The organism is Mucilaginibacter sp. Mucisp86 (assembly GCF_047324315.1).
Taxonomy (GTDB): domain Bacteria; phylum Bacteroidota; class Bacteroidia; order Sphingobacteriales; family Sphingobacteriaceae; genus Mucilaginibacter.
Genome location: NZ_CP168503.1, coordinates 3,918,061 through 4,379,433 on the forward strand (window position 1 = coordinate 3,918,061; position 461,373 = coordinate 4,379,433).

The 461,373-nt window shown below is 41.8% G+C and carries 400 protein-coding genes, 6 tRNA genes and 1 riboswitch (1 of these 407 only partly in view); of the genes, 236 read left to right on the top strand and 170 right to left on the bottom strand.

What is annotated here, in order from left to right; translation table 11 throughout:
- The 33 genes from ACEN9X_RS16625 to ACEN9X_RS16785 all read right to left on the bottom strand — a co-directional run.
- On the bottom strand, nt 1-687 hold the 5' portion of the coding sequence (locus ACEN9X_RS16625) for a glycosyltransferase family 2 protein (protein WP_413666197.1). The gene continues 234 nt to the left of window position 1, outside the view; only the first 687 of its 921 coding nucleotides appear in the window; it begins with the start codon at nt 685-687; its stop codon lies beyond the left edge, outside the window.
- A gap of 11 nt (nt 688-698) precedes the next feature.
- On the bottom strand, nt 699-1,631 hold the full coding sequence (locus ACEN9X_RS16630) for a hypothetical protein (RefSeq protein WP_413666198.1): 933 nt from the start codon (nt 1,629-1,631) through the stop codon (nt 699-701).
- Between the two features lie 3 nt (nt 1,632-1,634).
- A complete protein-coding gene (locus ACEN9X_RS16635; RefSeq protein WP_413666199.1) occupies nt 1,635-2,552 on the bottom strand; it encodes a hypothetical protein in 918 nt (305 codons plus the stop codon).
- Between the two features lie 2 nt (nt 2,553-2,554).
- Complete coding sequence (locus tag ACEN9X_RS16640; protein ID WP_413666200.1) at nt 2,555-3,475, bottom strand: glycosyltransferase; 921 nt, start codon at nt 3,473-3,475, stop codon at nt 2,555-2,557.
- Nucleotides 3,475-4,686 (bottom strand): glycosyltransferase family 4 protein, encoded by a 1,212-nt coding sequence (locus tag ACEN9X_RS16645; RefSeq protein ID WP_413666201.1) that lies wholly within the window; start codon nt 4,684-4,686, stop codon nt 3,475-3,477. Before ACEN9X_RS16645 ends, ACEN9X_RS16640 begins: the two co-directional genes overlap by 1 nt.
- The gene (locus ACEN9X_RS16650; RefSeq protein WP_413666202.1) at nt 4,683-5,549 is read right to left on the bottom strand and encodes a glycosyltransferase family 2 protein; all 867 of its coding nucleotides are present in this window, start codon (nt 5,547-5,549) and stop codon (nt 4,683-4,685) included. Before ACEN9X_RS16650 ends, ACEN9X_RS16645 begins: the two co-directional genes overlap by 4 nt.
- Complete coding sequence (locus ACEN9X_RS16655) at nt 5,546-6,658, bottom strand: hypothetical protein (protein ID WP_413666203.1); 1,113 nt, start codon at nt 6,656-6,658, stop codon at nt 5,546-5,548. Before ACEN9X_RS16655 ends, ACEN9X_RS16650 begins: the two co-directional genes overlap by 4 nt.
- Nucleotides 6,658-8,046 carry an MBOAT family O-acyltransferase gene (locus ACEN9X_RS16660; protein ID WP_413666204.1) on the bottom strand — a complete coding sequence of 463 codons (1,389 nt, stop codon included), beginning with the start codon at nt 8,044-8,046 and terminating at the stop codon, nt 6,658-6,660. The genes ACEN9X_RS16655 and ACEN9X_RS16660 overlap by 1 nt, the downstream gene beginning before the upstream one ends.
- Nucleotides 8,047-8,850, bottom strand: a complete 804-nt coding sequence (locus ACEN9X_RS16665) for a hypothetical protein (RefSeq protein WP_413666205.1) — start codon at nt 8,848-8,850, stop codon at nt 8,047-8,049.
- Between the two features lie 4 nt (nt 8,851-8,854).
- Complete coding sequence (locus ACEN9X_RS16670) at nt 8,855-9,568, bottom strand: FkbM family methyltransferase (protein ID WP_413666206.1); 714 nt, start codon at nt 9,566-9,568, stop codon at nt 8,855-8,857.
- Nucleotides 9,569-9,584: 16 nt separating this feature from the next.
- Nucleotides 9,585-10,508, bottom strand: coding sequence for a glycosyltransferase family 2 protein (locus ACEN9X_RS16675; RefSeq protein ID WP_413666207.1), 924 nt, complete (start codon nt 10,506-10,508; stop codon nt 9,585-9,587).
- Between the two features lie 9 nt (nt 10,509-10,517).
- The gene (locus ACEN9X_RS16680; RefSeq protein WP_413666208.1) at nt 10,518-11,663 is read right to left on the bottom strand and encodes a glycosyltransferase; all 1,146 of its coding nucleotides are present in this window, start codon (nt 11,661-11,663) and stop codon (nt 10,518-10,520) included.
- On the bottom strand, nt 11,642-12,541 hold the full coding sequence (locus ACEN9X_RS16685) for an NAD-dependent epimerase/dehydratase family protein (protein WP_413666209.1): 900 nt from the start codon (nt 12,539-12,541) through the stop codon (nt 11,642-11,644). The genes ACEN9X_RS16680 and ACEN9X_RS16685 overlap by 22 nt, the downstream gene beginning before the upstream one ends.
- Nucleotides 12,538-13,164, bottom strand: coding sequence for an acyltransferase (locus ACEN9X_RS16690; RefSeq protein ID WP_413666210.1), 627 nt, complete (start codon nt 13,162-13,164; stop codon nt 12,538-12,540). The genes ACEN9X_RS16685 and ACEN9X_RS16690 overlap by 4 nt, the downstream gene beginning before the upstream one ends.
- A complete protein-coding gene (locus ACEN9X_RS16695; protein ID WP_413666211.1) occupies nt 13,161-14,072 on the bottom strand; it encodes a hypothetical protein in 912 nt (303 codons plus the stop codon). The genes ACEN9X_RS16690 and ACEN9X_RS16695 overlap by 4 nt, the downstream gene beginning before the upstream one ends.
- A 4-nt stretch (nt 14,073-14,076) precedes the next feature.
- Nucleotides 14,077-15,105 (bottom strand): glycosyltransferase family A protein, encoded by a 1,029-nt coding sequence (locus ACEN9X_RS16700; protein ID WP_413666212.1) that lies wholly within the window; start codon nt 15,103-15,105, stop codon nt 14,077-14,079.
- A gap of 5 nt (nt 15,106-15,110) precedes the next feature.
- On the bottom strand, nt 15,111-15,668 hold the full coding sequence (locus ACEN9X_RS16705; RefSeq protein WP_413666213.1) for a hypothetical protein: 558 nt from the start codon (nt 15,666-15,668) through the stop codon (nt 15,111-15,113).
- The gene (locus ACEN9X_RS16710) at nt 15,661-16,191 is read right to left on the bottom strand and encodes a hypothetical protein (protein WP_413666214.1); all 531 of its coding nucleotides are present in this window, start codon (nt 16,189-16,191) and stop codon (nt 15,661-15,663) included. Before ACEN9X_RS16710 ends, ACEN9X_RS16705 begins: the two co-directional genes overlap by 8 nt.
- Nucleotides 16,184-17,287: a DegT/DnrJ/EryC1/StrS family aminotransferase gene (locus ACEN9X_RS16715; RefSeq protein WP_413666215.1), complete on the bottom strand. Its 1,104-nt coding sequence runs from the start codon at nt 17,285-17,287 to the stop codon at nt 16,184-16,186. Before ACEN9X_RS16715 ends, ACEN9X_RS16710 begins: the two co-directional genes overlap by 8 nt.
- A 44-nt stretch (nt 17,288-17,331) precedes the next feature.
- The gene (locus tag ACEN9X_RS16720) at nt 17,332-18,336 is read right to left on the bottom strand and encodes a ketoacyl-ACP synthase III (RefSeq protein WP_413666216.1); all 1,005 of its coding nucleotides are present in this window, start codon (nt 18,334-18,336) and stop codon (nt 17,332-17,334) included.
- Nucleotide 18,337: 1 nt separating this feature from the next.
- Complete coding sequence (locus tag ACEN9X_RS16725; protein ID WP_413666217.1) at nt 18,338-19,084, bottom strand: SDR family NAD(P)-dependent oxidoreductase; 747 nt, start codon at nt 19,082-19,084, stop codon at nt 18,338-18,340.
- Complete coding sequence (locus tag ACEN9X_RS16730; RefSeq protein WP_413666218.1) at nt 19,077-20,135, bottom strand: 3-oxoacyl-ACP synthase III family protein; 1,059 nt, start codon at nt 20,133-20,135, stop codon at nt 19,077-19,079. The genes ACEN9X_RS16725 and ACEN9X_RS16730 overlap by 8 nt, the downstream gene beginning before the upstream one ends.
- A gap of 2 nt (nt 20,136-20,137) precedes the next feature.
- The gene (locus tag ACEN9X_RS16735; RefSeq protein WP_413666219.1) at nt 20,138-20,374 is read right to left on the bottom strand and encodes an acyl carrier protein; all 237 of its coding nucleotides are present in this window, start codon (nt 20,372-20,374) and stop codon (nt 20,138-20,140) included.
- Between the two features lie 4 nt (nt 20,375-20,378).
- Complete coding sequence (locus tag ACEN9X_RS16740) at nt 20,379-20,912, bottom strand: GNAT family N-acetyltransferase (RefSeq protein ID WP_413666220.1); 534 nt, start codon at nt 20,910-20,912, stop codon at nt 20,379-20,381.
- Complete coding sequence (locus ACEN9X_RS16745; protein WP_413666221.1) at nt 20,913-21,335, bottom strand: sugar 3,4-ketoisomerase; 423 nt, start codon at nt 21,333-21,335, stop codon at nt 20,913-20,915.
- The gene (locus tag ACEN9X_RS16750; protein ID WP_413666222.1) at nt 21,325-21,729 is read right to left on the bottom strand and encodes a sugar 3,4-ketoisomerase; all 405 of its coding nucleotides are present in this window, start codon (nt 21,727-21,729) and stop codon (nt 21,325-21,327) included. Before ACEN9X_RS16750 ends, ACEN9X_RS16745 begins: the two co-directional genes overlap by 11 nt.
- A 6-nt stretch (nt 21,730-21,735) precedes the next feature.
- Nucleotides 21,736-23,001 carry a polysaccharide ABC transporter ATP-binding protein gene (locus ACEN9X_RS16755; RefSeq protein ID WP_413666223.1) on the bottom strand — a complete coding sequence of 422 codons (1,266 nt, stop codon included), beginning with the start codon at nt 22,999-23,001 and terminating at the stop codon, nt 21,736-21,738.
- Nucleotides 23,002-23,865, bottom strand: coding sequence for an ABC transporter permease (locus tag ACEN9X_RS16760; protein ID WP_413666224.1), 864 nt, complete (start codon nt 23,863-23,865; stop codon nt 23,002-23,004).
- On the bottom strand, nt 23,858-24,976 hold the full coding sequence (locus ACEN9X_RS16765) for a glycosyltransferase family 4 protein (protein ID WP_413666225.1): 1,119 nt from the start codon (nt 24,974-24,976) through the stop codon (nt 23,858-23,860). Before ACEN9X_RS16765 ends, ACEN9X_RS16760 begins: the two co-directional genes overlap by 8 nt.
- A complete protein-coding gene (gene asnB / locus ACEN9X_RS16770; protein WP_413666226.1) occupies nt 24,969-26,756 on the bottom strand; it encodes an asparagine synthase (glutamine-hydrolyzing) in 1,788 nt (595 codons plus the stop codon). The genes ACEN9X_RS16765 and asnB overlap by 8 nt, the downstream gene beginning before the upstream one ends.
- 161 nt (nt 26,757-26,917) lie before the next feature.
- The gene (locus ACEN9X_RS16775) at nt 26,918-27,415 is read right to left on the bottom strand and encodes a UpxY family transcription antiterminator (protein WP_413666227.1); all 498 of its coding nucleotides are present in this window, start codon (nt 27,413-27,415) and stop codon (nt 26,918-26,920) included.
- Between the two features lie 35 nt (nt 27,416-27,450).
- A complete protein-coding gene (locus ACEN9X_RS16780) occupies nt 27,451-29,871 on the bottom strand; it encodes a GumC family protein (RefSeq protein WP_413666228.1) in 2,421 nt (806 codons plus the stop codon).
- A complete protein-coding gene (locus ACEN9X_RS16785; RefSeq protein WP_413666229.1) occupies nt 29,872-30,654 on the bottom strand; it encodes a polysaccharide biosynthesis/export family protein in 783 nt (260 codons plus the stop codon).
- A 106-nt stretch (nt 30,655-30,760) separates the two neighbouring features.
- Here ACEN9X_RS16785 and ACEN9X_RS16790 point away from each other — a divergent pair, with 106 nt between their 5' ends.
- From ACEN9X_RS16790 to gap, 3 genes are all read left to right on the top strand, one after another.
- Nucleotides 30,761-31,498 (top strand): glycosyltransferase family 2 protein, encoded by a 738-nt coding sequence (locus ACEN9X_RS16790; RefSeq protein ID WP_413666230.1) that lies wholly within the window; start codon nt 30,761-30,763, stop codon nt 31,496-31,498.
- An 80-nt stretch (nt 31,499-31,578) separates the two neighbouring features.
- Entirely contained in the window at nt 31,579-32,682 is a 1,104-nt protein-coding gene (locus tag ACEN9X_RS16795) for an MraY family glycosyltransferase (RefSeq protein ID WP_413666231.1), read from the top strand.
- Nucleotides 32,683-32,772: 90 nt separating this feature from the next.
- Nucleotides 32,773-33,813 carry a type I glyceraldehyde-3-phosphate dehydrogenase gene (gene gap, locus ACEN9X_RS16800; protein ID WP_413666232.1) on the top strand — a complete coding sequence of 347 codons (1,041 nt, stop codon included), beginning with the start codon at nt 32,773-32,775 and terminating at the stop codon, nt 33,811-33,813.
- A gap of 223 nt (nt 33,814-34,036) precedes the next feature.
- On the opposite strand, the gene ACEN9X_RS16805 is transcribed toward gap, so the two are convergent.
- Complete coding sequence (locus tag ACEN9X_RS16805; protein ID WP_413666233.1) at nt 34,037-34,666, bottom strand: hypothetical protein; 630 nt, start codon at nt 34,664-34,666, stop codon at nt 34,037-34,039.
- Nucleotides 34,667-34,857: 191 nt separating this feature from the next.
- Here ACEN9X_RS16805 and ACEN9X_RS16810 point away from each other — a divergent pair, with 191 nt between their 5' ends.
- The 5 genes from ACEN9X_RS16810 to ACEN9X_RS16830 all read left to right on the top strand — a co-directional run bounded on the left by ACEN9X_RS16810 (nt 34,858) and on the right by ACEN9X_RS16830 (nt 37,762).
- On the top strand, nt 34,858-35,292 hold the full coding sequence (locus ACEN9X_RS16810; RefSeq protein WP_413666234.1) for a GNAT family N-acetyltransferase: 435 nt from the start codon (nt 34,858-34,860) through the stop codon (nt 35,290-35,292).
- Nucleotides 35,293-35,393: 101 nt separating this feature from the next.
- The gene (locus ACEN9X_RS16815; RefSeq protein ID WP_413666235.1) at nt 35,394-36,584 is read left to right on the top strand and encodes a phosphoglycerate kinase; all 1,191 of its coding nucleotides are present in this window, start codon (nt 35,394-35,396) and stop codon (nt 36,582-36,584) included.
- Between the two features lie 82 nt (nt 36,585-36,666).
- The gene (locus ACEN9X_RS16820; protein ID WP_413666236.1) at nt 36,667-36,903 is read left to right on the top strand and encodes a hypothetical protein; all 237 of its coding nucleotides are present in this window, start codon (nt 36,667-36,669) and stop codon (nt 36,901-36,903) included.
- A 17-nt stretch (nt 36,904-36,920) separates the two neighbouring features.
- Nucleotides 36,921-37,310, top strand: a complete 390-nt coding sequence (locus ACEN9X_RS16825) for a PIN domain-containing protein (RefSeq protein WP_413671144.1) — start codon at nt 36,921-36,923, stop codon at nt 37,308-37,310.
- 17 nt (nt 37,311-37,327) lie between these two features.
- A complete protein-coding gene (locus tag ACEN9X_RS16830) occupies nt 37,328-37,762 on the top strand; it encodes an N-acetyltransferase family protein (protein WP_413666237.1) in 435 nt (144 codons plus the stop codon).
- Nucleotides 37,763-37,801: 39 nt separating this feature from the next.
- On the opposite strand, the gene ACEN9X_RS16835 is transcribed toward ACEN9X_RS16830, so the two are convergent.
- Nucleotides 37,802-39,031, bottom strand: coding sequence for an endo-beta-N-acetylglucosaminidase H (locus ACEN9X_RS16835; RefSeq protein ID WP_413666238.1), 1,230 nt, complete (start codon nt 39,029-39,031; stop codon nt 37,802-37,804).
- A gap of 390 nt (nt 39,032-39,421) precedes the next feature.
- On the opposite strand from ACEN9X_RS16835, the gene ACEN9X_RS16840 reads away from it, so the two are divergent.
- From ACEN9X_RS16840 to ACEN9X_RS16850, 3 genes are all read left to right on the top strand, one after another.
- Nucleotides 39,422-41,293 (top strand): CocE/NonD family hydrolase, encoded by a 1,872-nt coding sequence (locus ACEN9X_RS16840; RefSeq protein WP_413666239.1) that lies wholly within the window; start codon nt 39,422-39,424, stop codon nt 41,291-41,293.
- Nucleotides 41,294-41,679: 386 nt separating this feature from the next.
- Nucleotides 41,680-44,142 carry a TonB-dependent siderophore receptor gene (locus ACEN9X_RS16845; RefSeq protein WP_413666240.1) on the top strand — a complete coding sequence of 821 codons (2,463 nt, stop codon included), beginning with the start codon at nt 41,680-41,682 and terminating at the stop codon, nt 44,140-44,142.
- Between the two features lie 55 nt (nt 44,143-44,197).
- On the top strand, nt 44,198-45,430 hold the full coding sequence (locus tag ACEN9X_RS16850) for a PepSY-associated TM helix domain-containing protein (protein WP_413666241.1): 1,233 nt from the start codon (nt 44,198-44,200) through the stop codon (nt 45,428-45,430).
- A gap of 79 nt (nt 45,431-45,509) precedes the next feature.
- On the opposite strand, the gene ACEN9X_RS16855 is transcribed toward ACEN9X_RS16850, so the two are convergent.
- Nucleotides 45,510-46,109, bottom strand: coding sequence for a GNAT family N-acetyltransferase (locus ACEN9X_RS16855; protein WP_413666242.1), 600 nt, complete (start codon nt 46,107-46,109; stop codon nt 45,510-45,512).
- A gap of 317 nt (nt 46,110-46,426) precedes the next feature.
- Between ACEN9X_RS16855 and ACEN9X_RS16860 the strand changes: the two genes are divergently transcribed.
- The 16 genes from ACEN9X_RS16860 to ACEN9X_RS16935 all read left to right on the top strand — a co-directional run bounded on the left by ACEN9X_RS16860 (nt 46,427) and on the right by ACEN9X_RS16935 (nt 66,663).
- Nucleotides 46,427-46,888 (top strand): division/cell wall cluster transcriptional repressor MraZ, encoded by a 462-nt coding sequence (locus ACEN9X_RS16860; RefSeq protein ID WP_091213347.1) that lies wholly within the window; start codon nt 46,427-46,429, stop codon nt 46,886-46,888.
- Nucleotides 46,885-47,787, top strand: coding sequence for a 16S rRNA (cytosine(1402)-N(4))-methyltransferase RsmH (rsmH, locus tag ACEN9X_RS16865; protein WP_091213350.1), 903 nt, complete (start codon nt 46,885-46,887; stop codon nt 47,785-47,787). The genes ACEN9X_RS16860 and rsmH overlap by 4 nt, the downstream gene beginning before the upstream one ends.
- Nucleotides 47,784-48,191, top strand: a complete 408-nt coding sequence (locus ACEN9X_RS16870) for an FtsL-like putative cell division protein (protein WP_413666243.1) — start codon at nt 47,784-47,786, stop codon at nt 48,189-48,191. Before rsmH ends, ACEN9X_RS16870 begins: the two co-directional genes overlap by 4 nt.
- A complete protein-coding gene (locus ACEN9X_RS16875; RefSeq protein WP_413666244.1) occupies nt 48,181-50,280 on the top strand; it encodes a penicillin-binding protein in 2,100 nt (699 codons plus the stop codon). The genes ACEN9X_RS16870 and ACEN9X_RS16875 overlap by 11 nt, the downstream gene beginning before the upstream one ends.
- Nucleotides 50,277-51,737, top strand: a complete 1,461-nt coding sequence (locus tag ACEN9X_RS16880) for a UDP-N-acetylmuramoyl-L-alanyl-D-glutamate--2,6-diaminopimelate ligase (protein WP_413666245.1) — start codon at nt 50,277-50,279, stop codon at nt 51,735-51,737. The genes ACEN9X_RS16875 and ACEN9X_RS16880 overlap by 4 nt, the downstream gene beginning before the upstream one ends.
- A gap of 66 nt (nt 51,738-51,803) precedes the next feature.
- Entirely contained in the window at nt 51,804-53,045 is a 1,242-nt protein-coding gene (gene mraY, locus ACEN9X_RS16885; protein WP_413666246.1) for a phospho-N-acetylmuramoyl-pentapeptide-transferase, read from the top strand.
- Between the two features lie 112 nt (nt 53,046-53,157).
- The gene (gene murD, locus ACEN9X_RS16890) at nt 53,158-54,552 is read left to right on the top strand and encodes a UDP-N-acetylmuramoyl-L-alanine--D-glutamate ligase (RefSeq protein WP_413666247.1); all 1,395 of its coding nucleotides are present in this window, start codon (nt 53,158-53,160) and stop codon (nt 54,550-54,552) included.
- A gap of 93 nt (nt 54,553-54,645) precedes the next feature.
- Nucleotides 54,646-55,830, top strand: coding sequence for an FtsW/RodA/SpoVE family cell cycle protein (locus tag ACEN9X_RS16895; RefSeq protein ID WP_413666248.1), 1,185 nt, complete (start codon nt 54,646-54,648; stop codon nt 55,828-55,830).
- An 80-nt stretch (nt 55,831-55,910) separates the two neighbouring features.
- Nucleotides 55,911-57,053, top strand: coding sequence for an undecaprenyldiphospho-muramoylpentapeptide beta-N-acetylglucosaminyltransferase (gene murG / locus ACEN9X_RS16900; protein ID WP_413671145.1), 1,143 nt, complete (start codon nt 55,911-55,913; stop codon nt 57,051-57,053).
- A gap of 52 nt (nt 57,054-57,105) precedes the next feature.
- Nucleotides 57,106-58,464, top strand: coding sequence for a UDP-N-acetylmuramate--L-alanine ligase (gene murC, locus ACEN9X_RS16905; RefSeq protein ID WP_413666249.1), 1,359 nt, complete (start codon nt 57,106-57,108; stop codon nt 58,462-58,464).
- Entirely contained in the window at nt 58,457-59,320 is an 864-nt protein-coding gene (locus ACEN9X_RS16910) for a cell division protein FtsQ/DivIB (protein ID WP_413666250.1), read from the top strand. Before murC ends, ACEN9X_RS16910 begins: the two co-directional genes overlap by 8 nt.
- A 1-nt stretch (nt 59,321) precedes the next feature.
- Nucleotides 59,322-60,665, top strand: coding sequence for a cell division protein FtsA (ftsA, locus tag ACEN9X_RS16915; RefSeq protein ID WP_112574990.1), 1,344 nt, complete (start codon nt 59,322-59,324; stop codon nt 60,663-60,665).
- A gap of 130 nt (nt 60,666-60,795) precedes the next feature.
- Complete coding sequence (gene ftsZ, locus ACEN9X_RS16920; protein WP_413666251.1) at nt 60,796-62,409, top strand: cell division protein FtsZ; 1,614 nt, start codon at nt 60,796-60,798, stop codon at nt 62,407-62,409.
- A 621-nt stretch (nt 62,410-63,030) separates the two neighbouring features.
- Nucleotides 63,031-64,275 carry an aminotransferase class I/II-fold pyridoxal phosphate-dependent enzyme gene (locus ACEN9X_RS16925; protein ID WP_413666252.1) on the top strand — a complete coding sequence of 415 codons (1,245 nt, stop codon included), beginning with the start codon at nt 63,031-63,033 and terminating at the stop codon, nt 64,273-64,275.
- 456 nt (nt 64,276-64,731) lie between these two features.
- Nucleotides 64,732-66,168: a glycoside hydrolase family 125 protein gene (locus ACEN9X_RS16930; protein WP_413666253.1), complete on the top strand. Its 1,437-nt coding sequence runs from the start codon at nt 64,732-64,734 to the stop codon at nt 66,166-66,168.
- A gap of 315 nt (nt 66,169-66,483) precedes the next feature.
- Nucleotides 66,484-66,663: a histone H1 gene (locus ACEN9X_RS16935; protein WP_090529881.1), complete on the top strand. Its 180-nt coding sequence runs from the start codon at nt 66,484-66,486 to the stop codon at nt 66,661-66,663.
- Between the two features lie 15 nt (nt 66,664-66,678).
- On the opposite strand, the gene ACEN9X_RS16940 is transcribed toward ACEN9X_RS16935, so the two are convergent.
- Both ACEN9X_RS16940 and dapA read right to left on the bottom strand, forming a co-directional pair.
- A complete protein-coding gene (locus tag ACEN9X_RS16940; RefSeq protein ID WP_413666254.1) occupies nt 66,679-66,825 on the bottom strand; it encodes a hypothetical protein in 147 nt (48 codons plus the stop codon).
- 66 nt (nt 66,826-66,891) lie between these two features.
- On the bottom strand, nt 66,892-67,788 hold the full coding sequence (gene dapA / locus ACEN9X_RS16945) for a 4-hydroxy-tetrahydrodipicolinate synthase (protein ID WP_413666255.1): 897 nt from the start codon (nt 67,786-67,788) through the stop codon (nt 66,892-66,894).
- Between the two features lie 188 nt (nt 67,789-67,976).
- Here dapA and ACEN9X_RS16950 point away from each other — a divergent pair, with 188 nt between their 5' ends.
- Complete coding sequence (locus ACEN9X_RS16950; protein WP_413666256.1) at nt 67,977-68,219, top strand: hypothetical protein; 243 nt, start codon at nt 67,977-67,979, stop codon at nt 68,217-68,219.
- 4 nt (nt 68,220-68,223) lie between these two features.
- On the top strand, nt 68,224-68,823 hold the full coding sequence (locus tag ACEN9X_RS16955; RefSeq protein ID WP_413666257.1) for a zeta toxin family protein: 600 nt from the start codon (nt 68,224-68,226) through the stop codon (nt 68,821-68,823).
- Nucleotides 68,824-69,090: 267 nt separating this feature from the next.
- On the opposite strand, the gene ACEN9X_RS16960 is transcribed toward ACEN9X_RS16955, so the two are convergent.
- Nucleotides 69,091-70,929 carry a UbiD family decarboxylase gene (locus ACEN9X_RS16960; protein WP_413666258.1) on the bottom strand — a complete coding sequence of 613 codons (1,839 nt, stop codon included), beginning with the start codon at nt 70,927-70,929 and terminating at the stop codon, nt 69,091-69,093.
- 168 nt (nt 70,930-71,097) lie between these two features.
- Here ACEN9X_RS16960 and ACEN9X_RS16965 point away from each other — a divergent pair, with 168 nt between their 5' ends.
- The 3 genes from ACEN9X_RS16965 to ACEN9X_RS16975 all read left to right on the top strand — a co-directional run bounded on the left by ACEN9X_RS16965 (nt 71,098) and on the right by ACEN9X_RS16975 (nt 72,700).
- A complete protein-coding gene (locus ACEN9X_RS16965; protein WP_110585481.1) occupies nt 71,098-71,934 on the top strand; it encodes a sulfite exporter TauE/SafE family protein in 837 nt (278 codons plus the stop codon).
- 113 nt (nt 71,935-72,047) lie between these two features.
- Nucleotides 72,048-72,428, top strand: a complete 381-nt coding sequence (locus ACEN9X_RS16970; RefSeq protein ID WP_413666259.1) for a DUF1634 domain-containing protein — start codon at nt 72,048-72,050, stop codon at nt 72,426-72,428.
- 44 nt (nt 72,429-72,472) lie between these two features.
- On the top strand, nt 72,473-72,700 hold the full coding sequence (locus ACEN9X_RS16975; protein WP_413666260.1) for a KTSC domain-containing protein: 228 nt from the start codon (nt 72,473-72,475) through the stop codon (nt 72,698-72,700).
- Here the strand turns inward: ACEN9X_RS16975 and ACEN9X_RS16980 are convergent.
- Nucleotides 72,697-75,141 carry an outer membrane beta-barrel protein gene (locus ACEN9X_RS16980; protein ID WP_413666261.1) on the bottom strand — a complete coding sequence of 815 codons (2,445 nt, stop codon included), beginning with the start codon at nt 75,139-75,141 and terminating at the stop codon, nt 72,697-72,699. The genes ACEN9X_RS16975 and ACEN9X_RS16980 overlap by 4 nt on opposite strands.
- Before the next feature lie 286 nt (nt 75,142-75,427).
- Between ACEN9X_RS16980 and ACEN9X_RS16985 the strand changes: the two genes are divergently transcribed.
- Entirely contained in the window at nt 75,428-76,744 is a 1,317-nt protein-coding gene (locus ACEN9X_RS16985; RefSeq protein ID WP_413666262.1) for an alpha/beta fold hydrolase, read from the top strand.
- Nucleotides 76,745-77,078: 334 nt separating this feature from the next.
- On the opposite strand, the gene ACEN9X_RS16990 is transcribed toward ACEN9X_RS16985, so the two are convergent.
- Nucleotides 77,079-77,549: a DinB family protein gene (locus tag ACEN9X_RS16990; RefSeq protein ID WP_413666263.1), complete on the bottom strand. Its 471-nt coding sequence runs from the start codon at nt 77,547-77,549 to the stop codon at nt 77,079-77,081.
- A gap of 137 nt (nt 77,550-77,686) precedes the next feature.
- Here ACEN9X_RS16990 and ACEN9X_RS16995 point away from each other — a divergent pair, with 137 nt between their 5' ends.
- Nucleotides 77,687-79,468, top strand: coding sequence for a DUF885 domain-containing protein (locus ACEN9X_RS16995; protein ID WP_413666264.1), 1,782 nt, complete (start codon nt 77,687-77,689; stop codon nt 79,466-79,468).
- Nucleotides 79,469-79,551: 83 nt separating this feature from the next.
- Here ACEN9X_RS16995 and ACEN9X_RS17000 read toward each other — a convergent pair whose 3' ends face one another.
- A complete protein-coding gene (locus ACEN9X_RS17000; protein ID WP_091213400.1) occupies nt 79,552-79,794 on the bottom strand; it encodes a hypothetical protein in 243 nt (80 codons plus the stop codon).
- Nucleotides 79,795-79,946: 152 nt separating this feature from the next.
- Between ACEN9X_RS17000 and ACEN9X_RS17005 the strand changes: the two genes are divergently transcribed.
- Nucleotides 79,947-80,867, top strand: coding sequence for a DUF6263 family protein (locus tag ACEN9X_RS17005; RefSeq protein WP_413666265.1), 921 nt, complete (start codon nt 79,947-79,949; stop codon nt 80,865-80,867).
- Between the two features lie 65 nt (nt 80,868-80,932).
- Here the strand turns inward: ACEN9X_RS17005 and ACEN9X_RS17010 are convergent, their stop codons facing one another.
- Both ACEN9X_RS17010 and ACEN9X_RS17015 read right to left on the bottom strand, forming a co-directional pair.
- Nucleotides 80,933-81,274, bottom strand: coding sequence for a hypothetical protein (locus tag ACEN9X_RS17010; protein WP_413666266.1), 342 nt, complete (start codon nt 81,272-81,274; stop codon nt 80,933-80,935).
- Between the two features lie 87 nt (nt 81,275-81,361).
- A complete protein-coding gene (locus tag ACEN9X_RS17015) occupies nt 81,362-81,961 on the bottom strand; it encodes a TNT domain-containing protein (RefSeq protein ID WP_413666267.1) in 600 nt (199 codons plus the stop codon).
- 300 nt (nt 81,962-82,261) lie between these two features.
- Here ACEN9X_RS17015 and ligA point away from each other — a divergent pair, with 300 nt between their 5' ends.
- From ligA to ACEN9X_RS17045, 6 genes are all read left to right on the top strand, one after another.
- The gene (gene ligA / locus ACEN9X_RS17020) at nt 82,262-84,277 is read left to right on the top strand and encodes an NAD-dependent DNA ligase LigA (protein ID WP_413666268.1); all 2,016 of its coding nucleotides are present in this window, start codon (nt 82,262-82,264) and stop codon (nt 84,275-84,277) included.
- Nucleotides 84,278-84,408: 131 nt separating this feature from the next.
- Entirely contained in the window at nt 84,409-84,639 is a 231-nt protein-coding gene (locus ACEN9X_RS17025; RefSeq protein ID WP_413666269.1) for a hypothetical protein, read from the top strand.
- An 89-nt stretch (nt 84,640-84,728) separates the two neighbouring features.
- Nucleotides 84,729-87,179, top strand: coding sequence for a DUF5686 and carboxypeptidase regulatory-like domain-containing protein (locus ACEN9X_RS17030; RefSeq protein ID WP_413666270.1), 2,451 nt, complete (start codon nt 84,729-84,731; stop codon nt 87,177-87,179).
- A 346-nt stretch (nt 87,180-87,525) separates the two neighbouring features.
- Nucleotides 87,526-88,224: a hypothetical protein gene (locus ACEN9X_RS17035; protein ID WP_413666271.1), complete on the top strand. Its 699-nt coding sequence runs from the start codon at nt 87,526-87,528 to the stop codon at nt 88,222-88,224.
- Between the two features lie 133 nt (nt 88,225-88,357).
- Complete coding sequence (locus ACEN9X_RS17040; RefSeq protein WP_413666272.1) at nt 88,358-89,737, top strand: M16 family metallopeptidase; 1,380 nt, start codon at nt 88,358-88,360, stop codon at nt 89,735-89,737.
- A 20-nt stretch (nt 89,738-89,757) separates the two neighbouring features.
- On the top strand, nt 89,758-91,086 hold the full coding sequence (locus ACEN9X_RS17045) for a M16 family metallopeptidase (RefSeq protein ID WP_413666273.1): 1,329 nt from the start codon (nt 89,758-89,760) through the stop codon (nt 91,084-91,086).
- A gap of 171 nt (nt 91,087-91,257) precedes the next feature.
- On the opposite strand, the gene ACEN9X_RS17050 is transcribed toward ACEN9X_RS17045, so the two are convergent.
- The 4 genes from ACEN9X_RS17050 to ACEN9X_RS17065 form a co-directional block, all read right to left on the bottom strand.
- Complete coding sequence (locus ACEN9X_RS17050; RefSeq protein WP_413666274.1) at nt 91,258-92,361, bottom strand: AI-2E family transporter; 1,104 nt, start codon at nt 92,359-92,361, stop codon at nt 91,258-91,260.
- Nucleotides 92,362-92,516: 155 nt separating this feature from the next.
- The gene (locus ACEN9X_RS17055; protein WP_413666275.1) at nt 92,517-93,107 is read right to left on the bottom strand and encodes a hypothetical protein; all 591 of its coding nucleotides are present in this window, start codon (nt 93,105-93,107) and stop codon (nt 92,517-92,519) included.
- Complete coding sequence (locus tag ACEN9X_RS17060) at nt 93,094-94,440, bottom strand: AAA family ATPase (protein WP_413666276.1); 1,347 nt, start codon at nt 94,438-94,440, stop codon at nt 93,094-93,096. The genes ACEN9X_RS17055 and ACEN9X_RS17060 overlap by 14 nt, the downstream gene beginning before the upstream one ends.
- A 45-nt stretch (nt 94,441-94,485) precedes the next feature.
- Nucleotides 94,486-95,967, bottom strand: coding sequence for a glycine--tRNA ligase (locus ACEN9X_RS17065; protein WP_413666277.1), 1,482 nt, complete (start codon nt 95,965-95,967; stop codon nt 94,486-94,488).
- 1,100 nt (nt 95,968-97,067) lie between these two features.
- On the opposite strand from ACEN9X_RS17065, the gene ACEN9X_RS17070 reads away from it, so the two are divergent.
- The 10 genes from ACEN9X_RS17070 (at nt 97,068) to ACEN9X_RS17115 (ending at nt 107,031) form a co-directional block, all read left to right on the top strand.
- On the top strand, nt 97,068-97,733 hold the full coding sequence (locus ACEN9X_RS17070; protein ID WP_413666278.1) for an FAD-binding oxidoreductase: 666 nt from the start codon (nt 97,068-97,070) through the stop codon (nt 97,731-97,733).
- A 458-nt stretch (nt 97,734-98,191) separates the two neighbouring features.
- Entirely contained in the window at nt 98,192-98,899 is a 708-nt protein-coding gene (locus ACEN9X_RS17075) for an ATP-binding cassette domain-containing protein (protein ID WP_091213445.1), read from the top strand.
- Between the two features lie 193 nt (nt 98,900-99,092).
- Entirely contained in the window at nt 99,093-99,596 is a 504-nt protein-coding gene (locus ACEN9X_RS17080; RefSeq protein WP_413666279.1) for an outer membrane beta-barrel protein, read from the top strand.
- Nucleotides 99,597-99,697: 101 nt separating this feature from the next.
- Nucleotides 99,698-100,207 carry a hypothetical protein gene (locus ACEN9X_RS17085; protein WP_413666280.1) on the top strand — a complete coding sequence of 170 codons (510 nt, stop codon included), beginning with the start codon at nt 99,698-99,700 and terminating at the stop codon, nt 100,205-100,207.
- A 74-nt stretch (nt 100,208-100,281) separates the two neighbouring features.
- Nucleotides 100,282-100,890 carry a hypothetical protein gene (locus ACEN9X_RS17090; RefSeq protein ID WP_413666281.1) on the top strand — a complete coding sequence of 203 codons (609 nt, stop codon included), beginning with the start codon at nt 100,282-100,284 and terminating at the stop codon, nt 100,888-100,890.
- A gap of 331 nt (nt 100,891-101,221) precedes the next feature.
- Nucleotides 101,222-103,618, top strand: coding sequence for a gliding motility-associated ABC transporter substrate-binding protein GldG (gene gldG, locus ACEN9X_RS17095; RefSeq protein WP_413666282.1), 2,397 nt, complete (start codon nt 101,222-101,224; stop codon nt 103,616-103,618).
- Nucleotides 103,619-103,651: 33 nt separating this feature from the next.
- The gene (dnaN, locus tag ACEN9X_RS17100) at nt 103,652-104,776 is read left to right on the top strand and encodes a DNA polymerase III subunit beta (protein WP_091213461.1); all 1,125 of its coding nucleotides are present in this window, start codon (nt 103,652-103,654) and stop codon (nt 104,774-104,776) included.
- A gap of 114 nt (nt 104,777-104,890) precedes the next feature.
- The gene (locus ACEN9X_RS17105) at nt 104,891-105,586 is read left to right on the top strand and encodes a DUF4397 domain-containing protein (protein WP_413666283.1); all 696 of its coding nucleotides are present in this window, start codon (nt 104,891-104,893) and stop codon (nt 105,584-105,586) included.
- 8 nt (nt 105,587-105,594) lie between these two features.
- Complete coding sequence (locus tag ACEN9X_RS17110) at nt 105,595-106,335, top strand: DUF4397 domain-containing protein (protein ID WP_413666284.1); 741 nt, start codon at nt 105,595-105,597, stop codon at nt 106,333-106,335.
- Nucleotides 106,336-106,380: 45 nt separating this feature from the next.
- Complete coding sequence (locus ACEN9X_RS17115; RefSeq protein WP_413666285.1) at nt 106,381-107,031, top strand: VTT domain-containing protein; 651 nt, start codon at nt 106,381-106,383, stop codon at nt 107,029-107,031.
- Between the two features lie 27 nt (nt 107,032-107,058).
- Here ACEN9X_RS17115 and ACEN9X_RS17120 read toward each other — a convergent pair whose 3' ends face one another.
- The 4 genes from ACEN9X_RS17120 to ACEN9X_RS17135 form a co-directional block, all read right to left on the bottom strand.
- Nucleotides 107,059-107,736 (bottom strand): hypothetical protein, encoded by a 678-nt coding sequence (locus ACEN9X_RS17120; RefSeq protein WP_413666286.1) that lies wholly within the window; start codon nt 107,734-107,736, stop codon nt 107,059-107,061.
- A 99-nt stretch (nt 107,737-107,835) separates the two neighbouring features.
- Entirely contained in the window at nt 107,836-108,798 is a 963-nt protein-coding gene (locus tag ACEN9X_RS17125; protein ID WP_413666287.1) for a zinc dependent phospholipase C family protein, read from the bottom strand.
- A 35-nt stretch (nt 108,799-108,833) separates the two neighbouring features.
- Nucleotides 108,834-110,507 carry a MutS-related protein gene (locus tag ACEN9X_RS17130; protein ID WP_413666288.1) on the bottom strand — a complete coding sequence of 558 codons (1,674 nt, stop codon included), beginning with the start codon at nt 110,505-110,507 and terminating at the stop codon, nt 108,834-108,836.
- An 86-nt stretch (nt 110,508-110,593) separates the two neighbouring features.
- A complete protein-coding gene (locus tag ACEN9X_RS17135; protein WP_413666289.1) occupies nt 110,594-111,352 on the bottom strand; it encodes a class I SAM-dependent methyltransferase in 759 nt (252 codons plus the stop codon).
- A 244-nt stretch (nt 111,353-111,596) separates the two neighbouring features.
- On the opposite strand from ACEN9X_RS17135, the gene rpsT reads away from it, so the two are divergent.
- From rpsT to ACEN9X_RS17175, 8 genes are all read left to right on the top strand, one after another.
- Nucleotides 111,597-111,851 (top strand): 30S ribosomal protein S20, encoded by a 255-nt coding sequence (gene rpsT, locus ACEN9X_RS17140; RefSeq protein ID WP_112572690.1) that lies wholly within the window; start codon nt 111,597-111,599, stop codon nt 111,849-111,851.
- 84 nt (nt 111,852-111,935) lie between these two features.
- The gene (gene radC, locus ACEN9X_RS17145; RefSeq protein ID WP_413666290.1) at nt 111,936-112,634 is read left to right on the top strand and encodes a RadC family protein; all 699 of its coding nucleotides are present in this window, start codon (nt 111,936-111,938) and stop codon (nt 112,632-112,634) included.
- Nucleotides 112,635-112,789: 155 nt separating this feature from the next.
- Entirely contained in the window at nt 112,790-115,189 is a 2,400-nt protein-coding gene (gene pheT / locus ACEN9X_RS17150) for a phenylalanine--tRNA ligase subunit beta (RefSeq protein WP_413666291.1), read from the top strand.
- 82 nt (nt 115,190-115,271) lie between these two features.
- Nucleotides 115,272-115,562: a hypothetical protein gene (locus tag ACEN9X_RS17155; protein WP_091173696.1), complete on the top strand. Its 291-nt coding sequence runs from the start codon at nt 115,272-115,274 to the stop codon at nt 115,560-115,562.
- Between the two features lie 21 nt (nt 115,563-115,583).
- Nucleotides 115,584-115,874 (top strand): cell division protein ZapA, encoded by a 291-nt coding sequence (locus tag ACEN9X_RS17160; RefSeq protein WP_090529762.1) that lies wholly within the window; start codon nt 115,584-115,586, stop codon nt 115,872-115,874.
- 241 nt (nt 115,875-116,115) lie between these two features.
- Nucleotides 116,116-117,681, top strand: coding sequence for a ribonuclease Y (rny, locus tag ACEN9X_RS17165; RefSeq protein WP_413666292.1), 1,566 nt, complete (start codon nt 116,116-116,118; stop codon nt 117,679-117,681).
- Between the two features lie 64 nt (nt 117,682-117,745).
- Nucleotides 117,746-118,294: an Mpo1-like protein gene (locus tag ACEN9X_RS17170; RefSeq protein WP_413666293.1), complete on the top strand. Its 549-nt coding sequence runs from the start codon at nt 117,746-117,748 to the stop codon at nt 118,292-118,294.
- Between the two features lie 313 nt (nt 118,295-118,607).
- Complete coding sequence (locus ACEN9X_RS17175; protein ID WP_413666294.1) at nt 118,608-121,925, top strand: carboxypeptidase regulatory-like domain-containing protein; 3,318 nt, start codon at nt 118,608-118,610, stop codon at nt 121,923-121,925.
- Nucleotides 121,926-122,065: 140 nt separating this feature from the next.
- Here ACEN9X_RS17175 and ACEN9X_RS17180 read toward each other — a convergent pair whose 3' ends face one another.
- Nucleotides 122,066-123,820: a lysophospholipid acyltransferase family protein gene (locus ACEN9X_RS17180; protein ID WP_413666295.1), complete on the bottom strand. Its 1,755-nt coding sequence runs from the start codon at nt 123,818-123,820 to the stop codon at nt 122,066-122,068.
- A gap of 73 nt (nt 123,821-123,893) precedes the next feature.
- Between ACEN9X_RS17180 and ACEN9X_RS17185 the strand changes: the two genes are divergently transcribed.
- The 38 genes from ACEN9X_RS17185 to ACEN9X_RS17370 all read left to right on the top strand — a co-directional run bounded on the left by ACEN9X_RS17185 (nt 123,894) and on the right by ACEN9X_RS17370 (nt 167,941).
- Entirely contained in the window at nt 123,894-124,763 is an 870-nt protein-coding gene (locus ACEN9X_RS17185; protein WP_413666296.1) for a ComEA family DNA-binding protein, read from the top strand.
- Nucleotides 124,760-125,287: an adenine phosphoribosyltransferase gene (locus ACEN9X_RS17190; protein WP_413666297.1), complete on the top strand. Its 528-nt coding sequence runs from the start codon at nt 124,760-124,762 to the stop codon at nt 125,285-125,287. The genes ACEN9X_RS17185 and ACEN9X_RS17190 overlap by 4 nt, the downstream gene beginning before the upstream one ends.
- Before the next feature lie 793 nt (nt 125,288-126,080).
- Entirely contained in the window at nt 126,081-127,262 is a 1,182-nt protein-coding gene (locus ACEN9X_RS17195) for an acyl-CoA dehydrogenase (RefSeq protein WP_413666298.1), read from the top strand.
- 570 nt (nt 127,263-127,832) lie between these two features.
- Nucleotides 127,833-131,018, top strand: a complete 3,186-nt coding sequence (locus tag ACEN9X_RS17200) for a SusC/RagA family TonB-linked outer membrane protein (RefSeq protein ID WP_413666299.1) — start codon at nt 127,833-127,835, stop codon at nt 131,016-131,018.
- A 13-nt stretch (nt 131,019-131,031) separates the two neighbouring features.
- Entirely contained in the window at nt 131,032-132,522 is a 1,491-nt protein-coding gene (locus ACEN9X_RS17205; protein WP_413666300.1) for a SusD/RagB family nutrient-binding outer membrane lipoprotein, read from the top strand.
- A 180-nt stretch (nt 132,523-132,702) separates the two neighbouring features.
- Nucleotides 132,703-133,482 (top strand): hypothetical protein, encoded by a 780-nt coding sequence (locus tag ACEN9X_RS17210; RefSeq protein ID WP_413666301.1) that lies wholly within the window; start codon nt 132,703-132,705, stop codon nt 133,480-133,482.
- Nucleotides 133,483-133,582: 100 nt separating this feature from the next.
- A complete protein-coding gene (rpsU, locus tag ACEN9X_RS17215) occupies nt 133,583-133,774 on the top strand; it encodes a 30S ribosomal protein S21 (RefSeq protein ID WP_090528691.1) in 192 nt (63 codons plus the stop codon).
- 92 nt (nt 133,775-133,866) lie between these two features.
- Entirely contained in the window at nt 133,867-134,778 is a 912-nt protein-coding gene (locus ACEN9X_RS17220) for a tyrosine-type recombinase/integrase (RefSeq protein ID WP_413666302.1), read from the top strand.
- A gap of 12 nt (nt 134,779-134,790) precedes the next feature.
- The gene (hpf, locus tag ACEN9X_RS17225) at nt 134,791-135,138 is read left to right on the top strand and encodes a ribosome hibernation-promoting factor, HPF/YfiA family (RefSeq protein WP_413666303.1); all 348 of its coding nucleotides are present in this window, start codon (nt 134,791-134,793) and stop codon (nt 135,136-135,138) included.
- Nucleotides 135,139-135,379: 241 nt separating this feature from the next.
- Nucleotides 135,380-135,452, top strand: a tRNA-Thr gene (locus ACEN9X_RS17230).
- A gap of 66 nt (nt 135,453-135,518) precedes the next feature.
- A tRNA-Tyr gene (locus ACEN9X_RS17235) sits at nt 135,519-135,599 on the top strand.
- A gap of 140 nt (nt 135,600-135,739) precedes the next feature.
- Nucleotides 135,740-135,812, top strand: a tRNA-Gly gene (locus ACEN9X_RS17240).
- A 124-nt stretch (nt 135,813-135,936) separates the two neighbouring features.
- Nucleotides 135,937-136,008, top strand: a tRNA-Thr gene (locus tag ACEN9X_RS17245).
- 57 nt (nt 136,009-136,065) lie between these two features.
- Nucleotides 136,066-137,253: an elongation factor Tu gene (gene tuf / locus ACEN9X_RS17250; protein WP_090528682.1), complete on the top strand. Its 1,188-nt coding sequence runs from the start codon at nt 136,066-136,068 to the stop codon at nt 137,251-137,253.
- 83 nt (nt 137,254-137,336) lie between these two features.
- A tRNA-Trp gene (locus ACEN9X_RS17255) sits at nt 137,337-137,407 on the top strand.
- A gap of 18 nt (nt 137,408-137,425) precedes the next feature.
- Entirely contained in the window at nt 137,426-137,620 is a 195-nt protein-coding gene (gene secE / locus ACEN9X_RS17260; RefSeq protein ID WP_090529653.1) for a preprotein translocase subunit SecE, read from the top strand.
- A 17-nt stretch (nt 137,621-137,637) separates the two neighbouring features.
- Complete coding sequence (nusG, locus tag ACEN9X_RS17265; RefSeq protein ID WP_091166597.1) at nt 137,638-138,180, top strand: transcription termination/antitermination protein NusG; 543 nt, start codon at nt 137,638-137,640, stop codon at nt 138,178-138,180.
- 178 nt (nt 138,181-138,358) lie between these two features.
- The gene (rplK, locus tag ACEN9X_RS17270) at nt 138,359-138,799 is read left to right on the top strand and encodes a 50S ribosomal protein L11 (protein ID WP_090528676.1); all 441 of its coding nucleotides are present in this window, start codon (nt 138,359-138,361) and stop codon (nt 138,797-138,799) included.
- A gap of 28 nt (nt 138,800-138,827) precedes the next feature.
- Nucleotides 138,828-139,526, top strand: a complete 699-nt coding sequence (rplA, locus tag ACEN9X_RS17275; protein ID WP_091213558.1) for a 50S ribosomal protein L1 — start codon at nt 138,828-138,830, stop codon at nt 139,524-139,526.
- A gap of 2 nt (nt 139,527-139,528) precedes the next feature.
- Complete coding sequence (rplJ, locus tag ACEN9X_RS17280) at nt 139,529-140,047, top strand: 50S ribosomal protein L10 (RefSeq protein WP_090528670.1); 519 nt, start codon at nt 139,529-139,531, stop codon at nt 140,045-140,047.
- Nucleotides 140,048-140,111: 64 nt separating this feature from the next.
- Entirely contained in the window at nt 140,112-140,495 is a 384-nt protein-coding gene (gene rplL, locus ACEN9X_RS17285; RefSeq protein ID WP_022833154.1) for a 50S ribosomal protein L7/L12, read from the top strand.
- Between the two features lie 231 nt (nt 140,496-140,726).
- Nucleotides 140,727-144,530 (top strand): DNA-directed RNA polymerase subunit beta, encoded by a 3,804-nt coding sequence (rpoB, locus tag ACEN9X_RS17290; protein ID WP_091213563.1) that lies wholly within the window; start codon nt 140,727-140,729, stop codon nt 144,528-144,530.
- Nucleotides 144,531-144,691: 161 nt separating this feature from the next.
- Entirely contained in the window at nt 144,692-148,981 is a 4,290-nt protein-coding gene (gene rpoC / locus ACEN9X_RS17295; RefSeq protein WP_413666304.1) for a DNA-directed RNA polymerase subunit beta', read from the top strand.
- Between the two features lie 223 nt (nt 148,982-149,204).
- Complete coding sequence (locus ACEN9X_RS17300) at nt 149,205-149,516, top strand: DUF3467 domain-containing protein (RefSeq protein ID WP_413666305.1); 312 nt, start codon at nt 149,205-149,207, stop codon at nt 149,514-149,516.
- Between the two features lie 161 nt (nt 149,517-149,677).
- Nucleotides 149,678-150,496 carry a polysaccharide biosynthesis/export family protein gene (locus ACEN9X_RS17305; protein ID WP_413666306.1) on the top strand — a complete coding sequence of 273 codons (819 nt, stop codon included), beginning with the start codon at nt 149,678-149,680 and terminating at the stop codon, nt 150,494-150,496.
- A gap of 12 nt (nt 150,497-150,508) precedes the next feature.
- Nucleotides 150,509-152,899: a GumC family protein gene (locus ACEN9X_RS17310; RefSeq protein WP_413666307.1), complete on the top strand. Its 2,391-nt coding sequence runs from the start codon at nt 150,509-150,511 to the stop codon at nt 152,897-152,899.
- A gap of 44 nt (nt 152,900-152,943) precedes the next feature.
- A complete protein-coding gene (locus ACEN9X_RS17315; RefSeq protein ID WP_413666308.1) occupies nt 152,944-153,933 on the top strand; it encodes a glycosyltransferase family 2 protein in 990 nt (329 codons plus the stop codon).
- Between the two features lie 36 nt (nt 153,934-153,969).
- Nucleotides 153,970-154,650 (top strand): cytidylyltransferase domain-containing protein, encoded by a 681-nt coding sequence (locus ACEN9X_RS17320; protein ID WP_413666309.1) that lies wholly within the window; start codon nt 153,970-153,972, stop codon nt 154,648-154,650.
- Entirely contained in the window at nt 154,647-155,582 is a 936-nt protein-coding gene (locus ACEN9X_RS17325) for a phosphoglycerate dehydrogenase (RefSeq protein ID WP_413666310.1), read from the top strand. The genes ACEN9X_RS17320 and ACEN9X_RS17325 overlap by 4 nt, the downstream gene beginning before the upstream one ends.
- A 2-nt stretch (nt 155,583-155,584) precedes the next feature.
- Entirely contained in the window at nt 155,585-156,319 is a 735-nt protein-coding gene (locus ACEN9X_RS17330) for an SDR family NAD(P)-dependent oxidoreductase (protein WP_413666311.1), read from the top strand.
- 58 nt (nt 156,320-156,377) lie between these two features.
- Nucleotides 156,378-157,826, top strand: a complete 1,449-nt coding sequence (locus ACEN9X_RS17335) for an O-antigen polymerase (RefSeq protein WP_413666312.1) — start codon at nt 156,378-156,380, stop codon at nt 157,824-157,826.
- Between the two features lie 67 nt (nt 157,827-157,893).
- Nucleotides 157,894-159,012 (top strand): acyltransferase family protein, encoded by a 1,119-nt coding sequence (locus ACEN9X_RS17340; RefSeq protein ID WP_413666313.1) that lies wholly within the window; start codon nt 157,894-157,896, stop codon nt 159,010-159,012.
- Nucleotides 159,013-159,024: 12 nt separating this feature from the next.
- The gene (locus ACEN9X_RS17345; protein WP_413666314.1) at nt 159,025-160,770 is read left to right on the top strand and encodes a hypothetical protein; all 1,746 of its coding nucleotides are present in this window, start codon (nt 159,025-159,027) and stop codon (nt 160,768-160,770) included.
- Nucleotides 160,771-160,833: 63 nt separating this feature from the next.
- The gene (locus tag ACEN9X_RS17350) at nt 160,834-162,030 is read left to right on the top strand and encodes a glycosyltransferase (RefSeq protein WP_413666315.1); all 1,197 of its coding nucleotides are present in this window, start codon (nt 160,834-160,836) and stop codon (nt 162,028-162,030) included.
- A gap of 4 nt (nt 162,031-162,034) precedes the next feature.
- Nucleotides 162,035-163,156: a glycosyltransferase gene (locus ACEN9X_RS17355; RefSeq protein ID WP_413666316.1), complete on the top strand. Its 1,122-nt coding sequence runs from the start codon at nt 162,035-162,037 to the stop codon at nt 163,154-163,156.
- A gap of 45 nt (nt 163,157-163,201) precedes the next feature.
- Complete coding sequence (locus tag ACEN9X_RS17360) at nt 163,202-164,227, top strand: acyltransferase family protein (RefSeq protein ID WP_413666317.1); 1,026 nt, start codon at nt 163,202-163,204, stop codon at nt 164,225-164,227.
- Between the two features lie 187 nt (nt 164,228-164,414).
- Nucleotides 164,415-166,220 carry a hypothetical protein gene (locus ACEN9X_RS17365; RefSeq protein WP_413666318.1) on the top strand — a complete coding sequence of 602 codons (1,806 nt, stop codon included), beginning with the start codon at nt 164,415-164,417 and terminating at the stop codon, nt 166,218-166,220.
- A 377-nt stretch (nt 166,221-166,597) separates the two neighbouring features.
- Entirely contained in the window at nt 166,598-167,941 is a 1,344-nt protein-coding gene (locus tag ACEN9X_RS17370; RefSeq protein ID WP_413666319.1) for an IS5 family transposase, read from the top strand.
- Between the two features lie 143 nt (nt 167,942-168,084).
- Here the strand turns inward: ACEN9X_RS17370 and ACEN9X_RS17375 are convergent, their stop codons facing one another.
- Entirely contained in the window at nt 168,085-169,593 is a 1,509-nt protein-coding gene (locus ACEN9X_RS17375; RefSeq protein ID WP_413666320.1) for an oligosaccharide flippase family protein, read from the bottom strand.
- Nucleotides 169,594-169,995: 402 nt separating this feature from the next.
- On the opposite strand from ACEN9X_RS17375, the gene ACEN9X_RS17380 reads away from it, so the two are divergent.
- From ACEN9X_RS17380 to rfbD, 8 genes are all read left to right on the top strand, one after another.
- The gene (locus tag ACEN9X_RS17380; protein WP_413666321.1) at nt 169,996-171,834 is read left to right on the top strand and encodes a sialidase family protein; all 1,839 of its coding nucleotides are present in this window, start codon (nt 169,996-169,998) and stop codon (nt 171,832-171,834) included.
- 549 nt (nt 171,835-172,383) lie between these two features.
- Nucleotides 172,384-173,499, top strand: coding sequence for a GDP-mannose 4,6-dehydratase (gmd, locus tag ACEN9X_RS17385; RefSeq protein ID WP_413666322.1), 1,116 nt, complete (start codon nt 172,384-172,386; stop codon nt 173,497-173,499).
- 5 nt (nt 173,500-173,504) lie between these two features.
- Complete coding sequence (gene fcl / locus ACEN9X_RS17390) at nt 173,505-174,440, top strand: GDP-L-fucose synthase (protein WP_413666323.1); 936 nt, start codon at nt 173,505-173,507, stop codon at nt 174,438-174,440.
- Between the two features lie 68 nt (nt 174,441-174,508).
- A complete protein-coding gene (locus tag ACEN9X_RS17395; RefSeq protein ID WP_413666324.1) occupies nt 174,509-175,906 on the top strand; it encodes a UDP-glucose 6-dehydrogenase in 1,398 nt (465 codons plus the stop codon).
- 37 nt (nt 175,907-175,943) lie between these two features.
- A complete protein-coding gene (locus ACEN9X_RS17400) occupies nt 175,944-176,927 on the top strand; it encodes a UDP-glucuronic acid decarboxylase family protein (protein ID WP_413666325.1) in 984 nt (327 codons plus the stop codon).
- Between the two features lie 48 nt (nt 176,928-176,975).
- On the top strand, nt 176,976-177,902 hold the full coding sequence (locus ACEN9X_RS17405; RefSeq protein WP_413666326.1) for an SMP-30/gluconolactonase/LRE family protein: 927 nt from the start codon (nt 176,976-176,978) through the stop codon (nt 177,900-177,902).
- 373 nt (nt 177,903-178,275) lie between these two features.
- Nucleotides 178,276-178,830 carry a dTDP-4-dehydrorhamnose 3,5-epimerase gene (gene rfbC, locus ACEN9X_RS17410; RefSeq protein ID WP_413666327.1) on the top strand — a complete coding sequence of 185 codons (555 nt, stop codon included), beginning with the start codon at nt 178,276-178,278 and terminating at the stop codon, nt 178,828-178,830.
- A 7-nt stretch (nt 178,831-178,837) separates the two neighbouring features.
- Entirely contained in the window at nt 178,838-179,728 is an 891-nt protein-coding gene (rfbD, locus tag ACEN9X_RS17415) for a dTDP-4-dehydrorhamnose reductase (protein ID WP_413666328.1), read from the top strand.
- Between the two features lie 116 nt (nt 179,729-179,844).
- Here the strand turns inward: rfbD and ACEN9X_RS17420 are convergent, their stop codons facing one another.
- The 4 genes from ACEN9X_RS17420 to cysD form a co-directional block, all read right to left on the bottom strand.
- Nucleotides 179,845-180,750 carry a hypothetical protein gene (locus tag ACEN9X_RS17420; protein ID WP_413666329.1) on the bottom strand — a complete coding sequence of 302 codons (906 nt, stop codon included), beginning with the start codon at nt 180,748-180,750 and terminating at the stop codon, nt 179,845-179,847.
- A gap of 28 nt (nt 180,751-180,778) precedes the next feature.
- Nucleotides 180,779-181,690 (bottom strand): hypothetical protein, encoded by a 912-nt coding sequence (locus tag ACEN9X_RS17425; RefSeq protein ID WP_413666330.1) that lies wholly within the window; start codon nt 181,688-181,690, stop codon nt 180,779-180,781.
- 288 nt (nt 181,691-181,978) lie between these two features.
- Entirely contained in the window at nt 181,979-183,220 is a 1,242-nt protein-coding gene (gene cysN / locus ACEN9X_RS17430; protein ID WP_413666331.1) for a sulfate adenylyltransferase subunit CysN, read from the bottom strand.
- A 55-nt stretch (nt 183,221-183,275) separates the two neighbouring features.
- Complete coding sequence (gene cysD, locus ACEN9X_RS17435; protein ID WP_413666332.1) at nt 183,276-184,181, bottom strand: sulfate adenylyltransferase subunit CysD; 906 nt, start codon at nt 184,179-184,181, stop codon at nt 183,276-183,278.
- A 273-nt stretch (nt 184,182-184,454) separates the two neighbouring features.
- Here cysD and rfbA point away from each other — a divergent pair, with 273 nt between their 5' ends.
- Nucleotides 184,455-185,318: a glucose-1-phosphate thymidylyltransferase RfbA gene (gene rfbA / locus ACEN9X_RS17440; RefSeq protein WP_413666333.1), complete on the top strand. Its 864-nt coding sequence runs from the start codon at nt 184,455-184,457 to the stop codon at nt 185,316-185,318.
- A gap of 2 nt (nt 185,319-185,320) precedes the next feature.
- Here the strand turns inward: rfbA and miaA are convergent, their stop codons facing one another.
- The 6 genes from miaA to ACEN9X_RS17470 all read right to left on the bottom strand — a co-directional run bounded on the left by miaA (nt 185,321) and on the right by ACEN9X_RS17470 (nt 191,262).
- Nucleotides 185,321-186,238, bottom strand: a complete 918-nt coding sequence (gene miaA / locus ACEN9X_RS17445; RefSeq protein ID WP_413666334.1) for a tRNA (adenosine(37)-N6)-dimethylallyltransferase MiaA — start codon at nt 186,236-186,238, stop codon at nt 185,321-185,323.
- Between the two features lie 81 nt (nt 186,239-186,319).
- Nucleotides 186,320-186,982, bottom strand: a complete 663-nt coding sequence (locus ACEN9X_RS17450) for an IS1096 element passenger TnpR family protein (protein WP_413666335.1) — start codon at nt 186,980-186,982, stop codon at nt 186,320-186,322.
- A 41-nt stretch (nt 186,983-187,023) separates the two neighbouring features.
- Nucleotides 187,024-188,436: a CCA tRNA nucleotidyltransferase gene (locus tag ACEN9X_RS17455; RefSeq protein WP_413666336.1), complete on the bottom strand. Its 1,413-nt coding sequence runs from the start codon at nt 188,434-188,436 to the stop codon at nt 187,024-187,026.
- A gap of 180 nt (nt 188,437-188,616) precedes the next feature.
- Nucleotides 188,617-189,186, bottom strand: coding sequence for an L-threonylcarbamoyladenylate synthase (locus ACEN9X_RS17460; RefSeq protein WP_413666337.1), 570 nt, complete (start codon nt 189,184-189,186; stop codon nt 188,617-188,619).
- Entirely contained in the window at nt 189,179-190,306 is a 1,128-nt protein-coding gene (locus ACEN9X_RS17465) for a glycosyltransferase family 4 protein (protein WP_413666338.1), read from the bottom strand. Before ACEN9X_RS17465 ends, ACEN9X_RS17460 begins: the two co-directional genes overlap by 8 nt.
- Nucleotides 190,307-190,446: 140 nt before the next feature.
- A complete protein-coding gene (locus tag ACEN9X_RS17470; RefSeq protein ID WP_413666339.1) occupies nt 190,447-191,262 on the bottom strand; it encodes a 2,3,4,5-tetrahydropyridine-2,6-dicarboxylate N-succinyltransferase in 816 nt (271 codons plus the stop codon).
- A gap of 532 nt (nt 191,263-191,794) precedes the next feature.
- On the opposite strand from ACEN9X_RS17470, the gene ACEN9X_RS17475 reads away from it, so the two are divergent.
- The 3 genes from ACEN9X_RS17475 (at nt 191,795) to ACEN9X_RS17485 (ending at nt 193,421) form a co-directional block, all read left to right on the top strand.
- Nucleotides 191,795-191,989 (top strand): hypothetical protein, encoded by a 195-nt coding sequence (locus ACEN9X_RS17475; protein WP_413666340.1) that lies wholly within the window; start codon nt 191,795-191,797, stop codon nt 191,987-191,989.
- Nucleotides 191,990-192,059: 70 nt separating this feature from the next.
- Nucleotides 192,060-193,010 carry an ADP-ribosylglycohydrolase family protein gene (locus ACEN9X_RS17480; RefSeq protein ID WP_413666341.1) on the top strand — a complete coding sequence of 317 codons (951 nt, stop codon included), beginning with the start codon at nt 192,060-192,062 and terminating at the stop codon, nt 193,008-193,010.
- A gap of 3 nt (nt 193,011-193,013) precedes the next feature.
- Nucleotides 193,014-193,421, top strand: a complete 408-nt coding sequence (locus ACEN9X_RS17485) for an RNA-binding S4 domain-containing protein (RefSeq protein WP_413666342.1) — start codon at nt 193,014-193,016, stop codon at nt 193,419-193,421.
- Nucleotides 193,422-193,547: 126 nt separating this feature from the next.
- Here the strand turns inward: ACEN9X_RS17485 and ACEN9X_RS17490 are convergent, their stop codons facing one another.
- Together ACEN9X_RS17490 and ACEN9X_RS17495 are read right to left on the bottom strand one after the other, a co-directional pair.
- On the bottom strand, nt 193,548-194,027 hold the full coding sequence (locus ACEN9X_RS17490) for a nucleoside deaminase (protein WP_413666343.1): 480 nt from the start codon (nt 194,025-194,027) through the stop codon (nt 193,548-193,550).
- Between the two features lie 196 nt (nt 194,028-194,223).
- Nucleotides 194,224-194,820: an OmpH family outer membrane protein gene (locus tag ACEN9X_RS17495; RefSeq protein ID WP_413666344.1), complete on the bottom strand. Its 597-nt coding sequence runs from the start codon at nt 194,818-194,820 to the stop codon at nt 194,224-194,226.
- 568 nt (nt 194,821-195,388) lie between these two features.
- On the opposite strand from ACEN9X_RS17495, the gene gyrB reads away from it, so the two are divergent.
- Nucleotides 195,389-197,347, top strand: coding sequence for a DNA topoisomerase (ATP-hydrolyzing) subunit B (gyrB, locus tag ACEN9X_RS17500; protein ID WP_413666345.1), 1,959 nt, complete (start codon nt 195,389-195,391; stop codon nt 197,345-197,347).
- 114 nt (nt 197,348-197,461) lie between these two features.
- Here the strand turns inward: gyrB and ACEN9X_RS17505 are convergent, their stop codons facing one another.
- The 6 genes from ACEN9X_RS17505 to ACEN9X_RS17530 form a co-directional block, all read right to left on the bottom strand.
- On the bottom strand, nt 197,462-200,263 hold the full coding sequence (locus ACEN9X_RS17505) for a S8 family peptidase (RefSeq protein ID WP_413666346.1): 2,802 nt from the start codon (nt 200,261-200,263) through the stop codon (nt 197,462-197,464).
- Between the two features lie 95 nt (nt 200,264-200,358).
- Entirely contained in the window at nt 200,359-201,189 is an 831-nt protein-coding gene (locus ACEN9X_RS17510) for a M57 family metalloprotease (protein WP_413666347.1), read from the bottom strand.
- A 261-nt stretch (nt 201,190-201,450) separates the two neighbouring features.
- On the bottom strand, nt 201,451-201,888 hold the full coding sequence (locus ACEN9X_RS17515) for an aspartyl protease family protein (RefSeq protein WP_413666348.1): 438 nt from the start codon (nt 201,886-201,888) through the stop codon (nt 201,451-201,453).
- Between the two features lie 229 nt (nt 201,889-202,117).
- A complete protein-coding gene (locus tag ACEN9X_RS17520) occupies nt 202,118-204,994 on the bottom strand; it encodes a two-component regulator propeller domain-containing protein (protein ID WP_413666349.1) in 2,877 nt (958 codons plus the stop codon).
- Between the two features lie 219 nt (nt 204,995-205,213).
- Complete coding sequence (locus tag ACEN9X_RS17525) at nt 205,214-207,496, bottom strand: BamA/TamA family outer membrane protein (protein WP_413666350.1); 2,283 nt, start codon at nt 207,494-207,496, stop codon at nt 205,214-205,216.
- Nucleotides 207,497-207,500: 4 nt separating this feature from the next.
- The gene (locus ACEN9X_RS17530; RefSeq protein WP_413666351.1) at nt 207,501-212,672 is read right to left on the bottom strand and encodes a translocation/assembly module TamB domain-containing protein; all 5,172 of its coding nucleotides are present in this window, start codon (nt 212,670-212,672) and stop codon (nt 207,501-207,503) included.
- A 211-nt stretch (nt 212,673-212,883) separates the two neighbouring features.
- Here ACEN9X_RS17530 and dnaE point away from each other — a divergent pair, with 211 nt between their 5' ends.
- Nucleotides 212,884-216,468, top strand: coding sequence for a DNA polymerase III subunit alpha (gene dnaE, locus ACEN9X_RS17535; RefSeq protein ID WP_413666352.1), 3,585 nt, complete (start codon nt 212,884-212,886; stop codon nt 216,466-216,468).
- 126 nt (nt 216,469-216,594) lie between these two features.
- Here the strand turns inward: dnaE and ACEN9X_RS17540 are convergent, their stop codons facing one another.
- Nucleotides 216,595-217,005 (bottom strand): winged helix-turn-helix transcriptional regulator, encoded by a 411-nt coding sequence (locus ACEN9X_RS17540; protein ID WP_413666353.1) that lies wholly within the window; start codon nt 217,003-217,005, stop codon nt 216,595-216,597.
- 132 nt (nt 217,006-217,137) lie between these two features.
- Between ACEN9X_RS17540 and ACEN9X_RS17545 the strand changes: the two genes are divergently transcribed.
- Together ACEN9X_RS17545 and ACEN9X_RS17550 are read left to right on the top strand one after the other, a co-directional pair.
- Entirely contained in the window at nt 217,138-217,902 is a 765-nt protein-coding gene (locus ACEN9X_RS17545) for an SDR family oxidoreductase (RefSeq protein ID WP_413666354.1), read from the top strand.
- A 169-nt stretch (nt 217,903-218,071) separates the two neighbouring features.
- A complete protein-coding gene (locus ACEN9X_RS17550; RefSeq protein ID WP_413666355.1) occupies nt 218,072-218,341 on the top strand; it encodes a hypothetical protein in 270 nt (89 codons plus the stop codon).
- A gap of 32 nt (nt 218,342-218,373) precedes the next feature.
- On the opposite strand, the gene ACEN9X_RS17555 is transcribed toward ACEN9X_RS17550, so the two are convergent.
- Nucleotides 218,374-218,604: a hypothetical protein gene (locus ACEN9X_RS17555; protein WP_413666356.1), complete on the bottom strand. Its 231-nt coding sequence runs from the start codon at nt 218,602-218,604 to the stop codon at nt 218,374-218,376.
- Nucleotides 218,605-218,979: 375 nt separating this feature from the next.
- On the opposite strand from ACEN9X_RS17555, the gene trxA reads away from it, so the two are divergent.
- Nucleotides 218,980-219,300: a thioredoxin gene (gene trxA / locus ACEN9X_RS17560; protein WP_090531998.1), complete on the top strand. Its 321-nt coding sequence runs from the start codon at nt 218,980-218,982 to the stop codon at nt 219,298-219,300.
- A gap of 105 nt (nt 219,301-219,405) precedes the next feature.
- Nucleotides 219,406-220,326: a DUF58 domain-containing protein gene (locus ACEN9X_RS17565; protein WP_413666357.1), complete on the top strand. Its 921-nt coding sequence runs from the start codon at nt 219,406-219,408 to the stop codon at nt 220,324-220,326.
- 288 nt (nt 220,327-220,614) lie between these two features.
- Here ACEN9X_RS17565 and ACEN9X_RS17570 read toward each other — a convergent pair whose 3' ends face one another.
- Together ACEN9X_RS17570 and ACEN9X_RS17575 are read right to left on the bottom strand one after the other, a co-directional pair.
- The gene (locus ACEN9X_RS17570; protein ID WP_413666358.1) at nt 220,615-221,946 is read right to left on the bottom strand and encodes a sensor histidine kinase; all 1,332 of its coding nucleotides are present in this window, start codon (nt 221,944-221,946) and stop codon (nt 220,615-220,617) included.
- A 12-nt stretch (nt 221,947-221,958) separates the two neighbouring features.
- Nucleotides 221,959-222,636: a response regulator transcription factor gene (locus ACEN9X_RS17575; RefSeq protein ID WP_377024019.1), complete on the bottom strand. Its 678-nt coding sequence runs from the start codon at nt 222,634-222,636 to the stop codon at nt 221,959-221,961.
- Nucleotides 222,637-222,848: 212 nt separating this feature from the next.
- Between ACEN9X_RS17575 and ACEN9X_RS17580 the strand changes: the two genes are divergently transcribed.
- Together ACEN9X_RS17580 and ACEN9X_RS17585 are read left to right on the top strand one after the other, a co-directional pair.
- Nucleotides 222,849-224,309, top strand: a complete 1,461-nt coding sequence (locus ACEN9X_RS17580) for a glycoside hydrolase family 130 protein (RefSeq protein ID WP_413666359.1) — start codon at nt 222,849-222,851, stop codon at nt 224,307-224,309.
- Nucleotides 224,310-224,609: 300 nt separating this feature from the next.
- Nucleotides 224,610-225,278, top strand: a complete 669-nt coding sequence (locus ACEN9X_RS17585) for a hypothetical protein (protein WP_413666360.1) — start codon at nt 224,610-224,612, stop codon at nt 225,276-225,278.
- Here ACEN9X_RS17585 and ACEN9X_RS17590 read toward each other — a convergent pair.
- A complete protein-coding gene (locus tag ACEN9X_RS17590; RefSeq protein WP_413666361.1) occupies nt 225,275-225,961 on the bottom strand; it encodes a phosphatase PAP2 family protein in 687 nt (228 codons plus the stop codon). The genes ACEN9X_RS17585 and ACEN9X_RS17590 overlap by 4 nt on opposite strands.
- A 79-nt stretch (nt 225,962-226,040) precedes the next feature.
- On the opposite strand from ACEN9X_RS17590, the gene ACEN9X_RS17595 reads away from it, so the two are divergent.
- Together ACEN9X_RS17595 and ACEN9X_RS17600 are read left to right on the top strand one after the other, a co-directional pair.
- A complete protein-coding gene (locus ACEN9X_RS17595) occupies nt 226,041-227,975 on the top strand; it encodes an amino acid permease (protein WP_413666362.1) in 1,935 nt (644 codons plus the stop codon).
- 5 nt (nt 227,976-227,980) lie between these two features.
- On the top strand, nt 227,981-228,394 hold the full coding sequence (locus ACEN9X_RS17600) for a DUF5655 domain-containing protein (RefSeq protein WP_413666363.1): 414 nt from the start codon (nt 227,981-227,983) through the stop codon (nt 228,392-228,394).
- A gap of 100 nt (nt 228,395-228,494) precedes the next feature.
- Here the strand turns inward: ACEN9X_RS17600 and ACEN9X_RS17605 are convergent, their stop codons facing one another.
- The gene (locus ACEN9X_RS17605) at nt 228,495-230,444 is read right to left on the bottom strand and encodes a KUP/HAK/KT family potassium transporter (protein ID WP_413666364.1); all 1,950 of its coding nucleotides are present in this window, start codon (nt 230,442-230,444) and stop codon (nt 228,495-228,497) included.
- Nucleotides 230,445-230,713: 269 nt separating this feature from the next.
- Here ACEN9X_RS17605 and ACEN9X_RS17610 point away from each other — a divergent pair, with 269 nt between their 5' ends.
- The 12 genes from ACEN9X_RS17610 (at nt 230,714) to ACEN9X_RS17665 (ending at nt 243,825) form a co-directional block, all read left to right on the top strand.
- Nucleotides 230,714-231,157 (top strand): T9SS type A sorting domain-containing protein, encoded by a 444-nt coding sequence (locus ACEN9X_RS17610; protein WP_413666365.1) that lies wholly within the window; start codon nt 230,714-230,716, stop codon nt 231,155-231,157.
- A gap of 211 nt (nt 231,158-231,368) precedes the next feature.
- On the top strand, nt 231,369-231,980 hold the full coding sequence (locus ACEN9X_RS17615; protein WP_413666366.1) for a fumarylacetoacetate hydrolase family protein: 612 nt from the start codon (nt 231,369-231,371) through the stop codon (nt 231,978-231,980).
- Between the two features lie 2 nt (nt 231,981-231,982).
- On the top strand, nt 231,983-233,704 hold the full coding sequence (locus ACEN9X_RS17620; RefSeq protein ID WP_413666367.1) for a M23 family metallopeptidase: 1,722 nt from the start codon (nt 231,983-231,985) through the stop codon (nt 233,702-233,704).
- Between the two features lie 13 nt (nt 233,705-233,717).
- Nucleotides 233,718-234,179 carry a thioredoxin-dependent thiol peroxidase gene (bcp, locus tag ACEN9X_RS17625; protein ID WP_091221880.1) on the top strand — a complete coding sequence of 154 codons (462 nt, stop codon included), beginning with the start codon at nt 233,718-233,720 and terminating at the stop codon, nt 234,177-234,179.
- A gap of 52 nt (nt 234,180-234,231) precedes the next feature.
- Complete coding sequence (locus tag ACEN9X_RS17630) at nt 234,232-235,077, top strand: transketolase (protein WP_090531971.1); 846 nt, start codon at nt 234,232-234,234, stop codon at nt 235,075-235,077.
- A gap of 99 nt (nt 235,078-235,176) precedes the next feature.
- Nucleotides 235,177-236,142 carry a transketolase family protein gene (locus ACEN9X_RS17635; protein WP_413666368.1) on the top strand — a complete coding sequence of 322 codons (966 nt, stop codon included), beginning with the start codon at nt 235,177-235,179 and terminating at the stop codon, nt 236,140-236,142.
- Between the two features lie 31 nt (nt 236,143-236,173).
- The gene (locus ACEN9X_RS17640) at nt 236,174-236,728 is read left to right on the top strand and encodes an RNA polymerase sigma factor (protein ID WP_091221884.1); all 555 of its coding nucleotides are present in this window, start codon (nt 236,174-236,176) and stop codon (nt 236,726-236,728) included.
- A 51-nt stretch (nt 236,729-236,779) separates the two neighbouring features.
- Nucleotides 236,780-237,817: a hypothetical protein gene (locus ACEN9X_RS17645; RefSeq protein ID WP_413666369.1), complete on the top strand. Its 1,038-nt coding sequence runs from the start codon at nt 236,780-236,782 to the stop codon at nt 237,815-237,817.
- 17 nt (nt 237,818-237,834) lie between these two features.
- The gene (locus ACEN9X_RS17650; RefSeq protein ID WP_413666370.1) at nt 237,835-238,341 is read left to right on the top strand and encodes a hypothetical protein; all 507 of its coding nucleotides are present in this window, start codon (nt 237,835-237,837) and stop codon (nt 238,339-238,341) included.
- Nucleotides 238,342-238,658: 317 nt separating this feature from the next.
- On the top strand, nt 238,659-239,855 hold the full coding sequence (locus tag ACEN9X_RS17655) for an aspartate aminotransferase family protein (RefSeq protein WP_413666371.1): 1,197 nt from the start codon (nt 238,659-238,661) through the stop codon (nt 239,853-239,855).
- Nucleotides 239,856-240,543: 688 nt separating this feature from the next.
- Nucleotides 240,544-242,820, top strand: coding sequence for a glycosyltransferase (locus ACEN9X_RS17660; protein WP_413666372.1), 2,277 nt, complete (start codon nt 240,544-240,546; stop codon nt 242,818-242,820).
- Nucleotides 242,821-243,825, top strand: a complete 1,005-nt coding sequence (locus ACEN9X_RS17665; protein WP_413666373.1) for a glycosyltransferase family 4 protein — start codon at nt 242,821-242,823, stop codon at nt 243,823-243,825. It begins immediately after the preceding gene.
- A gap of 241 nt (nt 243,826-244,066) precedes the next feature.
- Here the strand turns inward: ACEN9X_RS17665 and ACEN9X_RS17670 are convergent, their stop codons facing one another.
- From ACEN9X_RS17670 to yihA, 5 genes are all read right to left on the bottom strand, one after another.
- The gene (locus tag ACEN9X_RS17670; protein WP_413666374.1) at nt 244,067-245,770 is read right to left on the bottom strand and encodes a M3 family oligoendopeptidase; all 1,704 of its coding nucleotides are present in this window, start codon (nt 245,768-245,770) and stop codon (nt 244,067-244,069) included.
- A 153-nt stretch (nt 245,771-245,923) separates the two neighbouring features.
- Nucleotides 245,924-246,844 (bottom strand): NAD-dependent epimerase/dehydratase family protein, encoded by a 921-nt coding sequence (locus ACEN9X_RS17675; protein ID WP_413666375.1) that lies wholly within the window; start codon nt 246,842-246,844, stop codon nt 245,924-245,926.
- Nucleotides 246,845-247,080: 236 nt separating this feature from the next.
- Nucleotides 247,081-247,686: a Crp/Fnr family transcriptional regulator gene (locus tag ACEN9X_RS17680; protein WP_413666376.1), complete on the bottom strand. Its 606-nt coding sequence runs from the start codon at nt 247,684-247,686 to the stop codon at nt 247,081-247,083.
- Nucleotides 247,674-248,528, bottom strand: a complete 855-nt coding sequence (locus tag ACEN9X_RS17685) for a UbiA-like polyprenyltransferase (protein WP_091221917.1) — start codon at nt 248,526-248,528, stop codon at nt 247,674-247,676. The genes ACEN9X_RS17680 and ACEN9X_RS17685 overlap by 13 nt, the downstream gene beginning before the upstream one ends.
- Before the next feature lie 13 nt (nt 248,529-248,541).
- Nucleotides 248,542-249,165 carry a ribosome biogenesis GTP-binding protein YihA/YsxC gene (gene yihA / locus ACEN9X_RS17690; protein WP_413666377.1) on the bottom strand — a complete coding sequence of 208 codons (624 nt, stop codon included), beginning with the start codon at nt 249,163-249,165 and terminating at the stop codon, nt 248,542-248,544.
- A gap of 148 nt (nt 249,166-249,313) precedes the next feature.
- On the opposite strand from yihA, the gene ACEN9X_RS17695 reads away from it, so the two are divergent.
- Nucleotides 249,314-249,802, top strand: coding sequence for a VOC family protein (locus tag ACEN9X_RS17695; RefSeq protein ID WP_413666378.1), 489 nt, complete (start codon nt 249,314-249,316; stop codon nt 249,800-249,802).
- A 221-nt stretch (nt 249,803-250,023) separates the two neighbouring features.
- On the opposite strand, the gene ACEN9X_RS17700 is transcribed toward ACEN9X_RS17695, so the two are convergent.
- Both ACEN9X_RS17700 and ACEN9X_RS17705 read right to left on the bottom strand, forming a co-directional pair.
- Nucleotides 250,024-250,761 carry a DUF1080 domain-containing protein gene (locus tag ACEN9X_RS17700; protein ID WP_413666379.1) on the bottom strand — a complete coding sequence of 246 codons (738 nt, stop codon included), beginning with the start codon at nt 250,759-250,761 and terminating at the stop codon, nt 250,024-250,026.
- 18 nt (nt 250,762-250,779) lie between these two features.
- Nucleotides 250,780-252,150: a Gfo/Idh/MocA family protein gene (locus ACEN9X_RS17705; RefSeq protein WP_413666380.1), complete on the bottom strand. Its 1,371-nt coding sequence runs from the start codon at nt 252,148-252,150 to the stop codon at nt 250,780-250,782.
- A gap of 157 nt (nt 252,151-252,307) precedes the next feature.
- On the opposite strand from ACEN9X_RS17705, the gene ubiE reads away from it, so the two are divergent.
- The 6 genes from ubiE (at nt 252,308) to ACEN9X_RS17735 (ending at nt 257,069) form a co-directional block, all read left to right on the top strand.
- Complete coding sequence (gene ubiE / locus ACEN9X_RS17710) at nt 252,308-253,039, top strand: bifunctional demethylmenaquinone methyltransferase/2-methoxy-6-polyprenyl-1,4-benzoquinol methylase UbiE (protein ID WP_208864852.1); 732 nt, start codon at nt 252,308-252,310, stop codon at nt 253,037-253,039.
- Nucleotides 253,036-253,770, top strand: a complete 735-nt coding sequence (locus ACEN9X_RS17715) for an outer membrane beta-barrel protein (RefSeq protein ID WP_413666381.1) — start codon at nt 253,036-253,038, stop codon at nt 253,768-253,770. Before ubiE ends, ACEN9X_RS17715 begins: the two co-directional genes overlap by 4 nt.
- A 282-nt stretch (nt 253,771-254,052) precedes the next feature.
- On the top strand, nt 254,053-254,811 hold the full coding sequence (locus tag ACEN9X_RS17720) for an SDR family oxidoreductase (RefSeq protein ID WP_413666382.1): 759 nt from the start codon (nt 254,053-254,055) through the stop codon (nt 254,809-254,811).
- A gap of 152 nt (nt 254,812-254,963) precedes the next feature.
- Nucleotides 254,964-255,413: a GatB/YqeY domain-containing protein gene (locus ACEN9X_RS17725; RefSeq protein ID WP_413666383.1), complete on the top strand. Its 450-nt coding sequence runs from the start codon at nt 254,964-254,966 to the stop codon at nt 255,411-255,413.
- A 219-nt stretch (nt 255,414-255,632) separates the two neighbouring features.
- Entirely contained in the window at nt 255,633-256,406 is a 774-nt protein-coding gene (locus ACEN9X_RS17730; RefSeq protein ID WP_413666384.1) for an alpha/beta fold hydrolase, read from the top strand.
- A complete protein-coding gene (locus ACEN9X_RS17735) occupies nt 256,407-257,069 on the top strand; it encodes a CBS domain-containing protein (protein ID WP_413666385.1) in 663 nt (220 codons plus the stop codon).
- A 110-nt stretch (nt 257,070-257,179) separates the two neighbouring features.
- Here the strand turns inward: ACEN9X_RS17735 and ACEN9X_RS17740 are convergent, their stop codons facing one another.
- Nucleotides 257,180-257,842: a response regulator transcription factor gene (locus ACEN9X_RS17740; protein ID WP_413666386.1), complete on the bottom strand. Its 663-nt coding sequence runs from the start codon at nt 257,840-257,842 to the stop codon at nt 257,180-257,182.
- A gap of 274 nt (nt 257,843-258,116) precedes the next feature.
- On the opposite strand from ACEN9X_RS17740, the gene ACEN9X_RS17745 reads away from it, so the two are divergent.
- From ACEN9X_RS17745 to ACEN9X_RS17835, 19 genes are all read left to right on the top strand, one after another.
- Nucleotides 258,117-258,998, top strand: coding sequence for an NAD kinase (locus ACEN9X_RS17745; protein WP_413666387.1), 882 nt, complete (start codon nt 258,117-258,119; stop codon nt 258,996-258,998).
- Between the two features lie 9 nt (nt 258,999-259,007).
- The gene (locus tag ACEN9X_RS17750) at nt 259,008-259,793 is read left to right on the top strand and encodes a DUF6089 family protein (protein WP_413666388.1); all 786 of its coding nucleotides are present in this window, start codon (nt 259,008-259,010) and stop codon (nt 259,791-259,793) included.
- Between the two features lie 174 nt (nt 259,794-259,967).
- Nucleotides 259,968-260,495, top strand: coding sequence for an ExbD/TolR family protein (locus tag ACEN9X_RS17755; protein WP_413666389.1), 528 nt, complete (start codon nt 259,968-259,970; stop codon nt 260,493-260,495).
- Nucleotides 260,496-260,866: 371 nt separating this feature from the next.
- Entirely contained in the window at nt 260,867-261,607 is a 741-nt protein-coding gene (locus ACEN9X_RS17760) for an isoprenyl transferase (RefSeq protein ID WP_413666390.1), read from the top strand.
- Between the two features lie 63 nt (nt 261,608-261,670).
- Nucleotides 261,671-264,223 (top strand): outer membrane protein assembly factor BamA, encoded by a 2,553-nt coding sequence (gene bamA / locus ACEN9X_RS17765; protein ID WP_413666391.1) that lies wholly within the window; start codon nt 261,671-261,673, stop codon nt 264,221-264,223.
- Nucleotides 264,224-264,239: 16 nt separating this feature from the next.
- Nucleotides 264,240-264,770: an OmpH family outer membrane protein gene (locus tag ACEN9X_RS17770; RefSeq protein ID WP_091221985.1), complete on the top strand. Its 531-nt coding sequence runs from the start codon at nt 264,240-264,242 to the stop codon at nt 264,768-264,770.
- Between the two features lie 48 nt (nt 264,771-264,818).
- The gene (locus ACEN9X_RS17775) at nt 264,819-265,331 is read left to right on the top strand and encodes an OmpH family outer membrane protein (protein ID WP_413666392.1); all 513 of its coding nucleotides are present in this window, start codon (nt 264,819-264,821) and stop codon (nt 265,329-265,331) included.
- Nucleotides 265,332-265,555: 224 nt separating this feature from the next.
- Entirely contained in the window at nt 265,556-266,068 is a 513-nt protein-coding gene (locus tag ACEN9X_RS17780) for an OmpH family outer membrane protein (RefSeq protein WP_413666393.1), read from the top strand.
- Between the two features lie 66 nt (nt 266,069-266,134).
- The gene (gene murI / locus ACEN9X_RS17785; RefSeq protein ID WP_413666394.1) at nt 266,135-266,980 is read left to right on the top strand and encodes a glutamate racemase; all 846 of its coding nucleotides are present in this window, start codon (nt 266,135-266,137) and stop codon (nt 266,978-266,980) included.
- A gap of 588 nt (nt 266,981-267,568) precedes the next feature.
- On the top strand, nt 267,569-268,639 hold the full coding sequence (gene nuoH / locus ACEN9X_RS17790) for an NADH-quinone oxidoreductase subunit NuoH (RefSeq protein WP_413666395.1): 1,071 nt from the start codon (nt 267,569-267,571) through the stop codon (nt 268,637-268,639).
- A 132-nt stretch (nt 268,640-268,771) separates the two neighbouring features.
- A complete protein-coding gene (locus tag ACEN9X_RS17795; protein ID WP_091222003.1) occupies nt 268,772-269,362 on the top strand; it encodes a 4Fe-4S binding protein in 591 nt (196 codons plus the stop codon).
- On the top strand, nt 269,359-269,907 hold the full coding sequence (locus tag ACEN9X_RS17800) for an NADH-quinone oxidoreductase subunit J (protein WP_413666396.1): 549 nt from the start codon (nt 269,359-269,361) through the stop codon (nt 269,905-269,907). Before ACEN9X_RS17795 ends, ACEN9X_RS17800 begins: the two co-directional genes overlap by 4 nt.
- A complete protein-coding gene (nuoK, locus tag ACEN9X_RS17805; protein ID WP_091222011.1) occupies nt 269,904-270,209 on the top strand; it encodes an NADH-quinone oxidoreductase subunit NuoK in 306 nt (101 codons plus the stop codon). The genes ACEN9X_RS17800 and nuoK overlap by 4 nt, the downstream gene beginning before the upstream one ends.
- A 12-nt stretch (nt 270,210-270,221) precedes the next feature.
- Complete coding sequence (locus tag ACEN9X_RS17810; protein ID WP_413666397.1) at nt 270,222-270,755, top strand: hypothetical protein; 534 nt, start codon at nt 270,222-270,224, stop codon at nt 270,753-270,755.
- A complete protein-coding gene (gene nuoL, locus ACEN9X_RS17815; RefSeq protein WP_413666398.1) occupies nt 270,752-272,809 on the top strand; it encodes an NADH-quinone oxidoreductase subunit L in 2,058 nt (685 codons plus the stop codon). The genes ACEN9X_RS17810 and nuoL overlap by 4 nt, the downstream gene beginning before the upstream one ends.
- Before the next feature lie 5 nt (nt 272,810-272,814).
- Entirely contained in the window at nt 272,815-274,419 is a 1,605-nt protein-coding gene (locus tag ACEN9X_RS17820) for a complex I subunit 4 family protein (protein ID WP_413666399.1), read from the top strand.
- A 7-nt stretch (nt 274,420-274,426) separates the two neighbouring features.
- Nucleotides 274,427-276,412 (top strand): DUF4139 domain-containing protein, encoded by a 1,986-nt coding sequence (locus tag ACEN9X_RS17825; RefSeq protein ID WP_413666400.1) that lies wholly within the window; start codon nt 274,427-274,429, stop codon nt 276,410-276,412.
- A 7-nt stretch (nt 276,413-276,419) separates the two neighbouring features.
- On the top strand, nt 276,420-277,913 hold the full coding sequence (locus ACEN9X_RS17830) for an NADH-quinone oxidoreductase subunit N (RefSeq protein WP_413666401.1): 1,494 nt from the start codon (nt 276,420-276,422) through the stop codon (nt 277,911-277,913).
- Between the two features lie 95 nt (nt 277,914-278,008).
- On the top strand, nt 278,009-279,316 hold the full coding sequence (locus ACEN9X_RS17835; protein ID WP_413666402.1) for an ammonium transporter: 1,308 nt from the start codon (nt 278,009-278,011) through the stop codon (nt 279,314-279,316).
- A gap of 612 nt (nt 279,317-279,928) precedes the next feature.
- On the opposite strand, the gene ACEN9X_RS17840 is transcribed toward ACEN9X_RS17835, so the two are convergent.
- Nucleotides 279,929-281,926 (bottom strand): KUP/HAK/KT family potassium transporter, encoded by a 1,998-nt coding sequence (locus ACEN9X_RS17840; protein ID WP_413666403.1) that lies wholly within the window; start codon nt 281,924-281,926, stop codon nt 279,929-279,931.
- 313 nt (nt 281,927-282,239) lie between these two features.
- On the opposite strand from ACEN9X_RS17840, the gene ACEN9X_RS17845 reads away from it, so the two are divergent.
- From ACEN9X_RS17845 to ACEN9X_RS17860, 4 genes are all read left to right on the top strand, one after another.
- Nucleotides 282,240-282,869, top strand: coding sequence for an alpha-ketoglutarate-dependent dioxygenase AlkB family protein (locus ACEN9X_RS17845; protein ID WP_413666404.1), 630 nt, complete (start codon nt 282,240-282,242; stop codon nt 282,867-282,869).
- Between the two features lie 435 nt (nt 282,870-283,304).
- Entirely contained in the window at nt 283,305-285,284 is a 1,980-nt protein-coding gene (locus ACEN9X_RS17850; RefSeq protein ID WP_413666405.1) for an amidohydrolase family protein, read from the top strand.
- A 172-nt stretch (nt 285,285-285,456) separates the two neighbouring features.
- Nucleotides 285,457-287,364, top strand: a complete 1,908-nt coding sequence (locus ACEN9X_RS17855) for an amidophosphoribosyltransferase (protein WP_413666406.1) — start codon at nt 285,457-285,459, stop codon at nt 287,362-287,364.
- Nucleotides 287,365-287,462: 98 nt separating this feature from the next.
- Nucleotides 287,463-287,954 (top strand): hypothetical protein, encoded by a 492-nt coding sequence (locus ACEN9X_RS17860; protein ID WP_413666407.1) that lies wholly within the window; start codon nt 287,463-287,465, stop codon nt 287,952-287,954.
- Nucleotides 287,955-288,072: 118 nt separating this feature from the next.
- Here ACEN9X_RS17860 and ACEN9X_RS17865 read toward each other — a convergent pair whose 3' ends face one another.
- The gene (locus ACEN9X_RS17865) at nt 288,073-288,729 is read right to left on the bottom strand and encodes a LysE family translocator (RefSeq protein ID WP_110587194.1); all 657 of its coding nucleotides are present in this window, start codon (nt 288,727-288,729) and stop codon (nt 288,073-288,075) included.
- Nucleotides 288,730-288,896: 167 nt separating this feature from the next.
- Here ACEN9X_RS17865 and ACEN9X_RS17870 point away from each other — a divergent pair, with 167 nt between their 5' ends.
- Nucleotides 288,897-290,531: an MFS transporter gene (locus ACEN9X_RS17870; protein WP_413666408.1), complete on the top strand. Its 1,635-nt coding sequence runs from the start codon at nt 288,897-288,899 to the stop codon at nt 290,529-290,531.
- 88 nt (nt 290,532-290,619) lie between these two features.
- Complete coding sequence (locus tag ACEN9X_RS17875; protein ID WP_413666409.1) at nt 290,620-291,072, top strand: deoxycytidylate deaminase; 453 nt, start codon at nt 290,620-290,622, stop codon at nt 291,070-291,072.
- 122 nt (nt 291,073-291,194) lie between these two features.
- Here the strand turns inward: ACEN9X_RS17875 and cmk are convergent, their stop codons facing one another.
- On the bottom strand, nt 291,195-291,872 hold the full coding sequence (gene cmk / locus ACEN9X_RS17880; RefSeq protein ID WP_091222059.1) for a (d)CMP kinase: 678 nt from the start codon (nt 291,870-291,872) through the stop codon (nt 291,195-291,197).
- A 71-nt stretch (nt 291,873-291,943) separates the two neighbouring features.
- Here cmk and arfB point away from each other — a divergent pair, with 71 nt between their 5' ends.
- Nucleotides 291,944-292,354: an alternative ribosome rescue aminoacyl-tRNA hydrolase ArfB gene (gene arfB / locus ACEN9X_RS17885; RefSeq protein ID WP_413666410.1), complete on the top strand. Its 411-nt coding sequence runs from the start codon at nt 291,944-291,946 to the stop codon at nt 292,352-292,354.
- A gap of 135 nt (nt 292,355-292,489) precedes the next feature.
- On the opposite strand, the gene ACEN9X_RS17890 is transcribed toward arfB, so the two are convergent.
- Nucleotides 292,490-293,449 (bottom strand): lipid A deacylase LpxR family protein, encoded by a 960-nt coding sequence (locus ACEN9X_RS17890; protein ID WP_413666411.1) that lies wholly within the window; start codon nt 293,447-293,449, stop codon nt 292,490-292,492.
- A gap of 422 nt (nt 293,450-293,871) precedes the next feature.
- The gene (lon, locus tag ACEN9X_RS17895; RefSeq protein WP_413666412.1) at nt 293,872-296,346 is read right to left on the bottom strand and encodes an endopeptidase La; all 2,475 of its coding nucleotides are present in this window, start codon (nt 296,344-296,346) and stop codon (nt 293,872-293,874) included.
- A 368-nt stretch (nt 296,347-296,714) separates the two neighbouring features.
- Between lon and ACEN9X_RS17900 the strand changes: the two genes are divergently transcribed.
- Nucleotides 296,715-297,365 (top strand): tetratricopeptide repeat protein, encoded by a 651-nt coding sequence (locus ACEN9X_RS17900; protein ID WP_091222075.1) that lies wholly within the window; start codon nt 296,715-296,717, stop codon nt 297,363-297,365.
- 276 nt (nt 297,366-297,641) lie between these two features.
- Here the strand turns inward: ACEN9X_RS17900 and ACEN9X_RS17905 are convergent, their stop codons facing one another.
- Both ACEN9X_RS17905 and gpmI read right to left on the bottom strand, forming a co-directional pair.
- Nucleotides 297,642-298,208 carry a hypothetical protein gene (locus ACEN9X_RS17905; protein WP_413666413.1) on the bottom strand — a complete coding sequence of 189 codons (567 nt, stop codon included), beginning with the start codon at nt 298,206-298,208 and terminating at the stop codon, nt 297,642-297,644.
- The gene (gene gpmI / locus ACEN9X_RS17910; protein ID WP_413666414.1) at nt 298,195-299,718 is read right to left on the bottom strand and encodes a 2,3-bisphosphoglycerate-independent phosphoglycerate mutase; all 1,524 of its coding nucleotides are present in this window, start codon (nt 299,716-299,718) and stop codon (nt 298,195-298,197) included. The genes ACEN9X_RS17905 and gpmI overlap by 14 nt, the downstream gene beginning before the upstream one ends.
- A 193-nt stretch (nt 299,719-299,911) precedes the next feature.
- Between gpmI and ACEN9X_RS17915 the strand changes: the two genes are divergently transcribed.
- The 5 genes from ACEN9X_RS17915 to ACEN9X_RS17935 all read left to right on the top strand — a co-directional run bounded on the left by ACEN9X_RS17915 (nt 299,912) and on the right by ACEN9X_RS17935 (nt 304,288).
- The gene (locus tag ACEN9X_RS17915; RefSeq protein ID WP_413666415.1) at nt 299,912-300,307 is read left to right on the top strand and encodes a DUF4783 domain-containing protein; all 396 of its coding nucleotides are present in this window, start codon (nt 299,912-299,914) and stop codon (nt 300,305-300,307) included.
- Between the two features lie 792 nt (nt 300,308-301,099).
- Nucleotides 301,100-301,945, top strand: coding sequence for a carboxylating nicotinate-nucleotide diphosphorylase (nadC, locus tag ACEN9X_RS17920; RefSeq protein ID WP_413666416.1), 846 nt, complete (start codon nt 301,100-301,102; stop codon nt 301,943-301,945).
- A gap of 102 nt (nt 301,946-302,047) precedes the next feature.
- Entirely contained in the window at nt 302,048-302,701 is a 654-nt protein-coding gene (plsY, locus tag ACEN9X_RS17925; RefSeq protein ID WP_413666417.1) for a glycerol-3-phosphate 1-O-acyltransferase PlsY, read from the top strand.
- Nucleotides 302,702-302,706: 5 nt separating this feature from the next.
- Nucleotides 302,707-303,507 carry a M48 family metallopeptidase gene (locus tag ACEN9X_RS17930; protein ID WP_413666418.1) on the top strand — a complete coding sequence of 267 codons (801 nt, stop codon included), beginning with the start codon at nt 302,707-302,709 and terminating at the stop codon, nt 303,505-303,507.
- A 10-nt stretch (nt 303,508-303,517) separates the two neighbouring features.
- Complete coding sequence (locus tag ACEN9X_RS17935; protein WP_413666419.1) at nt 303,518-304,288, top strand: YqjF family protein; 771 nt, start codon at nt 303,518-303,520, stop codon at nt 304,286-304,288.
- A 362-nt stretch (nt 304,289-304,650) separates the two neighbouring features.
- Here ACEN9X_RS17935 and ACEN9X_RS17940 read toward each other — a convergent pair whose 3' ends face one another.
- Nucleotides 304,651-305,364, bottom strand: coding sequence for a hypothetical protein (locus ACEN9X_RS17940; RefSeq protein ID WP_413666420.1), 714 nt, complete (start codon nt 305,362-305,364; stop codon nt 304,651-304,653).
- A 41-nt stretch (nt 305,365-305,405) separates the two neighbouring features.
- Between ACEN9X_RS17940 and ACEN9X_RS17945 the strand changes: the two genes are divergently transcribed.
- Nucleotides 305,406-306,203 carry a DUF3050 domain-containing protein gene (locus ACEN9X_RS17945; RefSeq protein ID WP_413666421.1) on the top strand — a complete coding sequence of 266 codons (798 nt, stop codon included), beginning with the start codon at nt 305,406-305,408 and terminating at the stop codon, nt 306,201-306,203.
- 182 nt (nt 306,204-306,385) lie between these two features.
- On the opposite strand, the gene ACEN9X_RS17950 is transcribed toward ACEN9X_RS17945, so the two are convergent.
- Together ACEN9X_RS17950 and ACEN9X_RS17955 are read right to left on the bottom strand one after the other, a co-directional pair.
- The gene (locus ACEN9X_RS17950) at nt 306,386-307,222 is read right to left on the bottom strand and encodes an aminotransferase class IV (protein ID WP_413666422.1); all 837 of its coding nucleotides are present in this window, start codon (nt 307,220-307,222) and stop codon (nt 306,386-306,388) included.
- 59 nt (nt 307,223-307,281) lie between these two features.
- The gene (locus tag ACEN9X_RS17955; RefSeq protein WP_413666423.1) at nt 307,282-308,316 is read right to left on the bottom strand and encodes an RluA family pseudouridine synthase; all 1,035 of its coding nucleotides are present in this window, start codon (nt 308,314-308,316) and stop codon (nt 307,282-307,284) included.
- A gap of 75 nt (nt 308,317-308,391) precedes the next feature.
- Here ACEN9X_RS17955 and ACEN9X_RS17960 point away from each other — a divergent pair, with 75 nt between their 5' ends.
- Nucleotides 308,392-309,282 (top strand): 1-aminocyclopropane-1-carboxylate deaminase/D-cysteine desulfhydrase, encoded by an 891-nt coding sequence (locus tag ACEN9X_RS17960; protein ID WP_413666424.1) that lies wholly within the window; start codon nt 308,392-308,394, stop codon nt 309,280-309,282.
- A 237-nt stretch (nt 309,283-309,519) separates the two neighbouring features.
- On the opposite strand, the gene ACEN9X_RS17965 is transcribed toward ACEN9X_RS17960, so the two are convergent.
- On the bottom strand, nt 309,520-311,559 hold the full coding sequence (locus tag ACEN9X_RS17965) for a PAS domain S-box protein (protein ID WP_413666425.1): 2,040 nt from the start codon (nt 311,557-311,559) through the stop codon (nt 309,520-309,522).
- A 334-nt stretch (nt 311,560-311,893) separates the two neighbouring features.
- Here ACEN9X_RS17965 and lat point away from each other — a divergent pair, with 334 nt between their 5' ends.
- Both lat and ACEN9X_RS17975 read left to right on the top strand, forming a co-directional pair.
- Complete coding sequence (gene lat, locus ACEN9X_RS17970) at nt 311,894-313,225, top strand: L-lysine 6-transaminase (protein WP_413666426.1); 1,332 nt, start codon at nt 311,894-311,896, stop codon at nt 313,223-313,225.
- 223 nt (nt 313,226-313,448) lie between these two features.
- Nucleotides 313,449-313,886 carry a hypothetical protein gene (locus ACEN9X_RS17975; protein ID WP_413666427.1) on the top strand — a complete coding sequence of 146 codons (438 nt, stop codon included), beginning with the start codon at nt 313,449-313,451 and terminating at the stop codon, nt 313,884-313,886.
- Nucleotides 313,887-313,989: 103 nt separating this feature from the next.
- On the opposite strand, the gene bshB1 is transcribed toward ACEN9X_RS17975, so the two are convergent.
- From bshB1 to ACEN9X_RS17990, 3 genes are read right to left on the bottom strand one after another with little or no spacing between them, the layout of a single operon-like run.
- A complete protein-coding gene (gene bshB1 / locus ACEN9X_RS17980) occupies nt 313,990-314,715 on the bottom strand; it encodes a bacillithiol biosynthesis deacetylase BshB1 (protein ID WP_413666428.1) in 726 nt (241 codons plus the stop codon).
- Between the two features lie 13 nt (nt 314,716-314,728).
- On the bottom strand, nt 314,729-315,235 hold the full coding sequence (locus ACEN9X_RS17985) for a glutathione peroxidase (RefSeq protein WP_413666429.1): 507 nt from the start codon (nt 315,233-315,235) through the stop codon (nt 314,729-314,731).
- 4 nt (nt 315,236-315,239) lie between these two features.
- Nucleotides 315,240-315,854, bottom strand: coding sequence for a DUF4294 domain-containing protein (locus ACEN9X_RS17990; protein WP_274987065.1), 615 nt, complete (start codon nt 315,852-315,854; stop codon nt 315,240-315,242).
- A gap of 109 nt (nt 315,855-315,963) precedes the next feature.
- Between ACEN9X_RS17990 and ACEN9X_RS17995 the strand changes: the two genes are divergently transcribed.
- From ACEN9X_RS17995 to ACEN9X_RS18015, 5 genes are all read left to right on the top strand, one after another.
- Complete coding sequence (locus ACEN9X_RS17995) at nt 315,964-318,186, top strand: RelA/SpoT family protein (protein WP_091222197.1); 2,223 nt, start codon at nt 315,964-315,966, stop codon at nt 318,184-318,186.
- Between the two features lie 134 nt (nt 318,187-318,320).
- Nucleotides 318,321-318,788: a Fur family transcriptional regulator gene (locus ACEN9X_RS18000; protein WP_112567234.1), complete on the top strand. Its 468-nt coding sequence runs from the start codon at nt 318,321-318,323 to the stop codon at nt 318,786-318,788.
- Between the two features lie 46 nt (nt 318,789-318,834).
- Nucleotides 318,835-320,112 (top strand): adenylosuccinate synthase, encoded by a 1,278-nt coding sequence (locus tag ACEN9X_RS18005; RefSeq protein WP_413666430.1) that lies wholly within the window; start codon nt 318,835-318,837, stop codon nt 320,110-320,112.
- A 176-nt stretch (nt 320,113-320,288) separates the two neighbouring features.
- A complete protein-coding gene (locus ACEN9X_RS18010; RefSeq protein WP_413666431.1) occupies nt 320,289-321,551 on the top strand; it encodes an anthranilate synthase component I family protein in 1,263 nt (420 codons plus the stop codon).
- A 189-nt stretch (nt 321,552-321,740) separates the two neighbouring features.
- Nucleotides 321,741-323,699, top strand: coding sequence for a M1 family metallopeptidase (locus ACEN9X_RS18015; RefSeq protein ID WP_413666432.1), 1,959 nt, complete (start codon nt 321,741-321,743; stop codon nt 323,697-323,699).
- A gap of 222 nt (nt 323,700-323,921) precedes the next feature.
- On the opposite strand, the gene fmt is transcribed toward ACEN9X_RS18015, so the two are convergent.
- Nucleotides 323,922-324,839: a methionyl-tRNA formyltransferase gene (gene fmt / locus ACEN9X_RS18020; protein WP_413666433.1), complete on the bottom strand. Its 918-nt coding sequence runs from the start codon at nt 324,837-324,839 to the stop codon at nt 323,922-323,924.
- Between the two features lie 33 nt (nt 324,840-324,872).
- Entirely contained in the window at nt 324,873-326,114 is a 1,242-nt protein-coding gene (locus ACEN9X_RS18025; RefSeq protein WP_413666434.1) for an exo-beta-N-acetylmuramidase NamZ domain-containing protein, read from the bottom strand.
- A gap of 155 nt (nt 326,115-326,269) precedes the next feature.
- Here ACEN9X_RS18025 and ACEN9X_RS18030 point away from each other — a divergent pair, with 155 nt between their 5' ends.
- Nucleotides 326,270-327,421 carry an FtsX-like permease family protein gene (locus tag ACEN9X_RS18030; RefSeq protein ID WP_413666435.1) on the top strand — a complete coding sequence of 384 codons (1,152 nt, stop codon included), beginning with the start codon at nt 326,270-326,272 and terminating at the stop codon, nt 327,419-327,421.
- A gap of 293 nt (nt 327,422-327,714) precedes the next feature.
- Here ACEN9X_RS18030 and ACEN9X_RS18035 read toward each other — a convergent pair whose 3' ends face one another.
- The 5 genes from ACEN9X_RS18035 to mazG all read right to left on the bottom strand — a co-directional run bounded on the left by ACEN9X_RS18035 (nt 327,715) and on the right by mazG (nt 332,021).
- Nucleotides 327,715-328,467, bottom strand: coding sequence for a hypothetical protein (locus tag ACEN9X_RS18035; RefSeq protein WP_413666436.1), 753 nt, complete (start codon nt 328,465-328,467; stop codon nt 327,715-327,717).
- The gene (locus ACEN9X_RS18040; protein WP_413666437.1) at nt 328,464-329,996 is read right to left on the bottom strand and encodes a hypothetical protein; all 1,533 of its coding nucleotides are present in this window, start codon (nt 329,994-329,996) and stop codon (nt 328,464-328,466) included. The genes ACEN9X_RS18035 and ACEN9X_RS18040 overlap by 4 nt, the downstream gene beginning before the upstream one ends.
- Entirely contained in the window at nt 329,989-330,543 is a 555-nt protein-coding gene (locus ACEN9X_RS18045; protein ID WP_413666438.1) for an RNA polymerase sigma factor, read from the bottom strand. The genes ACEN9X_RS18040 and ACEN9X_RS18045 overlap by 8 nt, the downstream gene beginning before the upstream one ends.
- Nucleotides 330,544-330,714: 171 nt before the next feature.
- On the bottom strand, nt 330,715-331,143 hold the full coding sequence (locus tag ACEN9X_RS18050; protein ID WP_413666439.1) for a hypothetical protein: 429 nt from the start codon (nt 331,141-331,143) through the stop codon (nt 330,715-330,717).
- A gap of 74 nt (nt 331,144-331,217) precedes the next feature.
- A complete protein-coding gene (mazG, locus tag ACEN9X_RS18055; RefSeq protein WP_413666440.1) occupies nt 331,218-332,021 on the bottom strand; it encodes a nucleoside triphosphate pyrophosphohydrolase in 804 nt (267 codons plus the stop codon).
- Nucleotides 332,022-332,159: 138 nt separating this feature from the next.
- Between mazG and ACEN9X_RS18060 the strand changes: the two genes are divergently transcribed.
- Nucleotides 332,160-332,990, top strand: a complete 831-nt coding sequence (locus ACEN9X_RS18060) for a hypothetical protein (protein WP_413666441.1) — start codon at nt 332,160-332,162, stop codon at nt 332,988-332,990.
- A gap of 6 nt (nt 332,991-332,996) precedes the next feature.
- Here the strand turns inward: ACEN9X_RS18060 and mnmD are convergent, their stop codons facing one another.
- From mnmD to ACEN9X_RS18080, 4 genes are all read right to left on the bottom strand, one after another.
- Nucleotides 332,997-333,674: a tRNA (5-methylaminomethyl-2-thiouridine)(34)-methyltransferase MnmD gene (mnmD, locus tag ACEN9X_RS18065; protein ID WP_413666442.1), complete on the bottom strand. Its 678-nt coding sequence runs from the start codon at nt 333,672-333,674 to the stop codon at nt 332,997-332,999.
- Nucleotides 333,675-333,774: 100 nt separating this feature from the next.
- Nucleotides 333,775-335,124, bottom strand: a complete 1,350-nt coding sequence (locus ACEN9X_RS18070) for a rhodanese-like domain-containing protein (RefSeq protein WP_413666443.1) — start codon at nt 335,122-335,124, stop codon at nt 333,775-333,777.
- Nucleotides 335,125-335,242: 118 nt separating this feature from the next.
- Nucleotides 335,243-335,689 carry a DUF1569 domain-containing protein gene (locus ACEN9X_RS18075; protein WP_413666444.1) on the bottom strand — a complete coding sequence of 149 codons (447 nt, stop codon included), beginning with the start codon at nt 335,687-335,689 and terminating at the stop codon, nt 335,243-335,245.
- A 404-nt stretch (nt 335,690-336,093) separates the two neighbouring features.
- Nucleotides 336,094-338,169, bottom strand: a complete 2,076-nt coding sequence (locus tag ACEN9X_RS18080) for a M13 family metallopeptidase (RefSeq protein ID WP_413666445.1) — start codon at nt 338,167-338,169, stop codon at nt 336,094-336,096.
- A gap of 785 nt (nt 338,170-338,954) precedes the next feature.
- On the opposite strand from ACEN9X_RS18080, the gene ACEN9X_RS18085 reads away from it, so the two are divergent.
- Both ACEN9X_RS18085 and ACEN9X_RS18090 read left to right on the top strand, forming a co-directional pair.
- The gene (locus ACEN9X_RS18085; protein WP_413666446.1) at nt 338,955-341,672 is read left to right on the top strand and encodes a valine--tRNA ligase; all 2,718 of its coding nucleotides are present in this window, start codon (nt 338,955-338,957) and stop codon (nt 341,670-341,672) included.
- Nucleotides 341,673-341,771: 99 nt separating this feature from the next.
- Nucleotides 341,772-343,580: an ATP-binding protein gene (locus ACEN9X_RS18090; RefSeq protein ID WP_413666447.1), complete on the top strand. Its 1,809-nt coding sequence runs from the start codon at nt 341,772-341,774 to the stop codon at nt 343,578-343,580.
- A 254-nt stretch (nt 343,581-343,834) separates the two neighbouring features.
- Here the strand turns inward: ACEN9X_RS18090 and ACEN9X_RS18095 are convergent, their stop codons facing one another.
- Together ACEN9X_RS18095 and ACEN9X_RS18100 are read right to left on the bottom strand one after the other, a co-directional pair.
- A complete protein-coding gene (locus ACEN9X_RS18095) occupies nt 343,835-345,646 on the bottom strand; it encodes a glycoside hydrolase family 2 protein (protein ID WP_413666448.1) in 1,812 nt (603 codons plus the stop codon).
- Nucleotides 345,647-345,915: 269 nt separating this feature from the next.
- Nucleotides 345,916-346,371 (bottom strand): type I restriction enzyme HsdR N-terminal domain-containing protein, encoded by a 456-nt coding sequence (locus tag ACEN9X_RS18100; protein WP_413666449.1) that lies wholly within the window; start codon nt 346,369-346,371, stop codon nt 345,916-345,918.
- A gap of 378 nt (nt 346,372-346,749) precedes the next feature.
- Here ACEN9X_RS18100 and holA point away from each other — a divergent pair, with 378 nt between their 5' ends.
- Nucleotides 346,750-347,772 (top strand): DNA polymerase III subunit delta, encoded by a 1,023-nt coding sequence (gene holA, locus ACEN9X_RS18105; RefSeq protein WP_413666450.1) that lies wholly within the window; start codon nt 346,750-346,752, stop codon nt 347,770-347,772.
- A gap of 25 nt (nt 347,773-347,797) precedes the next feature.
- Nucleotides 347,798-348,175, top strand: coding sequence for a hypothetical protein (locus ACEN9X_RS18110; protein WP_413666451.1), 378 nt, complete (start codon nt 347,798-347,800; stop codon nt 348,173-348,175).
- A 7-nt stretch (nt 348,176-348,182) separates the two neighbouring features.
- On the opposite strand, the gene ACEN9X_RS18115 is transcribed toward ACEN9X_RS18110, so the two are convergent.
- Nucleotides 348,183-348,827, bottom strand: a complete 645-nt coding sequence (locus ACEN9X_RS18115; protein ID WP_413666452.1) for a hypothetical protein — start codon at nt 348,825-348,827, stop codon at nt 348,183-348,185.
- Between the two features lie 338 nt (nt 348,828-349,165).
- On the opposite strand from ACEN9X_RS18115, the gene cysC reads away from it, so the two are divergent.
- The 6 genes from cysC (at nt 349,166) to ACEN9X_RS18145 (ending at nt 354,145) form a co-directional block, all read left to right on the top strand.
- Complete coding sequence (cysC, locus tag ACEN9X_RS18120; RefSeq protein ID WP_413666453.1) at nt 349,166-349,726, top strand: adenylyl-sulfate kinase; 561 nt, start codon at nt 349,166-349,168, stop codon at nt 349,724-349,726.
- 27 nt (nt 349,727-349,753) lie between these two features.
- Complete coding sequence (locus tag ACEN9X_RS18125; protein ID WP_413666454.1) at nt 349,754-350,584, top strand: sulfotransferase; 831 nt, start codon at nt 349,754-349,756, stop codon at nt 350,582-350,584.
- Between the two features lie 209 nt (nt 350,585-350,793).
- On the top strand, nt 350,794-351,381 hold the full coding sequence (locus ACEN9X_RS18130) for a hypothetical protein (RefSeq protein WP_413666455.1): 588 nt from the start codon (nt 350,794-350,796) through the stop codon (nt 351,379-351,381).
- Between the two features lie 139 nt (nt 351,382-351,520).
- On the top strand, nt 351,521-351,928 hold the full coding sequence (locus ACEN9X_RS18135; RefSeq protein WP_413666456.1) for an EVE domain-containing protein: 408 nt from the start codon (nt 351,521-351,523) through the stop codon (nt 351,926-351,928).
- Entirely contained in the window at nt 351,925-353,064 is a 1,140-nt protein-coding gene (locus ACEN9X_RS18140; RefSeq protein ID WP_413666457.1) for a carbohydrate-binding family 9-like protein, read from the top strand. The genes ACEN9X_RS18135 and ACEN9X_RS18140 overlap by 4 nt, the downstream gene beginning before the upstream one ends.
- Nucleotides 353,057-354,145: a family 10 glycosylhydrolase gene (locus tag ACEN9X_RS18145; protein WP_413666458.1), complete on the top strand. Its 1,089-nt coding sequence runs from the start codon at nt 353,057-353,059 to the stop codon at nt 354,143-354,145. Before ACEN9X_RS18140 ends, ACEN9X_RS18145 begins: the two co-directional genes overlap by 8 nt.
- Nucleotides 354,146-354,307: 162 nt before the next feature.
- Here the strand turns inward: ACEN9X_RS18145 and ACEN9X_RS18150 are convergent, their stop codons facing one another.
- From ACEN9X_RS18150 to ACEN9X_RS18195, 10 genes are all read right to left on the bottom strand, one after another.
- Entirely contained in the window at nt 354,308-354,757 is a 450-nt protein-coding gene (locus ACEN9X_RS18150; protein ID WP_090528061.1) for a MarR family winged helix-turn-helix transcriptional regulator, read from the bottom strand.
- 57 nt (nt 354,758-354,814) lie between these two features.
- Entirely contained in the window at nt 354,815-354,991 is a 177-nt protein-coding gene (locus ACEN9X_RS18155) for a DUF5522 domain-containing protein (RefSeq protein WP_413666459.1), read from the bottom strand.
- Nucleotides 354,991-355,929, bottom strand: coding sequence for an MBL fold metallo-hydrolase (locus ACEN9X_RS18160; RefSeq protein ID WP_413666460.1), 939 nt, complete (start codon nt 355,927-355,929; stop codon nt 354,991-354,993). The genes ACEN9X_RS18155 and ACEN9X_RS18160 overlap by 1 nt, the downstream gene beginning before the upstream one ends.
- Nucleotides 355,929-356,525: a dephospho-CoA kinase gene (gene coaE, locus ACEN9X_RS18165; protein WP_413666461.1), complete on the bottom strand. Its 597-nt coding sequence runs from the start codon at nt 356,523-356,525 to the stop codon at nt 355,929-355,931. The genes ACEN9X_RS18160 and coaE overlap by 1 nt, the downstream gene beginning before the upstream one ends.
- Nucleotides 356,525-357,475, bottom strand: coding sequence for a CdaR family protein (locus tag ACEN9X_RS18170; protein ID WP_413666462.1), 951 nt, complete (start codon nt 357,473-357,475; stop codon nt 356,525-356,527). The genes coaE and ACEN9X_RS18170 overlap by 1 nt, the downstream gene beginning before the upstream one ends.
- A 183-nt stretch (nt 357,476-357,658) precedes the next feature.
- Nucleotides 357,659-357,988: a preprotein translocase subunit YajC gene (gene yajC / locus ACEN9X_RS18175; protein ID WP_413666463.1), complete on the bottom strand. Its 330-nt coding sequence runs from the start codon at nt 357,986-357,988 to the stop codon at nt 357,659-357,661.
- 16 nt (nt 357,989-358,004) lie between these two features.
- Nucleotides 358,005-358,436, bottom strand: a complete 432-nt coding sequence (locus ACEN9X_RS18180) for a DUF1573 domain-containing protein (RefSeq protein WP_413666464.1) — start codon at nt 358,434-358,436, stop codon at nt 358,005-358,007.
- A 13-nt stretch (nt 358,437-358,449) separates the two neighbouring features.
- Nucleotides 358,450-359,397, bottom strand: a complete 948-nt coding sequence (locus tag ACEN9X_RS18185; protein WP_413666465.1) for a transcription antitermination protein NusB — start codon at nt 359,395-359,397, stop codon at nt 358,450-358,452.
- A 56-nt stretch (nt 359,398-359,453) separates the two neighbouring features.
- Complete coding sequence (locus ACEN9X_RS18190) at nt 359,454-360,539, bottom strand: Glu/Leu/Phe/Val family dehydrogenase (protein WP_121231301.1); 1,086 nt, start codon at nt 360,537-360,539, stop codon at nt 359,454-359,456.
- A 257-nt stretch (nt 360,540-360,796) separates the two neighbouring features.
- Nucleotides 360,797-361,135: an NTF2 fold immunity protein gene (locus ACEN9X_RS18195; RefSeq protein WP_413666466.1), complete on the bottom strand. Its 339-nt coding sequence runs from the start codon at nt 361,133-361,135 to the stop codon at nt 360,797-360,799.
- A gap of 419 nt (nt 361,136-361,554) precedes the next feature.
- Here ACEN9X_RS18195 and ACEN9X_RS18200 point away from each other — a divergent pair, with 419 nt between their 5' ends.
- The gene (locus ACEN9X_RS18200) at nt 361,555-363,342 is read left to right on the top strand and encodes an ABC transporter ATP-binding protein (RefSeq protein WP_413666467.1); all 1,788 of its coding nucleotides are present in this window, start codon (nt 361,555-361,557) and stop codon (nt 363,340-363,342) included.
- Between the two features lie 519 nt (nt 363,343-363,861).
- Entirely contained in the window at nt 363,862-364,194 is a 333-nt protein-coding gene (locus tag ACEN9X_RS18205; protein ID WP_090528014.1) for a DUF3276 family protein, read from the top strand.
- 87 nt (nt 364,195-364,281) lie between these two features.
- On the opposite strand, the gene mgtE is transcribed toward ACEN9X_RS18205, so the two are convergent.
- Nucleotides 364,282-365,652, bottom strand: coding sequence for a magnesium transporter (mgtE, locus tag ACEN9X_RS18210; RefSeq protein ID WP_091211895.1), 1,371 nt, complete (start codon nt 365,650-365,652; stop codon nt 364,282-364,284).
- A gap of 231 nt (nt 365,653-365,883) precedes the next feature.
- On the opposite strand from mgtE, the gene ychF reads away from it, so the two are divergent.
- Nucleotides 365,884-366,987: a redox-regulated ATPase YchF gene (gene ychF, locus ACEN9X_RS18215; protein WP_413666468.1), complete on the top strand. Its 1,104-nt coding sequence runs from the start codon at nt 365,884-365,886 to the stop codon at nt 366,985-366,987.
- Nucleotides 366,988-367,200: 213 nt separating this feature from the next.
- Here the strand turns inward: ychF and ACEN9X_RS18220 are convergent, their stop codons facing one another.
- The 3 genes from ACEN9X_RS18220 to ACEN9X_RS18230 form a co-directional block, all read right to left on the bottom strand.
- A complete protein-coding gene (locus tag ACEN9X_RS18220; RefSeq protein ID WP_413666469.1) occupies nt 367,201-368,007 on the bottom strand; it encodes a helix-turn-helix domain-containing protein in 807 nt (268 codons plus the stop codon).
- Nucleotides 368,008-368,138: 131 nt separating this feature from the next.
- Entirely contained in the window at nt 368,139-369,023 is an 885-nt protein-coding gene (locus ACEN9X_RS18225; protein ID WP_413666470.1) for an oxidoreductase, read from the bottom strand.
- A gap of 190 nt (nt 369,024-369,213) precedes the next feature.
- Nucleotides 369,214-370,029, bottom strand: a complete 816-nt coding sequence (locus ACEN9X_RS18230; RefSeq protein ID WP_413666471.1) for an SDR family oxidoreductase — start codon at nt 370,027-370,029, stop codon at nt 369,214-369,216.
- A 76-nt stretch (nt 370,030-370,105) separates the two neighbouring features.
- On the opposite strand from ACEN9X_RS18230, the gene ACEN9X_RS18235 reads away from it, so the two are divergent.
- Both ACEN9X_RS18235 and ACEN9X_RS18240 read left to right on the top strand, forming a co-directional pair.
- A complete protein-coding gene (locus ACEN9X_RS18235; RefSeq protein WP_330861903.1) occupies nt 370,106-370,468 on the top strand; it encodes a helix-turn-helix domain-containing protein in 363 nt (120 codons plus the stop codon).
- Between the two features lie 77 nt (nt 370,469-370,545).
- Nucleotides 370,546-371,934: a sulfatase gene (locus tag ACEN9X_RS18240; protein WP_413666472.1), complete on the top strand. Its 1,389-nt coding sequence runs from the start codon at nt 370,546-370,548 to the stop codon at nt 371,932-371,934.
- A 129-nt stretch (nt 371,935-372,063) separates the two neighbouring features.
- On the opposite strand, the gene ACEN9X_RS18245 is transcribed toward ACEN9X_RS18240, so the two are convergent.
- Both ACEN9X_RS18245 and ACEN9X_RS18250 read right to left on the bottom strand, forming a co-directional pair.
- Entirely contained in the window at nt 372,064-373,011 is a 948-nt protein-coding gene (locus ACEN9X_RS18245; RefSeq protein WP_413666473.1) for a polysaccharide deacetylase family protein, read from the bottom strand.
- A gap of 4 nt (nt 373,012-373,015) precedes the next feature.
- The gene (locus tag ACEN9X_RS18250) at nt 373,016-373,411 is read right to left on the bottom strand and encodes a DoxX family protein (protein ID WP_413666474.1); all 396 of its coding nucleotides are present in this window, start codon (nt 373,409-373,411) and stop codon (nt 373,016-373,018) included.
- An 87-nt stretch (nt 373,412-373,498) separates the two neighbouring features.
- Between ACEN9X_RS18250 and ACEN9X_RS18255 the strand changes: the two genes are divergently transcribed.
- From ACEN9X_RS18255 to ACEN9X_RS18275, 5 genes are all read left to right on the top strand, one after another.
- Nucleotides 373,499-374,341: a helix-turn-helix domain-containing protein gene (locus tag ACEN9X_RS18255; RefSeq protein WP_413666475.1), complete on the top strand. Its 843-nt coding sequence runs from the start codon at nt 373,499-373,501 to the stop codon at nt 374,339-374,341.
- A 469-nt stretch (nt 374,342-374,810) separates the two neighbouring features.
- Nucleotides 374,811-375,158, top strand: a complete 348-nt coding sequence (locus ACEN9X_RS18260; RefSeq protein WP_413666476.1) for a hypothetical protein — start codon at nt 374,811-374,813, stop codon at nt 375,156-375,158.
- Between the two features lie 119 nt (nt 375,159-375,277).
- Nucleotides 375,278-376,702 (top strand): TolC family protein, encoded by a 1,425-nt coding sequence (locus ACEN9X_RS18265; protein ID WP_413666477.1) that lies wholly within the window; start codon nt 375,278-375,280, stop codon nt 376,700-376,702.
- An 11-nt stretch (nt 376,703-376,713) separates the two neighbouring features.
- Complete coding sequence (locus ACEN9X_RS18270; protein WP_413666478.1) at nt 376,714-379,881, top strand: efflux RND transporter permease subunit; 3,168 nt, start codon at nt 376,714-376,716, stop codon at nt 379,879-379,881.
- A gap of 11 nt (nt 379,882-379,892) precedes the next feature.
- Nucleotides 379,893-380,978 carry an efflux RND transporter periplasmic adaptor subunit gene (locus ACEN9X_RS18275; protein ID WP_413666479.1) on the top strand — a complete coding sequence of 362 codons (1,086 nt, stop codon included), beginning with the start codon at nt 379,893-379,895 and terminating at the stop codon, nt 380,976-380,978.
- A gap of 251 nt (nt 380,979-381,229) precedes the next feature.
- Here ACEN9X_RS18275 and ACEN9X_RS18280 read toward each other — a convergent pair.
- From ACEN9X_RS18280 to ACEN9X_RS18310, 7 genes are all read right to left on the bottom strand, one after another.
- A tRNA-Arg gene (locus ACEN9X_RS18280) sits at nt 381,230-381,301 on the bottom strand.
- Between the two features lie 341 nt (nt 381,302-381,642).
- Nucleotides 381,643-382,350 carry an aquaporin Z gene (gene aqpZ / locus ACEN9X_RS18285; protein WP_413666480.1) on the bottom strand — a complete coding sequence of 236 codons (708 nt, stop codon included), beginning with the start codon at nt 382,348-382,350 and terminating at the stop codon, nt 381,643-381,645.
- Nucleotides 382,351-382,492: 142 nt separating this feature from the next.
- Complete coding sequence (locus tag ACEN9X_RS18290) at nt 382,493-383,224, bottom strand: sensor histidine kinase (RefSeq protein WP_413666481.1); 732 nt, start codon at nt 383,222-383,224, stop codon at nt 382,493-382,495.
- Between the two features lie 176 nt (nt 383,225-383,400).
- A complete protein-coding gene (locus ACEN9X_RS18295; protein ID WP_413666482.1) occupies nt 383,401-384,135 on the bottom strand; it encodes a LytR/AlgR family response regulator transcription factor in 735 nt (244 codons plus the stop codon).
- Between the two features lie 223 nt (nt 384,136-384,358).
- Nucleotides 384,359-386,506 carry an ATP-binding protein gene (locus ACEN9X_RS18300; RefSeq protein ID WP_413666483.1) on the bottom strand — a complete coding sequence of 716 codons (2,148 nt, stop codon included), beginning with the start codon at nt 386,504-386,506 and terminating at the stop codon, nt 384,359-384,361.
- Complete coding sequence (locus ACEN9X_RS18305) at nt 386,496-387,575, bottom strand: histidine kinase dimerization/phospho-acceptor domain-containing protein (RefSeq protein WP_413666484.1); 1,080 nt, start codon at nt 387,573-387,575, stop codon at nt 386,496-386,498. The genes ACEN9X_RS18300 and ACEN9X_RS18305 overlap by 11 nt, the downstream gene beginning before the upstream one ends.
- A 438-nt stretch (nt 387,576-388,013) precedes the next feature.
- Complete coding sequence (locus ACEN9X_RS18310) at nt 388,014-389,090, bottom strand: ATP-binding protein (protein WP_413666485.1); 1,077 nt, start codon at nt 389,088-389,090, stop codon at nt 388,014-388,016.
- 645 nt (nt 389,091-389,735) lie between these two features.
- Between ACEN9X_RS18310 and ACEN9X_RS18315 the strand changes: the two genes are divergently transcribed.
- The 6 genes from ACEN9X_RS18315 to ACEN9X_RS18340 all read left to right on the top strand — a co-directional run bounded on the left by ACEN9X_RS18315 (nt 389,736) and on the right by ACEN9X_RS18340 (nt 399,981).
- Nucleotides 389,736-391,265: a glycoside hydrolase family 28 protein gene (locus ACEN9X_RS18315; RefSeq protein ID WP_413666486.1), complete on the top strand. Its 1,530-nt coding sequence runs from the start codon at nt 389,736-389,738 to the stop codon at nt 391,263-391,265.
- Nucleotides 391,266-391,544: 279 nt separating this feature from the next.
- Nucleotides 391,545-392,414, top strand: a complete 870-nt coding sequence (locus ACEN9X_RS18320; protein ID WP_413666487.1) for an inositol oxygenase family protein — start codon at nt 391,545-391,547, stop codon at nt 392,412-392,414.
- A 238-nt stretch (nt 392,415-392,652) separates the two neighbouring features.
- Complete coding sequence (locus ACEN9X_RS18325) at nt 392,653-393,249, top strand: RNA polymerase sigma factor (RefSeq protein ID WP_413666488.1); 597 nt, start codon at nt 392,653-392,655, stop codon at nt 393,247-393,249.
- A 572-nt stretch (nt 393,250-393,821) separates the two neighbouring features.
- A complete protein-coding gene (locus ACEN9X_RS18330; protein ID WP_413666489.1) occupies nt 393,822-394,826 on the top strand; it encodes a FecR family protein in 1,005 nt (334 codons plus the stop codon).
- A gap of 271 nt (nt 394,827-395,097) precedes the next feature.
- A complete protein-coding gene (locus ACEN9X_RS18335) occupies nt 395,098-398,367 on the top strand; it encodes a SusC/RagA family TonB-linked outer membrane protein (RefSeq protein WP_413666490.1) in 3,270 nt (1,089 codons plus the stop codon).
- Nucleotides 398,368-398,388: 21 nt separating this feature from the next.
- The gene (locus ACEN9X_RS18340; RefSeq protein ID WP_413666491.1) at nt 398,389-399,981 is read left to right on the top strand and encodes a RagB/SusD family nutrient uptake outer membrane protein; all 1,593 of its coding nucleotides are present in this window, start codon (nt 398,389-398,391) and stop codon (nt 399,979-399,981) included.
- A 75-nt stretch (nt 399,982-400,056) separates the two neighbouring features.
- On the opposite strand, the gene ACEN9X_RS18345 is transcribed toward ACEN9X_RS18340, so the two are convergent.
- Complete coding sequence (locus tag ACEN9X_RS18345) at nt 400,057-400,944, bottom strand: AraC family transcriptional regulator (RefSeq protein WP_413666492.1); 888 nt, start codon at nt 400,942-400,944, stop codon at nt 400,057-400,059.
- Between the two features lie 127 nt (nt 400,945-401,071).
- Here ACEN9X_RS18345 and ppsA point away from each other — a divergent pair, with 127 nt between their 5' ends.
- On the top strand, nt 401,072-403,525 hold the full coding sequence (gene ppsA / locus ACEN9X_RS18350) for a phosphoenolpyruvate synthase (RefSeq protein WP_413666493.1): 2,454 nt from the start codon (nt 401,072-401,074) through the stop codon (nt 403,523-403,525).
- 76 nt (nt 403,526-403,601) lie between these two features.
- Entirely contained in the window at nt 403,602-404,648 is a 1,047-nt protein-coding gene (gene fbp, locus ACEN9X_RS18355; protein WP_413666494.1) for a class 1 fructose-bisphosphatase, read from the top strand.
- 335 nt (nt 404,649-404,983) lie between these two features.
- Here the strand turns inward: fbp and katG are convergent, their stop codons facing one another.
- Nucleotides 404,984-407,260, bottom strand: a complete 2,277-nt coding sequence (gene katG, locus ACEN9X_RS18360) for a catalase/peroxidase HPI (RefSeq protein ID WP_413666495.1) — start codon at nt 407,258-407,260, stop codon at nt 404,984-404,986.
- Nucleotides 407,261-408,048: 788 nt separating this feature from the next.
- Here katG and ACEN9X_RS18365 point away from each other — a divergent pair.
- Entirely contained in the window at nt 408,049-410,004 is a 1,956-nt protein-coding gene (locus tag ACEN9X_RS18365; protein ID WP_413666496.1) for a sialate O-acetylesterase, read from the top strand.
- Nucleotides 410,005-410,170: 166 nt separating this feature from the next.
- Here ACEN9X_RS18365 and ACEN9X_RS18370 read toward each other — a convergent pair whose 3' ends face one another.
- Both ACEN9X_RS18370 and ACEN9X_RS18375 read right to left on the bottom strand, forming a co-directional pair.
- Nucleotides 410,171-410,521, bottom strand: a complete 351-nt coding sequence (locus ACEN9X_RS18370) for a nuclear transport factor 2 family protein (RefSeq protein ID WP_413666497.1) — start codon at nt 410,519-410,521, stop codon at nt 410,171-410,173.
- A gap of 79 nt (nt 410,522-410,600) precedes the next feature.
- Nucleotides 410,601-411,101 (bottom strand): DUF3859 domain-containing protein, encoded by a 501-nt coding sequence (locus tag ACEN9X_RS18375; protein ID WP_413666498.1) that lies wholly within the window; start codon nt 411,099-411,101, stop codon nt 410,601-410,603.
- A 189-nt stretch (nt 411,102-411,290) separates the two neighbouring features.
- Between ACEN9X_RS18375 and ACEN9X_RS18380 the strand changes: the two genes are divergently transcribed.
- The gene (locus ACEN9X_RS18380; RefSeq protein WP_413666499.1) at nt 411,291-411,476 is read left to right on the top strand and encodes a hypothetical protein; all 186 of its coding nucleotides are present in this window, start codon (nt 411,291-411,293) and stop codon (nt 411,474-411,476) included.
- A gap of 59 nt (nt 411,477-411,535) precedes the next feature.
- Here the strand turns inward: ACEN9X_RS18380 and ACEN9X_RS18385 are convergent, their stop codons facing one another.
- The 4 genes from ACEN9X_RS18385 to ACEN9X_RS18400 all read right to left on the bottom strand — a co-directional run bounded on the left by ACEN9X_RS18385 (nt 411,536) and on the right by ACEN9X_RS18400 (nt 413,728).
- A complete protein-coding gene (locus tag ACEN9X_RS18385) occupies nt 411,536-411,973 on the bottom strand; it encodes a carboxymuconolactone decarboxylase family protein (RefSeq protein ID WP_413666500.1) in 438 nt (145 codons plus the stop codon).
- Nucleotides 411,974-412,045: 72 nt separating this feature from the next.
- The gene (locus ACEN9X_RS18390) at nt 412,046-412,618 is read right to left on the bottom strand and encodes a Crp/Fnr family transcriptional regulator (protein WP_413666501.1); all 573 of its coding nucleotides are present in this window, start codon (nt 412,616-412,618) and stop codon (nt 412,046-412,048) included.
- Nucleotides 412,619-412,720: 102 nt separating this feature from the next.
- Nucleotides 412,721-413,218, bottom strand: a complete 498-nt coding sequence (locus ACEN9X_RS18395) for a hypothetical protein (protein ID WP_413666502.1) — start codon at nt 413,216-413,218, stop codon at nt 412,721-412,723.
- Between the two features lie 18 nt (nt 413,219-413,236).
- The gene (locus tag ACEN9X_RS18400; protein WP_413666503.1) at nt 413,237-413,728 is read right to left on the bottom strand and encodes a hypothetical protein; all 492 of its coding nucleotides are present in this window, start codon (nt 413,726-413,728) and stop codon (nt 413,237-413,239) included.
- Between the two features lie 191 nt (nt 413,729-413,919).
- Here ACEN9X_RS18400 and ACEN9X_RS18405 point away from each other — a divergent pair, with 191 nt between their 5' ends.
- Nucleotides 413,920-414,276, top strand: coding sequence for a nuclear transport factor 2 family protein (locus ACEN9X_RS18405; protein WP_413666504.1), 357 nt, complete (start codon nt 413,920-413,922; stop codon nt 414,274-414,276).
- 54 nt (nt 414,277-414,330) lie between these two features.
- Here the strand turns inward: ACEN9X_RS18405 and ACEN9X_RS18410 are convergent, their stop codons facing one another.
- Complete coding sequence (locus ACEN9X_RS18410; RefSeq protein WP_413666505.1) at nt 414,331-414,618, bottom strand: DUF3892 domain-containing protein; 288 nt, start codon at nt 414,616-414,618, stop codon at nt 414,331-414,333.
- A 359-nt stretch (nt 414,619-414,977) separates the two neighbouring features.
- On the opposite strand from ACEN9X_RS18410, the gene ACEN9X_RS18415 reads away from it, so the two are divergent.
- The gene (locus tag ACEN9X_RS18415; RefSeq protein ID WP_413666506.1) at nt 414,978-415,439 is read left to right on the top strand and encodes a DUF4268 domain-containing protein; all 462 of its coding nucleotides are present in this window, start codon (nt 414,978-414,980) and stop codon (nt 415,437-415,439) included.
- Between the two features lie 83 nt (nt 415,440-415,522).
- Here ACEN9X_RS18415 and ACEN9X_RS18420 read toward each other — a convergent pair whose 3' ends face one another.
- The 9 genes from ACEN9X_RS18420 to ACEN9X_RS18460 form a co-directional block, all read right to left on the bottom strand.
- Nucleotides 415,523-415,912 carry a two-component system response regulator gene (locus ACEN9X_RS18420; protein ID WP_413666507.1) on the bottom strand — a complete coding sequence of 130 codons (390 nt, stop codon included), beginning with the start codon at nt 415,910-415,912 and terminating at the stop codon, nt 415,523-415,525.
- A gap of 112 nt (nt 415,913-416,024) precedes the next feature.
- A complete protein-coding gene (locus tag ACEN9X_RS18425) occupies nt 416,025-416,627 on the bottom strand; it encodes a TetR/AcrR family transcriptional regulator (RefSeq protein WP_413666508.1) in 603 nt (200 codons plus the stop codon).
- Nucleotides 416,628-416,657: 30 nt separating this feature from the next.
- Nucleotides 416,658-418,199 (bottom strand): DHA2 family efflux MFS transporter permease subunit, encoded by a 1,542-nt coding sequence (locus ACEN9X_RS18430; RefSeq protein WP_413666509.1) that lies wholly within the window; start codon nt 418,197-418,199, stop codon nt 416,658-416,660.
- An 81-nt stretch (nt 418,200-418,280) separates the two neighbouring features.
- Complete coding sequence (locus ACEN9X_RS18435; protein WP_413666510.1) at nt 418,281-419,018, bottom strand: SDR family oxidoreductase; 738 nt, start codon at nt 419,016-419,018, stop codon at nt 418,281-418,283.
- A gap of 344 nt (nt 419,019-419,362) precedes the next feature.
- Entirely contained in the window at nt 419,363-419,956 is a 594-nt protein-coding gene (locus ACEN9X_RS18440) for a LutC/YkgG family protein (protein WP_413666511.1), read from the bottom strand.
- Nucleotides 419,953-421,341, bottom strand: coding sequence for a lactate utilization protein B (locus tag ACEN9X_RS18445; RefSeq protein WP_413666512.1), 1,389 nt, complete (start codon nt 421,339-421,341; stop codon nt 419,953-419,955). The genes ACEN9X_RS18440 and ACEN9X_RS18445 overlap by 4 nt, the downstream gene beginning before the upstream one ends.
- The gene (locus ACEN9X_RS18450; protein ID WP_413666513.1) at nt 421,338-422,078 is read right to left on the bottom strand and encodes a (Fe-S)-binding protein; all 741 of its coding nucleotides are present in this window, start codon (nt 422,076-422,078) and stop codon (nt 421,338-421,340) included. The genes ACEN9X_RS18445 and ACEN9X_RS18450 overlap by 4 nt, the downstream gene beginning before the upstream one ends.
- A gap of 363 nt (nt 422,079-422,441) precedes the next feature.
- Nucleotides 422,442-423,086 (bottom strand): START domain-containing protein, encoded by a 645-nt coding sequence (locus tag ACEN9X_RS18455; RefSeq protein WP_413666514.1) that lies wholly within the window; start codon nt 423,084-423,086, stop codon nt 422,442-422,444.
- Nucleotides 423,087-423,222: 136 nt separating this feature from the next.
- Nucleotides 423,223-425,892: a family 78 glycoside hydrolase catalytic domain gene (locus tag ACEN9X_RS18460; RefSeq protein ID WP_413666515.1), complete on the bottom strand. Its 2,670-nt coding sequence runs from the start codon at nt 425,890-425,892 to the stop codon at nt 423,223-423,225.
- Between the two features lie 307 nt (nt 425,893-426,199).
- On the opposite strand from ACEN9X_RS18460, the gene argH reads away from it, so the two are divergent.
- The 5 genes from argH (at nt 426,200) to ACEN9X_RS18485 (ending at nt 430,917) form a co-directional block, all read left to right on the top strand.
- Nucleotides 426,200-427,534, top strand: coding sequence for an argininosuccinate lyase (gene argH, locus ACEN9X_RS18465; RefSeq protein ID WP_413666516.1), 1,335 nt, complete (start codon nt 426,200-426,202; stop codon nt 427,532-427,534).
- A 188-nt stretch (nt 427,535-427,722) separates the two neighbouring features.
- The gene (locus ACEN9X_RS18470) at nt 427,723-427,929 is read left to right on the top strand and encodes a YwbE family protein (RefSeq protein WP_413666517.1); all 207 of its coding nucleotides are present in this window, start codon (nt 427,723-427,725) and stop codon (nt 427,927-427,929) included.
- Nucleotides 427,930-428,159: 230 nt separating this feature from the next.
- The gene (locus ACEN9X_RS18475) at nt 428,160-428,684 is read left to right on the top strand and encodes a DUF1345 domain-containing protein (RefSeq protein WP_413666518.1); all 525 of its coding nucleotides are present in this window, start codon (nt 428,160-428,162) and stop codon (nt 428,682-428,684) included.
- Between the two features lie 187 nt (nt 428,685-428,871).
- Nucleotides 428,872-430,506: an amidase gene (locus tag ACEN9X_RS18480; protein ID WP_413666519.1), complete on the top strand. Its 1,635-nt coding sequence runs from the start codon at nt 428,872-428,874 to the stop codon at nt 430,504-430,506.
- A gap of 9 nt (nt 430,507-430,515) precedes the next feature.
- Nucleotides 430,516-430,917 carry a helix-turn-helix domain-containing protein gene (locus tag ACEN9X_RS18485; protein ID WP_413666520.1) on the top strand — a complete coding sequence of 134 codons (402 nt, stop codon included), beginning with the start codon at nt 430,516-430,518 and terminating at the stop codon, nt 430,915-430,917.
- Nucleotides 430,918-431,366: 449 nt separating this feature from the next.
- Here the strand turns inward: ACEN9X_RS18485 and ACEN9X_RS18490 are convergent, their stop codons facing one another.
- The gene (locus ACEN9X_RS18490) at nt 431,367-431,576 is read right to left on the bottom strand and encodes a hypothetical protein (protein WP_091175047.1); all 210 of its coding nucleotides are present in this window, start codon (nt 431,574-431,576) and stop codon (nt 431,367-431,369) included.
- A gap of 100 nt (nt 431,577-431,676) precedes the next feature.
- Between ACEN9X_RS18490 and ACEN9X_RS18495 the strand changes: the two genes are divergently transcribed.
- Nucleotides 431,677-432,426, top strand: coding sequence for a YdcF family protein (locus tag ACEN9X_RS18495; RefSeq protein WP_413666521.1), 750 nt, complete (start codon nt 431,677-431,679; stop codon nt 432,424-432,426).
- Here ACEN9X_RS18495 and ACEN9X_RS18500 read toward each other — a convergent pair whose 3' ends face one another.
- Together ACEN9X_RS18500 and ACEN9X_RS18505 are read right to left on the bottom strand one after the other, a co-directional pair.
- Complete coding sequence (locus ACEN9X_RS18500) at nt 432,427-432,654, bottom strand: hypothetical protein (protein ID WP_413666522.1); 228 nt, start codon at nt 432,652-432,654, stop codon at nt 432,427-432,429. It abuts the gene before it with no gap.
- Nucleotides 432,655-432,728: 74 nt separating this feature from the next.
- Nucleotides 432,729-433,724, bottom strand: coding sequence for a nucleoside hydrolase (locus tag ACEN9X_RS18505; protein ID WP_413666523.1), 996 nt, complete (start codon nt 433,722-433,724; stop codon nt 432,729-432,731).
- 128 nt (nt 433,725-433,852) lie between these two features.
- Here ACEN9X_RS18505 and ACEN9X_RS18510 point away from each other — a divergent pair, with 128 nt between their 5' ends.
- Both ACEN9X_RS18510 and ACEN9X_RS18515 read left to right on the top strand, forming a co-directional pair.
- Nucleotides 433,853-434,590 (top strand): peptidase, encoded by a 738-nt coding sequence (locus ACEN9X_RS18510; protein WP_413666524.1) that lies wholly within the window; start codon nt 433,853-433,855, stop codon nt 434,588-434,590.
- Nucleotides 434,591-434,594: 4 nt separating this feature from the next.
- Entirely contained in the window at nt 434,595-435,443 is an 849-nt protein-coding gene (locus ACEN9X_RS18515) for a transglutaminase-like domain-containing protein (protein WP_413666525.1), read from the top strand.
- 372 nt (nt 435,444-435,815) lie between these two features.
- Here ACEN9X_RS18515 and ACEN9X_RS18520 read toward each other — a convergent pair whose 3' ends face one another.
- Complete coding sequence (locus tag ACEN9X_RS18520; protein WP_413666526.1) at nt 435,816-436,217, bottom strand: transmembrane 220 family protein; 402 nt, start codon at nt 436,215-436,217, stop codon at nt 435,816-435,818.
- 303 nt (nt 436,218-436,520) lie between these two features.
- Nucleotides 436,521-436,635, bottom strand: a riboswitch (SAM riboswitch).
- Between the two features lie 604 nt (nt 436,636-437,239).
- Between ACEN9X_RS18520 and ACEN9X_RS18525 the strand changes: the two genes are divergently transcribed.
- Together ACEN9X_RS18525 and ACEN9X_RS18530 are read left to right on the top strand one after the other, a co-directional pair.
- Nucleotides 437,240-438,001 carry an SDR family oxidoreductase gene (locus ACEN9X_RS18525; RefSeq protein ID WP_413666527.1) on the top strand — a complete coding sequence of 254 codons (762 nt, stop codon included), beginning with the start codon at nt 437,240-437,242 and terminating at the stop codon, nt 437,999-438,001.
- Between the two features lie 128 nt (nt 438,002-438,129).
- Nucleotides 438,130-439,068 (top strand): DUF72 domain-containing protein, encoded by a 939-nt coding sequence (locus tag ACEN9X_RS18530; RefSeq protein WP_413666528.1) that lies wholly within the window; start codon nt 438,130-438,132, stop codon nt 439,066-439,068.
- On the opposite strand, the gene ACEN9X_RS18535 is transcribed toward ACEN9X_RS18530, so the two are convergent.
- Nucleotides 439,060-439,563 (bottom strand): hypothetical protein, encoded by a 504-nt coding sequence (locus ACEN9X_RS18535; protein ID WP_413666529.1) that lies wholly within the window; start codon nt 439,561-439,563, stop codon nt 439,060-439,062. The genes ACEN9X_RS18530 and ACEN9X_RS18535 overlap by 9 nt on opposite strands.
- Before the next feature lie 303 nt (nt 439,564-439,866).
- Between ACEN9X_RS18535 and ACEN9X_RS18540 the strand changes: the two genes are divergently transcribed.
- Complete coding sequence (locus ACEN9X_RS18540) at nt 439,867-440,835, top strand: glycoside hydrolase family 5 protein (RefSeq protein ID WP_413666530.1); 969 nt, start codon at nt 439,867-439,869, stop codon at nt 440,833-440,835.
- Between the two features lie 399 nt (nt 440,836-441,234).
- On the opposite strand, the gene ACEN9X_RS18545 is transcribed toward ACEN9X_RS18540, so the two are convergent.
- The gene (locus tag ACEN9X_RS18545; protein ID WP_413666531.1) at nt 441,235-442,815 is read right to left on the bottom strand and encodes a GDSL-type esterase/lipase family protein; all 1,581 of its coding nucleotides are present in this window, start codon (nt 442,813-442,815) and stop codon (nt 441,235-441,237) included.
- Nucleotides 442,816-443,001: 186 nt separating this feature from the next.
- On the opposite strand from ACEN9X_RS18545, the gene ACEN9X_RS18550 reads away from it, so the two are divergent.
- A complete protein-coding gene (locus ACEN9X_RS18550) occupies nt 443,002-443,469 on the top strand; it encodes a hypothetical protein (RefSeq protein WP_413666532.1) in 468 nt (155 codons plus the stop codon).
- 64 nt (nt 443,470-443,533) lie between these two features.
- Complete coding sequence (locus ACEN9X_RS18555; protein WP_413666533.1) at nt 443,534-443,812, top strand: DUF3072 domain-containing protein; 279 nt, start codon at nt 443,534-443,536, stop codon at nt 443,810-443,812.
- A gap of 5 nt (nt 443,813-443,817) precedes the next feature.
- Here the strand turns inward: ACEN9X_RS18555 and ACEN9X_RS18560 are convergent, their stop codons facing one another.
- The 4 genes from ACEN9X_RS18560 to ACEN9X_RS18575 form a co-directional block, all read right to left on the bottom strand.
- Nucleotides 443,818-443,970 (bottom strand): hypothetical protein, encoded by a 153-nt coding sequence (locus ACEN9X_RS18560; RefSeq protein ID WP_413666534.1) that lies wholly within the window; start codon nt 443,968-443,970, stop codon nt 443,818-443,820.
- A gap of 25 nt (nt 443,971-443,995) precedes the next feature.
- Nucleotides 443,996-444,304 (bottom strand): BLUF domain-containing protein, encoded by a 309-nt coding sequence (locus tag ACEN9X_RS18565; RefSeq protein ID WP_413666535.1) that lies wholly within the window; start codon nt 444,302-444,304, stop codon nt 443,996-443,998.
- Nucleotides 444,305-444,401: 97 nt separating this feature from the next.
- On the bottom strand, nt 444,402-445,163 hold the full coding sequence (locus ACEN9X_RS18570) for an MBL fold metallo-hydrolase (protein ID WP_413666536.1): 762 nt from the start codon (nt 445,161-445,163) through the stop codon (nt 444,402-444,404).
- Nucleotides 445,160-445,432 (bottom strand): hypothetical protein, encoded by a 273-nt coding sequence (locus ACEN9X_RS18575; RefSeq protein ID WP_091211965.1) that lies wholly within the window; start codon nt 445,430-445,432, stop codon nt 445,160-445,162. Before ACEN9X_RS18575 ends, ACEN9X_RS18570 begins: the two co-directional genes overlap by 4 nt.
- A 117-nt stretch (nt 445,433-445,549) precedes the next feature.
- Between ACEN9X_RS18575 and ACEN9X_RS18580 the strand changes: the two genes are divergently transcribed.
- The 4 genes from ACEN9X_RS18580 (at nt 445,550) to ACEN9X_RS18595 (ending at nt 448,895) form a co-directional block, all read left to right on the top strand.
- Nucleotides 445,550-446,611: a polysaccharide deacetylase family protein gene (locus tag ACEN9X_RS18580; RefSeq protein WP_413666537.1), complete on the top strand. Its 1,062-nt coding sequence runs from the start codon at nt 445,550-445,552 to the stop codon at nt 446,609-446,611.
- Nucleotides 446,612-446,620: 9 nt separating this feature from the next.
- Nucleotides 446,621-447,082: a DUF4265 domain-containing protein gene (locus tag ACEN9X_RS18585; protein ID WP_413666538.1), complete on the top strand. Its 462-nt coding sequence runs from the start codon at nt 446,621-446,623 to the stop codon at nt 447,080-447,082.
- A gap of 72 nt (nt 447,083-447,154) precedes the next feature.
- Nucleotides 447,155-448,339, top strand: a complete 1,185-nt coding sequence (locus ACEN9X_RS18590; RefSeq protein ID WP_413666539.1) for an ATP-binding protein — start codon at nt 447,155-447,157, stop codon at nt 448,337-448,339.
- Between the two features lie 10 nt (nt 448,340-448,349).
- Complete coding sequence (locus ACEN9X_RS18595; protein WP_413666540.1) at nt 448,350-448,895, top strand: AAA family ATPase; 546 nt, start codon at nt 448,350-448,352, stop codon at nt 448,893-448,895.
- Nucleotides 448,896-449,216: 321 nt separating this feature from the next.
- Here ACEN9X_RS18595 and ACEN9X_RS18600 read toward each other — a convergent pair whose 3' ends face one another.
- Together ACEN9X_RS18600 and ACEN9X_RS18605 are read right to left on the bottom strand one after the other, a co-directional pair.
- A complete protein-coding gene (locus ACEN9X_RS18600; RefSeq protein WP_413666541.1) occupies nt 449,217-449,894 on the bottom strand; it encodes a LolA family protein in 678 nt (225 codons plus the stop codon).
- A 69-nt stretch (nt 449,895-449,963) separates the two neighbouring features.
- A complete protein-coding gene (locus tag ACEN9X_RS18605) occupies nt 449,964-452,573 on the bottom strand; it encodes a DNA translocase FtsK 4TM domain-containing protein (protein WP_413666542.1) in 2,610 nt (869 codons plus the stop codon).
- Nucleotides 452,574-452,845: 272 nt separating this feature from the next.
- On the opposite strand from ACEN9X_RS18605, the gene ACEN9X_RS18610 reads away from it, so the two are divergent.
- Nucleotides 452,846-453,493: an ankyrin repeat domain-containing protein gene (locus ACEN9X_RS18610; RefSeq protein ID WP_413666543.1), complete on the top strand. Its 648-nt coding sequence runs from the start codon at nt 452,846-452,848 to the stop codon at nt 453,491-453,493.
- A 128-nt stretch (nt 453,494-453,621) separates the two neighbouring features.
- The gene (locus tag ACEN9X_RS18615) at nt 453,622-454,605 is read left to right on the top strand and encodes a GlxA family transcriptional regulator (RefSeq protein WP_413666544.1); all 984 of its coding nucleotides are present in this window, start codon (nt 453,622-453,624) and stop codon (nt 454,603-454,605) included.
- A gap of 329 nt (nt 454,606-454,934) precedes the next feature.
- Here ACEN9X_RS18615 and ACEN9X_RS18620 read toward each other — a convergent pair whose 3' ends face one another.
- Nucleotides 454,935-455,981, bottom strand: a complete 1,047-nt coding sequence (locus ACEN9X_RS18620; protein ID WP_413666545.1) for a sterol desaturase family protein — start codon at nt 455,979-455,981, stop codon at nt 454,935-454,937.
- Nucleotides 455,982-456,208: 227 nt separating this feature from the next.
- On the opposite strand from ACEN9X_RS18620, the gene ACEN9X_RS18625 reads away from it, so the two are divergent.
- Nucleotides 456,209-456,805: a DUF998 domain-containing protein gene (locus tag ACEN9X_RS18625; RefSeq protein WP_413666546.1), complete on the top strand. Its 597-nt coding sequence runs from the start codon at nt 456,209-456,211 to the stop codon at nt 456,803-456,805.
- A gap of 24 nt (nt 456,806-456,829) precedes the next feature.
- On the top strand, nt 456,830-457,189 hold the full coding sequence (locus ACEN9X_RS18630; protein ID WP_413666547.1) for a hypothetical protein: 360 nt from the start codon (nt 456,830-456,832) through the stop codon (nt 457,187-457,189).
- A gap of 118 nt (nt 457,190-457,307) precedes the next feature.
- Here ACEN9X_RS18630 and ACEN9X_RS18635 read toward each other — a convergent pair whose 3' ends face one another.
- Complete coding sequence (locus ACEN9X_RS18635; protein WP_413666548.1) at nt 457,308-457,730, bottom strand: hypothetical protein; 423 nt, start codon at nt 457,728-457,730, stop codon at nt 457,308-457,310.
- A gap of 118 nt (nt 457,731-457,848) precedes the next feature.
- Here ACEN9X_RS18635 and purU point away from each other — a divergent pair, with 118 nt between their 5' ends.
- Both purU and ACEN9X_RS18645 read left to right on the top strand, forming a co-directional pair.
- Nucleotides 457,849-458,673: a formyltetrahydrofolate deformylase gene (gene purU, locus ACEN9X_RS18640; protein ID WP_413666549.1), complete on the top strand. Its 825-nt coding sequence runs from the start codon at nt 457,849-457,851 to the stop codon at nt 458,671-458,673.
- Nucleotides 458,674-458,768: 95 nt separating this feature from the next.
- Nucleotides 458,769-459,650, top strand: coding sequence for an endonuclease/exonuclease/phosphatase family protein (locus ACEN9X_RS18645; RefSeq protein WP_413666550.1), 882 nt, complete (start codon nt 458,769-458,771; stop codon nt 459,648-459,650).
- 52 nt (nt 459,651-459,702) lie between these two features.
- On the opposite strand, the gene ACEN9X_RS18650 is transcribed toward ACEN9X_RS18645, so the two are convergent.
- Entirely contained in the window at nt 459,703-461,163 is a 1,461-nt protein-coding gene (locus tag ACEN9X_RS18650) for a glycoside hydrolase family 30 protein (RefSeq protein ID WP_413666551.1), read from the bottom strand.
- Nucleotides 461,164-461,373: the final 210 nt, after the last annotated feature.

Sequence of the window (461,373 nt, forward strand, 5' to 3'; positions counted from 1 at the left end):
GTATGTTGTACCTTTATAAATAGATGTAAATGCCGATTCAATCCCCCGCCTGGACGTTAATGCAGACAGCGAATTGCTGATACCACTCCGGTAATACAAAACAGCATTTTGGGCGAAGCGAATTTTGTTTGCATGCAATAACACGCGTGTAATAAATTCAAAATCATTTACAAGGCTTAACCGCTCATCCCATAAACCCGATTGTTCAAGTATAGCCCTTGGAATTAGCCATAAGGCACATTGCATCATTGCCTGTTTGCCATCCATAGATGATACCAGCCAGTCGATAGGTTTGCAGTCCTGACCGATGAACTCTTCGTTCAGTTTAAAAGTATTGATATCGTCATTATAAAAACGGCCCCAGGCAGCGGAGGCCACCACATCCTCACAATCACCAATGCGGTTAACCTGTTCGGCGATATAACCGGGTGAGATCATATCGTCGGCATCCATAAATTTGATAAGCCGTCCTTTTGAAAGATTAAAGGCTTTATTTGCGGCTGCGCACTGACCGCTGTTTTCCTGCTGATGAATGCTGATACGCGGATCGGCAAACTGTTTAAGTACTATGGAAGTATCATCTGTTGAACCATCGTTAACAATAATAAGCTCCAGGTTAGTGTAGGTTTGCTCAAGTATTGAACGAACAGCCTCGCCAATATATTTGCCTGCATTATAGGCGGGCATGCAAATAGATACTAACGGGTTACTTTTTTCCACTCGGTAGTAAAATAGGGCAGTTTAGCTTTGAAAATATAATGGCGTACGATGTTTTGACTTTTAAAGCCGGGTTTATTATCGTAAAAGATGCTGTATAATTTATCATCAAGTGCTTCAGCGTTTTGCTGATACAGCACATAGCTCATCAATGTTTGTTCAACCTGGGCCGGCCCCGCATGAGGATAGTGTTGTAGCAGTAGCCTGGCTTTTTCTTCAAGGTGGGCATAATCAATTTTATCGTTATCATAAGCTATGATGCCGCCGTTAACGCTTTTTATACAGCTGATGCCATGTTTATCCCTGAGTATATCCTCGTTATCGACAAAGTAGGAGTTTGCCAGCTGTTCTTTCATGTAAACAGCTGTTTTGCATTTATACGCCTCCTGGATTTGATCAGGTTTATCGAAAAAAATCATATCGCTATCCATATGGATTGTCCATGAGGGTGAAGTATGAATATCTATCAACCTGCGAAAAAAGGGGTGCCAGTTACGCAAATACCTTAATGTTGGAAAATGATGCCTTGGTAAAACAAGGTCGAGATGTTGTAACACCTGCTGCTCGGATATGGCTTCAATGCCTGGCAATACCCGGTTTACAAAACCGATATGCTCATCGGTAAGTGTTCCGTCTGAATATAGCCTGATCCCTAACCGGCCATCCAGGTGACGAGCCAATGTATAAGCACAAAAAATAGTTTGGTGCCAGTATTTTGCCCCTGTCAGGAAGTTTACTTCAAGGGTTTTATCTGTTGAAAGCTTAACCGGCGGCAACTTCAGTGCTGCCTTTTTCATTTGCTGTTCGCCTCGTTGCATGTTTAGCCAGCCCTTCAACCCGAAATGGCTGATATGGTACCTTGCCGAAAAGGTGGGTTTAAAAAAGTATTTGTATGCTATTTTACCTAAGGTCACGAGCTATAAAAAATGTTTCCAGGTGTGTTTAAAGTAACCTTCTTTTGAAAGGTCGACATAATGATGTAGGATGCCAGCTTTGCTGTTGATCTGATCGGGCGCGGGATTAACAATATATTCTTCGGCTTTCAAAACTGTGGCATCAGCACTCCCTATAAGCATGGCCGAGAGTGCTTGTTCTAAATAATAAGATGTCCCTTCCCGCTCTTCCAGTGTTTTAACCCAGTTTTCCAGCTTGTCCCAGTCGATATCATTGCTTTTTAAACCAATAGCGCCTACATTAAGTAATGGTTTTATAGCTGAAGCTGCCAGTTGCTCCATGAGTTGTTGCGAGTAACCATAGGCTTCGGTACAATCAACCATGTGCAGGGGGCGCTGCGGATGATTGAGCCAATTGATCAGATCTATAGGTTCACGCCAAAAAAGCATATCCGAATCCAGCACCAGTTTCCATGCGTCGCCGGGAATGGTGTGTACATCGGTTAGTTTTTTGATATGAGGATAAACCGCTCTTTTTTTATGAAGATAGGGATAGCGTGCTTCGGGCAAAGCATTTTGAAGGTTTTCGCTGATCCTGTCCTGTGTAATAACCTGTGCGCCGGGTAGCTGTCTTTCTACTCTCTTAAGTAGTTCGGCATTAAAACTGCCGTCGTCAACCAGGATGAATTTAAATTTTGCCGAGGATGATTTAATTAATGACTGGATGCAATAAAGCGTTTGATACAGGTAGTTTTTACCCGTTAAAAAGTAAACCGGCAATCCATCGGCATATGAAATTACCGGCGGCAATTCAACCGAACGCTGTTCCATCTCCCTGCGTCCGTTCATCATGCTGCGGTAGTTAAGATAGCCACCAAAACGCCTGAACTTTTGCAGTTGTGAACGCGGGTTACGATATAAAAAATTAATAAGCGATTGCATTGCTATTTATGGGGGAAGGATGCCAGTCCATCAAACGTGCCGCACGCTCCCTGCCATTTGATATAATCGGGCTTACTTTTCCAGGCCTTATAGGTAAACCAGGCTTTTGTCTTACGCAATAAAGCACCTGCTTTTGTTACCTGTTGCCATGGGTTTATATCATGGCTTTGCAGTAACTGTACCCATGATTTATTGGTGTTATTAAGCAGGCGGGCCAGGTAATCCGCCTCCATGCGCTGAGCCGGAATAATATGCTGCAACATCAGTTCCGGGAAATAACCAACCTGCCAGCCGCTTTTAAGGATTTCGAGCACCATATCATTATCACCGCCCGAACTTAGGGAATGTCCTGTCCTGTCGCTGATGTTGTTGTTTCCGGATGCGATTTTTTTGATATAGGATGTAATAGCTTCCCGCCTTATCGCCATTCCTGCACCGATAGGTGCGGCGTTTGGGTATTCGTTGTTCCACATTGCGATGATGGGCTCATCACCCAGGTTACGCAAGGCCAGGCTTCCGTAAAACTCGCTCAGCCATTCGGGTGGAGTAGTTTCAAACAACGGAATTGATTTACCTCCTATAGCTCCCATTTTGGGATTTTGGCCAAAAATGTTCAATGCTTTTTCGAGGTAATCTGCGTCAAGGATATTATCATCATCGACCATTACAGTGAGATCTCCTGTTGATTCATTAAAACCTTTGAGGCGCGTATAAGTAAGCCCCTGTTTTATTTCCCTTACAATTTTTGCAGCAGGGTGCCAGCCTAAATTAATTTGCTGCTCAAAATTGTTGGTAGAATTATTGTCGATGATAACCAATTCCCATTCATCAGCAGGCAGCGATTGTTTTTTTAAAGCCAAAAGCGTTTGCTGTAATCTCGCAACATCAGGATTGTAAGTAGGAATAATTACCGAAAGCTGCATCAGTTAAAATCCTTGATTATCTTATTATAATATGCCAATGAATTAGCGGCTAACCTATCGCCGGTAAATTTATCTTCAACGGTTTTGCGGGCATTTGAACCGAGTTGCTTTCTTAAATCACAATCATCAACCAAACGGATAATTTTATCGGCAAGGCTTTGCGCGTTGCCTGCTTCGGCAAATAAACCGTTATAGTTATCGGTAATAATTTCGGGTACACCACCAACGCTGCAGCCTATAACTGGTTTGCCATAACTCATGGATTCAATAAATATTAACCCGAATGATTCATACCGTGACGGGGCGACAAAAATATCACACGACTGGTAGGCCCGTAATAATGCATCATGATCAACCTTCCCGCCGAAAACAACTTTTTGTAAAACAGCCTCAGGGTTATCGTTCTTAAATCTGTTTTGGTAATCGTTACCGGTATCGCTGCCAATTAGCTGAAATACAACATTTGGAGTTTTCTGTAACACAAGGGGGATTGCCGCAAGCAAAACATCAGTGCCTTTGCGGTACTCAAACCGCCCTGCGTATAATATTTTAATTACTTCACGGGTGGTAGCATCATCAGCTATAACAGGTAGATCAATACCATGCGGAATAATTTCAAATCGCCTGGCATCGATATCATAAAGGCGTTCCAATTCCAGTGCATGGCTATGGGCATGGGTAAGTATATACCTGCTCCTTTTAATGAAACTTATCTCCATTTTGGCTATCAGATCCATTCCTCTTGACTTAAAAGGGTAATGCTCATTCATGATCTGCGAAAAGGTAGTGCTTACCCTTACGGCTACCGGAGCTTTGAGTTTTTTGTATGGCAAAAAATAGCACAGCGAAAGATAGCTGGTTGTTTCAATTACCTCAATGCCATATTGCTGAATAAGCTTCCTTAAAACCTGCGATGTAACACGCATGGATCTGATCTTCAATGCAAAATCAATGATAGCCCATTTATGCTTAAAAAGCTTATTGATAGTAACAGGTAGTTTAACTTTATAGGTAAGTACAATGATCCCTTCTGCAAGGGTATGTTTACTAAAATTATCCGGCTCATTTTTATGGCGCGGTCTTACGTGTACCACGATAACCTTATTCCCTTTTGCTGCTAAACTTTGTGCCAGCAGCAGGTAGTGATTAGCTATGCCACTATCAATGGTATGCTCATCAGGGAAGTAAGGTGTTACCAGCGCTGTGGTCATGGTTTAGGCTTTAAGCTCCAGTATATCATCCTTAAAAAAGTTTTAATCCTGAATGAGATGCCAAGCCCGTTGGCGCCGGTTATGTAATACAGGATATTTGCCCAGGCAAAAGTCATGCTTTGTTTTTCCTTCACCAACCAAAGGCAGCAGTATATGGATTGCTGCAGGAGGGTTGCTCTGTCCTCAATTTTATTTAATGCTTTATTTATCGACAGCAATTTATAATGATAACTGTAAAAACGGTAGTCGTAAACTGATGAACTTAAACCCGCTTCACCAAAGCTTGCAATATCCAGGTCGATGTATTTGGTTTTAAATGCCGGGTTACCGAACACTTTGAGTGTTAAATGATAGTCGGCTGCCACCCTGAACTTCAGGTTGTATTTGCCTGTATAGTCAAATATTTCGCGTTTATAAAAAATGCCCTGGTGGTGGATTCCGCGCGATAATACTTTGTTAACTGTATCATCAGCGTATTTTGTATTTGATATAGTGCCTGTTACATTGCCATATACAAGATGGGCAGGCTCATTTTGTATTGCCCGATAAACCTGCTCTAACACTGTGGTATTGCTGAAAGTATCATCGCCACCTATAAAATAAAGCCATTGCCCGGTTGCCATATCAATGCCTTTATTCATAGCATCGTAAATACCCCTGTCGGGTTCGGAGATGAATTGGATATGGTGATCACTGGCTTTTTTGAATTTGCTGATGATAAACTGTGTATCATCATTTGAGCCGCCATCAACCAAAACCAGTTCGTAGTTTTTAAAAACCTGGTTGGTAATGCTATCTAATGCCTGCTGTAAGGTGCCTTCACAATTATACAGCGGTATGATGATGGAAAAAAACGGGCTCAATTAACGTTTGAGGTTAAAACTTTGTTGGCTTCAGTTACCCAGATGTCCAGTCCCTGCGGGTTCCAGTGCGAATCGCTGCGATAGAATAGATTGCGCTTGTCGGCTTTGAAAATATTATACAGTGGAATTACTGTAAGATCCGTTTTTTGTTCAACCCTTTCCAGCAGGTGATTATAGGGCATCCGTTTATCATCATAAACAGAAACCGGATTTGGGATCACTGAAAGGAAAACTTTTTTGAAGCCGATGCTCAGATAATAATTTTTTGCGATATCCAGGTTGTTAATAATAGAATCTATTCCATGCTCAGTCTTTGGCCTGAAGGCCGACTGCACGCTGCTGGTATCAACAGTTGTATTAAAAAGCAACCTCTTTTTATCAGTACTTACCACTACCTCATTGGCTACGCGATCAAAAAGTTTGTAGTTTAGTGATGCTTTAGCTTCTTTAAAGGGAGTTGCCAGTTTATTATCGAAAAGAATTAATTCGAGGTTGCGGCTTAAATCTTTATGAAAGATGATCCTGCCCAATCGTTCAAAAATAGACTCATGTGGAAGCGGCGGGCCTCCTGGTAGCGGTTTATTGCTAACGTTTACAGCATTTTTGATGTCCTTGGTCGTCCACCGAATTTCAAAAGTTTTGTTAATATCATAGCCGTTAAGGTTACGTTCTGAAAATTCCATCATCAGGTAGTTTTGTTTAGCAGCATCCAGTTTAATGGGGCCGAAAGCGAAACGGCGATCAAGGAAGATCACATTATCGAACGCGTCAAAAGCGCCGGAAAGTGTTTTATCGGCCAAATAGCTATCGCCTATTATGTATAATATTTTATTGGTGCTTTGTCTGCCGGGTTTGTAGGGGTATTCCTTAAACGGTTCGAGTTTAAATTTGTACTGTGGCAGAAAAGAAACCCCGTAGAGGTCACCGTAATCCCACTTGTCTGAATGAACAAAAGCCGCTTTAAATAAAGCGCTTTCCTGCACCGATTGCGGGTTCAGGTGGTCAAAATACTTTTCAAATTTTATTTTAGTAACGAACGACTGGTTCATGGAACTGCCCAGCAGCACAATACTAACGATCAAAATAAGCAAAGCGGTAATTTTACGCATCAAAACTGGAAATAAATAAATTGTGCTTCATTAAAGATTCCCAAAAAATAACAGGCAAGCACTAAGCCGCCTATAAGAAGTAACTTGCCGGCATTTGAATAATCCTTCGCTTTTCGTAAGTGGCGTTCACCTAACAGCAGTGCTATAATGATGAAAGTGCAATACCAAAGTTCATGTACCGACATGAGGTTACCTGCCGAATAGGTAAAACTACCACCACTAAATATTTTATTTAAGATATAAAGAGCATCGGTTACCGTACCCGCCCTAAAAAATACCCAGGCCAGGCAAACCAGGTTAAAAGTGACAAGCCATTTAAAAAAGGTAAAGCCTTTGATACGGATATTAAACTTATTGAACAACTGATAAGCGACAAGCAGCAGACCATGAATTAGCCCCCAAATAAGGTACTTCCAGTTAGCACCATGCCAAAGACCGCTTATCATAAACACAATGAGCAGGTTAATGCAGGTTACCTGGAAATTAACCCTGCTGCCACCGAGCGGGATGTACAGGTAATCACGAAACCAGGTAGAAAGTGAAATATGCCAGCGTTTCCAAAAATCAGAAACATTGGAAGCGAGATAAGGGAAGTTAAAGTTCTGCATCAGCTCGATACCCAAAACCAGGGCCGTGCCGATGGCGATATCTGAATAGCCGCTAAAATCACAATAGATCTGGAAGGCAAAGAAATAGGTGGCCACCATTAATTCAAGCGCCGAGTGACCGTGAGGATAGTTAAAGACCGGGTCAACGTAAAGGCCAAGCCTATCGGCAATTACTACTTTTTTAAACAGGCCCATCGCCATAAAAAACAAACCAGTTATAAAAGCCTTGCTTTGGAAGGTATTAACCCGGTGCAATTGGGGGAGGATGTGTTGAGGCCGCTCAATAGGGCCTGCTACCATTTGAGGATAAAACATTACATACAAGGCATACAGGCCAAAATGCCGTTCGGCGGGTTGATTGCCCCGGTAAACCTCGATGGTATAACTCATGGCCTGGAACGTATGGAATGAGAGGCTAATTGGCAATATAAAATCAAGTAATGGTATTTGCGGACCGTGAAATAAGCCGGAAAGCAAATTCAGGTTCCCCGCTAAAAAGTTGAAGTATTTATAAAATGCCAGTACGCCAATATTAGTAACGAGGCTTAAAATGAGATAAAACCTGCGGGTTTTGCCTGTTGCTTTTTCTATCAGGATGCCGGCACAATAATCAACAATGATGGTAAAAAGAATAATGAGGATGTATACCGGCTTAAAATACATATAAAAATAGCTGCTTGCGGCTAAAAGCCACATCCACCTTAATTTATGCGGCAGCAGGTAATAAGTAATAGTTACAATTACAAAAAATAGAAGGAACAGCAGGGAATTAAAAAGCATTTAGGAGGTGAAATTATTTTTTTCGGCGGAACGCTGATATTTGTAGTTTTTTATTTGTGCGGTACACTCGTACCAGGCCCAAAACACAGAAAGAAACAAACCTGTAAACCCATCTTTGTACCCTTGCCTGGATTTATAACTGTATTTAAATGAACGGAAAGGTTCGGTTATAATACCCTTAACGGTTGCCCGTCTTCCGGTTTTATAACGGGCCTCACCTTCGTTTCTTAAATATCGCAGGTGTTTCTCCAATAGCTTCTTATAGCCCGACATCCAATAATGATGAATGAAGTTTTTGCCGGTATATTCAATATTAAAGGTTGAGTAACCCGGCAAAACTTTGCGGCCAACATGTATCAGTGCTTTAAATTCAAAACGCTTGTTGTGTACCAGTAAAGTCCTCCGGCTAATGCCTCCCCAATGGGTGCCGGTGAGCTTTTTGTTCTTAAAGTAAAATATCCAGGGGGCAGTGATTTCACCAACTCCTTTAAGCTTATCAGGCTCGCTGAACAACATCGAAATCTCATCAATCAATTCCTGGCTTAGTATCTCGTCCGGGTCGGTGATCAGCAACCATTTGTGTTGGGTACTATTGGCAAATTTTGCATGGATCCATTCACAACTGTCAACCTTTTCATGAATTGTAACCCTTGCTCCTAAACTTTCCGCAACTTCTCTTGATCCATCTTTGGAGCCTAAATCAAAATACAAGATCTCTTTGCAAAAGGCCAGTTTAGGCAGTGAGTTTTTCAGCAGGTGGGCTTCATTATAGCCAACAATTATAGCTGATATAGGAAGTTTCAAATGTTTAGTGACTTACGGGATTAAATTTAGAACTAAGTTTAGTGAACTTTAACCTGTACCTGATTATCAATGCTTTGATATAACCGTAATGTTTAGGGTGTAAATAAATCTCGTCAGTCGATAAATATGCTACTCTGAAGTAACCTTTACTTCTCATGAAATGAAAAATATCCGGTGTTGAGTAATTGTTTTCTACTACAACAGCCTTTATTTTAAAAGCTTCAAAGGCTATTGCCTGCAAAATATTTAATTCGCCTCCTTCGGTATCAACACTTATAAAATCGATATTTTTAATATTGTTTTCTTTCAATGTATCGTTAATATCTAAACATTGTACTTCCGTTTCGGTAATGTGACCTCCGTATTCTTCAAGGGTTTTGTTGATTCTTTCTAAATGTCTGTCATCATATTTCGATTTTAAGCCACTTAACATTTCACCATAACCATGTACATTGTAAAATGTATCCAGGTAATTTTTATCAGAGGCGCAACCATTAATATTAATTGAACTTCGATTTTCTTCAAGTTTATTAAACGCCTCGGTAAGCGGCTCAAAACAGATGCCAGCCCAGCCTAAGTTTTTTTCAAAGAAGTAAGAATTACTTATTGTAACCCCATCGTTTGCACCGATATCCACAAATACACCATTCTTTTTATTTTTGAATAATACCTCATTTAGAAACTTATCCTGTTGGTACTGGCTATAATATTTATTCATCCGAAGGTTTAGGTAATTAACGGAACCAGCTATAAAGCTTTATCCTGATCCGGTTTAAAAAAACGATCTTTTTCCATTCATGTACTGTACCATGTGCATCGGCGGCCCATATTTTCTGATGATCGGCCTCCCACTGAGCCTTCATTTTTGGCGAATGAGTTTTGGCCTGATCGTGTACGTTTGCTACAGAAAGCGGCTCTTTGATCAGTACCCTGCTATGTCCTTTTACCAGTCTGAGCCACAATTCAAAGTCGAGAGAACAATGGAGCTCCTCCCAAATGGGCTCATGAATGGTGGCACTCCAAAAGGTAGAGGGCTGTACAAGGCCGGGGATTTTAATGAAATAATCAATAAAAGGCAATATCCTGGTTGTTGTTGTTTTGCCGGATAGCACATTATAGTCGTTGCCGTAGCCGTATATAAAATCGACTTTGGCACTCATGAATTTGCTTATCACTTTATGAAAAACGCCTTTAAGGTAGTAATCGTCGCTATTGATCCATGCATGGTACCTGCCCGATGAAAGGCTGAACCCCATATTAATGGCATGACTTTGCCCGTTATCCTTTTCGCTTTGATAATAGCTAAGCCAGGGGGCATATTTTTCAATGATCTGTTTGGATTGATCATTGCTGCCGCCATCAATGATGATATATTCCAGGTTGGGGTAATTTTGTAGGAGCACTGCCCTGATAGTTTGTTCCAGAAAATCAGCCTGATTATAGGAAGGGGTTACGATGGTAAGCTTAGGCCAGTTTATTTTATGATCATAAACAACTGGCTCCACCTGTTCGTTCCAGGGCCAGCCGGTTTTGCCGGGTGGGGGCGAAGGTAAATGTTTCAATAATCCGTCATCGGTACCGGGTACTAATACCAGGGGCAACTGAACACCTTTGCTGATGAAGTTTGAACGATATGACTGAAGATCAGGAAGATTCATGTTTGTTGTTTAGCCTGTGATCTGTAAAAAAGTGCGACCAACTTTTTCAACGCTTTCCTGATAGGTGTGTTTTTCAAATAGTGGTGGCGCAGGCTGCTGTTCGTTGGCTTGCTGAAGTAATTGCACCAACTGATCTACATTATGCGGATCAAAAAAACGAGCCGAGCTGTTAACCAACTGTTCCCTGTGGATCTCAATATCTGAAACCAGCAAAAACTTATTCATGAGCTTGGCGTCTTCAACAACGGTGCTCCAGCCTTCAAATAGTGACGGCTGTATAATGGCAATAGCGTTATTCATGAGCTGAAGCTGATCTCGCCGGTCAATAAAGCCAAGGAATTTAATGTTACAGCCTATGTTGTTTTGTTCAACAAATTCCTTCAGTTCCATAAAATAATGGGGGTTCCGGTAATCGTTGGTATTGCCGGTAAATGCTATCGTAATTTCAATACCTTTGGTTTTTAATTCTTTAACAGCCTTTAGTACCACCAATTGGTTTTTATGTTTCCAGAACTGGTTGGGGCATATGAAATAACGCGCAGGTAAATGATATTTTTCAAGCAGTAATTTGATATCAAGATCCTGGTAGGGGGGATGTGCTACAGCAAAAGGCAACACATTTACATGTACAGAATGCGCCGGAAAAATGGATTTAAAATGCCCAAGTGCGGTATTGCTGCTTACAATCAAATGCTCGGCTGATGCCTGAATTTCCTGCTGATTTTGTAAACGGGAGGCAATATCATCTTTACTGAAAAACTCGGGCGCGAAATGTTCCTGGAAATCAGCTACCCAATATATTTTCTTTTTTGCTGCCGATTGCTGCTCGCTTTTATAATATGGAAAAACGGCATCAAGCCCTTTTATCTTCTGGCTAAACAAGCGCATTTTAAACAATCGGTTTGTTACCCTGTTCAAAAATTGAAATGCTTTATTTGCTTCACCCGAGCCGAGCTGAAAGCTGATATAGGGGTAATTGAACTTTTGTTCGGCTACCCTGAAACTTTCATAACTATCGGTAAGTAAAACAATGTGCGGTTTTTCCTCATCATTAAGGGAATTTAGTGCATTGATGAGGTTTTCGATATAATAGGTGCCGCCTATCCAGTTTTCGTTGTAGGCATAGCTTAACCCTATTCTTTTCCTTTTAGCCATTTGCAATAGTTATTTATGCCGTCGTCAAAGCTCACTTTTTGCTGATAGCCCATGCTTAGCAGCTGGCTGTTATCGGCCTGCCAATATAAGGGGTCGCCAACGCGGTTGGTGCCGGTGAACGATAATGCACCGGCAAAGCCGATATACGTTAAAAATGTTTCGGCGGCGGTTGCTATGGTGATGGTGTTATTATTGGCGATATTGGTGATGCTGAACCCGAGCTTATCGGCAGCGATAAACAGGCCCATGGCCTTTACAATATCAGTAACATGAATAAACTCCCTGGTTTCGGTACCGGTACCAAACAACGTAATATTGTCCTGGCTTTGCGCTTTTTTATAAAGGTCCCAAAACAGTTGTTTTTTTAAACCGGCCCCATATGCCGAGAATACGCGGAATATATGAACACTTAATCCAAAATGATCATGATACAAACGGCAAAGTTCTTCGGCCTGTTTTTTATGAATGCCGTAAGGTGAAAGCGGGGCAAGCGTATGAGTTTCTTTAATTGGTTGTACTTGCGGATTGCCATAAACTGCCGCGCTCGACATTTGAATGAGCCTGCAATTACTGTTGCTCTCCTTTATAGCATTAAGGATACTTACCAGGTGATGAACATTTAGCAGATAGTCGCGCTCTGGGTTATTGAATGATTCTGGCACAGATGCTGCCCCGGCGCAGTTGATACACCAGTTAAACTGATAATCGCTGAATACTTTTTTAAAATCGGCATTGGTAGCATCAATCAAAAAGTAGTTAGGATCGTCATATTCTACCATTACATCGGCACCATAAACTTCATGGCCTGGCTGGCTTTTAAAGTAGCTATAGCAAGCCGAACCGATAAATCCTTTAGAGCCTATGACAAGTATTTTCATTGCTGAGGTAGTGTTTTTATAAATTGTGCGGGATTACCTGCAACCATTGTAAATGGTTCAACATCCTTAGTAACCACCGCCCCTGCTGCAACAATAGCACCTTTGCCAATGGTAACACCTTTCAAAATCACAGCATTCAGGCTGATCCAGGCATAATCATCAATGATGATTGGGGCAGTAAGTACGTTGCCTTTATCGGCCCAATGCCCGTTGCGTAGCAGGTCCATCCAGCGTTCGGCTCTTTCCATTGCTTCAAGTTCGTGGGCGTTAGTATCTATGATATTTACATTGTGCGATATCTGCACAAAATTGCCGATGGTTATACTTTCGCCCGACCAGATCCTGCTATGATCGCCGATGTAGCAGTTTTCGCCAATTGTAATTTTGCCGCCGTATTTGAATATGTTAAGCATTCCGCGGATATGGGTTCCTTTGCCTACTACTATCCTTGATTTATCGAGCGAGTTTGATATTACTGCCTCCGGGTAAAAGGTAGCGCCAAGGTCGGTAATGCTTAATTGGATATTGCGTTTGCTTTGTTTTTCCTGAAGCAGGTGAATTAAATGAACAAGGTTTATTTTTTCAAAAAAAGCAAGCAATACCCTTTTTATAAACTGTTTCATGATTTTATTTTCAATAACCTCAGTGCCTTTTTCAATATAGAACTTTTGTATCTTTTGTTAAGATGTGTATAAACCTGCTTCAAATAGTCGATATCCAAAAGCATTTTTTTGGGATGGATCAACGGAAAGTTCATTGCGTTTAATGGTAAACCGGCAATGGCATCATCTGCCGAATGGGTATGAGTCCCATTTCCATAACCTATGTTTTTTACAAGATTTACGGACGGGTTAATGGCCATGCCATTGTTAATTAAGATGCTGTAAAACCATTGAATATCCCAGGTATTTAATGATTTGTTGAAAGATGATTCAAACAAGCCATAATAGCTGTTATACCAGTCGGTAGTGCCAAGTTGTGCTTTGATCTTATCTTTTGTTGTCCGTTCGGGCCAGCTTTTCATTTCTATATCATAAAGCTCCCATGCACGTTTCCATGTAGCCCAGCCCCAAATGCCGCCGTGTGCCCAATGATATGATTGTGTGTTTTTCTTCCAGCCCTCAGGTAATAAGTTTGAACCTGATATCGACATTACCTTATCGTCGAAGCGATATTTTTCCAGTAACTCTGCACAAAAAGGGAAAAATGTTTGGTCGGGCAGGCAGTCATCTTCTAAAATAACACCTTCGCTTACGTTTTCAAAAAACCAGCTGATAGCTTCACTAACTGCCGATCGGCATCCCAGGTTTTTATCTCTTAGCAACGTTTTAATTTCGCAGTCCCAGTTTATTCGTTCAATTACTGAACGCGTTTTAGCGCATAGCTCAATGTCATCAGGTTTATCCGGTCTTGGCCCGTCGGCGGCTATGTACAGGTATTTAGGTTTAATTTCAGCTATAGTTTCAAAAACCAGATCTGTAAAAGCCGGACGGTTAAATATTAAAAAAAGTACAGGTACTGAGTAGCCCATAATCTCAATGGTGAGTAAATCCCTGCGGAGCTTTCACAGCTTTTAATATTTGTTTTATATGCTGATATTGATCTTTTATCAGCGCTCTGTTAACTAACAATGATTTGAGCTGACCGCATTTTTGGCGGTATAAGATTTTTTGTTCGATGCTAATAGGACGGAGTTTAACTGCTTTTTGATAAAACAGCTTAGCCATAAATTGTGCTAATGACCTGGCTGAAGAAAGCAGGTCACGATTAATGATCTGTCCGATAGACCGTGTATTGTTATTCACCAGTGCAAAATAACCATTAAGCAAAACGCTGCTGTAATTTAGCCAAAATGCGGCCTTTAATACATATGCGATATTTTGCCTGCTAAGCGGAACAAAGTGTTTGAACTTCAGGTTATCATCGGCTATTATTTTATAGCCCATTAAATAATTCATCAGGCACATTTCAACGTCCTCACCCGAAAGCAGTTTTTTACCTATACGGCCTGTAGTTATTTGGCGCCAGTTGGCTTTTTTTAGTTCAAGTAAAATACTTTTCCGATAAACAGATCCGGCGCCATAAACCCAATGACTATCGGCAGCCCAGGTTTGAGGCCCCCAAACCGTGGTTGATTTCAGTAATTTTTCGGAAAGCAAGACTGGTTGCTCGGCCTCTATCAATCCACATCCTCCCAATACACCTATCTGGCTATCGTTGCTCATTATTTGAAACACACGCTCAACATAATCGTCAAAAAGCCAGTTGTCATCGTCGCAAAAAAGGAGATATTCATACCCTGCATAGCTTAAACCCATATCCCGGGCATGGCTTAATCCTGCAACAGGTTGGTTCACGACGGTAAAAGGAGGATTGGTTAGGCTGTATTTCTCCCATTCGGTTTTTGCAATAGCCGCGGTATCATCTGTCGAAGCGTTATCAACAATAATAACTTCCCATTTAACAGATACAGGCACCTTTTGTAAGGCCAGGTGTTTAATGGTTTCGGGAAGCCGTTTGCTGCTATTATAACAACAAACAATAACTGATACTCCGCTATTCAATTTTTCTAATTAACCGATTTATCCGGAAGCATCATGTCCAATAACTTTTTTGACGAAGAAGGATCGAGGGTAAATTTGTTTATCAATTCCTGGTTGGATGATTTAATTTCCTCGTCCAGTTTAGTTTGATTTGCCCTGATGGCCTTTATTAAAGCGGTAAGTTCGGCGGTGGTCCGGCAATAAGCAATTGAGTTCGAAAGCTCATTTTCCCATGTGCTATCAACGTTGTAAAGGATGGTTTTAAGGCCATGCCTGATCCCCTCCAGCCCCGAAAATCCGGTAAATTGGCCAATGGTAAAATTTATAAAATATCCGTTTTTTACTTCATCAGTTAAGTCCTGTAAAGGAATTGAAGTTTCAGTAAAGGAGATGTTTGAAGAAACCCCCAATTCACCGGCAAGGTTGAGTGTGTTTTGATAAACCTGCCGGCTATAAATTGCCCCTATAAAAAGTATCTGAACATCATTAATCCCTTCATTTTTTAGTGTGTGAAGCACTTCAATAAGGTTGGGGAACGAGTTTTTATCTTCCGCAATCCGCGATACTACATTTAAGTTAATCATTTAAAAAAAGCTTAAATAGTATCTTTTTGCATTTTACCGGAACGCTTTTTTCGTAATTGCTGAATTCTGCCTCCTGGTACGGATTAATATATACTATAGTATCATTGGCATTATCAAAATAGCTTTCGGGGAAATTATAGGCTCCCTGAATAGCGTTGGTGATGTGCCAAAAAAAGCGGTGATTGTGAATGATGGTATCCTTTGCCCGATAAATATTGTATAAGCCTATAACATGAATGCTTTCATATATGGCGCCGGCAAAGAATTTCAATTTAAACGACCAGTATAATGACCTGCACATCCTTAAAGGCGACCGGAAATTTTTGATCCCCGTAAGCCTGGTCCTCACAACTTTAATTTTTTTTTGCTTAAATATATCGTCGTAGTATTCCTTTTGGTAGTTCTCCAAAATTAATATGGTAGGTTCGATGTTGTTTTTTTGTGCAAACGTGGCCAGTTCGTACGTGAGCTTTTCTGCACCGCCAAGAACCAGCTGCCCATTTACAATTAAAATTTTACGCATAAAACTTTTTGATGGTTTTACATACGTATTCAATTTCCTCGTCGCTCATTCCTGGGTTCAGTGGTAGGCTCAGGCAGGTTTCTGCAAGCTCTTCCGCTATCGGGAAATCGCCTTTTTGATAACCGAGATGGCTATATGCTTTTTGTAAATGGGCTGGGACGGGGTAGTGGATCCCGGTACCTATCCCGTGGTTATTTAAATGTTTTTCCAATGCATCGCGTTTGCTGGTGCGGACAACGTATAAATGGTAAACATGCTCTGCTCCCGATGCGATGGCTGGCAATATAAGCTCGCTGATACCGGCAAGCTGCTCAAAATAAGCTTCGGCTATTTTTCTTCTCTCATCGATCCATCCGTTCAGATATTTCAACTTTACCGAAAGAAAAGCGGCCTGTAACTCATCAAGCCTTGAGTTTAGGCCGATAACCTCGTTATAGTATTTTTTTTCGGAGCCATAATTGCGCAGCAGGTTTACTTTATGTGCCAGACCAACATCATTGGTGGTTAAAGCCCCTGCATCGCCGTAGGCACCCAGGTTTTTTGTTGGATAAAAGCTGGTGGCGTTGATGTGGCCAAAACTGCCGGTGAGTTGTTCGTTATAAGTGCAGCCCTGTGCCTGGGCATTATCCTCAATAACAAAAAGATTGTTTTGGGCGGCAATTTGCATAATGGCATCCATTTGGCAAGCCTGCCCATACAAATGCACCGGCATTATTGCCTTTGTTTTAGGGGTGATGGCCATAATGATCAAATGAGGATCTAAATTATAAGTAAACCTATCCGGTTCAACCGGTACTATGGTTGCCTTTACCTGCGATATGGCCAGCCAGGTAGCTATAAATGTATTTGAGGGTGCAATAACTTCATCACCTTCGCCTATATCAAGTGCCTTCAGAGCTAAATGCAATGCGTCAAGGCCATTGCCTACACCAATGCAGTGTTGAACCTTATTATAGGCAGCATAAGCTTTTTCAAAATCGCTGACTTCCTTGCCAAGTATGTACCATTTATTTTGAAAAACGCGCTCAAATGCCGCACGGATTTCTTCTTCAACTAAATTATTCTGGCCGGTAAAAGATAAAAAGGGGATGTTCATTGATTCAGCTTTAAGCTTTAGGCTTTTTGCTTTGAGCTTTTATTCTATACAAATGTTATGACCGTACCGGCCCATGAGTAACCAACGCCAAAACCGGCCAGCAGCCATTTTGCCTGTGGTTGCACTGGCTTTTCTTTCATGGCCTCGTATAATGCAATGGGCACTGATGATGATACGGTATTACCTACATTGGCCATGTAGATATAAAAGTTTTCGGGGGCTATGTCCATCTTTTTGCGCAGGTGCTCCAGCATATACTGGTTGGCCTGGTGCAATATAAACTGTCCGATATCAGCTTTGTTTAAACCGTTTTTTTTGAGGGTATCTGTTATTAAGCCCGGAATTTCCTTCGAGGTAAAGGCAAAAATCTCAGGGCCGTCCATGTGTAGGTTGCCTGGCGATTGTTCATTGCCATAGCCATCATGCGTGGTATCGGTACTTTTTTCCGGATAGCGGATAGCTCCCTGCTTTACCATCAAGTTCCCGGCTCCCTTGCCATCGGTACCCAGTTCAAAGTTACCTATGGCTGCAAAGCCTTCTGTGCTAACAAGGGTAGCTGCAGCAGCATCGCCAAAGATGGTGCGGTTACCTTTATCTTTAGGATGTATGAATTTTGAATATGTTTCTGATGTAAGCAGCAGTATATTGGTAGCAATACCGGCCGCAATCAAGCCTTTGGCTAAAGCAAGTCCGTAAACGTAGCCCGAACAGCCCAGGTTAAAATCAAGTGCGCCCGCTTTGACAGGAATACTCAGTTTATCCTGGATAATACAGGCTGTTGTAGGCAAAAAATAATCCGGACTTTGGGTACAGTACAATATAAAATTAATTTCTGCCGGATTAATGCTATGCTCTTCAAAAAGCTGCTGAGCTGCAGCTATCGCCATATCTGACGCAAATTCATCACCGGCCGCAATATGCCGCGTATCGATGCCTATTTTGTTAGCTATTTTTTCAACCCCCCATTCGGGAAACAGGGTCGACAATTCAGCATTGGTTAGCTTATCTTGCGGCAAATAGTATGAAACAGCCTTTATATAAGCAGTCATGTTATTGAACAGAAAATCCTCCGTCTAAAACCAGTGAAATGCCGGTAACCCATTTGCTGGCGTCTGATAAAAGGTAAACTATGGCGTTAGCCACGTCGCTCGTTTCGCCATAACCAAGCGGGTATTTTTTTGCATCCTCTTCAATTTGTTCAACGGTGAATGTAGTTGAGTTTTCCCACATTTCGGTGCGTACCATGCCTGGAGAAACATTATTTACCCTTATTTTTTGAGGGGCCAGCTCAAGTGTTAATACTTTTTGAATGGCATTAATAGCCCCTTTTGACGCGCTGTACATTGCATTACCCTTTGCGCCTATAAAATTACCGCCGATTGAAGAAACGAAAACTATTGAGCACCCTTTGTTTAGTTTTTTAAGCTTAATCAATTTGCTGAGCAGCAACACAGGTGCGGAAAAATTAGTTTGCATAATGTTGTCGAGCTCGGTTGAGTTTATAAATTTAAAAGGAAGTGTTTTGGTTATTCCTGATGATAATACTACTCCATCCAATCCCGAAATTGATTGTACCAGGGTATCAATATCCTGTTCGCTGGTTAAATCTGCAGATTGCATTATGTGCCCTTGGCCTTCGAGTTCATGAAGCGTTTCTGTAAGTCTATCTACATTTCGACCGCTTATATAGAGTGTTGCCCCCATTCCGGCTGTAATAAGCGCGGTTTTTTTACCAATGCCGGATGATGCCCCTGTAATTAAAATGGTTTTTCCGGTTAATGAAAAAGGATTATTCATAGATGATGAGGTCGGGAATCACGAGGTTTTGGGTTCGGCAAAAGAGGCTCCCCCAGGATAGGCCTACGCCGAAGCCGCAGGCAATAATTTCATTTTCGCCGTTTTTGAGGGCTTCTGCTGTTTCGGTTATCATGGTAATGGGGATACTTGCGCTGCTGGTATTGCCAAAGTTTTTTAACGAGTAAGGTACCTTATTTTCGGGCAATTGAAGTTTCTTCCTGATGCGTTCGTTCATCATAAGATTGGCCTGATGGAAATAAAAGTAATCAACTGCATCTTTATCGATGTTAAACTTTGATAATAAGAGATTTACGCTTTCCGGAGCTTTGGAAATACCGAACGAAAAAACATCCATACCGTCAAGCGATAACTGCATATTATTGCGAATAATGCCATCATCTATTTGATGTGGCTCGAACGAAGCCGGGTTAAACCTGTTGCGGTATCCTCCATCGGGTATAATGATGGATTTAAAACCGCTTCCATCACTCTGTAAAATAAATTTTAAGCCTTCATCACCTTCATTGTATTCAAGTGCGGTGACGGTACCCGAATCGCCAAAAAGAGGATAAGTACTTTTATCGTCCTTTGAACATGATATGGATGAAGTGTCGCCAACCAATAGCAGCGCTTTTTTGATCATGCCGCTTTGCATATAACCTGCAAGCGTACTTAACCCATGTATATATCCTGAACATCCCAGTGAAATATCAAGCGTGAAGCAATGTTGTGAAAGCCCGAGCCTATCCTGTAAAATGGCAGATGTGGCGGGTAAAATATAATCGGCCGATTGGGTTACGAACACAAGTCCTTCTATTTCATTCTTATCCCAGTTTAGTTCGGTGATTAGCTTCGCGGCGGCAGTATAACACAAGTCGGAGGTACAGGTACCGGCATTGGCTATTCGTCTGCGTTCAATACCGGTAGTTTTAATAAGCTTTTCGAGATCCGTTGCCGAAATATTTTGTATGTCTGCGTTTTCTTCAACAGTTGAAGGCACACAGGCTGCAAGGCCCCTTATCGCAACATTTTTAATATGCAGAAATGCCATTGTTAAGCGGTTACCCTTGAAGCAACTATTTCATAAATATCCTGTATGGTTGATGATTTGCGGATGTCGTCACCGGTTAACCTTACATTGTAACTGTCGTCAACAAGGGCTATTACCGATAGTGCCGTCATAGAACTCCACTCATCGTTTTCTTTAAACCGGGTATCTGCAGTAAAATCTTCTGTAGGTATTTCATCAAATTGTTCCGCAAATTGACTGACAAATTGTTGAATATTCATAGTATTATATTTCTGGTTCAATTATATTAATTAGATACTTATATTTTTTTTCATAAGCTTTTCTGTCCATCATCAAATATAAATTATTTTCATCCTCGTTTATTTGGGTGGCAAACATTTTATGAAAGCGTACTACTTTCTTGTTGTCTTTGCGCACATCGAAAAGGCATTGTTCAAAACCCAGTTCGTCCAGGGCGAAGGAAGAGATAAAAAGATCTGATTTGATGGCAGTAAAAGGATCGATGCCGGGCTTAACAAGCCAACTGCCACTATTGTAAGTTTTACCTTTAAAGTCATATAAACGGACAACACCAAGTGGTTCGTGATCAGTAGTTTCAAATAAAAAGTAATATTCTTCGCCCCGCGCCTCACGCTCTTTGTATCCGCGTATCCATAAACGTTGTTTTTCAGGATTATCATCAGTTGGTGATAAATGCCTGGACAGTTTAGGGTAGGTTCGCAGGCTTAAAATAAATTCGGCATCGCTTTCTTCAACCAATCTGAATATTAAGCCAAATTTATGATATGGAAACTGCATTTATAGTGATTTGTATGCTTTAAACAGGTTATACTCTCTTAAATAGTCATCCTCCGTGTATAACATGGACGCCAGTACAAGGCAGATAGCCCCCGACGAAAAATTTGAAATATCACGCCATATTCCCGGTTTAATATGCAATCCCATGTACGGACGGTTCAGCTGCACTGTTTTTTTATTAATGCCATCGTCAATAGTAATGTCAAAACTGCCGCTGGCTGCCACAATAAATTGTTCAAGTTGCTTATGCCCGTGTGCTGCGCGTGATTCACCGCCCGGAATATCGTATAAATAGTATACCCGTTTTACAGCAAACGGAATGTGGATATTGTTTTCAACAGGAGTGATATTTCCGGCCCGGTTATGAATACGGTTAAGGTGGATAATGTTACAATCAAAAACAGTTGATATTTTACCTTCCATGCTTGCGACTTACAAATTGGTCAAAATCCCTGATATACTCATTAACATCATACTTACCGTTGGCCAGGATCAGGGCAAGTGAATTGGTCGAGAAATTCTCAATCTCCCGCCACATCATTTTGGGTACATACAAACCATAGTATGACCGGTTAAGACTAAACCGCATTTCATTTTCGCCATCATGAAGTATCACATCAAAGCTGCCGCTGATGGCCACGATAAATTCCTGAAGGTTTAAATAGGCGTGACCGCCGCGCCGTTCACCGCCGGGTACATCATAGATCCAGTAAGTGCGTTTAATTTTAAACGGTATATGATTGTTTTCTTCGATAAAGGAAAGGTTCCCCCTGTCGTCTAAAAACTTGGGCAATTGGATGATGTACGGGGCTTCCATATGATATTATGCCTGGTAGCTAACGTTAAAATTAAGATTAGGATGAATCACACCCGGGGCTAAAGAGCTGTTACTGCCCTTGCTTTCATTTTCCACTTCAAACCCAATAAAATCATCGGCACCAAATAAAAGGTATCGCTGGTTTTCGCCAAAAATCAATTTGAAAGAGTAGTTGCCGGCGTTTAACAGATTAGGCGGAATGGTGCACTTAACGGTGTAAAATCCCGTTTTTGAATCATTGTTTGTTGATATCAGCACACCATTATGGAATACCGGGATTTCGTCGCTGTTTTTTAATTCAAATGTAGCATCGAGATTGATATCTGCTTTTTGATTAAAAAACACCATCTCAAAACAAATACCTGTCGACATGGAGATGTTTTCGCCCGTAAGCGGTTTTATAATAAATTTAAGCACCCTGATGTTTTCGTTTCCGGGGGCTGAACTTATATCTCCATGATGCTCAAACGTTGAGCGGGTATTGTTATTGGTTTGATAAAAGCTAACAGCTTCAAGCTGTCTGTTTTCGTATATCAGCTGTCCGTTAGCAAGCACAATGCCGCGGTTGCATAATGTTTTAACAGCAGCCATATTATGACTAACAAATAAAACCGTACGGCCTTCGTTCTTGCTTACCTGTCCCATTTTGCCAAGGCATTTTTTCTGAAATTCAGCATCGCCAACAGCCAGTACTTCATCTACTATCAGTATTTCGCTTTCGAGGTGCGCAGCCACTGCAAAGGCCAGGCGTACATACATGCCCGATGAATAACGCTTAACAGGCGTATCGATATACCTTTCCACGCCCGAAAAACTCACAATTTCATCAAACTTCCGCTTGATCTCGGCCTTACGCATTCCCAATATGGCGCCATTGAGATAAATGTTTTCGCGGCCACTTAACTCAGGATGAAAACCCGTGCCTACTTCAAGTAAGCTGGCTATCCTGCCCCTTAGCTTTATTGAGCCGGTGGTAGGGGAGGTGACACGACTTAATATTTTGAGTAAGGTGCTTTTGCCCGCGCCATTGCGGCCAATAATGCCCACCGCATCGCCTTGCTCAACTTCAAAGTTAATATCATTCAGGCTCCATACTACATCGCTTTCACCTTTGGTGGTACGGTCATTTATTTCGCCTATTTTTAAAAAAGGATCTTCCTTGCCACGCATACGCGCCCAAAAACGCTCCAAATCACGAGAGATGGTGCCTGTACCAAAATCGCCTAATTGGTAGGCTTTTGAAAGGTTTTCAACTTTTATTACCTTGCTCATTTATACGGTATCAACAAAAGTTTTTTCAACCTTATTAAATATCACTATTCCTGCCAGCAGTATTAAAACAGTGCTGATGATACTATAGCTTAACAATTCCCAGCTAAAGCTGCCTTTGCCCAACAAGCCGTACCTGAATGTTTCAATTACGGCAGTAATCGGGTTAAATTTAATAAGCCAGCTATATTTAGGGTATTTGATTTGTGCTACAGATAAGGGGTAAATTACTGTTGTAGCGTACATTAAAAGCGGCACGCCAAAGGCTACTACAAAGGCTATATCCCGGTATTTGGTGGTAACTGCTGATATGATCATACCCAGGCCTAAGCCCAGGGATGCTATCATGATAATAAGGAGCGGTAACAGCAGGGCCGCCGGGTTAGGAACAATATGTTCGCCTTTTAAAACAAATATAATATACAGGACAATGAAGAGCAGGAACTGAACTGCAAAGCGGATGAGGTTTGACAGTACGATACTTAAGGGCATAATAAGCCTCGGAAAATATACTTTGCCAAGCATGCCTGCATTATCTTTAAAAACAGTTGAAGTTTTGTTCAGGCAATCGGCAAAGTAGTTCCAGATGATTGTTCCTGCCAGATAAAAGAGCGGTTTAGGCAAACCATCAACCGGGATACCCGCAAGATTGCCAAATATCAGCGTGTAAAACAGAATGGTAATAACCGGCTGAACAAAAAACCACACCGGCCCTAAAATGGTTTGTTTATAAAAGGAAATAAAATCGCGCCGAACGAGCAGGACAAGCAGATCGCGATAATGCCATACATCTTTAAATTTAAGGTCGAGCAGGCTGCTTTTGGCATTTATTTCAATGTCCCATTTTTCCGGATGCGAATCACTCATTTATTAACTGCTCAAGTTTGGTCATATAATCATGTTCATTAAAATGGTGTATGCATTTTTCCTGCAGGCTTTTGCGGCTGTTGGCAGTTATATGTTTTTGCACATGCCTGGTGATGGCGTCATTGAGCTCAGTAAGGTTGTCGGGGTCTATGGCTTCTCCCAGTTCACCATCGCGTATGGCATCAATACTGCCATCGGTATTGCCGCAGATCACAGGTAAACCACAGGCAAGGGCTTCTATAAACACAATCCCAAAACCTTCTTTTTTACTTGGTAAAACAAACAGGTCGGCAAGCAGGAAATGTTCTGTAAGCTGGGCTTCGTCAATGAAGCCGGTTAAAATTACGTGCTCACTCACATCATGCACTGCAATCATTTTTTTTATGCGGATGTATTCCTCGTTGTCATACTTGCCCGAAAGCACGTATTTTATTTGCGGAAATTTTGATTTAAGGTTCCCCAATACGCTAATTACCTGGTCATAGCCTTTGTATTGCTCTGTAGATGCCAGGCGGGTTAATGAAAACAAAATAAAATCATCATCATGTAAACCGTAATGCTTTAGCAGGCTTTGGGGTTTTGCAAAAGTATCGGGCAGTCGCATAAAGGGATCGATAGCATTATTTAACACGAAGCATTTATCGGAATTTAAGTTGTGCCTGTTTATCATTTGTTGTTTAGTGTAATTACTTACACAGATCACCTTATCGCAGCGTTTAAGCATTAAACGCTGAAAAATTGAAAGCGGGCGCCAAACCTCAATACCATGAGCTACAAGCCATAAGCGGCATTTAGGGTTAATAAGCGTTATAATAAGGCCAATGATGGCCAGGTTGATATGACTTAATATAGCAACATCGGGTTTTATAGAACTACTAATTGTTTTTAAAACAAAACCAATCCGGTTTATGCCAAAGCCTTTAAAACTTGCCGCCGGTAAATATTGCTCCATCAGGTCGTTTTGTTTATCATAAGCAGACCAAAGCTCAAAGTTCCAGTTATTTGTTGTTGCAGCGCGGTGTAAAGAATGCCCAAGGGTACGTGTCATTTTTTGAATGCCGCCGGTAGTGCTAAATGTTTGTAAGGTAAAAAGAATTACTTTTTTAGCCATTATTTTGAACGTGGTATAAAGCAAAAGCCTTTGACCAATGGACCCTGTTGTTTTTGAACTGCTTTATAATCTTTTGTGCCGCTTTTCCCTTATAGCTATCAGTATTGCTTATTTGTTTATGTCCGCTCATCCATTGTTGCAATGGGAATGTGAAACCCATTTTGGGCCTGTTCCAAATTTCGGATGGAATAAGACCGTTGAAACTATCGATAAGGAGTTTTTTGGGCTGTTGCCGGTTAAACCTGATATCCGGAGCGATGGCCCGGGCCGCCTGGCTAAAATCTTCATCAAGGAATGGCACTCTAACTTCAAGACCATGGTTCATGCTCATTACGTCGGTATCCCTAAGTAATTGGTTTTGCATATAAAAATGTGTTTCAAACCATTCGGCATGCTCATAATTATAACCTGATGGCGCAGGCGACAAGGTTGAACCGAACAACACATCATTGATATGATCTACACTTGTATCCAGTACAGCAGAGATATCTGCCAATGAAAACAATCCGCGTAAAGCCAGGTAGTCGGCCACGGGATGACTAACAGCGAGGAGTGTTAACCTCTTGTAATGGTCGGGCAAAAAACGGTCGGATAGCTTAAATATCCACGACGGGAGCTTACGCAGATAGCCCAAATATTTTATACGGTTAAATGATGGATAACCTCCAAAAAGCTCATCGGCGCCAACACCGGATAATACAGCCTTTAAACCATCGTCATGCGCATATTTGCTTATAAACCAACTATTGATACCATCGGTGGTGGGCATATCCATAGCGTTTATGATTTGCGGAAAAAATGTTTCAAAGTTTGATTGTGTTACCAGGTGCGAAAAGTTTTGACCATTTATTTTATTGTTGATGATGTTTTGATAACTGCGTTCATCGTAACTTTTTTCATCAAAAAATATAGAAATGGTTTTAAGTTGTTCTTTTTTTTGCTGATGAGCGAGCAAAGTAAGCAAGCTTGAATCAATTCCTCCGCTCAAAAATACACCAATGGGTGCGTCTGCAATTAATTGCCGGTTTACGCCGAGGCTAAGCGTATTATGGATCAATCGCCGGGCCTCGTTTTTATCAGTTACTATGCTTTGCAAGTTATCAATATGATAATTGCTCAAAGTATAATCTCCGCTCCGGTGGTTCCAGCATAAAAAGTGACCTTTAGGAAGATTTAATACCTTTTTTAACGTAGTGTACGGTTCAGGGATATTGCCAAATGCCAGTAACCTTATTTGCCAGTCAGGATCATTTTCTGTAGCCAGGCCGGCTTGTTTAAACGCCCGTACTTCAGAGGCAAAACAGAGCCCATTATTTACTGCCGAATAATACAGTGGTTTTATGCCCGCAGTATCACGTACCAGGTAGGTGAGGGCTTTGTTAACATCGTACAAGGCAAAAGCAAACATGCCCCTAAGCTTCGCAAATGCTGCGGTACCCCAATTTAAATAGGCCTGCAGAATAACTTCCGTATCAGTACCTGAATTAAATTGTGCGCCCAATTGCAGCAATTCAGTTTTAAGTTCGGGGTAGTTATAAATTTCGCCGTTAAAGGTGATCCATGCATTTTGGCCAACGTCGGCCATCGGCTGATGCCCGTTGCTACTGAGATCAATAATAGATAACCTGCGATGGCCAAAGGCAATATGGGCGCTTTCATCTTCAAATATGCCCTCATCGTCCGGACCGCCGTGTTTTAAGGCACGACACATTAGTTTTACCTTATCCCTGATCTCGGCCTGGGATAATCGTTCAGAAATGATTCCTGCTATACGGCACATCGTTCGTTAAATTTCATAGCTTCGCCCCGTAAGTTACATTTAACATTTGTAACTTATTAATTATTAGTAGTTTATGTTGCAGGGCATAAACTGATATTTATTGAACTTTCGGGCGCAAATAATAAAATATTATCAGTTGCCCAAAACAAATTCTTTTTATTTTAAAACCGTTCAATGAGCGATGCGGCAACATTAACAATAATGGAGCAACCGATACTTTCCAGGCGTAATATCAATTGCTTTTGAGATCTGCTCGATACAACTTCTCCTGTCATTCCCTTCAATGCTCCTGCTTTGATAATGATCTTTTCGCCCGGCTGCAGGTCTTCTTCCGTTACCTCCAGTTCGTAGGGGCTTGCCATGAGTAATTTAAGCTCATGGATTTGTTTATCGGGCATAACAGCAGGCTTACCCGAAAAATAAAGAAACCTCGAGATGCCTTTTGTCATTAAAACTTCGGCTTGCTCTTGTTCGGCAATATTTACAAACAGGTATGATTTTAAAAATGGTTCCTCAACCCACTTCCTGCGGTCGCTCCATTGTTTTAACTGGCGGTGCAACGGCAGGTACACATTAATACCTTTGCTTATTAATGCCTCATAAGCCTTCTTTTCGGCTCGGGGGTTGGTGTAAACCGGGTACCATTTGTTTACTGCCATATCATTTTAGTAACAATTCTTTTAAATCAGCAGGCTTATTTAAACCATCGTTTTAAACTCCACCATTTTTTCTTTTCATCGTCAAGATAATAACCCGACCCCTCGTAACCACTATAATCCGAATAGTAGTAATAGCGCGAACCTGCGTTTTCGCCTGTAAACTTGGTGGTATAATATCTTGAGTGCAGTAAATCTTCTTCAAAGGCGTTTAAAACTATCACCGTATTATCCAGGTGATACTCCTGTGCTATACGCTGTGGTACTGTAGCAGCATAATATTTTGATTTACCGGAGCGGATCACAAAAACATTAATATCGCTTATCCTGATAAGCGGTATGGCATCTGATACCAGCCCGATAGGTGCGGTGTCAATCATTACCACATCATATCTTGTTTTAAGTGTTTCAATTAAATGACTCATCCTTTTGCTGTGTAACAACTCTGATGGGTTGGGTGGCACCGGCCCCGAAACTATAAAATCGAGGTTAGCCTGCTCAGAATGATGAATGATATCATCAATTTCCGTTTGGTGGGCCAGGTAGTTTGTTAAGCCGGTATCATTGGATACATGAAAAGTTTTATGCAGTCTTGAGCGCCTTAAATCGGCTCCTATCAGCACTACTTTTTTATCAATAAGTGAGAGGGTGCTTGATAAATTTACTGCTACGAATGATTTGCCCTCGCCCGCAACCTCCGAGGTTATACAAATAACTTTACTTGCTTTTTCTGAGGAAAGGAAACTGAGATTGGTACGTACAGACCGGACCGATTCGGCAAAAATTGATTTGGGCTTACTAATAGCCAGGATTTGCTCGCTGCCTTCATCAAGATCTTCAGGGAACTTTCTGATAACGCCCAGGATAGGTATAGTGGTAAGGCTTTCAATGGTTTCCTTATCATAAATATAGGGGTTTAATACCCTGATGAGGATGATAAGGCCAAGACCTATAGCCAATCCTAAAATGGTTGCCGTACGGTGAATGCTATGTTCGTTGGGCGAAACCGGGTTAAAATTTGGCTGCGCCAGCTCAATGATGGTTGCGCCCGGCAAAATCCCGGCACGGCTGATCTGGGCTTCCAGCTTTTTCTCAGACAGGAAGGAATATACCTTATCGTTAATATCAAAGTCACGTTGCAGGCTTACCATATCGCGCTGCGCAGCAGGTAAAGCTTCTATTATTGAATTAACCTGTCCAAGCTGGCTATCAAGAAATTGGATGTTTTTTTCAATTCCAGACCTAATCTGCTTTATATTATTTAAAGCGGTGGTTTTAATTTGGATAATGCTTTGGTTAATGTTTTGAACAGGTTGCGAATCGGCATTATAGGTAGTTAATAAGCTTGCCCTTTCCGTAATCAGGTTATCCAAACGGCCCACCAGTGCTTCTAACGATGGAAGATTGGCGCTACCTACGTTAAAATTTAAGGTTACATTGTTTTTTTCCTTAGTTATCTGGCTGCTAAGCTGGTCAAGCGCAATTAGTTGTATTTTTAATAACGATTTGTTTGATTCGAGCTCGGCTGCCTTAGTTGCCGAAGTAGTTGAAGCCGATGCTACATCGAGGATCTTAGACTTTTTCTTGTATTTCTCTATCGAGCTTTCGGAGCCTTTTACTTCGGTTGACAGATAGGCCAGCTGGCTGTCAATAAAGTCGATCATTTGTGAGGCCGACTGTGCTTTTTGATTGCGGTCAAAAGTCACATATTCATTCATCACAGCATTAAGTGCATCTGCAGCAAACTGCGGATTTGAATCTGTTTGCTGAATGGCAATTATATTTGAGTTTTTTGCTGTTTCACCTGCATATAAATTACCCTGTATGCGGCCAACAAAATCTTCGGGTATGTTAAACTTAAACAGATAAATTGTTTTGGAGGGAATCACCCCCGGATATTTAATCTGGAAGCTGGTATTGCCGACGTTTACGGTACTTCCGTAATTGTAATTGCTTTGAACCTCTTTACCGTTTATGCTATAGGTTAGTTTGAAGGTTTGCGGGTTAACAGGCTTAAAAGTTATCAGGTTATGGAAAAAGTTGAGGCTATCAAATTTTACCAGGGTAATAGCAAGTGGTTTTTGCGGATAAGTCTCTGAGGTGCGCACCCTGCCCGAAATATAAAAGCTGATGCGATAATCCAGATCTTTTATGGCTGTAAGGATGAGTGTGCGGCTGGTTAATACCGATGTTATACTTTGGATTTTTGATGGCCCGCGTTCGGGCGTGGTCATTACACTTATAATGTCAGAGATCTCTGATTTTTTTTCTTCTACTTTAAGCGTACCCCCGGTAGCATATGTTTTAGGTGTATACCACAGATAAGCATAGGAAATAGCAGACGTAATAGCAACTGATGCCAATATCCAGTACCACCGGCTGAATAGTATTTTGCCGATCTTAAAATAATCAATTTCCTGGTTGGGCAGCTTTCTTTGTACTTTTTCTAACTCTTCCATTTACCGATGAGAAAGCGTAAAAATAATTAAGGCAGTATTAAGTAACAGTAACACCGGCTGGGTTATAATCGACAGATTCTGCAATTTGTCGTTACGTACGGCACGTTTGTTTTGTGCTATATAAATAACGTCGCCGCTCTGAAGTATGGCACGGGGATCATTTATTGATTGAATATCCCGGAGGTTAATTTCAGTAACCTGTGGGTTTTTCTGATCGCCCCTTATTATTTTTACGTTTGCTTCATTGGCCTTATCTGTCAGCCCTCCTGCTTCACCAATCATTTCAACCAAAGTGGTCCTGTCTTTTGTTAATGTATAGTTTCCCTGCCCCTTTATTTCGCCAAGTATGGTTACCTTAAGGTTAACGATTTTTAGCTCAATTATAGGGTCTTTCAGCAGGTTTTTACGGTAAAGCTCTTCAATTTGTTTTGCCGCTTCGGGCCTGGTAAGGCCGGCAACCTTTACATGGCCGATAGCGGGCAGGGCAACGGTACCATCGTCTTCAACCTGGAATGTTTGCCCGGTAGTATTTCCGCCCCCGCTACCGCCTGCATTAGTAGAAGGGCCCTCGTCAACAATATACTTAACGCTTTGCAGGTTCCTGATCTGCAGTATATCCTGTGCTTTGATACGATATGGGTTTGCAGTAGCGTCGCTGCTTTTGGATGCTGTATCGATAGCATTATTTTTTTGTTCAAACAGATATTGGTATTGTTTATTTGAGCAGGAGGTTAATAAAAAAAGTATCCCGATAATCAGGCAGGTAGGTATATAATTGCGCATGTTCAGCTATAAAGTTCCACGTTATATTTAATATAATTAGGCTTCAAATCCAAAATTACATAATTTCGGGGTATTAATACGTTGTATTTTTCCCAAAGTTGCAAGGTTGAAGGTCTCGGTTATCACTATTGTTTATAATGCCAGCGATACCATTAAAAGGTGTATCGAATCTGTCATTGGTCAGGATTACAATAACATTGAGTATATTATAATTGACGGTGGCTCAACAGATGGTTCGCTGCAAATAATCAACCAATATAAATCGGGTATCCATGTCCTGGTATCAGAGCCCGATCAGGGTATTTATGATGCGATGAATAAAGGAATCCGTTTAGCATCCGGCGAAATTGTAGGTACGCTTAATGCCGACGATTTTTTTGCTGATCAGGGAGTTATATCGGCGGTGGCACAGGCTTTTTCGGATAGCAAAGCCGGGATCGTTTACGGAAACCTTGATTATATAAATTCGGCCGGTAAAATTATCCGTAAATGGAAAAGTCACACTTGTGGAAAAAATTCCTTTCAATGGGGTTTTATGCCCCCGCATCCTACCTTTTACTGCAAGCGTCATTTGTTTGAAAAACAGGGTTTTTATAGCCTCGAATACGGTTCGGCGGCCGATTATGAATTAATGGTGCGCTTTATGCACAAGTGTCATATTGAGAGTTTGCATCTTAACAGGGTTATGGTTAAAATGCAGATGGGCGGTGTAAGTAACAGTAGTTTGCTAAACAGGATTAAAGCCTGGGCATTTGATTTGAAAGCGATGCGTGAAAATAAGGTGCTTGTCCCCGCGTTAGCAATTGTGTTAAAGCCGCTAAGAAAATTCTCCCAATTTATTTAATTTTTAGTTAACCTTTTATGCCATCTGCCGTATAAGTATTGATAAATGAATAAGCCCGGTCACTAACACATTTATGGCATATGCTTGAATTTTTACGCTCTTATCATTTTGTTTATAATGTGCTGATAGTTGTATTTGCAACCCTTGTAACATTATTATGTATCCCTTCAATTTTACATGTTGCGCGTGCGCGCCATCTATATGATGATGTTGGGCATTTCAGGAAACAGCATGATCATGGCATTCCCCGGTTAGGTGGTGTGGCTATTTTTGTAAGCTTTACTATCACGGTTTTGTTATTCAGTATTATTGACAAATCACTGCCTATTAGTTATTTGCTTACAGCATGTATCATGTTGTTTGCAATGGGCCTAAAGGATGATCTTTCGGGCGTTAATTCCAGTACTAAGTTCATGATCCAATTTATAGTGGCTGCCATTCTGGTTATTCCCGGAGATATCCGTATCAGTAGTATGTATGGGGTTTTTGATATTGCGGCACTGCCATATATACCCAGCGTTATACTGTCAATATTGGTTATTATGCTCATCATCAATTCGTTTAATCTCATTGATGGTATCGATGGCCTGGCCGCAACTACAGGTATCATTGCAAATAGCACTTTTGCTGCACTTTTTATTTACATGAACCAGTATGAGCTTGCGGCAATTTCGCTTGCTATGGTTGGAGCTGTACTTGGCTTTTTGCGCTTTAATATAACCCCCGCTAAAATATTTATGGGCGATACCGGCGCCCTGCTCATTGGCCTGGTAACTGCGGTAATGGCTATTAAATTTATTGAGCTAAGCAAGGTTTCGACGGTTAAGCTGCCTTTTATATATACCGCACCTGCACTAATTGTAGCCATACTTATAGGGCCTGTTTTTGATACGCTGAGGGTTTTTACTATCCGTATCTTAAACGGAAAGTCTCCTTTTGACGCCGACAGGAACCATATTCATCATCGTATATTAAAAATTGGATTAACGCATTTGCAAACTACGCTTGTTTTAGCGTGCTTAAATCTTATATCCATATTAATGGTGCTAACCTTAAATAGCTTAAATAACTCATTGCTTATTGTGCTTATATTTTTGCTGTCCATATCATTTAACGGGGCAATAACTTATTTTATCCGTTCAAAAAAGCGCGGGTTTTTAATGTTCCGCAATTTTGGCGATTGATAAGCAATTGTAACCTGCAGGTAGTAATAAAGCAAATAGTCAAATTAACCATCCATCTTCATTAACTTTGATACTTTATCACAGCACGCAATGAAGATAGCTATAAACGGATTTGGCCGTATTGGCCGCATTTTTTTAAGGAATATTTCATCGCACCCCGAAATACAGGTGGTAGCTATAAATGACCTTACCGACACGCAAACTCTTGCTCATTTGTTCAAGTATGATTCTGTTCATCGCGGATTTAAGGGCGAGGTTAGTTTTGATGACAGTCACCTTATTATAAACGGCAACCACATCCGGGTATTTGCCGAACGGGACCCGCTTAAGCTGCCCTGGAAGGCGCTGGACATCGATATTGTAATAGAATCTACCGGTAAATTCACCTCAAGAGAGGGTGCCGAAGCACATTTAACTGCCGGGGCACGGCAGGTTATTATATCTGCACCATCACCTGATAAAAATGTGCCAACAGTAGTACTTGCTGTTAACGACGGAGAGGTTGACCTGCAATCACCTATTCTCTCAAATGCATCGTGTACAACCAATAACGTTGCCGCAATGGTAAAAATATTAGATGAAAACTGGGGCATTATTGATGGTTACATCACTACCGTACACTCAATGACCGGTGATCAAAATCTTCATGACGCACCCCATAAGGATCTTAGGCGGGCAAGAGCAGCCTCAGCTTCCATTATCCCTACCACTACAGGTGCTGCCAAAGCTATTACATCTATATTTCCGCATTTGGAAGGCCGGTTGGGTGGAGCGGGGATCCGTGTGCCGGTGCTTAACGGCTCGTTGACTGATTTTACATGCAGCCTGAAAAAGCAACCTACCATAACTCAAATTAATAAAGCCTTTAAGCAAGCTGCCAACGGGCCAATGAAAAATGTATTGGAATATACCGAAGACCCTATTGTGTCAACCGATATTTTGGACAATCCTCATAGCTGCATTTTTGATGCGCAGCTAACCTCAATTGTTGGCGGGCTTGTAAAAGTTGTTGGCTGGTACGATAATGAAATGGGTTACAGCAGCCGGCTTGCTGATTTGGTTGTGCAGATAGCCGGACTTAAAAAAGAGGTTGTATCACAAATCAACTCTCCCTCCCTGGGATTGTATTGAAATTTAGCCGATAATATTTATACAAAAAGGGGGTTAACACATTTTTGGCATAAAAACAACTTAACTATTTGATTGTTAGATATATAAATAAATGTTAACCCTGAATTGTGTTAACCCTGTTAACCCCCATTTTGTTAATAAAGTTAATTAAATGGAAACTATGTATCGCTTAAGTATCTGAAAACAAAAATGAGGCTGATCAATGTACACAGCCTCGCTCAAGTTATTTTGTATATATTACGGCAGCCGTCAGCGTTGTGGTATCCAAGTTTTTACCGTTGGTATAATAGTATGCGGCAAAGCCGATCACATCTTTGGTTTGCTTTAAAATATCATTCTGCGCCTCAACAGCAAGATCATGCTGTTTGTAGGCTTTTGAAAACGTCACAACCCGCTCCAATACCAGTTTAGTGTACTGTTTGCCATTGATAGTTGTTGTGGAGGCCGATTTAATGGCTACATTATTTAAATTATCATCAAGATAATTTGTTGCTGTTTGATTATCCTTGTTGACACTGGTGAAATTAAAATTAGCGAGGTTAGATTTTGAAAAATCTTCTTTAAAATGTACAGCTGATGATTTTTGATAATCATCGGCGTTTAATATCAAATTGGCGGTTTCGGTGTAATTTAAATAAAGCGAGTCATTGCTTACTTTAGTGAGTACAACCTGATCTGCAATATCAAGTTTTACGGTACCAGTTGCTATATCCGTACTGGTGCCGGTATTGGTATCCGGATTTGTGCCGGTATTCGTGCTGGTTGATCCTTTAATTACTTCGGAAACTATATTTGTTTTTTTGCAGCTGAAAAGTACGGTTGCGATAAGGATATAGGTAAGGTATTTTTTCATTTTAATTTTGGTGTTCTCTGTCTTTTGACAACAACTGTGCCTTACTCTTTATTTGTTTAATAGTAAGTAATAGGCAAATTCTTTTAATTAACGGTTGGATTGGGTTAGAGCTTAAGGAAACATTAACCTGCAGTTATCATTTTTATGGGATAAAAATTCCCCATATGGGGAATTTTGGCAATTTTGCGGGTATGATCAGGTTTATAAAAGTAGATGAGTTGCTGCACGTACGCAACGAAGTGCTGCGTGAGGGCAGACTTACCCTTGATGAATGCCGTTTTCCTTCAGATGATAATGAAGGCAATTTTCACCTTGGCTACTTTGTTGATGATGAATTGGCCTGTATTGCATCCTTTCATCCCCAAAGTTATGGTGAATTTGTCGGTACCGGCTACCAGCTACGTGGTATGGCAACAACTGAAAAATACAGGGGACAAGGTTTCGGCAACCAGTTAGTTAACTTTGCCCTGGTTTACCTGCGTGGTCAACAGGCAGATTACTTGTGGTGTAACGCTCGTAAAAAGGCGGTCCGTTTTTACAGTGGCCTTGGTTTCGAGATTGTTTCGCCCGAATTTGAGGTGCCCGGCATAGGCCCTCATCATGTAATGTATGTTAAAATAAGATGAAATTTAGGCGGATTGAAACAGCTTTTTTCGTTTTTCGTTAATTATTTTGAATTAAAATGCTCAATTTGCGCCCGTTCATAACAAATGACCCTTTAATAGATATGAAAACAGTAGATCAAATTAGTTTTGCCGGTAAAAAAGCCCTGATCAGGGTTGATTTTAACGTGCCTCTTGATGAAAATTATAATATTACCGATGATAACCGCATGACGGCAGCTTTGCCAACCATTAAAAAAATATTGAAAGATGGCGGTAAAGTTATCCTGATGTCGCACCTTGGCAGACCAAAAGATGGTCCTACAGAAAAATATTCATTAAAGCATATTGTATCTCATTTGTCTGATCTGCTTGGTCAGCAGGTTCAGTTTGCCGATGATTGTATCGGTGAACAGGCTGTTGAAAAAGCAAAAGCGCTTGGTAACGGCGAGGTTTTACTATTAGAGAACCTTCGTTTTTACAAAGAAGAAGAAAAAGGCGATGTTGCCTTTGCAGAAAAACTTTCGAAATTAGGTGATGTTTACGTGAATGATGCATTTGGTACTGCTCACCGTGCACACGCTTCAACTGCTATCATTGCCCAGTTTTTCCCTGAAGCTAAATTCTTTGGTTACCTGATGGCTGCTGAGTTGAACAATGCTGAGAAAATTCTGAACAACGCACCTAAGCCTTTTACTGCTATTATGGGTGGTTCAAAGGTTTCTGATAAAATAGAGCTTATCGAAAAATTACTTGAGAAGGTTGATAACCTGATCATTGGCGGCGGTATGGCTTATACATTTGCTAAAGCAGATGGTGGTAACATAGGTACTTCCCTTGTTGAAATGGATAAACTTGACCTTGCAATCAGCCTAAGACAAAAAGCTAAAGAAAAAGGTGTAAACCTGTTATTGCCTTTGGATAACATTATTGCTGATGCTTTCTCGAATGATGCCAATACAGATGTAGCTAAAACCGGCGAAATAAAAGATAACTGGATGGGCCTGGATATCGGTCCGGAAACGGTTGCTTTATTCAGCAAAGTAGTTGAAGAATCAAAAACCATTTTATGGAACGGTCCGATGGGCGTATTTGAAATGGAAAAATTTTTAGGCGGAACCAAAGCCATTGCTGAAGCTGTAGCTAAAGCTACCGAAAACGGCGCTTTCTCGCTGATTGGCGGCGGTGATTCTGCTGCAGCCGTAGCCAAATTTGGCATGACCGATGAGGTAAGTTACGTATCAACAGGCGGTGGCGCATTGCTTGAATACATGGAAGGTAAAGAATTACCGGGTGTAAAGGCAATTAACGATTAATTGATTTAAACTGAATATGAAAGGCAACCCACTGGGTTGCCTTTTCTGTTTAAAAGCTTTAACTTTATATAAAAATTGAGCGATGCCCGAAGTAACTATAAAATATAAAAAGCCGGAAACCCTGAAAATCTTAAAAGGGCTGGCTAAGTATTTTGATTTTAAGATATCTGCATCAACTGAAAAAAAGAAAGATTCTATTGATGATATTTTAATACCAGGTAATAAAAGGCTCGACATTTCTGAACTTGAAAAAGTATTTACAGGGAAAGATTTAGATGCTAAGAAACTAAGGGAAGATTTGTGGCAGCGGAAAAGATAATCTGTGATACAGATGTGATGATAGAATACCTTGATTACAGGAGAACTCGTCATCAAAATACTAAATTAATCCTGGAAGATGTAATCGGTTTAGATAATATTGTTTTATCAGCCATTACTAAAATAGAGTTAATGGCCGGCGCTGCAAATAAACTGGAACTTAAACAGATCAACAAAAACATTTACTGGTTTGATATCCTATTGTTTAATCCGGAGATTACGTCAATTGCTATAAAACTAACGGAAACTTATAGGTTAAGTCATAATTTGGCTATGCCAGACGCCTTTATTGCATCAAGTTCATTATATACAGGTTATAAACTATTCACTTATAATCTGAAAGACTATAAATTTATTGAGGGGATTAAGTTATTTGATACTTTTAAAAATCACCCTGAAAATAAATAGTACAGCATCGCATTGTATTGAAATCACCCAATATACTTATCCGTCCATTTAATGAAGCCGATCGCTCCAGGCTTAAGGAGCTCTACCTGCTATGCCGAATTCAGGCTTTTTATTGGATGGACAGCACTTTGTTTTCATTAAATGATTTTGATGCCCATACGCTCGATGAAGATATCTGGGTAGCAACCTGCGACGGTGAGATAGCGGGATTTATGGCTGTATGGCCCCCTGATGCTTTTGTTCATCATTTATATATTGATGCTGCGTACAGAGGAAAGGGTATTGGAAAAGCTCTGTTGGCTTTGGCGGCTCAAATTTATCCTACCCCGCTTAACTTAAAGTGTCTTGTTAAAAATGAAGCAGCGCTTCAATTTTATCTGGCCCTGGATTGGGAAGTTGTGGAAGAAGGTAGTGATGCTTTAGGCGAATATTTTTTAATGAAGAGCAAATAGTAAGCGGGCGAGACACGAAAATATCCCGCCCGCTTTATTTTATTGAATTTTAACCGATGTTACTACGTCATTAGCATTAGGCGATAAAGTGGTGAAATTAGGTGTGTTTGATGTCCGTGTCCAGGATGTTCCCGTAGAGTTATCGTTTGAGTACATTGTTACTGTCCAGCCGGTTGGGATCTTTACCGATGATGCCCAGTTATCAACAAAGCCATAAGCCTGCAATTGTGCCAGGGTATAAGTGCCTTTAGGTATGGCGCTTGTTACTGTGCCTCCGTAATTGATATCCTGGTAAAAAGTTACCCCTGTAGTACTTGTTCCCGTATATACCGTAGGCTTGCCGTACAATGCATTTGATACGCTTGTCAGGTAAGTGTGCGAGTCGGTATTGGGCAGGTTATAATACAGGTATATGCCATAATTGTTATTAACTGTTTGTGTAGCCAGCGATGCCGCAGTTGATGAGCTGGTGCTTTGAATATCAATTGCAGCAGGGCCAAGGTTAGCCGCGGCTAATCCCGGAACGTTTGGAACTGAGTAAGTACCGTAAATGGCGTTCCAGCTATAGTTTACTTGCGAGCCTACAGTTACACCATTGTAGCTCAGGCGTGATGCTGCCGGCCCGTAAAAATAAAACGATATTATCTTAGTGGGCATCAGGTTGCGTAAAGCGGTAACCAGGTAAACAAATGAACTTGCGTTAGGCTGGCCTGTACCATTAGTGCCATAGTCGGCATATTCATCGTCAAAGTCAATACCGTCGAGTCCGTAAGTAGTAACTGCATTGCTTAACTGCTGAGCGAAATCATTTGCGGCAGCCTGGGTTGGAAAGTTGGAAATACCTGCGCCCTGGTGATTGCCCAAAATAGATAACAATACCTTAATGCCTTTTGCCTGCAGGCTCTGAATGTAGGTGGCTTTATTGTTGAGCACATTGGTGACCTGTGGGTTAAAATATAACACAGCTTTTTGTGTACCTGTGTCATAATTGATATTGGCCGCAAATATGATAGCAATATCAAAAAGCTGCTCGCCTGTTGAAAGGGTGTAGTTGCCCACATTGCGAATGTCATTATTGTTTACTTCTACATAGCAAACGCCTTTTGGACCGGCTACACCTATGGCATTGGTGCTTAACTTTGACGGGCTGTTGCCTGCATCGGTAGGTAGCGCAGCTTTTTCCTTTTTACAGGCGGATGTGAGGAGTAGAACTGCGCCTAATAAGGCGGTTAGTGTTTTTGTAAGGGGCAGATTAAAGTTTGTTCTCATAATTGTTGTGTTTGTTAAATTGTTTATAAAAAGATAAATTGTTTTAGCATAATTGGTTTATGTAAAGCCGGCCCATAGCATGGCCAGGGATAATCACTATCTCTTAAAAAAACTGTTTAAATATTTTAGGTTGCCGGGCGCTTAGGTCCTCGCTCCGGTATTATTTGGTTCAAGGTAATAGACCATTAAACGAGTATAATTGCTTACAGGTTTTAATTATTATTTTATAAAAATATTATTATGGTTAATAAAGGTGCTTATTACACTTAATTTTAACTATAGCAAAAACCTTTGTTCTGTAACAAAAAAGAGGCTTTTTGTAAATTGCAGTGTGGTTAGTTGTCCTTTTTATTTTATTCGGCTACATTTGATTTGACTGACAAAAATTTTATGAAGAAAAATTTACTTTTCGTTCTCTGCCTTTTGCTTTTAGCATCAGGCCTTTATGCGCAGCCCAAAGCGCCCGATGCCGATTACATCAAAGCCAATTATCAGAAATATGAATACCAGATCCCGATGAGGGATGGTAAAAAGCTTTTCACATCGGTATATGTGCCGAAGGATCAATCCAGGAAATACCCTTTCATGATGGACAGGACACCATACAGCGTTGCACCGTATGGTACCGAACTTTATAAAGGAAGCCTTGGCCCATCGTCATTATTCACTCATGATGGGTACATCTTTGTTTACCAGGATGTACGCGGCCGCTGGATGAGCGAGGGTATTTACGAAGAAATGACACCCGAAAAGGAAGATCATAAAACCAATAAAGATGTGGATGAAGGAACCGATACCTATGATACCATCGACTGGTTGTTGAAAAACATCCCGAACAACAATGGTAAAGTAGGGGTATGGGGTATTTCCTATCCGGGCTTTTACACAACCACTGCATTATTAAGCCGTCATCCGGCATTGGTAGCTGCATCACCGCAGGCGCCGATTGCCGACTTATATCGTGATGATGCTTTTCATAACGGTGCATTTATGCTTGTGGCAAACTTTGGTTTTTATCCGGGCTTTACCAACCGGCAGGACGATAAACCAACCCAGCGCCGTGGCAAAGGGTTTGATGCAGGTACCGAAGATGGCTATGACTTTTTCCTGAAAATGGGTTCGATGAGAAACTCTAATGTTAAATATTATAAGGATACCATCCGCCTGTGGAACGAAATGCTTGATCACCCTAACTATGATCAGCATTGGAAAGACCGTAACGTGCTCTATCATCTGCATGATATCAAAACGGCTGTACTGGTAACCGGTGGATGGTATGATGCGGAAGATTTATACGGCGCCATCAATACCTATAAAACATTGGTAAAGAAAAATCCCCAAACCCCGGTTTACTTTGCCATGGGGCCCTGGGTACACGGCGGTTGGGCGCGTGGGGATGGCGATCATTTAGGCGATGTTGGTTTCGGCGGTTCTACCGGTCCGTTTTACCGTGAAAAAATTGAGTTCAATTTCTTTAGTCACTATTTAAAAGGTACTGCAGATTTCGACTTGAAGCCGGTATCTACCTTTGAAACCGGTGTTAACGAGTGGAAAACCTATAACGCCTGGCCGCCAAAGGAAGCTACCGAGAAAAATTTGTATCTGTTGCCTGGCGGCAAACTATCATTTACCGCGCCAACTGCTGTAGCCGATAGTCATGATGAGTTTGTATCTGATCCAAACAAACCTGTGCCTTTCATTAACAGTATTGATATGGATATGAAGCGCGAATACATGACTGCCGATCAGCGTTTCGCATCGCAGCGTCCGGATGTGCTTACTTATGAAACGGATATTTTAGATAATGATGTAACCATAGCAGGTAATATCTGGGCCAACCTCAAAGTATCAACCACAGGCACAGATGCCGACTGGGTGGTTAAAGTAATAGATGTTTATCCCGACTCTACCAAAAACACCAAATGGGCAGGCAAAGACGTTTACCTGGGCGGTTATCAGCAAATGGTACGCAGCGAGGCTATGCGCGGTAAATTCCGTAATGGTTTTGATAAGCCCGAACCTTTTGTGCCCGGTAAAATAACTCCGGTAAATTTTGAGTTACAGGATGTGCTGCACACTTTCAAAAAAGGTCACAAAATCATGGTGCAGGTACAAAGCACCTGGTTCCCGCTTATCGACAGGAATACACAGCAGTTTCAGGATATCATGAAGGCTAAGGATACCGACTTTAAAAAGGCTACGCATAAAGTTTATACCTCGAAAGCAAATCCGAGTTATTTGAAAGTCAGGGTTATCGAATAGTATACCTTAAACATAATTAATGACAAGGCTGTATCATAAATTGTGATACGGCCTTTTTTTGACCTATTCGGATATAGTTTTCGGTTGACTCTACTGACAAAAAGGGGGTTAACAGGGTTAACACAATTTATCGCTAATATTTGCTTATATTGTTTGTAGTCAGGTAATTGAGTGTTTTTTGTGCGAAAAAAGTGTTAACCCCCTTTTTGTATAAATATTATCGGTTAAATTTTAAAAACACACATCAGTAAACCAGTTGCCCAAGTCAGGCCTGTGCACCGTAGGTCGCTTTGCTGTAATATCTTATTTAAACTAATTATAAATAAAACTTGCAGATAAAAAGTCTTTTTATACTTTTGCGCTTAATTAGACTTAATCTAAATATAATGTTAAATAACCTTTACTACTCTCTGCGCACAATCCTGTTTTTAATTTTATTTCTATTTGCAAACGCATTGATCCTTAAAGCTGACGACGAAGGCAATAATGGCAAAATAACCGGTGTAGTTAAAACCAGCGACGATCAGCCGGCCTATTTTGTTAATGTGGCTATTAAAGGATTAAACAAAAGCACTACCACAACCGATAACGGATCATTTACTTTTAATAATATTAAGCCGGGCACCTACACCCTGATTGCTAAATACATTGGTACAAAGACAGAAGAGCAAACTGTAACTGTGTTTGCAAATAAAACAACTACAGTATCCTTTAAACTTTATGAAAGTTCGGCCGAGTTAAATGAAGTTGTAGTTTCTTCAACCAAAACCATTAACCGTAAAAACTTAAACATTGGCAAAATGAACATATCGCCAATAGACCTGCCCCAAAGCGTTACCGTAATAGGCCGTGATGTGCTTGATCAGCAACAGTCGCTGCGTTTGAGTGAGGTTATTAGAAATGTAAATGGTGTATACCTGTACAGCGGACGTGGAAATACCCAGGAAACATTTGGAGCCCGCGGATACAATTTTGGAAGTAATAACATCTTTAAAAATGGTTTCAGGGTTAACTCGGGCGTTGTACCTGAGATCAGTTCGCTGGAGCGGGTGGAGATATTAAAAGGCAGCGCTGCATTATTATACGGAAACGTTGCACCCGGCGGCATCCTGAATATGGTAACCAAAAAACCTTTATTTGCGCAGGGCGGCCGGGTGTCCATGACCTATGGCAGCTATGACCTTTACCGCCCATCGTTTGATGTTTACGGCCCTATATCTTCCAAATTAGCTTATCGCGTAAATGGTACCTATGAAAATGCAAAAAGCTACCGCGATAATGTAAAATCAGAAAGGGAATATATCAACCCTTCATTCCTGTATAAAATAAGCGATAAAACGACCTTAATTGTTGAAGGCGATTACCTCAACTATGATTTTACCCCAGATTTCGGAACAGGACAAATCAACAACGTTATTGCCAAAGTTCCGCGTAACAGGTACCTGGGTGCATCATGGTCAACCGGTAATACCAAGCAAACTACTGCAACAGCAACTATTAACCATCAGCTCAATAGCCTTTGGCAGTTAAGCGGTGGCTTTTCATACCAGCATTTTAACCGCTCGTATCAAACAACAGAGCGTGTGTTACCAGATGCCAATGGCGACTGGGGCCGTACCCTGAACAGGGCCAGAACGCTTGAAGATTATTACACAGGCCAGTTTAACATTACCGGCCAGTTTAATACTGGTGCAATAAAGCATAATATTTTGGCCGGTGTTGATGCCGATTGGTACCGCAATAATGCTTATACCTACGTTGCTACGGTAAACAAAGTGTCAAGCTATCTTGATCAAAATAATACACCGCAAAATGCCATTTATGACAAGATCAATATTTTTGACCTTGATAAATACACCCTCCGTACCGACAAGCCGCAAATGAACCCGTTTTATAGCATTTTAACACCTACCAACCGTTTTGGTGCCTATGCTAACGACCTTATTAGCTTATCCGAAAAAGTTAAAGTACTTGCAGGTATTCGCTGGTCATATCAATATGTATCACCAACATCGGTAAGCAATTATAATACACTTGCTACCGCAACTCAGGCCGCCGGTAAAGAAGATAAAGCATTTTCACCGCGTGTAGGTATCGTTTACAAGCCAATAGCTAATACTGCGCTGTTTGCAAGCTACTCTAATTCTTTTGTAACCAATACTGGCACCGATATCAATAACAATCCGCTTGATCCTTCAATGATCGATCAGTATGAAGTTGGTGTTAAAAATGACTTCCTGAACGGCAACCTGTCAGTAAATGTAACAGCATATCGCATTAAAAATAATAACCTGGCTCAAACTGCGCCATTTCAGGCCGATGGTGTTACACCTAACATTAATACCAATATCAAAGTGCTGAGCGGTGAAACAAGAAGCGATGGTGTGGAGCTTGATATCGCCGGTCACCCGGTAAAAGGTTTGGATGTATTGGCAGGCTATAGCTATACAAACGCTAAATATACCAAAACAGGTACTGCAGTTGGCAGCAACATTGCAGGCCAGCCATTATTGAATACGCCAAAGCATACCGCCAATACAAGTGTATTTTATACTTTTTATAACGGCGATCTGAAAGGGTTTAAAGTAGGTGCGTCTGTTTATTACCTGGGCGATCGTGTTGCTGGTAACGCCAATACGGTAGGTCAAACCCAAACTATATCGAGGTTAGTTAATGTACCGGGCTTTACCACGGTTGATGCTTCGGTAGGTTATACTTATAAAAAGATCTCTATCATTGGTAAGATCTCTAATATTGGCAACGTGCTTAATTACAATGTGCACGAAAACTATAGTATTAACCCTATACCGCCAAGGCAGTTCTTAACTACATTGAGTTATCGATTTTAAAAATTGAATTTAGCCGGGCATGGGAACATGCCCGGTTTTTATGCTTATAAAACTGATGAAAGTATTTTTCCGCACCATCCACCTCTACTTAAGCCTTGCCGCTGGTATAATCATTTTTTGCTCGTGCTTAACCGGTACCATGCTGGTTTTTGAAAAAGAGATTCAGCAGACACTTAATCCTCAACGCTATTTTGTAAAACCCCAGAATAAAAGGCTGCCGGTATCCGCTTTGACTACAGGCGTTTTAAAACAGATCCCCAAATCAAAACTGGCAGCAGTTACCGTTTATGATGATCCGGAACGTACAGTAGAGGTGGCTCTTATTGTACCTGAAAAGAAGGATAAGAAAGCGGCTGGCGCTACCAAGGAAGAGAAACATGCTGGCGCGCACGTTGAAAAGGACGCTAAACCAAAGGATGCCGGGCGTCCAAACCTTACAGCTTTTGTAAACCCCTATACCGGGCAAATAGTTGATCGGTTTAACCGGAGGCAAACTTTTTTATATTCGGTAGAGATGTTTCACCGTTATTTATTAGGCGGTAAAAATAGCCTGGGCGATTGGGTGATCAGCCTCTCAACCTTGTTTTTCCTGGTGATTTTGATAACGGGTGTAATACTTTGGTGGCCTAAAACCAAGGTTATTATGAAGCAGCGTCTTAAAATAAAATGGGGCGGGAGCGGCAAGCGTTTAACGCACGATCTGCATATTGTTACTGGTTTTTATACTTCTATATTCTTGATCATCATTTCGGCATCCGGCTTGGTCATGACCTTTAAATGGGCAAACAGCACTCTGTTTTTCCTTACCAATTCAAAAGTTGTTGCCAAAGAAGATATCAAAGCCCCGCTTTCAGTTTATCAGCCGGGAGTTACTGCTATTTCACCGGAAGCGGCTATTGGTGCGTTAGGTAGTAAAATAACTGATGCCGAAAATTTCACTATCCGTTATCCGAAGGATACAGCGGCGGTTTACACTTTTAATGTGCTCAAAAAAGGTTCTGTTGAACTGGCTACCGATACTTATTATATAGATCAATACAGCGGCAAGTTTGCCGGCGCCGCCTTGTATGCCGACAAAAGCCTTGGCCAGCGTATCCGTGGGGTTATTAAACCAATCCATACGGGCTCTATTTATGGCTGGCCTACCCAGGTTTTAGCTTTTCTGATCACCTTGGTTTCGCTCATATTTCCGGTAACAGGGGTAATGATGTGGCTTAACCGCACCGGTAAAAAGAAAAATAAAGCTGTGCGCAGCAGAGTGAAAGTGGTGTCTGCTGAGGTTATCTAAAATGAAAAAGATTATCTTTTCTCATCAGGGCCGCTCTTAGAGGGGCCCTGATGAGACTTTTTATGTCGCTCGTTCCTTTTTACCTTAAAGGTTCCCTTATCATGATCCAGTAAGGGCAGCCTGTAACTGGCTCGCTTACTTCCTTTGCTATTTTATACCCCACCCGTTCATAAAACCGGATGTTTCGCGGGGTGAATGTTTCGAGATAGGTTGATATCCCGTTTTTATCTGTTTCGTTAAGCATTTCCATTAATAGATTAGCTCCCAATCCCCGTCCCTGGTGACTTGGTTTGATTCCAGCTATCGACAAATACCAGGCATCGTACAGTATCGGGTCAAGTTGTTTGCTCATGAACGAAACTATGGTTGAATAAGCTCTTAGTGCCGGTTCGCCCATATAGGTTGCTATAAAGTCTTTCTTTAACAGGCTCTTTTCCTTGTCTGCAGCAGGGTTTAAAGGTTGGCTCCAGATAGCGGCACCATAAGCAGGATCACCAGTAATAGTTAACCGGCCGTACTCTTCGCCTTCTTTCATGGAGTAATCCATATACCTCATTAGTATTTCCTGCTTTTTCTGCTCGCCGCCCGGAATATCCCGTAACAATTCTATGTAAAATGGGTCGGGGATGAGGGCTTCGTATAGCGCTAAAGCCAGGTCTTGATATTTATAGGTGTACATGCAATATATTAAGTTCAACGGCTTAATATACAAAATATTAGTACCCCACACCTGGTTAAGTAGTTGTAGTTTATGAAAGCGATGGCTCTGCAATAAATGGTTTTTTCTCCCACTTTTTTATGATTCAGAATTTATAGCCAATAGTTGTCGTAACTACTTGTTTATTAGTGGTTTTTGTCGGGGTGAAAATCTTGAAAAATCTTCAAAAAATATAAAACAGACCCGGCTAAAAATTGTTGAAAACTTTTAGTGGGGGAAAGTGGTAGAAAGTGGTAAAAGTATTTACTTTTACGTTACAAAATTGCCCAAGTCATACAATGTCGTTTTTAACCGGTGAATTTGAGTGTAAGCTTGATCCTAAATTTAGGATGATGATACCGGCTGGCCTTAAAAAAAAGCTTCCTGAACTGGAATCTGAAGGCCTGGTGATCAATCGCGGGTTTGAAAAATACCTCGTCATATACACTAAAAAGGAATGGGATAAACGACTTGAAGATTTGAGCAAACTTAATGAATACGAAGAGGATAATATAGCCTTTATACGATATTTTACCCGTGGCGCCACCGAGCTTATGCCTGATGCTGCCGGCAGGGTATTGTTGCCAAAATTCCTGTTGGAATATGCGGGTATAAAAGGGGATGTAGTACTGGCTTGTCAGTTGAATAAAATTGAGGTTTGGGATGCCGAAGCGCACCGCAAACTGATGGATGATGAGCCCAAAAGTTTTAGCGCGTTGGCTAAAAAAGTAATGGGTGGTAAAAATAAGGAGCAGGAATGAGTGAGTACCATGTACCGGTAATGCTGAGGGAATGTATTGATGGGCTGAATATTGATCCGGACGGTACTTATGTGGATGTGACTTTTGGAGGTGGTGGTCATTCGCGCGAGATTTTGAAGCACCTGGGCCCAAAAGGCAGGTTGATTGCTTTTGATCAGGATGCTGATGCGCAGCGTAATATAATTGATGATGAGCGTTTTGTTTTTGTAGATCAGAATTTCAGGTATCTCAAAAACTTTTGCCGTTTACATGGCGCTATTCCTGTAAATGGTATTCTGGCCGATTTGGGTGTGTCATCGCACCAGTTTGATGAGGCCGATCGCGGGTTTTCCATCCGGTTTGATGCCGAGTTGGATATGCGTATGAACCAGTTGGGCGAGCTGACTGCAAAGGATGTGGTAAATAATTATTCGGTGGCCGACCTGCACCGGATCTTTGGCATTTACGGCGAAATCCAAAATGCCAAATCACTGGCCGAAACTATTGCTACCGCAAGGTTAAATACATCGATAGTGACTATCGCTGATCTGAAAAATGTGATCAGCGCACGCATCCCGAAAGGAAAAGAAAATAAATACCTGGCGCAGGTGTTCCAGGCATTAAGGATAGAGGTTAACCAGGAGCTGGAGGCATTGAAAGATTTTTTAATGCAGTCGGCAGAAGTTTTAGCAGTAGGCGGCAGGCTGGTGGTAATGTCATATCACTCACTTGAGGACAGGCTGGTAAAAAACTTCATTGCCAAAGGCAAGTTCAGCGGCGAGGTGGAGAAAGACCTTTATGGAAACGATAATAAACCGCTTGATGCTGTAAGTCGCGGGGCTATAACCGCATCGGCAGAGGAGATAACCAATAATAACAGGGCACGGAGCGCTAAGTTAAGAATAGCTGTAAAAAAATGACCAATCGTTTACGTACAGAAATTCAGGAGGAGGAAGAAGTTGAGGAGGTAATTGAGGAAAGGCCTGCAAGGGAATTGCCTGATAACTTCTTTACGCAACTTTTTACGAAGGGCTTTCTTACAACCGAGAAGGCTACCAATGTTTTGCCCTTTGTTTTGTTTTTAGCCTTTTTAGGTATGGTGTACATTGGCAATATGCACTATGCCGAAAAATCGGTACGTGAAATTGATGCGCTTACCAAAGAGGTTAAGGAGCTTGGTTGGGATTATAAATCAACAAAGGCCGATATGGCTTTTAAAAGCACGCTTACCGAAGTGGCCAAGCGTGCAGATACTTTGGGCTTGAGTCAATCCGTTGATCCGCCGGGAAAAATAACAGTGAAGGAGGTTGCAGATGGGAATTAGGACTAACATACTGGCCAGGGTTTATTTAGCCTTTGGTCTTGTTTTGCTTTTGGCCATTGCCGTTGTGGTTCAATTGTGCCGCCTGCAATATGTTCAGGGTGATAAGTGGAAGGCTATGGCTGCTGATCTTTCGGCACAATACCAAACTGTTGAAGCGGCAAGGGGCAATATTTTTTCTGTTGATGGAAGTTTGCTGGCTACCTCGGTGCCGGAGTATGAACTGCATATGGATATGTTGGCTGGTGGAATTGCGTCAGATACAGCTTTTAATAATAATATCGACCTGCTGGCTGCAAAACTATCGGGTATTTTTGGTGACAGATCGGCGAGGGATTATTCACGCGTGCTACGCGAGGCCCGTAGGGATAGCTCGCGTTACCTGTTGATCAGGCGCAAGGTATCGTACCAGGATTTGAAAAAGATTCGCCAGTTCCCGGTATTTAATATGGGTAAATACAAAGGCGGCCTGATTGTTATCCAGAAAAACAAAAGGATCCTGCCGTTCCAATCACTGGCGGCACGTACAATCGGTTATAAAAACGAAAACGTGAAGAACCCGGTTGGTTTGGAAGGGGCATATTCGTCATACATAAATGGCGAAAGCGGCCGGCGCTTAATGCAGCGCATACCGGGCGGTATCTGGATGCCCGTTGATGACGATGATGAAATAGCGCCTAAAGATGGCGCTGATATTATTTCAACCATCAACGTAAACTTCCAGGATGTAGCGCAGGATGCATTAAAAAAACAACTGGTAAAAAGCGCGGCCGATCATGGCTGCGTTGTGCTTATGGAAGTATCTACCGGCGAGATCAGGGCGATTGCCAATTATACCCGCACCAAGGATGGCGATTATAAAGAGCAAATGAACTATGCTATCAGTAACGCTATTGATCCGGGGTCGACCTTTAAACTGGCATCATACATGACCATGCTCGATCAGCATAAGATTGATACCAGCACCATAGTTAACGCTGAGGGTGGTAAATATAAATTCCCGAAAGGGCCAACCATTACCGATACCGAGCATGATAATTATGAAATGTCGGTTAAGCGTGCTTTTGAGGAGTCATCAAACGTGGCGGCTGCAAAATTGGTTGATAGGTTTTACCACAATAATCCGTGGGAGTATATCAATAAGTTGTACAGCTATCACCTGAACGAAAAACTTCAACTGCAAATTCAGGGTGAGGGCAGGCCGGTAATTAAAAATCCGTCAAACCGCAGCTGGAACAAAAATTACAGCTTGCCCGAGATGGCTTATGGTTATGAAATGAATATTACGCCGCTGCAAATGCTGGCTTATTATAATTCGGTTGCTAATAACGGTAAAATGATAGCCCCACTTCTGGTTCGTGAAATCCGCAGGCTGGGTAATCCTATTGAGCAATTTCAGGCAAGGGTGATAACCGAGCAGGTATGTTCGCAGTCTACTTTAGGTAAAGTGCGCGGGATGCTTGAAGGAGTTGTAATGAATGGTACCGGTAAAAATGTGATTAAAAATAAGCTTTACAGTGTGGCGGGTAAAACCGGTACAGCACAGGTGGCTAACGGAACGAAAGGTTATAAGGATAAAAAATACCAGGCCTCTTTTTGCGGTTATTTCCCGGCCGATCATCCTAAATATTCGATGATTGTGGTGATTAATAATCCAACCCAGGGCGATTACCTGGCTGCAAAAGTTGCCGGTCCGGTGTTTAGGGAGGTGGCCGACAGGGTTTATGCCAATGATTTGGATATTAATCAAACCTCGCAGGCGCATTACGTAGGTAATACGGTAATGCCGCAGGTAAAGCAGGGGAATATGAAAGCCCTGAAAAAGGTTTATTCAAAACTGGGTGTTAAGCCGCTGTATGCATCGGCTAACAGTACGGTTGATACAAGCAATGGTATCCCGTTTGAGGAAGTAAAATATAAAAACGGTACCGTGCCATCGGTAACAGGCATGGGGCTTAGCGATGCGTTATACGTAATGGGTAACGCTGGTTATAAGGTAACTGTGCGCGGAAGCGGGATAGTTACCAATCAATCGGTTACCGGAGGAAGTGCAATACCAAAAGGATCACGAATTTTAATAGAACTGCAATGAGGTATTTAAGCGATGTAATTGATGGACTGGCCTTCACTGAGTTGCAGGGAAGTGCTGACGTGGAGATCACGGCGATAGCTTTTGATTCGAGGGCAGTGATCCCTGGGGCAATGTTTGTCGCCGTAAAAGGAACTCTTGTTGACGGGCATGATTATATTGACCAGGCCATCAAAAAGGGCGCTGTAGCAGTAATTTGTGAAGATCTTCCGGCCCATACCACAGGCGAAGTTGATTTCCTGATGGTAGCCGATTCGGCAGTAGCATTAGGCATAGTAGCCGCTAATTTTTATGATAACCCATCAGCCAAATTGAAACTGGTTGGGGTAACAGGTACTAATGGTAAAACAACTATCGCAACATTGTTATATCAGCTGTTCCGCGATCTGGGATATAAATGTGGCTTGCTTTCAACCGTTGAAAATCAGATAAACGGTAAAGTGATCCCATCAACTCATACAACACCTGATCCGGTTGAGCTAAACAATTTGCTCGCCGAAATGGTGGATAGCGGTTGTGATTATTGCTTTATGGAAGTTAGCTCACATGCTATTTCACAAAAGCGCATTGAAAGTTTGGTTTTTGCGGGTGGTGTGTTTACCAACTTAACGCATGATCATTTGGATTATCACAAAACCTTCTTAAGGTATTTAAATGCCAAAAAGGAGTTTTTTGATGGCTTGCCGAAGGATGCTTTTGCACTTACCAACAGCGATGATAAAAACGGGAATGTAATGCTGCAGAATACAGTGGCACATAAAAAAAGCTATGGCCTTAAAACCATGGCCGATTATAAAGCCCGCATCCTCGAAAATCAATTCAGCGGCTTGTTACTGCAAATTGATGGCGAGGAAGTATGGTTTAAAATGGTAGGTACATTCAATGCTTATAACCTGTTAGGGGTTTATGCTACCGCGATGTTGCTTGAACAGGATAAAGCCAAAGTGCTTACCAGCCTAAGCAAACTTACAGGTGCCGAAGGTCGCTTTGAGTATATCACCGCCCCTAACAAGGTGGTAGGTATAGTTGATTATGCACATACGCCCGATGCCGTACAGAATGTACTAAGCACTATTCATGATATCCGTAAGGGTAATGAAAAAGTGATCACGGTAATAGGCTGTGGTGGCGATAGGGATAAAACCAAACGCCCCATCATGGCCAAAACCGCCTGTGAGTGGAGTGACAAGGTAATCCTGACATCAGATAATCCGCGTACCGAAGATCCGGCGCAGATCATTAAAGAAATGGAAGAAGGTGTTGACCCGGCATTTAAGCGTCATACGTTAAGTATCATCGACAGGCATGAGGCTATTAAGACTGCCTGTATGCTGGCTAACCCCGGTGATATTATCCTGGTAGCAGGCAAAGGGCACGAAAAATACCAGGAAATAAACGGAGTGAAAAACCACTTCGATGATATAGAAGAACTGGAAAACAGGTTCAAAGATTTGGTGTAAAAGATGGGGCAATAGCGAAAGCGGTTGGTTAGATTAAGAAGATACTATTAGTAAAAGAGAAGAGCAATGTTGTATTACCTGTTTAACTACTTAAGCAAAAATTACAGTATCCCCGGGATAGGTGTATTTCAATACATCACATTCAGGATGGCGATGGCTGTAATCACATCATTGCTGATCACCACAGTTTACGGTCGGAGGTTGATTGATTACCTGCGCTTTAAACAGGTGGGTGAAACTGTAAGGAATTTGGGCTTGGAAGGGCAGATGCAAAAGTCGGGTACCCCAACCATGGGTGGTATCATCATTTTGCTGGGTATTTTAATACCAACGTTGTTGTTTGCCAAGCTGGAAAACGTGTATGTGATCCTGATGATCATTACCACCGTTTGGCTGGGTGCCATCGGTTTTCTGGACGATTACATTAAAGTATTTAAAAAGAATAAAGAGGGGTTAGCAGGCAGGTTCAAGATCATCGGTCAGGTAGGTTTATCGCTTATTGTTGGTTGGACAATGTATTTCAACAGCAATATCATCATCCGCCAGGAAGTGGTTTTGCCGGTGAAGGATGATGCCCCGGTTGAGTTTCATATGAAACGCAATACGCCCGTTTACACTCAGGATGTACATTCTACCAAAACAACAATGCCATTCTATAAAAACAATGAGTTTGATTACGGCAAAGTGTTGAAGTTTTTGGGTAAAGGTTACGAGCAATACGCGCTGGTGGTGTTCCTGTTTTTCGTGATTCTTATTATCACGTTTATCTCCAACGGGGCAAATATAACTGATGGTATTGATGGCCTGGCTACGGGTACCTCGGCCATTATTGGTATTACACTGGCTATACTGGCCTATGTATCGGGTAACACGGTTATTGCCGATTACCTGAACATTATGTACATCCCAAACTCGGGCGAGCTGGTAGTTTTTGCCGGTGCTTTTGTTGGGGCTTGCGTAGGCTTTTTATGGTACAACTCATATCCGGCACAGGTGTTCATGGGCGATACCGGCAGTTTGGCCATAGGTGGTATCATAGCGGTGTTTGCTATTATGATCCGTAAGGAACTGATGTTGCCATTGCTGTGCGGTATTTTCCTGGTAGAGAATTTTTCGGTGATTATACAGGTATCATGGTTTAAATACACCAAAAAGAAATTCGGCGAAGGCAGGCGTGTGTTTTTAATGGCTCCGCTTCACCATCACTATCAGAAAAAGGGTTTCCACGAAGCTAAAATTGTTACCCGCTTCTGGATCATCTGTATCATACTGGCGATAGTGACCGTGATAACGTTGAAGCTCCGGTAACCCCCCGACCCCTTCAAGGGGGAGGAAAAGAGCAAGGGTGAGAAAACATAAAAAGAAAAGAGAAATCGGTGAAATCATCAAATAATCGGTGAAATCCCAAAAGAAAATAAAAATGAACGACAACAATAACAAAGAGACCAATCAAAAGCACCCCCTTCAGGGGGCGGGGGGGGCTCGTCTTGTGGTGTTGGGCGCTGGCGAAAGCGGTGTTGGTGCTGCATACCTTGCACAGCAGCAGGGTTTTGATGTTTTTGTGTCGGATTTTGGCGGCATTGCCGATAACTATAAAAAACAGCTCGAAGATTGGAAAATTCCTTTTGAAGAGAAACAACATTCAGAAGAACTGATCCTGAACGCGGCCGAAGTGATCAAAAGCCCCGGTATTCCGGATAAGGCACCGATGATCAAAAAGCTGCATGAACAAGGAACGCCTGTAATATCGGAGATTGAGTTTGCCGGGAGGTACACTGATGCAAAGATCATTGGTATAACGGGTTCAAACGGTAAAACCACCACAACCAGCTTAACCTACCACATTTTAAAAGATGCGGGGATGAACGTTGGTTTGGCAGGTAACATAGGTAAAAGCTTTGCCTACCAGGTGGCTACCGAAAAGTTCGACTGGTATGTACTGGAGCTAAGCAGCTTTATGCTCGACGATATGTTCAGGTTTAAAGTTGATATAGCGGTACTACTAAACATCACACCCGACCATTTGGACAGGTATGATTATAAACTGGAAAACTACGCGGCATCCAAATTCAGGGTAACGCAGAACCAAACGGCAGCCGATTATTTCATTTATTGCGCCGATGACCCGGAAACAATAAAAGGCATGAAAGAACGAACGTTCGGGGCACAGCTGTTGCCGTTTTCCATACAGCAGAAATTTGAACCGGGAGCATATCTCGACGAAAACGACAATATTGTCATAAACACAAAACAAGAACATTTTACAATGTCAATTCAAGAACTGGCCCTGCAAGGCAAACACAACATTTACAACTCCATGGCATCGGGTATTGTAGCAAAGGTGTTGGAGCTGCGCAACGAAACGATGAGGGAGAGCATGGGCAGCTTTAAAAGTATTGAACACCGCCTGGAGTTTGTTGCCAATATATCTGGCATCCGCTTCATCAACGATTCAAAAGCTACCAACGTTAACTCAACCTGGTACGCCTTAGAAAGTATGACCAGCGATGTAGTGTTGATTTTGGGAGGTGTTGACAAAGGAAATGATTACAGCATGCTTAATGATTTGGTTAAGCAAAAGGTAAAAGCCATTGTGTGTTTAGGCAAGGATAACAAACGTATCCACGAGGCCTTTGATGATATGGTTGAAATTATAGTAAATACATCATCGGCTCAGGAAGCGGCGACCGTGGCCTATCACCTGGCAACCAAAGGTGATACGGTTTTACTGTCACCAGCTTGCGCAAGCTTCGATCTGTTTAAAAACTACGAAGACCGCGGCAGGCAGTTTAAGGACGCTGTGAAGGAGTTGTAAAACAGTTTTCATAGTTGATAGTTCATGGATCATAGAAAAAAGCTCAACGGCCATGATCTATGAACTATCAACCATGAACCAAAAGAAATAAAAATGCATAGGATATTAAACAATACAAAAGGAGATCGCTGGATATGGCTTATAGTCATATTGCTTTCTGTTATATCCTTGTTGGCAGTATACAGCTCGGTGGGTACGCTGGCATTTAAGCAGGGTAAAGGGGTGGAGATCATCCTCATGAAACACGTGTTCATGATAGTGGGCGGTATCGCGCTGATGTATTTTTCGCATAAGCTCGATTACCGTTATTATGCGGGTATCTCTAAGGTGATGATGATCGTTACCATTCCGTTATTGGTGTATACGTTGGTTTTCGGTAGTCATATCAACAACGCCAGTCGCTGGATAGCCATCCCCGGAACGGGATTAAGCTTCCAGACCTCGGATTTGGCCAAGCTGGCCCTGATCACATACCTGGCCCGTACGTTATCGCGCAAGCAGGAAAACATTAAGGATGTCAAAGAATCATTTTTGCCTATCATGGGTTCGGTTTGTGTCGTGTTTATCCTGATTGCATTGGCCAACCTTTCAACGGCGTTAATGCTATTTGGGGTTAGCATATTATTGTTGATCATAGGCCGTATCAGTATCAGGCAGATAGCTATTACCTGTGCTGCGGGTTTTATATTGTTACTGGGGGTAATATTCTTAGGGCCGAGGCGGCATACTTACGTGTCGCGTATGAAGGTGTTTATGCACCCCGAGCTGGCAAAGGCCGATAAATCTTTCCAGAGCGACCATGCCAAGATTGCTATCGCTACAGGTGGTTTATTTGGCAAGGGCCCCGGCAACAGTACCGAAAGAAATTACCTGCCCGAGTCATACTCTGATGAGATTTATGCCATCATAGTTGAGGAGTACGGTTTGATAGGAGGAATTGTAGTAGTGGGAATTTATGTGTTCCTGCTGTATCGATGTATCAAAATCATAACGAAAGCGCCAAAAGCATTTGGGGCTTTACTGGCCTGTGGTTTAAGTTTCAGCTTAACCATACAGGCTTTTGCCAACATGGCTGTAGCTGTTGGTTTAGGACCGGTAACTGGTGTGCCGTTGCCATTGGTAAGTATGGGTGGTACGTCGATATTATTTACAAGTATAGCCTTCGGTATTATACTATCAGTAAGCAAGGATATCGAAGAGCCTAAAAAAGATAAAACTATAAAAGAAGATAATACAGGCCCTAATAAAATTATAGTAGGAGAGATCAGGACGGCGTGAGCTACGCCCCTAACCCCCTAAAGGGGGATGGATAGAGGTGACTGAAAAAGAGTGATTAACAAATGGAAGATAAAAGCAATATGAAAGCAGCCAATCAAAAGCACCCCCTTCAGGGGGCGGGGGGGGCTCGTATCATCATAAGCGGTGGCGGAACAGGAGGACATATCTTCCCGGCTATCTCTATTGCCAATGCTTTGAAAAATATTGATCCTAATACCGAGATCCTGTTTGTGGGCGCTAACGGGCGTATGGAAATGGATAAAGTTCCGGCGGCTGGTTATAAGATCATCGGTTTGGATATCCAGGGGATCCAGCGTGGCTCTATCGTTAAAAACCTGATGTTCCCCATTAAGCTGGCCAACAGCGTGCGCAAGGCTATCAAGATCATTAAAGATTTTAAGCCCGATGCTGCGGTTGGTGTAGGTGGATATGCTTCAGGGCCTTTGTTATACGCAGCGTCATTGAAAGGAATCCCTTACCTCATACAGGAACAAAACTCGTATGCTGGTATTACCAATAAATGGTTAGGCAAACATGCCCAAAAAATCTGTGTGGCCTTTGATGGTATGGAGAAGTTTTTCCCTGCCGATAAGATCATTAAAACCGGTAACCCTATCCGTAAAGATGCGGTGAACATTGCCGGTAAGCATATGCAGGCTTTGGAGTTGTATCATCTTTCGGCCTTTAAAAAAACGGTACTGATAACAGGCGGCAGCCTCGGGGCACGCACGTTGAACAATAGTATCATGAACGGGATTGATAAACTGCTGGCCGCCGATGTACAGGTGATATGGCAAACCGGCAAGTTTTATTATAAAAGCATCATCGAAAAGCTGGGCGAAAATTATCACCCCGATCTGCAGATCAGGGAGTTTTTAACCCGGATGGATTTGGCGTATGCTGCCGCTGATATCATTATATCAAGGGCTGGTGCCGGCACTATTGCCGAGCTGTGCGCCATCAAAAAGCCGGTGATCCTGGTGCCTTCGCCAAATGTGGCCGAAGATCATCAAACTAAAAACGCTTTGGCACTGGTGCATGAAAACGCGGCAGTTTTTGTGGCCGACAGGGATGCTGAAGCAAAGCTGGTTGACAGGGCGCTTGAATTATTGGAAGACCGCGACCTGCAAAAGAAATTGAGCAATAACATTGGTAAAATGGCTATGCCAAATGCCGATGAAGTTATAGCAAAGGAACTTATCCAAATAATAAGTAACAATTAAAATGATGGTCCTCCTCTTCCAAAGGGAGGAGGGCCTTTTTAAACAAATTGCAATGGAACTGCACGATATAAAAAGAGTTTATCTCATAGGCATAGGCGGCATCGGTATGAGCGGCCTGGCACGCTATTTCCATCATTTGGGTTGCATTGTTTGCGGATATGACAAAACGTCGACTGATTTAACAAACCAGTTGCACAACGAGGGGATTCAGGTTGTTTTTGAAGATCATGCGGATTATATCCCCATGAGCTTTCAGAAACCCTGCAGCGATACATTGATTATTTATACGCCTGCAGTACCAAAGGATTCGCACATCGTTAACTATTTCAAAAATCACGGTTTTGAACTGTTCAAACGCTCGCAGGTTTTAGGGTTGATCAGCAAGAGTTCATTTACTATTGCAGTGGCCGGTACGCATGGTAAAACTACCACTTCAACTATGGTGGCGCATTTGCTTAAGGCTTCGGGTAATGATTGCTCTGCATTTTTGGGTGGTATTTCATCTAATTACCAAACCAATGTGCTGTATGGAAAAAACAATGTAATGGTGGTTGAGGCCGATGAGTATGACCGCTCGTTCCTTACCCTGTTTCCCGATGTGGCTATTATTACATCGATGGATGCCGACCATCTGGATATTTATGGTGATCACGCGCATTTAACCGAGTCGTTTAAGTTATTCGCTTCGCAGATAAAACCAGGCGGTACGCTGGTGCATAAAAATGGTTTGCCATTAGATAGCGGTTACACCTACGCATTCGAAGATGAAACTGCCGACGCGCATGCCTCAAACGTGAGGATCATCGACGGCGATTTTTACTTTGATTACAATAGTGCCGCGGTAAATATTACCGATATAAAAATGGGTATTGCCGGCACTCATAATGTTGAAAACGCTGTAGCCGCCATTGAAGCTGTATTGAAACTGGATATATCACCAGAAAATATTAAAGCGGCATTAGCATCCTTCAGAGGTGTTAAGCGCAGGTTTGAATACATTGTTAAAACACCGGAGCGTATTTATATTGATGACTATGCACATCACCCTGAAGAACTGAGGGCTTGTATTTCATCAATTAAAAGGCTATACCCGGCTAAAAAGTTAACGGCCATGTTTCAGCCGCATTTATTTACCCGCACCCGTGACTTTGCCGATGGCTTCGCCGAAGTGCTTGACATGGTTGATGAGCTGATACTATTGGAAATTTATCCTGCGCGTGAACTTCCTATTGAAGGAGTTAATTCGCAGATGCTGCTTAACCGCATGCAGTTGCAAAACAAAAGGATATTAAGTAAAGAGGCCGCGGTAGCCGCAGTAGCTGCCGAAAAGCCCGAGCTATTGTTAACGGTAGGTGCCGGTGATATTGATACACTGGTGCAGCCATTAAAACAAGTATTAAGCAATGAATAAAAAACTCATTTGGAAGCGCCTGCTGATAGGTTGTGCCTGGGTAATAAGCCTGGGTGGCCTTGTGGTGCTCATGAGTTTTATAGAAACAAAAAAAGCAGGTGTAAAGTGTACGGCGGTAAATGTGAGCATTCCTGGTGGTCAATATTTTATTGATAAACAGGAGGTTGACCACATTATCGAAGTTACCAGTCACTCATTGGTAGGCAGGCCTATTGAAAATATTAATATCCAGGAACTGGAGGATAAGCTTAAGGCAAACCCTTTTATTGAGTTTGCCAAGGTTTATACCGAAATGGATGGGGTGTTGAGGGTTGAGGTAAGTCAGCGCCAGCCGATACTACGGGTTATGAACCGCTATGACATGGATTTTTATGTAGACCAGCATGGTTTAAAAATTCCGTTGTCATCAAACTTTACTGCGAGGGTATTGGTAGCCAATGGTTTTATTGACGAGCTTTTTACTAACCGCGTTGACTCGTTGCATACAAGGTTGGCAAAAGATTTGTTTAAAGCAGCCGATTATATCCGCAGGGATTCGCTTTGGGACGCGCAGATAGCACAGATGTACGTGAATAATGATCGCGAGATAGAACTGATCCCGAGAGTAGGCAATCAAAGGATCCTGATAGGCAATGCAGATTCGCTTAACGTGAAACTGAACAACCTGCAGGCTTTTTACAAACAGGTGCTACCAAAGGTGGGCTGGGATACTTATAAAATGATTAATGTTAAATATACCAACCAGGTTATTGGTATAAAAAATGAAAATATAAAAGCTGATTCTGTAAAAGCGGCTAAAGCTGCCAAAGAGGATTCGCTTAGGACGAAAAGGGATACATCTCAAATTAAATTGTAATATGGACAAAAGCTCAACTCAGGAAAAAAGTTCGCCAATTGTAGTAGGATTGGATATCGGAACTACCAAGATATGTGCCATTGTTGGGCGCAGGAGCAAGAACGGGAAGATTGAGGTTTTAGGAATTGGCAAAGCCGAGTCTGCCGGCGTAACGCGCGGCGTGGTTTCAAATATAGATAAAACAGTACAGGGCATTCATCAGGCGGTGGATGTGGCGGGCTCGCAATCAAATGTGGAGATCAGGGTAGTGAATGTGGGTATCGCAGGCCAGCACATTAAAAGTTTACAACATCGTGGCTTAATAACCCGTCGCGATCTGCAGTCAGAGATTGGTCGTAAGGATATTGATAAACTGATAGAGGATATGTACAACCTGGTGATGCCTCCGGGCGAGGAGATCATCCACGTATTACCGCAGGAGTTTACTGTGGATAATGAGCCGGGAATTAAAGATCCTATTGGTATGGCAGGCGTTAGGCTTGAGGCTAACTTCCATATCATATCTGGTCAGGTTACTGCCATCAAAAACATTGTAAAATGTGTTAACAAGGCCAGCCTGGAAAGCCAGGAGCTGATCCTTGAGCCGCTGGCATCTTCAGAATCTGTATTGAGCGAAGAGGAAAAAGAAGCCGGTGTGGTTTTGGTTGATATTGGTGGTGGTACTACCGATGTGGCTATTTTCCACGAAGGTATCATCCGCCATACAGCCGTTATCCCTTTCGGTGGTAATAGCGTAACCGAAGATATCCGCGAAGGTTGTTCTGTAATGCGCAACATTGCCGAGCAACTGAAAGTGAGGTTTGGATCAGCTCTGGCCGATGAGAACAAGGAAAACGAGATTGTATGCGTTCCTGGTTTACGCGGCAGGGAGCCAAAAGAAATTTCGGTGAAAAACCTGGCTTACGTGATCCAGGCCCGTATGGAAGAGATTGTAGAGCATGTTTACTACGAGATCAAATCATCAGGCTATGAGAAAAAGCTGATAGCTGGTATCGTAATAACAGGTGGCGGCGCACAGTTGAAACACTTACGCCAGTTGGTTGAATTTGTTACCGGTTTGGATTGCCGCGTGGGTTATCCTACCGAACACCTGGCTAAAAACGAAGTGTTGCCAAAAGGTACATACGAAGAATTGCAAAGCCCAACTTTTGCTACCGGTATTGGTTTGCTGATTAAAGGTATCCAAAAAATGGAATACATGAATGAAGCAATCCCCGCCGAAGTAAAAACGGCTAAGCCAAAATTTGATACAAAAAGTAAAGAAGGTGGTTTGTTAGACAGACTGCTGAAAAAGAGTATAACATTTATTAAGGATGACATTAAGGATGAGGACTTTCTGAAATAATATTTATTCACAAGGGTTAAACTTATTCACATTGCTCACAATTGTGGATAAACCTTGTTGAAAAAGTGTTATTATTACGATGGTAAAATCTAATGTTGGGTTGAATTACATATAGCTGAAAACGAAGATTATGCATTTTGAAATGTTAAAAGAAAAATCGTCAATCATCAAGGTAATTGGTGTTGGCGGTGGTGGTGGTAACGCGGTAAACCATATGTACAGGCAAGGAATTACCGGTGTTGATTTTATAATATGCAACACTGATGCCCAGGCATTGGAGCTGAGCCCTATACCTAACAAGGTGCAATTAGGTGCCAGTTTAACTGAGGGCATGGGTGCAGGCTCAATACCCGAAGTTGGCAAAAATTCGGCTATTGAAAATATCGATGATATTAAACAGATGTTGGGCGTTAATACCAAAATGCTGTTCATTACAGCTGGTATGGGCGGTGGCACGGGTACCGGCGCAAGCCCTATCATTGCCAAGGCAGCGCGCGAAATGGATATATTAACGGTGGGTATCATAACCACACCTTTCTCTTTTGAAGGTAAACGCCGTAAAATGCAGGCCGACGCAGGTTTGGAAGAATTGCGTAAGTATGTCGATTCGTTCCTCGTGATCTCGAACGACAGGCTTCGCCAGATTTTTGGTAACCTTACCATGAGTTCGGCATTTGCACAAGCAGATAATATATTGACCACGGCTGCCAAAGGCATTGCCGAGATCATCACTTTACCGGGCTATATCAACGTCGACTTTAAAGATGTGCGCACGGTGATGAAGGATAGCGGTGTATCCATCATGGGCAGCTTTAGCGCCGATGGTGAAAACCGTGCCCTTAAAGCTGTTGAAGGTGCATTGGCATCGCCATTGTTGAAAGATAATGAGATTGAAGGCGCAAGGTATATCTTGCTGAACATCAGCTCGGGCCTTAAAGAGGTTACCATGGATGAGATCAGCGTGATTACTGATTACATCCAGGAAGAAGCCGGCTTAGCTGCCGACCTGATCTGGGGTAACTGTATAGATGAAAACCTGGGTGAGCAATTATCAGTAACTATCATTGCTACCGGTTTCCAAACTAAAGACGAGCGCGAGAAAGAGAACAGCAACAAGAAAATAGTTTCGATGCTGGTTCCTGAAGAGCCTCAGCAGGCCAAACCGGTAAACGAGTTTATCAAACCGGTAAAAGCTAATACCCCGGCCGAGCCTTATGCTAAAGCGCCTAAAGAGGATGCAAAACAGGCTGGTTTGTTTGATATGTTTGCCGGCAGCCGTCAGGAAGAACCTGCTGTAGTAAGGCATAGTCTGATGCAGGAGGAAGAAACTGAAGCTGATAACGAACCGGATACCGCTGGTTTTACTTTTAAAATGAGCGAACCTGTAAGCTACGAGCAGCCTGTGAGGGAACAGCCACGTATGCCCGAGCCTGAACCGGAACCAACTCCTGTGCCACAGGCGGTTGTTGGCGCTGATGATAACAAAACCAACGAATCGATTGAAGAGCAGTTGAAGAAATCGCGTGAGCGCATTATGAGACTGAAAGACCTGAGCATGAAACTGCGTACCGGCAATATCCAGGAGTTGGAGAATGTTCCGGCTTACAAACGTAAAGAGATAGCATTGCAGGACACCCCGGCATCTGACGAAAGCCAGATTTCACGTTTTTCCTTGATGCAGGATAACGAGGGCAACGTAGAGATCAGGAATAATAATTCGTACCTGCACGGAAACGCGGACTAAGAGAGTCGGGACTTTTTGAGTCAGGAAACAAGAAAGAATAGAAAAACCACAATAATTGAATGGGAGATCAACAAAGGAATTACATCTTAGCGTTGATCTCCTTTTTTTGTTTGAAGTCAGAAAAGCAACTGAAAAAACGTCATTGCGAGTAACCACCAGAGGAACCCTGAAAAAAACCGTGGTGACGTGCAAAATATGTTTTAGAGATGTTGTGCGGGGGCCGCGTTAGGGATTGCAGTGAAAAGCCCACAGCGTGTGCCGGGTTTGTGTGCGGGGAAAGCGAGGACTTGTAACGGAAAGCCCAGGCCGCAGGCAACGCCCATGTTATAAAATTGATTTTGAAAACATATCTAATAATCAACAACTTATAATAGCTTCATTATAAGGAACGAAGCAATCGCGAACTATACAAGGCGGACTTACAAATCGGGGATTGCTACGTTCCTCGCAATGACGGGTTGAGATTAGTTTTTATTTTCTTGGGTCTTGAATCTTGCCGTCTTGACTCTTAATTTATTGCTTCTTTTCTATAAGTTATAAGCTATTCTAAAAAGTTATAGCTATTGTTTAAAGGTGTTTTAACGGCTATATTTGCATTTAAATTTATAAAAACAATTCATTTTGGATTTATTTGATAAAATAACAAAAAGCTTGGGTGGGCCGATAGGTCAGCACCAAAAGTGGTCGCATGGTTATTTTTCTTTTCCTAAACTGGAAGGCGAAATTGGCCCACACATGCAGTTTAAGGGAAAAGAGCATTTGGTTTGGAGCCTGAACAACTACCTTGGCCTGGCTAACCACCCCGATGTAAGGCAAGCCGACGCGCAAGCCGCTGCTGATTATGGTATGGCTTATCCAATGGGCGCAAGGATGATGTCGGGAAACTCAATTCATCATGAAGAACTTGAGGACGGCTTAGCCAAATTCGTTGGTAAACAATCGGCCTTTTTGCTTAACTACGGTTACCAGGGTATGGTATCTATAATTGATGCCCTGGTTGATAGGAATGATGTTATTGTTTATGATGCCGAATCGCACGCTTGCATTATTGATGGCGTACGTTTACATATGGGTAAACGCTTTGTTTATCAGCACAATGATATCGAAAGCTGCGAAAAGCAACTGGAGCGTGCAACCCGTTTAACAGAACAAACCGGTGGTGGTATATTGCTTATTACCGAAGGGGTTTTTGGTATGTCGGGTGCGCAGGGTAAACTTAAAGCAGTTGCCGATCTTAAAAAGAAATTCAACTTCCGTTTATTGGTTGATGATGCTCACGGTTTTGGTACTATGGGTAAAACCGGTGCCGGTACGCATGAAGAGCAGGATTGTATGGATGAGGTGGATGTGTACTTTGCTACCTTCGCCAAGTCAATGGCCGGCATCGGTGCTTTTGTAGCTGCCGATCAGGATATCATCCATTATCTGCGTTATAATATGCGTTCGCAAACTTTTGCCAAGGCGTTACCAATGCCTATGGTTTTAGGTTTGAAAAAGCGTTTTGAAATGTTGAAAACCCAGCCCGAGCTTCGCGAAAAGTTATGGTTGATTGCCAATACTTTACAGGCAGGTTTAAAAGAGCGTGGCTTTGATCTGGGCGCTTCAAATACCATGGTTACCCCGGTATTTTTAAAAGGCGACTTATTTGAAGCAACGGCATTAACCCGCGATCTTCGTGAAAACTACGGTGTTTTTTGTTCGATAGTGGTTTACCCTGTAATTCCCAAAGGATTGATCGTACTAAGGTTGATCCCTACGGCATCACATAGTTTAGAGGATGTACAGCGTACTCTTGATGCTTATAGTGCAATAGGTGAAAAGCTGAAAGCCGGTTATTACAAAGAGAATAAGCTGGAGATTGCTTAATTACAAATAACGATATACTTAGAAGCCTCAGAGAGATCTGGGGCTTTTTTTGTGTTAATAATTATATTGTAGGGACGCATCTTTGCATCTCCTGTATGCAATTTACGGTTACAGGTCGGCCTGTCCTGTGGGAGACGCAATTATGCGTCTCTACATTTCAAAACCCCCGCCGTTGTTGGTGTTGTCACCAACAACTGTTTGAACCTTAGCGTATCCGTAATGTAATACCAAGAGCATGGCGTAGAGTTGTTGGTGACAACACCAACAACGGCGAGGGAATTTTTTGACCGTGTTATGTAATGCGATATTTTAAAATTCGTGTGATTCGATTTAATTCGAAAAATTAGTGAAAGTATTTCTTCAAAAACCTTGATAAAACGCTTTCTAAATTATTTTAGCAAGCTTTTTTGTTTAACTAAAACCCTTTTCTATTTTTACGCCTACCATATCAAAACCATGAAATTAACCAGACGACATTTTATAAAAATTAACAGCGTTGCAGCAGCCGGTATCGGTTTGGGTGTAACCCCTGTATTCGCCTCGGCTGTGGCCCCTGCCTTCGAAAGCCAACGCCCCAAACTGGCCGACCGTAAATTTACCAGTAAGGCTGTTGAGGCTATCATTAAAAAAGTTAAAGCCGATATTAAAGATCCTGAAGTTGCCTGGCTTTTTGAAAACTGCTATCCAAATACTTTAGATACCACGGTAAACTATTCTGAAAAAGATGGTAAACCGGATACGTTCGTGATCACAGGTGATATCAACGCAATGTGGATGCGCGATTCATCGGCACAGGTTTGGCCGTACCTGCCGCTTATTAAAAATGATCCGGCACTTAAAAAGCTGATCCAGGGTGTATTGAGCCGTCAGGCTAAATGTGTTATCATCGACCCTTATGCAAACGCTTTTAACGAAGGCCCAACCGGCAGTGAATGGGACAGCGACCGCACCACCATGAAACCTGAACTGCACGAGCGTAAATGGGAAATTGATTCACTTTGTTACCCTGTAAGGCTGGCTTATAACTATTGGAAAATAAGCGGCGATACCAGCTTTTTTGACGAGAACTGGCAGAAGGCAGGTAAGATCATCCTGGCTACCTTTAAAGAGCAACAACGTAAGGATGGCAAAGGTCCATACTTTTTCCAGCGTAAAACCGAAACACAGAGTGATACCGCGCCTAACAGGGGCTATGGCAACCCGATTAAACCAGTTGGTTTGATCTGCTCTATCTTCCGCCCATCGGATGATGCTACAATCTATCCATTCCTGATCCCGTCAAACTACTTCGCGGTAGCAAGCTTAAATCAAATGGCCGAAATGTACAGCATTATCGGTCATGATAACGCTACAGCTGATGCCTGCAAAGCATTAGCGGCAGAAGTTCAGGCGGCACTTAAGCAATACGCCGTTGGTCATCACCCACAATTTGGACAGGTAATTCCGTTTGAGGTGGATGGTTATGGCAATCAGTTATTCATGGATGATTCAAATGTGCCAAGCCTGCTGGCTTTGCCATATCTCGATTCGGTGAAGGTTGATGATCCATTATACCAAAGTACCCGTAAGTTTGTATTGAGCGATAGTAATCCTTACTACTTTAAAGGTACGGCTGCCGAAGGTATTGGCGGTCCGCACGTGGGTATTGGCTACATCTGGCCAATGGCAATTATTATGCGCGGCATTACTTCAACTGATAAAGCGGAGATTATACAGTGTATTAAATGGCTAAAAAGTACTCATGCTGGCACCGGTTTCATGCACGAATCATTCAATAAAGACGATGCCAAAGACTTTACCCGTAAATGGTTTGCATGGGCTAACACTTTGTTTGGCGAATTAATACTAAAAGTACACGAGCACTACCCGGATATACTACAACAGACTTTTTAAACCTATTGAATATGTAAATACTTAATAGTATTTAAAATACTGCGTTTAAGTTGTATGGTTTACTGTAAATATTATTTATGCTGATTTATGATTTGTATTTTAATTATTAATCAATCTTATTTTAAAATATAAGTTTTATTTAAACTTTTTAATAAAAAATAAGCAACGGTTAATAAATCAAAAGGGGCGAAAATGTGGAAAAAAACCACTGTTAAGGCCGTATTTTTTAGCTTCAAAAATTTTTAATTAGCAAAAAACATTTTAGCTTAGCTTTAATTAAAACAATAAACCTCAAAATTTAAAAGGAGTAATTAAATGAAAAAATTTACTGAAGTAAAAGAGCTTGTAGCAGCTTTAGAGGCCGACGCCGACAAATTCTACAATAAAGGAAACAGCGCTGCCGGTACACGTGTACGTAAAGGCATGCAGGATCTAAAAAACCTGGCACAGGCTATCCGCCTTGAGGTTCAGGAAGCTAAGAATAAAGAAGCTTAGTAAGATTTTATCATCTTATTCCAATAAAAAACCCGGTTCATGGACCGGGTTTTTTATTTTATGGGTTTTAAAAACCTTTGTCATGCTGAGCGATAGCGAAGCATCTTCTTCGATAAGCAGAGAGGTTATACAAAGCTGAGAAGATGCTTCGTTCCTCAGCATGACAACAGTTTTGAGTTTGGCATGGGTTGAAACGAAGCAAAGAATACTTCTGCCTTTATACCTTCTTTAAGCTTTTACTGCTACCGGAGCCAGCTTTTTAAGCTCGGCTGCAATAGCGTCAGCTGTTTTTTTGCTTACCTGTACTAATGGTAACCTTACAGTGTCGCCACAGATACCTAATTGCTTTAGTGCGGTTTTAACACCGGCCGGGCTGCCTTCAGTAAACATTAAGCGGGTAAATTCTATTAAATCGAAGTGCGCCGCATGTGCACCTTTATAATCGTTATTCAACAAAAGCCTAACCATGTCAGATAACTGGCGTGGTAAAGCATTACCAATAACTGATATGGCACCAACACCGCCTAAGGCCATCATTGGTAACGTAACCGGATCATCACCCGAGATAAACAGGAAATCCTCAGGTTTATCACGCATTAACTGGTTAAACAGGTCGAAATTGCCTGATGCCTCTTTGATGCCGATGATGTTTTTAAACTCTTTTGCCAGACGTACGGTTGTTTCTGCACTAACTGTGCTGCCTGTGCGGCTTGGTACATTATAAAGTATTATAGGCAATTTTGCGTTTTGTGCAATTGCTTTATAATGCTGATATATACCCTCCTGGGTAGGCTTGTTATAATGCGGGCTTGCCGAAAGTATAGCATCGTAGCCGTTAATATCAAACGATTTTATTTGCTCAACAACTTCATGAGTATTATTACCGCCTATACCAGCTACCAGACCAACACGCTTATTTACCACTTCGGCAGTGAAAGCCCAAACTTGCTTTCGCTCATCCTCGCTCAATGTGGCGCTTTCGCCGGTTGTACCTAACGATACCAGGTATTCCACCCCGCCATCAATCAAATGTTCAATCAGGTTTCTCAACCCATCATAGTCAATTTGACCATCCGCATGAAAAGGGGTCACCATAGCTACCCCTGTTCCGTAAAATATATTCATGAGTAAAATTAAAAGGATGCTAATATAGTGATTAGAGATTGGAGATTAGCGGTTTGTTAGAGGATTATTTTTTGAAAAAGTGCCTTGGTTGAGTTTAAAGTTAGATTTTGGGGCTGAAAGGAAGTTTATATGATTAGTTGAAGGCAATGGATTATTTTAAGTACATTAAAAAATACATAACTTGCACTATGGAAAAACTCTCTATTGTTGACCAACTTTTAACACGCATTGACAACATTCATGAATTGGGGCGTCAGCGTGCTTTTGAATTGGGTAACCCTTTTTATGCAAAGTATGAAGGTAACGGTGATTATTATACCAAAGAGTTACCATCAGGGGAGCGATACCTGGTTAAGGTGGAAATAGTAACAGACCAAGACGAATTTCCAATCGAAATTAAAGACACAATAATAAAGCGGATTGTTTCATAGGTAAATGAAGAAATCTCAACTGATATTTATTGCCGGATGTAATGCTGCAGGAAAATCAAGTTTTATCCGTACCCGAATCAGCGAGCTTGACGGTTTTGAGATTATTATGACCGATGTTTATAAAGGAAGAGTAAAAGAGGTTTTTAATAATGCAGTTAAGAACGGCAAAAACATTATTCTTGAAACGGTATTTAATGATAGTAGCTTCAAAGACCTTGTTGACCATGCCCGAAATGAGGGGTATGATTCTTCTTTGATAGCGCTCTTTTTAGACACTCCTCAACATTCAATAGAAAGAGTTGCTTTTAGGACAGTTGAGCAAAGTGGATTAATGATTAGTAATGGTAACATCCGGATCAATTTTAATGAAAGCTTTAAAAATATTGCCACTTATTTTTTCTACTTCGATCGGACAGATTTAATTTATACAGGAGTAACAGGTAGAAATACAAAGATCATGAGTTTTGAGAAGTCAGTATTAGTATACTATAAAGCAACGAATTTGCTTTACCCTCAAAAAATTGCACAATACGCCTATTTAAATCAAAGAATGAATAAAGACGCTTTTGATTTGATAACTGCTAACGAAGATTTTGAAAGATAATATATAAGTAATCTCCGTCTGTCGCAAGTGTTATGCCCTTGATTGTGCGTGGCCCACTTGTGACTTTTTCAGGACAATAATATTTCAAATCCGAAATCGAACATCCTAATTTCAAGAATCAATAATGGCGTTGCCTGCGGCCCAGGCTTTCCGCTCATACTGCACCGGCCTTAACCACATTGGCGGGTATCCGCTGCAATCCTTAACGCAAAAATCTCAAAAAAATAAAACAAAGCATTTCAAAACGCATTAGCCTTTAGCCTTTCTTCAAATAACCCCAAACAACGATCCGCCTTTTTCGCCCAATTTGTCCACTTTTTTTTCAACCTCAGCTACCCGTTCAAGCACAGGCGCGTGATGTGGTTTTATCCGGGCATCAATAATCAGCGGACCTTTACAGCCCCAGTGTTTATGTTCGGTAAAGCTGCCCACACCGTAAATATCGTGCGAAGGGTTGCTGCGTGTAAAGGTTATCCATACAAAATTGTTGATAGTTTGAGCAGCGAAACCGGCATCATCGCAAAGCACTATGAGTGGCAGGCCACTTAGGTCTTCATCCTGTAAATGATATTCGATAATGCTGATAATGTTATCGATATCCTTGTGATTTACGTGTTTGGGTATCTCAACCATTAACACGCCCGGCATGGCCATTTTGTAGCCGCTAATAGGGCGGGGGAGGTTGAACCAATCGGGGAGCTCTGTCCAAAGTTCGCGTTTAATATCACCGGCAACGGTAACAGCTAATTTACTGCCCGAGTTTAGGCCTTCACCGCTATAATCGAGTGTATCGATGGTGGTGTTGGTATGGAAATGAAGGTCGCGGGTAAGGTCAACTCTTTGCAGGATATGTTTCAGGAATCCGCCAATATCGTTTACATTAAGTTTGGGATCATCCTCCTGCGCGGCAATGAACAGGTATTTGGCAAGGCTTAACTGACCTTTGCCCAATATATGGTTGGCTATGGTAACGATTTCCTGTGGCTTGCGCTCTTTAAGATAGGGGGTGTAACGCTCGCTGCCAACAGCAAAAAGAAGTGGATGCACACCAGCGGCATCAACGGCGTTAACGGCATGCAAACCTGGAATTTCTTTAGGAATAGCCGATCCCGTAATTTCATGGATCAATGCTCCAAAACTGGTATCTTCCTGAGGCGGGCGGCCAACCACAGTGAACGACCAGATAGCATCCTTACGATGATACACATTATGCACCTTCATCAGCGGGAAGGGATGTACCAGGCTATAATAACCCAAATGGTCACCAAAGGGGCCTTCCGGTTTGTTTTCGTGCGGCATCACAGTGCCGGTGATCACAAAATCAGCATCGGCCGAAATGCAAAAACCTTCGTTATCATAAAAATAACGGAAACGACGGTTGCCTAATGCGCCGGCGAATGTCATCTCAGATAAGCCTTCGGGTAGGGGCATGACGGCAGCCACTGGGTGAGCCGGCGGGCCGCCCACAAAGATGCTTACTTTTAACGGTTGCCCTTTGGCATTGGCTTTAGTTTGGTGTACACCAATACCCCGGTGAATTTGGTAATGTAAACCAATCTCCTGGTTTTGGATATAATCATTACCGGCCAGTTGAATGCGGTACATGCCCAGGTTGGCGCTCATAATGCCGGGTTTATCCGCATCCTCAGTGTAAACCTGTGGCATGGTAACAAACGGACCGCCATCCATAGGCCAGTTCACAATTTGCGGAATATCGCTGATATTGCATTTGCCAAATTTGATTGGTGCACCTGTGCCGCCTTTCATAGGTAATGCCGAAAGGGCGGTTAAACCAACACCTGCATATTTAAAAGGGTTTTTTATGGCTTTTATCGGGTCGTTTTTAATATCAACCAACACCTTGATCTTTTCGAGTGTATCCCTGAATATGAATCTCGACCTCTCGAGTGTTCCAAACAGGTTTGATACCGCGGGAAATTTACTGCCTTTTACATTCTCAAACAGTATAGCAGGCCCTTCGTTTTCAAATACACGTAAATGTATTGCGGCCATTTGCAGATGAGGATCAACCTGTTCTTTGATACGAACCAGGTGGCCATTTTTTTCGAGATCGGTAATGCAGGCTTGTAAACTTGAGTAACCCATGAGGCGAAATTAAGAAATTAGTTCATTGAGGCATTCATTTCATTGTCATCAGGATATTTACATACAGTATTACAAACGGTAATGGGCGATTAATATAAGCAATGGCTTGTAGCACCAATTATCTAATAATAAAATCCTTACTTTAGCCATCAAATATCAATTGCCCCTATGTCGGTAACAGTACTTACGCTTATTATACTTGTTGGGTCGTATTTGGCGGGTTTATTAGGCTCGTTAACGGGTTTAGGCGGAGGGGTTGTTATTATCCCTTTACTTACAATTTTGCTTGGGGTTAATATCCAGTACGCTATTGGCGCTTCACTAATCTCGGTTATCGCGACATCTTCGGGCTCGGCAGCTGCTTACGTTAAAGAGGGTATTACCAATATCAGGCTGGGTATGTTCCTGGAGATAGCCACTACGGCAGGTGCCATGGTTGGTGCATTGATAGCTGTTTATATCCCCACAAATTTTATAGCTGTTTTATTTGGGGTGATCCTGATCCTATCGGCCGTAATGTCATTAAAAAAGAAGGCAGAACATATTCATCAGCAAAAAAGCATATTGGCCGAAAAGTTAAAACTGAATGGCAGTTTTCCAACGCCTGCCGGAGAAGTTGCGTATTCAGTAAGAAATGTAGGCGGGGGCTTCTTTATGATGCTTTTTGCCGGAGTGATATCGGGCCTGCTTGGCATAGGTTCGGGCGCGTTAAAAGTTTTGGCAATGGATGGTATTATGCGGATCCCTTTCAAGGTATCAACCACTACCAGTAATTTTATGATAGGGGTTACAGCAGCAGCGAGCGCAGTGGTTTACCTGCAAAGAGGATATATTGACCCTGGACTTTCCATGCCGGTTGCCATAGGTGTTTTATTAGGTGCCTTAAGCGGATCCAAGATATTGGTACATACCTCATCATCGGGATGGTTGCGCGTAGTTTTTGCCGTGGTGGTTACGTTTTTGGCGTCGCAAATGATATATAAAGGAATTACAGGAACTATATAGTTCATTGGTTCATTTGTTCACTGGTTCATTGGTCTTTTCTGAAGTATAGAATGACAGATTTAATGAATGCCTTTTGAACTATGCCACCAATAAACTAATGAACAAGTGAACTAATGAACAAATTCAAAGATACCGATATGCAGGCCGTAATAGGCTGGATACTGCGCGCTGGAGTGCTGGTATCAATGAGTGTTATTTTTATTGGCGGTGTTATTTACCTGTACAGGCATGGGCAAACTCATGTTGATTACAGCAAGTTTGTTGGTGTGCCTGATTTTGTGAGTAATCCGGGTGGTATTATACAGGGGATATTTACTTTACGCGGCAGAGCTATTATACAGGCCGGGATAGTTTTGCTGGTAGCTACGCCGGTTATCAGGGTGGTATTTTCGGCTATTGGCTTCATTATGGAAAAGGATTTCCTGTACACGGCAATTACGATGCTTGTGCTGTTTATTATTTTAGCCAGTATGATAAGCGGCCACGCAGGATAATATTTTTTTAAACCTTTTTGTATTTAATATAGTATTTATAATAAATGCAAAGGCGCGCAGTACAATCATCGGCTTTAAGCAGTGTTGGCTATGACCAGGACGCCCGTATCCTTGAACTTGAGTTTCGGGAAAATGGTGGTGTATGGCAGTACTTCGGTTTTCCTTTATCTACCTACAAAAAATTTATTAACGCCGAATCACTGGGGAACTTCTTTGTTACCCGTATAAAAGGCAAATATCCCGAACTGAAAGTCAGGTATGCCCACCATTAATTTCCGGTGCGGCGGCGCTCGTCATCATTACCTGTATTGCGCTTATTGGCCGATTTAACCGTGCTTTTGCCAAAGCGATAACTAAAATTAAGCCTCACGATGCGTGTATCGCGCTTATTTACCTCCGAAAGATCGATGTTTTGATAGCTGGCATGATTACGTCCCCGGTCGGTATTAAATACGTCGTTAAGGGTTAATTTAATAGTGGCCCGCTTATCTAATATTTGTTTGCTGACACCCGCATTTACCGAATAGCTGGCTTTGAGCTCATTGATGCCATAAATAGTTGGGGTTTCATACCTGCCTGATATTTCGCCAAGTAATGTACTGGTGATGGTAAAGTTTTGTGTACTGCCGAAAATAATATCCTGTTTGCCCCTGTTGAAATCGCCGTTTTGTGGGTAAGCTTTATAACGAACATAAATAGCATCAAGGTTAAAACTGGCCGACCACCATTTGGTAAATTGAACCGGTGCATAAAATGAAGCACCGTAAACAAAGATCTGTCCAAAGTTTTTTCGGTAGGTTACATTGACCTTGGTAGAGTCGTTTTGATAATAAACCGGGAAATCATAAGCGTTATTGGTAACGGTATAATATAACTCGGTTGAAAAAGTTTGATCGTAAGTATGGGAGATTTGTATGGTGTTAGTGTATTCGGGCTTTAGCTGCGGGTTGCCGGCGCGGTAGTCATACAGATCGGTATAGTATAAAAAGGGATTGATATCCTCATAAAGTGGCCTGTGAATGCCACGGTTGTAGCTTATGCCAATGATGTTCTTTTTATCGGCCTCATAACTTACTTGTGCCTGCGGAAAAAGGTTAAAATAATTATAGGTGTTTACATCGGGGGTGTTGTCATATAGCCCCCACGACTTGCCATTTGCGTGGGTATTTTCGGCTCGTATGCCTGCCGTAATATCCCACTTGCCTATCTTATTAACGTAGTTGATATAACCCGCACTTACCGCTTCTGTATAAAGAAACCTGTTGCTGAAATTTTCATCTGCCTGGTATACATTATTTACTTTCGGGCCAAAAACAAGGTTGTTGTTGCTGCTGGCCTTGTTATATTTAATGCCTGCTTCCAATCGTGAGGTTTTATTCAGTGGATTAACGAAATCAATTTTTGATGTCCAGATGTGGATATCTGATGGCGAAAGGTTTTCCAAATCAAGGTCATCGCGATAGGTATCACCTGCCGGCGTAAAAAAGCTATTGGTAATAAACTCATTTGAGTGGCGGTGGTAAGTTGAATAGTTTCCATCTACCGAGATACTTCTACCACTTTTATCCAGCACCGCGTTATAATTGATATTATAGTTTAAATAACTGCTGCCCCTGTCGAGATTTGAACGGGCCCTGATGATCGAATCCAGTTTACTCTGGTTTTTGATATACAGGTCATTGTGCTTTGTAAAGTCGTCTTCCCTGATGATGCCGCTTACCTGGAAGCCTATGGTTTGTTTTGGGGTGATGGTATAATCGGCACCAATTTTAAAATTGTGGTTAGTGGTTTTTTGGATATTGTTGTAATCAACATCGTAATTGCTCAGGATATCGTTATAAGTGATATTTCGGTTAGTCGTGATAGTGCGTGTGCCTTTGTTATTATCGTAAGTGTAGTTTCCAAAGATATTGAGCTTACTGGTGCGGTTATTGAAAACAATGCCTGCAGTGCTTTTATAATATTTACCATAACCAGCCATTGCAGTAACTGTACCGTTGGTACCCAGGTTTTTTCCCTTTTTTAAGATAATGTTAATGATACCTCCGCCCGATGCATCATATTTGGCCGACGGGCTGCTGATCATTTCAACCTGGTCAATAGTACTGCTTTGCATGCTGCGGAGTAAACTGGTAAGGTCGTCGCCTGTAAGGTTGGTAGGTTTGCCGTCGATTGTTATTAATGCAGCCTGCCTGCCGTTAATACTCAAAGTTTCATTGCTGTTAACCCTTACCCCCGGCGATTGCCTCAGGATATCAAAAGCCGAATTACCCTCGGCCAGGATGCTGTTTTGTATACTTAATACAATTTTGCCGGGTTTCACCTCTATGTATGGTTTTCGGGCAACTACTTTAACCTCCTGCAGTTGATTGTCCGAAAGTTTTAAAACAATATCACTGACAGTTATTTTTTGGCCTGCTACAATATTGTATGGGCCGGCATAAACTTTTACGTATCCTATTTTACTGATAAGTACTAAGTAGCTATCAGGCCGCAGCCCTGTAAATTCAAACTGGCCGTTTTTATTTACCAGGCTTGATTTTAATACAGACGAGTCGGTAGCAGTGAGTAATACGGCGGTAGCGGCCTCGGCCGGCTGGCTATTTTCGGTTAAAACTTTACCTTGTATTATTGAAGGTTTTGTTTGGGCAAATGAAAAACAATACATTCCTGTCAGGAATGCAAAAAATAAGCCTGCTGTTAAAACCCTCATTAATTAGTAGATGTAGAAGTTTGCTATAGTTTAAAAGATTATAAAATGTAACGCAATATAATACAATATATATAAAACTATATGTATTGTATTGGTATTTTAACGATATAATATAAAACAATGTTGCAACATTAGTATGGATTAAGCCACGTAAAAGGTTTTACATTGTTACAATTAAATATTGTTTGCCAAAACTCATGCAATGGCATAAATAAACAAAACAACATGATTTTTTCTTTATTTTCGGCCTCAATACATCATCGCATTGTATATTGACCATTATAACATGAAAAAACTGTATCTGTTTATATTAATTACCTGTTTTGCAGGGAAATTGTTTGCTCAAACGCCGCCTGCCAATTACGCCACGGCTTTAAATAAGTTTAAGCAACTATATAACAACAATCAACCGGATAGTGTGTACAGCATGTTTGGCCCCGAAATGATGAAAGCCCTTTCACAGGTTGATTTTAAAAGCACAACTGTGCAGTTAAAAACACAATTAGGTTCATTGCTACAGGCTGATTTAGTAAGCTACGAAACACCCATTGCGCATTATAAAGCAGTATTTCAAAAAGGGATGTTTTTATTAAACCTTTCATTAAATGCAGATAATAAATTTACAGGCCTGTCATTAACACCATATAAAGCAGAAAATGCCACTACAGCGTCAGCTCCGGCAGCAGGTACAACCATAGCTACCGATCCTTCTTTGGTTGAGTCGCCTGTAACTGTTAAAACTTTGCTGGGCTCAATATCCGGGACATTGGCTATGCCGAAGGATGCTAACGGGAAAATTCCGTTGGTATTGATCATTGCAGGCTCAGGCCCTACAGATAGGGATGGCAATAGTCCTAAACTTGGACTTCATGCCAATGTTTATAAAATGATAGCTAACGAGCTGGGTAAAAAAGGAATAGCTACCTTGCGTTACGATAAACGCCTGGTTGGGCAAAGCACCACGTCTATTAAAGAAAACGAAATAAGGTTTGAAGATTACGTAGAAGATGCTGCTGCTTTGCTTAACATGCTTTCGTCAGATGAGCGTTTTTCACGGATAGTTATTCTGGGACATAGCGAAGGTTCGTTGGTGGGCATGATGGCTTCGCTTGATGAGCCGATAAAAGGGTTTATATCTGTTGCCGGTGCGGGAGATTCGGCCGATAAGATCCTCACCGAGCAAATGAAATCCCAGCCCGCTTTTATTTCGGATGGATTTAACCGGATGCTTGATAGTTTAAAACGCGGTAAAACAACTGACAATATTGATCCTGCATTATATTTTATAGCAAGGCCGAGTATTCAAAAATATTTGATGTCATGGTTCAGGTACAACCCTCAGCGCGAGATCAGGAAAGTAAAAGCGCCGATACTGATCATCCAGGGAACCACAGATCTGCAGGTAACCGTTGGTGACGCCGAGAAGCTGAAGAAAGCAAAATCAGATGCTATACTTGACATTATCCCCAACATGAACCACGTGCTTAAAGAAGCCCCGGTAGATAAGGAAAAGAACAAGGCCACTTACAACGAGCCCGATTTACCGCTGAAGCCGGAGTTTGTTACTGCGGTAACTAATTTTGTGCTCAAAACAACGAGATAGCGAATTAAAAATCATGTCATTGCGAGGAACAACCAGGGAGACCCGGAAAAAACCGTAATGACCTGCAAAATGTGTTTTAGAGATGGCGTGCTGGGCCGCGTTAGGGATGGGAGCGGATACCGGCCTGTGGCTAAGGCCCGTGTAGTATGAGCGTACAGCCCGGGCCGCAGGCAACGCCCATGTTATAACACTTGTTAAAAACACACCTAATAATCAATAACTTAGAATTACGTCATTATAAGCGATAGCGTGGCAATCGCACGGAAGCATATCCGCCCTGTACGGTATGCGATTGCTTCGTCGTTCCTCCTCGCAATGACATGTGATAATTATCTCACCAGGCCCCCAATAACCTCCTGATCACAATGATCTCGGCTACATGGTAAGCATTATGATCAGCTGCCTGTAATGCTTCACGAAGGATGGTTTGTCCATCGCCATGAGGGATCTTTTTATAGATATCCTCGCTTTTCACCAGCTTTATCAGCTCCTCCAGGTCATTATTAATTTGCTTAATGCTATTATCCCAGGCTTCATCATTTTGGGGTGCAAGCTCTTTTGGCCAGTAATCATCGGGCCAGTTGGGTGACTCGTGACTGCCATCTTTGCTAAACTCCAGCATATCCCACTGAGCTATGCGGATATGTTCAACCAACTGCCAAATGGTATAGGGTAACTTATCAACTTTAACCCCGCGAAGATGGGGCGGTAAACCATCGAGCGCTTTTTTAAGATCGGCGTGGGCATTGCCGCCCTGCAGCAAATGCACAATTTCATCAATTAAAACGTTGTGTTCGTTATTCATAAGTAAATTCAAATTATAACGGCTATTCTCGCACCCCCTTTAGGGGGCCGGGGGCTTAAAGTAACAAATTCGTCGCCGGTTTGATTTATTTGGCTTAAATGTTTTAAGTTTATACTTCATTGTAAAATCCATCAATTGTGATCAGAAATATATTCTTAAAATTAGCACTTGCCGTTGTTTTGTTTATAGTAGCCTTTACGGGCTGTAAAAAAGATGGGGGCAGCGGTACGGGGCCGCTACTGGGTAAAGATGATGAGGCGTTCATTAAATATGAGAATACGTTCCTGGATAATTTCTGGAAGCTAAACCCAGATTGGGCTACATCGGCAGGGTATCATAAATATGATAGCCTAATGGTACTTCCTAACGAACAAAGCCGTGATAAACTGGTAACCTTTGCCAAATACCAGGTTGATTCATTGAGCCGTTTTGAAGTGAATACCCTGTCTGAAGCTAATAAGATAGATTACAAGATCCTGCAAAACCAGCTTGAATACCTGCAATGGCAGGTGCGCCAGTTAAAACAGTACGAGTGGGACCCATCGTCATACAATGTTATCGGCACTTTCGCTTATATTTTGAATGAGCATTATGAGCCTTTGCCTAAACGCCTGCGCCATTTTTATCAGCGTATGTCGTTTATTCCGCAATACTATAAAGATGCCCAAAAGCAGATCAAAAATCCGGTGGTGGAGCTTACCAGTTTGGCTATTGAGCAAAACCTGGGTGGGCTTGATGTGATAGAAAAGGACTTTGCCGATTCGCTTAAGAAAACCAATATCCCTAAAGCCGAGCAAAAATTAATGACCGATAGGGCAGCTCAAAGCGTTGTTGCCATTAAAGCTTATACCGACTGGCTTAAAGCGTTGAAAAACGATCATCCAAGAAGTTTCAGGCTGGGTAAGGATTTATATGAGGATAAGTTTAAATACGAAATTGTAGCCACCAACACTGCCGAGAAAATTTACAATGCTGCCGTTGAACGTAAGAAATATATTCACCGTGAAATGGCCAAGATCAGCAAACAGCTTTGGCAGAAATACTTTGGTAAACAGGCTGCACCGGCCGATAGCTTGCAAATGATAAGCCAGCTGATAGATACCATATCAACAAAACACGTTAAGCCCGAAGAATTTCAATCGTCAATTGAGCAGATCATACCTAAGCTTAATGCTTTTGTTAAGGCTAAAGACCTGTTAACGCTCGATCCGTCAAAACCATTGATCATCCGTAAGGAGCCCGGTTATATGGCAGGTGTAGCGGGCGCATCCATGAGCGGCCCCGGCCCTTATGATAAAAATGGCAATTCGTACTATAATGTAGGTAGCCTGGCCGGCTGGAGCAAGGAAAAGGCCGAAAGTTACCTGCGCGAATACAATAATTATATTCTGCAGATCCTGAGCATTCATGAGGCCGTGCCCGGTCATTATGTGCAGGGCGTTTACTCCAACAAAGCACCAAGCATTATCAAAGCTGTATTTGGCAATGGTGCTATGGCCGAAGGCTGGGCAGTATACACCGAGCAAATGATGCTGGAGAACGGTTTTGGCAATAACGAGCCCGAAATGATGCTGATGTGGTACAAATGGAACCTGCGTTCGGTATGTAATACCATTTTAGATTACAGTGTGCACAGCGGTAGCATGACCAAAGATGAAGCTATTAAACTGCTAACCCGCGAAGCTTTCCAGCAACAAGCCGAGGCTGATGGCAAATGGAAACGTGTTAGTGTAACCAGTGTTCAGCTTACCAGTTATTACACGGGTTACAAAGAGATCATTGATTTAAGGGATGCCTATAAGATAAAAATGGGCGATAAGTATAAGCTGAAAGAGTTTAACGAAAAGTTTTTGAGCTACGGCAGCGCTCCGGTTAAGTTCATAAGGGAAGCCATGCTGGCCAAAACCAGCGGAAATTAATTGATAGTCCACGGGGATAAACTCATGGACTATGAACCATGAGTTTATTTCCCATGAACTATCAAAATCTTTTTATCAACAGCTTACGCGTAATGAATTTTTATCTGATGCTCAAGTTGAGCCATGACATTTTTTCTGAGCTTACCTTTGTAGCAGGTACAACAGCCTTCATTTAATTTAAGTTCGGCAATTATTTTACCCTGGTCAACCACGCGGAATTTTCCTGCTTCATTGGGTAAAACGGCTACAATACGTTCATCTTCCCCGGCAAAATTGATAAGCACATGAAACTGGTGCTGCGGCATAAATGCTATCTGCTGTAACATGAAAACCTCTCCTTTCGTTATTAGGTGTGTCAAAAAAACAAAGAGTCGTGTGTAGTATAAAGTTAACGAAATTAATTTCAAATAATTGTTAGGAATTTTTAGTTTTTTGAGAAAAATATTATAATATATTTAGCGCTTATCTATCTTAGGCCATGAAGAAAATTTTGTTCGCCGTTGTGCTGGTTATCCTATCAGCCGCAAGCTATGCCCAAAAGGTAAAACCGGTTTTAAAACTAATAAAAGGCAATACTTATTACCTGGCTACCACAGCTCACTCTGTTGTTAAGCAAACCATAAACGGGCAGCTAAATAGTATTGATATGACCATCAATGGTAAAATATCGTTCAAGGTATTAAATGCCGATGATTCCCTTTACTACATGGAAGTTAACTATACTAAAGTTGGCATGCAAATGCAGTTGCCTAACGGTAATGTAGCTTTTAATTCTGATGATAAAGATACTACCAATATTATGGCCAGGATAATGTCGGGTATAACCAATAAACCGTTTACGGCAACCCTAACCAAAAGCGGCAGGATCAGGTCGATAGAGAACGCCGAAAGTATGATCACATCCATGATAGATGGTTTTAAAGAAGTTCCGGCCGAAAAGAAAGAACAGTTAAAAAACCAGTTGAGCCAGTCGTTTGGTTCAGGGGCGCTTAAGAGCAATCTTGAAATGGCTATGTCCGTCCTGCCGGAGGTGCCGGTTTCAAAAAATGATAAGTGGACAATAAATAACAACTTGCAGGGAGCAATGAGCGCAAAAATGGTTTCGGTTTATCAGTTGATGGATATAACGCCGAAAAGCTTTGTGATCCACGGAAATGCCACCATAGAAACTGATAATACAGCCGATTATAAGATAGTTAGTAATTTGCCAATGAAGTATAACATGAAGGGCACCATGGTGTCGGATGTTGTTGTCGACAGGGCTACCGGCTGGATCTCAAGTTCAAAGGTTAAACAAAGCATCGACGGCAGTGTAGCTATAAAAGATAGTCCACAGGTACCAGGCGGTGTAACCTTCCCTATGAGTGTTACAAGCGAGACCTCAACCACCGATCATTAATTAAATGCACATAAACAAAAATCCCTGCCATGCCGGCGGGGATTTTTGTTTATGTGGGTTGGGTATTATAATATCCAAACCCCTTCAAGATAAACCTTATACCGTTGGGGTTGGAACTCGCCGAAGGCAAAAACATACACAGTATTGCCTTTTTGGGCATAGTAAAGCCTGAGCCTGTCGCTGCCTTGATATAGGTTCAAAAAGCCGCCGTCTGTTTTAAAACCCGCGGTTTCAACAATGCTTTTAAAATCGTTGGTGCCGATAACATCAGCTAATTTTTCGAAGTTATTATTGGCAAAATCATCAAACTTTACCTCACCTTGAGGCAGGTTAAAGGTTTTGGCGAACAAGGTATCATCGGTATTATCAAACAGCAGTGCTCTTGCTATCTCGTATTTTTTGATCATAAAAAGTATATTAAAAACAAATGCCGGTTTAATGGCTGCATAAAGCCTTACCATCAAGCCGACATTATAAATAAGCGATATTTTATTTTATTGTTTTTCTTCTTCTATATAACCTTGTTGTTTAAGATCATTGATAGGGTATGGTACTTCATACTGGATACCTAAACCGGGTTTGCCAAACCATGGGATGATCTTGCCTTCACGTACTTTAGGGATAGGTTTCAGGATCTTGTAAATTTTATATGGCTTGCTAAGGGTATTATCCGGCAAAGCGCGCATAGGGAAAGGTACACCTTTTGGCGATACAAAGGTACCTTTATCTTGAAAAGCACCCGAAGCATCGGTATAACCGCCATAACGGTCAATAAGCACACCTTTTTTAAGGGTAATGATGATCAGGTTTACTGCGCCGCGATTTGGAGGCCAGCCACCGTTAAGATTGTTTGCAGTGAAAAATTTTTCAAGCGCATCCCATTTCTCAGTTTTCCAGAGCAACCAGGCCGAATCGGCAAGTGCTTTTTTGCTGCTGGTGTCGGCAAAGTCGGCTACCGAGCTTTTAAAGTCGTCGTAAGTAATGCCGCGTACGGGCATGTGGTGCGCCTTTGCAGCATGGTGTGGTTTGGTTTGGGCCGTTGCCAGGAAAGGCATCAGCCATACGGAAAGGATCAGCAATTTTAGTGTTTTCATTCGATGTAGTTTTTGGTGAGATAAAGCTAACATGAGTAACGCGTTTATGAAAGGGATTTATCATATTTATTTTATTCATATTATAATATGAAATATCAAAGGGTGGGACTGGCCTGTCCGTCCGTTTCCGGGTAAAGGATAGTTGAGGACAGCAGCGGACACTGCTGATTCTTCCAGCCTGTAGTCGTTGGTTTCACCAGCAATACCTGAGTTAAAAAATCTCATTGTAAAAAAGCCTGTTCCATTCTATATTAATCCAACCAAAACAAACCAATAAACTAAATTATTACCTTCGTACCTATGTCATCAGCTGAAGCAAAAAAACAAATAGAGGCATTAACCGCCGAACTTAAACAGCACAATTACAACTACTATGTGCTGGCTATGCCAACCATTTCTGATTTTGATTTTGATAAAAAACTGGAACACCTTAACAAGCTCGAGAAGGAATACCCTGAATTTGCCGATCCTGATTCGCCAACACAAAAGGTAGGGGGAGATATTACGAAGGAGTTTGTAACCGTTAGGCACCGCTGGCCGATGCTATCATTAGGGAACACTTATAACGAACAGGAACTGCTTGATTTTGACCAGCGCATCCGCAAGGCCATTGGTGATAATTTTGAGTACGTATGCGAGCTTAAATTTGATGGTTTGAGTATGAGCCTTACCTACGAGGACGGCAAACTGGTTCGCGGCGTTACCCGCGGCGATGGTGTACAGGGCGATGAGGTAACCACCAATATTAAAACCATCCATACCATACCCAAGCGCTTACATGAAGGCGAGGGATATCCTGCCTATTTCGACATTCGTGGCGAAGTATTCATGCACCGTAAAGCTTTTGACAGGCTAAATAACGAGCGTATTGAAAACGGCGAAGTGCCATATGCCAATCCACGTAATTTTGCCTCAGGCACGGTAAAAATGCAGGACTCAGCAGAGGTAGCTAAGCGCCCCCTGGATTGCTTCCTGTATTTTCTGTACACCGAAAAACCATTGTTTAAAACCCACTGGGAAAGCCTGCAGGCAGTTAAAACCTGGGGTTTCCATACTAATGAACATAGCGAGCTTTGCCCGGATATTAATTGTGTGTTGGATTTTATTGGTAAATGGGATAAGGAACGTTTTAACCTGAGTTATGATATTGATGGCATTGTTATTAAAGTAAATAATTACTCGCAACAGCAGGAGCTTGGCTTTACTGCCAAATCGCCGCGCTGGGCTATCTCTTATAAATTTAAAGCCGAAAGGGTAGAGACCGAACTGCTTGAAGTAAGTTACCAGGTTGGCCGTACGGGCGCCGTTACGCCGGTTGCTAATTTAAAGCCGGTGCTGCTTGCAGGCACCACGGTTAAACGCGCCACGCTGCATAATGCCAACGAGATCATCCGTTTGGATTTGCATGAAGGGGATACCGTTTTTGTTGAAAAAGGCGGCGAGATCATCCCTAAGATCATCAGCGTAAACCCCGAAAAACGGAAAGCAGATGCAGTGCCTGTTGTTTACCGCACCACCTGCCCGGCTTGCGATACCCCGCTTGAACGCAAGGAAGGCGAAGCCGCATTTTACTGCCCTAATGATGAAGGCTGCCCGCCGCAGATTGTTGGCAAGATGCAGCATTTCATTGGCAGGAAGGCCATGAATATTGATGGTTTGGGTGACGAAACTATTGAAACTTTATACAACAAAGGGTTCATCAGTCATATCAGCGATATTTATGAGTTGCATACCCATGCTGCCGAATTAAAGCAGATGGGCCGCTTTGGCGAAAAATCCATCAATAACATGCTGGAAGGTATCGAGGCATCTAAGAAAATGCCTTTCGAGAAAGTGCTGTTCGGCTTAGGCATCCGTTATGTAGGCGAAACCGTTGCCCGCAAGCTTGCCTTCCATTTTAAATCGATAGATAAGCTGATGGCAGCCTCTGTTGAAGAATTGACGGCCGCCGAAGAGATAGGTGAAAGAATAGCCCAGAGCATTACCGAGTATTTTGCAGGTGATATTCACCGGCAGGAAATACAAAAATTAAGGGAGCAGGGCCTGCAGTTTATTGCCGAAGAAAAGGAAGTTGTATTGGCCAGCGAAAAGCTTGCCGGGATGAACTTTATTATCTCCGGTACATTCGAAAAATTCTCGCGCGATGAGCTGAAAGATATTATTGAGCAAAACGGTGGCAAGATATTGAGCAGCATTTCGGCTAAGCTTAATTACCTTGTTGCAGGCGATAATATGGGCCCGGCAAAGCTGGAAAAAGCTAATAAACTTAACATACCGATCATTAGCGATGATGAGTTGCTGGGTTTGATAAAATAAAACGCATCTGCGTTGTTCATTTCGTTCATTGGAGCGAAAAATAAATTTTCTCAAGCTAAAAATCGCTTACTTTGTACTACCGAAAGTGGCCCCCATAATTAATTAAACGTACTATGTTCGAATGATTTACTATGGAAAAATTTATAGCGATACAACCCAATATTTTTTGTGAACCCTGCAAAGAATGCGGAGAAAGGCCTGTTATAACACAGGTTAAGGGTAAGTTTATTGTAAGGTGCCCTAAAAGCAAATTGCATTATCAAACAAAACCTGGTTTGGTTGATATTAAGGACTGGAATATCAAAAACAAGGTTCATGCACCTCTTGGCAATAAAGAAATATCAAAGAAAAAGGCATCCTAACCAGGTGCCTTTTTTACATTATTTAACAATTTAACGCTGTAACAATCAATTAATAAGTTTCATCTTAGCGCGGTAAACATCTCTGCTAAATGAAGCAAGCCTTAACAGCGCTATTTTTATTTCTTAATTTTTTCTCATACGCCCAGCAGTTTAGCATTAGTGGTAAAATAACCAGTGAAGATGGCAAGCCCGTTCCTTTCGCATCTGTATTTATAAAAAACACTACTACCGGAGTGTCGGCCAACAGCGAGGGAGCGTACCTGCTGCATTTAAATAGTGGTAGATACCAAATTCAATATAAGGCGGTTGGCTATGCCCAGAAAAGCCGGGTTGTCGACCTTGCCGCCAATCAGATAATCAATATCAGCCTGCAAACCGAAACTTACCAGCTTAAGGATGTCACTGTACACGCCGGAGGCGAAGACCCCGCCTACGCCATTATGCGCAAGGCTATAAAAAAACGTAAAACCTATCTTAATGAAGTAAAGGCCTATACCTGTGATATATACATTAAAGGCCTGCAAAAGCTTTTGGCAGCCCCTAAAACCTTTATGGGCTTTGATGTGCAAAAGGCTACCAGCGAAGCCGGGCTTGACTCAAGCCGCAGAGGGATAGTATACCTTTCCGAATCGGAGTCGAAATATAGTTTTATCAGGCCCGATAAGGTGCATGAGGAGCAGGTATCATCAAAAGTATCCGGCCGCAACAGGGCCTTCAGTTTTAACCGGGCGTCGGATATGGCGGTTAACTTTTACCAGAACTACGAAACCTGGCAGGGCATGAGTAACCGCCCGCTGGTATCGCCGGTTGCCGATAATGCCCTGTTTTATTATAACTATAAGTACATCGGTACTTCGGTGGAGAATGGTGAAACCATCAACAAGATCCAGGTGATACCCAAACGGGCGCATGATCCATGTTTTGAAGGATATATTTATATTTTGGATGATAGCTGGCGTATTTATGGTTTGCAACTTTACATCACCAAAAAGGCTAATATTAATTTTGTTGATACGCTTAAAGTTAACCAGCAATTTTTCCCGGTGAGTGAAAAGGTATGGATGACATCATCTGTTAAATTTGAATTTACAGGAGGCTTGTTTGGCTTTAAGCTGGGCGGGTATTTTATCTCGATATATAAAAATTACAGCCTTGATCCCGATTTAAATAAGGCTGATTTTAACGAAGTGCTCCGGATCACCAAAGGCATCAGCAAAGATTCGGCTTACTGGAACCAGGCCCGCCCTATACCGCTTACTGCCGAAGAGGTTACCGATTACACCAATAAAGATAAACTCGCCAAAAAGCGAGAATCGAAAGAATACCTCGACTCGCTTGATAAAGCCAACAATAAATTTAAACCGGTAAACCTGCTCTTCACCGGCATCAATACCCGCAACCGCTATAAAAAGGAGTATTTTCATTACGACCCGATCATCGGCTCGCTGCTTTATAACACGGTAGAGGGCCTGGCTTTCGACTACGGCGCATCATACAGCAAGCTGATTGATACGGTTAATAACCGCTATTTTATGTTGAATGGTAAGGTACGCTATGGTTTCGCCAATCATTTGTTGAACGGCTCGGCTGGTGTTGCCATACCTATGATTCAGCGGTTTACGTTGGGTTTAAGCGGAGGATCGGATGTGGTTGATTTGAATAACCAGGCCCCGATGTCGACCTTGGTGAATACGGTTCATAGCTTGCTTTCCCAGCAAAACTTTAAAAAGCTATATCAAAAGCAGTTTGCATTGGCATCGCTTTCGGGCAGGGTAACGGGTGGTTTACGAGGCGGTGCCTCGGTTGAATGGGCTAACCGTAAAGCCCTGTTAAACACAGCCTCATTCAGTATTTTTGACACTGAAGACCACCAGTTTGATTCAAATAATCCGCTTGATCCTGATCATAATACACTCCTGTTTTCCGAAAACCAGTCGCTCACAGTGAACCTGCAGGCCAGTTATGATTTCAGCAACCGGTATGAAACCTATCCCTCGGGCAGGCGTTATTTGCCATCAAAATATCCAACCATCAGCCTAAACTATACCAAAGGCATCAGTAAGGTATTAGGCTCGGATGTTAACTATGACAAGATCAGCGCTGATATCTCCAAAGCAGATATTAGCATGGGCTTTTATGGCAGCAGTTCGTTTTTTATAGGTGCAGGTAAATTTCTGAATGCCAAAAGCGTTTACTTTCCCGATTATTTTCACTTTGCAGGCAACGAGGTATTATCATATAAACCAAGGTTAAACCGCTTCCTGCTGCTGGATTATTATGATTTTAGCACACCTGATAAATACATTGAAGGGCATTTTGAACACAACTTTTCGGGCTTTATCACCAACAAGCTCCCGCTGATCCGCAAGTTTAAATTGCAGGAGATTGTGGATGTAAATTACCTGTACACACCTACGCTTAAAAACTACATGGAACTGGGCTTCGGCCTGCAATATCTCAATATCAGGCTCATGTACGGCGTATCATATCACGGAGGCAATGAGGCAAAATCAGCGATAAGGCTGGGAGTGAGTCTCTAAGGCGAAAGGCGAAAGGCGAAAGGCGAAAGGCGAAAGGCGAAAGGCGAAAGGCGAAAGGCGAAAGGCGAAAGGCGAAAGGCGAAAGGCGAAAGGCGAAAGGCGAAAGGCGAAAGGCGAAAGGCGAAAGGCGAAAGGCGAAAGGCGAAAGGCGAAAGGCATTATGTTAAGTAGAATAAGGAAAACTTACGAAGTTTTTAAAACTTCGTAAGTTTGGTTTGGGCAATCTACTGGGGTAATCCTTCAATCCTAAAAATCAGTGTTCAAAACCAACCACAGATAATCAGCGAAATCAACGTAATCAAAAATCACCAGCATTAAATTCAAATCAACGGTTTAACTTTGCCGCATGATCAAGAATATCTTTCCCTGCTTTATAATCATGCTTGTAGCTTTTAGCTGCACTAAAAAGAACGTGCCGCATTATACCATATCAAGGGTTACCAAATCAGATACCGCTACCAGTCTTACAGTTAAAATAGACGGCAGGCTTAAATGGGCCGAGCTGCTGAGCATCACCTCACAAATTAAAGCCGACAGCGCCAAGCTCAGCAACCTGCAACTTAACTTTTTACTGCCGGGCCATAATGATAAAAGTACTGGCGCTAATACCTTTTACGCCGTAGCTAAATATCCGCAGGGCGATAAAGTTACCATACAGGATACCACTAAGGATGCTGATGGTAATATTGTGAGGTTGAATATTATAGGTTTATCGGCAGAGAAAGCTAAATACCTGCTGGGCTTAAACCCTGCCGACCTGGATGGGAAAAATATCATAGGCAGGTTTATTGATGATAATAACCATACCGTTATTGTGCCTTTTACTGATATGGCTGGCGGTAAAAAGGAAACTTATATTATTGAGCTGGATACCGCCGGTACTGTAGTATCGCGCACTATACCTCTCATCGACAATCGCGATGGCATAGAAAAACTGCATGTAAGCCAGGCCGGCGACTATATCACCATAAAAGATAGTGTGCTTACCCAATACGCCGCACATGATATGGGCCTGCCTTATAATAGTATTAAAGCCGGTATTTAATTGCCGGTTTGCAAATGTGCCAAAATCACCACAGGCTTAATTTGGTGTTAAAAAATTGGGGGTAAGCGGTTAAATCATTCATTTGTTTGAGATTATACCGATATATTTATAGTGTTAAAAATATTGTAAATATATGAACCGAAATTTTATCAAATTTTTTGCATTAAGCGTAGCCGCGGTATTTAGTGCCTGCCTGGCTACTGCCCAGGTGAGGCTGCCCGAAGGCTACTTCCTTAAAACATTACCAAACGGGCTGGATGTGCTGGTGATTGAAAACAGCAAAGTGCCTTTAACCACCATCGAAATAGCTGTTAAAAACGGCGCTTATACCGAGGGCCCGGAGTATAGCGGCCTGTCGCACCTGTTTGAGCACATGTTTTTTAAAGCCAATAAGGACTATCCAACACAAGAGAAGTTTTTAAAACGCACGCAGGAGCTTGGCGCTATCTGGAATGGTACCACCAATACCGAGCGCGTAAACTACTTCTTTACTTTTGACAGGGATAGTCTTAAAGCAGGTTTAAAGTTCATGAATGCTGCCATCCGTTTCCCTATTTACCGCGAGGAGGATATGAAGAAGGAGCGCCCTGTGGTTGACGGCGAGTTTCAGCGTGCCGAAAGCGATCCGGGTTTCCAGCTTTGGTATGGTATGCAGCAAAAGCTTTGGGGCGATCTTATCACCCGTAAAAACCCTATCGGTATCCACGAAGTGATCAACACGGCTACGCCCGAAAAAATGATGATTATTAAGGATAAATATTATTTCCCTAATAACAGCTTGCTTACCATTTGCGGTGATGTTAAGCATGACAATGCCTTTGCCCTTGCCGAAAGCATTTTTGGCGATTGGGCCAACAGTGGTTTCGATCCGCAAACCAAGTTCCCTATCCCTGCATTTAAGCCTTTAACCAAGCCCGAGTATTTTGTTAAGGAAGCTACCATTGCCCAAACACCATACATGGAGTTTACCTGGCAGGGCCCTTCATACCCAACAGATTCTGCCGGTACGGTTACTGCCGATGTGTTTTCGACCATTGTGGGTTTAAACTCATCAAAACTACAGCAGGCATTGGTTGATAAAGGTTTGGCCAGTGGTGTTTATGTAAACTACACCACAAGCCGTTATGTAGGCCCTATTGATATTTTTGTGGTACCTAACCCTAATAAGCTTAAAGAATGCTATACCGAACTCATGAACCAGGTAAGCATGTGGAACAAAGATGATTACTTTACCGACGAGCAAATGGCTACGGCTAAAGCTATCCTGCACCGTAACGACATCCACGCTAAAGAAAAACCGTCATCATTACCAAGCCAGATCAGCTACCAGTGGTGCAGTACCTCGTTTAACTTTTATACCGATCTGGATGCAAACTATCAGAAAGTTACCCGTGCCGATATTAAAAAGTACCTGGAAACTTACATCATTGGCAAGCCATACGCTGCCGGTTTGATCATAGCGCCTGAGTTAAATAAAACAGTAAACGCGGCTTCATTTTTTGCAGCCAAGTAATTTAAAACTACCTCATCATGATGAAAAAATATATAATTGCCCTGCTGGTAGCAGCGGCTATAGGAAATACAGCAAAGGCGCAAAAACAGGCCTATGAAACCACGGTAGATGGCGTAAAGGTTATTGTACAGCCAAGCGGTAATGATATTGTGGAGATCCAAACCATTATAAAGGGTGGCGTACAAAACTACCCGGCTACAAAAGCAGGTATCGAATCGCTGGCGATGAGTGCCCTTACTGAGTGCGGCACCTTAAAGCACGATAAAAACAGCTTTAAAGATGAGCTGGATAAGGTAAGCGCCACTGTATACGGCAGCAGCAACAAAAACTACTCGGTAGTGCGCATGAACTGTATTAAAGGCGATTTTGATGTGGTTTGGCCTTTATATGTTGAGGCTATAACCCAGCCTAAATTTGACGAAAAAGAGTTTGCCCGTATTAAGCAGGATGCCATTAACAACATTAAGCAGGAAGATTCACAGCCTGATAATGCTATTGATAAGTATGCCGATAAGGTTGCATTTGCCGGCACCAACTACGCTAAAGACCCAAGCGGAACCGTAGCTATTGTTACTGCCTTAACCCCTGCCGAAACCAAGGCTTATTATCAGTCGATACTAACTAAATCGCGCCTGGTGATTGTTGTGGTTGCCGATTTGGATCAGGCTGCTATCGAAAGCAAAGTAAAAGCTATGCTGAGCGGTATTAAACAAGGCCCGGCTTTTGCCTTCAAGAAATCAACTTTCAGGGCCGACAAAAACAGCATCAATGTTGAAAAACGTGACCTGGCTACCAATTATGTAGAAGGTATTGCCAGCGGCCCTGCTGCAGGTACGCCCGATTTTAACGCCTTTAACGTAGCTATGCGCATTTTCTCGAACATGCACTTTTTAGAGGTACGTACCAACAACGGCCTATCATACGCGCCGCAGGCATGGTTCAGCGCCGGTCAAACGTCAACTGCCCGTTTCTCGGTATCTACCACCGAACCTGATAAATACATTGCCGTATTTGATAAACTGGTTGACAAAATTAAACGTGAGGGCTTTAAAGCCGATGATGTAGCCGACATGAAGGTTACCTACCTTACCGGTTTCTACTATAAAAACGAAACCAACAGCGCACAGGCATCCTCAATAGCAGCCAACGAAGTATTGCATGATAACTGGAAACGTTCGTTAACCATGGTTGATGACGTAAAGAAACTAACTGCAGATGACGTGAGCAACGCCTTCCGCAAGTACATCAACAACATTGTATGGGTATACCAGGGCGATCCTAAAAAGGTAAACCAAACACTATACATCAACGGTACACTGCATAATGGCGATAACCCGGTGATGCATTAAGGTTCATTAGTTCACTTGTTCATTAGTTCATTGGTCTTTTATGGTGATGAATCTATTGAAGATAAAAAAGGCTCGGAATTTTATTTCGGGCCTTTTGCATTTATATTAAGACAGGTCTGCGCCCTGTTGAACCAATGAACCAATGAACCAATGAACCAATGAACCAATGAACTATTCCTCCGGCAGCACGGCTTTCTTCCTCGTCCTGCTCCAGCCGGGGCCTTTGGGTTTGGTGGGTACGGTATCGCCCAGGAGTTTGCCCCATGGTTTGAGGGTATCAATCCTGTCGAAAATGATTTTGAGTACCGCTACAAAAGGGATGGACAGGAACATGCCCGACAGGCCCCAGAGCATGTTGCCCAGTAATACTACTACGATGGATATTAACGCATTGATCTGCACTTTTGATGATACAATGCGCGGCACAAGGATATTGTTATCAATAAACTGGATCACCAGGTAGGCGACGATCACCCCTAATTGTGTGCTGTAGCCATCCTTAGTTACCGTTGCCATTAACACGGGCAGGGCTATGGCTATGATACCTCCAATGTAAGGCAACAGGTTAAGGATAGCGCCTATTACGCCTATCAGAATGCCATACTTAACGCCTAACAACACTAATGCTGCCGAGTTCATGATGGCTACTATAAGCATCTCGATCAATAAACCTTGTATATAGCTTTGTATGGCCGATTTGGTTTCTTTCAGCACCTCGGCAACCTGTTTGGAGTTCTCTTCAGAAAAAACCTCGAACAGGAAATTAAGGATCAGTACTTTATAAAACAAAATCAGGAATATATACACGGGTAAAACAAACAACAGGCCGAATGTGCTTAGCACGTTACCCAGCGTACGCCCAACCATCGCCTGGCTGTTATCCATGGCATCTTTAATAAGCTGGTCCTGCTTTTGAACGGGATAGTTGAAGGTGGTGGCAACCCAATCTTTAAAGGTAATAAACAGTTCACCAAATTTCTTTTTAAGCATGGGCAGCGAGTCGCCGAACTGGATGATCTGGGTAGAGAGGAAATAGAACAGCCCAGCTAACAAAACAGCCCCAAGCAGCATAGCTAAACATATGGCTAATATCTTGGGCACCTTCCGTTCTTCCAGCCAGTTACTTACCGGGTTAAGTAAAATAGCTATAAACGCGGCAAACGCCAGGGGGATCATAACATCTGCCAGTTGGGCAAACACATAAACCAATAAAATTAACCCGAAAAGTATAACGGTACTTTTTAGGTAAAAGGGATATTCTTTAACAGCAGGCATGTGAGCAGGACTTTGTAAGCGATAAGGAACAAGACAGGCAATTGTTTGCGTTGCTGATAATTAAGCAGTTTTTAGGTGGATTGGATTGGGGTGTCCGTCCAGATAGGGGAGTAAGGGTAGTTTTGGACGGGGAGTGGACGGGGGGAACATGCGACTTATAACGCTAAAGATTTTTCAATCAAATCATCAACATCTAATTCAAAAACACTTTCAAGAGCAGTTGCAAAACTTAAATTGTCCTGATCTTCTATCATTTTACGGAGAAACAAATCGTTATCGGCGCATAGGGCTTTTAACGTTCTTATCCTATTAATATGCTTAGCGCGATCAGAGTATACTTCGGCTTTGTTTACGCCTAAAAAATCAATGAGATTTTGTGCCTCGATATCATCAGCATTTAATGGAACGAAAATGCCGTCTTCGTATTTTATTCTATCTTTTATATCAATATCGTAAGGGATTAATATAGGCAGAAACGGTTCGATGAATTTGGGTTTGTGACTATTTAGCCAATGTAAGGTAGCGTACCAGTTATAATAGCCGTCATTGGTAGTATTCTTTTCACGGGGATCGAAATGCTCGATATCAACGCTATCAGTATGTTTTATGTAGCGTTCAGAGTAGGCACAAAACCCGCTTTGTTCTTTTATTAATGCTTTGCGGATTTTATTTCTGTCAGAAACATTTTCGTAACTAAGGTTCCCGGAAACAATAGCCGAAGTATTTTCCTTCCTAAAATACCTCATTGCCAGAGAAGTTGTAATCGTTACCTATTTGCATAAATTCATCTAATAACCGGCTTTTTTCCTGATCATCAGCAACTTTAGGTATTATTCTTTTGAGTTCGATATAACGCTCCCATTTTTTGATACCTTCCTTGCCTAATAGGCTGCGCACATTGAAATCTTTTACCAATAAATCGTTAGGATCATCACCTATTGGTGTTTCTCCTGTACGGGTATATACGGTTCCATCATCGTTAAAATCTAAGATAATTCGTTCGTAAGACTCAAACTGAGCTGCAATAATGGGACTATGAGTGGCTACAAAAAATTGAGTATTTTTAATAAAGCCCAAATATGTTTCTATCAAACCGTATAAAAAATCAGGATACAGATTATTTTCGGGTTCATCTATTAAAAGAAATCCGTTTTGAATATCCCTGTTAAAATACAAGGAGTATATATGCCCTAATCTGAAAATAAAATTTCTGATCCCGTTGCTTAACTGATTGTAGCCAATCCGTTGGCCCCCACCTTTTATATTTATATATGCTTTTAAATTGTCGTTTAATTGTACTGGATTACTGGCATTTTTGCTGTCGAATTCTAAATTTGCCTTATTTAATATGCGGTCCCAGAGAATGGCGATTTCATCAAGTATTTTAGGGTTGTTTTTTTCAAATTCCTCCTGTACCTCCCTCACTGTTTTATCGAGATTTATATCAAGGTTTTGAAATTCGCGTAAATCATTTTCTCGTTTTTTAACTTGGTAGGTTAATACGTTCCAGAAATTTTTTATTGAATCGTTTGATATCAGATGTGCATAAGGAAATAAATCGAAAAGTTTTATTGCTTCATTTAACGATGTTTGCGGAACATCATTAATTTGAGAATAGGCGTTGTGATCACTTTCAGAAGGGACATAAATTAATAAGTCAGATGAGTTTTTAGCAAAGGGTATTTTAGAAAGAACTTCATCTGTATTGTTATATTTAAATAAAGAATAATCTTTTACGAATTTTAATGGATTATCGAAATATTTCTTTTTCCAATTATTAATACCGATTATGTTTTCATTAAATACACAGTAATGATCTACAGTTGATTTCAATACGTATAATTTAGTTCCTTGTAGCTCAATTTTAAAAATTACACTGATGCCTGAATTAGCAAGTAATAAGTGTATGTTATGATAAATTAAGGTAAGTAGAGTTGTTTTACCTGTCCCATTCCTCCCAATAAAACAAACCTTATCCAAGGCCTGTCCGGCTTTTTCATGCCCGGCAGGGTAGGTAAAATCAAGCTCGAAGTTCTTAAATTGTTGGTAATCGTATAGGTAAATGCCTAATAATTTCATATCCTCAAGTTACACTATATTAATTAAACCGTCAATTCATCAATATTAACTCAACACATTCCTCCAGCTCACCAGATCGCCAATGATCTTATCCAACTGATCGGCAGCTACGCGCTCCTGGGCCATGCTGTCGCGGTGGCGGATGGTTACGGTATTATCTTCTAATGTCTGATGATCTACAGTGATGCAGAAAGGCGTACCTATGGCATCCTGACGGCGGTAGCGTTTACCGATGGCATCTTTTTCCTCGTACTGGATATTGAAATCAAGCTTCAGTTTATCCATGATCTCGCGGGCTTTCTCCGGCAGACCATCTTTTTTAGTAAGCGGGAAAATAGCAGCTTTCACCGGTGCCAGGCAAGGGTGCAGGCGTAACACGGTACGGCTGTCTTGTTTCTCTTCGGTGCTCAGGTCTTCCTCTTCGTAAGCGTTGATCATGGTAAGCAGGAACATCCTGTCTAAACCTATTGATGTTTCAATTACGTAAGGGATATAGTTACCGTATGGTTTACCTGTTTCAGGATCAACCTCCGGGTCAAAGTATTGCATTTTTTTGCCTGAGAACTCCTGGTGCTGGCTCAGGTCGAAATTGGTACGGCTGTGGATGCCTTCAACCTCTTTAAAGCCAAACGGAAATTCAAACTCAATATCATAAGCAGCATCGGCGTAATGAGCCAGTTTGGTGTGCTCATGGTAGCGATATTTTGCGGCATCGGTACCCAAAGCAAGGTGCCATTTTAAGCGGGCTTCCTTCCACTGGTCAAACCATTCTTTTTGAGTGCCGGGGCGAACGAAGAATTGCATCTCCATTTGTTCAAACTCGCGCATACGGATAATGAACTGACGGGCAATAACCTCGTTACGGAAAGCCTTACCAATTTGCGCAATACCGAAAGGGATTTTCATCCTGCCCGATTTTTGCACGTTTAAGTAGTTTACGAAGATACCCTGAGCAGTTTCGGGACGCAGGTAGATAGTATCTGCATCATCAGCAACAGCGCCCATCTGGGTGCTGAACATGAGGTTAAACTGGCGCACTTCTGTCCAGTTGCGGGTACCGCTTACAGGGCAGGCAATTTCGTGCTCAATGATCAGATCGCGCAGGCGCGGCAGGTCTTCGGCTTTAAGGGCCTCATCCATATCGTGCTGTAGTTTTTCTGCCTTATCGGTTTTGCCTTCGTTATCGTATTTGGCTATTTTATCTTCCAGTAACTGATCGGCGCGGTAGCGTTTTTTTGAGTCTTTATTATCGATCATCGGATCGCTGAAGCCATCAACGTGACCGCTTGCTTTCCAGATCTTAGGGTGCATAAATATGGCCGAATCGATACCCACAATGTTATCATTCATTTGCACCATAGCTTTCCACCAGTAAGTTTTGATGTTGTTTTTGAGTTCGGCACCGTTTTGGCCGTAATCATAAACTGCACTTAAGCCATCATAAATCTCGCTGGAAGGGAAAACAAAGCCATATTCTTTGGCGTGCGATATAACATTTTTAAAAAGTTCGTCGGTTGATTTGCTCATAATAGCTGCAAAGATAATTTTTGATTTCGGAATTGGGAATTTCGATTTCGGATTTAGTTTGATTTAACGTTCCATCAGGGTCTATCGCAGAGGACCCTGATGGCTTCACCAAGCAGGTACGCCTGCTTTTCGCACGTTATATAATAGTCTGCCGTTACAGCAGAACATCAGGGGCCTCTACGAGTTTAAGTTAGCCCACAAAATTGTTTTGCCGTTTAATCAGCAAGGCGTTCTGTTTTGCCCAGAGGGGGCAAAGGGTATTTCTATACTTTTTATGCTACAAACCTTTTGCACCTCTGGTGCATCTGTCCTTAAGCATCTCAATTAATACCTGATTACCTTGTAAAACCTTGCCGGCCCCAGCGGGGCCACGTGTTTATAGCATTAAAAGAAGGCTTTTTTTGGCTCCGTAGGTGCCTACTGTTGAACTTTCAGATTGGTGAATTTTGTGGGTTAACTTAAATCTACGAGAGACCCTGATGGGACACAAATGAGTTTGATTTCGGAATTGCCTGGATGGCAGGGTGTCCGTCCGTCCAGGGGATAGGCATCTTTGGACGGACGGACACCCAATGTTGTGATTGATTCTTTAAATTAAAGAAATTTCTTTATATTTGTATGTCGGGTTATAATCTTGAATAAAGCTTGTCCGCTTTTGTTCGCCCATATCCGTTCCCCCGGACGGACGGACACCCACATCCGAAATCGTGTATCTCCACATCTTCTACAGATCGGCAGCATCCGCTTCCTTTCAAAGCAATATATAAATATTAGCTATTGGAGGGGTATTTTCTAAAAACATCATTTTTGCTAAAAACACGCAAGGCAGGTGTTATTTAAAGACAGATTCTTTACTTGATTGAGCTTGTTTAACAATCCTTAACTATACACATGGTTCTGTAAACCGTACAATTCCTTGCTACTATCACTCAATAGTTATTTGGGGGTTTATTGATTTTGCAGGATATAATGTCTCAATATCCAGTTATTCGGTCAACTGTTTCTCATAATTTGTAAACCATTTACAATTATTACCAATAGTTATAAACTATTGGCTGTTTTGCATTATTATTGTATTAAGCCTACGATACCGATCACAAATGGAACAAATCGTTAAAATACTCTCTGCAAAATACGTTACCCACAATGTGAGGCAATTCAGGCTTGAAAAACCTGCCGGTTATAGCTTTATACCTGGGCAGGCTACTGAGTTATCAATCAATAAGGAGGGTTGGCGTGAGGAAACACGTCCTTTCACCTTTACCTGCCTTAACGATGATGATTACCTTGAATTTACGATTAAAACCTATACCGATCACGATGGTGTAACCAACCAGCTAAGCAAGGTTAAGGAAGGCGATGAGCTTATTATTCGTGATGTTTGGGGTGCTATTGAATACAAAGGTGCCGGTTACTTTATTGCAGGTGGTGCAGGTATTACGCCATTTTTGGCTATACTGAGGCAATTAAATAAGGATGGCGCAATAGGCGATAACAGGCTTATATTTTCTAACAAAACTGATAAGGATATTATTTTGAGCGATGAGCTGAAAAGCATGCTTGGTGCAAACGCGCATTTCGTTATTACTGGTCAAAAAGATAGTATGTATGATAACCGGCGCATTGATGCTGATTTTCTGAAAGCCGAAATAAAAGATTTCTCAAAGCATTTTTACATATGCGGCCCTGACGCTATGGTTGCTGAACTCAGCGACATATTAGGGCAACTCGGAGCTGATAGTGACTCCGTTGTATTCGAAAGGTAGTTTATGCGGAGACGCATCACGTGCGGTCTTCTATGCTTTGTCTTGCATGTTATCCCTGCATATTACAGACACATGTGGTGCGCCTCTGCAAAACACCTTTATTATTTAGTCAGCATTTATAAAACTGTACTGTCCGTCCGTCCGGGGGAATCACATAGTCCGACAGCAGGCGGACAGGCTTTATAAGCTACACGATTGTAATACGTTTTTTACAAACGATATGTTGTCCAGTGGTAGCAAAAAATTGTCGGAATGACATTCATATGAATTTTAGTAGACTAATAGTCCCGGGGACTGTCCGCAGGTTTTCACCTCCCTGAACGGACGGACAGATGTCGACCTTTCGTCCATCAACACTGTGCTACTCTTTTCCCGACATCCGCCAAATCTCAAATCTCAGGTCTCAAATCTCATATCTAATACCCCACATCTCATATCTAAAGCATATTTTTACAGCCATGAGTATCAGTGTTGAGGCATTAACCAAGGTTTACGGCGTACAAAAGGCTGTTGATGGCATTAGTTTTACTGCGCAGCCCGGTGTATTGGGCTTTTTGGGCCCTAACGGTGCAGGTAAATCAACCACCATGAAAATCCTTACAGGTTTTATTCCGCAAACATCGGGTACGGCATCGGTATGTGGGTTTGACGTGGCTAAGCAGCCTCTTGAGGTTAAACGCCGCATCGGTTACCTGCCTGAAAGCAACCCATTGTACACTGATATGTATGTTAAAGAATCGTTGGGTTTTGTTGCAGGCATCCATAAAATTCATGAGCCTGCCAAACGTATTGCCGATATCATTGAACAAACAGGCCTCGGCCCCGAGCAGCATAAAAAGATTGGGCAGCTATCAAAAGGCTATCGTCAAAGGGTAGGACTGGCGCAGGCCATGCTGCATGATCCCGAAGTACTGATACTGGATGAGCCAACCTCCGGTCTCGATCCTAACCAACTGATCGGCATCCGCCAGCTGATCCTCGACCTTGGTAAAACCAAAACCATTGTGCTGTCAACCCATATTATGCAGGAGGTAGAAGCGGTATGCAGTCAGGTGATCATCATTAATAAGGGTACTATTGTAGCCAACGATACCCTGCAGCAGCTCCGGAAAAACAATGGCGGTAAGTCGCTCGAGGAGGTGTTTATTAGTCTAACCAATAATTAAAAAACACGTCATTCTTCATACCCGAAAGGATGTGGTGAAATAATCGTTTTTTGTTATTATTACACCTAACTATTACCCATTTAATATTTTTTAACATTTTTTGTAACGAAGTGCCGGTTTATTGCATCTATATAAGCAAACCCGGCGAAGCGGAGGTACCCCGCCTTGCCAACCTTTATTACATTATTGTTATATGAAAAAACTACTTTTATCATTAGCCTTTTTAGGCTTCATGGCCGTAGCGGCCCACGCACAATCATCATCAGATGGAGGCAAATTTAGTATAGGTGTTGAAGCCGGCTTACCGGTTGGCGACACGCACAACATTTCAAATTTTGCCATTGGTGGATCACTTAAGTATGATCATCCTATTGCCGATCATTTGTATTTAACTGGTTCGGCTGGTTATACCCGCTTTTTGTATAAAAGTGAGGTTAAAGATTTTTTAAACAAATCGGGCGAAGGATTTATTCCGGTTAAAGCGGGTATTAAATACTTTTTTGACGATGCCTTTTTTGCAGAAGGTCAGTTAGGCGCTGTATTTAGCACCGAAAGTGGCGGCGGTACCGGATTTGCTTACGCTCCGGGCGTAGGTTATAGCTTTGCCGGTGGACTGGAAGCTGGCGTACGTTACGAAGGCTGGTCGCACGATGGCACTGTAAGCCAGGTAGCGCTGCGGGTAGCATTCAAATTTTAAATATTTTAATTAGCATAGGGGGCCGTTTCCAAAAGGGAACGGCCTTTTTTAATAATATCTTCATCGTTATAGGCAGATCAATATAGTATCTTCGGCGCGGTATGAAAAAACTGTTATTGCTGCTCCTTATTTTTCCTGCTTTTAAAATCTATGCCCAGGATGTACCTAAACCGTCTACCGTTTTTAGTGCCGGTGTTGAGTTTGGTATCCCATCCCGAAGCCTGTATAATGTAGGTGTTGGTGCATCGCTTAAGTTAGAACAGCCGGTGCTAAGCCCGGTAAGTTTGACGCTTACGGCAGGGTTCAGTAGTTTTTTTCGTAAAGATTCTCCGTTTAACAATGGCCATTCGGGCGGCGATATTTTTGTACCCTTAAAAGCAGGGGTAAGGTATAACGTAGGTTCGGGCGTGTTTTTGGAAGCCGAAGCGGGTAGTGCTATTGAACTTAATTATGATGAGCGCAAGCTGTTTGCCTTTTCCCTTGGTCCGGCCATTATGATTCCTACGGGCACAGATAGCCGTAATTTTGAATTAGGACTGAGGTACGAGAGTTGGTCGGCCCATACCTTACAGCAAACAGCTATCAGACTTGCTTATAGGTTTGGCAGGTAATTATATTTGTTTTTTGTAGCGATATATTGCCGAAGGGCGTATTATTGTTAAACAGCACCTGCAACCTTTATAATATGACCGATAAACCTATCTGCATCCTCCTAATTTTATTATTTATTGTGTTTTCATTTGCAGCTAAAGCACAGCGTGGCAAGCAAACATCGTTAAGCGCAGGTTCTGAAATAATTGTACCGCTTAATATGGATTACCGCAGGGATAACGGCACCGACTTTAATACAAACCTCGGTTTTAGCATTAACCTTAAGCTGGAAAAACCCATAACCGAAACCCTGCACTTTACAGCTGCCACCGGTTTGGTTTTTACCGAATCAAACCCGCAGTATTTATATTTAAATTTTAACCCCAACTATTCAGGCTCATCAAACGTTTTCTACGATAATGGCTATCATGATCTTTATGCCTATCTGCCCGTAACTGCAGGCTTAAAATATTACTTTACAAAATACTTTTATGTAAATGCCGAAGCGGGCAGCGCTTTCAGTATCAATAACAGGGCTCGCACCTCGTTTATTTATGCAGGAGGGGCAGGGGCTGTTGTGCCAATTGGCCCTCATCACGGGCTCGATTTTGGGTTGCAGCTTGAAAGTGGTTATAAAAATACCGATTATGATCACCCTATCAGTCAGCTGGGTTTAAATGTAACTTATAAATATAGGTTTTAGAGTTTTGCAACTGTCCGGTTTTTGGCCGCAGGTGGTGGTTCCCGAAACGGACGGACACCGGGTTAGTAGCTGGCACTAAGCGGCAGATTGCAATAGTGTTGTGGATTGTCTGTAAGTTCAAGCGTCTCCGCAAATTCAAGCATCCTTCGCTTGAGCTACGCTTTAACGTAAGCGTGGACGCTTGCCTGAGTTTCGGTTCAAGCGGAGGACGCTTAAGCCTGCCATAGAAATAAATCCGAAATCGAAATTCCGAAATCCGATATCCAAACGTTGCACTTTGCTTTGGCGCAATATTGTTGTAATTTCGGCGCTTAACACAATATATTATAACGTGCTGAGCATCCTTAAAAAAGAAATAATATCCTACCTCAGTTCGCTGGTGGCCTATGTTACTATCGGTGTGTTTTTATTGGTGCTGGGCTTGTTTTTATGGGTATTCCCCGATTCAAGCATCCTGGAATATGGCTATGCCGGGCTCGAAAGCCTGTTCAGCACTGCACCTTACCTGTTCATGTTCCTGATCCCAGCCATAACCATGCGCTCCCTTGCCGAAGAACGTAAGGAGGGGACCTTTGAGCTGTTGTTTACCCGCCCTTTAAAAGATTGGGAAATAGTACTGGGTAAATACCTTGCCTGTTTATTAATAGTTCTTTTTGCCTTACTGCCCACACTGGTTTATTACTATTCGGTAAATGCATTAGGGATGCCGCATGGCAATATTGATACCGGGGCTGTAATAGGTTCATATATTGGTTTGTTTTTATTGGGTGCTGTATTTGTGGGGATAGGTTTGTTCACTTCATCTATCACCAAAAACCAGATCATTGCCTTTACCATATCTGTTTTCCTGTGTTTCTTTTTTTACAGTGGCTTTGATTCAATCAGCCAGCTGTTATCCCTGCAGGACCTGGGTTTGCAAAATTTAGGTATCACCCAGCACTATGATTCGGTAAGCCGTGGTGTATTGGATACCCGCGATCTGGTTTATTTCATCATCACCACTGGTATATTTATATGGCTGACCCTTTTTTTGCTGGCAAAACAGCGCCAGAAGGGCTTGGGCGGTACTGTGATGATCAGTGTGTTGGGAGTTTTGGTTTTTCTGGGGATACTATCATCATTTACTTTTACCCGTTTTGATTTTACTGCCGAAAAGCGTTATACCATATCGCCAATCAGCAGGCAAATTATGGATAACTTGCCTAAGAAAGTAAAAGTGGTAGTTTACTTACAGGGCGATAACCTGCCGGGCGGATTTAAACGCCTGCAAAGCGCCACGCGTGATATGCTGAGCGATTTACAGGCTTACAGTCACGGCAAGATTCAGTTTGAGTTTCGCGACCCGCTGAAGGGTTTAAATAACGATCAGCAGAACGAGGTGATCCAGAATATGGCTGTCGAAGGTGTTGAACCAACAAACCTGAGCGTTAAAACAGATAATGGTGTATCACAAAAGCTGATATTTCCATCAGCGCTGGTATCGGCAGATGGGAAAGATATCCCGGTGAAGCTGCTGCTGAGCAGGATAGGTCTTTCGCCAGATGAAGTGCTGAACAACTCTATCCAAAACCTGGAGTATGCATTTTCATCAGCCATAAAGAAGGCCGATAACGGAGGCCGACCGCAAATTGGTTTTACCGAAGGGCACCACGAACTAACCGATCTGCAACTGAACGACGCCATGAAAACCCTTGCCGAAGGTTTCCAGGTAGGCCGGGTTGATTTGAGTGCCATTTCCTTTGCCGATCTGCAAAAGATCAAATTGCTGGTGATAGCCAAGCCCGATCAAAAGTTCAGCGAGGTAGAGAAATTCAAACTCGACCAGTACATCATGCACGGAGGCCGGGTGCTATGGGCTATAGACCAGGTAAGCGCCGAGCTCGATAGTCTTCGCGGGCATGGTGGCGAGCAGCTCGCTTTCCCCAAACAGCTTAATCTGGATGATCAGCTTTTCCGTTATGGTATTCGTATCAATTACGATTTGATAGCTGATATGAATTGCTCGCAGATTCCTATCAGTACAGGCAATGTTGGCGGGCAGGCGCAGATCCAGATGCTGCCATGGCTGTATTACCCGGTTTTTATACCCTTAAGCAAGCATCCGGTAGTAAAAAATTTAGATGGTATCAGCAGCGAGTTTGCAAGTACCATCGATATCCTCGATACCAAAAACGTAAACAAAACGGTGCTGCTAACTTCATCGCCTTATAATAAAAAGCTAACCGCCCCGCATATATTATCATTACAGGCTTTAGAGCAGGAGCCCAATCCCAAAGAGTTTCAAAGCACGCCTAAAATAACCGGCGTATTGCTGGAAGGTAGTTTTGTAAGCGATTGGCAAAACCGCCCGCTCCCCGAAGGACTTAAAGAGCAGGTTGCCATACAGCAGCAAAGTGTGCCCACTAAAATGATAGTGATAAGCGATGGTGATGTTTTAAAGAACCAGGTAGGCAGCGATGGCTCGCCTTATCCCTTAGGTTATGATCATTATACACATCAAACCTACGGCAATAAAAACCTGCTCCTTAACATAGCCGATTACATGACCGACGATTCGGGACTGATAGCCCTGCGTACCAAGGAAATCAAGATCCGCCTATTGGACAGGGCGCGCATCCGCAGCGAAAAAATGTACTGGCAGCTGGTTAATACCATTGCACCGCTGGTTTTAGTGTTAATATGTGCTATTTTTCAACATTATTTACGCAGGCAAAAGTATGCCCGTTAAATTTTCTATTTTTGATAGATTAATTACAACCATATGAGATTTATTGTTTCTACCTCAACATTACTCAAACAACTGCAATCGGTAAGTGGTGCGTTAAGCAGCAGTACTGTGCTGCCGATACTGGAAAACTTTTTGTTCGAGATAAAGGATGGGAACTTGACCATTTCTGCTACCGACCTGCAAACCAGCATGACCACCTCTTTACCGGTTGAGGCTAAAGAGAACGGCAGGATTGCTATCCCGTCGCGTATATTGTTAGAGACCCTGAAATCATTACCCGAGCAGCCTGTTGCTTTTTCGGTTGATGATAAAACCTTCGCCATTGAAATTAATGCAGGCGATGGTAAATACAAACTGAGCGGCGAAAACGGTGAGGATTTTCCAAAGATCCCCGTTGTTGAAAACGCATCGTCAGTAAACCTGCCTGCTTCAGTTTTAGCCGAAGCTATTAACAAAACCATTTTCGCGGTAAGTAATGACGAGCTTCGCCCGGCCATGACAGGTGTTTACTGCCAGCTAAGCACATCGGCACTTACTTTTGTTGCTACCGATGCACACAAACTGGTTCGTTATCGCCGTAAAGATGCAAAGGCCGCAAGTACTACATCGTTCATCCTGCCTAAAAAGGCTTTAACCCTGCTTAAATCATCATTACCAAGCGATGACGTGAATGTTTCGGTTGAGTATAACACTACCAGCGCATTCTTTAAGTTTGGCAATATTAACCTGGTATGTCGTTTAATTGACGAGCGTTACCCTGATTATGAAGCGGTTATACCACAAAATAATCCTAATAAATTAAATATCGACAGGCTTACTTTCCTGGGTTCGTTAAACCGTGTGGCTATCTACGCTAATAAAACTACCCACCAGGTAAGGCTTAAAATAAACGGCAGCGAGTTAAATATCTCATCAGAGGATATTGACTTTGCTAACGAGGCCCACGAGCGTTTAAGCTGCCAGTATGAGGGCGAAGACATGGAAATTGGCTTCAATGCAAGATTTTTAATAGAAATGTTGAAGAATTTAAGTTGCGAAGAAGTATCTTTGGAGATGTCAACTCCAAACCGTGCCGGCTTATTGCTGCCACAAGGCGGAGATGAGAATGAAGATGTGCTGATGCTGGTTATGCCGGTTATGCTCAATAGCTATGCTTAAGTGTAAACTTAAATTATAAATCCAAAACTAAGTCCGGTAACATAAAACCGGACTTTTTTTGTTCAGCACCCAATACCAAAAATTACAGTAAGCAGTTATAGCTTATAATTGTATATGAATATTAAGGTTAAAGCTTTATTGATCATCATAGCCATAACAGGCTACCTTACGTCCTGCAAAAAAAACAACGATAAGCCCGATGCGGTAGATTCGTCAACATCAACGTTAAATGTTATTAACGCTACTTTTAACAATGTTAACGTTTACCTTAATGGTATAAGAGTAAACAATACAACAACTTTTTATCCGGGAGGTACACTTGGTTATTTTTCGATAAAAGCCGGTACACAAAACTATTCGGTTAAGTTAGATGGGCCTAATAACCCCAACCCGTTGTTTAGCCTACCCTTAACTTTAAGTAAGGATTCGGTGTATTCATTTTACATAGGCGGTAATTCAACAGATCAGGTTTTTAAAACTACCGATGTATTGGTTGCCGATACAGGCAGTTCTCCAAAAGCAAAGATCAGGTTTGTAAATGCTTCGCCGGATGCGGGGAATATAAGTGTACATTTTGAAGGTACAACGGCTGCCTTAGATACCGAAAAAGTAAAGGATCTTGCTTTTAAAGGTACCTCAACTTTTTATTTGGTAGCGCCGGGAGAGCATAATATGGCGATGCATTCGGCGGCGTTTCCGGGTACTATTGTAAGGGATACGGTGTCACTAACTGCCGGCAAGATATACACCTATTACGGTTTTGGTAATAAAAGTACCGGTTTGGCAACAGGCCTGTTCTCTAATCAATAATTACATTAATGGCTAATAAAAATAAAAGCAAGGTACTGGTTTCGTTTTTTGTAGCTGTGATATTCGGCCTTGTTGTTTGTGCTGTTTCATCATGCGGTAAGGGGGGCAATGCATCAGCTGTAGGCCTTAATACCGGGCTTCAGATAGTTAATTTGAGCCCCGATATTCAACCGGTATATCTTTATCAGCATTATATCAGGTATAGCACCACTACTTATACTTATCCAAACAGTTCGGGTTATTTTTACCTTTCAACACTTGAACCGCCTTTGCAATTGCGTACGGCAACTGCGGCTCCGGTAATTTTGCTTCAGTTTGATACCACACTTAAGGCCAACCGGAAGTATACCATGTTTATAACCGGCTTCAGAAAGGATAACTCATTTGTGAGTTCATTTATAGTATCCGATAGTACAAGCCTGCCAACAATAGGAAAGGGAAAAGTGAGGTTTGTGCATGCTTCGCCCAATACAGCTGCGCTGGATTTGCGGGCTAATGACACACTTGTTGTAAGTGGTACAACTTTTAACAAGGTATCTAAGTACGTTGAGCTTACTGCCGGTAATTATAACTTTACCATCACTACAACCCGAACGCCTACCAAAATTGAAACAACCCTGCAAAATATAACTATACAGGACGGGCGTGCTTACACCATTTACACCCAAGGCATTGTTGGCAGTGCCGACTCCCTGGCTTTTGGTGCAGGAGTACTTACTAATAATCTGCTTAGTAAGACACTTCAATAGTGCCGTTTTGTTTAATATTTATATTTTTGGGCAAAAATTTAGCCTGTGGAAGTAATAAAAAGCATAATCGACTTTGTACTGCATATTGATAAGCACCTTGTGCAAATAACCAGCACTTACCAGGGGTGGACCTACCTTATCCTGTTCCTGATCATTTTTGCCGAAACAGGTTTAGTTATCTTTCCTATTCTTCCCGGCGATTCACTGCTGTTTGCAGCAGGCGCCCTTATTGCAGGCGGTAATTCTGGTTTGGATATCTGGGTATTAGGCCTCATTTTAATTGCTGCAGCTTTTATTGGTAATACAGTAAATTATTTTGTTGGCAATTATCTCGGCGTTAAAGTATTTAAAGAAGAAAACAAGGTTCTGAAACTGGAATACTATCTTAAAACACAGGCCTTTTTTGATAAACATGGTGGCAAAGCGGTTATCTTTAGCAGGTTTATGCCCATCATTCGTACCATAGCACCTTTTGTGGCAGGAGTTGGTAAGATGCCTTTTTTAAGATATAGCCTTTACAATATCATAGGCGGCGCTTCATGGATCATTGTATTCCTGTTTGCAGGCTATAAATTAGGCCAGGTAGATATCATAGCGAAAAACTTTTCGCTGGTAGGGGTGATCATTATCCTGGTATCGATATTACCGCCAATTTTTGCTGCTGTAAAAGGCCGCACGGCCAAGAATCCGGCTTAATCATAAAATTATTATTCCTTGATGCTGTTAATTGATAGCATCAAGGATCATAGTTCCCATCAGTTTTTCACCTCGATAGGTTTCGGATTTAACAAAACGGCCGAGCTTTGGACTATACCACTCGGTTACGTGAAAGTTAAAGGGAATGCCAATGCCCATCATTTTCATTTTGGTAGTAGCGTCATAACTTATTTGTAAACAGTCAAAGCTGCCTGCATTGGTAGTTATGGTTTCGGCTTGCCCCACTTTGCGGTTTTTAATATCCATTTGCAGGTTGGCCATTTGTGCGCCGCCACTTCCCATATCAATAGCAACTGAGCCATCATCTAAAGTTTGCCCGGCGTGCATATCGGTAGGGTAGGTGAGGTACTTAGCTTCGCCACTTACCTGCATATTGCCTTTCATGTTTGCGGCGGGGACAAATGATTTCATATCTACCTTTATGGTATTGCCGTCGCATATCATTTCAGAATCGCCGCTACCTATAGGTTTTCCATTTTTGTCGTTTATTTCGGCGTGTACTGTAACCGTTGTGGCATCTTTTTTAGTGGTAGTATAAACGGCTGTCATTTGCTGTTTGCCTTTGGCATCCTGGTTTATGTAAGTGAGCTTTTTGCCGTTAACGTTGTTTACAAACTGGCTGCAATTTTGAGCGAGACCTATTTTACAAATAAGCATAAATAGCAGCACTATTAACTTTTTCATAGCATAATAATTTAATGTGGATAGTTTACGCTAAGTTGAGAGAAAAGCAATGCCGAAACAATGTTGCTACTACCCGTTTTAGTTTCGGGTTTTACGCTATTAGTGGTTAGTTACCAGTACTTTGCCTGACCGATACATCAGTTCCTCTTGCTGAAGCTGAACCTTTTGCTCATCCGTTAAAGGCTTTGCGATAAGCTTATTCAGATCCGGCTGCCCGGCATCAACCCAGGCCGAATACCAAAAACTCCCTACAGAAAGTATGGATGCCCGCATTTGTCTCGCAACCATCCCTTTCAACATTCTGTGATAGGCTGTGCTATAAGCGGCAGAGTAATCATTAACCTGTTTTTTACCATGCTGCACCAGCTCGTATTTTTTATCCTGCGGATAGGTTTTATTTAGGATACGTTCAAATCGTAAAACAGTATCAACTTGTTTATAAGTAGCCTTGCAGATACGGAACGCCTCATTAAGTGGGTTATCTACATAGTGGGCCTTGCCAACGAAGTAGTTATAATGATCGGCAAATAATTCGGGCAGGCGGCTTTCCCAAAGGGCGTGGATACCGGTTTGCCCGGTGAGCTGGCCGTTATAGTTTTGGGTGAGGTGCAGTGGCACATGGGCATCGGCAATATAATGCCCTAAGTATGCCGAAGCATTAAGTATATCGGTAGTATCATGCGCCTTGAAGGCCCGCACCAGCCTGTAATATTGGTATTGAATAGCCCAAGGAACAGTGCCGTATTTAATGACGGTATCTTTGGAGTATTTGGTAACGGCGTCCTTCCACTTTTTAGGCATGGTCTCAAATGGCTTTTTGCCATAATGGTCGGTATCAAAGAAATGGCGTGGCGCTTCGGACGAGTCGACATAGCGGCGTTTATCCGGACTAACGGCATGTTCGGTTATGTAACCGATATTGGCCTGGTAGAAACCGGCCATGGCCTTAGGCAGCGTGAAAACAGCCAACCGGTTGATGCGGTAATGCGCAAAGAACCCCCATGATGAGCATAACATGATTAAACAGATACCTGTTATGCTTAAAATTATACGGCGGTTCATGAAGGTAAAGATGCAATTTAAAGAGGGAGTTTTAATTACAAATTATACTTCTCCCTCAATTGGCTGCTTACTTTATTGGCGTCATCAATAATACTCTCCGGAAATCCGACACCTTTTAATACTGCGATGCCATTTCGGTTTTTAAGCAGGCCTTCTTTGATTTTATAATCAAATACCAGCCTGTTGTCACCAATTACTTCCTCAAAAGAGAAAACTTTATAATCACTGCCTAGTAATTCGGCCAGCTCCAGATCGTGTGTTGATACAAACACGAAGCTTTGATTTTGAATAAGATAGGTCAATACTGCTTTTGCTGCGGCTATCCGTTCGATGGTATTTGTGCCCCTGAAAATTTCGTCGATGATCACGAGGCTGTTAACGGGTTTGCTGGCCATAGCCTGGGTAACTATATTTTTAACTGCCAATGCCTCGGCCTGGAAGTAGCTTTTGTTGTCGCCCAGATCATCCATCATATCAATGCTGGTAAATATTTTAAGCGGTGGGGCATGGTAAATCGTAGCAAAACTGGTATTAATAGTTTGTGACAGCAGAGTATTGATAGCGATAGCCCTTATGAAAGTGGTTTTACCCGACATATTGGAGCCGGTTACCAAAACACCCCGGGCGTTATCGATAGAAATGGAATTTGATACGCAGTTTTCAATGAGCGGGTGATAAAGATCGTTAATAATGATATTGGTATTGCCGGTTGTTAGCTGCGGTATGCAATAATGAGCTGCACCATCCCGTACCGATTGGATAGCAATGGCAACATCTACTTCGGCAACCGCTTCGTAAATAACTTTTATATCAGTAAGATATTTGTTCACCTTGCTGATGGATTTTATAAACACCAGCGGCTCAACAAGGAGGAACATTTTCAACCATTCGGTTACCAGGTAATAAATATCGGTAGGGTCAATAGTTGCTTTGTTTTGCAGGGTAATATAATTTAACGACTTTTTGAGTTTACCCATGTTAGCCATGCTTAGATTTATGTTTTCATTATCCCTGAGCAGGTTGTGGTTTTTAAGCCAGTTTGATACCTTGAATAAAACCAGCAGTTGTGGTAATGAGTGCGTATAATTCAGCATCTGGGTTTTATTGCTGTAGTGAATAACTACATTGGCTACCATTAAAACTAGCAATAGCATAAACATAAATTGATTGGGGGCTATAAAAAGGCTGAATGCTACCCCGATGATCAAAAAAGGTGCTATGCTGATATAAAAATTACCGATAGCCGGAAATATAGAATAGTGTGGTTTCCCGAAGAGTTCAGGCAGGTAATAGGCATCATTACTTCCTAATTCGGATAGTTTAAGTTCCGCGTTTTCTCTCAGTTCCTTATTAGCTGTTGTAAGTTTTATTCTTTGTTCAAGTGTTTCAAAATAATCAGCTGAAATTTGTGGTGAATGCAACTGCTTATATAAGTATTGCTGACCAGGTTTAGAGTTGGTGCGGTCGATGTATTCAAATACGCCGTCGATATCCAGATCTGTGGCGGTATCTGCCGAGATTTCACTTGCGCCGCCATAAGCTGTTAAATAACTGCTGATCGGTTTGAAGTTTCTGCCGGCTATTATAGGCTTGCCCCAGCGTTCCTTTATTTCGGCAAGTTTCTTTTTTTGTTGGGATTTGCTTTTTAAATGGCTTATTAAGATAAATATAAAAGGCAGCAGTATGACGATAATGATCCAATATATCATGTGTGAATGTAGTATTAGTAAGCTGTTGTTGCTTATTAGATAATACCCGCATGTAATTGTTTCATCGATACGAAATAATGTTGAGCTTACAATCTCCCCGAATAAACTTTGGTATCGTAATTAATAACTATCACACCATCCTGCTGATATTTATCAAAAAGAGCCTGTAAATCATCGATCATTGGCTGGGAGCCTATATCCTCGCGCGTAGGCATATACGATGATGAAAGCAGCCGGCCTTTCAATCCTTCAAAATCGAATACCTGTTTATTAGAAAACACCTCGAGGTGGACTGGTTCGGGGTTAAAGAAAGCCGCAATATGTTCGGTATCGATGTTGCGGTGATCAACCTTTACATAATCATTGCCATGTTTTATGATAAGTTGATCGTATTCCTGTTCAAATGCTGAGGTTGTTTTTCTTTCATTCCAGATGAGGGCAACGATGCCATTCGGTTTCAGGATCCTTTTAAATTCGGTACGGGTTTTCTCTGCATCAAACCAATGAAAAGCCTGCCCCGCTATAACTGCATTAACTGTGCTGCTTTTAATACCTGTGTTTTCGGCAGTACCATTTTGGGGGATAAAACCATTATATGAACCAATTAGTTCTATTGCTTTTTCGCGCATCTCCAGGTTAGGTTCAATAGCAATTACCCGGTAACCCTTTTTTAAAAATAATTCGGTTGAGATTCCTGTGCCGGCGCCAATATCGGCAATAAGCTTGTCTTGCGTTAAACCATAAGTGTCATGTAAAAACTTAACAATCCCGTCGGGATAACCGGGACGGTATTTTACATAATCTTCAACCCGGTTGCTAAACCTGGTGGTGCTGTTGGTAACCATGATGCAATAGTTTTATGTTAATTAACGCCGCAAAAATCATTGTGTTGTATGAACACTTTATGAATAGTAAGTTAACAGGTTATTAAATAGCGTGCCCAGCAGGTTGTAAGGTTGCAGGTAATCCTTCACATTATCAATTCAATTACATTGAAATTTAAATCAAAAAACCACTTGCATATTAAATTTAATCACCCTATATTTGCAGTCCTTAAAATAAGTAGAAAAGAATAACAAGCTATACGAGATGGCAAATCATAAATCATCATTAAAAAGAATTAGGGCAAACGCTGCGAAGCGTCTGCGTAACAGGTACCAGGCTAAAACAACCAGGAACGCTATTAAAAAATTAAGAAACACTACTACCAAAGCTGATGCAACTGCATTGTTGGGTAAAGTAATTTCTATGCTTGATCGTTTAGCTAAAAAGAACGTTATTCACAAAAACAAAGCTTCGAACAATAAATCAAAGCTTACTAAATTTGTTAACGGCTTAAGCTAATCTTAGCTTTTAAAATATACCGAAGGGGATGGCGTACCAACGCTATCCCTTTTTTTGTTTGGTGCTTTTTCATACTTTAATGCCGTGGAAAACTACGAAAGCAAGATCAGTATTAAGTCATGGGCCGAGGAAGACCGCCCGCGCGAAAAGCTAAGCGGACAGGGACGCCGTGCCCTTACCGATGCCGAATTGATAGCGATATTGATTGGCTCGGGCAGCCGTACCGAAACCGCGGTTGAGCTGAGCAAGCGTATCCTGTATCACTATGATAATGATCTGAACAAGCTTGGCAAGGCTTCAATAACCGAGCTATCCAAATTTAAAGGGATAGGAGAGGCCAAGGCTATATCTATTATTGCAGCGTTGGAGATAGGTCGCCGCCGTAATGAATCTGAGTCGGGAGCTATAGAGGTGATCACATCAAGCAGGGATGGCTACAATGTGATGCGCCGGCACCTGATGGATCTGAACCATGAAGAGTTTTGGATCATATTACTGGGGCGTTCCAATAAAGTGTTAGGAAAGGAGCTGATCAGCAAGGGTGGCTTATCAGCTACGGTGTGCGATCCCAAGATCATTTTTTACTCGGCCCTGCAATACCAGGCCAGTGGACTGATCCTCGTGCATAATCACCCGTCTGGGAACCTGAAACCCAGCAACGAAGATATTCAACTCACCAAAAAAATAAGCGCCGCCGGCAGGATGCTGGATATTGGCGTATTTGACCATTTGATCATTACTGATGGCGGTTATTTTAGTTTGGCCGATGAAGGGATGATGTAATTTTGATTTGAAGATTTGAAAATGAGGCAATTTGAAAATTAATACATTGTTTTCAAATCTTCAAATTAGATTAATTTTCAAATAAAATACCTTTTACCTTTCGCCTTTAACCTTTCAGCCTAAATCGTATCTTTGCCGATTATCATTTCGGACTAATGAAAATATCTTATAACTGGCTTAAAGAATTTATTGATACTGATAAAACGCCCCAGGAAATTTCAATCATCCTCACCGGCACCGGTTTGGAGGTTGAAAGTCTGGAGAAAGTGCAGGCTGTTCCCGGCGGACTGGAAGGCCTGGTGATTGGTTACGTAAAGGAATGTGTTGACCATGCCAATTCTGATCACCTGCATGTTACCAAAGTTGATGTGGGCGGCGAGGAAGACTTACAAATTGTTTGCGGTGCTGCTAACGTAGCTGCCGGACAAAAAGTGGTGGTTGCTGTGGTTGGCTCAACCGTTTACCCAACCAGCGGTGAGCCTTTTGCTATCAAAAAATCAAAGATCAGGGGTGAAGAATCTCACGGGATGATCTGTGCCGAAGATGAAATAGGTTTAGGAACCAGTCATGCCGGTATTATGGTATTGCCTGAGGATGCGCCTGTAGGTACTCCGGCTAAAGAATACTTCAAGCTGAACGACGATTACATGTACGAGATTGGCTTAACCCCTAACCGTGCTGATGCGGCTTCGCATTTAGGTACTGCAAGAGATATTGCCGCTTTTCTGAAGATAGGTATCCACAAGCCGGATGTAAGTGCATTTAAAGTTGATAATACCAACCGTACTATTAAGGTTGTAGTGGAGAACGAGCAGGCATCGCCGCGTTACTCTGGTTTAACTGTCAGCGGTGTTGAGGTTAAAGAGTCGCCGCAATGGTTAAAGGAGCGTTTAGCTGTTATCGGCATCCGTGCTATCAATAACATTGTAGACGTTACCAACTATGTGTTGCATGAGCTTGGTCAGCCCTTACATGCTTTTGATGCGGATGAAATAACCGGGAACGAGGTATTGGTGAAAAACTATGCTGAAGGCACAGTGTTCAAAACACTTGATGAGGTTGACAGAAAATTATCTGCCGATGACCTGATGATTGGTAATGCCGAAGAGCCTATGTGTATAGCAGGTGTTTTTGGCGGCGCAAAATCGGGCGTTAAGGAATCAACCAAGAATATTTTCCTGGAGAGTGCTTATTTCAACCCGGTATCAGTTCGTAAAACTTCAAAAAGGCATGGTTTAAAAACCGATGCTTCATTCAGGTTTGAGCGTGGTACAGATCCGGATATGACAGTTTTTGCGTTGAAACGTGCTGCATTATTAATTCAGCAGGTGGCAGGCGGTGAGGTATCGTCAGAAATTTCTGATCACTACCCTGCTCCGGTTGCACCGTTTGCTGTAGAGATCACCTATAACACTATTGATAAACTGATTGGTAAAAAGATTGGCAATGATGAGATCAAAGGCATCATCACGGCGCTTGATATTAAGATAGTGAATGAAACTGCGGATTCATTATCGTTACAAGTGCCGCCATATCGTGTGGATGTTACCCGCGATGTGGATGTGGTTGAAGAGATCCTGAGGATTTATGGTTATAACAACATCGAGATCCCTACACAGATCAGGGCGTCGTTAAATAACTCCACCCGCCCGGAGAAAGATACCGTTCAAAACCAGTTATCTGATTTATTGAGCGCGAATGGCTTTAACGAGATCCTGGCTAACTCGCTTACCAAATCCGCTTATTCTGATAACCTGGATACGGCCGTTAAGATCCTGAATCCTTTAAGCAGTGATTTGGATGTAATGCGCCAAACATTGCTATACTCTGGTTTGGAAGCTATCGCTTATAATCAGAACCGCCGTAGCTCGGATCTGAAATTTTATGAGTTTGGTAAGGTGTACAGCGTTAAGGATGATAAATACATCGAAACGCAACGTTTCAGCATTTTCATTACAGGGGCTAATGCCGGTGAGCAATGGAACCAGAAATCGAAGCCGGTATCATTCTACAATATCAAGGCTGTAGTTGATGGCATTTTACAACGCCTTAACATCAGTAACTTCACCGTTGAGGATGCAACCTGCAAAAAAATGTCGTTTGGCATTCAATACATGTTAAACGGCAAGCAATTGGTGAAATTTGGCTCGGTTGCAGCTGCTTCATTGAAAAAGGCAGATGTTGATAAAGAGGTATTTTACGCCGATTTCAATTTCGACCTTGTATTGGCCGCTATTCGTAAAAACAAGATTGTTTACCAGGAAGTTTCCAAATTTCCCGCTGTAAGGCGCGACCTGTCTATGCTGATAGATCAAAGCGTGTCATTTGGCCAGCTAAAACAAATTGCACTGCGCACCGAGCGTAAATTGCTGAAGGAGGTTGATGTGTTTGACGTTTACCAGGGCGATAAATTACCTGCAGGTAAAAAATCATATGCTTTAAGTTTTATCATCCAGGACATCGAAAAAACATTAACGGATAAGGCGATTGATTCTATTATGCAGAAATTAATTTATAATTTAGGAAAAGAAGCCGGAGCGGAGATTCGTAAATAATTTCGGATTTCGGAATTTCGATTTCGGATTTAGAAATTAGAATTCAGTAATTCAATAAATCAATAATTCAGTAATTGAAAAAATGCCTTCTTTAGCAGAGCAGTTAAATAAAATTGTAGATAAAACCGAGCGCCTGATTGAACTGTGCGCTGCTTTGCAGGAGGAAAATGACCTTTTAAAACTGGAGAGTGAGGCGCTTACAGTAGCCCTTAATGCCAGTAAGGCCAAGACAAAAGAACTGGAAGAAAAATTAAAAGTTGTTAAAGTTGCCAAGTCTTTTTCTGAAACAAATGAAAAAAGTGTTGACATTAAGCAAAAAATTAACGACTTTGTGCAGGAAATAGATAAGTGTATTGTATTATTGAAAAAATAGTACAAAAAGTGAAAAGCTCAAATGGGAGAAATCTCAATAAAAATAAATATTGCTGACCGCGTTTACCCCTTAAAGGTGAACATGGAGGAAGAAGAAATAATACGCAGGGCGGCTAAGCTGATCAACGACCGGATAAAAGAATATCAGGAAAATTATGCGGTTAGGGATAAGCAGGATTTACTTTCAATGTGTGTGCTGCATTACGCAACATCATCATTGAAGGCTGAAAAGAAAGTTACCGTAGAAGATACTGAGGTAACCGAAAAGGTTTATCATTTAGATCATTTGTTGACAGAGTTTTTTTCGAAGTAATAATCGTTCTTTATATAATATACATACAGAGCACATTAAGATTTAACCGCAGTTAAATTTTAGGTTTCACTATTAAAAACTTAACGCTTCAATATTAAGCGGATCAAGAGGCATGCGTTAGTTGCGATTAACGTTAACCAACCCATGGTCCCCAATATCCGAAATGAAGTTTTAAATACATGATACTTAAATTTAGTTGCGGTTTTTTTATTTACATATACATAACACCACCAAACCTAAAATGGACATATTACTATACGTTATCATCGGCCTGCTTGTAGGCGCCATAATTGGCGTTTTGATAGGCCGCTTCCTGCTCCGCAAATTGTTTAAAGACCAGGAAGCCTCAGCTCAGAATAAAGTGAAAAAGATTTTAAAAGATGCTGAAAACAATGCCGAGATCCTGAAGAAAAACAAGCTGCTTGAAGCTAAAGAGAAGTTTCTACAAATGAAAGCTGAACACGAACAGGAAGTTAATAATAAAAATAATGCGGTAAACCAACGCGAAAACAGTGTTAAGCAAAAAGAGCAATCATTAAATCAGCGCCTGGAAAATGTTAACCGTAAGGAAAACGAGCTTGACAACACACGTAAAAATCTTGAAAAACAAACCGAGATAGTTGTTAAAAAGCAAGACGAGGTTGAACATCTTAAAAATCAGCACATTCAACAATTGGAAACCATTGCCGGTTTATCTGCTGATGATGCTAAAAATCAGCTGGTGGATACCCTGCGCGAAGAAGCCCGTACAAAAGCGATGATCCAGATCAAGGATATTGTTGACGAGGCTAAACTTACGGCTACTAAAGAGGCTAAGAAAATAGTTATCCAAACTATTCAGCGTACCGCTACTGAAAGTGCTATTGAAAACACGGTATCGATCTTCAATATCGAAAACGATGAGATCAAAGGCCGTATCATCGGTCGTGAAGGCCGTAACATCCGTGCTTTGGAAGCTGCCACCGGTATCGAGATCATTGTTGATGATACCCCTGAGGCTATTATTCTTTCGGGCTTTGACCCGGTAAGGCGCGAAATAGCCCGTTTGGCTATGCACCGTTTAGTTACCGACGGTCGTATCCACCCGGCCCGTATCGAGGAGGTTGTTGCTAAAACTAAAAAGCAGATCGAGGAAGAGATTGTTGAAATAGGCGAGCGCACGGTAATTGACCTTGGTATTCATGGATTACACCCTGAGCTGATCCGTATGGTGGGTCGTATGCGTTACCGTTCATCATACGGGCAAAATCTGTTACAGCACTCGCGCGAGGTTGCAAACTTCTGCGCTACCATGGCTGCCGAACTTGGTTTAAATGTTAAAATGGCTAAACGTGCCGGCTTACTGCACGATATTGGCAAAGTGCCTGATGATAACCCGGAACTGCCGCACGCTATTTTGGGTATGCAGCTGGCCGAAAAATATAAAGAGCACCCTGAAGTTTGCAATGCTATAGGCGCCCACCACGATGAAATTGAGATGACTTCAATGCTGTCGCCGATAATTCAGGCTTGTGATGCTATATCAGGTGCCCGTCCGGGTGCCCGCCGTGAGGTTGTTGAAAGCTACATCAAACGTTTAAAAGAACTGGAGGAACTGGCATTGTCATATCCGGGTGTGGAGAAAACCTTTGCGATACAGGCCGGCCGTGAACTGCGTGTTGTTGTTGAAAGCGAAAAGATCAGCGACGCACAATCGGAAGTATTGGCTGCTGATATCTCAAACAGGATTCAGACAGAAATGACCTATCCTGGCCAAATTAAAGTTACCGTTATCAGGGAAACCCGTTCGGTAGCCTTTGCCAAGTAATCATTATAAAATTAAACAAAACCCTTTCGGCATAAAAACTGAAAGGGTTTTTTATTTTTACAGCGTGACCGCAAAAACATCAAATAATAAACAGAAAGCAGCAGTTAAAACTACCGCAAGTACCGATGAACGCCCTGCTGACCGTTATTTCAGGGAGTATGAAGAAGCCCACCAGGAAAAGGTTAACCAGGTTATACATTATATATGTATCCCAACTTTAGCATTTAGCATATTTGGACTGATCTGGTCAATCCCGTTTCCGCATTTAGCTTTCCTTGGTGTTTATAATGGATATTTTAACTGGGCATCCTTCGTGATAGCCATCGCTATCTATTTTTATTTAAAGCTCTCGCCAATTATATCTTACTTTATCTTATTTATTTTATTGGGTTTTAGTTATGGTATAATGGAGCTCGTGGCCTGGCAACAAGCCGGGGGGCCTGCCATGTGGTCATTATGCATTTCTGTATTTATTCCTTCGTTATCCGCCTTGCTAATAGGTAACAGCCGCGAACCACTATATGAAAAAAATGGGCTCAATATCAGGTCATTAGTTATTGCACCTGCATACCTGTTAAATCAATTGCTTAATAAGCTGAGAATCAAAAGTTGATCTTGTCTATCAATATATTAAGCATTTGTTAAAAAGCTAATTATCATCGGTTGCATTGGTAGCTAATAGCGTCGGATTTTTAGCTTTAATGTACATAGTTGTGTAATTTATGCGCAATCAGTAATTGAGGAAAAAATTAACATTATGCTATTGGGTGTTTTTGTATCTTTCTGATGTTCAGTTTTTTGTGTTTTTAATCGAAGGCTATTATGTTAAGCAAAAAAGAAATTATTAAGCAGTTGTTAATATAATAATCTGATGTTAATGTAAACTTAACATTGATGGGGCAATTTTGTGCAATAAAAACTCACAAATGAAAAAGCTCTACTTTATTATTTTAACACTAATAATTATTGGGGTTGGGGGCGTCGCAAACGCTCAGATCACTACCTCGGTACTTGTTGGTAAAGTTACAGATCAGAAAGGTGCTACACTTCCGGGTGTAACCATTACTGTACTTAATACCAGCACAGGTACCAGGTATGGTGCACAAACCAATGCCGAAGGCCGTTTCTCGGTTAATAACATTAACCCGGGCGGTCCTTACACCGTAACCGCTACTTTTATCGGTTATAAAAAAGACGAAAAAAGCGATCTTACCCTTCAATTGGGTAACGCAACTTTAAACTTTGTACTGCAGGACGAAACTACTACCCTGCAAGAGGTTAAAGTAAAAGCGTCTGCAGGCCCTGCAAAAACTGGTGCAAGTACCCGTATTGGTCAAAACCAAATCCGTACTGCTCCTTCAATTAACCGCAGCTTACAGGATTTAACAAGAAATACCCCTCAAAGCAATAACAACTCGTTTCAGGGTACCAACTACCGTTACAATAACGTAACGCTTGATGGTGCTATAAATAACGATGCAATTGGTTTCAGCCCTTCATTAGGCGGTCAAAACAACGCTTCAGGCCAGGTTGGTAGCAGTACACGTACAAGCCCTATCTCTCTTGACGCTATCCAGGATATCCAGGTTTATGTTGCTCCTTACGATATCAAAATTGGTAACGTATTAGGTGGTAGTATCAACGCTGTAACCCGTAGCGGTACAAATGATTTCTCAGGCGCAGTTTATGGTTATGGCCGTGGATCATTCATGGTAGGTGCTAACAATGCCAAAGCTGCTTTAGGTGGCGATGGTTCAAAACTTAGCGATTTCCATGATTACCAAAGTGGTATCCGTTTAGGTTTCCCAATCATTAAAAATAAATTATTCTTCTTTACCAATGAAGAGATTGCCCGCAGGCAGGACCCTGTTATCCGCGGTCTTGATCACAATGGTTCGGCTAATATCTTAAGCCAGGCCGACGGTGATAAATTGGTTGCCGCATTTAAATCATTTACCGGCGGTCTTGATCCTGGTACATACAACAACACTACGATATTCTCTAATTCAAACAAGTACTTTAACCGTTTAGATTGGAATATCGATGATCACAACCAGTTAACCATCCGTAACAATACTATCAGCTCAAAAGCTACAAACTTAGAGCGTGATCAGCAGAACTTCCGTTTCAGCGGTATCGATTATACTTCTCACAACAACTCAACTTCAACAGTTGCGGAATTGAAATCAAGGTTTTCAGGTAACTTGAGCAATAGCCTGGTATTAGGTTACTCTGCTGTTCATGATTATCGTGACCCTAACTCAAACCCGGCGTTACCTCAGATCGAGATCACCGGTCGTACCCCTGGTACAACTATATTCATGGGTACCGACCGTGAGGCTGCTATCTTTGATATGCACCAGAAAACTGCTGAGTTTACTGATAACTTAACCTGGACAAAAGGAAAACATACGTTTACATTTGGTACTCACAACGAGTTTTATAATATCACTTATAACTTCGTAAATGCGTGGAACGGTCGTGTGGCTTATAGCAGCATTGAAAACTTTATTGCTAACAACCCTTCACGTATACGTGCAAACTTCAATTACACAGATAATACACGTGATTATATCTTAGCGCACCCTTCGGCTCAGTTTAAAGTTAACCTGCTGAGTTTATATGGACAGGATGATATTCAGTTAACTGATAACTTCAAATTGACTGTAGCTTTACGTGCTGATTATGCAGGTGTGCCAAACAAACAACCATTGAGCGATAAAACAACTAACGCTCCGGTTGATCCAAACTACGGTACCACTTATACTTATACCAAACCAAAAGATATCAAACAAAATTACCTGGGTAACATAGAGTGGAACCCCCGTGTATCATTTAACTATGATGCCAATGGTGATCAAAGCGTTATTTTACGTGGTGGTAGCGGTTTCTTCACTGGCCGTGTTCCTTTTGCATGGTTTGGCTACGCGTTTTACAATAACGGTGCTACTTATGGTGCTTATGATAAAAAACCATCAGCTACATCTCCGATTACTCCGGGTACCAACCCTATTCAGGCACCTCCTAATGGTGGTTTAAACTTTGTTAATCAACAAGGTAACTTTAATACCGGTGCTACTGGTTCTACCCAGGTGGATATGATTGATAATAACTTCAAAATGCCACAGGTATGGAGAAGCAGCTTAGCAGTTGATTATACAACTGATAACCAATGGAAATTTACTGTTGAAGGTATCTATACCAAAGTTATTCATGACTTGAAATTTCAGCAGGTAAATACCAAGGATAGTGTAACTTATTATCCTTATGATACCCAGCACCAACAGCCGATATTCATCAACAAGGGTATCAACTCAAAATATACCAATGCTTATTTGTTATCAAATACCAGCGAAGGTTATCGTTACAGTGCAACTGCACAAGTAGCAAAATTCACTCAGTTTGATCCACAAAGTGCATTAAACTTCTCAGTTGCCTATACCTACGGACACTCTAAAGACGTTACCAATGGTATCCGTAACTCAATGGAGTCAAACTGGCAGTTGAACCAGGCTTTGAATCCTAACAATCCGGGTTTAGCTAATTCAAACTTTGATATCCGTCACCGTATCGTATCAAACGTGAATTTCAAACACGATTGGGATGCCGGACACAACTACACAGCTAACTTTACTTTCTTCTTTAGCGCGCAAAGTGGTAACCCATACACTTATGATACCTATCCAAACGCTATCGACGGGACAGGTCAGCAATTAAGCCTGGCTTACATCCCTACCAGAGACGAAACAGCTAAGATGATTGTTGATCAGGTAAAAAATGGTGTAGTGGTACAAACTGCTGCACAACAGGTAGCTGCGTTTGATGCATTTATTGATGGCGACAAATATTTAAGTTCACGTCGTGGCAAGTTTACAGAACGTAATGCTGCTTTCACTCCATGGAATAATCAATTAGACTTCCGCTTTACTCAAGACTTCAAATTTGGTAACGGTAAACACAAACAGATGATCACATTTACTTATGATATCATCAACCTTACCAACTTATTGAACAAGAGTTGGGGACAATATTATTTCTCGGCAAATACTTTCAACTCTTCGGCAAGTGTTGGTTTAACACCTGTTAGTACTTTGCCAGGAACTGCTACTGGTCCGGCTTTTGTTAAAAACGGTAATGTTACATCATACCCAACCTACAATTTTTCCAACCCAGGTTTACCATACTCAGTTGATTTGTTCGCTTCACGCTGGCAAATGCAATTTGGTGTACGTTACAGCTGGTAATTGTAAAACAAAATATGGTTAATGAAAACGCCCCCGATGAATATTGGGGGCGTTTTGTTTTGGGTAACGATTTGATTGCCGCCATAAAAAAAGAGAGACAAGCTTGCTGGTGTCTCTCTTTCTTTTAGATTGAAGATTTACTATAAATTTTTCCCCAATTTATCCAGTATATCCTGCGGTACCTTTTCAAGGTCAAGAACGAGGAAGCCATCCAAACAATCGGCAAATTTAGGGTCGATATTGAAGCTGATGATTTTTGCATTCAGGGCGATGTACTGGCGCAATAATACAGGAACCTTCATGTTACGGGTTTCTACTTCAGATATCAGGTTGTCGAGCCCTTTAAAACTGTCTTCGCCGGCCATCAGCAGGTCGGTATCAATTTTGGCAAAATCAACCTTGAATTTTTTGCGCGGTTTAACATATTGCGCCATTTCATGATCAAAGTGATTGCGATTGATATAATCGACAATAAGCGATTTGGAAAATTTAGAAAACGAGTTGCTGATGCTTACCGGGCCTATCAGATAACGATAGCGTGGGTTATCAATCAAGAATTTGAGGATACCTTTCCATAGTAAGAATAACGGTAAAGGCTTGGTTTGATACTCCTTGCGGATCCATGAGCGGCCCAGTTCCAGGCTTCTGCGTAATACGGGTATAAACTGAGTTTTTAGCTTAAATAATTCATTTACATAAAATCCTTTTTTGCCCACGCTGTAAAATATCTCGTCGCCCAGGCCTATGCGATAGGCCCCAACTATACGTTTGGCCTCAAAGTCCCAGATAAAGAGATGGTGATAGTAGATATCGTATTCATCAAGGTCGATAGCTTTGTTTGTCCCTTCACCAACTTCGCGGAAAGTGATTTCGCGCAGCCTGCCTATCTCCCGTATCACGTTGGGGATGGTTGAGGTTGGTACTATAAACACTTCGTAATTTTTCTCGGTCCAAACTTTATAGGTTTCGCGTAGCGGTTCTATCTCCTGTTCAAGAATAGCGCTATCTATTTCGGGTGTAATCTCCTCTGCATCACGTTTAATTTTAAACAGGTTACGCGGACTGAATATCTTCTTTTCCTCTTCTAAACCTGTACCCAAAGCATAGGTACGGGCGCGTAAAAAATTAAGAAGTTTAGTACTATTATTATAGTCGGGGATATCGGTTACATTAATGGGTTTCCCTATCCGTAGTTTAATGGTATGCCCATGTTTGTTAAATAACTCTGATGGCAACTTAGCCGTACGCAGGGTAGGGTGCAGCAAACTGAGGAAGTTAAATAACAGACCGTTATTGCCATGGAAATAAATAGGAACCACCGGTACTTTGGCTTTGGCAATGATCTTACCTACAACAGGGTGCCACATACGGTCGGTTACCTGTTTTTGCTCTACCTTAAAGGTTGATACCTCGCCGGCCGGGAAAATACCGATGGGAGTGCCCTGGTTCAATAGCTCGAGTGTATTTTTTAAACCGCTTATGCTTGATGAATGCTCAACGTTTTCAAAAGGATTTACAGCTATAAAATAATCGGCAAGATTAGGGATTTTTTTTAGCAGGAAGTTGGCCATCAGCTTTGAATCTGGGCGGGCCATGCACAGGATTTTTAATAATACCATGCCCTCAATACCTCCGTAGGGATGATTGGCTATGGCTATAAAGCTACCTTCTTTAGGTATGTTACGCAGCTCGCGCTCATCAAATTCAATATCAATGCCGCAGCCTTCTAATATAGCATCAACAAACTCAGGGCCTTGTTTGGGTTGTGCCTGGGCAAAAAGATCGTTAACCTGGTTTATCTTCATTAACTCCATCAATAAAGCGGCCAGGCCCGGCATTTTCAACTTATCCAGTTTGGTGGCTTTGGCAAACTCTTCGGTGGTTATAACTTTCATTGTTTATAAGCAGTATGTTTAACAAATAAATATCCTAAATTTTTATTTAATTTAACGCCGGTAACGTATATAAATGAGGCTGCAAATTAAAAACTACCTGTCTGTCACAAAAAAAGAGTGGAACGGAATGGTAGTATTGATTATTTTAATAGCGATGGTGCTGTTGGCCCCTTATGTGTACCAGGCAAGCCACAAAGATAATACAATAAATTTTAAGGCTTTTGATAAAGCGACAGTTGGAACTGATAAAACAGGCAGTATTATAGCTGATGATAGCGCTTTTACGGGTGATAGTCGTATTCCACCTGCTGTTCTCTTCAAATTTAACCCGAACCATCTACCACTTGCCGATTGGGTAAAACTAGGCCTCACCGAACATCAGGCCGTGGTTGTTAAACATTATGAAGAAAAAGGCGGGCTTTTCTTTACCAAAGGAGATGTACAAAAAATGTACAGTATTAGTCCGGCCGAATACAAGCGTCTTGAGCCGTATATTGACCTGCCCGATGGACCTGCTTATCACGTAAACAAAGTTAAACCGGGCGAAACAATAGAAATTAACACCGCCGACTCGGCAAGGCTTACAATGATCCATGGGATTGGCCCCGCATTTGCCCGGCGTATTGTACACTATCGCGAACGGGTTGGTGGCTTTTACAATAAAGAGCAGTTAAAAGAGGTTTACGGCATCGACGAGGAAAAGTATAACCAGATCAGGGCTGATATTGCTGTTGATGGCAGGCATATCATTAAAGTGAATATTAACACAGCCACATTTAGCGAGCTTAAGCGCTTCCCCTATCTAAGCTATAAACAAATGGATGCCGTTATTGCTTATCGTGATGAGCATGGTAATTACAATACCTTGACCGATCTGAAAAATATTGCCATACTTAATGACGGAATTTTGCGTAAAATTGGGCCTTATTTAGTTTTCAAATGATAGCCCAGCAAATAAAAGCAGCCATAAGGGACATTCCCGATTTTCCGAAACCTGGAATTATTTTTAAAGATATTACCCCGATACTTAAAGATCCCGAACTGTGTGAAAACATTATCGACGCTTTTGTTGAGCAATTAAAGGGCACCCGCATTGATGCAGTGGCCGGTATAGAAAGCAGAGGTTTTTTATTTGGCCTTACATTGGCTACCAAGTTGGGCGTTCCTTTTGTTCCGGTACGCAAGGCCGGTAAGCTGCCATTCACCATAAAACAAAAAGCATATAAGCTGGAATACGGTACAGCGACGATTGAATTACACACCGATGCCTTTGAACCCGGTCAGCATATATTATTACATGACGATTTGCTGGCCACCGGCGGTACAGTGACTGCAGCCAGTGAACTTATTAAGGAAATGGGCGGCGTAGTTGCCGGTTTTTCATTTGTAGTTGGGCTTGGATTTTTGAATGGCCGGGAGCGTATAACGCCTATTTGCGATAAACTGGTGGTGCTGGCCGATTATTAATTGTAACATTTATAGTAGTTTTACTATTTTGTAAGAGGCCTTTTCGGCGGATTTAAGCTTATAATGAGGTAATTGTAAGTTGCTGCTTATTAAGCATGTTTTTTTTGATTAGTTTTATGAATATGGGCGTTGCCTGCGGCCCGTGCTATGCGCTCATACGGCACAGGCATTATCCGTTGGCTAACGGACGGTATCCGCTCCTATCACTAACGCGGCCGCCTGCACGGCATCTCTAAAACATATTTTGCACGTCATCACAATTTTTTCCAGGGTTTCTCTGATAGTTACTCGCAAAGACGCTAAGGCGCAAAGTAAGAGGGAGATATGAGGTATTAAATGAAAGCCCGTGCGCCGGCTGCGTTAGGGATAGCAGTGAAAAGCCCGCAGCGTGCGGAGGCTTGCGTAAAGGTAAGGCGAGGACTTGTAACGGAGAGCCCGGGCCGAAGGCAACGCCATGAATGCTATCTTAATTTGTAGTTCTTGGCTTAATCCTCGAAAAGTATTGTCTATTAATTTCTTCTACCCGAAATTTCTCTATTTCGATTAATCCTATAATTTCACACATATTTTTAAGATAACAGGTATCTGAGTGTGAAAAAATGAAGATTTGTATTCCCCACATCGATAAATTCATGAAAATATTTTCAACCAATTTTTGCATCCTAAAACCACCCTATTTCAACTAAACCTATAATTCATACCCGATACCAAATTGTTCTTGATTTGCAGTGTTTTATGGGCAAACCAATCTCATTTTTTATACGTTATTTTGTTGTAACCAATTATAAAATGTATGGATGCTATGTTAACTGATACCCAGTCAACCGGTGGGTATGATTTTGCTATGAACGAAAATCAGCAAATGGTTGGCCAAATGGCTAAAGATTTTGCCGAACGTTATATTAAGCCTCATGTAATGGAGTGGGACGAGGCCCAAAATTTCCCTATCGATTTATTTAAACAACTGGGTGAGCTTGGCATGATGGGGGTTTTTGTGCCCGAGCAATACGGCGGCTCGGGTTTTGGCTATTTTGAGTACGTTACCGTAGTAAGTGAGATAGCCAAAGTTTGTGGCGCTATCGGGTTATCGGTAGCAGCCCATAATTCGCTTTGCACCGGGCACATCCTGGCTTTTGGCAATGAAGAGCAGAAACTTAAATGGCTCCCTAAACTGGCTACCGCCGAATGGCTTGGTGCCTGGGGACTTACCGAGGCCAATACAGGATCAGATGCGTTGGGAATGAACACTACTGCTGTTTTGGATGGCGATCATTATGTAGTTAACGGCTCAAAAAACTGGATAACCCATGGCAAATCGGGCAACGTGGCCGTGGTGATGGTGCGTACGGGTAACAAAGGCGATTCGCACGGAATCTCGGCGCTGGTTATTGAGAAAGGTACGCCGGGATTTACCCATGGCAAAAAAGAAAACAAGCTCGGCATGCGTGCTTCGGAAACCACCGAACTTATTTTTGATAACTGCCGCGTACCTAAAGAGAACCTGTTGGGTGTTGAGGGTGAAGGTTTTAAGCAGGCGATGAAGGTGCTGGATGGCGGCAGGATTTCGATAGCGGCCCTTTCATTAGGGATTGCTAAAGGAGCTTTTGAAGCAGCAGTAGCATATGCCAAAGAGCGCCGGCAGTTTGGACAGCCTATCAGCAATTTCCAGGGTATAGCATTTAAACTGGCCAATATGGCCACAGAAATTGAAGCTGCCGAACTGCTGATTATGCAGGCTGCAGATTTGAAGAACCGTCATCTGCCGGTGACCAAACAATCGGCTATGGCTAAATATTTTGCTTCTGAAGTGGCGGTGCGTACAGCTACAGAAGCTGTACAGATTTTCGGCGGTTATGGCTATACCAAGGATTTCCCGGTTGAGAAATTTTACCGTGATGCTAAACTTTGTACTATAGGAGAGGGGACAAGTGAAATCCAGAAAATAGTGATCAGCAGGGAAGTGTTAAAAGGATAAATAATGGTCAAAAGAGCCTGACAGAAGACAATTTTACGATCGTCTTTTGTCAGACTTGTGTCATTTAGTATGCAGTTAAAGACCATTTATAGTGGTTTTTATCACGTAAATATATTGTTACATTGATTTTTAAAGCATTAAAACATGATTTTGGCAATGTTTTTTTAAGCTTTTTTATTGAAATAATCTCTTCTTCGGAGCAGCTCGGCGAACTTTTTTGCCAAAATTCGCCGGGTTTTACAAGTCCGTATGCCCCGATTTTTCTAACTAACCTATCGTTACAGTTAATTTTATTGCGGTTTGATATACAGAGGCTTATAAAGCAAATTAGGAAAATGCCTCGCGCATTTTCCTAATTTATAATTAACAATATTAACTGACTTATTACCGGCCGGATCTAATCGGCCATGTGGTATTAACGCTGGCAAAGGTAATTTCTTGTTGGTTATTTCCTAAAATATTCCCCATGGTTAAATAAATTCCTGTAAAGGAAATATTACATTTTGATGTTCTTTTATTTTAGCCTTCAGTGTTAAGTTTGCCGACTTAACTATTAGCTAAATTTTTTCTATGAAAAAACGACTACTACTAATTTTGTGCAGTTTCGTATTTGCTGTAACACAGCTTTTTGCGCAAAATCACACTGTTACCGGTACGGTAACAGCCAGGGAGGACGGTCTTCCTCTGCCGGGTGTATCGGTTAAAATAAAAGGCACAACAACCGGTACCCAAACTACCGTCGACGGTAGATTTTCACTCAGCGTTCCAAACAACGCAGTTTTATCATTCAGCTTTATCGGCTATGCTACGCAGGATGTACCTGTTGGCGCTTCTGCAAACCTTAAAGTGGTTTTAGAGGCATCAAGCCGCGGTCTTAACGAGGTGATTGTAACAGCATTGGGTATTTCAAGGCAGCAAAAATCATTAGGGTATGCTGCACAACAGGTAAAAGGTGATGATCTTACAGTTACCAAACAATCTGACCTTAACACTGCCCTTGCCGGTAAAATTGCCGGTGTACAGGTGTTAGGTGGTTCTGGTGCTAAGTTTGGTGTATCAACTATCCGTATCCGTGGTATTAACTCATTATCGGGTGGTAACCCAATTTACGTTGTAAACGGTGTTATTACCGACCCCAATGCAGTGAACAACGATGATATCGAATCAATTTCGGTTTTAAAAGGTCCGGCTGCTACCGCTCTTTATGGTCAGCGTGCTTCTGAAGGCGCTGTTGTTATCACATTAAAAAAAGGCGCAAACAAAGGCGTTGGTGTTTCAATCAATCAATCAACCACTTTTGAAAAAGTTTACCAGTTACCGGAGTATCAAAACGAATATGGTGGTGGTACCAGCGTTAAATGGGATACTTACACTTATGATCCAGCTAATGGTTCACCTGCTTCATTCGCTAAATTTAACGGTACAAAAATTTACGATTATGGTGTTGATGAAAGCTGGGGCCCTAAAATGGATGGTACGCTGTACGCTCCATGGTATTTCTGGGATCCAACCAATCCCGACTTTGGTAAATTGAAACCATTTGTGCCGCAACCTAATAACGTACGTGATTTTTACCGTACAGGTGTTACTTTCAATACCAACGCCGCTTTCTCAAAAGCAGGTGATGATTATAACCTTAGGGTATCATACACTAACATCGACCGTACCGGTATTACTCCAAACAGCGATCAGAAACGTAATAACGTAAGCGTAAATGGTGAGTTGAAACTTACTAAAAAATTAACTGCGAGCGCTAACGTTAACTTTTCGCAAATCAATTCATTCAACATTCCGCAAGAAGGTTACGGTACCCAAACTGCAGGTTCATTTAGCCAGTGGTTTCACAGGGACGTTGAAATTGACAAACTTAAAAATTACAAAAGAGCTGATGGTACATTCACATCATGGAATATCACCAGCCCTGACGATTTAACTCCTCACTACTGGGATAACCCTTATACTGAGGCTTACGAAAACACGTCAAAATCAAATAATAACCGTGTTTACGGAAACCTGACTTTAAGTTACCAGTTTACAAAAGATATCTCTGCGTCATTTATTGCAAGGCAGGATTTATTAACCCGCGACGCGAGTGCACAGGTGGGCTCAGGTACGCTTAACCCAGATGCTTATTCACAAAATCAATATACTTACAAAGAAAATAACTACGTGGGTAACGTAAGCTATAGTCACAACTTTAAAGACCTTTCCGTAAAGGCAGGTGTTTATGCCGAGAGTCGTCAAGACCGCTATACTTACTTATCAGGTGCAACAGTAGGTGGTTTAGCAATTCCGGATTTGTATACTTTAAGTAACTCTGCAAATGCCGCAACCTCATTTAGCTATAACGCGCTTTCAAGGGTAAACAGCTATTACGGATATACCTCATTTGGTTATAAAGATTTCTTATATCTTGATTTCAATGCCCGTAATGACAGGTCTTCAACCTTGCCGGTAAACCACAATTCATACTGGTACGGTGGTTTGTCGGGTTCATTTGTATTTACCGAACTGATGCCTAAAAATGACATTTTAACATTTGGTAAATTAAGGTTATCGGCAGCTAAATTAGGTTCTGATGCGCCTATTTACTCAACATACCCAACTTACAACTTAAGCACTACGCCACACGGAAATGATGCTGTGCAAACAGTACCTAACACTTTGCCAAATGCAAATTTAACGCCAAGTCTTTCAACTTCGTACGAAATTGGTACTGAGTTACACTTTATCAAAGACAGAGTTAGATTTGACTTCAACTACTATACTCGTACTACAAAAGATCAGATCTTGTCGTTGCCTGTTAACGGTACAACCGGTTATTCAACAGTTGTTATCAACGCTGGTTCTATCCGCAATAACGGTATCGAGATCAGCCTTGGCGGCACACCGATCAAATCGAAAGATTTTACCTGGAATGCTGATTTCAACGTTTCATTTAACCGCAATAAAATTGTTTCGCTTTACCCTGGTGTAACTAACGTAAAAGTAACTCCTGACGGTCTTGCCGGTTATGGCCCAGGTGGCGTTCAGGCTGCCGGCGCTCAAAGCTTTGGCTTTGTTGGTTCACCGAGCTTTGGTATCAACGGTTATCTTAATCAGTCTTATGGTCAGATCATTGGATCAGGTTTTGCACGGGATGGCAAAGGAAATATCATAATTGGTGCTGATGGCCTTCCTGTAAGACAAGACAATGTTAATCTCGGTAGCATGTTGCCAAGTTACACAGGTGGTTTTACCAACTCATTTAACTACAAAAACGTAGTACTTGCTTTTTCTCTTGACTTCCAAAAAGGCGGTAAATTTGTATCCGTTACCCAACAAAACCTTAACGGCTCGGGCTTAGGTATCGAAACTGTAGGTAACAATGCAAAAGGCAACCCGGTACGTAACCCGGTTTCTGAAGGTGGCGGTACCCTGGTAGCAGGCGTACATGCTGATGGTACCCCAAATACTACTTATGTTGAAACCCGTACTTTATACGAGCAGTCATATAGCCAGATTTGGGAAAAATGGACTTATGATGCTTCATACGTTAAATTAAGAGAGGTTAGCATTGGTTATTCGTTCCCTAAAAAGATGTTAGGCAGGTTGCCATTCCAAACCGCGTACTTTGGTATCACAACCCAAAACCCATGGATGATCTATTCAAAGGTTAAAGGTGTTGACCCATCTCAATTACAGACTTCATTTTATGAAGGCGGTCAATTGCCAAACACAAGAAACTTAGGTTTCAACATTAAGGTAACATTCTAACAAGTTATTCATCATGAAAAAATCATATATCAGTAAATATATAATCGGGGCTGGTATGTTTATACTTGCCTCATGTAAAGTGGGTGGCGATTTAAACGTTAACCCCAACCAGTCGCCAACTGCGCAAACTGGCTATCTTTTAACCAGCGCGTTGCAATATTTAGGTGGTGTAAATGGCGCCGGTGCAACAACTAACATCAACGCATTCACCGGCGAATTATATTCACAATATCTTGCTGAAACATTTTATACAAACGAATCGCAGTTTTCGTTAAAACAATACGATTATACCGGGTATTATACCGGTCCGCTGGAGGATTTGCAAACACTGATCCAGTTTAATACCGACCCTGCCAAGAAAGGCCTGCAGTCGACTATTAAATTTGGTTCAAATGCTAATCAGATAGCGGCAGCTCGTATATTAAGAGCATTTATCTACTTAACTATTACCGACAGGTGGGGTGATATTCCATACTCTCAGGCCTTAAAAGGTGTGTCTGGGTTAACTCCTGCATTTGATGCGCAAAAAGACGTTTATGCAGCTTTAATGAAGGAACTTGACGAAGCTCAGGCTCAATTTGACGGCGGTGCAGCTTTAACCAATGATATCTTATTTGGCGGCGATGCCACTAAATGGAAACATTGGGCTAACTCTTTACACGCGGTTATGGCATTGAGATTATCAAAAGTTGACCCCGCAACCGGTAAAACTGAGTATGCAAAAGCAGTAGCCGGTGGTTTGATGGCCTCAAATGATGATAACGCTGTTTATGACTATCTGGCTATTCAGACTAACGAAAACCCTTATTATACCAACTATAGGAATCGTTACGATTATGCTGTAAGCAGCCTTGTGGTTAATACCCTGAGTGGCCTTAATGACCCAAGGTTACCGGTATACGCCGCTCAGACTGCATCAAAAACTTACGTAGGTTTACCGTACGGTACTTTTGGTGACGCTTTGGGTAACTATAATAAAGGTACCCGTAGTAAACCAGGTAACGTATCATTAATTGGGTTAGCCGTGTCTGGCCAGGCTTCACCAACTGTTTGGACATCATATGCACAGATCATGTTTACCCAGGCCGAAGCTGCTCACCTTAACTGGATTGCCGGTGGTGACGGTGCTGCTGCTGATTTCTATAATAAAGGTGTAGCTGCATCATTGGAGCAAAACGGTGTTAGCTCGGCAGATGAAAGCGCTTACCTTGCACAGGCATCAGTTAAATTTTCGGCTGCAACTGCTATGAACCAGATCATGACCCAGAAATGGATAGCTGGTTTCTTAGGTAATGGTTGGGAGTCATGGGCGGAGTATCGCCGTACAGGCTTGCCTAAATTGCTTGATCCGGTTCCTGGTTCATTAAGTCCTGACCAAAAGATCCCTCGCAGGCAACAATATCCGCAAACCGAGAATGACCTTAATAAAGCTAATTACAATGCTGTAATTGCCCGCCAGGGTCCGGATGCGCTTAATACAAGAGTATATTGGGATAAACAATAATTATTGAACCCAAAGTATATTTTTTAAAACAACAAAGGCTGCCATTGGCGGCCTTTGTTGTTTATAGGGCGCTATAAATGCATGTGGCTATCCAAGACAGAATAAAGCAGATTTAGGACTATTTAACATATGGTATCGATTAAACAGTTTATCTTAGTTTAAACTGATCTTAGGCCTGTCATGAATATTAATCCTGTTTTACTCGCGTTTGTTTTTCTTATGTTTCTTAATCAAGCTACTGCCCAGGAGAAGCACCAGGCGGAGATTGCCGGGAACAAGCCTACCAGGAGAGGCAATGATTTAGATCGAAAGCAATTTACTATAACAGACAATCAAATCGGTATTCGTACAGATTCAAATTATTCTAACGCGAAATTAATCCGCACAGGATGGGATGATGGGATATTTAAAACAAATCCTGGCTTTTACCGGCATGATCTTGCAAGTAGCATTCCTGCAGGATTTTTAAAGCTTTCGGTCTCTGACCGGGAAATGCTAATAATAAGTGTCGATCAAAACTCCGTTAATCAAATGAAAGATACGGTATGCTATAGCGATGGTAAGTTACACAGGTGTCTTTATGCGGTAATCCCTGTAATTTTGAGCAATCAATCTTATGATACATTAAAGTATATCAATATGACATGTTCGTGGCTTGATATTTTTAAAACAGATGCCGGAAATGTAAAATTTTTACCCACGTCCTTGATGGAAGAATGCTGGAAAAATAATCCCGCTGTTTATGCTGTTGCTCCTCATCAACAAAAAGTATTTTATATACCGGCAGGTTTTTTAACAGATACAGGTAAAGGGGAATTGTTTACATCAAAAACGTTTAAAATAGGAATGAGTTTATATAAGTATATTGAGGGTTCGCAGCTCCCTGTTGATATACGCGGGTTAGCGCTTAGGCGGGAAACAGATAATATTATTTGGAGCAATGAGATTGCCGTGCGATAGTTATCTGGTTTTAAGTTAAAAATAATTCCTGCTCTCTCTTTGATATTCAAAACATTGTGATTATCTTTGCCCTCCCTTGAAAGGAGGTATTTTAGGAATTATGATCATTATTAACGTAAAAGACGGCGAATCATTAGATAAAGCATTGAAACGCTTCAAAAAGAAATTCGAAAAAACAGGTGTTTTAAGAGAACTACGTAGTCGTCAGGCTTTCGAAAAAAAATCTGTAACCCGTCGTCATGTTGTTAAACATGCTATCTACAAACAGACTTTGAATCAGGAAACTGTTTAATTCTTTTTTGTTGAAAGAATTTTTTCAGATTTCTTAACACTATATTAAAACTATTTGTACATTCATCATCCCGGATGTATAAATAGTTTTTTATGTTTTTAGCGCGTTTTATCCAGTACATCAAGTATGAAAAGCGGTATTCAGCCCACACTGTTTCCGCTTATCAGTCAGACCTGGAGCAATTTATGCGCTTTTTAAACAATCCCGGCGGTGCAGATCCCGCACCGGAGCCGGTTATTACCCATCCATCGCAGGTAAGCTATTATGACATCCGTAACTGGATGGTTGAGCTCATTGACCAAAAACTTACCGGCCGTTCTGTCAACCGCAAAATGGCTACGCTGCGCAAATACTTTAAATTTTTATTGCAGGAAGGCATTGTTGAAACCAACCCGGTATCCAGGATACGGTCGCAAAAAGTTGCTAAAACGTTGCCTGTGGTAGTTGAAGATACACGCCTTACAAAAATGTTAGATAGTGATGACATTTTTACAAATGATTTTCCGGGCCTGCGCGATAAGCTTGTTATTGAGCTTTTGTTTGGCACCGGCATACGCCTTGCCGAATTGTTAGGTATTAAAGAACAGGATATTAGCTTTGAAGGCGGGGTAGTAAAGGTATTGGGTAAACGCAACAAGGAGCGTATCATCCCTATTAATAATGAGCTGAAGAGCCTGCTGCCCGAATATTTAGGGTTAAAGAAAAATCAAAATTTCGATAACAATTCCTTTACATTGATCGTTACAAATAAAGGAGCCGATGCTTATCCGAAATTGATTTATTTAATAGTGCAGAAATACCTCTCCAACATATCAACTCAAAATAAACGGAGCCCTCATGTGCTCAGGCACACGTTTGCAACTACCATGTTAAATAATGGGGCCGATTTAAATTCAATTAAAGAACTTTTGGGCCATGCTAATCTCAGCGCCACCCAAATTTACACGCATAATTCAGTTGAACGACTAAAATCTATTTATAAACTCGCCCATCCAAAGGCTTAAAAAGGAGGAAACATGAAAATTACAGTGCAGTCAATTCATTTCACCGCAGACAGGAAACTTTTAGATTTTATTCAGAAAAAGGCAGACAAGCTCGATACGTTTTATGATCATATTATTAGCGGTGAAGTTTACTTAAAGCTTGAAAATGTGGAAGATGAATGTAATAAGATAACGGAGATCAAATTATTGCTACCAGGAAACCAAATCTTCGCGAAAGAGAAATGTAAGAGTTTTGAGGAAGCTACCGACCTGGCAGTTGAGAGCCTGAGGAAGCAAATTGAGAAGCATAAACAAAAGAAAGCCATTGCTGATGCTACAGCCAAAAAAGCTGTTTTAACGGCAGCAGAGGAAGGTTTTTAGTGATATAGAGGGGCTTACAGTGAGCCAAAATCGGCAGGTTTTTAGCCTGCCGATTTTTTTTGATAAAAAATTTTGACGTGGTGTTATTTTTTGTAGATTTGCAGTCCCTTTCGGGGAGGTATTTAACGCCTCAAAAAAAAGTTAAAATAGTTCTTTAAAATATCAAAAAGCTTATTACTTTTGCGCTCCGTTATCGAAAGCAACACAACGTTTAGATAATGTAAAGGCAAAATAAATATAAGCCTCCTTAGCTCAGCTGGTAGAGCAACTGACTTGTAATCAGTAGGTCATTGGTTCGATCCCGATAGGAGGCTCAGTTTTTTTCGGAAAGACAATGTTTAGCTTCAATTTTGGACATTGTTAATCCGGGATAAACTACTGGGGAGATACCAGAGCGGTCAAATGGGACGGACTGTAAATCCGTTGCTTCGGCTACGAAGGTTCGAATCCTTCTCTCCCCACATATTGAGTAGGCAGTTTATAGTTCGCAGTTAGCATTAAGTTAACGGGATTGTAAACTGCTGACTTGATTAAAGAGGTTTGAGGAATGAGTTTTGGGTGATTGAAATTAGCCAAAAACAGCAAACCAAAAGCTTAACAAGCGGAAGTAGCTCAGTTGGTAGAGCGATAGCCTTCCAAGCTATAGGTCGCGAGTTCGAACCTCGTCTTCCGCTCGGTAATACCGGATTTCGAATTTTCGATTTCGGATTTGAACTAAGCAAAATGAGATGCCGGGCAGGTAAGTAGAGGAAGGAAAAAATCCGAAATCTAATTTCCGAAATCCGAAATCAAAAATAAGCCGACGTAGCTCAGTGGTAGAGCACTTCCTTGGTAAGGAAGAGGTCACGGGTTCAAATCCCGTTGTTGGCTCAGTGTTATAAAAACATACATTAAAGTTAAATTAACCTACAAAATAATTTATAGATCATGGCAAAAGAAAAGTTTGACCGCAGTAAACCGCACTTAAACATCGGTACAATCGGTCACGTTGACCACGGTAAAACAACCCTTACCGCAGCTATCACTAAAGTTTTGGCTGATGCAGGTTTATCAGAAGCTCGTTCATTTGATTCAATTGACTCGGCTCCTGAAGAAAAAGAACGTGGTATTACCATCAACACTGCCCACGTTGAATATTCAACAGCTAACCGTCACTACGCACACGTTGACTGTCCAGGTCACGCGGATTACGTGAAAAACATGGTTACTGGTGCTGCCCAAATGGACGGTGCAATTATCGTAGTTGCTGCAACTGATGGTCCGATGCCACAAACTCGTGAGCACATCCTGTTAGCTCGTCAGGTAGGTGTACCTGCACTTGTTGTTTTCATGAACAAAGTTGACATGGTTGATGATCCGGAATTATTAGAGTTAGTAGAAATGGAAGTTCGTGAATTATTATCATTCTACGAATTCCCAGGTGATGATATTCCAGTTATCCAGGGTTCTGCATTAGGTGGTCTTAACGGCGATCCTACCTGGGTTGGCAAAATCATGGAATTGATGGACGCTGTTGATAGCTACATCCCAATTCCTCCACGTTTGACAGATCTTCCTTTCTTGATGCCTGTTGAAGACGTGTTCTCAATCACTGGTCGTGGTACTGTTGCTACTGGTCGTATTGAGCGTGGTGTAATCAACTCTGGTGAGCCAGTTGATATCCTGGGTATGGGTGCTGAGAACTTAAAATCAACCGTAACTGGTGTTGAGATGTTCCGCAAAATCCTTGACCGTGGTGAAGCTGGTGACAACGTAGGTTTATTGTTACGTGGTATTGAGAAAACTGATATCCGTCGTGGTATGGTTATCTGCAAACCAGGTTCAGTAACTCCTCACACCGATTTCAAAGCAGAAGTTTACGTATTATCAAAAGCAGAAGGTGGCCGTCACACTCCATTCTTCAACAAATACCGTCCGCAATTCTATTTCCGTACCACTGACGTTACTGGTGAGATTTCATTAGAACCAGGTGTAGAGATGGTTATGCCAGGTGATAACGTTACAATCACAGTAAAACTGATCAACGCTATCGCAATGGAAAAAGGCTTACGTTTCGCTATCCGTGAAGGTGGTCGTACCGTAGGTGCTGGTCAGGTAACTGAAATCTTGAAATAATCATATTTCAATAAAAAGGTTAATTTGAAAACATAAGTTTAGCCTTCAACGGCAAACTTATGTTTTCTTATTATAAAATACACACGGGAATAGTTCAACGGTAGAATAGAGGTCTCCAAAACCTTTGATCAGGGTTCGAATCCTTGTTCCCGTGCTTAAGCACAATATAAAAATGGCAGGCGTAGCTGAATATATTAAAGAGTCATACATCGAGTTAACCGAGAAGGTTACCTGGCCTACATGGCGCGAGCTGCAAAGCAGCGCTGTTTTGGTATTGGTTGCCGCTATAATTATTGCGCTGGTTATCTTAGGTATGGACCAGATCATTAATTATTTGCTTAAACTGTTTTACACATCACTAACATAATATCAGGGGAGAAGGAGATGAGTGATCAATTGAAATGGTATGTAGTTAGGGCTATTAGTGGTAAAGAAAAAAAAGTTAAACAATACATAGATGCCGAAATTAGCCGTTTGGGCATTAGTCATTTGGTACCACAGGTATTAATACCTACTGAAAAGTATTACCAGATGCGCGACGGAAAGAAGATCGCTAAAGAGCGTAACTACTTTCCGGGCTATGTGCTTATGGAAGCTGTTTTAGATGGCGAAACCGAGCACATCATTAAAAATATTAACAGTGTTATAGGTTTCCTTGGTGATAAAGCCGGAAATGCTATCCCGCTTCGCCAATCAGAAGTTAACCGTATTTTAGGTAAGGTTGATGAGATGAGTGCCCAGGGCGAAACCATGAACGTGCCTTACTATGTTGGCGAGGCGGTTAAAGTTATGGACGGGCCTTTCAACGGTTTCAGCGGCGTTATTGAAGAAGTTAACGAAGAGAAAAAGAAACTGAAGGTAATGGTAAAGATATTCGGCCGCCGTACGCCGCTTGAATTGAATTACATGCAGGTAGAGAAAGAATAGTTTTCAAATAATTTCGAATGTCGGATTTTCGATTTCGAAATTTTTGAATTTAAAATATAAGATAGAAGAGACGGGAAATAAATCTGAAATGGAAACCCCAAATCCGAAATCAACACAATCTTAAATGTTACTTAGCTTCCACTTACTAACATTGAGTTTATAATTAAAGTAAATTAAAATGGCAAAAGAGATCGGTGCAATGGTTAAGCTGCAAGTTAAAGGCGGCGCCGCAAACCCATCACCACCAATTGGCCCTGCATTGGGTGCAAAAGGTGTGAACATCATGGAGTTTTGCAAACAATTTAATGCACGTACCCAGGACAAAGCTGGAAAAGTATTGCCTGTTTTGATTACTGTTTATGTTGACAAATCATTCGAATTTATCATCAAAACTCCTCCCGTTGCTATCCAGTTATTGGAAGCTACCGGTTTAAAGAGTGGTTCTGCTGAGCCTAACCGTAAAAAAGTTGCCAGTGTTAACTGGGAGCAGGTTGAGACTATAGCAAAAGATAAAATGGTTGACTTGAACGCATTCACAGTTGAATCGGCCATGAAAATGGTGGCAGGTACTGCCCGCAGCATGGGAATTACCGTATCAGGTACAGCTCCCTGGAATTAATTAATTTATACAAATCAGTTTAAAGACAGTGGCAAGATTAACAAAAAATCAAAAAGTGGCACTCTCCAAAATTGAGGCAAACAAATCGTACACATTAGAAGCTGCATCAGCTTTGGTAAAGGAATTAACCCTTACTAAATTTGATTCATCAGTTGATATAGACGTTCGTTTAGGTGTTGATCCACGTAAAGCCAATCAAATGGTACGTGGTATTGCAACATTACCTCATGGAACCGGTAAAACTGTACGTGTATTAGTTCTTTGTACTCCTGATAAGGAACAAGAAGCTAAAGACGCAGGTGCAGATTACGTAGGTTTGGATGATTATATTGCCAAGATTGAAGGCGGATGGACTGATGTTGATATTATCATTACTATGCCAAGTGTTATGGCGAAGGTAGGTCGTTTAGGTCGTATTTTAGGCCCGCGTAACCTTATGCCAAACCCTAAATCAGGTACAGTTACCCCAGAAGTTGGTAAAGCTGTAACTGAGGTAAAAGGTGGTAAAATCGATTTCAAGGTTGACAAAACCGGTATCATCCACACCTCAATAGGAAAAGCATCTTTCTCTGCAGATAAAATTTATGAGAATGCATTAGAAGTATTGCAAACAATCTCTAAATTAAAACCTTCTGCAGCAAAAGGAACATATTTCAAGAGCATTCATATCTCTTCAACTATGTCGCCAGGAATTACAGTTGAAACTAAATCAGTAGCGGGGATCTAATCATGAATAAAGAAGAAAAATACGACCTTGTTGTAGCCCTTACTGAGCAAATCAAAGAGTATGGTAATTTTTATATCACTGATACCTCTGATTTAACTGTAGCTAAGATCAACAATATCCGCCGTAAGTGTTTCGAAAACGACATTACAATGCAGGTAACCAAAAATAGCTTGATTAAAAAAGCTATGGAAGCTGCAGGCGGTGATTTCAGCCCTATATATGATGTATTAAAAGGTTCATCATCAATCCTTTTCTCAAAATCAGCAACTGCACCAGCAAAGTTGATTAAACAATTGAGGAAAACTGGCGAAAAACCAATTTTAAAAGCAGCTTATATCGATTCGGCAGTATTTATCGGTGATAACCAGTTAGATACTTTAACCAAACTGAAATCAAAAGAACAACTGATCGGCGAGATAGTTGGCTTACTTCAATCACCTGCGAAAAACGTTCTTTCGGCTCTTCAGTCAGGCGGAACTACAATTGCAGGCCTTGTAAAAACATTACAGGAAAGAGGTTAACGAACACCTCAATAAAGTTCGATAAAAACAAACAAAAAGCATTAAAAGTAAAAATTTAAATAAAATGGCGGATTTAAAAGCGTTTGCTGAACAGTTGGTAAACTTAACAGTAAAAGAAGTAAACGAATTAGCTCAAATATTAAAAGACGAGTATGGTATTGAGCCTGCTGCTGCTGCTGTAGCAGTTGCTGCTCCTGCTGCTGACGGTGGCGATGCTGCTCCAGCTGCTGCTGAGCAAACTGCATTTGACGTTATCCTGAAAGAAGCTGGTGGCGCTAAATTAGCAGTTGTTAAATTAGTAAAAGACTTAACTGGCCTTGGTTTGAAAGAAGCTAAAGATCTTGTTGACGGTGCACCAAAAGAACTTAAAACTGGTGTAACTAAAGAAGAAGCTGAATCTTTGAAAAAACAATTAGAAGAAGCCGGAGCAGTAGTTGAGGTTAAGTAATTTAACCTACTGAAATATAGCATCAAGACTCCGACCATAACGGTCGGGGTCTATTGCTGTTTATAAAGGTTTGGATGAAGAAGATAATGGATATGAGATATGAGATATGAGATCTTCTTCCTGCAGGTTTAACAGGAATACAGATCTTCAAAACATATTTTTTAGTCTCACGTCTCACATCTCAGATCTCACATCTATCAAAGTTTATTAATAAACTAAAATTTAAATACCTTGGCAAACAATAATAATCAAAGAGTAAACTTTGCAACCAGCAGAAAGGTACTTGATTACCCTGATTTTCTGGATGTTCAGTTACAATCTTTCCAGGAATTTTTTCAATTGGAAACCACTTCCGACAACCGTTACAAAGAAGGGCTGTTTAAAGTGTTTGCCGAAAACTTTCCTATTTCAGATTCAAGAAACATCTTTGTCCTGGAGTTTCTTGACTACTTTATTGATCCGCCACGTTATGATATACAAGAGTGTATTGAACGCGGATTAACTTACAGCGTACCATTAAAAGCCAAGCTTCGCCTTTCATGTAATGATGAGGAGCACGAAGATTTTGAAACAATTGTACAGGACGTGTACCTGGGTACCATCCCTTACATGACTCCAAAAGGTACATTTGTTATTAATGGTGCCGAGCGTGTAATTGTATCACAGTTACACCGTTCGCCAGGTGTGTTCTTTGGTCAGAGCCGCCACACTAACGGTACAAAATTATACTCGGCCCGTGTTATCCCTTTCAAAGGTTCATGGATTGAGTTTGCTACAGACGTTAACAACGTGATGTATGCTTACATTGACCGTAAAAAGAAATTCCCGGTTACTACGTTACTTCGTGCCATTGGTTATGACTCTGATAAAGATATTCTGGAGTTATTTGAACTGGCCGACGAGGTTAAAGTAAGCAAATCAGGCCTTAAGAAATATATTGGCCGTAAGCTTGCTGCAAGGGTACTTAAAACATGGATCGAAGATTTTGTGGATGAGGATACCGGTGAGGTAGTTTCTATCCCTCGTAATGAGATCATCCTTGAGCGTGAAACCTTACTGGAAGACGACCATATTGATATGATCATCGACTCTGGTGTTAAAACCATCATCCTTAACAAGGAAGATGCTTCAACCAGCGGTGATTACACTATTATATACAATACCTTACAGAAAGATACTTCCAACTCTGAGAAGGAAGCGGTTGAGCACATCTACCGCCAGTTACGTAACGCTGAACCACCTGATGAAGAAACAGCACGTGGTATCATCGATCGTTTATTCTTTTCAGATAAAAGATATGACCTGGGCGATGTGGGCCGCTACCGCATCAACCGTAAATTAAAACTGAGCACTTCGGAAGAAACTAAAGTTTTAACCAAGCAGGACATCATCGCGATTGTTAAATATCTGATCAAATTAATCAACTCAAAAGCCGAGGTGGATGATATCGATCACTTATCAAACCGTCGTGTACGTACCGTTGGTGAGCAGCTTTATGCACAGTTTGGTGTAGGTTTAGCACGTATGGCCCGTACCATCCGTGAGCGTATGAACATTCGTGACAACGAGGTGTTCACACCAACCGATCTGATCAACGCGCGGACATTATCATCTGTGATCAACTCGTTCTTCGGAACAAACCAGTTATCACAGTTCATGGACCAAACCAATCCACTGGCAGAGATCACGCACAAGCGTCGTCTGTCAGCCTTAGGCCCCGGCGGTCTGTCGCGTGAGCGTGCAGGTTTCGAGGTTCGTGACGTTCATTACACCCACTACGGTAGGTTGTGTACTATCGAAACTCCCGAAGGTCCGAACATTGGTTTGATTTCATCACTTTGCGTACACGCTAAAATTAACAATTTAGGCTTTATCGAAACTCCGTACAAGCGTGTAGTTGAAGGTAAAGTTATGGTTGACGAGCCGGTTATCTATTTATCTGCTGAGGATGAAGACGGTAAAACCATTGGCCAGGCAAACGCGGTTTATGATGACAAAGGTGAGTTTGAATTGCCACGTGTAAAAGCACGTTTCGAGGGTGACTTCCCGGTTATCGAGCCAGAGCGTCTGGACTTGATGGACATTGCTCCAAATCAGATTACTTCAATTGCGGCTTCGCTTATTCCGTTCTTAGAGCATGATGACGCTAACCGTGCATTGATGGGGTCAAACATGCAACGCCAGGCCGTACCATTGTTGCGCCCTGAAGCGCCGATTGTTGGTACCGGTTTGGAAGGCCGTGTGGCAAAAGACTCTCGTACCCTGATCAACGCCGAAGGCGATGGTGTGGTTGAGTATGTTGATGCTAACGAAATCCGTATTAAATATGACCGCAACGAACTTGATCGTTTGATCTCGTTTGAAGGAGATAGTAAAAGCTACCGCTTAACCAAGTTTAAGAAAACCAACCAAAGCACCACCATGAACCTTAAGCCTATTGTTAAAAAAGGCCAAAGGGTTGAAAAAGGTGAAGTACTTTGCGAAGGTTACGCTACCCAAAATGGCGAGCTTGCATTAGGCCGTAACCTTAAAGTAGCATTCATGCCTTGGCAGGGATATAACTTTGAGGATGCGATCGTGATCTCTGAACGTGTTGTTTCACAAGATATCTTTACTTCAATCCACGTTGAAGAGTTTGAACTTGAAGTTCGTGACACTAAACGTGGCGAGGAAGAGTTAACACCAGATATCCCTAACGTATCAGAAGAAGCCACTAAAGACCTTGACGAAGACGGTATCATCCGTGTAGGCGCCGAGGTTAAAGAAGGCGACATCCTGATTGGTAAGATCACTCCTAAAGGTGAATCAGACCCATCACCGGAAGAAAAACTGTTACGTGCGATCTTCGGTGATAAAGCAGGCGACGTTAAAGATGCTTCATTGAAAACCCCGCCGTCAATTGCCGGTGTTGTTATCGATACCAAATTATTCTCTCGTGCTAAAAAGACTTCAAAAGCTGAAGAAAAAGCACAATTGGAAAAATTGGACAACAAGCATGATAAAGCTGTAAAAGATCTGAAAAATACCTTGATCGACAAGTTATTTGAAATCGTTAACGGCAAAACTTCGCAAGGCGTTTATAACGTTTACAAAGAGTTACAGGTTCCTAAAGGTGTTAAATTCACCCAGAAAATATTAGTTGAGCTTAATTACGATAATATTAACCCAACTAAATGGACTACTGATGACGATAAAAACGATCAGATCAAGATCCTTCTTCATAACTTCAACATTAAGTACAATGAAGAGCTGGGTGCTTACCGTCGTGATAAATTCGCTATCAGCGTGGGTGATGAGCTTCCATCAGGTATCGTACAAATGGCTAAAGTTTACATCGCTAAAAAGCGTAAGCTTAAAGTAGGTGATAAAATGGCTGGTCGTCACGGTAACAAAGGTATTGTTGCACGTATTGTACGCGATGAAGACATGCCTTTCCTTGAAGACGGAACACCGGTTGATATCGTGTTGAACCCGCTGGGTGTACCTTCACGTATGAACCTGGGTCAGATCTACGAAACCGTATTAGGCTGGGCCGGTAAAGAGCTTGGTGTTAAATTCGCTACTCCTATCTTCGACGGTGCAAGCCATGAAGAAGTGGAAGAGTGGATTAAGAAAGCCAACTTGCCAGAATCAGGCCGTACCTACTTATACAATGGTTTAACAGGTGATCGTTTTGATCAGCAAACTACTGTAGGTATTATCTACATGCTGAAATTAGGTCACATGGTTGATGATAAGATGCACGCCCGTTCAATCGGACCGTACTCATTGATCACTCAACAACCATTAGGTGGTAAAGCACAATTCGGTGGTCAGCGTTTTGGTGAGATGGAGGTTTGGGCACTGGAAGCATTTGGTGCATCAAACATTCTGCAGGAGATATTAACCGTTAAATCGGATGATGTTATCGGCCGTGCCAAAACATATGAGGCTATTGTTAAAGGTGAAAACCTGCCAACGCCATCAGTTCCTGAATCATTCAACGTATTGGTTCACGAGTTACGCGGCTTAGGTTTGGATATCACTTTAGAATAATTAGTGATTTAGTGAGTGAGTGAATTAGTGATTGATTGAAAAATTAGTCATATAATTTACTAACTCACTAATTCAATAGGTTAAGAGACGTGGTTTGACGACTTGATTCAAATCACTAATTCACTAAATCGCTAATTCAACAATTAAAAACAGAGGAGACTATGTCTTACAAAAAGGATAATAAAATCAAAAGTAACTTTACCACCATTACCATTAGTTTAGCCTCTCCCGAGTCTATTCTTGAGCGTTCAAGCGGTGAAGTTTTAAAGCCGGAAACCATTAACTATCGTACCTACAAACCTGAGCGTGATGGTTTGTTTTGCGAGCGTATTTTTGGTCCGGTTAAGGATTATGAGTGCCATTGCGGTAAATACAAACGTATCCGTTACAAAGGTATCGTGTGCGACCGTTGCGGTGTTGAAGTAACCGAAAAGAAGGTACGTCGTGAGCGTATGGGCCACATCAACCTGGTGGTGCCTGTTGCACACATATGGTACTTCCGCTCATTACCAAACAAAATTGGTTATTTATTAGGCTTGCCTACTAAAAGGCTCGACCTTATTATATACTACGAGCGTTACGTAGTTATCCAGCCAGGTATTAAAGAAGCAGATGGAATCAACAAAATGGATTTCCTTACTGAAGAAGAATACCTTGACGTATTGGATACCCTTCCAAAAGAAAACCAGTATCTTGACGACAAAGATCCTCAGAAATTTGTTGCCAAAATGGGTGCTGAGGCCTTGGAAGAGTTATTAAAACGCCTTGACCTTGATGAATTATCATTCAGCCTGCGTCACCAGGCAGCAAACGAAACTTCTCAGCAACGTAAAAATGAAGCCTTAAAACGCTTACAGGTTGTTGAAGCTTTCCGCGATGCTAAAACCAGGATCGAAAATAACCCTGAATGGATGATTGTTAAGATTGTTCCGGTTATCCCGCCTGAGTTGCGTCCGTTGGTACCACTGGAAGGTGGCCGTTTCGCTACTTCAGATTTGAATGACCTTTACCGTCGTGTTATCATCCGTAACAACCGTTTAAAACGTTTGATCGAGATCAAAGCACCAGAGGTGATTTTACGTAACGAAAAACGTATGTTACAGGAAGCTGTGGATTCGTTATTCGATAACTCACGTAAAGTTAACGCGGTAAAAACTGAAGGTAACCGTGCTTTGAAGTCACTTTCAGATATCCTGAAAGGTAAACAAGGCCGTTTCCGTCAAAACTTATTAGGTAAACGTGTGGATTACTCTGCCCGTTCAGTAATTGTTGTAGGTCCTAACCTTAAATTACACGAGTGCGGTTTACCAAAAGATATGGCTGCCGAATTGTTTAAACCATTTATCATCCGCAAAATGATTGAGCGTGGTGTGGTTAAAACAGTAAAATCTGCCAAAAAGATAGTTGACCGTAAAGACCCATTGGTTTGGGATATTTTGGAAAACGTATTGAAAGGACACCCTGTATTACTAAACCGTGCGCCTACGCTGCACAGGTTGGGTATCCAGTCGTTCCAGCCAAAACTGGTTGAAGGTAAGGCGATCCAATTGCACCCATTAACCTGTACAGCATTCAACGCGGATTTTGACGGTGACCAGATGGCCGTTCACGTACCACTTGGTAACGCGGCAATTTTGGAAGCCCAAATCCTGATGCTTGCTTCACATAACATCCTTAACCCTGCTAACGGTACGCCTATTACAGTACCATCTCAGGACATGGTACTTGGTTTGTACTACATAACCAAAGGCCGTAAAACTGACGAAACACGCGTGGTTAAAGGACAAGGTTTGACTTTTTACTCTGCAGAAGAAGTAATTATCGCTTATAACGAGAAAAAGCTTGACCTGCATGCGTTTATTAAAGTTAAAGCTTTGGTTAAAGAGCGCGATGGCAAAATTGTAAACAAAATTATTGATACTACTGTAGGCCGCGTGTTGTTTAACCAGCATGTACCTGTAGAAGTAGGTTATATCAATGAGCTGCTTACCAAAAAATCACTTCGTGATATCATTGGTGAGGTAGTAAAAATCACCGGTATGGCACGTGCCGCCCAGTTCCTTGACGATATTAAGGAATTAGGTTTCAAGATGGCATTCCAGGGTGGTTTATCATTTAACCTGAAGGATATCAATATCCCTGCAGAAAAGGTGACCCTGATTGATACAGCTTCTAAGCAAGTTGATGAGGTAATGAACAACTACAACATGGGTTTCATTACCAACAACGAGCGTTACAACCAGATCATCGATATCTGGACACGTATCAACAACCGCTTAACCGCTAACGTGATGGACATCCTGAGCAACGATAACCAGGGCTTCAACTCTGTTTATATGATGCTTGACTCAGGTGCCCGTGGTTCTAAAGAGCAGATTCGTCAGCTTGCAGGTATGCGTGGTTTGATGGCTAAGCCTCAGAAATCAGGTTCAGGTGGGGAGATTATCGAGAACCCGATCCTTTCAAACTTTAAAGAAGGTTTGTCGGTATTGGAGTACTTCATCTCTACCCACGGTGCCCGTAAAGGTTTGGCGGATACGGCGTTGAAAACAGCGGATGCTGGTTACTTAACACGTAGGTTGCATGACGTTGCCCAGGATATGATTGTGGGTGAAGTTGATTGCGGTACTTTAAGGGGTATCTATACAACTGCACTGAAAGATAACGAGGATATTGTTGAGCCATTATATGACCGTATTTTAGGTCGTACTACGCTTCATGATGTTCATGACCCTATCACTAACGAACTGTTAGCAGTAGCTGGCCAGGACATTACCGAAGAGGTTGCTAAAAAGATCGAAAATTCTCCGTTAGAAGGTATTGAGATCCGTTCGGTATTAACCTGCGAAAGCAAACGTGGCGTATGTGCATTGTGCTACGGCCGTAACCTTGCAAGCGGTAAACGCGTGCAAAAAGGCGAGGCTGTTGGTGTAATTGCAGCACAGTCAATCGGTGAGCCGGGTACACAGTTAACACTTCGTACATTCCACGTGGGTGGTACCGCGTCAAACATCGCTGCTGAATCTCAGATCAACGCTAAGTTTGATGGTATTATCGAATTTGAGAACGTACGTACTGTAACTTATGAAACTGCTGAAGACGGCGCTGTTGATGTGGTATTAGGCCGTTCGGGCGAGTTCCGCATTATCGAAGCCGGAAGTAATAAAGTAATTGTTACCAATAACATTCCATACGGTTCATACCTGTATGTGAAAGATGGCAGCAAGATCACCAAAGGCGACCGTATCTGTTCATGGGATCCGTACAACGCGGTAATTATCTCTGAGTTTGCAGGTATTGCCCAGTTTGATGCAGTATTGGAAGGTATCACTTTCCGTGAAGAATCTGACGAGCAAACAGGTCACCGCGAAAAAGTGATCATCGATACCAGGGATAAATCTAAAAACCCTGCTATCCAGATCACCGATAATAAAGGTAACATCATTAAAGGATACAACATTCCGGTAGGTGCACACATTGCTGTTGATGAAGGAGACAGGTTACAAACCGGTCAGGTTATTGCTAAAATCCCTCGTTCAACCGGTAAAACGCGAGATATTACAGGTGGTTTACCACGTGTAACCGAGTTATTTGAAGCACGTAACCCTTCAAACCCTGCTGTAGTAACTGAAATTGACGGTGTGGTAACTTTAGGTGGTGTTAAACGTGGTAACCGCGAAATCACCATCGAGTCGAAAGATGGCCAGGTTAAAAAATACCTTGTACCGCTTTCAAAACACATCCTTGTACAGGATAATGACTTTATAAAAGCTGGTATGCCATTATCTGATGGTTCAATATCTCCGGCAGATATCCTTGCTATCAAAGGCCCTGCTGCAGTACAGGAATATCTTGTTAACGGTATCCAGGAAGTTTACCGCTTACAGGGTGTGAAGATCAACGATAAGCACTTTGAGGTTATTGTTCACCAGATGATGCAGAAAGTATCTATCGAAGATGCGGGCGATACCCGTTTCTTAGAGCGCGAAGCTGTTGACGGATGGGATTTCATGACCGAGAATGATGAGATTTATGACAAGAAAGTTGTAACTGATCCGGGTGATTCAACTACATTGAAATCAGGTCAGATAGTTTCATTACGCCGCTTACGCGATGAAAACTCGGTATTGAAACGCCGCGACCTTAAACTGGTTGAAGTGCGTGACGCTATCCCTGCAACATCGAGCCCAATACTGCAAGGTATTACCAGGGCGTCGTTGGGTACCAAGTCATTTATCTCGGCCGCGTCGTTCCAGGAAACTACTAAAGTACTGAATGAAGCAGCTATCGCAGGTAAAAAAGACAGCATGCTTGGTCTGAAAGAAAACGTTATCGTAGGTCACTTAATACCTTCTGGTACCGGTTTACGCGAATACGAAAATATCCGCGTAGGTTCACAGGAAGAGTTTGACCGCCTGATGGCTTCAAAGGCAGAAGAGTTGGAAGCTTAATTTTCAGCTGTTTAAATATTTACTAAGCCCTCCGGTACTCCCGGGGGGCTTTTTTTTGATTTTTTTTTAGATAGTTAAAACAAAAGTAAAATATCACTGTTTTACGTTCGATCTCGCGAAGCAGAATATAAGATGTAATTGTATTCTTAAAAGCTATATTTACGCAGTATTTACCTTACAAAAAGACAATTTATAAAGAACGTCTTTTTGTTACTTTAGTAACATGGAAGAACAAAATGAAAATCAGCTCAACATTGAGCTATCAGAAGAAATTGCAGAAGGTGTTTACTCAAATCTCGCTATCATTACCCATTCAAATTCGGAGTTTGTATTAGACTTTATAAGAGTTATGCCCGGCGTGCCCAAAGCCAGGGTGAAATCAAGAATTATATTAACCCCTGAGCATGCCAAACGCCTTCTTTCGGCATTGCAGGATAATATCGAAAAATTTGAATCTATTAACGGCCGCATCAAAGTACAACCCGATCATCCTGGGTTTCCTATGAACTTTGGTGGTACAATGGGACAAGCATAATTTTGATTATTATATTAAAATGCACTTTTGATTAAAAAAAAGCTACGGTAAACCCCTGTTTTTTAAAAAAAATGATAAATTAAATTGTTGGGTGTGAAAAAAAGTACATATATTGCGGTGCTTTAAACTTTATACCTATTAAAAATGAAAGCTCAAACTTTATGAGAAAAAGTTACTTGTTAAACTCATTAGTATTCCTGTCGATTTTCCTCATTTCTGCCGGTTTATTTTCTTGCTCATCCTCAAAAAAGATCAAATATTTTCAAGATATACCTGATTCGGGGCAAATGAAGAGTCTTGCGAGAGCAGAATATCAAGAACCTACAATACAGGTTGATGATATTATTACAATTTTAATCCAAACTGTTGATCCGCAAGCTACAGCTATGATAAACCTGGGCAATATTCCTGTACCGGGAACTGCATCGGCGGTAGGTAGCGCAAGCAGTTTGAATCAGCCGGTAGTGGCAGGATATCTTGTGCATAAAGACGGTTTTGTCGAAGTGCCTGTATTGGGGCGAATTAAGTTATTAGGGTATACCACAAGTGAAGCTAAAGACGTGGTGCTCAAAGAAGCTGTTAAATATTACAAAGATCCAACAGTAATTGTGCGGTACGCCAATTTTAAATTTAGCGTTACAGGTGAGGTTGCAAAACCGGGAGTTTATATTACTCCGAACGAAAAGGTTAGCATACTTGATGCGATTTCGCTGGCGGGGGATTTGACAATTTTTGGCAAAAGGGACAATGTTTTACTAATAAGGGAAAATTTGGATGGTTCCAGAACTCCATATAGGATTAATCTTCAAAAAAGTGATATTATTTCTTCTCCGGTCTTTTATTTAAGGCAAAACGATGTTATTTATGTTGAGCCAAGTAAAGCAAAAGCTGCAGCTACAGACGTTGCACAGGCGCGGACTTTTACTATCGTTGGAGCCGCTTTATCGGTACTTATTGTCTTACTTACACGAATCAAATAATTTTTACTACAAATGGGAATTCAAAATCAGGAATTCAATACTGACATAACTAATGGAGAGGACAGCTTCGATTTGAAGAAGCTTATCGCAATGTTTATCAGTCACTGGATAGTTTTTGTAATTGGGTTAATTATATTTTGTTTGGGAGCTTTTTTCTTTATCCGGTACGGAACTCCTGCATATAAAATAAATAGCCAGATACTGATTGACGAAAGTCAATCAAGTTCTGCAGGTAACCAGGTTCTGAAAAGCAGTTCAATAGATTTTTCCGATTTATTTGACATGACAAGTAATTCATATAATGAGCTAGATATATTAAAATCAAGGTTGTTAATGGAAAGAACTGTAAATGACTTAGGCCTTAATATAACCATATATTCAAAGGGCAGAATAAAATCTCTTGAGCTTGCTGATGCCCCTTTCTCGGTTAAGCTAATAAGTAAGGTTGATTCAATAGCCGAGAGGAACTATACTGTTGACATCGAAAACAATATCATTCATTTAGAGAATAGTAAAGATAATATCACTTTACAAGCCAAATTCGGCGAACGGATAAAGCTACCTCAATATGATTTAGTGTTTGAGCCCAAAAATGGGCAAACCAGTACCAATGGTTACAAGATAAATATTCAATCGGTTGATGAACGTGTAGATGATTTAATGACTAAACTGGATGTTCAATTAACCGATAAGAAAAGTACAACTTTAGCATTAGCATTTGAATACCCTAACTCAAAAAAGGGCGAAGTAATTTTGCAGAAGCTAATGGATTTGTACCTGTTATCTAACCTTCAAAATAAAACCGAAATAGCAGATACAACGTTGAAGTTTATAGATGGGCAGTTGAGTAAAGTAACCAGCGAATTATCGGGAATAGAAGGCAACTTTACAAAGTTTAAAGAAGAGAATAAACTTGCCAGTGTTGATCAGCAAGGTAAGGATTTAATTGATAATGTTTCTTCTTACTACAATAAGCTGAGTGATTTGCAGGTGCAGTTGTCCATAGTAAATGATATTGAGAAATATATTACCGATCCCAGCAGCAAGAGGATAATTCCAAGTTCGTTTGCCGTTCCTGACCCGGTTTTTGCCGCCGGTATTGGTAAATATAATGATTTGTTGATTGAAAGAGATAAAATGGCATTATCCTACAAGGATAATAACCCAGTTATACAGTCTGTTGATTCGCAAATAGAAAATGTTAGGATTAGTTTGGTAAAGAGTTTTGAGTCTTATAAACAAACGATAACTACCTCTTTAAAGCAAATTCAATCTAAAAATCAGGCACTTAATAGTCAAGTTGTTACCATCCCCAAGAAAGAGCGGATCTTCCTTGACTATACCCGAGAGCAAAACCTTAAGCAGGATTTATATCTTTATTTGTTGCAAAAAAGAGAAGAAACTGCTATTTCCAAAACCTCTACAGCTAATAGCGCAAGGATAATAGACCCAGCTAAAAGCGATTATCTTCCTTTCAAGCCTAAAAAACCACTTATTATGTTGATTGGCTTAATGTTAGGATTGATAATACCTGGAGTTTACGTTTACGGAAGAAACTTACTTAATATCAAAATTTTAAATAAAAGTGATATTGAATCTAATACAAGGGTTCCTGTAGTAGGTGAAATCGGCAATAACCCTGAAGGTATTTCACTGGTAGTTAGCAATAATACAAGGTCAATATTATCTGAACAATTCAGAGGACTAAGAACAAATCTCCAGTTCGTCTTAACACAAGGAAAAAGTAATGTTTTGATGGTTACATCAAGTATGAGTGGGGAAGGTAAGTCATTTATTACCATGAACCTTGGTAGTGTACTGGCCTTGAGCGGAAAGAAAGTGCTGTTAATGGAGTTGGATTTAAGGAAGCCGAAATTGTCGCAAAACGTAGGGCTGGATAGCAATAGCACTGGCTTTACCAACTATATTGTGTCTGAAAGCATGACTGTTGATGATATCATACAACCAGTATTTTTCTCTGAAAATTGCTTTATTATATCATCGGGTCCAATACCTCCTAATCCAACCGAATTATTACTTAGTGATAAGTTCAATGAATTAATAGATCAACTCAGGAAAAAATTTGATTATATCATTATTGACAGTGCGCCAATAGGTTTGGTTTCCGATGCCCAGTTAATAGAAAAGCATACTGATGCCAGTTTATATATTGTTAGACAGGAATATACCTATAAATCGCAGCTAAATATAATTAATGAACTAACAAGGGAGAGGAAATTCCGTAGAGCATATTTAGTTATTAATGACATTAAAACTAAAAAAGGTGGCTATTATGGTTATGGTTACGGTTATGGCTATGGTTACGGGTATGGTTATGGCTATGGCAGCACAACGGAAGAAAAACCTCATTTCCTAAGCAAACTATTTGGAAAAAGAAAATAGAATAATTTATTGGGTATTGCCTGATAAGCTGAAGATAATTACTGTTGTCGTTAAAAATTGTTGTTATGAAACCGATATGTAGTTTAATAATTCGTTCATATAATGAACAAAAACATATAAGGAGGCTGCTTGAAGGCGTAAAACGGCAGACTATATTTCAGCAGGTTGAAGTTATATTAGTTGATTCCGGCTCAAATGACGATACAGTAGTTATTGCCAGAGAATACGGTGTGAAGGTAATTAATATCAGGCCTGAGGAGTTTTCTTTTGGCAGGGCTTTGAATAGAGGGTGTATGGCCGCGCAAGGGGAATATTTGCTTTTTGCAAGCGCGCACGTTTATCCCCTTTATACCGATTGGATAGAGCGGATGATAGCGCCTTTTCATGATAAAAATGTCGCTTTAGTGTATGGCAGACAGGTTGGGTGCGAGGTATCTAAATATTCTGAACAACAACTTTTTAATAAGTGGTTTCCTTCGTTTTCAAATTATGATCAGGCAATTTCTTTTTGTAATAATGCTAATTGCGTTGTCAGGAAAGAGCTTTGGGAGCAGCAGCAGTACGATGAGTCATTGACAGGATTGGAGGATTTAGCCTGGGCCAGTCAAATAAAAGAGAAAAAATATAAAATAGCATACGAGGCTTTGGCCCCAATAGTGCACGTACATGAAGAAACACCATCACGTATAAAAAATAGATATAGGAGGGAGGCAATTGCGCTGAAAATAATCTATCCTAATGAAAAGTTTTCTTTTTTCAATTTTATACGTTTAACAATTGCCAATATTTTTTCTGATAGTTTTCATGCTATTCACGATAAAAGTTTTACGAGCAACTTTTTTTCGATTATCATGTTTAGGTATATGCAATTTTGGGGTACCTATCTCGGATATAATCAAAAGAACCAGATCAATGAAACACTGAGGAACAGGTTATATTATCCAAATGATATGAAAAGACCTCCCCGTCATAGTGAGTTAACTCATTTGCCGCCGTCGGGGGAAAGAATTATATACAGTGGCTTTGAGGGATAATTCCTGTTTTTTACATCTACAAACATCAATATTCAAATGGATAAATTTAAGTTAGTCGCTATTGTACCGATGCGGCACTCAAGCGAAAGGGTTCCTGGAAAAAATTACAGGGATTTTGCAGGAAAGCCACTTTTTCATCATGTAATTCAAACACTGTTAGATTGTCCTTTAATCGATAAGGTAGTTATTGATACCGATAGCCCGATTGTTATTGAACAAGCCCAGACCTCTTTTCCTGAAGTGCTTGTTCTGGAACGGCCGGAGCATTTAAGGGACGGTGCCATACCTATGAATGATGTATTGCTGAACAGCATTAACCAGGTTCCTTCTGAGTTTTATTTACAAACACATAGCACCAATCCGTTATTAACGGTTGAGACATTAACAGCGGGAATTAAGAAATTCTTCGACATACAACCTATGTATGATTCGTTGTTTTCGGTAACAAGAAAGCATGTAAGGTTTTGGGATTCTTTAGCAAGGCCGATCAATCATAATCAGAATATATTACTGCGCACCCAGGATCTTCCGCCTATTTTTGAGGAAAACTCTTGTTTTTATGTCTTTACCAAATCAATACTTGAAAGAAAACATAACAGGATTGGCGACCGTCCGTTTTTGTTTGAAATGCCGGAAATTGAGGCTCAGGATATTGATGTGGAATTTAATTTCATCGTAGCCGAACTTTTATATAAAATGATAAATAAGATCGTATGAAAATATTAATTACTTGTCCTCCGATGTTAAGAGGAATAGATCAGTTAAAACATTTTTTTGAAGATAAGGGTATCGAATTGATTTTGCCGGAGGTAGTACAAACGCTAACTGAAGAACAACTTATCGAGTTGGTACCACAGGTAGAAGGTTGGATAATTGGGGATGATCCTGCAACAGAAAGAGTATTCCAGGCGGGCGTTCAGGGTAAATTGAAAGCTGCTGTAAAATGGGGGGTTGGCGTGGACAACGTTGACTTTAAGGCTTGCGAAAAATTAGGTATACCTATTTCAAATACACCAAGGATGTTTGGAAATGAAGTAGCCGATATGGCGCTTGCTTATTTTACAGGGTTAGCTCGTGATAGTTACCGTGTTGATCGCGAAGTACGCAAAGGAAACTGGATAAAACCTGCAGGTATGTCTGTTGAAGGCAAAACTGTAGCCCTGATAGGTATAGGCGATATAGGATTGGGTACGGCACGGCGTTTAAAAGGCTTTGGGGTTAACGTTAATGCTTATGATCCGTTCAGCAAATTAACTGCCGAGGAAGCTCAGGTTAATCAGATCCTTCCTTTTCCGGAAAAGTTAGAAGAGGCAGATTTTGTGATCATTACCTGTGCATTAACTCCGTCAAGCTACCATCTTATTAATAAAGAAAGTATCGCTTTAATGAAAGATGGTGTGATAATCATCAACGTATCGCGCGGACCACTGATTGATGAAACCGCTTTAATTGATGCATTAAATTCGGGTAAAGTAAAATCGGCAGGGCTAGATGTTTTTGAAATTGAACCTTTGCCACAGGATAGCCCTTTACGCCAGTTCGAACAATGTATTTTTGGTACTCATAACGGTTCTAATACCAAAGAGGCTGTAGTAAGGGCAAGTTTGAGAGCTATAGAATTAATGTTTGGTTATTTAGGAATACAATAAGAATGGCTAAAACAGTAGTAATAACCGGTGTATTAGGTGGTATTGGAAGTCAGCTGGCTAAAACCTTTAAAGAAAAGGGATATGAAGTGATTGGACTTGATCTTAAGGATAGCCAGCCGGAGTACTGCGATAAATTTTTCAAATTCAACTTACATCAATATTGCATTGATACGGAGTATAAGGCGAGTATTGAAGCTATTTTTAACGAAGAGATACCTGAGCTTTTTGTACTTATAAACAACGCTGCGGTACAAATTCTCAGCAATTTGGATGAGATTACTTTGCAGGACTGGAACCAAACACTCAATGTTAATCTTACGGGGCCGTTAATGTTAAGCCAGTTCTTTTTAACACGGCTTGAACGCTCAAAAGGTTCAATTATAAATATAGCAAGTATCCACCATCAGCTTACAAAGAAACGGTTCCTGGCTTATGCAAGTTCGAAGAGCGCTTTGGTTGGTTTAACCAAAGCACTATCTGTTGATTTGCAAGGCCGTATAAGAGTAAATGCTATAAGCCCGGCTGCAATTGATACCCAGATGTTGCGTGACGGTTTTAATAATGATGAAGCCAAAGTTCAGATGCTTAATGAACTGCATCCCAGCCAGCGCATAGGTAAACCACGCGAAGTATCTCAGTTAGCTCTGTTACTGGCCGAGGATGAACTTGGGTTTATAAACGGTGCCAACATCAATATTGATGGTGGGATAAGTAATGTTTTAAAAGATTTGGATTAAATACTGATTGGCTTAGTCCTGTTATTTTAAGTACTGAGGTCATATATGATGATATAAAATGTTTGAATTTAAAAAGTATATAAAGCTTATTGATATAGCATTTTATGTTGTTTTGGGGTTTCTATTATTGAATTTCAAATTCACGGGCGGGTTCTATTTCATATTAAGTGAGGTTGTCTTTATTGTTTATTTGCTATTTATTTTGCAGATTTTAAGATCTGGCTTATTTAAATACGTATACGAACCGCCAATTTTCTTTTTATTTTTTTCGTTCATATATGAATTCCTGAAATTTCCCTATTATTTTGGGTATACCAGTATTGGTAAATTAGTTGATGCCTCGTTGCTTGGTGCATCCAAATTTCGCATTAGCGATTATTATGCAAATTCGGCATTTTTGTTACTATATCAGGCTATTTGTATAGCTGTTTTATTGATTTGCTACTTTTTAGTAGTAAAGAGAAAGTCCAAGGTCCCGGTTATAAAAAAGGTGTCAATCACAAAAGACACCTTTTTAGTAGCTATTTGTGCAATTTTTTTAGTTGGAAGTACTGTTGCTTTATATAGTATTACGGGTGGCAACCTGCTTTTTTTGTTAACGAGGCGCTCGGGTAATGAAGAGGCATCAAAGATTTTGCAATCCAATTATCTCGTGGCTTTTTCCACCGCATTTGTTTTAATTATAGTTCCTGTTTTAATTGGATTCCGCGTTTTTTCTAATCGTCCGTGGAAAAAATTATTGTTCATATACTTGCCTGCTATCATACTTGAATACATTATATCGGGTGGCAGAGGCTTTATAATATATTCACTGGCTGCGTTATTCACGATATTTTCATCAAAGCCCGGTTTTTCTATTTCCATAACAAAAATAGCTATGGTTGGTGGTAGCGCAATAATGCTATTCAGCATTTTGGGCCTTGTTCGTCGTTCTTTCTCGGATACTTCTAATATTTTGAATAATATAAAGGATCAGTCTGAAGTGGAAGATGAGTGGTATTATGAATTAAGTGGCTACCAACTTCAGTTCAGAGACGAGATGGTTTTTGAAAATGCCTCAAAGGCTGGTTTTTTATTGGGCGACTCATACCTGAATCTTGTAACTTTCGCATTCCCTAAAAGCTTACTTGGAGATGCTAAACCCGACTTTATTGATTTGGACGTAGTGCGAAATTTCTGGGGAAGAGATGACGTGGGGCTGCCTTTAAACTCAATGACCGAATCTTACTACAATTTTAGCTTTTTTGGAATCCTTATATTTTTGTTGTTTGGGTTTGTAATGGCCCGGATTACCCAATGGCTTGCAAATAATCAATCTGTTGTTTACAAATGTATAGTTGTTGTGTTGTTATTTTATGCCGAAACCTGGTCAACTACATATTTGGTTTATGTACTTCAAACTTTAATTGTTGTTTATTTCCCTTTAAAATTTGTGAAAGAGAAATTGGAAAAGCAAGATACCAATAAATCTGCACCTGAAGGGAGCCTGGTGTTTGATAACAGTTAAACACGCAATTTTTTCTCTGTTTATTTAAAATTACTGCAGCGTTAATATCGATTATTTTATTAATTGAATGAAAAAAGTTATTAATACAACTCAATATTACCAGAATCTTGACCTACTTCGTTTTTTTCTATCGGTAAGCGTTGTTATATATCATATCCCGCGAATCGCTGTAACTGTACTTCATGTAAACATTTTCGATAAATTACCGATATTCCATAAAGGGGCCGAGGCGGTGTACTTTTTCTTTACGTTAAGCGGGTTTTTAATTACCCGGTTACTGCTTAAGGAGAAACTGGCTTTAAATGACATCGATTTAAAGAAATTTTACATGCGCCGGGTTCTCAGGATATGGCCGGTTTATTTTTTGGTATTGCTTATTGGCTTAACTTATTACAATGTTATTCTTCCTAAAATGGGTATTCATGGAAAGGATAACTACAGCATAGGAACGGCTTTGGTACTTTGCTTGCTTTTTTTGTCAAATGTATTTCAACGGATATATTCGCCGGGATCAGCGCTTGCCATTTTATGGTCAATTGGTGTTGAAGAACAATTTTATCTGTTTTGGCCGGTATTATTTAAAAAGGTTAAAGCCAGATTTGTACTTGGTATACTGATAGTGCTTTACCTCGTCATATTTATTTATAACTTTTTAACTCCATCATCTCTTTTAATTAAATATAGGTTTTTATTTGATTTTATGATAATGGGCGGGATATCCGCCATATTAGTTGACAAGTATCAACAGTTGGCAATTTCGCTTTTTACAAGCTTGTGGTGCCGAATTTTATTTTTTATACTTTTTATTTTAGTGTTTTTTACTGACGTTTTTAATGTGGTTCAAGGTTATAATCAACAGGTATATGATTCTATATGTGCCATAATAGCTTCATTGCTTATTATAACCTTAACTTATTTACCAGCTGTTAATAGGCTGAATTTTCTAACTTATTTAGGAAAGGTATCATACGGCATTTACATGTATCACATGTTGATAGTGAACTTTGTTTTATTTGTGGCTCTTAAGCTAAATTTCACATCAACTTTTAGTGTATCCGAGTTGTTTTTTGTTCTGAATTTCAGTGTACTTGTAATTACTTTCTTATTTGCACACTTTTCATATAAATATTTCGAAACCTACTTTTTAAAGTTAAAGGATAAATTTACAAAAATTAAAGCTCAATAAACAATTGTCACTATGAAGCACGTTAACGTTTCGGATAGCAATGATTTTAAAGAATATTACCCGTTAGATCATTTTTATGCTGACCCGGAAGTGTCGCAAGATCTGTGCAGGAAAATCTTTTCAAAATTGTTTTCTGAGCAATTTGATCCTTACAGTTTAAAAGGCCTGTTCTATACATCAATTAACCGGTATTTTTTAGCCGATATCAAAATACTTGAGCACCCTCTTATTTTGCAAAACCTTATTAATTTTTGTAAATCAGAGGGATATGACAGCGTTAATTTTAAGATAAATAAGAAAAATATCGAATTATATAACTTTTGTAACGGAGTGCTTGTCAAGCACCAAATTAAAACAACGTTGCAAATACATGATTCAAATAGTTATTGGGTTAATTCGCTTACCACAGAAAATGCCAGCGTCCGGATAAAAAATGGACTAAAGCGGTTTTATACTGTGTTTTTGCAATATTTTCTTTTATTGGCTAATTATTTAACTTCTGGAAAAAAATATACTTTCAGTAATGTTTTGGTTTGGCATTCGTTTGCCAATAACCGGGAAAAGATAGATTATAAATTTTTAGATAATATGTCAGATAAGGGCGTAACGGTTATACACCCTAATCCTTACATTTTTAAATCGTCTTCAAACTGGAATAAATCCATATACTTTTTAGGGAAATATTCTATTGCTCCTTTAAGGTTTTTAAGATCAGCCATTCAGTTTATATCTTTTCGGAAAAAATTGAATGCTATATTATCGGAGTTTCAGGATTTACTGCCTTATTACCCGGTAAAGTGGAATTCAAGTAATATTACTAAAACATATTTCTTTTTGTTTTATAACTTACTTGAGAACGACCTGGTTGAGAAATTGGCGTCCGATCTGCAGATTAAAGTAGTGAATGTTTTTAGGGGAGGATCTGCAGCCGGCCTGATTTATTCCGGAATAAGTAAGCAAAAATATAATAACCCAAATGTAACAAGCATATTGGTTCCTCATGGCACCGAATTTAATGTTATAGATCACTTTTCGTATTTCTTTCTTGATTATAACATTCTGCCTTCCGTTTTAATTAAAAATAACTGGGAAGAACAATTAAGTACGTTATACGCAAATTACGCTTCTTTTAACCATTGCAAGTTAATAGCAGGGGGCCGGATAGATTATGAACTGTTGAATACGAATATTACCAAACATCAGCCCGAACAGGGTAAGATTTATGTGGGGATTGTACTCACTTATAACTCTGAAACCTATCAGGATACCTACATTAGCGATGTAAAACGTTTATTTGAGGGCGCCTTTGGCAAGGGTAACTGTACTTTTCTTATTAAGCCGCGGCCCAACAGGGTGTTTAAGCCGGGAAGTTATATGGATGATAACGTAATAGTTTATGAAAAAGATATTTACTCATTTTTGAACTCAATAGACGTTATTGTAGGCACTGTAAGTACCTTCGGAATATTGACCATGGTAGTAACTGATGGTATTTATTGCGATATTCCAGGATTTTATTATATCCCTAATTCTCAATTTGATAAGAATAAATTGGGATATAGCTATCACCAATCGATGGAAAGCTATACATTTAATAACCCGGATACCTTGAATGATTTTTTAACTGAATGTAAGGACAGTAAAACGCTGTTATCAGCATTGTCTGATAGAAACAGCGGCACAAAAGATTTCCTGACATTTGATAGGAATGCAAATGAGTTTTTGAGCAAACTAATAATTGATAAACTTAATAATTAGTAAATATCATAGTTTGGTGGCATTGCGCCATTTTGAAATAAATATTGTCAGATAACAATCCCCATGCATAAAAGATGTTTAATATTTGAAGCTTACCCTTTTTTTTCGGGTAGCCAAAGAATAACAGTAAACGTATGTAAGATTTTAAAAAAGAACGGATATACTGTAAGCCTACTGGTAGTTGACGACAGGTTTGGTAATATCAAGAAAAATTATGAGCAGCATGTAGATGAAATTATTTACATTAATGCAAACCCTGTTTTATTAAAATACGGGGATGAAGATTCATGGTTTAAAAAGTCAAACTTCTTTAAATCCGTTTTTTTGGGACTGCTGCCGTTCTATTTAAGGACCTTAAAGTTAATCAGGTCGTCAAAATATGACTTTTTGTATTGCTGTGATCCACGTGGAGCTGTTATGATGCTTGCAGCGGCGATTTTTTTTAAAAAAACCAAGGTACTCCATTTTCATGGAAAAAGCCGGCTACCTGAATCACTTTCAAAGCTTCTTTTGAAATTATTTGATAGTGTACTTTGTGTAAGCGAGGCGGTGGCCGATAGTTTACCCGAATCAAATAAGAAATCTGTTGTTTATAACGGCATTGATTTTTCACAATATGAAAAGATAGATACCTCAAAGGTTGAGGAATATATTGGCCAAAAAACAAATGGCGATAGATCCGTTATCCGATTTTTGTATGTTGGTGCTATTCGGCCGCACAAAGGCTTGCATCATATTGTGCGTGCCATAAAGTCTGTCATTTGCGAGTTGAACCCGAGTGTTCCGGTGGCATTGTTTATCTCGGGTGATCCAAAATCGGCAGCGGAAATCAGTTTTAAAGAAGCATTATCAAACTATGCTCTTGAAAATAATATCAGTAAGCATATACATTGGTTAGGTTGGAATGACAATGTTTTGGGTTGGATGAAGAGTTGCGATTATTTATTGTTTAGTTCTATTAAAACAGAAAATAACGAGTATGAAGGGTTTGGCAGTGTAATAGAATCATCAGAAGGCTTACCTACCGTGTTAGTTGAAAGTTCAATATGTGATTTATTTAGTATTGCTGCGGATGTAACCGGTGTTAAAGAAGTAATTACAGATAACCAAAATGGAATTATTTATGATGCGAGTTATTCTGGTTTGGTTAAGACGATTGAAGAGGTGGTAAAAAATAAACATAGTTTTATTTCCTTTCCAAAAAATGAGAGCTTTAAGTTGGAAACATTTGAAAAAAGAATTCTCGAAGTATTAGTTTGATTTTATGAGTAAGAAAAAGATCTTATATATAACTCAATCTTTAGGTGGTATTGAAACCTACATAAGGACGGTTGTAGAGCATATTGATAAAGATAAATTTGAATTTGTTGTTGTTGCGCCATTTAGCGACGGGTTCAGCGAATTTTGTAATAAAAGAAACATAAAAATTTATAATATAGTAAGAGGTCGGGAAACAAGTTTGTTTTACGATTTTATATTAATCTTTAAACTCAAGAAGATCATAAAACAGGTTAAACCTGATTTGGTACACTTACATAGTGCCAAGGCTGGCTTTATCGGCAGGATAGCCTGCCGGATGGCATCTGTTAAATCCGTCTTTTCTCCGCATGGACAATCATACTTGTCTTTCACCGGTATTAAGAGAATGGTTTATTTTGGGTTGGAGGTTTTTGTAAAGAAATATACAGATAAAATTTTGGCGGTTTCTTATTCTGAAGCAATAAGGTGCGTATATGAAGTTGGACATGCCGAGGAAATAGTAACGGTTATCCCCAATGCTATAGATATCCCCGACTTAAAAGACATCAAATTAACGGGCTTGTTCGAATCTCCTGTTATTAAAATAGGTACTATAGCACGTCTGACCTATCAAAAAAACCCACTGTTGTTTGTTGAAATCGCAAATAAGATCATTAAACGTTTTCCGCAAGCCGAGTTTTATATTTTAGGTGCCGGCCTTGAAGATCATTTAAAACAGCAGACCATTGACCGTGTAAATCTATACGGCATTCAAGACAAATTTCATATATTAAGCTGGGCAACGAGAGAGGAATCACAGGATTTTTTAAAAAGCCTGGACATATTTCTTCTTACATCAATTTTTGAAGGTTTGCCCCTGTCTTTGCTTGAAGCAATGGCGCTCGGGGTACCTTCGGTAACCAGCAAATGTGATGGATGTAATGATGTGATCCAAAACAACGTTAATGGCTATGCCTGTATGAATAAAGACGAATTTATTGATATTATCAGTGGCCTGATTAATGACAAAGAGCACGCTCAGGAAATAGCCGTAGCCGGGCGTGAGTATGTTGTTTCGAAGCACAATCTGGTTAATAATATTAAATTACTTGAAACTTTTTATACCGATTTTGATTCGAAAAAATAAGCACTGTTTAATTGATAACCTAATTTAGCCTGAAACAATTAATTTATGAAAAACGATATTTCAAGAAGCAGACTTAACTGGATTGATTATGCGAAAGGTTTAGGAATAATTTTAGTTGTATTTGGCCATGTTATTAAGGGCCTCATAACAGTAAAGCTGATAGATCCAACATTCTTTTATTATTCGGTTAATTTTGTTTACAGTTTTCATATGCCCTTGTTTTTTGTGCTTTCAGGCTACTTTTTTTTAAATAGCTTCAACAAACGGGGAACCTGGCCTTTTGTAAAAATTAAATTAGAAACCATCGCCTACCCGTTTGTTATTTGGTCAATAATACAAACTGTAATTGAGATAAAGCTATCGGCGTATACGAATAACCATTTACATTCGGATGTTTTGGCGAGTTGCCTTTATATACCCCGTTCGCAATTTTGGTTTTTGTACGCCTTGTTCTTTATTAATATTTTAAATGTGCTGTTTTTTAAAATTACTAAAAAATGGGGCCTGCTGATTTCATTGATGGTTTGGATAGCTTATTACATCATGCCGGCTGCGGTACATGATTTTGGAAAAGATACATTTGAGAAGGTATTTGTTAACTTGATTTATTTTCAGACAGGGATATTTTTGTCGCAATATGCAGGGTTAACAAAAAAAATTATATCGAATGGTTATTTGTTTATCCTAAATCTGATCATTTATAGCTGCTCTTTGTATATTTATTTTAATTATCCTCATACAGCCTGGTATAATGAAATATTCTGCCAGCTATCCGGTTGCTTTTCAGTGTTTTTTATATGCGAGTTTTTAGCGCAGAAATCAATATTGAAATTTTTGGAATATCTCGGAATAAATTCATTAGCGATATACCTGGTTCATTTACTGGCGGGTAACGGCTGTCGTATTGTATTAAGTAAGTTCCTGCATATAAATAATTCTGCAATACTAATTGTTTCGGGTGTTTTAATCGGGCTAATAGTACCGTTGATCGTATACAATATCGCTATGAAATCGAAATATACTTCCTGGCTTTTTGCATTTCCGGCAAAACGAAAGCCAGCTTCATTGTAGCTTGAGTTTTAAAAGCGGTATTCCTGTTTTGTTTAGCAATTGATTTTTAACAAATCCGGTTAAAAACAATTTCTTGTGTTGCCGTACGTTATATCGTAACAACACGGTTTAATTAATTTTTAATCGTTTATTATTGTTGTTTTCGGTAGTAAACAAACAAATGCGCTGTTTAAAAATCCACAATACAATGTTTAAGCCAAAAAAGCTCTCAATAGTTATTCTTCTAACTGGCATGTTGTCAGTTAGTTTCTTTAATTCATATGGCCTCGGTAATGGGGTAATTACATCAGTTCAAAAAACTGTTCTCGACGTTTCTAAGGATTTGATATCGCTGGGAATAGCAAAAGCTAATATGCTGCCCGGAGATAAGTCTCTAAATTCAGCCCCACTTTTGGAAGCTGCGGTTACTTACGCGGCTAATAACAATATTCCGATAGTGAATATTCCAAAAGGAAGCTATTATTTTGATGCGAGAGGGAAAGCAGCCAGCATCAATATTGAAAGCTGCAAAAATGTCGATATACTCGGTAATGGATCGAGCTTTATAATTCAATCGAGAAAATCAAGTGGTATATTAATTCGTAATTCAAGCCAGATTGGTCTGGAAAATTTTAGTCTTGATTATGAATCTGATTTACCCTTCACTACAGCAATTGTTTCTTCGGTGGATGTTTCAGGAAGAAGAATATCAATTTCGTCAATTCAAGGTCGGCCAATAACAGATTTTGATAATTCAGGAAAAAATTCAATAAGGATCTTTGTACTCCGTAAAGTTGGAGGTGGTGCTTATAAAAGCGTACCTATCGCTCGTATGGCGATAGATAAAGGTAGTTCTTTGTCAAATAGCAGTATAAGTATAGTAGGGAATCCGGTTGTTAGCAACGCTATTTTAGACTATGGACTTAATCAAATTCAGCCGGGAGATTTGCTTTCAATTTCCGAGCGAAATTATAGTGGTGCAGTGGCAATTGGCTTTTTAGGTTATCCCCCGATAAAAAATTCGGGTAACTATATTAAAAATGTGACTATAAATTCCTCTCCATCAATAGGTGTTACAGCACTGTGGCAAAGTAAATTTAATTGTGTAAATGTAAAAGTTATACCAAAAGCAGGCCGTAGCCAATATATTTCTTCAAATGCCGATGGCATTAATATGACTAATAGCGGCGCGGGTTGTAATGTAACTAACTCTACAGTTATTGCTTCCGGGGATGATGGGATTTCGATAGCAAGCAATTTGTGCGGAACCGTTCAAGCCGCAGGGGGAGGCAATGCGTTTGTTGCTGCTTTAAGGTATAATTTATCAATAGGAGAAGATGTTACCCTTAGTGATCCGGATGATTTACACGAATATTTAACTTCAAAAATTACTAATATAGAATTGGTTGCCTCGCCTGCCGGACAACTTAAACAATATAAAATTACCCTTGATACTCCTACATCGGGGGTGAAAAATGGCTCGTTTATTTTTATTTCCAAAAATTATAGGTCGCCAGGTTTAGTTGTCCAAAATAACCTTATTCAAAAAGTTAACGCCCGCGGCATCTACCTGTGTGGCGTAAGTGGTGTGCAAATATTATCAAATACAATAGCAGATGCTAACTCATCGGGTATAATGCTTCAGCAATTATCTGAGCTTAACGGTGGGTTCAAGAGCCCCGGTAACAGCAATATTACTATCAGGTCAAATATTATCAATAATGCATTTTCATTCGGTTATAATTTGGCTTCAGGTGGTATAGAAGCATCGATGTTTGGTGGCGATAGTAAAACTGCGGTGGTTAACAATGGATTGGTAATTAGAGATAATAATATACAAATTGCTCCTGACCGTAACTCCCGTCATGTGGGTATTTTTATTTCTCATACTAAAGGTTCTGATATTGGTAATAATACTATCCAATGTGTAACAGACAACGGAAATTTGAAATCGTTATCAACCGACAGGAAAATTGTAGTAGGCGCCCAGGTTGCCGATATAAAGGAGAATTAGGATAGAATAAATAAGCGGGAGCTGCTTACTTAATATTGTAGTACGGGGTTAATAGTTTATTTAAATGAATAAACTATTAACCGGTAACTTACTAAGTTATTCCTCATTTAACGGCCTTCAGGTCATACATGATCTTGCTTAAGCTCAATTCCTAATTTAGCTTGAGGGTGCCCTATACAATTTCTTACCAATGGGGGTATCTGTATCTTGTCTATAAGTGCATTTATAAGGGGATGGATGATTGCATTGTGCATTACCCTAAATAGTCGCCCCTTGATAAGTATTTAAACATCTGACTATCAATAAATTGTTGATAAAATACAAAGCGATAATCTGCAAGTTTTTCCGATATTGAGATCAAAAGCTTGCAGATATTTATGCTTAATAAGCCGATAAACGCTACTCAATTGAGTTTTTTACAACCTGGCTTAAAAGAACAATTGTCTAATAAACATCCGCTGTACATTTTGGCTGATGTGATCAATTGGAATATGTTTGAGGAAAGCTTCAAAAAACATTACCGGGAAAACTTTGGCCGTCCTGCTAAACCGATCCGCCTGATGGTGTCCCTGCTGATGTTGAAGCATATCCGTAACCTGAGTGATGAAAGCGTAGTGGAACAGTGGTCAGAGAATGCTTATTACCAGTATTTTAGCGGCGAGCAGACTTTTACGGCAAAAGCTCCGTGTGAAGCCTCTGAACTGGTCCATTTCCGTAACCGGATCGGTGCCGAAGGCGTGGAACTGATCCTGAAGGAAAGTATCCGCATCAACGGCAAAGGCGGTAAAGAAAATAAAGCCAGCATAGACACCACTGTACAGGAAAAGAATATCACTTATCCTACTGATAGTAAACTACACGGGAAGATCATCAAAAAATGTGTTGGGATAGCTGGCAAAGCGGGGATAGAACTTCGCCAAAGTTATACCCGTACATTAAAGAAACTTGGGGTCGACCAGCGCTTCAGAAACCATCCCAAAAACGGTGCAAAAGCACGCAAAGCTGATAAGAAAGTAAAAACGATAGCCGGCAGATTAGTACGCGAGTTGCAAAGAAAATTACCGGCAGAAAACTACAAAACAGACCTGGAACTATTTGATCGGGTACTCCGTCAAAAACGTCAGGACAAAAATAAGGTTTATAGTCTTCATGAACCTGAGTTAGTATGTATCAGCAAATGCAAAGAGCATAAGAAATATGAGTTTGGCAGTAAAGTATCGATCACGGTCACCCAAAAGAGCGGCGTGATCATTGGGGCGATAAACATTCCCGGAAATGATTACGACGGACATACGCTGGATGCAGCGTTGGAACAACAGCAAAGGCTCACCGGCCATAAACTCAAAGAAGCCTTTGTAGACCGGGGCTACCGGGGAAGAAAAGAGGTACTTGGAACCACTATCCATACACCCAAAACTTTCAGTAGCAAACTAACCGACTATCAAAAAGCCAAATTAAAGGAAGGGTTTACCAAAAGAGCCGCTATCGAACCTAAAATTGGTCATTTGAAGGCAGATCACCGTCTAAGCCGTAACTTTTACAAAGGAGTCAAAGGCGATAACATCAATGTGATGCTCGCTGCTGCCGCTATGAACTTCAAAAGAATGATCAATATCTGGAAAGACAAGCTTTTGGCTCTTTTTATATCGCTTACCCGGATCCTTTCGCAAATACTTAAATCACCTGATATAACTATGCCTAATTATTTATTGACTTTTTAAGGATTGACTAATTAAGTTTGCTTTTATAGATTTACTAATTTATTGATTCTGTACAGGCTATTTTTCAGCCATCTTTTCAAAAGCAGTAAGCGCATTACCCCATGTATATACCCCGGCCAGTTTTACAGGTCTATACGGTTACGTTAATTTTTTCTTTTAAGCAAGGCAGCAAAATCCTTTTTTTCAATTAATACTATTGCCGTCAGAAATAATACCAGTAATCCATTACCTATTATTAAGTTTCTTTTAAAAACAACAAACGAAACGAAGACAATGATTAATGATGATAAAATATAGGCCCCGTTTTTTTTCAGTTTATAGGGTATCGGATAATTTTTTTGACCCCATATATATGATAATAACATCATAACTGTATAGGCTATTAACGATATCCAGGCCGATGCCATGTAGCTATATTTAGGTATGTAAATAATATTAAGAATGATGGTAAGAATAGCTCCTATGCCCGAAATATATAAACCATATTTTGTTTGATCTGAAAGCTTATACCATACCGAAAGGTTCATGTAGATACCGAGGCTAACGTAACCAAACAATAACAACGGAACAACACCCAATCCTGACCAGTATATAGCTTGTTGCACAGGATCATGACCTTTAATGAAATATTTCAGTATTTCAATATTTGCAACCAGTCCTACAAATATTACAGATACAACTATCACAAAATAGTTCATTATTTTGGCATACGTTTCGCCCGCGTTTTTGTTCTTGGCATGGCTAAAGAAGAATGGTTCGGCGCCGAGTCTAAAAGCCTGTACAAACAAGCTTAAAAATAGTGAGATCTTGGCGCAAGCTCCGTATATACCTACCTGTTGTTCACTTATTGTAGGGGGTAACAGTTTGCCAAGCATAATTTTATCAAGATTTTCATTAATGATATATGATATGTTGGCTATAAAGATAGGCCAGCTATAAATGAGCATTTCCCGAAGTATATCTCCATTAAACTTAGGCCTGAATTGGCTTAGCTCAGGTATTAGCATTAAAAAGGTAAAGATACTTGATAGCATATTTGCCAAAAAAATATATCCTACCCAGTGAGGCCTGTACCACTGTTCAAACCAACCCGAACCCATAAAATGTTGTTTAATAATTACAGGAATGCCATATAAAAAAAATAGGTTTAATGTTACAACAAATACAATGTTGAGTATTTTAATAGTAGCGTAACGTTTCGGTTTACCATTAAACCTGATCAAGGCAAATGGCACTATACAGATTGCGTCAATTGCCAAAACTATGCTCAGGGTTTTTATATAAAAAACATAGTCATTAATTGTTGCCGAATTGCCGTCGCTTAGCCAGGAAGCCATTGGGCTAATAAACATGAATACTGCTACCAGGAATATGATGCACGTAAATACAACTGCAACAAGCGAATTACTATATACAATGGTTCTCTTATCCTGATACTTGTTAATATATCTGAAAAACGTAGTTTCCATTCCAAAAGATAGTATTGCAGTCAGCAATGACGCCCAACTATACATCTTGGTAAAAACACCATATACTTTTGCAGATAATAGGCCAACGTAAATAGGTGTAAGAATAAAATAAAGTGATCTTGTTATTATGGTGCTTATTCCATAGATGGCCGTTTGGCCGGCAAATTTTTTGGCAGTTGACAAGTTGCTCGGTTTTATATATTAACGAATAGGAAATTATTACAAATGATATTTATTTAAGGTTAATTTCTCAATTGTATTTTCATTAATAATGATGTAAAATGGTTGATTTTTTTATTGGTAAAGGTAAAATAAATTATCAAAATTTTATTATTTTGCATTTAAATTTAACGTATTGATTATCTACAGTAAACCTTGTTTTATCACTTTTGCGCTCACATACGATTTAATTGTGGTCACCCTAATCTAAACAATTGTTGTTTATTATTTAATAAATGAAAACCTCCGTCTGGCCGCACTTTCCAGCCTTATTTTTTATAGATCAAAGATATGTTGCAATAACATTTGCGTATTTCTCCGTGCAGGGTATTTTATCCGCTTTAGCAAAAATAATTTAGTATATATATGAAGAAAAACTTACAACCTCACCTTGTTATTTTTAATGCCTCTCCTAATTTCTTAGTACGATCAATTGTAATGATTTGTGCGCTTAGTTTACTTTTTTCCTGCAAAAAAGGTCAAAATAGAGCTATAAACGATCCTGATACACTTGTTGTCAGGAGCGATATAGCAAAATCAATTGATATCGAAACAGGTGTTGAGATTTTTCATAGCGACTATATTGATCAGCCCTATATTCTTAAATTATCAAACGGGGCTTGGATTTGCTTTTATACCAAGTCGCCTGCAAATGAAAGCTCTGCAGGTGAAACCGTGGGGATTAGTATGAGTTATAATAAAGGGCAATCATGGCAGGCGAAAGGTGACCTTGAGCCCGCAACTGGCCCTGCAGCATTTTATGCTGTCCCTTTCTTAAATAGCAATGGAAGGATTTATGTTATCTATGGCTATGATATTGATGATTTGACACATGGCTTTTCACCCCGGTTAACAGGTAAAATGTGTTATAAATATTCTGACAATAATGGAGAAACCTGGTCAGCGCGAAACACGATCGATATTCCAGTTACTCAAATTGACCTGGTGAATGTTTATCATGATAAGGGTAAGCACCAGCAATGGTGGACTATTGATAAGCCGATACTTTCAACGGACGGGCAAATGTTTTTAGCTTTTACCAAGAACAACGGCAATTTAGATACACATGAGGGATTTATCTTAAGTTCTCCCAACATAAATACAGAGACAGATAATTCAAAAGTTATCTGGAATTTTACTCCGAAAGGCGACCACGGTATTGTATCCCCATTTCTGGGTAATGTACAGGAAGAGTTTAATGTTCAGCAGTTAAGTAACGGTTCTTTTGTGAGCCTTAACAGAACAGCCCAGGGGTATCCCGGTATTTGTTATTCTTACGATAACTGCCAAACATGGACAACTCCTGTGCCAGCTTTATATGCTTATGGAGATACTATAAGGAACCCAAGGGCTTGTGCCAGGATATTTAAATGCTCAAATGGCAAATTTCTGTTGTGGTATCATAATGATAGTTTTACTTCGGGCCATAGGAACCCGGTTTGGCTGTCGGGGGGGATTGAGGACCCTAATACAGGATTGATAAAATGGTCACAGCCCGAGATTCTCATGTTTAGCCAGATTATCGAAACATATTTACTGATCAGCTATCCTGATTTGATAGAGGACGATGGTAATTATTATATCACAGAAACGCAAAAAAAGACCGCCCGTATACATAAAATAAATCCAAGGCTGCTTGATTTACTATGGGCGCAAGGCACAACATCTACCCCTGCCAATGACTACCTGGCAACAGACTTTAGCAGAGATGCCGGTGCTAATTCTGAGAAAACCATTGCTCTTGACAGTAAAGCGCAGTGGGATGGCGTAACACTTGAGCTGAAGCTATCAGATCAGATGGCTGTAGGTACTTTAATAACTTGTCGTGCAGATAATAATGACGGCATTTTAAAGGTTGAGGCAAGGGCTGGAGGCGATATTGGCGTTGATTTGTATAAAAACGGAAACCTGATCGTATCTTATAATTGTGATAAAAAGCTGATCAAACGCGGTGAAAATATTATTTCATTTATGTTGGATAATCAGGCTCACGTATTATCATCTATGGTTAATGGTATACTATGTAACGGCGATTATCAAAGTAAACAGGGGTGGGTAAGAATTCCAACAGCCTTTGTTTTCAAACCATTGAATCAGTTATCATTAACAGCTAACAATTCGGTTAGCAGGTTACGCATATTTACAGCGGGGATGCGTACTTCAGATATGATATCCGAATACAATTTCTTAAATAAACAAAATTAATTTAGCGCTTTTTACCCTTATAAAGCGCTAATTAATTTTTATAAATATTTGGTAACATTATTGTTTAAAACCATAATTGTTTCTATACAACACCTTATATTAGGTGAATGCGCACTACTGGGAATAAAAATTACATTGGACAGATATTGAAAGGAAAGTTTTAGTATCCTTGCTGCTGTTAAAGGAGAAATTTGATAAGTACAGTTGTACCTGTAAATGACCATAGTTGCCCTTGAATGTGGCATAGCAAAACTTGGTTTAATCCAGGAGTTACAGTGTAAATTTGATACAGATATTCATTTGGGGCAAAAACAGGCATTTTAATGATGGCAATATATTGCTTTAAAAGGCGTAAAAACCCAGCTCGTTTCTTTTTAAAAGATTTGATTGTCCTTTACTAAATGATACTGTAAGCCCTCTCTCCTGATATAACGATGTTTCAGCGATAATATTAATATAGCTGATCTAATTTAGATGTATTTTGCCGATTTGTCCGGTCATATTTTTTGATGATAAATTTTATTATTATTTTGCAAAGATACCTATGATATGAAAAAAAGAGCTTTAATAACAGGCATTACGGGGCAGGATGGAGCCTATTTAACAGAGCTGCTGCTCTCAAAAGGATATGAAGTACATGGTATAAAGCGCCGGAGTTCGTTATTTAATACAGATCGTATCGATCATTTATACCAAGACCCGCATGATAGTAATATAAAGCTAATACTTCATTATGGTGATTTAAGTGACAGTACTAACCTTATCCGGATAATTCAACAGGTTCAGCCCGATGAAATCTACAATCTCGGCGCTATGTCGCACGTAAAAGTAAGTTTTGATACGCCCGAGTATACCGCAAATGCTGATGGTATTGGCACTTTACGCTTGTTGGAAGCTATCAGAATATTGGGCTTAGAGAAAAAAACCAAAATTTACCAGGCTTCCACTTCTGAACTATACGGCTTGGTGCAGGCTGTACCACAATCTGAAACAACTCCATTTTATCCCCGCTCGCCATATGCAGTAGCAAAAATGTACGCCTATTGGATTACAGTGAATTACCGCGAAGCTTATGGTATTTATGCATGTAACGGGATTTTATTTAATCACGAGAGTCCGTTACGCGGCGAAACTTTTGTTACCCGCAAAATTACACGCGCTACGGCTAAAATAGCCATGGGGCTTCAGGATAAATTATATCTGGGTAACCTTGATGCTCAACGCGATTGGGGGCACGCAAAAGATTACGTTGAGGCGATGTACCTGATATTACAACAGGATAGGCCTACAGATTATGTTATTGCTACCGGTATTACCACGCACGTTCGTGAGTTTGTTAGGATGGCTTTTGCCGAAGTAGGTATCAAGATAGAGTTTAGAGGTGAAGGTGAAGATGAAAAAGGCTATGTGACTGCTTGCGAATCAGCCGAGTTTCAAATAGAGATTGGTAAGGAAATAGTTGCAGTTGATCCAAAATATTTTCGCCCAACTGAGGTAGACTTGTTAATAGGTGATCCTACTAAATCAAAAACATTATTGGGCTGGACACCTAAGTATGATTTGAAGATGCTGGTAGAAGATATGATGAATGCAGATGTTAACCATTTTCGCAAAGAAAAATTATTGAAGGAATCTGGCTACATTATTAAAAATCAATTTGAGTAACCCGGATGGAAAAGAACGCCAAAGTATATATTGCCGGCCATCGGGGAATGGTTGGTTCTGCCATATACCGTAAGCTTGTGAAAGAAGGTTTTAATAATATAATTACCCGTACTTCTGATGTACTTGATTTAAGGAACCAACAGGAAGTTGCTGGCTTTTTTGCACAAGAAAAGCCTGATTATGTTTTTTTAGCGGCTGCAAAAGTAGGTGGTATAGTTGCAAACAACACGTACCGTGCAGAGTTTTTGTACGATAACCTGCAAATCCAGAATAATGTAATTCATCAATCATACCTTAATGGGGTTGAAAAATTGATGTTTTTAGGGTCAAGTTGTATATATCCTAAAATGGCACCGCAGCCATTAAAAGAAGATTATTTGCTCACCGGACAACTCGAGTCAACCAATGAGCCGTATGCTATTGCAAAAATAGCAGGGATTAAGATGTGCGACGCTTATCGCGCGCAATATGGTTGCAACTATATATCGGTAATGCCCACTAATTTGTACGGTTATAACGACAATTATCATCCGCAAAACTCTCATGTACTACCGGCCCTGATAAGGCGTTTTCATGAAGCCAAACAACAAGGCTTGCCGGGTGTTACTATCTGGGGGACGGGATCTCCCAAAAGAGAGTTTTTGTTTGCGGATGACCTTGCGGAAGCATGCTATTATTTAATGCAGAATTATGATGAGGAAGGATTGGTGAATGTTGGCACCGGGGAGGATATTAGCATTAAAGACCTGGCATTGCTGATAAAGAAAATTGTTAACTACAATGGTGAGATTAATTTCGATACCACAAAGCCGGATGGTACCCCGAGAAAATTAATGGATGTTTCGAAACTGCACAGTAGGGGATGGAAACATACAATAGGACTTGAAGAGGGGATTGCCTTAGCTTATAAAGATTTTATCAATAAGTATGCTGCCATATAAATGGCTTTAGATTTTTCATGTTTGTTTATTAATAAATTAAAATATTACCTATAAAATACCTTAAAAATATGCCCCAGATTACTAAGATTTGCTGTATTGGAGCTGGTTACGTTGGCGGTCCAACTATGGCTATGATTGCAAAAAAATGTCCTCACATTAAAGTAACTGTAGTTGACCTTAACGAGCAGCGAATTGCTGCCTGGAATGATGAAGATGTGAATAAAATTCCGGTATATGAGCCGGGTTTAAGTGATGTGGTTGCAGAGGCCCGCGGTCGTAACCTTTTCTTTTCTACCGAGGTAGAGTCTGCCATTGCAGACGCGCAAATGATCTTTATATCTGTAAATACACCTACAAAAACCTATGGTGCAGGTAAAGGACAGGCGGCCGATTTAAAATGGATTGAACTTTGCGCAAGACAGATAGCCCGGGTAGCAAAGGATAATAAGATAATAGTTGAAAAATCAACCTTACCTGTACGAACAGCAAGCGCCATAAAAGATATTCTTACCCATACAGGTAATGGATCTCAGTTTCAGATACTATCAAACCCTGAGTTCCTTGCAGAAGGTACTGCCGTAGAGGATCTTGATGCACCTGATCGTGTTTTAATCGGAGGTGATAACACACCTGAAGGACAAATTGCGATACAAGCACTGGTAGATGTTTATGCTAATTGGATATCCAGAGAACGGATTTTAACCACCAATGTTTGGTCGTCGGAACTGTCAAAATTAACAGCTAATGCATTTTTGGCGCAACGCGTGTCATCAATAAATTCATTATCAGAGCTCTGTGAAAAAACAGAAGCTGATATTACTGAAGTAGCTAAGGCTATCGGTACAGACAGCCGCATAGGGCCTAAATTTTTAAAAGCTTCGGTGGGTTTTGGAGGCTCTTGTTTTCAAAAAGACATTTTGAACCTGGTATATATAGCCAGAAGCTATGGATTACAGGAGGTGGCCGATTACTGGGAACAAGTTATTATTATGAATGACCATCAGAAAAAGAGATTCGCTAACCAAATGATCCGGGAACTTTACAATACAGTTAACGGTAAAAAAATTAGCTTCCTGGGCTGGGCTTTTAAAAAGGATACAAATGATACAAGGGAATCGGCGGCTATCTATGTTGCGGATCACCTGCTTAACGAACAGGCCTATATTTCAGTTTATGATCCTAAGGTTTTAGAAGACCAGGTTTATGCCGACCTTGATTATCTGGCTTCGCGAACACAGGAAGAAAATAGAAATGGGGTTAAAGTTGTAACCGATCCGTACGAAGCCTGTAGGGGCGCTCATGCTATTGCTGTTTTAACAGAATGGGACGAGTTCAAAGATTATGACTGGCAAAAAATTTATGATAGCATGTTAAAGCCTGCTAAAATCTTTGATGGAAGAAACTTACTTGATACAAATAAGCTGACTGACATAGGATTTATAGTACAGGCTATCGGTAAAAAATAAGAAACTACCGTATTAATTTTTTCAACGTTAAAAAATAATGGCAGTACGTAAAAGAGTATTAATAACTGGTGCAGCCGGTTTTTTAGGATCGCATCTTTGTGATAGGTTTATAAAGGAAGGCTATCATGTTATAGGTATGGATAACCTCATAACAGGCGATTTGCGCAATATTGAGCATTTGTTTAAGCTTGAAAATTTTGAATTCTATAATCATGATGTTTCAAAATTTGTGTACGTGCCTGGCGAATTGCACTATATCCTGCACTTTGCGTCACCGGCCAGTCCGATAGATTACCTGAAGATTCCAATCCAAACCCTGAAGGTTGGTTCACTTGGTACCCATAACCTGCTTGGTTTGGCCCGCGCTAAAAAAGCAAGGATGTTAATCGCCTCCACCTCTGAAGTTTATGGCGATCCTAACATTAACCCTCAACCGGAAGAATATTGGGGTAATGTAAACCCGGTAGGCCCGAGAGGTGTTTATGATGAAGCAAAACGCTTTCAGGAAGCTATTACAATGGCTTATCATACCTTCCATGGTGTGGAAACACGTATAGTGCGGATTTTCAATACTTACGGCCCTCGTATGCGCCTTAATGATGGCCGCGTATTGCCAGCATTTATTGGCCAGGCATTGAGGGGCGAATCATTAACTATGTTTGGTGATGGATCTCAAACCCGTTCGTTTTGCTATGTAGATGATTTGATTGAAGGTATTTACCGCTTGCTGCATAGCGATTATGTACAGCCGGTTAACATTGGTAATCCCGACGAGATCACAATCCGTCAATTTGGAGAAGAGATCATAAAGCTTACAGGTACCGATCAGCAAATGATTAGCTTGCCATTGCCAACAGATGATCCTAAGCAGCGTCGTCCGGATATTACTAAGGCCAAAGCTATATTAGGTTGGGAGCCAAAAGTATCAAGGAGTGAAGGTTTGAAAATTACCTACGAGTATTTCAAATCTCTGCCCGAACAGGAAATAAACCATAAAGATTTCGCATACTATAATAAATAAGATTATAGCTACCCTACAAAATATTGGTAGCCATAATTATAAAAAACAATGAGTACTGACTATACCACAATAACGGCCGGGCTGGTTTATGAGGCTAAGGCAAAATTGGGCGAAGGCGCAATTTGGAATATTGAAAAACAGTGTCTTTACTGGGTAGATATTGAAGGGAAAACTTTCAATGTTTTTGACCCTCTTAAAGCTGTTAACAGGGCTTATCCTACGCCTAAAAGGATCGGTACTGTGGTTCCTGTAAATACCAAACTTGTATTGGTTGCATTGGAAGACGGTATAGCTGCCCTTGATCTCGACAGCGGTTCAATACATTACCAATTGAATACTGATATTCATTTGATTCACAATAAGCGGTTTAATGATGGAAAATGTGATCCGGCCGGTAACTTTTGGGTTGGAACATTATCGATGGATGGAGTGGAGAAGGTTAGCTCATTATATTGCATCAAAGATGATTTTAGTTTAGAGGAAAAAGTAACAGGAGTTTCCATCTCAAATGGCATCGCATGGAGCCTGGATGGTAATTATATGTATTATATAGATACACCCACCGGTGAGATAGTGCAATACAATTTTGATGCGGCCAACGGCAATTTATCTCAAAGAAAAGTTATTGTTAAGATTCCGGAATCAATGGGCTATCCTGATGGTATGACTATCGACAATGAAGGCATGCTTTGGGTTGCTTTGTGGGATGGTTTTGGTGTTGCCCGGTTTGATCCTGCAACCGGCAGTTTGCTTCAGAAAATAAATGTTCCGGCTCCTAAGGTCACCTCATGTGCATTTGGAACCGAAAGTTTGGACACGCTTTTTATAACTACAGCATCAGTCGAGATGACAGACGATGAATTAGACCAATATCCTTTAAGTGGAAGTATTTTTGCCGTAAAAGTTGAAACTAAAGGTGTAAAAGCCAACTACTTTAAACGTAATGTCCTGCCATTTAATAACACTGTAGCCTAAACAGTAAATATTGTAATTTACATTGTTTGTTGAAATAACAGCTGCAAATATTTGCGAGCGCATATTTAGAAAGAATAACATAATCTTCAAAATGCAGCCGTCCTGTTATTGACCGGCGAAGCTGATGCAGCTTCTGTTGATTTAGATATTGTTGAATATAGTATTATTAGCAATAGTTAAATTTAATAATGTGAAACTTTCACACGTAGCTGCTCGTTAAATCTTTTAAACATTGGCTTATAATAGATTTTAGATGTTTGTTATTGACCGTAGCATTTATTGGAAAATACCTGAAACCAAATTTTTATTTCCCTTATCTTCGTTGTTGGGATAATCATCAATAAGCCTTGTGAAACTAATAACGATATTATAAATGACAATAATACAAACCCCAATTGAGGGATGTTTACTAATCAAGCCGCGCATTTTCAATGATGATCGCGGTTATTTTTTTGAGGCATTTAACCGGCAAAAATTTGCAGACGCTACCGGTTTTGATATCGACTTTATACAGGATAATCAATCTTATTCAACCAAAGGTGTGCTCCGTGGCTTGCATCTGCAAAAAGGTGCGCATGCGCAGGCCAAACTTGTCAGGGTAACCAAAGGTGCGGTTTTGGATGTTGCGGTAGATCTGAGGAAAGGTTCGGCAACTTATGGCCAGCATTATAGCGTTGTATTATCTGAAGAAAATAACGATCAGTTTTTCATTCCCCGCGGTTTTGCCCATGGTTTTATTGTATTGAGCGATGAAGCTGTGTTCCAATATAAATGCGATAATTATTATAATAAAGAATCCGAAGGCGGGCTACATTATGCCGATCCTGATCTGAATATTGATTGGAACATGAGCGTTACTGATGTGCTGGTATCGGATAAGGACCTTGAATTACCCTTTTTAAAGGATGTCCCCGACTTTGGGTTTTAATTGTACAATGTTTTTAAAAATAACACCACAAAAAATGCAAAATGTTATCGTATTTGGAGCATCAGGACAATTAGGCAACTGTTTAAAAAAAGTGGCCGAACAAAAAGGAATAGATTATGTCCATTTTTTGCCGGAAGATGAAGCAAACATCCTGCGTGAGGATTTGCTGGATATAGTTTTTGAAAAATATAAGCCCACCTTTGCTATTAATTGTGCCGCTTATACCGCTGTTGATAAAGCAGAAGATGACGTTGATCTGGCCCGGGCCATTAACAAAACCGGTGCCGTTAATCTTGCCAAACAATGCAAAACCTACGGTACCACGCTCGTACAAATTTCAACCGATTTTATTTTTAAGGGGGATGCAGCATTGCCACGTACAGAAGAAGACCCTGCCGAACCCATCAGTATATATGGCCTTACCAAACTGGAGGGCGAACAGGCCATTGCTGAAATTATTGATGAGTATTATACCATTCGTACAAGCTGGTTATACTCAGAATATGGTAACAACTTTGTAAAAACAATGTTGAAGCTTGGTGCCGAACGTGACGAGCTTAAGATCATCGCAGATCAGGTAGGCACTCCAACCTATGCTATCGACCTGGCGGGTGCAATTCTTGATATCATCGCATCCGGGAAAAACGCATATGGCATTTACCATTACAGCAATGAAGGTGTAACATCATGGTATGATTTTGCCAAGGGTATTTTCGATATTTCAGGTACCGATGTTAAAGTATTCCCGATACGTACGTCTGAGTTTCCGACGAGAGCGCAACGGCCTGCATATTCAGTAATGGACAAGGCTAAGATCAAAACTACATTCGGGATTGAAATACCTTATTGGAGGGATAGTTTGGAGCAATGTTTAGCAGTACTTGCATCCTCTAAATAAAAAACTTTTTCGCTTTTTTAAATGAAAAGGGCCGTATCACTTATCTATGATACGGCCCTTTTTTCTATCCGCCCCTCTCAGTTACGTGGCAAATGACGTTTGTGCCGGCTTAATTATTAAAAAGGTTTGAGTATAGGTACACTATTCCAGGAAGTATCAACCTGAACCGGAAAGTTACTACCGGTATTGTTAGACGTAGCACCTCCAAATAAGGTGCCTGTAAAGATGGCTTTCTGATTTACTGCGAGTTTAACATTGTTTATCACTTTAGTTGCGAGAGGCCTATTGCTTGCGTCGTAAGCAATAATAGTTAAATTAAAGGGGGCAATAGTGTTTAAAACTATTTGGTCTATTGTGAAGTTCGGCTTCTCTTTAAGATTATCTGCAATTGTGTATTTATTTACCCACGAAGCATTATCAATGACATTTTGGTCAACTAGGTTAACTTTAGGGAGATAATAATGATATTCCTTGGATAAAGCCAACGTAATGTAGCTTGCGTTTTTAGGTATTGAATCCTGAATTATTACCTCTAAAGCGGCATTAACCCGTTGTAAATTCAAACTTACCGTCAGATCCGAATTGGCAACAGTAAAACTTTGATTAGCACAAAATGAATCCTTCCATTGGCCATCATAAGTAGCGTCTAAAACGCTGATAACATAAAAGCGTAACCCCTTTTTTCCTCCCATTGCAAAGGCTTTATAGGTACCCGGAAATAATTGCTGAGAAGGTATATTTATAGTTGTTAGATTTTTAGTACTGAAAGTGTATACTTTGTCGTTAAAGTTAATGTACAAGGTATCAATATAATTTCTAAAATCAACAGGGTTTACGGTTGAGTTTACTTTTAGCTTGTTGCTATTGCCAATACTTTGCGAAAAGCCGGATGGGTCAATAGTTAGCGTAACTGTATGCGCTTTATTATCAGGTGAACCTGGGTCGCTTTTTGAATGCTCTTTTTTGCAGGAGAATGCAGCAACCGTAATAAGCAATATGATGATATTAATTTTCTTTCTCATTATCTGATAAATTAATGTTGCCTTACAATTAAAATTTAGTTGTGGTTGTCAGGCCCCAGTCGGGGGTAAGTGTTATTTGGAACACATTATTATACTCTGGATCGGCATTTTTGAAAACTTTGCCACTTAAAATAGTAAGCTTATTGCTTTGGCACACAACGTTGCTAATGGCGATAAGAGGGCGCTGTTTGGTTGCCGATGTTGTTGTTATAGTTACTGAAAAGGGAGAATAGATGTTATTACAAAAGGCATCCATACTTAAGTTTTTGCCTACATCACTTGCCTTGAAAGCTTTGACCATTGAATCTGAAAGTGTGGAATTAACATCAATCAAACCCTTATCAAGAAGAAAACTGCTATATGAAATATAACTAACGCGAATTTCTGTTACGTCGGGAGGAATTGTATCTTGTGAAACCAGTCGCAACTTCCCGTTAATCCGATCAAGCAAGACCTGTTGATTAATCGCAGAGTTGCTGACAGTAATTGCCACTTTTTTATAAAAAAGATCGATCTGTTGATTTAGGCCAGTAATTTTAGCTCCTCCGATATCAGAGAGGTTAGTAAAACTATTTATATCAAAGCGTGTGTTAGTAGCCGCGAATACTACAGTATATGTTCCCGGGAGGTATTCATCATTTATAACACCAAAATTTTTCGAGCTTGTATCCTGAAATAGGGAATGAACAAGTTTACCCGAATTATCATAGACCAAATATGCCAGTCGGCCTATGGGGGGTGCACTTGAAGCGGTGTTGGCGTTTGTTTGTAGTTTGCTTTTCAGAGCATTGGTTTGCACGTTGGAGCTATCTACAGTAAAGGTCACACTGTATTTTTTACCAGTGGTATTACTGGTATCCTGCGTTTGTGAATGCTCTTTTTTGCAGGAAAAAACAATCAATACGCTGCCGAGCAACAGGATTAGTGATAGGTTTTTCATTTTAAAATATTTATATAAAAATACCAGTTATTAAGTTATCTTCAAATAAATCAAGTATTTAAATTATAAACAAAAGTAAGGTACTTTTAGCGACCGGGAGTTTTTTTATTTGTAACAAAGTAATTGCAATGATGGCTGTTAAAAATCAAATCTCTTCGGTTTTTGGTGCTTACTTAGTTGTAGCAGAAGCCGGGTTGATATAAATAAAAGCCCGATAACAATCTGATCAAGTCAGGTACATTATCGGGCAAAATATTTTAATCAAAAATCTCCTTTCGGATACTGGGGTTACAAGAACGTTCCGGCCGCTACGGTTTCATTGGTTGATTCATCAACCAGGATCAACGAACCGGTAATGCGGTTTTTGCGATATTCATCGAAGACTACAGGTTGGGTAGTACGTAAACGGATCTTCACCATTTCATTCATCTTGATATCAGTATTTTCTTCCTGTTTCTCAAGTGTGTTAATGTCCAGCTTGTAATAAACTTCTTTAATGATCGACATTACCTCGCGGGTAGTGGTTTTAAGGTGATATTTAGCACCCGGGCGTGGGCTACGTGTGGCCATCCAGCAAATCATTGCATCAAGGTCCTGGCTCACTTGTGGTTCACTATCGTCTTTTACAAGCATATCACCGCGGCTTACATCAATATCATCCGCTAAAGTAATAGAAACCGACATTGGGGCAAATGCTTCCTCAACCGGACCCGAATAGGTGTCGATAGATTTGATAGTTGACGTTAAGCCTGATGGCAATACGGTGATCTTATCGCCTGGCCTGAAAATACCGCCTGCTATGCGACCGGCATAGCCACGATAGTCATGATACTCATCGGCATGTGGGCGAATAACGGTTTGAACCGGGAAACGTGCGTCTGAGTGGTTTTCATCGCTGGCTATGTGGATCGTCTCCAGCGTATGCAGCAAGCTTTCACCTTTGTACCATGGCATGTTTTCTGAGTCGTTTACAACGTTATCACCGGCTAAAGCACTGATAGGTACAAAACGGATATCTTTAACATCAATTTTTGCAGCAAAAGCTTCGTATTGCTCAACTACTTTGTTAAAAGCTTCTTCGCTGTAATCAACCAGGTCCATTTTGTTTACACAAACAATAATGTGAGGTATTTTTAACAACGATGCAATGAATGAGTGGCGGCAGGTTTGCTCAACTACACCTTTACGGGCATCAATAAGTACCAACGCAAGGTTAGCGGTGGAAGCGCCTGTTACCATATTACGGGTATACTGGATATGCCCGGGGGTATCGGCAATAATAAATTTGCGTTTTGGGGTTGCAAAGTAACGGTAAGCTACATCGATAGTAATACCCTGTTCGCGTTCTGAACGTAAACCATCGGTTAGTAATGAAAGATCAACATGCTGAAGCCCTTTGCGTTCGCTCGATTGTTTTACAGCTTCCATCTGATCTTCAAAGATGGATTTTGAATCGTACAGTAAGCGCCCTATAAGAGTGCTTTTCCCATCGTCAACACTACCTGCTGTAGTAAAACGTAATAATTCCATTGTGGTGGTATAATTTTGCTCCGGGCCTGATGCTCGAAGACTTATGAATCAAAATTTAAAAATAGCCCTGTTTTTTCCTGTCTTCCATCGATGTATCCGAGCGTTTATCATCACTGCGGTTACCACGTTCGGTACTGCGGGTGGCCGATACTTCGGCAACTATCTTCTCCAACGTATCAGCATCTGATTCAATACCGCCGGTGATGGTAATGTCGCCGAGGGTACGGAAGCGCATGAGTTTGTTTTCGATAGTTTCGCCTTCGCGAAGCTGCAGAAACTCTGATGCAGGCAGCCAGGTATTATCGCGGTAAACGGCATTACGCTGGTGTGCAAAGTATAATGAAGGTATGGCTATGTTTTCCTGCAGAATGTAGTTCCAGATATCCATTTCGGTCCAGTTGCTAATCGGGAACACACGGAAGTGTTCGCCCATACGTTTACGGCCGTTAAAGATATTCCAGAGCTCGGGGCGCTGGTTTTTGGGGTCCCACTGCCCAAATTCATCGCGGTGGCTAAAGAAACGCTCTTTAGCACGTGCCTTTTCCTCATCTCGGCGTGCGCCACCTATAGCAGCATCTATTTTATGGCTTTCAATGGTATCAAGCAGGGTTACTATCTGCAGCTCGTTACGGCTGGCATTAATACCGCTTTCCTCAACCGCACGGCCTTTGTTGATTGATTCCTGAACGGAGCCAACAATAAGCTGCACACCAAGGTTTTCAACCAGCTTATCCCTGAACTCCATAGTTTCGGGAAAGTTGTGCCCTGTATCAATATGGATTAGCGGCATAGGGATTTTAGCCGGCCAGAATGCCTTTTTTGCCAGGTGTGTTACAACAATAGAGTCTTTCCCGCCCGAAAACAGGATGGCAGGACGATCAAATTGTGCAACCACTTCCCTGATAACGTAAATGGCTTCTGATTCTAATTCCTGCAGATGAGTAAGATAATATTTATGCATTTTAACAATAAAAACCCTGCTAACCCCACCTAAATAGTAGAGTTTTGCATTTAAACTGCAATTATACGCAATTATGCCAATTTTAGTGCTATCTATTTGGAATTTAACACATGAAGTTTGTTATAGCAATTAGGCATAATTTAAACAAACCTGTAATATTTTACGTAAACCATAAAGCTGAAAAAAATATTTATTTTAGCTGAAAGTAATTAACAGGTTTAAACAATAATTATAACATAATACGTTTACAGGCATACCAAAACATATATATCTATGAAAGGAATTATTTTAGCAGGCGGTTCAGGTACACGTTTATACCCTATAACCAGGGCTATAAGCAAGCAGTTGATGCCTATTTATGATAAACCGATGATCTACTATCCGCTGTCTGTTTTAATGCAGGCTGATATCAGGGAAATATTGATCATTACTACCGCCGAAGATAATCCGGGCTTTAAACGTCTTTTAGGAGATGGTACTGAATTGGGCTGTAAATTTGAATATGCTATACAAGAAAAACCCAATGGACTTGCCCAGGCTTTTGTTATCGGCGAACAATTTATTGGCAATGATAAAGTAGCGTTAATATTAGGCGATAACATATTTTATGGAACAGGGTTTAACGAATTGATCCGCAGCTTCAATGACGTTGATGGCGCTGCCATTTTTGCCTACCATGTGGCTGATCCTGAGCGTTATGGCGTGGTTGAATTTGACGCAGAGTTTAGGGCATTGTCAATTGAAGAAAAGCCTATGCAACCGAAATCTAAATTTGCGGTACCGGGCCTTTATTTCTATGATAATTCGGTAATTCAGATAGCCAAAGATCTTGAACCATCGCCCCGTGGTGAATATGAAATTACCGATGTTAATAAATTTTATCTTGAGCAGGGCAATTTGCACGTTGGCGTAATGGATAAAGGAACAGCCTGGTTAGATACCGGTACCTTTGATTCGTTGAGTGATGCAACCGAATATGTGCGCGTAATAGAAAAACGACAGTCGACAAAAATTGGTTGTATTGAGGAAGTTGCTTATCGCCGCGGATTTATTAACGACGATCAGCTGCAGTTATTGGTTAATAAATACACTAAAAGCGGTTACGGCAAATACCTGCAAAGCTTATTGCCACAATAAATTTATGCCGGTGTTTCAATTGTTTTGATCATCTGATCGATAACATCGGGAGCATCGGCATCAAACCAAATAAAATCTTTATCTTTTCTGAACCAGGTAAGCTGCCTTTTGGCAAAGCGCCTGGTATTCTGCTTTATAAGCAACAGCGCTTCCTCAAGGCTGATCTTGCCATCAAAGTAATCGAACAGTTCTGAATAGCCAACCGTATTTAAAGCATTCAACTGGCGATGGGTCAGGAGGCCTTTTACTTCTTCAACCAGGCCTTGTTTAGCCATCAGATCCACGCGCAGGTTGATACGTTCATATAATTTTTCGCGGGGCATATCAAGGGCCAGTTTTATAATATTAAACGGTCGCTTATTTACAGTGGCGTTGCGATAGGATGAAAACGGTTTACCCGATGTTTCAAAAACTTCTAACGCCCTGATGATGCGCTGTGGGTTATTAAGATCAACCTGGGTATAGTAATCCGGGTCTACCTGTTTTAACTTTTTCTGCAAGGGTATAATCCCTTCTTCTTCCAGTTGCTGGTTTATTTTTTCACGTATTGAAATATCGGCAACGGGTAAATCATCAAAGCCTTCACAAATAGCTTTAATGTATAAGCCCGATCCGCCGGTCAGGATCACCTTATCATGTACTTTAAAGAGTTCATCTAACAGGCTAAGGCCCTGCTTTTCAAAATCGCCAACAGAAAAACTTTCGGATATGGAATGCGAATTAATGAAATAGTGTTTGGCTAATACTAACTCGCTCTCATCAGGTTTGGCAGTACCGATACTCATCTCCCTGAAAAACTGTCTTGAATCGGCCGAAACTACTACCGTATTGAAGTGCTGTGCCAGCTTAATTGCTGCTGCTGTTTTTCCTACCGCTGTGGGGCCGGCAATTACGATAAGTGTGGGGGGAAGAGGGTTCATAGTTGATGGTTCATAGTTCATAGGTTAAAATGTGGCTTGAGTAAAAGCCATGAACCATCAACTATGAACCATGTGCTAAGTTTAATAATCGTCACTGTTTCCTCTGCCGGGCCTTTCATCATCGTCAAAGCCCTCGTCGTCGCTAAATTCATTGCCGAATTCATCTTCTTCCTCTTCTTCTTCATGTCCGCCGCTGTGTTTTTCTTCCGGGATGTCATCAGCATCCGTAACTTCCGAAAAATCTTCGGCGTCTTCCGGGTTAAAGGCCATTTCGTTCAGGAAGTCGAAATCCTCTGTAGTTGGTGGTAAAACTGTTGGGTTAAATGCATTGCCGAATTGTTTAGGCGCTTCGCCAACTGATTTCACAACGGCGGGGTAAGTAGTGCCCGGTGTTTCATCTAAAATGATCTTCATCAGTTCAACATGAAAATCAAACGGGCGGTCGAAATTGAACGTGTAGTAAAATTTTTGGTGCGGATCATCAATAAAGCTTAACAGTTTTACTTTATTCATTAATGAAACGCCACGGTCAATACGCCTCTGGTTAGGCAGGTAAGTTATTTCTTCACCTTTAGTCCACTGATCATTGCTGATATAAAATGATGAAGAAAATTCCGGATTATAACCGGTTGACTGATGAATTGCGCGGTGAAGATCTTCGAAAGTTTGATTTGATTTTACATCAATTTCTCTCGTAACGTCATCGTAGTCTTCAAAAGTAACCCTGAACCTGTATACTGCCATTGCTTATCGTAGATTTTGGACAAAAATAATAATGTTTTAATTTAATTTGGATTAGTCACAACTTTTAAGCCAATTTCCAGGCCTTTGCTTATAGTAAAGCTTAACGCAGCTTCGCGATTGTTTGGGATTTCGCCTTCCAGTATGGCCTCGCGGATCTGATTTTTGATTATTCCAACCTCGCGGCCTTCTTTTATACCAAACATGGTCATGATATCGTTACCGGTAACCGGCGGTTGCCAGTTGCGGATGCTATCGCGCTCTTCAACATCTTTTAATTTTTGTTGAACAAGCTCAAAATTGTTACGATATTTTTTAACCTTATATTCATTTTTAGTAGTGATGTCTGCTTTACACAACAACATCAATGCCTCGATGTCATCTCCTGCCTCAAAAAGCAAACGCCGCACTGCCGAATCGGTAACTATTGATTGCGAAAGCACTATGGGCCTTAAATGCAATTGAACCAGTTTTTGCACCTGTTTCATTTTTTCATTTAGCGGCAGCTTAAGCTGGGCAAAGATCTTGGGCACCATGCGTGCGCCCCGGTCTTCATGGCCATGAAAGGTCCAACCGTGGCCGGGTTCAAAACGTTTGGTGGCTGGCTTGGCAATGTCATGCAATATGGCAGCCCAGCGCAACCAAAGGTCGTCGGTGGTTTCGCAGATGTTATCGAGTACCTGCAGGGTATGGTAAAAGTTATCCTTATGGCCTTTGCCATCCACATAATCAACCCCGTAAAGGGCAACCATCTGCGGGAAAATTTTATGCAGCAGTCCGGTATCAAACAGGTAATTAAAGCCTATGGACGGCGTCGGCGCCAGGATGATCTTGTTCAGCTCATCGGTAATACGTTCCTGCGATATAATACTGATCCTGTCGGAAGTAGTTTTAATGGCTTCAACGGCAATGTCATCTATACGGAAGTTGAGCTGTGTAGCAAACCTGATGGCCCGCATCATACGCAACGGATCGTCAGAAAAGGTTTCGTTGGGATTAAGCGGCGTGCGTATTAGCTTGTTTTCAAGGTCGGCAATGCCGTTAAAAGGATCAAGCAGCTCCCCAAAAGTATCCGGGTGCAGCGAAATGGCCAGCGCGTTGATGGTAAAGTCGCGGCGTTTCTGATCATCTTCCAAAGTGCCGTTCTCCACAATAGGCTTGCGCGAGTCGCGGCGATATGATTCCTTACGGGCGCCAACAAACTCAACCTCCAGATCGCGGTATTTGAGCGAAGCTGTACCAAAGTTTTTATAAACCGCCAGTTTAACTTTAAGCGTGTTGGCAACAGCTTCGGCAAAAGCTATTCCATTGCCAATAATTACGATATCGATATCCTTCGAGAGGCGGTTGAGGAAAATATCGCGCACAAAACCACCTATGGCATAAGCCTGTACATTTTGTTCGCCCGCCAAACGGGATATTACAGAAAATACGGGATGCCTGAGGTGTTGCTGCATAGTTGGATGCTTAAAAACGCTAATAAGGGTACAAAGGTAAGATTAATTAGAAACTATGCAGCCTGTAGTTACAAACTACAGGCATAATGGCCAGAAGTTGGAAACTTCCGACAGCGGTTCAGTAGTGCCTTTTACATGTTGGCCGGTTAATCCTAATCTCTGATTTCCAACCTCTGATCTCTATCTTCGCAAAAACTCAAACCTGCCATCCGGGGCCAGCCTCATGATGGTTGATGGTGTTTTGATTTCTTTGCTATGCTGTTCCAAATCAACAACATAATCAACACCATCAATGATTTCCTGGTCTATCTGTGAAAAATACTGCGGCGAAGGTTTGCCGCTGATATTGGCCGATGTTGACACCAATGGTTTGCGTAAACGCTGAATTAGCTGCTGGCAAAAAGGAGTATCTTTTACAACCCTGATCCCGATGCTACCATCTGCGGCAATTAAAGCCGGCGAAATATTTTTGGCGCCGGGCATTACTAATGTTAAAGGGTTTTCGGCATACTCAATCAATTCAAAGGCCAGCGGGTTTACTTCGCTGATGTAGCTTTCCAGTTTGTTGTCGGTATCCAGCAAAATGATCATGCTTTTGGCCTCATCTCGCTGTTTAAGTCGGTAAATTTTTTGTATAGCTTCGGTATTGGTTGCATCACAGCCTATACCCCAAATGGTATCGGTGGGGTAAAGAATAATACCGCCTTCTTGCACAACTTTTAAAGCTTTGGCTACTTCTTCTTTAAGCATGGTTCAAAATATTTTGGTATAGCTGCATTAATTGCAGGCTTAGTTTATCATCTGTAAAATTGGCAGCGTAAGTGTGGCCTTTAGTTATCATGTTTTGCCTTAAGCCATCATCACTAAGTACCTGGTTTAGTTTTTCGGCTAATCCGGCATCATCATCCGGGTTAATATAAAGGCTATCGGGCCCGCCGGCTTCTTCAAGGCAGGAGCATGTTGCCGCTATTACCGGTACACCAGAGTTTAGTGCTTCTAAAATCGGAATTCCAAAGCCCTCATACCTGGAAGGGTAAACAAATACTGATGCCAGCTGATAAACAGCAGGTAACTCTGCAAAAGTAACGTCTTTTAAAAATATTACCCGGTGGGTTAAATTATTGGCTGTTAAATATGCTTTAACCTGTTCAATGTATTGGGTTTCTTTACCAACTACAACCAAAGGTATATCATCGATTACATTTTTTAAAGCCTTAACTGTTAACAGCTGGTTTTTACGTTCTTCAATTGTTCCAACGCTCAATATATAGCGGCTGGGTAAATGGTATTTTTCTTTTACTGCCGACTTTTGTTCAGCAGTTTGTTCAATCGCAAACGAAGGGTCACATCCCTGGTAAATCACTTCAATTTTTTTAGGATCGATGCCGAGCAGTTCAACTACGTCGTCTTTTGTTTTTTGACTTATGGCGATGATCTCGTTGGCAACCTTGCAGGCATGTTTAACCTTGGCGAGGTAAATGCGATAATCAACAGCACCGAATTGTTTGGGATAACGCATGAAGATGAGATCATGCATGGTAACAACCGACCTGATGTTTGTTTGCCCGATACCCGAAGGAAGCTCGTGACTTAACCCATGGTACAATTCAACACCATCGCGTTTAAGATCTTTAATAATTCCCTTGCTGCGCCACCAGGAGGTAAACCATTTGCTTTTTGGCGTAACGGTTTGGATGTTGGGATAACCACCAATAAAATTAAGCCGGGGATTGGCTTTTGCCTTTGGCGTATATAAGTATAAAGTATTGGACGGGTTGAGCGAAGCTATGCCTTTAATTAACCAGCGGCTGTAATTGCCTAAGCCGGTGTTATTGTAAAAAGCCCGTTTAGCATCGTATCCTATCTTCATGCTTTTAGATATGAGATGTTAGATATGAGACGTGAGAAATGCTGCATTCTCAGAGGAAAAATATCAGATGTGAATAAGGAAATTGCTGGTATGTTCACCATGCAAATCTCATATCTCACATCTGATATCTCATATCTAAATTATACCGCTACGTTATTTTCACGCAGGGCGTCATTCAATGACGTTTTTTTATCGGTTGATTCCTTACGAGTACCGATGATCAGGGCGCAAGGCACCTGGTATTCGCCGGCGGCAAACTTTTTGGTATATGAACCCGGAATTACCACTGAACGTGCAGGTACACGGCCTTTATATTCAACCGGGGTACTGTGAGTGACATCAATAATTTTTGTTGATGCTGTTAATACCACGTTTGCACCTAATACGGCTTCGTGTTCAACATGTACGCCTTCAACAACAATAGCACGTGAGCCCAAAAAGCAATTATCTTCAATAATAACCGGAGCGGCCTGTAATGGCTCTAATACACCGCCAATGCCAACGCCACCACTTAAGTGTACGTGTTTGCCAATCTGCGCGCATGAACCAACAGTAGCCCAGGTATCAACCATGGTGCCTTCATCAACATAAGCACCAATGTTTACATATGATGGCATCATGATAACACCTTTAGCCAGGTGGGCACCGTAACGGGCAATGCCGTGAGGTACCACGCGAACGCCGGTTTGTTTATAATCGGTTTTGAGTTTCATTTTGTCATGAAAAACAAAAGGACCGGTTTTAATTTCTTCCATCTGCCTGGTTGGGAAATACAAAACAACCGCCTTTTTAATCCACTCATTTACATGCCAGCGTGAGCCAATTGGTTCGGCAACACGGATTTCGCCTTTATCTAACCGGTCGATAACGGTTTCGATAGCGTTGGTATATTCATTGTAGTTAAGCAGGTTCCTGTCTTCCCAGGCCTCTTCAATTAGTTTTTTAAGATCTTGCATTGGTGAAATTAAACTTTTGGCAAATTAAAGGAATTTTAAGGAAATATATTTTAAAAGATTGTATATCATGGAGTGTAAAGGTTGGGAAGGTTCAATACAGATTTGGAAACAAATGATGGTAATCCAAATTGAATTATGCTGCGGTTATCTTTAATTTGACGCCCTAATCGGGAAATAAGTGGGTATAATTGATACGTTCCGTATACTATTTTGATTTGCAGTGCTTTGTTTTACACACATGTATACAATATCCGGACAATCAGTTAATGGCTATATAAAAAACGTTAAGTAAGCCTTAATTTTATATAAACGAAAACCAACGTTTAAACTAATTAGGTGTCAAGGCCTTCCGGACAGCGAGTGTCGGGGAGGCTTATTTTTTTACTTGTATTGTATTTTTAGGTAAATAAGTTATCGGAGCGGTAAACATTGATGTATTATATAGCGTATAAACGCATTGTTTAAATAATAAGAAATTAACATAGCAAGTTTTTACCCTTTAATTTATCACTATAACCCCCATCCCCAAAGTATGACCCCACTTGTACTATTTGCCATTATTTTACTTAGCATGGCATTGTTGCTTATTTTAGGCGTTTTGTTTTTCGGCACACTTAAAAGTATCAAAAAACGCTACTATCCCAACTGGAAATTTCCCGATTATATCAGTGTAGGTTATGCCGAATACCTGTATCGTAAATTTGTAAAACGGGACCTGCCAAAGTAAGTTATAAAGAGTATAGTTTTGCCATTGTTGATTTGCCGGCATATTAAAAATGTTGCGTTAATTAGCGTTTATGACTGCAAAGCGAAATTTTTATAAGGACGTGCTCTTTGGTGTAGCCATAGGTGATGCGCTTGGGGTACCCGTAGAATTTAGATCGAGAGAAAGCATCGCGCAAAAACCAGTGACAGACATAATAGGTTTTGGCACTCATGATCAGTTGCCTGGTACCTGGTCAGACGATAGCTCATTGACTTTTTGTCTTGCCGATGTTTTGGCAGACGGTTACGACCTGCAAAAAATAGCTGACAGCTTTGTTTACTGGTTGTACGATAACCAATGGACTGCACGCGGAGAGGTATTTGATGTTGGCATTGCTACCCGTGCCTCAATTGAACGTGTTTTACGAAAAGTGAGGCCAGATTTAGCTGGCGGGTTTGATGAATCATCAAACGGTAATGGTTCATTGATGCGGATTTTGCCTTTGTTATTTTATATTAAAGATAAGCCACTAAATGAGCGGTTTATCTTTACAAAAGAAGTATCATCTATAACCCACGGACATGTACGTTCTGTAATTGCTTGTTTTTATTACCTGGAATTTGCCCGAAAGTTGCTCACTAATGCCGACGCGATGGCTGTTTATCACGAGGTAAATACTGAAGTGAGATTGTTTTTAGAAGGAACTACTATTAACCGCGATGAGTTAGCTTTGTTTAATTGGTTGCTGAATGACGATATCTATAAGCATCCTATAAATGAAATCCAAAGTACTGGCTATGTACTGCATACACTTGAAGCGGCGGTTTGGTGTTTGTTAACCACATCAAACTATAGTGAAGCTGTGTTAAAAGCTGTAAATTTGGGGCTCGATACTGATACAACTGCAGCCGTTACCGGTGGATTGGCTGGTTTACTTTATGGCTTTGAAAGTATTCCCGAACACTGGATGCTTATGATTGCCCGTAAAAATGACATCGACGAATTGGCCGGACGCCTGGACGATAAATATGAAAGGAACTGATAAATGGCCGAAAAAGAGAAACTGAGAATAGATAAATATCTGTGGGCCATCCGCGTTTTTAAAACACGTACACTGGCTTCTGATGCCTGTAAGGCTGGCCGTATAAAACTGGATGGTAAAAACATCAAACCATCGTACGAAGTAAAAATTGGTGATGTTTACCATGTTGCCAAAGGCATTGAGCGTAAAGTAGTGAAGGTAACCGGCCTGCTCGAAAACCGGGTTGACGCCAAAACTGCTGTTAATTTTTATGAAGATATAACCCCTGTTGAACAAACCCAGGCCTTTAAATCAATGTTCCACGCCCCGGTACTGAAACGTGACCGCGGCACCGGCAGGCCTACAAAGCTTGAAAGGCGTGAGATTGATGACCTGAAAGATAATTTTTTTGAGGAGCAGGAAGAAGAGTAGCTGTCTGAACCAGGATTAAACGGATTTTTAGGATTATAGGATTTGCTTTGCAGGTGCTCTGCAAAAAATCCATACTTAGCTATTGCATTGAAATCCTATTAATCCGGCAAATCCCCCCAATCCCGGTCAATAATGCTCCCTGTGCTCAGTTGTTTCCCAAAGTTTAAAGGCAGTTAACGCTTCATCCCGCAGGATCTGCACGAACGGAAGTTTACGTTTATCCATAGGGTTTTCCAGCTCGTCATAAATAAAGTGGTCGTCGAAACCAATTGCTGCGGCATCGGCTTTTGTGTTGGCGTAATAAATTTTATCAATCCGGGCCCAGTAAATGGCACCCAGGCACATGGGGCAGGGTTCGCAGCTGGTATAAATTTCACAGCCTGCTAAATTATAGGTCTCCAGCTCCTGGCAGGCCAGGCGGATCACCGACACCTCGGCATGTGCCGTAGGATCGTTAGTGGGTACAACACGGTTGGCGCTACGGGCTACTATCATGCCATCCTTAACTATGACTGCCCCAAAAGGGCCGCCCATTCCGCGCTTTACATTGTCTTCGGCCAGTTCAATGGCTATGCGCATAAATTTTTCGTGTGCCGTATTTTCCATATGCCCTAAATTAAAAAACCTCAACCGAAGTTGAGGTTTTAATTTGAAAATGTGTCAATTTGAATATTTGAAAATGGCTGGTAATATTCAAATTACCTCATTGTCGAATTTTTAATTTGAAAATGTGTCAATTTGGAAATTGGATGATGATAAGTAATTTTCAAATTGCCGCATCATCAAATTTTCAAATCAAGTATTATTTTTTGTCCTTAGCGTAAGCTTCGTTCAAACGTTTAGCAACGTCAACGGTAACATCTAAAGATGGATCGCCATATAATACAGTTGGGTTAGCTTTTGAATAAGTTAACACCAGTTTGTAGCCTTTTTCTTTTGCATAAGTTTTTACAAAATCGGCAATTTTATCATACAACTTTGCATTTTCAGAAGCTTGCTCATTTTGAAATTCGGCACCTGCATTTTGAGAGTAACCTTGCAGCTCCTGTTGTTTACGCTGTAACTGCTGCTCAGTAGCCTGGCGCTGATCGGCCGGCATAGTAGCCTGATTTTTTTGGTATTCAGCAACCTGGCGCTGAAATGCCTGTCCACGGTTTTGCAGGTCGGTTTGAGATGCTTTGCCTTTATCTTCAAGGCGTTTTGACATATCCTTAAAGTAATCGTACTTGTTTAATAAAGAATCAGAGTTTACGTAAACGATGGTTTCTTTATCAGGAGTTGCTGTGGTTGCAGTAGCAGCCGGTTTATCGGCAGTTTTATTTTGAGTACAGGCGGCAACGCTACCTGCAATTGCTAATCCTAAAGTAAGTTTGGTTAAAACTGAAGCACTGGTTTTCATTCTGTCAATCTGAAAAATATTATAAAATTTTGACAAAGATAATCTTTCATTGCAAGTATCCTAATCATATATGCAGATTTCGGATGTGCAGATTTTGAATGTATAAATGTGCATATATGTTTATAGCGGCCATTATTGAGAGTGATGTTTTTGCACGCTAAGGCGCAAAGCCGCAAAAGTTTTTTTACCTCAAGTTTTTATGGTATACAAATTTGCGTTAGGGATGGAAGTGGATACCGGCCAATGAGCATAATGCCCGCAGGCGTATGAACGTACAGCCCGGGCCGCAGGCAACGCCATTATTGATTTAGAATATCGGATTTTCGATTTCGGAATTTCTGGACTTAATTTTTGATAATTAATGAATTAGCTGAGTTTAAAGGGCAACAAATTCTATAAATTCTTTAATTCTCAAAATTCGGCTTCAAACAAACCATTATGTGAAATGGTATTAAGGCAACATTAATTTAATGCTTCCAAATCTATTCCACAACTGTACTTTTATCCACAAAAAATCGTTAATTCGGGGTATTTTTTGTAATTTTGAAGATTGTTTCATTAAATAAATATGAGCGAAGAAATTCAGGATAAATCCAATTATTCAGCAGATAACATACAGGTTTTAGAGGGTTTAGAGGCGGTGCGCAAGCGTCCGTCGATGTACATTGGCGATACAGGCGTTAAAGGTTTGCACCACCTTGTATATGAAGTAGTTGATAACTCTATCGACGAAGCCCTTGCCGGTTACTGCGATGATATAAAAGTTACTATACATGTTGGCAATTCCATAACCGTATCAGATAACGGTCGTGGTATCCCTACGGGTATCAATACAAAAGAAGGTAAATCGGCGCTTGAAATTGTAATGACCGTTTTGCACGCCGGTGGTAAATTTGACAAGGATACCTATAAAGTATCGGGCGGTTTGCACGGTGTGGGTGTAAGTTGCGTTAACGCGCTGTCAACCCATGTCAGGACCCTTGTACATCGTGAAGGTAAGATCTTTACCCAGGAGTATGAGCGTGGCAAACCTATGTTTGATGTTAAGGAAATAGGTGTATCTGAGAAAACAGGTACCATCCAAACTTTCCAGCCCGACCCGGAAATTTTTACTACAACTACCGAGTATAAATATGATACTCTTGCTGCGCGTTTACGCGAACTTTCATTTTTGAACAAAGGCATCCGCCTGAGTTTGACTGATGAGCGTGAAGCCCAGGAAGACGGAACTTTCCGCTCGGAAGTGTTTTTCTCTGAAGGTGGTTTACGCGAATTTGTTAAGTTTTTAGACGGTACGCGTACCTCTATCATTCCTGAACCAATTTATGTGGATGGTAATAAAGGAGGTATTCCGGTTGAGCTGGCCCTGCAATACAATGATACTTATAGCGAAAACGTTTTTTCTTACGTAAATAACATTAACACCATTGAAGGAGGTACACACGTTGCGGGGTTCCGTCGTGGTTTAACCCGTACGCTGAAAGCTTATGCTGATAAAGAAGGCTTGCTGAAAAACGTTAAGGTTGAGATCAGCGGTGATGACTTCCGCGAAGGTTTAACGGCTATTATCTCGGTAAAAGTACAGGAGCCGCAGTTTGAAGGTCAAACCAAAAGCAAGTTGGGTAACAACGAAGTAATGGGTGCGGTTGACATAGCAGTTGGCGAAATCCTGGGTAACTTCCTTGAGGAAAACCCTAAAGAAGCCCGCCTGATTGTAAATAAAGTGATCCTTGCCGCTACTGCCCGTGCCGCCGCCCGTAAAGCACGCGAAATGGTACAGCGCAAGAGTGTAATGACAGGCTCTGGCTTGCCGGGCAAACTGTCGGATTGTGCCAACAGCGATCCAACCCTTTGCGAGTTATTCCTTGTGGAAGGTGACTCGGCGGGTGGTACCGCCAAACAGGGCCGTAACCGCGAGTACCAGGCTATTTTACCATTACGTGGTAAGATCCTGAACGTGGAGAAAGCCATGGAGCACAAAATTTACGAAAACGAAGAGATCAAGAACATGTTTACCGGTTTGGGCGTTAGCCGTGGTACGCCTGAAGATGATAAAGCCCTTAACTTAACCAAACTCCGTTACCACAAAATCATCATCATGACGGATGCCGACGTGGACGGTTCGCACATTACTACGCTGATCCTTACTTTCTTCTTCCGCTATATGAAGGAGCTGGTTGAGGCCGGTTATGTATACATTGCTTCGCCGCCACTTTACCAGGTAAAAAAAGGTAAAGAGTATGAATATTGCTGGAACGATGTACAGCGCGATGCCGCCATTCAGCGTCTTAAAGGTGCCGGTAAGGAAGACAGCGTACATGTACAGCGTTACAAAGGTTTGGGTGAGATGAACGATATCCAGCTTTGGGAAACTACCATGAACCCCGAAACCCGTACCCTGAAACGTGCCACCATTGAAAACGCCGCCGAGTGCGACCATACCTTCAGCATGCTGATGGGTGATGAAGTAGCGCCGCGCCGCGAGTTCATTGAACGCAACGCTAAATACGCTAAGATAGATTCATAACCCCGGCCTCCGCCAGCTGGCGGAGAGGAATGGGTTGATATATTTTAAGGCCTGCTTCTTTTGAAGCAGGCTTTTTTTGTGGATTTGCCTCCGCCTGATTTCGGTAGGAATGGTTTAAATCTTTATCAATTTACCATTATAAACCACTTTGCCATTTAGTTCGATTGTATAAATATAAACACCTGCTATGAGCTTTACCGGGATGGTATTTTGTAGCTCATTAATGCTTTTAACCATGTTTAACCTGCCATCGGTACCGTACAATTTAAATTCGTAGTTATTAATGTCGCCGCTCAGGATATTGATTTGTCCGGCAACTGGGTTGGGATAAATTACAAACTGGTTCGGCTGTAAATAAGTGGCATCGGCAATGTTGGAGTAAATGATATCGCCAGTGGTGGTGATAAGCTTTGCCCGGTAATATTGTTTTCCCCGCCGGGGATTATTATCGGTATACTGATAACTAATAGCTGTGGTAAGTGGTATAGTGTTTAAAGTAATGTATTGGCCTGAGGAATTTGTTTTTTCTAATGTGATGGATTTAAGATTATAAACACTGCCTAATTCAAGATTAAGCACAACGGTATTGTTAACCACATTGGCGAGTAAGGTTTTTACATAACAGCCAACGCCTTGCGTGGTAGCATCAATTGTGTAGCTTTTTATACTTTCAAAGCCATTGCCGGTAGCACTCACGCCAAAATAGGTAGAGGTTTGTTGTTGTGCAGATATAATGATACTGGTATCGGCAGTTGAGGCAAACTTTTGTAACAGGTTGTTTTTAATAGTATAAACGGTATAGCCTGTACTGCCCGGCTGTGGTTTCCATTGTAGCAGGGTGCCATTGCTGCAATTATAACCAACATCAAGGGTAAGCGGTTTGGAGATGCTGAACTCGGCGCTTGTAAAAGTCTGGTTGCCAATAACCATTTTAAGTATGGCCTTAGTGAAAACATCGGGTGTTGCCCAGGTATAGTAGCGGTTTTTTAAGGTAACGTTACTAACAGGTTGCCAGGTAAGGCCATGATCAAAACTGACACTTATAGTGCCCGATGTTGTGTTGAATGAGCTGTGCCATCTCAAATAATTATCCTCGCCGGCAAAAAGCTGGTCGCCGGCCGATGGGTAGATCCATTCAAACCGGTTTGCTATTACCTCCTGGTGGGCAACATAAAATTTTTGTGTACCGGCAGTAACCCTGCGACCTTTAATATGTACTATATAGGTGCCTGCTGCCGGGTTATGTAAACTTACCTGTTCTGTATTGTTCAGGGTATCTACCTGTCTTTTTGCCGGGGCAGCTAACGAATCGGCAGAAGGGAAGCTGCTGAGTACCCATGGCAAAATTTGCTGCCCGGATGGTGTGGTGACGGTAAGGTCGAGGTCATTCACCAGTGCCGATGCTGCATTAACAGGTGCTGCAGGGTCATTCCATGCTAATGAAACTTTAAGTTCCCTGCAATTTAGGGGGACTGTTATAGCATAATCTGTTTGTGCGGCATTGGTAACTGAGCCGGCAATAAAACGTTTTTCATTGATAGTTCGCAAGGCTTCGAGTGCATTCAGGGAGCCATAGCCCGTTTTATGCTGCGGCCCCTGTGCAGCTACCTCATCTGCCGTGTTGATGAGCACATTTTTTATGAGCGCGGCAGATGGCAGCTGTTTGTATTGTGTTTTATAAGCCTGTTGTAACAATGCAACTGTGCCCGATACCAGGGCTGCTGCCCCCGATGTGCCATCCTCGCCATCGGCTATCAGTTCGGGTTTAATGCGGCCATCATACGTTGGCCCGGCCGAGCTTAAGGACTCGGGATCGCCTGTTCTGTTAGTTCCACCTACTACCAGTACATTTTTAGCCTGCTTAAAATCACCGGAAAGATTCGCTACTCCGCTTATACCATTATAAACCCCGCTTTCAGGTGCGGAGTTGCCGATATTACCCGATGAAAATATGTGCACCAACGAGTCGGTTTCAAAGATCTGCTGATCATAAGCCGCGCTTTCTGCTCCGTAATAATTTTCAATGCCCGTACCGTACGAGTGATTTTGCACCGAGATATTGTACGATTTGAAAATTGGGGTACTATCAGGCATTAATTGCTCAAATGATGATGAGGTGAAGCTTACTTCGGGTGCTGTCCCTAAACCTTTAATGTATGAGTTTCCGTTGCCGCCTATAAGTGTTGCCATAGTGGTGGCATGCCCTGAAGTGATATCGGCTGTTTTGAATGACGTGAAGCTACGGCCCAACAGGTCGAGATCATTATCATAGCGGTCTTCCTTTACAGATACATTAATGCCGAGCCCGGTTGTACCTGGAAAATCGGCCTTTATGGCCGACATGGTATTTAAACCGAGGTCGATATCACTAATGGCAAGTTCTTGATGAGGCTTGCGCACCTCATTGGCAAATAATATATAGTCCTGTTGTAGTAAGGCAGGGAGGTCTTCTAATTTAATGTCGAGATGTATGAGGTTCCCCGTTTGGCCGGTAATAATTCCGGAGTTTTTGATGTGATTAATGACGATGTCATTAATAGTAGTAACCGAAACCTCTATAGATTGCGTACGTCCCGGATGTTGTTTCCAGTTTTTTGCAAGGTTATCCGAAGCTTTCCAGAGGGAGGAGGCAGTGTTGTTGCTTATGATATTAGCATCGTTTTTGATGGCTGAAGCCGATGATACGATGTAGTAATTGTAGGAAATCCGTTTTAAAATGTTGTATTTGCGGCTGTCGATATGTGCCGGATCTTTAAATTTAACGAGATAATATTGTTTTAATGAAGTCTTTTGGAGAGCTGGAAGAGAAGCCTTATAAATGGAACTGATAGTTTCATCGCTCATGCGTTTTTGTGACCATGACACTTTGAAACATAAAAAAAGAAACAGTACGGTAACAGGTATTCTTTTTATCATAGGCGTAGATATGTTCAAAACCACTAAAGGGGAGCTGCAGCATCCCCTTTAGTGATAAAGCTATTTAGTTGAATAGTAAACAACTATAAGCGATATTAATATAAATAGTTTAACGCAATTTGATCGTTAGCATTAAATGTACGGTCGGTACCGCTTGAGCATGCTAACATCCACGAGCCGGCATCAGCTTTGGTTGGTGTCCCTGGAATGTTGATTGCGCCAATACCCGCTGAACCTTCGTTGCTTCGGCTGCCCCCGCAGCTAAAGGCGCGGTTCATATAATCGGTATGGCGGAAACCGATGCAATGCCCCAGTTCATGCTGAATAACAGAAGTTACATAACCCAGATCAGGGTTTGTGCCGTAGGCTTGTGCATTGGTGTTCATCTGGATCTGGTTATACGGATCGCCCGATGAGGTAGGGAAGCCCGATGAACCCAAGGTGATATAGCCACCGCTTGGTCCCTGGTTAAAGCCGATGATCTGGATTGCGCCTCCGCTGCTTACCATTTGAAACTTAAGCGTAAGGTTTAACGCATTGTAACGCGCAACGGCAGCAGTAGCGGCGTTAAGATAAACAGTAGGTAAGTTTGAAACTGATACGGTCACCGTTCTTGGTAGATTTTTAACCAGGTTGGTGGTTCGGTACTGCTCAACGTCGGCAATTCTTAAAGTAGGACTGGTACTGGCTTCTGATAAATTGGCCTTGGTTAACAGGATATCTCCCTCAACCAGATAGCCGTCGCCTTGTTTGCGCACTTCATCGGTGCTGAATCCTAAGTTTGAAATACTTTTCAGTACATCGTCAGGGATAGCGGTTTGGCTGGTGGTTGTAGTTTTTGCTCCTTTATCTTTTGAACAGGAGAATAATACAGAGGCACCGACAAGCACGCTTAGCCCGACCCCTATTAATAGTTTTCTTTTCATTGTTTTAGTTACGTTTAGATGTAAATGAAGAATAAAATTTTCAGCAACCGGCCAGTGCTATTAACCTATACGCAATATGTAAATAAAAAGTTACGGAGTTATTAATGGAAAATAACAAATAAATAATCTTTTTAAGAATTATTGCCTTGTTATTTGGTTGATATTGAAATTATAATTGCTGTATAGGGTATTATTCCAATTATAACTCTATTTTAACTGATAGGTGTACTGGGGGATGTTCTGCTGCAAATCAGTTAAAGATTATTTTATTGTACGGGTTTTCAGTTTAAGCAACCCTTTCCCATAATCAATCACAGCTTTATATTTCATTAAAATATCGCCACCCAAAACACCCAGCACCTTCGGGTGCCCCATTTGGCTGTAGGCTACATTAATGGTAGATAGGTCAAGTACAGCTGCCTCAAATTCAGAAATATGTAATTCGCCGATGTGCAGGTCGCTTACCGTTGCTGTAAATGACTCCATAGTGTTAGTGCCCAGGCCTGTTGAGAGTTTTTCGCTGGCTAATATGCTCATAGTTTCATTCGCCTCTGTCAATGTGGTTTGATCAAAAGCAGTTTTGGATGCGCCTGTATCCAGTACCATAATAAAAGTTTTTCCGAATAGGCTTACTTCAATCAGCGGATGAAAGCCATCGTCGTGCAGGTCGATAATATTTAGCGGGACAGATATGATCATGGCAGATGTACGAATTGCGAATTGCAAATGTGCAGATTAAAAGCAGTAGATTCTTATCTTATTAGTGTAATTATAAAAGATGTATCAATAATGCCCGGTATGCCTCCCAAAATTCCGGTTCAGGCCGGTTTATTTTTTAATATAGCTTTGGTGTACGGTCTTTCTGCTCATATTATGAATAAGCTGTTCCGGTACACTTCATTAAAGTAATTACCTATTATGGGGTAGTCTAAAGGTTCAATTTAAGGTTGATAGATGTGCCTTTGCCTGGAGCCGTGTCAATTTTTAAATCGGCAGTCAAAATTTTTGCACGTTCATAAATATTACGGATCCCCATGGTTTCGTATTTGCGCAGATCAGGGTCAAAGCCACGGCCGTCATCACGGATACTTATCTGCAGCCGGTTTTTGTAAAGACTGATGTCCAGAAATGCATTTTGCGCCTTCGAATGTTTGACAATATTGTTTAAAACCTCCTTAACAAGAAGATATACCTGTCGTCTTTTTTCGCCGCTAATGGTAACTCCGGTTTCGCTAACCGAGGCATTTACATGAAGGTTGATATTGCTATATTCAAATATTTTGATGGCTTGTTTATGAATAAAACTGGTCAGGTTACTCACCTCGTCGTTTTCGGCATCAAGGCTCCAGATAATCAGCCGCATCTGGGTAGAGATATCCGTAATAGCTTCGTGAACAGCGTCTATTTCCTTAAAATCAGGCTGGTTGGCTGCCTTCCGGCTCAACAGTTCGGTCCTCAGCTTGATACCCGATATACTTGCCCCCAAATCATCATGCACCTCACTGCTGATACGCTGACGTTCACGTTGCAGGGCAAGCGCATTTTCGTAGTCCTTTTTTTGTAAGCCTATGATGGACTGATAATATTTTCGTACCAGTAAAAAAGCTACAACTACAGCACTTAACACAGCCAAAACCTGTAACCACAACTGCTGATACCATAAAGGCATAACGGTAAATTTAAAAATAAGCGATGGGCTTAACTGGTTAAAACGATTGGCAGCCATCGCTTCTAACTCATAGTTTCCGGGAGGCAACAGGTCAAACCGCTTTTCACCAGACGGTGCAACGCTCCAGTTTTTATCAACCCCTTTGAGCCTGAACCGGTATTGTATTTTACCCATGCTTTTGTAGGATAGGGCAACGCAATTAAAAACAACAGGTTGTCCGTAGGTAAAGCTATTTTGAGTTTCGGATCTTCCGTCATTAATTAACACCGGCCGGGGCAGGTTGGTGTTCCCTAAATTTTGAGTCACCGCTATTCCCTGATCTGTGGCTATATAGTAATCAGCGCCGTTCTGAACAACGTCGGCAACATTATCTGAAGGAAGCCCGTTGCTGGTGTTTAGCAGGCTGATCCGGTAATGCTTATATTTATTATAAAAGCTGATAATGCTTACACCATCTGCAGTACATACCCATAAGGTATTGGCATCTGTCCATACCAGTTTACGGATATCACCTGAAGAGATGGCAGGAGATCTAAATTGAACAATTTGTTTCCCAGCCCACAAAAATACCCCCTGAGCGTCGGTACCTATTGCGCATACATCATTATTTGATGCCAGGCATTTAACAACATTTATTCCTTTATCAGCCAGTATTTGAACAGAGGTAGTATCATTAGTGGTTGGCTTTAACCGGTATAACCCATAAAGTGAACCCACCAACAGGCTGTTTTTATACCAGGTAAGCGATGTCATGCGTATTGGCTTGAATCTATAAGCTTTTAGAGATTTGAGCTGATTTGATAATACGCCAACGGTTTCTTGTGAGGCAAAACAGACTGTATCATGTAGATTGGTAATTCCTTTTATAGGGCCATTATATTTTTTAGGGCCCGAAAGATAACTTTCGGAATGCCAAAACGCCGGGTTGCTATTGGAAACATTTAATTTGAATAAGCCATTATCGGTACCAATCATGAGCCTATTGCCCGGAATTGCAAGCAGATTGGTTATCCGGTTAAAGTCAGACCGGTTTTGATTTATGGATATGGTGTCTATTAATGACAATTGATTTGTCCCAAGCTTCATATAGCTGAGCATGCTTAAAACGTGCCCGGCAAAAAGGTAACCGCCAGCTATACCCAGTCTTAAAACGTCTTCATTTGCCAGGCCGCTTTCTTTATTAATGACTTTTACTTCGGGGTTGGTACTTAAAAAGAAGCCTTTGTCATAACTACCAAACCATAAATTATTTTCCTTGTCTATAAGCGTTGATGTGGTGATGTGGTTATTAAGATAGTTTTTACGTTCGCCGGTAAGGTAGTTTATAATGTATGTGCCTTGCTTTACCGTAGTAACGGCAAAAGTATTTTTACCCATAGGATAAACCGAGGTTACGTTGCCCGTAAAATAAATTTTATTGAGCGGAATAATCCCGCTTTTCTTATACTGATAAACCTGCACCCATTCTTTAGTTATTAATAACAAATGGTTTTGCTGTATAGCCAACCTGTATGGTTTGGTATTGATATTAGCCGTTAGATAACTTAATTGTCCGGTCTTAAGCTCTTTTTCGAGGATGTCAAGGTCATTTTCAGATAAGGTGATCTCCTCACCGTTCTCGCCATAAATATCCCCGTTTAAATGTTGGATGGTGTGCCTTCTTGAATTTAATTCATCAAAATGATATACTTTAGTATTAAGCCTGTAATTTACACAGAGCTCATTATAACGGTTAAAAAAGAAATTGGCAAAAGGCAATACTATTACTTTTTGATGGGAACTTAGATTATGAATAAGCCCGTTTTCATAATAACAGACCTTATAATTATTACAGTAAAAAAAAATCCGGTGGTAATTGTCTTCGGCTATCCGGAAACACTCATTGTTTTCCAGCCCATCGGCCGATGTGAAGTTTTTAAAATGTTCGCCGTCAAACCTGCTCACGCCTTTGTCTGTGGCTAACCAGATAAAGCCCCTGCTGTCCTGCATTAAATAATGAACCCGTGAGCTGGGCAGGCCGTCAGTTGCATTGTAGTTTTTCAGGTAAACTACCTGGTAGGGAATGCTGGCATATACACCCGAAAATAAAAATTGAGCTAATATTAAAAGTTTTAAAAAAGAGCTTCTTAGCGGCATCCTATTATTGATATCAATTTAACATCGCTGCCTTTTTAACAATATACAATGATATGGAGTGCAGGACTTTGCGCGGTTTGTGTCAATTGATAAATATAAAAAGAAATGCTATGTATTAAAATATCAATCTAAATATAAAACAACCGGCCGATAAATATTTATTGTATCAATAGCTCAACTCTTGCCGGCCGTGGCTTTCGTTATGCTGAACGAATTAACTTAAAACGGATACCCAATGGCCAGGTTAAACACGCTGCGGTTAAAGTTGAAATCCCAGCGGGGCTCATTGGCACGCACATATGGTGTACGCAAGGGGATACCCAGATCGGTACGTAACACCAGTACCGTTAAATCAAACCTTAAACCAAAGCCGGCATCCACAGCCAAATCGTTTAAAAAGCTCTTGGTAAATACTGCCCCCGGCTGTGACCCGTTTGAATGGAGCAGCCAGATATTACCGGCGTCAACAAATAATGCTCCGCGCACGATACTGAATAGTTTTGGCCTGTACTCGATGTTGGCCTCTACCTTGATATCGCCCGATTCGTCTGCCAGAAACCCGCCGGTGCCCACGCCCGTACTCGGATCAAATGATCCCGGCCCGATGGCCCTTGCCCTGAAACCACGCAAGCTGTTAGGGCCGCCAATGAAGAACTGCTGGCTGTAAGGTAACTGGGTTGAGTTGCCATAGGGTAAGCCTACACCTACGATAAGCCGGCTGGCGATGGTGCTGTTCGGACCGGTTTTATGGAAATACCTTATCTCGTTCTCCAGTTTTATATATTGGTTAAAAATAGCGCCGAACAGTTTTTTAGGTTTTCCGCCGGCACTGTCGGCACCGGTAATTAAGCCATAAATATTGTTTGAGAGACTGATCTTTCCGTTATAGTAAAGTGTATTGGTTCGGTAATCCTCGTTGGTATTGGTGTAGGTAAAGCTATAGCTTGGGCCCAGGATAAACTGTTTATCAATAACGTGTTTCAGCGCGGGGTTAACCGGAACGTTTTTCTTGTGGATACTGTCGAGATATAATTGCGATATGCTCAACGGATTTACAAACTGGAAGTTGATCAGGTTAAGCTCATGCGAACGGTGTTCTGTTTCGCGCCACTGGTAACCGAACGATAAGTTATATGAATTTAAGTTGTATAGTTTTTGGCGGTTTACTATCGAGTAGCCGAGGCTCAGGTTGGTATGTGGAATATAGGCATCGGCAGCTTTTGGGTAGATGGGCCCGATAAAGCGGGGCCATGAAAGCGTTGTCTGGATACCGGCCTGGTATACGTTGTAGCCGGCGTTTTGGCCACCTACCTGCACATCGGTACTACCAAACAGCGTTATTTTTAAAGCCTCGGCGCCTTTAAATGCATTGCGGTTAAGCCAGTTTAAATTTACCTGCGTACCGGTATAATTGGCTGATGTGGTGCGGCCCAATATATCAAGCGATAGCGATTTCTTTTTGTATTGGGTAAGGAAGTAGTAAACGTCAAGCTTTGATGAATCGGCAGATACATCTTCAAACCTGTTTTTTACAAACTTGTAGGGGCCAAGGTTAATGAAACGGTTAAGTGAGTTATTATGTGCGGTACGGTTGTAAACCTGGCCCGGGCGCATCAATACGGTGTTGGCAAAAGTGTAAGTGTGCACTGTATTACGACGCTCAACAATATTATACCATTTATAAAAAACGGCTTTATCTTTCATTAGGGAAGTATCCCTTAACGTGTAGCTTGGGTATACATAAATGTTATTGATGGTGTAAATATTTTGAGCACGACCCGGAGTCTCGTTTTTAACTGCTACAAAAATATCAACCTGGTGACCGGCTATTGTGCTATCTACATGCATGATGAGGTTTTCGGGCGAAAAGTAATAAAAGCCTTCTTCTTTCAGGCGGGCATCAATGCGCAGCCGCTCGGTTTTAATAACATCGAGGTTATATTTATCGCCAACCTTTAGCAATGTTTTTGCCGACGTGCCGGCAACTGCTGTATCGATAGTCCGGTTACCTTGAGGGAAGACCACTTTCCTGATTTTGTAGCCAGGTCCTGTTACGGCGGTATAAACAGCCTTGGCAACTTTTGATGTTGGTTTTTTACTCACCGTATCTCCGCTTACCTGTGCCTGGAAATAGCTTTCATTTTGTAACCGATTTTGGAGGATATTACTGTTTTGCTCAAGGTTTACCGAACTGATGAGCACAGGAGGTTCACCTTTTTTATTAAGCCAGTGTGCAAGGCCTTTGGTTTTATTGGTCTTGGTTTTAAAGTACAGCCATAATTTAAAACGCATACCCAATATAGTACTATTGGGTACCGGTCTTAACAAGGCACCAAGTTCTTCACTTAAGGCGCTTTTCTCGCTCTTTTTCAAAACCGAATCTTTGATCACCACCTCGCCGCCTGTATACAGCTTTTGGCCTGGTGCCAGAAACTTAGTAGTACTGCAGGCACTCAGTAAAACACATGATGAAAGCAGTATATATTTTAAATGTTTGGTCATGGGTTTAGTTTGAAGTAGTTTGCGGTTTGTTGTCCTGTTGCTGCTGCATGTTCTTTTGCTCCAGTGCTTTATCCGCCTCGTCCTGTTTTTCTTTTTTCTCTTTTTGTTCCTGCTGATACTGGCGGCGTAATCTGCGTTCTTCAGGTGTACGTTTGCGGAAGATCTCCCTGAAACGGTTATAATCAACCGTTAAGGTAAAGCCTACGCCGGTTTCAATGATCTGTCCCTGTATCACAATAAATTCGTCGCGGCGGTAAGCGCGCAGGGTATAGCGGCCATCCTTGCTTAGTTTATAGGCTATAGATACGTCGCCGGCAATGTTTGATGCCTTTTGTCCTGGCTGGTTGCCTTCCAGGTTAAAATTGTTGCCAACGCTTACCGTAAGCCTGTCGTTCAGGAACCGTTTAGACAGGCCAACGTTAAGATCCGTGCGATTTGTGGCCGTGCCCGACGAATAATCCTCACCGGATGTAAGACCGAAATTGAGGTCGACGCCCGAGATCAGGCTTCCTGCCAGTCGGTTCAGTTGATCGGATAATAAACTGCTAACGCTGTTACGGATGGTGCCTTCAACTGTAGTGCCGGCACCCTGGCTTTGCAGCGGATTATCACCAATAAAGCGGCCCAGTACCAATACTCCCAATACCTGTTTGTTAAGCTCATTGGGGTCCTGCCTTATCTGTGTAAGGCGGGTATTAACAGTGCTCACCACATCTGATGATACGGAGTAGGTACTATCCGGCAACACAATATCAAAACTAATATTAGGAGTAAGCAGCTGGTCTTTCAGGTTAAGGTTAACGTTGAAAGGTAGTTTTTGCTTGTACATCGTACTATTTTGCGCATCCGAAAGCTGGTTTGAAACCAGGTCAATAGGCGGCACATTGGCTACGTAAATGGCGGTAAGATCAATATTGGCGCTGGTTGGGTCGCCTGTCCAAACTATGGTACTGCCTTTTTTAAAGTTGAAAGTACGTTTAACGGTGGCGTAGGCTAAGTTATATGAGCCCGAGTTAACTACGTAAGTGCCGGTAAGGTTAATTTTGCCGCTTGGGTCGATGCCGCCGTTCAAATTGGCTTCGCCTTTCAGATGTACGATATCGCCGTTACGCTCATCTACAACAATAGTAAATGCTGCGTTCTTATTTACGTTGATAGTTGCCGATACGTCGAGACCTGTAACCTCTGATTTTTTGAGCGAATCAAGTTGCTTTGCCAGCAGTATCGAATCCAATTTAGGGGCATCCTTATCAATAAAGTCTACTACCCCCTTACGGTCTTCAACTGCCGGGTCGTTGGTTGGCAGCACAAAGGTCATGTCGGTTTTGTCGTTCACGGTAAGGTTGGCATCAACAACCGGTTTAGCCAAATTACCGCGGATCTTGATGCGGGTATCTACATAAAGCTTGCCGTAGTAAAGTTTATTATCTGCTTCGGTTGAGTTGGTAACCCTAAAATTATTGGCATTAATATCCATACCGAAGGCAAAATCGGTGTAAGTTTTGGTGTAGATACTGCCGCTAACTACAGCCTTATTCCCGGTTGAATCAATCAAAGTAAAATCATTAAACCGGATGCCTTCATTGTTGAAAGTGATGCTTTCCTGCGGCATCCGGAAGTAGGAGTTAAGCATCGACACATTGAAGCCCACCTTATTAAAGTTAATATCCCCCCTTACAGACGGTGCGGTGGTGGTACCTGATATTTTAAGCGCGCCGGTAATATTACCGGCAGCATTACGCAAATTGCCAAAACTAAAGCCCTCAATGCTCTTCATACTCAGGTTAACAATATTCAGATCGAGATCAAAGCGGCTTTCAGGTGAAGTGTAATAGGTGCCGTTTAAGTCAACCTGGTTGCCTTTGCCGGTGATGCTCATTTGAGCGGCATAGGCGTTATCTGTTTGGTTATTTACCTTAAGGGCGATGTTGCCCACCGAATCGCCTTTAAAATTGAAATCATTTACATTGATGGCAGCAGTAAATAATGGCGCGGTTTGAAAATTGCTTACGGTGGCATCGCCATTAATGGTACCGCCTACCTGTAACGAGTCCTGCTTGGCCATTTTGGTAAGCGCTTCAATATGGAAATTATTGAATTTGATATTCAGCGGACTGTTAAACTCTTGTGTGCTGCTGTTAACGCTAAGGATCTGGTTGTTGTTGCTAATGGTAAAGTTGTGCGCCAGGATGCCTTTTGGCCCATATTGTAAAAAATTATCATCGCTAACCGCCCAAGGCAGGTAATCCAGTAACAGGCCATCCTTATTAAAGCTAAACTGATACTCATTTGGCAACAGACTGAAAGTGCCCGCTATACGGAAGCGTTCTTTCTTGGCCGCGTCGCTGATCTGTATGCTTAAGCCAGCTTTGTTATCCTTTGCCGAACCAGAAATGCTGGTATACAACAGATCGACAGAGGACCCCACCTTAACCTCATCAACCGAGAAATTATAATTAAGTGCGTTGTTGCCTGTGTTGATATTAAGCGATGCTTTATTAACTGTGTTGGTGCCGTAAACCACCTTTGGTATCGAGCCTTTCACAATCAGCTCGCCGGTTTGGCTGTTGAAACTGCCGTTTAGCAATACCGGGTCGAGTTGCTTCAGATCGGGAGCAAACTGGTTTAACAAAGGGGTTTTAACCAACCGGGCTTCAAACTTAAATTGCTGCGCATCGTATTTAACCATCGGCGCAGGTTTGGTTTTAACGGTTTTGCCACCTTTGGTTTTTACTGCAACCTGCTGACCGCCGGCGATTGCGGTATTAAAATATTTGTTGATCGCATCCTGCAGGGCCGGGGCTATCTGTGTAAGCTTGTACTTGCCGGCCATGTGCGCGGTCATGATAGGTGTTTTTAACCTAAGCGTGCTGCTATCGGCACTGGCTGTTGAGATGAGGCTAATGGTATCCATCTGAATCCGCTGGCCTTTGTTTACCACTAATAGGTCGGTGGCTTTAATATAGGCATTCAGGTAATCCGGGTCGGCAGTTGGTACATCAGCTACAACTTTGCCGTGAAAGCGCATGTCGTCTTTTACAAAATTCAGGTTTTTAAGGTTGATGCTATCCACATTTAAGGTAGCTTTAACTGCCGGATATTTTTTATTGAGGTTGGCCTTTGCATCCAGGCTGAAATTAATGTTGGGATCTTTCATGGTAGCAACAGCGGTATACGCGCCATTGCTCGATGTGCCCTTCATGGCCAGGTTTTGATAGGTGTAACCTTTAACATAAGCTTTTGCAACGTTGCCGTTAAATGCTATGCTGGCCTTTTTAGGGTCGAGGCTTTTACCTTTCAAATTAGCGTTCATGGTAATGCGGCCAACCATTTGCGGTTGTTTGGTAAGAGCGCCGACATTAAGTTCATTAACTTTAATATTGGCGGTATAAGTCGCCGCGTTTTTGTTTTGGCCGTTTTTCAAAGCCGCTACCAAGTCGACCGCGCCGTAGCTTGAACGCAGCCCCATTTTGGTATTAAAGGTATACATGCTCCCTTTAAAATTACCTTTCAGGTTCATTTTTTCGGGGATGCTCACGTTTGGCGGGATGCTGCCTGCCGGGGCAAGCTTGGCTATATCATTTCTGCTTGTGCTGAAATCGGCAATGCTAATATCAAATGTTGCCTTGTTTACATCGGGAAGCCCTTTCATTTTGGCCGAGGCTTTAATGTGAGTGCTGCTTAAGCCGGTAACTTCCAGGTTAGGTATATCCAGGTTATCAACCTGTCCGCTTACCCGGCCGTTAATCTTGAATACCGTACCGGGTGATGATTTGAATGGCTCTATACTGGCCATGGTTGGCATCAGCAATAAAACATCTTTCAAACCAAGGCGACTACCATCTAAATTGGCATTGATGCCCAGTGCACCTATGTTTTTGGTAATGGCATCAATAGATGGGTAGCGCACCTGTACTGATTTTTGCAGTGTAGTATTTGGCGTTTCCAATAGCAGATCATTCATATAAGCGGTAGTTGGTCCGTACAGGAATGCCGTATGAAACTTGTTGATCTTTAAGCCGCTTTTTTCGGCAAAAGTAAAGGAGTTGATCTTGCCTGAGATAGTATCCGGACTATATGAAATATTTTCAGCTTCGGCATTCAGGTTTCGGATGTCCATGTGGCCAAAATCAAGGCCTTTGGGTATGGCTTTCTGCGCTTCGTTATCAAATTTAATATTATCGTTAGTGAAAGTGACCTTACCAATGGTAGCCCTCCATGCCGATTTGGTAGGAGAGGATACCAGCGTATCCAGTTTTTTAACGGCTTTAATAACTGCTTTAGCTACAGTTTTGGGTTTGGCTAAACTCAGGCCTGCTTTGGTATCATTTAACTCGATACTTTTGATACCTACCTTTTGGTTTTTGAGGTCGATCTTATCCATCTCCACCAAAAACTTGCTTAGGTCAACTTTGGCGCCCATTTCGGCACTTTGGTAATCGACCTTGATTTTGGAGATATCGATCACGCCTAAATTTAGGTCCATGTTTAGCGGAGTGGTAGCTGTATCAGGTGGTGGGATAGCTTTGGTTGGCGTTTGGATGATCCGGGCATTTACATCGCTAAGTGTGATTTTGGGTATGGTAAATTTCATTTTATCCATATCAAAATCTTTAACGCGGGTATCAAAGTGGCCGAGCAAAAACTTTACATCGTTACCGGTAATGGCATCCTTATATTTTATGTTGATCTTATCGAGAATGATCTTATCAACCGAAAACTTCATGGTTGAAGTGGTGTCGGTAGGTTTTACCTCTTTCTTTTGTTCGCCCACAAAAGCTTTGATAATGTAATCGAAGTTGAACACGCTGTCGGCCCCTCGGTTTACATTGGCGGTAATGCCCTGCAGATTTACCTCATTTACCTCAACCTGGCTGTGCAGCAACTTGAGCATGCTGATATCAACCTTTAGTTTTTCGCCGGCAATCAGGGTGTCTTTTTTCTGATCCTCAAAATAAACATCTTCCAAAACCAACAGCTTGGGCAAGCCGAGGCTTACATGACCAATCTTAACCTTAGTATGAATTTTATTCTGTAAAAAAGTAACTGCTTTATCCTTCGCGAAGTTTTGAACAGCAGGAACCTGTATTAAAATTACTACAAGGATAACCAGCAGAACTACACTAACCAGTATCCAAAGTATTGTTTTAAGGGTTATTCGTAGTATTTTTTTCAATTGTATATGTATTTCAAAGGTGATGATAGGGTTGCTTAATATATGCAAATAACATGCTAAGTATAGCTGTTTGCGGTGTGTTTTGTGTAATTTACAAACTGAGGGAGCGGCTTTAATTAAAAATTTCCACAGTGCTATTTTTTAACAGTCTACATCCTTAACTTGTTTTAACTTTGTACCTCATTAAAGATTTTGTTGAAACGGATTTACTATGCCTGATTTTTCTCACCTCCACGTACATACCCAGTTCTCCCTGCTCGATGGTGCAGCCGATATCTCCAAGCTGTATAAAAAAGCCGCTAAGGATGGGATGAAGGCCCTCGCGATCACTGATCATGGCAACATGTTCGGCGTATTTAAGTTTGTGGCCGAAGCCGGTAAACACAATGTGAAACCCATTGTAGGCTGCGAGTTTTACGTGGTTGAAGACAGGCATAAAAAGCAATTTACCAAAGAAAATAAAGATGTTCGCCGCCACCAACTGATGCTGGCTAAAAACCCTACCGGGTATAAAAACCTGGTAAAGCTATGCTCATTGGGGTATATGGAAGGCTTGTACAGTAAATGGCCCCGTATTGATAAGGAACTGATTTTAAAATATCATGAAGGTATTATCGCCACTACCTGCTGTATAGGTGCATCAGTACCGCAGGCTATCTTAAAAGACACGCCCGAAAATGCCGAGAAGGAATTTAGATGGTGGCTTGACCTGTTTGGGGAGGATTATTATATCGAACTGCAGCGCCACGAAATTCCGGAGCAGGAAACAATTAACAGGGTATTACTTACCTATGCTAAAAAATACAATGTAAAGGTGATCTGCTCAAACGATTCGCACTATGTGGATCAGCAGGACTCAAATGCGCATGATATTTTGCTTTGCGTAAACACCGGTGATATGCAAAGCACCCCGATAGCTACCGACGAAGAGGGGGGGAAAGGCTATCGTTTCGGTTTTCCTAACGATCAGTTTTACTTTAAAACACAGGAAGAAATGGGACAATTGTTCCATGATCTGCCCGAGTCATTAGATAACACCAACGAAATCGTTGATAAGGTAGAGACGTTAAAACTAAAACGCGATATTCTGCTACCTAACTATATTATTCCCGATGAATTTAAGATTCACAATACGCCCGATGCAGATACCCTTAACCAGTGGGAATACCTGAAGCACCTGACCTTTATGGGTGCCAAGGAGCGTTACCGCGATATCAGTCCGGAAGCCGAAGAGCGTATCAACTTTGAGTTGTTCACCATCCGTACCATGGGTTTTGCGGGATACTTCCTCATTGTTGCCGACTTTATCAGGGCCGGTCGTGATATGGGGGTATTTATTGGTCCGGGCCGTGGTTCGGCAGCGGGATCGGTGGTGGCTTACTGTATCGGTATAACCAATATCGACCCGATAAAGTATAACCTCCTGTTTGAGAGGTTCCTGAACCCCGACCGTAAATCGATGCCCGATATTGACACGGACTTTGACGATGCCGGCCGCCAGCGGGTTATTGATTATGTGGTTGATAAATATGGTAAAAACCAGGTAGCCCAGATCATTACCTATGGTTCGATGGCTGCCCGTACCAGTATCCAGGATGTGGGCCGTGTGCTCGATATGCCGCTGGCCGATGTAAGTGCCATGAAGAAACTGGTACCCGAAACGTTGGGTATCACCCTTAAAGATGCTATTGAGCAGGTTCCCGAGCTAAAAGAGATCCTGAACGGGAATGACCTTAAAGCACAAGTACTACGCGAGGCCGAAAAGCTGGAAGGTTCGGTACGTAATACAGGTGTACACGCCGCGGGTATCATCATTGCACCATATGACCTTACCGATATTGTTCCGGTAGCTACGGCTAAAGACTCGGACCTGCTGGTTACCCAATATGACGGACGTGTAATTGAGGACGCAGGTGTTATTAAGATGGACTTTTTGGGTCTGAAAACCCTTACCATTATTAAGGATGCCCTGCGCATGATCAAACAAAATCATGGTGTAGAAATACAAATTGACTATATACCGCTTGATGACCTTAAAACTTACGAGCTTTATCAGCGTGGCGATACCAATGGTACTTTTCAGTTTGAAAGTGATGGTATGCAAATGTACCTGCGCGAGCTTAAGCCCGATAAGTTTGAGGACTTGATTGCCATGAACGCCCTTTACCGTCCGGGTCCGATAGAGTACATTCCTAACTTTATTTCCCGTAAGCATGGTCGCGAACCTATTGTGTTCGACTTGCCGGATATGGAAGAATACCTGGGCGAAACCTATGGTATTACCGTATACCAGGAACAGGTGATGCTTTTATCGCAAAAGTTGGCTGGCTTTAGTAAAGGTGATGCCGACGTTTTGCGTAAGGCGATGGGTAAAAAGCAGATTGAGGTACTTAACAAAATGGAAGCCCAATTTATGGACGGGGCGGTTGCCAAAGGCCATCCAAAAGACAAGCTTACCAAAATCTGGACCGACTGGAAGGCTTTTGCCCAGTACGCGTTCAATAAGTCGCATTCTACATGCTACGCTTTTGTGGCATACCAAACAGCTTATTTAAAAGCGCATTACCCGTCAGAATACATGGCGGCGGTTTTGAATAACCAGAACAATATTGAGAAAATTACCTTCTTTATGGAGGAATGTCGCCGTATGGGGGTTGAGGTATTAGGGCCGGATATCAACGAGTCGGACATGGCTTTTGCGGTGAACAAACGCGGGCAGGTACGTTTCGGATTGACCGGTGTAAAAGGTGTGGGTGATAAGGCCGTTGAAAGTATTATTGAAGAACGTAATGCCAATGGGCCGTTTGAAACGGTATATGATTTTGCCCGTCGTTCAAATACCCGTAGCGTAAACCGTAAATCGTACGAAAACCTGGTATACGGGGGGGCTTTTGATGGCTTTGGGATTCCGCGCGCCCAGTTTTTTGCCAAAACCGAGTTGGGTACCTTAACCGGTGTTGAACGCCTGATCAAATATGCCAATGATTATCAGAATGTGCAAAGCAGCTCGCAATCGTCATTATTTGGCGGCTCGGTAGCTTCTTATGTACCCGAACCGGCTATGCCCGATGTTGAAGAATGGGCATTGATTGAAAAGTTGAAGTACGAGAAAATGGTTATCGGTATCTATTTAACCGGGCATCCGTTGGATAACTATAAAGTTGAACTTAAACGCTTCTGTAACGCCAACATCAGCGATTTGAAACTGATGCAAAAAGCCCGCTCAGGCGAAGGTGGCGAGGATGTGATGATGGCATTTAATGAACTACGCCGTCGAGGCGAGTTGCGTATTGGGGGCCTGGTATCAAGCGTTCAGCATAAAATGACCAAAACGGGCAAGCCATTCGGCACGTTTGTGTTTGAGGACTACAATGAATCGTACGAGTTTGCCCTGTTTGGCGATGATTATGTGAAATTCCGTAATATGATGATGGAAGGTTACTTTCTGCATATTAAGGGAAACATTGAAGAAAAATTCCGCCAAAAAGATAACTGGGATCTGCGGATCATGGTGATGGACCTGCTATCAGAAATGCGTGATAAGCTCACCAAATCGTTAACTGTTTGTATTGATGTGCAAATGCTCAATAGTAAACTGCTGGACGATATTCAGCATATGATAGATGATAATAACCAAAAGTACCCGGTAAAAAACTGTAAACTCCGTTTCCAGATCAAGGACAGGGAAGAAGTTATGCTGGTCGAACTTTCGTCAAAATCATTCAAAGTAAACCCAAGCGATGATTTTATGGCCGGGATCCATAGTTTAACTAATGAAGAACCGGTGTTGAGTTAGATTTCACGACTACTTAAATTCATGTCATTGCGAGCGTAGCGTGGCAATCGCATGCTATACAGAGCGGCTATACTTCCGTGCGATTGCCACGCTACGCTCGCAATGACATAACAAATAGAAATCGAATTACACCTCAGCCTTCACTACCTCATCATCCTGCCTAACTAAAGTATAACAAGTATAATCCGGCTGAATCACCTCGCCGTTGGCATTAGTAACGGTCATGTAATGGCTTCCCCATCTTTCGAGGGTATAAAATATAGATGATAATTCCTCGCCAATGGGAGTAAGGGAGTATTCAACCCTTGGCGGCACTTCGGGAAAAATATGGCGCGTCACAATACCGTCCTCTTCCAGTTCGCGAATTTGTTGTGATAGCATCTTTTCGGTCATGCCCGGAATGGCCCGGTTTATCTCGCTGTAGCGCTTCTGTCCGGATAACAATTGGTTTATTATGCTCAGTTTCCACTTACCGCTGATCACGCTGAGGGCTGCTGCCATAGTGCATGAATGATCGGAATGTCTGTTTTTTGTCATATTGAAAAAGGCGATATATCGATTGCATCAAACCGGCCCATAACCTACCAAAAAGTATGTTGCACACAAAATGGTGCATTCTTGTGGGGCATCATAACGCACTGTACCTTTGATGTATCAATAACAAAGATAATGAAAAAGTTACAAGGAAAAACAGCAGTAATAACAGGCGGCAACAGTGGTATAGGCCTGGCCACAGCACAAGAGTTCATTGCACAAGGTGCTAAAGTGATCATCACCGGCAGAAACCAAAAATCAATTAACGAAGCGCTTGAAACACTTGGTGCCGATGCTAAAGGTGTGATTGCCGACAGCGGCGACATAAACCAGGTAAAACAACTGGGCGAAAAAGTAAAAGCCATTGCCGAAAAAATTGACATCGTATTTGTTAATGCAGGTATTGGTCAGTTCAATTCAACCGAGCAAATGAGCGAAAAGATGTTTGATGATATCATGAACATCAACTTTAAAGGTGCTTACTTCAGTATTCAGCAGTTATTGCCTTTAATTAATGATGGTGGTTCTATCATACTTAATACATCAATCAACGCACATATTGGTATGGCCGGTGCAACTGTTTATGCAGCAAGTAAAGCAGCATTGCTTTCATTAGCTAAAAACATCTCTGCCGAGTTATTACCACGCCGCATCAGGGTTAACTCTGTAAGCCCTGGCCCGGTTGTAACACCTTTACACACCGCCGATAAATTAGGCTTAACCCAGGAACAACTGGAAGGCATGGGTTCTGAACTTATAAAACAGATCCCAATGGGACGTTTCGGTTTAGCAGAAGAAATTGCTAAAACAGTTACCTTCTTCGCTTCCGATGATTCAACATTTATAACCGGTGCCGAGCTGATTGCTGATGGTGGTATGGCCACTTTGAAAGGTGCTTAAGCCCCCTCTAAATCTCCCCCTGAAGGGGGAGACTTTGAAAGATTTTGCTCCCCGAGATAATTAGGTAAGATAACGTGAGTGTGAGCAATATATAAAACGACCGTTGGCTTAGCTTTAGGTCGTTTTTTTGCTGTTAAGTTTAACTAGGTATATGGTATAAATGGTAGGTGTGGTAAATATCAGTAATAAAAACTCCAATGGAACCAGGCCCACACAACCTATAGCGCAGTTTATATTTGGAGGCAGAAGTGCCATCGAAACAAATGCCGCGGCCACCGAAATTATCATTCCTGATATAAACGTGAGGAAAGCGATAAGCCCAAGTGACAACGAAAGCAAATTATTGCTTCGTTTTACAGAGAGGAATATCTGTAATACCGGTGCTATAAGAAGCATTAGTAGTGGTATGATTTGCATTGATTTAGTTGATGATCATTAGTTAATATGCTAATTATTAAAAAATTAAGCTGATTACAGGCTTGGTTTTGAATGGCTGATAGCAGCAGTTTTCTGTTTAACAATGTAAATAATATAGCTGATTATAAATGTAATCGGGGCCATTGTTGCGATAAGTAAAACGCCGCCTAAAAACAATGCAGTTTCAGGTGTGAAGCATTGTGAACGGCCAGTATCATGCGATATTCCGACGGCATAAGTTGCTATGAAAGAAAGCGCTACTCCAACTATTATTGATAAAGTCATGGTAACAATGAGTGGCAATCTGGTTTTACCCTTTATCCTCAATACCGAAAAAGTGATTTGCAAGATCGGAGCAGCTATAATGAGCACGAGAGACATGATTACCAGAAACATAATAACAGCTGTAATGTTAATTAATACCCCCAATGTTAAAAAGTAACCCGCCGATACAGTTGTATATATGCTTTGTAAACAGGTTATTTGTGTTAATACGTCATGTCGCAAAGATGCGTTTGAGGTGTAAATGCGACAAATGGTCATGCAGGCGTTAACTGCGTGGATTATAATAATATAATTGTCACATTGTCAGTAGTACACTTGTGGCAAGCAATTTGAATAGCATATATTTGTAAGTACAAAATTTAAAAAATAGAAATCATGGCTTTAGAAATAACTGATGCAAACTTTGACGAGCTTGTCCTGAAATCAGACAAACCGGTATTAATTGACTTTTGGGCGGAATGGTGTGGTCCGTGTAGGATGGTAGGTCCGGTAGTTGAAGATATTGCAAAAGAATATGAAGGCAAAGCTGTTGTTGGTAAAGTAGACGTTGACAACAACCCAGGTATATCTGTAAAATACGGTATTCGTAACATCCCTGCCTTATTGTTCTTCAAAAATGGCGAAATTGTGGATAAACAAATAGGTGCTGTGCCAAAATCAGTATTAACTGACAAACTGGTAAAACAGTTAGCATAACCCAAAGAGGCTTATTAATGCTATCCACTGTAGCATTAACACAACATATTTTAGTGAAAAAGCGTTGCAATTTTGCAACGCTTTTTTTATGCCCTATATTAGCCTATGCCCAAATTAAATGATGATCAGCAAATAAGGCAACTGGCCAATCTCGAATTGCTGGCCCGGCAGGTGGTTGAAGGATTTATTACCGGTTTGCATCAAAGCCCTTTCCATGGATTTTCGGTTGAGTTTGCTGAACACCGACTATATAACAATGGGGAATCGGTAAAAAATATCGACTGGAAACTGCTGGCTCGTACCGATAAATTATTTGTTAAGCAATTTGAAGAGGAAACCAATTTGCGTTGTTTCCTGTTGCTGGACACGTCATCATCCATGAATTTCCCGGAAACGGGCACCAGTAAACTCCAGTTTTCGGTTTATGCCATAGCATCGTTGATGTACCTGTTCAAAAAACAGCGCGACGCGTTTGGGCTCTGTATGTTTTCGGACAAAATAGACTGGATAAGTGCGGCAAAATCAACTACTACTCACCTGTTTTATTTATATGCCGAGCTCGAAAAAATGCATGCCAGTCCTAAGGTGAATACACAAACCAATATCACCAATGTGCTGCATCATATAGCGCAGGAAATTCACCAGCGTTCGTTGGTGATCATTTTTAGCGATATGCTGGAGAATAACCTGGATGCCGAAAAACAGCAGGCTTTATTTGCAGCTATTCAGCATTTAAAGTTTAATAAACATGAGGTGGTGGTTTTCAATGTAACGGATAAGCAAAAGGAGCTTGAGTTTAATTTTGATAACCGCCCTCATCATTTTGTAGACATCGAAAGCGGCGACGAACTAAAGGTAAACCCAGCCCGCATCCGCGAGGCCTACAAAGCATCGTTGAAAGAGTATCGCCATCAATTGGAATTAAAATGTGCGCAGTATCATATCGACCTGGTTGATGCCGATATTCATGAAGGTTATCATCATATCCTGAATACCTACCTGGTTAAGCGTAATAAAATGATATAAGCAATCGGGGGCAACAAAAAAAGGCTGTTCCGTCCCATCAAGGTCTCTCACAGAGGACCCTGATGTATACGTCCTGCAAATCCGCTGTTCTGAATATCTGTTAGATGTTTTGAACGCGGCGAACCTCAGGGTCCTCTGCGAGAGACCCTGAGGGAACATGAATAAAATGATATAAGCAATTGGGGGCAACAAAAAAAGGCTGTTACCTTCTGGAAAACAGCCTCTATAGTTAAATAGGGGATCTACTTATAAAATAAACTTTGTAAAGGTATTGATACAATGTGAAGATTAAGTGAAGTCCCGCTCGCGGTTAAATATGAGATATATGCTGGTGCCTTTTTCTTTTACCGAGTCTATTTTTACCCTGATGTTGTGAAACGCGGTAATGCTTTTCACAATAGCTAAACCAAGGCCATAACTTTCCTTTTCTTCGGTTTCAAACTTTTCAAAACGATTAAAGGCATTTTCTATCTGTTGCTGGTCCATCCCCGCACCTGTGTCAGTAATTTCCAATATATAAACATCTTCCTTCAATTCATCGGCAACGGTAATACTGCCTTTAGGTTTGTTGTACTTAATAGCATTGTTTATCAAATTGAACAACAGGGTATGCATCAGCGGGCGGTTACCCATAATAGAGTAGATGTATTTCATGTTGTTGTTGAAAATGAGGTGTTTTTCTTCCAGGCGGTCTTCCAGTTCCTCTTCTATTTCCATAATTACACCTGCAATCATCACCACATCGGCCTTGGCGTATTGATTGTTTTCAACCTTTGATATTAGTAACAGACTATTAATGATCGATTTAAGCCGGTTTAGTGTTTTGAGCGAAGCGTGCATTTTGTTTTCGCTGGCTTCACTAAGTTCTTCCTGCAATAAAATATTCTCCAGCCGGGAACTGATAATTGAAATCGGCGTTAGCAACTCGTGAGATACATTGGCAATAAACTGTTTTTCCAGGCTGAACAGGTTACTGATCTTTTTCATGAGTGTGCTGATACTGTCATCAAGCAGCTCAAAATCCTGTGTGGTTGTTTTTACTTTTTCATAATCAAAGTTCATGGGGTCATTTACCTTGATCAGTTTGCGGTCGATGATCTTGTAAAAAGGGGCAAGCAAAAATTTAGTGAATATCAGATCGCTTACCAAGGTAAGGGCAAGGGCTATTAATAATGTTAAGAGGGTAAACCGTTTAATGATTGATTTTAACTCTTCAATTGAAGTAATTGATACACCAATTTCAAGTAAATAGGTATGGTTGTTAAAATTAAACTGGTGGGTTAATATGCGATACGTTTGTGTTACGCTTTCGTTGGTACGTGTTTCGGTGGTAAATGACGCATTTTTAGTAACCGTAGGTTCAAACTTTACAGGTTTTATGGTGATAAATTCTTCCTTTAAAATATTGAAATCGGTATAAGGCTTTTCATTTGCAAGCTTACTGTTAATCTCTTTTGAATTAAGGTTTCTGAGCGTTTCCCGTTCATTTTCTTCCAGCCTGAGCTCAACATGGTTGTATGATATCTTCTCGATAGAAAGCAGGATAAGCAGGCCCGTAAAAAGTATGATGGCTAACTTGGTTAATGTATTGTAAAGGGCCAGTTTTACCTGTAATTTCATAGTCTGTTAATTTCAGATGTTGATGCGGTAACCGATGCTCCTCACTGTTTCAAACCAATCAATGGGGATATATGCCGATAGTTTTTTACGCAGGTTTTTAACATGTACGTCCACAAAGTTGGAGTCGGAGTTTATTTCCAGTACATCGCCCCAAACGTGTTCGGTAAGGTTAGTGCGTGATATTACCCTGTTTTTGTTAAGTACCAGGTAGTTAAAAATCTCAAATTCTTTTTTGGTGAGGGCAATCCGTTCATCATTATAGGTAACCGTACGGTTTTGTATATTGATCTTTAAACCTTTTACGTTAATATCATTACTTTCCAGGCGATGTTTGCGGCGGGTGATGGCGTGCATACGGGCCAGCAGCTCATTTAGCGAAAATGGTTTGGCCAGGTAATCGTCGGCACCCTGTTCAAGGCCTGATACTCGGTCGTCAACCGCGCCCCGGGCTGTGAGGATAATCACGGCATCTTCACGTTCGTTCATGCCTTTCAGCATTTTTAACAGGTCAAAGCCATCTCCGTCAGGTAAACCGAGATCGAGCAGGATAAAATCATAATTGTTTACGAAGATCTTCTCAGATGCCGACTTTTTAGTACGGGCATGCTCAACAGTAAAACCTTCGTGGCTTAAAAATTCATCAACTTCAAGCGCAAGGCCTTTTTCGTCTTCAACAATTAATACGTTCATAATTGTGCATTTACAGGAGCTATCAATAAGGGTTATAGGATCGGGATTGTTCACGGCAGGCAAAATACCATACCGAAGATTAACAAAGTATGAAGATAGGCTTTTATAACGGCCTGTAAAGTGTCATTTTTTAAATGTTGCGTTTAAATTAAAAAAGCATAAATCAATTTGCAGTTATCGCTGTTACAAACTAAAAGCTACCACTTCATTGTATGAGACTTTCTATCGAACGCAAGCCCATCCGGGTGAATCCAGATCCGAAACGTGTAATAGCCAGGTTTTTTTTTAATGGGAACGACCGTGCCAAAGAAGTTATTGAGCGCGTAATGCTTATCAGCGAAGATGATGCTTTTGGTATTGTATCGCCAATATTGCAGGAATATTCTAAAAGGCACCGTAACATTACCCGTGTGCTCAACAGGCATTGCAGTAAACTTAAGCCCTTGTTTTTAGAGCTCAATATCGATTTTGATACGCTTACTGTTTACCGCAAACTGCTCATAGGCTCTTATTTTACGCATGAATACTCTATCGAATCGGCTGCATTCTTTAATCCTTCAATAGTCGAAGACCCCGACCAAACAGAGCTGGAAGACGGGCAGCGTCGTGTTATCATCAGTTTCCGGGCGGTAGGTGAGGGGCATATATCTTCCATAACTTTTCGCCGTGCGTGGATTGATAAGGATAACAACATCAGTATTCAGCCCGCGGGCAGCTACATTGATGAAGCTGAAATTGTCAGGAACGCCGTTTATAATAAAAAGCTCTTTTTTGAAAAGGCGGCTATTACTCAAATTAATATCGATGTAATAAGTGAGCTCGAATCCAAGCTCGATCATCATTTTGAATATGCCAACCTGCGCCGCATCATTATGGATTCACAAAAACTACAGGAAGATGATATGAAGCGGCTGGAATATGATAAAGTGCTTTGGCTTGCCGATTCTTATTATGAAATTGTTTTTTCGCTGGATACAGATATTTCCGACAGGGTAATCTTCCCGATTTCCGAATATGAGCGTAAGGGGATTGAAGATGCCCGTTTTGTGCAGTTTACCAACGATGATGGCAGCAAGCTTTACTACGCTACTTATACAGCTTATGATGGTTCGCTGATTATGCCCAAACTGCTACAGACAATTGATTTTTATAACTTCAAAATCATGCCTTTGTATGGTGCCGGCGCACAAAATAAAAACCTGGCCTTATTTCCGCGCAAGGTAAATGGCAAATATGTGATGATATCACGAATAGATGGTTGCAATAATTACATCATGTATTCGGATAAGATCAATATCTGGGAAAAGCCCGTTATGTTGCAGCAACCCAAATTTAGCTGGGAGTTTGTGCAGATAGGTAATTGCGGATCGCCCATTGAAACACCCGATGGCTGGATTATGATAACCCATGGTGTTGGCCCGATGCGTCGTTATGTATTGGGTGTAAGCCTGCTCAAGCTGGATGACCCTACAGTGGAAATTGGTCGCTTAAAAGAGCCTTTATTGATCCCTAATAGTGACGAACGTGAAGGTTATGTACCCAATGTGCTTTATTCATGCGGCGCCATAGTACATAATAATAAGCTTATTATTCCATACGGTGTTTCCGATTCTTCTACCGCCTTTGCAGAGGTATGCCTGGATGACCTTTTAACGAAGCTTAAGGAAGCCTAAAATCATTAAATTCTTTACGAATCTAAAATCCAGACTTACGAAGTTTTAAAAACTTCGTAAGTCTTCTGCTTTGTCATTCATCCTTCATCACCATCAGTTTTTTAAGCCCGTAACAACGTTTTTTGTGGTTAAACTTGTGCTGTGCTCAAAAAAGCTTTGAGCTTTCGGCTTTCAGCTTTAAGCTATCCAAGAAGCTTTTTGTGTTCTCTTAATTGTTGATTTTAAGTCAGTTATGTTTCATTCAAATCTCATAATATATTATTAGTTAAAACTTATTCTTCTTTTTTAAGTTAAATAAACATGAAAAAGATAATTTTAAGCTTAAGCATAATGCTGATTTCGCTTGCAGGTTTTAGCCAGGTACTTAAACCTGTAAAGATAGATAGCCTGGTTACGGTTTCGTTGCCAGAGGGCTTTACAAAAAAGGATACATTAGGTCAACAGATATACCAGGGCTCTGCATCGTTAGGTAACATTCTTGTTTTGCGTGTGCCAAACGCTGATACCAAACCTTTAAATAAAGAGAAGGACCTAAAAGATGTATTTAAAACTTACATCAATGGCATTCAGAAACAATCTGTTAATGGCAGCGTGATGTATCCGCGCGATACTACTATCGGCAAACTTGAGGGTAAAGTATTCACCTTAAGGATTGATAATAGCGGCTCAACCGGTGAATCGCCGGAGTTAAGGAATTTTATACTTCTGTATACCCAGGATGTAACTTATACTTTTGAATACAACTATCCTGAGCAAAGGGTTGATCTTGCAAAGGCCGAACTGAAACAATTTTCGGGCTCTATCCGGATTGCTCCTACTTTAGATCGTCGCGATCAGTACCTGTCTGATGCAAAAGGGATGTCGGCACCGGCCAAAATAGGTATTTATGGTGGCGCCGCCGTTATAGTGCTGATTGTCGTATTAACCGTGATCAAACGTAAAAACAGGCAGCTGGAAGCCGGAGTTTAATTAACAGCAGGGGCTTTCTTCTTGAAAATACTATCAAGCAGGCCCCTGTTCCATTTGGCGGAGTTGATAAACTGTTTGCCATCAAGCCAGGTGAGCCAGAATATAGTAACAAAAACACCAATAGCCGAGCCGGCAAGTACATCTTCGTAAAAATGCTCGGTTAAATACATTCTCGAATAGCCAACCATAATGGCAACAAACAAGGCTGGGATTCCCCAGCCTTTGTTTTTACAAAGGTATGTTATAACCAATGCTGCCGAAAAGGCGCTCACTGTATGCCCCGAAGGGAAGCTGTATTTCTCTAAAATATAAACACCGTCTACCGTATGCACCCTGCTCCACTGGTCGGCAAAATATAGCTTTGGCCGGGGAGCTATGTAAATGTATTTAAGGATCTGTGCTACAATTGATGTAACGGCATAGCTTGAGGCCAGTAACAGCCAGCTGCGGTAACTAAACAAGAGCATAGCGAGCGATAATATGACGGCTGTGGTACCGTCGCCTATGTCTGTAACGTAAGGTTCAATGGTATCAAGCCAGGGCTGGTGCCATCCGTTTACGGTAAAGAAAATAATTTCGCGGGTAAATAGCAGTTTGATAGTCAAACAGGTAGCTAAAAGGATAAGGTAAAGGATAAAAAAAGGGCGGATTCTGTACAACACATCTTTTATTCCTATCTTCATGCTGCAAAGTAAGCATATACTTATTCAATGCAAAAAAATGATTAATTTTGAGATTGATTAGACTTATTAATTAAACTACATGTCGAAAAGTATCTTTCGTAAAAAGTCAGTAGCGAAAATTTTAAATGATGTTGAGTGCGGTTTTAGTGATAGTGAGCATCCCGGTACAACATCATCCCAACTCAAAAAAGAACTTAATGTAAAAGACCTGACCCTGATGGGTATAGCCGCCGTTGTAGGAGCAGGTATATTTTCGACAATTGGTGAAGCCTCATTTCATGGCGGCCCAGCGGTTTCCATCTTATTTATTTTAACAGCTGTAACCTGTGGTTTTTCGGCCCTTTGCTATGCTGAATTTGCGTCACGTATCCCGGTTGCAGGCAGCGCATATACATATGCCTATGCGTCGTTTGGCGAGCTGATTGCCTGGATCATTGGCTGGGATTTATTAATGGAATACGCCATTGGTAATATTGCTGTAGCTATATCATGGAGCGAATACTTCGTAAACCTGCTTGAGGGTTTTCATATCCACATGCCCAAATTCCTGACTATGGACTATGTTTCGGCGTTGCGCGGGCATGATCAGGTGTTGGCAGCCGGCAAAAATCTTGTCGATATCAGCGACAAGGTAAAAGCGGAAGCACTGGCCTGGGATCAGGCGCCCGGAATAGGCAACCTTAAGCTTATAGCTAATTTACCAGCTCTTTTAATTGTTATCATTATTACTTACCTGGTTTATGTAGGGATCCGCGAAACAAAAAAGGCTACCAATGCCATGGTAATACTTAAAATAGTTATCGTGATAGCAGTAATAGTGGTAGGCTTTTTTTATGTAACACCAGCCAACTGGCACCCGTTTATGCCAAATGGTTTCAGCGGTGTTATGAAAGGGGTATCGGGTGTGTTCTTTGCTTATATCGGTTTTGATGCGATATCAACCACTGCCGAAGAATGTGAAAAGCCCCAGCGCGATCTGCCCCGCGGTATGATCTATTCGCTGGTAATCTGTACGGTATTGTATATCCTGATAGCATTGGTACTTACCGGCATGGTAAGCTATAAAGATCTGCAGGTAGGCGACCCGCTGGCTTTTGTTTTTGCCAAGGTTGGTTTAAATAAAATAAGCTATGTTATCTCCATCAGCGCGGTTATTGCCACAGCTAGTGTATTGCTGATTTTCCAGTTAGGACAACCCCGCATCTGGATGAGCATGAGCCGCGACGGTTTATTACCTAAAGCGTTTTCCCGCATTCACCCAAAATATCAAACACCTGCTTTTGCCACCGTAGTAACCGGTTTTGTGGTTGCGGTTCCGGCGCTATTCATGAACCTTACCGAAGTTACCGACTTAACCAGTATAGGTACGCTGTTTGCATTTGTACTGGTTTGCGGCGGTGTATTACTGCTTCCGCGCGAAGAAGCTGTGAAAGGAAAATTTCACCTGCCTTATGTAAATGGTAAATTCATTATACCAATTATCACACTTATCATTTTAGGTTCAGTTGCTTGGTTTAAACCCGCTGCCCAGGTGGAAATGATGCAGTTTAAGAAGCTTAAGGATCGCAGCGATATCATTGATAACATGGATAACAATGATAAGTTGAGCTTACTTAAAACCACCAATCAGCTTTACGGTGCCAACATTACTGCTCAGCCAGATGCGGCGAAAAAATACTTTAAAGATATTGAAGAGGATAAATTTAATACTGCATTGAGGCAAACCAACGATATCAGCGATGCTAAAAAGTATTACCTTGGTTTTGATGGCTTCCTGTATAATTTCCCTAACTATCTTTTCTTTGTCCTCATCATTATTATAGCGGTTTACAGTTTTATTAAAAACTTCTCGCTTATCCCTGTTTTGGGGCTGATGAGCTGTTTTTACCTCATGACCGAGCTTGGCTATACCAACTGGCTAAGGTTTTTAATATGGCTGGTGATTGGTTTGGTGATTTACGCCACCTACAGCTATAAAAACAGCGTGCTGGGCAAAGAAGCTCAAACTGCGTAAATACCATGTGGACCTGCCCTTTATGCGAACGTGAATTTACTGCCACCAACCAGGTGCACTCATGCCGCGACAGGGAACTATCTGAAGTGCTTAGCGGAAAATCTCCGCATACTGTAGCGCTGTTTGATCATTTGGTTGACGAATACCTGCAAATTGCCGTGATTAAAGTTTATCCCACTAAAAGCATGATAGCTTTGAGTGCAAGGGTGAATTTTGCTTATGTCACGCAATTGGGCAAAAACTTTATTGATGTTGTTTTTCCCTTTAAACAGGTTTATGATGATAACCTTTGTTTCAGTAAAGTAAAACAGGTACCCGGTACCGATCAGTATAACCATTACTTCAGAATGTATTTTAAGGAAGATATTAATGATGAAGTGCGGAAGTATATGCGGATGGCCTGGGAGAGGGGGGTATAGAAATAAAACTACCACGGGCTGAAAGCCCGCGGCAGATTGTTTTAAATAAGAAAAGGCTCCCGGATTTCCGGGAGCCTTTTCTTATTTATTGAGCTACTTTTTAATTAACCCTATGGATCTCAATTGCTTCAGGTATGGCAAGCACCAGCGGTACTTTCTCTACCGTTACAAAGCTCAGATCGAGGCCGAAACCGCGCTCTTCAGATAAGCTCACTTTTTTAAGCTGCTTGTAGTAATCCATAATAAATCTTTCAATGAATGACAGGTTATGTGAGCGTGAGAAGATCTTTTCGATCACCACAAAACGGAAATCCCCGACAATTTTGTGCCTGTTCAGTGACTTGTAGGTACTGGTAATATCAACCTCACCCTTTTTAACCAGGTCTTCAACCACTTTCCTGAACAATAGGTTTATTTGCTGCTCAACGCGGAAACCGAGTTTAAAGTCAATACGGATCAGTTTGTTTGGTACCAGGTGGTCAACTTCGTATTCGCGTTTGTAAGGCTCGTCTACAACGTCAACGTGCACCAGCCAATAAACGTCGGCACGTTTTGGCTGCTTTTGCAGTATGGAGTAAACAATTTTTGATTCAATTTCTGAATTGAAATTGGCGCTGGTTAAGTACACCAATTGAGAGGCGTATTTAGGTACGCTTTCGTCAGAGCTTAATTCTTTAATGATATCAAAATAGTCTTCAATCTCAACAAACTTAACATAGCGGTTCCTGATTTTGCGGGCGGTATGCCAGGTCCACATTACGGTAAACAACAGGAAGCCTATAGAAAGGGTAAACCAACCGCCATCTAAAAATTTGTGCAGGTTACCGGTAAGGAAGGTACCTTCAATGAGTAGGTAAACCGCCAAAAAAGTATTGATAATATAGTTAGGTACTTTTTTACGTTTCAGGAATTTGGACACCAGTATGGTCGTCATGAGCATAGCTACGGTAATACTTAAACCGTAAGCAGCCTCCATTTTGTCCGAATGTTTAAATATCAATACCACGCCTAAACAGCCTGCCCAAAGCAGCCAGTTAACACTGGGTACATAAAGCTGTCCTTTTTGCTCGGATGGGTAATTGATCCTCACTTTTGGCCACAGGTTAAGCCTTACAGCTTCGGCAATAAGCGTAAACGACCCTGATATTAACGCCTGGCTGGCAATGATAGCCGCCACAGTAGCGATACCGATACCATAGATCAGGAACCAGGTTGGCATAATCTGATAAAAAGGGTTTTGAGCATTAAGGTCCATCACGTGACCATTACGCTGTAACAGCCAAACTGCCTGTCCTAAATAGTTTAGGATAAGGCATATTTTTACGTACACCCAACTTACGCGGATATTTGCTTTACCACAGTGGCCAAGATCAGAGTATAAAGCTTCGGCACCTGTAGTACACAGAAACACGGCGCCCAATATAATAAATGCGCCATCGCTTGAACTTGAGGTAAGCAATTTAATTGCGTAGTACGGGTTCAGTGAGCGGATGATCCATGGATCGTGGACAATGTAGGTGATACCCAAAAAGCCCATCATGGTAAACCAAAGGAACATGATAGGCCCAAATGCCTTACCTACAAGTGATGTACCAAATTGCTGTATGATAAATAAGGCTGTAATAATGGCCATTACCACGTAAACTGTTGGTAAATGCGGATAATAGGTTTGCAAACCTTCAATAGCCGAAGATATGGTGATAGGAGGGGTAATGATACCATCGGCAAGGAGGGCGCAGCCGCCCACAACCGCAGGTACAATAAGCCATTTTGCTTTACGCCGTACCAGGGAGAACAGCGAAAAAATACCACCTTCCCCTTTGTTATCAGCCCTCAAAGTTATCACCACATATTTTAAGGTGGTTTGCAGGGTTAATGTCCAAAAAATGAGCGAAACACCTCCAAGAATTAACGTTTCTGAAATTTGACGTTGGCCAACAATGGCTTTAAATACGTATAGTGGGGAGGTACCAATATCACCGTAAATTATTCCTAAACTGATCAAAAAGCCGGCGGCTGATAGTTTATGCAGATCTTTATGATTTGACACTTTTATGATTTAGAGATGGCAAAAATATTAATTTTTTTGGTTAAACCATTATAACGATTAAACGTATAAGGAAATAATGTGTCTACCATACAATAAGGTTACACATTTTGTTAAAATTTGTTAAAAAGATTTACAAAAACATTATTATTTAATGGGATGAGGGCATTATTTATACTTTTGTAGAATTATACTAAATAATGAGGCGAAATTTTACATATTCTTATGTTTATACCTACACGTGGGTCGTGATAATTGCGATGGCAATTTTCATGAACTTCGCCTTTGTTGTTGATGGGCATACACTAAAGTCTGATACAGTGTACCTTAGAGGTAAAACTAAGGCAGCCAAGACATCTTATTTAAAGAATGGCCTGCACCTTTCGCTTCCCCCGTTAAAGCCTGCTGTTACTTCAAATGTAAAACTGAGCGTATCCCGCCCGGATGATAAGTTGTTAAGTGATGTGCAATTGTACCCTAACCCGGTAACCGATCAGATCAACCTCAAATACTCTATATCCCGCAATACTAACGTAACCATTAAAATAATGGACGTGCTTGGCAACGATATCTCCACCCTGTTTTCGCAAAGGGTTGAATCAGGCGATCATAATCTGAACTACCCCATCAGCAATAAGCTGGTTCGTGGCTTTTACTTTGTACGCGTGGTAGCCGGTACCGAATCGGTTATCAAAAGGATCTCGGTTATTAATTAAAATCGGTTAAACTTAATTTTTTCATTTTTGGCTGCCCCGGCGGGGCAAAAGGTTTGTAGAAATTGAATGAACCCTATTTTGGGCTTGCCAGAGGTACGCAACTTGCCAGCGTAAGTTTTACTTAAGAGAACGTCAAATTATTAATACACCTTCATAAACCTTCCCCCAAACCCATCAAATTTTTTAGCTTTGGCGTTTATAGCGTTCATTTATGAAAATTATAGCCATTGGCCGCAACTACGCCGAACACGCCAAAGAACTCAATAACCCGGTACCTACTACGCCGGTTATCTTCATGAAGCCCGAAACGGCTTTGCTGAAAGAAAATAAGCCCTTTTATCATCCTGATTTTTCGGAAGATGTTCATCACGAAATAGAACTGGTTTTAAAGATCAGTAAAGAAGGCAAGCACATCAGCGAGAAATTTGCTGCCAACTATTACGAAGAAATTGGTTTGGGAATTGATTTTACTGCCCGCGATGTTCAGGCCCGCCATAAGGAGAAAGGCCTGCCCTGGGAGTTGGCTAAAGCTTTCGATGGTTCGGCGCCTATCAGCAATTTTGTGCCTAAGGCTAAGTTTGAATCGGTTTATGATATCAACTTTAAACTGGATATCAACGGCGAAACCCGCCAGCAGGGTAACACCCGCGATCTGCTTTTCTCATTCGAGAGTGTCATCGCATTTGTTTCAAAATACATCACTCTAAAAAAGGGCGATCTTATATTTACCGGCACCCCTCCGGGTGTATCAAAAGTAAAAATCGGCGACAGGCTTGAGGGATACCTTGAGGATGAGAAAATGCTCGATTTTTACGTTAAATAAGCATGATCAAAAAACTATTGGTTACAGGTGCTATGTGTTTGGCACTTTATTCAAACACATTTGCGCAGAATGATATTATACAAAGCAGGCAATACCCGCAAAATTATTTCAGGTATCCGCTTGATCTTACACCGCCTACCACCGCTGGCTCATTTGGCGAGCTAAGGCCATCTCATTTCCATTCCGGGCTCGATTTTAAAACTAATCAACGTACCGGTTATCCTGTGCATGCTGCTGCCGAAGGTTATATATCAAGGGTACGTGTACAGTTTGGCGGTTTTGGACGGGCAATCTACATTACCCATCCAAATGGATATACTACCGTTTACGGCCATTTAGAAAGTTTTAATCCGGCGGTTATCGATCTGGTAAAAAAATACCAGTATGAGCATCAAACCTACGAGGCCGATTTTAACCTAACACCAACCCAGGTGCCGGTTAAAAAAGATGAAGTTGTAGCCATTTCGGGCAATGCTGGTGCATCGGCCGGACCGCATGTACATTTCGAGATCAGGGATAGCAAAACTGAGGAGACCATCAACGCGCAGTTGTTTGGGCTAACCATTCCGGACAAAGTACCGCCAACAATTACCTCAATAGGCATCTATCACCTCAATGGAAAACCTTTCAGCGAAAAAACACCAAAAGAGTTTTTAGGGGTAACGGGTGCAGCAGGTAATTATCACCTTATTAAACCGCAAACGCTTGAACTAAGCGGTAATATCGGCTTCGGCATTAACACCACCGATATGAATAGCACCTCGTTTAACCATAACGGCGTTTATTCTATCGAACTAAAGCTGGACGGCAAAACGGTATATACCTTTGCGGTTGAGCGTTTCGCGTTTGATCAAACCCATGCCATCAACGCTTATATCGATTATCCTGCCTTTGAATCATCCCGCAGGTGGATGCAGAAATGTTTCATCCTGCCTGGAAGCCGCATTTCGTTGTATCCGCAGTCGGTAAACAATGGCATCATTACATTTGACGATAATGCTACGCATGATGTAGAATACGTAGTGAAAGATGTTGCGGGCAATACATCATCGATGAAGCTGAAAGTTAAATCGTCTCCGTTTGCTAATCCCCAGCCTGTAAAACCTACAGGTACCATGTTTTATTACGATAAGCGCAGCGAGTTTAGTAATGATAAAGTTAAGGTGATCATTATGCCGGGCAACCTGTATGATGATCTTGATTTTCAATATTCGGCATCGGCCAAACCAGTAGGGGCATATTCGGCTATGCATCATATCCATAACAGGTTAACGCCCATTCATGACAGTTATGAGATTTGGATCAAGCCCGATGTTGATTTGGGTAAGTATGCCGATAAGGCGGTTATTGTAAGTTCATGGGGCGGTTGCCAGGGCGGTTACTTTAAAGATGGTTACGTGATATCGCAGGTGAGCGCTTTTGGGGATTATTATATCAAAATAGATACTGTGCCGCCCGTTATTCACCCGCTCAATATCAAAAACGGCAGTAATATGAAGGCTGCACGCAGTATTAATTTCAGAATGAGTGATAATTTATCAGGAATTAAGAGCTATACGGGTACAATTGATGGTAAATGGGTGCTCATGGAGCATGATTATAAAAGTAAAATATTAAGTTACACGTTTAATGGCGATATTGCACCTGGTAAACACGCATTTAAGTTGGCTTTAGTTGATAACAAAAATAATTTTTCGGAATTTACCGCCGATTTTTACAGATAAGTACCTATAAATCATGACAACATTAAAAGAAGGCGATAAAGCCCCTGCTTTTACCGCTAAAGACCAAAATGGTAAAGAAGTATCCCTGGCCGATTACAAGGGCAAAAACGTGATCCTTTATTTTTATCCAAAAGATGATACCCCCGGTTGTACTGCCGAATCATGCGATTTCAGGGATAACTATCAATCGCTTTTAAGTAAGGGTTTTGAGGTGATAGGTGTAAGCACCGACGATGAAAAATCGCACAAAAAATTTGAAACCAAATACAGCCTGCCATTTACCCTGATAGCCGATAATGAGCTTAAAATTGTTGAAGCTTATGGCGTTTGGGTTGAGAAGAATATGTATGGCAAAAAATATATGGGTACCGCACGTACCACATTCATAATTGATGCAGAAGGAGTTATTACACACGTGATCAGTAAGGTTGATACCAAGGCATCGTCACAGCAGGTGCTTGATCTTGTAAAATAAGTGTTAAAAACACAATCAAAATAGCTACTTTAGCAGTTCCTAAATTCCATTAATGAAAGCAGACTTACAAACTTTAGAAAAAACCGCGTCACAAATAAGGCGCGACATTGTACGCATGGTACATGGCTGTCAATCAGGCCACCCGGGCGGCTCGCTGGGCTGTACCGATTTCTTTACCGCACTGTACTTTTCGGTAATGAACCACGATCCTAAATTCAATATGGACGCTGTTGGCGAAGATATTTTCTTCCTGTCAAACGGCCATATCTCGCCTGTGTTTTACAGCACACTGGCACATGCTGGTTATTTTGATAAAGCCGAACTGGCAACTTTCCGTAAACTGAATGCTCGTTTACAAGGTCACCCAACTACACATGAGCACCTTCCTGGTATCCGTATTGCTTCGGGTTCATTAGGTCAGGGCTTATCAGTAGCTATCGGTGCTGCATTAGCTAAGAAATTAAACGGTGATAAATCATTGGTGTTTACCCTGCATGGCGATGGCGAGATCCAGGAAGGCCAGATCTGGGAAGCAGCAATGTTTGCTCCTCATAATCATGTTGATAACCTGATCTCAACTATCGATGTTAACGGTCAGCAAATTGATGGTCCAACCAAACAGGTGCTTTCATTAGGTGATCTTCGCGCTAAATGGGAAGCTTTTGGCTGGGATGTATTGGATATGAAAGGTAATGATATGGCTGATGTGGTTAGGGTGCTTGAAGAAGCAAAAAGCCGTACAGGTCAGGGCAAACCGATCATGATCCTGATGCATACTGAAATGGGTTATGGTGTTGACTTTATGGTGGGCAGCCACAAATGGCACGGTGTTGCGCCAAATGATGAGCAGCTTAAACTGGCTTTAGATCAGTTAGAAGAAACACTGGGCGATTATTAATCCCCCGGCCTCCGTTGGCTAACGGAGGAGTTAGAAACATCAGTTTAATTTATCACGATTTAATGCCATTCCCTTGCGGAAGCAAAGGGAATTTGAACAATGAAAAAATACACTTACACAGATAAAAAAGATACCCGCTCGGGCTTTGGTGCCGGGTTGCTGGAAGCAGGCCAGAAAAACGACCAGGTTGTTGCCCTTTGTGCCGACCTTATCGGTTCGTTAAAAATGAACGATTTTATTAAAGCATTCCCTGAGCGTTTTGTACAGGTGGGTATTGCCGAAGCCAACATGATCGGTATTGCTGCCGGTATGACCATTGGCGGTAAAATTCCTTTCACCGGTACTTTCGCAAACTTTTCAACCGGCAGGGTTTATGATCAGATCCGTCAGTCGGTAGCTTATTCAAACAAAAACGTTAAAATTTGTGCTTCACACGCCGGTTTAACTTTGGGCGAAGACGGTGCTACCCACCAGATCCTGGAAGATATCGGCCTGATGAAAATGTTACCGGGCATGACCGTTATCAACACCTGCGATTATAACCAAACAAAAGCTGCTACTGTTGCTATTGCTGAGTACGACGGCCCGGTTTACTTACGTTTCGGCAGGCCGGTTGTTCCTATCTTTACCGATCCTGATCAAAAATTTGAAATTGGTAAAGCATGGATGGTGAATGAAGGTGCTGATGTAAGTATCTTTGCTACAGGTCACCTGGTATGGCAGGCTATTTTGGCCGGCGAAATTTTGGCTGAACAGGGTATCGATGCTGAGATCATCAACATCCACACCATTAAACCGCTTGATGAAGAGGCTATTTTGAAATCGGTTGCTAAAACAGGCTGCGTAGTTACTGCCGAAGAGCATAACCGCCTTGGTGGTTTAGGTGACAGTGTTGCGCAGGTACTTGCGGTACACAACCCTTTGCCACAGGAGTACGTAGCTGTTAATGACAGCTTTGGCGAAAGCGGTACACCTGAACAACTGATGACCAAATACGGTTTAGATGCCGAACATATTGTGGCCGCAGTTAAAAAGGTGATAGAAAGAAAAAACAAAAAAGGTTAATTAAACCTTTAACATTAATAAAATTCTAAAAATGTCGGTACAGGTTGAAGATTCAGAGATATTAAGCAAATTCCAGGACGAAAAAACCCGGAATGAGGCGTTTAACCTGTTGTTGAAAAAATACCAGCAAAAAATATACTGGCACATCAGGCGCATGGTTGTTGATCATGACGATGCCGATGATTTGGTTCAGGATGTTTTTGTAAAGGTTTGGAAAAACCTGGCTGGTTTCAGAAACGACGCGCAACTGTACACCTGGATGTACAGGATAGCATCCAACGAATGCATTACTTTTTTGAATAAGAAAAAACAAAAGAATAATGTTTCGTTGGATGATGTTGCTTACGAGCTGGCTGATACACTGGCCGACTCAACCTATTTTAACGGCGACGCAGCGCAGCGTAAACTGCAGGAAGCACTGCTTACCCTGCCCGAAAAACAACGGCTTGTTTTCAATATGAAATACTATGAAGACATGAAGTACGAAGAAATGTCGCAGGTTTTGGGTACCAGTGTAGGGGCTTTGAAAGCTTCTTTTCACTTGGCAGTCAAGAAGATAGAAGCTCATTTGCTTGGTCACGATTAATTTTTTAATTTACGTTAAACCTTTTAGCACAATACCAATCTATAGTTGTGTATGAAAAGCGATATGGACAATAGGGAATGGCTGGATGATTTCATCGCGCTGAAACAGGTTAGCAAAACTAACCCGTTCACAGTGCCTGACGGCTATTTTCATGAGTTAGCGCAGCACATTACAACACGCATAAGGCTTGAGGGATTAAAGAACTATCCATCTGCAGGGTACACGGTACCTGAAAATTACTTTGACGAGCTACGCAGCAATATCCAGAGCCGTATAAATATTGAGAGTGCTTTTAGCGCCGGTGATTCGGGGTTTACCGTTCCCGAAAATTATTTTGATGAGCTTAGCAGCAACATTCAAAGCCGTATTGTGGTTGATGAAGCCATGGATGCGGGCGAGGGTTTTACGGTGCCCGAAAATTATTTTGACGAACTGAGCAGTAACATCCAAAGCCGTATAACGGTGGAGGAGGCCATGGGCGACGAAGGTTTTACGGTTCCTGAAAATTATTTTGACGAACTGAGCAGTAATATCCAAAGCCGCATTGCGGTGGAGGAGGCCATGGGCGATGAAGGCTTTACCGTTCCTGAAAACTATTTTGAGGAGCTAAGTGCCAACATTCAAAGCCGCATTGCGGTTGAGGAAGCCATGAACATGGAGCACGAAGGTTTTGAAGTGCCTGCAAACTACTTTGATCAGCTTAGCCAGCGTATCCTTGATAAAACAGTTAATGCCGAAGTTGAGGAGGAGCAGGAAGCAGATAACGTTGTAAGCATTAACAAAGCCAAACCTGTACAGAAAAAAGGCATGGTAAGGAGGCTTTGGTCTTCGCCAACCATCAGGTATGCTACAGCGGCTTGTTTTGCATTAATACTTGGTGTTGGTGTTATTTTCAGGGCAGATCTGCAACCGGCAGATCATAACCACTCTTATTTACATGAGCAGGTATCATCAGTTCCGGTTGATGAAATTAAAAGTTACCTTCAGCTGCATATGGATGCAAGTGACACCCGTACACTGATGGATGCTAATCAAAAAAGTAATACAAGTAATGCAGACGAAGATCTGTCGGATTATATAGATAATTAAACAGAGGAAAACATTTAATGAGTAAATTGATCAGGCATATTTGTATTGTGTTATTTGTTATGGCTATGGGGTATGAAGCTATGGGACAGGTTAACCGCTTTGTTCCGGCTCAAACACCTTCAAGGCCCGAGCTTAATCCCGTTCGGCCTAATGGCAACAAAAAGGGCAATATGGGTAAAAGGCTGGAAGCGGCCCGTAACAGGTATATCAGCCGCCAGCTTGATCTTACAGATGAAGAGGCGACCAAATTTTGGCCGCTTTATAATCAATATCAGCAGGAACTTACTGCTGTGCGTATCCTGAAGCGTTTAAACAACTCAACTTCGTCAACCAACGGCACCGAACAAATAGATAAAGAAATTTATTACGAAAGCCAGCTGGTTGGGATCCGTAAACGCTATCGCGATTCATTTTCAAAGATCCTTCCACCCGAAAAGGTAAGCATCCTGTACAAAAGCGAGCAGGAGTTTAACGATGAGCTCATCAAACAACTCAGCGAACGCAGCGAAAGAGCGGGAAATTGAGGTTAGTGATTAGAGGTTGGAGTTTAGAGATTAGTTGTTCTAACTTATCTTAAAAATCAAAGTATTTTAAATATCATTTACAGATGGATTTTCGTCCATCTGTTTTAGTTTATCTTTGTTGATAAATCTAAGTAACCGTCATTGCGGATCTAAGACTTACGAAGTTTTTAAAACTTCGTAAGTCTGGATTTTACTACTCGTCATTGCGAGGCACGAAGCAATCCCCTATAAGCAGAGCCGCTCTGTATAGTTCGCGATTGCTTCGTACCTCGCAATAACGGTTTGGATTTTAACACTTTTGAATACAACTTAACAACATGCCAACTCTTCGCCAGCTTTTTTTAGCCAATAACGCACAAACCACCAATTTTCCTTTATTGCTTGAATTTGAGCGTGCCGAAGGTATTTATATGTACAATGCGGAGGGCAAGCCTTATATCGATCTGATATCGGGTATTGGCGTAAGCAGTTTAGGGCACAGCAACCCTTATGTTATTGATGCCATAAAACAGCAGGTTGATAAATATATGCACCTGATGGTTTACGGCGAATACGTGCAAACACCGCAGGTGCGTTTTGCCGAAAAGATTGTTTCTGTATTGCCGGATAATTTGCAATCGGTATATTTTACCAATTCGGGTGCCGAGGCTGTTGAAGGGGCTTTAAAGCTCGCTAAACGCTTTACCGGGCGGCAGCAGGTTGTTGCCTGCCTTAACTCATACCATGGCAGTACGCATGGCGCGTTGAGCGTTATGGGCAATGAAGAATTTAAGCAGGCTTACCGTCCTTTATTGCCGGGTGTAAATTTCATCCGTTTTAACAGTCCGGAAGATCTTCAACTGATCACCGAAGAAACTGCCTGTGTAATCATTGAAACTATCCAGGGCGAAGCAGGGATCCGCGTACCGGATCTTGCCTATATGCAGGCTTTACGTTCCCGCTGTACGGAAACGGGTACACTGTTGATACTGGATGAGATCCAGGCGGCGTTTGGTCGTACAGGTAAGCTTTTCGCTTTTGAACATTTTGATATTGTTCCTGATATTTTGCTTTTGGCAAAAGCGTTAGGAGGGGGCATGCCAATAGGGGCATTCATTTCATCAAACCAGATCATGGATGCGTTGAAGGAAAACCCAATTCTTGGTCATATTACTACTTTTGGCGGGCACCCGGTATGTTGTGCGGCAGGTTTAGCCGCTTTGGAATATCTGCTGGATAACGACCTGGTATCCGGCGTAGCCGAAAAAGAGACTTTGTTTCGTGAATTGCTTGTACACCCCGCTATACACCAGGTGCGGGGCAAGGGCCTTATGATGGCCGTTGAGCTGGAAAACTTCGACCTCAATAAAAAAATAATTGACCGCTGTATAGAAAATGGTGTTATCACCGATTGGTTTTTGCATTGCAGCAATTCCATGCGTTTAGCTCCCCCGCTTATTATTACGCATGATGAGATCAAGAAGGCTTGTGATGTGATCATTGAAGCGGTTGATTATTATATTAATAATAAATAGAAATCCGTATCCCCGCTTCCTCAAGGTACTTTACGAGTTTAAGTTAATCCGTAAATTGTTTTGTCGCTTAACGGCAATGCGCCTTGTTTTGCCCCTCTGGGGCAAAGGATATTTTTATCCTTTTTTATGCTACAAACCTTTTGCACCTCTGGTGCATTTGTCCTGGTACAAGTAAGTACATCTCAATTAATACCTGTTTTTTGAATTGTAAAATCCCCCAGAGGGGGAAAAGGTTTGTAAAAATCACGTCGCGCCCCTTACCAGAGCCCCAGAGGGGTTCAACGTACGCGGACTACTCAATTGGCAATAACCATTTGGCTATTATTTGTGGATTAACTTGAACTCGCAGAATACCCCGAGGTTGTCCGCTTTGTATTGCCAGCCAAATTATAACCGAAACAATCGGTTATTTTTACGTATCTTAACATGATTTAACAATCACTGCTCTCTTCTAAAAGAAAGTAACGATTAAGTTACTTTATAAAATACCCACCGTCAAATTTTAGTTTGAGTTAAAATGGTATGGTTTGTGCATTTATAGTAATAGCTATGAAAATGCCGCAAGAAATGCTGTAATCGCAATAAATAAGGTCACTTCTGCCCATTTAAATAGTCAGGCGTTTATACAATTAATTAAAAAATTGTTGAGCCTTGAATTCAAAAACTTGCATCTATATACAATCTACTTATGAAAATAGCATATATATCAACCTATCCCCCACGCGAATGCGGTCTTGCAACATTTAATAATAATTTGATGCGGGCCATAGGCTCAAATTTTCCGGATAGGAAGACATTGCTGCAAAACGGTTTTGTTGTAGCACTTAATGATTCGGAAAATCTACAGGAATATGAATACCCGGAGGAGGTAAAATATGTTATCCGCCAAAATCATCAGAAGGATTATATCCGGGCCGCAAATTATGTTAATACAAGCGATGCCGATGTTTGCATTATGGAACACGAGTTTGGCATTTACGGTGGAGAAAGCGGTATTTATATCCTGCCGCTTATCAATCGCCTCGAAAAGCCGCTAATATCTATTTTGCACACAGTATTAAAAGATCCAAGCTATGTGCAGCGTATCATCATCAGGGAAATAGCCGAACAGTCATCAAAAATTATTGTGATGAGCAAACGTGCTGTTGAATTTCTGACCAATATTTACGAAATCCCTGCCGATAAGATCCAGATCATAGAGCATGGCGTACCTGATGTAGAAGCTCCTGCCGAAAACCCGGTTAAGAACTTATCGTCATTTAAAAATAAAAGGGTTATGCTCACCTTTGGTTTGCTGAGCCGTAACAAAGGTTTGGAAACCGTTGTAAAAGCACTTCCCAAAATAGTTGAGAAGCATCCGGATGTTATGTACGTGGTATTAGGTAATACGCATCCCGGTGTGATTAAAAATTCGGGAGAAGAATATCGTGACCATTTGAAATCGCTTGCAGCCCAGTTGGGGGTATCAAAAAATCTGGCTTTCATTGCTAAGTTCGTGTCCGAAGAGGAGCTGGTGAATTACCTCACTGCTTGTGAGATCTATGTAACCCCGTATTTAAATGAGGCACAGATCACCAGCGGTACATTATCATATGCGGTGGGTGCAGGAGCAGCCGTAGTATCAACACCATATTGGCACGCTACTGAACTGCTGGCCGATAAACGCGGTCGCCTATTTGATTTTAAAAATTCAGATGCATTGGCCGATACAGTTATCGAACTGCTTGATCAGGACCGTGTACTTGCCGAGTTGAAAGAAAATGCCTACCAATATGGTTTGCACCTGAGGTGGCCGGTAATTGGTGCCGAGTTTATTAAAGTGGCCCAGGAATCATTGGTTCGTTATGACTTTAGCGATAAGATTCTGCGCAATAGTATTGTTGATCCTGAGATCCTGCCAAAATTCAGTTTAACTCATGTATTGCGTTTAACGGATGATACAGGTATAGTACAGCATGCCAAATACGGCATCCCAAATCTGAAAGAAGGTTATTGTTTGGATGATAATGCACGCGCCCTCATTATGGCGCTGATGGCTTATCAGCGTAACGGGAGCCGCGAGGCATTTGAACTGCTGCCGATATACCTGAGCTACATTCACTACATGCAGACCGACGATGGTAACTTCCGCAACTTCCTGAGTTTTGACAGACGATACCTGGATGAGGTAGGCTCGGAGGATTCATTTGGCCGTACCATTTGGGCGCTTGGCCATTTGATTGGTTGCGCGGCAAGTAACTCGTACCGGGAGTTTTCGTTAGAGATATTTCATAAATCGGTACCACATTTTGCAGCGCTGAAACATTTAAGGGGAATGGCCAATACCATAATTGGTATCAGCTTATACCTGCAGGTTTACCCTACAGATGAGGGCATGGTGAAGATCTTGGCTAACCTAACCCAGCCATTGATAGACGCCTACAACAATACACAATCTGACGACTGGCAATGGTTTGAGGAGAAAATGACTTACGATAACGCCATTCTTCCACTTGCATTGCTGCATTCATGCGAGATAACAGGTAATGAAGAAGCCAAGAAAATAGCCTTGGCAACTATGGCTTTCCTCGATCAGCTTACGCTTTCGAACGGATATTTGAGCCCTGTTGGTAACGATGGCTGGTATTACCGTGGAGGTACGTTCCCTACATTTGATCAGCAAGCTATTGAAACTATGGCTATGGTGCTGATGCACTTCCAGGCATACCAGATTTTCAGGGTACCTCAGTATATTGAAAAAATGTTCCTGAGCTATAAATGGTTCCTGGGCGAAAATACTCTTCGTGCACCGCTGTATGACCATGAAACCAAGGGCTGCTGCGATGGATTGCTACCGGGTGGCATAAATCGTAACCAGGGGGCTGAAAGTACGCTGGCTTACCTGATATCGCACCTTACTGTGCTGAAAGCTTTCGAGTTGGAATACGAGTACAATAAATATGGCCAAAAAATGCAGACTTGCTAAATGAGGGTAGCCATATTAGCCCCTGTTGCCTGGCGCACACCGCCCAGTCATTACGGGCCCTGGGAGCAGATAGCATCAAATATAGCCGAAGGTATCATCAAGCTTGGGGCCGAAGTAACACTTTTTGCCACAGGTGATTCGATAACCGCAGGAACACTTGATGCCATTTGCGCCACTGGTTATGAGGAAGACAGAACGCAGGATGCTAAAGTGCTGGAATGCCTGCACATAAGTAACCTGATGGAAAAGGCAAGCCAGTTTGATATCATCCATAATAACTTTGACTTTTTGCCTTTAACATATTCGGGCTTGATCAAAACTCCGGTGATCACTACCATACATGGTTTTTCATCGCCGAAGATCATCCCGGTTTATAAAAAATATAATAGCAGGGGACATTATGTATCTATCAGCAATGCCGACCGGAGCCCTGAGCTTGATTATTTAGCTACGGTTTACAACGGACTTGATACCCGTGATTTTCAGTTTTATGAACAGCCGGATGATTACCTGTTATACTTCGGCCGGATCCATCCTGATAAAGGCACTGCCGAAGCCATAGAGATCGCCAAAAAGAGTAAAAGAAAGCTGCTGATAGCTGGCATAGTGCAGGATGCTAATTATTTTAAAGAAAAGATAGAACCGCAGTTATCTGAAGAGATTGAATATATAGGTCATGCCGGTCCTGATAAACGGCGGGAGCTTTTGGGAAAAGCCTACGCTTTATTACACCCTATCAGTTTTAATGAACCTTTTGGTTTGAGTGTAGCCGAAGCCATGCTTTGTGGTACGCCGGTTATTGCCTTCAACCGCGGTTCGATGCCCGAGTTGATCAAAGATGCACAGACAGGCTTTTTGGTTAATACGGTTGATGAAGCGGTTGACGCTGTTGATTGGCTCGATCAGATCAGCAGGACTGATTGTTATGATTGGGCAAACTCACAGTTTTCAAGTGAAAAAATGGTGAATGATTATTGGGCGTTGTATAAAAAGATATTGGGGTAAAAGAAAAAGCTGCCGCGGGTTTAGCGCAGCGTAACCCGTGGTGTAACATAATTTGGGCTTTCAGCCCAAGTAGATAAAGCTGAAAGCTTTAACCATAGCCAACCACGGCAAGTAATTAAAACAATGTCATTGCGAGCGCAGCGTGGCAACCGCATGCTATACAGGGCGGCCTTGCTTCCGTGCGATTGCCACGCTGCGCTCGCAATGACATATTTGATGAGGCGCTTTTGAAGCGAATATCTTAATTCAACTTATCCAACTCAGCCTTAACAAACTCGGCCAACTCTTTTACATAAGCTGCGCTGAAATCAAATTTGATCCCGGCGGTTTCATAAATTTCTTTAATGGTTTTAGTATAGCCAAGCTTGAGGGCCTCAAGATATTGCTGCAGGCCTTTTTCAGGATTTTCTTTGTAGTTTTTCCAAACAGCGATAGCACCTAACTGGGCCATTCCGTATTCAATATAATAAAAAGGCACCTCAAAAATGTGCAGCTGTTTTTGCCACAAGTTAGCCAATGCTTCTGGATGCTCGCTCCAATCGGCAAAGTTTGCACCGAATGGCTCAAAGATCTCGATCCAGGCAGTTGTACGGTCGGCATCGGTATGATCAGGGTTGGTATAGATCCAGTGCTGGAATTGATCAACCACAGCTACCCATGGCAGGGTTTTCAATACGTCGACCAATTGATCGCGTTTGGCGCGTTTAAGGTCTTCCTCATTATCAAAATAAACATTCCAGTTATCCATCGAGATCAACTCCATCGACATAGAGGCCAGTTCTGCAACTTCAGATGGGCAATGTTTAAAATCGTTCAGTTCCAGATCGGCGGTAAGGAAAGTATGAACCGCGTGGCCACCCTCATGTACCATCGTGGTTAGGTCGCGGAAAGTGTTTGCCGAGTTCATGAAAATGAAAGGCGCACCGGTTTCGGCCAGCGGATAGTTGTAACCACCCGGGGCTTTACCTTTACGGCTTTCCACATCAAACAAGCCGTTATCTTTCATGATCTCCAAACGCTCGCCCAGATAACGGTTAATATTGCTGAAGCATTGGATAGATTTTTCGATCAGGTCCTCGCCATTTTGAAATGGTTTAAGAGCTGGTTTGCCTGAAATATCTACATCCATATCCCATGGCTTAAGAGCACGCAAACCTAAAGCCTCACGGCGTTTTTCGGCTTGAGCTCTCAGGATAGGAACTATTTCGGTTTCAATAGCGGCGTGGAAGGCATAGCAATCCTGTGGCGTGTAATCAAAACGGCCTAAAGCCTGGAACATATAATCGCGAAAGTTTTCAAAGCCCGCGTTTGTGGCTACTGTATGGCGAAGCTTGCGCAGATGATCAAAAAGCTCATTCAGCTTTTCTTTGTCCTGCAAACGGCGGTTGGTGATCTTTTCCCAAACCTCCTGGCGTTTGGCCCGGTCGGTACCTTTTAAAAATACGGAAGCCTGTTCTAAAGTAAACTCCTTATCGTCAATATGGACAGACATGGCACCGGTGGTCGACTGGTACTTCTGCTGCTCCACCTGGATCTCGGTTTGCACCGGAATGTTTTCCTCGCGGAAAAGCTCCAACGCTTTTTTTACGGCGCGGAGGAAGATGAAATATTTCTCGCCGTCCAGTTGGTCAACATATTCGCTGGCAACCAGCTTTTTGTTTAGCTCGTTGCTGAATGGGGCAATTTTGGGCTCAATTTCGGTAGCAAAATATTGGAATTTTTGCAGCAGTTCTTCGCTGGTTGTATCGCAGGTCATGCGGATATAGCGCCAGGCAAAATCTTCTTCTAAAGCCGCCTCAAGTTCGCTTTTATCACGCAGCCATTTCTCCAGTTCTTCAACCGAATTAATAGGACGATCAAGCAGTTCTTTATAAAAAGGTTCAAGCGTTTCCCATTTAATATCGAGGGAGGCGGGGATATATGTTCTTGTTTTTTTGTGGATCATGATTTTTAGATGTGCAGATATGCTTATGTGCAAATGTGCAGATTATGGTTGGAGATGTGCAAATAATTAATAAGCTGAAAGTAAAAAATCCGCAAGATGCGATTACAGCCTACGGACTTAAAAACTTAAGACTAATGACTTCGGACTTACGACTTATAAAGTATTCTTCGATATTTCGGTTATACCATCCTCGTAGCTTGTTGGTTTAAAATTGAATGCTTTTTCAAACTTGCTGCTATCGAAAATATAGTCATGATCATACTGGTAATACATTTCTACCGTACCCATTACCACTTTTTTAAACAAACCAAACATCCACAGCATTACTTTATTAACGCGTGTATATTTGGGCTCAACTTTGTAAACCCTGGCGGCAATATCTAAAAACTGTTTACCGGTGATGGCTGGCGGAGTAGGGAGGTGCCAGATCTGGTTGCCGCTATCAGGATCCTGACCAAGCATGAACATGGCTTTACCTGCGTCGGGCACATAAATAAAATTGTGTTTACAATTAGGATTGCCTATCCATTGCGCATTTTGCTTTTTTGCGTAATTGCTCAGCACCATCATGTCAATGAAACTGTTTATCGGAGCACCATAAAAATCAGGTGCGCGGGCAATGGTTGCGTTGATGTTGCCTGCTTTAACTTCGTCCATGAGCATATTAGCAATGCCGGCGCGGATCTCGCCTTTAACGCTCCTGGGTTGATAAGGTGTATCTTCGGTCATCGCCCCGTTTACCAATCCGTACATGTAAACGTTATCAAAAAATATTAAACGCGCTCCTGTTGCTTTGGTAACGTTGATCACATTTTGCATGATCACCGGCCATTGCGCCCGCCAGATGTCCTTGTCATAAACAAGGCCTGCAACAAGGTAAATTACTGTTGACCCTTTTGCTGCCGACAGCACTTCGTCATAATTAAGCAGATCGGCTTTTTGCCAGGTTACTTTTTGGTTGTTATTTGTGTCAACCGGTTTACGGCTAACTAAACGGATGGTTTCGTTATGATTAATTAACTCTTTGGTGAGGGCGTTCGCTACCGGGCCGCCGGCTCCTAATATAGTATGCATGATCTTTTTCGTTTTGTGTATAACAAAGGTAGGCGGCCTTTGTAAATCAAAACGTTAACAAAAGATAACGAATTTGGAATTTCGGATGTTCGATTTCGGATTTATTCTGATTTGAGATTTCGGACGTTCGATTTCGGATTTGGTTGGATTTTGAATTTTTACCTGGCTTTCTGCTTTAAGCCTTCGGCTTTCAGCTCTCCTCAAAAACCTTTATCCTTTCGCCTTTTACCTCCTTATCAGGCGCTTATCTTCATGATCCTTCGCCTGATCCGCGACAGCGAAACAGGGGTAATGCCTAAGTAATTGGCAATATAATGTTGAGGAATGCGATAAAGGGCTTCGCCTCCTGTTTGTAAAAGATCGCTGTAACGCTCTTCGGGCGATTGGGTGATGAAAGCGGTAATACGTTCTTCGTAGCAAATGAGGTAATGCTCGGCTGTTAACCTGCCGAAGCGTTCCATTTTAAAGCCGAGCAGTTCATTCATACAGGCTTGCTGTAAACCTTTATGGCTCAGATTCACTATAACCGAATCTTCAAGCGCCTGGATATAGTTTGCGGCCGGGGTACGGGTCAAAAAACTTTTGTATGAGCTCAGCATTTCATCTTCAAAGCTGAAATAGCCTGTTATTTCCTCACCGTCTTTAACATGGTAGTAGCGTACCGCGCCTTTTACCACCAGGCCGATATGATCGCATACTTTGCCGGCTTCTACGTAAAACCTTTTCTTTTTTAAAGCATCTACAGTTAAGTATTGCGATAAAGCCTGCCACTCTTCGTCAGTAAGCGGAACATATCTTTCAAAATATTCCCGAAACTTTTGGAGGGCGCTTAGTGTATCCATATCCTGTCGAGCAAGAACAATACAGCAAATACCACACTTGCAATACCGTTTGTTGTCATGAACGCAAAGTTAACACGGCTCAGGTCGTTTGGTTTTACAAGCAGGTGCTGGTAAATCAGCATGGCGCAGAAGAATGCGATACCGATGTAGTACAAGAAGCCTACGTGAGTTTCAACAGCTGGCATCATGATAAATATAGCCGAAAGCACATGTAAAAAAGTGGATAACCTTAAGGCATTTACTTTACCCAAATAAGCCGGGATTGAGTGCAGGTTTTTGCTGCGGTCGAAATCTTCGTCTTGCAGGGCATAAATAATATCAAAACCGCTTACCCAGCAAAGTACCGATAACGAAAAGAATATAGGCGTAATTGCAAATTGCCCGGTAACCACCAGGTAAGCGCCGATAGGGGCAAGGGATAATCCCAAACCTAAAACCAAATGGCAAAGCGCCGTGAAACGCTTGGTTGCGCTATAACCCATCACCACAAATAATGCTACCGGCGAAAGAAAAAAACAAAGCCTGTTAATAAACCATGTTGCCGTAATAAACAGCAGACAATTGATAATGACAAACGTTAAAGCAGCCCGCGGACTGATCCTTCCTGCCGGAATATCACGCTGCTTTGTGCGTGGGTTTTGAATGTCAATGTCCCTGTCCAGATAGCGGTTAAATGCCATAGCCGAATTGCGTGCAAATACCATACACAGCACCATCAAAACCAGCTTAAGCCAGTCGAAATGATATTCTGTTGTAGTTACCGCCAAAAAGAAGCCGATAAATGCGAACGGCATGGCGAAAATGGTATGGGCGAAGGTTACTAAGGATAAGTATTTTTTCATGGTTTTATTATACTCAGGCCGGAGGGTTGAACAACGGCACTTCAAAGTGCTGATTTATATTACTTATAAATGCCAGGATCTCTTCACGGCCCAGCTGTGTTTCTGATGATGTTATAAAAAATTGTGGCATTTCATCAAATGTAGCTAACAGGGCTTTTTTGAATTTGGCAATACTTTGATCGGTTTTAACGCTCGATTGTTTATCGGCCTTGGTAAAAACCAGCACAAATGACAGCCCTTTTTCGCCAAGCCAGTTACAAAACTCAAGATCGATTTTTTGCGGCTCAAGGCGACTGTCTATCAGTACCATTACGCATTGCAGGCTCTCGCGCTTATCCAGGTAAGTATGGATAAATTTGTCCCATTTGGCTTTTTCGGTTTTGGATGCGCGGGCATAGCCATAACCGGGTAAATCCACAATGTACCAGCTTTCGTTGATCAGAAAATGATTGATCAACTGTGTTTTACCGGGAGTTTGCGATGTTTTGGCAAGTCCTTTTTTACCGGTTAAGGTATTGATAAGGGATGATTTGCCCACATTTGAGCGCCCGATGAAAGCATACTCTGCCTTTACGGGGGGCGGTAACTTGCTTACCTGGCTGTTGCTGCAAATAAATTCGGCCGATTTTACGATCATTTTGCAAAGGTAGTATTTTTACTTCATGCGTTCATTGTGATGGCGTTTCTGTATAAAATTACCGCACTTATTTAGAAGCTTGTTTTACAATAGGAAAACAAAAAGTAATGCAATAATAATTAAATTTGATGTTTAAACATATAATATAATGAACGATTATAAAATACCCGTCCAAACCCGCATTGGTCACGTACATTTAAAGGTAAGCGACCTGCAGAAATCCCTTGATTTTTATTGCGGTTTACTGGGCTTTGAAAGAATGGTAATGTATGGCGATCAGGCTGCATTTATTTCGGCCGGTGGTTACCATCATCATATAGGTTTAAACACCTGGCATAGCAAAGGCGCTTCGCCGGCTCCTGAATATGCCCCAGGATTATATCATACTGCAATTTTATATCCTGAAAGGAAAGACCTTGCTATCATACTAAAAAGATTAATTGACGCCCGCTATCAAATCTCCGGCGCATCCGATCATGGGGTATCTGAAGCTATTTATTTGAACGACCCTGACCAAAACGGCGTTGAACTTTATTGGGATAGGCCGAAAGAGCAATGGCCTGTTGATCATGAAGGCAATTTGACCATGTTTACCCGGCGGTTAGATATAGAAAATTTACTGCAACTCGCTAATTAACAGGTTTTAGCAAACAAAAAAACTCATTGCGGGTTATATATTCAACGGGGGATCAAAAGATTTTTTCTTTCCCGGTCATTGGGAGGTGGAACGGCGAAGCAATCCCCTGCCGGCGATATTGCATGGTTGCCTGCTGTTAAGGATTGCTTCGTACCTCGCAATGAGTTTTTTATAAATATAAAACTGTTAAACGCAGGTACGAAGCAAAATGTTGTAATACTTTACAATTCCTTTATTTTAATACTCCTGAAATAAGCCTTGTGCCCATGATCCTGCAAAGCAATTAAGCCTGTTTTAGCGGTGCCATAGTCTGGATAATCTTTCCATTTGCCTTCGGCCTTTTTCTTTTTCCAATCATCGGTCCAGGCTTCAAAAGCAATTATCTTTTTGCCGTTGAGCCAATGTTCAACATGGCCGTTATTGAAAACGATTTTGCTGGTGTTCCAGGTGCCAACGGGAGCTACTTTTTTTGAAGCGTTTGGCAGGTGCATAGCATAATCACAACCGGTTTTTTGCCAATCCTCCAGTTTATCGGGCCAACCCGCGTCGTCAATGATCTGATATTCGGGCCCCGTTTCATAGCTCGCGTGGTATTTGGGATCTTCAACTACATGGTACATCACGCCACTGTTACTGCCTTTATCTATCTTCCACTCCCAGGAAAGCTCAAAATTGGTATAGGTTTTATCAGTTACAATGTCACCACCGGTGTCACCCTGTGCTGCACCGAGGCAAACAAGCGAACCATCAATAATTGTCCAGTTTTTTACCGGTCCTTTTTTGTTGAAGCCATGCCAGCCTTTTAATGTTTTGCCATCAAAAAGGTTTACCCAGCCACCTTTTGCAGGGGTAGCCTGTTTAGCAGGTTTAGGGTGATGAACCGGGATCCCCGACGTTTGCACACAAACTAAACCGGCTGCGGCCAGTATCAAACCAAGTTTTTTAAATTGTTGTTTCATAATAAGGTATTTGCTATGTTATTTTTTAATAAGCTGCATTTTTTCAGGGTCCCAGAACATCGGGCTGTTGTTGTAATAACTGTCATTACATAGCAGGGCAGGCGCAGCCGCGCGATAGCCGAATATCGCATCCTCAGTTACCTTGCCTTTGCTACGGATGGCTGTAAAGAAATTGTTCATGTGGTCATATGGGCCGCCGAGGTATCCTTTCTCTGCATCGTAAACAATTTCTTCAGGAGGCAGCATTTTTTTACGTTCAGCGTAGCCGCTTCCTGCTTTTTTAAGCTTATCCAAATAAAACGGATCATCGGATGCTAAAACCTTGTTGCGTTTTAAGGTTACCTTGTCCCAGGTTATATCCATCGAGCCTTCGCTGCCTACCAGTTTAAGATAGGTAGTACCGCTGGTGCCATCTACAAAGTTGCAACGTAACGAAAGGTTAAAGGCCGGATGTGCCTGTGTTTTGCCATAATCAAAAGTACCTAAAAGTACATCGGGTACTTCGCGGCCGTCGTTCCAGAAGCGTAAACCGCCTGATGCGTAAATTTTATTAGGCCCTACGGAATCAGTTATAAAATGCAGGCTTGAAAACAAGTGAACAAACAGGTCGCCCGCCATGCCGGTACCATAATCTGTATAGTTTCTCCAGCGGAAAAAACGCTTTTCATCAAACGGACGTTTTTTAGTGTTGCTGATATAGGTTTCCCAATCAACAGTTTGTGGCGATGCATCTTCAGGAATAGGATATTGCCAAACCTCGAGCGGTGCCCGCCGTGCCCAGAAACCCTCGGCATAATTTAATTCCCCAATGGCTCCGCTTTTCAACAGTTCGTGTGCTTTTTCGTTACCTAATGATGATACCCCCTGGCTGCCCACCTGGAAAATCATCCCAGTTTCCTTTTGAGCTTTAATCACAGCGGGGCCCTCGGTAATGGCGTGTACCATTGGTTTTTCGCAATACACGTGTTTACCGGCGTGCATGGCGTCAACAGAAATTTGCTGGTGCCAGTGATCAGGCGTGGCAATGATCACGGCATCAACATCTTTACGGTTCAGGATCTCTTTGTAAACCCGGGTAGTAAAAATGTCGGCCCCCCAGCGGGTTTTGGCATCTTTCAGTCGGCCATCGTACAAATCGCAAACGGCTACCAGTTTTACACCAGGCACCTGCAGGGCGGTAATAGTGTCCTGGGTGCCCATACCACCGGCACCGATGAGGGCGATGTTTACCTGGTCGTTAGGGCTGTTGCCGATGAGGCGTTTCTGAATAGAAAAAGTTTTGGCCTGGCTTTGGTTGGTCAGGAGGCCCGATCCGGCAGCTACGGCCGCGGTTGCTGTGGTTAGTTTTTTAATGAAACTACGGCGCGAGGATTCTTGTTCGTCTTTCATAAGGATAAGGAAACAAATTTTAAATGTGATTTGCCGGGATGTACCGGCTGTAATTGGTTTTTAAAAATAGTGAATTGACTTAACATTTACATAATTAGGGTAACTTAATATCGGTGCAACAACTCATTGAAATATACAATCACTATCTTTGCCCGCGATGAGCAAAACCATAACACCGTACCATGACGAGCAGGCTACCAAAAAAGAGCAGGTGGCAGATATGTTCAATAACATCTCAAAAACATATGATTTCCTGAACCACTTCATGTCGCTTGGTATTGATATCATCTGGCGTAAAAAAGCCATCAACGAATTAAAGAACGACAAACCAAAACTGATACTGGATGTTGCTACCGGTACCGGCGATTTTGCCTTTGAAGCATTATCTATCCTGAAACCTGAAAAAATTATCGGTGTTGATATTTCAAGAGGGATGCTTGATATCGCGGAGCAAAAAATAGCCAAGCGTGGTTTAGGCGATAAATTTGGCGTAAAACTTGGTGATTCGGAAAAATTACCATTTGAGGGTGCAGAGTTTGACGCAGTAACGGTTGCTTACGGCGTTCGTAACTTTGAAAACCTGGAAAAAGGCCTTGCAGATATTAACCGCGTGCTTAAGCCGGGTGGCAAAGTGGTGGTGCTTGAGTTTTCAAAGCCTAAAGCATTTCCGATAAAACAGCTGTACAATTTTTATTTCAGCTATATTACGCCGGGCATTGGTAAGCTGTTTAGCAAGGATGCGAGGGCTTACAGTTATTTGCCCGAGTCGGTTGCTGCTTTTCCCGACGGGCAAACTTTTGTGGCTTTAATGGATAAAGTGGGATTTAAAAATACCAAATGCCGGCCTTTAACGTTTGGTATCTGTTCAATATACACCGGTATTAAATGATTATAAACCGTTACCTGCTTGTAGTTGTACTTATTTTTAGCAGCAATTTATTGTTTGCTCAGCGTGTACCTGCATGGGGTGGCGGTGCCGATCAGCAGGATTTGAGCTTTGGCTTCAGTTTCACTTATGTAAGCACCGATTTCAAGATCGTTAATCAACCCAATTTTCGTGACCCGTTTTTGGACGAAAATGGAGTACAGGTTAAAGGGCCGCTTAATAGCATCAGCTCAAAAAGCACATCGGGTTTCGGTGTGGGTTTTTTAACCCGCTACAGGATCACTGAACATTTGGAGGTGCGTACCACGCCATCGCTGATATTCGCCGACAGGGCTCTGCATTACTCTTATGTTGATCCATCGGAAGACGTGGACAAAAAGGTACAAACCACATCCGTAGACATTCCGCTGCAATTAAAATTAAAATCAGACAGGCTGGGCGATTTCAGGGCTTACGTTGTAGGTGGTTTGAAATATACCCAGGCCATAGGCTCCAAAAAAAACTCGGATGCTAATCTTGATCTTTCCGAAAAACTGGTGAAAAACGTAGGAGGTTTTGCTTCGTATGAGGCAGGTGTGGGCTGTGATATCTATTTCGAGTTCTTTAAGCTCTCGCCCGAGATCAAAATTTCCAACTCATTAGGTAACGTGCTGATGCGCGAAAATAATCCTTATTCGGCGCCGCTTAGCAGGTTGGGATTGCATACCATTATGTTTAGTTTGATTTTTGAGTAGGGGCTTAACTATTCGTTGCTGATTGTTTTCTCGCAAAGGCGCTAAGACGCAAAGTTTTTTTACTTTCTTGCGCTCATTTATAATGAGTGCTTAAAATGGGTTTGCGTTTTTAACGCAAATGGTGATAAAGCCACATTGCTATTGTATGGCGCATAATTGACTCGCCCAATCAGCGTAGCGATGTCGGGGTGAGTAAAACCCATCTTCAAAAACATCCTTACCCACAATCGACAAAATTTCAAACTAAAAAACATAATTTCGCTGTTTATAGTTATCAAACCTATGAGTAAAATAGCCTTAATTACAGGAGCTACCGCCGGCATCGGCGAGGCATGTGCGCACGTTTTTGCCCGTGAGGGATATGACCTGGTATTAACCGGCCGGCGGTTGGAGCGGCTTGAGAAACTTGCCAAACACCTGAATGATAAATATAATGTAGAGGTCGCGATTTCATCATTTGATGTTCGTAACCGGGAGGATACCATCAGTAACCTTGAGGCGTTGCCGGCCAAATGGAAAAAAGTAACAGTGCTGGTAAACAACGCGGGCTTAAGCCAGGGACTTGATCCAATTCAAAAAGGCTATATCGACGACTGGGAAACGATGATTGATACTAATGTTAAAGGCCTGTTGTATGTAAGCCGCGTGGTATCAAACTGGATGATTGAAAATGGCAAAGGCCATATTATAAACTTAGGTTCAATTGCGGGTAAAGAAGTTTATGCCAACGGAAACGTATATTGCGCTACCAAGCACGCTGTTGATGCTTTAAATAAAGGGATGAGAATTGACCTGCTGCCTCATGGCATCAAAGTGACTGCCATACACCCTGGTGCTGTTGAAACTGAGTTTTCGGAAGTGCGCTTTAAAGGTGACAAGGAAAGGGCCAAAAAGGTGTATGAAGGCTTTGAACCATTAGCAGCCGAAGATGTGGCCGAAACCATTTGGTTTATTGCTTCGCGCCCGGCGCATGTTAATATCAACGATATATTGATCATGCCAACGGCACAGGCAAATGCGGGAACTATATTCAGGGGATAAAGCACGTGCAGATGTGCAAATTTCAGATATGCAGATTTTAATTTGATAATTTGTCAATTTGAAAATGCGGACTTTAATAATCTGCACATTTGCATATTTGAAATTTGCACATCGAAAAATCATTTGCACATTTAAAAACACTAATTAAGGATATGTCATTAATTACACAAATAGACCAGGATATTAAACTGGCCATGCTTGCCAAGCAGGCAGATCGTTTACAGGGATTGCGTGCCATCAAATCGGCATTACTGTTGGCCAAAACCGAAAAAGGTGCGGCTGATGAATTGACCGAAGATGCAGAGATCAAAGTATTGCAAAAGCTGGTAAAACAGCGCAAGGAGTCGGCTGATATTTATAAAGAACAAAACCGCGAGGATCTTTACCAGGTTGAAATAGGCGAAATGCTGGTTATTGAAGAATACCTTCCGCAGCAAATGAGCAAGTTTGAAATTGAAGGTTACCTGGAAGAACTCATTGGCAGGATAGGTGCTACATCGGTAAAAGATATGGGCCGCGTAATGGGGATGGCCAGTAAAGAACTTGCCGGCAAGGCCGATGGTAAAACAATATCAGAGGTAGTTAAACAGCTGTTGGGATAGGCTTTTGGCATTTAATTATCACTGAGCTTTTTAAACAGTAATGTTGAATTAATGTTAAGCTATTTAATAAAAGCTTAACATTACTACATTGATAAATAATTACTATACTTGCTAAATGTCGTTCGTAATAAACTAATTTTACAGCGGAATAACAGGAATTTATACTGAAAGCGGTTTCGGTATAAGCTAATTTTGACAAATTAATTTTTAATATTTTATATGGAGTTCGTGCTTAAAGAGGAACACGGTTTTAGTTACATCGATGAGGGCGAAGGAGAGGTGCTGTTACTGCTGCATGGTTTAATGGGGGCGTTGAGCAATTGGGATGGTGTTATTAATGAGTTTAAATCAAAGTACAGGGTTATTATCCCCATGCTGCCTGTTTATGACATGCCGCTGATCAGTACCGGGGTAAAAAGTTTGTCGAAATTTGTACATAAGTTTATAAAATTTAAGAAGCTAAGTAACATTACTTTGCTGGGTAACTCGCTTGGCGGGCATGTGGCATTGGTATATTTAACCACACATCCCGAAAATATAAAGGCGCTGGTTTTAACGGGCAGTTCGGGCTTGTATGAAAATGCATTTGGTGGGTCATTCCCACGCAGGGAAAGCATAGATTTTGTACGTGAAAAAGTGCAGTTCACTTTTTATGATCCGGCTATAGCAACCGATGACCTGGTGCAGGATGTTTTCCAGACCATTAATGACAGGCACAAGGTTATCCGTTTACTGGCAATGGCAAAATCGGCCATCAGGCACAATATGAAAAAAGATCTGCATAAGATCACTATTCCGGTATCTTTGATCTGGGGCCGTAACGATAAGATTACGCCGCCCGAGGTAGCTGTGGAATTTCATGAGCTGCTTCCCGATTCTGAATTGCACTGGATTGATAAATGTGGCCACGCACCAATGATGGAGCACCCTGAAGAATTTAATGTTTTACTTAAACAGTTTTTAACTAAATTAGAGACCAAAGTAAATGCATAAATGATAGCACTTGACCTGATAGCTGATTCGATACCACCGGTACACACCTCTGATACCATTCAGAAAGTGCTTGACCGTATGGTTGAGTTTCGCCTCAGGCATTTGCCTATTGTAAACGAAGAGCAGTTTTTAGGGCTGCTTGCTGAGGATGACCTGATTGGTGAAAGTGATTATCAAACGCCTATAGGTGCGCTGGCACTTTCATTAGTTAACCCATATGTGCTGGAAGATCAGCATATTTATGATGTGATCCGCTTGTTTTATGAGCAGCAGCTCACCGTTGTGCCGGTGCTTGATGCTAAAAAAAATTATCTTGGGCTGATATCTATTAACGCCATTACAGAATATTTTGCCCAAATAACTTCGGTATCACAACCGGGAGGCATTATTGTACTGGAGATCAGCAATAAGAATAATTCGCTGGCACATATGGCGCAGATAGTAGAATCAGATAATGCACAGATTCTGAGTTCTTATGTTCAATCTTTCCCGGATTCAACCCGGATGGAGGTTACGCTTAAAATCAACAAACAGGATATTTCGGCTATAACTGCCAGTTTCCTCCGGTACGAATATGATATCAAAGCCACCTTCAATCATACCGATATAAATGATACCGCCCGCGCCAGGTATGATTCGCTCATGAATTACCTTAATTTGTAGTCTTAACCCCGAAGTTTTGAGTCATGAGTCTTAAGTCGGGTATTTATCGCTTTTCCACAATTTAAACTACCGACTACTGACTCAGAACTAAAGACTTCCGACTTAAAACTTCAGACCAAATTATAGGCTTGCGCAAACCTAACGGCATCGTAATGGTTTTTTAACCGTAGTTTATTCTTAATGTTTTTACGATGTGTTTCAGCCGTGGCCGGGGCGATGAAAAGTTTAGTACCTATCTCGGCCGAGCTCATGCCCATCGCAATATATTTTAACACTTCTTTCTCGCGCCTGGTAAGGGTTAAAAACAACAGGTTGTTTTGCCGCAAGAACGAAATATCGTCCATAAGCCGGTTAACTTTAGTGGTGATATGATGAACGGGGTCAAGCATACTGGCTAAAGTTAAAATGTGCGTAGCATCTCCTGCTTCATTACGCGCAAAAACCTTGGTAGTACTAACAAAAAGTTGCCATTCGGTATGTTTTGAAGATCGGGCTTGCTGAAAATAAGATACCTTTTCCTGGGTACGGCTTTTTATAAGGTGCAATATTTTAGGCACGTATTCGTCACTGTCTTCGCTGTTAAAGTATTTTGCGTGATAGGTTTCCGGTCCCATTGCCTTCAGTTCATCAAGTGTGGTGCCCAGTATGTTGAGGCCTACACTGTTCATGTATATTATCTGCAGCGTTTCAACCTCATGAATTATTAATGCAGAAGGCAGCTCGTTAGCAATTAACTGAATGTTGGATAGTTTTTGAGTAAAAGTTTGATCCATCAATAAAATAACCGTTGTTTAATATATGTAAGGTAGGCCAAAATAGTTAAACTTAATTATTTTACTTTGAAGTTATTTATCTGTTAAGGCAATTAAATAGGCCCTGCCGGGAAATATTGGCAAACAATAGTGCGTGGTTTATCATTATAGAGATGTATATTGTATAATGGACAAAACGGGAGCGAATTGTGTTATATAGTTTATGCCGGTATTAATTATTTATGCTGTGCTGCATTAATGTACTTTCAAAGTTCGATATTCGCCTTTTTAAAAAATGAAGATAGCAGTTTACGGCAGGCCATTTAATGAGCCATCTGTTTTACCTTTTATACAACAGGTTTTTGATAGCCTTGCGCAGCATGGTGTTGATATTTATGTACACCAGCAACTCCACGAATATTTACAGGATAAGCTAACAACAGTGCAATATAAGGTATTGCGCCCGGCCGAAACTTTAAAGGGTTTTATTGATATTTTTATTACGCTTGGCGGCGACGGAACCCTGCTTGATATGGTTACGGTGATCCGCGATTCGGGCATCCCTGTTATAGGTATCAACTTTGGCCGACTGGGCTTTTTGGCCAGTGTTAACAAAAGTGATATTACCGCAGCTATTCACGCGGTGGTGAACAGGCAGTTTACCTGCGATTGCCGCGAATTGCTTACTGTGGACTCAAACCCTAATGTTTTTGGCAATAATAATTTCGCCCTTAATGATATAACTATCCATAAGCGCGATGATGCAGCCATGATCATAACCCATGTTTTTTTAAACGATGAGTTTTTAAATTCATATTGGGGCGATGGTATTATCATCTCAACTTCTACAGGTTCAACAGCTTATTCGTTAAGTTGCGGAGGCCCTATTATTTTTCCGCAATCAAATAGCATAGTGGTAACGCCGGTGTCGCCCCATAACCTTAATGTGAGGCCTATAGTGATCCCCGATACCAGCAAACTTTGTTTTGAGGTTGAAAGCCGCAGCGCTAATTATATCATCTCGTGCGATTCGAGAACAGAGGTTTTAGATCAAACAGTTAAGTTTCATGTGCAAAAAGCCGATTTTCAATTAAATTTAATCCGCCTTAGTAATGAAAGTTATTTAACTACGTTAAGAAATAAATTACTTTGGGGCCTTGATGCCCGTAATTACTAAATTTGATTAATGCCTAAATATCTACTTTTTACGATATTCTTGTTTTTAACTTATCAGCTGCAGGCTCAAACCTGGGAAATAGGCGGATCGATAGGAGGTGCTGGTTATATAGGCGACCTAAATCCAAATAACCCGGTAAAAGTAAGTGGTGTTTCGGCAGGCATATTCGGCAAAAGAAATTTCGACGGTTATTTTTCGGCTAAGCTAAATGTTGGGGTTGGTAATATCGCAGCTTATGACAGCCGTTCGGGATATCCGCAATTTCGCGACCGTAACCTTAATTTTAAAGATCAGTTACGCGAGGTAAGTTTAACCGGCGAGTTTAATTTCATGAATTATATTCCCGACGCCGGGCGGAATAAATATACACCTTACATATTTACAGGTATTGGCATTTCTTCCTATGCGCCGCGGGCACAGGATTTCCATGGAAATGAAGTTAGCCTGAGGACTCTGAGAACTGAAGGGCAACTTAAGCCGTATGGGAATAACACGGTTGTAATTCCTTACGGTTTAGGTATTAAATATAATTTATCGGGTAAGTTTACAGTTATGGCTGATATGGGCTATCGCTACACTTTTACAGATTACCTTGACGATGTAAGCGGTGTATATCCCGATAAAAGTAAAATGTCCCAGATCTCTGCCTTACTTTCTGACCGGTCTGGCGAAAAGACAGGTGTTTTTACCGGAACTGCCGGTTCACAACGAGGCGATTTTAAGTCGCATGACACCTATTTCTTCCTCAATTTTACCATCTCGTTTACTTTCGTAACGGCAAACTGCTACTTCTAATTAATGATTGCCACAAGCACTGGAAAAAAAGTGCGCGGAATTACTACGTCTTTTTAGATAATATATCAATATTTAATTCGTTATAAATTACAAATTCAATATTTAATTCTGTTTGTTTATTGTTTCTGCTAATTTAATATTGAAATTAATTATTAACCTTAAATCTTTAAAGTCATGGCCGAATTAAATTCATCTTCCCAAAATGGTGGCGGAAAGTACAAACGTAAAAAAATAAATGCCCGCGTTGATCTTACTGCAATGGTCGATCTGGCATTCCTGCTTATTACCTTTTTTATTATGACAACCACATTGGCTAAACCCAAGGCGATGGATCTGACCATGCCTGATAAAACCAATGTTGATACTGGGCTGCCAGTTCCGGCCAGTCGTACACTAACTGTTGTTTTAGGAAAAGATAATAAAGCTATGTATTTCCTGGGCGAGTTAAAGAAACCTATGATAGCGCCCTCTGTTACCGACTTCAGTGCCAATGGTATCCGCAAGGCTATAATGGAAACCAATAAAAAGGTACATGATAAAACAGGCAAAAGCATGATCGTACTGGTAAAGCCCAGTGATAAATCACAATACAGCAATTTGGTGAGTACGCTTGATGAGCTGGCCATTACCGGTATTCAGCAATATGCCATTGTTGATATTAGGCCCGAGGATGTTAATGCGCTTAATCAAAAAGGGATATAAAAATGTAACGCCATTGTAAGCAAATTTATAGGCGGTTTTTCAGGGCCGGCAGTTTTCATTATCAGGCAGATAATGGCTGCCGGATTTTTATTTTAAACTAAATATTATGAAAAATCATGGTTTTGATAGCTGTTTAGGCAGTTTTAATATATTATTCGCAATAACATTTTCTTTTAGTGCAGGATACTAAAAAAATACAAAGTAAGTTTTACCTTTGTACCCTGAAAAATCCGTCAATTTGCGTGGTGAAAATGGCAGATGCGGGTAATTAATAATTGATTAGTCTAACAACCGAATATAGCATACCATAGTATTGATGAAAAATTTTACACAAGTGTGTTTGTACAGGGTGGCTTTTGATAAGTAGTAATATGGATTATTTGGATCAGATTGATTTGTCGAGACTACCGCAGCACGTGGCTATCATCATGGATGGTAATGGGCGTTGGGCAAAAGGCAAAGGTAAATTACGGATATTTGGCCATCACAATGGTGTAACATCTGTTAGGGACGTTGTTGAAGGTGCCGATAAATTAGGTATTAAATATATCACCCTATATACATTCTCGTCCGAAAACTGGAACCGCCCCAAGCTGGAGGTTATGGCTATCATGGAGCTGATGGTAACTACCATTCACAAAGAAGTTCCGGGCTTTATGAAAAATAACATCAAGCTAAATGCCATCGGTGATCTGGACATGCTTCCCGAAAAATGTCTTCGTGAACTTAACAACGCTATCGGAACAACGGCTGGTAATACCGGGGTGGTGCTTACGCTGGCTTTGAGCTATAGTTCGCGCAGGGAAATTGTGAGCGCTGCAAAAAATATCGCCATAAAAGTAAAAAACGGCGAATTGGATGTAAATGATATTAATGAAGAGGTTTTTGAGCAAAATCTTTTTACCGGCGATATGCCAAACCCCGAACTGCTGATCCGAACCAGTGGTGAATACCGTATAAGTAATTATTTATTATGGCAAATTGCTTACGCTGAGTTGTATTTTACAGCCAAATTATGGCCCGATTTCAGGAAGGAAGACCTGTATGAAGCAGTGATTGATTTCCAGAAACGTGAACGCCGTTTTGGCTTAACAAGCGAGCAGGTGAACTAAATTTTTACTTTTAACAAATTTTAACAACTGTATAAATTATTTTTAGCCCACTAAAATATTCGAATGTATAAATTTCTTTTTGCTATTCTTTTCTCGGTTTTGGCTACTACGGCTTTCGCCCAGATATCCAATGGGCCGAGGCCTACGCTTACAAAATCGATACCGGCTGATAGTTTAAGTTATCTTAATCCTAAAGATTATATTATAGGTGGCATTTCTGTTAGTGGCGCAAAATATCTTGATAAAGACATCCTTATCCAGTTATCTAAATTAACCAAAGGCGATCGTATCAACCTGCCGGGCGAGCGTAATGCCGAGGTAATTAAAACCTTATATCAACAAGGCTTATTTGATGATGTTCAGTTAAACATCACCAAAATTAACATGGATACTATTTACCTGGAGATTGCTGTGTTGGAGCGCCCGCGTTTATCACGCATGCATTTAACAGGCATCCGCAAAGGTGAGATTGAAGATGTTCAAAAGAAACTGAACGACCGTGTGGGTAAAATCGTAAACGAAAACCTTATCAGCACAACTACGGCTATCATTAAAAAGCATTTTAACGAAAAAGGTTTCTTAAACACCACTGTTACCATTACCCAGCGTAAAGATCAGGGCGATGTTAACAGCGTTATATTAGATGTTGCTATTGATAAAAAGACCAAGGTTAAAATTAACGATGTTATTTTTGAAGGCAACAAGGCATTTAAAACAGGTACGCTGCGCGGATTTTTAAGTAAAACCCGTAAACGTAAATGGTATAACCTGTTTGGTTCAAAGAAATTTAAGCAGGATAAATACGAAGAGGATAAACAAAACCTGGTTGAAAAAATGCAGGCCAGGGGTTACCGTGATGCCGAAATTCTGAGTGATTCTGTTTGGAAGCATGACGATGAAACCGTAAACGTAAAACTTAAAGTATACGAAGGCCCTAAATATTACTTTGGTAATGTTAAGTTTTCGGGTAATGCCAAGTATACAAGCGATCTGTTAAACAGGATCCTTCACGTTAAAAAAGGCGATGTGTTTAGCGAAGACGAACTGAACAAGCGTTTAAGCGGTCCAACTCCGGGCAATGACGACGTTTCGTCTTTATATCTTAATGACGGTTATTTAACCTTCAATGCCGATCCGGTACAAACAAGGGTATATAATGACACTGTAGATGTTGACGTAAGGATTTATGAAGGCCCTCAGTACACCATTAACCGCGTTATGTTAAAAGGTAACGATGTTACCAACGATAAAGTGGTAATGCGTGAGATCCAGACCAAACCGGGTCAAAAATTCAATAAAGAATTGCTGATCCGCAGTGCGCGTGAAATTGGTCAGTTAGGTAACTTCGATGAGCAAAAAACCGAACCTAAACCAACCAACATCAATCCGCAGGATGGTACTGTTGATTTGGTTTACAACGTAGTTGAAAAACCTTCAGACCAGATCGAACTTTCGGGTGGTTTTGGTGGTGGCCAGCTGGTAGGTACCTTGGGCTTAACCTTTAATAACTTCTCTATCCGTAATATCTTCCACCTTAAAGCTTACAAGCCGCTGCCAAAAGGCGATGGCCAGAAACTGAGCTTAAGGGGGCAATCAAGCGGTCGTACTTATCAAAACTTCTCATTCACTTTCTCTGAGCCATGGTTAGGTGGTAAAAAGCCAATCTACTTTGCGTTATCAGCCTATACACAGGGAAGTTCAACCGGTCAGTACTATCCAAAATCAAGCCCTTACTACAACAACCTGCGTATTAACGGTGTGGGTGTTACTTTGGGTAAACGCTTAAAATGGCCTGATAACTATTTCCAGTTAAACTACTCGCTTAACTTTGACCACTATAGTCTTGATAACTATACGGGCTACCTGTTTACCAATGGTACCTCTTATAACATCAAGTTAACCCAGGAATTGACCCGTAACTCGATAGATGCGCCTATTTTCCCAACACAGGGTTCAAATATCAAGCTTACTATCCAGGCTACGCCGCCTTACTCATTATTTAATGACATCAACTATAAAATTGCAACTCCTGAGCAGCGTTACCATTTTGTTGAGTATTATAAATTTAAATATGATGCACAATGGTTCTCGAAACTGGTAGGTAAATTTGTATTGATGTCGCAGGTAAGGTTTGGTTTCCTTGGTCAGTACAACCACGAAGTGGGCCCATCACCATTTGAACGTTTTAAATTGGGTGGTGATGGTATGCAGAGCTACCAGTTTTTACAGGGTAGTGAGATCATCGGTTTACGTGGTTATCAAAACTTCTCGATTGTACCGGAAGGTTCAAACGAAAACCAGAACACCAATACCGGTAGTGCAATCTACAATAAATACACACTGGAGCTTCGTCACCCGATTATTGCAAGTCAGTCGGCAACAATCTTCTTGTTAGCTTTTGCTGAAGGTGGTAATGCATGGAACCAGTTTAGCCAGTTCAATCCGTTTAACGTAAGACGTTCGGTGGGTGTGGGCGCAAGGATATTTTTACCTATATTTGGCTTACTTGGGTTAGATTATGGTTATGGCTTTGATAAAATACCGGGACAACCGGATGCAAATAAAGGTCAGTTCCATTTTACAATTTCTCAGAGTTTATCCGGCGGATTTAATTAATTTGCGTACCGAATATATGAAGAAGATAATTTTAGTAGCCTTTTTAACGTTAACTGCTTTTGCAGGTGCTTATGCACAACGTTTTGCTTATGTTGATTCGGAGTATATATTAAAGCACATGCCTGAGTACGCTTCATCGCAAAAGCAGCTGGCTGCGTTATCTGATCAGTGGCAAAAAGAGGTTGATGGCCGTTTTCAGGAAATTGACCGCCTGTACAAAGCCTATCAGGCCGACCAGGTGTTGATGACCCCTGACATGAAAAAACGCCGGGAGGCCGAAATTGTAGAAAAAGAAAAGGCGGCGAAAGATTTTCAACGCCAGAAGTTTGGTCCGGATGGTGAGCTTTCGCAAAGAAGCACAGCGCTGATTAAACCAATTCAGGATAGGGTGTCTAAAGCTGTACAAGCAGTAGCCGAGGGCGATAACCTGGATATGATTTTTGATAAAAACAGCGAGGTAATCATGTTATATGCCAGTCCGCGATATGACAAAAGTGCGGATGTAATAACAAGGTTAGGACTAAAACCCGGGGTATTTGCTAAATAATTTGAATTAAAATAAATCGAACTATTATTTAAACACAGAAAAAGGAAAATGAAAAAACTATTTAAAGTTGCCTTGGTTGCAGTAGGTTTATTATTTGCGGGCAGCTTTGCAAATGCTCAGACTAAAATCGGCCACATTAACTTCAATCAGCTGATTGATTTGATGCCCGAAACCAAAACTGTGACAGCGTCTATCCAGGCTTACCAAAAAACATTCATTGATCAATTGACCACTATGAACAATGAGTATCAAACCAAAGGTCAGGACTACCAATCAAAAAGGGCAACCATGACTGATGCTGTACGTGCCGTTAAAGAAAGCGAATTGCAGGATATTCAAAAACGTATGAATGATTACCAAAATAATGCCCAGCAACAAGTTGATGCTAAAAGGCAGGAATTAGGTAAACCACTTATCGATAAAGCTACCCAGGCTGTACAGGCTGTGGCTAAAGAAAAAGGCTATGCTTACGTATTAGATTCATCACAGATCACCTTATTGGTATCACCAGATGCTGATGACCTGATGGCTGCAGTGAAATTGAAATTAGGTTTGAAATAAGAATAAAAAGAACATAGAAAAAGCGCCCTGATAAAACGGGACGCTTTTTTTATGTTTACCAGGCAAATTACCTAATGTTATTTTAGCCGGAAAAAGATAGCCACCGATGTTCCTGTTCATTGCGGACTATTGCCGGAGGAGTTCATAAAGTAATTTGACGATACACGTTACACAAACAAAACAGATAATTATTATCCATTATTAAACGCAGGACACAAAACAAAATGAAAAAACTATTTAAAGTCGCCTTAGTTGCAGCAGGTATGTTGTTCGTGGGTAGTTTCGCTAAAGCGCAAACAAAAATAGGTTATGTTAATTTTAGCCAGGTTATTGATCAGATGCCTGAAACTAAAACTGTTTCAACAACATTACAGGCCTATCAAAAAACTTTCATTGATCAGTTAACTACTATGAACAATGAATTGCAAACTAAAGGTGCTGATTTGGATAAAAATGCATCTACAATGACAGATGCGGTACGTCAGGCAAAAACTTCTGAATTGCAGGATATCCAAAAACGCATGAACGATTATCAAAATAACGCTCAGCAACAGGTTGATGCTAAAAAACAAGAATTGGGCAAACCAATTATTGATAAAGTATCGGCTGCTGTACAGGCTGTAGCTAAGGAAAAAGGCTACGCTTACGTACTGGATTCATCACAGGTTAGCATGATCGTATCTCCTGCCGGCGACGATTTGATGGCTGCTGTAAAATTGAAATTAGGTTTAAAATAAAATCACCTTTAAGTAAATTATATAAAGGCGTTCCGTATATACGGGACGCTTTTTTTATGTTTGTATATGTCAAATCAACCCATTGGTATTTTTGATTCGGGCTTTGGCGGGCTAACCGTATTCCGCTCTATCATCGAGCAACTGCCCGACTATGATTATATTTATATGGGCGATAACGCCCGTGCACCTTACGGTAACCGTTCATTCAGTACCATACACCAGTACACCTGGGAGTGCGTGCAATGGATGTTTGACCAGGGATGCCCGCTGGTGATCCTGGCGTGTAATACGGCATCGGCCAAAGCCCTGCGCACTATCCAGCAACAGGACCTTAAAAATATCAGCGATCCTACCAAAAGGGTATTAGGTGTAATTCGCCCAACGGCTGAGATCATTGGCAATTATACCAAGACCAAGGAAATTGGAGTGCTTGGTACAAAGGGAACAGTACAATCGGGATCATACCTTTTGGAGATCAATAACTTCTTTCCGGATATTAAAGTATATCAGCAAGCCTGCCCGCTTTGGGTCCCATTAATTGAAAACGGCGAATACGATAAGCCCGGTGCTGATTTCTTTGTACAGTTGTACCTTGACCAGATCATGGCGCAGTCGCCCAATATTGATACCATATTGTTAGCCTGTACGCATTATCCCATCATCCAGGAAAAAATAAAAGCACACTTGCCCGAAGGCATTAATGTAGTAGGGCAGGGCGATATCGTAGCCAAAAGCCTGGTTGATTATTTAAACCGCCACCCCGAAATTGAACAAAAGATAAGCCGCAACGGCGAAAATAAGTTTTATACCACAACCGATGACACTGCCGATTTTGATCATCATGCATCGTTGTTTTTCTCGGCCCAGGTAAAATCAACATTCATATCAGCCAATGATTTGGTGAAGTGTTAGTTCCAAGTCGTCATTGCGAGTAGCCATCAGGCGGCCTGAAAAAAAACGTGATGACGTATAGCGTATATTTTAGCGATGGTGTGCGGGGGGGCGCGTTAGTGATAGGAGCGGATACCGGCCTTGTGGCTAATGCCTGTGCTGTATGAGCGTATAGCACGGGCCGCAGGCAACGCCCATGTTATAAAATTGATTTTGAAAATATATCTAATAATCAATAGCTTACAACGATCATGTCAGTATAAGGAACGAAGCAATCGCGAACTGTACAGGGTGAATTTGCATAGCCGCTCTGTAATTTGGGGATTGCTTCGTTCCTCCTTTTCCTGGCGCAAGTCTTGTGGGCTGGGCTAAAGGGAGGTTGACTTGTGTCTTTCAATCTCTAACACAGGTGGGACTTAAGTTAAAAACTTAAGTCATGACCAACCACGGGTTACGCTGCGCTAAACCCGCGGCAGATATCTTATTTAACCAACCACTCACCTATACAATCAACCAATCCCCAATAAGTCCTATCAACTTAATATATAATTTAATCATTCTAAATAACTCAACATTTAGTAAGTTTGCACCCTTAAGCAAATATTCCTGTTGAACTATTATTTTACATATTTTATTGCGGCAATTGGGTTGTTCAGTTTTTCGGCCTTTTTCGCTTTATTCGGTGTATATGCCGAGCGTAAAATATCAGCATTTATACAGGACAGGCTTGGCCCTACAGAAACCGGTAAATACGGTACGCTGCAAACATTGGCCGATATTTTAAAGATGCTTCAGAAAGAGCTGATCATCCCCGCAGCAGCAGATAAATGGTTGTTTATGCTGGCCCCGGCGGTAATATTCATAGCCGTATATCTTGGTTTTGCCGCATTGCCCTGGGCACCGGGACTTATCCCTTCAAAAACAAATATTGGTCTTTACTATATTTTCGCTATTATCTCTATCGAGACATTGGGGATCCTGATGGCAGGATGGGGATCAAATAATAAGTATTCGATATTGGGCGCCATGCGCTCGGCAGCCCAAATTATTTCGTATGAGATTCCTGCAGGGTTCGCCATTATATCCGTGGTGATGATTGCCCAAACACTGGATTTGCAGGTGATCTCTGCCCAACAGGGCATTTTGGCGACTGAAAAGATAAAATTTGCCGGCTTTTGGGATGTATCTCAAATAGGTGGATTATTTAGCTGGAATGTATTCCGTGCGCCACATTTATTGATCGCATTCGTGATCTATTTTATAGCTTCACTGGCCGAAAGTAACCGTGCGCCTTTTGATATCCCGGAAGCGGAATCCGAACTGGTAGCCGGCTTTCATACCGAGTTTACAGGGATCCGCTTTGCACTGGTATTTTTGGCGGAGTATTCGATGATGTTTCTGGTATCCATGATCGCGGTAATATTATTTTTAGGCGCCTGGAATACACCATTGCCAAATATAGCAGGTTTTAAACTTGCAACATGGACAACCGGTGTAGCTTGGGGAATACTATGGGTTGTATTAAAAACACTGGCGCTGGTAGCCGTACAAATGTGGATCAGATGGACATTGCCCCGTTTACGGGTTGACCAGCTGATGAACCTTTGCTGGAAAGTATTAACCCCGCTGGCTTTTGCCTGCATGTTGATATCTGGTGTGTGGAGGTTGTGGTTAATGTGATTTTTAATTTCGGATGTCGGATGTTCGATTTCGGATTTAGAAAAATTGAGATTTGTAATTAATTAAATAATAAAAAACAGGAATTAGCGGTAGCAAAGGAAACATCCTGAGCCTCGTAAAATCCTAAAAATCATGGTTCAGAAAGTAATAAAAGCGTTTACAACTGCATGGAAAGGTTTAAGTCTTACCATACGCCACCTTTTTGTGGGTAACACAAAAAGGGAGATTGTGACCGTGAGCAACAGCAATTACTTTAAACAGCTGGAACATGGTACCAATACCATCCAATATCCTAAACAGCAGTTGCCGGTACCTGAAGTGGGCCGCTATCAGTTAGATGTGGAAATGGATGATTGTATCGTATGCGACCTGTGTGCTAAGGTTTGCCCGGTTAATTGCATCGATATAGAATCAATTAAAGCAACAGAAGCTATCGGCCAAACATCCGATGGTACTACCAAGCGTTTGTATGCTGCCAAATTTGATATTGATATGGCCAAGTGTATGTATTGTGGTCTGTGCACTATCGTGTGCCCAACCGAATGCATCACCATGACCAACCAGTATGATAAAACCGTTTTTCAGTTGAGCGACCTGGTTTACCAGTTTTCGGATATGACGCCCGAAGATGCGGCCGAAAAGCGAGCGCTTTTTGATAAGCAACAGGCCGAAAAGCAGGCTGCCAAATTAGCCGCCATGAAACAAAAGGAGGGCGGGGCATGACCTTAGTCCGCTTGCTGTTTTATGTAATGAGTTTTATTGCCGTTGCTTCGGCTTTGTATGCCGCTTTAAGTAAAAACCTGGTCAGGAGTATCTTCATATTTTTTGTGACACTGTTTTCACTGGCAGGCCTGTATGTAATTGCTCTTGCCGATTTCGTGGCGGTGACACAGGTTGTAATTTATGTGGGCGGCATCCTGGTTCTGATCCTTTTTGCTTTCATGCTTTCCGGCCGCGAAACCTTGAATGTAATTCAACGTCAGAAAGGGAAATTCATTAATATGGCTAAAGTACCGGCTGTTGTATTGGCTGTACTGTTTTTAGCGGTGATTGTGAATATTATCCTTAAGGCTGATGTCGATAACCTGCCATGGGTAAAGCAGGCTATCGCACAAAAAAATGAAATAACGCCTACCAACTCCACCATCGAAAATATCGGCATTAATTTAATGACCACTTACCTGCTGCCTTTCGAGGCTATTTCTGTTTTACTGCTGATGGCTTTGGTGGGTGCAGCGCATTTATCGCGGAAGGAGGGCAGGACATGATCACGCTAACCGATTTTTTACTGGTAGGAGCATTGCTGTTTTGTACCGGTATGTACATGATTGTCTCTAAACGTAATTCTATCCAGGTGTTGATCGGTATCGAATTAATGCTGAATGCTGCCATTTTAAATCTTGTGGCTTTTGGTAAATATGATAAGTTAAACAACGGGGGGCAAGTATTTGCCCTGTTTGCCATTGTGCTGGCGGCGGCCACAACGGCCGTAGCACTGGCTATTATCCTGAATGTTTACCGGCGGTATAAAACCATTGATCCGGATGAGATTAAAAATTTGAGGGATTAATTTGAAATGAATATGAAAACGATTCTCCTCATTATATCTGTTTTACTGCCCCTTGGGAGATTATCCGCCTACACGAATATGGGTGAGGTTGCTTCAGTTACTACAGCTGGTACAAAATATAAAGCCGAACTGCTTTATATTTTGGATGAAAAGAAAATTAAAGCTGCTGCTTTTCGTACAATAGACCCTAAAAGCATCTTACAGGTCAACGTGATGAAACCAGGGGCTGGAATAAAAAAATATGGTCCTCAGGCAAAAAACGGAGTCATCATAGTTGTTACCAAGAAATTTGCTGTTAAAGCTTATCAACAAAGATTAAGTGCGTTGTTAGATGAATACAAAAAGTATCTTAAAGAACATTACAATGACGATAAACTTTCATTTGTAATAAATGGGGTGGCATACAGGTCTTCATCCTTTGAACGCACTGGAAAACTTTATAACATGTTTTCAGATGACGCCGTATATCTCAACTCAGAGTTAAGCTTTACCACTGGACTCGACGGCATTTTATCTTCAGTAATTATCGATAGTAAAACCAATTGAGTAGCTCATTACCATATACCGATACCATCATCAGCTATGCTATTTTAGCTGTTGCTTCGCCGCTGCTAGCCGCGTTGATCAACTTTTGCCTGCCGGTAAAAAGTAAAGCAGCAGGTTGGATCTCAACGTTGGCTATTTTGGCGGGTTGCGTATCGTCTGCTATGGTGTTTGCTGCAGTTTGGGATCAGCAACCTCAGCATGTCCAAACCTTGTGGTTTACTATTGGTACTACCAAAGTTTTTGCGGGCATCTTGCTTAATAACCTTTCGGTAATGATGTTGCTGCTGGTATCGCTGATTGCCCTGCCGGTGCATATCTATTCTACGGCATATATGAAGCATGACGACAGGTACAGTCGCTATTTTACCTACCTTAGCTTCTTTTGTTTCAGCATGCTGGGATTGGTTGTGGTAGATAGCCTAGTGTTGTTCTATGCTTTGTGGGAGCTGGTAGGTTTTTCATCATACCTGCTTATCGGTTTTTGGTTCACCCGGGATAAGGCCGTACAGGCCAATAAAAAAGCCTTTATCATGAACCGCATTGGTGATATAGGATTGCTAAGTGCTATCATTATCCTATTTGCAAAGTTCCATACATTTGATATTGCCACACTTTTTATAAATGATAACCTGGTATTTAAATCGGTTATTCACGATGGGTTGTGGATCTCTGCTTCGGGCCAAATTCCGGCTGTATGGCAGTATGTTGCCTGTATTGGCGTGTTTATGGCTGTGGCTGCTAAATCGGCACAGTTCCCATTACATACCTGGCTACCGGATGCGATGGAAGGGCCTACTTCGGTCTCCGCATTGATTCACGCTGCTACAATGGTGGCTGCCGGGGTGTTTTTACTGGGCAGGGTTTACCCGCTGTTTACCGATAGTGAGTTGACCGTTTTGGCTGTTATTGGTTGTTTTACCGCGTTTATGGCGGCTACCATAGCGCTAACGCAGAACGATCTGAAACGCGTTCTGGCTTATTCAACCATATCGCAACTGGGGTACATGATCCTGGCTATGGGAGTGGGAGCTTATGGTTCGTCTTTATTCCATTTGGCTACGCACGCTTTCTTTAAATGTTTGCTGTTTTTGGTAGCCGGTGTAGTGATCCATGAAATGCAGCATATAAAGGAGGAGAATGACCTGGACATCGATCCGCAAAATATCCAGTACATGGGTGGCCTGCGTAAAAAACTGCCGCTAACGTTTATTGCCGCAGTTGTTGGGTCGCTGGCGCTTATTGGCATTCCGCTTACATCGGGCTATCTATCAAAAGACGGGATCCTGATCCAGGCTTTTGAATGGAGCGAGGGCAGAAGCGCATGGCTTAAACTGATTCCCGCATGTGCGTTATTTACCAGCTGGCTTACGGCTTTTTATGTATCAAGGCTGATAGTAAAAGTATTTTTTGGTGAGTTTCGATTATTGAAGAGCAATCCTGATATCAAACTTCACATCAGCGATGGGGGATGGCAATACCGTGTTCCGTTGATATTACTGGCGGTTTGCAGCTTATTCCCGTTATTTTCGCTTAATCCGTTCTTTTACGAAAAAGCATGGCTGTTCGAGAGCTTGAAGCCTGCCGAGTTCATGGCCCGCGAAAATATTTATCATACCATTATCCCAATTGGGGTGAACATATTAAGCGTATTTGTGATGTACGCTGCCTATGCCATCTACGTAAAACAAAATACATTCTCATTCCTCCAAACGGGCTTCTTTTACCGCTTATCTTATAACCAATGGTATTTGGATAAGATATATAGAAAAGCGATTGTAAAGCCTATACTTGGTTTGGGTAAAACCTGCTTTTGGTTTGACAGGAACGTGATAGATGGTTTGATCCACTTAATTGAACGTACAAGCCGGATGGTTGCAAGCTTAACAGCCTGGAGCGATAAACACATTGTCGACGGATTTTTACATTTGATGGCTGCATTGGTACAAAGTATTGGCAATTTTGCACGTAAATTTCAAAACGGAAAGGTGCAGTATTACCTGTATAGTATGCTGCTCATTGTGTTGGTACTCTTTATTTTAAAAATACTGATCTGAATTTAATGAACCTGTTAACCCTACTTATATTTATACCGGTACTGTTTGCGTTGGTGATCGTGCTGCTACCATCATCGCAGCGGGGTAGTTTTAAGTATATTACGCTGCTGGCTACACTTTTGCAGTTAGGAATCAGCATATATATTTATCTTAATTTCAAAACAGGGACGGCTTCGGCGGGGGTCAATCATGAAAATCAGTTTCAGTTTGTACAAAAACTGCCGTGGATAGGTCTTAACCTGGGCAGCATGGGTAAGCTGCAGATAGATTATTTTGTAGGGATAGACGGCATTTCGGTAACACTGCTGGTAATGTCGGCACTGGTAATGGTGGTTGCTACGCTGGCCTCCTGGGAAATCAAGAGTAACCTTAAGGGTTTCTTCCTGTTATTCCTGCTGTTGGATATGGCTGTAATGGGCGTATTCTGCGCCCTGGATTTCTTCTTATTTTACTTGTTTTATGAGCTGATGTTGCTGCCGCTTTATTTCCTGATAGGGATGTGGGGTGGCGTACGCCGCGAATATGCGGCCATCAAGTTTTTCTTGTATACCCTGTTTGGTTCGGTATTTATGCTGCTGGTGATGGTAGGTTTATACCTATCGGTAAATGATCCGGCAACCGGCAGCCATACTTTTAATATCATCCAGATGATGAACCCCGCCAACTATACTCCGGGTTCCGTATTTTCTGCTGCAGCACATCAAACCATATTGGAGATGCCTGCACGTACGGTTGGCTTTGTTGTATTGTTTATTGCATTTGCTATTAAAGTGCCGGTTGTGCCTTTACATACCTGGCTACCCGATGCACACGTTGAAGCACCTACACCGGTATCTATCATACTTGCAGGTGTGCTGCTTAAAATTGGTGGCTACGGTATTATCCGGATCTGCCTCGGGATTTTTCCGGAGATTGCCTCGTCCGGCGCTTTCTGGCTTGGTTTGATTGGTGTTATATCGATATTATACGGGGCATGCAACGCACTGGCCCAGCGCGATCTAAAACGGATGATCGCTTATTCATCGGTATCGCACATGGGCTTTGTGTTGCTGGGTATAGCTTCGCAAACTGCCGAAGGTGTAAGCGGAGCGGTCATGCAGATGGTGAGCCACGGCTTTTTATCATCAATGCTGTTCTTTTTGGTGGGTGTGGTTTATAACCGCGTACACGACAGGGATATCTACCATTTCCGCGGATTAGGTACCCAGATGCCTCAATATACGGCCTTTGTGATGGTGGCTTTTTTTGCGTCCGTGGGCTTGCCGGGCTTTTCGGCATTTGTGGCCGAAGCATTTACACTGGCCGGTACATTTAAATCGCCAACGGTTAACGGCTTGCTGCCATACTGGATGGCCGTTTGCGGTTCGGTAGGGATCTTATTAGGTGCCGCCTATTTCCTGTGGACGCTACAGCGCATGTTCTTCGGAAAAGTATCACTTAAAGGCGGCGAGGTTTGGAAAATAGCGCTTACCGATGTAAGCACCCGCGAAAAGCTTGCATTGATACCGCTTGCCCTCGCAGCCCTTGCTTTAGGTTTGATGCCATCATTGGTGTTTGGAAAAATCAATGATTCGGTATTGGCATTGATACAGTTTTTACAGGCTAAATAAAAAAATAGTGTTTCAACATAAATTCATTTATGGAAAAGTGCATGCCCCTGCATCTTTTATTTACGCTGCCCCCGGCAATCCGGGCCTAAGCGAAATAACAGATGGTATGTATTTAACCGAAGAAATTATGTTTAAAAAATTATCTATCGCCGCAGCATTATTTTTAATCGCTGCAGCAACAAGGGCCGATGAAGGTCAGAAAGTAGCCTCAAAAGTTCAAAAAGTAACTGTGTTTTTAAACGGGGCACAGGTTAACCGCACCGCGTTGGTGAATATCAGTCCCGGCACTTCAACGCTGATATTTGAAAACCTGTCGCCGGGAATTGATGTACAGAGTATCCAGGTAAATGCCGGCGGGGATTTTACCATTCTTTCGGTTAACCACGAGCTTGATTTTGCCGATAATGATATCAGGCAAAAAAATATACAGACGATAGAAGCAAAAGCAAAGCAGGTAAGGAATAAGATTGCGTTGCAAAACAATATGCTCTCCATATACCAGGAAGAAACTAATACCTTAGCTAAAAATCCAATAAGCAACGGTACCAATGTTGCTTTGGATCCGGTTAAGCTGAAACAGACACTCGATTTTCAGACTGCCCGTTTAAACGAGATCAAAAAAAACCAGCAGGTGGTTAATGACCAAATTGACCTGCTTAACGACGAACTGCAAGGTTATGACAAGCAAATTGCCGAAATTAACAGGGCTGGTGTTAAAACAACCAGTAATGTTTTGGTAACGGTGTCATCAAAAGCAGCATTGCAGGCAAATTTTACCTTGAGCTATCTGGTACGTAATGCAAGCTGGTTTCCAACATATGACATTCGTGCTAAAAATGTAAACAGCCCTATAACTATTGTTTACAAAGCCAATGTATCGCAAAAAACAGGGGAGGACTGGAAAAGCGCTAAGCTTACCTTATCAACAGGCAACCCGACAGTAAATGGTGCCAAGCCCGAGCTTACACCTGCCTATCTTAACTTCGGCATGTATTATTCAGGTACAGCTGCTTCTATAACAAAAGTGATGGGCAGAGTAGTAAGCAGTGATGATGGCCAGGCCTTGCCGGGTGTTGCCATTCGCGTAAAAGCAACATCAATAGGAGCGGTAAGTGATGCCGGCGGTAACTACAGTATCCAGTTACCCAACGCCAATGCGGTGCTTACCTATAGTTTTATTGGATATGAAACATTAGAAAGGCAGGCCAACGCACCGCTGATTAATGTGGCGCTTAACCCATCTTCACGACAGCTTAGTGAAGTTGTTGTGATTGGATATGGCTCTTCATCAGAATACAGAAGTGAGCGTACAGGAGCTGTTTCTGCAATAAGGCCGAAAGCTTTGATTAACACAATTCCTATCGAAGTAAAAAAAGAAGAGAACCAAACCAATATTGAGTTTAATATCGCCAATCCATACACTGTACCAAGCGATGGCAAGCAGTATGCGGTTGAAATAAGCCAGTATAACATTGATGCTACCTACCAGTATTATGTAGCGCCTAAACTGAGTACTGATGTGTTCCTTACGGCCCAGCTTACCAATTGGAATAAGTATAGTTTCCTCTCTGGCGAGGCTAACCTGTTTTTTGAAGGTACATACATTGGCAAATCGCTTATTAATACCGATGCTACTACCGATACGCTGAACCTATCGTTAGGCACAGATAAAAATATTGTTGTTACCCGTACGCTGGAGAAAGGTTTGGCTATGCGTCAATCATCGGGTTCAAACCAAAAAGAAACCCGTAACTGGCTTATCGACGTAAAAAACAGGAAAAGCCAATCGGTTAATTTATTGGTTGAAGACCAGGTGCCGGTTTCACAAAATAAAGACATCGAAGTAGAGGCGCAGGAAACGTCAGGCGCAAAACCTGATGCAACAACAGGCAAGGTTTCATGGAATTTCATGTTAAATTCGCTGGATGAAAAGAAGGTGAAACTAAAATACCAGGTTAAATACCCTAAAAGTCAATCAGTAATAGTACAATAAAATATAAATGCACGATCTGCTCCCCCATATATCAGCTCAGTTAACCAATGTTTTTGGCAGCATACCCTATTTCATGCCCGAAATTTATTTAACCGCGCTGTTTTTGGTAGTACTGATAACCGACCTGATATTTGGGCGCAGATCTGTAAAGCTTTGTAAAATAATAGCCTGCACCGGCTTGCTGCTTGTGCTGTTTAAAGATCTGCAGCAGGTGGCCCTGATCCTTGATGGCGACCACGTTATTTTCGGTAGTATGCTGCTGCTCAGGCGCTCGGCAGTATTCTTTAAGATCATTATCGATATACTCTCATTTGTCCTGTTGTTGAATTTTACCTGGGATGATAAGCTGAAAGCCCACCCTAAGGGAGTATCTGATCTCTACACTATATCTATTGCGTCTGTTTTAGGATTACATTTAATGGCCATGGCTATTAATTTGTTGTCGGTTTACCTTGCCATCGAAATGGTATCCGTAGCATCATACCTGATGGTGGCTTATCGCTCAGAAACTGCTTTAAGCACCGAGGCTGGTTTAAAGTACGTACTGTTTGGCGCGGCATCGTCGGCTGTTATGTTATATGGTATTTCGTTACTGTATGGTTTTAGCGGCTCGCTCGATCTGTTGAATATCGTAGCACAGCTGCCAAATGTGAACCCGGTAAGTGTATCCTTTGCCTTAATGCTGGTGCTGATAGGCATAGGCTTTAAGCTATCATTTATACCTATGCATTTTTGGGTGCCGGATGTTTACCAGGGCGCGCCCACACCCGTTACTGCATACCTTTCAACTGTACCTAAAATAGCTGCATTTGCATTATTAGTAAATGTAATGCCCCTGTTCCTTTTTTCGGTAGACTGGAAGGGAGTTGATTTTGGGATGGTTTTATCGGCCATCGGTATTATTACGATGATAGCCGGCAATTTTGCAGCTGTTTTGCAAAGCAATGTGAAAAGAATGCTGGCTTATTCAAGTATTGGCCATACCGGTTTTGCTTTAATGGCCGTAGTTACCTTTAATGTACAGGGTTTATCGTCGCTTACCTACTATCTTGCGGTGTATGCTTTGGCAAATATCGGTGCTTTGGCACTTGCATCGTACTTTAATAACGTGGTTGATGCCGAAGATGTAGAAAACTATAAAGGTTTGGGTTTAAAATACCCCGCGGCTTCGGTTTGTTTTGTGATTATCCTCATTTCTCTTACCGGGATTCCGGTAACCGCCGGTTTTACCGGTAAATTGTTTGTCTTTTCGGCCGTTTATAGCGCATATGAGCAAACTCACAGCATTTGGCTGCTGGCTTTGATGATAACCGGCGCTTTAACCACTGTTGTATCGTTATTTTATTACCTTAAAATTCCTTTGTATTTATTTCTGAAAAGAACAGAAAATGCTGAAGTTGCCAGTGAAAGGTCATATAATTTGCTTGTTTTAGCTATTGTTATTAGTTTTCTGCTTGTTTTATTAGGGATTTTCCCAAATTCTATCCTGAAATATCTTTAGTTGCTGTTTTTTTTAACAAAAGTGAATTAGTTTCTTTTGTTTTTAGAAAAAACACTAACTTTCATGCCGATTTAAAACATATTTTTTCTGCATACATGAAGAGGTATTTCCCTTTTTTCCTGATCTTAGTTATACTTTCCCTTACTTTCATCTTTCCGTCGGTTGATTTTAAGGATTCCGGTCATCCCAATTTTAATACTGGTGATATTGCCTGGATGTTGATGTCGACGGCGCTGGTTTTGATCATGACCCCTGGTCTTGCATTTTTTTACGGTGGTATGGTTAACAAAAAGAACGTAATCTCAACCATGCTGCAAAGTATTGTTTGTATGGTGATCATTACGGTAATGTGGGGTATTTTCGGTTTCAGCTTAGCTTTTGGCGATAGTTTCCACGGGCTTATCGGTAATCCGTCAACTTATTTTATGATGAAAGGCATGCTGGGTAATGCAACCTGGAAGGCTGCTCCAACTATTCCGCTATTGTTATTTGCTATGTACCAGTTAAAGTTTGCCATTATTACCCCGGCACTTATCACCGGTGCATTTGCCGAGCGGATCCGATTTAACTCGTATATCATATTCCTGGTACTGTTCTCGATATTCATATTCTCACCGCTGGCGCATTGCACCTGGCATCCTGATGGTATATTAGCCAAATTTGGTGTGCTTGATTTTGCCGGTGGTACGGTAGTGCATATGTCTGCCGGATGGGCTGCATTGGCTTCTGCCTTATATTTAAAACGTCGTAACGAGGCTAACCATGCACCTGCACGTATCACTTATGTGATGATAGGTACCGGTTTGCTATGGTTTGGCTGGTTCGGTTTCAATGCCGGCTCTGCTTTTGGTGCTAATCCTTTGGCTGTTACTGCTTTGGCTACCAGTACAACAGCTTCTGCAGCTGCGGGTGTTACCTGGATCTTTTTTGATATGCTGCTTGGCCGTAAACCATCTGCAATGGGTACCTGTATCGGTGCTGTTGTAGGTTTGGTGGCTATTACGCCCGCTGCAGGCTTCGTATCGGTGCCGCACTCGCTGGCTATTGGTATCATATCGGCAGTGGTAAGTAACCTGGTTGTTGAATGGCGTACCCGCACTTCAATTGATGATACGCTGGATGTGTTCCCTTGCCACGGCGTTGGCGGTATGGTGGGGATGCTTTTAACCGGTGTGTTTGCCAGCCAGCACGTAAATGCTAACAATACAACCGGTAACGGTTTGTTCTTCGGCGAAACCCACTTGTTTATTGTACAATTGGTGGCATTAATCTGCGTATCTATATTCGCGTTCTTCGGTTCGTTACTGCTGTTGAAGATCACCGACATGATCTCGCCATTAAGGGTATCGGCCGAAGAAGAAGAGCAAGGCCTTGACCTTAGCCAGCACGGCGAAAAATTATAACAATACTTTCAAACCAATCAATTAACCTAAGAAACTTCCGGCCCAAAAGGCCGGATTTTTTGTTTTAAGAACAAAATACTTTATTGTCTTAGCTCAAGTTTTGTGGGATGGAATAAGCGTTGGATAACTTGGGCTGCGGAGTCACAAGTCAGCCCGGCAAAAGCCTCTACTCAAGACTTGCGCCAAAAAAAGTGATGGGGTATAAAAGAAATGTCATTGCGAGCGCAGCGTGGCAATCGCATACTATACAGAGCGGCTATGCCTCCGTGCAATTGCCTTGTACCTTATAATGACGTGATTGTAAGTTGTTTATTATTAAATATATTTTTAAAATCGATTTTATAACATGGGCGTTGCCTGCGGCCCTGGCTTTCCGTTACAAGTCCTCGCCTTTCCTGTCCTCACTCCCTACACACGCTGTGGGCTTTACACTGCAATCCCCAACGCGGCCTCCGCACAATATCCCTAAAATATATTTTGCACGTCATTACGATTTTTTCCAGGGGGCTTTCTGGTGGTTACTCGACATGGTTTTAAGTTAAATTAAAAAAATAAACCCCTCTTTGCAAAGCAAAGAGGGGCAACACGCGTAGCGACGTTGGGTGGATTACTTTAATCAGCAAACTCGGCAACCAAATTGTTTACCGGGTCGTCCACCCGTTTGATATGGATGTTATTAACCGGCTTTACTACCAGTGGGATCTTTTCAACGCGTGTTTCGCTGGTGTCTAAGCCAAAAGCTTTAGCTTCAGACTGGGCCAATTTTTTGATGGCAAAATAACTGTTCAGGATAAAACCTTCGGATACACTGAACAGGTTATTGTATGACAGGAATTTTTCCATGATTACAAACCTGAAATCGGCAGCCATTTTATATTGTTTTAATGATGGATAATTGCTGGTGATATCAATCTCTCCACGCTCAACCATGTCCTCAACCACTTTGCGGAACAATACGTTTACCCGCGGCTGGATCCTGAAGCCCAAACGGAACTCCACGCGGATAACTTTGCCCGGCTCAATCTGGTCAACACTGTATTCCATGGTGTAAGGCTCATCTGTACGTTCAATATGTACAAACCAATAAGTGTCGGCTCGTTTTGGCCTGCGGCTCATGATAGAGTAAATGATCTTCTCTTCTATTTGTTTACTGTTATTGGCCTTGGTTAAATAAATAAGATGGGTTGCATATTTATTTACTGTTGTATCGTTACTCAGTGCATTCAGCAACGGAAGCTTTTCTTTGATATCGGTAAAATTAAGGAAACGGTTATTTATTTTACGTGCCTTAAACCAGGTGTACATGGTAAAGATCAATCCAACTTCAAATCCTACAAAGAATAAACGTTTTAATATTTTAACTGCGTTAGCTACAAAAAAGGAGAACTCCACAGTTACAAATACGCATAGGATAATGGTAACCAGCCATACCGGCCAATGCTTTACATAACGCATAAAGTAATACATTAAAATGGTGGTACTGAGCATGGCAATAGTAATACTAAAGCCGTAAGCAGCAGTCATAGCGCTTGAGGTACGGAAATACAACGACACCAGGATACAGCCAATGCATAGCATCCAGTTAATGCTCGGGATATAGATTTGTCCGCGGATGTTTGACGGATATTTAATGGTAATCCGCGGCCAGAAGTTCATGCTTACCGCCTCGCTGATGAGCGTAAAAGAACCGCTGATCAATGCCTGGCTGGCAATAATGGTAGCCATTGTGGCCAATGCAACTGCCGGTAGTAAGAAAGCATGGGGCACAATTTCAAAGAAAGGGTTAACACCGGTAAAATCTTTGCCAGGCGCTTGTGACAGCACCCATGCACCCTGCCCGAGATAGTTTAATATCAGGGTTGTTTTTACAAAGATCCAGCTTACCTGGATATTACGCCTGCCGCAGTGGCCCAAATCAGAGTATAAAGCTTCGGCGCCTGTTGTACACAAAAACACCGCGCCCAGCAGCCAGAAACCTTTAGGATGATCCATCAGTAAGCGGGCTCCATAGTATGGGTTAAGGGCTTTAAAAATGGATGGAAAGTGTGCAACCTGCATAGTGCCCAATATGCCTAACATGATAAACCACATCAACATCACCGGTCCGAATGCCGAGCCAACCACCTTGGTGCCAAACTGCTGAAAAAAGAACAGCAATAAAATAATGGTAATTACAATAATGAGGATGAGGTTATTACCGGGCACTATCACCGTTGAAAATGCCGGTACTAAATTTAAGCCTTCAATGGCAGAGGTTACGGAAATGGGCGGCGTAATGATACCATCGGCCAATAGAGTGCCTGCACCTATAATTGCAGGAATGGCCAACCATTTGCCATAGCGCCTAACCAGTGCGTAGAGCGAAAAAATGCCGCCTTCGCCTTTGTTATCGGCCTGCAGTGTAATAACAATGTATTTGAAAGTGGTTTGGAGGGTTAATGTCCAAAAGATACAGGAAATGGAACCTAATACCAGCGCTGGGTTTACTTTACCACCTTCAACCAGTAAAGTTTGAAAAACGTAAAGGGGAGACGTACCGATATCGCCAAAAATAATGCCGAGGGTAACGATTAAACCTGCAAAAGTGAGTTGCTTGACGTGCGAATTCATGAATTGTATAAATTGTTAGGGGAAAAAGAAGAAGTGATACCTGCTGCGGAAATGGAATTTATGGTCCATTTTATAACTTTTGCCGCTGCGGCGATAAACAATGTCATTTTAAATTGTATTTGTACTATGAACCCGCATGGCCAATAAGCGTGCCAGTGGAATTTATTTTTATTTAGATGTTTGTTTTACAGTTGCTTATCAAAATGAGAATGATTTTCTCATTTTGAGTAAAAGCTATCAAAATGATAGCTTTTATCATTTTGAGAATAATCCGGGAGTGGTGTTTTTATCGTGATATTGCAGATATTTGGGTATGGATCTATTCAATAACGATCAACTTAACTTGTTTGGCGGGTCGAAAAACTTGTTGCCTTTTGATGGCGAGGTGTTATTATACCCGCACTTTTTTAAACAAGATGTATTTGAGCAATTGGTGAATGAAGTGCCCTGGAAGCAGGATAAAATGAAGATCTATGGTAAGGAAATAAATTTCCCCCGGCTTACGGCCTGGTATGGCGAAAGCGATGAAGTGTACGTGTACTCCGGAGTAGTGAACGTTCCGGTTAAGTTTAGTCCGCTGCTTGGCGGCATTAAGCAGGCGGCAGAGCAGCAATGCGGGCACCGGTTCAATACTGCTTTGATCAATTATTATCGCAATGGCAACGACAGCATGGGCTGGCACAGCGATGATGAAACCGAGCTTGGAGGCAATCCGGTTATTGCCTCAGTATCATTCGGTGCTTCGCGAATTTTTCAGTTTAAACATAAGCAGCAAAAAAATGCCAAAGTTTCTATCAACCTCAATAATGGCGATCTGCTAATCATGCAGGGGGAAACACAACATCACTGGCTTCACCAGGTGCCCAAAACAGGCAGGATACAAGGGGCGAGGATTAATATTACGTTTAGGTATATAGGACAAGGTTTTTTGTATTTACGGTAGTGCACTGGTCGAAGTTTAACGAGAGCGTAACTTCGATCCAAAATCAGTTAATCTTTCAGTTTAACTTCACGTTGTTGGTGTTGCCATCATAGGTGTTGGGGAGATTTAAAAAGCAGGGGATTGTGCGATTCCCTTCCCTGGGAAAGTGTAGGGAGGGGTTTCGCCAGCAGACTTATCTGCTTTAATGACGCATAACCCCTCCCAGCCAATGCACATCCCACCTCACCCCTCCCCAAGGAGGGAATTAAAAAATCTTCCGAATACCAACAACGGCGAAAAGTCACGCTATCGCTAAACTTCGACCGGTAAAGATTCATTGCCGTCGGTTTTAACCGATGGTCAAAGGCAGGCCACGTAGGGCTTTAGCCAAAATCTCATAGGTGATTTTGTAACATCCCAAACAAACTGCTATCTTACATTAACATTACTGACCTTATGAAAAGACATTTATTATTATTTGCCGCTGTTTCGGCCTTGATAACCAATGCCCGGGCTCAAACCGACTTACCTGTTGATAGCGGAACTTTCTTCCTGCATAAATTTGAACAGCATATCGGCAAGGAGACGTACTATGTGCACAAGTATAAAGATGCTGTTCATTATAACATTGATTTCAAATTTGTTGATCGAGGTTCGGCGGTGCCCCTTACTGCCGAACTAAAAGTAAACCCCGCAGTTGAGCCATTAGAACTGACCATAAAAGGCAATACCTCAAGATTTTCGACCATTGACGATAAAATAACCATTCGCGGAGGGGAAGCGTCAATCAGGGTTAATGATTCGTCGTATACACAAAAAGTACTGCCACTCAGCTTTCCGGTAGCTGGCTATTCTCCGGGTACTGTGCAACAGGTGCTCATTCAATACTGGAATAAGCACAAACAGCCCGAAAGTATCCATACCCTGCCGTTTGGGGCTGTACAGATCAAAAGATCAGGCACTGATCAGCTTACTTTCAATGGCAAGCCGCTTACTTTAAACCGGCTTACCATAAGCGGACTGGTTTGGGGTAATGAGCTGGTTTGGACGGATAATGGAGGGAAGCTTATTTGCCTGATCACAAATGATGCCGAAGGCGATAAACTGGAAATGATGCGCGTGCCTTATGAAGCGTTATTGCCGCAACTCATTAGCAAGGCCGCAACTTATGGTATGGAGCTGTTTGCCAAAGCAACTGCGCCAACGGGTAAAGTTGATAAGCTAATAGCTGTTACCGGCGGGAACCTGGTTGATGTAAATACAGGTACGAGTACGCCAGACGCTGTTGTGTTGATAGAAAATGGCATTATCAAACAAACAGGCAAAGTTGGCGAGGTTAAAATACCGGCGGGAGCTAAGATGATTGATGCTAAGGGAAAATCTATTTTACCCGGCCTGTGGGATATGCACGCACACTTTGAACAAGCCGAGTGGGGACCGGCCTATCTTGCAGCGGGGGTAACCACTGTGCGCGATTGTGGCAATGAATTTGGTTATATCAATGCTATAAAAGCGGCAATTGATGGAGGTAAAGGCGTTGGCCCTAATATTATTAAAGCCGGTATCATTGACGGCAAAGGGCCGTATGCATTGGGTATAATCCAGGCCGATACAAAGGAAGAGGCAATTAAGGCGGTTGACCGTTATAAAGAAAACGGCTTTCAACAAATCAAGATCTACAGCTCGGTAAAGCCCGCCATAGTTAAAGTTATTTGTGACGAGGCGCACCGGTTGGGTTTAACTGTAACAGGCCATATCCCCAACGGGATGCGCCTGCAACAGGGCGTGGATTCGGGGATGAATATGGTTAACCATGTACAGTACGTGTATTCCATCATGAAACGGGATAAGGACAGGTCTGTTATTTTTGATGATTCTGTAAGTATAGCAGCCGTTAAGTTTATAAAAGACCATAACGTGGTTATTGACCCTACGGTTGGTGTTTTTGAGCTGGCCCTGCGCAATGTTAAGGACGATATAACCAAACTTGAACCTAACTATTATAACCTGCCACTGCCGCTTCAGGCCTTGTTTAAAAATATGGGCGAAGAACCTGCACAGGCGGCTAAGGTTAAGCCCTTGTATGAAAGTATGAAGAAAACGGTTAAGGTATTGTATGATGCCGGAGTTACCATTGTTGCGGGGACAGATATGGGTTTCCCCGGTTATAGCCTTGACAGGGAGTTGGAGCTTTATGTGGAAGCTGGTCTCACTCCTGCACAGGCTATCAAAACAGCAACGATAACACCTGCTGCCGTGATGAGCCTTGATAAAATAACGGGTTCAATTGAAGTGGGCAAGCAAGCCGATCTTGTGATTATCGATGGCGATCCACTCAAGAATATCAGCAATATCAGGAAAGTATCAGTAGTAATAAAACAAGGCAGGATCTATGATCCGGTTAAGTTACACCGGATGGTTGGGTTTAAAAATTAAGTTATTAGTTGTTGAATTGATTGGCTGAATAGTTGGTTTTCAGTGTAATTACCTTGCATTTAATTGGCTATTTACCCAATCGGCAGAACAAAAAACAAACTACTAATTAATGACAATTGGATGTAGGCATAGTTAATTTAAAAATGATACCTTTGCAGCCTCATTCCGAATCATGAGCGATCAGATTAAACATGAATGCGGTGTGGCATTTATCCGCTTACTAAAGCCACTATCTTATTATCAGAAAAAGTACGGAACTGCACTGTACGGCCTGAACAAACTTTACCTTTTAATGGAAAAACAGCACAACCGCGGCCAGGATGGCGCAGGTGTTGCTACCATTAAACTGGATATCGAACCGGGCAAAAGGTACATCAGCCGTCACCGCTCAATGGCTTCAAATGCTGTTGCTGATATTTTTGAATACATCCAAAAGAAATTTGCGGAAATTCAGAAAGAAACTCCCGAAAAGCTGGCCGATGCCGAATGGCTTAAAGAACACGTTAGTTTTACCGGCGAGGTTTTGTTAGGGCACCTGCGTTATGGTACCCATGGCAAAAACAGCATTGAAAGCTGCCACCCTTTTTTAAGGCAAAATAACTGGATGACCCGTAACCTGGTTATTGCAGGTAATTTTAACATGACCAATGTTGATGAGTTACTGCAACAACTATATGCTTTGGGCCAGCATCCGAAAGAAAAAGCCGATACGGTTACCGTGCTCGAGAAAATAGGGCACTTTATTGATACCGAAAACCAGGGTTTGTTTGATCAGTACAAACGCGAAGGATTGGACGATAACAGGGAAATCAGTAAGCTTATAGCTAATGATATGGATGTTGCCAAGATCCTGCGTAAATCTGCCAAAAACTGGGATGGTGGTTATACCATTGCCGGCATCCTCGGTCATGGTGACGCTTTTGTAATGCGCGACCCTGCTGGCATTCGCCCAGCTTATTATTATTATAATGACGAGATCGTTGTTGCTGCTTCTGAGCGTCCTGCTATCCAAACTGCCTTTAACATACCGATGGAACAGATCAGGGAAATTCGCCCGGGTCATGCTTTGATCGTTAAAAAGAATGGTAAGATAACCGAAGATATGTTTAGCGAGCCGCAGGAAAGAAAAGCTTGCTCGTTCGAGCGGATTTACTTTTCACGCGGAAGCGATGCGGCCATTTACCGTGAGCGTAAACAATTAGGTCGCCTGCTTTGTCCGCAAATATTGGATTTTGTTGATCACGATATCAAAAACACTGTTTTCTCGTACATTCCTAACACTGCCGAAGTTGCTTTTTACGGCATGGTTGAAGGTATGCATAAGTACGTGAAGAAATATCAGCACGAGGAATTAGTGAAACTTGGAACCGATATTACCGAAGAGAAGGTTGCCGAAATACTTCAGGTTGCGCCGCGTGTTGAAAAGATCGCCATTAAAGACGTTAAGCTCCGCACGTTCATTACGCAGGATGCCGACCGTAGCGAAATGGTGGCCCACGTATATGATACTACTTACGGATTGATTAAAAAAGGCACTGATACCTTAGTGGTATTGGACGACTCAATTGTTCGTGGTACTACATTGAAACAAAGTATCCTGAAAATTTTGGACAGGCTTGGCCCTAAAAAGGTTGTTGTAGTTTCATCTGCTCCGCAGATCCGTTATCCTGACTGCTACGGTATTGATATGTCGCGTATGGGTGAGTTTGTTGCCTTTGAGGCAGCGATCAGCCTGTTGAAAGAGATGGATAGGGAAGATGTGATCCTGGATGTTTACCAAAAATGTAAAGACAGCCAGAAATTACCGAAAGAGCAGGTTGTGAACTATGTTAAAGAGATTTATGCTATGTTCACCGATCAGCAGATCTCTGATCGTATCGCTCAGATCATTACCCCTAAAAATGTTAACTGCGAGGTACAGGTAATTTATCAAACTTTAGATAACCTGCACATAGCTTGTCCTGATAACCTTGGCGACTGGTATTTCAGCGGCGATTATCCAACTCCGGGTGGTAATAAGGTTGTTAACCGCGCCTTTGTCAACTGGATGGAAGGTAAAAACCAAAGAGCTTACATGTAAAACCCCCTAACCCCCTGAAGGGGGAATGATAATATATAAGGCGATGATTTTTTCATCGCCTTTTTTGTTTAATATTACGTGGATATTTCTATACAGAAATGAAATCTAAATTTAGATATACCGCTTATTTAACTGCCGTTGGTTGCACATTCGGCGCTTTTTTATTGGTTGGATTTTTCTTTGAATATGCAGTAAAGCCAACTACCCCAATTTTGTTGTTTTTTATAATGTGTGCATTTTTCGTTTTTGTATTTATCGGGTTTTTATTTGGCGAGTTCAGAGCAAAAATTATCAGTGTAGAAATTACGAGTGATAGGGTTTGTGTAAAACGTTATTTAGGATTGGGTGGTATTAACGTTTATCCGATGGGGGAGATAACAGGATTTAATACATCCGATCTGCCATCAAAAGTAAAAACCTACGAATATTTGTATTTAATGGTCGATAATAGAAAAATTGCTAAACTCTCAGAATATTATCACGCTAATTATAAAGACTTAAAAGAAAGCATTGTAGCAAATAATATAAAAAATCTTGGATTTAAGCCTTTTAGTAATCGTGAAGAACTTAAAGATATTTTTAGCAAGTAAAATGGCCGAAGCGATAGATGTTTTTGTTTTCCTGAGCGATAGCAAAAGATTTTCTTCGATTTGAAAGCTGCTATACCGGCTGAAGAAGATGCCTCTTTCCTCAGCATGAATAAAAACCTTACGATCCTGCCGGAGCGGCAAATACAAAATGAGTAACCAGCTTATCAATCAACACTAATGAAGCGATAATAAGCGCAATCCCTGCAACCTCATTTAAACGATGAATAAATTTAACCGAAATACGTGCCCTCAGTTTATTGGCGTAGAATGCTTTGAGGGTATCCATACCAAACTGGATGATCAGTATGGTTAAAAACATAACGGCTATATGAAACGACCGGTGCGGCGTACCTACCAGGAATGTTGTACTGGCTGCACCGATTACCACTGTCCAGTGGAAGAGGAGGGTAGGGTTAAATATACACATCAGGAAACCCTTAAGTACGTAACCAAAGCGGTCGGCACTTGAGGGTACTTTATTTTCGTAGTTGATCTCGCTTTTCTTGAACATGTAGTACAAGCCAAGCGCGAATAATATGGCACTGCCCACAACACCTGCTATAACTTTGGTGTGGTCAGATACATCGATATATTGCGAGCCGAACAGGATTGCGCCTACAAAAACCACGTCGCTGCAAACCACGCCAAGGGCAAGCGAAACACCGGCATGAAAACCTTTTTCGATACTGGTTTTAATGAGCGCAAAAAAAACCGGGCCGGTAATAAACGTAAGTACTAATCCAAACCCGATACCCGAAACAATGGCTTTTATCATTAAGTTAAGCTTTGTTCTTTTTTGAACATTGCGAATATGCAATTTTATCTTATAAACAACGAAAGTTAAAATTGTGATTTAATTTATTTAAAAAAGAGACGAGAGTTTTACCAAAATTGAATTATGTTTAGAGATTCAAAAATCAAATTAGTACAACCTACTTTAAAATGGAACAAAACAATGCTAAGAACTACGGTACAGCCCTGTATACGCTGATTACCGTGTTTTTCTTTTGGGGCTTTTTAGCAGCCTCTAACGGTATTTTCATACCTTTCTGTAAAGAGCACTTTCACCTTACCCAGTTCGAATCCCAATTAATTGACTTTACCTTTTATGGTGGATATTTCATTGGTTCACTGATACTTTACTTTGCTTCACAAGCCAGCAAGGTTGATATCATGAATAAGTTAGGTTATAAAAACGGTATTATTTTAGGTCTTGTTATTTCGGCCGTTGGGGCTTTAGGGATGATCCCTGCTGTAGCCTCCGGCGCGTTTGGTTTTATCCTGGCTGTATTCTTTATTATAGCAGTTGGATTTTCATTGCAACAAACAGCAGCAAACCCATTTGTTGTTGCGTTAGGCCCGCCAGAGACAGGTTCAAACCGTTTGAATTTTGCAGGCAGTATCAATAACATTGGTGCATTATTAGGCCCGGTTGTAGTAGGCGTAGTATTATTTGGTTCGGCAACCGCTAAAACAGCAGCTGCTGATGTTAAAATATCATCAATTAATAACCTGTATTATTTGTTGGCCGGCTTATTTATTGCTGTCGCTTTATTCTTCTGGGTCTCGAACCTGCCAAAGGTTACCAGCGATGAAAAGATCGAGTCGAGTTCAAAAGCAAATACACCATTGCTGGTAATGTTTGTTGCGTTCTGTTTAATACTCGCTGCCGATCCTATCAGTAAGGCTACCGGCGTGCCAAGTCAGTATTTTGTATATGCTTCATTGGCTATAATCATTTTTACGCTGATAGGTACTATTTTCGCCGCCAAAAAGAACAAAGAAGGCTGGGGAGCTATGCAGTACCCTCAGTTGATATTAGGTATGCTGGCCATATTTACTTATGTAGGCACCGAGGTAACGATTCAAAGTAATATGGGCGCTTTATTAAAAACGCCTGAATTTGGTTCTTTCGCCGAGTCTGATATTGCACCTTATATTTCCTTATACTGGGGTAGTTTGATGATTGGCCGTTTTGCCGGTTCGATAGATGCATTCAACCTTTCAAAATCAGTTAAATACATATTATATGTATTGATCCCTTTCCTTGCTTTTGGAATTGTATTGCTGGTGAATGCTGCCACAGGCGTTAATGTAAGTAACCTGTATGCTTATGCAGTTTGTGTAGCTATCCTGGTTGTGGCTTTCTTTATCGGGCAGCAAAAACCAACCCGTACTTTATCGGTACTTGGTTTATTGGGTGTAGCATTTATGCTTGCTGGTTTATTTACTACAGGTAAGGTTGCAACCTTCGCTTTCATTAGTGGTGGTTTATGCTGCTCTATCATGTGGCCATCTATCTTTTCATTGGCAATTACGGGTTTAGGTAAATATACCAGCCAGGGCTCGGCATTCCTGATCATGATGATTTTGGGTGGCTCAATCATTCCGCCGCTGCAAGGTAAAATTGCCGATGGGGCAACCGGTGTTATCCCGGGCGTGAGCGGTATTCACTTTTCGTATATTGTACCGGTAATCGGCTTCGCGTACCTTGCTTATTTTGCATGGAAAGTAAGCCGCGAACTCCGTAGCCAGGGCATCGACCTTGACCACGTTGAAGTTAAAGGCGGACATTAATATTTAACGCTCATTAATCATTGGGTCATTAAGTCATTTTAAATGAAGTAATGACCCAATGACGTTTAATGACATAATGAATTAAACTATGAAACCCAGCTTCGATCAGATTTTTATGAACCTGGCCACAGATCTGGCCGAGCGGTCGCACTGTGTTAAGGCCCATGTGGGAGCGGTTTTAACGCGTGATACCAGGATCATCTCTATTGGCTATAATGGTCCGCCGGCAGGTACGCACAATTGTGATGTAGAATGGCCTGAAACAGGTTGCGCACGCGATTCGAAAGGGAGTTGCTCATTGGCACTACATGCCGAAGAAAACGCGATACTATACGCCGTAAAAAACGGTGCAAGGCTTGAAGGGGCTACGCTTTATACAACACTATCACCGTGCTTACCTTGTGCAAGGCTCATTTATTCGGCAGGGATAACCCAGGTTTACTACGATAAATCGTATGCAGAATATAAAGGCCTGGCAAGTGATGAGGGGGTGGATTTTTTGAACCGGTTTGGGGTTAAGGCAGAGAAGTTTGACCGTTGATGGTTTTGATTGCGTTGATTTCGCTGATATATTTTAAAACCCTGATTTGCTTGATTAAAAGATTTCCTGATACATTTTTGCAGTATCAGGAAATCCTCTAATCCTGAAAATCATGGTTCCCGCTACTCCGCAATAAACGGTTCGATATGGCTTATGGCAAACATGAGTTGTTCGTCCTGGCTCAGGTCGGTGTTATCTAATATAATGGCATCTTCGGCACGGGTAAGCGGGCTTTCTTCGCGGGTGGTATCCTGGTAATCGCGGTGGGCCAGGTTATCAAAAACTTCTTCTAATGTAATGTTAGGGTTAGTTGGCAACAACTCCTTATAGCGGCGTTCGGCGCGAATCTTCGGATCGGCAGTCATAAACAGCTTTACCTGTGCGTCCGGGAACACCACTGTACCGATATCCCTGCCATCCATAATGATGTTTTTTGAACGGCCTAATCGCTGTTGCTGTCTTACCATTGCCACACGCACTTCTTTAATGGCTGCTACCGAACTAACTTTTTCGGCCACATGCATTTGGCGGATCTCATCAGACACATCCTCTTCATTTAAAGTGATAAAGGTTTTATGGTTTTGCGTATGGAAGTTAAGATGGATATTATGCAAGGCCTCGGCTATCTGGGCATGGTTTTCAAGATCAATGTTATGTCTTAAAAAATATAAGGTTACGGCGCGGTACATAGCGCCGCTATCTACATAAATAAAATGAAGCTCTTTTGCTAAGGCTTTTGCCAGGGTGCTTTTTCCGCACGAAGAATAACCATCAATGGCTACTACGATGTTGTTGTTCATAGAACTGCTAAAATAGCAAATTATTAGTAAATGCCCCGACAGAGGGAACTCAATTAGGCTTATTTTTGAGGATGAATTTTACAAAAGCCGATCTCCAAAAGGAAACTACCTATAAAGCATCAAGAAGCGGCGGAAAGGGCGGTCAAAACGTAAACAAGGTTTCGAGCAAGGTTGAACTGTTGTTTTCAATAGCTTCGTCTGTATTATTTACTGATGAAGAAAAGCAACTGCTAACTGAAAAACTGCAAAACAGGCTTAATAAAGATGGCTACGTACAGGTAATATGTGACGAAGAACGGAGTCAGTATCTCAATAAGGAAAAAGCGATTGAAAGGCTAATATCACTGTTAACAAAGGCCCTTCAAAAGCCCAAAGTGCGTAAGCCAACCAAAGTAAGCAAAGCCGCCAAAGCTGCACGGCTGGATAATAAGAAAATGCAATCGGCGAAGAAAGAGAACAGGAAAGTTGGGTTTAGGGAGTAGTTAATTTGAAAATGCGCTAATTTGAAAATTTGAAAATGAAAAGTGCCTATGTAAGCTTAATTGAGCCACCGATTCTGTGAAAAATAGCAGGTCCATCTTCACATTTTCAAATCAACACATTTTCAAATTACAACATTACTTAAACCTGTAAAACCCGGTAATTGATCCCCATTGGTGCGAGCGGATCATCTCCTTGGCATCTTTGGTATGGAATATTGCAGCTATATCAAATGCAAAGCGGCTGGTGGTAAAAGCTACGCCCACCTGCTGACTAAATATAAATGGTTTCTTCTCCGACACAACCTCCAGGCTATTAGGATCGTCATGTTTGCGGAACAGGCTACCTTGTATGGTGGCATCATAGCCAACCAAATTGGCTAAAGGCTTGTAATAGAAAAAGATCTCATGCTTATGCAATAACTTTTCTTCGCCTCCGGTTGATACTGTACTTTGGGTACTGATAGAATTAAATAGCTGGTTGAAGTTGCCTATGCGTACAAAACCACCTGCACCTGCGCCGGTAAAGCCGTTACCCAGGTTGGCGTATGAACTAAAACTAAGGTCGATCCAGGAAGCGCGGGCCAGTAATTTATTATATTCGGCCGATAGGTTTAGCTCTACGTCGTTTTTGATCTGGTATTGCCAGCCGTTAAGCTGGTAAAAACCAAATGTGTTGTGGATAAGCTTTTGAACGGGTTCGCCACCTGCGGCAGGGCCTACTACACCCAATTGGGCACCAAGCTTGAGGTTGCTTTCGTTTTTATAAAGAAAGTTAAGTGTAGAACCTAAATAAGTATATGCGGCAAATGGCCTGTCGATATCAAAAGGGCCGCGAACATAGCCCGATTGCGGGTTAAACATTTTTTGCCCCAATTCAAATCCTAAAACTTTGTTTTGAAGATCGTTTTCGTTTGGTTTTACTGTTAAAGCTTTTCGGTAATAAAAGAAAATACCATTGGTGTAATACCTGTCAGATCCCTGACCAAGGAATGAATCATTATCAGACTGAATACCAAATTCGTGACCGCGGGTTTGTGCAAATAAACAGGTAGCGCTTAGCAGGCATACCAGTGTTAAAAATAGTTTATTAGGCATTGGGGTTTAGTATAGTATATGCGTGCTAATATATAAAAAAGACAATGCAAATAAAGTAGTTATAAATTACGTGCTTGAAATTGTATAACCGGGATCAAGTTTTCTTAAATCCATTTTGAGAGAGGAGATGGATACACTTTTTGAAACAGAGCGTTTTAAAAAAGAATTGTCATTTCGACGAACCAATTGAGAAATGCGTGGGGGGGTGAGGAGAAATCTTATACGCCGTTTATGACCGCCAAACGGGGTGTATAAGATTTCTCTTTCGCCCCGGCACACTGCCCCGCCCTTGCTCAATCGAAATGACAATTTTTTTATAGAAGAAAGTATTCACATCGTGGGCTATCAGAAGCACAGCCTTTAAAACAAAAAAGGATTCAACGCGTACTATGAATCCTTTTTTGTTTGGTTAAGCAGGCCGCTTAATTAACGGCCGCTTTATCGTCTTCTTTAACAGTAAGGTCAATGGGCTTTTTAACCTTTTCGTTAAGCAAAGCAAGCGTTATTACATCTCTCATATCGGTAACGTAATGGAAATTAAGGTCCTTTATATAATCTTCTTTGATTTCCAGGATATCCTTTTGGTTTGATTTGCACAGGATAATTTCTTTGATATTAGCACGTTTGGCTGCCAGGATCTTTTCTTTGATACCGCCTACAGGTAATACACGGCCGCGGAGTGTGATCTCACCTGTCATAGCCAGATTAGGTTTTACTTTACGCTGTGTAAATGCTGATACCAATGCAGTAAGCATGGTGACTCCTGCCGATGGTCCGTCTTTTGGGGTAGCGCCGGCCGGTACGTGTACGTGTACATCCCACTGATCAAACAGTTTGGGGTTGATATCAAAATCAGCAGCATGTGCACGCAAATAGGCGAGGGCAATGGTTACTGATTCCTTCATCACATCACCAAGACTACCTGTTAGCGTTAAACGTCCTTTTCCGGGACTTAAACTCGCTTCAATGAACAGGATGTCGCCTCCAACAGAAGTCCAGGCCAGGCCTGTTACAACGCCGGCTACGTCATTGCCTTCATAAAGGTCTTTATCAAAAATAGGTGCCCCTAATATTTTCTCAATATCTTTTTTGCTTACAGCACTGTTGTATGGCTCTTCCATAGCTATGTTTTTAGCTACGCCGCGTACAACCGAACCTATCTTTTTTTCCAGTGAACGCACGCCCGATTCGCGGGTATAATCCACAATTACCTTTTCAAGCACATCGGCTTTAAGGCTTACGTCTTTTATTTTTAAGCCATGGGCCTCACGCTGTTTTGGTACAAGGTGTTGTTTGGCTATCTCAATTTTTTCTTCAATGGTGTAACCATTCACCTCAATGATCTCCATCCTGTCTAACAGGGCCGGCTGAATGGTGCTTAAAGAGTTGGCGGTAGCTATAAACATTACGTTCGACAGGTCGTAATCCATCTCCACATAATGATCAGAAAAAGTGCCGTTTTGTTCAGGATCGAGCACCTCAAGCAGGGCAGATGATGGATCGCCCCTGAAATCGTTACCTACTTTATCTATCTCATCCAAAATAAATACCGGGTTTGAAGCGCCTGCTTTTTTTATGGATTGGATAATGCGGCCCGGCATAGCACCAATATATGTTTTACGGTGACCGCGGATCTCGGCCTCGTCGCGAATACCGCCCAACGCCATGCGCACATATTTACGGCCCAAAGCTTTGGCTATTGATTTACCCAACGATGTTTTACCAACTCCCGGGGGGCCTACCAAACAAAGAATAGGCGCTTTCATGTCATGCTTCAATTTAAGCACGGCCAGATATTCGATAATACGTTGTTTTACCTTATCCAAACCAAAGTGATCTTTATCAAGGATCCTTTGTGCACGCTTAAGGTCGAAGTTATCTTTTGTGAATTCGTTCCATGGCAAATCAAGCAGCAATTCAAGGTAGTTGATCTGTACAGAATAATCGGCGGCTGCAGGATTGGTACGGGCGAGCTTTTCAAGCTCTTTGGTGAAATGGTCTTTAACTTCTTTAGCCCATTTCTTTTTAACGGCGCGCTGGCGCAGGCTCTCAATTTCCAGATCAGGTGTGTTACCGCCAAGCTCTTCCTGTATGGTTTTAAGCTGCTGATTAAGGAAATAATCCCTTTGCTGCTTATCCAAATCGACACGTACTTTGGTCTGGATTTGATTTTTCAGTTCCAGCATTTGCAGGTCGAGCGTTAAGTGCTCCAGCACCAGGTTGGCCCGTTCGCGCAGATTGGCAATTTCGAGCAAATGTTGTTTGGCTGTCATATCAGCATTCATGTTTGATGATATGAAGTTGATCAGGAACGAAGTGCTCTCGATATTGCGGATAGCTATGCCTGCTTCGCTCGGGATATTTGGCGAAAGTTGGATAATACTCATGGCCATATCCTTAATGGACGATACCATGGCTTTAAACTCCTTGTCTTCCTTAGCTTTTATTTCATGGAAAGGCTCAACTGTAGCTTTTATATAAGGCTCGCTTTGTACTTCTTCTTTTAAATAAAAACGTTTTTTGCCTTGTATAATAACGGTTGTATTACCATCGGGCATTTGCAGCATTTTTACAATGAGTGCTATGGTGCCAACTTTATTAAGCTGATCAAAGGTAGGGTCTTCAATACCCACATCCTGTTGCGAAACTACCCCAATCATGCGGCTGCCTTTATTGGCATCGCGAATTAGTTTTATTGATTTGTCCCTTCCAACTGTAATTGGGATCACAACACCAGGAAAAAGTACTGTATTGCGTAAGGGTAAAATAGGCATTACATCGGGAAGCTCCTCATTATTCATCTCCTCCTCATCTTCCGATGACATTAACGGGAAAAATTCTGAATCCTCATTTATAACCGGTAAAGCACTTTTAAAATCAAACGGATCGAAGTTCATTAATTATATTTTATAGAATAAAACGCCATGTTGTCAGCCTGCAAAATAGTATCTACGTCAATTACAGGTTAAATTGCGATTATAAATCGCACCTTACTATGGTTCAAGAGCTGTGCCAAGTTGTGCCAATAACCGGTAATAAATAATACGTTGATTTAACGTGTTGGTTATATGTTTGTTACAAATTTATGGCAAGTATTGTAAATAATTAAGATTTTATTGGTAAAGATGAAAAAAAGTCATAGTATCGCTGTTCACAATTTTATGCACATGTGAAATATTTTTTCACAAAACTGTTATATGGCATAATAATTTGATGCATTGATAGTTAATATAATACCATTTTTGTTTTACCAGTAATCCGTTTAATGAAGTTATCAGTTATCCTGCCCCTTCTGATCATGTCTTCGCTTGAGTCGGCAATAGCGCAAAATGCGTATGTGCGGCTTGGTCAGCAGGCACTCATGGATGGCGATTTCCGTTCGGCGGTGTCGCACCTGGAAAAGGCGTGCATAACCGATTCAACTAATGCCAATGCCATGTGGATGTTGGGCTATTCTTATTATCATAGCGATAACTACAAAAAATCAATACTGGCATATACCAAGGTAATTGCTGTAAAGCCGGCCGATGCTACCGCTTATTATTACAGGGCGAGGGCAAAAAGCTATCTTGGCAGGGATAACCAGGCTTCGGCTGCAGATAAGGAGTTATACCTGCTGGGTGCTATTGTTGATCTTACAAAGGCCATCTCTATCAACAGCGATATGAGAGATAATAAATACTACCAAAACAGGGGGATAGCTTACCGCGATTACGGTATGTTTAAGCTGCAAAACACTTCTCATTTTTACGATAAAGCCAGGGGTATCAATTCATTGAAAGCATCAATTGCCGATTTGGAAAAAGTACTTGCCGATAACCCAAGCCGTATGGATATTTCTGCGCTGATCGATCAGTCGAAAGAAAAATTGATCCAGGCCACTACGGGTAGTAATACGCTGGTTAAGCAGCACTAAAGTTTTTTAAATATCTGTTTTTGTCATTTCGATAGAACATGAGATGGCCTTTGGGCGGCGCGAAAGAGAAATCTTATACGTGACGCAAAGCAAACTATTCATGACTGACGTATAAGATTTCTCCTCACCCCGACGCGCAATTACCTGCGCTTGTTTGTCGAAATGACATCGTTTTTATTTACGCTATGGGGCTAAAAAATGTAGGTATACGGCGCAGCTATATAATTTGGAGAAGCTGGCGGTTGCTCTTTTTCTAACCTGAAAAAACAATATCTTTTACCTCTTCGGCAAAGTTCCCTGTACTTTATAATCGTTCCTGCCCATCAGTTTCACATGCTGCGTTTTTTGGATGAGATAAAGCGAATCGGGGAAATAGCTTAGTTTTTCGTTGGTTTCGTACAGCAGGTTTTTGGTGTGGTTGTAGATCAGGACCCACTCAACTTTATCGCCGGCTTTTTTGATGATGATGCGGCGGGTTTTAAGCTCAGGTGTGCGCGCTTTGTAAATAATGGCGCTATCGCTGGTGCTAACTGTATAGCTGTTTTTCCAGGCCGGTCGGTTAATGTCCGATTGAATAAACAAATTAAGTTCCTGGCTCCAGTTGCCTATATGCACAGTTTTGGTTTCGGTAACGCCGTTGTGGGTAACCGTTTTGGTTACAGCGGGGTTTAGTTTTGCAAGCCGTGCCGAATCTGTTCTGAAAAAAGCTTTCAAATCAAAGTAAACCAGTTTTGCGCCGCTTTGCCTGTTATCGGGCCGGCACGAAAACAAATTTGCTATTAACAATAAAAAGCCGCCCATCAGGGCGGCTTTACTTATGCTTTTTGGATTACACCAATACATTTCCAGTCATTTCGGGAGGGATGGCAACACCTAATATGCTTAATATGGTTGGCGCCACGTCGCCCAGTTTTCCGTCCTTTACTTCTTTAACATCTTTGTCAATCACAATACATGGTACCAGGTTGGTGGTGTGTGCGGTGTTTGGCGATCCGTCTTCGTTGATCATATAGTCAGCATTACCGTGGTCGGCCAGGATGATGAATGAATAACCATTGGCTAAACCTGCTTCAACAACAGCTTTGGTACAGCTGTCGGCAGTCTCGGCTGCTTTTACTACGGCGCTGAAAACACCGGTATGGCCAACCATATCGGTATTGGCAAAGTTAAGACAAACAAAATCAGGCCAGCCGGTTTCCAGCTCGGGAATAATCGCATCACGGATGCCGGCAGCGCTCATCTCAGGTTGTAAATCGTAAGTAGCAACCTTTGGGGACGGTACTAATAACCTTTTTTCGTTAGCAAACTCTTTTTCCCTGCCGCCCGAAAAGAAGAAGGTTACGTGAGGGTATTTCTCAGTTTCGGCAATCCTGATCTGTGATTTTCCGGCATTTTGCAGGATCTCACCCAGGGTTTTGGTCAGATCTTCCTTGTTGAAAACAACCTGTACATTCTTAAACGTTTCATCATATGGGGTCATGGTAATGTAACGGATATCCAGCGGATGCATGTTGTACTCAGGGAACGATTTTTGGGTTAATGCGATACTAATCTCGCGGCCCCTATCGGTACGGAAGTTAAAGCAGATCACCACATCGCCGTCTTTAATAACCGCCAGCGGTTTTCCTTCGCCATCAACTGCAACTATTGGTTTTACAAACTCATCGGTAACATCCTCAAGGTATGAGTGTTTGATGAGGTCGGTAACATTTTGTGTTGGTGTGCCAAGGCCATTAACCAACAGGTCATAAGCCAGTTTAACGCGTTCCCAGCGGTTATCGCGGTCCATAGCATAATACCTGCCTATTGCCGAGGCTATTTTAGCGCCGGTACCGGCAATATGCTCTTCAAGATCGGTAATAAAGCCAAGTCCTGATTTAGGGTCGGTATCGCGTCCGTCTAAAAAAGCATGGATATATACGTTATTAACGTCCAGTTGTTTAGCAGCATCGCAAAGGCCTTTTACATGGCGGATATGCGAGTGCACACCACCGTCAGATACTAAACCTATGAAGTGTACATTTTTATTGTTTTGTTTGGCGTATTCAAAGGCATCTTTCAATACCGGGATGGCAGGCAGCTCATTGTCATCAACCGCTTTGTGAATGCGGCCAAGTTCCTGGTAAACCACGCGACCAGCGCCAAGGTTCATGTGACCAACTTCTGAATTGCCCATTTGCCCGGCAGGTAAACCTACCGCTGTTCCCGAAGCTTCAAGTTTTGAATTTGGATATTGCTTAAGCATGCCATCAACAAAAGGCGTATTGGCGGCAAGTATGGCGTTTGATTGATCGTTGCGGCCGTAACCCCAGCCATCAAGTATTATTAATGCAAGTTTCTTTTTGTTTTCCACATTGCAAATATAAAGGCAATGGGGTACTTTAACTATAATTTTTTAATTTAGGTTAGCAACCCGAAATAAAAGTGCAACTTCGGTGTTAGTATATAATATACAATATATTTAAGTGCCATTTATATTTCATCAAATCAACTAAATAATTAGGAGCTATTTGTAACTTTAACACCTATTAGTACGTTATTATATTATGAAATTAATATACCTGTCATCGTTTATTTTTTTGCTGTTGCTTCCGCATGCTTCTCCAGCCGATGCGATAGATAACGTGGCTAATCTTTTAAAAGCAGGTAATACTAAAGAGCTTTCAAAGCTGTTTGCCAATAATGTGGAGATAACCATTATGGAAGATGAAAATGTTTACTCCCAAACCCAGGCTGCAGTTATTTTAGATAAGTTTTTCGCCAAAAACAAACCTCAGGGTATCAAACTCCTCCATAAAGTAAACTCGGGAGGCAATTACCATTTTGGTGTTTATATTTTAAATACCGATAAAGGCGAATTTAGGGTTGCCATCACCCTTAAAGACGCAGGTAAAGGTACTAATGTTGTTGAGTTGAAGATTGAGGATGAGAAGGTGAAATAATTTAATTTGAAAATTTGAAGATTGGTTAATTTGAAAATGAATACGTTTTTATATGCTCAAATTTTTCAATCAACGTATTTTCAAATTTATTTATCATACACTGTCATAAAAACTTGCATTTGAAGATTGGTTAATTTGAAAATGAATACGTTTTGACATTATCAAATTTTCAAATCAGCACATTTTCAAATTCATTTATCATACACTGTCATAAAAACTTGCATTTGAAGATTGGTTAATTTGAAAATGAATATGCTTTGACATTATCAAATTTTCAAATCAGCACATTTTCAAATTCATTTATCATACATTGTCATAAAAACTTGCATTTGAAGATTGGTTAATTTGAAAATGAATATGCTTTCGCATTATCAAATTTTCAAATCAGCACATTTTCAAATTCATTTATCATACATTGTCATAAAAACTTGCATTTGAAGATTGGTTAATTTGAAAATGAATATGCTTTGACATTATCAAATTTTCAAATCAGCACATTTTCAAATTCATTTATCATACACCGTCATAAAAACTTGCATTTGAAGATTGGTTAATTTGAAAATGAATATGCTTTGACATTATCAAATTTTCAAATCAGCACATTTTCAAATTCATTTATCATACACCGTCATAAAAACTTGCATTTGAAGATTGGTTAATTTGAAAATGAATATGCTTTCGCATTATCAAATTTTCAAATCAGCACATTTTCAAATTCATTTTATCATACATCGCCATCAAACCCCTGCATTTGAAAATTGTTGTTACTTTTGACACTCAAAAAATACACAATTGGATAAGGAACTAATACATCAGTTTATAAATAATGCTTTAAGTGAGGATGTTGGCGATGGCGATCATACTTCGCTTGCAACTATCCCTGCCGATGCTGCCGGCAAAGCAAAACTTTTAGTTAAGGATGAAGGAATACTGGCCGGTGTTGAGCTGGCTGCCGAAATATTTCATGTAGTTGATCCAAACCTTAAGCTTAACGTGTTTTTACAAGATGGTACCCCTGTTAAATATGGCGATGTAGCTTTTGAGGTTGAAGGCAGTTCGCGCAGTATTTTAACCGCCGAGCGCCTGGTACTGAATTGTATGCAGCGCATGTCAGGAATTGCTACAAAAACCCGGCACATTGTTGACCTGCTGAAAGGGACTAACACTAAAGTTTTAGATACCCGCAAAACTACTCCGGGTTTGCGTTACCTCGAAAAATGGGCAGTGCGTATAGGCGGCGGTGTAAACCACAGGTTTGGTTTGTACGATATGATCCTGATTAAGGATAACCATGTGGATTATGCCGGTGGAATAAGGCAGGCCATTGAAAGCGCCAACCAATACCTTGCTGATAACGGAAAAAAACTGGCCATTGAAATAGAGGTGCGTAACCTTGATGAACTGGAGCAGGTTTTACAAACCGGAAACGTAAACCGTATATTGATAGATAATTTTGATTTCGACAACCTGCGTCAGGCTGTGGCCTTGAACAAAGGACGGTTCATTACTGAAGCTTCGGGTGGGATCACCATCGATAACATTCGTGACTATGCCGATTGCGGGGTTGATTACATTTCGGTAGGGGCGCTAACACACTCAGTTAAAAGTCTCGACCTGAGTCTTAAAGCCGTAAAATAGGGTAATTAAACATCAAGTAACATATTGTTAAACAAAGTTTAGTGGTAAAAGCGCTGAGATTAAAACGCTTTTACCGCTTCAATTTTGTAATATTGCAGGAGAATGATAACCGTTTACTCTGTTACAGCGCTTATAATGGCTTATCTGTGCGGCTCAATACCTACGGCTGTTTGGATAGGTATGGCTTTTTACAATGTGGATGTACGCGAGTACGGAAGCGGTAACGCAGGTGCTACAAATACTTTTCGTGTGCTTGGTAAAAAAGCAGGCATCCCGGTGATGATGCTTGATATATTTAAAGGCTGGGCAGCAACTAATTTTGCTTATTTCATTGGGGCATCTGCCACTGGTGCCATCAATTCAACCGCATATACCAATTATGAGCTTGCTTTAGGCATAGCAGCGGTTATGGGCCACCTGTTCCCGATTTTTGCGGGTTTTAGAGGGGGCAAGGGTGTTGCAACCTTGTTTGGAATGATTTTGGCTATACATTTTCATGCCGCCTTACTGTGTGTAATTGTATTTATAACGGTATTATTGATTTCAAAATATGTGTCGCTGAGTTCAATTGCAGCTGCCTTTACTTATCCTATAGGCGTTACATTTGTTTTTCCGACACCTATCCGGTCGATAGTAATTTATGGCATGTGCATTTGCGTGCTTGTGCTGGTAACCCACCAAAAAAATATAGAGCGCTTAATAAGGGGCAAAGAATCGAAAGTTAATTTTTTTAAAAAGAAAACAACAACTGCCTGATCACCATGAAAAAGTTTAAACCTTTATTAGTCCTGATAGCCGCGATGGCTATCTTTTCGTGTTCAACTGTGCCGCTAACCGGCCGTAAACAATTAAGCCTTGTTGGCGATGCCGAAGTAAACCAATCGGCCGCAGCAAGCTACAAACAACTGCTTACCGATCCCAAAACTAAGGTGGTAACCACCGGCTCCGATGCTCAACGCGTTAAAGTTATTGGTAACAGGTTGGCTACAGCTATTGAAAAGTACCTTAAAGACAACGGTTATGGCGATCAGTATAGCTTTAATTGGGAGTTTAACCTGATCCAGAGCAGCGAGGTTAACGCCTGGTGTATGCCCGGCGGTAAAGTGGCTGTTTACAGCGGTTTATTACCCGTAGCTAATACCGATGCTTACCTTGCCGTAGTTATGGGCCACGAAATTGGTCATGCCATTGCCCGTCACTCGGCCGAAAGGATTTCGCAGGAAATGCTGGTACAAGGAGGCGGACAGCTGGTAGGTGTCGCTACAAGCCAGCAGTCGCAGGCTACACAAACTGCTATAAGTACTTTATATGGTGTTGGAAGCCAGTTGAAATTGTTGGCCTATTCCCGTAAACAGGAGTCGGAGGCAGACCGTTTGGGTTTAACCTTTATGGCTATGGCCGGTTATGATCCGCATAATGCCATTGCTTTTTGGCAACGCATGGCAGCCCAAAACAAAGGCGGAGCACCCCCTGAGTTTTTGAGCACTCACCCTGCTGATGCTACCCGCATTGCCGATATCCAGAACCTCATACCCGAGGCTATGAAATATTATAAAAAATAATCATTGTTAAATGAATCCCGCCGGTAAACAAGGCGGGATTTTTCTTTTTATGGCTAAAAGCGAATTTTTAAAAGCGCAGTGGAAAAACCTCGTAATGCTCAATTACGAAGTTGATGCCGCGATACTAAAACCTTACATCCCGGCAGGTACAGTACTCGATTTATGGGAAGGAAAAGCCCTGGTGAGTATGGTTGGCTTCATGTTTCTGGATACGCAGGTTATGGGCCTCAAATGGCCATGGCATGTGAACTTTGAAGAGGTGAACCTTCGGTTTTATGTTAGATATTTCAACGGTAAAGAATGGAAGCGGGGAGCTGTTTTTATAAGCGAAATAGTGCCTAAAACGATGATTGTGCTTATTGCCAACAATCTTTATAAAGAACATTACCGTGCACTGCCCATGCGTAGTTCTATTACCGCGTCTGCAGATAACCATACCCAATTTTTATATGAGTGGAAATTAAACGGCCGGTGGAACAGGCTTGGCGCTACTGCAAGTAATGAGTTAGTTGATATTAAATCCGGAAGCCCGGAGGAGTTTATTTTAGAACACTACTGGGGATACAACGGTTTAAGCGCCACCCAAACTATGGAATACCAGGTTGAGCATATTTCATGGCAAACAGGCCTGGTGCGTGATTATGTTTTTGATGCTGATGTTATGGCGCTGTATGGAGAAGCTTTTAAACCATATCTTGAAAAAGAGCCTGTCTCTGCTTTTTATGCACTCGGGTCGGATATTACAGTGCGGATGGGGGAGAAGATAGTGGTGGGCAGGTGATGAGGTTATTAAGATCAGGCTTTCAGTGTTTTAGTAATTTAGATTTTACAAATCGGTTAACCAGTAACTAAGCCTAGCTGCCCCTCTGGGCAATGTCATTAAGTTAAGAAAATCCCCCAGAGGGGGAACAGGTTTGTAGCACATAATATACCGAGAATAACCGTGCCAGAGGTACGGAACATCGGAGTTGTGTACCTCTGGCACACTAAAAATCCAATTCATTTCTATTTCTACAAACCTTTTGCACCTCTGGTGCAGCCTCTAAAACTCTTAACTTAATGACATTGCCCTCTGGGGCAGCTTGTCCTTAGTCACATCTAAATTAACTGTCTTCAAGCACATCTCAATTAATACCTGTGATCCTAATGTTTATTTGCCAATTGAATTGTTTTGGCTTTTAACCGTTGGGCTTCATTGGCCAGATTTGCCACGCTTTTAATATCTGGCAGATTTTTATATTGATAGTTTTCGATAACAGGAAGTGTGGTAACGATTTTTAAAACAGTATGATAATCCTCGATCTTTATTTTATTACTGTCGATATGTGCCATTAAAGTTGAAAACCTTTTGATGGTATCAAGATATTTATGCTTACTCTCATTAATTAACGCACGTAAACGATCCCTTAAAACGGTGTCCTGCATATTATTTAATGCGTCGTTAGCTGATCTGTAGTAGGCGGTAGATTTATTGTCATAAATTTGAAAACTCTTCAGGCTATCAGGTAATCCATCGTAAAAATGCTTCATTAAGTTTTCCAGATTTTGCAGTTCTGGTTGCTTTTCTACCTGATCGACATAAATGTCTTGTAATAGATTATCTCCTCTCGATTTTTTTATGCTGTAGTCATCGATATTATCCTGTAGAGGCTTCGGAACTCCTGTTTGCTGATCTGCTTTTTGGGAAGAAATGTGATTACATGATGCTAATATCAAGAGCATCGCAATAAGCGATAGGGTAACGGTTTTCATAATTAAATATACTGTTCTCTTACTACAAAATGCTACGCCTTTGATAAAACTATCCTGTCCTATCACCATCCCGTCAAAAAAAATAATCACTTCATTAATAATCACCCTGTTTACTATTTTTGCTGCCCATATAATTTTATTGATACATGGCAAATTACAGTAACCGCATTGCACAGTTAAAAAACGAGATCCAGCCTTTACGCGATCAGCTTATCAGTCATGAGCTTTATAAAAATATCACTTTGCTTGATGAGCTTACCGTTTTTATGGAGCATCATGTGTTTGCTGTTTGGGATTTTATGTCGTTGCTGAAAGCTTTGCAGCAAAAGCTTACCTGCACCGTTACGCCATGGATGCCTACAGGCAATGCCAATACCCGTTACCTGATCAATGAAATTGTTGCCGGCGAGGAAAGTGATATCGACGAGCAAGGTAATCGCGCAAGCCATTTTGAGCTTTATCTGCGCGCTATGCAGCAAGCCGGTAGTACAGCCGAAGGTATCAATAACCTGTTTAACGAATTGAATTTCGGTAAGCATATCGATGAGGCGCTGATCATAGCCAACATTCCGGTTGCTGCACGCAACTTTGTGCAGCATACTTTTGATGTAATAGATACCAACAAAGATTACCTGCAGGCAGCGGTATTCACCTTTGGTCGTGAAGATCTGATCCCGGATATGTTTGTAAGCATCGTTAAAGAACTAAGCCGGCAATTGCCTGGTAAGGTTGATATCCTGCTATATTACCTCGAGCGCCATATTGAAGTAGATGGCGATCACCATTCGCAACTCGCCTATCAAATGACCGCTGAACTTTGTGGGGAGGATGACAGCAAATGGGCGGAGGCTACTACGGCTGTTAAAGAAGCTTTGCAGGCACGTATTGCACTTTGGGATGGGATTTTGGAGGCGATTAAAATACAGGAAGTAAGTTCACTTTAAACATATATTCTGTAAAAATTGTCAATTCGATAGAACTGCGGAGAAACAGAGCGCCGGGGCGAAAGAGAAATCTTACGCGCCCTGCAAAGCAATTGTACATGGCGTACAAGATTTCTCCTCACACTAACGCTCATTCCCCAACAGGTTCGTCGAAATGACAATCGGTAAAAAAACTAAATACCCTACAATTTATTCAACTCATCCATCAGCACCTTACTATACTGATTAAAATAACGCCTTACGCCAAAGCCCATTACGGTTTGTATACCGCGGGTAGCGTTGGTTAAAAACACTTCATCGGCTTCGTATAAGATGTCGGGATTGATCTGGGCTTCTGTTATCTCAATATTATTTTCTTTTGCCAGTTTAATCACCACATGGCGCATAACGCCTTCAACGCAGCCCTCGCTTAGTGCCGGGGTATATAAATGGTTTTGGTAGTTAATGAAAATGTTGGAGCTGCTGGCCTCGCAGAGGTTGCCGTTTTGGTTCAGCAAAAAAACATCATCCAGTTTATTCTGGGTTTTATACAGGCTCGCCATTACGTAAATAAGCGAGTTGCAGGTTTTAATGTTCGACAGGTAATTGGATGGCTTGGGAAGCTCCGTAAATACATCCATGATCAGGCCTTTCTCATTCAAAAAATACCGGGGCTCTTCTGATGGGGTTAACTCCAGGCAATAACCCATTTTGTTTTGGGTGGGGGTATACAGGCCCTCTGCGTCACGGTAAACAGTTAAGCGCAGCCTGCCGTGCTTTACTTTATTCCTGCGGGCAAGCTCATTAACAATATCGTTTAAAAACCAGGTATCCATTTGCGAATAACCATCAATTTTAAGGGCCTTCATACCGCGTTGAAGCCTGTCGGCATGCAGTTCGGCAAATTTCAGTTTCCCCTTCATTAACCGCATGCTTTCAAATAGGCCGTCGCCATATTTGAAGCCCCTGTTGCCAATGGAAAGCAATGGTGTGTTTTGAGGGAGATATTCGCCGTTAAAATTGATGAATACGGGCATCATGGACAGGTAGATATTATAATTTGATTGTGCTTAAACTGGTTATCGGTATTAAACGTCTGTTACTTCGTATCGGTATCACTGTATTTTCGCCATTTTGTAAGTACTGCTTCAAAATCAGCAGGCAGAGGCGATTCAAAATGCACCTGTTTTTTTAATGTGGGGTGTAAAAAGCCCAGTGTTTGCGCATGCAGGGCCTGCCTTGGCATCAGCTCAAAACAGTTTTCAACAAACTGCTTGTACTTGCTGAACATGGTTCCTTTTAAAATTTTATCACCACCGTATGTAGCATCACTGAATAATGGGTGACCGATATGCCTCATATGCGCCCTGATCTGGTGGGTACGACCGGTTTCCAGCTGGCATTCTATCAACGTAACATAGCCCATTCGTTCCAATACTTTATAATGGGTTACCGACCATTTGCCTTTTTCGGGGTCATCGTATATCGACATTACCCTTCTGTCGGCCACACTACGGCCAATATAGCCCGTTACGGTGCCATCCTCAGGCAGATCGCCCCAAACTAAGGCTATGTATTTACGGGTGATGGTATGATCAAAAAATTGCTTAGCCAGCCAGTTCATGGCGCGCTCATTTTTGCTGATGAGCAGCAAGCCTGAGGTATCCTTGTCAATACGGTGCACAAGGCCCGGGCGGCCATCATTACCCGGCAGGGTTGGCAATTGCTGAAAATGATAAACAAGCGCGTTAACCAGTGTGCCTGTGTAATTGTTATAGCCGGGGTGTACCACCATGCCCGCTTCTTTATCAACAACCAGCACATCATCATCTTCATAAATGATATTGATGGGGATGTTTTCGGGGTAAACTTCTGTATCGCGGGGCGGGTGCGGTAATACTACCGAAATCACATCAAGCGGCTTTACTTTATAGCTTGCTTTGATGGTTTTATCGTTCACCAGTACATTACCCAGTTCAATAGCATTTTGAATGCGGTTGCGTGAGGCATTCTCTACGCGGTGCATCAAAAATTTGTCAATCCGCAAAAGCGACTGGCCCTTGTCAACCACTACGCGTAAGTGCTCGTACAAGTCCTGTTCTTCCTGCTCTATAAGTTCGGGTTCGTGTGCCATTTGAGGCGCAAAAGTAATCGTTTTTTGTGGTAGGTTAAACGTAATATTGCAATAGCATTAACGCCGTATTATTTTATGAACATTGATCTTGAAATTTTTAGCCCGGTACAGCAAATCAATAACCCTTTGTTTGATAGCTGCGGCGTAAAAGTTTTTATCAAGCGCGATGATCTTATCCACCCTATGATATCGGGCAATAAATGGCGTAAACTCAAATATGTACTTAAAAAAGCTCAAACCGAAGGGAAAACACATCTTGTAACTTTTGGCGGAGCCTACTCCAACCACCTGATGGCTACGGCTGCTGCGGCGGCGAAGTTTGGCTTTAAATCAACAGGGATTGTTCGTGGTGAGGAAGTTGATAATGATACCCTATTTTTATGCCGTCTGCATGGTATGAAATTGCAGTTTACTGATCGTGACAGCTATCGTGATAAACCAGCCCTGTTCAATCAATATTTCGGACATGATGAGCAAGCTTTTTTTATTGACGAAGGCGGGGCATCTGCCGAAGGGGCCAAAGGCTGCAGTGAACTGGTTAATGAACTCACCGAAACCTACGACCATATTTTTTGCGCCTGCGGTACAGGTACAACTGCGGCTGGTATCATTAACGGATTAAACAACCATCAGTTTAAAACAAAATTTAACGCGGTACCGGTATTTAAAAACGGTGGTTTTATTAGGGAAGAAATAGACCGTTTTTTAACCGCCCCGGCAAATTATGATATCCACACCGATTATCACTTTGGCGGATATGGTAAGGCAAATGATGCGCTTATCAGTTATATTAAACAATTTGTACCCGAAACAGGCATATTGATAGAGCCTGTTTATACCGGCAAAATGATGTATGCCTTGTATGACCTGATCGCCAAAGGGCGCTTTGAACCCGGCAGTAAGATCCTGGCAATTCACAGCGGGGGTATCTGGGGATTATTGGGGATGAAAGAAAAATTTAAATAACACTAATTACTCGAATGGGTTCGAATTTTCGCGAACGTGGTTAATTCGTGTAATTCGTTCTAATTGTTAGGTGTCATGCAAATCATTCGTGTTTACTGGGGATGAAAGAAAAGTTTAATTAGCACTAATTACGCGAATGGGTTCGAATTTTCTCGAATTGGAATTAGATAGTATTAATTACGCCAATGGGTTCGAATTTATACAAATCAGAATAATTCGCGTAATTCGTTTTAATTGTTAGGCATCATGCCGATCATTCGTGTTTATTGGGATCTCAAAGTAAAAGGTTGATCCTGCACCGTAGATACTTTCAACCCAAAGCCTGCCCTGGTGACGGTTAATTATTTCCTGTGATATGTATAAGCCTATCCCTAATCCCGACATATGGGAAGCTAAATTTTCAACCCGGTAAAAGCGCGAAAAAATACGTTCCAGTTGATCCGGCTGAATTCCGATACCAAAATCCTGTACCGATACCCTGAGTTTATTGTCGGTTACAACAGCTTCGATGATCACTTTATCCGCCTTAGGCGAGTACTTAATAGCGTTTGTTACCAGATTGATGATCACCTGCTCAATACGCTGGCTATCGGCGTGAATAATTAATTCCCGGGCAGGTAAATTTAAAATAAGTTGATGAGATGGGCCGGTTTGCTGTAAGATCTCCTTCAAATCGTTAATCAGCTTTATCACATCAAAATTAGCATAGGTAAAAGGAAGCTTACCGGTTTGAATTTTAGTAACATCAAGCAAATCCGATATCAGGGTGGTTAGTTTACCCACCTGTTCCAGCGCCCGGTTAGCAAGCACCTTGTTTTTATCATCGGGAGATAAATTGCGTGCTATGATCTGCAGGTATCCTTTGAGGCTGGTAACCGGGGTTTTTAATTCATGGCTTGCAAGGCCTATAAATTCGTCTTTTTTTTCATTAAGCTCTTTAATGTTTTCGTAAAGCTTGGCATTGTCAAGGGCTACCGCTGCCTGGGCTGCAACAGCTAAAACAAGATGTTCGTGTTCTTTGGTAAACCTGGCTGGTTGTTCATGTCCAAAAAATAAACCACCAATTACCTCGCCCGATTTACCTCTTACTGGCACAGCCAGGTAACTTATCACGGGCAGGTGCCCCTTGGGCTTGCCGAAATGTGGTGCATTCTTGCCGTAACGCGGATCTTTGGTAATATCATCAACCCTCACCGTTCCCTCTCCGCTAAAAGTGGGGTGAAAAACTGCAGTGTTGCGCGGCATTCCAAATTTTTCAAATGCCTCACGTGGTGCGCCCGAAAGTGTGAACAACGTATATGATTCGCCCTGCTCATTAACCAGGTTATGAAAAAAAGCGCCAAACTGCGCTCCGCACAACTGCGTAGTGGCATCAGTAACTTTTTGCAGGATGCTTTGAATATCCAGTTCGGCCGAAATAACCTGGCCTATTGAATTTAAAATCTCCAATCGTTCGGCATATTGCTGCAGTCTTTCTTCCGATTTTTTTTGCCTGCCTATATCACGTATTATTTTTGATGCTCCAATTACCTTGTTAGCCCTGTTCCTTATTGGGGATATGGTGAGCGAGATTTGTATTTCCTCGCCGCTTTTTGTTTTACGTATGGTTTCAAAATGTTCTATACGTTCGTTGGCCCGTATTTTACTAATGATTACTTCTTCTTCATCATAGCGGTCTTCAGGGATCAAAATGGTGATATGTTTGCCTATAATTTCATCTTCGGTATAACCAAATAAACGTTGTGCTGCATGGTTCCAACTGGTAATAATGCCATTGAGGTCTTTGCTTACAATGGCATCTTCAGATGATTCAATGATAGATGCCAGCATGCCTTGTTTTGCTTCGGCATTTTTTTGTTCGGTAATATCTATCAGTGTATTAGCGGCGCCCGTTAGTTCGCCTTTTTCATTAAAGCGGGGCTTAGGATTGGATAATATATTGCTTATACTTCCATCGGGGCGTTTTATAAGTATTTCCTGCTGCTTTATAGGCTTTCCGTATTTTAGCACTCTCCCGGCCGGTGTCTCGTCTGGTAATAATGGGGTACCGTCTGGATTAAATATCTCCCAGTTTACATACCATTTATCTATTTGCGGTTCGGGTGTTTTACCCCAAAGTTTTACCGCCGCCTTATTATAGGAGGTTATATAACCTTCCTTATTACAGGTATAAACAGCAACAGGCAGGTCCTCAAGCAAATCCCAGCTTGTAAGCTCACCGGAGTTTGGTGATGGGGCGGACATTGGCTTATTGGCAGATAATGGTTTCTCTCCCATAATTATTAATACACCCTTTGGTTGTATCCGCTACGAATTTAGTATTAAAATATTCAACCGGTGTCAAATTAATTAAAAAGAAAAATTTATTAAGGTATAACAGCATGAGTAAAGCTTATGCATCAAATGATTTTAGCTATAACCGGCAGAAAAAAGCAATTTTCACCTATCGTTTTTTACGAATGTTGTGGTTAAAACGGGTGTACCACTTTCAAGTTTGGTACAAAAAGTAACTTTAAACAATTTAAAGTTACTTTTTGGTCAATCGGTTCAAAAACCGCTTAAATTTTGATTTTAAGGGGTTTTTGTTAAATTTGTAATAAACCCAATTGATATGTACAACCTACTTGTTTCTCCGCAGGATGTCCAGGCTTCGCTTCAAAAGCATGTACTGGCCGATGGCTTCGACCTCACTTTTGATATGGAAAAAAGTAAGGGTGTTTATATTTATGACGCAAAATATAACCGCACGCTGCTTGACTTTTTTACCTGTTTTGCTTCCGTGCCTTTGGGCTACAATCATCCCAAAATGCTGAATGATGAAGAGTTTAAGAAAAACCTCATGCTTGCGGCTTTAACCAACCCATCAAATTCAGATATCTACACAACGCAATACGCCCAGTTTGTTGAAACGTTTGACAGAATAGGCATCCCGGAATATCTGCCGCACGCTTTTTTTATAGCAGGTGGTGCACTGGCTATTGAAAATGCGCTTAAAGTAGCGATGGATTGGAAAGTGCAGAAGAACTTTGCCAGGGGCTATACCAAAGAAAAAGGTTTTAAAGTATTGCATTTTGAGCACGCTTTTCATGGCCGCTCGGGTTATACCCTGAGCCTTACCAATACGCTGCCCAATAAAACCAAGTGGTTTGCCAAGTTTGACTGGCCCCGGGTATCGGTACCTTATATGAACTTCCCATACAGTGATGCTAACCACGAAGATTTGTTAAGAAGGGAACAATTATCGGTAGCACAGATCAGGAAGGCATTTGAAGATAATAAGGATGATATATGCGCCATAATAATTGAGCCGGTACAATCAGAAGGAGGTGATAACCATGTGCGTAGGGAGTTTTTAGAAAAACTGCGCGAGCTTGCCGATGAGTATGAAGCATTGCTGGTATATGATGAGGTGCAAACGGGCGTTGGTTTAACCGGCAAATTCTGGTGCCACGAACATTTTGGTGAAAAGGCCCGCCCCGATATTATTGCCTTTGGCAAAAAGATGCAGGTTTGCGGCATATTAGCCGGCCGGCGCATTGACGAGGTTGAAGATAATGTGTTTAAAGTATCATCGCGCATAAATTCAACCTGGGGCGGCAGCCTGGTTGATATGGTGCGCTCGTCTAAAATAATGGAAATTATTGAAGAGGACAACCTTTGTGATAACGCCGCGGTGATGGGAGAATACCTGCAAAATGGCTTAGGTGAAATTGCTGAACGCCATCCGGTTGTAAGTAATGTACGAGGAAAGGGACTGCTCACAGCTTTTGATTTTCCGGATAAAACAACAAGAGATAGTTTTATTAAAAAAGGTTTTGATAATAATATTATGTACCTTGGCTGCGGCGAAAGGAGCGTGCGTTTCCGCCCTGCGCTGATCATTGAAAAAAGTCATATTGATATAGGTTTAGAGATGCTTGAACAGATCTCAGCCACTTTTTAACAAAAAAGTAAAGAAAGTCAATCCCGGCTACAGCTAAATCCGGTCATGGAGCGGATAGAATTAACTAATATTTAATAAGGCAAAAACTGCATCTATTATTTGTAAAAAACAAAAGATATTAAAATACGCTACTTTTTTTCCAAAATACGCTATATTTTTTGTTATTATTCCAGTTAGATTTGTTGCAACCCTATTAAAGTGACGTAGTTCTATTTCAAGCACCATGAGCAAACACATAGAGAAATTAAAGAAACAACTGGTTGAAGTAGCCGAGGTTGTAAACTCATTCAAATCGGAGGCTGTGCAGGTCCGGATCATCGACCGTTTACTGGAAGTTATGATCGAATCGGAGAAAGTAGATGCCGAAGGTGTTGAAATGTTTGGTAAAAAAACAAGGAAATTACGTATTGAAGATGAAGGCGGAGTTATTTCGGGACGTAAGAAACCCGGTGCTACTAAAATACTTAATCAATTGTTAAATACCGATTTTTTTGATAGCCAGCGTTCTATTTCATCAATTGCCAACTATTGTAAAGAACAATACGACTCTGATTTTAAAACATCTGAGTTGTCGGGCATCCTCCTCAAATTAGCCAATGAAAATAAGCTAAGGAGAGAGAGAAGTAATGAAAATAATCGCTTTGAATATATTAGGGCATAAGTATCATTATACTTGCTTGCTTAAATAGAAAAGGAGCCTGAAAACCAGGCTCCTTTTCTATTTAATTGATTTTATGTATATGTAATTTATAGTTAATATAATATTATTTAAGATTAAATAAATTATCTACCCCTAAAATCTTTCTGCTGGTAAAACCTTCGGCATATTTTGCCTGGATACTTTTGCCAAACTCGCGTGCACGGCCGGTAACTATTTCAATAAAATCGGGCGTTGAAATATAGGTTTGCGGTTCGCCTTCCCAGCTTGGGTTATAAAACTGTGATCCGTAAGCATAGATACTTTCTATTTTTTTATCCCAGTGCTCTGTTACGTCAATTAATATATCAGGGGTTATATAATTATCCTGTATAAAATGCAATACCATATCCGGCCGCCATGCTTCTTGTGGCAGGCCATCAGCATCAAATGTTTCTATTTTGCGCAAACCTGCTAAAAATGCTGCAGCTTCTACAAGCTCATTGGCGCGGCCATGGTCGGGGTGGCGGTCATGGTATGCGTTGGTTATCACAATAGACGGGCGAAATTTCCGGATTGCTTCAATAACTTTTACCTGGTGCTCGCGGGTGTTTTCAAAAAAAGCATCGGGCAGACCAAGGTTTTCACGTACGGCTAAGCCCAATATTTCGGCAGCAGCAGCGGCTTCCTGTTTACGGATTTCGGCAGAGCCACGGGTGCCCAGCTCACCACGGGTAAGGTCAACAATACCAACCTTATAGCCAAGGGCAATATGTTTTAAAATTGTACCGGCACAACCTAATTCAGCATCATCGGGGTGTACAGATAAAACTAATATATCTAATTTAAGCATGCGCAAAAGTAATTCATTGGTCAGACGCCGCTGTCAGCAGGCGGTCAATCTTTCGCCTGATTTTTGATGAGTTGGGCTTAGTAAAAGGATAGTAAAAATCAACCACATGCCCCTCCTTATCTATCAAAAACTTGTGGAAGTTCCAGCGCGGAACCGAGCGCACATTTCCGTTCTCTTTTTTATCGGCAAAAAATTGATACAAGGGATCAGCGTAAGGGCCACGTACCCGTATCTTTTCAAATATGGGATAATTAGCGCCAAAGTTTTCGCAAAAAACAGCAATAGCTTCGCCATCCAAAGGTTCCTGGCCTCCAAAATCATTTGAGGGGAATGCGAGGATTTCAAAATCCTTGCCGGCAAGCCCGGCTTTTAAGGCTGCCAGTTCTTTTAACTGGGGTGTAAAGCCGCATTGCGATGCTGTATTTACAATTAAAAGAACTTTGTTTTTATATTCAGAAAGACTGATCTCTTCACCGTTTAACATTTTAACGTTAAACTGGTAAATACTTTTATTATCCATTAAACTAATTGCTGTATGAATTATACCCGGCCTGGTTTAATATGGCCTCGATATCCTTCTGTTCTTCCGGGTCGTAAGTTTCTTTGAGGTTATGACCAAATATGCTCGCTACCGACTGGAACATGAAAGCTTTAAAACCGCCCTTTAATTCTTTAACCATAGCAAAGCTGGTTTGCCCGGTTTCGCGGTCGATAAGCTTAATTAAAACCTCTCCCTGACTAATTGTCAGGTTCTTGATTTCCTTATTAAACAGGTTTTTTATTTCACCCTCACAGGTGCTTACTAATTCCTTTTGTTTTTTTCTGTCGGCAGTAACGGCAAGGTCTCGCTGTAACTGGCGGTATCTTTGCCCTGCAAAACGTGCATATGGCAGTACTTTCATTACATTGTAGCGCAAACGACGGTAATTTAGCCTGTCGGCTTCGCTTGCAAAAATACGGGTATCTACAATTCTAACCTCCGGCTCAACTATCCATGGTACAAGCTCACCGTCAAGGTTGGTCATGGCTGTTCTGATGGTATCATTTTTGCCAAGGGTTACAGGTGCAGGCGTAGCTGTTTGGGCCTTTGCAGCACCCATTAAGCAACATAACAGCAGCGTAAAACCAATAAATTTCATATTTTTACTTAATACAAAAATAATGTAATTTTTTTTGGTATTTTACTAATACCTGCAATAATATTTATTTGCTGCATGTTTATGATTGAATACCGCTAATACCCCGTACATGAAAGACTTAGTGATAGACCTGGAAGCCGAGAAGAACGAGATACTAAAAAGATACCGTGCTTTATTGCGTGCCTGTAAATCAACCCTGCAAAAGGGCGATAAACGCATGATACGCAAGGCATTTGATATGGCCCTTGAAAGCCATAAGGATATGCGCCGTAAAAGCGGTGAACCCTATATATACCATCCTATTGCTGTTGCCCAGATAGCCGCCGAAGAAATTGGCCTGGGCACCACCTCAATAGTGTGTGCCCTGCTGCATGATGTGGTTGAAGATACCAACATGACGCTTGATGAAATTGAGATGGAGTTTGGTAAAAAGGTTGCCAAAATTATTGATGGCCTTACCAAAATATCTGGTGTATTTGATACCAACAGCTCATTACAGGCCGAAAATTTCCGCAAAATGCTGCTTACCCTTGCCGATGATGTAAGGGTGATATTGATCAAGCTTGCCGACAGGCTGCATAATATGCGTACCATGGAATTTATGCCCAGGGACAAGCAGTTGAAATTATCGTCAGAAACGGTTTACCTGTATGCGCCGCTTGCCCATCGTTTGGGTTTGTACGCTATAAAATCTGAACTGGAGGATCTTTCCATGAAATACATGGAACGTGAAACCTACCAGTTCATCAAAAATAAACTGAACGAGAAAAAGGCCGAACGCGAGCGTTTTATCCGTGATTTTATTGAGCCTATCAATAAATCATTACAAAGTCAGGGGCTTGAGGCCGATACATTTGGCAGGCCTAAATCCATCCATTCCATCTGGAATAAGATGAAAAAGAAATCGATACCTTTTGAAGAGGTGTACGATCTTTTTGCTATCCGGATCATATTGGATAGTGCCCCCGAACATGAAAAGGCCGACTGCTGGAAAGCCTACTCGATAGTAACCGACCAGTACCGCCCAAATCCCGACAGGCTGCGCGACTGGATCTCATCGCCTAAAGCCAATGGTTATGAGTCATTGCATACCACGGTGATGGGTCCGCGCGGACAATGGGTTGAAGTGCAGATCCGCACCAAGCGTATGAATGAGATTGCCGAGAAAGGTTTTGCCGCACACTGGAAATACAAAGAGGCCAGTACAGACAGTGGTCTTGACCAATGGGTACACAAGGTGCGCGAGATGCTCAAAAACCCGGATACCAACGCGCTCGACTTTATCGACGACTTTAAGATGAACCTCTTCAGCGATGAGATTTTCATCTTTACCCCTAAAGGCGCCCTGATCCAGTTGCCGTTAAATGCCACAGCGCTCGATTTTGCCTTCGAGATCCATACCGATGTAGGTGCAAGTTGTATCGGCGCTAAAGTGAACCACAAACTGGTGCCGCTAAGTTATAAGCTGCAAAACGGTGACCAGGTGGAGATCATAACCTCAAGCAAGCAAACGCCTAAGGAAGACTGGCTTAACTTTGTGGTTACCGCCAAGGCTAAAGCCAAGATCAAATCGGCTTTAAAAGAGGAGAAGCGCAAAATTGCTGAAGATGGTAAGGAGATACTGGAGCGTAAAATGAAATCGCTCAAGATCACTTACAATTCCGAAAATCTGCAAAAGATCAGCTACTTCTTTAAGCTACAGGCCACCCAGGATCTTTTTTACAATGTTGCCAAAGGCATTATTGATATGAAGGACCTGAAAGAGTACCAGGCATCCGAAAAAGTAATTGATAACAAGCCGCAGGATAAAATTGACCAGGAACAGGTTCAAAATCTCATCAAAAATATCAAGGCTAAAGACAGTGATATACTGCTCATTGGCGAGGATATGCAGAAGATTGATTACAAGCTGGCCAATTGCTGCAATCCTATCCCCGGTGATGACGTATTTGGCTTTGTTACCGTGAGCGATGGTATAAAAATTCACCGTACCAATTGCCCTAATGCCGCCAAATTAATGGCCAACTACGGATACAGGATAGTAAAGGCCCGCTGGACAAACCAGCAGGAGCTTGCTTTCCTTACAGGCCTGCGTATTACCGGTATTGATGAGGTTGGATTAATCAACAAGCTTACCACCGTAATATCAAATGATTTTAAAATAAACATCAGATCTATAACAGTTGACAGCGATAATGGTATATTTGAAGGGTCGCTGATGTTATATGTTAACGACACCAGTCATTTGGACACCCTGATTAAAAACCTAAAACAAGTAAAAGGCGTTACAGCAGTTAACCGTTTTGATTCGGCTATCGAAAAAGCGTCGTGAAGTGAGTAGTTGATTGAGTTGATTAGGTGAGTAGTTGCTTTATGCAATGAAAGTCAACATAATCAACCATTCACATAATCAACCACTCACCACTTAACAAATTATTAATAACTTTGCCCCGTTAATACATCATTATGTCACAGCAGGATACCATACCAATGGTTAAAAAAATTTTTGAGGCTTACCTCGAAAATAAGAATCTCAGGAAAACCCCTGAACGTTTTGCTATACTCGAAGAGATATATTCCCGTACAGATCACTTTGATGTGGAGTCGTTGTATATCCACATGAAAAATAAAAAATACCGTGTTAGCCGTGCAACGGTTTACAACACGCTTGAGCTATTGGTTTCGTGCGATCTGGTTACTAAACACCAGTTTGGCAAAAACATGGCCCAGTTCGAAAAATCATACGGCTACAAACAGCATGACCACATCATCTGCATTGACTGTGGAAAAGTGGTTGAGTTTTGCGATCCCCGCATTCAGCAGATCCAGAGTATGATGGGCGATATATTGAAATTTGACATCAAACACCACTCTTTAAATCTTTATGGTAATTGTACCAAATTAAGAGAGGGTTTTTGTGACAGAAAAATTTAACTTTGCCCCCTTTCATAACACATATTCTTGAACTTACGATAAATTAATGGCTGTTGACGTATTATTAGGCCTCCAGTGGGGCGATGAAGGAAAAGGAAAAATTGTTGATGTGCTTAGTGCAGGTTATGACCTGATAGCACGTTTCCAGGGCGGGCCAAATGCTGGTCACACTTTGGAGTTCGACGGTAAAAAGTTTGTTTTAAACACCATTCCTTCAGGTATATTTTTTGAAAACACCATCAACCTTATCGGTAATGGTGTGGTGATTGATCCTATCACCCTGAAAAAAGAACTGGATAAATTAAAAGACGCCGGGCATGACCTGCTGGCAAAAAAGAACCTTTTAATTGCTAAAAAAGCTCACCTGATATTACCAACACACCAATTGCTTGATGCAGCCAACGAAAAAAAGATGGGCGAAGGCAAAATTGGTTCAACCTTAAAAGGTATCGGTCCAACGTATATGGATAAAACCGGTCGTAACGGTTTACGTATCGGTGATATCACCCTGCCCGATTTTAAAGAGCGTTATCAGAAACTGGTTGATAAACACGTATCTATGCTGCAACAGCTTTACGGTGAAGTAGCTGATTTTTCAGAACGCGAAGCATTATTTTTCGAAGCGCTTGACGTGTTGCGTCAGTTCCCGCTGGTTGATTCTGAACATTTGGTTAACAGTTATATTAAAGATGGCAAAAAGATATTAGCCGAAGGTGCTCAGGGCGCTATGCTTGATATCGACTTTGGTTCATATCCGTTTGTAACTTCATCAAATACTACCGCTGCAGGTGCTTGTACCGGTTTAGGTATTGCCCCCCAGCAAATTGGTGAAGTGATCGGTATTTTTAAAGCTTACTGTACCCGTGTAGGCGGTGGTCCGTTCCCAACCGAACTGGAAAACGAAACCGGTGAAGAATTACGTAAAGTAGGTCATGAATTTGGCGCAACTACAGGCAGGCCACGCCGTACCGGCTGGATCGATCTTCCCGCTTTAAAATATGCTATCATGCTTAACGGCGTTACCCAACTGGTAATGACCAAGGCTGACGTTTTGAGCGGTTTTGAAAAGATTTATGCTGCTACTCACTACAACTATTTAGGAGAGCAGATTGATTACATGCCTTACGATATCTGCTCGGTAAAACCTGAGCCGGTATACAAGGAAATTGAGGGCTGGAACGAAGACCTGACAGGTATTACTGAATTATCTGAGATCCCGGCAAAATTGCAATCATACATTGATTACCTTGAAGCTGAACTTGGCGTACCTGTAAAATATTTATCAGTGGGGCCAGACAGGAAGCAGACTTTAACGTTGCATTAATAATAATGTTTTCCGTGGAGACACGGAAAACTGGACGATAATAAGAGGCCGGATAATACCGGCCTTTTTCATTTACCTCAACCTCACCGTTTCGTGTCTCCACGAAACGAAACCGCCAATACAAATCGATTAACATTAAACCAATCTAATTTCATTTACTTGGTTATTTTTGCAGGGTGATAATACAGGTTAATGATCTGCCGGGATTCAGGGAAAAAGCGTTGCAATGGGCTGCAACTTTTGAAACACTGTGTTACCTTGATTCGAATGGATTTAATGATCCCTATTCCAGGTTTGATACATTGATAGCGACCGGTTCCCATGCCGAACTTACTGCAAATGCAGGTAACGCTTTTGATAGCCTTGACGAGTTTAGGAAAAACAACCCTGGCTGGATGGTGGGTTTCCTGGGTTATGATCTTAAAAATGAAATAGAAGCGCTTACATCTGCTAATCACGATGGTTTAAAATTCCCTGATCTGCATTTCTTTGTTCCCGAACATCTTATTTTGATAAAAGAAGATAAGGTAGAGATCATCTCAGATAACCCCGAACTGCTTATAAAAGCAATAAATGAGAGGAGTTTAGTCAGGTCTGCCCAGCCATCTGTTATCAATCTAAAACCACGCTTTAGCAGACAGGAATACATTGATACGGTAAACAGGATAAAAGAGCACATCACCCGTGGCGATATTTATGTAACCAACTTTTGCCAGGAGTTTTTTGCAGAGGATGTAGCCCTTGAGCCGCTGGAGATTTTCACAAAGCTGAACGAAGTTTCGCCTAATCCATTCTCTACGTTTTTCAAATGGAACGGTAATTATATTCTTGGCGCGTCGCCCGAACGCTTTTTGGCAAAGAGGGGAAGTAAGCTTATATCGCAACCCATAAAAGGAACTGCCAAAAGACTTGACGATATTAATGCCGATGAGCAAGCTAAACAAACCCTGCGCAACCATCCTAAGGAGTTACAGGAGAATGTAATGGTGGTCGACCTCGTGCGCAACGATCTTACCCGATCGGCTAAACCCGGTACGGTAAAAACCGAAGAACTGTTTGGCATTTACAGTTTTAAGCAGGTACATCAAATGATCTCTACCGTAGTTTGCGAAATACAGGAAGGCCTTTCAAATGTGCAGGCTATCAAAAATACCTTCCCGATGGGCAGCATGACCGGTGCCCCTAAAGTAAGTTGCATGCAGCTGATGGAGCAATATGAGCGTAGCAAGCGTGGTGTATATTCCGGTGCTATAGGCTATTTTAGTTCGGATGATGATTTTGATTTTAACGTAGTTATTCGCTCATTACTTTATAATTCTGCTAACAATTACCTTTCGTTCCATGCCGGAGGAGCCATTACTTACCACGCAATTGCCGAAAATGAGTATGAAGAATGTTTGTTGAAAGCTGCTGCGGTGATGCAGGTTTTGGGAGGATAGCAGTTTTCTCTGTAGAGACGCATCACATGCGTCTTTCGCATGCAGACTACGAATAGATTAATTGCCTAATAATGCTTGTCCTATGGGAGACGCATGTGATGCGCCTCTACAAAAGGCACTTTACAGATCATCAATTTTCATTATATTGAGCAGTGGAATTTTTAAACACTTGCTCTTTTAATTGTCATTATGTCAAAACCCCTACAAAACATAAAACTGATCCTCGTTACCCTGTTGTTATTTATTAGCGGCCTAACCCTTGCCCAAACAAAATACCGCCCTTCTGATCTGTTCCCCGCGCAACCGTTATTACCTCCGGGCAATTCATACCGTGCAGCCATCGGCGAACCAGGCCCTGCTTACTGGCAAAACAAGGCCGATTATGCAATTGACGTAGCGCTTGATGATAAAACCAATGTAATTACCGCTACTGCAACCATTACTTATACCAATAATAGCCCCAAAGCCCTTTCAGCGTTGTGGCTGCAGTTGGAGCAAAATGTGTTTAAAAAAGATTCGCGGGGCATCCAATCCAAATTATTCCTTTACCAGGATCCTGAAAAAAATACTCCCGACGGCGGGTACCAGATAGAAGGCGTGCAGCTTGCAGGCAACAAAGGAGGAAATATTAAATATCATATTTACGATACCCGGATGCAGCTTGAGCTGGCGCAGCCACTTTTAAGCGGACAGGCCATCAGTTTCAGTATCCGCTATTGGTACAACTTCCCGGTAAATTATAAAAATGCCGACTTCCTGGTTAACCGTACCGATATCCTACCTACAAAAAATGGCAATATTTATGCAGTTGCGCAATGGTACCCGCGGATGTGTGTATTAGATGATGTAGAAGGATGGAACACGCTGCCATATTTGGGTAATGGTGAATTTTACCTGGAGTATGGTAATTTCAGGGTTAACATCACGGTGCCATCGGGCCTTATTGTTGAAAGCTCCGGCGATCTGCTTAATCCTGAGGAGGTACTAACACCAACCGCGCTGAAGCGTTGGCAGGCCGCTAAACAAAGTGATGTGCCGGTGCAGATTAGATCGGCAAAAGAAGTAACCGATCCATCGTCACGACCTGCAAAGACTACCTGCACCTGGAAATTTAAACTGGATAATGCAAGGGATTTTGCCTGGACTGCCTCACGGTCGTTTGTTTGGGAAATGGAAAGCTTTAACCTTTTTAATGGTAAAAGGGTTACAGGCAGTTCGTTGTACCCTATAGAATCAGAGAAGCAAAACAGTTGGAAACGTTCATCTGAATATATCAAATTTACCTTGCAGCACTTTTCAGAAAAGTGGTTTCCTTATCCTTACAATAAAGCGGTTAACGTAGCCTCAAATTTAGATGGAATGGAGTACCCCGGTATGGTTTTTTGCTCGGCGAAAGATACCGGCAATATGTATTTTGCTGTGGTAAACCATGAGTTGGGGCATACCTGGTTCCCGATGGTAGTAGGTAGCAATGAACGTAAGTACGCCTGGATGGATGAGGGCTTCAATATGTTTATTGATAAAATAGCTGTCAAAGCTTTTAACAAAAGCGAGTTTATAGGCTATGTTGAGATCGATAGCCCGCTCGATTCCTTGTTTTCGGAAAAGCTGCTGCCTATTGTTACCCGCCCCGACGCTTTGCCGGGCAACCAGGTATATCCGCTGCAGTATCAAAAAGTGGCTTATTCCCTTGCCCTTTTACGTAATCAGATTTTAGGCCCGGAGCGTTTTGACCGCGCTTTCAGAAAGTACATCCGTGACTGGGCATATAAACACCCAACACCCTGGGACTTTTTCAGAAGCATAGATAGTTCGGCAGGGGAGGATTTAACCTGGTTCTGGAAATCTATGTTTCTCGAAAATTATCGCCTCGATCAAAAGATAACCAAAGTAGAAAGCTCGACAATTACTCAACCTGCTATCACGATTGAAAACATGGAAAAAGCAGCTATGCCTTTGATCGTTGAGATAACCTATACCGACGGCTCAAAGGAGCATCGCGAATTTCCGGTAGAGATTTGGGAGTATAGCAATGTCTATACTTTTACCGGTGATAAAAAAGCGGCTGTCGCTAAAGTTATTATCGATCCGGACAAGATCTATCCGGATGTGGATAGGAGCAATAATGGTTACGAGGTGAAGAAATAGACTATTTAGTACCATAAAATGTCATTTCGATAGAGCGTGCGGGGAAATATGCGTTGGGGCGAAAGAGAAATCTTATACGCCCTGCATAACGTTATTGCGGCGCGTACAAGATTTCTCCTCGTTCCTCGTCGAAATGACAGAGGGTCTCATGAGGCTATCGACTACAACTTTTTGTCCCATCAGGGTCTCGCGCAGAGACCCTGATGTTCTGCGAGAATGTTCTTACAACTTCACACCCCTCAAAAAGTCTTCAATACCCATACGTTTCTTACCTTCTAACTGAATATCTTTTAATAATACAAAACCATCTTTAGCGGCAAATTTCAAATAGGTTTTATTGTCAGTTAAAAAGCCGCCTGGTTTTATAGCCGGTTCCGATAGCTGATATTCAGAAGCATAAATTTTCAAATTTTTGCCATTAAGCTCGGTATACGCAGTTGGCACCGGGCTCAAACCTCGAATTTTGTTATAAATTGACAAGGCAGGTTGTGTCCAGTCTATCTTGCAATCATCCTTAAAAATCTTTGGTGCGTGCCTCAGCTCTGTCCCTTCGACAAGTTGTGATTGCGGATGCTCGTTGTAACGGCCGCTTTCAACAGCTTTTACTGTTTTTACCAATAAGCCGGCACCTTTATTCATAAGGCGATCGTGCAGTTCACCGGCATCTTCATGGCCGGTAAGTGTTATTTTTTCGGTAAACAGGATGTTACCGGTGTCAATGTCATGCTTTAAAAAGAAAGTAGTCACGCCGCTTTCTTTTTCGCCATTGATAAGCGCCCAGTTGATGGGAGCCGCCCCGCGGTATTGCGGTAACAGCGATGCGTGTAAATTTATGGTGCCTTTAGACGGCATGTTCCAAACAGCTTCGGGCAGCATCCTGAAGGCTACTACCACCTGCAAATCGGCTTTTAATGCTTTAAGCTCGGTAATAAAGTCTTCGTTTTTAAGTTTTTCGGGTTGAAGCACTTTTAATCCGTTAGCTACAGCATACTGCTTAACGGCCGATTCGCTGACTTTTTGTCCCCGCCCGGCCGGTTTATCGGGTGCTGTAATAACAGCAACAATATCACTGCCTGCTTTAATCAAAGCATCTAACGAGGCAACGGCAAACTGGGGGGTACCCATAAATATAATTCTCATAGTATGTTTAGGTATTAGATGTGCTTTATTTGGTTATTCGTATAGTAAATATTTTTTGCGTGTGGCTTTAAATGCGGTGAGGCCCGGCTGCCAGCTGGCGCGGATCTCTTCTTCAGTTTTGCCCGTTTCAATTTGTTTCCTTAACTCGGCTGTGCCGGCCAGCTTTATGAAATAAGCATTAAAGAAATGATCCTTATCGGGGAAAGCATTATATAACTCTAAGAGCCATTTCAGGTTAATGGAGCCCATGCCGGTGATATCATTTGGCGAAATATTTTGCAGATCGATACCAAAGCATTCCTGGTCTTTTTGAGGCGGGTTTTCGCTCATACCGGGGATGCTTTTAGGCGTGAATGAAAAACTATACTTTCCTTTTAGTTCGGGATGCCCCAAAACCGCAAAGGGAACAAGTGTGCCCCTGCCCAAACTAAAAGTAGTACCCTCAAACAGACAGGTACTTGGGTATAATAAAATTGATATGGGGGTATTTAAGTTTGGCGACGGGTTTACCGGCAGGGTATAAGGCAAATCATGTTTGTAATTAGCCACTTTAATGATCTTTAGTTTGCACTTAACCCCGTTTTTTAACCAGCCTTCGCCGTTTATCATCTGAGCATATTCGGCAATGGTCATGCCGTGGGCAATGGGGATGGGGTGCATGCCCACAAACGAACGGTTAACAGTATCCAGGATAGGCCCGTCAATCAAATATCCGTTTGGATTAGGGCGGTCAAATATCATGAGCTCTACATTATTTTCGGCGCAGGCCTCCATTACGTAGTGAAGGGTTGATATATACGTGTAAAAACGAACGCCAACATCCTGGATATCAAATATCATCAGGTCGATGCCTTTCAAATCGGCAGGTGTTGGTTTGTAGTGTTTGTTGCCGTACAGCGATATTACGGGCAGGCCGGTTTTGGGATCTTTTGCATCACCAACAGTTGCGCCATTACTGGCATTACCCCTAAAGCCATGCTCGGGGCCAAAGATCTTTTTTACATTCACTCCCGAATGCACCAAACTATCTACACTGGCAGTTAAATTTTTACCAATAACAGAAGTTTGATTAATCACCATCCCGATATTTTTTCCCTTAAGATAATTAATATAAAGCGGAATTTGATCGGCTCCGGGAATAATAGGGCCATTTTTTATGTTTTTAGATGCGGATGCTGTTTTGCAGCTTTTGCAATTGCTTGCCTGGCTGCATGCGGTGTTTGCAAGTAAAACTGTTATGAGGGCAAATCGTAAAAAAGCACAAATCTTATTCATAAAATATTGAGTTGAAACAATTTTAAAAGTAGCAGGTTTAACAGCAAAACCGCATATTTGCGAAGGTACAAAAAATCAGTTTGCCATTGAGTTTCGCCTCCTTTATATCAGCCCGCATAACATTTAAATCAAAACGCACCTTTTCAAAGCTGATAGTGCGTATTGCAATTATAGGCATTATGCTTGGCCTGGGTGTAATGATACTGTCCCTTGCTATCGTTAAAGGATTTAAACACGAAATCCGCAACAAAGTTCGCGGCTTTGCCGGCGATATTCGCGTGGTTAAGTTTGATCTCAATAACTCTTACCAAAGCTCTTCCTTTGCTGCCGACAGTGATTTTGTTAAGCGGGCGCTTAAAAGCCCTTTTATTACTCATGTGATGCCGGTAGCTACCAAGCCGGGTATTGTTAAGGCTAATAATGAAATTGAAGGTGTGGTACTTAAAGGCGTTGACAAAAGCTACGACTGGGGCTACTTTAAAAAAATGATGGTTGCCGGCGATGTGATCAGCTTTGCCGATTCTGTTGAGGCACAAAAGGAGATCATGATCTCGCAAACAACGGCCGACAGGCTTAAGCTTAAGGTAGGGGATAAGCTGCTGATGTATTTTGTACAGGAGCCGCTTCGTAAACGTCAGTTTAAAATTAAAGGGATTTTCAACATCGGCGTTGAAGAAGTTGATAAAACCTTTGTTATTGGAGCGTTATCACTCATTAACCGCCTTAATGACTGGAAGCCAAACGAGATAGGCCAATATGAACTCCGCGTTTCTGACTTTGAGCATATCAATGAAGCTGCCAATGCGCTTGATGATGTTTTACCGGTAAAGCTGAAAGAATACACTATTGAAGAAGATTACCCTACTATATTTGAATGGCTTAACCTCTTGGATGTAAATTCGGTAGTGATGCTGGTATTGATGGTAGCTGTTGCTGTTATTAATATGATATCGGCACTGCTGATCATGATCCTTGAGCGTACCGCCATGATTGGTATGTTCAAAGCCATGGGCGCATCTAATTGGGCCATCCGCAAAGTTTTCCTGATCAACGCTACTTACCTGATAGGTTTAGGACTTTTGCTGGGTAATTTGCTTGGGATAGGCCTCGGGTATTTTCAAATGTATACCCATTTCTTTAAACTCGACCAGGCATCGTATTATATGACCTTTGTACCTGTTGAGTTTAGTCTCTTTGATATTGTTGTCCTGAATATTGGCACACTGATCATTTGCCTGTTGGTACTTATAATTCCATCAACATTGGTAAGCAGGATCTCGCCGGTGAAGGCTATTCAATTTAAGTAAAGCAGTTGTTATTAATTAACTTATAATCAAATAGTTGCGGGTGGGTCCTGTTTTAAGTAGCTGGGTGTACACATCTTTTAAGCAAAAGAAAATGTCATTTCGATTGAGCAGGTTGGGGCTGGGAGGTCGGGCGAAAGAGAAATCTTATACGTCATGCAGAGCCGTTTGCAAGGTTTAGAGCAGGACGTATAAGATTTCTCCTCACCGCGCCCGCACATTCCCAAACCGGTTCGTCGAAATGACATTCGGTTTTATTGATATTAATTTGCGATGATGAGTACACCGAGAAGCTATTAAAGCAACCGGTAGCTCAACCCCAGCCTGAAATACTCGCTATGCGCATTAAATGATGCGTCACCTACCATATCTTTCATGTAATTGGTCAATCCGTGGGCAAAGCTGGCGTTTAAGCCATAACGGCCATAACTGGCTACGGTACCGAGGCGTAACCGAACATCAGTTGGGGCTTTGCTTCTTTTATAATCAACTTTATAAATTTTGCCGTCTTTATCTTTCACTTCGCCTTTATCACGGCTATCCAGTATCAGACCGAGGTCCATCCCCGGCAAAATATCAAGTTTAACTTTATTAAGTTGAAAGCGATAGCCTATATACGGGTTAAGGTTGATACTCTGGTTTTGGAAAGCAATATGACCGGTTACTGCAAAACTGGGATCATTTGCAGTTATAGGTAAGTAGTCACCGTACAAGACAGTTGTAATCGGTGTATATTTATCTACATTAACTTTACTTCGTAGTAATTCATAAGCTCCCTGCAAGCCAACAATAAACCCGCCTTTTGATATCGTTTGAATCTGTACGCTTCCGCCGTAACTGAACCCATTTTTATTTCCGTATGGATTATTGGCTCGGTTCATCGGATCGCCGGTGATGGATCCCTGTAATACTTGCGTAGTAGCCGATGTTGATTTGCCCGCAAAATGAAACAAACCGGTATTGGCCTGTACAGATACTTCTAATTTTTGGGCGCAGAGCTGCAACCCGCTAAGCATTAACGGGGCAAGGATAAGGAGGTACTTTTTCATTTTTTATGTGTTGTAAAGTTTAGTTTCAGGTTTAAACCGCCTGCTCCAAATTTTATCTGCTGTGAGCCAAGGCCGTCGAGCGGGTATTTTAAAAATGGTTCGATAATTATCCTGTTGCTTTTACCCAGTGGATAGCCAACACCAAATGCCACGTTCAACGTTTTGGCAAAATAAAAGCTGTTGAAGCTTTTGTGCGTTGTTTCGTCGGATGTTTGTGCCTGTACACCGGCAGCCTGTGCCAGTCCCGGGTAGCTGTAACTTGCTGTGTAGGCCTCATTAATAAATGTGCCCGAACTTAAACCTGCAGAAATATAAGTGTCATTTTTTTGCCGGTTAAATTCATATTTAAGGTTAACCGGGATATCAAGACCTATCAGGTTAGCATTGTAGTTTTTGAATGAAGGGCTCGATGATACTTTATTAAAATCAGCCGCCACACTGTAAGTGGTGCTTAACGATGGTGAAAAGGACACTGCTGCAGCTCCATTTGAGGGCTGGTTTTTATTATAATTAAGTGTGTTTTGGGCTAAAGCTAAACCTGTTGAAAGTTTAAGGTTTTTGCTCAGTTTAATATCAGTGGTGAAGCCGGCACCAGCATTTACCTGGTTTTGGCTGCCTTTGGCATAGTTGAAGAATGTTGCCGCATAAACGCTGAACCTTACCCTGCGGTCGTCTGTTTCCATATCAGGTTTTTTAGGCTGATCATGATCACTGGCCAGCAGCGCTTCCATGGAGTTGGCTTTCGGTTTAACTTTCACTACCGACGGCGTAGTATTGGCCGGAGCAGTTTTAGCCGGATTGGCATTAACCGGCGGCTGTACAGCAGGATTATTAGCGTACTGTTGCGTATTATCTTGCGGCAACACGGATTTAACGCTATCGGCTTTTTTACCGGGTACTGCAGTTGTAACATTATTATTTGCCGGTTGAGCAACCGGAGCAGGGGCTTTTGCGATGCCATTAACCGGGTTAGTATTTACTGCAGGTACCGGAATATGTGTAAATACAGGGGCGGCTGTTACCGGTTGATTTGCAACAGCATTAGCTACCGGTTTGTTTAAAGAGGTATTGTTTGCAAAAGTATTTGGTTTGCCTGTTGGTGCAATACCGGGAGCAACAGGTTTTGTAGCCGAAGATTGTGTACTATTATTGTTTGCAAGGTTAGTTGCGTTTGCCGCAGGTGATTGTTTAGTTGTGGCAGGTTGTTGTACAGGTGCAACATTTTGAGTTGCACTATCCAATGCTGTGTTGGTTTTAGGCAACGCAGGTTTTACCGGTTTGGCCGAAAATGTTTGGCCGTCATTATTTACATTGTTTTTATTCGATGCTATCCACAAACCTATACTTAAAAACAGCAACAGCACAGCAGCGGCGCTTGCCCACCATAGATAAACCGGGCGGCGCTGTTTTTCCTCCACAGGGAATTTCTCCCTGAGCAGCAGCCAGCCTTCATCAGCAGTAGTGTCCTCGTAATTATCAAACACTTCCCTGATGCGGTCTCTTAAGTCGTTATCCAACTGATCATCCATGGTTTTGTGCTTCTTTTCTTAATATAGTCCTTAATCTTTCTTTTGCCCTGCTCAGGTAAACACGTGATGAGCTTACCGGGATGCCGAGCGTTGTGGCTATTTCGTCATGATCATAGCCGTCTATCTCATACATGTTAAAAATGGTTCGTTGTATGGTTGGGAGCTCAACCATCAGCTTTAAAATATCCTGTGCATTTAAATTATCAACCGGCCCCATATTACTCCTGATGGGGGCGGCATTATCCAATTCAACATTAAGCTGGAATTTAAGGTCTTTACGCCGTCGGTCGATGGCTGTGTTAACCAAAATGGTGCGGAGCCAGGCTTTGAATGGCTTATCGATATTGTAGCCGCCAATAGCGTTAAACACTTTTATAAAAGCGTCATTTATAGCTTCAAGGGCATCGTCGCGGTTTAAACTGTAACGCAAACTTATACCCATAGCATAGCCATAGAACTGTTTATACAGCAGTTCCTGATGTTTTAAGCTGCCTTGTTTGCATTGCCTTATGATCTCTTCTTCGGTAATGCGAGGGGGTGGATGCATTAAATGTATAGTTCCGCTAAATGTTGTTTTAAAAGCCCTTACGCAGTAAAAGATTTAAACGATACAAAATAATAAAAAAAATCTGCGGCTATTGTTTGCCCGCTGTAATCAAAAAAGCCGGTACCCATAAATACAGGCACCGGCACGTAATTAAAACAATTGGACTTTTAGTTAATTAGCTTTTTTTAAGTTGTATTGAACCGTCAATGTATCGCCGTTGCTGTTACGCTGCAATTGAAATACATTACCGTCATAATAGTACTGGTAAACACCTTTCAGGTGAAATTTATTTACCCCCGGTACTACCGCAGATGAGTCATTAAATTGGATATAATATCCGTTGTACACAAATCCGCCGTAGCTTGCCACGTGTTTCCTGGTATCGGCGGCTACTTTAAATAATGATGCAGCGGTAAGTTTTAAAGCTATTGTATCGCGAACAGTATCATAACCGGAACCGCTGGCTTTTTTAACAAGAGCACCGAATGTTCCGGTGAAATTGCCTTGCGGTTGGGCAACAGGAACAACCTCGTTTTTAGGTGAACAGGCTACACCTAATGTTAACAATAATGGCAGCAGGTAAAATAAATTACGTTTCATATAATCTTATCTCGTTATCAATTTTTAACCATTACGCATCTTTTTAATAAAACGATACACCAGGCAACAACATTTTATAGTTTTTTTGCTTCATCCCAAAAAATATCCATCTCGGCAAGGCTCATATCATGCAGCTGTTTACCATTTTCCTGGGCCTTAAGTTCAAGGTACTGAAAGCGTTTGATAAATTTTTTATTGGTTTTCTCGAGTGCGTTTTCCGGGTTGATGTTGATAAATCGGGCATAGTTGATCAGCGAAAACAACAGGTCGCCAAATTCGGCTTCGGCTTTTTCGTGGTCGATGGTGCTTTCATCTTCGGCATTAAATTCATTTTTAAACTCCTGCATCTCTTCTTCAACCTTGGCCCAAACCTGACTTTTCTCTTCCCAGTCGAACCCAACGCCGCGCGCCTTTTCCTGTATGCGCGATGCTTTTACCAGCGCCGGTAATGAAGCGGGTACGCCGCCTAAAACAGATTTATTGCCTTCTTTAAGTTTGATCTGCTCCCAATTACGCTTTACGTCTTCTTCGTTTTGCACCTCTATGTCGCCATAAATATGCGGATGTCGGTTGATCAGTTTATCGCAAACACCGTTCAAAACATCGGTAATTGTAAAGTCGTTGGTTTCGGAAGCTATTTTGGCGTAGAAAACCAGGTGCAGCATGATATCGCCGATCTCCTTTTTAATTTCGGGCATATCACCACCTAAAATGGCGTCGCTTAGCTCATAGGTTTCTTCAATGGTAAGGTGGCGCAGACTTTCAAGCGTTTGTTTTTTATCCCATGGGCAATTGGCCCGCAGGTCATCCATAATGATGAGTAATCTATCGAACGCTATTGAGGCGGTAGGGGCGGTTTCAGGGGCTTTTAAAGGCATAAATTATTTATAATGAATACTTATGCTGCAAAGGTATGATAACATCTTTAATGAAAACTTACTGTATCATTAATTTTAAACTAACATTAATTAATTTTATTAGCCAATTGTTAATGCTATCTATAAGCACATTTTACCATGAAAAAAATTTACCTGTTTATCCTCCTTTTCGTTTCGATAATTAAAACAAGCTACGCGCAGCAGCAGCCTGCCGGCGATATGGCCAACAGCACCTTTAGTCAGCCTCAGCCATTCCTGTTTACTGTAAGCACGCTTAACCCGCAAGGGCGTAACTGGAGTTTAAATTACTCGGGCGGGTACGGTGAACGTACAGTTACACCACTTGGATTTGACGGCGTTGACCAAAATTTTTCGGCCAAAGGGTACCTGGGCAATAAGTTTACGCTGATGGCCATACTGGGCACAGGTTTTAGCAGCAATGGCGGTGTGCGCACGTTGCAACAGGCCGAAGTATTGCGTGATTTTATCGGCGGAAACCAGCCTATGGGCTTTAGGGCAGGAGCAAGCCTTGGTTTCAGGCGGGAGTTTAATAGCGATGGTGTAGCATTTAGCCGTATAACTGCCGCGTACGAAGTAACAAATTGGAAACTTGGTGCCAACGTTAGATTTGAAAAAGCATTTGCTACTAACCGCGATGGTTTGGATCTGATCACCAGCGTTGGTGTGCACCGTCATATTTCGGGGCAGTTATTTGGCGGCTTTGAGGCAGTAGGGCAGGACCTGGAAGGCTTTTGGGAAACCGACGAAGCTGAAGGCGGCGCCCGCTTGTTGATTGGCCCGTCATTAAATTACGCTCCGGTTAACTCGCGACTGGCATTTTCGCTTTGCGGCGGCCCTATCATTTATGCTACCCGCAGCGCGGCAACACAAGGCCAGTTTGCTTACCGCGAATTGCCTACCACCAACGGTTTTACACTGAAGTTTAATGTAGGCTTCCGGTTTTTATAAAAAATACTAAAGCTTTACCGCCCTGAGCATTTCGCGCTTGCCTGGTGCTCCGGGTGCTTTTTCAACTTTAAAGCCCATGCTTTTTAACATGCGTTTCAGGTTGCCGGTAATGGCATAGGTAACAAATACACCGCCCGGTTTTAAAAAGCTAACGGTATGGCCAATGGCATCCTCGTTCCACATTTCGGGTTGATGAATGGCGGCAAAGGCATCAAAATAGATGATGTCAAACTGTTCGTCTGTTTTAAAATCTAAAAGCTTGCGGTGGGCAATATGTAGTTTGGTAATTGGGTTGATCTCAACTTTGCCGGTTAGGGCAATTGCATAATTGCCATTGAATTGCTGCCATAATAACTCCGGAATATATTGCTGATAACCCGTTTGCAACATCATTTCGGCATTTATCGGGTAGGCCTCAATACCGGCATAATTAAGTTTTACTTGCTTATGGTTGCAGGCATCGGCAGTTAACAAAAAATTAAGCCCGGTGCCGAAACCCACTTCAAGAATACTTACCTCCTTAGTTTCATTCCGTTCCAGGAAATATTGCAGGCCCGATTTAACAAATACGTGCAGGCTTTCCTGTAGCGCCCCATGGCGGGAGTGGTAATGTTCGCCCACTTCGGCATTGTAAATGGTGTTTGAGCCGTCGGCAGTGGTAACTATGGTTAGTTCATGGTTCATGGATGATAGTTCATGGTTTTGACTGGTATACTTTTAGTTCATGGTTGATGGATGGAAGTTTCCACGGCCTTATCGGCCATTAACTATCATCTATGAACTATTAACCATGCACTTCCTTCATCATCTCCGTTACAACTTCGCCCAGATCGTAAACAGGTACGGTTGTAATAGCAGATGAAACGATGCTCACGCCGGCTGCCGAGCGGTAACCTGCCGCGCAATGTACCACGATTGGTTTATCCGAAGGGATCTCGCCAACACGTTCACGTAGTTCAGGCAGTGGAATGCTGATGGCATTTTTGAATACCTTACCTGCGGCAACTTCGCCGTGGTTACGTACATCAACTATAGTGTAATCGCCTTCATTTGCTTTGAACGCATCCAAATCAAGATCCGGAGATACTTCACCGGCGTTTACAGGAGCTAACAACGCAGCTTTAATATTTTGCTCGTAACCAATTTTTGCTGCTTTTTTTATTAGGATATCAAGCTTTTCATCATTTTCGGCAAACAGGTAAAACGGCTCATCGGGACCGATAATGGAACCAAGCCAGGTTTCAAATTTTTCACCATCCTGCAGGTTAATGGCACCATGCAGGTGGCCGCTTCTGAATTGTGCTTTGGGACGACTGTCGACAATTAAAATGCCTTTTTCCAATGTGCTGGCTGCATCAATGTGCGGTACGGTGGCAATGCTATCCTCAAAACCCGAAACGCCGTTTTTATTCAGCTCCACATCGCGGCCAAAGTATTTGGGCATGAAAGGCTGATCGGTGGTGAGCGTTTTAACAAACTCCAGTTCATCCATCAGTTGCAGGGCGTAGTTTTCGCGCAGTTCGCGGCCAATGGTGCTTTCCAGGTCAGGGCTCATGCTCTTACCGCATAACGAGCCGGGACCGTGCGCGGGGTAAACCACCACGTTTTTAGGCAGTGTCATGATTTTTTGCCGGGTGCTTTGGTACATCTGGCGGGCAAGCTCTTCTTTTTTTGCAGTAATGTTGCCCACGTTTTCACGTAAATCCGGTCTGCCTACATCGCCAACAAACAGGGTATCGCCGGTAAAGATGGCTGTTTCGCGGCCTTCTTCATCTACCAGCAAAATACAGATAGAATCAGGCGAGTGGCCGGGAGTGTTGATAGCCTTTAGTTTGATATCGTTAAGTTCGATGACGTCGCCGTCGTCAAAGGTTTCGTGTGGGTATGCTGCACCGGTAAGTTTACTGCAGTAAATAACAGCACCGGTTGTTTCATGAATTTCAAGATGCGAGCTCACGAAATCGGCATGCGGGTGGGTTTCAATAACGCCCACAATATCGGCATCATGTTGGGCCGCAAAATCATAATAAGGCTGCGGGTTACGGGCCGGGTCAATAACTATCATTTTGCCTGTGCGGATCACGGCATATGAACCATGTGCCAGGCCTTTATCGTAAAATTGCTGAATGATCATATTTTGCCTGCAAAGATAATGCTTAGGCAATATGTTTTATTTGTGCAATGTTTGAGTGGTGTAAATATTGATCCTTTTTGTGTAAATGTGTGAAGTTTATTATAGTATCTCTCCACGCTTAATTACTAAACTGCCTCAAATGATGGTCAACATGCTTATAGGCCAATCGCCCCATCTGCTCCCTTGTCATTTTTCCGAAAAAAGTATGCTCAAAGTCGGTTTTTGAAGTCTTGCCATATTCCTCAACCAGTTCAATCCATCGTTTTTTCTGAGCTTCTACATCGCCTCCTGCTTCAGTTACTTTACATTGCGGAACAGTAGGGCTATTTTTTGCTACGGGGCTATCATCCTTCAGCATTCCTTTCAAGGCCACCTTACCAAACAGGCGGCCGATGAACGAGCGTTTATAGACTGTTATGCCTAAATACATTTCTTCGGAAAGCGTACAATGTTTCAGCATTTGATAAACGTTCATTTTACCCCATTGCGGCTGGCTGTTTTCGGTAATTGAATTGATTCGGGTTATAAGGCTATCGCGGGTTTCTTTATCAAATATTGTTTTCATTTGTTTTAAAGGTTGATATGATAAAGCTACTACGAAATTGCAAAGCAATACGGGCGTTTTTGAGCCATAAACGGGGAGGATTTATGCCAATATTTTATAAAACAAAACGAGGTCGTATCATAAATCAAATTAACCATTCATGGTGTTGTGCTATCTATGAATTGAAATTTAGCCGATAATATTATACAAAAAGGGGGTTAACACTTTTTTAGCCTAAAAAACACTTAACTGTCTTATTGCTAATAGTTTAAGTAAAAATTAGCACTAAATTGTGTTAACCCTGTTAACCCCCATTTTGTTAATAAAGTTAATTAAATGGAAACTATATATCGCTTAAGTATTTAAAAATAAAAATGAGGCTGATTTATTATACAGCCTCATTTTCTCTAAAAACAAAATCTGATTTACCAGATCTTAGTTCGGTCTTCCGGTTTTTTATACATTTTATCGCCGGGTTTTACGTCAAACGCTTTGTACCAGGCATTGATATTGGTTATCGGCGCATTGGTGCGGAACTGCTCGGGCGAGTGCGGATCTGTCAGGATCCTTTGCGCTGCCGACTCGGGAGTTTGCGATGCACGCCATACCTGTGCCCATGATAAAAAGAAACGCTGATCGGGCGTAAAACCATCAATAGTATTAGCCGACTGGCCCTGTTTGGATTTGCTGAATGCTTCGTAAGCTATGTTCAAACCGCCAAGGTCGGCAAGATTTTCGCCAAGGGTAAGTTTGCCGTTTACATGCAGGGAATCAAGAACTGTAAAAGCATCATATTGTTTAACCACCTGGTCGGCACGCGACTTGAATTTATCGGCATCTTCCTTGGTCCACCAGTCGCGCAGGGTACCATCGGCATCATACTGGCGGCCCGAGTCGTCAAAACCGTGGGTCATTTCGTGACCAATCACGGCGCCAATACCACCGTAATTAACAGCATCATCGGCATTGAAATCAAAGAACGGGAACTGCAGAATGCCGGCCGGGAACACAATTTCGTTGTTGGTTGGGTTGTAATATGCGTTAACGGTTGGCGGCGTCATTCCCCAGCGGGTTTTATCAACCGGTTTGCCTAAACGGCTTACATTAAAATTATAACGCCATTTATTCAGCGCACGCAGGTTGCCAAAGTAATCGTCGCGGTTAATCACCAGGCCATCGTATTTTTCCCAATGGTCGGGATAGCCAATCTTTACCGTAAAGGCATTAAGTTTTTTAAGCGCGCGTTCCTTGGTTTCGGGGCTCATCCAGTCAAGGCGTTTAATCCTGTCGCCGAGGGTTTCTTTAAGGTTATTTACCAAATCAACCATGTATTGTTTAGCGGCAGGTGTAAAGTATTTTTCAACAAAAAGCTGGCCCAGTAATTCGCCAATGTTACCGTCAACAAGGGCACTCATGCGCTCAGTGCGCGGTGTCTGTACTTTCTGACCGCTCAGCACACTGCTGTAGGCAAAGTTTGCGTTAACAAAGTCAGAACTTAATCCAGGAGCTCCTCCTTTTAACATACTCCACTGCAGGTATACCCGCAATTTAGCAACCGGAGTATTTGAGAATAATGAGTCGGTAGCCCTGAAAAATGATGGCTGACCAACCAGGATGCTGTCCTGTCCGCCGGCATTAAGGGCCGGTAGTATTTTTGACCACTTTAAGTGAGGGGTCTGCTTTTCAAAATCGGCCACCAGGAACTTGTTATAGGTAACATGCGGATCGCGCATGGCTACACGGCTAAGTTGTGCTTTGGCCCATGTATATTCCAGGTCGTAAACTATCGCGGCGTTTTTGGCTGCCTCATCGGGGCTGCTTCCGGTAAGGGTGAACAAGGTTATAGCGAACTTTTTCAAAGCCTCCTGGGCCTTTTTTGAACGCGGATCATTTTTGAGGTAATAATCCCTGTCGGGCAGGCTAATACCACCCTGGCCAAGGCTTACGATGTATTTGTTTACATTCTTTTCGTCCTGATCAACTCCAAACCTGAAAATAGGGGAGTTTAGTCCATTAACACGTTCGTAAACCAGTTCGTTAATAAAATCATCAAGGGTTTTTAACCGGCTAATGCGCTGCAGATCGGCTTTGAGGGGATCGTAACCACGTTTTTCGATAGTAAGGCTGTCCATACCGCTGGCATACAGGTCGCCAACACGTTGTTTCAGGCTACCTTTTGGTTGTGAAGCCGAGATCTGGCTTACTTCGTTCAGCAGCCCTATTAATTTATCTGTATTTTCCTGACGGAGAATGTGGAAGCTGCCCCAGCGGGTTTCTTTGGCGGGGATGCCATTTTGTTTTAACCAGCCGCCGTTGGCATATTCAAAAAAATCGTCGCCGGGCTTTACGCTCAGGTCCATGTTGGCGGGATCAATAAACTTTTTAGGTGGAACAGCAGTTTTATGCTTTGGCTTTACGGGTTTGGGGCCTTCTGCAGCGAAAACATTTACCGACATACCAAGACCTGCAGCCAGCAATAAATAGTTAAACTTTAATTTCATGTCAATACTTAAAAATTAAAGTTAATAAATAACGGGTATTAAGCAAAAAAGGCCGGGGACAGGCCGTTAGTGATTGAACCAGTTGATAATGGCGTCGAGCTTTGTTTTTTTCAAAATATCAAGCCAGAAACGATGCAAGGGTATTGTTTTCATGACAATTTGAATGTTACATATATAATAACTGGTTAATTGTAAAAATATTGTGGGAGTAGATTTGGTTGGTGGGGTACTGGGGAGTGTTCATAGTTGATAGATCATAGTTCATGGATCACATAGGTTATAGTTGATTGGTGTGTAGATTATAGGTTACAGTTGTGGAGATAATGATTTTACAGAAGTACAATTTGCGTTAGGGATGGTAGTAGAAAGCCCACAGCGCGTGGAGGGATTGCGGGCAGGAAAGGCGAGGACTTGCAACGTACAGCCCGGGCCGCAGGCAACGCCGTTGTCTGAACTCGAATTAAACGAATTAAGGAATTTTTCGAATCTACTTAGCATTCTGTTAATTCTTTAATTCAACAAATTCAGGTTCGGACAAAAAGAAAAATCCTTCCTACCCGAAAAATCCACCCAAATCCCGGTTCAGAATATGGGCATTGCCTGCGGCCCGGGCTGTACGCTCATACTGCACAAGGCATTAGCCACAGGCCGGTATCCGCTACCATCCCTAATGCGGCCCGCGCTCTTATCTATGGCTATGAACTATGATCTATCAACTATGAACCAACGAAAAAAATCCCTCAACCTTTGGCTATGAACCGCTAAGTATCGTATTTTTGCGCGTTATGAGTATTGCTAAAACATATATCCCAAAGGAAACCGAAGAAAAATGGTACAGTTACTGGTTACAGCACGGCTTTTTTAAGTCGGTGCCTGATGAGCGCGAGCCTTATACAATAGTCATTCCGCCACCAAACGTTACCGGGGTTTTGCACATGGGACACATGCTTAACAATACCATACAGGATGTGCTGATTCGCCGCGCCCGTATGAAAGGCAAAAATGCCTGCTGGGTTCCCGGTACCGACCACGCCAGTATTGCCACTGAAGCCAAAGTTGTTGCCATGCTTAAAGAGCGCGGCATCAGCAAAAAAGACCTTACCCGCGAAGAGTTTTTAACCTACGCCTGGGAATGGAAAGAAAAATACGGCGGCATTATCCTGGAACAGCTTAAAAAACTTGGTGCATCATGCGACTGGGACCGTACCAAATTTACTATGGACGAGAACCTGTCTGAAGCGGTTATCGATACCTTTATCCACCTGTATAAAAAAGGGCTGATCTATCGCGGCATCCGTATGATCAACTGGGACCCGCAGGGTAAAACTGCAGTAAGCGACGAAGAAGTTATCCGTAAGGAAGTTAATCAGAAGCTTTATTATATCCGTTATGCTGTTAAGTCCGAAAGTCCGGAAGTCGGGAAGTCGGAAAGTCAGAAAGATTTCTCCGATGCTGGCTCTTTACTTTCGGACTCACGGACTTCCGGACTTTCGGACTTCTTAACCATCGCCACTACCCGACCGGAAACCATTATGGCCGATGCAGCTATCTGTATCAACCCTAATGATGAGCGTTACCTGCACCTGCATGGTAAAAAGGTTTACATCCCGCTTATTGACCGCGAGATCCCGGTGATACTGGATAACTACGTAACCATGGATTTTGGTACCGGCTGTTTGAAGGTTACCCCTGCGCACGATTTGAATGACTACGAACTGGGCCAGCGTCATAACCTGCCGGTTATTGATATCCTGAATGACGACGGCACGCTGAACGAAAAAGCGCAGATATTGGTTGGCGAAGACCGTTTTGCTGCCCGTAAAAAGATAGCAGTGCTGTTGGAAGAAGCCGGCGTACTGGAAAAAGTTGAAGAATATAAATCGCAGGTTGGTTTCAGTGAACGTACCAATGCGGTTATTGAGCCAAAACTATCTATGCAATGGTTTTGCAAGATGGGCGAAATGGCCAAACCTGCTTTGGATTATGTACTGAATGGCGAGATCAAACTGATACCCGAAAAGTTTGTGAACACTTACCGCCACTGGATGGAGAATGTAAGGGACTGGAACATCAGCCGCCAGCTATGGTGGGGACAGCAGATTCCGGCATGGTACCTGCCAAACGGCGAATTTGTGATTGCAAAGAACAGGGAAGAGGCTTTTGAAGAAGCGAAAAATCTCAAATCTCAAATCTCAGATCTCAAATCTGAAGATCTTACCCAGGACGAAGACGTTGTTGATACCTGGTTTTCGTCCTGGCTGTGGCCAATTTCAGTATTTGATGGTTTTAAAGACCCTAACAATGCCGATATCAATTATTACTACCCAACCAATGACCTGGTTACGGCGCCTGAAATTTTATTTTTCTGGGTGGCGAGGATGATTATGGCCGGGCATGAGTTTAGGGGCGAAGTGCCGTTCCGGAACGTATATCTTACTGGTATAGTAAGGGATAAACAAGGTCGTAAGATGTCAAAATCATTAGGTAACTCGCCTGATCCGTTGGATCTGATCGAGAGCTATGGTGCCGATGGTGTACGTGTGGGCATGTTGTTATGCTCGCCTGCCGGAAACGACTTAATGTTTGATGAAAGCTATTGCAAACAGGGCAGCGGCTTTGCAAACAAAGTATGGAATGCCTTTAAGCTGGTAAAAGGCTGGGAGGTTGATGAAAGCCTTGCCAACCCTAACGCCGTAGCCATTGAATGGTTTGGCAACAGGTTTAACCAGGCCTTGACTGAAATTGAAGCCAACTTTGCCCAATACCGTTTATCAGAGGCTTTAATGGATACTTATAAGCTGGTGTGGGACGATTTTTGTGCATGGTATCTTGAAATGATCAAGCCGGCTTATCAGCATCCTATTGATAAGGCTACTTATACGGCTACTATTCAATTTTTTGAAAATATTTTAAAGGTATTGCACCCTTTTATGCCTTTCCTTACAGAAGAATTATGGCATGATGAGCTGTTTGGCGAACGTACTGAATCAGACTGCTGTATTGTAGCGCAATTACCCGCTATTGGGGAAATAAATTCACGCTTACTGGTTGAGGTTGAGATAGTAAAAGATGTTGTTACTTCTATCAGGAATACCCGCAAAACAAAACAAATTTCGGACAAGGAGCCGCTTGAATTATTTGCCAAATCAAATTCGGGCATTAATTACGGCCAATACGAGGCCATTATTGCGAGGCTTGCCAACATCAGTAAGTTTGAAACCGTAGCCGATAAAGTTGAAGGAGCTATTAATTTCTTAGCTTCAACTGATGAATTTTATATTCCTTTCAGCGAAGAAATTGACCCGGTTGCCGAGTGCGCCCGATTGAAAAAAGAACAGGAATATCTGTTAGGTTTCCTGAAATCGGTTAACGCGAAATTGGGTAACGAAAGGTTTATGGCCAATGCAAAACCCGAAATTATTGAGGTTGAACAAAAGAAAAAGGCCGATGCCGAAGCCAAGTTAGCCATCATTGACGAAAACCTGGCAGCTTTGGCTTGCTAATTGCAGAACTTACCGGCTTTGCGTAACAAGCTACCCTACAGTATTTTGATTGCTGTAAGGTAGCTTGTCAAATTGCAGGGCCAACGTTAAGTTCTGAATATGAGTAAAAAAGTAAGTTTTTTTAACTTATCAATCTATAAGATTTTGTCGAAGGAGCAATCGTTCCTTGACCAGGCCCGGATCCGTTTGTTGTATTATGGGTTATTCCTTATTTTTGTTGCCCTCGGTGCGCTTTACCTAAGCGTTTATTTTCAAAACCAAAAGATGCTTGCTTATACCACCCTGTTTTTGATGGGGTCGGTAGTGGTATTGTTTAAATATTTAACCTGGCGGCCAGACTGGCGCGGCACAGCGCATGCCTTGCTCATTGTGGGTACCCTTGTTAACTTAAGCCTGGTTTATGCCTCTATGCAAACAGTAAACATCATTACCGTGCAGGTAATTATTATTGTTATTGCATTTAGCTATTATATGCTTGGTCAGCGATGGGGGCTTATGTATTCGCTGTTAAACACCATACCGGTGCTGGTATTTATGATTATTGAATATAACAGCGGGTACGTTATCGGTATCAAACCTAATAAAATTGACCAGTCTACTATTATCATTAGCGTGTTTGCCAATTTTATATTGCTCATTTTTATTCATAGCCATTTTTATACTGCTTTCTTAAAAAACATCAAACATCTTAAGGATAGCAGCAAGGAGCAGGCCCGGCTTTACAATCAGATGGAAACGGCTATTGAAAAGGCAGAAAAGTCGGCCCAGATTAAATCGGAGTTTTTGTCAACCATGTCGCATGAGATCCGTACGCCGTTAAACGCGGTTATAGGGATGAGTAATTTGCTGATGATGAGCAGTCCGCGGCCCGATCAGCGGGAAAATCTCGAAGTGCTTAAATTCTCGGCAAACAACCTGCTGGCCATTGTTAATGATGTGCTTGATTTCAGTAAAATCGAATCGGGAAAGGTGGTATTTGAAAACATCCGCTTTAACCTTGTTGAACTGATGAATAATATTTGCGGTGGCCAAATACTGAAAGCCGAAGAAAAAGGCTTGTTGTTTAAGCTCGACGTTGATAGCTCATTGAAAAATAAAGTACTTTTTGGCGATCCCACCCGCATAACCCAGATCATTTTTAACCTGATTAGTAATGCCATAAAGTTTACTCCGCAGGGAAACATATGGGTGAGGGTTACTTGCGTGGAAGACAGGCATAATACCGTCACTGTAAATTTCTCGGTAAGGGATACCGGTATCGGTATCGAAAAAGAAAACCTCGAAGATATATTTGAGCCATTTACGCAGGAGTCATTAGCTACTACCCGCGAGTACGGTGGCACAGGGCTCGGCCTGGCTATAGTTAAGCGTTTACTTGAGCTGCAGGATTTGCAGATAACCGTTAACAGTACCATGGGGCACGGATCTGAATTTTCATTTCATATGGAATTCCCGGTATCGACAGAGGTATTGCCCGAAGCAGCCGTTACCCCTGAAGCAAAGCAATCCGAAGTAAATCCACTTTCCTGCTTACGGGTACTTATTGCTGAAGATAACATGGTGAACGTAATGCTGATGAAGAAACTGCTGAGCAAGTGGAGTATAAACCCAACCATTGCCGAAAACGGTGAGCGGGTAGTTGAGTTTATGCAATACGGCAATTTTGATATTATATTAATGGACCTCCAGATGCCGGTTATGAACGGCTTTGATGCATCTAAAGAGATCCGTAAAATGGCCGATCCTAAAAAATCTGGTGTGCCTATTATCGCACTTACTGCTTCCGCTCTTTTTGATATCAAAGAGCAGGTTTATGAGGCCGGTATGAATGATTACGTATCCAAGCCATTTAAACCTGATGACTTGTTGGAAAAGCTAAATAATTATGCTTTGAAAAAGGTGATGTGAGCCTCACCCAAACCCTCCCCGGAAGGGAGGGCTTTAAAAACTACGCTATTGTTGGTGTTGTCACCATAGGTGTTCGGAAGATAAAAAAAAGCGTGGGATTGTGCGATTCCCTCACTTGGGAGGGTGTAGGGAGGGGTTTCAACAGCAGGCTTATCTGCTTTAACGACGCATAAACCCCTCCCTGCCAATACGCATCCCGCCGCACCCCTCCCAAGGGAGGGAATTATAAAATCTCCGGGAGTTTAGAATGTTTTCTATTTATTCAACTTATCCCCCTCTTTAATCACCGCCTGGTTTACTTCCCTGACTCTTTCAATCTCCATTTTTTCAACGGCCCTATCGTAGGTTAAAACGCCGTTTACTTCGTGTTCAACGTCGGTGGTTTGGGTGTATATGGCAACGCTCAAGCCTTTATATTTCATCAGTTGCTCTACCTCGTCGAGCAAAAAGATATAACGGTCGGTAAGCCTGGATTTGGTTGGTTCGTAATCATAAGCATTATTGTGTACCGGCCACATATGGCCGCGCACAAACAGGCCTACGCCGCCAAACTCGCCCAGGGAGGCGGCCCGGCGGCCATCCGGAACAGAGGCGCCATATGGACCAACATAAATGTGCGTATCCACATAATCGCCATTGCCAGGGTCGCCATAAGGTTTTTGGTAGCTGGGGTTATTGTTAAAGCCCGAATTACCATTAACCAATCGCGACGGGTCATATTGTTTAACCCAGTTGGTGATGTTTTTTACATCAAAGGCACCCCAGTTTTCATTAAAAGGCACCCAGGTAATGATGGATGGCGAGTTATAATGATCGTCAATGATGGCTTTTAACTCCTGGCGGTAAACTTTTCGGTTTTTGGTAGTGTCTTCGTTTTGATACCATATGGCGGGCATATCCTGCCAAACCAGTAAGCCCATTTTATCGGCCCAGTAATAAAAACGTTGGGGCTCGGTTTTCATGTGTTTGCGGATCAGATTATAACCCGCTTTTTTGGTGTATTCTATATCAAATTTAAGTGCTTCTTCGGTAGGGGCCGTTAAAACACCGTCGGGCCAGTAACCCTGGTCAAGCAGGCCCAGCTGCATGATGAATTTGCCGTTTATAAGCGGACGGATTACGCCGTTAATTTTCCCCAGCTTAATATCACGCATGCCGAAATAGCTTTTAACCTCGTCGGCCTCCGTGCCATCAGCATTGTATAAGGTAAGTTTGAGATCATACAGAAACGGAAAATTCGGTGTCCATAAAACCGGGTTATCCATTGGCAGATAAAAATATGATCCTCCGGTTGCGTCAACCTGCGAAATCACTTTGCCATTGTTCAATGCAACAGCCTTAACCTTGCCTGCGCTTTCAGTATTAACTAATACTTTTAAACGTTTACCTTCCACATCTGGCAATAACCGGATATTTTTGATATAGGATTTGTTGACCGGTTCCAGCCAAACTGTTTGCCATATGCCCGACGAAAAGGTATAGTCGCCACGAGGACCGTTTTTACCCGATGGAGTTTTACCATCATTGGGGTCATGAGCGGCAACAACAATGGTGTTGCTGCCCGCTGTGAGATAGGAGGTAATATTAAAGCTGAAAGAATCGTAGCCACCCGAATGCGAACCGGCTTTCTTCCCGTTAACAAAAACGGTGGCATCATGATCAACCGCACCAAAGTGAACAATAACCTGTTTGTTTTGCCACTTTGCCGGAATTTCAAAACTGCGGCGGTACCACATATTGATTTCCTGCCGGCGCTGTATACCCGAAAGTACCGATTCGGGACAATAAGGTACCAGGATCTTATCTGCCTTGCCCTCAAATGATGCAGGTGCTTCGGGGTTTAGCGCGTTGGGTGCATTTTTGCCGCCCTGGTAATCCCATTTGCCGTTTAAGCACAGCCAGTCATTACGCTGCAGTTGAGGACGGGGGTATTCAGATAGCGGTATTTCGGCCTGCATGGCGGTATTTGTCCATTGAGTAGGGAGTTTGGCTTCCTGGGCAAAGGCGGTGCAGGTGTATAAAACTGCGGCCAAAAGCAGCGCTTTTGATTTGAGATAGGCATTCATAAGGTAATGTTATAATTGATGAGGTTACGAGTGCCCAAAATAGGGAATTGATAACTGTTATCATAACATTTTATAATCTGAATCAGAATTTACAGAATTTAAGAATTAACAGAATGCCGGGCATATGTGGTCGCCTCAGAAACTTTGTATCTGGCGAAAAGGGGAATTCGTGCCAGTCGTCTATCGACTAACAACCAGATCCTAAGAACCTCCCCAAATTCCTGTTCAGATAATTATTCTGCTAATCCTAAAATTCTGTAAATTCTGATTCAGACACCCTTAACGTACGCAGGCAACTCTTCAATAAACTGGTAAGTACATTTTTCGTGGTCAATAGCGCAGTAATAATGCTGTAGCCCGTTGCTTACCGCCAGCAGAGATACCTTATGCACCATATTATACCGGGCTATCTGATCAAATGTTTTTTGATCGATAGTTACTGAAGGAGCTTTACACTCTACCATTAAAATACGTTGCCCATCAGGATTAAACACAACAATGTCGGTGCGTTTTTGCAGGGTATTAAGTTTAAGGCCGCCTTCCAGTTTGATCAGTGAGCGGGGGTAGTTTTTTTGTTTGATAAGGTATTGCACAAAATGCTGGCGTACCCATTCTTCGGGTGTAATGATGATGGTTTTCTTACGGATCTCGTCAAAAAGGGTCAGGGTGCCGTTGTCGTCGCTTATTTTGAAAGGGTAGGGTGGCAGATTAAGCGGTTGGAGCATTTTTTATTTAGTAGAAAATAATAAGCTGATGTTGTAAACAAAGAACATTGGCCCGCTCAATTGCCGCGGGAGGGCTGTTACTTTTGTCTTGATACAAAAGTAACCAAAAAATCAAGTCAGCAGATAGGTTTCTTTGCCGCACAATGCCCGTGCTGCAAAACAGGTAGAACCACGGCTGCTGAATTTTGCCCGCCCGCACAATCCTTTGCAGCAAAATTCGCTAATGCCCTTTCCTTCACACATGGCCATCATTGTTCTCCCTGTTTTCGCCCGAAACTTTTCTGCTGACGAAAATTTAAGATGTATCGACATCCTATCGCCCTAAATAAAAATACATTCCACTTTTGACTTTCCACTTAGTACTTTTGACATCGAAATATGACTGCTGCCGAGATATTAAAGGACCTTAAGAACCGTAAGTTTAAACCGCTGTACCTGCTGCATGGTGAGGAGCCTTATTTTATCGACCTGGTAAGTAACTACGTTGAGCATCACGTGCTGCCCGAGCATGAACGCGGCTTTAACCAGACCGTGGTGTACGGCAAGGATACTGACATCATGACTGTGCTCAATGCTGCCAAACGCTACCCCATGATGGCTGATTACCAGGTGGTACTGGTAAAGGAGGCACAGGACATGAAATGGGGCAAGGACGATGACAATAAAAAAAGCATCGACCCGGTATTGAGCTATCTTGAAAATCCGCTGCCCAGTACTATCCTTGTTTTTTGCTACAAGTACGGCAAGTTTGACAAGCGCAAGAAAACGTACAAAGCCATCGAGAAAAACGGGCTTATTTTTGAATCGGCTACTTTGTATGATAATAAAGTGCCGGCCTGGGTGGAAGGCTATGTAAGCGATAAAGGTTATAAAATGAACCAGCAGGGATCGGCCATGATTGCCGAATATCTTGGGAATGACCTTGCCAAAATTGCCAACGAGCTTGAAAAATTGATGCTGAACGTTAGCGCCGGTCAGGAGATCACCCTAAAGCATATTCAGGATAACATTGGTATCAGCAAGGAATATAATGTATTTGAGCTGCAAACCGCGCTAACCAAAAAAGATGCTTACAAGGTAAACCAGATCATCAATTACTTTGAGGCCAACCCTAAGTCAAATCCTATTGTTTTGGTGCTGGGGAACCTGAACAACTTTTTCAGTAAAGTGCTGGTGTATCATTACGTGAAAGACAAAACCCCGCAAAACCTGGCTAAAGAGATGGGCGTTAATCCATACTTTATTAAAGATTATGAGCAGGCTGCACGTAACTATCCGCTTGGTAAAATTTTCCAGGTGATCAGCTATCTGCGCGAGTATGATTTGAAAAGCAAAGGCGTTGAATCAAACGCGCCGCATGGCGAGTTGATGAAGGAGCTGATGTTTAAGATATTGCATTAATATACCGGTTTCTTAATCTACTGTTATGAGCCTATCAGTACAATCAAAAGCCAATCTGGCGTCCAATTTTATCCGTGCTTCGGCGGTGTTATACCTGGTTGATTACTATTTGGTTGGCGGAGGTGCTACCACTTATTATGCCGCTATTGTTATGTGCATAGCCTTAAGCATTTTGATGATGCTGGCCTTGTTTGTACGTAAGGGCTATAAGTGGGCCAAATGGGTGTTGCTGCTTTTGCTAATCTTAACGATAACGCCTGATGTTGTAAACCTCCAGTCAACTTTTAAGGCAAATGTTTATGCGGGCTGCATAGCCGTAATCATTGATCTGTTACAAATAAGTGCGCTTGTTTTACTCTTTACGCCTGATAAAGAAGAGCCGGTTGCTGAAGATGTTGAATAATTAATGATTATTTAACAGGAGCTGCACGGCTTATGGCGGTAACTATAATGCCGCTTATTAAGGTTAAAAGCAGTATAAGATATAATGATCTTTTCATGTCATTTATTTGTCTGTCCTCTTTAAGTACCAATGTTTGGAAAGGGGCAGAAAAGAGTGTTAGTGCGGCCATCAGGAAAAGAAACAAGATTGACAGGCGCGAATAGTTAAAGATCCGGCTAACATCTTGCAACGCAAAACCCACAAGAAATGGGATATTCCAGCCTGCTATAAACGCAATTATTGCCGCTGTTTTAAATGGCAATCTGCCCTGTTCCTGCATTTTTTTAACCTGGTAATATTGTACCGGATCATTGACAGTTTTATTAAAGAACCCGGTTGCTTTTATGTTTTCAATGATGTCATTATAAGGCATGTTGGCCGTGAATATAACTTTTTTGGGGTATGATGATACGTTATGTATTATCCTGATACCACTGCCGTTAATTGAGGATGTATATTCGATTTGAACGATATTATCGGCATTAAAAAATAGTTGCCCTAACAAGCCAACATTTATCTTAAGTACGGAAGCATCAGCTTTCAAAGTTGCAAAAGGTTTAGACGCATTGGTATTGCCAACGTAGGCACCTCCGTTAAGAGAAAATTCGTTCATATGGTTGTGACAGGTTTTTGGCCCGACAGTAAAGATATCACAAAATTGGACACTCAAATAGTCTCCAAAATCATTTCTAATTAATTAAATATCGTAACATTTTTGTTAACTGTAGCGTTGGTTAGTGTTTGACCGTATACATGCATTTATTCATTAAAACTTCATTTTTGGCCGGTATTGGCTATATTTTCTCCTGACTTTCTGTTATTCCGGGTTGCGTGTAATTGATTATTTACAATGTAACAAAATTCATCAGCCAATTAATTTCCTAAGTTCACTTATCCTAAGCACTATGTAAAGCTGATCAATAAGGCATACTAACTTAAAAAAATTAAGGCATGATACTTTTATTTTGCGGATTATCAGGTGCGGGAAAAACTACTTTGGCAAAAAGTGTAGCCGCCGAATTAACAAGCCTGGGTATTAAAATTGAAATTATTGATGGCGACGAATACCGAGCAGCACTTTGCCGGGATCTGGGTTTCAGCAAAGAAGACCGGAACGAAAACATCCGCCGACTGGGCTTTGTAGCCAGTCGCTTCAGTGCACAGGGCATAGTTACCATTGTTAGCGCTATAAATCCATACGACGATATCAGGCAGGAACTTGCCGAAAAATATGATCATGTAAGCATTGTTCACGTGGATTGCCCGGTGAACAAGCTGATAAGTCGTGATACCAAAGGTCTGTATAAAAAAGCATTACTGCCCGACGGGCATCCTGATAAGCTAACGAATCTTACAGGTATCAATGACAGGTTTGATGTTCCTGTTAAGCCCGACCTTTACATTGACACCTGTAACTATACCATACAACAAAGTACCTCATCACTGCTCTATTATATTATAAATAATCTGCATCCTGTTAAGCAGACTAATAAGATACCAAGCTATTCCTAAAACAAAAAGGACGCTCATAACAGATTTATGCAAAAAAGAGTACTGATCATTACCGGAATGCACCGTTCCGGAACCTCACTTATTACCCAATGGTTAAGCAAATGCGGCCTGCAAACCGGCGAAAAATTGGTGCCCGGCGGGCACGGCAATGTTGAGGGGCATTTTGAAGATATCGAATTTTTAAAAATGCACGAAGAGATCCTGGCCGATCATAACCTGCCCAAAACCGGGCTTACGGTTGATCATGTATCTCAGTTTACCATTTACGAAAAGGAAAAGCTAAAAAGTGTTATCAAGGTAAAACAACAGTTATATGATCAATGGGGCTGGAAAGATCCGCGTACCTGCCTGTTTCTGGATGTTTATAAAGAACTGCTGCCCGACGCCTGCTACCTTGTTATCCTGCGCGATTATCAGTCGGTAGTGAGCTCACTTTTGCGGCGCGAGTTTAAGTGGCTGGAAAAAAAATACCTGACCCGTAAATATTTTTCAAGACTGATATGGAAGGCATTCAGGAGGGGGCGCCGGATGATGAAATTCTATAATGACCATGCTACCGAATATTTGAAAGTTTGGATCGCTTACAACCAGGATATCCTGAAATGTATTGAAACACTACCCCGCGACGCTTTTGTGGTGGTAAACTATTCGATGCTGAAGAATGAGGATGAACAGGTTTTTGAATACATGAAAAACAAGTGGAACCTGGCTTTAAAGTATTCAAGATTTAAGGATATTTTTAAAGAAAACCTTATAGGCCCCGATGTTGCTTTTGAGCAATATGTAGAGGATAAATCGCTCATTACCCAGGCTGTAATATTACAAGAAAAACTTAAGGCGTATATGACGACTGATTAGCGGCAAAAACTTTTTGCATTTTGTTATACATTCCTGCGAAAAAAGTAAACAGATATTTGTGTAATAAAGTGTAAAAGCAGTTCAATTTGTTATACAATCGTTATTGTTGTTTGATAATCAGCTAATTATTTATCCAAATTCGTTTTACGAAATATTTTAAATGCCAGTTATAATACGGCTTTAAATATTGCAAAACGAAGGAGGAGGATATGAAAGCCAGGCTTTTTTACTACTTGCCCTACAGAGTAGTTACAGGGCTTTTGATTATCATGTGTTTGCATTCGCCGGGTTTTTCGCAAGTCGGGAAACCGGGGTCACTGGCTTATTTAAAAGCCCGCAATGGCATTGGCGGGTTTAATCTGGGCGGGTTCTTAACAGGCGAACAGGAACAAGCTTTAACTTACCTCGATGGCGAGGGCAGCAAGCCCGATGCCGATAGTTGCATTACTTATGAATACCGCCCAGAGAAGCTGCCCGAGCTGGAAGGAGGGTTAACAGCAAGCCATATCTGCATTCGTACCTGGCAAAATAAAATAGTGAACATCTATGTTTTCTTTAACCGCGACCAGGGGTATAAAATGCTCAGCAAGTTTTTGCACTGGTACGGTACGTTTACCGCAAAACCCAATGATTACCAGGACGTTTATCTGTGGGAATCGCGCACGGTAAAACTAATGCTCAGCTTTCATCCCGACGATGAACAGGGGATAGCTGTGTATACCTCTGTGGCCTTAACAAACGCTATAAATGAGCAAAATGCTAAAAGGTTGACACAGTTGTTAACCAGTAATGATTGATGGGGCTTTATTATTCACCTCTACATTACCACTCCAACCCGTAATCTCCATGTAACAATACCCTGTATACCCCACGGTTCATTTCAGTTTCTCCCGCCTTTTTTACATTTTTACGCTACAAAAAATTTATACTGTACAGATGCAACATTGGTTAGTAAAAAGTGAGCCCTTTAAATATAGCTGGGAAAAATTTAATAAGGATGGCCGCACCTTTTGGGATGGCGTGCGTAATTACCAGGCACGTAACAACCTCAGGGAAATGAAAGAGGGCGACCTGGTTTTATTTTACCACAGCAACGAGGGCAAAGAGATAGTAGGCGTAGCCAAAGTTGTAAAAGAAGCTTACCAGGACCCTACAACCGATGATACCAATTGGGTAGTGGTTGACCTGGCCCCGGTTGAAGCCCTGAAAACACCGGTGACGCTTGAGCAAATTAAAGCCGACCCTAAATTACAGGATATTGGCCTGGTAAGGCAGGGACGTTTATCGGTAATGGGGGTAAAGCGCGAGGAGTTTGATTACATCTTAGCGCTGGGCAGTAAATGAGATTGAAAAACGTCTTCGACAGTTGTTTTGTTAAGCCGGGCCTTACAGCCACTTTATTTATACTGCCTGGATTTGTAAAAGCCCAGGATGCCTTTAAAGAATTTCCTGATCTGTTTACTACGCCTTATAGCTATGTGGCAAAACATGTAAAACAAGCGCCCGTAATTGATGGCAATGTGGAAGATGCTGTATGGCAGCAGGTAAAGTGGACCCAGGATTTTCAGGATATTGAAGGCCGTCTTAAACCACAGCCGCCGCTGCAAACCAATGTTAAAATGCTTTGGGATGACAGTTGCCTGTATGTGGCAGCCCGGATCAAAGATCCGCATGTTTGGGCTATGCTTAAACATCATGATGATGTTGTTTACCGCGATAATGATTTTGAGCTGTTTATCGACCCCAATAGCAGCACGCATAACTACTTTGAAATTGAAGTGAATGCGCTCAACACTATTTTCGATTTGTTTTTGACCAAACCTTACCGCAACAACGGTACTGCGGTAACAGGGTGGGATGCTCATGGATTACGTTCGGCAGTAAAAGTTCAGGGTACGCTGAATAATCCTTCAGATACCGATAAAGGCTGGACGGTTGAAATGGCTATCCCCTTCAAAGCCATAGCCGGTGGTTTTAACCGGGCTGTGATAAAAGATGGTACGGTTTGGCGCATTAATTTTTCGCGTGTAGAGTATGATACTAAAGTGCAAAACGGCAAGTATGTGAAGTTGAAAGACAATAATGGTCGCGATTTGCCCGAACATAATTGGGTGTGGAGTAATCAGGGGCTTATTAATATGCATTATCCCGAGCGCTGGGGTTACCTGCTTTTTAGCAATAATGAGGCTAATGATCTAAAGTTTGAAATGCCTTATGCCGAAGAGCAAAAGAAATACCTTTGGCTGATTTATTACAAGCAAAAGCAGTGGTTTAAAGATCATCATGAGTACCTGACATCCTTAAAAGACTTAGGTATTGAAAATAAAGTTACTATAAGCGGTAATGATAATGAGTTGAAGCAGGAAGCTACCACTCACCAGTTTATGGCATACATTACCGATAGTAAAACCAAAGTAACCTATACAATTAACCAGGATGGCCTGGTGCAGCAACAGATAATCCCTAAACTCCATGAATAAGCGCGAATTTTTGAAGGCCGGTTTGCTGGCCGGTGTGGCCGCCCAGTTGCCCTTAGTAAGCAATGCCGCTGCCCGAGCTGCTAAAAGCAGCAAGAAAAAGACCATGAAAAACTGGGTATGGATCAACCCCAACCAGAAAGATACTGATGAAGAGCTGGCCACCCGCTACGCATCTTACAAGGCATCGGGCATAACAGGTATATTTTTCGAGAATGACAGCGAACGCCATTTTCGCGCTGCGAAAGCTAAAGGATTGGAAGCGCACCGCTGGATATGGACCTTTAACCGTGCCGAACTGGTAAATGAAAAACCCGAATGGTACAGCAAAAACCGCAAAGGCGAATCATGTGCCGATCATCCGCCTTATGTACAGTATTATCGCTGGTTGTGCCCATCGCGCCCAGAAGTGCAGGAGTATTTAACCAAAACTGTTGATGATATTTTAGCCAAGGATTATATCGATGGCATCCACCTGGATTATGTGCGTTATTGCGATGTGATCCTCCCAGTAAACCTTTGGGATCATTACAAGATCGATCAAACCAAAGAGCTGCCCGAATATGATTTTTGCTACTGCGATGTTTGCAAAGCCAAATTTAAGGAAGAATATAACCAGGACCTTGATCAGATCCAATACCCGGAAGCAAGCCTTTCATGGCGATTGTTTAGGTATAACAATATTACCCGCGTAGTCAACGGTATTTCTACTGTAGCCCATCAGCATAAAAAGCAAATAACAGCAGCCGTGTTCCCAACACCAGAAGTAGCCCGACGTAATGTAAGGCAAGACTGGACAAACTGGAACATGGATGGCATCTGCCCCATGATATACCATGGCTTTTACAAAGAAGGTGTGAGCTGGATAGGCAACGCAGTAGCCGAAGGTGTTCATTTCCTGGCCGGAAGGTTCCCGCTTTATGCGGGCCTGTATTTGTCCGATTTTAAGAGTGACGATGAAATTCGCACCGGCATCCAGGTGGCACTTAAAAACGGTGCAATGGGCGTGTCCTTCTTCGGTAACGTAAGGCCGGAGGTTTTGGCGATATTGAAGGATGAGGTAGCGGCTTTTAAGGCTTCATAATATACCGCATGTCATTGCGAGCGTAGCGCGGCAATCGAATACTATACAGAGCGCATCCGCTTACGTGCGATTGCCACGCTACGCTCGCAATGACATGTTTTTGATTAATATACTTGGCAATAAGCCTTTCGCCTTTAACCTTTTCCCTTTCGCCTTCCCGACCTATCCCCGCATTTTGTCCAATAAATCGCTTAGCGTCGCGGCTTCGTCTTCAGTGAGGTTGTTACTCAGTATTTCTTTGGTTTTAAATTCGGCATCCATTTTTGAAAGAGTTGCGAGTCCTTCATCGCTGATGCGGATATCTACAGCACGCCTGTCTTTATTGTTGGTGCAACGTGATACCAGTCCTTTTTGAACCAGGCGGTCAACAATGCGCGAAGCGTCAGACATCTTGTCGATCATCCGTTCCTTCAGCAAATTTATTGTAGCCGGTTTGGGGTATTGCCCGCGCAGGATCCGCAGTATATTGAACTGCTGCTGGGTGATATTATGTTTTTCAAAATGACAACGAAAATAGTTAGCCAGCCAACCTTGCGTGTAGGCCACGTTAATGGCCACTTTGTGGTAGTTGTCTTCAAAATTGGTACTTTGTATTTCGTCTTCTATCCGCATAATAGTAGTAATGAATGGGATACAAATATGTTTAATTATTTTTAATTTAACATTGATTTATTTATCGCTCTCCGTCGTAGCAGAGTCATTTCCAGCCAATTTAGGCTTACCATAACCCCAGGGACAGTGCAGACATTTGTTTTTACAGCAATAGCCCCGCTTTAAATGATAGGCTTCGGTAAAAACAAAATTACCATCGTCATTAATGTAATAATCAACACCTTCCTGCAACATTAGTTGAGAATTTTTACAAATATATCATCTTTAAAGTAAGCTTTCAGATGATCGCCCTTACCGTGAAGTGTCCACACCTGTTTAGGTTGGGTATTGGCTATGGTTTGCAGGATATCGTTCCAGTCCACATGGTCGGAGATAAAGAGGGTATCCTGGTTGTTTACCTGCAAATTTTTCCATCCCGAGGCAAAAAGGCGTTTAACGCCCGTGGCACGGATATAACTATCGAAAGTAAACGGCGGCACTATGTACACAAATTCATCCTGCACCTTCATCAGTTTGCGGCCATAAATCTGATACTTGCCGGGAGGGAAGCCCATCTTTTCATAAATGGCGTTGATGGGCATTATTTTGTGATGCACAAGGATCTTTTTTTGAGGCGCATGTTCAGTGATGAGGTTAATCAACCGCTGACTTTTGCCAAGGGCATAAGCACCAAGCAAAATATTGCTTTTAATATCATTGATCTTGCGGATTTCGCCAACGGGATCAGGATGGATAATGTCGGGGTTGGCGAAGGTGCTTTCGGTGATCAGCACATCGGTAGTAACCCACTCAATAGGCTCGCATGTGGCATCGGGTTGCAGTTTGTAGTCGCCGGTGTATAAATACCTCGCACCTTCGTATTCCATCAATATTTGGGCCGAACCAAGCATGTGCCCGGCCGGGATCAGCGTTACGGTAACCCTGCCAACCTCAAAAGGCTGGTTAAAGGCGGCTATATTAAAAACTTTGGCGGCTGTGCGGTCATACCTCAGCTGCATGATGATTGCTGTGGCTCGTGTACAATAAACATTGTTGTTACCGCTTATGGCATGGTCGGCGTGGGCATGAGATATTACCGCCGTTTTTACCGGCAATTGAGGGTCGATATAAAAGTCGCCGTATTTGCAGTACAGCCCTTTTTCGTCAAAAGAAACAAAATCTTCAAGTATCATTAATTGCGTGAAAGCGATAAGTATAGTTCGTGCAGGGCCAATACCTGGGGTATAACCAGCTGTTTACCATCGTTAATAATTACATCATTAGCCAGCTTCAGCTTTTCATCCTGTGATAGCTGGCGGGCTTCCCGGCTTTCAACATCTGCACGACTGATGCCGTCGCGTTCCATAACGCGGGCAATGCGGGTTTCGAGCGGTGCAGTGATCATAATTGCCCTGTCGCACATTTTGTACGAACCGCTTTCAAATAAAATAGCTGCCTCGCGGATCACGTAAGGTGCGTCCTTATGCAGTTGGTCAAAGCTGTCAAAAGCCCTGAACACCGCAGGGTGCACCAGCGCATTAAGCTTTTCAAGCTCAGCTTTATTGTTAAAAACTATCCCTGATATGTATTTGCGGTTAAGGCTGCCGTCATTAAAATAAGCTTGCGTGCCAAAAGTTTGTTTAATACCTTCTATGAGCATCTGGTCGGTAACCATAACTTTTTTAGCCTCGTCATCGGCATAAAAAACAGGGATGCCAAGCAATTCAAATACCTGGGCTACAGTTGTTTTGCCGCTGCCTATATTACCGGTTAAACCTATTTTAAGCATTATTTTTTTATGTAGAAATCAATATTGGCAGGGGCAATCCTTACCACTTTACAAAAGGGCGGCATGTGAATAAGCTTTACGGGTAGTGCCGTATAATCTTTGTCGCGCCATAGGTTAAGATCTGCAACGGCCTCAAACAGGTCTTCGTCAATATCGGCGTACCGGCTTAGTGATGTAGTAAAGGTTACCTTTATTTTTTGCGGAAATACCTTTACGTTGTAGAAGTTGTTGTTATTGATCAGCTTCACAGGTATCTCCAGCGTTTTTTCGGTAAATTCATCAACTGGGATAATGGCTTGCACTGATCGGGGATAAACATTCAGGTTACCTTCATTACTGGGCTTCAAATTAACCCGTGTATTGATGGTTTCGTTAACGTTGCTGAATTTAAGCGAATCTGTTTTCCATGAGGTGATTCCTTTCAGGCGCTCAATGGGGCCGCTCACAGTTACATAAGCGGGGCGCACTATAATGTTACCAGATACAGCAAACTGTTTCTGATAACTAACGCCCATCGTAAGCTGAACCGGAACCTTTTTGATAAGCCGGTTACTGAAATCAAAATAAAGCGTATCCGGATCAATGGACGAAACGCGGTTGGCCGGATCTTTTCCCATATTCATCAGCTTAAGCTGCGTGCTGTCGATAACCACATAGTTACGGGTTTCGAGCGAACGGAGGTCGACAACCAAGGGTTTATTATCGCTGTTAAACCGGGAGAACAGCATCTGCCATCCGTTGCCCAGTATGGTAGCATCAACAGTATCGGGCTGAAGTGAATGGAAAGCCCGCCTCTGCGGTGCATTTTTAAAGGTTAAAACCTTTTTTACCTTGTAAGGAAGCGGATCGGACAGGGTAGTAAAAATCCAGGCAATAATAGCCAGCGACAAACAGGTAAAAAATACCGAGAGCCGCCTGCGTTCTGTTGCCGATAATTTTACTATTGCCATATTTGTTTTTAGGTTAAAGGCGAAAGGTTAAAGGTTAAAGGTTAAAGGTCAAGCACTTTCGTGTATTCCTTTTTCCTTTAACCTTTCGTTCTTGTTTATTTTATCTGAGTAAAAGTTTTTTGGTATTAGAGCAATGGGCTTCTACCTTTCGCCTTTTACCTTTAACCTTTCGCCTTAAAAGAATTAAGCTTTCTTCTCAACAACCGGTGTGTTCAACGCTTTTGAAGCGTCAAGCGATATGGCCGATTTGTCAAAACGGATCTTGCCGTTCTCAACTTCAACCAAAAAGGTGGTATCGTTTAAATCAACGATACGGCCGTGGATACCGGCAGTGGTTATAACCCTGTCACCTTTTTTCAACTCTTCAACGTATTTTTTTTGATCTTTTTGCTTTTTAACCTGCGGGCGGATCATAAAGAAATAAAATACCACGATAATCAGTACCATTGGTACCAATGAACCGTAGTTGCCTAAGCCGCCGCTTGAAGCCTGTAATAAAATAGTAGCTATCATTTGTTTAAATTAATTGTTATTTTTTTAAAACCTCGCCAATTAAATGCACCATAGTTTCGGCAGGCTGAGTGTTTGCTGTAACGGTTATTTGTTTATCCTGTAAACCGCTTTTGCCGGCACTGTTAAAGGTAACGCTGATTACACCGCTTTCGCCCGGTTTAACGGGTGATTTTGGCCAGGTAGGGGTTGTGCAACCGCAGGTAGCACGGGCATTGGTAATAATCAATGGCGATTTACCGGTGTTGGTAAACTTAAAATCATATGATACCTTATCACCTTCTTTGATCTTGCCGAAATCGTGGCTTTCCTTTTCAAATTTGGCTACCGGTGCATTGGCTGCACTTGCAGCGCTATCGGCGGTAGTTGTTGATGAATTACCGGCTGTACTGCTGTTGCAGGCCGATAATAACATGCCCGCTGCTACTAAGCTTAAAAATAGTTTTTTCATTTTTAAATAAGTATTATTCTATTAAGCCGCGGCCTATCTTTTTGATCTTGTTTTCAGCCTTAAGCTCTATTAAAATCTTGTCCAAGATACCGTTTATAAATGAATTACTCTTAGGCGTACTAAACTCTTTTGATATTTCAAGATACTCGTTTATAGTAACCTTAACCGGGATAGAATTAAAGTTAATAAACTCGGTTATAGCCATTTTCATTAGCAGGGTATCCATCATGGCAATACGCTCCGGCTCCCAGTTTTGGGTTTTGGCAGCAATAAGTTCATGATAAGCACCATCGTACCTGATGCTTTGCTGAAACAGGTTTACTACAAACTCACGGTCTTCAACCCAGTTACCGGTAATTTCGGCAAGCTGGTTAAGTTTGTAATCATCGTGCGAAAAGTTTTTGAACGTTTTTGCAATAAGCGCCTGCAGCACATCTTTATCAACAGGCCAAAAAATAAATCGGTCTTCAAAAACCTGCTCGGCTAATGATGATTTAAGGATAACCTTTTTGAAAATGAATTTGATAATATCCTTGTCTGTTTGCAGGGTATCGCCTGTTTTGGCAAGATACTCGGCGTACTCGGGCGAGTTTTTAAGGATAATGAAAAGTGATTTTGCAAGTTCGGGCTCAAAGGTCCAGTCAACTTTGTACTTTTTCCAGGCTGTAATGTATTCCTTATTATCATTCAGGCTCAGGATAAACCTGTTGGTGAGGATCTTAAGGTTTGCATTTAAGTCTTCGGCGGTGGGGAGGTGTTTGTTGGCGCGTTCCTGTGCGTCATTAGCAGCAAAACTTACTACTTCATTAATTAGCGATAGCATCCAGATGTACATTTCGTAAACCTGGTCTATGCTGCTCAGCATATTTTTTTCAAATAGCTTAACGTCTTTCGTATCTGATTGATGATACGCATACAGTGCCTGTAATACCTTTACCCGGAGGTGCCTTCTGTTTAACATTTTGTAAGAACGATTTGGTTTGCCTATGCAAACGGTTTATATAAAAATTAATTGTGTTAGTAGGATGATTTTACTTTTCTGATGTCTTCAATGCGTTTTTCGGCAATTTTATTGGCCGCGTTAATAGTTGGAATGTTTTCGGCCTTTGAAAGCTTTAACACATTACGCGTAGCATCGTAAATGTTTTCGGTTAGCTGTAAGGTACGCTTTTTATTAAAATTCATCAACTCCGAATAACCGGTAATGATACCTCCCGCATTGATCACATAATCGGGAGCAAAAAGCACACCTTTATCAAGCAGCATTTTACCGTGCACATTTTCATCAAGCAGTTGGTTATTGGCCGAACCTGCTATAATGCCGCATTTTAATTTAGCAATGGTTTGTGTATTCACAGTACCACCCATAGCACAGGGGGCATAAATATCGGCATCAATATCAAAAATATTATTGTTTGATACCGGCTGCGCACCATATTTTTTAGAGATCTGACTTACACGCTCCTCGTTAATATCGCTGGCGTAAACTTTTACGTTTTCGTCCCTAAGCAGGCGCACCAGGTTTTCGCCTACATGGCCAATGCCCTGTACAATAACCGATTTACCTGTTAAGCTATCGCTGCCGTACATTTCCCTTACACAAGCCTTAATACCCATTAAAACTCCCAGCGCAGTTATCGGCGATGGATCGCCGCTGCCGCCGATGTTTTCAGGGGCACCTGTAACATGGTTGGTTTCCATTTTAATGTACTCCATATCGCGCGGATTGGTACCCACATCTTCGGCGGCAATAAATTCGCCGTTAAGGTTTTTGATGAACCGGCCAAATTTACGCAGTAAAGCTTCGTTTTTGTCCTGGCGCGAATCGCCTATGATCACCGAATAGCCGCCGCCAAGGTTAAGGCCTGCAATTGCAGCCTTGTAGGTCATGCTTTTGGCTAAACGCAATACATCGTTAAGTGCATCGCCCTCGGTTTTGTATGCCCACATACGCACGCCGCCAAATGCAGGGCCAAGCGTTGTATTGTGGATAGCAATAATAGCTTTGAGATTGGTATCTGGGTCGGTACAAAAAACAACTTTTTTATGCCCGAAAGCATCAAGCTGGCTAAATATAGATTCCGGTGGATGTTGTTCAGGCATTAGTACTGCAAGTAAATGTCTTTAAGCGCACAAAAGTAGAGGTTTTTTTTAATACTGGCAAAGATATTAAGCCGCTAACAAGTATGAAATTACTATTAAATAAGTATGGGCAGTTATCGGTCAAATATATTTCCGATAGCTTAAGTAATATTTAATGTTTTATTTCGGCATAATGAACAAGTTAACAAGAATGGCCCGCGCTGCCGCAAGGCTGCGCCTTGTGGCTCTCACGCAAGGTCTAAGCCATGCTCAACAGTTTATTTTCCGGGGTCTCGTCCCGCAAAAATGATTTTACCATCTTTGGGTTGTAAAACGGCCATTAGTTCGCCTCCGCCATGCCTGCCATAACCTAAAGAACCTAAAATTATCCAGTTTCCATCATTGGTCAAACTTGCGTTGAATGGTTCTTCGTCGTAAATTTTTTTTCCGTAGATCGGCAACCAAATTGCTTCTGCTATTTTAATAGCTGTTTCTTCGTCAGGTACAAACCCATCTACTTTAATCTTTGGTCTATTTTTATTTTTACAACTTAGATGGAGATTTAACAAGCATATTGTAATAAGTATTAGTCCTGATGCTTTTAAACTTTTAACCATGGTTAAACAGATTTAGTCTGCCTAATTTACGGATACTATCCTCAAATACTATCTAAAAGGGTGACAATCCTGACATGATCCTGTCAGTGTTCAGTTTTTAAAAAACGGGCGTTCAGCTTTTTATTTTGTGATTTCATAACTAATTGATTATTAATGATTATGCGTTCATGTTGGGTTTTAACTCACTTTGGGTTATTTGTAATGTATTGATTATCAATAATGTTTATTTTGGAAAAAATTGCAAGTGTTCATACTTTTAAAATTGAACACTAATAAGATTGTGACAGATGTATCCAACGTAACAATCTTACATCCTCCCGACTTTTCCATTCAAACACTCTCCCCAAATTTTAATACTTTTGATCATTATGTCAGGTCTTTCCGACTTTCGGACATTCCCGACTTCCGGACTATAGTAAATGAAAGACCTCGCATACCTTAATAAATTTTTTTACAAATACCGCTGGCGACTTATTCCGGGTGTGCTGTTTGTAATCATATCCAATGTTTTTGGTGTGCTGCCCGCACAGGTTATCCGTGTAGCTTTTGATCTGGTTACCGAAAATATAGGTGCCTACCAGCTTTTTTCTGGTTTCGATAGGCAAAGCTTTATTTATGACATTTTCGGTACCAGTTTGTTCCTGTTTGGTACACTGGTATTGGTGCTGGCGTTGCTGCGGGGCTTGTTCCTGTTTTTTATGCGGCAAACCATCATCCTGATGTCGCGCCATATCGAGTACGACCTAAAGAATGAGATCTACAATCATTACCAGGAACTGTCACTTGCCTTTTACCGCCGCCACAATACCGGCGACCTCATGAACCGCGTAACCGAGGATGTAAGTCGCGTGCGTATGTACCTTGGGCCTGGTATCATGTACTCTATTAATACCGTGGTACTGTTTGTTATGGTGATATACGCCATGCTTACGGTTAATGTACAGTTAGCCATCTTTTCGGTATTGCCGCTGCCAATTTTAGCGGGTGTTATTTACTATGTTAACAATGTGATCAATCACCGTAGTGAAATGATCCAGGAGCGGCTTTCGGGTTTATCCAGCTTTGTACAGGAAAACTTTTCGGGCATCAGGGTGATCAAATCATACGTGCGTGAAAGCTTTGTGCGCGAAAACTTTGCCAAGGAGAGCGAGGACTATAAAGTTCATTCCATGGAGCTGGCTAAGGTGCAGGCCCTGTTTTTTCCGATCATGTTATTGCTTGTTGGCTTGGCCAATGTGATAACCATGTACGTTGGTGGGGTAGAAGTAATAAAAGGCAATATCACTCCCGGCAATATTGCTGAGTTTATTGTGTACCTCAATATGCTTTCGTTCCCGGTTATTTCGTTGGGTTGGGTAACCTCGCTGGTGCAACGTGCTGCTGCTTCGCAAAAACGTATCAATGAGTTTTTACACGAAAAACCGGAGATCATTTCGCCGGTTGCGGATAAACACCATGTTGAAGGCTTAATTAAGTTTGATGATGTATCATTTATTTATCCAGATACCGGCATCCAGGCTTTAAAGAATGTTTCGTTTACGGTTGAACCGGGGCAGATGCTGGCTATCATTGGTCGTACTGGTTCGGGTAAATCAACCATTGCCAACCTGGTGATGCGCATGTACGATACTACAGGCGGAGAAATTACAATTGATAATAAATCGATAAAATTGCTTGGCCTTGAAAACTATCGTTCGCAAATAGGTTTTGTACCTCAGGAGGTTTTCCTGTTTTCGGATACCATTGCCAATAACATTGCTTTTAGTGCCGATGTGCTGGATTTGCCTGTTGTTGAACAGGCAGCTAAAGATGCTGCAGTATATAGCAATATTATTGAGCTGGAAGATGGTTTTTCTACGCTTATCGGCGAACGTGGTGTTACCTTATCGGGTGGTCAAAAGCAGCGTGTATCTATTGCGCGTGCCATATTTAAGCATCCGCAGGTATTGATCTTTGATGATTGTCTTTCGGCGGTTGATACCCGTACTGAGGAAGAGATCCTGAATAACCTTGGCCGGGTAATGCAGGATAAAACCAGTATCATCATAGCCCACCGCATTTCTACCATAAAAAATGCCGATAAGATACTGGTAATGGACAACGGCGAAATAGTTGAGCAGGGTAACCACGAATACCTGATGCAGCTTAAAGGCACCTACTTTGAGCTTTACGAAAAGCAACTGCTGGAAGAAGAGCAGGATGCATGATGGCTTATAGGAATCAGATTAAATAAAACGCGATGTCATTTAGACGAACTGCATGGGGCTGCGGGGGAGGAGTGAGGAGAAATCTTATACGCCCTGCATATTTTGCAGGCATGATGTATAAGATTTCTCTTTCGCCCCAATACACATTCCTTCTCGTTCTGGCGCAAGTCTTGTGCGGCTGAATTGCGGGTAGAGGACTTGTGCTTTCATGCCTCACTCCAAAAAGGCTTACAGTTTATAGAATAATTTTTACCCGGCCGTGTAACAGGTAGCACAAGTTAACCTCCGCACAACCAGAACCCGCAAAACTTGCGCCAGTGAAAGTTCCCGACAGTAGGAGGAACCTCCAAAGGATCTCGAAAACCTTCGTCTTTTCCGTAGGCCAGTCCTTAAAATGATCATGCACACAAAAAAATGACACTTTTGTTTCAAAAAAATCAATAATAGCGAATAAAATAGTTGCACTTTGAAAATTTATTTATATTTATGCCAACCAAAACTAATTACAGGTAAATATATATGGGAGATTTTGACAATAGAGAGCGTGAAGAGGTTTATTCAAAGAAGGTGAGAGCCGGGAAGCGGACCTATTTTTTTGATGTAAAAGCAACCCGTTCAAACGATTATTATGTTACTATTACTGAAAGCAAAAAGCGTTTGGAAGATGGGGTGTTTGTGAAACACAAGATCTTTTTATATAAAGAAGACTTCGAAAAGTTTGCCGAAGGTTTGAAAGATACCATCGACTACATCAAATCAAACCAGGAAGTAGTTGAAAAACGCTACGAGTACAGCGAGAACCCTGAAATTGCCAGGGCATCTGCCGATGAGGATTTCTCGTTTGAAATCTAACAACAGAACAACACTAAACTAAATAATTAAGCCCTGCATCTTATTAAGAGGCAGGGCTTTTTGCGTGTGTGTTGTATTGAAAGCAGGTTATAATAATATGCCCCGCATAAATATTACTGCTATGGTAAAATAAATGATCAGGCCGGTTACATCCACAAGCGTAGCCACAAATGGAGCTGATGAAGTAGCAGGGTCGGCGCCAAGTTTTTTCAATAGGAGCGGTAGCATCGAACCCGATAATGATCCCCATAACACAATACCAATAAGGGATGCACCTACCGTTAAGCCTACCAGCATCCAGTGCGGGCCGTAAATATTGCTGAACATGCTCCATGCTGCTATGCGTAAAAAGCCAATTAAACCCAGGCAAATACCAAGCATCAGCCCGGACAGGATTTCCCGGCGCATAACACGCCACCAATCGGCAACGGTTACTTCGCCAAGGGCCATCGCCTGGATAATGAGGGTTGAGGCCTGCGAACCGCTGTTGCCCCCGCTCGAAATAATTAGCGGAATAAAATACGCCAGCACTACTACTTTGGATATTTCATCTCCAAAATAGCCCATGGCAGTAGCGGTAAGCATCTCTCCCAAAAATAAAATGATAAGCCAGCCTACACGTTTTTTTACCAGTTTAAAAAGGTTGATATCCAGATAGGGTTCATCCAATGCTTCGGTACCACCTATTTTCTGAATATCTTCCGTATATTCTTCGTTAGCTATCCAAAGGATATCATCAACTGTTACGATGCCAAGCAGTACATCGTTATTGTCAACAACCGGTAGGGCAGTCCGGTTATTCATCCTGAAAACATTGATGGCTTCTTCCTGCGGATCGCTGGCGCTAAGAGAAATCAGTCGGCCATCCATTAATTCACTCACCTTGGTTTCGGGCTTTACCAACAGTATTTCACGGATCCGGATATCGTCAAGTAAAACGCCATGCTCATCTATCACGTAAATAACATCAATGGTTTCGGAGTTTTTACCATAACGGCGAATATGCGAAAGCACGCGGCTTACATCCCAGGTGCGTTTTACTGCAATGTAATCGGGCGTCATCAGGCGGCCAACGCTTTCTTCTTCGTAGCCTAACAAAACCAGGGCTTCTTTCCGGTTTTCGGGCGAAAGTTTCTGGATGAGTTTTTGAACAGCATCGCCGTGCAGCTCGCTGAAAAGTGCGGTACGGTCATCCGGTGGAAGCTCGTTAATCAGATCTTCGACCTTTTGGCCCGAAAGTTTTTTGATGATACGTTCCTGCACAGGGAACTCGAGGATGCGGAATACATTGATCGCCCGGTTAAGCGAAAGGATTTCGATGAATTTAGGGCCGTGTTCAGGAAGTTCGCCAATCAGTTCTTCAACATCCGATATGTTGAGGTTGTTCAAATATTCCTGTAATTGGGTGTCGTCTTGTTTTTCCAGTAACAATTCTACTTGCTCAACCATTTCTTCCATATATAGGCCCTCCTTTTTTACATCGGTGTTTTAATATTTTAGCTTCTTTTTTCCGAGCGCAAAAGTCGTTTATTTTTTCAAATTATAAGGCAAAATTTTCTGTTATCTTTGCAGCCGAATTTTGAGGTGAGTGGTTGACTGAGAGAGTGGTTGATTAAGTTGGTTTTATGCCTGCTTTTTCGTCCTTCAAACTTATCAACCTAATCAACTTAATCAACTAAATAAACAAAAATGGGTTTACAATGTGGTATAGTAGGTTTGCCGAATGTGGGTAAATCAACACTTTTTAATTGCTTATCAAACGCTAAGGCACAGGCGGCTAACTTTCCGTTTTGTACCATTGAGCCAAACGTGGGTGTAATTACAGTGCCGGATGAGCGCTTAACCAAGCTTACCGAAATAGTTAACCCTAAAAGTATAGTACCAAACACTATCGAGATAGTTGATATTGCCGGTTTGGTTAAAGGTGCCAGCAAAGGTGAGGGTTTGGGTAACCAGTTTTTAGCTAACATCCGTGCTACCAACGCTATCATCCATGTGTTACGTTGCTTTGATAATGATAACGTGATCCACGTTGATGGTTCGGTTGATCCTATCCGCGATAAAGAAATTATTGATACCGAATTACAGCTGAAAGATCTTGAATCTATCGAGAAAAAGATCCAGAAGGTTGAAAAGATGGCCAAAACCGGTGGTGATAAAGAAGCCAAAAAAACCTTTGATGTTTTAACAGTTTATAAAAATCACCTGCTCGAAGGTAAATCGGCCCGTACCGCAGCTGTTGAAGAAGAAGATAAAGAATACGTAGCCGATTTGTGGCTGCTTACCGCTAAACCGGTGTTATATGTTTGTAATGTTGACGAAGGTTCGGTAAGTACTGGCAATGCTTATGTTGAAAAGGTAAAAGCTGCTGTTAAAGATGAAAACGCCGAAGTGCTTATTATCTCAGCTCAGATAGAATCAGAAATTTCACAACTGGAAACTTACGAAGAGCGCCAGATGTTTTTGGATGATCTTGGTCTTACAGAGTCAGGTGTTAACAAGCTGATCAAAGCGGCCTACAGGTTATTGAACCTGGCTACTTACTTTACCGCAGGTGTACAGGAAGTACGTGCATGGACTATTACTCAGGGTTTCACCGCGCCGCAGGCTGCAGGTGTGATCCACACAGATTTTGAAAAAGGCTTTATCCGTGCCGAGGTAATTAAATACGAAGATTTTGTGAAGTTCAATGGCTCTGAAGCCGTGATAAAGGAAAACGGTAAACTTGGCGTTGAAGGTAAAACCTACATTGTGCAGGATGGCGACATTATGCACTTCAGGTTTAACGTTTAAGGAAAGAATCAGGAAGTCAAAATTCAAGAGACAAGAATAGAGATTCAAGGCAACAAAACTCAAGAGCCAGGAAACAAGATTGGAATTTTTTTATCTTTTTCCTGGCTCTTTTATGTCTTGACTTACTGGTTCTTTTCTTGTCTCTTGAATTTTGATTTCCTGACTCATCTTTCTCCTCTTGTTCCTGACTCTTGATTTCTTGCTTCTCGGCGCCTACACTGCCGATGGCGCTACCCCATAAGCTTTTTTAAAGGCGAATGAAAAATGGGAGAGGTCTTTAAAACCTACGTCCATATAAACATCTGATACCTTGTGTTTTTTTTCCTTGATGAGGAAATAGGCATCCTTTAATCGTTGCTGCTGAATCCACCGGTTGGGTGATATATTAAAGATCCGTTCAAAATCGCGCTTAAATGTTGCCAGGCTGCGACCGGTTAAATACGCAAAGCGGTTTAAATCAACATTGAAACGATAGTTTTGGTTCATGAAAGCCTGAAGGTCAATTTTGCCTGGTTCGCTAAAATCAAACAAGATATTTTTTAGCTCGGGATTGGTTTCAAGTAATATCATTACTGCTTCCTTAACCTTATGCAGGGTAAGTGCGGGACTAATTTCGTCGCTACTTTTATCCATGTAAGGGTTTAGCGATTTGATGTAGTTGCTAAAAAGCTCATTAGGTTTCAAAAACAATGCGCTTTCGCCTGTATACGGAGTATCTGCATGTAAATCAAATTCGGCGCTCATACTTTGCAGGGTGGCCTGATCCATGCCAATGGTTATGGTTTTAAACTCGCCGCCCGCTGGAGGATGTTTTACAAATTTGGCCAGTTCGTTCCGTTTCAGAAAACGGTAATCGCCTTCCTTAAAATAATAGTTTTTGCCGTTAACGTAAAGCTCCGAATCGCCGGAGAGGATATAACCGAATATATGGTCGGCAATAAATTGTTCGCCAGCCCTGCTTACGTGCGAGTAGCAGGAGTAAAGTATGCGTGGCGATGTTTTTGGATTTAACACAGGCATGTTGCTCAAATTTAATAATAAACGAAGACTTACGAAGTTTTTACAACTTCGTAAGTCTGATATCAACCGATGGGCGTGTCCTCACGCCCGTTTTGGCAATAGTCATGGGGACACAACTATCGGGTAATATATTACGCTTTTTGAGCTGCTATTGCCTTGCCATAAGCGGTATTCATAAAATCACCTGCTTCGTCATGATCTGTTGATTTAGTAACCGGCAACCATTTTTCAAACTCAGCTTTACGTGCTTCATCGGCAAGGGTTAGCAAAGCGGCCGCTTCACTGCCCAATACCAGGTGCATAGGCGGCTCCGGATTTTCAACCAGGTCGATCATTACTTTAGCTGCCTTTTCAGGATCACCAACCGGAACAAACTTACCGCTCGACATAAAATCTGCGCGTGCATCAACAGTTTGCTCATAACCTTCAACTTTTGGTGCATAGCTCATGGAATCGCCGGCCCAATCAGTACGGAAGCCTCCCGGTTCAACACTGGTAACCAATATACCAAGTGGTTTTACTTCCTTTGACAACGCTTCGGTAAAGCCGCTCAAGCCAAATTTAGCTGCCTGGTACATACTTAAACCGGCATTACCTATACGGCCACCAACCGAGCTAATCTGCAGGATGCGGCCTGAACGTTGCTTGCGCATATATGGCAACACTGCGCGGGTTATTTCGATAGGTGCATATAAATTGGTTTCCAACTGACTGCGTACCTGATTGTCGGTAAACGCTTCGGCTGCGCCAATGATACCGAAACCGGCGTTGTTCACCAATACATCAATTTTACCAAAATGGGCTACCGTATCGGCAACGGCTTTATAAACGGCTGGGTAATCGGTAACATCTAATTTTATAGGATAAATCTGGCTAGGATATTTATCTGCCAGCTCTTTTAATTGTTCGGGGTTACGTGCTGTTGCGGCAACATTATCGCCGGCTGCTAAAACTGCTTCTGTAAGGCTGCGACCTAATCCACGGGCGCTGCCTGTTATAAACCAAACTTTTTTCATAGTCTTTATTTTCTTTTTGATAACACAAAGTTAGGTTGATATCCGGCGCTGCGTTTTGTTAGAAAGCTCAAGTTGCTTTGTTGAAAAGCTCAATGAACAGAACCATGATTTTCTTGATTAGAGGATTTCCTGATAGCGGGAGATAGATTATCTTTCATGGAAATTCCCTAATCCTAAAAATCAAGGTTCCTTAAAAAAATGCTGCCATTTTTTCCATATATTCCTCAATAGGCATGGTGTTGCGCATGTTCATCAACATGTTGCCCATATTGCCTAATACCGTGCGGAACTTGTTGCTTTTGCCGGTGGCAAGATCATCTATGGCATTGACAATCTCCATTGGATCATCCAGTTGTGATTCATCGCGGGAGCCCATCAGGTTTTGTAGTTTGCTGGTAAGTTCATCATATGCGGTTATATCTGGATTTTGGTTCCAAACCACACTTTCAACAAAATTATTGCCTTTTGAACCGCCTTGCTCTATCAACCTTAAGTGGATGTTAAGCGGCTCTAACTCGTAATAAAGTCCTTCGGTAAGGCCTTCAAGTGCAAATTTCGACATGTTGTACAACGAGCCAAGCGGTACAGCAGTGGTAATGCCCATAAACGAGCTGACGTTGATGAACATTCCCCCGTTGTTTTGCCTGAAATGTGGCAGGAACGCACGAATGATATTAATAGGACCGCGGGCATTTACCGCAAACTGCCAGTCGATATCCTCTTCTTTGGCAAGCTCCAATGCGCCGTACGTACCCATACCCGCATTATTTACCACAACATCAATTTTGCCGAAAGCTGCTATAGCCTGTTCGGTTGCAGTTTTTACCTGCTCAAGATTGGTTACATCCAGCTTAAATATTTTAATATTAGGATATTGCGTTAGTTCGGTTTCCTTTTCGGGCGTACGCATGGTGGCAGCTACATTCCAGCCTTGCTGTGCAAAATGTTTAGCGGTTAATTTGCCCAGTCCGCTGCTGGTTCCGGTTATAAAAACTGTTTTTGACATGGTATTTTACTTTTTTTATGCAAAAGTATAATGGAAATGGTATAATTTTGTAACCAGTTACACGGAGTATACCAGTATGGAAGCAGGAATAACGTCACACCAGCGTAATCATGCCGATGAGCGGCAGGCTTTACAGGACACCATGTATGTTATCGGCGGTAAATGGACGCTGCCAATCATCAATTCTATTTGTAATGGAAACAAACGGTTCCGGGAAATTGAGCGGAGTATTCCAGGCATTACTACGCGCATGTTATCGCGTGAGCTAAAAACAATGGAAATGAATAAGCTTGTTAAACGAACGGTAACGCCAACTTCGCCGGTTTTGATCGAGTATGAATCGACGGAGTATTGCCGGAGTTTTGGCGGCATCATTTTGGAAATGATAAAATGGGGAAAGGAGCACCGGGAGATGTTGCGCAACGCTGATAAGCAATAGTTGTTGATTAGGCCCTATTGTAAAAGTTAAGTTATCTTTAATGGTCATCAGTTATAAAAAACTATTTTCACCGGGCAATGAAACATCTAACCAATTTAACCTGTAAAGGCCTTTTCCTTTTGGCTTTCTTATTTTTGATTGTACCTGCTTCGGCACAAAAAAAACAATTGCCCAATATCATTTTTGTATTGGCCGATGATATGGGGTACTCCGATTTAAGTTGCTACGGCAACCCGGTAATCCGTACACCATTTTTAGATAAAATGGCGCAAAAAGGCGTAAGGGCAACCAATTATGTAGTAAGCAGCCCTACGTGTACCCCGTCAAGGGCCTCATTACTAACAGGGCGTTATGCTTCAAGGATGAATTTGCCTGCGCCTATCGGTCCCGGCTCATTATTGGGGATCCCCGATCAGGAAGTTACCATTGCGGAAATGCTAAAGCAAATTGGATACAAAACCGCTATGATAGGCAAATGGCACCTTGGTGACCATGCGCCGTATAATCACCCGATGGCACAAGGTTTTGACTCATACTATGGCTTGTTATACAGTCATGATTACCGTTCACCTTATGTGAAAACAGATACTACTATTAAAGTATTCCGAAACCATAAGCCGGAGATATTGAAACCCGCCGACTCATCACTGATTGAGCTGTACCAGCGCGAAGCCATCCGCTTTATCAAGGGGCAGAAAAAGGGTGATAAGCCGTTTTTCTTATATCTTGCCCACAACATGCCGCATTTACCGGTAGCGTTTGCATCATCTGCAAAAAATAAAAACCGCAGCGATGGCGGGCATTTGGGGGATGTGGTAGAGCAGTTGGATGAAAGCCTTGGCCAGGTTTGGAGCGAACTGGAAAAACAGGGACTGGCTGATAATACGATATTTATGTTTTCGAGCGATAACGGTCCGTGGATAGAGTTTCCAGACCGGATGCTGGGCGATAGTGCTACTAAACACTGGGATGCCGGAACAGCAGGAGTTTTCCGGGGAAGCAAGGGGCAATCGTATGAAGGCGGAGTACGTGAACCGTTCATCGTTTACTGGAAAAACCATACCCCGGTTGGCGCAAGCATTACCAGCATGATGAGTAATCTGGATGTGCTTCCTACACTTGCCAACTGGACAGGAGCCCCGCTACCGAAAGGCCGCACGCTGGATGGGCAGTCGATAGCTGATGTATTAACAGGCAAAGCGCCTAAACACCCTGAGCATAGACCTATTTACTATTATAATAACAGTGTTTGTGAAGCTGTACGCCTGGGTGATTGGAAATATCGCGAAGTAAAAGCTAATAACAATGTGGGCGGCGTGGCAGGTTTACCGCTGCCTGCAAAAACCGAACTGTTTAACCTGGCTTATGACCCCAGCGAGCGCACTAACGTAATAAAAGAATACCCGGAGATGGCTCAGAAGCTAAAAGCTCTTTTTGATCAATATCCAGGTATGAAGGAAAATTAGGAAAAAATAAAAGCAAATAAAATTATGTCATTGCGAGGAGGAACGACGAAGCAATCGCATGGTATACAGAGCGGCTGTGCTTCCGTGCGATTGCCGCGCTGCGTTCGCAATGACATTTTTGTTTCTTTATCAACTCTCTCTTGCCGTAGTTTTATCCTCCAAAGCCATCTTAGCAATTTCATCCTTCCGTTTAAAGCTTACGTCTTTGTGCTGCTGTATGTATTTAATTAGTTCATTTGTGGCCTTAACCATTTGCGGGGTGCCGCCAATCCTGTCGTGAAAACTGATTGACATCTGGCGGCGTTTAAATTCGGCTTCGGCATACAGTTGATCGAACTCAAATTTAACCTGGCTAAGAAATTGATCGACAGAGAAATTTTTGCCTTCAATCAGTACAATATCATTGTTGCGTATGGTGTAAGGCACTATTACAAAATCTTTTTGATTTACCGGGATGATGAAAGGCTCGTCGCGGCTCAGATCATCGATATGATAAACGAAACCAAGTTCCTGTAATATTTTTAGCGTGTTTTCGCCACGGCGAAGCCAGTTGGCATTGTAGCCCACCGGAGTAAAACCGGTTACTTTTTTAATGGCATCGGCACCGTCTTTTATAAATTGCTTTTCCTGATCATAGGGCATGGTGTATTGCGTTGCCCAGTTCATGCCATGGGCTGCTGCCTCATGCCCACGGTCAACAATTTCCTTAGCTAAAGCGGGGTTTTTAAGTACTGCCGAACCAACCATATGCGATGTTACCTTAATGCCTAACTTGTCCCAGTTGTCCAGCATGCGGGGGATCCCTTCTTTATAACCATATTGAAACCAGGTTGCGCCGGGCAAATCGATATAGCCTTTTTGCATGTTTTGTGGAAATGGGCTCTCGGCATTATCCGGCTGACCGCCCGCTTCAAACTGCATGGATACGGAAACTACCAGTCTTGAGCCATCGGCCCATTTTGAGGTGTTAACGTTATTGGCAATTGTATTTTCTTTTGCTGATGCTATATTGCTGCCCACAAGGCCTGCCAAACCTAAAAGCCCGCCTTGTTTTACGAAATCTCTTCTTGAGCTCATGATATTATTTATTGAAGAAAATGTTATCTAATGAATAGGTGTTATTTGCTGCAAACTGAAGCAGTACGGCAAAGAAGGCTGCATGGATCAGCTGTGAAGGAAGAATTTCCCAGTTTTCGATCAAACAGCTGCCAAATATTAATATGATCATTACCAGGCCACCGCCCACTAAAGCGGGTTTGGTAAACAGGCCTGACAAGAGTAATAAGCCAATGGTAAATTCGGTAATCGGTAACAGGTAGCTGAAGGGTGTTACCATAAATTTAGGCAGCATTGATTTTTCGAATGTGCCAACCATCCAGTTGCTGAAACCATTAAGCTTAGGTAAGCGAACCAATCCGTGACCAAACATGCTGGCTCCTATGGCGAGCCTTAAAAGTAAAAAAGATGTAGTGTTCATTTTCGTTTTGTTTTGATATGTCAAAGTTCCGCATTATCAATCCCCTGGCGTTGTACATTTCAGGGTATCATATGTAACTTTACAGGTATGGAGATCAAAAACCTTTACCGTCCGTACGAGCTGGAGCTGCTTGAAACAAACCAGTACACAGCCAAGCCGCACCGCAATACCTTTTTTGAAATGGTTTTTACGCTGGAAGGCAAGGGCATCCAGATCATTAACGGGCATGAATTGCCCTATGCTTCGGATAAGTTCTTTCTGATTTTTCCTGAAGATCAGCATGGTTTTGAAGTGCATGAGCTTACGCGGTTTTACTTTATCCGCTTTACTGATAGCTATCTGAAAACACAAAGCGAAAAGTGGGTTAAAAAAATGGAATACATTTTTCATAACCATAACCATTTGCCGGGTTGTATCCTTAAAACAGTTACCGATAAGCCATTGGTAAGGGCTATGATAGAGGCTTTGCAGCGCGAAACATCAAATGAGTTTCCTCAGCACAACGAGGTGGTGGAACAATTAATGAATACCATTATCACTATTGCTGCCCGTAATATCACGCTGCAGCAGCACGCCAATATTATTAAACAGCCATCAACCACCACGCTGCCGCTGCTTAATTACATCCACGAATATATTTATCAGCCAGAACGCCTGAAGGCCGAGTGTATGGCCTCATCATTTAACTTTTCGCCCAACTATATCAGCGAATACTTTAAGAAAACCACGGGTGAAAGCTTACAGCAATATATTACCAGCTATAAACTCAAGCTGATAGAAACCCGCCTGCAATACACCGATAAGCGCATGAGCGAAATTGCCTATGAGTTTGGTTTTACTGATGAGAGCCATCTGAACCGGATCTTTAAAAAGTATAAGGGGGAGAATCCCACGGCCTTTAGGAAGAGATATGCGGAGTCGAATAATTAAACAAAAAGGGACTTACAATTTGTAAATCCCTTTAGTGCTCCCGACGAGATTCGAACTCATATCAATGGTACCGGAAACCATGGATTACCCCTTGTTTGTTTTTATTTGAACGATGTTAAAAAAGCGTCTTTATTGCTATTTGAACACAGATTTTGTATTCCAGATATTCCCGTGACAAGTTAACAGGGCAAATCGTCAATTGATGAATCAGCATTACGAGCTTTTTCGGATGAACTGCTGCTCCCATTAGTTCTCAAACCACTTTCAACGACTGTTTTTGCCCGTTTAACGAATACCAACTGAAACCTCTTAACGGGCATTCTATCTTTATATCAATAAAAATACGATCATGGGCTTATTAGTTTTCGCGACGAGATTAAAAAGTATGCGGGATAAGAAAATGCCCCGGTATCGGCCAGGAAAGGAAATAGTTAAATAACCCGTTCATAATTAAGCTTTACAACCTGCAATGAAAAAGCTACTGCATAACATATTGAAACTATTGCTCATTGCCCTGATCTTCATAGGGTTGCAGGGGAGGGTGCTTGTGCGTTATGCCGTTTTTTTCAACAAGAATGTCTCAACCGAGGCCAGTCATTCAAAAGGTATCCATGTCCGGGCCGGCATTATTCATTGTAAGCTACAGTCGTATACCCAGCAATTCAGGCATTTCGCACTTCCTGCCGAAATAAGCCTTGTCACCTTTGGTATTCTTGTTCTAATCATCTTCATAGCGCTTCCCCCTTTCCGGGAAGTTTTTCTTCCTGTTGATCCCATTCCTCTTTTATACCTCAGAGGGCCTCCATCTTTCAATTAAAATATCCGAGCAGTCGGCTTCATGCTGATTGTCATTGATAGGGCCGGTTTTGCCGTGCTATCTAATAGCTATTAATGGGCCTTTTCGGGCCTGTAACACGCATATTTTAATTTTTTTATATGAAAACGAACATAAAGTTTTGGGTTTTCGGCCTCATGGTAACGTTATACCTGGGATTGAGAGCGCTGCCTGCAGCGGCTCAGGAAAACAATAGTAATGTCCTGAGTATGAAAGAAGCCCTGCAATTAACACTCTCACGGCAGGAATTGTTAAAAGCAAAGGCTAATTATGCCAATGCTTCCAAAGAAAACATCACCGCAGCCAGGCGCGATGGATCACCGGATTTCATTCTTTCCGCGCAACAGGGCTACGGCACAATTAATGGCCTCAACGGGCTTCCTTCAGGTATTAACGGGTTGATCTCCACTACGTCAGGTCCGGTTTCCGCTTCTCAAAACTGGAACGCCGCTTTTGCCGCACTCTATTCTTCAGAAATCAACTGGAATATTTTCTCATTTGGTTTACAAAAAGCTCATGTGGCCGACGCTAAAGGAATTTATGACCGGGATGAAGCCGACCTTGAACAGGAAAAGTTTCAGCAACAAGTAAGAGCAGCATCAGCTTATCTGAATTTACTTGATGCACAACGTCTCCATTATTCTGAAGAGGTAAACCTCTCCAGGGTTTCGGCGCTGAGGGATGTGATCCTCACACGTACAGCTAACGGTTTAAACGCAGGGGTAGATAGTTCTATAGCCAATGCGCAACTATCGCAGGCTAAGAATGCCTTAACAGACGCGATTGCTTTTGAACAGAAACAGGCTGCCAACCTGGCCATACAATTAGGCATAACCAAACAGGACTTTTTGTTAGATAGCTTATATATTAATCAGCTACCCGCGCATTTGCCGCAACGCCCTGTTTATGATATCTCCAATCACCCTCAATTGAGGTTCCTGGCAGAGCGGGTAAAAAGCAGCGAGCTCGATGCGGCTTACCTCTCCAAAACCAGCCTGCCTAAGGTTTCATTTTTTGGTACGTTGCAAGATAGGGGCTCCGGCTTCGGAACCGGTTATAATCCAGCTGATCCCGGCAGTTATAATCAAGGTTACTTTAATGGTATTGCACCCTTACGTGGCAACTATCTCATTGGAGTAGGCGTTTCCTGGAACCTGTCAAATATAGGCAGGGTGAGTTCCAGGCTCAAGAGCCAGCGTTACTATGCCGACGGACTAACCAACGAGTATCATTACCAGGAAACCAGCCTCACCAATCAGCTGGAAGAAGGCAATAAGCAATTGGCCAACGCCCTGCAAAAATACCGGGAAGCCCCCATTTTACTAAAAGCGGCCAGTGACGCTTATGAACAAAAAAAGACCTTATATAGCAATGGCCTTGCCACTATAGTTGATGTAACACAAACGCTGTATGATTTGAACCGGGCAGAGACAAATAAAGATATCGCCGGTAACGCGGTATGGCAGGCATTGCTTTACATGGCCGGATCATCGGGGAATTTAGACCTGTTCACAAACCAATATTAAACACAACGATCATGAATCTCATTCAATCTTCATTAAGGAAGCCAATAACGGTGATTGTCGTTGTGATTGGCGTAGTACTGGCGGGGATTATTGCCGCCACAAAAATCAATATTGATATTTTTCCGAACATTAACCTGCCTACCATATACGTTTCGCAACCTTACGGTGGTATGTCGCCTCAGCAAATGGAGGGCTTTGTTTCCACCAATTATCAAAACTTATACTTATATGTAAGCGGTATCAAATCAATAGAAACCAATAACATAGAAGGCTTAAGCCTGCTCAAGCTGAGTTTTTATGATGGTACAAATATGGCGCAGGCAGCGGCAGAAGTTACCTCGCTTACCAACAGGGCTTTCGCCGAAATGCCACCGGGCACACCACCGCCAATCATTATTCGCTTTGATGCCTCTACGTTACCTGTGGGGCAGTTGACTATCAGCAGCTCGAAACGCAGTAATAACGAACTGCAGGATTTGGCCAGTTTATATGTCAGGCCCAATTTTTCTAAAATAGCCGGTTTAACCTCGCCGCCACCTATTGGCGGTAATGCCAGAACTGTTGTTATTAATGTTGATCCAGACCTGATGCGGAGCCATGGCGTAACTGCCGACCAGATCACCGCGGCGATAAAGGATAACAACCATGTCTCGCCGGCAGGAACCGTCAGCATCGGGCATACATCTTACCTAACACCTTCCAATACCGTATTGAACAAGGTTAAAGACTTTGAAAAAATCCCGCTGCTTTATCAGAATGGAGCAACCATCTATCTCAAAGATGTGGCAAGGGTAGTAGATGGAGCTGATATTACTACCGGCTTTGCTTATATTAATGGTAAAAGGGCAATTTACATCCCAGTAATCAAAGCTTCCAGCGCCTCCACCTGGTCGGTAGTTCAGGATCTGAAAAAGGCAATTCCAAACATGCAAAGCCTTTTGCCGCCGGATGTTTCGTTAAAGTTTGAGTTTGATGAGTCCGTTTATGTGATCAACGCGGTAAAAAGTCTTATCAGTGAAGGTGTTACAGGGGCCATCCTGGCAGGATTAATGGTATTGCTGTTTTTGCGCGATAAGAGAAGCGCTTTTATTGTAGTGGTGAATATCCCGCTTTCTGTAATTATAGGCACACTGGTATTGAAGTTGTTTGGGCAAACGCTGAACATCATGACCCTGAGTGGCCTTGCGCTTGCTATCGGTATCCTGGTAGATGAGTCGACCGTAACGATTGAAAATATTCACAGGCATATGGAAATGGGCAAGAAAAAGGCCCGCGCGGTAGCTGACGCCTGCGAAGAGATAGCACTGCCAAAGCTCCTGATCCTGCTCAGTATCCTGGCAGTTTTTGTGCCTGCCTTTTTCATGACCGGCGTACCGCAGGGTATGTTCCTGCCACTCTCGTTAGCTGTAGGATTTTCCATGATAGCGGCATTTCTTTTATCGCAAACCCTTGTGCCGGTGTTGGCTAACTGGGTGCTTAAAGTTCCGGAACATCATGAAGAAAAGCCCAAAGCGGCGGATAAACCAAACCGGTTTGACCGGTTTAAGGCAGCTTGTGTGCAAATGGTAAAATGGATGATGAACCGTAGCCGAGCAAGTGTCGCGCTTTATGTGGCCATTTCTTTCGTCATAGTTGGTTTCAGCGTATCCATAATAGGCAAGGATATCCTGCCTAAACTAAACAGCGGGCAATTCCAGGTGCGCATCAGGGCACCACAGGGAACCAGGCTTGAACAAACCGAAAAAACTATGCTTGAGGCCCAGCAGGTATTATATCAAACTGTGGGCAAAAACAATGTTGATATCATATCTGCTTTTGCAGGGCAGCACCCTTCTTCGTTTCCAACTCTGCCGGTCATTTTGTTTATGAGCTCTTCCAATGAGATTGTCATGCAGGTTAACCTGAGCGACAATTACAAGGCAAACATCCAGGATGTTAAGGAAAACCTGAGGAAGGCACTTCATAAAGCCATGCCGGATGTTACACTATCATTCGAGCCGATTGATTTAACCAGCAAGATCATGAGCCAGGGTTCATCAACCCCTGTCGAGATAGCTGTAATTGGCAAAAATATAGCCCAGGGGCAGCAGTATGCAGATACCCTGATAGCGCAGTTGAAACAGGTTCCTTTTTTACGGGATGTTCAACTGAAAGAACAGCTGAAAAGCCCCGCAATCCATATCAATATTGACCGCGACAAAGTAATGCAGATGGGCCTTACCATGACACAGGTTAGTAATTGTATTACCCAGGCCACATCGTCCAGCCGCTTTACTGATAAGATTTTATGGCTTGATCAAACCAATGCCAATTCCTATAATGTGCAGGTTGAAATACCGCAACCCGATATGGGCAGCCTTGATGATCTTGCCGAAGTTCCGATATTCAAAAATAGCGCAAGACCTGTACTTGGCGATGTTTGCACCTTTAACATGCAGCCAATAGTGGGCGAATACGATCGTAAAGGGGCTACACGCTACTTATCAATTATAGCTAATATTTATAATAAAGACCTCGGCTCCGCCTCGGCAGCTGTAAATAAGATCCTGAAAAACAGCAACACCCCGCCGCGCGGAATTTCGGTAGAGGTAAGGGGATTAACTGTCCTGCTTGATCAAACGCTCGCCAGTCTGCAATCTGGCCTGTTAATTACTATTATCGTTTTACTGCTGATGCTGTCTGCAAATTACCAGTCGTTCCGCTTAGGTTTTACTGTAATTACAGCGATACCGGGCGTATTGGTAGGCTCCCTGCTCATCTTGCTGGCGACTGGGTCAAGTCTTAATCTTCAATCGTATATGGGTATTATCATGTCTGTCGGTGTTTCGGTTTCCAATGCCATCCTGTTAATTTCTAATGCAGAAGAAATCAGGAAAAGCGGTAAAGACGCCATGGAATCAGCTATAGAGGCGATGGAATTAAGGCTCAGGCCAATCCTGATGACCACTATCGCGATGATTGCAGGGATGATCCCAATGGCAACCGGACTGGGTGAAGCCGGCGGACAAACAGCGCCTTTGGGCAGGGCTGTTATAGGCGGGTTAATTGCCTCAACATTTGTTTCCCTGTTCATTTTGCCGGTAATCTTTTACCTGGTGCAGCGAAAGTCTACCACCAATAGTGTTTCGCTCGATCCTGACGACAAGCTAAGTGTATACTTTGATCCTAAAAACTCATAAAAAAAGAAATCATGAAATCATATCAATATATCCTGTGCATGCTGGCCGGTAGCCTGCTTGCCTCATGCGGAAGTAATCAAAATAAACAACCCGTTCAATCCATGCAAACCACCCCGGTTATCAGGCTACGGGAAGGCGATTTGCATACCAGCATGAGCATTCCAGGTGTGCTTCAACCTTATCAGGCTGTTGACCTTTATGCTAAGGTAAACGGGTTTATCAAAACGATGACCGTAGATATCGGCAGCCAGGTGCATAAGGGCCAGTTGCTCATTACGCTTGAAGCTCCGGAAATGATTGCCGCGCTTAAGCAATCGCAAGAAGATCTTCACACCAAAGAAGCAATTTATCGCGGTAGTAAAGCTACCTATGACCGGCTTTACAGAACGAGCCGGACCCCGGGAACCATATCGCCCAACGACCTGGAACTGGCGCATGCCAAAATGAGCGCCGACAGCGCTTCACTGCTTGCGGCCAGATCGGCCTACCAACTGGCTGGCGATTTAAAGGACTACCTTGAAGTTAGGGCCCCGTTTGATGGCGTGATCAGCTCACGTAATGTGTATGCGGGAGCTTACGTTACCCCATCGGACAAGAGTTCCAATAAACCGATGCTCACCCTTCAGCAACAAACCAAATTACGCCTGGTTGTAGATGTACCGGAGGCGGCAACAGCTTACTTCTCCGATAAGGATACTGTTCATTTTTCGGTAAAGACATTACCAGGCAAGCAATTTGCAGCCGTAGTGAACCGGAAATCCGGCAGTATGGATCAAACGCTCAGAACAGAGCAGATGCAGATGGATATTGTTAACAATGACAGGCAGTTGTTGCCCGGCATGTTTGCCCAGGTAAGCCTTGAACTTAGCAATGCACAAAAAACCTTTATCGTACCCCAAAGTGCGGTGACACAAAACTCACAGCGCGTATTTGTAATAAAGGTTATTAACAACAAAGCACAGTGGGTTGACGTGCAGAAAGGAAGAGAAACTGCCGACAGCCTTGAGGTTTATGGTAAGCTGCAAACAAATGATATACTGGTTACCAATGCTACTGATGAACTAAAGGATGGTACACCGATCAACGTAAAAAGATAAATACCAAATTAACATCACGAATTGAGCTTCATGGTTGTTTAAATAAAAAGGCTAATGCGATGTGTGTTAGCCTTTTTATTTAAGGAGTTCCGCCGGGATTCGAACTCATGGTCTCAACATTAAAAGTATTACGCTCTGTCAACTGAGGTATGAAATCAAAATTTCAACCTTCGGGCATCGTTGCCATTTCGGTTTCAGGGAACTTCAAATATGGTTTTAAATAAAAAAAGCCTTCTTTCAAAGGCTTTTTGTGCTCCCGACGAGATTCGAACTCATATCGATGGTACCGGAAACCATAATTCTATCCATTGAACTACGGAAGCAGATTGTTTGGCAAATATAGACTATTTTGGAAAGTTTAAAACTTCTACTTTTCTTTTCTTGAGCCGGTTCCTAACAAATATCTAAATACCGGAAATAGCATAAATATTTAAACAACGGCTTATTGACTATACTGGCGCAAATCATCACTAACTATTGGGAAATAGTAGCCAGCCGCCAGGTTGCGCCCAGACCGGGCTACCTGACTAATTCTTAAATGGGGATGTGTTGATAATTAATATATTATTGCGTTTTTGTTTGAACTCTTAACTGTTTAACTATATTTTATCTCACCATTGAAGTATGAAGTATAGTTAAATAGTTGATACTGAAGTATAAATGGCTATTCTTTTTCAAGAATGTAACGCCAGGTTACCGCGCTCAAAATACTGCCTAAAACAGGAGCCAAGATAAACAACCAAAGCTGAGATATTGCCGGCCCGCCGGTAAACAGGGCTGGTCCAATACTCCTGGCTGGGTTTACAGATACACCAGTTACCGGTATGCCTACAATATGAATAAGAACCAGACTTAAACCTATTGATAAGCCTGCAAATCCTCCATGTATGTTTTTGGTAGAAGTAGCACCAAATATCACCAGCAGAAATATAAAAGTAAATATAGTTTCGGCTACAAAGCCTGCCATTAAACTGTAATGAGCAGGCGATGCTTCACCATAGCCATTTTGCCCCAGTCCGTTAGTTATAACGTTGTAATCTTGCTTACCGGACGCGATGAGCAACAAAACGGCTGCCCCGGCAATCGCGCCTAGAACCTGGGCTATAATATATGAAACTGCCTCCTTACCTGTCATTCGGCCGGCTACAACCATACCTATGGTAATTGCCGGGTTAATATGGCAACCCGATATATGGCCAATAGCATAAGCCATGGCCACAACCGACAGGCCAAAGGCAAATGCTATTCCCAATAAACCAACCCCGGTTGTGCCGTTGGCCCCCGCAATAACCGCGCTGCCACAACCCATTAATACAAGTACCATTGTACCCAGAAATTCGGCAAAAAACTTTGATTGTAAATTTGGTTTCATTTGTAACAGTTTATGATCGTGATAGTACTTCAGGGATTATAGGTACAAATAAAATTAAATTGCAGATGCCCGGTTAATCGGTTCGATAGAAGGCCGATTTCGACCGACAGAAAGCTAATAACAGGAGATGACTTTAATTATTTCAGGCAACAGCAATGGCCATAGCTGATGTTTTAGGCAATGCATAGTAAAAAGTAGTTCCCTCACCAATTGTCGATTCGGCCCATATCCTTCCATTCATTTGCGTTATCATGTCATGGCAAATGTTCATTGCCATTCCCGCCCCTTTTAAAAGCCCGCTTGCGGCAGGATCGGTATCGTTTAAATGAAATAATTCCAGGATTTGGGAGGCAGACATGCCGTTACCCTGATCGGTAAAAGCTACTGTGACCCAATTCTCATCTTCGCTGCATGTTACCCCAATTATACCTCCTTCGGGAGAGTATTTGGTTGCATTGCTCAATATATTCCTGTTGATGAACTGGATCATTTCTTTATGCGCACAGATCAACTGGCGCTCCGGAACTATATTGTACAATATAATATGCTTATTAAGCTGATCGTATAGATATAAGGCGTTGGCTTCATGAATAAGGTCATGAAGTAATAATGGTTCTGTTTTAATTACAAAATCCTTGCTGGCTGATTTTGCCCAATAAAGTAAGCCATTGAGCAGGTCCATACTTTTGGAAGCAGTGTTGCGGAGATCTTCAAACAATAAGTGAATTTCGCCCTCCGATAACGCTTTATTGGTGTGCTTTATCATATCTGCCGTCATAACAAGCGTGGCAAAGGGCTGCCGGAGATCATGAGCCAAAATGGCGATCATTGTTTTATTGAAATTATCCTTTAATTCTGGTTCCTTAGTCCTCATATTTACGCTGATAGTAACATAGCTGATCTATTAATAAGATCAATCCGTCAGCAAAGAAAAATATGTTAAAACAGCAAAAAAAAAGTTTCGACAGACTGGTTATTACGGCAGACGGAATAGTTATTACATCAGACCAATAGTAAGGTACAATCAGGACTATATAACGATGGGAATGTTTATAACCATTGATGTGCAAATTTCCTAAACTCTTCCTTAAACTGTTCTGTTATTGGAATAGTGATTTTGCGTATTTTAATGGTGTTTTTGGTAAGCGAATCTATCTTATCAATAGAAATGATAAACGAACGGTGCACCCTTATAAAACCATTGGCAGGTAGCTTTTCCTCTACAGCCTTCATGGTAGCAAGTGCTTTTACGTACCCTAAATCGCCGGTTAAATAAACTTTTACGTAATCTTTAAAGCCTTCTACATACAATATGTCTTTCAAATAAATCCGCACCATTTCGTACTCCACTTTTAGGAATATAAACTCATTTGGCAGGTAATTTTCTGCATGGGCGGCAGGTTTCTCTTTTTCTGTAAAATATGTTTTTGCTTTATAGGCCGATTTTAGAAACTCTTCATATACAACCGGTTTAAGCAGGTAGTCAAGTGCATTTACTTTATACCCTTCTAATGCGAACCTTTCATAACCGCTAATAAAAATTATACGTGGCGCATTGGCGCCATGGGTAGCCTGCAGCATCCTTGCAAACTCCATCCCGCTCATTTCGGGCATGTCGATATCCATAAATATAAGCTGGATATCCTGCGTTTCCATTGCTGAAAGCGCCTGGGCTGCTGACTGGTAGTAGGTAATTAAATTTAAAAATGGAATCTGGCTTATCAATACTCTCAGGTGAGTAATTGCAAATTCGTCGTCGTCTACAATGATACAATTTATTGACATCGGTAAACTTTTAAACAATAATGGGGCGGCAAAATAAACGCCAATCTTCTGTCGGGAACAGATAAACATGTTTCTGACGAAAGGCACTATCAGGCAATTAAACGGCAAAAAATCCTGTTAATTTGCGATGGTGTTGGCGATGTCAAATATAACTATATATTGAAAAGAAATCAAAAATACGCGTTTTATACTACGCCCATATTAATTTCTGCTATCAGAAATCCTATCCATTTATTTCAATTGCCGAGACAACTTTTTTGAGGAGTTCAGCCTCTGTAAAAGGTTTCTCAATAGCACTTGTAAAATTTTGTTTCAACTTTTGTTCATACGCAGTGGTTAACTCATCCGAGCAGATGGCAATAACAGGTGGTTTATTTAACAACGATTTTGATTCCTTTAAACTAACCGCAAGTTTCACTGCTTCTGTTTCGGATGAGGCCAAATCAACCAATACTATATTTATTGTTTGTTCATCCAGTACTTTTAAAGCGGCTTTCACATCTAACGCCTGATAGAAATTAATATTCCATTTGCTTGTGAGCATTTTAAGAAATGTTAAGCTAAGTTCATTTTGATCAACGGCTAATATATTCAAGCCATTTAATTTCGATGTTAAATTATCACCGGCGTTTTCTGTCGGTTCGGCCGCAATCTTTTTGTAAGGTATAAAGAAGCTGAAAGTACTTCCGGTATTTTCCTTACTTTCTACGTTTATCTCTCCTTCCTGCAATTCTACAAGTTGTTTGCAGATATAAAGGCCCAGGCCGGTACCGGTTTGTCCTTTTGCAGCGTTTGTTTGGTAATATTTTGAAAAAAGCCGCCCTTGCTGCTCTATACTAATACCCGGGCCCGAATCTTTAATACTTACCTGCAGCCTGACGGTGTTGTTTACCTCCGTGAGATTTGCATTGATGCTGACGCTCCCAACCTGGGTGTATTTTATAGCATTACTTAGTAAATTGATCATGATCTGTTTAAGCCTGAAGCTGTCGCCGAGTATCATAGCTGCCTTATCACCTTCAAAACTGTAATTTAAAGTCAAGTTCTTTTTGGTGGCGCTAAACTCCATGTTTTCAACTAATTCATTCAACACAAGATCAGGATTAAAGGGTTCAGAAATGATCTTAAATTCGCTTGTTTCCATTTTAGCGGCATCAAGCGTATCATTTAGGGTGTGCAGCAACATATCAGATGAAAGCCTGATGGAATTAAGCATCTCTATTTGCTTTGCTGAGAGATTTGAGCGGCTGAAAATATATAAAAAACCATTGATGGCAGTAAGCGGATTACGCACCTCATGGCTCATCTGCAATAAAAGGTTCATCTTTTGCTGAGCCATACCAACAGACCGTTCATTCTCATGAACTAAATAGGTTTCTGCCCTGTTGAGGTTAACAATAAACATAATGAGCAGCGCGGCAAATACCAACACGAAGAAGAGTGATGCAAGATAAAATTTATTAAATAATGACGTGGTTTCGCGATAACTCTTAAGCGCGTTTTCTTTAAGTTCGTTTACCAGGCTTGTATTAATATTGTTTATTTCAGTGATAATTCTTTCCAGCTCGCTGTTAATGTGCATATTAAGCACAATCATTTGCTTTTGAGTGGTAAATAACTTAGAGTTTCGTTGCTGTAACTGCTGAAGCTTTTTACTATATATATCCTTTTCACGGCTGGATATCCGCCTGTTTACCGAGTCTATTATTTTGGCGGTTCTGTTGGAGTTTATTACTGTTACATTAGCAATGCCAGCGTTAGAATTTTTATTGGCAATTGCATCCTTTATCCTTGCAAAAAAGCCTTTTTTATTTACTTGTCCATCGGTTTTTATTGTATCGCTGGTTTTAAGCTTTTTGCCTTTCCTTCTGGATGTAGTGGTGTATACATTATCATCGTTAACCGGATTTACACCTGATGAGGCTGTTAAAAGAGAATCAAAACTATGCTTCAATACATACAAATTAGCAGAGAGCTTTAATTTCTTTACATATAGGTTTCTGACTTTTGTCCGTTGTGACTCTGTTAGCTTTGCTGTATCTATATTATCTTTAAGCAAGCTGTCGATAAGGGTGAACGATTGCGCAAGCTTAGCCTTGTACGCATCGTTTTTTAAACCATCGGATGTTAAAAGCGAAGCCTGAAAATCATCTTCGGCTTCGTGAAGCAACAGTAATGCTCTTTGCGATTTAGCCTGATCATATTCAAGGTTCAGGGTTAGCCTGGATAATTCGTTTAACCGATTGGAAACAGAACCATTTACAAACAGGGCAACAACGGCAAGGGCTATAATCAGTGTTATAAACGCAAGCAATATTTTCCGCGAAATGCTTTTAATATTACCGGAACTCAATTCATTTTTATAAAACATTGTATTTATTTATTCTAATTTCCCAGGCGATGGCGCCGTAGCGTTTCTTGTGAGTTAATAATTTGCCGCTATGTTCTGCGAGCATTTTTTCGGCATTGATTAAGCCGTCATACCCGGCGGGGAATGGGTTTGTGTTACTATAAGTTTGCAGTTTCCTGTTTCCAAGGGTCGGTAATCGTTCGTCGGTGATGATCAAACTTGAAAAATAATTTCCTTCAACGCCCGAAATAACAATGTCTCCGTCATGCTTTCCTGCCCCGATAATATAGTTTATAATGTTTACAAACGCTGTCTCTAATATAAAACGATCATAAAATATAAGTTTAGGAAAATCCGGTTTAAAATACAACCGGATATTTTTTTGAGCAAGGCGAGGTTTTAAATTTTGGTAATACGTTATTAAAAAGGGTTTCAGATCAATCAAAACCGGTTGAAAGGTAAACGTGCCCCTTTCAATTTCAGTGCGATGCAGTACTGTATTAAGCAGGTGCGTGGCATAGTCAACATGTCGGCCCAGGTCATAAATTATTCTTTCAAATTGTTCTCTTTCTATATCGGTGTGTTGATTGGATAGGCTATCCAGCAACATTTTTATGTGAGATAGCGGGTTCCGCACATCATGTTTTACCATTGAAAGCAGTAGATTTTTTTGCTGAACAGTTTTGCCCAGCTTATTATTTTGTCGTTCCAGTTCGTCTATATTTAAAAAAGTGAATACAGTTAAATGATCTATTTGAGTTTCATAGATATCGTACCAATAATAGGATCCATCTGCGCAACAAACTTTAGTTTCCAGATGAAAGAATGATCGGCCATACTTTGCTGCAATATTCCGTCTTTTATCGCGGCAGTTCATGATCTCATTTTGATAGTCGGGATCTGGGTATGCTTTCTGAAACCAATCCTGCAGATCGTGAAGTTCATCGTTTGTATAACCTATCCCGGCAACAAACGCACCGTTGCAGTATAAATTTTGATTCTCCGGTGCCGAATTATTAATGATTATAACGGGCGTAATCATAATATTCGCAATTTTAAAGAAACTGTTTGCAGTAGTGATCTTTTCCAAGGATAGAAGGTTTAAGTAAATGTTTTATTGTTGCAAAAGCAAACAGTAATAAAGTTATACTCTGAAATTTCGCTCTTGTGCCGACGTTAAAATACGGTAACGGGATTTGAGGCATTTGGCGCAGAAATATCTTTTAATCGGAAGGAAAAATAATAGATTGCGCCCAAACCAATTTCGTGGCATTTTATAATGGAAGGGTTGTGAACACCTTCTGCAGTGCATAAAGGGCTTATCATTGTAACTCATAAATTCAAATAATGCCTTTTCAGGCTGTGTATCAAATGCAAAAAGATTAATTGTAAATTTTTTTTGGGGGGGGAATGCCCCACAGCGCGTCATCGACTATTTTATCATTGACGCTTTTAGTTATCCTGTGAATTTTAGTCCTGGTTTTCCTTTTTGCTTAATGTCATTCTGTTCAATTGCCAAACAGTTCAACTAATTGTATATCATTATCTCGCAAGAGGCGCCTGTTACCGGTGAGTTTGATACAGTCAGTTTACCTCTATATTGTTCTAAAATTTCTTTTGCGCTAATAAGTCCAAGGCCGAAACCGTATGTAATGTCCTGGCCTGCACTTTGATGATGATTTTGGTACTCCATGGCATCCATTGGTTCTGCGGTCATTCTGTTTACTGGATTCGCTATGATCAAACTGGAATGCTTTTCATAATATCTTAATGAAATCTTAATTACACCGTTTTTAGGTGTGTGTATTATAGCATGATCAATTACATTTCTAAAAATTATGTCAAGGGCAAACTGGTCGTAACAGATGATGCCGGGCTCCGGAATTTCAAAAACCAGATTGATTTGCAGGTCGTTTAATATCCTGTTAAATATGTGCCTGCAATTGTTTAAAAAATCCTTCAGTTTAATTTCTTCAGGTTTAAATGTGAATACTTCTCTTTGGCTTTCCATACGTAACCGGGCGGGAGCTACTATGTTTAACAGATGACTCAACTGATCAGTTAATGCCGAAGCAATTTCGCAGATCCTGTTTTTGTTGAGATAATCCATTTGATAACTATCCAGAATTGCTTTAATGTTACCCAATGGCGATTGAATTTCATGCGTAAGTACAGAAAGTAACAGCGTTTTTTGCTGTATTGCATTAACCAGTTTATCGTTTTTCTCTTTTATTCGGCTGATATTAAGCAACGTGATCATTTTTATTGCCCCTACAGCAACGCTATGAAACTCATACCATTTATATGAATTATCAGCACAATATATCCTTGCAGCTAAGCTAAAGTGCTGATCGCCGTTTGCTTTTGCTGTTGTTTTTTTGCTGTTCCAGGCCGCCTGTATTTCCTCCCGGTAAGCCGGGTCAGGATATACTGTTCGCCACCATATTGCACGATTGGGGATGTCATCTATATTATACCCAACCTCGTTATAAAAAGCGCTGTTAAAATAAAGTCTGCTGATATCCACCCTTTCATCATCTATGATAACAGGAGTAATAACCTGATCTACAGCTCTGAGAAATGTATTCCTATTAATATTATTCATAAAAGGTTACGTAAAACCACCCTGGAGGTTAAGTCTATATTTCATATTTAAATAAATCTTATCTCGGTATTTAGCCTACCCGAAATAAGGAAATACTTCAATTACATTTAGCAAAAGAGACAGACAGGGAAAAACAGGCGATGAAATAAAAGAAACATCAGACAAAAAAACAGTTGTGTAGTGCTTATGGCTTATTTAGTATGATTTATCTTCCATTTGTTGTTTTTAAGCACCGTATAAGCAAGAAAACCTTTTGCCTGTATTGGTATAAGCCAGATGCTTTTTGAAAAACGGGTGTTTAACGGCAGCACTTGCCTGTCTAACAACTCTCTGTTCAATGCTCCTTCATAAGATTTTATTTTAGTCTCATTAAGTTTAACAGGAAATCATTTAGCTATAAATTGGAGGTGAGTATAATTTTAGATTAGAAATTAACGTGTTGCAATAACCTCAATTTCAATAACGGTTATTATCATTGTTATTGGCCCTATGTAAACGTTTACGTAAATAAAAGTTTACCGCCGCCGCCAATTAAGTTGAAAGTTTAATAGTTTAGGTGTTTAATGTACAATTAAACGCTTTATTGTTCGTAAGCTTCAATAAGCGATAAACCTGCTTGAATTTTTCTTTTAATAATAACTAATAATGAAAATCCTTCATTTTTTAACGTTGCTTATAACGCCGTTTGCCGGTTATGCTCAGCAAAAAGTATTTAACATTACCGATTATGGCGCCAAAGCCGATGGTGTTACCAATAACACAATCAGTATTCAAAAGGCTATTGATAATGCAAGCGCACAGGGGGGCGGTACAGTATACGTGCCTGCCGGTAAATTTTTGACGGCTTGTATCAGCCTAAAATCAAATGTTACCCTGAACCTTGCCGAAAACGCTGTATTGCTGGGTAGCGCAAAAAGAATTGATTACGGCGAGGGTCATGCAGCTCCATTAATAGCCGCCAATAATTTGCAGCATATTGCCATAACAGGCAAAGGAACAATTGACGGAAACGGCGAAGAGTTGCTGAAAGACGTTTTTGCTATGCTGAAAGCGGGTAAATTAAGGGATTCGTTATGGCAAAAGCAAAACCCCTGGGGGCAAACTCAGCCCGAGGAACCCAACCGGCCCAAATTGATCCATTTTTCAAATTGTACAGATGTGCTGATAAAAGGTGTAACCATGAAAAATGGCCTGGTGTGGGTACAGGATTATACCAAATGCCGCGACCTGGTAATTGACAGTATTAAAGTAGAAAGCAATACGTATTGGAATAACGATGGTATTGATTTGGTTGATTGCCAAAACGTAAAGCTTACCAACAGTTTTTTTAACGCCGATGATGATGGCATCTGCTTAAAATCAAGCGACAGGAACAGCAGCTGCGAAAATATTTATGTGGCAAACTGTACCACCAGGTCAAGCGCAAGCGGCATCAAATTTGGAACGGCCTCAAGGGGCGGTTTTAAAAAGATCACCATAAAGGACGTGAAAATTTACGATACCTACCGGTCGGCCATTGCGCTGGAGTGTGTTGATGGCGGGGTGATGGAAGATATTGATATCAGCAACATTAACGCAGTAAATACGGGCAATGCCATTTTTATTCGCCTCGGTCACCGTAATAAAGATGCTGTAGTGAGCAGCATTAACGGCATCCATATCAGCAATGTAACGGTAGATGTACCTAAAGGCAAACCCGATAAAGGCTACCCGATGGAAGGGCCTTTAGTTAAAGGAAACCATAATATATTTCCTTCGTCAATTACCGGTTTGCCGGGGCATCCTGTTAAAAATGTAGTGCTCGAAAACATTAAGATAGTATATCATGGCGATGCCAGCAAAGCTGTAGCCAATGTCAGCCTTGATTCGTTAACAAAGATTCCCGAAAATCCACGTGACTATCCCGAATTTTCCATGTTTGGCGAACTACCTGCCTGGGGCTTTTACACACGCCATGCCGAAGGTGTAACGTTTAAAAATGTAACCCTTAGCTGCCCGGGGAAGGATTTCAGAGCGGCTGGTGTGTTTCATGATGTTGATGGGTTAACCATTAATGGCCTTAAAATACCGCAGGTTAAATCGCTGCCGGTGCTTGTGTTTGATGGTGTGACTAAATTTTCGGTTAAAGGCATTCAGATTCCCGGAATAAGTAAAAATAAGATCCTTAAGAGGTAGCTTTATTTCACATAAAGAATCAATCCTGCTAAAACAATTTAATGAGCTTCAGTCTTGTATATTAGGCTTTTAGCTTTAAAATAACTTAATCGTTTACGTAAATAAATATCGCATTTAATACAAAAGCTCCGTTTTTTTTATCAAAATTTAATCATTATAAAACTAAGACGGTACGCTTAAGTGCAGTTCCAATTTTAAATATAAGCTCAATACTTAACTGTTATTTCCTGGTATTGGGTTTCAATATAAAGTGCTTATTATTTAATAAAGGTTTACGATATGGAAAAGTTAACTGAAAAAGAGATATCACCATTGCCGAGTCTTGATGTATGGGAAGATGATGTATTAAACAGGTACCCCGAGCCGGGAACCGAGAAAGCCAAAGAGGAGTTTAGGGTTTATAACGACGATGAAAATAACCCGGTGCGGGAGTTTTACAGGCTTAACCATACTTATCAAACCTATGGCAACGTATTGGCCAAAAAGGCAAACTTTTTACAGTTTGATAAAAAAGAAATGCCATGGTGGTCGGCAATGGAATACCTGAACACGCTGGTTGATGAATCAGACCCGGATATTTCGCTTGATCAGCTGCAGCATTTACTGCAAACATCTGAGGCTATCCGCGCCGATGGCCATCCGGACTGGTTTGTATTAACTGGTTTTATACATGATTTAGGTAAAGTGCTTTGCCTTTTCGGCGAACCGCAATGGAATGTAGTGGGCGACACGTTCCCGGTAGGCTGCAAGTTTTCGGATAAGATAGTTTACCCGGAATTTTTTGCCGCAAATCCTGATAGCTACGATGAGCGCTACAATACCAAGTATGGTGTTTATACCCACCAATGCGGGCTCGAAAATGTGCATATGTCATGGGGGCATGATGAGTACCTGTACCACATTACCAAAGATTACCTGCCTGAAGAAGCGCTGTATATGATCCGTTATCACTCTTTTTATTCGCAGCACCGCGAAAAGGCGTACGATCATTTGCTCAACGCCCACGATCAGGAGATGTTTAAATGGGTTGATAAATTTAATCCGTACGATTTGTACTCCAAAAGCCCGAAACCGCCGGTAGTATCCGAATTAAAGCCTTATTATGAGGATTTGATTGCCAAATACCTGCCCGCAACAGTTAAATTGTAATTTAAAGGGCGATAATTTAGCCCGTATATATTGGTCATCCCAATTACCTGTTTAGCCCGGGCTGTAAAAAAATATAGCCCGGGTCGAACTTTAAAAAAGGCATAAGCCTCCTTAACCAATTACTGAAATAAAATTATCAATGGTGCAGCCATGGTTGTTTCTGTTGGTATAAAAATAGTTGTGTTTTTAACAATAATTCCTGTATATTGATCCATGAATAAATAATTACCAGGCTTTTATGAACTCAAATGGAGATAAAGATTTAGTGTTTCGCTTACACGATGATGACATCGGTGCATTTGATATGCTTTATCATGAATATCATCAGGCCATTTATCGTAACGTGTTTAAACTCACCAAAGATGATGATACAGCCCGGGATATTTTGCAGGATGTATTTGTTGCCTTATGGGAAAAACGCGCCGATATTAACCCGGATCAGTCTGTAAGCGGTTGGCTGTTTGTGTTAAGCTTTAACAAATCCATCTCCTATCTCCGCAAAAAAGTACGCGAAACCGCTGTTGTTAATACCATGCCTTTTTCTGAGATGGAGGCCGGGAGCGGCGATGTACAGTTAGTAGATGAGCAATATTATTTATTACAACAGGCTATCAATCAACTCTCGCCACAGCGAAAAAAGGTATTTACTTTGTGCAAGTTGGAAGGAAAAACCTACGAAGAGGCCGCCGAAAAATTAAACTTATCTAAGCATACCGTTAAAGAGTACCTTGGCCATGCAGTTGTGGCTGTTAAAAATCATATAAAGGAGCATCAGGCCGAGTGGAAAACTGCAGGGGTTACGCTGGTTTGTTACTGGATAGGGATGAATCAATAACAGACTATTTACTTTCAGATACTTTTTAAGCGATAAATGCACATTTATCGCTTTTGTTGTTTTATGTAGTCCATGCATTGTTTTTGGTTGGTGTGTTTTAGAAATTCCCCTCTCGGGAGTAGGGCTGTTGCATTCTAATATATAGCTGCAAGTTCAAGCGTCTTTCGCTTGAATTATTGCTCAAGTAAGCGTCCACGCTTACTTTTCTGATATTGTTACGTGAGCGTGGACGCTCAAAAAAAGCCAACACTCGAGCGTGGACGCTCGACCGTGCGATTTTTAAAGCATATTGAATTAGAATGCAACAGCCCTGCTCTTGAAAGGGGGCGCGGAGGAACAAGTGGTAGCAGGTGTGTGTCTGCTATAAGATTATCCGCGCAGAAACACACCCCCTCCGCCCTCAGGAGGGGAATCGCACAATCCAGCGCTTTTTCCTTAAGCAAAGTGCTATGGTTATAATACCGACCACAAGCAAAAACACCAACCCAAAACAAAATTTTATTTTTTTAAAAAAAAGCATAAACCCATCCCCCCGTTTTAAAGCTCCCGGCGTATTTATATAAAAACAGCTTGTGGAAACTATAGTCAAACGCTTAGAAAGGCTTTATAATACCGAGAGTTTAACTCCTGAAGACAGGCGCTGGCTTGCCGAATACCTGCAGGGAGATGTTTCAGAATTATACCTTGTGGCGCTTGAAGGTTTTAGTAAAGATGCTTTGGAAAAAAAGATAACCCTGAGTAATGAGGCATCTGACCAAATACTTAACAATATCCATCAGCGTATAATAAAGCCTCCTCCACGCAAAATATTCCCCCTTGGGAGGTTGCTGTTAAAAGTTGCAGTAGCTGCATCTGTAACAGCCTTTTTTTGTGCAGGTTATATATTCAGAAAGCAGTTGGACAATTGGCTGAATCCGGTTCACTACCAGGAAACGGTAGCACTGAATGGCGAAATCAAACTGATCACTTTGCCCGATGGTACAACTATTTGCCTTAACGCCGGCAGTCGTTTAAAGTACCCGGATAAGTTTAAAGAGAAAACGAGGGAGGTTACACTTACAGGTGAGGCTTTTTTTAAAGTAGCCCACGATAGCAGCAAGCCGTTTATCATCCATTCGGGTAAAATTAAAACTACCGTTTTAGGTACCAGCTTTAATGTTAAAGCTTATACGGAAGATAAATCGGTTAAGATAACAGTGGTAAGCGGAAAAGTAGGGGTTATACCAATAGCCTCAAAACATCAGGCTGTATTGCTTACATCAAATATGCAAATGGTGTATAACAAAACCAGCCAGACACTGCTTACCGAAAAAATTGATGATGCTTCGTCAGTGATTAGCTGGCAGCAAGGCAAGCTGCAATACCATAACACACCGCTGTTTGATGTTTTGGCTGATGTTCAGCGAAAATATAACGTAGAGATCAGGGCTGATAAAAATTTACTGAACTGCACATTATACGCCGACTTTAATAATATGCCATTAGAAAAAGTATTAAAGCTGACTGAAGCCCTTATTAATGCCCATTTTAAAAAAGATGGCAATGCTTATACTTTAAAAGGCAAAGGCTGTAATTAATGTGCCTGATATACCAATTATATAACTGCAAATAAATTGTTTGACAACCTAAAAATGAAATTGCTATGAGTTGAACCCAGGAAAAAGAGAAATGATCCTCCAAAATGGCCGGGCCAGTTTTGGAGGAATAAAATGTAAAGATTTTTTAATGGATCATGCACAGGGCCTCTCACAACCGCAGCACGTTCCAGCTTGACCTATAACACTTTAATATAGCAAAAATATGAAAATAAACATACCCGAAAGAGTCTTTCGAGCCATAACATTTGTTATGAAAATTAATGCCATCATTTTATTAGTAGTCTGTTCCCTGTCAACCATTGCCATGGCTGATAATTCATACGGACAAAGTGTACTGGAAAAGCCAGTCACCCTTAAATTAAAAAACACTCCGCTTTCTGACGCATTGGAACGGATTTCGGCAAATACCGGCGTACGGATCATGTATACAGGGAATAACATTGAAAGCGATGTGAAAGTTACCCTCACAGCCCGTAACGAAAAGCTGCAGGCTGTTTTGAAAAAAGTTTTATTAGATAACCAATTTACCTATACGGAAGTTGAGGGAAGTTTATTGGTTAAGCCCGCACCAAAACCTCCGGTAGAAAAAAAGATTGAGCTTCCTCCGCCTGTTATTGTTACTGGATCTGTTGTAGATGATAAAGGACAGCCTTTAATAGGTGTTTCTGTTAAAATAGAAGGCCTTTCGACAGGTGCGGTAACCGATATAGATGGTAAATTCAGGGTGCAGGTTGCTAATGAAAAAGCTGTGCTGGTATTTTCTTACATAGGCTTTGAAACCCAAAAAATAGCCGTAGGTAAACAAACATCTTTAAAAGTTACATTGCTGCCATCGGCTAATTCATTATCTACTGTTGTAGTAGTTGGCTATGGTACTACCAGTAAAAAGGAACTAACCAGCGCTATCGCAACGGTAAAGGCCGAACAGTTTAACGCCGGTGTAGTAGCAACCCCTGCCGACTTATTGGAAGGTAAGGTAGCAGGCTTAAACATCACCAACGACGGCAACCCTAACGGTAAGGCTTCTGTAACATTGCGTGGCCCGTCGTCATTAAGAGCGGGGGCAGCATCTGTACCTTTTTATGTAATTGATGGTGTACCGGGTGCCGATTTTAATTTGCTGGCACCATCTGATATTGCTTCGATAGATGTGTTGAAAGATGCTTCGGCAGCAGCAATTTACGGTAGCAGGGCTACTAACGGTGTAATCATCGTTACTACTAAAAAAGCTAAAGCCGGGCAGTTAAGATTAACCTATAACGGATATGGATCATTCGAGAAAATATCTAACCAGTTTAAGGTAGCCAGTGCCGACCAGTTAAGGGCTTATGTAAAAGCTAACGGACAAAGCTTTACGCCGGCAAATGATAATGGCGGAAATACCGACTGGCAAAAAGCCGTTGAACGCAGCACCGGATTCTCTCAAAACCATAACCTCTCTTTCGGCGGCGGTACCGACAAGACTACCTATAACGGAAGTATCAACTACCTGCAAAATCAGGGTATTGTTAAAAGCAGTGATATGAAGCGTGTTATAGGCAGGCTTAACATCACTCAAAAAGCACTGAATGATAAACTGAAACTGGACTTTTCATTAAGCAATTCGGTAACCAATGCCAATTTGTTAGTTAACGATATTCCGCTGTCATCGGCAAACGGACAAAGCCCGGGCCTGTTTAAGTCGATAGTTCAGTATTTGCCAACACGCACCATTTATAACCCTGATGGTACTTTTTACAACGATCCTACTTTAAAATTGGGTTATAACCCGGTAGGGCTTATCACTAACGATAGCTACAAACAAAAAGTTAACTTATTGCTGGGCAATGTACGCGGTGAGTTGATACTGCCTGCAGGCTTGCTTTATAATTTTAACTTAGCTTACCAGGAAACAAATACTGATAATAATACTTACTACAATTCGGCATCAGAGCTTGCGCCTGGTTTGGGCGGTAAAGCTATCCGTTCAACTTATGAGGACAACAAAAAATTGTTTGAAAACTATTTGACCTATGCTCATAAATGGAACGATAAACACGATTTTAAAGCTTTAGTTGGTTATTCGATAGATCAAACCGAAACTGGCAATGGCTTTCAATCAACCAACCAGGGTTTTGTATCAGATGCTACAGGTTCAAATAACCTTGGTTTAGGTACGCCTACCGGTAACTACCGTGTTGACTATGGCAATGTTAACGATGTAACTTTACGCTTAATATCTTTTTACTCGCGCCTTAATTACAGCTATGCAGGTAAATATCTTTTACAGGCATCCTTACGTCGTGACGGTTCAAACGCCTTTGGTACTAACAAACGCTGGGGCTATTTCCCCGCTGCTTCGGCTGCATGGCGTATAATTGACGAGGGCTTTATGAAATCTCAAACCTTGTTTGACGATTTGAAATTGCGGGTAGGCTATGGTAAAACAGGTAACTCATTAGGCTTCTCGCCTTATACGCCTTTAACGCTTTATGGCACTACCGGCAGCTTTTATTACAATGGCTCATATATTGGTGCTGTAGGCGTTACTCAAAACCCAAATCCAAATTTACAATGGGAAAATACCGCAACGTTAAACGGTGGTTTTGATTTTTCCTTATTTAAAGGACGATTAAGCGGCTCTTTTGATATCTACAATAAAAAAACAAGTAACATGATCACCGCGGTGCCGGTATCGCTGATCAATAACTTTGTTGGTACTACGGTTGAAAACGTAGGCAGTATGACCAACAAGGGTGTGGAGATTTCTCTTAACGGAACACCGGTAAAAACAAAGGATTTTACCTGGAGCAGCTACGGAAACATTTCATTTAATAAAAACAAGATTACCGCATTAGCACCAAACCTTTCAAAAATCTATGCAGGTGATCCTGAAGGTCCCGGACAAAGCGGTATACAGGTATCTATTATCGAGGCCGGTTATCCGCTCGGCGAGTTTTACACTTTGAAGTATCTTGGCCGCACCAATGGCGTATCTACTTTCATGGGTGCAAATGGCCAGCCAACAACAACCCCTCAAAGTACCGATCAAACTTATGCCGGTAATGCGCAGCCAACTTACACGTTTGGTTTTGGCAATGATTTCACTTACAAAAACTTTAGCCTTAATTTCTTTTTCCGAGGCCAGGGCGGTAACAAGATCATGAACGCATCATTGGCAAGCTTTAACCAGCCTACCCAGGCTTCGGCGCATGGCGTGCCAACATTAACCCTAAGCGAACCTGGTAATGATGTTAACGCAAATTTATATTCAACACGTTATCTCGAAAGCGGTGCCTTTATCAGGTTAAGCAATGCTACGCTGTCATACAAAATAAATGTTCCGGGCAATTATGTACATGGTATCAGGTTGTATGTTACCGGTACCAATTTATTTATCATCACCAAATACAAAGGCGTGGATCCTGAGTTGAACCTAAATATTGATAACCAGTCGAGCGGCCAGTTTATAGGGGTAGACAGCAATAATTTTTATCCAAAAACAAGGAGCTTCCTTGCCGGTGTACAAGTTGATTTATAATAGATTTTTAACCTAACAGACATGAATAATTTAAAAAGATATATAAAACCTGGCCTTATTGCCACGTTTATTGGAGCAATTTACCTTTCGGGTTGTACAAAGTTGGATATTACGCCAAAATCGGCGCTTACAACTGCTAATTTCCCTACTACACCTGCGCAATACGTCGCTGCCACAGGGCCTATTTATACCGCGTTCCGTGGTGCGCCCGGCAGGCAATACTGGCTGTTACAAAACTTAAGTACCGACGAATGTGTTTTGGTTGCACGCGGTGGTAACTGGCTCGACGGCGGTACCTATTCAACCGTAAACCTGCACACCGTTACGCCCGATAACGGCATGATCGAGACCTGCTGGTCGGGAGGGTATAGCACTATCAGCTTATGTAACCAGGTACTGTCGTTATTAGCACCTACGCCCGAAAGCGATTCAAAAAAACAAACCATTGCCGAAATTAAAACCATGCGTGCCCTGTCATACTTTTACCTGATGGACCTGTTTGGTAACGTACCTATCAGCAAAACCTTTGGCGATACTACTAATCTGGGCACACAATCAAGGGCTACAGTATTCGCGTTTGTTGAAAGTGAACTACTTGCGCAGATTCCTGACCTGAGCGGTACAGCGGGGGTAGCCACATACGGCAGGCCAACCAAAGGTTTAGCTTATGCCATACTTGCCAAGATGTATTTGAACGCACAGTACTACATTGGCACACCAAGGTACCAGGATGCTGTTACGATGTGCGATAATGTGATAAAAAGCGGTCAGTATGGTTTAGATGCAGATTATTTAGGCATGTTTAAACCTAATAACGGCCCGGGTGTTAAAGACTTTATTTTTGCCATACCTTATGACGGTATTTTGGCGCAGGGACAGTACTATGCCCGCTGGACACTGAATCCTAACCTGAAAAATAAGTATAAAATGCCATATACGCCCGATGGGCCTGTGTATACTTACAAAGACTATTATGCTTTGTTCAACGATGCAAATGATATCCGCAAAAAGCAATTTTTAGTAGGTAAGCAGTACAATAATGATGGCTCTCCAATATTAATAACAACAACTAATATCGGGCTGGATGCAAGCTACTCGGGCCCTAACCCAAATGCTACTGTAGTACATCAATTGGAGTTTACACCTGATATAGTATGGAAAAATCCTGCAACTTTTGATATCGGTAACGATGAGCTTGCCAACGAAGAAGGATACAGGAACAATAAATTTTATCCGGACAGCTTAAGTAACGATCGTAACCAGGGCAACGATGTGCCTATGTTCAGGTATGCCGATATTTTGCTGGAAAAAGCCGAAGCTATTTTACGCGGTGCATCAGCAACCAATGGCGATTCACCTTTATCATTAGTGAACCAGGTACGGGCACGTGCAAAAGCTTCGCCTTTAACTGCTGTAACACTATCTGATATATTGGATGAGCGTGGTCGCGAGTTCTCTATGGAAACATGGCGCCGTAATGACCTGATCCGTTTTGGTCAGTTTGAAAAACCATGGGGCATAAAAACAGATGCTAATCCTAATAAACGAATTTTCCCGATCCCAAGACCGGAAATGCAGTTGAACCCGAAACTGGTACAAAATCCGGGTTATTGATTTAATTACTATTATTTATTTAACAAATGCAGGACCTAAAAAGCCTGCTTTTGTTTTTTAAGGGCTTTAATGATCTTAAAACTCCCTGAATTTCCGCCGGTATTCCATTGGGGTGTTGCCGGTAGCTAACTTAAAATACCTGTTAAAGTTTGAAAGGTTGTTAAACCCCGAATCCCGGCTGATTGAATTTATATTTTCGTTGGTTTCCCTGATCAGTTTACACGAGTTTTCTATTCTTACGGTCAGTAAAAAATCAAAGTAGGTTTGGCCGGTACGTAATTTAAAATAGTGGCAAAATGCTTTCGGCACCATGTGTATAATGTTCGCTATGTCTTTAAGTTTAATATCCTTGTAAAAATTGTCCATAGTATACAGGTAGATCTTTGTTAATCGCACCTCATCTATCCTGTTGAAGATCTTTTTTTCAGCTTCACCTGCCAGATTGGAGATTTGCTCCCCTTCAGCAATTTTATTTAATAGCTGCAGCAATAAAGGAAGCTGCTCATGTTTAGCCGAATTTTCTATCTGGCGGATAAAGTCAACTGCTATAGCTTTAGAATTTTCATTGATCAGTAACCCATTTTTAGCACTGTTTAAAAGATTGTTTATCAGATTGTTTTCTGGGAGTAACATGAAAGTGCTTCCTAATTTATTAGGATCGAAATGAAGTGTAAGCAGTTGTAGCGGTTTAGGGATTTTACCACTTTTCATGGAGTAATCATAATAACGATTGGTTTCAAACTTGAACATATGGGGTACATTACAGCCAATCATGATCATGGTATCTTCCGAAATTCTTTTTGAGGTATTTCCTATCGAAAAAGTTCCCTCTCCACTTATTATATAAATCAGTTCCAGTTCGGGATGGTTGTGGAAATTATTAATGGCATGGTAAGTATTTGCTTCGGCTAATGTAAAAGCTGAATGGTCAACCTTTAAAACCTGCTCAAAGAAATCTTTCATTTATACTATAGTGATATAAAAAAGTAAAAATAGATAATATGTTATGAATATAGTATTACTTGTTGTGAATATTTAGGCATTGAGCAGTTCGTTATGCGGCTAACTTCGTTTTTATAAAATATGAGCCATGAAGGAAAAGAGATTTACTATGAAACTTATTGACGCTTCAATAAGTGACATTGAGTTAGTAGGAGGCAAGAATGCATCGCTTGGAGAAATGATGCAGAACATCTCGCAATTTGGGATTGATATTCCTGACGGATTTATCATAACAAGCAAAGCCTACTACCAGTTCATTGCAGATAATCAGCTTGATAAACAGATCAGGGACATTCTTGGAAATAAAGATCTGTTGGATTTGCAGGTTCTGTTGTCCTGTGGTGATAAAATAAGAACGCTTATCCAAAACGGCCGATTTTCCGCTGCTATGGAACATGAGATTGTTGAGGCTTATAAAGAGTTATCAATTCAGTATAAAAATCATTTCGCCGATGTTGCAGTTCGGTCATCGGCCACTGCAGAGGACCTGCCAGATGCCTCGTTTGCAGGCCAGCAGGATACCTATTTAAATATAAGAGGAGAAGAGAACTTATTAACAGCCGTAAAAAATTGCTTCGCCTCATTATTCACCGATAGGGCAATCAGTTACCGGGAATCGTTTAATTATGATCATTTTAATGTGGGCCTATCTGTTTGTGTTCAAAAAATGGTGCGCTCAGATAAAGGCATCTCGGGGGTTGCGTTTTCATTGGATACCGAAAGCGGTTTTAAGGATGCCGTTATCATTAACGGATCGTACGGGCTGGGCGAAATGATAGTGCAGGGATCAGTTAACCCCGACGAATTTATTGTTTATAAGCCGCTGCTAAAAAGCGGTTTCAGGCCCATCCTTGAAAAAAAGTTAGGCAAAAAACATAAAAAGATGATTTACGGCAATTCCGGAGAAGAGGCTGTAAGAGTTGTTAATACTCCCGTAGAGGAAAGCTCAAGATTTTGTTTGTCAGATGATCAGATCATTCAGCTGAGCAACTGGGTAATTATTATTGAAGCCTACTACACCAAATTGAAAGGCAAATGGTGCCCTATGGATATTGAGTGGGCGGTAGATGGTATCAGCGGCCGGTTGTTTATAGTACAGGCAAGGCCCGAAACTATCCATTCACGCAAGCAAGTAAACCTGCTTACCGAATTCTGTATCAATGATCCGGACAGAGCAGACAGGGTGCTGCTGAAAGGCATTGCTGTTGGCGATAAAATTGCGACGGGCAAAGTTCATAATCTCACTGGTATCGGAAAACAAAATATCCACGAAATAAACTTTGTGCCCGGCGATATCATGGTTACTGATATGACCGACCCTGATTGGGAGCCGGTAATGAAAAAAGCATCGGCCATCATCACTAATAAAGGCGGTCGGACCTGTCATGCCGCCATCGTTGCCCGGGAGTTGGGTGTTCCGGCTATAGTTGGCTGCGAGTGCGCTACCGCTCTGTTGAAAACCGGCGACGAAATAACCGCTTCATGCGCAGAAGGAGACGCCGGAATTATATACAGCGGCATAGTGGCATTTACTAAGCGGGAGCATGATTTGAATGATCTGCCCGACATTGAAACCCCATTAATGATGAACATCGGATCGCCTGAAATAGCATTTAATTACGCGCATTACCCAGGGAAGGGCGTGGGCCTGGCAAGGGAAGAATTTATCATCAATAACTATATAAAAATTCACCCGCTGGCCCTGCTCGAACATAGAAGCCTGAATGATGCTTCATTAACCGCTCATATTGAGGAAGCTATGCTGGGTTATGATAGTGAAGAAGCCTTTTTTATCGAAAAGCTATCACACGGGATAGCAAAGATAGCCGCCGCATTTTATCCCAATAAGGTAATAGTACGTTTCTCGGATTTTAAAACCAATGAATACTACAATATGCCCGGTGGTAAATATTTTGAGCCAAACGAAGAAAATCCGATGATTGGCTGGAGAGGCGCGTCCAGGTATTATTCAAAAGTGTATAAGGAAGCCTTTGGAATGGAATGTAAGGCTATTTTAAAGGTGCGCGAAATGATGGGCCTTGATAATGTTGTTGTGATGATCCCGTTTTGCCGCACGGTGAATGAGCTTTTATTGGTATACGAAACCATGAACGAGTACGGCCTGAAGCGCGGTGAAAACGGCCTCGAAGTTTACCTGATGGCCGAAGTACCATCCAATGTGATTTTGGCCGAGCAGTTTGCCGATTATGTTGATGGTTTTTCAATTGGCTCTAATGACCTCACCCAACTTGTATTGGGGCTCGACCGTGATTCATCCTTAGTAGCCGGTTTGTATAACGAGCGCAATGATGCGGTGAAATTTATGATCTCATCGTTGATAAAAACAGCAAAGAGGAAAGGTATAAAAGTGGGGATCTGCGGACAAGGGCCATCTGATTATCCTGATTTTGCCCAGTTCCTGGTAGAAGAGGGGATTGACAGTATCTCCGTTACGCCCGATTCGTTTTTTAAAACAGTGATGGCTATCAGGAAGATAGAAGATGAAATTGAAGAGGCAAAACGGTTGTGCCTATCTGCCTGATACAAGAAATTTATTAACTAATGCTAAAGCCGCTACTCAATCCGGGTAGCGGTACTAATCTTAAAATTTTATTTATATGAAAGCGGTAAAAACTTTAGGCCAATTTATCATTGAAAAACAGGCGGAATTTCCATATGCCAAAGGCGAGCTATCCAGGTTATTGAGAGATATAGGGATTGCGGCAAAGGTTGTTAACAGGGAGGTTAACCGGGCAGGACTGGCTGACCTTACCCTCGATAACGGGTCCATAAATATACAGGGCGAAAACCAGAAAAAACTGGATGTTTATGCTAACGAGCAATTTATCCTGGCTTTGCAGCAGGGCGGCGAATGCTGTGTGGTGGTATCTGAAGAAAGTGACGAATATATTGACATCGACAGTGAGATCTCGAAAAATGCCAAATATATTGTAGCGATAGACCCTTTGGATGGCTCCTCTAACATCGATGTAAATGTCAGCGTAGGCTCCATTTTCTCCATCTATCGCAGAAAAACAACAGATGGAAGGGCGTCAATTAAAGATGTTTTGCAAAGGGGCTCGGAGCAGGTGGCAGCAGGGTACGTAATTTATGGTTCATCAACCATGCTGGTTTACACTACCGGCAAAGGGGTAAACGGTTTTACGTTAGATCCTTCGCTGGGTGAGTTTTGCCTCTCGCACCCCAAAATGCGGATCCCTGATGATGGGATTATCTATTCTATAAACGAAGGTTATTACTCTCATTTTCCTGATGGTGTAAAGAAATATATTAAATACTGCCAGGTGGAGGATGTAACAACAAACAGGCCATTTAAAGCAAGATACATTGGGTCGATGGTGGCCGATTTACACCGGAATATGATAAAAGGTGGGATCTTTATTTACCCGGCCAACGCAAGCGATCCGAAAGGGAAACTGCGTTTAATTTATGAGTGTAACCCCATGGCGTTTATCATTGAACAGGCCGGAGGCAAAGCCAGCAACGGATACGAACGCATTTTGGACCTGGAGGTTACCGAACTTCATCAGCGTACAGGGATTTTTATCGGCTCAAAAAATATGGTAAACAAGGCCGAAGAGATGATGAGGCGCTTTTCGCCAATTACAACCAATGTTGATTATAGTTATATGGAACTGATATAACTCGAACATGCATAAAAAAGAGGCTGTGTCGTAAATCAAATTTACTGCCCTTGGTGTTGTTTCGCCTGTGAATTGAAATTTGGCCGATAATATTTATACAAAAAGGGGGTTAACACATTTTTCGCATAAAAAACATTCAATTGATTGATTATAAGTTATATATGTAAATATTAACGCTAAATTCTGTTAACCCTGTTAACTCCCTTTTTGTCAGTAGAGTTAACCTCAAATTATATATCGCTTAAGTATCCGAATAAATCAAAAAAAGGCTGTATCAAGATTATGATACAGCCTTAGTGGTGTTTATAAACTAACGTTATGCTTGTGTGTAATGCTTAAACCAGATCAAACCTGTCGAGGTTGATTACTTTTGTCCAGGCGGCTACAAAGTCTTTAACAAATTTGTCTTGTCCGTCGGTGCTTCCGTAAACTTCGGCAATAGCTCTTAATTCAGCATTAGAGCCAAATACAAGATCGGCGCGGGTTGCTGTCCATTTTACTGCGCCGGTAGCGCGGTCGCTGCCTTCGTAAAGTTCCCTGTCGGCAGATATTGCTTTCCATGCAGTGCCCATATCAAGCAGGTTTACAAAGAAATCGTTGCTAAGCACACCTTCACGTGAGGTAAATACGCCATGCTTCGAGCCGTCAAAATTAATGTTCAAAACGCGCAAGCCTCCCAATAACACTGTTAATTCAGGTGCTGTCAGGCTAAGTAAATGTGCTTTATCAATCAGCAATTCTTCTGTAGAAACCGGATGTTTTGTTTTACGGTAATTGCGGAAACCGTCTGCCGCCGGTTCCAGATATCCAAATGATTCTACATCGGTTTCCTCCTGTGAAGCATCAGTACGGCCAGGAGCGAACGGAACGGTGACATCGTGTCCGCCATCGTTAGCGGCTTTTTCAACAGCCGCAGTTCCCGCCAGTGCGATCAAATCGGCCAGTGACACCTTTTTACCATCCTTTTGAGCGCCGTTGAAATCTTTTTGGATGCCTTCAAGCACGTTCAATACCTTTTGTAGCTGTGTAGGATTATTTGCCTGCCAGTATCTTTGCGGGGCCAGGCGAATGCGGCCACCGTTTATGCCACCGCGTTTATCGGTACCACGGAAAGTAGAGGCAGAAGCCCATGTTGTTGAAACCAACTCGGATATGCTTAAGCCAGATGATAAAATCTTTCCTTTTAAAGCAGTAATGTCGCTTTCAACTATTGGGGCATAATCGGCAGCAGGAATAGGGTCTTGCCAAAGCAGTACTTCTTCAGGTACGTCGGCGCCAAGATAACGCACCCTTGGCCCCATATCGCGGTGTGTTAATTTAAACCATGCGCGCGCAAAAGCATCGGCAAACTGATCCGGGTTTTCCAGGAAGCGTCTTGATACTTTTTCATAGGCAGGGTCAAACCTTAATGCAAGGTCGGTAGTGAGCATGGTTGGTAAATGCTTTTTTGAAGCATCGTAAGCATCGGGGATAATGGGCTCTGCATTTTTAGCTACCCATTGATGAGCGCCCGCAGGGCTTTTGGTTAATTCCCACTCAAAGCCAAACAGGTTCTCGAAAAAGTTATTGCTCCATTTGGTTGGCGTTGTGGTCCAGGTTACTTCAAGGCCGCTGGTTATGGTATCGGCGCCTTTACCCGAGCCATAAGCATTATGCCAGCCAAAGCCCTGTGCTCCAATGTCAGATGCTTCGGGCTCTTTACCTACATTATCAGCAGATGCCGCACCGTGGGTTTTGCCGAAGGTATGGCCACCTGCAATTAATGCAACGGTCTCTTCATCATTCATGGCCATGCGGCCAAATGTATCACGGATATCTTTTGCAGCCATAACCGGGTCGGGATTGCCGTCTGGCCCTTCAGGGTTTACGTAAATCAGCCCCATTTGCACGGCAGCAAGCGGTTTTTCGAGGTTGCGTGTATGAATATCGCCATCGGCATCATCGTCAGATACCAGTACACCATGGCCTTCCTGTACGCCCGGCGAACCATGTGCATAACGCACGTCTCCGCCAAGCCAGGTAGTTTCCGAACCCCAGTATACGGATTCATCTGCTTCCCAGGCATCTTCACGTCCACCGGCAAAACCGAAAGTCTTAAAACCCATTGACTCAAGAGCGATGTTTCCGGCAAGGATCATCAGATCGGCCCATGAAATTTTGCGGCCATACTTTTGTTTAATGGGCCAAAGCAGCCTGCGGGCTTTATCAAGGCTCACGTTATCGGGCCAGCTGTTGAGCGGCGCAAAACGTTGTAAGCCCGCTCCGGCACCGCCGCGGCCATCACCTACACGATAGGTACCTGCGCTGTGCCAGGCCATGCGGATAAACAAACCGCCATAGTGGCCGAAATCAGCCGGCCACCAATCCTGCGAGTCGGTCATGAGCGCATGAAGGTCTTTTTTTACAGCTTCAAGGTCGAGGCTTTTAAAGGCTTCGGCGTAATTAAAGCTTTCATCCATGGGGTTTGATAATGAAGAGTGCTGACGCAGGATGTTTAGCTTTAACTGGTTAGGCCACCAATTGTGGTTACGTGTACCGCCGCCGCCAACATTGTGCTTCATTGTGCCGTTGTGAAACGGGCATTTACTGATGTCATTTGATCCGTTTTCCATAATTATATTTATATATTGAATAGGCTGCTTAATCCCCTGGTTGGGTATTAAGTTTTATAAAATTATGATGTTAACTTCAACAATCACAATCAATTAATTCTATAAGCTGATAGCTAAAAACTATAACAGGATTAAATGACACTGAATCGTTAAAATGGAAGGAGAAATGCCATTTATGGAGACAAAAACCGGCAAGTAACTTTAATTTTACCTTAGTTAATAGGTAAAAAACACTTTTCTAATCAATTTTTAATCTTTTTGTTAACGAATTGTTTAGTTTTGTAATAACCTTAATCTTATCAATGGTGAAAAAATATATCCCATCCTGCAACGATAACCCGATCAAAATCGTCTTATTGAAAATATGAAGATGTTAACGGCTGTGTCCGGCTGATTGGTTTAGCGGTATTTTGCTGAAAGATTTAAGGTATAATTTAAAACATACCAGGCAGCGTTGGCGCTGTCTGTAACGATATTCCCGATAGTTCTTTAATGGGTATTTTCATTGTAAAATACAGTTTTAGTTAAAAAAACAATGTGTTAACCAGGGATAGCACATTGTTTATTATCCCTCCGTACGCAGCCTGTTTATCGGGCGACTTCTTTCAATTATTCTTTGAAACTTATAAGCGTAAATACTTTCAGATATATTATATGTGGCTTGGATTCGTCTTGCATGAGTAATTGTTTGTTAAATGTTACTGTTACGTTTATTAATTTGTCAGTTACAGCACTTAAATTAGGGCCGGTCAATTTATCAATAACCTATAGTCTTAAAACAAAATTTAATGAACCTGAAAAAGTGTTTACCCATACTAATCGGAAGTGTATTGCTTAATGCCGGTGCATTCGCCAAAGTGATCATGCCGGGTGTTTTTAGCGATAACATGGTTTTACAGCAAAAAACCATGGCCCGGGTTTGGGGCAGGGCAGATGCCGGTAAAACCGTAACCATTACTTCGTCATGGAATAATAAAACCTATACAACCCTTACTGATGCTGATGGTAATTGGAAAATAAAGATCAAAACGCCATCGTACGGAGGGCCGTACCAGGTTACTATAACCGACGGTAGCGACCCGGTGGTATTAAATAATGTGTTGATAGGAGAGGTTTGGGTTTGCTCCGGCCAGTCGAATATGGAAATGCCGGTAGCGGGCTGGGGACAGGTTAATAATTATAAAGAGGAGATAGCTAATGCCAATTACCCTGAGATCCGTTTATTACAGGTATCTCAGGCAACAAATCTTGCTCCGCAAACCAGTTTAAAAGTGGCTAATGATGGCTGGCGGGTATGCTCGCCTCAAACTATCGGCGAATTTTCGTCGGTGGCTTACTTTTTTGCCAGGGAAATTAACAAGCAGGCAAAAATTCCAATCGGGTTGATCAGTACAAACTGGGGCGGTACCATGATTGAGGCCTGGAGCGATGAAAATGCTTTAACCAATAATCCTGTTTTCAGTCAGCAGATTAAACAACAGCAGGAAACTGCTAAAACAGAAACTGCAACAACTTTTGCGCAAAGATTGGATGCCTGGAACAAACAGGCTATTGCTGCCGATTGGGGGTACAATAACAATAATGCATTTAATGCTGATACTACCGGCTGGAGAACTATGCAGCTTCCCCAGTTTTTTGAAAAAAGTGCTTTAGGAGATTTTGATGGCGTTGTATGGTTCCGCAAAAAGATCAGTATTCCTGCAGCCTGGGTTGGGCAGGACGTTAAGATCAGTTTAGGGAAAATTGATGATAACGAGATCACCTGGTTTAACGGAGAAAAAATTGGCGCTACCGATGGATTTTTACAATCGAGAAATTATACTATTCCAGCGGCGAAGGTACAAGCAGGAGAGGCTGTTATTACCGTGCGTGTATTTGACAGCGGCGGCGGTGGCGGCTTGTATGGTGTAGACGAAATGCAGCTCACTTCAGCATCGGGCGAAAAGCTGTCTTTAGCCGGTTCATGGGATTATAAGATAGGTTTTAACATAAAAAGCCTGCCACCTATGCCTGTTGCCGATAATCCGAACAGGCTGGCCGTATTGTACAATGCCATGATCAATCCGCTTACACCAATGGCAATCCGTGGCGCTATCTGGTACCAGGGCGAAGCCAATACAGGGAGGCCAGGGCAGTACAAGGACCTGTTTGAGGGCATGATAAACGGCTGGCGTAGCACCTGGAACCAGGGAAGTTTCCCGTTTTACTTTGTGCAATTAGCCAATTGGCAAAAACGTGAAGCTGATCCTGTCCCCTCTGGTTGGGCCGAATTAAGAGAAGCGCAAACACAAACACTTGAATTGCCTAACACCGGCATGGCTGTGGCTGTTGACCTTGGCGAGGCCGACAATATCCACCCCAAAAATAAACAGGAAGTTGGCCGCAGGCTGGCATTGGTTGCCCTTGATAAAACCTACCATAAAAAACAACCCTATTCGGGGCCCATGTATAAGTCGCAAAAAATTGACGGTGATAAAATTGAGCTAAGCTTTAATTATACCGATGGCGGTTTAAAAGCGCAGGGCGGCGAAAATATGCAAGGCTTTGCCATTGCAGGTGAGGATATGAAGTTTCATTGGGCTACCGCAGTTATAAAAGGCGATAAGGTTATCGTGAGCAGTCCGGATGTTACAAACCCGGTTGCAGTAAGGTACGCCTGGGCTAATAACCCGGTAAGTACTTTGTACAATGGCGTTGGTTTGCCGGCTTCACCTTTCCGTACCGATAATTGGGTAGGGAAGTAAAAAAGGATAGTGTTTTAAAAAACGTCATTGCTTTGTAGCTTTACGGCGATCTCTATAGGAGAATACAGACTTACGAAGTTTTTAAAACTTCGTAAGTCTTCAATCGCTCTGCCATATCACATATAAGCTATCACGAATTGAGTAATGACAATATTATTTTTGCGGCTTACAGCAAAGGCCTCGGATCAAATATTACCCTGATGGAATTCACCTTACCGTCAACTACGTGGTACCAACCGCAGCTGAATATGGTGGCACGGCCCATATTAATATCATAAAAGATACATACGTCGTCGCCATCACTAAACACGCGTTTAATATCGTATTTCAACTTCATATGCTGCATATCGGCAAAATAAGCATCAGCGCCGTCGCGTTGGCCAAGTACGCCTATAAATTTCATATCATCGGCAACGCAATTGCGTGCCGCTGCAAAATCTTCATCGTTTAATGCTTTTACAAAGGAAAGCACTACATCATTGGCGCTGCCAACGGGTTCACCTGCTTCTGTTGTCATAGGAATAATTATTTAAGGTTACAAATGATTTGATATAACTATCAATAATTATTCCTAAGCAGTGCTTTGCGCAGAAGTTTTAATACAGATCAAATTTTTTACTGTAAACTATTTTGCCGTCATGATAAATATTTAATACCCAGCTCCCTTTTAAAACCTCTTGTTTTTTTTCGAGCGTATAATTGCTGTTATTAACCATGTTTGCAGGTATAGCCAGGGGATACTTTAGGCTTGTATTTGTGATTCTCCCGGCAGGATCATGCGTTTCCGGAAACACCCATTCAACTTCAACGCGAACAGTATCGTTTCCATCGGCAGCAACTTTATATTCGGCCCCAAATTGAATGCCTAATTTGGCCGGGACCCTTTGTGTCTGTTTTATCAGTATTGAATTGCGGGTTACGTTATGGTTACCTGTCGGCGAACCGGCTATAGGTTCTTTGGCTACTATTTTTGAAGTATAGATCCCATAGCTTATTTCGGTAATTGCAAATTTATGCACCATCGCGTGCTGGGCGTTTGTACATGAGCTAATAAGCAGCATGGATACAATTAATCCAAGTGATAAAGGTTTGATCATTGTGTGAAGCTTTATGGTTGTGTAAAGCAATAATTGGTATGGGCACAATTGTATTATAATATTAAAAATAATTCTAAAATTATCAGGATAAAAAAATATTTAATAATAAAACAGACTATAACCGCCCGACGTTTCTTAACAATATGGCCGTATGATCATGAAAGCACATTCAGCATATCTGAAGTTAAAATGAACGAAGAGGTTGTGCTCATCTTTGGCCCGGCTTTCGATCCGCAAGGTGTTTATAGCCTTAGCATACCGACAGTTGATGGCGAAGCTCAGGCGCGCGAAATTATAGCCAATGATCCGGCCAATGTTTTGGGTATTTATGAAGTGGCGTTGATGATGGCGTGGAGCCTGATTAGTTTAAGTTAACAACAAAGCCGCCCGGTGTTACACAGGCGGCTTAAAATCAAAACAACAAAATTAAAAGATTAATTAAGCGGTGGCTGAAGTTGGGTAGTTACACCAATGCGGTTCCAGGCATTAATGGTGATGATAGCCATAATCACTTGCGCTAAATATTTTTCGTCAAACAATTCTGCAGCTTTTTTATAAGTTTCGTCGGATACGCGGCCGGTAATCAGGGTTACCTCTTCGGTAAGGGCCAGGATAGCACGTTCCTGCTCATCAAAAAAAGGCGCTTCGTGCCAAACGCTGATGTTATAGATGCGGCGTTCGGTTTCGCCGGCTTTGCGGGCATCGGTGGTGTGCATATCCACACAGAAGGCGCAACCATTGATTTGTGAAGCGCGGATTTTGATCAGGTCTTTATGACGAGTGGTTAACTCAGTGCTTTCAATGTATTTTTCAAGAGCAATCATAGCCCTGTATGCAGCAGGTTCGGCGGTGTTGATTTTTAAACGGTTCATGTTTTTTTCTTTTTTGTTAACACAAAGTTGGTGATAAACATGCCCTCAAAAAATGAACTGAGTTTAAGAAAATCAGATTTTCTTAGCCCTGAGCCGACTTAAAAACTGTGGGGTGAAGCCTAAATAAGAGGCGAGCATATATTGGGGCACCCGCTGAACAAAACCTGGAAACAAGCCTGTGAAATGCCGGTAGCGCTCCTCATCGTTTTGATTGAAAATATAACCTATGCGCCGTTGTGAGGCTATAAATGCTTTTTGCATCATTATCCGGAAATAACTTTCCATCTGCGGTACGGCGTCAAATAATGCTATACGGTTTTTTTCGGTGAGCAACAGCAGCTCTGAAGCCTCAATGGTTTGGATGTAAGTAGTTGCCGGCTGATGGTTGAGTAGGCTGTCCTGATCGGCTATCCACCAGGTCTCCAGGCCGAATTGAATGATTTGCTCGTTAAGTTTATTGTTGACAAAGTACTGCCTAACCAGGCCTTTGGTTACAAAGTAGTTACCTGCACAAAGTTTGCCCGGTTCCAAAATGAACTCCTTCTTTCTAAATTTCTTTAATTCAAAATGTTGGCATATGTTTTCCTCATCAGTCGCAGATAGTTGAATATAGCGTTTAATGTGGTTGATGAGTTCGGGATACATATATCAGGCAGGGATTGATCGGCACAAATTTCTTAAATTAGATTGATTTAAGCTAATCGGTATTTATAAGTATCCTGGTCAAAATAAGCGTTATATCAAAACTCAAATAGTTCGCTCCGAGAGGTGTTTCCAAATCGCCCATCGTTCATTTCCTAAGTTTTGAATTTGATGCTGAATCATTAACGATTTTAATTCATGGTAGTTTTGGTGATAATAGGTTGATAGTTTCGCTACCTTTTCATCGCCTGCAATCAGGTATAAGTATTCGTTTGCATTTTTCTTGTCAGATATAGAATAGGTTGAAAATCCTGCAATTTCATTGAATTTATAAACTTTCTTCAAACCAAAGCCAAATCTGCGGACCCTTATTATGGTATTTTCATTAATTATAATTTTATGCGTTTTATAATTTAATTGATGCCCTATCAAACTACAGATAGTGACATTAAAAATAATATAAGGGAATGTTAGGAAATGAAAGGGTTTATCATGGGCAAAAAAGCGGTCAAAATAAACGAAAACATATGCAACCATCACAATACTCAAAAACAGGCACGTCAGCAGAAGAAACTTTGGCCAAAAATTGAATTTAGATTTCATGTGTTTAAGAAAGATAATTCAATAAACTTTATCAGTTCCCTCAAGTTCTGCCTTCTCTTCATAATCTAAATTCAGGTCGTCTTCAATTTTTTGCCTGCCGGGGCGCACGTAAATGAAATAGGCAACAAGGGCTCCTGCTATGGCCAGGAAAATAAGCTTACCGGTTAATAAAAAGCCTATAATACTAAACAATGAAGGGCCTTGAAGTAACGCGAGCCTGATAATAGTAGCCGATTGATAAGCAATGAGTTTTGCTTTCAGTGGGGTTTCTCTTCTGATGTTGCTTAAAAGTTTTAGAAAAAGGATATGTCCGGCAATAAAACAAGTAATGGCTAAAACGGGTGCAATATAGATTAGCATATCATTGGCTGCACCTTTTTCCTGGCTTTTAGGAATTATAAATGTAACCGCTGCAAATAAAATCTGGCCTGCTGCGAGGGCCATATGTATAATATTAAGTGTTTTTACGATAGCCGCCGGGCTTTGATTTTGTGGTTGTTTACTGATCATGTGATATGGCTGGTATTTTGTTGTACCAAGTTAAATAATAAACGCAAAATCTGAAACGTGATTTTATTGTTGTTTGCCGGATATGAATATCACCCGCTATCAGTCATAAAGCACCCTGATAATGTCATTTTTGCCCCCCTTTATTCTCGTGATATAAGGTCTAACTTTATTCTAAACAAAATCAATCTATCATGACAACTAAAGAAATTGTACAACAGGTTATCGACGCTTTTGATAATAATGATGTTGAAAAGATCCTAAACCTTTTTGCCGAGGACGTAATATGGACTATGAAAGGCTCGTCCATAACTATTATGAACGGGAAGAACGAAGTGGCACAATTTTTAGGCGGGATGGAAGATGTAAAAATGATTTCATCAACCAAGGAGCATATTATTGTGGAGGGTAACACCGTTGCTGTTGACGGCCTTGTTCAGTGCAGAGATAAAAATGGCAAAGACATGGCTATGTATTATGCCGATATTTATGAGCTTGAAAATGATAAAGTGAAAAAAGTTACTTCGTACATAGTTGATAAAAAGGAATAGATTTTGGAGGCGAAAGGTAAAAGGTTAAAGGCGAAAGGTTGCTGGGCTGGGTTGTTAAACTTCTTCCAATGTCAGCAAGTTATCGATACCGGCCCTGTCGGTTAGGGATCGGAGATGTTTTTTGCCGCCGTTTTCGGGTTTTACTACGGTAAGGTAGGTTTTGCCCCTTTCGGTACTTACATAAAAAGCCTGGCTGTTGGCTTCAATACGGGCTACGGCTTCGGCAACGGAGATCACCACCCTTGGCCTGTCTAACGATTCGTAATAACCGATGTGGGTTATTTGCTCGAGAGTGCTTGATGCTTTGGGTTTATCAATACAGTTTACCTGATAGCTTGCCATAAAATATATGTATATGGGTAAAGATATGGTTTATTAGATAAGATTATTGAAACTATTAAATATCGGTATAACGAGTAATTAAATCCGTTGAAATTTTAAAGTGAAATGACATCTATACAAAAAGGGCTTGTCACCCTGAGCTTGTCGAAGGGGCGGGCGCAGAGGCCTTGCCCGCCATGCTTCGACAGGCTACCCATGACATCCATTTTTATTATGTTGTGGGTAGAAATGAAGGATCCTTCGTCCCTACATTGCGACTTCGTTGATAGCCGAAGATTCTTCGGCATCGCACAGTATAAAGCTTTACATCGTTTAATTTTAAAACCCTTACTTTTACCCCTTTATTAATTTTCACAAATTTGTATTCTAAAGAACAGGCAACTCAATTAAAACAGGCTTTCTGGACGGCGTTTGGACAATACCTCAAACCCCAGCTTTCTGCCGATGGCTTGCGTACCAACTGGGTGAATTATAAAACAGGCATCAAACACCTGTATTTTAAAATGGAGGCCGATAAAAAGTCGGCTTTTATAGCTATTGAAATGAGCCACCCTGATGCAGACATTCAGCAATTGATGTTTGATCAGTTTATTGAATTAAAAAATGTCCTCAACGGTCAGCTTGATGAAGAATGGGATTGGCAGTTGCATACTACCGATGAATATGGTAAAACGGTGAGCCGCATTGTTAAAACCCTGCTCGGCGTAAGCGTGTTTAATCAGCAGGACTGGCCGTCATTGATCTCTTTCTTTAAACCGCGAATTATTGCGCTCGATGAGTTTTGGAGTACGGCGCAGTATAGTTTTGATTTGTTCAGGTAGATCGAATAAAATGCAATGAACGAATACGGGCGAAAAACTTACGAAGTTTTTAAAACTTCGTAAGTTTAGGACGTAAGGAATCTTTACGCCATATGTGCTACATCATCACCCGCTGCCCAAAAGCAATGGTTAACCGTGTCAATAACATCGCTTAGGTTAAAAGGCTTGGCAATAAAAGCATCGGAGCCATAGTTACCTAATGATTCAAGCACACGCGGGTAGGCCGATACCATTACCACCGGGATGTGCGCCGTCGCCGGGGTGGTTTTTAGCATGTGGCAAAGTTCGCCACCGTTTATACCGAACAAAATGTAATCCAAAATTACAAGGTCGGCATTAGCTGATAGGGCCGCCTTGCATATGTCATCAGTATAGTTCAGTACCTCAACTTCATAGTGCTCCATTTCAAGAGCTTCTTTCATCACTTCCAAAATATCCTCGCTATCATCAAGGATCAATATTTTTTTTGACATAATTAATAATTGGTAAAGCAGATAACGCGGGGAGCGTTTCTTTTGTTTTCAAAGTTATAACCAATTATTGTAACAATCAAGTAACAACCTGTAGCTCTAAATATATTAATATTTAAAGCTTTAAACTATCTACAAGGTTATGAACAGATGCCAAAACTATGTCAAGGTTAGCAGGAGAATCAGTTACCTTCGATATCATAATACCACCTTCAATAAGCGCTATCATGCTTAAGGCTGTTTCTGTAGTGTTGATATCGGGCTTCAGTTCTCCCGCTTCAATACCCGCTTTAATAAGGTTTTCGATGCCGTTTTTCCAGCGGATAACAGCCCTGGCGGCTTTATCTTTCAATAAAGGATTGGTATCGTCGGCATCAACAGCAGTATTCAGTATAGGGCAGCCGCCGGGGATAAAATCCCCCCGGGTAAAACTGTGATACACCTGGGCATAAACCAATAATTTATCATGATAGCTGGTAGCCCGCTGAATCCGCTCCTGGATCTGTTTGCGCACCTTGCCCGAGTTATACTCAAATACTTCGGCAGCTACTTCTTCCTTATTTTTAAAGTTACCGTAAATACTACCCTTGGTTAATCCGGTAGCTTCGGTAAGATCGGAAAGGGATGTACCGGCATACCCCTTTTTATTAAATACAGGAGAGGTACGCTCAATAATGAATTGACGTGTACGTTCGGCTTTTGACAATTCGTTTTCCATAATACAAATATACCAACTGGTATTTAGTTTTTAGTGATCGCTTACAATAACAACCGGCCGGGTTTGTTTTTTGCGGTTGATAACCAGGAACAGCAGCGGCATAGCCAGTAAAAATATCAATCCCGAAAACAGGTAAGCATCCAGGTAGCTCAGCAATGATGATTGCCTGTTGATAGTGCTATCAATAACTGCAATGGCTTTGTTATGTGCGTCAAATGATGAAAAACCCCGGCTGCTGAAATAATTGCTGAGCTTAGCTATCCGCGCCGTAGTTTGATCATTGAAGATATTGATATTTGATAACAGGTCATTGCGGTGCAATCCGAAACGTTGCGCCACATAGGTGTTGATAACCGCAATACCAAACGAGCCCCCTAATTGTCGCATCATGTTATTTAGTGCAGTTCCCTGTGGTATATCTTTAGGTTCGAGCCCTGATACTGCCAGGGCTGTAAGCGGAACGGTTAGTAAGGCAATGCCCATGGCCCTGTAAATTAGTGGGCCAACCAAATCACCGGGTGCTGCCTCCAGGTTCATGTGCGACATTTGCCAGGTAAAGCTGATGAAGATAACGAACCCCGCGGTGATGATGATCAAAGGAGATACGCCTCTTTTTAACAATGTGGCCGAAAATAACAAGCCCACAATGGCCAGCACTGCACCCGGTAACAGAATAAGCCCGGTGATGGTAGGTGGAAATAGTAATACCCTTTGCGCCAGCACTGGCGTAAGGAATACGGATGTAAACAATCCGAACCCGGTTACAAAAGTCAGTATAGCAGCTACCGCGAGCGATTTGCTTCTTAGTACCCTCAAATCAATAACCGGGTTTTGGGTTGTAAGCTCCCACCAAATGAATGTACTAAGGCTAATGACGGCAACTATAGTAAGCACAATAATATACCCTGCCGAAAACCAATCGTCAGTTTCACCACGTTCCAATACGGTTTGGAGGGAGCCTATACCTATAATGAGCAGGAGAATGCCCCACCAGTCCACACTCTTTACTTTAGCCTTTATTTCGGGCTCGGTAACCAGTAATAAACTTGATACGGTGACAGCAATACCGATAGGAATGTTGATGTAAAAGATCCAGGGCCAGGTATAATTTTCGGTAATGAAACCACCAAGTGTAGGGCCAATTGTTGGGCCTAAAAACACCCCCACGCCAAACAGCGCACTGGCTATACTCACTCGTTCTTTGCCGTAAACCTCGAACACAATGGCCTGCGATACTGATAATAAAGCTCCGCCGCCAATACCCTGCAAAAAGCGGAAAGCGACCAGCGTCCAGATATTTGAGGCCAGTCCACACATGGCCGAAAAGAAGGTAAACGCAATGATAGAGCCAATGTAATAATTGCGGCGGCCAAGCTTTGCGGTTAAAAAGCTGGTCATGGGTATTACAATAATATTGGCTATAGCATAGGCCGTAATAACCCAGGAAGTATCTTCAAGCGTGGCGCCAAGGTTACCGCTCATATGCGAGAGGGCAACGTTTACGATGGAGGTATCTATCAATTCCATAATAGCGGCGGCTATAACGGTAATGATGAGGATGCTTTTTTTCATTGGAATATGAATTAGAAACTAATAATCGCCCTAAAAAATACCAATCGGTATTTTTTAGGGCGAAAAAATTAATCCAGAAAATTATCTCTGGTGAAGGGCTTTCAAAGCTTCGGCCGGGTTTGATAAATACAAGCGATAGAACGGCTCTGTACCACCAACGCGGATCTCGTAATTATCGGTTTCAAAACCGGTTACAAATTCATCTGCCACCTGTGAGGCAGGTATACCGTTATGACCGCCAATCTCTGCCGAAAATTCGGTATCAACCAGTGGAGGCATTAGTTCAAATACTTTGATGTTAGTATCTTCTAAAGCGGCACGTAATGATATGGTGTATGAGTGCAGCGCGGCTTTAGTTGCAGAGTAGGTAGCAGTTTGTTTGCCCGGTAAAAACGCAACTATTGATGATACGTTTACGATAGCTGCTTCGCTTTGCCGTTGCAAAACAGGCAACAATTTTTCATTAAGGCGGATTACTGAAATGTAGTTGGTAAACATTTCTGTTTGTGCATTTTCAAAAACGTTAGGTGTAGTAAGCAAGTCATTGATTGACGCTGCACCGGCGTTGTTGATCACTACATTTAGCTGAGGGAAATCTTTCTTCACTTTTGCGGTTAATGCTTCTACGTCATCTGCATTTGAGATATCTGCTTTAATAGCGGTTACATTTTGTAATTGAGCGGCTGCTTTATCCAGGCGTTCCTGGTTGCGACCGATAATAATTACATGGTTATTTTTAGCTGATAGTTGTTTTGCAATTTCAAAACCTATACCGGCACTACCGCCAGTGATAAGTACTGTATTTTGTGAGTTTTTCATGTTTTTGAGTGTCATTAGTTTTGACAGCACAAAAATATACCAATCGGTATATTTTTGTATCATCCATTTGTCATCGTTGTAAATTGTTGATTTTTAGGGTGAAGATGGTGGGTGGCAGTCTTGCGTTCGTTTGTAACGAGCGCTTAATATGGTTTAGCGATTGTACCGCCGGTCGCGTTATAAACGCAAACCCACGTTACGCACTCGTTGCAAACGAGCGCCAGTAATGAAAAATATGTCATTGCGAGAAGGAACGACGAAGCAATCGCATGCTATACAGGGCGGCTCTGCTTTCGTGCGGTTGCCACGCTACGCTCGCAATGACATGAGTTTTGAATAGTTGTTTACGACAGTATAAAAACCGATAAACTCCTCGGCCCATGGGCGCCAATCACTAAGGATTGTTCAATATCAGCGGTTTTTGAAGGACCGGATATAAACGCGCCATAGCCGTACTCAGCATCGCCAATAACCTGGTAGGCCTGGGCCATGGTTGGCACAAAATCGTCTTTACTAATTACTACTGCCAAATGCTGGGCAATAAAAGGCAGTACCCGGCTGCCCATATCCTTCTCAGTAAGCCAAAGTGCGCCGTTTTCGGCAACGCCAAGGTTGGTGCGGAGTACGGTTAGCTCCACATCGGCAAAGTTGTGGCCGTCTTCGTGCTTTACGGTTTCAGCATAAATATAATCGCTTAGCTCATCAAGGGCCGATATGATTTTTACGCCGGCTTTAAATTCATTATTGATGATGGCTTTGATCTCATCAAAACCACTTACCTCGTAAACAAAGCTGCCGCCTGCTGTAGCGATGGTTTTATATTTCGACACCAATTCAGTTCTGATATCGGTTAGCGTATTCAGCACCTTCATATCAGGCAATGGCAAAGCCGGCGGCTGATTGAATTTTACAGCGGCTAATATTTTTTCGCGGCTCATGAGTTTTTTGCTCCTTTCCTTTTGGCATACCATTCACCAAATGATTCATCGGGCGCCTTTGGCATTTCCCTTTGATTATACCATGGGTTTAATTTGTTATTTACTGCAAACGGGGCATATTTAAATACCAGCCGCCCGGTTTTGCCGCCCATACGGTACAAAGTAGGCGATGCCAGTGTTAAGGCCATAGCCTTCATAGCCATGGTTTTTGCTTTGGGCGAATAGCCTTCTTTAACAATTACCTGCCGCCATTTATATAGCTGGTCATGAATATCTATTTTAACCGGGCACACATTACTGCACGAACCGCATAGGGTAGAGGCAAATGGCAGATCGGCATATTTTTTCATATCGAGATTGGGTGCCAGGATAGAGCCAATTGGCCCGGCGACAGCAGTATGATAGCTGTGGCCACCACTTTTACGATAAACCGGACAGGTATTCATACAAGCACCGCATCGGATACATTTTAATGAGTTGCGGAACTCCTCACGTCCCAACTGAATGCTGCGACCGTTGTCAACAATAACAATATGAATTTCCGTGCCATCCTGCGGTTTGCTGAAGTGGCTTGAGTAAGTAGTAATTGGCTGCCCTGTAGCACTGCGTGTAAGCAGGCGTAAAAACACCCCAAGATGTTTCCTTTCGGGAATTAGCTTTTCAATACCCATCGAGGCAATATGGATCTCGGCCAGATGTGCGCCCATGTCTGCATTGCCCTCATTAGTGCAAATTACAAACTCACCCGTTTCGGCAACTGCGAAGTTAACGCCGGTAAGCGCCGCGCGACGGGTTAAAAACACCTCGCGTAAATGCTGACGGGCAGTTTCGGTCAATATTTTAGGATCCGATTCGCCTTTGGCTGAGCCTAAATGCTCGTGGAAAATATCGCCTATTTCTTCCTTTTTTTTGTGGATACAAGGCAGTACGATATGGCTTGGCGGCTCATTGGCCAACTGTACAATGCGTTCGCCAAGGTCAGAGTCAATTACATCAATGCCTTGTTCTTTCAGATATTCGTTCAAATGGCATTCCTCGGTAAGCATTGATTTGCTTTTTACCATTTTGGTAATGCCCTTTTGCTCAAGCAGGCTGTGTACAATCTGGTTGTGTTCAGTTGCATCTGCCGCCCAGTGCACTATGATGCCATTTTTGATAGCGTTAGCCTCAAACTGCTCAAGGTAGCTGCTCAGGTTGGAGAGTACGTTAAATTTTATTTGCGATGCCGTTTCGCGCAGCAATTCCCATTCGGGGAGTTTGTGGGCTGCAATATCCCGCTTGGCGCGCACCCACCATAGGGTTTCATCGTGCCAGTTTACACGGGGTTCATCGCGGTTAAAATCGGCAGCTAAATGCGGGTGATCTTTGGTAGTAGCGGTACTCATTGCATGCTGTGGTTTAAAATTTCGGCTACGTGAATTACTTTAACATCGCTGTTTTGACGGCGTAAAATGCCTTCGAGGTGCATAAGGCAAGAAAGATCGGCCGAAGTGATATATTGTGCGCCATGCGATACGTGATCTGCCACACGGTCTTTTCCCATTTTTGCCGATACAGCTTCTTCAACCACGCAAAATGTACCGCCGAAACCGCAGCAATCGTCCTGACGGCTTAGTGGTACCAGTTCAAGCCCGTTTACCATATCAAGTAGTTGAGCCGGTTTGCTGAAGGGCTCGGCAACCAGCTCGCTCATCTGGGCTATGCGTAATCCGCGTAACCCATGGCAGCTCTGATGTAACCCAACCCGGTAAGGGAAACTGGCCGAAAGTTGTTTAACCCGCAATACATCAACCAAAAACTCGGTAAGCTCATAAACTTTTTTGCGGATCTCGGTTGCCTTTTCCTCTTTTCCATCGGCATGTAAATGCTCTTTGATGTGCAGCGTACAGCTTCCCGAAGGACAAACGATATAATCGTATCCCGAAAAATTATCGACAAATAAATTATTGCAACCGCCGGTTAAATGCTCATAGCCCGAATTGGCCATCGGTTGTCCGCAACAGGTTTGATTTTTAGGGTAGTGGACCTCACAGCCAAGTTTCTCCAGTAACTCCAGTGTGGCAATAGCCGCTTTGGGGTAAAACTGGTCAACATAGCAAGGAACAAACAAAGCAACTCTCATCGTTTACACGTTTACTTTAAATTGGTTAAAGCAATATTAGCGTTTATAATTTGCACAACTATCCTTTGGTATCCTGCCGGCAAATTAAACGCTTATATACCAACATCGAAAGTACAGCTAAGTGTGATACGAGTTTTCAATTTTATTTGCAAAATGTTGACGTTTATTTGCAGATTATCTGAACCAGGATTTGGGGGGATTTTTCGGAATACAGGATTTTTGTCTGAACTCGAATTTTATGGAATTAAGGAATTGGCAGAATCTTCTTCGCACCGAACTAAGATGCAAATTCAATAAATTCTTTAATTCGCTTAATTCGAGTTCAGACAAAAGACTGCAAACTGAATTAGGGAGCAGAGGAACTTACTGCACATAAGCCAACTTCACATCCTTATAAGCAGGTTTCTGAAGTTGCTTTTTCAAACCTTTAAAACTTTCGGTAGGGCCTTGTGCTGCAAACATGTTGATCAACCAGGCAGGTACCGAGCCTCCGGGATCAAGGTGCAGGGTGTAAACAATGCTTACGTGGCTGCTGTCAACAGGCGTAATCACCCAGCGGCCAGTCGAATTTTCGACCCTTACAATACCATCCTTTAAAGGTACCATGTTTGATATAACCGGAGCGTCGATGGTAACCACTTTGGTTTTGGGATCTTGCGTAACTTTTAAATGTGCTACAAAATCGCGGTTATGTACCGGCCAGGGTATGTTTACTTCCGAATAATAATATATATCTGAAGGAGAAACTTCTTTAATGACAGTTGCCGATTTGGTATGATAAACCCATTCGGCGCAGGTTTTAATATCCATCAAAACGGCTACTAACTGTGCAGCTGTAGCGTTAAAAGTGCATTCTACTTTAATGGCTTTGATCTTTGAATCGGGAATATGGCGGGTATAAACCCTGATGCCTTCCTTGTCGGTACTTAATGACCATGGCTCTTCAGGTCCCGCTACGGCAAATTTTGCAACAAATAATAAAAATACGATAGATAATATCCTGCGCATGGTATCAGTGACTGTAAATAAGGTGTGACAAATTTATATACAAAAACAGGCCGGGGTTGCCCCGGCCTGTCAGTAAATGGTCATTTGATATGCGCAGATATTAAAATATGAAAATACTATGGCATTTGCGGCGATATTATTTTACCTCGAACACATAACTGCCCGCATTTATTTTGTACAATGCAGGGTTGCCGATTGCCTTGCCAGCAAGGTAAACTTTACCTGCCGGGAAGGTGATTGTTGCGCTTGAGTTTGCAGGTACGGTTACTTTATAAGTTACTGCACCATTGATACGCTGCCATGATGAAACAATGTTACCGGAAGGCCCTTTGTGAGTAGCGCTAAATGCATTTAAACCCGGTACAAAATGTGGTTGCAGCAGTACGTTTTTAAAGCCAGGATGTTCAGGATCGGGATGGATACCTGCAATGCCTTTGTACAGCCAGGCACCAATTTCCCCAAACATGATATGATTAAGGGAAATATCAGATTTTGCATCTATCTGCCAATTTTCATAAAGGGTGGTAGCCCCGTTCACCATCCACCAGCCCCATGACGGGAAGGTTTCCTGCGAGGCTATTTTGTAAGCTACATCCGGGTACCCGTTATCACTTAGGGCGCTTAAGATGGCCTTGGCGCCCAATATACCTACATCCAAATGGAAATTATCTGCTTCGACACGTTTAGCCAGGTTAGCTGCTACTTTGCTTTTCATGTCTTCGGGCACCACTCCCCAGTAAAGCGGCACGCTTAGTTCTGTTTGTAAACCTTCGCCGTAAATGCCGGTTGTAGTATCTAAATATTTAGCGTTGATGGCGTTCTTGATCTTGTTGGCCAGCGCCGAATATTTTATGTAATCGGCCTGTTTGCCTAATATTTTAGCTGCTTTAGCCAATATGCTGGCATCGGTATAGTAATAAACAGATGAGGTAAGTTCAACCGGCGAAACCGATTTTACGGGCACCCAGTCGCCCAGCCCCCAGGTAGTAAGCCCGGTTGGGTAAAGGTCATCAATGTGGTTTACGTATTTTTCGATAGCGTTGTAGCTATCGGCCAGCAGTTTGCTATCGCCATAAAATAAATAAATATTGTAGGGAATAATAGCAATGGTGCTGGTCCAGTCGGGCCCGTTACCCCATTCATAGCCCCAGCCACCAGTTGGGATAATAGACGGCAGTACGCCATTAGGCTGCTGCTCATCACGATGGTCGGCCAGCCATTTTTCGTATACGGTGATGCCATCGAAGTTATATAAGCCTGTTTCGCTGGCAATATGGGCGTCCCCTGTCCAGCCGTTCTTTTCGCGTTGCGGACAGTCGGTAGGGTAGCCGAAAAGGTTGCTCAGGTAGCTGTTGTTGGTGGCGGTCCAGATTTGATTAATAGTTGGGTTTGAAGCTTTAACCGTACCAATAGGCTCCACATCGCTGTGCATAAAAAATGCCTTGATGTTTTCTTTGCCAATCTGAATTGGTTTGCTGCTGCTTACCTCTATATATTGAAACCCTTTGTAGTTAAAACGAGGAGAGAAAGTTTCCTCGCCTTTGCCTCCTAAAATAAAAATATCGGTCTGAAAAGGGTCTTTATCATCGGTAGGGCGATAATGCAGATCGATGTTTGATTGATCAACGTGTCCGTTTTTGTTCAATCTTTCTGCATGTTTCAGGCGGATCACCGTACCTGAATCACCTTTAACCGTAATTTGGCTTACGCCCGAAATATTTCGGCCCATATCAAATACCCAAACACCGCTATCAAGTTTGGTAACGCTTTTGGTGCTGATGGTATCAACCGCGCGGATAGGTTGCATGGCCTGTGATACGATATTCATGGATGGGGCCGAGCGGTTAATGACCGGTTTCCATTTGCTATCATCAAAATTGACGGTATTCCAACCCGGTTGTTCCAGCCTGCCATCGTAATGCTCGGCAGTATAAATGCTGTTGAAAACGATGGGGCTAAGTGAGGTTTTCCAATCTGTACCCGACTTTACAGATTCAACTGTACCATCGGTATAAGTGATCCGTAAATCCATACAAAATGCGGGGCGACAGCGCCATGGTGCCTGGTGGAAGAACCATACAGCCGTACTCTGATGATTATACCAGCCGTTGCCTAACAATACTCCAACAGCGTTTTTGCCGTTTTGTAATTGAGCCGTAACATCATATGAAACATAAAGCGTACGCCTGTCGAACCGGGTATACATTGGATCAAGCCGATGATTACCGATCTTTTTACCGTTAAGGTAGAGCTCATACAAACCCGCAACCGCGATATAAGCCCTTGCCGAGCGGATAGGCTTAGCTACCTTAAATGTATTGCGGAAATAGGGCGCTGGGTTTACTGCTATTCCTTTATTATCGCTGATCCATGAGCCTTCCCAGTTTTGCATCCCCATCATGCCGGTTTCGAAGCTGTTTATAGCTGACGGGGCAAGCTTTTTACCTGCCTGATCCCAAAGCTGAACCTTCCAGTAATATTTAGTAAAAGGTTTTAGTTGCTGGCCGCTATAAATAACAAGATTGTTTGATGAAGCAATTTTGGATGTAGCCCATGCGTTGCTTTTGCCTGCTGAAATGGCAGCCGAATCGGTACCTACGTAAAGCTGATAGGCACTCTGGGCTGCACCCTGAGCTTTATCATTCATGAGCCAGGTTAAACGGGGATGCGCATTGTCGATACCTATCGGGTTTACAAGATATTCCGATTTAAGACCTGCAGCCCCGGGCGTTTGAGCTTGTGATATAGAAAAAGAGCAGCATAATAAGGCAATGCTAAGCAATGGCTTACATAAAGGGTGTTTCATGTGGTTAAGATAGCGGTTTATACAATATTGGCCAAAGGCTGTAATATGTTGTCACAATCAACAATGTTAATTGGATGGATTGAGATTGCCATCCTGTACTGTCTTATTTCTGTCTGAACTCGAATTAAACGAATTTTGGGAATTTATCGAATTTTTCATTTTCTGACAATTCATTAATTCCAAAAATTCCGGTTCAGACAAACTCCTGTCCATCCGATAAATCCCCCCAAATCTCGGTTCAGACAAAAAATCCTGTTAATCCTTAAATCCCATAAATCATGGTTCAGATAATTTATACATTTGCACCATGAGCAAGCTATGGCAAAAAACTACCAACGTTAACGAACTGGTTGAAAACTTTACTGTTGGTCGCGACCGCGAATTTGATGAGCAAATGGCGGCGTTTGATGTTTTAGGATCGTTGGCCCACACCCGCATGTTGCAAAGCGTAGGGCTGATGGACAGCGCCGATCTGGAGCTTGTTCAGCGTGAGTTGAAAAATATTTATGCCGATATCGCTAAAGGCGGTTTTAAAATTGACGAGCATGTTGAAGATGTGCACTCGCAGGTTGAGTTATTATTAACCCAACGCATAGGTGATGCCGGCAAAAAGATCCACAGTGGCCGCTCCCGTAACGATCAGGTTTTGGTTGATCTGAAATTATTTTTCCGCAGTCAGTTACAGGAAGTTGTTGAAAGTACCGAAACCCTGTTTCGCCTGCTTATCGAATTAAGTGATAAACACAAAGATGTTTTATTGCCGGGTTATACCCACCTTCAGGTGGCCATGCCATCATCATTCGGCCTGTGGTTTGGCGCTTATGCCGAAAGCCTGGTTGACGATCTTGAACTGGTTTTGGCTGCTTATCGTATCACTAACAAAAATCCGCTGGGGTCGGCTGCCGGTTATGGATCGTCGTTTCCGCTTAACCGTACCTTAACTACACAGCTTTTAGGTTTTGACAACCTGAATTATAATGTTGTTTACGCGCAAATGGGCCGTGGTAAAACCGAGCGGATCATTGCACAAGCTATATCAACTATAGCTGCAACACTGGCTAAAATGGCCATGGATCAAACCCTGTACCTGAGCCAGAATTTCTCGTTTGTGAGTTACCCTGATGCCCTGACTACCGGCAGCAGCATCATGCCGCATAAAAAGAACCCCGATGTTTGGGAAATTATGCGTGGCAAATGTAACCGCCTGCAAGCACTGCCTACCGATGTAGCCATGATGACCACTAACCTGCCATCAGGCTATCACCGCGAGCTGCAGTTATTGAAAGAATTGTTGTTCCCTGCTTTTGCCGATTTGAAACACTGCCTGCAAATGGCAACCTTCATGCTGCAAAATATCACGATAAAAACAGATATCCTGGACGACGCTAAATACGCATACCTGTTTAGTGTGGAGGAAGTGAACCGTTTAACGTTAAGCGGCACACCATTCCGCGATGCTTACAAGCAGGTTGGTTTAGCTATTGAAGCAGGTGATTTTAACCCCGATAAAACGGTGAACCATACCCATGAGGGCAGCATCGGTAATTTGGGTAACGAACATATTTCTGCATCGTTTGATAAATTGGTCAATAATTTTGATTTCGGAAAGGTAGAGCATGCAATAAAAGGATTGGTTGAATAGAAAAGCTATAATTTGCCATCCTGAGCGATAGCGAAGGATCTTCTTAGATAGGCTGAGCTGCTATACAAAGCGAAGAAGATGCTTCGTTCCTCAGCATGACACCCCATTTATGGTAGGCGCATCGGTGAAATCAAACGAATCAAAAAGGTAAATCAGCGCAATCAACGTAATCAAAAAAATCAACGGTCATGAACGGACAAAACAGAAGCGATATATACCCAGGCCTTGAGGTTGACATCATCCTAAAAAAAGATCAGCGTACCGGTACGCTGACCCGCGGCTTTGTAAAACGGTTGCTCACGAGCGCGGCTTACCATTCGCGCGGAATAAAAGTGCAGCTGGATGACGGGCAGGTTGGCCGTGTGGCCTGGATTGTTGACGAAGACGATTTTTAGTATCTTCATTTATTCTACATCAAACATTATCATATTTATGGTGTAGCTTAAATTGTATGCCTCAAAAAGCCAAAACAAAAACAAAAGTCTTTTTTAGTCTTGATGCCCATCATCGCCTCCTGATTTCGTTAGGAGCCGCAGCAATAACACTATTTTTCTCGTGGTCGAATTTTTCGGCGCCAACAGTTGCTTTGGTAACCTGGATAGCATTCGGTTTATGCATCATTATTATGGATTGGATTATTATCCTTACGGCTAATCCTGCTGAGATCCGGAGAATAGCCAGTATTGAAGACTCAAGTCGTACGTTGATATTTTTGTTTGTAATCGTGTCATCGCTGATGAGCTTACTGGCGATAGTATTCCTGTTATTGTCCACAAAAAACCAATCGGATGCAGTTGTGACGGCGCGGGTTTTATTGGCGATGGCTTCGGTAATTGTGTCCTGGTGGCTGGTGCATACCATATTTACGTTGCGTTATGCCCATATGTATTATACTACAGCCCCCGATGATGATAAAAAACTCAAACACCTCGGTGGGCTCGAATTTCCGGGCGAGGAAAAAGAGCCCGACTATCTCGATTTTGTATACTTTTCTTTTGTTGTAGGCATGACCTTCCAGGTATCGGATGTGGAGATCTCGGCCCGTTCTATCCGCCGCCTGGCATGGCTGCACGGGTTAATTTCTTTTGCTTTTAATACCGCTATTGTGGCGTTGAGTATTAATGTGATATCGGGGATGATATCGAAATAAGATATCAAGAAGAATAGTTTCACGCAAAGGCGCTAAGACGCAAAGGGGGTCAAGCTGTAATAGTTTTGTGACTTAGCGCCTTTGTGTGATTTTGTACATGCTTTGTAACATTTAACTACCTACGCCTCTGTAATTTTCAAAGTAGTTAAATATTTTGTTACTTGTAATGCCTTTTATTTAAACAGTTATGCATAGAAGAAATTTCCTCAAAACAGGTTCGCTGGCGAGTTTAACCATCTCTACTTTAGTTGCGGCTTCCTGCAACCAGCCATCGGCCGAAAATAAAGCAGATGATACCGTTGCTTCCGAAAACAGCAAGGACGACATATTTGAACTGAGTGAAATAACCATTACTGATCTGCAGCAAAAAATGCAGGGCAAGCAGTTTACTTCAAGGCTGATTACCGAACTGTACCTTAAGCGTATTGACCAGATAGATAAAAAAGGCATTATGCTCAACGCTGTGATCGAGCTTAATAAAGATGCCCTGAACATGGCCGATGTGATGGACCGTGAACGTGAAAAGGGCAAAGTGCGCGGTCCGCTGCATGGCATACCTGTGCTGATCAAGGATAATATCAACACAGGTGATAACATGCATACCACTGCAGGATCGTTGGCTTTGGCCGATAATTTTGCAAAACAGGACGCTTTTATAGTGCATAAGCTTCGTGAGGCGGGTGCAGTAATATTGGGTAAGACTAATTTAAGCGAGTGGGCAAACTTTCGCTCCACACATTCAACCAGCGCATGGAGCAGCAGGGGAGGGCAAACTAAAAATCCCTATATTTTAGACAGGAACCCCAGTGGTTCAAGTGCAGGCACGGGAACGGCCGTTGCGGCCAATCTTTGTGTTATAGGTATCGGCACTGAAACTAATGGCTCTATAGTTTCACCGGCGTCAGTTAATGGTTTGGTGGGCATTAAGCCAACAGTGGGCTTATGGAGCCGGTCGGGCATTATTCCTATTTCAAAAACACAGGATACGGCAGGTCCAATGACGCGCACGGTTAAGGATGCTGCCATATTGCTTGGCGCACTTACCGGGATAGATACACTTGACCTGGCAACACTTGGCAGCAAGGGCAAAGTGGAGGCCGATTACACCAAATTTTTAGATGTAAACGGCTTACAGGGTAAGCGGCTTGGTGTAGAAAAATTAGCACTTAATGACAATCCTGCTGTGGTAGCATTGTTGCAGGATGCTATTAAAACCCTGAAAAGCAAGGGAGCCGAAGTGGTGGAGATTGAACTTAACAAAGAGCTAAAGACCATTAACAACAATGAATTTACGGTGCTGCTTTATGAATTTAAAGATGGCCTTAACCAATACTTCGGCAATGCCAACAGCAAAATAAAAACATTGGCCGACGTTATTGCTTTCAACAAACAGAATGAAGCTAAAGCAATGCCTTTCTTTAAACAGGAAACCCTGGAGTTAGCACAGGCCAAAGGCGATCTGAACAGTAAAGAGTATCTTGACGCGGTTAAACAAACCAATGCTGGTACCCGTAAAGTTATTGATGAGATGCTTGCCAAATATAAACTTGACGCCATTATAGGCACCACTAATGGCCCCGCAGTATGTATCGACCTGGTAAATGGCGATTATGATAATGGTTTCAGTTTTTCGGGGCCAGCGGCTATGGCAGGGTATCCGCATATTACAGTACCTATGGGCCTGGCACATGGCTTGCCGGTTGGGTTATCGTTTTTTAGCACGGCCTACAAAGAGGGTGACATCATAAAATTGGGATATGCCTATGAGCAGGCATCTAAAAAGCGCGTAGCACCGCTGTTTAAGCCCGATCTGTTTGCTTAGTTTTGTGTTATGGACGCAACGCTCACTGTTCCTAAGAAAATACTGGCCCGTCAGCATGAAATTACCGCCGACTATCTGAAGGCCATTGACAAGCATCTTGACGATGTGCTGAACAACCGCGTTTTGGATATGTATGAGATCCGCGACTTTGCCAATGAAATGCATATCCATCCCACACACCTAAGCAATACCATCAAACTCACCACCGGGAAGCACCCCTGTTTCTTTTTCGAAGAGAAGATCATGGAAATTGCCAAAGCCATGCTTCAGGAAAATATCGTAAGCATAGCTGAAATAGCTAGCCGGCTTACTTTCGATCCGTCAAATTTTACCAAGTTTTTTAAGCGTTTTGAAGGCGTAACGCCAAAGCAGTATCGTGAGCAATGGCTGATGAGGCAGCTTAATTGTTAATTGTTGGGGTTAGTTTTACTTTATGTCATTGCGAGGAGCCAGCGTTGGGTTTCGGGCGGCGCGACATGGCAATCGCACATAAGCATGGCCGTTTTGTATAGTATACGATTGCCACGCTTTCGCTTATAATGATGTGATAGTAAGTTATTGATTATTAAGTATTTTTTTCGATCTGTTTTATTATATGGGCGTTGCCTGCGGCTCGGGCTATCCGCTATAAGTCCTCGCCTTTCCTACCCGCAAACCTAACCCGCGCTGTGGGCTTTACGCTTCTATCCCTAACGTAGCCCCCGCACAATACCCCTAAAACACAGCTTACACGTCATCTCATTTTTTTAGGACTTTCCCGGTGGTTACTCGCAATGATATATTTTTATTGTAGAATACCTTTCTCAGGCAGGAGGTGAAACATGCCAAAAATATACTTATTACGTACAAAGCAAGTTGTATTACCGCCTGCTGTTATCCCTGAAATTTTGAGTACGTACGGCAATCTGCTCTAAAGTAAGTTCGCCGTATTTTTTTGCGCGATCTGCCCATTCAGGGGCATTGTCAACAAGGTTATCGATAATCGATTTACCGTCGGGTCCTTTTTTGGTTACGTAATTTATTCCGTAAGCAACTGCAGCACCTATAGCAAGAGTTTTGATAAAGCCCATCTTAATTTTTTATGTTATATATGACAATGATAATGCCAGTTTGTTACCCGGTTTATTAAAAGCTTCTATATTTGAAGCACTTAAACATTATAGCTACAATATGTTTTTTATATTTTCAAAAGTGCTTTCATTTTTAATGAGCCTGCTTTTATGGGTATTTGCATTTTTACTGATAGCCCTTTTTTCCAAGAACGTAAAACGTAAACGAAAATTTTTGCTTACGAGTATTATTGTACTTTATATCTTCTCTAATTCGCTGTTAATTAACCTGGTTAGCTGGTGCTGGGATATCAGGGAAACTGCTATGCCTGTTGGCAAAAAGTATACCTGTGCTATAGTACTGGGCGGTTTCAGCTCGGACGACGGCAATGGCGGCGGCTTTTTTAATTCCGCTGCCGACAGGTTTATCCAGGGAGTTCGGTTGCAGAAAACGGGACAAGTTAGCCATTTGCTTGTATCAGGCGGGAATGGACTTTTAATGCCGTCGGGTTTTAGAGAAGGAGATTGGGTAAAAGAACAACTTAAAGAGATGCAGGTACCGGATAGTTGTGTGTTGAGCGAATCCAAATCACGTAACACCATTGAAAACGCTATGTTTTCAAAAGAAGTGCTGCAGCAACATAAGCTTAAAGGGCCTTATCTGTTGGTTACTTCTGCCTTCCATATGCGCCGTTCTATGATGATATTTAAAAAGCAGGGGATCAACGTAGTTGCGTATCCCTGTAATTTTACCAGCCGGAGGTTTGCCGTTTCTTTTGATGATTTTCTTCCCAATGCTGGTGCCCTGGCAGGTTGGGGCACATATATTAAGGAAGCAATCGGTTATGTGGTAACCCGATACTTCAAATGATCAGCCATGTTTAAGGTGCCTCGTAGCAGGGCTGCTATCTGCTTCGCGATGGTTGTGCTTATTCCAGTTGGCTATGTCAACCAGTCCCGGCGGGGTTTGATAGTGATCGGCGTTAGCGCCGCATCTTACAATAAATTTGCCTTTGGCCTGTGCTATGACGGGCCGGCTACCGCAGATAATGCAAGGCTCACAAAAGATAGCCACCTGTATTTTAATTGGTTTATTCATGGTGAAACTAAGGTGGCACCAATTGGCTGAAAATTCAATACCAAGTAGTTGGTATTTTAGTGGCGCCTACTTTTTCATTTTTTTAACGGTTGGTGCATCATCAGTTGTTCAATATCTTTTGCAATAGCATCAGGTTGTATAGCAAATTGAAGGTATGAAAATTTTTCGCCTGGTATTACTACGTCAGTGCCATCATCCTTTATTTCCATATTAAGTTTACGATAGGTAAAATAAGGTTTGGGGCCTCTGATGGCTGTTAATACAGCAGTTTCGTCCCAACTGTTGCGCCCAACAGTATTTTTATCTTTAGTGAGAGCAATCCTAAAAGCATCTTTTACCGGGCTGTTTTGTATCGATTTATTGTTAATGAGGCGAATCCCTGTCAATATCTTTTCGCCTATTTCAAAGCCGCTAAGGGTTATGGGAGTAGGCCAGTTTTTAAATACCTCCCGTGCCGAAGCTGCATCCACATTTACATTGTATTCGCTAAAACTTTTGCCATCAGTACCTATTCCGGTAGCCATAGATACCAGATTTTTTACCTTTTGTTTCACCAGTTGTTCTCCGGTTAATTTGCTGTATTTGTCGGGGCCGGACCTAAGCAGATCGGCCAGGTTAGTAAAAAATCCAACCGAAATAATGGTTACACTGCCATCGGCCTGGCTTGCCAGAATTTTACGGTAAAGGGGCACCGCCTCGATTGCCTGGCTGTTTGATTTAATGTTGTGCGGATATCGGGCAACAATAGCCTGGGCCCATCGCTGTGCGCAGTCCTTATTAGGTTTGTCTTTTTTTACAATACCTATCGGGATCTCAGGTCTGCCAAAATAAGTATTGATCACGCTGATAGTTGGGGCCGTGGTTTCAAACGCGTTACATGATATGGTAGCCAGTATTTTGGCTTCGCCTTTATCAGCAAAGGCATGCAATAAGGCCATAGCACCAACATCGTCATAGTCGCCGGCAATATCTGTATCAAAAATAACGGGGATAGGGCTGTGTTTTTGCGCTTTTGCAAAGTTTATGGTTAAAAACAACAACAGGATGGGAAGCGCTGATCTGAAACTCATTTGAAGCAGTAAAATAAAAATGATTAGGTCTTAAAAGATGTATCGGTAAATAAGTGGTTATGGTAATAAATCTCGCATTATTTAATTACTTTGGCAAGTATTAATTTATAACGAACTACGCTAATCAAATGACTTATTGCCTCGGAATTAAAGTTAAGGAGGGTTTATTGGCTATAGCCGATACCCGCATAACTTCGGGAACGGATACCACTGTAAAAAAGAAGATCACGATTGAGCAAAAGGATCATTTTTCGTTGTTTATCATGACCAGTGGTTTACGGTCGGTACGTGATAAGGCGGTAATATATTTTAACGAATTACTGGAAACAGCCGAGTTCAATAAAATGTACAAAGCTGTGAATGCATTTGGTGAGCAGGTAAAGCGCGCTGCCCAGGAAGATAAGGAATCTCTTGATGCTTCGGGCTTAAGGTTCGACCTGAACACCATTATAGGCGGGCAATTGCGTGATGATGATGAGCATAAACTTTTTTTGCTTTATCCCGAAGGAAACTGGGTTGAGTTAGGGCAGGGAGCACCCTATGTAGTTATCGGTAACTCGGGCCACGGTAAGGCTATCCTGAACCGGATCCTTGATGAGGATTCGAGCTTGAGATTAGCATTGAAAACGGGTTTCCTTTCGTTCGATTCAACAAGGGTAAGTTCAAATAATGTCGATTTTCCGATAGATGTTGCTGTTTATAAAAGGGATAGCTTCAATATTGTTGAGCAACGTTATAACAAACAAGATCTGGAGCATATCTCAACCCAATGGGCCGAGGAGCTTAAACTGGCGCTCGACCATATTTCGGAAGACTGGATGGATGCCACATTTAATAAATTGGAAGAAATAAAAACAGAAGGCTGATAGTATGAAATTCGATGTGTTTTCCCAAATGGAATATGTAGTACGGTCGCCGGGCACATTGATTTTAAATATACATGCTTTAAGGAGCACAAATCAAACGGTAATAAGTGAAGAGTTTGAATTAGAACCCTATATAAGGTTTGAGGAATTGCAAACCCTGCAGGGCGAAAACCGATTAGTGCGTTTTGATGTAAACGCTGATACCCCCAACATTAAAGTCACCTATAAGGCTACCATCGATAATTGCTATGAGGTAGCAGATTTTGGTCATTTGCAGGAAACCCACGTTTCTGAATTGCCTTCGCCGGTGCTGCCTTATCTTAACCCGAGCCGCTATTGCCAGTCGGATAAGTTATACCGCCTCGCACACAATATGTTCGGGCATATTACTAACCCCTTTGAGCAGGTGGTTGAATTAACCAACTGGATTCATAAAAACGTACAATACTTAAGCGGTTCAACCAATTCACAAACATCGGCTTTTGATACGGTGACTGAACAAGCCGGCGTTTGCCGTGATTTTGCGCACCTGGGCATAGCCCTTTGCAGGGCCTTGACCATACCGGCCCGCTATTTTACGGGCTATGCCTATCATCTTAAACCTGCCGATTTTCATGCCTGCTTTGAGGCATATCTGGGTGGCAAATGGATTCTTTTTGATGCAACGCGGTTAGTGCCTTTAAATGGCCTCATTAAAATAGCTACAGGCCATGATGCTGCCGACTCGGCCATAGCCAATATTTTTGGTGATGTTACATTTACCACTATGCAGGTAAGCTGCGAGCTTGCCGAAGATAGCTTTGAGCCGTTTTATTATGGTGATGGAGAATTTAGAGGGTTGTCGTATTTGTAAAGGAATTATTAAAAAGGAAGTCTGTATGTTGGCAACAAAAATCGGGCTTGAACTAAAGAAAATAGTTTCTACAATTCGTTGTTTATAATGATGCGTCTGTAAGTTGTTGATTATTAGGTGTGTTTTTTTGGCGGATTTTATAACATGGGCGTTGCCTGCGGACCGGGCTTTCCGTTACAAGTCCTCGCTTTGCCCACACACAAACCCGCACACGCTCCGGGTTTTTCACTGCAATACCTAACGCTGCCCAGCGCGCCATCTCTAAAACGTATTTTGCACGTCATTACGATTTTTTCCGGGGATTCCCTGGTGGTCACTCGCAATGACGATTTTTTTATTTGATGTTATTTTGTAATAAACCCTTATATAGCTTTACCGCTTCCCCTTTTTAACCGGTACTTTTTTATTTTGCTTTATACCATAAACCCAATTAGCTGCAAGCACAGCCACGCAAATTAGTAAACCAAAAAATTCGCGTACTTCTTCAACCCATGGCTTTTCGGCTTTCATGGTTTGCACAAGGCTTTCGGCGTGGTGATATTCAAACCAATCAATAAGGCCGTTATTATCAAATATCTTGTAAATGGCATAACCTGTAAAAATGGCAATGCCAACTGCGTAACCAATAGGGTAAAATTCCTTTTTAGCAGCCAGGTAGCAAAACCAGGCACAATACAGGTAAATAGGCATCCAAAGGTATGGGTCGGGATCGTTATATTGTAAACCCGCAAAAATGATAAAAAGTACAACCCATACAATGTTAAAGATCTTCATAAGTAAAAAGCAATTGCAATAATTTACACTGGTTTATCTTGCTTAAATGCAGGTTAAGCAATGCTAAATATATGAATTTAGTTTGCACTTTTTAAAGGGCGAAAAATAGTTTTTGTGCGGCTTGATTTCAGCAAAAGCAGATTCAGGAAATATGAGATGAAGAACTATTTGGAAAATTTGATGTCGCGGGCAGATTCGAACTGCCGTTTAGGGTATTGCGGACCCCCACCTATCCTCTCGGTCACGCGACTTGAAAATTATAGAAAAAAATCACTTAATCAGATCGGTTGTGGGGTGTAGATATAATTATCTCTCTCCCGTTTTGCACAGGAGCAGGAATTAGCACCTTTTACATTATGCGGATGTACAGGTTGCTAAGACGTCTTTGGGCCTTTCCCTCAGTCTTTCTTGATAAGTTATAAAAAGAACGCTTTGTCGTTGTTGACAGTGCAAATGTAAAAATAAATTATATAATTCCTATGGTTTAAGTAGTTTAATTTAATTTTTATTTGTTCGGTGTTGATTTTGAGGGAGATAAATTTATGATTAGTTGGTTATGATGTCTGCTGAAAAGACAGTCAGACGGTTTTAAGAGTTCGGGCTGTGCGATTCCCTCTCCATGGGGGCTACTTTGTGTACACATCTGTTCAGCTAAAAAATGTCATTTCGAGCCCTTGAAGGGTGGGAAATAGCGGGGGAAGGGTGAGAAATCTTTTACGATATGCATAGTTACGCGATTAAAAGCAGGGCGTATAAGATTTCTCCTCACCCGCTGATGCACAAATCCTCCCCGTGGTTCGTTCGAAATGACATCGTTTTTCAATTAATAATAAAATCATCAAGATATTTATACACAGTAGCTCCCATGGAGAAGGAATTGTCAGTCCCTTCGCTTTTACTTTTTAGTAGTCAATCTGAATAAAAAAACTGAAATGGTTACCATTTAATCTGAAGTAGTCACCATAATTTTATTCACCAACCATCGCATCTTTGTATTGTTAAAACATTAAAAAACATCAACAATGGGAACAAATAAAATTGCATTGATAACCGGTGGCAGCCGTGGCTTAGGCAAAAACGCTGCTAAGCACATCGCCCAAAAAGGGATCGATGTTATAGTAACTTATCGCAGTAAAAAAGAAGAAGCTGAAGCCGTTGTTGCCGAAATAGAATCGATGGGCCAAAAAGCTGCTGCTTTGCAACTGGATACGGGTATTGTATCCACCTTCGATGCTTTTATTGCAACACTAAAAGCAACCCTCAACGAAAAATGGAGCCGGGATACCTTTGATTTCCTGATCAATAATGCGGGTATTGATGCTGCCTCGCCATTTGCACAAACTACTGAAGAGGATTTTGATAACCTGTTTAACGTGCATTTTAAAGGCGTTTACTTTTTAACGCAGAAGAGTTTAACCGTAATTGCTGATGGTGGCCGGATCATTAATTTTTCGACCGGTTTGGCCCGTTTTTCAACTCCGGGATATGCCGCTTATGCCTCAATGAAAGGAGCTATTGAAGTATTCACCAAGTATCTTGCAAAAGAATTGGGTAGTCGCGGTATAGCCGCAAACGTTGTGGCTCCCGGTATTATCCAAACCGACTTTACCAAGGCAGCGTTCGACTCGCATCCGGGTTTGGAAGAAAGGATGGCGCAATTTACCGCTTTAGGCAGGGTGGGACAACCCGATGATATAGGCGGTGTGGTCGCATTTTTATGCACGGAGGATGCCCGCTGGATCAATGCTCAGCGTATTGAAGCTTCAGGTGGGATGTTCTTGTAGTTTAGTGAGTAGTTGATTGGGAGAGTGGTTGATTAGGTTTAATGTTGATCAAATAACCACTCACTTAATCAATTCATCAACTACTCACCTAATTAATCAAAACCGTATCTTTCCCGCAAAAAAGCAATATGGAATTTGGTAGAGTAACGGACGAAGAATTAGCAAGGGTTGATTTTACCTTGCCGGCCGATCCGCAGATAACTGTTGATGCCCTTGCCGCCGCGAAAAGTGATATGCCCCTGCAGGTGCATGTTGGCTGCGCTAAGTGGGGACGCAAGGAATGGATTGGTAAGATCTATCCCCTAAAAACCAAAGACGCTAATTTTTTAGATGAATACGTTAAGCACTTTGATTGTATTGAGCTTAACGCTACTTTTTATAACGTTTACAGTCCTGATACCGTTGCTAAATGGAAGGCTAAGGCCGATAGTAATCCCGGTTTTAAATTTTGTCCTAAGTTTTCGCAAAGTATCAGCCATATTCGCCGGTTAAAAAATGCGGAGGATATTACTACTACCTATTATGAAGGTGTCCTGGCTTTTGGCGACAAGCTTGGCCCCCTGTTTTTGCAGCTAAGCGATAATTATACACCAAAAAGTTTCCCGGAGCTGAAGGCCTATCTTGAACAATTGCCTAAAGATATCCCGGTATTTGTTGAACTGCGCCATAAAGATTGGTTTGCCGTTGCCGATAACCGCGACAGGGTATTTAACCTTTTCCGGGATCTCAATATTGGCTCTATCATAACCGATGCCAGCGGCCGCCGGGATGTGGTGCACATGGCTTTACCAACACCTCATGCTTTCATTCGCTTTGTAGGCAATAGTCTGCACCCTACAGATTATGCCCGTGTTGATGAATGGGTAAAGCGGATCAAAAACTGGAAGGAGCAGGGCCTTAAATCGGTATGGTTTTTTATGCACCAGCACGATGAGCGCTACTCGCCCGAACTGGCCGATTATGTAGTTGAGGAATTAAACAAGGCATTGGGCACGCAGTTAATGCGCCCTCAATTTATCCAGAGAGACGATAATAAGCCAACAGCCCAAACCTCGCTGTTATTGTAATGGCTCGGTAGTAGCTGGTGGAATTTTTAAGGCTGGATTAAAGTTTGGGATCAGCTGCTGCACCTTATCGGCAGTTGAATTATTCATATCCAGGAACGACCAGTTTTTGCCGCCATCTCCGCTAACCGCCAGCAGGTTACTGTGCATGGCCATGCGCCCTTTAGTACTGGTCATAATAATAGTTTCGGGCAGCAGGCAGTGGGTTTCTTTTCCTGCTTTATAAAATTTACCCGGGGTACCTACCGTAATACTTTCAAAACTGATACCTGCAGTTTTCATTTGCTGCATGGCAGCGCTTATCATGGCTGTCATTTTTTCTTTGCCACCGGCCATTTGTACAGCTTTGGGATAGGTATAATTAACTATGCTTTTATAATCGCCTTTAGTCATGCTTTGCGCCATTAGGGTTGCCTGCTGTTTTACAACGGCAGGGTTTTGGGCATGTAAAGCCAGTGGTGATAATATGATGATCAGGAGCCTGAATACGTTTTTCATAGGATGTTTTTATTTTTTTGATGATTTCATCGGCGAGCTGATTGGTGCCATCAACTTTGCCATTGTATTTAAGTCCCAATATCCGATTTACTAAATTAAAAACATCAACATTTTTAAAAGAAGGTATTGGTTTTACTTTTTCATGCTGAAACAATAATGCGCGAATGTAGATAAAAAGCATTCCCTGAATAATAACGGTTGATAAACTTTGGCTGTTTTTACCATTATCTAATCAAATTTTTACATGTTGCTTTAAAACCAATAACGTAGCTATAAATTACTTGCCTTTAAATTTGATAACAGATGAAGGTCTTTATAGCGCTTTTATTATTGGTTGCATTTAGTTATTCTGTATCAGCCCAAACGCCTGTAATTCAAAACGGTAAATTGAAGATTGAAAACGGTGTACTCGTGAACGAACACGGTTCCGCTCCCCGGTTGCGGGGGATTAGCCTCTCGTGGTCGCTTTGGCAGGGGCATAAGTATTATAATCCCGGAGTGGTAAGTTGGCTTGCCGACGATTTTAAAGCCTTGATTATTCGTGCATCAATGGGCGTGCAGCCCGATAGCGGTTACCTGCAACAGCCCGAACAGCAAAAAGAACTCATTGTTAATGTGGTTGATCAGGCTATAAGGAGCGGGATTTATGTATTGATAGACTGGCACGATCATCATTCAAACCAGCATGTTAGCCAGTCGAGAGATTTTTTTCGGCAGATGGCTAAAAAGTATGCCGGCGTGCCTAATGTGATCTACGAGGTCTGGAATGAACCCGAAAAAACTGACTGGAAAACGGTTAAAGATTATGCGCTGCAGATCATCCCCGAAATTCGGAAATATGATAAGGATAACATCATAGTAGTTGGCAGCCCGCACTGGGACCAGGATGTAGACATTGCCGCTGCCGATCCGATAAAGGACTACAACAACATAGCCTATTCTTTCCATTTTTATGCCAGCGACCCATATCACCAGGAAGCACTACGTGCAAAAGCTGATAAAGCCATAGCATTAAAGCTACCATTGATCATTACAGAGTGGGGAGTAGGGGAAGCCAATGGCGATGGTGAGTTTAACCTTCAGAAGAGCCAAACCTGGCTCAAATGGATGGAAGACAATAAGCTAAGCTGGACTAACTGGAACGTAACCGATAAACACGAAACCACCGCCCTGCTGCAACACAATGCCCCGGTTTATGGCGGCTGGACAGAAGCTAACCTAACCCCCGCAGGGATCTTTATCAGGAATGTATTGAGGGAGGTGAACAAGTAGAGGGTATAAGTTTGAATTTTTTATGCCGTTGTTGTCACCATAGGTGTTCGGAAGATTTTTTAATTCCCTCCTTGGGGAGGGGGGCGGCAGATTTGTGTAGTGGCAGGGAGGGGTTTATGCGTCGTTAAAGCAGATAAGCCTATGCCGTTGTTGGTCTTGTCACCAACAACCACCAGATAGGGCACCAGTTGGATGGTGTAGAGTTGTTGGTGACAACACCAACAACGGCCAGTTTGAATATTTATGGGGAGGGATTGAGTACCTTATAAAATATGTCATTGCGAGGAGCGAAAATGGGCATGAGCCTGGGCGCGACGTGGCAATCGCATGCTATACAGAGTGGCCATGCCTCCGTGCGATTGCTTCGGCGTTCCTCCTCGCAATGACATATTTTTCATTTTACTTCTTCTTCAAAGCCTCTGCAATCCCCTTTTCTACTAATGGCCCCATTATCCGGTATCCTTCAACAGTAGGGTGTACGCCATCGGCGGCAAGGTTTTTGGGCAGGCCTTTGCGCCCGTCGGCCATGGCACTATGATAATCCACATACACCATTTTGTTGGCATCGGCAAAAGCCTTGATCATAGCATTAAGCTGGATAACTTTTTGAGCCGGTTCCATGCCGGGGCGCCACGGGAAGGCATAGGCGGGCAGCACCGAGCATAAAACCACTTTAATATTGGCCGCTTTAGCCAATAAGGCCATGGATTGGATATTGCCAAAGATGTCTTCAATAGCTATCGGTCCATTATTTTGAGCAATATCATTGATGCCGGCAAGGATCACGACTGCGCCGGGTTTCAGGTTGATCACGTCCTCGCGGAAGCGTACCAGCATCTGGGTGGTGGTTTGCCCGCTGATGCCACGGTTATAATATGGCTTACCGCTCCAAAAAGTTGAATCCCTGTTGAGCCAGAAGTCGGTAATGGAATCGCCCATGTAAACTACGCTTTTAGGGTTGGGGGCCGATGCTTTTATTTTATCATTATCAGTTTTGTAGCGGCCCATATTAGCCCAGTCTTTGTGAAACGAATCTTCCCATTGCTTATGGTAAGCCTCCCATTGCTCGTTCCTTTCTTTAACCGTTTTTATTTTAGGATCTACTGGTTTAAGAAAGCCTTTAAGCTCCAGCCAGTCGTTAAAACGCTCAATCCAGTTATCCGTAGGCAGGTTTTGTTTACGCATGCCAAAACCATGGCCTCCCTTTGCGTACATGTGCAGTTCGGCGCTGTGATTTGATGCCAGCCACTTATTGTAGAGCTCCACACTATGCGGCGCCAGGCCAAGCTGATCATCAGTGGCAGCTGCAATGAACATTGGTGGTGCATCGTCGGGGATTTTTGAAAGCAGCTCGGGCGGTATATAGCCATAAATAGGTGCGTCAAAATCAGGTTTGTTAGCGGCTGTATAGTTAAATGCGGCCGCGCCGGCCAGTGTACCGCCTGCCGAAAAGCCCATAATCCCAATGCGCTGCGGCGAAAGATGGTATTCTGTAGCATGTTCACGTACATAAGCGAGTGCCGCGCGTGCATCGGCAACAGCCAGTGGAATGATGGGAGCTACCTGTTTGGGAAAGTCTTTCTGGCTCATTTTGGCTATCAGCTCCTTTACCGGATCGTTGGTTAAACTATGTGCCAGCCTGTATTTCAATACAAAACAGGTAACACCTTGTTTATTGAGCCACTTAGCTACATCGTAACCTTCGCTGTTAATAGATAACGTATGGAAACCACCACCCGGACAAATAACTACCGCAGTGCCGGTGTTAATTGCCGAATCGGGCAGAAAAACGCTCAATGAGGGGCGGGTAACGTTGTAAACTACTTTGGTGTTAAAAGCATTATTATCGCTTTCATCCTCATTCCAGCTCCAGTTTTCGGAGCCGGGAGCAGCGTCGGGATAAAGTGGAATAACTTTTTGCTGGGCCCGTGCGCCAAATGCTGACAATAGGAGTAAAGTGCCTATCAGTTTTAATTTCATGGGAGATTAATTCAGGTTAAATGTTGATGTACAAAAATAACAGCATAAAGCTAAACCGCAAGTTGCCTAAACGTTTTAGCAGAAATGAACCTCAATTTAATCAGAGTATCTGTAACCTCCCCGTAAAATATCTGTTATAAGATTTAATGACAGATATTTTCAGTATCTTAAACATTCCTGATTTATATGACTGTTGCGTTTTCCCATATCAAAAATCTGCTCCGGATTTTACCGTTGTTAGTTTTGCTTGGGGCATGTGCCAAACAAAAAAAGATTTTTCAAAGCGATTGCAATATTTCCAAAGACTATAAAAAGGTTTCTTTTACCGAGCTTATCAATAATATCGAAAAATACGATAAGCAATATGTGGAGGTGAGCGGCAAATACAAGGAGGGGAATGAGCAATCGGCGCTTTTTAACGATAGCCTTTTTTCAAATCACGATCTGCATAATGCTATATGGGTTGATTTTAGCCAGGATTGTCCGCTTTATTTACCGGGGACACATATCGGGTTGTTTACTTATAATGATGGTCAGTTTACTCAAATGAATAAACGTAAAGTAACCATTCGCGGTGTGGTTGATGCGAGCGATAAAGGCCATTTAAAACAATACAAGGGTGCTATTGACAGGGTAAGCTTTATTGAGTTGTGACCGCAATGTTGCTCATTCTAAAACAATGTGATATCCGGGCGGTTGTTGCTATAAAACAGTAGTTATGGCTATCAACCCCAATGATGTAACCGATAACGGCTTTTTTGATGAGTCGGACGATGAAGAGATCATTAACCAAAATCATATAAAAGGCTCAAACAAGGTAAAAGACCCTGATGAATGGACAACAGGCGATGAACCTATGACCGGGGCACAACATTCTTATCTTAAAACATTATCGGACGAAGCCGGTGAAGAGTTTGACGGATCATTGACCAAGGCCGAAGCATCCAAACGGATAGATGAGCTTCAACATAAAACCGGCCGCGGATTAAATAATTAAGGCTTTTAAAATGAAATAGATAATCTGTTGGTTTCGGCAAAAGTTTTGAGCATAACAACAGTAGCGTGGTTATTGTTGCCTATGAAGTTTTTAGCCGAAGGGCTTAAATAGCCTTCTATTAATTCCAGTTCATCTGCATTTACCGATGCAAAAGCCATAGACCATTTAGGGAAGATCCTTTCTTCAACACTTCCGGGTTATCATCAGGATAATATTACGATGGCGAAAATCGAGCTCAATAGCTTTGTAGATGGTGTAAAGGTCTTCTTTTTCGCCCTCAAGTGCTTGTATAAAAGTGCCTTCACTGTAAAGTAGCATGCCTGTAACATTATACTTTGCGTTTTTTATTCGCGCTGTTTGTAGCAGGTCCAGTAATTCATCATCACTCATTAACTTTTTAGCTGTGCTTACATAAACAAGATATTCCATGAAATTAGGGTCAATTGCCAGGTTGATATACAAAGATTTATAAACAAAAACAGATGAGTTCATGTACTAAAATCGCTCGCCGCTTAAATAATTAATTAAAATTAGGGGCTGTTTTATTTGCGTAACTGCGAAGAAAAGGTGCCGCGAATTTATAGAGACGTTAAATAGTCAATTTCAGGCCGTCATAAGCCAGTTCTATACCGGCAGGCAACTCTTTAGATACATCTGCATGTTTACCGAGCCTGTGGCTTATGTGTGTAAAGTAAGTGGTTTCTGCCCCAATATCATTGGCAAAAGCGATGGCTTCTTCAAGCGTAAAATGAGAGATATGGGTTTCCTTTTGCAGGGCGTTTATCACTAAAATTTTAGTGCCTTTTATTTTTTTCTTTTCGGTATCCGGGATGGTTTTGGCATCGGTAAGGTACGTGAAATCTTTAACCCTGAAACCTTTAATTGGCAACCTGTAATGAAATACCTCGATAGGGATGAGCTCAATATTGCCAATTTTGAATGGCTCAAGCGCAATAGTATGCATGTTTACCTGCGGAATACCCGGATATCCGGCGCCATCAAAAATATAAGGAAATTCACGTGCCAGAGCATTTTGAACACGTTCGTCTGCATAAATATCCATCGGTACATTTTGCTTGTAGTTAAACGCACGGATATCGTCCATACCTGCAATATGGTCTTTATGTTCATGCGTAAAAACTATGGCATCAAGGTGTTGTACATTAGCCCGCAGCATCTGGTACCTGAAATCAGGGCCCGAATCAATTGAAATAACTTTATCTTCGGCTTCAATTAAAACAGAGCTGCGCAGGCGCTTATCATGTTTGTCTGTTGAAAGGCACACCTCGCAATTACAGGCAATAACAGGTACGCCCTGCGATGTTCCGGTTCCTAAAAATGTTATGGTCACAGCTGCAGTTTTGTTTGTTTAATTTCCTGCAAAAATGCAATCTGTTTATCATCAAGCAGCTTGTAATCTACCTCAAGTTCGCGCAATAGTTCAACCAAAGCAAGGATCTTGCTTTCCAGGTTAGAGAAACGGTTCACTACGATCATTTTGCTATTAAGCAGCAGGCAGGCGCCGGTTTTAAAGTTGCCCTTTTCATAACGCACCTTGTAACCGGCCGTTTTTAACAGCATTTCCAGTTTCTCGAGTGTATGGTTAGTTGCGGGAAGCATTAATTTCAAAAGTAGTAAAAATGGGTGTATTTGCAGGGCTTAAATTGGCATTTGCATGTCACATTTGGTAATTAAATTTCTATTTTTAACTACCTTTTATATCCTAAAATTATCCGGATGAAGAACTTACTGCTTACCGTTGCCGGTATTGTTTTCGGCATAACCGTTTGTGCCCAGCAAACCAAAACCTATGCCGAAAAGCTTGGCTGGCCAAAAGGTGCACGTGTAATAATCTTGCATGTTGATGATGCGGGTATGTCGCACGAATCAAATGAGGGCGTGGAGAAAGCCATTGGCGATGGCGTTGCAACATCAACCAGTGTAATGATGCCCTGTCCCTGGGTATCCGATTTTAAACATTATATGGATCAACATCCGGGTATTGATGCCGGGCTGCATTTAACCCTCACCTCCGAATGGCAAAATTACCGCTGGGGCCCGCTGGCCGGCAAAACCACGGTTCCTGGCCTGGTGGATAAAGAGGGCGCGTTCTGGCCGGGAGTGGTCGCCGTTTATTTTCGGGCCACACCTGATGAGATCGACAAAGAAATAAGGGCCCAGCTCGACCGTGCGCTGGCTATGGGTTTTACGCCTACGCATCTCGACTCGCATATGGGAACCTTGTTTGCCAAGCCTGCTTTTCTTGAAAAATATATTAACCTGGGGATTGAAAAGAAGATCCCGGTAATGCTACCCGGTGGCGAAGATCTTTTTTACCGTGCTGAAGCAAAAAACGCTACAATAGCCCAGCTTAAAAAAGACGGTAAATACACCGAGGGCATGACCATCTCCGAACCGGCAGAACTGAACAAGGTGAGGGACCTTGGCGAACTGGTGTGGAAAGGTGGTTTGCCTGTATTGGATGATCTTGATAACTCAAGTTATGATTGGGTAATGCCTGACATTGAAAAAGCTACAGATAAGGAATTGCAAAAATGGTACACCGATCATTATATCGAAAATTTTGATCGCTTTTCGCCCGGGTTAACTATGGTGCTGATGCATTGTACACAGCCATCGCCCCAATTTAAAAATATCTGCAACGAAGGTCAGAAACGAAAAGGCGACCTGCTGGCCATGACCGATCCGCGACTAAAAGCTTATTTAAAGCAAAAAGGCTTTATTTTAACCACCTGGAAAGAGGTGATGGAGCGGAGGGTTAAAGCGGGAAATGAGTAAGTTTGTTTTATGGCTGATGATAAACATGTAAAAATACTATTCAGGTTATATAGCACTATTTTAGAAGAGATGACCGTAGAAACCATGTGGGCTAAAGTGGTTAATGAAGAAGAGGGTCTTTATGCCTTGGATAATATCCCTTTTTACCTGCCGATTATTGCAGCGGATGATATTGTATTTGCCGAATATGATGCCGATGAACAAATGCTCACTTACCGCGAAACGAGAGAATATTCCGGTAATTCAACCATTCATGTGATTTTAATGAATGATACTGCCGACCTCAAGAGTATCGGCAAATTATTCGAAGAATTGGGATGCAACTGGGAGGGCCTGAGTAATAAATATTTTGCTATGGATGTACCGGCTTCGGTTAATTATAGTGTAGTTAAAGCGCGTTTAGAAGAATTGAAAGAGCAGGATATTATAGATTATGCAGAATCGTGTTTATCGGAAGAGCATCAATATTAAAAATTAATGGCAACTTTGAATTACTCAATACATTGAGTAATTTTACTCAGTGTATTGAGTAAAATTAATTTTATGTATGAAAGATCTTATCTCCAATCCTTTATAAAAAGAATTAAGGAATCCCGCCGCTTTATTCAGGTAATAATGGGCCCCCGGCAGGTAGGGAAAACTACGCTTGTCGGTCAGTTATTGAAAAAAACGGATGTGCCATATGTTTTTGAGTCTGCAGATGCTATCTCAGCCTCTAACTCAGTTTGGGTTGATCAACTGTGGGAAAGCGTACGGGTAAAAATGGATCAGCAAGATGCAAAGGAATTTTTGCTGATTATAGACGAAATTCAAAAGATAAGTAACTGGAGCGAAATTGTTAAGCGTTTATGGGATAAGGATACGCTCGATGATAGAAATCTTAAGGTCATATTATTAGGCTCATCACGGTTGTTACTACAGCAAGGGCTTACCGAGTCACTTGCCGGGCGTTTTGAAAGTACCTATATCAGCCATTGGTCGTTTACCGAAATGCGCGATGCCTTTGGGTGGAGCGCAGATCAGTTTGCCTGGTTTGGTGGCTACCCGGGATCGGCCTCGTTAATTGATGATGAAGAGCGTTGGAAGAATTATGTTAATAATTCATTAATTGAAACCAGTATATCTAAAGATATTTTGATGCTTACCAGGGTTGATAAACCTGCTTTAATGAAAAGGCTGTTTGAATTAGGTTGTCTTTATTCGGGGCAGATACTTTCATACACAAAACTTCAGGGTCAACTATTAGATGCGGGAAATACCACTACGCTATCTCATTATTTAACACTGTTGGATACAGCAGGTTTGTTGGGAGGGATTGAAAAATATGCTGCCGATATTATCCGCAAACGCTCATCGAGCCCCAAATTCCAGGTGCACAATACTGCGTTGATCAGCGCTCAAAGCAACGAGATGTTTAATGAAATTGTTGCCAACCCTGCGGACTGGGGGCGTATAGTTGAATCATCAGTTGGCGCTCACTTAACTAATTTTGCCTTAACTGAAGGGTTTAAAGTATATTATTGGCGAAATGGAAATGATGAAGTTGATTTTGTCCTGGAACGCCGTGGTAAAGTTATTGCACTTGAGGTGAAGAGCAATAATGATAAAGAAACAACGGGGATGAAAGAGTTTCAAAAACAGTTTAATCCCAATAAGATATTGCTGATCGGCAAGCAAGGTTTAAGCTGGCAGGAATTTCTGTCAATTAATCCTGCCGAGCTATTTTAATAATCTATTTATGCGCATCAACATCTTCGGTGCTTCAGGGTCAGGAGTAACCACCCTCGGCCAGGCTTTAAGTGAAAAACTTGGCTATCCCTATTTCGACAGCGATCATTATTTCTGGTTCCCTTCCAATCCTCCCTTTATTAACCGGCGACCGCCCGAAGAGAGAAATACTATGATCAACAATGAAATAGCAGGTAACGAAAATTGGATCCTTGGCGGCTCGGTTATCAATTGGAATAATAACTGGCAATTTGACCTGTCGGTATTTTTATATATTCCACCGGCTATAAGGATTCGGCGTTTGGAGGAAAGGGAACATGAACGCTACGGCGATATTATCTATACAGATAAAGAGCGAAACCGGCTTTATAATGAGTTTATTGATTGGGCGCGCGGTTATGATGAGCTTATTACCAATAGCCGCAGCCTGCATTCGCACAAAAACTGGATGAATAATCTTAAAACGCCTTTGCTGATTATTGAAGGGGATACTGCTGTTGAGGAAAGGGTGGAGGTTGTCTTAGAGAAGATTAAGGAGCTAAATTTACCAAGATAAACTGCCGCTGCCCGCCAGGAGGCCATAGCTGTTGGGAAGATGAAAGATCGCTGGGAATATTGTTTAAAAGACCATGTCATTGCGAGGAGGAACGACGAAGCAATCTCGTAGCTATGCAGATCGGACAGGCATTGGCTACGAGATTGCCACGCTGCGCTCGCAATGACATGGCTTTTTTTGTTTTTCTACGAACCTTTCATCTTCCCAACACCTGTGGCAGGCGGCGAGCGGCGGCGAATTACAATAAAAAAAGCGGAAGGTAAAACCTCCCGCTTTAAAATATCTCAAATCTCACGTCTCAAATCTCATATCTAAAAGAGATTACCTTAAGTCCACCAATTCAACACCGGGGTGACCTTTGGTATCCCAGGCAAAAGTAGCATCAGGAGCGGGTACGTTAGGAGTAAAGGTACGCACAGTATAAGTGTATCTGTTGCCGTTTTTATCAAACAGTAAAGCGCTATAGATCTGTTTTTTTACTTTATCGATAGTCAGCTTTACTTTAAAAATGGCTTTTTTATCATCCTCCGGAGTAAGTTCGATAGTTTGATATGCTTTGCCGGCTATCTTTTGCTCGCCGGTATACAGGTACTTAAAACCTTTTTCATACATGGTAAAGATCTGGGCCGGATTGCTTAGTCCGTCGCCGCCTTTATCTGCGTCGCTTACCTGTACCTCTTTGTCTTTTTTAAGATAGGTCCACTGGCTTTTGCCATCGCTCATGATTTCTTTGTCAACCTCGGGTTTTGCAGCCGAATTATAGAGTGTAACCCGATATTTGCCGGTTTTTGCTTTTGATATCAGGGTGCCGGTTTGTGTTTCCTTGATACCAGCCTGTTGATTATTCAGGCTAAAAGTAAAATCGGTTTTAATAACATCATATGAACGGTATTTTTGGCTTACCTGGTTTAAAATGGCTTTTGCCTGGCTGTCTTTCTGTGCAAAAGCCGTGCTGTATGTACTTATTGCTAAAATGGTATATGCTATGATCTTTTTCATTCAGTTTTATTCAACAACAACTATTATTATTAATAGTTATTGGATTAGAGTAATTAAATTTTGCTTGGTTTAATCTTTAATCGGTTTTTGCAGTGTTTCGAGGTAGCGTTCAAGGCTGTATTCGTCGGGATAAAGTACATCGCGGGCTTTGCTGCCTTCAAACGGGCCTACAATTCCGGCTGCTTCCAACTGGTCAATAATCCGACCGGCGCGGTTATAACCCAGTTTCATTTTGCGCTGAATAAGCGATGTTGAACCCTGCTGATGCAGTACAATTAAACGGGCAGCTTCCTCAAACATCGGGTCACGATCATCAGGATCGTATTCTTTGGCTCCGCTGCTGGCTTCACCTTCACCCACATATTCGGGCAGGTACATGGCCGATGGATAACCTTTTTGGTTGCCGATAAAATCAGATATAGCTTCAACCTCAGGAGTATCCACAAAGGCGCACTGCAAACGGATCAAATCGCTGCCGGTCGAGAATAACATGTCCCCGCGACCGATCAGCTGATCGGCCCCACCGGCATCAAGGATAGTACGTGAGTCGATTTTGGAGAGCACCCTGAATGCCAGTCTCGACGGGAAGTTGGCTTTAATAGTACCGGTAATAATATTCACTGAAGGACGTTGTGTGGCAATAACCAGGTGGATTCCCACCGCACGGGCCAGCTGCGCGATACGGGCAATAGGCATTTCTACCTCTTTACCGGCGGTCATCATCAAATCGGCAAACTCGTCAATCACCAAAACTATAAACGGGAGGTAGCGGTGTTTTTCCGGATCGCTGATTTTGCGGTTAACAAATTTGGCGTTATACTCTTTCAGGTTACGTACCTGTGCATCTTTAAGCAGGTCATAACGCTGGTCCATCTCAATACAAAGCGAATTGAGGGTGTTTACTACCTTCTTAGTATCGGTGATAATGGCATCGCCGTCATCAGGCAGTTTAGCCAAAAAGTGCCTTTCTATCTTACGGAAGAGTGTAAGTTCCACCTTTTTAGGATCGACCAATACAAACTTAAGCTCGGCAGGGTGTTTTTTGTATAACAGGGATACCAATATGGCATTAATACCAACCGATTTACCCTGGCCGGTAGCACCGGCAACGAGTAAGTGCGGCATCTTGGCCAAATCGGCAATAAATACCTCGTTTGATATGGTTTTGCCTAAAGCGATAGGCAGGTCCATGGTAGTATTCTGGTATTTTTCTGTCGATAGGATAGAGCGCATCGAAACCATTTCAGGGTTCTGGTTAGGCACTTCAATACCGATGGTACCCTTGCCCGGCATAGGCGCAATGATACGGATTCCCAAGGCTGCTAAGCTTAGTGCGATATCATCCTCCAGGTTTTTGATCTTGCTGATCCTCACACCGGGAGCAGGAATGATCTCATACAGGGTAACTGTCGGGCCGATGGTGGCCTTAATCTTATCGATCTCGATATTATAGTGGTTCAGCGTTTCAACAATTTTGTTTTTATTGGCTTCCAGCTCTTCGGCATTAACAGAGATCTTGTTTGAACCATGGTTTTCCAGTAACTCTATATGTGGTAATTTGTACGAGGCCAGATCAAGTTTATGGTCATAAACGCCAAATTTGCTTAACAGGTCATCCTGTTTTGCTTCATCAGCCTGCTCAACGCTTAGTTCGGGCAGGGGCCTGTTGGTATCAATGGTAAGTGGAATTTCTTCTTCCTCTTCCGGTTCGTGTTTAATTGTATTTTCAGGGCGTAAAACCACCGGTTCATGATATTCGGGCATTTGCTCCATAGGCGGTTGCCGTAAAGGATCCGGTCTAAAAGGCTCCTGAACCATTGGCTCGGGCATGATACTGCTTACATGGGTCTCGCGGATCTTGTTATTGCCCCGCGGCCATTCAAGAGGAGTAGATGGCTCTTCGTCTATCAGTTCAACCGGTTCAGGTGCTATCTCAGCAACTTCCATAGCCGCAACTGTACGTTTTTTACGCTGGGGGATTTTAAAGTCGATATTGTAAGCTATTACCAAAACGGTAAGTGCTAAAAACACCAGCAGGCCGCCGGTACCGGCTTCGCCTATTTGTGCAGCGAGTAAACGGTTGGTCCAAAAACCAAAACCACCTTCAAAATAGTGCGGATAATCAATTATAAATGAGTGAAAATAAGCTATTGCTACAGAAATAAAAACAATGCTAAATAAGGAATAAGCCAGGGTTTTACGGATAGAAAATAATCTCGCTTTAAAAAGCAGGCGGTATCCTACAACAAAAAACACAAAAACAAATATGAATGAGGCAATGCCAAACCACTCGTAAATAAACTGGTTTGATAATAATGCGCCAAACTTGCCCAGCCAGTTTTGCGCCCTGATGGTTGGATCGCTCAGGTCGGCAATTTCATGAACTGTGGTGCCTGTAGACAGGTTGTGCCAGCCTCCGTTTGTTTTGGAAATATAGCTTTGATCTTCCTGCCATGTAAACAGGTATGATGTAAAAGCGATAAGGAAAAAAATAGATAATAACAGCGAAAACAAACCTGCTATTTTTACGGCCTTGCTGTTTTCATAGTCAAAGTCAAAACTGGGCAGTTTAGGTAATTTCCTGCCTTTCGCCCGTTCCTGTTCGGCCCTGCCGGTTTGGCGTGGCTGATTTTCTCCCTTGAAATTATTTGATCTAAACTGATTTCCTTTTGCCGGCATCCTGATGTAACAAACGTTTATGTGCAAACTTACGTAAAATTTCACCTATGTAAACTTTGCAGTTATCACCGGTAAATATTTTATATAAGATTCATTAGCCCGCCAAAAATTACAGGCCGAATGAATATAAAGTTAACAGATTATATAACTTATTGGTAACATTTTTAATTTTTTAGTATAATTGAAAAACAACATTTACCCGCAGTATAAAACGTACATTTAACAAAGTAAATATAACGCCCGCGTAAGTAAACGCTTTACTTAATTAAGTAATGAGCATAGAAAGACTGGAAGAATACATTGCATCGGCCGATTTAGATAGCATTAATACCCTGCTTGGCCGTGATCCCGCCCTGGCTACCCAAAAAACAAGCCTTAAGGTATCGCCGCTTATGCTTTCGTGCTATTATAAAAAGCCTGAGGTTACTAACTTATTGTTAAATTATGTGAGCGATATCAGCTTATTTGAAGCTGCTGCTGCCGGTAAATTTGATGCTGTTGCACACCTGGTTGGTATCAACCCTAACTCGCTTGATGATTATGCTGATGATGGCTTTACAGCGCTTGGGCTTGCATGCTATTTCGGGCAGTTTGATGTAGCACGTTACCTGGTGTTGAAAGGCGCAAGTGTTAATTTGCAATCAAATAATGGTTTTAACGTGTTTCCCATTCATTCGGCGGCGGCGGGAAATTATACCGATATAGCCCGGATGCTGATTGAAAACGGTGCCAAAGTGAATGTGGTGCAGCAAGCCGGTGCCACGCCACTGCATTCGGCCGCGCAAAACGGCAACCTGGAGCTGATCATTTTACTGTTGGAAAGCGGTGCTGAAGTTTTTACCCGAATGGAAGGCGGCAAACTCCCTGCCGATCTGGCCCGCGAAAAAGGCTTTGAAGAAATAGCCGAGATCTTGAGTTGATGTTTAAACGCTTAATTTTAAACTGGTTAAGTGATAGCTTTTTAACGCCGATTAACGTTTTTTGAGGCTTATTGCATGTTTTTGTGCCTGGTGCTTTTATATATTTGTAATAACCTGAATTATAACAAATGAAAGAAATAGCGCTGCTTATTCACGAAGACATCAATCTTTCAACCATATCGGGCGTGTTGGATATGGTGAGGCATACTAACCGTTTTTTAGTAGAAAGCGGCAAAGCCGAAGCTTTTAGCGTAATGCTTGTAGGCGAAAAAATAAACAATAACCTGCTTTATTTTCCTGCACAGTTTACCGGTTTTAAAACCATTGATGAGATCAATAATATCGACCTGGTAATAGCTCCTGCATTTTATGGTCCGCCCGATTTGGTGATGCGTAAAAACAAAAACCTGATAGATTTTATAAGAAATATGTACGATAAAGGCGCCGAAGTAGCGAGCCTTTGCTTTGGCAGCTACTTTTTGGCCGAAGCTGGCGTGCTTAACGGTAAACCCTGTACCACCCATTGGGTTGCTGTTGATGATATGAAACGGCGTTACCCCAAAGTGGAAATTTTACCAGATATGGTGACAACCGATAAAGACGGTACATATACCAGTGGCGGAGCTTTTTCAAGTATGAACCTGGTACTATACCTCATTGAAAAGTATTGTGGCAGGGATACCGGCATTTGGGCCAGTAAAATGTTTTCGCTGGATATTGACCGTACCAGTCAGGCGCATTTTAAGGTATTTGAAGGGCAGCACCAGCATGAAGACCAGGAAATTATGCGTTCACAATTGTTTATCGAAAATAATTATCATCTGCCTATTTCGGTAGAGGAGATTGCGGGGCAAACCAATATGAGTAAGCGTAATTTCATTCGGCGGTTTAAAAGCGCTACGCAAAATACGCCGATGGAATACCTGCAAAAAGTAAAGATCGAATCGGTAAAGAAAGGGTTGGAGAAAACTAATTTCAATATCAGTGAGCTGATGTATAAAGTTGGGTATAACGATTTAAAAACATTCAGAAAGATCTTTAAACGGATAACAGGATTAACCCCGCAGGATTACCGGAGTAAGTACTGCCGAAGGGCGGTGCTGGAGAATTGATGCGGGAATAACTATATGTCATTGAGGAACGAAGCAATCGCATGCTATGCAGGACGGATATGCTTCCGTGCGGTTGCCACGCTATTGCTTATAATGACGCGATTGTAAGTTGTTGATTATTAGGTGTGTTTTTTGAGTGAGTTTTATAATATGGGCGTTGCCTGCGGCCCGGGCTGTACGCTCATACTGCACAGGCATTAGCCACAGGCCGGTACCCGCTCCCATCCCTAACGCAGCCCAGCGCACCATCTCTAAAAAACATCTTGCACGTCATTACGATTTTTTTCAGGATTTCCCTGATGGTTACTCGAATGACATGATTTAATTAGTTAGACCACTTCTTCCTTTTTTTCTTGCTTAATGGCCTTCTTCTCCTGCTCGTCTTTATCCTCCCCAAGCGACTCAAAATAAGCCTTTTTTACCACTGTTGTCATTTTATGATCGCCGGTATGGCTCCATCCGGGAGGCATTATAATGTACAGGAATTTGTTTTTTATACCCGGTGCTTTGCTTACATCTTTAGCCAATGCTATGATCTCGCCAAAATAAGCATCCAAAAAGCTGTTTTTAATCATCGGGCGACTGATGCCGTATTCAATTGGGATCTTTCGGTCTTCATTTTGGAAGGTGCCGAAAACCTTGTCCCATATAGGCAGTAGGTTACAAAAATTGGTATCCATATATAATGGATTACGGGCATGGTGCACCCTGTGATGCGATGGTGTGAGCACTATTTTGTTCAGGAAGCCAAGGCGTCCATCTTCAACAAGGTTTTCACCAATGTGAATCATTGATCCCCAGAAACCATCTATAAACATGATTACGAACAGCATTGGCGGGTTTACACCCAACAGGATGCAAATACTGGTACGAATCAGATCGGCATAAGGAGCTTCGAGAAAAAAATGGGCGAAAGTAACCGAGAGGTTCATGCTTTCGGGCGCATGATGGGTTGAGTGCAGGCACCACAAGATCCTGACTTTATGCGCGAGATAGTGATACCAGAAATGGGCAAACTCCCATACAATATAACCGTAAATAAACCAGTACCAGGTAAACGTGGTTTTAAAAATGGCAAACTTCGAAAAGAAGCCGATACAAAATCCCACCATAGCAATAGAGAGCACACTGCCTATAAAAGCATTTAACACGTATGTCCAAAAGGAGATCTTATAATGGATCACCTTAAATTTTTTATAAAAAGCACCCCTGATGATCTCAAATACCAGCAATACAGGCAGCATAGGACCTAATAGGGCCGTAATACCATCATAAGTGAGCAGCTTGCCATAATCCCCCGACTTAATGATATCATATAACCCGCCAAGGCCGAAAAATCCTGTAATGTGGTCGTAAATCGCTTTTAAAAAATCCATATTGAAATAAGTTAACCGGTAAAAGGTTTTATTCAAATTTAGGTATTTTTTATTTGTATGTATGTAGGTACATGCTGTTTTTTGAAAAATATTACTCCCATAATCTGGTCGATCTAATTTCTCCAAAAAATAATTATAAAAAATATAGTACTATGTATTGTATAGTACCATGTTTAATATTAACTTTGTTTTAATCGAAGGGAAAAACAATTAAAGCATTATTAAAAATGGATACGAAGCCGCTGTTATACACAGGTATTATTATTCCCATTGTATTTTGGTTTTCAACCATTATTTGTGGTTTTGTGCACGGTAATTACAATCATATCAGCAATACGATCAGCGAACTGGGCGCTATCGGTACCAAATCAGAAACGCTGATGGAAACTTTTACTATGCTTACCACGGTGCTCAGTGTATTTTTTATGGCAGGCTTGTTCATAGCATGCAACCAGTTGCAGCTTAACATTTTGCCGGTTTTTGGGGTGATAGGTTTCCCGATCATGTTTGGCTGGGCAGCTATCTTTCATTCGGGCAATCCGCTGCATTCGGCTTCAGGGCCGGTGTTTTTGTTGCTGTATGTGGGGGCTTTGCTGGCTGTTATTTTATGGAGGGGAGAAGAGTTCAGGCAAATCAGAAAACTATCACTATTGAGCCTGTGTATTATGCTGCTCATCTTCATCCGCTTTATTCCGTCGGCTACTATTCAAAACAATTATACCGGGCTTATTCAAAGGTTTGCCCACCTGGGCTGGTCGGTTTGGTTTATGTCATTGGGTAGTTGTTTGATAAAACTTCTTAAAACAAAGAACAACATCAATTAAATAATCATCATTAAAAATAACAACATGAAAAAATTAGGTTACGTATTGGTTGTCATAGGTGTGATAGCACTGTTAGATGCCTGCCATATAGGTGGAAGACATACCGTTATTGTTGAAAATGCTAATGGCAAAGAAAGGCGGATTGAATACCGTGGGCATGTATTTTTTACGGCGGATAGTTCTGGCATCAGCCGCATCTCACCAAATGGTGAGGTGAAATATAAAAACGACGACTTTGAAATAACTGCCGAGAGCGATTATAATGGTCACATTACTTACCGGTTTAATGACGGCGAAAAGAAAAAGGAATTAAATAGTGATGAGAAGGTTTCATTAGCAAAGGCCGTACGGGATATGATGAGGGTAGGGCATAATAATAAATAATGTATTCAATAATTTATTGGATTATGCGGGTGAACAGCATAGCAGGCTGAGACTTACGAAGTTTTTAAAACTTCGTAAGTCTGGGTTCTTTACAAACGAAGCCGTGAATGACCGCTATTTATTTCGTCCGCACGTACACATCATTATATCCATCTGCTATATAGATATCGTACAGGTAAAGGCTATCGTTCCTGATAAGGTAGGAAACCGGGCGTGTATCAAGCGCGGGGCCTGATATCGATAATATATCCACTGTTTGGGTAGGACTGTATTTATAATCCTTGATAGTACGGAAATTGCCGCCGATCTGCAATGAATCATTTTTGAACCTTTTGAAACTGCTGTCTGCATGAAATTCGTTACGAATAGAATAGCCACTGCTTTGCGGTGTAATGGTAAAGCCGCCAATGCCACCAACTGATTTTACCCAGCGCCATTTGCCAACTATACTGCTGCTGCCCGGGCCAGGCAGGTTGCCTTTATTGCAGGCGGTGATACTACATAATAAAATTGCTGAAGCTACTAACAGGAAATTTTTCATAATTGTGGGTTTATAGGATACGTTACGATACACCACTTAGCTTTGCTACAATAGATTGTAAAATAATTTAGAGGAATACGTGTTGCATATTCAACAAAATTCTTTGTATCATTAAAGCATGATTATTGTAATACAGTGTAAAGACAAGGTGGGCCTTGTGGCAGCTATATCTGCAACATTAGCCAAACATCTGCTTAATATAGTTTCCATGCGTGAGCATGTTGATCATAACGAAAATGTGTTTTTTACGCGTCTGGAAATTGAAGATGGAGACGATACCGGTCTTGAAGATTCATTACGAAAAATATTGCCCGAAGGGGCCTACATCGCTGTAAATCCGGAGCCGGTAAAGAAAGTTGTTGTATTGGCTACTAAAGAGTATCATTGCCTGAGTGATATCCTGATCCGCAATCATTTTAATACCCTGGGGGCAAGTGTACAATGTGTTATAGCCAATCATGCTAAACTCCAGAATATTTGCGAACGCTTTGATATTCCTTTTTATCATATCAGCCATGAGCAGGTAGATAAAGCGCAATTTGAGGAACAGATAATTGCTGCCATTAAACAGTATGCGCCCGATTACGTGGTACTGGCTAAATTTATGCGAATCCTCTCGCCCCGGTTTGTTGCTGAATTTCCGATGAAGATCATTAATATCCATCATTCATTTTTGCCGGCATTTATAGGCGCCAACCCCTATAAACAGGCTTTTGAGCGGGGCGTGAAATTGATAGGGGCAACGGCACACTATGTATCAAATGAATTGGATGAAGGCCCGATCATAGCCCAGCAGATAGTGCCGGTAAACCACTCTTATAGCTGGACAGATATGGTAAAGGCCGGCCAGGAAGTTGAAACCGCCGTATTGGCCAAAGCCCTGAAGCTGGTATTTGAAGATAGGGTGTTTGTGTATAAGAACAAGACAGTAGTGTTTGGGTAGAAGTTCAGTGGCTGAGGCGAGGCTTCTTATATTATTTAACATTTGCCTTTACTTTTGTTTATTTGCCTTAGTCAACTTTACCTAAATTTCTATTTATGAAAAAACTATTTTCTTTTTTGCTGTTAGTTATGCTATCTGTATCGGCAAGCTATGCACAGCATCAGCTTATTATTGCAACCTATAATTTACGTAACGACAACAGTACCAACGATGATTCGGTACGCGGCAATGGCTGGAAACAGCGCCTGCCGGTTATAACACAACTTATCAGGTTTCATGACTGGGATATCTTTGGCACACAGGAAGGATTGGTACACCAGCTCAATGGCTTAAAGCAGGCTATGCCCCAGTATGCCTACACCGGTATTGGTCGTGATGACGGTAAAACGGCTGGTGAGTTTTCAGCTATCTTTTATAAAAAGGATAAATTTAAACTGCTGAAACATGGCGATTTCTGGATGGCCCCGGTTACTGATAAGCCCAACAAAGGCTGGGATGCAGCACTGCCAAGAATCTGCTCATGGGGATATTTCCAGGAGATAAAAACAGGCTATAAGTTTTATTACTTTAACCTCCATATGGATCATATAGGCGTTGTTGCCCGCCGCGAAAGTGCTAAGCTGGTACTGAAAAAGGTGAAAGAATTCGGTGGTAGTTCGCCAACTATATTATCAGGCGATTTTAATGTTGATCAAACATCGGATAGCTATGCCGTAATTAACAATTCGGGAGTTTTAAAAGACAGCTACGAGTTATCGCCCATAAAATATGCTACCAATGGTACTTTTAATGATTTTGACGCTAACGATAAAACCACAGGCCGTATCGACCATATTTTTGTAACCGGGGATTTTACAGTGAAGCGGTACGGAATATTGACAGACACCTACAGGGCTAAGGTTAAGGGTTCGGACAAATACGAGGCTAAGGAGCCAAGCGACCATTTCCCGGTAATGATAATGGTGGATCATAAATGACCCACCATACCAGAGATTTAGTTGATTGATTAACTAAAGATTTTTATAAAAATTACTTCACAATAAGTGTAGCAATTGAATGCGGCAGGGCAGTAGTGTTTGCTGCTTTTCCTTTTATCCAAAGGCTGTAATCTATTTTTTCGTCGGTTTTGTTCATCACCACTATGGCCAGTGAGCCATCAGTATTTTGGTAAGCGGTTGTTAAGAGCTTGTCCCTGCTGGCCACGGCACTGATACGTTTAGCACCCGGGTGGATATATTTTGAGAAATGACCGATGTAATAATATGAGCTGGTGTAGATGAGGCTTCCGTTACGCAAATCGGCATGTACAGGTGCAAAGCAGAAATTACCAACGTGATTTGGTCCGCCTTTTTCGTCAAGTAATACGTTCCAGTCGGTCCAGGCTACGGTACCTGCGTTAAAGTCGTTGATCATAGATAAACCGTAACGTTCGCCAAGCGACCAGTCATTGATCTTGTTGAAATCAAATTTTTCGATACAACCTTCTGTAAATACCAAGTTTTTGTCGGGGAATGATTCATGTGTTTTGCGGGTAGCTTCAAAATTTTGACCAGCACCTGTCCATGTTTCATACCAGTGGAAACCAATGCCCCAAATGTATTTAGCAGCAGCAGGGTCTTCCAAAATAGTGCTGGCGCGTTGGTAAAGCAAATCGCGGTTGTGGTCCCAAACTATCAGTTTTTTACTTGCCAGACCTTGTTTTTGTAAAGTTGGGCCTAAAAAGTTCTTTACAAAATCACGCTCTTCTTCGGCTGTATACATACATGATTCCCATGTTTGTTTGGCCATCGGTTCGTTTTGTACCGAAAGGCCCCAAATAGGGATGCCTTCTTTTTCATACGCGCGAACAAATTTTACGTAGAAGTTGGCCCAGCTTTGATCGAACTCTTTTTTAAGCTTACCACCGTGCAATACGTCATTATTATCTTTCATGAAAGCGGGCGGGCTCCATGGCGATGCAAACAGCGTTAATTTACCACCGGCTGCTGCAGTAGCCGCTTTGATAAAAGGGATGCGGTAGGTTTTATCATGACTGATATCAAAGGTTTTTAGTTCCTTATCTCCATTTTTTATGTAGCTATAACTATCGCTTGAGAAATCGCAGCTTTGAATATTAGTACGGCCAAAAGAGTAACCAATACCTCTGGCTTTATCGTAGTAGGCGGTTAAAAATTCCTTTTGTTTATCCTTAGGTAGTTTGGCAAAGGTTTCGGCTGATGCATCTGTAAGCGCTCCGCCAATTCCAATCATGGTTTGGAACGTTTTTGCCGGATCAATAAATACTGCTACCTCTGTTTCGGCAGGTTGTGGTTTGTCGGCAAATTTCAGCGTTTCGGTTTCTTTGAACTTATAACCGGCGTTTTGCTCAGATACAATCACTTTTACGGATTTACCTGCCGCCGAATATGGTGCTTTACCCTGGGCGCTGACAAAGCCAGCCTTTAATAATCCGCCTGCTATGAAACAGGCAATTAAATACTTTTTTTGCATGAGTTTAATTAAATAGGCTTACCGGTTTGGTTACGAGCCTGGACTGTGGCTAACCGGAGTTTCCAAATTTATTAAACTTAATTAAAAAAAAGCAAAAAGCCTAACATAAATTATCGTCATTTTTACTGTTGTAAAGCAAAATGATACGCATTAATACCAATGATTTTTTGTTTTTAATTTATTGATTATTAATTAGTTGTAATTGTTTTT

Excerpts from the sequence above, each read along its gene's own strand:
- ACEN9X_RS16635 (WP_413666199.1), bottom strand. The coding sequence starts at position 2,552 with ATGCAATCGCTTATTAATTTTTTATATCGTAACCCGCGTTCACAACTG.
- ACEN9X_RS16640 (WP_413666200.1), bottom strand. The coding sequence starts at position 3,475 with ATGCAGCTTTCGGTAATTATTCCTACTTACAATCCTGATGTTGCGAGA.
- ACEN9X_RS16645 (WP_413666201.1), bottom strand. The coding sequence starts at position 4,686 with ATGACCACAGCGCTGGTAACACCTTACTTCCCTGATGAGCATACCATT.
- ACEN9X_RS16655 (WP_413666203.1), bottom strand. The coding sequence starts at position 6,658 with ATGCGTAAAATTACCGCTTTGCTTATTTTGATCGTTAGTATTGTGCTG.
- ACEN9X_RS16660 (WP_413666204.1), bottom strand. The coding sequence starts at position 8,046 with ATGCTTTTTAATTCCCTGCTGTTCCTTCTATTTTTTGTAATTGTAACT.
- ACEN9X_RS16670 (WP_413666206.1), bottom strand. The coding sequence starts at position 9,568 with ATGAATAAATATTATAGCCAGTACCAACAGGATAAGTTTCTAAATGAG.
- ACEN9X_RS16675 (WP_413666207.1), bottom strand. The coding sequence starts at position 10,508 with ATGAATCTTCCTGATCTTCAGTCATATCGTTCAAACTTCATCAGCAAA.
- ACEN9X_RS16680 (WP_413666208.1), bottom strand. The coding sequence starts at position 11,663 with ATGGCTAAAAGGAAAAGAATAGGGTTAAGCTATGCCTACAACGAAAAC.
- ACEN9X_RS16685 (WP_413666209.1), bottom strand. The coding sequence starts at position 12,541 with ATGAAAATACTTGTCATAGGCTCTAAAGGATTTATCGGTTCGGCTTGC.
- ACEN9X_RS16690 (WP_413666210.1), bottom strand. The coding sequence starts at position 13,164 with ATGAAACAGTTTATAAAAAGGGTATTGCTTGCTTTTTTTGAAAAAATA.
- ACEN9X_RS16695 (WP_413666211.1), bottom strand. The coding sequence starts at position 14,072 with ATGGGCTACTCAGTACCTGTACTTTTTTTAATATTTAACCGTCCGGCT.
- ACEN9X_RS16705 (WP_413666213.1), bottom strand. The coding sequence starts at position 15,668 with ATGATTAACTTAAATGTAGTATCGCGGATTGCGGAAGATAAAAACTCG.
- ACEN9X_RS16710 (WP_413666214.1), bottom strand. The coding sequence starts at position 16,191 with ATGCGTAAAATTTTAATTGTAAATGGGCAGCTGGTTCTTGGCGGTGCA.
- ACEN9X_RS16715 (WP_413666215.1), bottom strand. The coding sequence starts at position 17,287 with ATGAACATCCCCTTTTTATCTTTTACCGGCCAGAATAATTTAGTTGAA.
- ACEN9X_RS16720 (WP_413666216.1), bottom strand. The coding sequence starts at position 18,336 with ATGACTGCTTATATAAAGGCTGTTTCATACTATTTGCCGCAAGATAAG.
- ACEN9X_RS16725 (WP_413666217.1), bottom strand. The coding sequence starts at position 19,084 with ATGAATAATCCTTTTTCATTAACCGGAAAAACCATTTTAATTACAGGG.
- ACEN9X_RS16730 (WP_413666218.1), bottom strand. The coding sequence starts at position 20,135 with ATGGCATTTCTGCATATTAAAAATGTTGCGATAAGGGGCCTTGCAGCC.
- ACEN9X_RS16735 (WP_413666219.1), bottom strand. The coding sequence starts at position 20,374 with ATGAATATTCAACAATTTGTCAGTCAATTTGCGGAACAATTTGATGAA.
- ACEN9X_RS16740 (WP_413666220.1), bottom strand. The coding sequence starts at position 20,912 with ATGCAGTTTCCATATCATAAATTTGGCTTAATATTCAGATTGGTTGAA.
- ACEN9X_RS16745 (WP_413666221.1), bottom strand. The coding sequence starts at position 21,335 with ATGGAAGGTAAAATATCAACTGTTTTTGATTGTAACATTATCCACCTT.
- ACEN9X_RS16750 (WP_413666222.1), bottom strand. The coding sequence starts at position 21,729 with ATGGAAGCCCCGTACATCATCCAATTGCCCAAGTTTTTAGACGACAGG.
- ACEN9X_RS16755 (WP_413666223.1), bottom strand. The coding sequence starts at position 23,001 with ATGAGCAAGGTAATAAAAGTTGAAAACCTTTCAAAAGCCTACCAATTA.
- ACEN9X_RS16760 (WP_413666224.1), bottom strand. The coding sequence starts at position 23,865 with ATGAGTGATTCGCATCCGGAAAAATGGGACATTGAAATAAATGCCAAA.
- ACEN9X_RS16765 (WP_413666225.1), bottom strand. The coding sequence starts at position 24,976 with ATGGCTAAAAAAGTAATTCTTTTTACCTTACAAACATTTAGCACTACC.
- asnB (WP_413666226.1), bottom strand. The coding sequence starts at position 26,756 with ATGTGCCGTATAGCAGGAATCATTTCTGAACGATTATCCCAGGCCGAG.
- ACEN9X_RS16775 (WP_413666227.1), bottom strand. The coding sequence starts at position 27,415 with ATGGCAGTAAACAAATGGTACCCGGTTTACACCAACCCCCGAGCCGAA.
- ACEN9X_RS16780 (WP_413666228.1), bottom strand. The coding sequence starts at position 29,871 with ATGGAAGAGTTAGAAAAAGTACAAAGAAAGCTGCCCAACCAGGAAATT.
- ACEN9X_RS16785 (WP_413666229.1), bottom strand. The coding sequence starts at position 30,654 with ATGCGCAATTATATACCTACCTGCCTGATTATCGGGATACTTTTTTTA.
- ACEN9X_RS16795 (WP_413666231.1), top strand. The coding sequence starts at position 31,579 with ATGCTTGAATTTTTACGCTCTTATCATTTTGTTTATAATGTGCTGATA.
- gap (WP_413666232.1), top strand. The coding sequence starts at position 32,773 with ATGAAGATAGCTATAAACGGATTTGGCCGTATTGGCCGCATTTTTTTA.
- ACEN9X_RS16805 (WP_413666233.1), bottom strand. The coding sequence starts at position 34,666 with ATGAAAAAATACCTTACCTATATCCTTATCGCAACCGTACTTTTCAGC.
- ACEN9X_RS16810 (WP_413666234.1), top strand. The coding sequence starts at position 34,858 with ATGATCAGGTTTATAAAAGTAGATGAGTTGCTGCACGTACGCAACGAA.
- ACEN9X_RS16815 (WP_413666235.1), top strand. The coding sequence starts at position 35,394 with ATGAAAACAGTAGATCAAATTAGTTTTGCCGGTAAAAAAGCCCTGATC.
- ACEN9X_RS16820 (WP_413666236.1), top strand. The coding sequence starts at position 36,667 with ATGCCCGAAGTAACTATAAAATATAAAAAGCCGGAAACCCTGAAAATC.
- ACEN9X_RS16825 (WP_413671144.1), top strand. The coding sequence starts at position 36,921 with ATGATAGAATACCTTGATTACAGGAGAACTCGTCATCAAAATACTAAA.
- ACEN9X_RS16835 (WP_413666238.1), bottom strand. The coding sequence starts at position 39,031 with ATGAGAACAAACTTTAATCTGCCCCTTACAAAAACACTAACCGCCTTA.
- ACEN9X_RS16840 (WP_413666239.1), top strand. The coding sequence starts at position 39,422 with ATGAAGAAAAATTTACTTTTCGTTCTCTGCCTTTTGCTTTTAGCATCA.
- ACEN9X_RS16845 (WP_413666240.1), top strand. The coding sequence starts at position 41,680 with ATGTTAAATAACCTTTACTACTCTCTGCGCACAATCCTGTTTTTAATT.
- ACEN9X_RS16850 (WP_413666241.1), top strand. The coding sequence starts at position 44,198 with ATGAAAGTATTTTTCCGCACCATCCACCTCTACTTAAGCCTTGCCGCT.
- ACEN9X_RS16855 (WP_413666242.1), bottom strand. The coding sequence starts at position 46,109 with ATGTACACCTATAAATATCAAGACCTGGCTTTAGCGCTATACGAAGCC.
- ACEN9X_RS16860 (WP_091213347.1), top strand. The coding sequence starts at position 46,427 with ATGTCGTTTTTAACCGGTGAATTTGAGTGTAAGCTTGATCCTAAATTT.
- rsmH (WP_091213350.1), top strand. The coding sequence starts at position 46,885 with ATGAGTGAGTACCATGTACCGGTAATGCTGAGGGAATGTATTGATGGG.
- ACEN9X_RS16870 (WP_413666243.1), top strand. The coding sequence starts at position 47,784 with ATGACCAATCGTTTACGTACAGAAATTCAGGAGGAGGAAGAAGTTGAG.
- ACEN9X_RS16875 (WP_413666244.1), top strand. The coding sequence starts at position 48,181 with ATGGGAATTAGGACTAACATACTGGCCAGGGTTTATTTAGCCTTTGGT.
- ACEN9X_RS16880 (WP_413666245.1), top strand. The coding sequence starts at position 50,277 with ATGAGGTATTTAAGCGATGTAATTGATGGACTGGCCTTCACTGAGTTG.
- mraY (WP_413666246.1), top strand. The coding sequence starts at position 51,804 with ATGTTGTATTACCTGTTTAACTACTTAAGCAAAAATTACAGTATCCCC.
- murD (WP_413666247.1), top strand. The coding sequence starts at position 53,158 with ATGAACGACAACAATAACAAAGAGACCAATCAAAAGCACCCCCTTCAG.
- ACEN9X_RS16895 (WP_413666248.1), top strand. The coding sequence starts at position 54,646 with ATGCATAGGATATTAAACAATACAAAAGGAGATCGCTGGATATGGCTT.
- murG (WP_413671145.1), top strand. The coding sequence starts at position 55,911 with ATGAAAGCAGCCAATCAAAAGCACCCCCTTCAGGGGGCGGGGGGGGCT.
- murC (WP_413666249.1), top strand. The coding sequence starts at position 57,106 with ATGGAACTGCACGATATAAAAAGAGTTTATCTCATAGGCATAGGCGGC.
- ACEN9X_RS16910 (WP_413666250.1), top strand. The coding sequence starts at position 58,457 with ATGAATAAAAAACTCATTTGGAAGCGCCTGCTGATAGGTTGTGCCTGG.
- ftsA (WP_112574990.1), top strand. The coding sequence starts at position 59,322 with ATGGACAAAAGCTCAACTCAGGAAAAAAGTTCGCCAATTGTAGTAGGA.
- ftsZ (WP_413666251.1), top strand. The coding sequence starts at position 60,796 with ATGCATTTTGAAATGTTAAAAGAAAAATCGTCAATCATCAAGGTAATT.
- ACEN9X_RS16930 (WP_413666253.1), top strand. The coding sequence starts at position 64,732 with ATGAAATTAACCAGACGACATTTTATAAAAATTAACAGCGTTGCAGCA.
- ACEN9X_RS16935 (WP_090529881.1), top strand. The coding sequence starts at position 66,484 with ATGAAAAAATTTACTGAAGTAAAAGAGCTTGTAGCAGCTTTAGAGGCC.
- ACEN9X_RS16940 (WP_413666254.1), bottom strand. The coding sequence starts at position 66,825 with ATGCTGAGGAACGAAGCATCTTCTCAGCTTTGTATAACCTCTCTGCTT.
- dapA (WP_413666255.1), bottom strand. The coding sequence starts at position 67,788 with ATGAATATATTTTACGGAACAGGGGTAGCTATGGTGACCCCTTTTCAT.
- ACEN9X_RS16950 (WP_413666256.1), top strand. The coding sequence starts at position 67,977 with ATGGAAAAACTCTCTATTGTTGACCAACTTTTAACACGCATTGACAAC.
- ACEN9X_RS16955 (WP_413666257.1), top strand. The coding sequence starts at position 68,224 with ATGAAGAAATCTCAACTGATATTTATTGCCGGATGTAATGCTGCAGGA.
- ACEN9X_RS16960 (WP_413666258.1), bottom strand. The coding sequence starts at position 70,929 with ATGGGTTACTCAAGTTTACAAGCCTGCATTACCGATCTCGAAAAAAAT.
- ACEN9X_RS16965 (WP_110585481.1), top strand. The coding sequence starts at position 71,098 with ATGTCGGTAACAGTACTTACGCTTATTATACTTGTTGGGTCGTATTTG.
- ACEN9X_RS16970 (WP_413666259.1), top strand. The coding sequence starts at position 72,048 with ATGAACAAATTCAAAGATACCGATATGCAGGCCGTAATAGGCTGGATA.
- ACEN9X_RS16975 (WP_413666260.1), top strand. The coding sequence starts at position 72,473 with ATGCAAAGGCGCGCAGTACAATCATCGGCTTTAAGCAGTGTTGGCTAT.
- ACEN9X_RS16980 (WP_413666261.1), bottom strand. The coding sequence starts at position 75,141 with ATGAGGGTTTTAACAGCAGGCTTATTTTTTGCATTCCTGACAGGAATG.
- ACEN9X_RS16985 (WP_413666262.1), top strand. The coding sequence starts at position 75,428 with ATGAAAAAACTGTATCTGTTTATATTAATTACCTGTTTTGCAGGGAAA.
- ACEN9X_RS16990 (WP_413666263.1), bottom strand. The coding sequence starts at position 77,549 with ATGAATAACGAACACAACGTTTTAATTGATGAAATTGTGCATTTGCTG.
- ACEN9X_RS17000 (WP_091213400.1), bottom strand. The coding sequence starts at position 79,794 with ATGTTACAGCAGATAGCATTTATGCCGCAGCACCAGTTTCATGTGCTT.
- ACEN9X_RS17005 (WP_413666265.1), top strand. The coding sequence starts at position 79,947 with ATGAAGAAAATTTTGTTCGCCGTTGTGCTGGTTATCCTATCAGCCGCA.
- ACEN9X_RS17010 (WP_413666266.1), bottom strand. The coding sequence starts at position 81,274 with ATGATCAAAAAATACGAGATAGCAAGAGCACTGCTGTTTGATAATACC.
- ACEN9X_RS17015 (WP_413666267.1), bottom strand. The coding sequence starts at position 81,961 with ATGAAAACACTAAAATTGCTGATCCTTTCCGTATGGCTGATGCCTTTC.
- ligA (WP_413666268.1), top strand. The coding sequence starts at position 82,262 with ATGTCATCAGCTGAAGCAAAAAAACAAATAGAGGCATTAACCGCCGAA.
- ACEN9X_RS17025 (WP_413666269.1), top strand. The coding sequence starts at position 84,409 with ATGGAAAAATTTATAGCGATACAACCCAATATTTTTTGTGAACCCTGC.
- ACEN9X_RS17030 (WP_413666270.1), top strand. The coding sequence starts at position 84,729 with ATGAAGCAAGCCTTAACAGCGCTATTTTTATTTCTTAATTTTTTCTCA.
- ACEN9X_RS17035 (WP_413666271.1), top strand. The coding sequence starts at position 87,526 with ATGATCAAGAATATCTTTCCCTGCTTTATAATCATGCTTGTAGCTTTT.
- ACEN9X_RS17040 (WP_413666272.1), top strand. The coding sequence starts at position 88,358 with ATGAACCGAAATTTTATCAAATTTTTTGCATTAAGCGTAGCCGCGGTA.
- ACEN9X_RS17045 (WP_413666273.1), top strand. The coding sequence starts at position 89,758 with ATGAAAAAATATATAATTGCCCTGCTGGTAGCAGCGGCTATAGGAAAT.
- ACEN9X_RS17050 (WP_413666274.1), bottom strand. The coding sequence starts at position 92,361 with ATGCCTGCTGTTAAAGAATATCCCTTTTACCTAAAAAGTACCGTTATA.
- ACEN9X_RS17055 (WP_413666275.1), bottom strand. The coding sequence starts at position 93,107 with ATGAGGTATTTTAGGAAGGAAAATACTTCGGCTATTGTTTCCGGGAAC.
- ACEN9X_RS17060 (WP_413666276.1), bottom strand. The coding sequence starts at position 94,440 with ATGAAATTATTAGGCATTTACCTATACGATTACCAACAATTTAAGAAC.
- ACEN9X_RS17065 (WP_413666277.1), bottom strand. The coding sequence starts at position 95,967 with ATGAGCAAATCAACCGACGAACTTTTTAAAAATGTTATATCGCACGCC.
- ACEN9X_RS17070 (WP_413666278.1), top strand. The coding sequence starts at position 97,068 with ATGGAACAAATCGTTAAAATACTCTCTGCAAAATACGTTACCCACAAT.
- ACEN9X_RS17075 (WP_091213445.1), top strand. The coding sequence starts at position 98,192 with ATGAGTATCAGTGTTGAGGCATTAACCAAGGTTTACGGCGTACAAAAG.
- ACEN9X_RS17080 (WP_413666279.1), top strand. The coding sequence starts at position 99,093 with ATGAAAAAACTACTTTTATCATTAGCCTTTTTAGGCTTCATGGCCGTA.
- ACEN9X_RS17085 (WP_413666280.1), top strand. The coding sequence starts at position 99,698 with ATGAAAAAACTGTTATTGCTGCTCCTTATTTTTCCTGCTTTTAAAATC.
- ACEN9X_RS17090 (WP_413666281.1), top strand. The coding sequence starts at position 100,282 with ATGACCGATAAACCTATCTGCATCCTCCTAATTTTATTATTTATTGTG.
- dnaN (WP_091213461.1), top strand. The coding sequence starts at position 103,652 with ATGAGATTTATTGTTTCTACCTCAACATTACTCAAACAACTGCAATCG.
- ACEN9X_RS17105 (WP_413666283.1), top strand. The coding sequence starts at position 104,891 with ATGAATATTAAGGTTAAAGCTTTATTGATCATCATAGCCATAACAGGC.
- ACEN9X_RS17110 (WP_413666284.1), top strand. The coding sequence starts at position 105,595 with ATGGCTAATAAAAATAAAAGCAAGGTACTGGTTTCGTTTTTTGTAGCT.
- ACEN9X_RS17120 (WP_413666286.1), bottom strand. The coding sequence starts at position 107,736 with ATGAAAAAGTTAATAGTGCTGCTATTTATGCTTATTTGTAAAATAGGT.
- ACEN9X_RS17125 (WP_413666287.1), bottom strand. The coding sequence starts at position 108,798 with ATGAACCGCCGTATAATTTTAAGCATAACAGGTATCTGTTTAATCATG.
- ACEN9X_RS17130 (WP_413666288.1), bottom strand. The coding sequence starts at position 110,507 with ATGATATATTGGATCATTATCGTCATACTGCTGCCTTTTATATTTATC.
- ACEN9X_RS17135 (WP_413666289.1), bottom strand. The coding sequence starts at position 111,352 with ATGGTTACCAACAGCACCACCAGGTTTAGCAACCGGGTTGAAGATTAT.
- rpsT (WP_112572690.1), top strand. The coding sequence starts at position 111,597 with ATGGCAAATCATAAATCATCATTAAAAAGAATTAGGGCAAACGCTGCG.
- pheT (WP_413666291.1), top strand. The coding sequence starts at position 112,790 with ATGAAAATATCTTATAACTGGCTTAAAGAATTTATTGATACTGATAAA.
- ACEN9X_RS17155 (WP_091173696.1), top strand. The coding sequence starts at position 115,272 with ATGCCTTCTTTAGCAGAGCAGTTAAATAAAATTGTAGATAAAACCGAG.
- ACEN9X_RS17160 (WP_090529762.1), top strand. The coding sequence starts at position 115,584 with ATGGGAGAAATCTCAATAAAAATAAATATTGCTGACCGCGTTTACCCC.
- rny (WP_413666292.1), top strand. The coding sequence starts at position 116,116 with ATGGACATATTACTATACGTTATCATCGGCCTGCTTGTAGGCGCCATA.
- ACEN9X_RS17175 (WP_413666294.1), top strand. The coding sequence starts at position 118,608 with ATGAAAAAGCTCTACTTTATTATTTTAACACTAATAATTATTGGGGTT.
- ACEN9X_RS17180 (WP_413666295.1), bottom strand. The coding sequence starts at position 123,820 with ATGAAAGTTATAACCACCGAAGAGTTTGCCAAAGCCACCAAACTGGAT.
- ACEN9X_RS17185 (WP_413666296.1), top strand. The coding sequence starts at position 123,894 with ATGAGGCTGCAAATTAAAAACTACCTGTCTGTCACAAAAAAAGAGTGG.
- ACEN9X_RS17190 (WP_413666297.1), top strand. The coding sequence starts at position 124,760 with ATGATAGCCCAGCAAATAAAAGCAGCCATAAGGGACATTCCCGATTTT.
- ACEN9X_RS17195 (WP_413666298.1), top strand. The coding sequence starts at position 126,081 with ATGGATGCTATGTTAACTGATACCCAGTCAACCGGTGGGTATGATTTT.
- ACEN9X_RS17200 (WP_413666299.1), top strand. The coding sequence starts at position 127,833 with ATGAAAAAACGACTACTACTAATTTTGTGCAGTTTCGTATTTGCTGTA.
- ACEN9X_RS17205 (WP_413666300.1), top strand. The coding sequence starts at position 131,032 with ATGAAAAAATCATATATCAGTAAATATATAATCGGGGCTGGTATGTTT.
- ACEN9X_RS17210 (WP_413666301.1), top strand. The coding sequence starts at position 132,703 with ATGAATATTAATCCTGTTTTACTCGCGTTTGTTTTTCTTATGTTTCTT.
- rpsU (WP_090528691.1), top strand. The coding sequence starts at position 133,583 with ATGATCATTATTAACGTAAAAGACGGCGAATCATTAGATAAAGCATTG.
- ACEN9X_RS17220 (WP_413666302.1), top strand. The coding sequence starts at position 133,867 with ATGTTTTTAGCGCGTTTTATCCAGTACATCAAGTATGAAAAGCGGTAT.
- hpf (WP_413666303.1), top strand. The coding sequence starts at position 134,791 with ATGAAAATTACAGTGCAGTCAATTCATTTCACCGCAGACAGGAAACTT.
- tuf (WP_090528682.1), top strand. The coding sequence starts at position 136,066 with ATGGCAAAAGAAAAGTTTGACCGCAGTAAACCGCACTTAAACATCGGT.
- secE (WP_090529653.1), top strand. The coding sequence starts at position 137,426 with ATGGCAGGCGTAGCTGAATATATTAAAGAGTCATACATCGAGTTAACC.
- nusG (WP_091166597.1), top strand. The coding sequence starts at position 137,638 with ATGAGTGATCAATTGAAATGGTATGTAGTTAGGGCTATTAGTGGTAAA.
- rplK (WP_090528676.1), top strand. The coding sequence starts at position 138,359 with ATGGCAAAAGAGATCGGTGCAATGGTTAAGCTGCAAGTTAAAGGCGGC.
- rplJ (WP_090528670.1), top strand. The coding sequence starts at position 139,529 with ATGAATAAAGAAGAAAAATACGACCTTGTTGTAGCCCTTACTGAGCAA.
- rplL (WP_022833154.1), top strand. The coding sequence starts at position 140,112 with ATGGCGGATTTAAAAGCGTTTGCTGAACAGTTGGTAAACTTAACAGTA.
- rpoC (WP_413666304.1), top strand. The coding sequence starts at position 144,692 with ATGTCTTACAAAAAGGATAATAAAATCAAAAGTAACTTTACCACCATT.
- ACEN9X_RS17300 (WP_413666305.1), top strand. The coding sequence starts at position 149,205 with ATGGAAGAACAAAATGAAAATCAGCTCAACATTGAGCTATCAGAAGAA.
- ACEN9X_RS17305 (WP_413666306.1), top strand. The coding sequence starts at position 149,678 with ATGAGAAAAAGTTACTTGTTAAACTCATTAGTATTCCTGTCGATTTTC.
- ACEN9X_RS17310 (WP_413666307.1), top strand. The coding sequence starts at position 150,509 with ATGGGAATTCAAAATCAGGAATTCAATACTGACATAACTAATGGAGAG.
- ACEN9X_RS17320 (WP_413666309.1), top strand. The coding sequence starts at position 153,970 with ATGGATAAATTTAAGTTAGTCGCTATTGTACCGATGCGGCACTCAAGC.
- ACEN9X_RS17325 (WP_413666310.1), top strand. The coding sequence starts at position 154,647 with ATGAAAATATTAATTACTTGTCCTCCGATGTTAAGAGGAATAGATCAG.
- ACEN9X_RS17330 (WP_413666311.1), top strand. The coding sequence starts at position 155,585 with ATGGCTAAAACAGTAGTAATAACCGGTGTATTAGGTGGTATTGGAAGT.
- ACEN9X_RS17335 (WP_413666312.1), top strand. The coding sequence starts at position 156,378 with ATGTTTGAATTTAAAAAGTATATAAAGCTTATTGATATAGCATTTTAT.
- ACEN9X_RS17340 (WP_413666313.1), top strand. The coding sequence starts at position 157,894 with ATGAAAAAAGTTATTAATACAACTCAATATTACCAGAATCTTGACCTA.
- ACEN9X_RS17345 (WP_413666314.1), top strand. The coding sequence starts at position 159,025 with ATGAAGCACGTTAACGTTTCGGATAGCAATGATTTTAAAGAATATTAC.
- ACEN9X_RS17350 (WP_413666315.1), top strand. The coding sequence starts at position 160,834 with ATGCATAAAAGATGTTTAATATTTGAAGCTTACCCTTTTTTTTCGGGT.
- ACEN9X_RS17355 (WP_413666316.1), top strand. The coding sequence starts at position 162,035 with ATGAGTAAGAAAAAGATCTTATATATAACTCAATCTTTAGGTGGTATT.
- ACEN9X_RS17360 (WP_413666317.1), top strand. The coding sequence starts at position 163,202 with ATGAAAAACGATATTTCAAGAAGCAGACTTAACTGGATTGATTATGCG.
- ACEN9X_RS17365 (WP_413666318.1), top strand. The coding sequence starts at position 164,415 with ATGTTTAAGCCAAAAAAGCTCTCAATAGTTATTCTTCTAACTGGCATG.
- ACEN9X_RS17370 (WP_413666319.1), top strand. The coding sequence starts at position 166,598 with ATGCTTAATAAGCCGATAAACGCTACTCAATTGAGTTTTTTACAACCT.
- ACEN9X_RS17380 (WP_413666321.1), top strand. The coding sequence starts at position 169,996 with ATGAAGAAAAACTTACAACCTCACCTTGTTATTTTTAATGCCTCTCCT.
- gmd (WP_413666322.1), top strand. The coding sequence starts at position 172,384 with ATGAAAAAAAGAGCTTTAATAACAGGCATTACGGGGCAGGATGGAGCC.
- fcl (WP_413666323.1), top strand. The coding sequence starts at position 173,505 with ATGGAAAAGAACGCCAAAGTATATATTGCCGGCCATCGGGGAATGGTT.
- ACEN9X_RS17395 (WP_413666324.1), top strand. The coding sequence starts at position 174,509 with ATGCCCCAGATTACTAAGATTTGCTGTATTGGAGCTGGTTACGTTGGC.
- ACEN9X_RS17400 (WP_413666325.1), top strand. The coding sequence starts at position 175,944 with ATGGCAGTACGTAAAAGAGTATTAATAACTGGTGCAGCCGGTTTTTTA.
- ACEN9X_RS17405 (WP_413666326.1), top strand. The coding sequence starts at position 176,976 with ATGAGTACTGACTATACCACAATAACGGCCGGGCTGGTTTATGAGGCT.
- rfbC (WP_413666327.1), top strand. The coding sequence starts at position 178,276 with ATGACAATAATACAAACCCCAATTGAGGGATGTTTACTAATCAAGCCG.
- rfbD (WP_413666328.1), top strand. The coding sequence starts at position 178,838 with ATGTTTTTAAAAATAACACCACAAAAAATGCAAAATGTTATCGTATTT.
- ACEN9X_RS17420 (WP_413666329.1), bottom strand. The coding sequence starts at position 180,750 with ATGAGAAAGAAAATTAATATCATCATATTGCTTATTACGGTTGCTGCA.
- ACEN9X_RS17425 (WP_413666330.1), bottom strand. The coding sequence starts at position 181,690 with ATGAAAAACCTATCACTAATCCTGTTGCTCGGCAGCGTATTGATTGTT.
- cysN (WP_413666331.1), bottom strand. The coding sequence starts at position 183,220 with ATGGAATTATTACGTTTTACTACAGCAGGTAGTGTTGACGATGGGAAA.
- cysD (WP_413666332.1), bottom strand. The coding sequence starts at position 184,181 with ATGCATAAATATTATCTTACTCATCTGCAGGAATTAGAATCAGAAGCC.
- rfbA (WP_413666333.1), top strand. The coding sequence starts at position 184,455 with ATGAAAGGAATTATTTTAGCAGGCGGTTCAGGTACACGTTTATACCCT.
- miaA (WP_413666334.1), bottom strand. The coding sequence starts at position 186,238 with ATGAACCCTCTTCCCCCCACACTTATCGTAATTGCCGGCCCCACAGCG.
- ACEN9X_RS17450 (WP_413666335.1), bottom strand. The coding sequence starts at position 186,982 with ATGGCAGTATACAGGTTCAGGGTTACTTTTGAAGACTACGATGACGTT.
- ACEN9X_RS17455 (WP_413666336.1), bottom strand. The coding sequence starts at position 188,436 with ATGCAGCAACACCTCAGGCATCCCGTATTTTCTGTAATATCCCGTTTG.
- ACEN9X_RS17460 (WP_413666337.1), bottom strand. The coding sequence starts at position 189,186 with ATGCTTAAAGAAGAAGTAGCCAAAGCTTTAAAAGTTGTGCAAGAAGGC.
- ACEN9X_RS17465 (WP_413666338.1), bottom strand. The coding sequence starts at position 190,306 with ATGAAGATAGGATACGATGCTAAACGGGCTTTTTACAATAACACCGGC.
- ACEN9X_RS17470 (WP_413666339.1), bottom strand. The coding sequence starts at position 191,262 with ATGCAAGATCTTAAAAAACTAATTGAAGAGGCCTGGGAAGACAGGAAC.
- ACEN9X_RS17475 (WP_413666340.1), top strand. The coding sequence starts at position 191,795 with ATGACCCCACTTGTACTATTTGCCATTATTTTACTTAGCATGGCATTG.
- ACEN9X_RS17480 (WP_413666341.1), top strand. The coding sequence starts at position 192,060 with ATGACTGCAAAGCGAAATTTTTATAAGGACGTGCTCTTTGGTGTAGCC.
- ACEN9X_RS17485 (WP_413666342.1), top strand. The coding sequence starts at position 193,014 with ATGGCCGAAAAAGAGAAACTGAGAATAGATAAATATCTGTGGGCCATC.
- ACEN9X_RS17490 (WP_413666343.1), bottom strand. The coding sequence starts at position 194,027 with ATGGAAAATACGGCACACGAAAAATTTATGCGCATAGCCATTGAACTG.
- ACEN9X_RS17495 (WP_413666344.1), bottom strand. The coding sequence starts at position 194,820 with ATGAAAACCAGTGCTTCAGTTTTAACCAAACTTACTTTAGGATTAGCA.
- gyrB (WP_413666345.1), top strand. The coding sequence starts at position 195,389 with ATGAGCGAAGAAATTCAGGATAAATCCAATTATTCAGCAGATAACATA.
- ACEN9X_RS17505 (WP_413666346.1), bottom strand. The coding sequence starts at position 200,263 with ATGATAAAAAGAATACCTGTTACCGTACTGTTTCTTTTTTTATGTTTC.
- ACEN9X_RS17510 (WP_413666347.1), bottom strand. The coding sequence starts at position 201,189 with ATGAAAAGAAAACTATTAATAGGGGTCGGGCTAAGCGTGCTTGTCGGT.
- ACEN9X_RS17515 (WP_413666348.1), bottom strand. The coding sequence starts at position 201,888 with ATGATCATATCTGTCCCGCTAAATATTATCGACCTGCACGACGATGGC.
- ACEN9X_RS17520 (WP_413666349.1), bottom strand. The coding sequence starts at position 204,994 with ATGCCGCTAAGAAGCTCTTTTTTAAAACTTTTAATATTAGCTCAATTT.
- ACEN9X_RS17525 (WP_413666350.1), bottom strand. The coding sequence starts at position 207,496 with ATGACCAAACATTTAAAATATATACTGCTTTCATCATGTGTTTTACTG.
- dnaE (WP_413666352.1), top strand. The coding sequence starts at position 212,884 with ATGCCTGATTTTTCTCACCTCCACGTACATACCCAGTTCTCCCTGCTC.
- ACEN9X_RS17540 (WP_413666353.1), bottom strand. The coding sequence starts at position 217,005 with ATGACAAAAAACAGACATTCCGATCATTCATGCACTATGGCAGCAGCC.
- ACEN9X_RS17545 (WP_413666354.1), top strand. The coding sequence starts at position 217,138 with ATGAAAAAGTTACAAGGAAAAACAGCAGTAATAACAGGCGGCAACAGT.
- ACEN9X_RS17555 (WP_413666356.1), bottom strand. The coding sequence starts at position 218,604 with ATGACTTTATCAATAATAGTTGGAGTAGCGCTTTCTTTCATAGCAACT.
- trxA (WP_090531998.1), top strand. The coding sequence starts at position 218,980 with ATGGCTTTAGAAATAACTGATGCAAACTTTGACGAGCTTGTCCTGAAA.
- ACEN9X_RS17565 (WP_413666357.1), top strand. The coding sequence starts at position 219,406 with ATGCCCAAATTAAATGATGATCAGCAAATAAGGCAACTGGCCAATCTC.
- ACEN9X_RS17570 (WP_413666358.1), bottom strand. The coding sequence starts at position 221,946 with ATGAAATTACAGGTAAAACTGGCCCTTTACAATACATTAACCAAGTTA.
- ACEN9X_RS17575 (WP_377024019.1), bottom strand. The coding sequence starts at position 222,636 with ATGAACGTATTAATTGTTGAAGACGAAAAAGGCCTTGCGCTTGAAGTT.
- ACEN9X_RS17580 (WP_413666359.1), top strand. The coding sequence starts at position 222,849 with ATGAGACTTTCTATCGAACGCAAGCCCATCCGGGTGAATCCAGATCCG.
- ACEN9X_RS17585 (WP_413666360.1), top strand. The coding sequence starts at position 224,610 with ATGAAAAAGATAATTTTAAGCTTAAGCATAATGCTGATTTCGCTTGCA.
- ACEN9X_RS17590 (WP_413666361.1), bottom strand. The coding sequence starts at position 225,961 with ATGAAGATAGGAATAAAAGATGTGTTGTACAGAATCCGCCCTTTTTTT.
- ACEN9X_RS17595 (WP_413666362.1), top strand. The coding sequence starts at position 226,041 with ATGTCGAAAAGTATCTTTCGTAAAAAGTCAGTAGCGAAAATTTTAAAT.
- ACEN9X_RS17600 (WP_413666363.1), top strand. The coding sequence starts at position 227,981 with ATGTGGACCTGCCCTTTATGCGAACGTGAATTTACTGCCACCAACCAG.
- ACEN9X_RS17610 (WP_413666365.1), top strand. The coding sequence starts at position 230,714 with ATGAACTTCGCCTTTGTTGTTGATGGGCATACACTAAAGTCTGATACA.
- ACEN9X_RS17615 (WP_413666366.1), top strand. The coding sequence starts at position 231,369 with ATGAAAATTATAGCCATTGGCCGCAACTACGCCGAACACGCCAAAGAA.
- ACEN9X_RS17620 (WP_413666367.1), top strand. The coding sequence starts at position 231,983 with ATGATCAAAAAACTATTGGTTACAGGTGCTATGTGTTTGGCACTTTAT.
- bcp (WP_091221880.1), top strand. The coding sequence starts at position 233,718 with ATGACAACATTAAAAGAAGGCGATAAAGCCCCTGCTTTTACCGCTAAA.
- ACEN9X_RS17630 (WP_090531971.1), top strand. The coding sequence starts at position 234,232 with ATGAAAGCAGACTTACAAACTTTAGAAAAAACCGCGTCACAAATAAGG.
- ACEN9X_RS17635 (WP_413666368.1), top strand. The coding sequence starts at position 235,177 with ATGAAAAAATACACTTACACAGATAAAAAAGATACCCGCTCGGGCTTT.
- ACEN9X_RS17640 (WP_091221884.1), top strand. The coding sequence starts at position 236,174 with ATGTCGGTACAGGTTGAAGATTCAGAGATATTAAGCAAATTCCAGGAC.
- ACEN9X_RS17645 (WP_413666369.1), top strand. The coding sequence starts at position 236,780 with ATGAAAAGCGATATGGACAATAGGGAATGGCTGGATGATTTCATCGCG.
- ACEN9X_RS17650 (WP_413666370.1), top strand. The coding sequence starts at position 237,835 with ATGAGTAAATTGATCAGGCATATTTGTATTGTGTTATTTGTTATGGCT.
- ACEN9X_RS17655 (WP_413666371.1), top strand. The coding sequence starts at position 238,659 with ATGCCAACTCTTCGCCAGCTTTTTTTAGCCAATAACGCACAAACCACC.
- ACEN9X_RS17660 (WP_413666372.1), top strand. The coding sequence starts at position 240,544 with ATGAAAATAGCATATATATCAACCTATCCCCCACGCGAATGCGGTCTT.
- ACEN9X_RS17665 (WP_413666373.1), top strand. The coding sequence starts at position 242,821 with ATGAGGGTAGCCATATTAGCCCCTGTTGCCTGGCGCACACCGCCCAGT.
- ACEN9X_RS17670 (WP_413666374.1), bottom strand. The coding sequence starts at position 245,770 with ATGATCCACAAAAAAACAAGAACATATATCCCCGCCTCCCTCGATATT.
- ACEN9X_RS17675 (WP_413666375.1), bottom strand. The coding sequence starts at position 246,844 with ATGCATACTATATTAGGAGCCGGCGGCCCGGTAGCGAACGCCCTCACC.
- ACEN9X_RS17680 (WP_413666376.1), bottom strand. The coding sequence starts at position 247,686 with ATGGATACACTAAGCGCCCTCCAAAAGTTTCGGGAATATTTTGAAAGA.
- ACEN9X_RS17685 (WP_091221917.1), bottom strand. The coding sequence starts at position 248,528 with ATGAAAAAATACTTATCCTTAGTAACCTTCGCCCATACCATTTTCGCC.
- yihA (WP_413666377.1), bottom strand. The coding sequence starts at position 249,165 with ATGATCGTAAAATCGGCCGAATTTATTTGCAGCAACAGCCAGGTAAGC.
- ACEN9X_RS17695 (WP_413666378.1), top strand. The coding sequence starts at position 249,314 with ATGAACGATTATAAAATACCCGTCCAAACCCGCATTGGTCACGTACAT.
- ACEN9X_RS17700 (WP_413666379.1), bottom strand. The coding sequence starts at position 250,761 with ATGAAACAACAATTTAAAAAACTTGGTTTGATACTGGCCGCAGCCGGT.
- ACEN9X_RS17705 (WP_413666380.1), bottom strand. The coding sequence starts at position 252,150 with ATGAAAGACGAACAAGAATCCTCGCGCCGTAGTTTCATTAAAAAACTA.
- ubiE (WP_208864852.1), top strand. The coding sequence starts at position 252,308 with ATGAGCAAAACCATAACACCGTACCATGACGAGCAGGCTACCAAAAAA.
- ACEN9X_RS17715 (WP_413666381.1), top strand. The coding sequence starts at position 253,036 with ATGATTATAAACCGTTACCTGCTTGTAGTTGTACTTATTTTTAGCAGC.
- ACEN9X_RS17720 (WP_413666382.1), top strand. The coding sequence starts at position 254,053 with ATGAGTAAAATAGCCTTAATTACAGGAGCTACCGCCGGCATCGGCGAG.
- ACEN9X_RS17725 (WP_413666383.1), top strand. The coding sequence starts at position 254,964 with ATGTCATTAATTACACAAATAGACCAGGATATTAAACTGGCCATGCTT.
- ACEN9X_RS17730 (WP_413666384.1), top strand. The coding sequence starts at position 255,633 with ATGGAGTTCGTGCTTAAAGAGGAACACGGTTTTAGTTACATCGATGAG.
- ACEN9X_RS17735 (WP_413666385.1), top strand. The coding sequence starts at position 256,407 with ATGATAGCACTTGACCTGATAGCTGATTCGATACCACCGGTACACACC.
- ACEN9X_RS17740 (WP_413666386.1), bottom strand. The coding sequence starts at position 257,842 with ATGGATCAAACTTTTACTCAAAAACTATCCAACATTCAGTTAATTGCT.
- ACEN9X_RS17745 (WP_413666387.1), top strand. The coding sequence starts at position 258,117 with ATGAAGATAGCAGTTTACGGCAGGCCATTTAATGAGCCATCTGTTTTA.
- ACEN9X_RS17750 (WP_413666388.1), top strand. The coding sequence starts at position 259,008 with ATGCCTAAATATCTACTTTTTACGATATTCTTGTTTTTAACTTATCAG.
- ACEN9X_RS17755 (WP_413666389.1), top strand. The coding sequence starts at position 259,968 with ATGGCCGAATTAAATTCATCTTCCCAAAATGGTGGCGGAAAGTACAAA.
- ACEN9X_RS17760 (WP_413666390.1), top strand. The coding sequence starts at position 260,867 with ATGGATTATTTGGATCAGATTGATTTGTCGAGACTACCGCAGCACGTG.
- bamA (WP_413666391.1), top strand. The coding sequence starts at position 261,671 with ATGTATAAATTTCTTTTTGCTATTCTTTTCTCGGTTTTGGCTACTACG.
- ACEN9X_RS17770 (WP_091221985.1), top strand. The coding sequence starts at position 264,240 with ATGAAGAAGATAATTTTAGTAGCCTTTTTAACGTTAACTGCTTTTGCA.
- ACEN9X_RS17775 (WP_413666392.1), top strand. The coding sequence starts at position 264,819 with ATGAAAAAACTATTTAAAGTTGCCTTGGTTGCAGTAGGTTTATTATTT.
- ACEN9X_RS17780 (WP_413666393.1), top strand. The coding sequence starts at position 265,556 with ATGAAAAAACTATTTAAAGTCGCCTTAGTTGCAGCAGGTATGTTGTTC.
- murI (WP_413666394.1), top strand. The coding sequence starts at position 266,135 with ATGTCAAATCAACCCATTGGTATTTTTGATTCGGGCTTTGGCGGGCTA.
- ACEN9X_RS17795 (WP_091222003.1), top strand. The coding sequence starts at position 268,772 with ATGGTTCAGAAAGTAATAAAAGCGTTTACAACTGCATGGAAAGGTTTA.
- ACEN9X_RS17800 (WP_413666396.1), top strand. The coding sequence starts at position 269,359 with ATGACCTTAGTCCGCTTGCTGTTTTATGTAATGAGTTTTATTGCCGTT.
- nuoK (WP_091222011.1), top strand. The coding sequence starts at position 269,904 with ATGATCACGCTAACCGATTTTTTACTGGTAGGAGCATTGCTGTTTTGT.
- ACEN9X_RS17810 (WP_413666397.1), top strand. The coding sequence starts at position 270,222 with ATGAAAACGATTCTCCTCATTATATCTGTTTTACTGCCCCTTGGGAGA.
- ACEN9X_RS17820 (WP_413666399.1), top strand. The coding sequence starts at position 272,815 with ATGAACCTGTTAACCCTACTTATATTTATACCGGTACTGTTTGCGTTG.
- ACEN9X_RS17830 (WP_413666401.1), top strand. The coding sequence starts at position 276,420 with ATGCACGATCTGCTCCCCCATATATCAGCTCAGTTAACCAATGTTTTT.
- ACEN9X_RS17835 (WP_413666402.1), top strand. The coding sequence starts at position 278,009 with ATGAAGAGGTATTTCCCTTTTTTCCTGATCTTAGTTATACTTTCCCTT.
- ACEN9X_RS17840 (WP_413666403.1), bottom strand. The coding sequence starts at position 281,926 with ATGAATTCGCACGTCAAGCAACTCACTTTTGCAGGTTTAATCGTTACC.
- ACEN9X_RS17845 (WP_413666404.1), top strand. The coding sequence starts at position 282,240 with ATGGATCTATTCAATAACGATCAACTTAACTTGTTTGGCGGGTCGAAA.
- ACEN9X_RS17850 (WP_413666405.1), top strand. The coding sequence starts at position 283,305 with ATGAAAAGACATTTATTATTATTTGCCGCTGTTTCGGCCTTGATAACC.
- ACEN9X_RS17855 (WP_413666406.1), top strand. The coding sequence starts at position 285,457 with ATGAGCGATCAGATTAAACATGAATGCGGTGTGGCATTTATCCGCTTA.
- ACEN9X_RS17860 (WP_413666407.1), top strand. The coding sequence starts at position 287,463 with ATGAAATCTAAATTTAGATATACCGCTTATTTAACTGCCGTTGGTTGC.
- ACEN9X_RS17865 (WP_110587194.1), bottom strand. The coding sequence starts at position 288,729 with ATGATAAAAGCCATTGTTTCGGGTATCGGGTTTGGATTAGTACTTACG.
- ACEN9X_RS17870 (WP_413666408.1), top strand. The coding sequence starts at position 288,897 with ATGGAACAAAACAATGCTAAGAACTACGGTACAGCCCTGTATACGCTG.
- ACEN9X_RS17875 (WP_413666409.1), top strand. The coding sequence starts at position 290,620 with ATGAAACCCAGCTTCGATCAGATTTTTATGAACCTGGCCACAGATCTG.
- cmk (WP_091222059.1), bottom strand. The coding sequence starts at position 291,872 with ATGAACAACAACATCGTAGTAGCCATTGATGGTTATTCTTCGTGCGGA.
- arfB (WP_413666410.1), top strand. The coding sequence starts at position 291,944 with ATGAATTTTACAAAAGCCGATCTCCAAAAGGAAACTACCTATAAAGCA.
- ACEN9X_RS17890 (WP_413666411.1), bottom strand. The coding sequence starts at position 293,449 with ATGCCTAATAAACTATTTTTAACACTGGTATGCCTGCTAAGCGCTACC.
- lon (WP_413666412.1), bottom strand. The coding sequence starts at position 296,346 with ATGAACTTCGATCCGTTTGATTTTAAAAGTGCTTTACCGGTTATAAAT.
- ACEN9X_RS17900 (WP_091222075.1), top strand. The coding sequence starts at position 296,715 with ATGAAGTTATCAGTTATCCTGCCCCTTCTGATCATGTCTTCGCTTGAG.
- ACEN9X_RS17905 (WP_413666413.1), bottom strand. The coding sequence starts at position 298,208 with ATGTATTGGTGTAATCCAAAAAGCATAAGTAAAGCCGCCCTGATGGGC.
- ACEN9X_RS17915 (WP_413666415.1), top strand. The coding sequence starts at position 299,912 with ATGAAATTAATATACCTGTCATCGTTTATTTTTTTGCTGTTGCTTCCG.
- plsY (WP_413666417.1), top strand. The coding sequence starts at position 302,048 with ATGATAACCGTTTACTCTGTTACAGCGCTTATAATGGCTTATCTGTGC.
- ACEN9X_RS17930 (WP_413666418.1), top strand. The coding sequence starts at position 302,707 with ATGAAAAAGTTTAAACCTTTATTAGTCCTGATAGCCGCGATGGCTATC.
- ACEN9X_RS17935 (WP_413666419.1), top strand. The coding sequence starts at position 303,518 with ATGAATCCCGCCGGTAAACAAGGCGGGATTTTTCTTTTTATGGCTAAA.
- ACEN9X_RS17945 (WP_413666421.1), top strand. The coding sequence starts at position 305,406 with ATGGCAAATTACAGTAACCGCATTGCACAGTTAAAAAACGAGATCCAG.
- ACEN9X_RS17950 (WP_413666422.1), bottom strand. The coding sequence starts at position 307,222 with ATGATGCCCGTATTCATCAATTTTAACGGCGAATATCTCCCTCAAAAC.
- ACEN9X_RS17955 (WP_413666423.1), bottom strand. The coding sequence starts at position 308,316 with ATGGCACACGAACCCGAACTTATAGAGCAGGAAGAACAGGACTTGTAC.
- ACEN9X_RS17960 (WP_413666424.1), top strand. The coding sequence starts at position 308,392 with ATGAACATTGATCTTGAAATTTTTAGCCCGGTACAGCAAATCAATAAC.
- ACEN9X_RS17965 (WP_413666425.1), bottom strand. The coding sequence starts at position 311,559 with ATGGGAGAGAAACCATTATCTGCCAATAAGCCAATGTCCGCCCCATCA.
- lat (WP_413666426.1), top strand. The coding sequence starts at position 311,894 with ATGTACAACCTACTTGTTTCTCCGCAGGATGTCCAGGCTTCGCTTCAA.
- ACEN9X_RS17975 (WP_413666427.1), top strand. The coding sequence starts at position 313,449 with ATGAGCAAACACATAGAGAAATTAAAGAAACAACTGGTTGAAGTAGCC.
- bshB1 (WP_413666428.1), bottom strand. The coding sequence starts at position 314,715 with ATGCTTAAATTAGATATATTAGTTTTATCTGTACACCCCGATGATGCT.
- ACEN9X_RS17985 (WP_413666429.1), bottom strand. The coding sequence starts at position 315,235 with ATGGATAATAAAAGTATTTACCAGTTTAACGTTAAAATGTTAAACGGT.
- ACEN9X_RS17990 (WP_274987065.1), bottom strand. The coding sequence starts at position 315,854 with ATGAAATTTATTGGTTTTACGCTGCTGTTATGTTGCTTAATGGGTGCT.
- ACEN9X_RS17995 (WP_091222197.1), top strand. The coding sequence starts at position 315,964 with ATGAAAGACTTAGTGATAGACCTGGAAGCCGAGAAGAACGAGATACTA.
- ACEN9X_RS18000 (WP_112567234.1), top strand. The coding sequence starts at position 318,321 with ATGTCACAGCAGGATACCATACCAATGGTTAAAAAAATTTTTGAGGCT.
- ACEN9X_RS18005 (WP_413666430.1), top strand. The coding sequence starts at position 318,835 with ATGGCTGTTGACGTATTATTAGGCCTCCAGTGGGGCGATGAAGGAAAA.
- ACEN9X_RS18015 (WP_413666432.1), top strand. The coding sequence starts at position 321,741 with ATGTCAAAACCCCTACAAAACATAAAACTGATCCTCGTTACCCTGTTG.
- fmt (WP_413666433.1), bottom strand. The coding sequence starts at position 324,839 with ATGAGAATTATATTTATGGGTACCCCCCAGTTTGCCGTTGCCTCGTTA.
- ACEN9X_RS18025 (WP_413666434.1), bottom strand. The coding sequence starts at position 326,114 with ATGAATAAGATTTGTGCTTTTTTACGATTTGCCCTCATAACAGTTTTA.
- ACEN9X_RS18035 (WP_413666436.1), bottom strand. The coding sequence starts at position 328,467 with ATGAAAAAGTACCTCCTTATCCTTGCCCCGTTAATGCTTAGCGGGTTG.
- ACEN9X_RS18040 (WP_413666437.1), bottom strand. The coding sequence starts at position 329,996 with ATGGATGATCAGTTGGATAACGACTTAAGAGACCGCATCAGGGAAGTG.
- ACEN9X_RS18045 (WP_413666438.1), bottom strand. The coding sequence starts at position 330,543 with ATGCATCCACCCCCTCGCATTACCGAAGAAGAGATCATAAGGCAATGC.
- ACEN9X_RS18050 (WP_413666439.1), bottom strand. The coding sequence starts at position 331,143 with ATGAAACGTAATTTATTTTACCTGCTGCCATTATTGTTAACATTAGGT.
- mazG (WP_413666440.1), bottom strand. The coding sequence starts at position 332,021 with ATGCCTTTAAAAGCCCCTGAAACCGCCCCTACCGCCTCAATAGCGTTC.
- ACEN9X_RS18060 (WP_413666441.1), top strand. The coding sequence starts at position 332,160 with ATGAAAAAAATTTACCTGTTTATCCTCCTTTTCGTTTCGATAATTAAA.
- mnmD (WP_413666442.1), bottom strand. The coding sequence starts at position 333,674 with ATGAACCATGAACTAACCATAGTTACCACTGCCGACGGCTCAAACACC.
- ACEN9X_RS18070 (WP_413666443.1), bottom strand. The coding sequence starts at position 335,124 with ATGATCATTCAGCAATTTTACGATAAAGGCCTGGCACATGGTTCATAT.
- ACEN9X_RS18075 (WP_413666444.1), bottom strand. The coding sequence starts at position 335,689 with ATGAAAACAATATTTGATAAAGAAACCCGCGATAGCCTTATAACCCGA.
- ACEN9X_RS18080 (WP_413666445.1), bottom strand. The coding sequence starts at position 338,169 with ATGAAATTAAAGTTTAACTATTTATTGCTGGCTGCAGGTCTTGGTATG.
- ACEN9X_RS18085 (WP_413666446.1), top strand. The coding sequence starts at position 338,955 with ATGAGTATTGCTAAAACATATATCCCAAAGGAAACCGAAGAAAAATGG.
- ACEN9X_RS18090 (WP_413666447.1), top strand. The coding sequence starts at position 341,772 with ATGAGTAAAAAAGTAAGTTTTTTTAACTTATCAATCTATAAGATTTTG.
- ACEN9X_RS18095 (WP_413666448.1), bottom strand. The coding sequence starts at position 345,646 with ATGAATGCCTATCTCAAATCAAAAGCGCTGCTTTTGGCCGCAGTTTTA.
- ACEN9X_RS18100 (WP_413666449.1), bottom strand. The coding sequence starts at position 346,371 with ATGCTCCAACCGCTTAATCTGCCACCCTACCCTTTCAAAATAAGCGAC.
- holA (WP_413666450.1), top strand. The coding sequence starts at position 346,750 with ATGACTGCTGCCGAGATATTAAAGGACCTTAAGAACCGTAAGTTTAAA.
- ACEN9X_RS18110 (WP_413666451.1), top strand. The coding sequence starts at position 347,798 with ATGAGCCTATCAGTACAATCAAAAGCCAATCTGGCGTCCAATTTTATC.
- ACEN9X_RS18115 (WP_413666452.1), bottom strand. The coding sequence starts at position 348,827 with ATGAACGAATTTTCTCTTAACGGAGGTGCCTACGTTGGCAATACCAAT.
- cysC (WP_413666453.1), top strand. The coding sequence starts at position 349,166 with ATGATACTTTTATTTTGCGGATTATCAGGTGCGGGAAAAACTACTTTG.
- ACEN9X_RS18125 (WP_413666454.1), top strand. The coding sequence starts at position 349,754 with ATGCAAAAAAGAGTACTGATCATTACCGGAATGCACCGTTCCGGAACC.
- ACEN9X_RS18130 (WP_413666455.1), top strand. The coding sequence starts at position 350,794 with ATGAAAGCCAGGCTTTTTTACTACTTGCCCTACAGAGTAGTTACAGGG.
- ACEN9X_RS18135 (WP_413666456.1), top strand. The coding sequence starts at position 351,521 with ATGCAACATTGGTTAGTAAAAAGTGAGCCCTTTAAATATAGCTGGGAA.
- ACEN9X_RS18140 (WP_413666457.1), top strand. The coding sequence starts at position 351,925 with ATGAGATTGAAAAACGTCTTCGACAGTTGTTTTGTTAAGCCGGGCCTT.
- ACEN9X_RS18145 (WP_413666458.1), top strand. The coding sequence starts at position 353,057 with ATGAATAAGCGCGAATTTTTGAAGGCCGGTTTGCTGGCCGGTGTGGCC.
- ACEN9X_RS18150 (WP_090528061.1), bottom strand. The coding sequence starts at position 354,757 with ATGCGGATAGAAGACGAAATACAAAGTACCAATTTTGAAGACAACTAC.
- ACEN9X_RS18155 (WP_413666459.1), bottom strand. The coding sequence starts at position 354,991 with ATGTTGCAGGAAGGTGTTGATTATTACATTAATGACGATGGTAATTTT.
- ACEN9X_RS18160 (WP_413666460.1), bottom strand. The coding sequence starts at position 355,929 with ATGATACTTGAAGATTTTGTTTCTTTTGACGAAAAAGGGCTGTACTGC.
- coaE (WP_413666461.1), bottom strand. The coding sequence starts at position 356,525 with ATGCTTAAAATAGGTTTAACCGGTAATATAGGCAGCGGCAAAACAACT.
- ACEN9X_RS18170 (WP_413666462.1), bottom strand. The coding sequence starts at position 357,475 with ATGGCAATAGTAAAATTATCGGCAACAGAACGCAGGCGGCTCTCGGTA.
- yajC (WP_413666463.1), bottom strand. The coding sequence starts at position 357,988 with ATGATAGCTACTATTTTATTACAGGCTTCAAGCGGCGGCTTAGGCAAC.
- ACEN9X_RS18180 (WP_413666464.1), bottom strand. The coding sequence starts at position 358,436 with ATGAAAAAACTATTTTTAAGCTTAGTAGCAGCGGGCATGTTATTATCG.
- ACEN9X_RS18185 (WP_413666465.1), bottom strand. The coding sequence starts at position 359,397 with ATGTTAAACAGAAGGCACCTCCGGGTAAAGGTATTACAGGCACTGTAT.
- ACEN9X_RS18190 (WP_121231301.1), bottom strand. The coding sequence starts at position 360,539 with ATGCCTGAACAACATCCACCGGAATCTATATTTAGCCAGCTTGATGCT.
- ACEN9X_RS18195 (WP_413666466.1), bottom strand. The coding sequence starts at position 361,135 with ATGGTTAAAAGTTTAAAAGCATCAGGACTAATACTTATTACAATATGC.
- ACEN9X_RS18200 (WP_413666467.1), top strand. The coding sequence starts at position 361,555 with ATGAAAGACCTCGCATACCTTAATAAATTTTTTTACAAATACCGCTGG.
- ACEN9X_RS18205 (WP_090528014.1), top strand. The coding sequence starts at position 363,862 with ATGGGAGATTTTGACAATAGAGAGCGTGAAGAGGTTTATTCAAAGAAG.
- mgtE (WP_091211895.1), bottom strand. The coding sequence starts at position 365,652 with ATGGAAGAAATGGTTGAGCAAGTAGAATTGTTACTGGAAAAACAAGAC.
- ychF (WP_413666468.1), top strand. The coding sequence starts at position 365,884 with ATGGGTTTACAATGTGGTATAGTAGGTTTGCCGAATGTGGGTAAATCA.
- ACEN9X_RS18220 (WP_413666469.1), bottom strand. The coding sequence starts at position 368,007 with ATGCCTGTGTTAAATCCAAAAACATCGCCACGCATACTTTACTCCTGC.
- ACEN9X_RS18225 (WP_413666470.1), bottom strand. The coding sequence starts at position 369,023 with ATGAAAAAAGTTTGGTTTATAACAGGCAGCGCCCGTGGATTAGGTCGC.
- ACEN9X_RS18230 (WP_413666471.1), bottom strand. The coding sequence starts at position 370,029 with ATGTCAAAAACAGTTTTTATAACCGGAACCAGCAGCGGACTGGGCAAA.
- ACEN9X_RS18235 (WP_330861903.1), top strand. The coding sequence starts at position 370,106 with ATGGAAGCAGGAATAACGTCACACCAGCGTAATCATGCCGATGAGCGG.
- ACEN9X_RS18240 (WP_413666472.1), top strand. The coding sequence starts at position 370,546 with ATGAAACATCTAACCAATTTAACCTGTAAAGGCCTTTTCCTTTTGGCT.
- ACEN9X_RS18245 (WP_413666473.1), bottom strand. The coding sequence starts at position 373,011 with ATGAGCTCAAGAAGAGATTTCGTAAAACAAGGCGGGCTTTTAGGTTTG.
- ACEN9X_RS18250 (WP_413666474.1), bottom strand. The coding sequence starts at position 373,411 with ATGAACACTACATCTTTTTTACTTTTAAGGCTCGCCATAGGAGCCAGC.
- ACEN9X_RS18255 (WP_413666475.1), top strand. The coding sequence starts at position 373,499 with ATGGAGATCAAAAACCTTTACCGTCCGTACGAGCTGGAGCTGCTTGAA.
- ACEN9X_RS18260 (WP_413666476.1), top strand. The coding sequence starts at position 374,811 with ATGAAAAAGCTACTGCATAACATATTGAAACTATTGCTCATTGCCCTG.
- ACEN9X_RS18265 (WP_413666477.1), top strand. The coding sequence starts at position 375,278 with ATGAAAACGAACATAAAGTTTTGGGTTTTCGGCCTCATGGTAACGTTA.
- ACEN9X_RS18270 (WP_413666478.1), top strand. The coding sequence starts at position 376,714 with ATGAATCTCATTCAATCTTCATTAAGGAAGCCAATAACGGTGATTGTC.
- ACEN9X_RS18275 (WP_413666479.1), top strand. The coding sequence starts at position 379,893 with ATGAAATCATATCAATATATCCTGTGCATGCTGGCCGGTAGCCTGCTT.
- aqpZ (WP_413666480.1), bottom strand. The coding sequence starts at position 382,350 with ATGAAACCAAATTTACAATCAAAGTTTTTTGCCGAATTTCTGGGTACA.
- ACEN9X_RS18290 (WP_413666481.1), bottom strand. The coding sequence starts at position 383,224 with ATGAGGACTAAGGAACCAGAATTAAAGGATAATTTCAATAAAACAATG.
- ACEN9X_RS18295 (WP_413666482.1), bottom strand. The coding sequence starts at position 384,135 with ATGTCAATAAATTGTATCATTGTAGACGACGACGAATTTGCAATTACT.
- ACEN9X_RS18300 (WP_413666483.1), bottom strand. The coding sequence starts at position 386,506 with ATGTTTTATAAAAATGAATTGAGTTCCGGTAATATTAAAAGCATTTCG.
- ACEN9X_RS18310 (WP_413666485.1), bottom strand. The coding sequence starts at position 389,090 with ATGAATAATATTAATAGGAATACATTTCTCAGAGCTGTAGATCAGGTT.
- ACEN9X_RS18315 (WP_413666486.1), top strand. The coding sequence starts at position 389,736 with ATGAAAATCCTTCATTTTTTAACGTTGCTTATAACGCCGTTTGCCGGT.
- ACEN9X_RS18320 (WP_413666487.1), top strand. The coding sequence starts at position 391,545 with ATGGAAAAGTTAACTGAAAAAGAGATATCACCATTGCCGAGTCTTGAT.
- ACEN9X_RS18325 (WP_413666488.1), top strand. The coding sequence starts at position 392,653 with ATGAACTCAAATGGAGATAAAGATTTAGTGTTTCGCTTACACGATGAT.
- ACEN9X_RS18335 (WP_413666490.1), top strand. The coding sequence starts at position 395,098 with ATGAAAATTAATGCCATCATTTTATTAGTAGTCTGTTCCCTGTCAACC.
- ACEN9X_RS18340 (WP_413666491.1), top strand. The coding sequence starts at position 398,389 with ATGAATAATTTAAAAAGATATATAAAACCTGGCCTTATTGCCACGTTT.
- ACEN9X_RS18345 (WP_413666492.1), bottom strand. The coding sequence starts at position 400,944 with ATGAAAGATTTCTTTGAGCAGGTTTTAAAGGTTGACCATTCAGCTTTT.
- ppsA (WP_413666493.1), top strand. The coding sequence starts at position 401,072 with ATGAAGGAAAAGAGATTTACTATGAAACTTATTGACGCTTCAATAAGT.
- fbp (WP_413666494.1), top strand. The coding sequence starts at position 403,602 with ATGAAAGCGGTAAAAACTTTAGGCCAATTTATCATTGAAAAACAGGCG.
- katG (WP_413666495.1), bottom strand. The coding sequence starts at position 407,260 with ATGGAAAACGGATCAAATGACATCAGTAAATGCCCGTTTCACAACGGC.
- ACEN9X_RS18365 (WP_413666496.1), top strand. The coding sequence starts at position 408,049 with ATGAACCTGAAAAAGTGTTTACCCATACTAATCGGAAGTGTATTGCTT.
- ACEN9X_RS18370 (WP_413666497.1), bottom strand. The coding sequence starts at position 410,521 with ATGACAACAGAAGCAGGTGAACCCGTTGGCAGCGCCAATGATGTAGTG.
- ACEN9X_RS18375 (WP_413666498.1), bottom strand. The coding sequence starts at position 411,101 with ATGATCAAACCTTTATCACTTGGATTAATTGTATCCATGCTGCTTATT.
- ACEN9X_RS18380 (WP_413666499.1), top strand. The coding sequence starts at position 411,291 with ATGAACGAAGAGGTTGTGCTCATCTTTGGCCCGGCTTTCGATCCGCAA.
- ACEN9X_RS18385 (WP_413666500.1), bottom strand. The coding sequence starts at position 411,973 with ATGAACCGTTTAAAAATCAACACCGCCGAACCTGCTGCATACAGGGCT.
- ACEN9X_RS18390 (WP_413666501.1), bottom strand. The coding sequence starts at position 412,618 with ATGTATCCCGAACTCATCAACCACATTAAACGCTATATTCAACTATCT.
- ACEN9X_RS18395 (WP_413666502.1), bottom strand. The coding sequence starts at position 413,218 with ATGAAATCTAAATTCAATTTTTGGCCAAAGTTTCTTCTGCTGACGTGC.
- ACEN9X_RS18400 (WP_413666503.1), bottom strand. The coding sequence starts at position 413,728 with ATGATCAGTAAACAACCACAAAATCAAAGCCCGGCGGCTATCGTAAAA.
- ACEN9X_RS18405 (WP_413666504.1), top strand. The coding sequence starts at position 413,920 with ATGACAACTAAAGAAATTGTACAACAGGTTATCGACGCTTTTGATAAT.
- ACEN9X_RS18410 (WP_413666505.1), bottom strand. The coding sequence starts at position 414,618 with ATGGCAAGCTATCAGGTAAACTGTATTGATAAACCCAAAGCATCAAGC.
- ACEN9X_RS18420 (WP_413666507.1), bottom strand. The coding sequence starts at position 415,912 with ATGTCAAAAAAAATATTGATCCTTGATGATAGCGAGGATATTTTGGAA.
- ACEN9X_RS18425 (WP_413666508.1), bottom strand. The coding sequence starts at position 416,627 with ATGGAAAACGAATTGTCAAAAGCCGAACGTACACGTCAATTCATTATT.
- ACEN9X_RS18430 (WP_413666509.1), bottom strand. The coding sequence starts at position 418,199 with ATGAAAAAAAGCATCCTCATCATTACCGTTATAGCCGCCGCTATTATG.
- ACEN9X_RS18435 (WP_413666510.1), bottom strand. The coding sequence starts at position 419,018 with ATGAAAAACTCACAAAATACAGTACTTATCACTGGCGGTAGTGCCGGT.
- ACEN9X_RS18440 (WP_413666511.1), bottom strand. The coding sequence starts at position 419,956 with ATGAGCCGCGAAAAAATATTAGCCGCTGTAAAATTCAATCAGCCGCCG.
- ACEN9X_RS18445 (WP_413666512.1), bottom strand. The coding sequence starts at position 421,341 with ATGAGTACCGCTACTACCAAAGATCACCCGCATTTAGCTGCCGATTTT.
- ACEN9X_RS18450 (WP_413666513.1), bottom strand. The coding sequence starts at position 422,078 with ATGAGAGTTGCTTTGTTTGTTCCTTGCTATGTTGACCAGTTTTACCCC.
- ACEN9X_RS18455 (WP_413666514.1), bottom strand. The coding sequence starts at position 423,086 with ATGCGCAGGATATTATCTATCGTATTTTTATTATTTGTTGCAAAATTT.
- ACEN9X_RS18460 (WP_413666515.1), bottom strand. The coding sequence starts at position 425,892 with ATGAAACACCCTTTATGTAAGCCATTGCTTAGCATTGCCTTATTATGC.
- argH (WP_413666516.1), top strand. The coding sequence starts at position 426,200 with ATGAGCAAGCTATGGCAAAAAACTACCAACGTTAACGAACTGGTTGAA.
- ACEN9X_RS18470 (WP_413666517.1), top strand. The coding sequence starts at position 427,723 with ATGAACGGACAAAACAGAAGCGATATATACCCAGGCCTTGAGGTTGAC.
- ACEN9X_RS18475 (WP_413666518.1), top strand. The coding sequence starts at position 428,160 with ATGGATTGGATTATTATCCTTACGGCTAATCCTGCTGAGATCCGGAGA.
- ACEN9X_RS18480 (WP_413666519.1), top strand. The coding sequence starts at position 428,872 with ATGCATAGAAGAAATTTCCTCAAAACAGGTTCGCTGGCGAGTTTAACC.
- ACEN9X_RS18485 (WP_413666520.1), top strand. The coding sequence starts at position 430,516 with ATGGACGCAACGCTCACTGTTCCTAAGAAAATACTGGCCCGTCAGCAT.
- ACEN9X_RS18490 (WP_091175047.1), bottom strand. The coding sequence starts at position 431,576 with ATGGGCTTTATCAAAACTCTTGCTATAGGTGCTGCAGTTGCTTACGGA.
- ACEN9X_RS18495 (WP_413666521.1), top strand. The coding sequence starts at position 431,677 with ATGTTTTTTATATTTTCAAAAGTGCTTTCATTTTTAATGAGCCTGCTT.
- ACEN9X_RS18500 (WP_413666522.1), bottom strand. The coding sequence starts at position 432,654 with ATGAATAAACCAATTAAAATACAGGTGGCTATCTTTTGTGAGCCTTGC.
- ACEN9X_RS18505 (WP_413666523.1), bottom strand. The coding sequence starts at position 433,724 with ATGAGTTTCAGATCAGCGCTTCCCATCCTGTTGTTGTTTTTAACCATA.
- ACEN9X_RS18510 (WP_413666524.1), top strand. The coding sequence starts at position 433,853 with ATGACTTATTGCCTCGGAATTAAAGTTAAGGAGGGTTTATTGGCTATA.
- ACEN9X_RS18515 (WP_413666525.1), top strand. The coding sequence starts at position 434,595 with ATGAAATTCGATGTGTTTTCCCAAATGGAATATGTAGTACGGTCGCCG.
- ACEN9X_RS18520 (WP_413666526.1), bottom strand. The coding sequence starts at position 436,217 with ATGAAGATCTTTAACATTGTATGGGTTGTACTTTTTATCATTTTTGCG.
- ACEN9X_RS18525 (WP_413666527.1), top strand. The coding sequence starts at position 437,240 with ATGGGAACAAATAAAATTGCATTGATAACCGGTGGCAGCCGTGGCTTA.
- ACEN9X_RS18530 (WP_413666528.1), top strand. The coding sequence starts at position 438,130 with ATGGAATTTGGTAGAGTAACGGACGAAGAATTAGCAAGGGTTGATTTT.
- ACEN9X_RS18535 (WP_413666529.1), bottom strand. The coding sequence starts at position 439,563 with ATGAAAAACGTATTCAGGCTCCTGATCATCATATTATCACCACTGGCT.
- ACEN9X_RS18540 (WP_413666530.1), top strand. The coding sequence starts at position 439,867 with ATGAAGGTCTTTATAGCGCTTTTATTATTGGTTGCATTTAGTTATTCT.
- ACEN9X_RS18545 (WP_413666531.1), bottom strand. The coding sequence starts at position 442,815 with ATGAAATTAAAACTGATAGGCACTTTACTCCTATTGTCAGCATTTGGC.
- ACEN9X_RS18550 (WP_413666532.1), top strand. The coding sequence starts at position 443,002 with ATGACTGTTGCGTTTTCCCATATCAAAAATCTGCTCCGGATTTTACCG.
- ACEN9X_RS18555 (WP_413666533.1), top strand. The coding sequence starts at position 443,534 with ATGGCTATCAACCCCAATGATGTAACCGATAACGGCTTTTTTGATGAG.
- ACEN9X_RS18560 (WP_413666534.1), bottom strand. The coding sequence starts at position 443,970 with ATGGCTTTTGCATCGGTAAATGCAGATGAACTGGAATTAATAGAAGGC.
- ACEN9X_RS18565 (WP_413666535.1), bottom strand. The coding sequence starts at position 444,304 with ATGAACTCATCTGTTTTTGTTTATAAATCTTTGTATATCAACCTGGCA.
- ACEN9X_RS18575 (WP_091211965.1), bottom strand. The coding sequence starts at position 445,432 with ATGCTTCCCGCAACTAACCATACACTCGAGAAACTGGAAATGCTGTTA.
- ACEN9X_RS18580 (WP_413666537.1), top strand. The coding sequence starts at position 445,550 with ATGAAGAACTTACTGCTTACCGTTGCCGGTATTGTTTTCGGCATAACC.
- ACEN9X_RS18585 (WP_413666538.1), top strand. The coding sequence starts at position 446,621 with ATGGCTGATGATAAACATGTAAAAATACTATTCAGGTTATATAGCACT.
- ACEN9X_RS18590 (WP_413666539.1), top strand. The coding sequence starts at position 447,155 with ATGTATGAAAGATCTTATCTCCAATCCTTTATAAAAAGAATTAAGGAA.
- ACEN9X_RS18595 (WP_413666540.1), top strand. The coding sequence starts at position 448,350 with ATGCGCATCAACATCTTCGGTGCTTCAGGGTCAGGAGTAACCACCCTC.
- ACEN9X_RS18600 (WP_413666541.1), bottom strand. The coding sequence starts at position 449,894 with ATGAAAAAGATCATAGCATATACCATTTTAGCAATAAGTACATACAGC.
- ACEN9X_RS18605 (WP_413666542.1), bottom strand. The coding sequence starts at position 452,573 with ATGCCGGCAAAAGGAAATCAGTTTAGATCAAATAATTTCAAGGGAGAA.
- ACEN9X_RS18610 (WP_413666543.1), top strand. The coding sequence starts at position 452,846 with ATGAGCATAGAAAGACTGGAAGAATACATTGCATCGGCCGATTTAGAT.
- ACEN9X_RS18615 (WP_413666544.1), top strand. The coding sequence starts at position 453,622 with ATGAAAGAAATAGCGCTGCTTATTCACGAAGACATCAATCTTTCAACC.
- ACEN9X_RS18620 (WP_413666545.1), bottom strand. The coding sequence starts at position 455,981 with ATGGATTTTTTAAAAGCGATTTACGACCACATTACAGGATTTTTCGGC.
- ACEN9X_RS18625 (WP_413666546.1), top strand. The coding sequence starts at position 456,209 with ATGGATACGAAGCCGCTGTTATACACAGGTATTATTATTCCCATTGTA.
- ACEN9X_RS18630 (WP_413666547.1), top strand. The coding sequence starts at position 456,830 with ATGAAAAAATTAGGTTACGTATTGGTTGTCATAGGTGTGATAGCACTG.
- ACEN9X_RS18635 (WP_413666548.1), bottom strand. The coding sequence starts at position 457,730 with ATGAAAAATTTCCTGTTAGTAGCTTCAGCAATTTTATTATGTAGTATC.
- purU (WP_413666549.1), top strand. The coding sequence starts at position 457,849 with ATGATTATTGTAATACAGTGTAAAGACAAGGTGGGCCTTGTGGCAGCT.
- ACEN9X_RS18645 (WP_413666550.1), top strand. The coding sequence starts at position 458,769 with ATGAAAAAACTATTTTCTTTTTTGCTGTTAGTTATGCTATCTGTATCG.
- ACEN9X_RS18650 (WP_413666551.1), bottom strand. The coding sequence starts at position 461,163 with ATGCAAAAAAAGTATTTAATTGCCTGTTTCATAGCAGGCGGATTATTA.